Origin of the sequence: Streptomyces sp. WMMC940, from assembly GCF_027460265.1 — a bacterium.
Lineage (GTDB): Bacteria > Actinomycetota > Actinomycetes > Streptomycetales > Streptomycetaceae > Streptomyces.
Map to the genome: position 1 here is coordinate 514,013 of NZ_JAPZBC010000001.1, position 456,265 is coordinate 970,277.

Sequence of the window (456,265 nt, forward strand, 5' to 3'; positions counted from 1 at the left end):
ACCTGACCCTCGCGACGGAGCTCGCCGGGCGCACGGCGGTGTGCCTGGACAACACGCGCCGCTACCTGCGCGAGCGCAACACGCTCATGGCACTGCAGCGCAGTCTGCTGCCCGGGGAACTGCCGCACCACCACGGGGTGGAAGTGGCCCACGAGTACGTGCACGCGGGCACGGGCGGCGACTGGGTCGACGTCGTCCCGCTGTCCGGGGCGCGGGTCGCCCTCGTGGCCGGCAGAGTTCCCGGACGCGGGGTCGCCACCGCCGCCGCCATGGGGCGCCTCCGAGCCGCGGTGCACACATTGTCGGATCTGGACCTGGAGCCTGAGGAACTGCTCGCGCGCATGGACGACCTGGTGCGGCGCCTCGACGGGGGCGACGGCCCGGAGGTGGTACTCGGCGGACGGCGTTCCGACGGAAACGAGGGGCCCTCGGCACCGGCCGCCCAGGGAGCCGGTGCCCCGGCCACCGGCGACGAGGCCGGGTGCACCTGCCTGTACCTGATCTACGACCCGATCTCGCAGCGCTGCGCCGTGGCGAGCGCGGGCCATCCCGCTCCGGCCGTGGCGCACCCGGACGGCACGGTCACCTACCTGGACGTGCCGGCGGGGGCACCGCTCGGCCGCCCGGGACCGCCGTTCCGCAGGACGGAGGTCGAACTGCCGGAGAACGCGATGCTCGTGCTCTGGACCCCTGGGCTGCTGCAGTCCCGGGCGGGGGACGCGCCGGCGGCCCGGGACCGGGAAGGGACACCGGTGGCCGGTGTCGGTGAGGCGGCCGGGGCACGGCTGCTGGGAGCGCTGGCGCGTGCCCCGGGTTCGGTGCGGGAGACGTGCCGGATGCTGCTGGAGGCCCTGGTCCCCGACCGGCCTCCGCAGGACGCGGCACTGCTCGTGGCCCGGACGCATGCGCTGGGCCCGGGCCGGGTCGCCTGCTGGGACCTGCCGAGCGATCCGGCCGTCGTCTCCACCGCCCGCTCGCTCGTCACCCGTCAGCTGTCCTCATGGGCGCTCGACGAAGCCGCGTTCGCCACCGAACTGATCGCGAGCGAGCTGGTCACCAACGCGATCCGGTACGCCAGGGCTCCGGTGCGGCTGCGCCTGATCCGCGACCACGTCCTGACCTGCGAGGTGTCCGACGGCAGCAGTACCTCGCCCCGGCTGCGCCATGCCCGCACGACCGATGAGGGCGGCAGGGGGCTGCTGCTCGTGGCACGGTGCTCCGAGCGCTGGGGTACGCGCTACACCGAGGACGGCAAGACCATCTGGGCCGAGCAGAACGTCGCCTGACGGCTGCTCGGCTCCGTCGGCACCCGCGTCCGCGCGGGCGTGCGCCGGTACGGGCATCCGGTCGCAGCGAAGCGGTACCTCGGCGCGGACGGCCCACCGGCCCCTCAGGCCGGCAGCGGCCTGCGATCGGCCCAGGGGCGGGCCTTCTCCAGCTCGGCTGCGAGGGACAGCAGTGTCGTCTCGTCGTCACGGCGGCCGACGAGTTGCACGGCGAGGGGCAGACCGCCGGCGGTGAACCCGGCGGGGACGGAGGCCGCGGGGTTGCCGGTGACGTTCCACAGCGCGCAGTACCCGATCATCGGCATGGACCGCAGGGCCGCCCGTACCGTACCCGTGCCCGTCAACCGGCCCTCCATGGGCGGGAGTCCGGCGATCGTCGGGGTGAGCAGCACATCGACCCGGTCGAACACGCGGTTCGCCTTGACCGCGGTCCTCTCCCCCTGGTTCACGGCCCAGCGCGTGACGGCGGGCCGGACCCAGGTGCCGAGGCGGACGGTCTCGCGGGTGCGGCGTTCGAGTCGGGCGTAGTCGTCCATCGCGAACGCCTCGGTGCGCAGACCGGCGAAGAACTGCGGTACGAACGACGCGGTGGGGTCGGGGTAGTGGGGGTCGATCTCCTCGACGTGGTGGCCCAGCCCGGCCAGCAGACCGGCCGTCCCCGTCACGGCCTCGACGACCTCCGGTGCCGGGCGCACCCCGCGCGCGGCGGGCCGGGTGGACCAGCCGATCCGGAGCCGGGGTGGTTCGGCGGCAGCGGCCGCCGCGAAGGAGCCGACAGGTTCGCGGGCACGGAACAGGTCCCCGGGGAGGGAGCCGCGGATCGCGTCGTGGACGAGGGCGGAGTCCTCGACCGAACGCGTCAGCGGGCCGATGACCCCGAGCCCCCACCACAGGTGGGGCTGCGGCGCGGTGCTCACCCGCCCGCGGGTGGGCTTCAGGCCGAACAGACCGCAGCAGGCGGCCGGGATCCGGATGGAGCCGCCCCCGTCGCCGCCGATGGCCGCCGGAACCAGTCCGGCCGCCACCGCCGCCGCCGAGCCGCCGCTGGATCCGCCGGGCGAGCGTTCCGTGGCCCAGGGGTTGCGGGTGCTGCCGTGCGCCGACGACTCGGTGAACGGGAACAGCCCGAACTCGGGCATGTTCGTCTTGCCGACGACGACCGCACCAGCGGCGCGCAGCCGTCGCACGACCTCGGAATCCGCGGGCGCGGGGCGGGTGTTGGCGGCGGTGCCGAAAGTCGTCACACGCCCCTCGACGTCGTTCTCCTCCTTGATCGCCACCGGTACGCCGTGGAGCGGGCCGCGCTCGTCCGCAGGGGTGGCGTCCCTGCGTCCGGCCTCGGCCAGCGCCTCCTCGGCCATGACTGCGGTGAAGGCGTTGAGGGTGCCGTCGTACCGTTCGATGCGGGCGAGCAGCAGCTCGGTGAGTTCCCGTGCCGACACCTCGCCGGAGCGGACGGCCGCTGCCTGTCCGGCCACGCCCGCGTACGCGAGATCGTCCGTCATGACCGGGAACGTACATCCCGGCGCCGCCGCCGATGAAGCGCCCCTCCCGGGTGATGCCGGTCACATCGCACTGACCGGAAGCAACGTCGGGGCGGAGGAGCGGCGTCGGGGCGAGGCGGGACGCCAAGGGCGCGAGGGGCGGGTCGGGCCGGGGCGGGACGTCGGGGCCGGGGCGGGACGCCAAGGGCGCGAGGGGCGGGTCGGGGCGGCGAGCCGCGTGGACGGAGCCTCCGCCCGCGCCCGCCCGCCGACGGCCCCCGGCCGTCCCGGGCCCGAACAGGCGCTCACGCCCAGGTCTGCGAGTAGTACTCCCGGTAGTTCCTGCGGCCCTGGGCCGTCTGGATCCAGCGGCTCACGATCAGCAGGACCAGGCTCGCACCGATGACACCGATGCCGGGGGCGACGGCACCGAGGGGGCCGAGCTCGGCGGCGATGTCCGTGACGATCCCCGGCCCGGACGTACCGCCCCACGGTGGAGCGGCACCGCCCCCGGCTCCCGCACCCGGCGCGGGGCTCTCGGGTGCCGGAGCCGACGGACCGCCCGGCGCCGCCGGCCTCCCGTCCGAGCCCGCGCCGCCCTGCGCACCGGGGGCCTGACCGATGAGTGCCACCCCGAGCGACGCCATGGCGCTGGTGACCGGCTGGAAGTAGGTGGTGCCGCCGCTGTCGCAGTCGCCGGTGCCGCCCGAGGTGACGCCGAGCGCGATGCCCTGGGCGAACAACGGGCCGCCGCTGTCCCCGGATTCGGCGCAGACCGTCGTCTCGATCAGCCCGCCGACCGTCCCCTCGGGGTAGTTGACGGTCGCGTTGAGCGCGGTCACCCGTCCCGAGCGCAGTCCCGTGGTGCTGCCGCTTCGGAAGACCTCCTGTCCGACGGACGGGTCGGCGGCCCCGCTGATCCGCACGCCCCTGTTCTCCCCGACGGCCACGATGTCGGCGACGGCCGGGTCGGGCACAGCGCTGTCGTCGTACCGCACCAGGGAGAAGTCGTCGCCGGGAAAGCTCCCGGCGACCGTGCTGCCGACCCGGTCGTTCCGTCCGCGGTCGCCGAACCACGTGGTGCCCACGGACCCGCAGTGTCCGGCCGTCAGGATGAACGACCGCTGCCCGTCGGTCACGTTGAACCCTGCGGAGCAGCGACTGTTCCCGCCGAACATCGGCGCGGCACCGTTCAGACGGGTGGTGAAGGTGCCCGGGCTGCGTTCCATGCGGACGAAGCCACCGATGTCCTCGGCGAGTTCGGTGAGCCGCGACCAGTCGGCGGCGGAGACCGTGCGGTCGGCGCGCACCACGACCTCGTTGGTGCGGTAGTTCACCGCCCAGGCGGTGCCCGTCACCCGGGGGGCTCCGCGCAGGGTCTCGGTGGCCGAGCGGAGTTCGTCCATGCTGTGGCGCACGGTCTTGGGGTTCGCCCCGGCCCGGCGCACCTCGGCCGCCGCGCCGGGGTCCGTCACCGCGACGACCGGGCGGCCGTCGGCCCCGATCCAGCTGCCGGCCGTACGGGACGTGCCGAGCCGTTCGACCACTTCCCCACCGGGGTCGGCGGCGCGTGTGACGGGCGCCGCGGCCGTGCCGGGGGGCCGTGTCTCCCCGGCCATGGCGTCGGAGACCATCAGCGAACCGCAGGCCAGCCCGCCGACCGCCGCCAGCCGGGCGATCCGCTGAAGGTTTCGTCGTGCGTGCCTCATCCGCGGCCCCAAGGTCGTACCGACACGGTGTCACCAGGTGTACGGAGCCCAGGAAGCGGCCTGGACCCCACCGTCTATACGCGGCCCGGCGCGGCGTCGTTCAACCGGGGTATCCATGGCCTCACGGGAGGGGGCGCCATGAGGGTGTTCGGACGGTGAGGGCGGCCGGGGCCGCGGTCTCCGAGAGCGAGCGGGAGCTGTTCGGCGGGCCACTGCGGTACGACACGGGTTGGGCCGAGCACGAACGGGCCCGGCTGGAGCTGTCGATGCCGGCCGCGGTGCGGGCGATGCCGAGGCTGGTCGGCGGGACGCTGCGCAGGGCCTGGCGCGCGGACCGTTCCGCTCTGGTCGCGGTCGCCGTGAGCGAGATCGGGCAGGGCGTCGCCGCGGCCGTGGGACTGCTCGCGGTCAACTCGGTGATGCACGCCCTGCTCGGCGGCGGCACGCCGGTCGACCGGCTGTACGCGGCGCTGCCGGCCCTGGGCGTCGTGGGTGTGGTCGGTGTGGTCAACGCGGGGCTCGCGTGCTGGTCCACGTCGCGGGCCGGCCGGCTGGAGCCGATCGTGGAGCGGCTTGCGACGACGGAGTACCTGGCGGCGGCAGCGGCGGTGGAACTGGAAGCCGTCGAGGACCCCGAGTTCCGCCGCCTCATCGACGTCGCCCAGTACGGCGCGGCCTCCGCCCGCCAGATGATCGGCGCCTGCGTCGCCGCCGTGAACGGGACCATCTCGCTGATCGCCGCGGGCGGTGTGCTGACGGTCCTGCATCCGGCGCTGCTGCCGATGCTCCTGCTGATCGCGGCCCCGCGCGGCTGGGGCGCCATGCGGGTGGCACAGGAGCGGTACGTGTCGGTGATGGTGTGGGTGGAGCACATTCGGGCGGGCCGTCTGCTGGGCACTCTGCTCACCTCACGCACCGCCGCGCCCGAGGTACGGGTTCACGGAGTGGGCGCGTTCCTGCTGGACCGCTATCGCGACATGGCGGAGAGCGCGGAGCGGGAGCAGAAACGGCTCGCGACGGACAAGGCGTTCACCGAACTCGCGGCGGCGGGCATGTCCGGGGTCGCCACGGTGGCGACGTACGCGTTGACGGGCTGGCTGATCGTGGCAGGACACATGGAGCTGGCGGTGGCCGGTACCGCCGTGATCGCGGTGCGTTCCGGCTCGGCGAGCCTCGGTGCTCTGGTCATGAACGCCAACCAGCTGCACGAGGAGGCCCTGTACGTCCACGACCACGACCGCTTCCTGGCGGAGGCCGCCGCGTACACCATTCCCGAGGGCGGCGTCGACGTGCCGGTCCGGGTGGGCGAGATCCGTGCGGAGGACGTCACCTACCGCTATCCCGACCGCGACGCACCGGCCCTGACCGGGGTGTCGCTGACGATCCCCATGGGGTCGGTCACGGCTGTCGTCGGGGAGAACGGCTCGGGCAAGAGCACCCTGATCAAGGTGCTCGCCGGGCTGCTGCTGCCCGGGACCGGCACCGTGCGCTGGGCGGGCGTCGACGTGGCCGGGCTCGACCGTGCCCAGGTCTTCGACCGGGTCGCCCTGCTCACCCAGGACTTCGAGCGCTGGCCGATGACGGCGGGGATGAACATCCGCATCGGCCGGCCCGGACTCTGCGGCTCCGCGGGGCACGTGGCCGCGGCGGTGCGCTTCGCGGGCGCCGGCGCGCTCGTGGAACGGCTGCCGCACGGGCTGCGTACCCTGCTGGCCCGGATGTTCCGGGGCGCGTCCGAGATCTCGGGCGGGGAGTGGCAGAAGGTCGGCCTCGCCCGTACGCATTTCCGCACCGACCGCTGCGCGGCGGACAGCCTGCTCATCGTCGACGAGCCCACGTCCGCGCTCGACCCCGAGGCGGAGATCGCCGCCTTCGACCGCATCCGGCAACTGGCCGGCCCGCGGCGCGCGATCGTGCTGGTGACCCACCGTATGTCCGGGGTGCGCCACGCCGACGCCATCCACGTACTCCACGGGGGACGGCTGGTCGAGCACGGCACCCACGACGAACTGATGGCTGCCGACGGCCGGTACGCGTCCATGTTCCGCACGCAGGCGGCGCAGTACGCGCCGGGGGCGGGACCGGGCGGGGCCCGGTCCCGCCCGGGATCCGTCATCCGGGGTGGGAGGGGCGCAGGGCCCGGCGGCCGGGTTTCCGGGACCGCGTGCGGCCGACGGAGCGGAAGGGCGGGCGGAGCACCGCGCACAGCCGGGACGGCCGACGCCGTCCGGCGACACGGCCGCGTGCGACGGCGAACGGCGAACGGCCACCGGGACGGGGTCCCCCGACCGGGCGGGTCCCCCCTGACCGGCCGGAATGTCCGCCTCACCGTCCGCGTTGAGGCGCCGTCCACGCCGGGGCACGGTCCCCGCTGATGCACGGTCGGCGTCCTCGGGGTGTGCCTCCGACGGCCGGGCGGCCGGGCGGCGGTTCCCGTCCGGGGCTCTCCCGTCCGGCGGTTCACCAGGTGCCGGCCGCTTCCAGGATTCGGTCGCGGACCGGAGCGACGCGGGGGTTGTCGGGTACGCCCGGGCGTTGGGCCAGGTAGCAGGTGTTGATGGGCGGGTCGTCGAGGTCGTGGAGAAGGACGAGGGCGCCCGAGGCCAGTTCGTCGAGGCAGAGATAGCGGGGCAGCACGGCGAAGCCCGCGCCCGCCGTGACGGCCGCGACGACACCCCGGAGGTCGGGGGCGGTGACGGCCGCGTGGCAGGACAGTCGGGTGCCGAAGGCATGGCGCCAGTACCGCCTGGCGATGGGCAGGTCCTCGGCGTACGTGATCAGCGGGACACGATGCAGTACCGAGGGCCCGTCGCTGCTCACGCCACCGCCGATCCGCTCCGCCCACACGGGGGCGGCGACGAGGACGAACTCCTCGTCCATCAGCGGCACGGCGGACAGCGTGCGGCCACGCGGCCGGCTGGTGGAGATGACGAGATCGTGGCGCCCGGCGCGCAGTTCGTCGAGGAGCGCGTCCGTGAGACCCATGGTCACGCGCAGCCGCACCCCGTCGGCGACGAGCGGGGCCAGGGCGGGCAGCACGCGGCTGCACAGCAGTTCGGCCGGACCCGCGAGGTGGACCGGCTCGGCGGGAGCGCCTTCGGGCGTACCCGCTCCGGTGGCGGCGGAGAGCGCGTCCAGGGGCGCGGCGATGCGCGCGGCGAGTTCGTCGGCCACCGGGGTCGGCGCGGCGCCGCGCGGCAGCCGTACGAACAGCTCGCGTCCGGACTGCCGTTCCAGGGCGCGCATCTGTGCCGTCACGGTGGGCTGCGACAGCCCCAGCAGAGGGGCGGCGGCGGTGAAGGAACCCGAGCGGTACACGGCGAGGAAGGTCCGCAGCAGGTTCAGATCGGCGGGGGAGGCCGGCGGCGGCGCGTCAGGCCCCGGGTCCCCGGCCGGTTCGTCGTCACGCGGGTCCGGCCCGTGCCGTTCGGGCCCGTCTCCGCCCGGGCCGCCACCGGCGTTTCCTTTGTCTCTCACCCCATGACCCTAGCCGCCGGAGGGCCGCGCAGCGCTGGTCCAAGCCATTGGAATCCCGATGACAGAGATAGGTCATCCCATTGGTGACCTATGACTGAGCTGGTCTACGGTCGGTGCCGAACGCATCTCCGGGCCCCGTTGCAGAGGGCCCGCTCCTCACTGGGAGTACCAAGCATGTCGAAGATCCTTTTCGTGATGACCGGCGCCGCCCACTGGACCCTGGCCGACGGCAGCCGCCACCCCAGCGGCTTCTGGGCCGAGGAGGCCGTCGCCCCCTACGAGGCGTTCAAGGCCGCCGGCCACGAGGTCGTCGTCGCCACCCCGGGCGGAGTCGTGCCCACCGTGGACCGGAGCAGCCTCGCGCCCGAGGTCAACGGCGGGCCGGAGGGCGCCGCGAAGGTCAGCGCCGGCCTCTCCGCGCTCATCGAGCTGCGGAGCCCGGTGAAGCTGGAGGACGTCGACGTCGACGAGTTCGCGGCCGTCTTCTACCCGGGCGGCCACGGCCCGATGGAGGACCTCGCCACCGACCCGGCCTCGGGTCGGCTCCTCGTCGACGCGCTGGACTCGGGCAAGCAGCTCGCGGTGCTCTGCCACGGCCCGGCCGCCCTGCTCGCCGCGACGCACGCCGACGGCTCGAACGCCTTCGCCGGCTACCGCGTCGCCGCGTTCACCAACGCCGAGGAGACCCGGGCCGGTTTCGCCGACCGTGCGAAGTGGCTGCTCCAGGACCGCCTGACGGAGGCGGGGGTACTGGTCCAGGAGGGCGAGCCCTGGGCCGCGAACGTCGTCGTCGACCGCAACCTGGTCACGGGCCAGAACCCGGCCTCCTCGGCCGGGGTCGCGTCCGAGGTCCTGAAGAAACTGGCCTGACCCTGGTTCCCGGTCGGCCGGGCTCGGGTTGACCGGGGCTCATCGGCCGGGGCCGGTCCCCGGAGTGTGCCCGGTCAGGGCACCGATGGTTGCTTCGACGGCCGGATTCCGCGGCTGCCGACGTGCCCCGGCGGGACGGCCGTCAGGAGTCCTGTGGGACGCTCTCCTGCGTCTGGCGGGCCTGCCGGGCTCGGAGGACCGCGGCCGTCCGGGCGCACCACTCGGACGTCTCCTGTTCGAAGCGCAGGCCCCGCAGGCAGGTCAGGTACGGGCCGAGGCGGTCCGCGGTGGCGAGGAAGGCGTCCTCGTCGAGCTCGCCGCGCAGCCGCCGCAGGAAGCGCTCGAAGAAGTCGGTCTTGGCGGCGGCCGTGGCGGCCCGTTCGTCGAGCTGTTCGATCACGGGTGCCATGGGCGCGCTGTCCACGGCCTGCACCTTGACCATGAGGTCGTCACGGATGAAGGACGGTTTCGCGGCGGTCTCCGCGAAGCGCGCCAGTTCCTCCAGGCCGTCGTCCGTGATGGTGAACAGCCGCTTCGGCGGACGGGATTCCTGGATCACCTGGCGGCCCTCGACCAGGCCGGCCCTCTCCAGTTTCGTCAGCTCCAGATAGAGCTGCTGGGGAAGGGCGTGCCAGAAGTTCGCCACCCCGAGGTCGAAGGCCTTCGCGAGCTGGTAGCCGCTGGACTCCCCGTCCAGCAGGGCCGCGAGCACCGCATGGCGCAGCGCCATGACTCCGCCTCCCGCTCCGTGTCGTTTCCCGGTCCGTACCGTCGGCAGCGTACTCAACGGCATGAGTAGTCGCTTCGTTGACCGGACGGGTGGGCCGAGGTGCGTCGACGGGTCGACTCCCGCGCCGGTCCGTGCGCCCGTCCGCCGGGACGCGCCGTGGCGGCAGGCACGCGCAGGTCTCGCCGGGTGAACCGGTGCGCCGTCGGGGCCGGTTCGGGCCGTGCCCGTTCCGGCCGTCACGCTCCGGGCGTTCACGGTTCCGTGCCGGGCGGGTATCCGTGCGCGCCGTAGAGCCGAACGAAATGGGCCGGCACGATGGTCCGGCGCGGCGTGAGGCCCCGGGGCGTCCGCTCGTACAGCCGCACCTGTTCCCGCCCACCCGGACCGATCGGCTGGACGAGTCGGCCCCCGACGCGCAACTGCCCCACCAGCGGTTCCGGCACTTCCGGGTAGGCCGCCGAGACGACGACGGCGTCGTACGGCGCCCGCTCCGGCGAGCCGAGCGTGCCGTCCGCGGCGGTGACCGAGACGTTGCCGACACCCGCCCGGGACAGCCGACGGCGGGCCTGCCCCGCCATGTCGGCCCAGCGCTCCAGGCTGACGACCTCCCCGGCGAGGCGGGCCAGCACGGCGGCCTGGAAGCCGTAGCCGGTACCGACCTCCAGGACTCGCTCGCCGCCGGTCAGACCGAGCGCCTCCACCATCAGCGCCACGAGGCTCGGCTGGGTGGTCACCTGGCCGTGCGGAAGGGGCACGGGGACATCGAGGTAGGCGGACACGGCCTCCGCACGGGGGACGAAGTCGGCCCGCTGGACGCTCCGCAGGGCTTCGAGGACACGCTCGTCCCGCACGCCCGCGGCCCGCGAGGCCCGGACCAGGTCCTCGGGGCCCGGCCCTCCGCCCGATCCGTGTCGCCCCTCTCGCTCCGGGGACGACCCTGACAACGGGTCCCACGGTGGCTGCGCCCGCGGCCCCGGCGACGACCAGGGCGGCGGTCCCCACGACGGCCCCGGCGACGGCTGCCGGGACATCACGGTGCCTCCTGTCCGGTGCGGTCGCCGGTCCGCGTCGCAGGGGGTTCCGGATACGACAGTCCCATCGCCACTCCTCGCCGCCCGGCCCCCCGTTCCTCTTCGATGATGCACTCGGGACACCCCGACTCTCCAGGCGCACGGGCGTCCCGAGCGCCGGGGCGGACACCGCGCGCCGGATGGCTGACGGACGCGCCGCGCGCCGCGCCTGTGGGGTCACGCCGCGGTCAGCCGCGGACGTCGCCGGACGGGTCCCGACGCGGGGGCTGCCTCCGCCCCCACGCTTCAGCCCCGCGCGAGGACGAGTCCCACGGCCGGGTCCCACGACGGAAGGTCCGGCGGACGCCGGGCGTAAGGACCGGTGGCGCGGCGACTTGCTCCACAGGGGTTCCGCATCATGTGCGACGACTGGCCGCACAAGGGTTCCTTTCCCGCCATGTTGGCGCGTACTGTGCGCATCCCCGGCCGCCCGCCGGGGAACCGCGGTGCACCTCCCCCTTGCGCACCGCCGCGAGACCCCGCCCCGCATCCGCACGGCGGGGCCTCGCCACGTCCCGCCTCCGCGCCCCGCCCCCCGCACTCCCCGGTCCGCTCCTCCCCTCCCTCGACGCGCCTTCGCATCCCGCAGCCCGCCTCATTCCGGCCAGTCGCCGCGTCCGGCCAGTGACAGCACGAGTGCGCCGATGTTCCAGGCGTCGTCCTCACCCCTGTGGTGGCGGCCCTCCAGGGGAAGCCCGGCGATCCGCAGCGCCTGCGCCATGCCCGGGCGTTTGCGCAGGCCGTGCACGTCGGTGAACACGGCCTTGGCATTGGTGTGCCGCTGCCCGAAGGGGTACGCCGTGCCGGTCGCGGCGCACTGCCGGACGAACTGCTTGCGGTCGTAGTCTCCCCAACTGGCCCACGGCCGGGCCCCGGCGGCATGCTCGGCGGCGAGCAGCCGGCAGGCCTCGGCGAACTCGACGCCCGTGTCCACCTCGGCGCGGGTGAGGCCGGTCAGGTCGGTGCAGAAGGCGCTGACCTCGGACCGTCGCGGGCGTACGAGGATCCGGTGCCGGGCCACACGCTCACGCGCCCGCAGGTCGACCACGGTCAGCCCGATCTCGATGATCTCGCTGACCGCTCCCGGCGGCGGGGTGCCGTCCCAGCAGGTCGCCTCGACATCGACGACATTGAGGAATCGCGCAGTGCTCATGGCGTCGAGGGTAGGGAGCACGACGGCGGCACGTCATCCGTATATCCGTCGGCCCCGGGGACGTTGCGGCAGGTCGCACGCGCCGGCCGGGACAAACGGCGCCACCGGTCGGGATCGGCGGTCGGGCCACCGGCCGGGCGGTACGGCACCCGGCGGCGACCCGAGCGTTCCCGACCGGCCGGTGCCGCCCGGCCGGTCCCTCCCGACCGGTCCGCCCGGTCCGACGGTGGTCGCTACGCCGCCGGCGCCCGGCTCTGCCCGTGCGCGGGAGCGAGCACGTACCCGCGCCCCTTCCCACGTCTGGGAGCGTCCCCGTACCCGTGCCCGGAGGAATCGGCCACGGCGACACGGGACTCGGCCCGCGTCCCGTTCACCGTCACCGCGAGCACGCCCGCCCCGGGGCGCAGTCCGGTGAGCAGGCCCGTCTCCGGGTCGTACGCGGCGATGTGCCACGGCCTCGCCCGGTCGGGATCACCCACGTACACGTTCGGTGAACCGCTCCAGTCGGCGCTCATGGGGAAGCGGACCGGCACCTCGCGTACGGCCGTGCCCTGGCCCTGCCGTACGACGGCCGTGACGGGCTCGTCGGCGGCGACCGGCAGGGAGGCAGGGACGTCGAGCGTCAGTCCGTCGACGTGTGCGACGGTCCGGACGGTCACCCAGTCCGGTCCACCGCCCCACGGCGAGTGTCGTGCCGCCGTCTGTTCGGCACGCGACACCCGGTCGACACCGACCAACGACCATCCGGTGAAGCCCCCCTCGTCCACCGGAGTGGAGGGCGCCTTCCCGGAGTTGCCGTTGACCAGGTACGGGACTCCGTCGACGCGCTCCGCGTGGAAGGTGCCGACATGGCCGCCGACGAAGGCCGCTCCCTTGCCGGTCGCCCGCCGGAAGGCGGAGAGCCAGCTCTCCAGCAGCGCGGCCTCCTTGCGGTCGCCGAGCTGGCTGCCCTGCTGCGGTGTGGGATCGCGCGGCGGCACGTGCTGGACGATCACCACCGAGCCGACGCGCGGATCGGCGGCCGCCGCGTCCAGTTGTTCACGCAGCTCCTTGATCTGGGCGAAGCCACCGCCACGCAGTCCGAGGCTGGAGGTGTCGAGGGTGACGAACCGGGTGCCCCGGTGGTCGAACGTCCGATGCGCGGGCCCGAACTCGGCCACGAAGTTGTCGATCCTGCCGCCCATGACCTCGTGGTTGCCCGGTACGTAGTACCAGGGCAATTCACCGCCCAGCTCCTCCTCGAGGACGGTACGGGCGAACGCCAGGTCCTCGGGCGAGCCCTCGTCGACCAGGTCTCCGTTGACGACCACGAAATCGGGCCCGGCAGCTCTGATCTCGCGCAGGGTGCGGCGGGCCTGGGCGACGACGGGGCTGTCGGGACTGCGGGCCACGAACTGCGCGTCGGAGACGACCGCGAACCGCCAGTCCCGGTTCTGGGTCCTCGCCGCGGACCCGACGAGCGGGTCCCGGTGCAGCGGCTCGGCGGGCAGCTCGACGGCGGGCGGGACCTCGGCGGTGAGGTCGTCGACGACGATCCTGCCCGTGTACGAGCGGTCGGCGGCGGTCTCGGCGAGGTAGAAGCGGTGGACGCGCAGGGGGTACGGGACGCCGGCGGGTACCGCGAACTCGACGTGCCGCCAGCCGGTCCAGGTGACGTACGGCCCGCGGAGCAGCTGGTCGGAGCCGGCCGAGTCCTTCAGGTGCAGCGTCGGCCAGGCGCCGTTTCCGTCGCCCTTGACCCAGAGCCCGAACGACTGCGGCTGGCCGTCGACCGGGATCTGCCCCGGCGGACTGGCGTAGGCGGCCCGGGTCGCGGTGGACCGGGTGAAGTCGTAGGCGATGTCCAGGCCGGTACCGGTGCGCCCGTCGGCCGTGGGTGCGACCGATCCGGAGGCACGGGCGGCGGTGAACGTCCAGCGCCCGGCGTCGTCGAACGACGCGACCTCCCGGGCGGCCAGACCGACGGTCACGGCGATGACCGTGCTCCTGCCCGCCACCGTGGCCGTGACACGGCCGGCCGCGGGCTCTGCCCCACGTGCCCTGACGGTGAAGCCGCCCTCGGTGTCCGGGGCGATGTCGAAGAGGGAGCGGTCGTAGTCGAGCCGGACGTCCGCGGGTTCGACCGGGGCGCTCGTCCCGTGCGCGTCGAAGCCGAGGACGCCGAAACGCCCGGACGCCTCCACGCCGGCGAGAGCCACGCGCCGCTCCGAGGCGCGAATGCGGTCCAGGTCGTCCAGGACCGTCAGCCGGATGGTGCCGCGTGTGCTCCCGCGCCGCGCGGTGACGTGTGTGTCACCGCTGCGCCGGGCGGTGAACACCCCGTCGGTGCCGACCCGTCCGGCCAGGGGGTTCTCCGTGTACCAGCGCGGGGCCCCGCCGGCGGGCCCGTACGTCTCGTCGTACCCGGCGGCGGTGAGGCGGCGGGTGAGCCCGGGGAAGACCCGTTCGGGGTGGCCGCCCCGGACGGGGTCGGCGGTGGGCGCGGTGCCGGGGTCCATGGCCGTCTCGACCCGGTAGCCCCTGAGCTCGCCGCTGCCGTCGGACGCGGTGAGGGCCAGGCCGTTGGGTACGCTCCGTTCGGTGCCGTCGGACGGGCCGTTCTCGACCTGCACGGTGTCGCTGCCCGGCTCGCGGGCGGCGCCCGCGCGCCGCATCATCAGGGCGAGTTCGGTGAGGGTCACCCCACCGCTGTCGGCCTGGCGGCCGTCGACGGTCATGATCCGCATGGTTCCGCCGTCCCGGGAGAAGCCGACCGCGGTGCGGGGCGCGGCTGTGTTGTTCGCACCACCCTCGTGGTCCACGGGCACGCCGTCGACCACGAGGAGTTCATTGGCACCGATCGCGGTTCGCGGAAGCTGCCCCGTGGCGGCGCGCGGGCGGTACTCCAGCGTGACCGGGTCGCCGAGGGCGAGTGCGCCGAGCGCGTCCGCGCCGGCGTCCCGGCCGACGAGCACGGTCGTACCGGTCGGGACCGGCCCCTTGCCGGGCGCACGGGCAGCCGCGGTCACCCTGCCGTCCGTGACGGCGACTTCGGCGGTGCGCTGCGCGCCGTCGACGGTGAGGGCCCGGTCCGCCTCGCCCCACTGGGCGTTGTACGCGCCGACACCGTTCGCGGGGACGTTGGCCGCGTTGAGCGCGGCGAGAGGGCGGGTACCGGCCGGCAGGGTCAGTGTGCCGTCGAAGTACATCCGGAGGACGCGGCCGGCCTCACCGGGACCGAAGCCGAGGGCCCGGTGGTAGCCGGCGGCGGGCGAGTTGAGCAGGCGGCCGTCCTGGAGGGCGATGCCATTGGGGGCGCCGGTCTGGTTGATGTCGAAGAAGTCCCCGTTGATCGCGGCGACGGTACGGCGTCCGGGTCCGGGATCGTGCTCGGCGGCCATCCGGGACACCGTTCTCCGGGCGGCGACCTTGCCCGGATGGAGATAGTCCACCCTCGTACCCCGGGTGAGGTCGACGGACAGCGAGTCGACGCGGAGCCACTTGTCGGACTCGAGCCGGTCGTACGAGCTCAGTTCGACGCCGGGGGCCAGCGGGCGGCTGGTCCGGGCCGTCTCGAGCCCGTCGCCGTCGGCGACGGTGAAGCTCTCGGGGCCCTTGCCGCCCGGGTCGGCGCCGGTACGGTCGGCGGCACTCGCGGCCGGCGGGGAGACGGGCAGCAGCATCTCCGCGGTCCGCGGGGAGGGATCGGGCGGGGGTAAGGACCCGGCGGCGGCCGGCCCGGCGGCTCCGACCGCCAGGGCCGAGCACACTGCCACGACGGTCGCGCTTCTTCTCAGTCCAGGTGAAAGCACGGCGACTCCGGTGAAGGCGGGCTGCCATGTGCGCCCGGTGCGCACGTGACGGCGCTTCAGCATCGCGGCGCGAGTGGCGCCTCACCAGAGGGCGTTGGCGACATCGGGGCGAACAACCGGCCGCCACCGGTTCGCGGTGGGGAAGCCCCCCGCCCGGGGGCCGCCGCGCACGGCCGGCGTCCCGGGCCACGCCGGGCGGGAACGGGCCGGCGCGCGGACGGACCGACGCGGAAGCGAACCGACGCGGGAAAGGACCGACGCGGGAAAGGACCGGCGCGCGGACGGGCCGATCGGGGCCGGCGAGATGCGCCTTGGCGGAAGGACGTACGGAAGGACAAAGGCGCCCCCGTCGCCGCCGCGGTGGCGGGAACAGGGGCGCGCATGCGCCGTCCGAGCCGGCGGCGGGCACGGAGGTGCCGGCCACGCCGGGTGATCGGGGACGGACCCGGGAGTTCGGCGCCCGGGTCCGGATCGCCCCGCTGCGGGAGAGGCCCGGAGCGGCTCAGTAGGCGGAGTCGACGTTGTCGATGGAGCCGTAGCGGTCGGCGGCGTAGTTGGCGGCCGCGGTGAGGTTGGCGACCGGGTCGGTCAGATCGTGCTTGGTGCCCTTGACGTGGTAGGCGTCGAAGGTCGGCTGGATGACCTGCAGCAGCCCCTTGGACGGGGTGCCGTTCTGAGCGTTGACGTCCCAGTTGTTCTGCGCGTTCGGGTTGCCACCGGACTCGCGCATGATGTTGCGGTGCAGGCCCTCGTAGCTGCCCGGGATGTCCTCGGACTCCATGATGTCCAGGGCCTCACGGATCCAGCCGTCGAGGTTGTCCTTGTACTGCTTCTTGTCCTTCTTCGCCTTCTTCGCCGGGGCCTCGGCTGCCACAGCCTTGCCGGACGCGACGCTCGCCGAGGCCTGCTCGGCGGCGTGCGCCGGCGACGGGGCCAGCGTGAGGGCCGCTGCCGCGGCACCGGCGGTGGCGATGCCGGCGACGGAGAGCTTGCGAAGACGGGCGATGCGGCCGGCGGTGGACTGCGTGCGAGCGGTCATGCGGAAGGACTCCAATGATGGACTGCGTGGGGAGGAACCATGGGCGGTTCGGCCGGAGCTGAGCGATCGGCGCGGGTGGCGACCCGCTCGGCCCGGCACTCACTCCCCGGAACGTCAGCCATCGTGGAGGGCTCCCCCGCCGGAACGCAAAGATGTGACGTACTACCGATCTACGGAGAAATGTCCGATTTCATTTCTCGAGTGCGCTCCCCGAAGGCCACCCGCCCCTCAGTTCCACTACCGCCCTTAGGACGTGACGCGCCTCCTATGCCCGGCATCACACGGACGCGCCGCCTCCCGCCACCCGACACGACCCGGGGTGGCCGGATGCTCACGCACCGTCGACCCCCGACCCCACCCGCCGACCGCCGACCGCCGTGGAGCTCGTTTCTGGTGACGTTTCGGTTGCGACGAGGGCAGGTGTCGTTCCCCCTCGCCGGAGTCGGTCGTTTCCCAGGCATGAACGCAATCGACAGGGAGACCGCACCCGCTCCGGCCGCGTCCTGCGTCGACGCGTACTGGCTCGACTCCCACACGCACGACCCGCTCAGCTGCCTCGTCCGGGTCCAGGCCCGGCGGGACGCCCGCAGCGGAGGCTCCTCGGACACGCCCCGCCCCGGGGAGGACGGGGACCGCCCCTCACCCGGATCCCCGCCGGCACACGGACGAAGACACCCCGCCGAGCCCTGGATCGTGCCGCCCGGCCTTCCGCCCCGACTTCCTTCACCGCCCCCTCCCCCGCCGCCCGGCACCGACGACTGACTCCGAAACACCCCCGCCCGGACCGGCTCCGGTCTGGTCACCGGCCCCTCCGGCGCGCTTGCCGACGGGTCGCCCCTTCAGCATCGCGCGGCGTTCGCGCGCAGGTCGGTCGCGTGTTCGCGACGGTGCCTGCCGCGACCGGGAAGACCGAGGAAACCGAGCCGCTCGACGGCGCGTCGGCCGCGATGACGGCCGGTTCCCGCGACGTCGGGCGTGGTACGCAGGTGCTGGACGGCGAGGATGACGGTGCCCTTGAGCATGGTGAACTCCGTTCGGTACGGGGCAGTGGGAGTGCGGGCCGACGGTGCCCGCGAAGCGGTGAGCCGCAACAGCAGGGTCGTGATGGCCACTCGGGGCGAGGGGCAGTCGGGGCGCGTCCGGGGCGGTGTCGAATCGTCGCGGGAGCGCGCAGGGGGTGACGTGCGGCCGTCGCGGGAGCCCGCCTTCTGGGCCCGCGGGTACGGCGAGAGCGGGATCCGGGCGGCGGATGGGCGCCCCGCCGGTGCCCGGCCGGACGGAAGCCGACCGTGCTCGGGGCACCGGCGCTTCCCCGGAGTTCGGGCCCGGCGACGCCCGGCCGGACCGCTGCGCCCGCCCCCGCGCACCGGTTGCCCTTGGGCCCTCGGCCCGGAGGCCATTCAGACGCGGTGGCCTTCGTTGCGCAGGGCGTCGAGGACCTGGTCGAAGTACCAGCGGTCGACGTCGTGCCCGCGATCGGGCACGACGAAGACCCATGTGCCGTCGATCCAGCGGGCACGGCGGTGGCCGTCGTAGCGGTAGTAGGTGTGACGGTCGTCGCCGTGCCAGTACCAGTGGCCGTCCTTGCCGTTGCGCCAGTGGCCGTGGCCGTACCGGTCCCCGCGTCCGTCGCGGAGCCGGCGCCCGTCGCGCTCGTGGCGGTGCTCGTCGGTGCGGTCCGGAACGGTCGCGTACGCGTTCCGCCGGTCCTGGAGGGCGGAACGCGACTCCGCGGACGCGGCGCCCGCGGTGCCGATCAGGGCGAGGCCGGCCAGGACCGCGGTGGCGGTGATGGCAGCCATGAGCCGAAGCAGCCTGTTCATGATGGTGTCTCCTTGCTACGCCCGGTCGTCGGGGCGTCGATCGACGGATCCACCGCGCGGGCGGGTCCGTCCACAAGGCGCGGTGCTCGAGGTTCGGCGAGGAGCCCCCGCCCCGGCAGTGGGTCCGCCGGCCGCGGGCCCCAGGCCATCGCGCTAACGTTGAAGCTATCAGATCATTGAATCTCATCAACGATTAAGGTGATGTGACGATCGTCTCGGCATCATGGATCATCGTGCGGTGCAGCCGGACGAACCTCCGAAGACGTCGCCGTGGCGGTCCACCGGGGCCGCACGGCACACGAAGCGACACCTCAGAGAGTCGCGCCCCGCTCCGTCCGGGCCGCCCCCATTCGACGGACCGCAGCCGCCATGCCGCCGGCGCCACCTCGTCCGCCACCCGCGAGGCTCGACCGGGGGCCGAACCGCGACCCGGGCTCCGCCCCGAGGACGCCGGTCTCCTGGCGAACGGCGTGAACGGTCCGCCAGGGCACGGACCCCACAGCGGGGCCGATCATGTGACGGTACGACAGATGCGGCAGGATGACTCGCGCGCCGGACGGACCGAACGGCCCGGCGCGACGCACAACGGCATCCCCCGACACGCACAGGTGGCTCGTGACGACTCATCACATCCGACTCACTGCGGCAGGCGCACCCCGCCGCGCCCTCCCCCATGCACCGGGAGCTACGAGGTGACCCGGGCCCTCACCCTCCACGACCTCGTCGTCGCCGGCATCGCGCTGGCGGCCGGCACAGCGGCCGCCGTACTGCTCCGGGTGATCCTGAGATGGCTCGGGGTACGCGCCGGGAGAACGAAGTGGAGCGGCGACGACATCATCGTCGACGGCCTGCGGACGATCGTCCCCTGGGCCGCGGTGACCGGTGGCGCGGCGGTCGCCGCCTCGGCGCTCCCCCTGACGGCCCGGGTGGGACGCAACGTCACCATGACGCTGACGGCGGTGCTGATCCTTGCCGCGACGGTCACCGTCGCACGGGTCGTCGCCGGAATGGTGCAGGCCCTGGCGCAGTCCAGGTCCGGTGTCGCCGGTTCGGCCACCATCTTCGTGAACATCACCCGCGTCGTGGTCCTGGCCATGGGTTTCCTGGTGATGCTGGAGACTCTGGGCGTCTCCATCGCACCGCTGCTCACCGCGCTGGGGGTGGGTGGTCTGGCGGTGGCGCTGGCCCTGCAGGACACCCTGGCCAATCTCTTCGCGGGCGTGCACATCCTCGCCTCCCGCACGGTGCAGCCCGGTCACTACATCAAGCTCAGCAGCGGTGAGGAGGGCTATGTCGTCGACATCAACTGGCGCAACACCGTCGTGCGTACGCTCTCGCACAACCTCGTGATCATCCCCAACACGAAGCTGTCCGGCACCAACATGACCAACTACCACCGCCCGGAGCAGCACATGTCGCTCCTGGTGCAGGTGGGGGTCGGCTACGACAGCGACCTCGAGCACGTCGAGCGCGTGACCGTCGAGGTCGTGAAGAGCGTCATGGCCGATGTCGAGGGGGGTTTGCCCGACCATGAACCCCTCGTCCGCTTCCACACGTTCGGCGACTCCCGGATCGGGTTCACGGTGATCCTCGGGGTCGGCGAGTTCAGCGACCAGTACCGGATCAAGCACGAGTTCATCAAGCGGCTGCACAAGCGCTACCGGTCGGAGGGCATCAGCGTGCCCGCTCCCCGGCGCATCGTCTCCGTCCACCAGACGGAGATCCCGCAGCCCGAGCTGCCGATCCCCGGTCCGCGCGTCGCCACGGACGCGATGACCACGCCGGTGAGCCCGACGCCACCGGTCTGACGAGGCGCGGCGGTCCATCCGTACTCCGCCGTTCCGCCGCGGCTCCGGCGGTCCGCGTCGCCTGCCCGGGGCGACGCGGCCACTCCGGCGCCGAGTTCAAGACGCGGACCGGCCGCCGTGGTGGCCGGTCCGCGACGACGCGACCGGACACGACCGCACGGTCCGGATCTCCGCCGGGTGCCGTGGGCGATGCGGGCTCTCGCCGTGTCGGCCGGGCCGCCTCTGTGCGCCGGACGCCCCTGCCCGGGCCGCCCGTCGGACGCTCTGGCAGGGGTTTCCGGACCCCCGCAGCAGCCGGCGGCCCCTGCGGTACTCCTCGTCGAACGGCCCCGACGCTCAGGCGCGGTCCACCGCGTCCCGGTCCGACATCACCGTGCCGTCCCCGTCCGCCGCCGTGTCGCCGACCGGGCCGTCCGCCGCAGGCCCCGGGGCCTGCCGTACCACCGGAGCCGTCCCCACCGGCCCGCCGCGACCGGTGAGGCGGGTGGCGAGGGGTTCGGTGAAGCGGGCGGTGAGCGGGCCCATGACGACGAGGACGAGGACGTACGCCGTGGCGAGCGGGCCCAGGGCCGGCTCGATTCCCGCGGTGACGGCGAGACCCGCGATGACGATGGAGAACTCGCCGCGCGCCACCAGCGTGCCGCCGGCGCGCCAGCGTCCCTTGACACCGACCCCGGCCCGCTTGGCGGCCCAGTAGCCCGTGGCTACCTTCGTGCAGGCCGTGACGACGGCGAGGGCGAACGCGGGCAGAATGACCGGCGGGATGCTCGCCGGGTCGGTGTGCAGGCCGAAGAACACGAAGAAGACTGCCGCGAACAGGTCCCGCAGCGGGCTGAGGAGGGTGTGGGCGCCCTCCGCGACCTCGCCGGAGAGGGCGATGCCCACGAGGAACGCGCCGACCGCCGCGGACACCTGCAGTTGCTGGGCGATGCCCGCGACCAGCAGCGTCAGCCCCAGCACGACCAGCAGCAGCTTCTCGGGGTCGTCGCTGGAGACGAAGCGCGAGATGACCCTGCCGTAGCGCAAGGCGGCGAACAGCACCGCTCCGGCCACGCCGAGGGCGATCGCGAGGGTGATGCTGCCCGCGGCGAGGCCGACCCCGGCCAGCAGGGCCGTGACGATCGGCAGGTACACCGCCATCGCCAAGTCCTCCAGGACGAGGATGCTCAGGATGACCGGTGTCTCGCGGTTCCCGATCCGCCCGAGGTCGCCCATCACCTTGGCGATGACGCCCGAGGACGAGATCCAGGTGACCCCGGCCAGGACCACCGCGGCCACCGGCCCCCACCCGAGCAGCAGCGCCGCGACGGCGCCGGGCACGGCGTTCAGGGTGAAGTCGACGAGCCCGGCCGGGTACTGGGTCTTGAGGTTGGACACCAGGTCGCTGGCCGTGTATTCCAGGCCCAGCATCAGCAGCAGCAGGATGACGCCGATCTCGGCGCCGATGGCGACGAACTCCTCGCTCGCGCCGAGCGGCAGGAGACCGCCCTCTCCGAAGGCGAGACCGGCGAGCAGGTAGAGCGGGATCGGGGAGAACCGGAAGCGTCCGGCGACACGGCCCAGGAGGCCGAGGCCGAGGATGATCGCACCGAACTCGATCAGGAAGAGGGCGGAGTGCACGCGTGTCACTCCCGTCCGAGGATGGCCGCCGCCGCCTCGATGCCCTCACGGGTACCGATGACGATCAGGGTGTCGCCGCCGGCGAGCCGGAAGTCGGGCGTCGGCGACGGGGTCGCCTCCGCCCTGCGCAGCACCGCGACCACGGACGCGCCGGTCTCCGTGCGCATCCGCATGTCGCCGAGTACGCGGCCGTTCCAGTGCGAGTGGGCGGACAGTTCGATGCGCTCGGCGACGAGGCCGAGGTCCGTGGTGTGGAGCACGTTGGGGCTGTGGTGGTCCGGCATCAGCGCGTCGATGAGCGATGCCGTCTCCCCCGACGAGAGGTGCAGGGACTGGGCGCAGGCGTCGGGGTCGTCGGCGCGGTAGACGTTCACCGTCCGGGTGCCGTCCCGGTGCGCGACCACCGACAGATGGCGGTGTTCACGCGTGGTGAGGTCGTACTGGACACCGATGCCGGGCAGCGGCGTGGTGCTCATCCGTGAGGCAGGCACGGCCCATCCCCTCTGGTCTTGCGGACTGATGTGCGGACCACGGCGCCCCGTTCGGGGACGCGCGCGGCGACGAGCAATGTTGCCATCTCGCCGCTGAGCTCGAACATGGGTGTCGGCACGTATGGACGCGGAGCCGCGTGGTCGAGACGCTTGTCCGGGTGGCGTGGGACCCGCCGCGCCCCGGACGCGCAGGGGAGGCCCGTCGCCCGCGGGCAGGCAATAGTGGAGGTGGGAGCCCACCGAGAGAGGCGAGCCCATGTCGCTGTACTGGCGGATCTTCCTCCTCAACGCCGCCGTTCTGGTGGTGGCGGTCCTGCTGCTGCTCGGCCCGGTCACGGTCTCCACGCCCGTGCTGCTGGCCGAGGCGGCGGTCATCGGGGCGGGGCTGATCGCCATGCTGATCGCCAACGCGGTCCTGCTGAGGGTCGGGCTCGCTCCGCTGCAGCGGCTTACCCGCGCCATGGCCACGGCCGATCTGCTGCGGCCGGGCGCCCGACCGGTCGTCACGGGCCGGGGCGAGATGGCGGAGCTGACGAAGACGTTCAACGCGATGCTCGACCGGCTGGAGAGCGAGCGCGCCACGAGCAGCGGCCGGGTGCTGTCCGCGCAGGAGTCCGAGCGGCGGCGCGGCGCCCAGGAACTGCACGACGAGATCGGACAGACCCTCACGGCCGTTCTGCTGCAGATCAAGCACGCCGCCGACCGTGCCCGGGAGCCCGTACGGGGAGACCTCCACCAGGCGCAGGAGACGGTCAGGGCAAGTCTCGACGAGATCCGGCGCATCGCCCGACGGCTGCGGCCGGGGGTGCTGGAGGGAAGTACCTCGACCGGGCCCTCCAGGGCGACACGCTGCCGGCCAGGCCCATCACCGAGCGCGAGGAGGAGATCCTCAAGCTCGTCGCGGAGGGCCACACCTCGAAGGAGATCGGCGACATCCTGTTCATCAGCGCCAAGACGGTCGAGCGCCACCGCGCCAATCTGCTCCAGAAGCTCGGGCCGCGCGACCGGCTGGAACTCACGCGGTACGCGATCCGCGTGGGGCTCATCGAACCCTGACGACACGGGTGCGGTTCCACCGGATACGGCTGCGGTAGCGGTGGCAACGGTCACGGACCCGCCGGCCCGTGCCCCTGACGCCCTGTCAAGCCGTTGCCGTCGAGTGCTTCCCGGATCCGGCTGAGCCACTCCGTTCCCCGTCGGTGCCCGTCTGGGAACCGGTCGCGCCGATCCCACCGCCACGTTGTGATCATCGCCAGCACGAGGATTCGGCACCCGCGCAGCAGGTCCCGGTCGACACCCGGATAGTGCGAGGCGGACATGCTCGCCCGCATCCTGAGAGCGGCCCCGGCACGGCTGCCGGGACGGGGAAAGGATGCCTGCGCCGAAGGGAGACGGGAACCGCCGACGGACCGGAGGGACGCTCGGGCCACGGCCGGGTCCGCCGCGGTCCCCGGCGACGTGGGCCCGTCGGGGGCGGAATCCAGTGAGCCGTCACCGCTGCCCGTCGACGGCGAGCGGTAGTACGTGGAGTCCTCACACGGCGGCAAACCAACCGAACCGGCCACCACGCGCAGTCGTTGTTCGGACCCGTGGGAGTGGCACGCGAGCCGGCGTGGCGTACGAAGGAAGGCTGCGTCCGCGGCAGCCACCGCGCCGGCCAGAGGCGGCGGCGCCAGGGGCGACCGGCCGGACGCGCGCCGTGGAGCGACGTCAGACGGTCCCCTCCATGACGCGACGCGTGAGCGGCACCCCCGTCCCTGGTCGTGCGCCGAGAGCACGAGCGCTCCCGCGTGCGGGCCCCGCACGTCTCGCGCACCCCGCACGTCTGGGCGCACCCGTGCATCCCGCGCGCCAGGTGGCGGCTACGCCGCCATCGCGCCGCCGCCCCCGCCGAGCGCGTGCAGTTCGGGCAACAGCTTCTCCTCGGCCCAGGCCAGGAAATCATGCTGGGTGCTGCCCCCGATCTGCACGAGGGCGACCTCGGTGAAGCCCGCGTCGACGAAGCCGCGCACCGCCTCCACGAACGCCTCCGGGTCGTCTCCGCAGGGGATGGCCTGCGCCACGTCCTCGGGCCGCACGTACCGGGTGGCCGCCGCGAACGAGTCGGGGTGCGGAAGTTCCGCATTCACCTTCCAGCCCATGCCGAACCACTTGAACTGTTCGTGCGCGCGCCGCACCGCGACGTCACGATCGGTGTCGTAGCAGACGGCCATCTGACCGATGCGGGGCTTGCCCGCTCCCCCGGCACGCGCGAAGGACTGGGTGAGGGAACGCGCGGGCTCGACCGCGATCATCAGGTCGGCGAGCCGCCCCGCGAGTCCGCAGGACCGGTCGCCCGAGACGGCGATGCCGATCGGCGGCGGTTCGTCCGGCAGGTCCCACAGCTTGGCGGAGTCCACGGTGAAGTAGCCGCCGTGCCTGCTGACGTGCTCCCCGCGGAACAGCTCCCTGATGATCCCCACCGCCTCACCGAGCATCTCCAGGCGTACGCCGGCGGGCGGCCAGTCCCCGACGATGTGCTCGTTGAGGTTCTCTCCCGATCCCAGTCCGAGCCGGAAACGCCCCTCCGACAGGATCTGGAGCGTTGCCGCCTTCTGCGCCACGACGGCGGGGTGGTACCGCATCGTCGGACAGGTGACGAAGGTCATCAGCGGGATCTCGGAAGTGGCCTGCGCCGCCGCGCCGAGGACGCTCCACGCGTAAGGCGAGTGCCCCTGGGCGCGCAGCCAGGGAAAGGCGTGGTCGGAGGTCACGGAGAAGTCGAACCCGACGTCCTCCGCGTGCATCACGTGGTCGACCAGCTGTCGGGGGCCGGCCTGTTCCGTCAGCATCGTGTATCCGATTTGCACCATATTGCCTGGTTGCCCTTCGCCAGTGCCGGGAAACTCCGCCGCCGGTCCCATCGTGAAAGCCGGCCTCAGGGCAGCGGCGTGCCCCGGTGGTGTTGCGGACTTCCGCCGTGATGAAGCGGCCCGGTCGAACGCAATGAAGGCATATGCCAGTGACATTTCCACCGGCTCAGCCGGACTGCCGAGCGGAGCCTGCTTCCCGAACTCCCTGGTGTCGGGCATCGTCGCCGGGGTCAGGGGCGTCCACACCGGCCCCGGCGCGACGGCGTTCACACGCACTCCGTCCGTGGCGACCATCCGGGCGGCCCCTGGGTGAAGGTCACGGTGTCGGCGAATTCCGACTGCGGGTGTGCGGTGACAGGATCGAGCCGCTCAGGTTCCCTCGCCGCCGTCACGTTCGTCCTGTCGAGTCGGTACGTTCCCGATCGCCGTGGGCGCGACGAACCGGCGGGAGCGACCCGGTCCTTCGCGCTCCCGGGGACACCCGGCTGGCTGCCCGCCCGTCCGTCCACCAGACCCGGGGCGCCACCACCCGGGCCCGGCCGGCTGCCCGGTGTGACTCCGAACGGGCGAGGGTGGGGGCACGAAGCAAGTTCGTGCACGTCGGCGGAAAGACATGAGGGCGAGAAACAGGTGGCCCGCGCCCTGCGAGTCGACGGCCACCCCGTGATCAGTCCACCGATCCAGACGCAGCGCCCCGTCGCGTCCGACAGTTTGGAGCCCTCCCGTGCACCGAGACGCCCTCCGCATCTATCTCAACGACCACTTGTCCGGCGCCACGTCCGGGGTCGAACTCGCCCGGCGGATGGCGCGCGCCCACCGGTCGTCTCCCCGCGCGGCGGAACTGCGCCGACTCGCGGACGACATCGCACAGGACCGCAAGACCCTGCGGGAACTGATGGGAGTTCTCGGCATCGCCCCCCACCGGTACAAGGTCTGCACCGGCTGGGTCATGGAGAAGGCCGCCCGGTTCAAGCCCAACGGGCGGGCACTGCGACGCGCGGGGCTCAGCACGATCGTCGAACTGGAGGCGCTCCGGATGGGCATTCAGGGGAAGTACATGCTCTGGCGCGCCCTCACACCGCCGGCGCAGCGGACGGGACCGCTCACCACGGCACAGTTGGACGAGTTGATGGGCCGCGCGCAGAGCCAGATGGCCACCGTGGAGGAACTGCACCTGGCAGCGGCCGATGCGGTCCTCAACCGGGAGCAGGACTGACCGGGAAACGCCGCGCCACGACTGGGGCAGGAACCGAGCCCAGCCGCCGCCGTGCCCCTGGTCAGGGCTTGAGCAAGGTCTTGATCATGCCGTCCTCCTTGGCCTGGAACATCTTGTAGGCCCGGGGCGCCTCCTCCAGGGGCATGGTGTGGGTCGCGAAGCCCTCGACCCCGAGAGGGTCGTCGTCGCCGAGCAGCGGCATGATGTCGTCAACCCACCGCCTGACATTCGCCTGGCCCATGCGCAGCTGGATCTGCTTGTCGAACATCCGCAGCATGGGCATCGGATCGGCCGAGCCCCCGTAGACACCCGCCACCGAGACGGTTCCGCCGCGCCGTACGAGTTCGATCGCCGTGTGGAGGGCGCTCAGCCGGTCGACGCCGGCGTGCTCCATCAGCCGCTCCGCGACGGCATCCGGCAGCATCCCGACGAGCCAGTGAGCGGCCTTTGCGACGGGTGCGCCGTGGGCCTCCATGCCGACCGCGTCGATGACCGCGTCCGTCCCGCGCCCCTCGGTGAGGCCGCGGACGGCGTCGATCAGATCCTTGCCCTGGGCGCGCAGATCGAAGGTCCGCACACCTCGGGCGCCGGCCCGCCGGAGCCGCTCCGGTACGAGATCGACACCCACGACGAGCCGTGCGCCGTGGTGCAGGGCGATACGGCACGCCATCTCCCCGATCGGCCCCAGACCGAGCACGGCGAGGGTCCCGCCCGGCGGGACCGCGGCATACTCCACGGCTTGCCAGGCCGTGGGCAGCACGTCGGAGAGGTAGACGAACCGCTCGTCCGGCGGCCCGTGGGGAACCTTGATCGGCAGGGTGTCTCCGAAGGGGACCCGCAGCAGCTCGGCCTGGCCTCCCGGCACCTGTCCGTACAACTTGGTGTAGCCGAACAGCGCGGCGCCCATGCCGCGCTCCTTGACCTGGGTCGTCTCGCACTGGGAGTGGAGCCCCTGGCCGCACATGTAGCACGTGCCACAAGAGATGTTGAAAGGAACAACCACCCGGTCGCCCACGCCGAGGGCGGCGATGTCCTCGCCGACCTCCTCGACGACTCCCATCGGTTCATGGCCGAGGATGTCGCCCGGGTCGAGGTAGGGCCCCATGACCTCGTAGAGATGCAGGTCGGATCCGCAGATGCCGGTGGACGTGATGCGCACCAGGACGTCGGTGGATTCTTTGATCGAGGGGTCGGACACGGTCTCCACCCGCACATCGCGCCGGCCCTGCCATGTCAGTGCACGCATGTCTCCTCCGAGCACGGGAGGTGGGAACGGGGCGGGAATCCTGTCCTGCCCGCCTCTGTGTCCACCTGCCCGACAGATGTTCCGCCACACATGGAGGTCTCACCCGCATGCATTCGCGGACGGGGTGGAGGAGTCCGGACCGGCACCCGGTGGCTCTGCCCCCGCCCGGTCTCCTCAGCCCTGAGGATCCTCAGCCCTTGACCAGACGGCGTACGTTCTCGACCGCCCCGCAGTCGGAGGCGAGCAGCCCGTCGCGCTCGCGCCTGAAGGCCTCGCCGAGCTCGGCCCTCCGCTCCTCGGGCACATGGCGGCGGGCTTCGTTGAGCAGGGTCCTCTCCTCCTCGTCGAGGTGGTGGCCGACGGCCCGGACCAGCTTCTCCAGCCTCTCGTCCCACTCGCCGTCGCCGGCGCCGTCCGCCTCCAGCAGCGCGAGAAGTGCCTCGTTTCCCTCGGCGTGCTCCTCCTCGCCGTGATCGACCTCGTCGTTGTCGATCTTCCTGTAGCGCCTCAGCGCGGGATAGACCTCCGACTCCTCGGCCTCGCCGTGGGCGATGAGCAGCCGGGAGAACTCACGGAGGGCCTTCGCACGGTCCGCTTCGATGCTGCGCATCCTGCGGAGGAGGTCCTCCATCGTCCGGTGGTCCTCGAGAATCAGCTCCACCACATCGTGTGACGTCATCGCGGCCTTCCTTCGGGAATCGTGATCTGCGGGCATGCTCGTCGTTCAGCCGTCGCGAGGGAGCAACGGGCCGAGCGGGCCCAGGTCGATGTTCAGGTCCTCCGGGCGAAGCCCGAACTTCTCCAGCAGCTCGTCCATGCGCTCCTCGAGCAGCATGAGCGTGAGGCCGATGCGCTCCTCCTGCTCCTCCGTGAGGTCGCCGGTCTCCACCCGGCGCAACGCCTGGCGTTCCATGAGCTGTCGCAGCAACTCCACGACGGTGAGCACCAGTTGGGCCAGGTCACGCTCGACGGTGTCGGGGTAGAGGTCCATGTGCCGCCCGCTCATCCCGTTCCTCCCGGCGGTCCGTCGGCGCGCGGCCCGTACGTACCGGAGCCGCCGCCGTCCTCGAATGGCGAGGCGACCACGGACCCCACCGAGCAGACAAGCGCGTTGAGGTCGATACGCACGAGGTCGACGTCAGCGATGCGCAGGGTCAGGTCCCCCTTGATCACCACGCCGCCCGCGAGCAGCCGGTCCAGCAGGTCGACCAGCGCCAACTGCCGCTGTGCGAGCGGTCCGGCCTCCAGCGGCGCCGTCCGGGTGTCCCACGGTACGGCCGGATCCGTCGATGACGTCACTCCGCCTCGCTCCCCTCGGCTTCCGGTACGGCCGTGGTGACGGCGAAGGAGTACGGCGCCCACGGCCCGGTCAGTTCCACGCGGATGCCGGTACCGCGCGGCGTCAGCCGCCGCACCTCGTCGGCGAACGCGTCACCGTCCTCGCGGGGGACGAGATAGGCGGCGTTGAGCACGTTCCCGCGCGCCGCTCCCGGCAGCCTGGGGTCCTGGGGCCGGTGAACGCACTCGGCCTCCGCGTGGCGGGAGAGTTCCGTGTGCAGGGTGCGGCAGACGGCCTCGGCCCGGGCCCAGACGCCCTCGGTGGCGTCGCGACGGCGCATCCGCTGCTTCAGATAGTCGCGACCGGAGGCGGGGCGGCGACCTTGCGCCCGCGCGTCGCCGGAGTCACCGGGACCAGTGCCCTCCGGCCGGTGATCACGCCCCGCCGGCACGTCCCGTGCGCCGCTCCGCGGCTCCTGGGTGCCCTCGGCCCCCTCGGCATAGACCTTGACCCCCCATTCGACGCGCCCGTCAAGCCGTTCCAGGGCCCGGGTGAACTGTTCGCGACCCGAGTCCAGCAGCCGCCGGACGCCGTCGTCGTCCCGGCACACCGTCACCAGGCGCAGGGGAAGCGGTGTGGTGGCCGTGGTCAGCGCGCTGACCACGGCGTCGTGGCCGCGTGCGGTGGCTGCGAGCCAGTCGAGGTCCTCCAGCCGTTCACGAAGGGCGACATCGGAGAACTCCTCGGCCGGCACGTCGCTCAGCACGGCGACGAGGCCGTGGTGCGCCAGCAGTCTCGCGCGGGCGCCGGACACTCCTTGCACCGTCTCGTGCGGCTTCGCGCCGGCGTCGTCGAAGGGCGGGATCACGGCGTACACATAACGCACGTCCGTCATGCGGTATCCGCCTCCAGGGCAGCGATGCGCTGTCGCAACCGCTCGTTCTCCTCGGAGAGTTCACGCCTGCGGGCTCCGGAGGACAGCGAGGGGTCGTCCTCCCACCAGTCGATGCCCATCTCCTTCGCCCGTTCGACCGAGGCCACGACGAGGCGCAGCTTGATGGTGAGCAGTTCGATGTCGAGCAGGTTGATGCGGATGTCGCCGGCGATGACGATGCCCTTGTCGAGCACCCGTTCGAGGATGTCGGCGAGGTTGGCTCCCGATCCTCCGGAGCCGTAGGGGTCCGGGAGCCGGCTCGGGGTGGTCATGGATGTCCTCCGGTCCCGGCCTCGGCGCGGGCCGTCTCGCGGTCGTGGGTCTCGTCGGCGTACGACCCGTGGTCATGCGACCCGTGGTGGTCGAATTCCTGGTCGTCCTGGCTCGTGGCGTGGTCGCGGTCGGCATCGGCCCGGGCGCGGTCCTCCCCCTCCTGCGCCCGCTCCCTCATCGCGACGCGCCGCGCGAAGCCCGTGAGGTCGAGGCGTGCCCGGCGGCGGGGGGTGCCCAGCAGAGCGCCGGCGCGCCCGACGAGCCCTTTGGGGCGGTACTCGACGACGAGCAGGATCCGGGTGAGTGTGTCCCCGATCGCGTGGAAGGTCACGACGCCGTCGACGGTGCCCTTCGTCCCACGCGAGGTCCAGACGACGCCGGTCCCGTCCGAAGCCGTCTCGTCCCTGGCCCCCATCGCGAGTGCGGGCAGTGCTTCCTGACGACTCCACAGGTCGCACGCACGGACCACGGGCACCCCGACATCGACGGACTCCACCACGACGGCGGGTCCGCCGTCGCCTCCGGTGGGGACCCGCCTCGCGATGCGACCGATGATGCCGTTGCTGAGGCGGGAGGCGCCCATCTCCACCGCCGCGCGCAGGGGGCTCTTGCCCTGTGAGAGCTTACGGCCGCCGTCGAGGGCGAGCCTCGCGAAGCCGGGACTGCGGCCGTCCGCGATGTCCTGCAGCGTGACGACCGCCTGGCCGAGCCCGCGGCCGAGGGCGGCCAGCAGATACTCCGCCCGGGCGACGGCATGGTCACGGAGTTCGGCCTTCACGCGCTCGACCGCGTCCGGGTCCACTGCCGAGAGCATGCCGCCGGTGCTTCTCGCGTCAGTCATCGGTTCGGCCTTCCCGTGCGGGAACGCTCCTCGCGGCGGCGGTGGTTCGCTTCGCCGGCGTCCTCTTCCGGGACGAGGACGCCTTCTTGGCAGTGGTCTTCGCGGTGGTCCTCGCGGTGGTCTTTGTCGCTGCGGACTTCCGGTCGGCGGGCTTCCGCCTCGCGGACTTCTTGGCCGGCGCCTTCTTGGCCGCGGTCTTCCCCGCCGCGGTCCCCCTGGTCGGGGCCTTCTTCGCAGCCGTCCTCCTGGCCGGCGCCTTCCCGGGCGCGGCCTCCTCCCCCGCCGAGCCGGAGTTGCCGGCGCCGGGCGACCTCTTCGCGGCGGGCGCGGCCTTCCTCCGCTCCGCCGTCGGGGCGGTGGATTGCTTCGACCTCTCGGGTGCGGCCTCGCCGGGAGCGGACTCCCCGAGGTCGTCGGCGCCGTCGGCGATGTCTTCGTCCTGGTCCATGGCCGCATCCGCATCCAGACTGCTGCCCATGTCCAGGTCTGCCTCGTCCCCGTCGAAGTCGTCGAAGTCCCCCTCGAAACCCTCGTCAGGTTCGTCGAGTTCGTCGGATTCGACAGTTTCATCGGATTCGACGGGTTCGTCGACGTCGTCGCGTTGGCCGGGGCCGTCGAAGTCGTCCGGTTCGTCGACTTCGTCGTCGGAGCGACGCGCCGTCCCCGGCCCGACTGCTCCGTACACCCGGTCCCGGACGTCGAGCGTGCGCTCCCGCAGCCGGTCCGCCAACCCGTTGAGCTGCCGGTTGACGACGGCGCCGACCGCGGCGCTGCCGACGCCGTTCAGGTCCTCGCGCAGCTGGTCGCCGATCTCCTTGAACTGGGGACTGCCCCGGAACGGATGGGTGATCAACCCGACCAGTGCGCGCGGCCCCAGGCCGAGCCGCCTGCACACCACGACGGTGCCGACGGCCAGGGCGAGTCTCGCCTTCCTCGTCCGCCCCAGCACATAGCCCGCGCCGACCGCGAGCCCCACTGCGAGCCCGTTGTTCATCGTGCCGCCGCCCCTCTGCTCATGACGCCCCCGCCGCCCTCTCCAGCCGGTCGAGAAGCTCGTCCTCGCGACGGTCGAACTCCTCCTCGCTTATCTCGCCCTCCTCCAACTGACGTTCCAAAACGGCCAGTTCGCGCCGGATGGTCGAAGGGTCGTAGTACCGCCGCTCCGCCTCGTCGGCGACCTGCCGGAGCACCCAGAAGGTGCCCCGGACGGGCGCCGCGGGCAGGAGCAGCAGCTCACCCAGCAGTCCCATGGGGGTTCACTCCACGAAGCTGTAGGGGGGCAACGGGCCGTTGAGCTGAAGCGACAAGTGCGGGTTGTCCTTGGCCAGCTTGTCGACGGCCGCGACGAACGCGTCCGCGTCGTCCCGGGCGACCAGGCAGGAGATGTTGGCAAGCCAGCCGGTGGACTCCGGGCCGACGCTGACCGACTCGGTCAGACCGTTGAGTTCGCGCTGCACGATGTCGGCGTCGATCAGCTCCCGCTGCTGCACGGCCGCCACGATCCGCTCGCCGAGCCGGAGCTTCTGCTCCTGGGTACCGCCGCCTGCCGCCTTGTTGGCCTCGCTCATGGCGCGCAGCTCGGCGTTCTCGGCGAGGATGCGGTGCAGTACGGCCTCCTCGTCGTGGGAGGCCTTCACGTTGTACTCGACCCTGCCGTCGAGGGCCGTGAGCCGCTGCTCGAAGTGCTCCGCGCGTTCCGCGAGGACCGCCTTCACCGCGTCGTCGTCGGGCGACACCCCGCCGAACCTCATCGGCAGCACCGCGCCGGTCGCGGATGCCTCGGCGAGAACGTTCTGGTGGGCGAGCAGGTCGCGGCGCTTGGGCCTCAGGTTCTCGGGCGCGTCGCTGACGATGGCGATCAGTTCGCCGCCGACGACGGTCCGCACGGGGAGCGGCGGATCGCCGACTCCGACGAGTTCGGTCGCCGGGCCCGGGTGGGAGCGGCGGGCGATGCCGTAGACGTACGTGCTCACTCCTGCTCCTCCTTCTTGCGCGACGTGGTACGCCGGGTGCGCGGCCTGTTCTCCGAGCCGCTCTCGTCACGGGCCTTCTCGAAGGCCTCGGAGATGGTCTGGGCGGCGCCCGAGAGCGCGCCCTTGGACTTGCCCCGCGCGCCGGACTCGGTTATCTCACCGACGAGATCGGGCAGTCCGGGGCTGGCGTTGCGGCCCGATTCCAGGTCGAGGCGGTTGCACGCCTCGGCGAAGCGCAGATAGGTGTCGACGCTGGCGACGACGACTCGGACGTCGATCTTCAGGATCTCGATGCCGACCAGCGACACCCGTACGAACGCGTCGATCACGAGTCCTCGGTCGAGGACGAGTTCGAGGACGTCGTACAGTCCGCTGGTACCGCCGCCGGAGCGGCTCTGTTGTGCCGGAACAACCGTCATGGTTCCGGTCCTCCCTCTCTGGTCGTCATGGTCCGTGCGCCTCGGGTCCGGTCGGCGGGCACGCCGACGAGATCCCGCGGTCACGCACGGGTGCAGCACGAGGTGGATGCGACGGGGGCGCGGGCCGTGGTCGCGCGCACCGTGCCCCGGAGCCGACGGCCGGTGGCCCGGACCTCAGGAGGAGTCCGCCCTCCCACGCTCGTATCGCCGGATGCGTCGGTACGTGGTCAGCTCCCCTTCGGGGTCCAGGGACACCTCGTACGTCGCGAGCAGGCTTGTCGTGTCGGGGATACGGGCGAGCTCGACCACCTCGACGGCGAGCTCCCAGCCGTCCTCCGTCCGTGCGAAGGACGACACCGACTCGACCTGCCTTCCGGTGAGTTCGGTGAGCTGGTCGCGGGCCGCCCGCATGACGTCGATCGCGGTCGACGGACGGTCCGCCCCGGTGTCACCGCCACCGGACCTTCTGGTTGAGTTGGTCATCGCGACCTCGTCCTCCCTCTGGTTGCCGCATGTCGTCGGCGAAAACCTGACCATGTGTCACACACGTGTTCCGGCACCGGTGCCCGGTACCCGACGAGGCATCGGCGGCGTCCCGGGAGGGACGGGTGCCGATGCCGACGGGACACGCTCCCCCTGGGCGGCGGACCGGAGCAGGACAGTTGGTGTTCATAGGCGCTCGCGTACCCGGAGTCCTGTGCGACACGCGCGCGGATGCGGAGGGGCCTCGGACGTCCGAACTGCCCGCTCAGGCCACACGGCGGGGCGTGGTCCCGCCTGGGCGGCCGCGGCGAGGACGGCCGCCGCGCTCGCTCAGTCGGCCGGCGGCAGCAGGGTGCCGAGGGGCCCGAGGTCCAGGTTGAGGTCCTCCATCGTCAGCCCGTACTGGGCGCACAGGTCCGTCATGCGGTCGTGGAGGATCATGAGCGTCGCCCCCAGCCGCTCCTCCTGCTCCTCGCTGAGGTCGCCCTGGTCGACGCGGTGCAGCGCCTGACGTTCCATCAGTTGGCGGAGCAGTTCCACGAGCGTGAGGACGAGCCGTACGAGGTCGCGTTCCACGGTGTCGGGGTCGGCGCTGATCCTGCGGGCGGGTGACGGCGCGGACCTGCCCGCCGCGGGCAGGTCCTGGGGCGCGGCGGGCAGCAGGCGGAAGGCCCGGGCCGCGGCTTCGGCGACCTCGTCGAAGCGGCGGCCACGCTCCCCCTCCGCCTCAGGGGCCACCGCCACCGCCCCCCGCCATGCCGCCGCTTTCCGTCGCGCGCCCGATGCCACCGCCCGCCGAGGCGCTGTTTCCGGGAAAGGCACTGCCCGCCGAGGCGTCGCCGCCCTCCGAGGAGCGGATCGACATGATGAGGGCACGGAGCGAGATGCGTACGAGATCGATGTCCGCGATGGACAGGACCACGTCGCCGGTCAGGACGACTCCCCCGCTGAGCAACCGGTCCAGCAGGTCGATGAGGGCGACCTGACGGTCCGGCAGGGCGGACCCGGTCTCCGAGGGCCGGGGAGACGTCGCCGGCAGCGGGCGGGGCTCCGTCACGTCTCCGCGCCCCGCTCGTTCCCGGCGGGCGCCTGCGAGTGCGCAGCGGCCTCTCCGGGCTCGCCCTTCGCCCGGAAGACGTTCCCCCTCGGCCCGGCCGCCTCACGTGACTCGCCCCCGGCCGGAGGGCCCTCGCCTCGTGGCGCCGGCGCCGTGCCGGCCGCCTCCGACTCCGCCGCCTCCGGCGCGGTGGCGAACGAGTACGGTGCCCAGGGGCCGGTGAGTTCGACCCGTACTCCGTCCAGGCCCTCCGCAGCACGGCTCACCTCGTCGCGGAACTCCTCGGCCCGGTCCCTCGGCACGAGGTACGCGTCGTTGAGGACGTTCTCGCCCGGCGCGGCCGCGAGCTCGCCCTGCTGCACGCGATGGCGGGCCCGGCCGGCGGCATAGCGGCGCCCCGTCTCCTCGATCCGTTCTGCGGCGGTCCGCGCCGCGCGGTGAGCCGTGTCCCGGACGGTGCGCTGGGCCTTGCGGGTGCGCAGGTACGCCCGCCCCGGGCTGAGCTCCTCGGATCCCACGGGTTCGGCGGGCCCGGAATCAGCTGAGGCCGACGGCTCGACGTAGATCTTGACACCCCACTCCACATGGGCGGCGAGATGGGACAGCCGCTCCGCGAGCGACTCCCACTGCGCGTCCAGGGCACTCCTCGCCCGCTCGTCGTCCAGATACACGGTGGCCAGACGCAACGGCAGGACGGTGGTACGGGCGGAAAGCTGCTCGATCACGGCGTGGTGGGCGCGGGCGACGGACTCCAGCCATCGCAGGTCCTCCAGCTGCCGTTTGAGGGCCTCCTCATGGAAGTCCTCCGACGGCACGGGGCTCACCGCGAGCAGCAGCCCGGCACCACCGGTGAGGGGGAGCAGGCGTACGGGCCCTCCGGCGACACCGTCGAGCCCGGCGACGGCCTCCCGGAGGCCGGGCGCCTCCCGCAGCACGGCATAGACGTAGCTGACGCGGTCACTCATCGCGTGCCTTCCTGGGGCGCCGGGCCGGCCGGGACCGCCTCGGCGGCTCCTCCTCGACGAGTTCGGCCTCGGCCGGCTCCTCCTCCGCCTCCTCGGCGGGAGCGGACCGCTCGCCGGCAACGGAACGGCGCCCGCCCTCAGGCAGCGGCTCACCGCGGCGCAGGGCCTCGACCTCGGCCCTCAGCCTCCGGTTCTCCTCGGCGAGCGAACGTTCGCCTCCGCGGGCCCGTGAGGACAGCGCGGGATCGTGCTCCCACCAGTCGATGCCCATTTCCTTGGCCTTGTCGACCGAGGCGACCAACAGGCGGAGTTTGATGGTCAACAGCTCGATGTCGAGCAGATTGATCTGGATGTCGCCCGCGATGACGATCCCCTTGTCCAGGACGCGCTCCAGGATGTCCGCCAGATTGGCGGTGGAGCTCTGCCCGTACGGCGCGGCCCTGGACGGATAGGACCCCATCCTGCCGGCCAGCGGATCGGTCACGGCAGACCCCGCTCCTGCCGGAACGCCCTGATCTCCTCCAGCCGGTCCAGCAGCTCGTCCTCGTGGCGGTCGAAGGTCTCCTCGTCGATCTCCCCGGCGCGCAGCTGCGCCTCCAGCGCCGCCAGCTCCCGCTGCACGGGCTCGGGGTCGTAGTACTCGTTCTCCGCCGCCTCCAGCACCCGGTCCATCACCCAGGCGACACCGCGCACCGGCGCCAGCGGAAGGGTCACGATCTGCGTGATCAGGCCCATGGGATCACCCTCAGACGAAGCTGTACGGGGGGAGCGGGCCGTTGAGCCGGAACTCGAAGTCGTCCCCCATCTGGTTCGCGACGCTCAGCTCGGTGGTGAGGAAGAGTTCCTCCTGCTCCTCGGCCACCAGGAAGGAGACGCTGAGGAAGTCCTCGCCGACGGGCTGGGAGGTCTGCTGGTCCCGGGCGAAGGGACGGAGCGCCTCGACGACTCCGGCGGCCAGGGATGCGTGGCGCGCTTCCACCTCCCGGGCGACCAGTTCACCGAGCGCCAGGGAGACGTCGGGGCCTGCCGTGCCGCCGCGGACCGCGTCGTTGAGTTCCCGCGCCTCGGGGGAGTCCTCGAGGATCTGCCGCAGGAGGGCTTCCTCGTCCTGCTTGACCTTCAGGTTGTACTCGGCGCAGCCCTCCAGCGCGTCGAGGCGGTCCGCGTAATCCGTCGCCCGCTCCTCCAGGGCCTCCCTGACGGCGTCGTCGTCCGGCGCCGTGAGTCCGAACCGCAGGGGCAGGACCGTGCCGTCGGCGATGAGCCGGTCCTGGACCTGCTGGTGCGCCGTGAGGTCACGGCGCTTGGGGCGCAGGTCCTCAGGAGCGTCACTGACGACCGCCGTCAGTGATCCGGACGTCACGGTACGCAGCGGGGACGGCGGGTCGCCGACCCCGGTGATGCCGTCCAGCCGGAGCGGATGCTCTTTGCCGACGACGGAGTACACATAGACGGCCATGAGTCACTCCTCCTCGCGTTCCCTCGAACGCCGGGGCCTCCGGGTCGCCGTGCGCCGCCTCCGTGCCACGGGCTCCCGCTCCCGTTCCTCCTCTTGCTGCTCTTCCTGCTCTTCCTGCTCTTCCTGCTCTTCCTGCTCTTCCTGCTCTTCCTGCTCGTCCCCGCCGCCCTTGAGGCTGTCCGTCACGGCCTCCACCGCCCCCGAGAGCGCTCCCTTGGACTTGCCGTGGGCGCCCTTCTCGACGGTGTCGCCCACGAGGTCGGTCAGCTGCGACGGCTTCTTGCCACCCTCCAGGTCGAGGCGGTTGCACGCCTCGGCGAAGCGGAGGTAGGTGTCCACGCTGGCCACGACGATGCGGGCGTCGATCCTCAGAATCTCGATACCGACGAGCGAGACCCGCACGAAGACGTCGATGACGAGCCCGCGATCGAGAATGAGCTCCAGGACGTCGTAGAGGCTGCTGCTGCCACCCCTGGAGACACTGCCTCCGCCCTGCGGCACCACGGTCATGGCGCCTCCCTTCACCGGGCCGACCGCTCAGGGCCTGCGGTCGATCTGCCCTCTGGTGTATCTGCGCTTGCGTTCGTAGGCCACCAGGTCACCCTCCTTGTCCAAGGTCACCCGGTAGCTGGCCATCACGCTGGTCGTCTCGGGGATCCGCTCCAATTCCACGACCTCCACCTCGGCCTCCCAGCCGTCCTCGGTCGGTCTGAGGGCCGACACCGACTCCGGCGGCCGTCCGAGCAGCTGCGCCAGCTGCTGCGCCGCGGAGCGCATGGCCCAGGCTGCCTTGTCCTTGCGCTTCCGTTGCGCGGGCTGCTCTGCAGGGGCCATGTCGTTCTCCGGGGACGGAGCGGGCGCCACATTCCACACGTGAACCTACAATTTCACTATATAGGGACATACGAGTCGTGTGTGGGGCGGTGTCCTACGGGGGCTGCGGTCTTCCTGCCTTCCCTCAACGCCCTTTGTGAAGGGAACAGTTCATGAACGACACGACCAAGATGGCTCTCGCGGCGGCGGTTGCGGGCGGATACCTGCTGGGGCGCGCGAAGAAGGGGCGACTCGCCTTCGCCATGGCGACCTACATCGCAGGGCGCCGCTTCGGCCTGGATCCGCAGCAGCTGGCGGCGGAAGGGCTGCGCAGGCTGAAAGACGTGCCACAAGTGGCCGAGCTCAACGAACAGATACGGGGCGAACTGCTGGACGCCGGCCGCAAGGCCATCACGGCGACGGCGGACCGCAAGCTCGCGGATCTGGCGGACTCGCTCCACGAGCGCACGCTCCACCTCGGGGAGAAGGGCGGGGAGGAGGAGTACGAGGACGAGGACCGGTACGAGGAACCCGAGGAAGAAGAGGAAGAAGAGGAGGAGCCCGAGGAAGCGGAGGAGGAAGAAGAGGAGGAAGAAGAGGAGCCCGAAGCCGAGGCGGAAGAGGAGGAACCGGAGGAGGAGGAGCCGCCACGCCGCCGGAGGCCCGCGAGGGGACGGCAGCAGCCCGGCTCTCGCAGGACGGCCGCCAAGCAGGCCCCGGCCCGTCCCGCGAGGCGAGGTACGGCGAAGAAGGCGCCCGCGAAGAAGACCACCGCCAAGCGGGCACCCGCGAAGAAGACGGCTGCCAAGAAGACCGCGACCAAGAAGACCGCGGCGAAGAAGGCGCCCGCCGAGAAGGCATCCGCAAGGAAGACCACCGCCAAGAAGGCGCCGCCCAGGAAGGCCGCCGCGAAGAAGACATCGCCCAGGAAGGCACCCGCCAAGAAGACCGCGGCGAAGAAGGCGGCACCGCGCAAGTCGGCCGCCAAGAAGACGGCCGGACGGCGGAGGTAGGGCCATGGCCAAGGCAGCACAGAGCTCCAGGGGCGGCGAGGTCTCCGGCCTCGACCTGCTGCGCGACGAACTGGTCGACTTCCTCGGCGCCCAGGTCGAGAATCTGGCGGACAAGGCCGGGGACAAACTCTCTGATCTCACCGACCAGTTGCTCGACTCGGCCGAGAACGGCGGCCCGCTGCCCGGCGGCATCATGAAGGCCGTCATCGGGAGCAAGGCCAAGGACATCAAGGACAACGTGGTGGGCAAGGCCCAGGATCTGCTCGGCGGCGGCAAGGGCAAACGGAAATCCGGCGGTGGCAAGTCCACGGACATCCTCGAGGTCCATGACGTGGGAGTGCCGATCCGCACGGCGTACGACCACTGGACGCAGTACGAGGCGTTCAGCGACTTCACCAAGGGCGTGCGCAGCGTGTCGAAGGACGGCGACGACGTGCACAGCGACTGGAAGGTGAAGGTCGGACCCTCGACCAGAGGCTGGAAGGCGACCGTTCAGGAGCAGATACCCGACGAGCGGATCATGTGGACGTCCGAGGGCGCCAAGGGCACCACACGCGGCTGCGTCAGCTTCCACTCCGTGACACCGTCCCTCACCCGGATCGTGCTCATCGTCGAGTACTACCCGTCCGGGTTCTTCGAGAAGACGGGAAATCTCTGGCGCGCCCAAGGGCGACGGCTGCGGCTGGACTTCAAGAAGTTCGTCCGCCATGTCACCTTCGCCGAGGAGGAGCCCGAAGGATGGCGCGGGGAGATCCGTGACGGTGAAGTCGTCCGCAGTCACGAAGAGGCACTGGAGGACGAGGAACGGGAACAGGAAGAAGGCGAGTACGACGAGGGGGGCGACGGTGATGACGAGGAGTACGACGAGGAGGAGGACGAGGAATACGCGGACGAGGACCAGGAACCCGAGGACGACGAGTACGAGGACGAATACGACGAAGAGGATCAGGACGAGGACGAGTACGTCAAATGAGGTTTGAGGGCATAGGTCCGAGGTAGCAGCAATGGCGTAGCGGACGAACCGTTCGGACGCTCAAGGGGCTGATGTCACATGGCTGCACAGGGAAAGAAGATTCGCGGCAAGGCCCAGGAGACCGTCGGCAAGGCCAAGCAGAAGGCCGGCGAGGTCACGGGCAACGAGGAGCTCCGTGCGAAAGGGACCTCCGACCGCTTGGCGGGCAAGGGCAAGGAGAAGGCCGCTGAGGCCGAGCAGACGGCCCGCGGCACCGCCGAAGAGCTGAAGGGCAAGGCTCGCAAGAACATGTGAGGGCCTCCCGGCGCGGGACCTGAACCCCGGACGCCCCGAAAGGGGCCTGCCCGGGTGAGGGTCGCGTACTCCCCAACGGGCCTCCCCACCCGGGGAGGCCCGTGACGTTTTCCGTCGCCGCGGGGAGGGATGCCGACACAACGGCGGACGACGTGCTGCGGGGCTGCCACCGCCCGCGTACGGGGGCTGATCGACGAGCCGGTCAGGCACGCCCCTCGCCGGTGAGGCGCACGCACTCCGTGACGACGTTCCGCAGGCTTCCGGTGCGCTCCAGAATGGCGCGCTGGACGGCGGCGCCGTTCCCGTCCCTGAGCACTCCGGCCAGCGCGTCCTGGGCGGGCTTCGTGTCCCCGTGGGCGTCGAGGGCGTCTCGTACGTGGTCGAACAGTGCGCGCACGACCGTTTCGGCGGGTGCGGGGCGCATCGACAAGGGGTGGAGCAGCCGGCCTTTGAGGCCGTATCGGGCGGCCTGCCATGCGGCAAGCCTCAGCAGGTGCTCGCCGTGACGCGCCGGGGGCTCCCCCGCCTGCCACTGCCGGGCGGCCGTCTCCACCAGCCCGCGGACGAGGACCGCGTGGAGCACCGTCGAGTCGGGGTTCAGGCAGACGTCCGCGACGCGGACCTCGACGGTCGGGTATCGGTGCGAGAGCCGGGCGTCGAAGTAGATCATGCCCTCGTCCCTGAGGACGCCGGTGCCGACCATGTCCCGCACCAGCTGGTGGTACTGGTCGGCCGAACCGAAGATCCCCGCGGGGCCGGCGGACGGCCACCGGCCCCACACCTGGCTGCGATAGCTGCTGTAGCGGCTGTCCCGCCCCTGCCAGAAGGGCGAGTTGGCGCTCAGGGCGAGCAGAACCGACAGCCAGGGGCGGATCCGGTCCAGTACCGCGACGCCCTCCTCGTCCGATTCCACGGAGACGTGGACATGGCATCCACAGGTGAGCTGCTCCTGCAGGGTCAGCCCGAAGCGCTCGGCCATCCAGTGGTACCGGCTGCCCACGGCGACGGAGGGACTGACCGGGAGGGGAGACGTGGCGAGCGCCGCGACGGCGACGCCGGTGTCCTCGGCGTGCTGCGCCGCCTCGGCCCGGCACCGGCGGATCTCGGCCGCGAGTTCCTCCGTCCGGGTCTGCGGCCGGGTGGCGAACTCCAGTTGCTCACGCTGCAGCTCCGACTCGAAGACCTGCTCCTCCCCCGTGCTCTCCCTGGCGGCTGCGTCCAGAACGGCCGCCGAGACGGCGCGGGGCTCACCGCTCTCCGCGTCCACCAGGAGGAGCTCCTCCTCCACTCCCACGCTGCGCACGGCGCGCTCCTTCGCCGGTGCCGGCGATCAGGAGGACCCGGCGCCGAGCGCGTCCAGGGCCTCGCCGAGTGAGGTGACGGTACGGACCGACGCGTTCGGCCCGGCGGCCTCGAGCAGCGCCCGCACGGGCGGCGAAGGAGCGGCCACATAGAGTGATGCCGCTTCCTGGAGCCTCATGAGGAGGGTGAGCATGGCCGGGTCGGCGGAGGTCACCGACTTCGTGTCCACCACGACGGCCCGGCCCTCGTCGACCACGGCGTCGAGCTGCCGCGACACGCCGGCCAGCGCATCCGGCCCGAGATCGCCACCCAGGGTGACGACCCAGGCGTTTCCACGCCGGCCGCAGCTGAGGACGCCGAGCACGGTGTCCGGGGCCGATGGGGTGTGGTCGGGTTCAGGCATCCCCCACGTCTAGCAAACTCGCCGGCCGACTTCCAGACGGACCGGCGTCGGCCCTTGCGCCGTCCGGCGGTCAGGCGCGCCCAGCCGGCGCAGTCCTTGGCGCCACACCGGCTGCCCGCCACACCGGTGTCCTGGCCGTCCCTGCGGTCCTGGTGCCACACCGGCCCTGCGTGTGACCCCGTCCCGGCCCGCTCGGCCGCGGACCACGGCCGTCGCTCGCACAACGACACCGAGCCCCGGGGGACACTCAGCCGGCGCCCTCGCCGTTCTGCTGTTCGAGTGGGCGGACGGCCGGGCCCTGCAGCACCCTGCCGTCCACGTCGAACCGCGAGCCGTGGCACGGGCACTCCCAGGCCGTCTCGGCATCGTTGAAGTGCACGATGCAGCCGAGGTGGGTGCAGCGGGCGGAGAGACGGTGCAGGGAACCGGACGCGTCCCGGTGCACGGCGTGAAGGCCGCCGTGGGAGCCCCGCACCACCGCGCCGCCCCCGGGTGGAATGTCGCCGACGGAGTCGGCGTGACCACCGGGCAGCCGGTCGCCCACGAGGTGTCCGGCCGTCTTCGCCCACAGCCTCATGGCATTCGGGGCGTCGCTCGGGTGCAGCCGTACGGGGTCGTAGAGGCCGGCCCAGGGCGAGGAGCCACCCGTGAGCTGCTCGGCGAGCAGCCGGCCGGCCATCACTCCCCCGCTCATGCCCCAGCCGCCGAAACCGGTGGCCACGTGGACCCGTCGGGTCAGGGGGTGGAGTCGGCCCACGTAGGGCACGTGGTCCGTGGAGAAGGCGTCCTGTGTCGCCCAGCGGTGGGTCGCCGCGAAGTCCCCGAAGTGCTCCTCCGCCCAGCGTTCGAGGCGGTCGAAGTGGGCGGCGGCACCGGCGTCCTTCCGGTCACCGGGGGTGAACTTCTCCCCGGTGACGACGAGCATGCGCCCGTGGCTCTCGTGGGGAGCGGTGCGCACCGAGCGGGTGCCTTCCTCCTCGGTCAGGAGCATGCCGACGGGTTCCGCGCCACCGGGCGGCAGGGGCCCCGCGACGACGGTCTCGCGGACGGGCTCCAGACGGGTGAAGAGCAGGGCCCGGTCGAAGACCGGGTAGTGCGTGCAGACCACCACGTCACGCGCATCGACGGTCCTGCCCGCGCTCGTGGTCAGCCGGCACGGATCGCCCTCGTCGAGCCCGGTGACGCGGGTGCGTTCGACGATCGTGCCGCCGTGCTGTACGAAGTCCGCCGCGAGCGCCAGCAGGTACTTCCGGGGATGGAACTGCACCTGGTCGTCGAGGTGGACGGCGGCGGCCGCCGGGACGGGCAGGTCGACGTTCTCCAGGAAGGACACCGCCAGCCCGGCCTCGGCCGCGGCCTCCGCCTCGCGGCGCATGCCGTCGGTGTCCGCCTGCTCGGTGACGTATGTGCAGGCGGGCACGTGTTCCAGATCGCAGTCGACGCCGAGTCGCTGGGCCACCGTGGCCACATGGCGTACGGCGTCGGCCTGCGAGGCCGCGTACAGGCGGGCCGCGTCGGGGCCCCTCGCCGACCGGATACGACTGTACGCCGTACCCTGCAGTGCCGACACCTTCGCCGTTGTGTGGCCGGTGACGCCCCGGGCGATGCGGTCGGCCTCCACGAGCACCACCTGCCGGCCCGCGCGGGCCAACTCCCACGCGGTGCAGATTCCGGCGATGCCGCCGCCCACCACGGCGACATCGGCGCGGATGTCCTCGTGAAGTGACGGGTACTCGGGCCCCGGATCGTATTCCGTCCACAGGGAGCCTGCGGGCCGCTCGGAGATTGCCATCGGTGTGCTCCTCGTCGGAATGGCCGGCGATCGCCGCGGGCACCGGGGCCCGACGGCGACTCCTGGCACTCGGTGGATGAACGTCGCCCGACGCGGCGCTAACGGTCCGGGCGGTCGCCGTGCGCCTCTTCCTGGGCCGCTTCGTTCGGCGTGAGGGCATCGCCCGCCCCTCCTCGCCCCCGACCGCCGTCGGTCACGTCGGCCGCCGCCTCGCGGACCTCCCTCTCGACCTCGTCCTCCGCGGTGCGCGGTTCGTCCTGCCGCTGTGTGCGCTTCATGCTCGGATGCCTCCTCGCCTCTCGACGTCATGGGATTTCATGCCTGGGCGGTGGAGCCGACGCCCCGCCGGGGTCGAGGTCATCCACCGAGTCCGCCGCTGCCGAAAGAGCCGCCGCCCCGGTCGTCGTTCCGGCGGCCTTCGCCGGGGTGCGTGCTGTGGGACTTGAGCTGATGCGGGTTGAGCCGGGAACCGTCGTCGGGAAAGGTCTCGCCGTCCGGGTCCCGGATCTCCTCGATGTGCGCACCTCCCGCCGGACGCCTGGGCTGCTCGGACGGCAACGGCCGGCGCGGCTGCGTCCTGCGACGCCGGATGGCCCACGGGATGACCCCGATCAGGACCGCCACGACCACGACTCCTACGAGGAACGGCCCGACGCCTCCCAGGGCGGGACTGCCGGCTGCTTCGACAACGAGGGAGTCCCTGCCGACGATCAGTGGATTCATGTCCTCCGCCTTCCGCTGGTCCGCCGGCGAGCACCGCCCGCTGCGGCCGCACGTACCCCACAAGGGGGACGACGCCCGGCGGCCGGCCCGCACCGGCCTTCTGGAATCCGCCTGCCCCGCACGTCATCCGGCACACACGCGGCCTTGTCCGCGGCATCTGTGATGCCTGCGTGGCACCCGGTTCGAAGGACGTGGCCCGGGCCGGTACGACCGCGGCGGCGGCCTTCATCGACTGGACGAGGGTGTTGCGCCCACGACGGGGCCCTCGCACTGCCCGCAGCGCCGAGCGCCCTACGGCCGCCGGTTCCCATCGCAGCCGACGCGAGAACGGCACGTGTACGGGGTGCCGGAGGGGGCACGCGCCAGTCGGAGAGCCGGTTGGTGCGGGCATGGGTGCGCACGCACGCCCACACGGAACGACGCAGGTGTCCACAGCACGAAACAGGTGAAGGGGGACGCATGAACAAGATGAAGCTGAAGCGGAAGGGCAAGGTCCCGCTCGTCTACAAGCCGGTCGGCTTCGCCCTGGGCTGGGGCGGCGGCGCGCTCGCCGGACTGGCCTTCCAGAAGGCGTGGAAGGCGTTGCGCCACGAGGACGACGCGCCCGACGCCCTGGACCCCGACCGGAAGTGGGGCGAGATCCTGCTCGCGGCGGCCGTACAGGGTGCGATCTTCGCCGTCGTGCGCAGCGTGGTCGACCGGTCCGGCGCCAAGGCCGTGCACCGCGCGACCGGCGTCTGGCCCAGCGGCGACAGGACCGGCAGGGACTGAGGGCCTGCGGATCGCCCTGGCAGGGTGGGAGTGGCTTCGGTGCGGTTCCCGCCCGGGTCTCCTGCCACCCGGCCGGGACCGGCCTCGCTGACACGCACTCCCTCGCACGGGCGACACTCATTCCCCTCGCACGCGGAGGACGGTCCCCGGCCACGGCTCGGACGCCGGCCGCGTGGGCGGCGGTGACCGCCGGCGTGCGGCGAGGGCCCGCGATGGGTGCGACGGGAAGGTCCCGTACAGGGGTGCGGGTGATGCGCTCCGCCTCCTCCAGTACCACCCCCGAGGGCGCCCGGCCCCGGCCCCGGCTCCAGCACGCCGGGTCAGAGCACCCGGACGCCGATGAGGCAGGTGTCGTCGTCGGTGTCGGACTTGCTGTGGGTGAGCAGATGGTCCAGTCGCCGTTCCAGGGTCGCGGACGCGGTCTGGGCGGTGCCGAGCAGTTGGGTCAGGGAGTCGTGGACGGAGGTGTCCCGGCGCTCGACGAGGCCGTCGGTGTACATCAGCAGGGTGTCGCCCGGCTCCAGTTGGACGTCGGACTCCTCGTACTGCGCATCGCCGAGGGCACCCAGGAGCAGGCCGCCGGGCATCGGAAGGGTGGTCGCGTCGGCACCGCGTACGAGGACCGGGGGCAGATGCCCTGCCCTGGCCCAGCGCAGCATGCGGGTCTCGGGGTCGTACAGGCCGCAGACCGCGGTGGCGGTGACGTGCTCGGTCAGATGGTGCGCCACGATGTTCAGCCAGGACAGCAGTTGGGCCGGGCCGGCGCCGGTGACCGCGAGGCCGCGTACGGCGTTGCGGAGCACGACCATGCCGGTGGCCGCCTCGATGCCGTGACCGGCGACGTCGCCCACGCACAGCAGGATGCGCTTGGACGGCAGCACGACCGCGTCGTACCAGTCGCCGCCGACCAGGGACTCCGATTCGGCGGGCCGGTAGCGGACGGCGACCTCGAGGCCGGGGGCGTCGAGCGGCGCACGGCGTGGCGGCATGATGGCGTGCTGGAGCTGCAGCGCGAGCCTGTTGCGCTCGGCCGACTCCTTCTCGGTGTGCTCCAGTTGGTCGCGGGTGGCGGCCAGCGCGACCTCGGTCCAGTGCTGCGAGGAGATGTCCTGGTAGGCCCCGCGCACGGCGATGAGGCGGTTCTCCGCGTCGAGGACGGGTTCGGCGATGACCCGGATGTGCCGGGTGACGCCGTCCGGGCGCCGCAGGCGGAACGCCGTCGAGGCGGGCCGCCGGTGGTGCAGCACGGCTTGGAGGAATCGGCCGATGGTGACCGCGTCGTCGGGGTGCGCGTGGGCGGAGAGATCCTCCAGGTGGACGGGGCTGTCGGTGACGGCGCGGCCGTACAGGGCGAACAGCTGCCCGTTCCAGGTGACTTCGCCGCTGACCAGGTTCTCCTCGAATCCCCCTATGCGCCCGAGGCGCTGGGCGTGCTGGAGCAGACTGGCCAGGCGTGCGGTCTCGTCCTCGATGCGCCAGATGAGCAGCACGGCGTGGCCGTGCCGGCTGATGCTGAGGTCGGCGACGGTGTCGAGCGGCACCTGGTCGACGAGCGCGGTGAGGGTCATCCGCCGGGCCCGGAACGGTTCGCCTGTCGCGTAGACGCGTTCGACCTTGTCGAAGAGGTCGCTGTCCGCCGCGGCCATGGGGTACGCCTCGAGCAGCAGGGCGCCGCTGACGGCACTGCGGGGCCGGCCCGCCGGGTCGAGGAAGCGGCTGTTGGCGTGGCGGACGCGGAAGTCGGTGAGATGGCCGTGGGCGTCGAGGTGCGGGGTGAGGACGAGCGCCGGGTCGTGCAGCCCTTCGGACAGCTCCACGAGCTCGGCCACGCCGGCGGACTCCCGCGGTGCCTGGAGACCCGCGCCGACGGGCGCGCTCTCCAGGGTGTGGGCGCACAGTTCGGCCAGCGCGTCCAACTGGCGCTCGACGGCGGGCGCCCGGTCGGGGAGCGGTTGCGGCCAGCAGATCTCCAGAACTCCGTGGATCCTGCCGCCGGTTCCGGCGGGGAGGGCGATCCGGCCGCCCTGCGCGGTCCTGCCGTGGCCGATGGACGGCACGCCGGCCTCGGCGAGGCAGGGAATGTGCACCGGGCGCCGGTCGCCGAGCGCCTGGCGGGCGACGGTGGCCACGCCGGGCGGCACGTAGCGCCAGCGTGCCGCCTCGTCCGTGCTGAAGCCTGCGTGGCCGCTGAGCGAGAGGGAGCCGTCCACCCCCGCGGTCCACACGGCGACGGCCGTCGCCCCCAGCGGGCCGAGGGCGTGCTCGAGCAACGACTCGGCGACCGCCTGGGTGTCGCCCGAGGCCAACGCGGCGCTCTCGGCCGTGCGCAGCCGGACGGCGACGGACCGGCCCGGTCCCTCTCGGTCCGGGTGGCCATGGGTGCGACGGACGAACTCGCCCGCGATGTCCGCGACTTCGTCACGGGCGGCCTGGTTGATGATGTCCGCGGCGAGTTCGAGCTGCGAGAGGCCCGCCTGGTCGGCGAGTTCGGCCAGTTGGGCAGCCGCCTGGGCGGGCCCGCAGCTGAGGCGTTCGATCAGAACGCCCTTGGCGAGCTCGACGAGGGCCCGCCCGTCGGCGGCCGCGTGCGCGGCTCGGACCTCCTTGCGGAGCCGTTCCACGGTGGCCGCGAGGCGGCCGACGCTGGAGGTGCGGTCCCGCACCTCCTCCGGCCCGGTGGGGTCGTGGGGTGTACCGGGCGTGCCCGTCGCGGCCGCGCCCCGCGGCCCGGTGGCGGCGCTCGGCGCGCCCGTCGCCGCGGGCAGCGGGCTCGCTCCCGCTTCCGTCCCGTGCGCCGGGTCCGGCCCCGGCCAGGCACCGGACCGCCCCTCTGAGCCGGGTGCCGGAACGGCCCCGGGAGCGAGCAGCGCGTCGTCACCGGGTGGTGCGTTCCCGGCGGGCTCGGTTCGGCTCATGGCGCTGCGGACTCCTCGGGGTGAGGGTGAAGAGGGAGGCCGTGCGTGCTCCGGCACGGGTCGTTCGCCGCGGCGCGGCGTGTGTCACGGGGCACTGAGCCACCTGCGGAGACAGGCCACGAGGTCGTCGGCGTTCACGGGCTTGGTGACGTAGTCGCTGGCCCCCGCGGCGAGGCTCTTCTCCCGGTCTCCGGGCATCGCCTTCGCCGTGACCGTGATGATCGGCAACGCCGTGTGCTCGGGCATCCGGCGGATCTTGGACGTGGCCGCGTAGCCGTCCATCTCCGGCATCATCACGTCCATCAGGATCAGGTCGATCTCGGGGTGCTCGGCCAGCTTGTCGATGCCCTGCCGGCCGTTCTCGGCGTGGAGCACCCGGATGCCGTGCAGTTCGAGGATGCCGCTGAGCGCGTACAGGTTGCGGGCGTCGTCGTCGACGACGAGGACCGTACGGCCCTGGAGCCCTCCGGCGGCACTCGACGGCTGCTGGTGGCTCTCCTCCACCCTCACCAGCGGTACGACGTCCCCGGGCTGCTCGGCCGAGAGGTACAGGGCGATGCGCTCGCGGAGTTCGTCCAGGCTGGACAGCAGCTCCAGCGGCCGCTCGTGGACGCGGGACTGGAGCGCGCGCTCGTCCGCCGCGTCCAGCCGGCGGTTGTTGTGGGCGAGTACGGGTACGGTCCGCAGCGCGGCGTCCCCGTCCATGGCGTCGAGGAAGCGCAGCGCCTGCCCGTCGGCCGTGTCGAGTTGGAGGACCACGCAGTGGAACGGGTCGGTGGCGAGGGCCGCGGCCGCCTCCTCAGGCCCGACCGAGGCGACGACCTCGAAGTCGTCGCGGTCGGGCAGATCGCCGCCGGCGAGTTCGCCGACCGCGCTCTCGGCCACGAGCGACAGCAGACCGCGGGGACGCTCCTCGATCACCAGCAGCCGCCGGGGCTGCCGGGCTCGGGCGGCGCCGAGGACCCCGGCGGGCCGCTCACCGTCCGCGGCCTCCGCGGCTTCCTCGGTCCTGGCCGGGGGACGGGCCGGGTCGTCGGTCCGGCCCTGGAAGTCGGTCCGTGCGACCGGGAGGTAGAGGGTGAAGGTGCTGCCCCGGCCGAGCGTGCTCTCGGCGGTCACGGCGCCGCCGAGCAGATGCGCGATCTCACGGCTGATGGACAGTCCCAGGCCCGTGCCGCCGTACTTGCGGCTGGTCGTGCCGTCCGCCTGCTGGAATGCCCCGAAGATGACCTCCAGTTGCTGCTCGGCGATGCCGATGCCGGTGTCCTTGACGCGGAAGGCCACCACGGCGCCGCCGCGGTGGACGGAGTCGGGCAGCTCGCCGTCGGACGCCGGTTCGATGCGCAGTTCCACGCTGCCGCGCTCGGTGAACTTCACCGCGTTGGAGATGAGGTTGCGCAGCACCTGGCGGAGCCGGGAGTCGTCGGTCACCAGATCGGCCGGGACGCCGGGCGCGGTGGAGATGGTGAAGTCGAGACTCTTCTGCGTCGTGACCGGCCGGAACGTCGCCTCTACGTAGTCGAGCAGCGGACGCAGCGCGATGCGCTCCGGATTGAGGTCCATCTTGCCCGCCTCGACCTTGGACAGGTCGAGGATGTCGTTGATGAGCTGGAGCAGGTCGGATCCGGCGGAGTGGATGATGCCGGCGTACTCGACCTGCTTCGGGGTGAGATTGCGGGTCGGGTTCTGGGCCAGCAACTGGGCGAGGATCAGCAGGCTGTTGAGCGGGGTGCGCAGCTCGTGGCTCATGTTGGCCAGGAACTCCGACTTGTACCGGGACGCGAGCGCCAGCTGCTGGGCGCGGTCCTCGAGTTCCTGGCGTGCCTGCTCGATCTCGAGGTTCTTGCCCTCGATGGCGCTGTTGCGGTCCGCCAGCAGGGCGGCCTTCTCCTCCAGTTCGGCGTTGGACCGCTGCAGTTCCTCCTGCTGGACCTGCAGTTCCTCGGAGCGGGACTGAAGCTCGGTGGCCAGGCGCTGCGACTCGCCGAGGAGTTCGTCGGTGCGGGCGTCGGCCACGATGGTGTTGACGTTGACGCCGATCATCTCCATGAGCTGGCCGAGGAAGTCCCGGTGGACCGGCGTGAACGGCGTGAACGAGGCCAGTTCGATGACGCCGAGGACCTGTTCCTCGACGACGACGGGCAGCACGATCAGGCTTCCCGGCGTCGTACGGCCGAGCCCGGAGGAGATGACGTAGTCGCCCGGCACGTTGTCGGCGGCGATCGTACGGCGGCTGAGGGCGGCCTGGCCGACCAGGGACTCGCCCAGCTTGAAACGGTCCTGGCCCGGCGTGCCTGCGGGGCGGCCGTACGAACCGACGAGCCGGAGTTCGGTGTCGTCCTGGCTCTCCTCGGCGAGGTAGAACGCGCCGTACTGGGCGGACACGAGCGGGGTCAGCTCGTCCATGACCAGCTCGGCCACCACCGCCAGATCGCGATGGCCCTGCATCAGCCCGGAGATCCGGGCGAGGTTGGTCTTGAGCCAGTCCTGTTCCTGGTTGGCGCTGGTGGTGGCGCGCAGGGACTCCACCATCGCGTTGATGTTGTCCTTGAGTTCGGAGACCTCACCCGAGGCGTCCACGGTGATGGAGCGGGTCAGGTCGCCCTCGGCGACGGCGCTGGTGACCTCGGCGATGGCGCGGACCTGGCGGGTGAGGTTCCCGGCCAGCTCGTTCACGTTCTCCGTGAGCCGCTTCCAGGTGCCGGAGACGCCCTCGACCTCGGCCTGGCCGCCCAGCCGCCCCTCGCTGCCGACCTCACGGGCGACCCGGGTGACCTCGGCGGCGAACGACGACAGCTGGTCGACCATCGTGTTGATGGTCGTCTTCAGTTCCAGGATCTCGCCCCGCGCGTCCACGTCGATCTTCTTCGACAGATCGCCGTTGGCGACGGCCGTGGTGACCTGCGCGATGTTGCGCACCTGGTTGGTCAGGTTGGTCGCCATGGAGTTGACGTGGTCGGTGAGGTCCTTCCAGGTGCCGGCGACGTTCGGCACCCGGGCCTGGCCGCCGAGCCGGCCCTCGGTGCCCACCTCGCGGGCGACGCGGGTGACCTCGTCGGCGAACGCGGAGAGCGTGTCCACCATGGTGTTGATCACTTCGGCCAGCGCGGCGACCTCGCCCTTGGCCTCGACCGTGATCTTCCGGGACAGGTCGCCACGGGCCACGGCGGTGGCCACCTGGGCGATGGAACGGACCTGCCCGGTCAGGTTGGAGGCCATGACGTTGACGTTGTCGGTGAGGTCCTTCCAGGTACCGGAGGCACCGCGGACCGTCGCCTGGCCGCCGAGGTTGCCCTCGGTGCCCACCTCACGGGCGACGCGGGTGACCTCGTCGGCGAAGGAGGACAGCTGGTCGACCATCGTGTTGATGGTCTCCTTCAACTCCAGGATCTCCCCCCGCGCGTCCACGCGGATCTTCTGGGTGAGGTCGCCCTGGGCGACGGCCGTGGTGACCTGGGCGATCGAGCGGACCTGGGCGGTGAGGTTGTCGCCCATCACGTTCACCGACTCGGTGAGGTCCTTCCACGTGCCGGAGACGCCCTTGACGTCGGCCTGTCCACCCAGCCGGCCCTCGGTGCCCACCTCGCGGGCGACGCGCGTCACTTCGGCGGCGAAGGAGGACAGCTGGTCGACCATCGTGTTGATGGTCTCCTTCAACTCCAGGATCTCCCCCCGCGCGTCCACATCGATCTTCTGCGACAGATCGCCGCGCGCCACCGCCGTCGCGACCTGGGCGATCGAGCGGACCTGGGCGGTGAGGTTGCCCGCCATGAAGTTGACGGAGTCGGTCAGGTCCCGCCAGGTGCCGGAGACGCCCTTGACGTCGGCCTGTCCGCCCAGCCGGCCCTCGGTGCCCACCTCGCGGGCGACGCGGGTGACCTCGTCGGCGAACGCGGAGAGCTGGTCGACCATCGTGTTGATGGTCTCCTTCAACTCCAGGATCTCCCCCCGCGCGTCCACATCGATCTTCTGCGACAGATCGCCGCGCGCCACGGCCGTCGCGACCTGGGCGATGTCCCGCACCTGCGTGGTGAGGTTGCCCGCCATCGCGTTCACCGAGTCGGTCAGGTCGGCCCACGTTCCCGACACACCGGGGACCTCGGCCTGGCCCCCGAGTGTCCCTTCGGTGCCGACCTCGCGGGCGACCCGGGTCACCTCGGAGGTGAACAGCGAGAGTTGGTCGACCATACCGTTGAACACACCGGCGATCTCGCCGAGCAGGCCGTCGGCGTCGTCCGGCAGCCGGGTGCCGAAGTCGCCGTCCCGTACGGCCGTGAGCCCGGCCAGCAGCTGCCGCAGCTCGGGCTCTCCCACGGCGCCCCCGTCGCGCGACCCCGCGCGCCGCACCGGACGCGTCTTCCCCACCGTCGTCTCAGCCATGACCACCCTCGTTAGCCTGACCCGTCTCCGCCCGCCGACGACGGGTGGAGCGCTGCGGCCCTCCGGCGGAAGGCCCACCCCCGTACCCCGTCGCACGACCGGTCCGGAAACCGTTGTCGTGCGACAAAATACGAGGCAGCGTACCGTGCCGCGGTCCTGGGTGTGCACAGCGCCCGTCGTATCGGACGGGCGTCGAGCGGCGGCGGACCGGGGCGTGCCGGGCGGGCCGGGACGTCCTCCGGCGCCGCGGCGGACCGGGATTCGCGGGCCCCCGAGGACGTCGTCCGGCGCTGCGGCAACCCGCACGGGCGGGAGGGGCCGCGGCCCCTCCGAGCGTCGTCAGGCTTCCGCCCGGTGGACCGGCGTCGTGTGCGCGTGACCGGCAGTGTGGCGGTTGCCGTGCCATTCGCAGATCAGGACGGTGGCGTCGTCCTTGAGATTGCCGTGGTGGTGGTCGAGGACCGCGTGAATGAGCCGCCGCAGGGTCTCCGGCACGGGCAGTCCGTCCGCCTGACGCCTGATGACGAAGTCGACGAATCGGCCGAGTCCGAACTCCTCGCCGTCGGCATCGCGGGCTTCGGTGATGCCGTCCGTGTACAGCACGATCCGGTCACCGGGCTGCAACTGCTCACGGCACACCGTGAGCGGCATGCCCAGTTCGGTGCCCAGCGGGTGGCACGGCGGGCATTCCAGGTGTGTGACCCAGCGGCCGTCGCGGATGAGCACCGGTGGCAGATGACCGCAGGTGACCCACGCCAGACGGCCGGTGACCAGATCGAGGTCGGCCAGGAGGACCGTGGTGTAGCAGGTGTGGCTGAACTGCTGGACCAGCAGCTGCTCGACCGCCTGGCACACGTCCGCCAGAGAGGCTCCGTGACGGCGCTGGTTGCGGCACACGGCCATCGCCAGGTTCGCGGTCAGGCCTGCCGCCGTGTCGTGCCCCATGGCGTCGAAGACCGCGAGGTGGGCCACGTCGGCGGCCAGGGCGTAGTCGAACGCGTCCCCGGCGGTCTCGTACGCCGGCTCCATCTGCGCGGCGATGGTGACCGTGCCGTTGGCGAAGGTCCGGGGCGGCATCAGGGTCCACTGCATCTCGGCGGAGACCGTCATGGGACGCACCCGGGTCAGACGGGCGAAGGAATCGCTGTTGGCTCGTTTGGACACCAGCAGCAGACCCACCACCGACGCCAGCGCCTCCATCGCCTCGGCGGCGCCGCTCCCGTCCGGCCGGGCGTCGACGCGCAGCACCCCCAGACGCTCGGTGCCGTCCAGAACCGGCAGCCAGTACTGCTCCCGGTCCCCGATCGTGGTGGACAGCGTGTGGGCGGTCATGAACGCCCTGCCCGCCATGGTGGCGTCGATGCGCAGCTCCTGACCGCCCAGGCCGGCGTCGATGCCGCGCCCGGTGACCTCTCGCAGGTAGTCCTGCTGCAGATCGGCGACGAAGACACGGACGTCGCCCAGGCCGGCGTGCCGGGCGCTCTCGGCCACCAGGGCCGGCAGCCGCTCGAAGGTGGCCAGGTGGGAGGACTTGAGCAACCCGCTCAGCATGCGGCTGGTGTCGTGCGTCGCCATGACGGGCCCATCGGGAGAAGAAGGCCCGCGTCCGCCCGTCGACCTGGACGAACGTGAGGGCCGCAGTCCTGCTGCGCGGCAGACGATAAGCGAGATACCCGCCTGCGTCTTCAGCCTACGCTTCGCCGCGGGACGGGCACCGGCCTGCCGTCCGGAGGTTCGGAACGGGCCCTGGGCCGTCCGCAGGGTCGCGGGCAGCCGCCGTGCCGCGGCCGGAGCGCATGCCGCGCATCCCCGACGCCTCGAGCCCGCGCCCCGACCCGAGCCGCACTCGGTCCACGAGGGTCAGCGCGCCTCGGCATCCGGGCCCACGACGCGGTCGGCCTCGTCCGCGACGAGCAGGGAGAGCAGTGCGGCCACCGTGAGCCCCGCCTCGGCCGGGTGACGCAGCACCTTCGCCTGCTCGATGTGGTAGCTGTTCGTACGCCCCTCACGCGTGTGGGACAGATACCCCGCCTGCTCCAGGTCGGCGATGATCTTCTGAACGGCCCGCTCCGTGAGTCGGCAGTGCGCTGCGATGTCCCGGATGCGCACGTTCGAGTTGTCGGCGATGGCGGCGAGCACACGGGCGTGGTTCGTGATGAACGTCCACCCGTTGTGCGGTTCTGGAACTGCACCCATGGCTTGATCCTATGGCCGAAGAGGACGCAAGAGAAGACATGAACAGAGTTTCGTGTAACTCTTGACGGGTCACATGCTCGGGGGTGACCTTGGAGGGGAGAAGACCGGTGGACTTGGGAGAGGCCGCCATGGCAGAGCATGAGTTCGTACACGGATCCGGATCGTGGGGTGCGGCGACAGCGGCCGCCGCGGCCCCGGCGACCCCGCCGCCCTTCACGACGGACACCTATCCCGGGAGCGACGGGTGCCTGGTGGTGGTGATCCGGGGCGAGCTGGACTTCGACACGGCTCCGGCGCTGAGGCTAGCCCTGCGGGAGGCACTGGGACGGTCACGCACCGGCCTGGAGCTGGACCTCCAGGGTGTGCCCTTCCTGGACTGCTCGGGGCTAAACGTGCTCCTGGGGATGCGGGATGAGGCACGGGACCGGGGGAAACGCATCACCCTCGGCGCCCGAAGCGCCGCTGTGGCACGGCTCCTCGATCTGAGCGGCACCGCCTCCCTGTTCCCCTGTCCGCGGTAGGGAGCCCGAGTCCCCGAGCCTCCCGACGAGAGCCTCCGGACGAACGCGCGCGGGCGGGCACGCGACGTGACCGCCGGCGCGGATCGCACGGGGCGGCGGAGCGAACGCACGGCGCGGGGCCCGGCCCGCCGGGCGGAAGTCCTGCCCCCTCCACGAGCCGTGCCCGCAACGCCGCGCTCACCACCGGACGCCGCGCTCGCCGCGGGCACGGGCAGCCCGCGGTCCGCGGCCGGCGAGGCGTTGCCGGAGCACGGCCCGGCCTTCGGCGCGGGCAGCCGGGCAAATGGCCGACCGGATGCCGATCCTCGCCCGCCCGGGGGCATACGAACAGGGTGACGGAAGACCCCACGGACTCACCGGACCCCTCCCACCGACGCCCCGAGCACATGAGCGACGAAACCGTGCAGGCGCTTGGATCACTGTCCAAGGCCCTGGAGACCACGGAGCGGGCGCGAGGACATCTCTACGCCTTCCACCAGTTGACCGGCAGCGCCGACCTGGAGCTGGACAACGCCGTCCGCCTGCTCCGCGAAGCCGGTCATTCCGACCACGCCGACGTGGTCGAGCGGGAGATCCTGGGCCGCAACGTGATCCCGGGACACTGGACGTTCCAGATCATCGAGGCCTACAACAGGACCTACTACCGGCCCTTCGCCGACCTGGAACGCGACGTGGTGCGCGATCTCGCCGACGGCCGTGACCATCTGTACGAGGCCGAGATGAAGGAGGCCCGCCGGTCGCGCCACCACCCCGACCACACCGCGAGGCCACCGACCACGGGGTGACGGCAGTCACGCCACCGGCCGGTCCGCACGCCACCAGCCCACGGGAATGTCATGCGCAACGGCGTCGTTGCACCTGTCGACTCCGGCGCGGCCTTCGGACCGCCGGTCCGAATCGACCGCCCAGCCGCCGGAGCGCCCGGATCTCCTGCGAGAGGGAAAAATGGCCCGCAACGACAGGCGCCCCGTCGTGACACTCCGGTCGTCGGCCGGCACCGGTCACTCCTATGTGACGCGCAAGAACCGGCTGAACGACCCCGACCGGCTCGTGCTGCGCAAGTTCGACCCCGCAGCCGGCCGGCACGTCCCGTACCGCGAGGTGCGCTGACGCCCCGCCCCCACGCCGAGAAGGGAAGAGCGATGAAGGTACGCAGATCGCTGCGCGCGCTGAAGGCCAGGCCGGGCGCCCAGGTCGTCAGACGCAGAGGGGCGACGTTCGTCCTCAACGAGAGGGAGCCGCGCTTCAAGACCCGACAGGGCTGACAGCGCCTGGCACCCGGCCGCCGCGGATGTCCGCGGCGGCCGGGTGCCGTTGGGGTCCGAAAGGGTCCCTGTGGGGCACCGCCCGGGTGGCGTCCCACGAGGAGCGTGGTCAGGGGCCGTCGGAGGTGAGTACCAGGACGGCCTCGACGGTCTTGCCGCCGGGGGCGGGGGTGATCGTGACACTGCGGCTGAGGCGCTGGACGAGGGGCCAGCCGAAGCCGCCCGGGGTGGTGACCCGGCGGCGCGGCACCGTGCTGGGCGGTGTGGGCGAGCGGTCGGTCACCCTGATGCGGACGGTGCCGCCGTCGAGCTCCGCATGGAAGGACGCGAGGCCGCCCCCGTGCCGCAGCGCGTTGGTGACGAGTTCGGACGTGACCAGCAGGATGTCGCCGACCACGCGCGGCGGCAGAGGCGCCCCGGCGTGTCCGTCGAGGAGCCTGCGTACCCGCTCACGGGCGGCGGCGGCCGTACCGGGGCGCTGCCCGTGCGTGACCGGCACCGGCGAGGGACGTTGCCCGTGGGTGCCTGGGCCCGATGCGGAAGGGGCCGCGCGCGTGCCCCTCGGCGTGCCGGGAAGCTGCTCACGGCCGGTGGCGGCCTCGTTCGTCATGCTTCCGCCTCCCGCCGTCGCCACGTCCGTCGCCTTCTGCTCGTGATGCACCGCGCGCTGCTCCGGTACGCCGTTCACCGGACGTGGTGGCCGTTGCTGCGTGCTCCCCGGATATCGTCCACAGCGGCGGTCGTCGTGGGGGCGACCGTGAAGAAGCGGGCCGTGTCGGTGAGGTCCAGCAGCCGCTGGACCGTCGGGTGGGGCTGGGCGAGCACGAACGGGACACCGGCCGCCGTATGGCCCCGGTGCGCCTCGATGAGTGTGTGGAGGAACGAGGAGTCGGCGAAGGTGACCCGGGACAGGTCGACGACGACGCCGAGGGAGGTGCCGTCGACGGGCGTGACGAGCGCCTGAGCCAGCGTCCCGGCCTCGTCCGCGTCGAACTCACCGCCGGCCTGCACGACGCGTACGCCGTCGACCGAGGTCGCGGTCACTTCAAGGTCTTCGCTCATCGAGGCATTGTCCCAGTTCACGAGCGGCGCGCGAAGAGCGGGGTGCTTCCCCGGGCCGTTCCGCCCTACGCCGAGGTCGTCGTCGGTGGTGACCTCCAGTCGGCACGTGCGGCCGGGAGACGCGGTCATGTTCCGGTGCCGGTGCCTGGGATCCTGGGAAACCGGTCCCGCCCGTGGAGAACGGCCGCCCCCTGAGCGAGGAGGTCCAGGGCACGGGGGAAGTCCTTGAGGTCCTCCTGGAGGAGATCCATCCCGGGCAGGAGGACCTGCGCGGGCACCCCCCGGGCTTCCAGGATGTCGCCGGTCCAGTCGAGGAAGCCGGTGAACAGCCGTACGTCGTCGATGTAGAGCGCGGCGGCGAGGAAGTCGACGATGTGGGCGACGTCCTCTGCGGTGCGCTCGCGTTCGGCTTCGCCGTACGACCGCATCGCGGGCAGCCGCCGCTCCAGACCCGCCAGGGTGTTCCTCACCAGTTGCCGCTTGCCACGGCTCACCATCGTGTATTCCTGGTCGCTCAGATGGGGCAGGTCCTCGACGGCCGTCCGCGCGGCGTCCATGTGCGGGCGGGACAGACCCCGGTCGAGCACGTCGGCGGCCTCACGGGCCTCCGCCGCCCAGGCGTCGGCGCCGAGCCGGCGCGCGTAGCGGCCGTCGGAGGCGAACGCCGCCCCGCCCGCCAGCACCGGCACGCCCGTGGCCTGCACCGCCGTGATGGCCGCGTGGGCCGTCGGCAGCCGGGTGGGAAGGGAGGAGGACAGTGCCACGACGTCCGGCGCGGTCCGGTGCAGATGCGCGATGAGGTGCGGGGTGGGGACCTGGGCACCGAGGAAGTCGACCCTGTGGCCCCGCAGACGCAGCGTCTCGGCGAGGATCCGGGCGGGCAGAGCGTGCCACTCGCCCTCGACGCAGGCGACCGTGACGCTCACCCCGGTCTCCTCGGGCTCCCGGGACTTCGGCCCGGTCCGGTGCGCCATGGCAGCGATGATCCGGTCGTGGATGGCGGTCGCGGCATGCTCCTGGGCGACGGTGATGCGTCCGGCGGCCCACTCCACCCCGACCTTGTGCTGCACCGGCGCGATGACCTCCAGCAGGACGTCCTCCGCCGCGAGACCGGAGTCCAGCAGCGCGAACACCGCTCGAGCGGCCGTGAGTTCGTCCCGCGCGTCCACGGCCTGCCAGAGTTCGTCGTCGGGCGCGGGACAGCAGCGCGGGACGGGACTCCTCGGCCGCCGCCCGGCCGGCTCGGCCGACGGCGACGGCTTCGAGGGCTGCGACGGCGCTCCCGGACGCCACGGCTCGGCCGGGCCGGCCCGCATGGCCGATCGACCCGGCTGCGGCGGCCCGGTCGACTTCGCCGGTGACGGCGGCCTCCGCGGAGCCGCCGGCGCCGAGGCGAGCCTCGTGGAGGTGGTCGGCCATCGCGTCGCGAATGTCGGTCATGAGGTGTACCTGCCCCGGGTGTGACCCTCGACTGCCGTGGGACGGGTGCCGTGCGGCGCGGTGATCGCCACCACCGCTATGTCGTCGTGCGGCCCACCGCCGACCCACTCGGAGGCCAGCATCTGCAAGCGCTCCACGACCGCCTCGGCGGGCAGACCGGCGCATTCGGCCAGCGCCGCCCTCAGCCGTTCCTCCCCGAACATCACATCGCCGAGGGGACCGCCCCTGGCCTCGGTGATGCCGTCCGTGTACAGCAGGCAGGTCTCCCCCGGCCGCAGATCCACGTGGGCGGTACGGGCGTTGACCTCGGGCAGGGCCCCGATCAGGGTTCCCGAGGTGTCGGCCTCCTCGACCTGGCCGTCGTACCGCACGATCAGCGGTCTGGGATGCCCGGCACTGGTCAGACGAAGGCGGGTGGCGCGTCCCTCACGGCGCACCGAGGCCAGGACCAGGGTGGCGTAGCGGGCTTGCCGGTCATTGACCAGTGCGCCGTTGAGCCGCCGCAGCAGGTTCTCGTGGTCGTCGGCCAGGGGGAGCAGCGCCTGCAGGGTGTTGCGGATCTTGCCCGTCAGGACCGCGGCCGCCAGACCCTTGCCGCACACGTCGCCGAGTACGGCGAACGTCTCCTGGTCGGACGAGGCGCTCGGGTGGACGTCGTAGAAGTCGCCGCCGATCCGCTCGGTGTCGCGTGAGGCTCGGTAGCCGCCGGCGAACTCCACACCGTGCACGTGCCGGAGCTTCGGCGGCAGCAGTTCCACCATCAGCGTCGCCGTGATGCTCGCCTGCTCCGTGTAGAGGCGGGCGGCGGACAGCGCCACTCCCGCGCGGGCGGCGAAAACGCGTGCGAAGACCTCCTCCGAGGCGTCGAATGCGGCGTTCTCGCCGCGGCGCAGCAGTATCAGCGCACCGGCCGGCACCCCGTGGCCGGGGAGCGGGGTGACCACGACGGAGCCGACGGCCCCGTCCATTCCGTCGGGCACAGCCCAGTCCGGCAGGGTGGACGGGTCGATCCAGCGGGACGGCACGGGTGGAAAGCCCTGCAGCGCCTCGCTCAGACCCGGTACCGCGGAAGGGTCGACCCTGCCGTCGGTGTGGACGACGGAGCCGCCCCGCACGCTCGCCGCCATGGGGTGGCGCTTGCCGGCGGCCGGGGCCACGAGGAGGGCGGCGTCGGCCAGGTGCTCCGCGGCGATGCTGACCGCCACCTCCATGCACCGCTCCACGTTGAGCGAGGCGAGCAGCCGGGTGGAGGCCTCCGCCAGGAAGGCCGTGCGTTCCCGTTCGTCGCGCAGGGCCGTCTCGGCCAGCAGCCGGTCGGTGTCGTCGACGAGCCACCAGACCACGTCACCGTCGTCGCCGACCGTCGGACGGGCCTCCAGGGTGAGGGCGTCGTGCCGGCCACGCGCGGGACCCTTGCCGCCGTCGGCGTTCCCGTCCTCCGTGACACGACGGTGTGCGTCGGCCAGCCAGGCGGGCACGACGTCGTCGAGCCGTGTGCCGCTGAGCGCGCCCGGGAACAGCACGGCGGCCGCCGCGTTCACCTCCACGACCCCGCCGGCGCGGTCCGCGATCAGGGCGGGGTACGGCGCCTGCGCCCACGAGGCGCCGACGCCGAGGACCAGGCCCCGCGACCGGCGCGAGGAGCCTTCGAAAGTCGTCATGTTCCCAAGGCCCGCGAGCGGACCCCATCACCTTCCGCTGGAAGCCAGGACCGTGTCACCATCCCGCACCTCCCCGCATGTCATCAAGCGGCGGCGACGTCCCGCCATCCGCCGGCCCGGCGCTGCGCCGCAATTCGGCGGTCCGGACCCGGTGTTGACGGTGTGCCGGTTGTGGGACGGGGCACACGCGGAGGAGCATCGTGATCCCGGTCTCGTGGAGCGGGCCGGATCGTGGTCGCGCGAGGAGGGGGTGGTCATGAACGCGGACGACCATACGCGGCCGGCTCAGCCGGACGTCACGGCGGCGGCCGCCCGTGACCACGTCCGGCGCCTGCTGTCGTTGGCGCCCGGCAGCCGTGTCACGCGCCCGCGTGCACGAGCCCTTACAAATGCGGACATACATCCGGACGCGCCCGTCGGCGCGAGCACGGTTCTGGCGGACGCGCTCCTGGTCGCGTCCGAGCTCGTGGCGAACGCCCTGCGGCACGGCGGTGGCGTCTCCTCCTTCACCGCGTCCCTGAGCGGGGACACCCTACGGATCAGCGTCGCCGACCGCACCGTCGAGGCGCCCCGCTGCAAGAGGTCCGCGGACGAGGTCCTGCCGGGCGGGCACGGGTGGCCGCTGGTCCAGCGGCTCTGCCGCTCCGTCGAGATCACCCCCTCTCCCGGCGGCAAGACCATCCACGCCAGCCTGGGCATCGTCTGAGACCGCGACGCTGCCACGACCGAGCCCGATGGCCCTGACCAGTCGGTCCCGGGCCCTGAACCGTCATTCCCGGCGACGGCGACGGCGATACCGGTGGTACGCCTCCGCGCCGTCATCGGCCGGCCCGCGCCCGGGTCACCGCGGTCAGGGCCCGGCCGTACCGGTGCTCACCTGCCACCAGGGCCGACAGAGCCGAGCGCCCGTCGGTGCCCCGGCCGCACTCGTCACGGCCGTCATCGACGCACAGCGTCCCCGGTGGAGGACACCCGCGGGTCGTCGGTCGGCGCTTTTACCCACCCCGCAGGACTGCGTCAAGTCCCGATTCTTCGGAACGAGACCGTGCCCCCTTCGCTCCTGCCTACTTGTGATGCGGGCCTCACCGGACAGGGAGGCGCAGCACACCGCAGCGGAAACGAAACACGCCAGGGAATTCCCGGCGACCTCCGCTCCGGAATTCCCCGGACCGACCGGGGAGGCCATTCATTCCGGCATGAAAAGGAGCACTTCGATGACCCGTATCGTTCACAACCACAACGAGGAGCGTCCCAGGCGCCGAGGTTTCCGCCTGGCGGTGATTTTCGCCTCGGCTGCCGCGATTTCCGGTGCCGTGGCCCTCCCCGCCTCTGCCGCGACCCCGGCGACGGCCCACCCCGTTGCGCCTTCGGTGCTGGTCACCGACGGTGGCGCGGGAGGCGCCGGTGGCGCCGGTGGCGACAGCGTCTTCGGCGGCGGGGGCTCCGGTGGCTCCGGTGGCTCCGGTGGCGGCAGCGTCTTCGGTGACGGCGGCGAAGGCGGCACCGGCGGTGACGGTGGCGACAGCGTCTTCGGCGGCGCGGGCGGCGGAGGCGGCGGCGGGGGCGGCGGAGAGAGCGTCTTCGGCGAGGGCGGCGACGGCGGTGGCGGCGGTGACGGTGGCGACAGCGTCTTCGGTGACGGCGGCGGCGGGGGCACCGGCGGTGGCGGCGGCGACAGCGTCTTCGGTGACGGCGGCGGCGGGGGCACCGGCGGTGGCGGCGGCGACAGCGTCTTCGGCCCGGCCGGTGACGGCGGCGGCGGAGGCGACGGCGGTGAAGGAGGCGGCGGCGGCGCCGGCGGAGGCAGCATCTTCGGCCCGGCCGGTGACGGCGGTGAAGGCGGCGACGGAGGCATCAGCATCTTCTGATCGCCCGCACCCACGGCGGCCCGCGGCCGCCGAGCGGGGTGGGGGCCGGCCCGGCCCCCACCCCGGTGTGACCCCGTACGCGCAACGGGGGGCACCGCTTCTCTCGTCCTCGATTCTCTCGCCCTCCCTCGTCCTCACCTCTCTTGAAACGGAGCATCCCCCATGTCCAGGAAACTCTGGCAACGTTCGATCGTTCTGGCGGTGGCCTCGATGGCCATCGCGACCGGGACCGCGTGCGCCGCTCAGGCGCCGCAGGGTCCCGCAGAGGGCACCAGCCCCTCCGTCGACGCCGTGGTCCTCGGCAGCCGGTCCGCCGAGGACTGCGGCAAGGGCGGGGAAGGCGGCAAGGGAGGCGAGCCCGGCAAGCCGGGTGAGCCCGGCAAGCCCGGCCGGCCCGGCTGTGCGGACCCCGAGGACCTCAAGGACCTGAAGGAGCTCGAGGACCTGGAAGGCCTCGAGGACCTCAAGGACCTCAAGGACTTCGAGGAGTTCGAGGAGTTCGGCGAACTGCCCGACAAGCCGAAGGACGAGCTTTCGGTGGTGGACAAGGTGCGGATCGTCATCGCCCTGCTGGTCGACGAGGCGACGACCGCCGAGGTCGCCGAGAAGTACGACGTCTCGAAGAAGGAGGTCGAATCCTGGAAGGAGCAGGTCCTCGACGGTGACTGGGCGGCCCTGATGAAGTAGGCGGCCGTCCTCCGTCCCCCAACCGCACGGCGAGCGGCACGGGGACCGGAGAGGGCGAGCGCGCACGGGGGAACGGTCCGGCGCCTGCCGGCCGCCCGGGTCCAGTGGCCCGGGCGGCCGGCCGTTGTCGTGGAACTGCCCGCACGCCGGTCCTGTCGGGACCGGCGCATCCGCATGTCGGCAAGGACGGCCCGCGCTCCCGCGCGGCACGCGGGCGATTCGCTGCGATGCCCAGACTCGGCCGCCGATACCGCGGCTCGAGGAAGACGTCAAGTTCCGAATTCGCGCGGCGTGACGCCACCGAGCACGGCACGGCCTACTTGATGCACACAACACATCCGTTCTTCCGATTCCCTTCGGCTTTTCCCGCGCATCGCGCGACCGGAAAAGCACACGGCGCGGAACCGCATGCGGGATCAAGGGACGGCGTTTCTCCGGAGAAAGGGGATGTTCATGCGATTGGGAAGTGTGAGTTCTTGGGCCGGTCGGCTCGGTCTGGTGGTGGCGGCCGGGCTGCTCGGTGCCGGTGCGATGGCCCCCGCCGCGATGGCCGCACCAGCAGCCCCGCAGTCGGCGGTGCCCGCGGCACACCAGGCTGCCGCACGTCTTCCCGCGGGCGATGCCGGCGGTCCCTTCGGCGTCGAACTGGGCGACGAGGGCAATGTCCAGGTCGGCGACCGGGCGTGCGTGGGCAACTGCAACGACAGCGCCAACGGCTCGGAGGGCGAGGACGGCGGGTTCTGCGCGGGACTGTGCAACGGCAGCGCCAACGGCGGCAACGGCACCACCGGCGACTCAGGCCAGGACGGTGGGGACGGGGGCGACGGCGGGATCTGCGCGGGCATCTGCCACGGCAGCGTCACAGGTGGCGACGGCGGGGGCGGAGGGGATGCGGCCGGTGAAGGCGACGGCGGCTCCGGCGGGGCGGGCGGCGACGGAGGGCTCTGCATCGGAATCGGCTGCGACACCGGCGGCGCGGGCGGCCGTGGCGGTGACGGCGGTGAGGGCTGACACCGCGGGCGGGGCGCCCCTCGATGCCGCGTACTCCGCCGAGGAGTCACGCGGCCTCTCCCGGAGATCCGGCCCCGCCGACGGGCGCTGCGGGGCCTCGGAGCGTCGACCGACGGTCGGGGCGCGCCGGGCCACCGCCATCGCCGTGGCCCGGCGCACCGGTGTGACGCCCATGCCCCTGAGCCTTCACCGAGTGGCAAGGCCGAGGCCACGTCGTTCGCGCGCGTCGGGCGGCGCCTGTGCAGGTAGTAGCCCCCGGCCGCGCCGGCGACCGCCAGGGCTGCGGCCGCTCCCGCGACCGTGACGGGGAGGCTGCCGGAGGCATCGGCGACCGGGGCCGTCCCGGACGCCGCCCGGCTCCCCGGCGCGTTGCCCGAGGACGGTGATGCGGCGGCCGGCGACTTCTCATCCGTCGTCCGAGTGCCGGGGCCCGGTGTCGTACGCCGGTCCTGCGGGGCCGGAGTGCCCGAGGCGCCCGAGGCAGCGTCGTCGTCCCGTGCGCCTCCGCCGCTGCTCTCCCCGTCGCCGCTGCCGGAATCGCCGCCGGAACCTGTGCCTGTGCCGGTCAGAACCACGTCGGAGCAGGAGTAGTACGTGTCGGGGGTGTCGGAGTTCCGCCAGATCGTATAGATCACGTGCCGTCCGGCCCGGGCGGCGGGAAGTGTGCCCTCGACGCGGTAGGCGCCGTCCCGGAGTACCGGGTCGGTGGCGGTCAGGAACGGTTCGCGTTCCAGGTCGTCCCAGGTGAGCGCCGTACGCGGGTCGTAACCGTCCTGGGTGAGGTACACGCTGAAGGTGCCGCGGTGCGGGATCGTGGACGCATAGGTGAGGGTGAACCGGTCGCCTGCTTTCACACGGGTGACGGGCCAGTCGGCACGCGGGGCGTCGAGCCCCCGGTAGGCCCCGATGCCCGCGCTGCACAGCCGCCCGTCGGGGATCACCCGGCGGTCGTCCCCCGCCACGCCGGCCACTCGGATGTTGTCCCATTCCTCGAGCAGCGCCCGCCCGCCCGTTTCCACCGCGGCGGCACAGGCGGCCGAGTCGGTACGGCCGCCCCCGGGGCCGCAGGCGACCGCCCGGCTGACGGGATCCGTGGGAGCGCCGTGGGCGGCGGCAGGGGCGGCGCCGGCCGCAACGAGGACGAGCGGCGTGCCGACGAGAAGCGCGACCGCGGCCGCGGGTGTGCGGTGGATGAACGGCATCGCTGGGCGGACCTCCCGGGAATCGTGCCCGGGAGTACGGCCCCGGCGGGCCCGGTGTTCATCTCGTCCGCAGCGGCACCTGGCACGCGGTGGACCGCCGGCGCGCGCCGTCGAGGCGGCGGCGCGGCGAGCGGAGGGCTACGCGTCGTCGTCGGCGACGGCCGCGTCCGCGGTGTAGCGCGTGCGGGCCCAGAAGGGGAGGACGAACCAGCACAGCAGGTACCAGGCGAGCACACCGGACACCAGGTAGGGCACGAAGCCGTCATGGGTCGCCGTGCGCAGGACCAGGAACAGCGCGGCGATCAGGGTGGCGAGCAGCAGCACGATCCCGGTGAAGGTCAGGCGTGAGGCCCATGTGACGGTCTGCGGCTTGATTCGCCGCCCGGAGACGATGCGGTGGAAGGCGACGGGGGCGACGAGGGCTCCGGTGGCCAGGGATCCGAGGACGACCGTCACGATGTAGATGGTCTTGTCGGTCTGGTCCAGCCCCTGGAAGATCGGGGTGAACACCACGGTCAGCAGGAAGCCGAACAGGATCTGGACGCCCGTCTGCACGACGCGTATCTCCTGCACGAGCTCCTGCCACCGGCGGTCGGCCCGTTCGTCCTCCGTCTCCTCCCGGCCGTCCCGCCGGCCGTCCGCTTCCGGAACGCGTTCACCGCTCATGGGGCGTCCTCCTCGACGAGGGGTGTGAGGGATTTGTACACCCGGACGGCGGATTCCGCTCGTCGGGGCCTTCACGTCCTCGTGTCCGGTGCCGTACGCCTCGGATCGGTGCCGTGCGGTCCTCGGATCGGGCCCTCAGACGCTCAGGTCGGTTGCCTCGTCAACCGTTCTCTCTCGCCGAGCCCCCGCAGGCGTTCGGCGAGCACGAACGTGACGCTGGTCAGCAGCGCCCAGGCGCCGAACTTCGTCAGCGCCACCGGCTCCCAGCCGCCGAGCAGCGCCACCGCGAACGCACAGCACCTCGCCCGCAGCATCCCGAACCTGAGCAGCTGGTGCATTCCGCCGTCGATCGTGTGCATACCCGCAGGGGCGCCGACGGACGGCTCGCGGTTTGCTCCGCGCGGCCACGAAGACACGGGCACGGCCTGGACCCCCTCCCACACCTCCGCTCTCCCTCACGTTGCGCTTCCGTGGTGTCGCTGTACGGTCCGGGCCCGAGAGGCGGATGCGCGAAGCATGACCGACCTGTGGTGTCAAGCCCCGAATTCCCGTCTCGGGACAGCAGCCGTCCGTTCGGTCTTACTGGAATCAGAGGCCCTCGGCTCCGGACGACGCGGCGGCCGTCGCCTCTTCCTCGACTCCCCGGACCGCGATGACTGCAGGTGAATGGCTCATGTACACGTCGATGAACTTCCGCACAGAGGTTCGCGTCGGCGGCCCCGACGTCCCGCGACAGCCCGCGACGGCCGCCGTGCCGTCGCCCGCAGAGCCCGCAGAGCCCGCAGAGCCCGCAGACACGATCCGTACCCGCGGCGCCGCCCGGAACCGCAACTGGCCGTACGCGCTGGGCGGTGCCCTCCTGGTGCTGATGCTCCCCGGCATGTGCGTGCTCGCCGCCCTGATGGCGACGAGCTGCTACGAGCTGCTTCGCGAGGGCACGGGCATGTACGAGCTCTACCTGCAGTCGGCCTTGTTCGCGGGCACGGGCTTCATCGGTCTGTGCGTCCTCCCCGTCATCGCCGAACGGAACTGCGTCGGCCGCTTCATCGCCCGCCGCATCCCGGTGTGAGGCATCCGCGAGGCTCACCGTGTGGCGAGAACCCAACCGACGGTCAAGGACCTCATCATCGACCGCAAGGACCCCGAACGCCTGGGCGGGCGGCCACGACGGTCATCCTCGACGCGGTGGGGGGCTCCTCACGGTCCTCGCCAACAACGCTGAAAGCGCCGGTCGGACCGTCATCGCGTGGAGCCCCGCACCACCTCCCGCCGGTGCCCGTCCTGCGGGCACACCGCGAAGGAGAACCGCGCCACCCAAGCGAAGTTCCAGTTCACGGCGTGCGGGTTCGCAGCGAACGCGGACCACGTCGGCGCGACGAACGTCCTCAACAGGGCCGGTCCGGACCTCTGCACGGCGGCCTAGCCACCGACACGGGAACCCCGCGCGTCTACGCGTAGGTGGAGTACATGTCGTCCACCCACTCGGGGTGGTCTATGAACGGGTTCCGGTTGTGCTGGAACTCGTCGAACACGGTCTGGTTGCGCTTCCTCTCGAATTCGTCCGGCGGGTCCTGCTTGTTCCACTGCCTCAGCACCGACAGCCGGCCGATGCGGGGCGCGGAGCCGTTGTCGACACTGTCGTCGGGTTCGAGGTCGGGGACGCCGTCGCCCCCGTCGTAGCGGACGGCCATGTAGAGGATCATGCGGGCGACATCGCCCTTGACCTCGTCGCGCGGCTCGAACGAGTCACTGTCGGCTCGGTTGCCGGGGGCTTCCTCGACCTCCTCGCCGCCGGTGTCGAAGTCCTTGTTGCCGCGCCTGCTGTTGACGGTGACGTCGGTGGGGCGCAGATGGTGGAGGTCGGTGCCGGGGCCGACGTCCGTTCCGAAGTCCCCGTGGGACTTGGCCCATACGTGCTCCCGGTTCCAGTCGTCGTCTCCGGTTCCGTTGCCGTCCTTGCTCTGCGACCGGCCGCTGTAGAGCAGGATCACGTTCGACGGGTTCTCCGGGTCCTCGTCCGTGGCCTTCAGCGCGTCCCAGACCTGGTCGTAGGTGAGCCGGGTCTGGTCGCTGACGATGGTGTGGAGGGCCTCCTTCAGCTCCGGACCGGTCTTGCCCAACGCGTCCCTGTAGTACGTGTCGTCGTACGCGCCCACCGCGCCGGCGGACCGGGCGGGGGTGGGAATGGGGGTGGAGGCGGGGGGTGCCTGGGTGGCCGTCGCGGCCGCGGGGGCGGCGATGGCGGTGGCTGCCGCGGTGACGACGGCAACGTGCCACGGTTTCCGGCGCTTGAGGCGGTGGGTGGACATGTGTGGGGGGTGTCCTCTCCCTGTTCGGGCGACCGGCGGATCACTCTCGTGCACGCCGATGCGAAGCAACAGTTGTTCGAGCACGGAGCTTTCCACGGGATGGGCGTCACCGCGTGGACGGGCAGCGCCCATCGTGTGCCGACACCGTGAACGCCACGGAACACGCGGCCGGCGCGCGCCCCTCGGTGGGTGAATCGCGTCGTGTCGATGGGCGACAGCACCGGGCAGAAAGGGCGTTGGAACGACAGCGCTCTTGAATGCGCGCCTATCCATTCCGCTCCGCATCATCGCCAGGCGCTCTGCGAACCCCTCCCCCACTGGGTCGGACGCACTGCGTGCTGCCGTCGCACAACAGTGGTGCGCGTGCACCGCCGTGCCGTCCTCGGCGTGGCGCGGCGAGGCGACCGGCCGGCCGAGCCGCGGCCGTCTTCGTCGCCGGCACCCGGTGTGTCAGTCTCCCCGCGGAAGCGGTGCGTCCGTCCAGCCCAGTGGGTACATCGCGCTGTCCGCGGGCGGTGCGCACGGTTCGCGTCCCGCCCCGTTGAAGGCGGTGAGCGCGTCGATCAAGGCGGTGCGCCGGGCAGGGGCCATCCGCGTCACGATCGTCTCGATCTCCCGCCGTCGGCGACCGGTGACGTCCTCGACGAGGACGCGACCCTCGTCCGTCAACCGCAGCACCGTCTCGCGCCGGTTGGCCGGATTCGTTCGGCGGTCCACGAGGCCGGCCGTGATCAGCCGGTCGATCATGCGCATCGCCGTGGAGGGGTTGACGCCGAGACGCTCGGCGAGCACCACGAGCTTCGCCGGCCCGTGCATGGAGAGCATCACCAGCAGTCGGAGCTGGGGCAGCGTCACCCGGTCCTCGACCGCCGCCAGGGAGCGGGCGGAGACGGCGACGAGCAGCCTGGACGCGGTCAACACGGCGCGCGTCACCGCCTCGACGTCGTCGAAGCGCTCCGCGGACTCCCCCTCGTCGGCCATACCCCCTTTTCTACCCTGTCCCGCCGACCCGCCGTACCGCGCCCCGGCCGTGACCGAGCACCGCCCCGGTCACCGCGGTCATGCATCCGGGTCGCCGGTCCGCGTCCGGCGCCTCGGGCCGCTGGACTCCCCCTCCGATCCCGCGTCCGCCGGAAATCCCCGTGAACCGCTGAACACACCGGAGCCCGTGTCCGTACTGCTGGCTGATTGCCGTGCCGGCCGCCCGCAACAGCTCCCGGCGACGTGCACGACGAGGAACACCATGCCGAACCGGGAGACATCATGAGTCCGAACCGACGCGCAGCCGAGTCCGGGATTCCCCTGCGGACCCTCGGTGTCATCGTCGCGGTGTGCGCCGTCATCGCCACCGTGCTGATCGTGACCCGCGGAGGCGACGACGACGCGTCGGCCGCATCGTCACCCGCCGGAGTCGCGGCGCCGGGCGGCTACGGGCAGAACGCGGGGGCGGGATACGGGCATTCGTCCGGTGTCGGTCATGCGACCGGCGCGGAGGACGACGGCACGACGGACGACGGCGCGGCGGACGACGGCGCGGCGGACGACGGCGCGGCGGACGACGCGGGAAGTGCTCAGGCAGGGCCGCAGCCGGTGACCGAGGTGGACAAGACGTTCCTCGTCAGGGTGCGTCAGGCGGGCCTGTGGGAGATCCCGGCGGGCCGGCTGGCCCAGACGAACGCCGCGAGCGAAGCCGTCAAACGCGCCGGTCTGCACCTGCTGGACGGGCACAGCAAGCTCGACCAGCTCGTCCGCGAGGACGCGAGGATCCTGGGTGTGCCGCTGCCGGAGGAGGCGACGGCCGAACAGCAGGACTGGGTCAAGCAGTTGGAGAACGCCCGGGGAGCCGAATTCGACCGGCTCTTCGCCAACGTCCTGCGCTCCTCGCACGGCAAGATCTTCGCCACGATCGCCGAGGTGCGGGCGGCCACGCAGAACGACCTGATCCGCCGTCATGCACGGCAGGCCAACCAGACGGTCCTGGACCACATGGAGGTCCTGGAGGACACGGGCCTGGTGGACAACGACACGCTGGCGGAGGTCGAGAAGTCCGTCGCCCCGCGCCAGTGACGGCGACCCGGGCGGAATCGTGTCCTCCAGCCGGTTCGCACGGCCCTGGAGCTCAGCTTTGCACTACGCGATGATTCGAGTGAGGAGGGCCCGGCGACGGGCCGTCCACGCCTGGGAGCTGGGGCACCGGCACGGTGCGCGGCCGACCACGGCATCCGGCGCGTCGACGGAAACCCTCCTCTCCGGCTCTACCGGTGTTCGGGGTTCGGGGAGTCGAAGCGACACCCCGCATCCCATTCCGTGCGCTGATTGCCGTGTGCGGGAATGCCGCCCGCCCGTTTGAGCAGCGCGGCCACGTGCAGCAGGTTCCACGTCATGAACGTGGTGTTGCGATGGGTGAACTCGTTCTCGGGTCCGCCCGAACCGGGGTCCAGATAGGAGGGTCCCGGGCCGGCCTCGCCGATCCAGCCCGCGTCGGCCTGCGGCGGGATGGTGTAACCGAGGTGCTGGAGGCTGTAGAGCACGTTCATGGCACAGTGCTTGACGCCGTCCTCGTTTCCGGTGATCAGGCAGCCTCCGACCCGTCCGTAATAGGCGTACTGCCCCTTGTCGTTGAGCAGGCTGGAGCAGGCGTACAGCCGCTCGATCACCCGCTTCATGACGGAGCTGTTGTCGCCGAGCCAGATGGGACCGGCGAGGACGAGGATGTCGGACGCCATCACCTGCTCGTAGAGCGCGGGCCAGGCGTCGGTCTCCCAACCGTGTTCGGTCATGTCCGGCCACACCCCGGTGGCGATGTCGTGGTCGACGGCGCGTACGACGTCGACGCCGACGCCCTGGCGCTCCATCAGGGTGCGGCTCCTGTCGATCAGACCTTGGGTGTTGCTGGTCTCGGGAGAGCGTTTCAGGGTGCAGTTGACGAAGAGGGCGCGCAGGTCGTCGTAGCGAGCGGACGGCGCGGCGGAGCCGGACGGCTGAGTGGTCACGAGGTCCTCCTGTGGGTACTCCGCGGTGGCGTTGACCGGGGTGCGGAGCGTCCATCGTGCTCGCGGGGCCGATCGCCCGGACGCTGCGGCGCCGCGGTCCGTCCACGATCACTCCGACGGCCGACGACACGGTTCGTCCCCGGCCGGGCCAGGGCCGGTGACCTGCCGGTACGAGGCGGCGGGCCGCCCTCATCACCCGGCACCCACTCACCGGTGGCGGCGTGAGCGGTGCCGGACCCGCGGAACGATCACCGGACGCTCGCGCGATGGCCGCCGGCGCAGACGCCTGGCGCCGTAGCGCTGCCAGGTGCGTCCACGCGTCGCCACGAACACGATCGCAGCCGGCACCCCCCGGTGGCGGTGCCGGGCGGGCCGCCCCTCCTGCGTCCGCGACGGCGGCCCGCCTCCCCCACAAGACCGTCACGCCTCGCGCACGCTCACACCTCGCCGCGCCACGCTCCGGTCTCCGTACCCCGGGACTCGATGAAGCGCTTGAAGCGCTCCAGGTCGCCGGTGACCTGCCGCCTGACGAAGCCGAGCTTGTCCCCGACGGTCTCTGCCAGGCCCTGAGGATCGAAGTCCATCTGCAGCATGACCTTGGTCCTCCCTTCGGCCAGGCGGTGGAAGGTCACGGCTCCGGCCTGCCGTTCCCCTTCGACGGTCGTCCAGGCGACGCGTTCGTCCGGGATCTGCTCGGTGATCTTCGCGTCGAACTGCCGCCGCACGCCGTCGATCGAGGTGGTCCAGTGGGTCAGGGTGTCGGAGAGCTGGTCGATCCGCTCGACCCCGTCCATGAACTGCGGGAAGGACGTGAACTGCGTCCACTGGTTGTACGCCGTGCGCACCGGGACGTCGACCTCGATGGATTCCTCGACCTGCGACATCCTCGTCTCCTCTCGTCGCTTCGGACCCGCGGAACCGCGAACCGGCGAAGCCGCGGGACGGCGGGGGAGGTGCCCCGCCGCCGGCGCGTGTACCCGGTGAGCCGTGATCCATGACCGCCGACGGGGAGGTGCGGACCCGCGGGTTCCGCCGGCGTGCGGTACCGCACCCTCGGCAGCTCTGGCCCCGGGTGCTCCTCTTCGTGCAGTGCGCGTGCGGGTGCGGGTGTGGATGCGGGTGAGGACGCGATTCCGGAGGCGGGCCTGGGAAGTCGGAGCGTCGTCCGGTTGCCCGAACGGCGGGACGCGGCACCACCGTGCCGACGTACCTGGGGGAACCACCGGACCCCTCGCCGTGCCGCGTCCCGGAACCGAGCGGTCCGGTCAAGTCCCGCCTGCGTCGGGAGGAACGGTGCGGGACGAGGACGGCCGAATGCCTGGTATGCGGGATAACCTTCGGTGGTACGAAGCCGGGGGCCACCCCTTCCCGGCCGACCGAACTCATACACCGAGGGCGAGTTGCGTGAGAACGAGATGGCCGTGTTCGGCGTGTCCGCCGCGGAGGAAGAGCTCTACCGGCACTTTCTGCGGAACCCCGACACCACGATCGAGGACCTGCACGCGCTCGCGCACAAGGACGGGCCGAGCCGGGGGCAGAACCCGGAGCGGTGCCTGGAGCGGCTGCGCCGGCTCGGTCTGATCCACCCCACGGGCGCCGACGGTCGTATCACTCCAGCGGATCCCGAGGTCGCCGTGGCCAGGCTCACGGACGCCCGACTGCACGCGCTGCACCAGGAGTTGCAGCGGGTGACGCAGGCCCGGCACGTCATCCAGGGGCTGCGGGCCGAGCAGGGCGAGTGGATGGCACCGCAGGGCATCGAGCAGTTGCACGGGCTGGACGACATCCGCAACCGCATCGAGGACCTCGCGTTCTTCGCCCGGGACGAGATCCTGTCGGTCGAGCCGTACACCAAACTGTCGGCCGAGAACATCGCCCGGTCGAGGCCGCTCGACACGCGCTGTCTCCGCAGGGGGGTGCGCATCCGGAACGTCGTGCTCCGGGCCGCGCTCGACAATCCGCCGACCGCGGGCTATCTGCGGGAGCTGGTCGCGGAAGGCGCGATGATCAGGGTGGCGGAGAACATAACCGAGCGGATCCTCGTGTACGACGGCCATACGGCGCTGGTGCCCGTGGATCCGCGCAACACGGCTCGGGGTGCGCTGCTGGCCCGCAGCAACGGGCTGGTGGCGAACATCATCGCCCTGTTCGAGAAGATCTGGTCCCAGGCCGAGCAACTGACCGCCGTGGCCGGGCCGGAGACCGGGGAGCGGTTGACCGGTACCGAACGGCGGGTGCTGCTGTCGATGTGCTCGGCGGGCAAGGACGAGGTGGGGGCGCGGGAGCTGGGCGTGTCGGTGCGGACGTACCGGCGCCATGTCGCGGACATCATGCAGAAGCTGAGTGCGGTGAACCGGGCTCATGCGGCGCTGCTCGCGAGGGAGCGCGGCTGGGTGTGACCGCGGAACGCGGCCGGGTGCCCTCGGACCGGCCGGCCGTGGGGTCCGGTCGATGACGGGGCCGATCTGCGGGGTCCGGACCTCGGGGTTCCGCCCGGCCCAGTCCGCCGCGGGGCCGATCTGCGGGGTCCGGACCACGGGATTCCGTCCAGCCCTGTCCGCGCCCGCTCGGCCGGTCCGACGGGGCCGGTTCGCCGTCGTGCCCCGGCGCGGTGGTTCAGCCCCGGTCGTGGGACCAGCCGCGCAGCCCCGAGTCCGCCAGGGCCCGGCTGACGGCGCTGCTGACCGCGCGCGGATCGGTGACCGCGTCGAGGGCGATCCGCAGCCGGATGCGGTCTGCACGGACCTCGGGCAGGCACGGCCAGTGCCCCGGCAGGAGGCCCAGCAGTCGGATGACGGTGGTCTCGCCCGCGGGCGCGGAGCGATCGTCGCGCACGGCGACGACGTCGACGTAGTCCGGCCGACCGGAGCTCATCGCCGCCGGCCCTCCCGCCCGTCAGGACTGCCCAGCAGGCTGCGTGCGGCGGTGGCCATCGCGGTGATGCCGGCCGGGAGGGCCGTGCGTACGTCGGGCGCGAACGTGTCCGCGTGGTTGGCCGGCAGCGGCTCGCCGCCGTCCCTCGCGGCGCGCCACTGCCGGGCGCCGGTGGCACCGAGCATCCAGTAGGCGACGGGCACCCCGCCCGCGGCGTAGTGGGGGAAGTCCTCCGTGGCGGTCGAGCCGGGCCAGTCGCTCACCCGGTGCGCCCCGAAGACCTCCTCGTGGGCGCGACGCACCCGGTGCGCAGTGTCCGGATGGGCCACGAGCACGGGCGAGGCGGCCGTGACCGTGATCTCCGGGTCCCGGTCGCATCCGGAGGCGGCGCACTCGGCGCGTACGACGCGCCGGACGGCGTCGGTCACCCTGGACAGGGAGGCGTCGTCGAACGCCCTGATGGAGACGGACAGCCGGGCCTCGGAGGGGATCACATTGGCCCGGTCCCCGGCGTGGAGGGAGCCGACGGTGAGCACGACCCGCTCGCCGGGGGCGGTCTCGCGGGACACCACCGTCTGGAGCCGTATGACGACGGATGCGGCGGTCACCACCGGGTCCACGGCGAGGTGCGGGGCGCCGGCGTGTCCGCCGCGGCCGTGGACGACCACGTCGAGGGTGACGCCGGCGGACATCAGCGGCCCCCGCCCGTGGGCCACCGACCCGGCGGGCAGCGGCGCGCAGTGCTGGGCGAGCACCGCGTCGGGGATTCCGAAGCGGTCGTAGAGGCCGTCGTCGAGCATCGCCCTGGCCCCGCTGAGGGTCTCCTCCGCGGGCTGTCCGACGAGTACCAGCGTGCCCCGCCAGGAGGCGCGGTCGGCGCCGAGGAGCGCGGCGGCACCGGCGACCGCGGCGGTGTGCAGGTCGTGTCCGCAGGCGTGCATGACGCCGGGGACGGTGCTGGCGTACCTCAGGCCGGTGCGCTCCCGTACCGGCAGTGCGTCCAGTTCGGCGCGGACCGTCACCGTGGGGCCGGGGCCGTTGCGGAGGACGCCGACGACTCCGTGCCCGCCGACGCCTCGGGCCACCTCGCAGCCGTGCCGTTCGAGCCGGTCGGCGAGGGCCCCGGCGGTGCGGGCCTCCGCGCCCGACAGTTCGGGATGGGCGTGCAGATCGACGTACAGCGCGGTGGCGTCCCTCAGGACGTCCCGCGGGACCTCTGGTGCGGTCATGGGATCTCCTTGCCCCTCCGTGCGGCGGTGACGGACCGGAAGGCGGCTCCCCACGAGCGTCCCCGGCCCACACGCCATTGGTCCGGCGTTCCGCTGACACGGGGTGTCAGCGAAGTGTCAGTGACAGCCGAGGTGAGGTGAAAGGGCGTTCGGCTGCAATGGACCGTGCGAGGGAGACCGCCGGAACCGCCGGCCGGACCCGCACACCGAGGGAGACGCCCATGACCCCGAAGCCCGAACTCGCCACGCTCGCCGACGAGATCCTGGAGCTGGAGTCCGAGACCTTCGAGATCTCGGACTACTCCGACGCCGCCGAGGTCGTCCTCGCCGGCTCGACGTCGTGTTCCTCCACGTCGACCTGCTCCAGCACCACCAGCACCACGTCCTGCAGCGCCTGATCCCAGGAGCGCCGACCGTCCGCGGACGGACCACGGCCTCCCGCCCGGTGGGACCCTTTCGCCGGGCGGGAGGCCGCTCGCGTGGGGGGGCCTTGGCGCGGCGCGCGGACCTTGATGCGTACGTCTCACCGACCGCCGTCCCCGCGCCGGAAGGCCCCTTCCCGGCCGCTCCCCGGTGGATGACGTGCCGTCATGGGAAAGGGTGGGGAACGGCCCTGACCTCCGATGCGGGCAGTGCGTCCGGGCGCCGTCCGGCGTCACGCAGCCCGGTTCGCAGCCGCGGCATCAGCAGGGCCCGCTGCCGGGACCAGCCGAAGTCGAGCGGCAGGATGCCCGGGACGACCATGGCCACCGTGTGCAGCCCCATCCGGCGCTGCTCCGGTGTCGTCTGGTCCACGACGACGACGTCATGGCCGGCGCCGGTGATCCGCCGTACGAGGAAGCGCACGTCGTCACGGAGGTCGTCGGTCCCCGGCCGCATCGAGGCCGTCCATTCGCGGAACGCGGCCTCGAGCGGCAGCAGTCCGGCAGGCTCCAGGAACTCCTGTGCGTGGGATGCCATTTCGGGCAGGCCGAACAGCTGGGCGTGGTCCTTGAGGTGGAGCACCCTGGTGTAGTCACGGGCCATTTGGAGCAGTTCGCCGCGACGCTCGGCCACCTGGTGCGGCAGGTGCGGGATGTACGTGAGCACCTCGGAGAGGGCGGACTCCACGGTCTCCTCGGGGTCGAACCCGGCCGCCGCCCCGAAGGACAGCGTCCCGGGGCCGCCGTCGCGGCGGACGGCGAGCGCGGTGACCACGGGCACGGCGAGGTCCATGGTGGTGTCGTAGGCGTGGACGTCGTAGCCGTGCAGCGCCGCCCGGTCGATCATGGCGCGGATCGCGGTGCGCCGGCAGGTGCGGAGGTCGATCGCGGTGAGCCGGGCGCGCCCGTACCAGGCCAGCAGGAAGGCGTCGCGTTCGACGAGCTCCAGCAGGGCGAAGAGGATCGCCTCCGCCGGACTGCCCCCGGTCGCACATCCGTTGGAGCACTCGAAGACGAAGTTGTCCGCGTCCACTCCCGCGCTGTAGTGGGCGAGGCGGGCGGGGACGAGCACCGGCCGGTCGTCGCGCAGCGAGTGGCCCCAGACCCAGGGGATCTCCCGGGCCGGGTCGAAGGGGCTGACGAGCGGGTCGCTCGCATAGGTCTCGGGGGCGTAGAGGCCGCGGACCGCGGGGTCGAGGGCGGGGGTGCCATCGGCGACCAGGGCGTCGTACGAGGCCGTCACGGGGGTGGTGCCGCGGCGGCGGTGGGTGCCCGCGTAGCGTTCCAGACCTTCCAGATGCGCCAGCGTACGGCTTGCGGCATAGCTGTTGGCCTGGCCGCTCCAGGTGACGTCGTTGAGACCGGCGTAACCGCGGACGAAGTTGGTGCCGGCGACGGGCGCGGTGGTGGTCGAGGCGGGGTTGATCCAGGTGCGGGCGCCGAGTGCCCCGCAGACCGGGTTGGCGAGCGCCTGTTCGGGGAGCGCGTACGAGGAGGCGGGACGCAGCCGGTAGCGGCCGGGGTCCGGTTTGGCGGTGGGCAGCAGCGTGGTCCGGGCGGCGTCCGCGGTCTCGGGGACCGTCGTGACGCAGGACGGACACAGGGGTTCGGGCAGGAGGGGGACGGTCACGGTCGCGAGGGTCCCGAGGTCGACGCGGGTGACCTGCGGCAGGGCGCGGTCGGCCGGGGCCGTGGCCGGCGGGGTGAGGCGTCCGCCGAGGGCCGCCCGGTAGACGGCCCACACCGCGTCGACGGCGTACGGGGTGAGCAGCGGCCAGGCCGCGGCTCCGTGCGGCGGTCGGCCCCGTTCGAGTGCCTCGCGTTCGGAGCGGCCGCGTAGTCGCTGCCAGCGCATGGCGAGGCACTGGCCGCACGCCGGTCCACGGGCGCCGCCCCACGGCCCGATCAGGGCGGCGCGCGCGGTCAGCTGGACGTTCGCCCGGGGGCGTGTCGCCGCGTACGGGTCGGGGGCGCCCGTGCCGAGGACGTCGGCGGCACCGAGCGGCACGACGAGCGGTACGGGGAGGCCGGCGTCGCCGAGTGCCGCACGGCGAGCGGCGAGCGCGTCTTGGAGGTGGCCGGTGGCTCGTCCCAGCGGTGGTGCGGCGGGGGCCGCGGCGGCGGTCGTCATGCCCTGTCGCTCCAGCGGAACGTCCTGACGGCCACGGCGCCGAACACCACGGCGAAGCCTGCCAGCACACCGCAGTCGAGGAGGATGCCGCCGGTGCTGCCGTCCGTGAGCGCGCCGGAGACGCCGTCGTTGAGGTAGCGCAGGGGCAGCGCCCGGGAGAGGCTCTGCATCCAGTCCGGCATCATGTCCAGCGGGAGGAAGGAACCGGACAGGAACGCCATCGGGATCATCAGGCAGTTGGCGACGGCGGCGACGGCCTCGGGGGTCCTCGCGTAGGAGCCGACGATCACTCCCAGCATCAGGAAGGCCGTGATGCCGAGGAGGAGCACGGGCAGCGCCAGCGGCCAGCTCCCGGAGACGCGCAGACCGAAGAACGGCAGCATGGCCACGGCGACGAACAGCACGGCCTGCACGAGTCCGACGGCGACCGCCAGCACGTAGCGGGAAGCGATCACCGCGGTGACGGGTGTCGGAGTCATCCGGATGAGACGCAGGATGTCGTCGCGGCGCCACTGCATCAGGACGAACGCGACCCCGAAGACGGCGGCGTTGCCGACGCCCCAGGCGAGCACGCCGGGGGCGATGTGGTCGATGTACGGACGGCCGCTCTGCTCGACGGTCTGACCACCGAAGATCAGGCCGAAGACGACGAGGAACAGCAGGGGGAAGGCGAAGGTGAAGAAGAGCGTGGTCCGGTCCCGGGTGTAGGCCCGGTATCCGGCCGTGGTCAGCGCGGCGTAGGCGCTCATGGCGGAGGTCTCCGTGGTTCGTGGCCGACGGTCGGCGCCGGCGGGACGCGGTGTCGGGAGGACTGACTCGGTGGGGGCGGGAAGCGGTAGCGGGAGGGCCGGCTCGGTGGCGTGGGAAGCGGTAGCGGGAGGCGTGGCCCGGGCGGGATGGGATCGGGGTGCGCGGGCGGGTCACGCGCCGGGGTCGGCCGCGCCGGTCAGCTGGAGGTAGACGTCCTCCAGGCCGGCCGTGCGCGTGCGGACGCCCCGGAGTCCGGCGAGGGCGTCGACGGCCTGGAGGACGCTCCCGGCGTCGAGGGTCTCCAGGACCACCGAGTCGCCTTCGAGGGTGGCCCGTTCGACACCGGGGATGCCCCGGGCGGTCTCCAGGTCGAGTCGTTCGGCGGGAACGAGCAGCCGGGTGGTGGGGCTGCCCAGCTCGATCAGCCGGCCGGGGCTGTCCAGCGCGGCGACACGGCCGTCGACGAGGATCGCCACCCGGTCGCACAACTCCTCGGCCTCGTCGAGGTGGTGGGTGGTGTAGACGATGGTGCGGCCTGCGCCCTTGAGGTCGCGCAGCACCTGCCACAGCGCCCTGCGGGCCTGCGGGTCGAGGGACGCGGTCGGCTCGTCGAGGAAGATCAGTTCGGGTTCGTGGACGAGTGCGGAGGCGATGGCGAGCCGCTGCCGCTGCCCGCCGGAGAGGTCGTCGACACGGGTACCGCCCTGCTCGGTGAGTCCGACGGAGGCCAGCGCGCGCTCGGCGGCGGCGTCGTCCCTGCGGTACAGGGCGGCCACGGTGCGCAGATGTTCCCGGGCGGTGAGCCGGACGAAGAAGGCGGAGGACTGGGTCTGCACGCCGACGCGTGAGAGAAGTGCCGGGTTCCTCGGCCAGGGGCTGTGCCCGAGGACGGTGACGGTGCCCGAGTCGGCGCGGCGCTGGCCCTCCACGATCTCCACGAGGGTGGTCTTTCCCGCGCCGTTGGGCCCGAGCAGTCCGAAGAACTCACCCCGTGGGACGGTCAGGGACACGCCGTCGACGGCCTGCACGGCACCGTAGCGCTTGTGCACTGCGTCCAGGACGACGGCCGGGCCGTCCTGCGGGCCGGCGGTGGGGGGCATGGAACTCTCCTTCGGTGGAAGCGGATCGCGGCCGGAAGCCGTCATGGTGCGGTGGTGAGGTAGTGGTGGGCGACCGCCGAAACGGCGGCCGCGAGCAGGACGAGGGTGAGTGCCACGGTCGCGGTGTAGGCGGCGTAGGCGCGGCGGGCGCGCCGCGGGTAGCGCGCGGCGGCCGGGGAGCGCCGGAGCAGGAGCCCCAGATACACGGCCGTGGAGGCGGCGAGCCCGGTGGCGCCCAGGAGTTGGGCGACGATCCTGTACCCGTCGAGGGGAGGCAGTGGGAGGAGCATCGTGAACGCCTGGACGCTGCCCAGCAGGAGCAGGGCGCCGAGCGCCTGCCGGGTGGTGTGGTCGAGGGGGGCGAGCGCCCAGACGGCGAAGAACGGCAGGAGGAACAGCAGGTTCGCCGCGGCGCCCGCGCCTGCGGTGGCGATTCTGCCGCGCCGGCCGGGCAGATGGAGGAAGTCGTCCACGGTGCAGTACATGATGACCACCGGAAGGCGCCAGCGCAGCCCTATCTCGGACACGCGTCCGCCCTGATGGTGCGCGAGCACTCCGTGGGCGAGTTCGTGCAGCGCGGTGCTCAGCCACAACAGGGTGGCGACCGCGAGGAGGAGCGCCGGGGCGGTGAACAGGGCGGCGGCGCCGTCGAGCAGTTCACCGATGCGCAGCAGCAGGGTGGCCTCCATGAGGACGGTCAGTGCCAGCATCGGCAGCAGCGCGGCCGGTGAGAGCAGGTGCCGGGTGACGCGGTGCAGCCGGGCTGCGGTCGCGTTTGCGTCGGCGACGAGGCGGACGCTGCCGCGCAGCAGCCCGCGGCCGCTCCCGGCACGGGGCTCCGTGCCGGGAGCGGCCGCGGAGGCGGATCCGGCCGGTGAACCGGCGACGGGGGCGGGTCCGGTGCCGGGTGCGGGGTCGCCCGGCGCATCGGCGGGCCCGGTGCGGCCCGCCAGGAGTTCACGCGTGCCGAGCAGCGACAGCAGGGAACGCCAGTGGGAGTCGCCCAGACGCCGCCCGAACCGTCCCGCGTAGTCGGCCCCGATCTCCTCCACGGTCCGGGTGCCGTCCATCCGGGAGATCAGGAAGTGCTCCCGCGGGCCGATCTTGAAGGACCGCCCGCTCCCGGTGTTCTTGATCAGGTGGACGAGGTCCGGTCCGTGGAGCAGGGGCTCACTGAGGAGCACCCCGGGGCGGAGTGCGGGACGGTAGCGCGCCGGGACGGGTGGGACGGTCACGGCGTACCCCCGGGCGCGGGTTCACGCAGGGCGCGGCCGAGTACGTGCGCGAGGTACGCCTCGTCCCTGATGGTGACGTGCAGACGGTTGTTGGTCATGTGCATGTACGGGGACAGGAGCAGCGGGAGCGCGGCCGCCGGGTCGGTGACCCGCTCGTCGCGCACGCCGTCCCAGGAGCGGAACACCAGGTCGCCGTCGGCGGCCAGCTTCTCGGCGCGGGCGCGCAGTTCGGCGCAGTGCTCCGCCCACCCGGCCAGGAACGACGGCAGCCTGCCCGGCGCCCCGTCGCGGGTGGCGGAGCGTACGCGGGCGAAGTGCGCCGCCAGCGAGGGGGCCATGGCGGCGTAGTTGCGGTCGTACTCCTCGCTGCCGATGAACCCCGTGCCCGGGAAGGCCCGGTGCCAGAAGGTGTAGTAGCTGTCCAGGTAACCGGCGAGTTCGGTGTCCCCGTGGAGGAAGGTGCCGGACATGACCATCATCAGCTGCGCGGACGTGCCGAGGAGCACCGTGCGCAGATGCAGGTTCTTGGTACGGAAGGCGTCGACGACGAGATCGCTGGAGTGCCGGAAGTGCCATTCGGCGAGGGCGACTCCGGCGGGCCCGCCGTACTTGCCGTACTCGGGCTCGTACGGTTCCGCGCTGCGGGAGTTGTTCGGACGCAGCCGCATCCGGCCCTGGTCGTCGGTGTAGTGGCCGCGCTCGGCGCCGGGGAACTCGATGTCGAACAGCGTGTTGTAGAAGTCGTTGAGGAAACCGGAGTCCACCTCGTAGAGGGCCGGGCGCTCGGCGAGGAAGGCGTCCACGGCCTCCTCGGTACGGCGCCGCACCTCCGCCGCGGTCCCCGCCGAAGAGGGCTTCAGCCGCAGTCGGACGTGCGGTCCCTCCAGCCAGTAGTTGATGAAGAACCAGCCGGATATCAGCCCGTCGGCCTCCAACTCCGCCACCAGCGGCCGGATGCACTGGAGGAGCATGGGCCGGGGATTGGCGGCGTAGAAGACGTGGGTGGCCTGCCAGTCGTGGGCGGCGGCGGGTGCGGGGGCCGGGTGCGCGGCGGACGCCGGAGCCTCGGCGGAGGGCGGGCTCGCGACGGCCGGGGGGGCGACGGCGAGGACCGCGCCCCCGGCGGGCACCGGGCCCGGTACCGACGCGGAGACGGAGCCCGTGGCGGAGGGCTCCCGGGAGCCGGGGACGGGCCGTTCGCTGTCGGAGGGGGGCCGGCCGGCGGCGGTCGTGCTCATCGTCGTCCCTTCGGTCGGGTGGGGACGGCCGTGGTCTCCACGGCCAGTTCGGCGACATGGCGGCCCCGCGCGGACGACACGTGCAGTCCGCTTTCGTCGGGCAGCATCTCGCGGAGGACCACACGGGCCTCCGACGTCCTGAGCGTGCCCTCGAACGCGGCCAGGGACAGCGGGCTGTCGAGGTCGACGTACTGCGGCTTGGCCCCGGTCGCGCCGCGCGCCCCGCCGTCCGTGACGGTGGCGAAGACCCGGTCGGGCAGTCCGTGGGCGCGCCGGAACGCGTGCCACCCCAGGAACCACTCCTCCTGCGTCGCACCCCCGCTGTGCAACGGAAGGGCGGAGGCGGGGGCGCTCCAGCTGCGCCGGCTGAGCACGACACCGCCGTGCCGCACCCGTGGTCTGCGGGTGACCCCGCCGACGGGATCGCTCTCGGGAACGCCGCCCCACACGTTCAGCGGGGACATGGAGCTGGGCGAGAGCAGCAGCAGGGTGCGGGGCAGCTCCGGCAGCGCGAGCGGTACGAGGTAGCCGAGATACACGGGGACGACCTCGCGGCCGAGCCGGGCGGACCGCAGGACGAGCCGGTCCTCGGTCTCGTCGTGCACCAGATGCAGATCGTCGAGGTGGAGGCCGTACGGCCCGGGCGGGCCGGCGCTCTCGCCCGGGCAGACGATCTCGTACTCGGTCAGCCGGCCGTGGAGGTTGAGGTTGCTGGTGACCGGGCCGCCGGTGACCTCGGCCAGCACGGCGCCTTCCGGGCAGAGTTCGCCGGCGCGGTGCAGCAGCCGCTCCTCCAGTCCTTCGAAACCGTGGGCGAAGCGGCTGAACGGGAACGAGACGCCTCCGTAGGAGCGGTTGAGCACCGCCAGAGGCTCTCCCCCGCGCGGAACGGCGAGCTGGACGTGATGGCTCAGCGGCATGAACGGCGGTGTGATCGGGTCGAGTTCACCGGCGACCTCGGCGAGCAGGGTCTCCCCGACGACGAGGTCGCCACCGCCCTCGTGGTTCTCCCACAGGGCGCGCATGCCCTCGGCGAACGTCTGCCGGGCGTTGTCGAGCGCCTTGAGCTGCGGCAGTCCCAGCCAGTTCTCCTCCGGGACGTACCGTCCCTCGGAGTCGAAGGGGGTGCGCCGGGAGGTGAACGAGATGTACTGGTCGAAGAAGTCCTCGTGGAAGTCGTGGACGAGTTTCAGCAGGTCGTCGCAGCGTCCGCCGCGGCCGTGGCGGGCGACGAAGAAGCCCTTGAAGGTGATGCGCTGCGGCAGGGTGAGGTCGAAGGCGGGCAGGACGCGTTCGACGGCGCCCAGCGCCCCGGCGACGGACCGCGTCCAGAGGTCCAGGGGCAGCCGTACGTCCCGGCCGGCGGCGACGTCCTCGTACAGCACCGTCTGCGGCACCCTGCCGCGCGCGGCGCCCAGTTCCGTCTGCACGGCCCGCAGGTCCTCCCGCAGCCCGTCGAGCAGTTCGCGGCGGTCGCGCGGTGCCTCGGCGGCGAAACGGTCCAGGCGGGCGAGCGGTGTGCCGAGACGGCCGGCGAGTTCGGAGGCCCAGTCGCTGCCGAGGGCGCGGAGCGAGTCCTGGAAGGCCCGCAGCGGATCGATGTCGTGGACGCCGGTGCGCAGTCCCGGGACCTGGACCATGCCGATGTCGAGGAGGGCGGTCAGGTACTGCTCCGCCTCGACGGCGGTGGCGCCGCGGTCGGCGGCCAGCCAGGCGGCGAGTTCGCCGTGGCGGAGGCTGCCGCGGTCCTCGAGCAGCGCGATGAGCCGCTCCAGGGTGCCGCTGCGGCGCAGGAAGAACAGCCGGTCCTGGACGGCGTCGAAGGTGACGGCGGTGTCCTCCTCACCGGAGGTGGTCCAGCGGCGCACATAGCGCACCCGGTCACCGACCCGGCCCCAGCCGGGCGCGAGGGCCAGTGGCAGATCGGCGCGCCGGGCGGGGTCGGAGGTGACCGCCTCGGCGAGCCTGCCGAGAGCGGCCACGTTGAGCCGGGCGCGGCCGGTCCACTCGTCGTCGACACGGACGGCCAGCGCGTCGTGGGCACCGGGGAACGGACCGTCGTCGCCGCGCGGGCGGGGTCCGGCGTCCGCACGAGGGGCCGAACGGCCCACGGGGTACGGGGCCGCCCCCTCGCCGGAGCACGGGGCCGGATCGTCGCCGCACCACCGAGCCGCACCCTCCCCGGAACGCCGCCCAGGGTCCCCGCCGGAACTCCGTGCCGCACCCTCCCCGGAACGCCGCGCGAGGTCCGCGCCGGCCGCCGGAGTCCCGCCCGGTGCCATTCCGTCCATCGTGAACTCCCCCGGCACCACGCCGGTGAAGGTGCTGAACGGACTCGTCTTGCACGCCGTGCGGTACAGATACGCCAGCAGCGAGCGCTCGATCTTGCGGTCCCTCTTCCCCGGCGCACGGTGCGGATCGGCGGCCAGCCGGCGCTGCCAGTCGTCGAGTTGCGCATCCAGCGTGGGGGACGCCAGCAGCAGACCGCCGCGCAACCGCGGCTCCCCCGCCAGTCGGCCGAGGGCTGCCCGGGCACGGGCCGTCTCCCGGGCGAGCAGAGCCGCGCCTTCGGCCCTGCGCCCGTCGAGAGCCCGGCGGTCGGTGAGCCAGCGCTCCAGCATCCGCGCGGTGTCCGGGTCCTGTGCACGGACCTGCGCGAGCGCGATGTCCGCGTCCCTGGGCAGCCGGTTGTTGAACACCGCACGGCGCACGGCGAGCAGCAGGCGCCGGGACGACTCGTCGTCGTTGTGTCCGATCAGCCCGTGCAGCAGACCGCCGAGGCGCGTACCCTCGACGGCCAGCCGCTCGGTCTCGATGAGCACGTCGTCGGCCCAGCGGCGGCTCGCCGGGCAGCGGAGTCGGCGCACGCTGTCGACGGGCAGCCCGGCGACGCGGAGCATGAACGGCATCGTGGTCTCCACCCTTCCGGTGCCCATCGGTCAGACGATCTCGTGACGGAAGTCGGCCGGACCGGGCCGTTCATTGCCGAGCATCATGATCAGCAGGGGTGCCTCTCCGGTGCTTTCGAGGCCGAGTTCCTCGATGTACGAGATGTTGTCGAAGCCGAGCGCTGCGCCGCAGCCGACGCCGAGTGCGGAGGCGGCGGTGTAGACGCTCTGCGAGATCGCGCCGACCACCGCGTTGGCGATGCGGTAGCCGCGGTCGCCGACGGCATCGAGCACGGCACGGGTGCGGACGGTCGGCACGAGGACCGCGCCGGTCTGCTCCAGGTTGTAGTTGGCCAGGAAGTAGTTCCTCTGGAGGAAGGTGCCGGGCGGCCCGGCCTTCACCAGCCGCAGGGTGTGTGCGGCCGCGTCGTAGGAGTAGGTGCCGGGGGCGATGCCCTCGGTGTGGCCGACGAAGGCGTACAGACCGGCGATCGGGGTGGTACCGGTGCCGGTGTCACCGCCGAGGGACGCGCCGGCGGCCGCGGCTGCCAGGCAGGACGCCAGCTGTTCGGCGCTCAGGGGCCGCGCGGCGTCGAAACGGCCGAAGCTGCTGCGGCGGTCGCGCATCGCGGTGCGCACATCGGCGTCCAGCGCCGGCGGCGCGGGCAGCGGGACCGCCGGCAGCCCGGGGTCGGGGACGGGTGCGGCCGCGGGGGCGAGCGCCCCGGCCGCCGGCCGCCGGGCGGCGTGCTCCTCCGTCGTCTCCTGCATCCTCGTGACGGCGTCGAAGGCGAGGACGGTGCGCGAGCGTTCGAGGTCGCGGCGGCGGACGGCCGCCGTGGACGCCGGCGGGGCGGGCCTGGCCCGCGCACCCTGCCAGCGCAGCGGTACGACGGCGAACACCCCCTCGTCCTGCGTGCGGATCCCCAGCAGCCGGGCGAGCCGCTGCTCGTCGAACCACATCAGCGGCTCGACGGAGAGACCCTGTGCCCTGGCCCAGATCCGCCATGTCTGCACGACGGTGCCGACGTCCATCGTGACGGCGTGGAAGGAGAAGGAGTTGTACTTGAACGCGTTCTGCCAGTACTTGACGCCGAGCACGAGGAACTGGTCCGTTCCGGCGGCCCGTTCGGCGGCGGATGCCGGTCCGCCGGTCACCGGGGGCTCACCCGCAGCGGCGGAAACGGCGGACGACGCGGACACGGCGAACGCGCCCGGCCCGGCCGGCTCCCCCGGCGTGGTGGGAACCCCCGGCGTGGTGGGCGCCGGTTCGCCGAGTGCCTCGCGCACCTCACCGGAGACCTCGCCGGTGAGGAGGCGCTGCATGGCGTGGTGCCGGGTCGCGTAGTAGTGCACACCGGGCGGCAGGGGGCCGCTCGGCCCGGACACCCAGTAGATGCTCACGGGGTAGAGGCCGCCACCGGACGCGGTACCGCGGGACCAGTTGGCGAGCGGGTGGAACGGCAGCGCGCCGAGGTCGGTGTTGGCCTGGACGCCGAGCCGGCGCCCCGTGAGACCGTAGGAGTCCCGCAGCATGCCGGACAGGGCCGGCAGGTCGAACGCTCGCTCGGGGCCGTCATGGGCCGGGGCCAGTCCGCGGCCCACCGTCGCGCCGGACGGCATGGTGTGACCGGGCAGCGGCACGGTGTCGGCACCCGGATAGAACTTGGTCTTCCGCGGACCGTCCGCCCAGTCCGGGACGAAGTCCGCCGGCGGCATGGGGACCCTGCCCCTCCGCATGATGGCGGCGGCGTAGTCATGGGCGTACCCCATGGTGTGCCCTGCTTTCTTGGTCGTGGGGTGCCGGGCCGGGCCCGGTCAGGGGAAGGGATGCGGCGCGGGGTTGAGGTCGGCGGGGGTGAGGTCGTGTGCCCGCAGGCCGGCTTCCCGCAGGGCCGTGCGCATCCGGGGCATGCCGAGGGCGCGCTGTCGGCTCCAGCCGAAGTCGATGGGCAGCAGGCCGGGTACGAGGACGCTGACGGTGCGCAGTCCGAGCCGGCGCTGCTCGGGCATCGTCTGGTCCACGACGACCACGTCGAATCCGGCGCCGGTGACCGCGTCGAGACAGCGGACGAGGTCGTCGCGCAGATCGTCGGAGACGGGCGGCACCGAGCCGTCACCGTACAGCTCCTCCATCGCGATCCGGGGCGGGCGGGGTTCGCCGGGCTCGCCCAGGAGGAAACGGGCGTGGCGTCCCATCTCCGGGATGCCGTAGACGAGCGGGTGGTCGTGGAGGGCGGCGACCCGGTCGAAGTCCTCGGCCATGGCACGCAGCCGCGGCTCGTCGCGTTCGGTGCGGCCCTGCAGGTTGACGGCATCGGTGGCGATCTCGCACAGCGCTCCGGCGAGCGCGGCCTCGGGGTCGAGCCCGGCGCCCGCGCCGAAGCACATCCGGCCGGGTCCGCCGTCGTGTCGCACGGCGACGCCGGTGACGACGGGTACGGGGAAGGAGATGCGGGTGTCGAAGAACCGGGCCTCGTACCCGTACATCTCCAGCCGCTCCACCATGTGGCGGGTGGCGGGGCGGGTGCTGGTGCGGGGGTCGAGTTCCGGGAGGCGTGCCTGCCCGTACCAGGTGAGGAGGAAGGCGTCCCGCTCGACGACCTCCATGAGCCCGAAGTAGACGGCCTCCTCCAGACAGCCGCCGGAGGCACAGCCGTTGGAGCTCTCCTGGACGAACCGGTTCTCCAGGCCGGGAGTGTGGTAGTACGTCAGTACCTCGGGCACCAGGACGGGGCGTTGGTCGCGCAGCGACCAACCCCACACCCAGGGGATCTCGCGATCGGGGGTGAACGGTCCGACCCTCGGGTTGGCCCGGTGGAAGTCGTCGGAGTAGAGCCCGCACACGCGTGGGTCGACGGCGTGGGCACCGCGGGCCCGCAGCCCGTCGAGCGAGCCCGTCACGCGGGCGCGCTTGGCACGCGGGCGCATCCCGGCGTACCGCTCCAGCCCTTCCAGTACGCCGATGCGGACGCTGTGGCCGAAGCTGTCGGCGTGTCCGCCCCAGAACGTCTCGCGGAGGTAGTCGCCGGACCGCATGGAGAAGCAGCCGATGGTGGCGGAGGTGGACGTGGACGACACGTCGTGGACGACGGACGGCCCGAGCGCGCCGCACAGCGGGTTGGCGAACGGCTCGACGGTCAGGCCGTAGTCGCCGATGTCGCGGACCCGGAAGCTGTCCGGGCGGACCTTGGGCGCGGGAAGGAGGGCGAGGGCGGCGGCCTCCGGGGTGTCCTCTTCCGGCACCGCGCAACGTGGGCACTCCGGATCGGGCACCAGCGGGTAGTGACGTACCGTCAGGGACCGTAGGTCCACGAGGTGCACGGGCGGGAAGAGGCCGGTACGGGGGCCTGGACCGGCGACGAGGCCCGCGACCAGGGCGGCGAGCGCGTCCGCGGCGAACGGCGTGACGTACGGGAGCCGGCCCGCGGCCCTGGTGCCGGAGCCCAGCTCCAGCGCCTCCCGCAGGGCCACCGACCGCACGGCCTGCCAGCGCCGCTCCAGGCAGTGAGCGCAGGGGCGGCGGGACTCCCCGTCGCGGCCGGATCCGAGAGGCCCGAGGAGGGCGTGGTGGCCGTACACCCGGACGGTCACGGGGGGTTCGGTCCCGGCGGCGCGGGGGGCGTCCGGCCCGGCCGCGGCACGGAGGGCGTCCACCCCTGCCTCGGCGCGGGGGGCGCCGGCCCCGGCCACCGCCCGCGGGTCCTCAGGTCCGGCCGTCGTCCGCACGGCGTCCCGCCCGGCCGCGTCGGTCACGGCCGGGGCGAAGGCGTCGCGCACGCCCAGGGCGGCGACGTCGGGCCGAGCACGGATGCCGTGCCGGGCGAGCGCGGGGCCCAGGAGGAAGGCCAGTTCCTCGCAGGACCGGTCACGGGCCGTGGCCGGGGAGTCCGGCGGAGTGGTTGTCGGTGCGGTCGCGGCAGTTGCGGGCGCGGTGGTGGTCGGGCCTTGCGACGCAGCGGGCGCGGTGGTGGTCGGGATCGCGGCAGTCGCGGGCGCCGACGCCTGCACGGCCGTCGTGGACGCACTCACGACGGTCGCGGGCGTGTTCGTGTCAGCGGGCATCGGTGCCGTTTCCCCGGCCCCGAGTGAGCAGGACACGTGCGGTGGCGATGCCGCCGGCGGGCAGATCGCCCGGGGTGGTCGGGACGTACAGCGCGTCCCGACCACCCGCACGCAGCCGGTCGAGGACGGCGTCGAACGTCGTACCGGGGGCGCCGGCCGGTACGGGCCCGTCCGTGGCGGTGAGGGTGCCCGCGGCCAGTTCGGGGACGAGCGGATCTCCGGTGTCGACCGCGCACCCGGAGTCGTCGGCGGTCAGCTGGACCGCGCCCAGCAGATCCCGCAGGGCGGCGCAGCACGCCTCCCTGCGGGAGAGACCGGCGGCGACGGCCCAGCGCGCGGCCGGTCCGCCGGCCTCGCGGGCGAGCACGGCGGCGCAGCCGGTGCGTGCGTCCTCGCCGAGGTCGAGCAGGTGCGCCTCGATTCCCAGGTTGACCGCGGACTTGAGCAGGAAGACGAGTTCGGGGTCGTCGTCCGGTGCCACCGTCGCGGTCCGGGCCGTCCCGCGCAGCGCGCACAGCAGGGCGTCGTGGGCGACGGCCGACAGCAGACCGCTTCCCGCCGCCTCTCCGTCGGTGCCGCCGGAGCCCGCTCCGGCGGAGGTCGCGAGGACGATCCGCTCGCGGTTGTACGCGCCGAACGGCCGTACGGCGGCGGCCGGCACCTTCACGCGTTCGCCGGTGAGCAGCGACGTGGCCGGAACCCAGGCGGCGACCTCCGATGCCGTCGCGGTGCCGGCCCCGGTGGTGAGTGCGGCCGGTGCCACGGCGGGCAGGTCCGCCCCGGCGCCGGCCAGGAGCCGTACCGGAACGACGTGCTCGACGTACGTCTCGGCAGCCAGGCGCAGCGCCCGCGTCCGGGCCCCGGCGAGGTGGTGCACGTCGAAGGCGGCGATCGTGCGGCGTTCTCCCGGGGCGAGGGCGAGTTCGAGACGCGCGACCTTGAGCGGGGTCTGGGTCAGCGTCTCGTCGTCGAAGCGGGCGAAGACTCCGGCGAAGGCACCCACGAGGGCGGTGCTGGTGCGGTTGAGCGCGTCGACGGTGTCCTCGGCGTCACGCGCGGTCTCCACGCTCGCCGTGGCGGGGACGGCGAGCGCACCGGGCGGCCCGGACGTCGTCCCCGGCCTGCTGCCGGGCAGGACGCCGGTCGCGCTCTCCCCGGCGGTCCCGGTGGCGGGCCGTGGCCTCCCGGGGCCGCACAGCGAGCAGCGGGGGTGGGGCAGCAGGGGCTCGGCGACGACGTCGAGGGACTGGAGGTTCTGGAGCAGGACCTGCCGGTCCGTCTCGGCCGGCAGGGCTCCGGTGGCGATCCGGAAGATCTCGTAGGCGAGCAGATTCCCCGTCATGGCGGCGACGGGTCCGTCGAGCGGCCCCTCCCCGGCGGGGCGGCCGGGTTCGGCCGCGGCGCCCGCCACCTCGCTCCAGAGTGCGGCGGCCGCGCCGGCGTCGTGGTTGGCTCCGAGCCTGAGCAGGGCGCAGGACCAGCACCCGGTGGAACCCGCGGTGGCGAGCGGGCCGGTGACGGCCAGTTCGCCGAACGCCCACACGGGAATGAGGGTCTTGCCCTCGGGGACGCCGGCGGCCAGCAGTCGGTGGACGCGCCTCGCGGCACCCGCCCCGGTGACCACGACCGTGTCGTGGTCGGCGAGTTCCGGCCACTCGGGCTCGGCGGGGAGCCGGTCGGTGCGCACGGGACAGCCGTCGTCGACGGCTTCCGCCGCTTCTGCGGCCACCTCGGGGAAGTCAGCGGCGAGGGCGATCCTGGCGCAGCCGTTGCGGACCAGGCTCAGGGCGCACCAGCGGGCGACCGCGTCGTCGCCGAGCACCGCGACGGCGGTGTCCCGGAAGCGGCGGAAGCGCTCGGGGGCACGGTCGGTGTAGTGGTCGACGTAGGCGATCTGGGTGGCGTAGCGGCGTGCGGCCGCCTCACCCGGCCCGCTTCCCGGGTCGTCGTCGGTGAGCGGTACGTCCCGTGCGAAGTCGCGCTCGTAGAGGGTCCGGACCAGTTCGGCGGCCATCCCGCGCTGCGGGGCGCCGAATCCCGTGCACAGTTCGGCGAGGCTGTGGTCGCCGGTGAGGTGGGGCACCATCAGCGACGCGAACCGGTAGGCGGTCCGCCCGGTCAGATGGAAGCCGCCGTCGGCGTTGTGGAAGAGAACGCCGCCCGGAGTCTCGGTGAACAGCACGTCGCGGCGGATCCGGGGCCGTGTGGCGGCGAGCGTGTCGAACGGCGTACGGCCCGCGCGGGATTCCTCGGGGGCGCCGGCGCCCCCGTCGGCCCCCGTTCCGTCGGACGCCTCCGCGCCGTCGGCCGAGCCGGCGCCGTGCGGCGTCTTCGCTGCGTCCGGCGTCCCCGCGCCGTCGGCCGAGCCCGGGCCTTCGGCCGGGCCCGCTGCGCCCGGCGATCCCGTGGTATCCGATGTTCCCGCTCCGTCCGGCGATCCCACCGCATCCGGTGATCCCGTGTTCGCCACCGGGGCTGCGCCCTTCTTCGTGGAACCGGCTTCTCTTGCGTCGTCTGCTTCGATGACGTCGGTGGGCATGGGGTCACACCTTCTGTGTGGGACGGACGGACGGCGAGTCGTTGCCGCGCGCGTAGAGGCGCAGGAGGTCGTGCATGCGGTACGGGCCGGGCGGCCCCTCTTCGAGCAGTCCGGCGTCCGCCAGCCCTTCGAGAAGGTCCTCGGTCTCGCGAAGGGGCAGACCGAGCAGGGCGGCGCCGTCGCAGGCGTGGAGTCCGCCGGTCGTGTGCGCGCCGATGCGGAGGAAGGCGCGGGCGGCCTCCGCGTCGAGCCGGCCGAGCGCAGCGTCGAGCACCTGACGGAGGGACATGTGCGGCGAGCCGGGCAGGGAGAGCCGGGCCAGCGGGTCTCCGGACAGCCACTCCGCGCAGTCGGCGAGCCGCAGCGCCGGGCGGGTGAGCAGACGTGCCGTGACGATCCTGAGGGCGAGCGGATGGTGGCAGCAGGCGTCGGCCAGGGCGCGGGCGGCATCTGGTTCCGCGCCCACCCGTTCACCGCCGAGCGCGGCCCTCAGCAGATCGTACGATTCGTCCTCCGCGAGCGGGCCGAGGCGCTGGACCCAGCCGCCGTGCGCGGCGATCAGCCCGGCGAGTCCTCTTCTGCTGGTGACGAGGGCGGCGGCGTCGGGGCGCGTGTGCAGCAGGGGCAGCACCTGGTCGCCGTCGAGCACGTCGTCGAGGACCAGCAGGATCCGGCCACGGGCGTGCGGCTCTCCGACGGCGGCCGTGACCTCCGCCGTGACCTCGCGTGCGGTGAGCGGCACGCCGTCGGGGCGGACCATGCGAACGAGGTACCGCCCGCCGGGAAACCGGTTCTCCGCGAGGTGGGCCACCCGCCGGGCGAGTGCGGTCTTCCCGATCCCGGGCGCCCCGGACACCACGACGGTCGCCGCCTCGTGTCCCTCCCGCCCGGTGAGGCGCCCGCTGAGGGCCGCGGTCTCGGAGGCCCGGCCCGTGAACGCCGGAACGGGTGGTACGGGCTCGACGACCGGCGCGCCCTCCCCGCGCAGGGCGTGGGACGCACTCCGGGGGGACGACAGCGGAAGCGGCCCGGTGTCCCCGTCTCCCGGCACCGGACGCCTCGCGGCCGACGTACCGGGGAGGACGGACGCCGCGCCGTGCGCGGGCGTCCCCACCGGCCCGCGCGCCGGAGCCGCCGACCGGGCGACGGGCACCGCGCCGGCGGCGGCGTTCCCGTCTCCGGCAGCGGGCAGGGGAACGTCGGCGGCTCCGTCGGCCGCCGGCGCGGGAAGCGCCCGCGCGGTCGCCGACGGGCCGGACTCACCGCCGTCGCCCGGAGCGCCGCCGGGCCGTCCCGGGGGCGGTACTGCGTCGGGGCGAGGCATCACCGGAGCAGTACGCCGCGAGACGTGTCCCGGAGCGTCCGCGCCGTCCGTCACCGGAGCGGCGCCGGACACCGCGCCCTGGCCCGGCTCCGCCTGCAGGGGCACGACCGGCGCCGCGGACGGAGGGGGTGGCGCGGCCCGCCGCCCGGCCGCCACCGGAAGCGGGAGCCGCGACGGGACCACCGCCGTGAGAGCCGGAACGGCGCGCCCGAGGTCGTCGCCGCGCAGGATGGCCAGTTCCAGTTCCTGCAGCGCCGGTGACGGGTCGACGCCCAGTTCGGACCGGAGATACGCCTTCACCCTCCGGTACTCCGCCAGCGCCTCCGTCTGCCGGCCGCTCCGGTACAGCGCCTCGATCAGCTGCTCGCGGAAGCGCTCGTGGCCCGGATGGGCGCGCGTGACACCCCACAGGGCGACCAGTGCCTCACCGCAGCGTCCCAGGGCGAGTTGCAGGTCGCAGACCTTCTCGACGCTTCGCAGTCGCTCCTCCGCGAGCCTCGGAACCTCGTCCCGACGCAGCACGTCCGAGCGCACGTTCGCGAGCAGCGGCCCCTGCCACAGCGACAGCGCCTCCTCCAGGGTGTGCAGTTCCCTCCCCGGGTCGTGGGCGTACGCGGCGGCCAGACGCACCCCCTCCCGGAAGCCGATCAGGTCGAGGGATTCCGGCCCCGCACAGATGCGGTAGCCGCCGGGTACGGCCTCGATCGGAGCGCCGGTGACACCGTGCTTCACGAACAGCCGCCGCAGCCGCAGTACACACGTCTGCAGTGCCGCTCTGGCCGTAGCGGGCTGCTCCTCGCCCCACATGGTGCGCTGGAGGTACTCGACCGAGACGACGGTGTTGGCGTGCAGGAGCAGGGAGGCGAGGAGGATGGTCGGTTTGGAGGGCGGGAGGACGACGGTGTCGGAACCGTCGGTGATGCTCAGCGGTCCGAGCAGCTGAAACCGCATCGCGGCACGCCCGCCTAGTCCCAGCCGTTGACGTGCTTGCAGAAGGCGAGCGCTTCCTCCGGTACGGCACCGTGGCGGGCCGCGTGCTCGAGGTGGCGGCAGAGGATCTCGGCCGCCGCACGTTCCGCGGGGGTGAGGCCTTCCGGCGGATGCGCGAGCCCGGTACCGCTCCGGACGGCGGCGGTGGGACCGGTGGCGGCGGTCGTGTTGGTGACGGGGACGCCCGATGTGGCGGCGGGGACCGGGACGGCTGCGGCGGCACCGGCGGTCATGACGAGTGAGACGGCCGCGAGTCCGGCGACGAGGCCGGCCCGTGTGGTCAGGAGGGGTCTCTTCGCAAGTGACATCAGGTACACGTGTGCTCCCTGTTGTGGCTTACGGGTGGGGGATGTTCGCCACGTGCGACCCTGCCAGGGCGCGGGCACTTACAACGGACGGAAGCCTGTCAGCTTGATGCAGCTGGCACGACAGCTTTGTGTCAACGCAGCAGGACGCGCGTAGTCGCGGGAGGGCTCGACCAACTCGGCTCCCGGCGCCGCGCGTTCGGCGGTCCATGGACGGGTCGGCGGGCCCGGAGGGCCGCATGGCCGGATCCGGCGGACCGACCGCCCCGAGCACGCCCGGCCCCGCGGGACGGGCACGCCGGCGCACCGGCGGCGAGCCCACCGCCGCGAGGACGACGGCGCCTGGGCCGACGGGCCGGCGCCGACGGCTACTGCTCGGTGCAGACTTCGTCGCTCCGCGTCGTGCGTACCCGGGCCAGCAGATCGCGGAGCGACGCGACCTCCTCGGGAGTGAGGTCGGCGAACAGCCCCTGCTCGACCTCGGCCACCGCCTCCTGGGCCCTGACCAGTTGACGACGGCCGGCCTCGGTGATCGCCACGATGTGCCGGCGGCGGTCGGAGGGGTCGCGGCGGCGCTCCACGAGCCCGGCGGACTCCAGATCGTTCAGGATCGCGACCATCACGCTGGGGTCCACCGAGAGTGCCGCCGCCAGGGCCTGCTGACTCATGAACCCCGACTTGCCCAGGAGCATCAGCGTCGTGCCCTGGCGCGCCGCCAGTCCGCACGACTCGAAGGCGTGGTGGACGCGACTGTTCGCGATGGCGCCGTTCCGGGCCAGCAGGAATCCCAGCCGGTCCAGAGGATCACTCTCGGTCACATCCGCCATGGGTTCGTCCACTGCCATGACCCCATCCTATCAGCGAGATAACCATCACATAGGCAAAATCGTTGATTGACTTCCATTATTATAGTCGCTCCATCACCGACTCGGCCGCGCCGTGCGCGCGGCAAGAGCACGGCACCGCGCCCTCGCGCACGGGCCGCCGCGCGGTCGATGACGAACAGGACAGAAGGCAACTTATGTGGCATGGGGGATGCACCGGGAATAGCATCGGCCCATACGGCAATGTCAGGGGCTCCTCGTTCTCCGGACCAGGGGGCCGATGTCATGCCCCGGAATCGAGGTGCCATGACTCAGCTCGACGCCGCGGGGACCTCTTCCACCGGTGCGGTTCCCGAAGTTCCCCAGGTCGAGATCACCCTCACCGTCAATGACACGGAACACCGCCTGCGGTTGGACAGCCGTGTCACCCTGCTCGACGCGCTGCGCGACCACCTGGGACTGACGGGTGCGAAGAAGGGATGCGACCAGGGGGCTTGCGGGGCCTGCACGGTGCTGGCCGACGGGAAGCGGGTGGTGGCGTGCCTGGCGCTGGCCGCCCAGTACGAGGGACGCCGGGTCACCACGATCGAGGGGCTCGCCCCGAACGGTGAACTGCACCCGATGCAGGCGGCGTTCGCCCGGCACGACGCCTTCCAGTGCGGCTACTGCACTCCGGGCCAGATCATGTCGGCGGTCTCGCTCGCCGCCGAGGGCCGCGCGGGCACCGAGGAGGACATCCGGGAGTTCATGAGCGGCAACATCTGCCGCTGCGGCGCGTACCCCAACATCCGCGCGGCGATCCGCGACGCGCTGGCGGAGGGATGACGATGCGTCCCTTCGAGTACGTACGCGCGACCGACTCCGACCAGGCCGTGGCCGTGGTCACCGAGGACCCGAGCGCCTCCTATCTGGCGGGCGGGACAACGCAGTTGGACCTGATGAAGGACGGCGTGCTGGATCCGGACCGGCTCGTCGACATCACCCGCCTGCCGCTCGGCGGCATCTCCCACGCGGACTCCACGATCAGCGTCGGGGCGCTGACGACCATGGAGGAACTGGCCGCCGACGCCGTGGTGCGGGAGCGGCTGCCCTTCGTACGGGAGGCCCTCCTGCTCGGGGCCTCCACGCAGCTGCGCAACATGGCCACCATCGGCGGGAACCTTCTGCAGCGCGCCCGGTGCCGGTACTTCAGGGACCCCACCGTGGCCGCCTGCAACAAGCGCAGTCCGGGATCCGGGTGCGCCGCGATCGCCGGTGTCCAGCGGATGCACGCCGTACTCGGCACCAGCGACCACTGCATCGCCCTGCACGCCTCGGACGTGGCCGTGCCGCTGACGGCGCTCGACGCCCTCGTCCACGTCCGGGGTGCGGAAGGCGCCCGTAGCGTACCCCTGACGCAGTTCTATCTGCCGCCCGGCGACACCCCGCACATCGAGAACGTACTGAGGCACGGGGAGCTGATCACCGCGGTCGAGATCCCGCTGCTCCCCGCTGCGGCGCGGTCCCACTACCTCAAGGTCCGGGACCGGGTGTCGTACGAGTTCGCGCTCACCTCGGCGGGAGTGGCGCTGGTCGTGGAGGACGGCGTCATCCGGGAGGCGCGCGTGGCGCTCGGCGGCGTCGGCACCGTTCCCTGGCGGGCGTGGGACGCCGAGGACGTGCTGCACGACGCACCCGCCGACTCCGGCACCTTCCTGGCCGCAGCCCGGGCGGCCCTCGGCGGCGCCCGCCCGCTGCCCGGCACCGCGTTCAAGGTCGAGTTGGCCCAGCGCACGCTCATCCGCACCCTCGAGACAGTGGCAGGAGCCGAGTCATGACCACCCTCGAAGCCGCCAGGGCCGTGGGCCCGGGCCTGGACCGGGTCGACGCGCCCATGAAGGTCACCGGCAAGGCCCACTACCCCAACGACTTCGGCTACCCGGGTCTCGTCCACGCCGCTCTGGTGCACAGCACCGTCGCCGCCGGACGCATACGCGGGATCGGCACCTCCGCGGCGGAGACAGCGGCCGGTGTCCAGGCCGTCATCACCCATCTGACCGCCCCCAGGCTGGAGCCCGGGCCGATGACGCTCCTCGGCTCGTCCCCGCCCACCCCGCTCCAGGACGACCGCGTCCTCCACCACGGACAGCACATCGCGATCGTGGTCGCCGCCGGCCCGGAACAGGCCCGGCACGCAGCGTCGCTGGTGCACGTCGACTACGAGCGGACCGAGCCGCTGCTCGACGTCCACGACCCGCGTGCGCCGGTCGTCGAGAACCCCTGGGGACTCGACTCCGACCGGGGCGACGTCGACGCCGGGTTCGCCGCCGCGGACGTCGTCGTCGGGGGCACCTTCACCACCCCGGACAACACCAACAACCCACTGGGCCTGATGTCGACCGTCGCCGCCTGGAACGGCGACTCCCTCACCGTCCACGACTCCACCCAGTGGCCCCACAACGTCCGGGCCACGCTCGCCGCGGTCTTCAAGGTCCCCGAGAGCGGGATCCGGGTCCTCGCCCCCTACGTCGGCGGCGGTTTCGGGGCCGGACTCCGCGTGTGGCCCCATGTGATCCTCACCGTGCTCGCCGCGCGCGTGGTCGGCAAGCCGGTGAAGCTCGTGCTGACCCGGCCCGAGATGTTCACCTCCGTCGGCCACCGGCCCGACAGCGTCCAGCAGATCAGGATCGGCGCGACCCGCACGGGCGACCTGATCGCCATCGCCCACGAGGGCGTCTCCTCGGTCGCCATGGAGGACGACGACTACGAGCCCGTGTCCGCCTGCTCGGCCGTCTCGTACGCCTGCCCCAACGTCAGGACGCAGGACCGGCAGGTACGGCTGAACATCCCCTGCCCCGGCTCCATGCGGGCTCCCGCGGAGGGACAGGGCAACTTCGCCCTCGAGTCGGCCCTCGACGAGCTCGCCCACGAACTCGGCATGGATCCGGTGGAGTTGCGTCTGCGCAACTACTGCGAAGAGCATCCGCTGCTCGGGCTGCCCTGGTCCAGCAAGGCCCTGCGGGACTGCTATCTGCAGGGGGCCGAGCGGTTCGGCTGGTCGCGGCGCGACGCGCGGCCGGGCTCCATGCGGGACGGCCGGTGGCTGGTCGGCTACGGGATGGCCGGCGTCTCCTACCCGCACTACCAGGTGCCGTGCCAGGCCCGGGCGTCCGTCCACCGCGACGGGTCCGCCGATGTGCGCAGCGCCGCGACCGACATCGGTACCGGCACGTACACGGTCATGACGCAGCTCTCCGCCGAGCTGCTGGGCCTGGACGTCTCGCGGGTGCACTTCGACCTCGGCGACTCCGACCTGCCCTACGCCCCGCAGGCGGGCGGCTCCGGGCTCACGAGCGGCCTCGGCAACGCCGTCGGCGCCGCCTGCCGGAACCTCGTGCGGGAGTTCCTGGACGTGGTGAAGGACGACGCCGACTCACCGCTGCGCGGTGCGGCGCCGGAAGAGGTGTCGGTCGCCGGCGGGCGCATCCACCGAACGGGAGCCCCGGACCGGGGCGAGTCGTACACCGACGTCCTGGCCCGCCACGGACTGGAGGAACTGAGCGCCGACGGCAGGAGCACACCTCCCCGGCCCGACGGGGGAGGCATGGCGACAGCCGGAGCCTTCGGCGCGAAGTTCGTCGAGGTGCGCGTCGACCCCGACCTGGGGCTGCTGCGGGTGGCGCGGGTGGTCTCGGCCATCGACGGCGGGCGCATCCTCAACGAGAAGACCGCCACGAGCCAGATCGTCGGAGGCACGGTCGGCGGCATCGGTCAGGCGATGTTCGAGGAGACCGCCACCGACCCGGGAACCGGGCGCATCGCCAACGCCACGTTCGGCGACTACCTGGTGGCCGTCAACGCCGATGTCCCCGACATGGAGGTGATCTTCGTCGGCGGTCCCGACCCGGCGACGCCCATCGGCACCAAGGGAATCGGCGAGGTCGGGCTGGTCGGTGTCGCCGCGGCCGTCGCCAACGCCGTCCACCACGCGACCGGGCGCCGCATCCGCTCCCTGCCGATCACCATCGACCAGCTGCTCTGAGCGGGTCTCCTGATCCGGAACACGCGCGGCCGTGCCATCCTCGTCCCGGCACAGTCCGTCCGCTTCCGTGCAGGGGGACCCGGCGGCGGGACGGTGCGAGCGGAACGGGACGCCGGTCCGCGGTGTCGAAGTGTGCGGGGGCAGTGGCAGTGTGACGCCGGCACGACCGGCAGGGGCTGGGGAGGAACAACATGCTGGAGGCGGTGGGACTGTCGGCCGCGGAGACCGACGTGTACCGCGCACTGGTCGCCGCCGTCGCGGCGTCGGCCGACGAGGTGTCCACGACGACGGGCCTCGACGCCGGGACCGCCGGGCGGCTGCTCGTCGCGCTGGAGCACAAGGGCCTGGCCCGCGGGGTGGAGGGGGTTCCGGGGCGGTTCGCCGCCAACCCGCCCGACCTCGCCCTGCGCCCCAGGATCGAGCGCCACGCCGACGACCTGGACAAGGCGCGTGCCGCGGTGTCCGAACTCATGGAGGCCTACCGGCGCAACGCCTGGATCCGCGACGCGAGCGACGTGGTCGAGCTCATCACCGGGGCCGGGGGGCTGCGCCAGCGGCTGCGGCAGGTCCAGGACAGCGCCCGCGAGGAGCTGCTGTGGTTCTGCAGGGCCCAGTACGTGGCCATGCCGTCCGGCACGAACCGGGCCGAGTTCGCCGCCCTGGCGCGCGGCGTCGGCTACCGGGTCCTGTACGAGCAGGCGTTCTTCGACGACTCCGGGTCCGTTGACAACGTAGTCAGGGCGGTGCGTGCGGGCGAAGCGGCGCGCGCCGTACCGGCGTTGCCACTGCGGATGGCGATCGCCGACCGGTCTGTGGCCATCTGCCCGCTGGCACCGGCCGGTCCGGCGGGCGACCCGCGCGTGGTGACGGCGGCCGTCGTCCGCGGCAGCAGCCTGGTCGAGGCCCTCGTCGCGCTGTTCGAGCGGTACTGGGAGATCGGGGCCCCGCTGCGGGTGACCGCGGAGGGGCAGATCGGCGGGCCGGGCCTGGAGGCCGAAGCCGACGCGCTGACGGCCGCCGACCAGCATCTGCTGTCCCTGATGGTCGCCGGCATCACCGACGAGTCGATCGCCGGGCAGCTGGGCATCAGCAGACGCACCGTGCAGCGCCGCATCCAGCACATGATGAACATCGCCGGGGTGGCGACCCGGATGCAGCTCGGCTGGCAGGCCGCGCGCCGCAACTGGATCTGAGCGGCGGGGACGTCGGTGGTGCGGCCGGCTGACCTTGCCGGCCGCACCACCCCGGACCGTGCCGTGATGGCCCACCCCCACGGAAGGCGATCACGTCATTCGCACCGCCCGGATCCCGGGGCCGCCACGGGCCGGACGGGCCGGACGCCTCCCCGCACCGCACCAGGGCGGGCAGGCGGTCACCAGGCCGCGTCCGGGCCCCGTGGTCAGCCCCGGTGCAGGTAGGCCCGCGTCACGGTCTGCCGCACGCTGTTGCCCGCGGCGTCCCGGGCGCCGACCCGCAGTGTCACGTACGCGTCGCCGCGCACGCCGGAGGGGCGCTTCACACCTGCCTCGAAGGCGTTGGCCCCCCGGTCGCGCAGGGGGCCCTGCTCCAGGTGCGGCCGTCGTCGTACGACGCCTCGACCTGCATGACCACGCCCTTCGGTGCGGCGAGCCCGTCCTGCGCCCGGACCGCGAGCCGGACGGTGTGGGTACGGCCCGGCCCGACCTCGTTGCGCACGTCCACCGGGACGGTGTAGTCGAGCTGGAGCAGCGGGAGCGGCTTCGCCTCGCCGGCCGCCGCGGACCGGAAGGACCAGGACGTGTCGGTCGCGGTGCCGTAGGTCCACTCGCCCGAGGCCCGGGTGGTCGACAGGTCCAGCCGGTAGTCGGCCGCCTCGGCGGGCACCTCGAAGTCCGTCCAGGAACTCCCCGCCCCGGCGATCTCCTTGCCGTCGCGGAACAGGACCGCCTTGGCCGTGTCGCCCTGCCGGGCCGCGCCGGCGCCCGGCTTCCTGACGCCGGGACCGCCCTCGGAGTAGCCCTCGATCCTCGGCGACCAGTGGCCGGATCCCGAGTCGGTGAACTCCGGGATGCGCAGGGCGAGGACGTTGCCGTCACGGACGGAGGCGAGCCCGGCGCCGCGCGGGATCGACGGCCGGACGACCGCTCCCTGCCAGGTCTCCTTCAGCCGCTCACCGGCGCGGTAGGTGCGCGGTGCGCTGCGCATGCCGACGGTCAGTTCGCGGTCCTGACCGAAGGTCTCGTGGTGGACCTTGTGCCCCCAGGCCGTGTCGCCGGCCGGAGACGTACTCGGTGCGCTCGAAGCCGGTCGGCACCTACCGGGAGCCGCCCGGCGCCGGGCTCCACGGAAGCGCTGCGTCTGCCCGCGGCGTCCGTGGTCACGGTCACCCGGTCACCGGTGATCAGGCGCCCCGCCCTCGCCGCCGGGACCGCGCACTTCCTCCTGGCGGCCTCCGCGTCGGCCCGGCTCCGTACAGCGACGGGGAGGACGTGGATCGGCTGCTGACGGGGCTGGAGGAGTTCCTGCACTCCTGAGGAGGAACACCGGCCGGAGGGGAGTCGGGGAACGAATCCGGACGATGCATCATACGGGTTGCAAGGCCGGGCATTGACGCATCATCCTTACCGCCATGTCGCTCGCCTCGCCTGCTTTCAAGCCGGCCGACCTGCCCGGATTCGCCTTCGATTGGGCTCTGGTGGACGTGGAGACCTCCGGGCTCGTTCCCCGGAACGACCGGGTGCTCTCCGTGGCCGTGGTGACCCTGGGGCCGGACGGTGAGCAGACCGGTGAGTTCTCGACACTGCTCAACCCCGGCTGTGACCCCGGGCCCGTGCACATCCACGGGCTGACGGCCGAACGGCTGCGGGACGCCCCGACCTTCGACCAGGTGGCCGGACGCATCGGCGGCCTGCTGCAGGGCAGGGTCCTGGTCGCGCACAACGCCCAGTTCGACTACGACTTCCTGGCGCACGAGTTCGCCCGGGCCCGCATGCGGCTGCCCGTCGACCGACGGCTGTGCACACTGGCGCTGAACCGCCGGGTGGATCCCCCCACGGACGACCTGAAACTGGGCACCCTCGCCGCGCACTACGGCGTCCCGCAGACCCGGGCCCACGACGCCCTCGACGACACACGGGTACTCGCCGGAATCCTGCGCGCCTCCCTGCGGGAGGCGGCGCGGCTCGATCTGCCGCTGCCCCTGGTGGCCTGCCCACCGCGGCAGGATCCCCGGTTCGCCCCGAACCCGCCCAGGACACCGTGCGCCTTCCGCAACCCGGGTCGGCTCACGGGGAGCGGGCCGCTGGTGCAGGGGATGAAGGTCGCCGTCACAGGAGACACCCGGACCTCACGCGCGGAACTGGTCGGCCGGGCCGTCGCGGCCGGGCTGAACATGATGGCCTCCGTGAGCGGACACACGAGTGTCCTGGTCACCAACGACCCTTCGGCCCGGTCGGCCAAGGCCCGGCGGGCACGGGCCGAGGGCGTACCGCTCGTGGACGAACCGACGTTCCTGCGCCTCCTGGAGGACGTACGGCCCGGGACGCCGCACGGGGAGCCGGGGGACGCCGCACCCCCACCGGCCGACGCCCCGGCAACGACCGCCGGACCGGATCGCGCCCGAGTGGCGGTCTCCGCTCCCGGACGGGTTTCCGTTCCCTCACCGCGCACCTCCGGTCAGGACGACGCGACGTCCCCCGCGCCGTCGGTGTCCGAGGAGGCGACGGCCGAAGCGCCGCGTGCGCCACGGACGGTCCGGCGCGCCGGCGGCTCGCGCGGCCCCTTGTCCGGGCGGCGCGTGCTGGTGCTCGGCGGTACGCACCCCGAGGCGGTCGCGGCGCGGACCCGGATCGTCGAGCTCGGAGGGGCCGCGGCCGTCAATCTGTCGGCGAGCGTCACCGACGTCGTCCTCCTCGCCGGGAGCGACGCCGACCGGCGTATGCGCCGGGTCACCTCGCTGGCCTTCCCCACGCACCCCGCCGCCTGGCTCGACGCGCCGGACGTCCCGCGACGCCCCTCCGGCCGCCGTACGACGACGCATGTGCTCCCGCGTGGCGGCGTGATCGACATCCCGTCCCCCAGCGGTCCCGCGCAGACGCCGCGCTGGACCGTGACCGCCTCCTGGGCACAGCAGGCCGCCTGCGAGATCGACGTGGTCGCCTTCGTGGTGGACGAGGACGAACAGGTCTCCAACGACGAGGACTTCGTCTTCTACGGAGCCCCGGAGAACCCGGGCGGGACCGTGCGGCTGCACTGCGACGGCCCGACCGAACAGACCATCAGCATCGACCTCGCCGCGCTTCCCCCCTCCGCGAGAGGCGTCGTCCTCGCGGCCGCCATCGACGGCAGTCCCCGCTTCGGCCACGTCGGCGCGGTCCACATCAGCGCCGGCCCCGGCACCAGCGCGGCCCCCTTGGTCCACGCCACGCTCGATGCCGCGACCACCGAGCGCACCATGCTCCTCACCGAGGTCTACCGTCGCGGCCCCCTCTGGCGCCTCCGTACCGTCGGTCAGGGATACGACCACGGCCTGGCCGCGCTCGCCCGCGGCTACGGCGTCGACATCGCCGACTGAGCAGGGTCCCGTCGCCATCGCCGACTGGAACGGGACCTCCACCCCCGGCGCGCCGGAACGCGAGCGGTCTGTACGACGCCTCCGTCCAACGCTTCCGCGGCGGGCCGATATCGATGTCGCCTCCTCGGCCGCGCCGTCCGCCGCCCGCCCGATTCTCCCGGAAACTGCCCTTAGGCTCAATACCGGTGATTTAGGTTGTTTTCCGGCTGGTTGAAGTGGCTCTGGTTGGCTCGACCAGCCGGACCGTCGGGGTGTCTGGCCGTGGTGGGCCGTGGTGCTCGGCTCGTTTGAGGGCCCAGTTGGACATTTTGCGTTTGATCACGCGGGGGTTGGAGCGTAACCGCCGTGCGGGCAGCAGCCGTTCGGTGATCTCACGCAGGCTCTGGGCGGTGGACCAGGCCAGTCGCGAGGGGGGAAAGCGCCGCCTGCCCGGTCACGTGGCGGCGGACGACGCGAAGGGTGCGGGTGAAGGAGATCCGGTCGGGATCGTGCCCGGCCTTGAGAGCGGCCTGGTGCATCAGGTCGTGCAGCGCGTGATGGACCAGCAGGAACGCGAAGATCTCCTGTTCGACGCCGCGTGGGTACCGGGAACGCAGCACCATCCCCGGGACGCCCTGGTGGTTCTTGATCTCGTCCAGGGTGTTCTCGATCTCCCACCGCTGGGCATAGAGGGCGGCAAGCTCCTCGGCCGGTGCCTGGGCGGGGTCGAGGAGGGTGGTGATCAGCCGGTAGACGGTGCCGTCACCACCGCGTGGGCCGAGGGTGTACTCGATCACCCGCACCCGCTCGGGGTCCGCGCGCCGATAGTGGTCCCGCTTGGCAACGATCTCCGACAGGTAGGACCCGTCGGGGAGGGCTTCGAGGACCGGCAGCACCACGACGCTGCGGACCCTCCACAGTAGGTCCGCACCGCCCGCCTTCGCAGCACGCCACAGGTCGAGACCGCAAAAGCCCCGGTCGGCGAGCACCAGCATGCCCTTCGTCAGCACGGGAAACAGCCGCTGAGCCAGGACGCTCTCGTGGACCTTGAGCGGTCCGACCTCGGCCGCGAACACGGCATGAGTGCCGCACTCGGCCAGGGCCGCCACCCTCACCTGCGGATACGCACTGCGGCCCTGCCCGCGACTGGTACCGGGGCGCCCGAAGAACTGGGCATTCGCCGCGGTGTCCGGAACGTCGAAGACCGTGCCGTCCACCGCGACCAGCCGCCACCGCCGGTACCAGGCACCCTGCGTTCGCGCAACCGCCACCGGCCGGCACACCCGCGTGAACAGGGCCCGCAACGGCTCCGGACCAAGCCGCAGACGAGCCCGGCCGATCGCCGCCGTCGTGGGCACCCGCCAGGTCTTCACCCACCGGCCTTCGCGCTCCAGCCCCTGGACCAGAAGCCGGGCCACTTCTTCATAGCCCTGCCCGAAAAACAGACACATCGCCAGGACGAAGTAGACCACCACCCGTGCCGGCAGCAGCCGCGTCCGCTGTTCGACCCTGCCGCACTCGGCGACCACCTCGTCGACCAGTTCCGGCGGAAACGCCCGCGTCAGCACCCCCAACGCGATCCGATCCGAGAACCGATCAACCCCCGACGACTTCACCTGACCCGGTCTTGGCACAACCCACCCAACGACCAGAAACCACCAAAGTCACCGGTATTGCCCTTAGGCTGACCGTCGAGGTGGGCCGGAGCGGGGCGGGACTTCAGCCGATCCCGTTCGCCGCACCGCGCAGGCGCGTGCGCGTTTCCAGGGAGGTGCCCGGATGGAGACACCCGTGTCGTCGCCCGCGAAGCCGGAGGGTCCGCGGTCCCGGGCGCAGTTCCTGATGCTGACCCTGCTGACGGGGGCCCTGAACGCGATCAGCTTCCTGGCCCTCGGCGGGGTGTTCGTCAGCGTGATGACCGCCAACCTCGCCCTGGTCGGGATCGCGGTCGGTGGCTCCGACCCCGATCTGGCGCGGAACTCCCTCGTCGCGCTCGCCGGATACGTCACCGGGGTACTCCTCGGCGCCCGGTACCGCGAGCGTTGCGAACACCGGAACCGGACGGGCGTACGCGCGCTGCTCGGCGGCGAGTTGCTGCTGCTGTGCGGGGTCCTGGCGGGCTGGCTCGTGACCGACGGCAGTCCTCCCGCACACCTGCGCACCGTCCTCCTGGGGACCGCCGCCCTGGCGATGGGATGTCAGAGCGCGGCGGTCCGGGCCGCCGCGCCGCCGGGCGTCTCCACCACGTACATGACCGGGCTCCTCACCGCCGTGCTGACCGATGTCCTGGCGCGCCGCCGAACGGACTGGGGCAGGGCCGCCCTGCTCGCGGCGATCCCGGCCGGGGCCGCCCTCGGCACCCTCGTCGTCGGCACCGCGAGGACGGCGGCACCACTGCTGCCGGTCGTCCTGCTGGCGGCCGTGCTGGCCCTGTCGGGGGCGAACCCCGGCTGACTCGGCACAGGACGGTGTTCGAGGAACCGCCGGCAGCCCGGTACCGCCGCCCGCACCGTCCCGGGCCCGGGACGGTGCGGGCGATCACGAGGCGGAGTCGTGCTGCGCCCGCTGGCGCTGACGCGCCGTCCGGCGCTTGAGCGCGCGGCGCTCGTCCTCGCCGAGGCCGCCCCAGACCCCGGAGTCCTGGCCGTGGGCGATGGCCCACTCGAGGCACTGCTCCCGGACGGGACACCGTGCGCAGACGGCCTTGGCCTCGGCCACCTGCAGCAGGGCAGGCCCGGTGTTGCCGATGGGGAAGAACAGATCGGGGTCCTCGTCGCGGCAGGCCGCGTCGTGACGCCAGTTCTCGTGCTCCACTGGGAGCGCCTCCTCCGTTCGGGGATGTTCGTCCTTCCCCAGTCGGATCGCCGACGATCGGCGACTGAAACACCCGTGACGCGTGGATCCTCGGATCCGGCGGGCCGAAGGACGTCCGTGCGACGTCCCTGCACCGCGGGATCCGCCGGCGCCTCACGCCGCGGATCCGTCCTGCTCGTCGTGCCGCCGGGACCCGGCCGGCGAAGACCGCCTCCGCCCGGGTGAGTTCCGCTTCAAACGACGTGGCCCGTACCAGCCCGCCCGTCCGCCTCACCCGTTCGGTGGCGTTTGAGTGGCAGTCCGAACGGCCCGGGACTCTCATGGAACCGGACCTCAACGGCGTCCGGGGCGGAGGTGCCCGATGTACAGCATGTGCGCCGAGCGGATAACGGCCGAGGGCGGCACCACACTCCTGTGGCACGCCCTCGACCGCAACGGCGACGCCTTGTGCACCCGGCCGGTCAGCGGCACGGCGGTGTGGACACCGGACGCCGTGAACGGCCGCGACGAGTACTGCGGCGACTGCATGAACGCAGTCGCCATGGCCTTCCGGCCCGCCTCCCGCACCTCGTGCGAACGCGCCGCCGTCGGAGGAGGAGCCGCGGAACGGCACGCCGGTACCGATCCACCGGATCCGGAGCACCGCCCCCATGAGCGGTGACTCCCACCGGCGGGACCGCCCGCGGCCGGGGCTCGTCGCACGCTGGCGCGAGTCGGCGGATCAGCACCTGACGCCCACCAAGAGGTCGCTGATCGTGACGTGGCTCTCCTTCGGCGTCACCTGGGGCGCGGTCCGGCTCATCACGCACGGCATCCGCGACGGCTGGCTGCCCTGGGGCAACATCACCACCGCCGGCAGGCACTTCCACCACTACAACTTCGGGATCGGGACCCTGGCGGGCATCGGCCTCATCGCCGTGCGCGGCGACGAGCGCGCGGTGGGCCACCCGGCCGTCGCCGCCGCCTACGGCTCGGGAACGGCCCTGATCGCCGACGAGTTCGCCCTGCTCCTCGATCTGCAGGACGTGTACTGGACCGAACAGGGGCGCTTGAGCGTGGACGTCTCCCTCGGGATCCTCTCGGCGCTCGGGGCGTACCTGACGGCCGTACCGTTCTGGCACGAGTGCGCTCGCGTGACACGCCATCATCTGGTCTCCGCGGCCGTGCGCGAAGCGCGATAGGACTCCCGACGGGTGATCCGCTCCCGGCCGCCGGTCCCGTGCTGCACGCGCACGCGGTCCGACCGTCACGTACGACCGGAGCACGCCCCGCCGGGTCCGCACGCACCGCTGTCACTCAGGCGCCCCGCCGGGTCCGCACGCACCGCTGAGTATCCGCGGACGCACTCCTGAGTAGACGTACTCAGGGCATGCCGGCCGACGTCGACGACAGTGGTGTGCGGAACGAACGGGCAGACCGAACGACCAGAGCAGGAGACCGCCGTGCACGTGTCCCGCAGGATCGACCGGCCCATCGGCACCGCCGAGCGCCGCAGGGGGCGGCGCGTCGTCGCGGCCGCCGCGCTCACCGCCGCGGTGGCGGCGGCCGCGCTCACCGGATGCTCCATCCGGGACGACATCTGCAGCCAGGGCGAGTACCCCGTCATCGCGGTGGGCAGCACCGGTTCCGCGTGCGTCCCCGAGGGGGAGCGGCCTCCGAAGGGCTACACGCGGTACCCCGAGGGCAAGGTGCCGCAGCAGGTCGACGACGAGTGGGACGTCTACTGGCGCACGCACACGGTCGACGAGGACGGCACCGTCGTCGACGCCCCGGCGGGCTGACCGCCCGAACCGGCGGCACGACGGGAGTTCGGCGGTCGCGGCACCGCGTTCCCGGACCACGTCACGCCGCGCGGGCAGCGGGCCGATCCGGCGAGACGGACACGGCCGGCGGCGCCGCACGACCACGTGCACGGGCCCTGTGCCACCACTCCCCCGCCCAGGGCCCGCGACACAGGACCGCCCGCGCGCGTCCCCCGGCCGCCGCCTCCGGGGCGGGCCCTCGCCCGGCGCGGCGCGCCGCCATGCACGGCGCCCCCGCCCGGGCGGCCCGCTCCCCGATCACCCCCTGACCGGCGCCCGAAAACGATAGAAATGCTCCATGCACCAATTTTCGGGGCGAAAAAGGCGTGGATCGCCGAAGTCCCCTGGGAGTGATCACGCGCCCGGCCGGTGGAACGCCCGGGGACGGCTGGGCCGCCTGCGTTCCCCGCTGACCGTGCGCAGCCTCGCCGGCCAGGTGTTCCTCCTGCAACTGGCGGTCGTGGTGCTGGTGGTCCTCGCCGCGATGGTGGCCCTCGTCGTACAGGCGCGCCGTGACAGCATGGCGGACGCCCGGCACCGGACGCTCACCGCGGCCCAGACCTTCGCGAACTCACCGGGACTGCAGGAGGCATTGGAGGGTCCCGACCCCACCGCTTCGCTGCAGCCGAGCGCGGAGGCGGTCCGCAGGGCCGCGGGCGTCGACGCCATCATCGTCTACCGGCCGGACGGGATCACCCTCACCCACAGCGATCCGAAGCAGATCGGAAAGCACGTCATCGGCCCCTACGCGGAAGCGGCGGCGGGGAAGACGTTCACCCGGACCTTCCAGGGGGCGCTGGGGCTCTCCGTCATCTCCGCCGTCCCCGTCAAGGACACCGGCGGCTCGGTCGTCGCCATCGTCTCGTCCGTCGTCACGGTGGGCAGCGTGCAGGACCGGGTGAACCGGCAACTGCCCGTCCTGTTCGGCGTCGCGGCCGGGTCGCTCGCCCTCGCCGCGGGCGGTTCGGCGCTGGTGAGCCGTCGTCTCCGGAGACAGACCCACGGCCTGGGACCGGCGGAGATGACCCGGATGTACGAGCATCACGACGCCGTCCTCCACGCCGTACGGGAAGGGGTGCTGATCGTCAGGGGCGACGGCCGGCTGCTGCTGGCCAACGACGAGGCCCGCCGCCTGCTGGAACTTCCGCAGGACGCGGAACGCCGCCGTGTGGGCGCGCTGGGGCTGAACGCCGACCTCGCCGCGCTGCTCACGTCCGACCGCCCCGCCACCGACGAGGTGCACCTGGCGGGTGACCGGCTCCTCGCCGTGAACAAGCGGTTCACCGCCGCCCAGGGGCCGGCGAGCAGCGTGGTGACGCTGCGGGACACCACCGAACTGCAGGCCCTTTCCGGCAGGGCCGAGACCGCCCGCCGGCGGCTGCAACTGCTCTACGACGCCGGGGTGCGGATCGGCACGACCCTGGACGTCACACGCACCGCCGAGGAACTCGCCGAAGTCGCGGTCCCCCGCTTCGCCGACATCGTCTCCGTGGAACTCCTCGACCCCGTCCTGCACGGCGACGAACCCTCCGGTGCGAGCACCGAGATGCGCCGCACCGCCGTCGTGGGCCTGGAGGGGGACCACCTCCTCTACCCGGTCGGCAGGCTGATCCGCTTCGTCCCCGCCCACCCCGCGGCCGCCGGCGCGGCCGACGGCCGGGCGGTACTGGTCGAGGACCTCAGCGCCTCCGAGGGCTGGCAGGCGCAGGACCCCGACCGCGCCCGGCGGGTCCTGGAGCACGGCATCCATTCCCTGATCGTGGTCCCGTTGCGCGCCCGGGGAGTGGTGCTCGGAGCGGCCCACTACTGGCGGGCGGACGGCTCCCCGCCGTTCGAGGAGGAGGACGTGTCCTTCGCCGAGGAACTGGGCGTCCGGGCGGCAGTGTGCATCGACAACGCCCGCCGCTACACCCGCGAGCACACCATGGCCGTCACACTGCAGCGCAGCCTGCTGCCCAGCCGGGTACCTGAGCAGTCGGCCCTGGAGGTGGCCTACCGCTATCTGCCCGCACGCGCGGGTGTGGGTGGGGACTGGTTCGACGTCATCCCGCTGTCCGGTGCCCGGGTCGCGCTGGTCGTCGGCGATGTCGTGGGACACGGTCTCCACGCGGCGGCCACCATGGGCCGACTCCGCACCGCCGTGCACAACTTCTCCGTCCTGGACATCCCGCCGGAGGAACTGCTGGGTCGTGTGGACGACCTGGTGGCCCAGATCGACAGCGACGAGGACGCCGCCGAAGGGGAGGGCCGGGGCATCACCGGTGCGACCTGCCTGTACGCCGTCTACGATCCCACCTCCGGGCGACTCGCGGTCGCCACCGCCGGTCATCCCGGACCGGCCGTGGTCCACCCGGGTGGGACCGTGGACTTCCCCCGGCTGCCCGTGTCCCCGCCGCTGGGCCTCGGAGCGGGGCTGCCCGGCGAGAGCGCCGAACTGACGGTGCCCGAGGGGTCCCGGCTGGTGCTCTTCACCGACGGGCTGATCGAGGACCGGGACCGCGACCTGGACGTCGGCCTGGCCGCGCTGCGCGAGGCGCTGGCCGGGCCCGTTCGGTCCCCGGAGGCCACCTGCGCCGCGGTCGTCGACGCGCTGGTCCCCGACCGGCCCCGGGACGACATCGCGCTGCTGGTGGCCCGCACCCACCGTCTCGACCCGAACCGGACCGCCGACTGGCAGGTGCCCCGCGACCCGGCGGCGGTCGCCCCCGTGCGCGCAGCCTGCGTCCGCCGGATCCGCGAGTGGGGCCTCGGGCAGCTCGACTTCGCCGCCGAACTCGTTCTCAGCGAACTCATCACCAACGCGATCCACTACGGCTCCGAACCCATCACCGTCCGGCTCGTCCGCGACCGGGCCCTGATCTGCGAGGTCTCCGACGGCAGCAGCACCTCGCCACGCCTACGGCGGGCCGAGGTCACCGACGAGGGCGGCCGCGGGCTCTTCCTGGTCGCCCGGTTCACCGAACGCTGGGGCACCCGCTACACGCCGACCGGCAAGGTCATCTGGGCCGAGCTCCCCCTCCACGGCGGTGCCGGCCCGTCGGTGGAGGGTCTCGCCGAGCTCCTGCTCGACGAGGCGGAGCCGCTTTCCGGGGAAGGTGAGCAGGACGGCACGGAACCGTGAGGGGCGTCCTGACGAAGCCGCACGACCGCCCGCGGGTCCGCTCCTTCCCGTACGTCCCTGCTCCTACGTCCCCGTTCGTTCCTTCCCGACCCTCGCGTCCTGGAGCAATCGTGACCGTACCCCGTGCCCGAACGGCGGCCACCGCGGCCTGCCTCACCCTCGCGCTGCTGGTCGGTTGCGCCGAGACGCCCGAGGACGCGCCCGTCGAGCCGTCGGTCGCCACCTCCGTGCAGGAGGCGGGAGGCATGAGCAGGCTGATCGCCGCGGCGAAGAAGGAGGGTGCGCTGAACGCGATCGCGCTTCCACGGGACTGGGCCAACTACGGTGGCCTGATCGACGACTTCGAGAAGACGTACGGGATCAAGGTCACGGTCGACGATCCCCAGGGCTCCAGTCAGGACGAGATCGACGCCGTCAGGAGGAGCGGGAAGCGCGCCAACGCCCCCGACGTCGTCGACGTGGGGGACACGTTCGCCCGGACGGCGGTCCGCGAGAACCTGCTCGCGCCGTACCGGGTGGCCGCCTACGGCTCGGTACCGGACAACCAGAAGGACGGCGAGGAGGGCCGCTGGACCAACAACTACGGCGGCTACATCTCCATCGGCTGCGACGCCCGCCGCGTCAGCCCCTGCCCCCGGACCTTCGCCGATCTGCTGGACCCCCGGTACAAGGGGATGGTCTCGCTCGACGGCGACCCCACCCGTTCCAACACCGCCTTCGCGGGGGTCTACGCCGCCGCCCTCGCGAACGGAGGGTCGTTCGACGACATCACCCCCGGCCTGGACTTCTTCGCCGAACTCCACGACCGCGGCAACTTCAACCCGGTCGAGTCCACCTCGGCAGCGGTCGAGACCGGCAGGACCCCCATCAGCATCGACTGGGACTACGTCAATCTCGACTACGCGGACCGGTTCCGCGGCAAGGGCGTGGACTGGCAGGTCGCGATCCCCTTCGACGGCAGCTTCGCCCAGTACTACGCCCTGGCCGTCAACCGGAACGCCCCCCACCCGGCAGCCGCCCGCCTGTGGCAGGAGTACCTCTTCGGCACGACGGGCCAGAACCTCCGGCTCAAGGGCTACGCTCGTCCGGTCCTGATGGAGACCATGCGCGAGGACGGCACCCTCGACGAGGCCGCAGCCGCGAAGCTGCCGACGGTCGAGGGCGAGCCCCGGTTCCCCACGGACGCACAACTGCGGAAGGCGAGGTTGACGGTCGACCGGGGCTGGGCGGAGGCCGTGGGAGGCTGACCGCCACACGTTCGGCCTCCGGCGGGACCCCGTGCGGCCTCCCTCGTCCGCTTCGGCCGCGGCGGGCTTCGGCGGCACGGCACGGACCGGCCCGCTGGGCGGCGGTAGCGCGGCCTCGACGCACAGGTCGACCTCCTCACTCCTCGATCGTGGCGACCGCGTCGAGCCCGGCGTGGCGCAGCGTCCGCCGGACCGTGCGCCGCGCCCCTCGGATGGTCAGCGCCGCGGGGTCCGCGCGAAGGCCGGCCGCCCGAAGGAGCGCGTACGCACACGCGAGGTCGAGGTGGGTGACCCCGCTCATCTCCACCACCCACTCGGCGGCCTCGGCCAGCGGGCTCGCGTCAAGGCGTTCTTCCAGTTCGCGCAGGGTCGCGGCCCCGATGTCCCCGGTCAGGACGACCTCTGCGCGCAGACCGTCGGCCGTCGACACGATGCTGATCGGTCCGGCCTGCGGGTTGGTGTCTTCGGCTGCCACGGTGGACTCCTTCACGGCCGGCGGTACTCCCTTGCCCTTCCATCGTCACGCCGGCGGCCGGGGCCGGTCCGCGTGCGGTCCCGGACCGGCCCCGGCGTCACCGGAGCGCGGTGAGGACGATGGTCGTCGCGCAGAGCGTGAGACAGGCGACGAGGCAGGCGACCGTCCGGCACAGGACACGGCGCCGCAGTTCCCGGTAGCGGGCGTCGTACTGGGCCTCCAGTTCGCGCGCCCGCCCCGCCACCGCCTCGAACTGCTCCCGGGACGCCTGGATGCGGTCCGCGGTACTGAGGCGCACGAGCTCCGTGCGCTCGTCGGCCGTCAGCCAGGGCATCCGGTCGGCGAGCCCTTCGGCCGCCGTCCGGGCCGCGACGACATGGGCGTTGGCCATCAGATAGCCCTCCAGCCGTGCGAAGCCCGCCGCCGTGTCGGCGCTGTCGCGGGCTCCGCCTCCCACACCGCTCACCGGTCGCCCTTGTCGTCGCCGAGCGGAGGCGCCGCGCCCTTGCCCGGTTCGATCACGTCCCGGTAGCCGGTGACACTCGCCTCGTCGCTCGATGCGACTTCCGGGTGGTGCAGATCGAACGCCGGGGACTCGGAGCGGATCCGCGGCAGGGTGAGGAAGTTGTGCCGCGGCGGCGGGCAGGACGTCGCCCATTCGAGCGAACGGCCGAAGCCCCACGGGTCGTCGACCTCGATCTTCTTGCCGTACTTGGCCGTCTTCCACACGTTGTAGAGGAACGGGAGGATCGACAGGCCGAGCAGGAACGAGCTGATCGTCGAGACGGTGTTCAGCGCGGTGAAGCCGTCGGCGGCCAGGTAGTCCGCGTAACGGCGCGGCATGCCCTCGGCACCCAGCCAGTGCTGGACCAGGAACGTTCCCTGGAAGCCGATGAACAGCGCCCAGAAGGTCATCTTGCCGAGGCGCTCGTCCAGCATCTTGCCCGTGAACTTCGGCCACCAGAAGTGGAATCCGGCGAACATCGCGAAGACCACGGTGCCGAAGACGACGTAGTGGAAGTGCGCGACGACGAAGTACGAGTCGGAGACGTGGAAGTCCATCGGGGGCGAGGCCAGGATGACGCCGGTCAGACCACCGAAGGTGAAGGTGATCAGGAAGCCGATCACCCAGAGCATCGGGGTCTCGAAGGACAGCGAGCCCTTCCACATCGTGCCGACCCAGTTGAAGATCTTCACACCCGTGGGGATGGCGATCAGGAAGGTCATGAAGGAGAAGAACGGCAGTAGCACTCCGCCGGTGACGTACATGTGGTGGGCCCACACGGTCACGGACAGACCGGCGATCGCGATGGTCGCGGCCACCAGGCCGATGTAGCCGAAGATCGGCTTGCGGCTGAAGACGGGCACGACTTCCGAGATGATGCCGAAGAACGGCAGCGCGATGATGTACACCTCCGGATGGCCGAAGAACCAGAAGAGGTGCTGCCACAACAGGGCGCCGCCGTTGGAAGCGTCGAAGATGTGGGCGCCGAACTTGCGGTCCGCCTCCAGCGCGAACAGGGCCGCGGCGAGCACCGGGAAGGCCAGCAGGACCAGCACACCGGTCAGCAGCACGGTCCAGCAGAACACCGGCATGCGGAACATCGTCATACCCGGGGCGCGCATGCAGATGATCGTGGTGATGAAGTTGACCGAGCCGAGGATCGTGCCGAAGCCGGAGAAGGCCAGACCCATGATCCAGAGATCGGCGCCGACGTTCGGAGTGTGAACGGCGTTCGACAGCGGGGAGTAGGCGAACCAGCCGAAGTCCGGCGCACCGTTCGGGGTCAGGAAGCCGCCCACCGCGATGAGCGAGCCGAAGAGGTACAGCCAGTACGCGAACATGTTCAGCCGCGGGAACGCCACGTCCGGCGCGCCGATCTGCAGCGGCATGATCCAGTTGGCGAATCCGGCGAACAGCGGCGTCGCGAACATCAGCAGCATCACGGTGCCGTGCATCGTGAACGCCTGGTTGAACTGCTCGTTCGACATGATCTGCGTACCCGGACGGGCGAGTTCGGCACGCATGAAGAGCGCCATGATCCCGCCGATGCAGAAGAAGAAGAACGACGTCGACAGGTAGAGCGTGCCGATCGTCTTGTGGTCGGTGGTGGTGAGCCACTTCACGACCACGTTGCCGGGCCGCCGGCGCCGGACGGGAAGTTCGTCTTCGTAGGTGTCCGTACCGAGCGCCTCGGACGACTTGTGCATGGCCACGTTGTTGCTCTCTCGAATGAGGAAGTTGCAGGAGGAAGCATGCCGTGACGAGGTGTGACCGGGCCCCAACCCGTCTCTCGGCGAGTCGTTCCCCCCGGCCGGCCCGGACTCGGGGTGCCCGCCGCGCTGTCGCGTGCCGCCGCTTGTTCCGCCACCGGCCCCACCCCTGCCCAGCCCGAACGCCCATGAGGACTTTTCCCCCGTTGCCGTATTTCCTTTCCGGACGGCCGTCCGGTGCATCCGAGCCATTCCGGTGCCGGCGCGAATTCCACCGGTGCGCCAACACCGATGAAACGGCCGGACCATTGTGGCGACGAGGTGCCGGCGCGGACCGGAATTCGGCGTGCCGCATGGCCGCCGCTGTCCTTCCCGGCCGACGTACGACCCTTCCGAGCTGCAGTCCGGCTGGTCCGTACGGAGGCAGGCCGGCCGGGTGAAAACGCGGCACCGAATTCCCACCGGTGACCGTGGACGAGCGCAAGCGGGTGGATATTGTGACCGGCCGCGTCGTCATGGCGTACGCGTGTTTCCGGAAACAACACTCCAACCAGGCAGGTCCCTTGACCGTGCACATGGGGGAATTTCACGCATGAGGATTTCACTTCGACAGGCCCGTCTCAGGGTCGCCCGCACGCTGTCGCTGGCCAGTGCCCTGGTGGTGGCGGCGAACGCGCTCTCGACGACGGACGCCGTGGCCGACGCGCTGGAGCGGGCGCGTACCGGCCATGGTCCGAAGGGCGCGGTGAGCGCCGACTTCAAGCCCCGTCCTCCGAACGACGACGACGACCGGGGGGACCGGCCCGGCAGGCCCGGACACGACGACCCGGACCGGCCGGGGAGGCCGGGAGGGACGCAGGGGCCCCAGGGGGCGCAGGGCCCTCAGGGTCACCAGGGTTCCACCGGCCCGCAGGGGTCCGGGGCCCAGGGTCCTCAGGGGGAGACGGGGGCACAGGGCTCGCAGGGCCCCCAGGGCTCGACCGGCTCCCAGGGGGTCGCCGGCCCGCAGGGGTCGACCGGCTCCCAGGGGGCGGTCGGTACGCAGGGCTCCCAGGGCTCCCAGGGATCGACCGGCTCCCAGGGTTCGAGCGGCGCCCAGGGGTCGACCGGCTCCCAGGGGGCGGTCGGTACGCAGGGCTCCCAGGGCTCCCAGGGATCGACCGGCTCCCAGGGTTCGAGCGGCGCCCAGGGAGCAGCGGGTACGGACGGCGTCCAGGGCTTCCAGGGAGCGGCCGGTCCACAGGGCGCAGCCGGGGACCAGGGCGCGGACGGCCCTCAGGGGTCGCAGGGTTCGGCCGGAGCCCAGGGCTCACTGGGCCCACAGGGCTCGGACGGCGCCCAGGGCCCCGGCGGCACACAGGGCTCCCAGGGATCCCAGGGATCGACGGGTGCCCAGGGTTCGGACGGCTCCCAGGGCGCGGACGGCCCCCAGGGGTCGCAGGGTTCGGCCGGAGCCCAGGGCTCACTGGGCCCACAGGGCTCGGACGGCGCCCAGGGCCCCGTCGGCACACAGGGCTCCCAGGGCTCCCAGGGCGCGGTCGGCAGCGAGGGGGCTTCCGGGGCGCAGGGCTCGGACGGCGCCCAGGGAACTGCGGGTGAGCAGGGATCGCAAGGCTCGCAGGGCGCGGCGGGTCCGCAGGGGTCGAGCGGCGCCCAGGGCTCGGACGGCGCCCAGGGAACCGCGGGTGAGCAGGGATCGCAAGGCTCGCAGGGCGCGGCGGGTCCGCAGGGGTCGAGCGGCGCCCAGGGCTCGGACGGCGCCCAGGGTGCCGCCGGTGAGCAAGGCAGCCAGGGGTTCCAGGGCGCGGCAGGAGTCCAGGGGTCGACCGGCGTACAGGGAGCCGATGGCACCCAGGGCGCGGCGGGTGAGCAGGGAACGCAAGGAGTCCAGGGTTCATCGGGTCCGCAGGGCTCCGCGGGAGCCCAGGGGCCTCTCGGCGCGGAGGGTCCGCAGGGCTCCGCTGGCCCGCAGGGCTCCACGGGCGCACAGGGGGCCGAAGGCGCGCAGGGGACGAACGGCGCGCAGGGGACGGCGGGTGAGCAGGGCCCGCAGGGCACCCAGGGCGCGACCGGCAGCGACGGGGTCTTTGGCCCGCAGGGAAGCGTGGGCGCCAAGGGGGACGACGGTGAACAGGGCCCGCAAGGGATCCAGGGAGCGTTCGGATCCCAGGGCGTCCCAGGCCCACAGGGTGCGGACGGCGCCCAGGGAACCTCGGGCGAAGCCGGCCCGCAGGGCACCCAGGGCGCAACCGGCAGCGACGGGGTCTCCGGCCCGCAAGGCTCCGTAGGAGCCCAAGGCCCCGACGGAGAACAAGGACTGCAGGGACTCCAGGGAGCCGACGGCCCACAGGGTCTCGCGGGCGCACAAGGATCCAACGGCGCCCAGGGGACGGCAGGCGAACAGGGCCCGCAAGGGACCCAAGGCGCGACCGGCAGCGACGGAGTGTCCGGCCCGCAAGGCTCCGTAGGAGCCCAGGGCTCCGACGGAGAACAAGGACTGCAGGGCGTCCAGGGAGCGTTCGGATCCCAGGGCGTCCCAGGCCCACAGGGTGCGGACGGCGCCCAGGGAACCGACGGTGAACAGGGCCCGCAGGGCACCCAGGGCGCAACCGGAGGCGACGGCACACTCGGTCCGCAGGGGTCCGTGGGAGCGCAGGGCGCGGACGGGGAACAGGGTACGCAGGGCGCCCAGGGCGTGATGGGGAACGAGGGGGATCCCGGTCCTCAGGGGTCGGAGGGCGCTCAGGGGTCAGACGGGGAGCAGGGGCTGCAAGGCGTCCAAGGGGCGACGGGTGCCCAGGGGATCGTCGGCACCCAGGGCTCCACCGGTGTGCAGGGGCCGCAGGGTTCACAGGGGATCGTCGGCCCGCAGGGATCCGACGGTGTTCAGGGCACCACGGGTGAGGCCGGTCCGCAGGGCTTCCAAGGGGCCGCGGGTGCTCAGGGCGTCGCGGGGCCGCAGGGCGAGGAGGGGCCGCAGGGGCCTTCCGGGGGTCCGCAAGGGCCGCAGGGGGCGGACGGTGCTCAGGGGCCCGCCGGTGGTCCGCAGGGCGCGACCGGCGCCCAGGGAGACCCTGGCGAAGTGGGACCGCAGGGAGTCCAGGGGGAGGCGGGTCCGCAAGGAGCGGCCGGAGTCCAGGGAGACACGGGCGGACAGGGCACCCAGGGGTTCCAGGGCACCGCCGGTCCGGCGGGGCCGACCGGGGCTCAGGGCGCTGTGGGCACCCAGGGGTCTCAGGGGTTCCAGGGAGCCGAAGGCCCACAGGGCACCACCGGAGCACAGGGGTCCGACGGAGTACAAGGAGCGCCGGGTACCCAGGGGACCCAAGGCGCCCAGGGCGTCGAAGGCACCCAGGGCGCAACGGGTGTTCAGGGATCCGACGGAGCACAGGGCGCTGTGGGCGCACAGGGCACGCAGGGATTCCAAGGAGCCGAAGGCACCCAAGGCGCAACGGGTGTTCAGGGATCCGACGGAGCACAGGGCGCTGTGGGCGCACAGGGCACGCAGGGATTCCAAGGAGCCGAAGGCACCCAAGGCGCAACGGGTGTTCAGGGATCCGACGGAGCCCAAGGCACCCCCGGCACCCAAGGCACCCAAGGAACCCAGGGCTCAACAGGCGTACAAGGCCCCGAAGGAGCCCAGGGCGCGGACGGAGCACAAGGCCCCGCAGGCACCCCGGGAGCCCAGGGATTCCAAGGAGCCGAAGGCACCCAAGGCGCAACGGGTGTTCAGGGATCCGACGGAGCCCAAGGCACCCCCGGCACCCAAGGCACCCAAGGAACCCAGGGCTCAACAGGCGTACAAGGCCCCGAAGGAGCCCAGGGCGCGGACGGAGCACAAGGCCCCGCAGGCACCCCGGGAGCCCAGGGATTCCAAGGAGCCGAAGGCACCCAAGGCGCAACGGGTGTTCAGGGATCCGACGGAGCCCAAGGCACCCCCGGCACCCAAGGCACCCAAGGAACCCAGGGCTCAACAGGCGTACAAGGCGCCGAAGGAGCCCAGGGAACCGTGGGCGCCCAGGGCGCGGAGGGTCCGCAGGGTGCGGCCGGGCCGCAGGGCTCGGTCGGGGCCCAGGGAGCAGCGGGTACGGACGGCGTCCAGGGCTTCCAGGGAACGACCGGGCCGCAGGGTGCGCAGGGGTCGGACGGCGCCCAGGGCGCGGCGGGCCCCCAAGGCACAGCGGGCGCACAGGGCGACACCGGCGCCACCGGGACACAAGGCGTCCAGGGGACGCCAGGTCCTCAGGGCGCGGCGGGCACCCAGGGTACGGCCGGGGTCCAGGGCGACGCCGGCACCCAGGGTGCTCAGGGCGCCCAGGGGTCGGACGGCGCCCAGGGCGCGGCGGGCCCCCAAGGCACGGCAGGCGCACAGGGCGACACCGGCGCCACCGGGACACAAGGCGTCCAGGGCGTCGAGGGAGCCCAGGGCGCGACAGGCCCCCAAGGCACGGCAGGCGCACAAGGCGACACCGGCGCCACCGGGACACAAGGCGTCCAGGGCGTCGAGGGAGCCCAGGGCGCGGCGGGCCCCCAAGGCACGGCAGGCGCACAAGGCGACACCGGCGCCACCGGGACACAAGGCGTCCAGGGCGCGGTCGGCCCTCAGGGTCTCCAGGGCACCACGGGTGCGCAGGGAGCCGAGGGAACGCAGGGCGTCCAGGGTTCCGCCGGTGAACAGGGTGCCACCGGCCCGCAGGGTCTCAGTGGCACTCAGGGCGCGACGGGTGCACAGGGTGCCCAGGGAACGGCGGGTTCGGCAGGTCCCCAGGGGTCGACCGGTGCCCAGGGTTCCACCGGCCCGCAGGGCGCGGCGGGAACGCAGGGCTCCCAGGGGTTCCAGGGCCAGACCGGTCCGCAGGGCACCCAGGGCCCGGCCGGCGCCCAGGGTTCCACCGGCCCGCAGGGCACCATCGGCGCCCAGGGCGCGGCCGGTGCACAGGGTACGCAGGGCACCCAGGGCTCGACCGGCGGAACGGGCTCCACGGGTCCCCAGGGCACCATCGGGGCCCAGGGACCCCAGGGAACCCAGGGGTTCCAGGGCACCACCGGTGCGCAGGGGCCTCAGGGCGCCGGCAACACGGGAGCGCAGAGTGTGACGGTGACGCGCACTCTCGCCGGCCCGCAGAGCTCCACGACGCTCAACACGGCCACGTGCCCGGCCGGCATGTACGCCACCGGCGGCGGCGCCTACAACGTCAACTCCACCTCGGGCGCGCCTGTCTCGTTCCAGGGAACCGACCGTCCCGTCGGCACCCCTCCCACGGGCTTCCAGTCCCAGGTCGGAAGCGGCGTCAACAGCAACGTGAACACGGTGGTGTACGTGATCTGCCGGCCGTGAGCGCGCTTCGCCGTCGTTCCGGCCCTCATGACCGTACGAGCGGCCGGGGCGCGGCGATGTGACGAGGCGCCGGCGGGGCGGGGCTCCGGCCGGTCGGCAGCCGTGGCGAGCTCCGGTCCGGCGGGGATCCTTCGTCTTCCCGCCGGCCACCGGCGCGGCTTCGTTGTGTACGTGCAGCCGTCGGCCCGTCCGGCGACCCGGCAGAATCGGCCGGGCGTCGGCAGGGTCCGCCGTCTAGGCCGACTCCGAGTGCCGCGTTTGACAAAATATGGCCGGTTCGCCCCTTGCGCCCTCCACCCCACCCTTCCCGGATGGTCATAAGGTTAGGCTAACCTTTGCGCCGTGAGAGTCCCTGAAGAGAACTCCGCGGCCCCCGGTCCCCGCGGTCATGAGCTGTCGGCCACGGGTGTCACCGTGGCCTACGACCGTGTCGACGTCGTGCACGACGCGTCCCTGACGCTTCGGCCCGGCGAGGTGACCGTCCTGGTGGGGCCCAACGGCAGTGGGAAGTCCACGCTGCTGCGCACCCTGGCGCGGCTGCAACGCCCCAGGACCGCGACCGTCGTCATCGACGGCGGCACGGACGGGCTGGCCATGACGCCGCGCCAGTTCTCGCGCCATGTGGCCCTGCTGACGCAGGGGCGTCCCACGCCCGGCGGACTCACCGTGCGGGACGTCGTCGAGTTCGGCCGGTACCCGTACCGGAGCCGCTGGGGCAAGGTGGACCCGGGCGGGCGGGCGGCGGTGGACCGCGCGCTCGCCATGACCGGCGTCGCGGAGCTCGCCGACCGGGGAGCGGAGCATCTCTCCGGCGGCCAGCTGCAGCGCGTATGGCTCGCCTGCTGTCTCGCCCAGGAGACCGGCGTGGTGCTCCTCGACGAACCGACCACGTATCTCGACCTGCGCTACCAGGTCGAACTCCTCGACCTCGTCCGCGACCTCGCGGACGAGCACGGTATCGCCGTCGGCACCGTCCTGCACGACCTCGACCAGGCCGCGGCCGTGGCCGACCGGATCGTGCTGCTCCACGAAGGCCGGATCATCGCCGACGGACTCCCCGAGGACGTCCTCACCGCCCGGCGGCTGACCGACACCTACGGAATCCGCCTCGAAGTCGACACCGATCCCCTGACCGGCCGGCTGCGCACCCGCGCGATCGGCCGACACCACTCGCGAACCGAAAGGCTCAGTACCACCTCATGAGACGCCTCCTCCTCACCGCCGCGGTCGCGACCTCGGCGGCCCTCACCCTGACCGCCTGCGGGACGACCGAGCCCGCCGCCGACGACGCGAAGAAGACGTCCGCCGAGCCGATCACCCTCACCGACTCGACCGGCACGGAGGTGAAGCTCGACGGGCCTGCCAAGAAGGTCGTCGGCACCGAATGGAACGTCGTCGAGAGCCTGGTGTCGCTGGGCGTCGACCCCGTCGGTGTCGCCGACGTCAAGGGCTACAAGACCTGGGACACCGCGGTCCCGCTGAAGAACGAGCCCAAGGACATCGGCACGCGCGGCGAGCCGAGCATGGACACGATCGCGTCCCTTGCGCCCGACCTGATCGTCGCGACGAACGACCTGCCGCCGGCCGCCGTGAAGCAGCTGCGCAAGGTCGCGCCGGTCCTGGAGGTCCGTGCCGCCGACGCGGCGGACCCGATCGGCCGGATGACCGAGAACCTCGACCTCATCGCGAAGGCCACCGGCACCACCGAGCAGGCCGAGAAGCTCAAGAAGGACTTCGACGCCAAGCTCGCCGAGGGCAGGAAGGCTCTCGCCGACGCCGGTCTCGCCGGCACGAAGTACGCCTTCGCCGACGGCTACGTCGTCTCCAACCAGGTCTCGATCCGGCCCTACACCAGCGGCTCGCTCATCGGCGCCGTCAACGAGAAGCTCGGTCTGAAGAACGCCTGGACGGTCAAGGGCGACCCGAGCTACGGGCTCGCCGCGACCGACGTGGAGGGCCTCACCAAGCTCGGCGACGTGCAGTTCGCCTACATCGGAAGCGACGGCGACAAGGCCAGCACCCCGTTCACCGGCGTCCTCGCCAAGGACAAGGTGTGGACGTCGCTGCCGTTCGTGAAGAAGGGCAACGTCCACCGGCTGCCCGACGGCATCTGGATGTTCGGCGGCCCCGAGTCGATGGGCAAGTACGTCGACGCCGCGGTCCAGGCGCTGACGAAGTAACACCCATGGCCGTCACCGCTTCCCCACCCGCCACCCGTCCGCCGGCGGCCCCGTCCCGGACGGGCGCGGCCGCGGTGACGGCCGCACTGCTCCTCCTCGTCACGGCCCTCGCGGTCGTCGACATCACCCAGGGCACGGCCGCCGTCGGCGCGCCCGAGGTCTGGAAGGCGCTCACCGGGCGCGCCGACCCGGACGACGCGTCCGTCATCATCGCCTCCCGGCTGCCCCGTATGACCGCGGGACTGCTCGTAGGGGCCGTGCTCGGCATGGCGGGCGCCGCCCTCCAGGCGGTCAGCCGCAACGTCCTCGCCTCGCCCGACACCCTCGCGGTGAACGCCGGTTCCTATCTGGCCCTCGGCCTGACCGCCGTCACCGGCGTCTCGCTGCCGCTCCTCGCCTCCTCCGGTGTGGCGTTCGCGGGCGGTCTCGTGGCGGCGGCCGTCGTGCTCGGGCTGTCGGGCCTGGGCACCGGAACCGTACGTCTCGTCCTCGCCGGCAGTGCCCTCATGCTCGGGCTGACCGCCATCACCGAGGCGCTGCTGCTGCTGTTCCCGCAGCAGACCGAGGGGCTCTACCGATGGAACCAGGGCAGCATCTCCCAGAGCGGTTACGACGGCGTACTGCAGATGGTGCCGCTCGGTGTCATCGGCCTCGTCGGACTGCTGCTCGTCGCCCGCAGGCTCGACGCGCTGGCGCTCGGCGAGGACGCCGCGCGCGGGCTCGGCGTCCCCGTCCGGGCGACCCGAGTCACGGTGGTCGTCCTCGCGGCGCTGCTCTCGGCGGCGGCGGTGACGCTCGCCGGGCCGATCGGCTTCGTGGGCCTGTGCGCCCCCGCTCTCGTCCGGCCCCTGGCGCGCAGGTTCCGCGGGTACTCCCGGGCACGTGGCGGAATTCCCGTCGCCGGACTGGCCGGTGCCGTGCTCGTCCTCGGCTCGGACGTGCTCCTGCGCGCCGTCGTGCCCGCCGATGTGGCGGTCGCCGTGCCGACGGGCGTGGCCACCAGCCTCGTCGGAGCCCTGTTCCTGGTCGTGATGGCCGCCCGGGTCAAGGACGGCGCGGGCGCCGCGGCCGGCGACCGGCTGCGCATCCGCAGCCGGGCCGTCTTCCTGACGACGGCGACCGTGCTGGTGGCCGTGCTCGTCGGCGTGACGATCGCCGCGGTGCTGCTGGGCGACAGCAAGCTGCTGCTCGGCGACGTGATGAACTGGGCGCAGGGCAGGGCCGGTCGCACGGTCGGGTTCGTCCTGGACACCCGCGTGCCCCGGGTCCTCGCGGCACTGTGCGCGGGCGCGGCGCTCGCCCTGGCCGGGACGCTCGTCCAGGCCGTGACCCGCAACCCGCTGGCCGAGCCCGCCATCCTGGGCGTGTCCGGCGGCGCCGCGCTGGGTGCCGTTCTCCTGGTGACGACGGTGGCCTCGGCCGGGTCGTGGGGCGTGGCCGGCGCGGCGTTCGCGGGCGCGGCGGCCGGCTCCGTCGTCGTGTTCGGACTCGCCGCGCGGGGCGGCTTCCAGCAGAACCGGCTCGTTCTCGTCGGCTTCGGTGTCGCCACCGGCTCTGCCGCGCTGATCAGCCTGCTCATCGTGCTCACCGACCCGTTCAACGCGACGAAGGCACTGACCTGGCTGTCGGGTTCCACCTACGGGCGGAACGCGGTCGACGTGCTTCCGCTCGCGGCCGTGCTGGCGGTGGGCGTACTCGTCGCGGTCGTGCGGCGCACCGAACTCGACCTGGTGTCACTGGACGAGGACACGCCGAGGCTGCTGGGGCTCGCTCTGGCGCGGGGGCGTCTGGGCTTCCTCGTCCTGAGCGTCCTGCTCACGGCCACCGCCGTGGCCGCGGCCGGCACGATCGGCTTCGTGGGGCTCGTCGCCCCGCACGCGGCACGCGCGCTGGTGGGCCGGCAACACCTCCGGGTGGTTCCGGTGGCGGTGCTCCTCGGCGCCTCCCTCGTGTGCGTCGCCGACCTGCTGGGCCGTACCGTGATCGCCCCGGCGCAGCTCGGCGCAGGCCTGATGACGGCGGTGATCGGCACACCGTACTTCCTGTATCTGCTCGTCCGCACCCGCCGGTAGGGAACGCGTCCGCACGCACGGAGGCGTCACGTGACTTCCAGGCCGCCGTCGACGGTGAGGACCTGGCCGGTGGGCCATTCCGTCGTCGGGTCCGCCAGCCGAAGGACCCACACGGCGATCTCCTCCGGCCTGCCCCGGCGGCCCAGGGGAATACGGGCGGCCTCCGCCTTCTTGATCTGCACGACCTCGGCAGGGGGAAGGCCGGCGGCGGTCAGGGCGTCACTCTCGACGGGCCCGGGAGCGACCGCGTTCACCCGCACGCCTTCCGGTGCCAGTTCGAGGGCCCAACTCCTGGTCAGGTGCTCGATCGCCGCTTTCGAGGGCCGTCCGGGAGAGGATGTGCCGCGCTCCGCCGGCCCCCTCCTACAGGCGCTCCACCAGGCCGGACCGCCACTCCGGCGACGGATCCGAGCCCAGCTCGCTCCAGTACTCCCGGCCGGCGACGATCCGTCCGGAGCGCACGGTCCAGAACGACGCGACACGGTGCACGCCCATCGTCCGGTGCGGCACCTCGACCTCCGACGCCACCTCCTCGCCCTCGGCCACGATCCGCAGGACCCGGACCGACCACCCCTCCGGATACTCCGCGTTGACGCGAACGTAGTCCTCCCGGCCCACGATCCGTTCACCGCTGACCGGCCACTCGACGACGACATCGGGGGCGAGCAGCTCCCCCACGCCCGCCCAGTCCCGCGCCTGCATGCGATCCCACAACCCGTGTACGACCTTCGACGGCTCCATGGGCACATCCTCGCAGCCCCACTGACGGTGCCACCGGCCCGGCCGCGTCGGCCGGTACGACCACCCCCGCTCACCCCGCGGACGCGGGGAGCATGCCGCGGATCAGCTCGGCCACCTCCCCCACGTGGTCGTTCAGGAAGAAGTGCCCGCCCTCGAACACGCGCGTGCGGAAGTCGCCCGAGGTGCACTCCCGCCAGTCCCGGAGGTCCTCGACGGGCACCTCGGCATCCCGGTCCCCCGTCAGGGCCACGACGGGACAGGACAGGGTCCGGCCGAGGGTGGGCTCGTACGTGGCGAGCGCCCGGTAGTCCCCGCGCAGCGCGGGCAGGATCACATCGAGCAGTTCGGGGTCGTCGAGGAGCGCGGACTCCGTGCCGCCCAGCGTCCGTACCCGGGCGATCAGTTCGGCGTCGTCCCGCGGCCAGTCCCGGGGCCGCCTGCGGGCGGCGTCCGGCGCGCGACGGCACGACAGCACGAGCAGTAGCGGCTGGCCTCCGGGCACGCGCGCCAGCCGCACGGCCACCTCGTACGCGAGCGAGGCACCCATGCTGTGCCCGAGCAGCGCCCGGGGGCGGTCGCCCGGCGGCCCCAGCTCCGCGACGACCAGGTCCGCGAGCCGATGGAGGTCCTCGACGGGTGGCTCGTGCAGACGGTCGAGCCGCCCCGGGTACTGCACCGCCAGGACGTCCACCACCGGGGCGAGTTCCACGGCGAGCCCGCGCCAGTAGGCGGCGGAGCCGCCGGCGTGCGGGAAGCAGATCAACTCGAACGCCGGATTCCCCGCGGTGCCGTCGCCGTGCTCCACCGAGTGGAAGCGCCGCAACCACAGGTTCCGTCCCTGACTCACCCCGACCAACTCCGCACCTCGAAGCTCCACCGCGTGTCCGTGGCGGACGCACGACGCGTACGCACCTCACCGGACCTGCCCGCACACACCGAACCGGGTTCGCACGTCCGCGGGTTCACCCCGCATCGTCGCATTTCGCCCCCACGAGTGTCCCGCCCCGTCGACGTGAACGTGATCACCGCGGCGGCCGCGGCGGCGACCGCCACGTCGGTAGCCCCGCGCGCTGCGGCGCCTGCGGGGGCTCCCGACGTGCCGCGCCGGCCGCGTCTGCCGCGCCCGCTCGGCGCCGGCCGCGCCGCCCCGTACCGGAGCCCCGGTCGGGCGTCGGACGCCGTGCTCGGCGCCGCCCCGGTCGGGCGTCGGCGTCACGCTCCGACGTACTCCGCGAGGTGCTCGCCGGTCAGGGTGGAACGGGCGGCGACGAGGTCGGTCGGAGTGCCCTCGAAGACGACCCGGCCGCCGTCGTGACCCGCGCCGGGGCCGAGGTCGATGATCCAGTCGGCGTGCGCCATGACCGCCTGGTGGTGCTCGATCACGATGACCGACTTCCCGGAGTCGACGAGCCGGTCGAGCAGCCCGAGCAACTGCTCGACGTCGGCGAGGTGGAGGCCGGTCGTCGGCTCGTCCAGGACGTAGACACCACCCCTGTCCGCCATGTGGGTGGCCAGCTTGAGCCGCTGCCGCTCGCCGCCCGACAGCGTGGTGAGCGGCTGGCCGAGGCTGAGATAACCCAGCCCGACGTCTGCGAGTCGCTCGAGGATCTTGTGCGCGGCGGGCGTGCGTGCCTCGCCCGCGCCGAAGAACGCCTCCGCCTCGGTCACCGACATCGCGAGCACCTCGCTGATGTCGCGGCCGCCGAGGTGGTACCCCAGTACCGAGGGCTGGAAGCGCTTCCCCTCGCAGTCCTCGCAGGTGGTGGCCACTCCGGCCATCATCGCCAGGTCGGTGTAGATCACGCCGGCGCCGTTGCAGGTGGGGCAGGCACCCTCGGAGTTGGCGCTGAACAGCGCCGGCTTCACGCCGTTGGCCTTGGCGAACGCCTTGCGGATCGGGTCGAGGAGCCCGGTGTACGTCGCCGGGTTGCTGCGGCGGGAACCGCGGATCGGGCTCTGGTCGACCGACACCACGCCCTCGGCTCCCGCTTGCCGGGGCAGCGACCCGTGGAGGAGCGAACTCTTGCCGGAACCGGCGACACCGGTGACGACGGTGAGCACCCCGAGCGGGACGTCCACGTCGACTCCCTGCAGGTTGTTGGCCCTCGCGCCGCGGATCCGCAACGCGCCCGTGGGCGTGCGCACGGCCTCCTTGAGGGTGGCCCGGTCGTCGAGGTGGCGTCCGGTGACGGTGTCGCTGGCCCGCAGCCCCTCGACGGTGCCCTCGAAGCAGACGGTGCCGCCCTCCGTGCCGGCGCCCGGCCCGAGGTCCACGACATGGTCGGCGATCGCGATCGCCTCCGGCTTGTGCTCGACGACGAGGACGGTGTTGCCCTTGTCCCGCAGCCGCAGCAGCAGATCGTTCATCCGCCGGATGTCGTGCGGGTGCAGGCCGATGGTCGGCTCGTCGAAGACGTAGGTGACGTCGGTGAGCGAGGAACCGAGGTGGCGGATCATCTTGACGCGCTGTGCCTCGCCGCCGGACAACGTGCCCGCGGGACGGTTGAGCGAGAGATACCCGAGGCCGATCTCGGTGAAGGAGTCGAGGGTGCCCTGGAGCGCGGTGAGCAGCGGCGCCACCGACGGTTCGTCGAGTCCGCGGACCCACTCCGCGAGGTCGCGGATCTCCATCGCGCAGGCGTGGGCGATGCTGATCTCGTTGATCTTCGACGACCTGGCCCCCTCACCGAGCCGGGTGCCGTCGCACTCGGGGCAGGTGGTGAAGGTGACCGCCCGCTCCACGAACGCCCGGATGTGCGGCTGCATCGACTCCTTGTCCTTGGACAGGAACGACTTCTGGATCTTGGGGATCAGTCCTTCGTAGGTGAGGTTGATCCCGTTCACCTTCACCTTCGTCGGCTCGCGGTGGAGGAAGTCGTGCATCTCCTTCTTCGTGAACCTGCGGATCGGCTTGTGCGGGTCGAGGAATCCCGACTCGGCGTAGATCCCGACGGTCCAGACGTTGTCGGACTTCCAGCCGGGGATGGTGAACGCGCCTTCAGCGATCGACTTGGAGTCGTCGTAGAGCTGGGTGAGGTCGATGTCGGAGACCGTGCCGCGGCCCTCGCAGCGGTTGCACATGCCGCCGGTGCGCTCGTAGGTGGCCTTTTCGGCCTTGGTCCTGGCGCCGCGCTCGACGGTGATCGCGCCGCTCGCCCGGACCGAGGCGACGTTGAAGGAGTAGGCGCTCGGCGGGCCGATGTGCGGCTGCCCGAGCCGGCTGAAGAGGATGCGCAGCATCGCGTTGGCGTCGGTGGCGGTGCCCACCGTGGAGCGGGGGTCGCCGCCCATCCGCTGCTGGTCGACGGTGATCGCGGTGGTCAGACCGTCGAGGACGTCGACCTCGGGGCGGGCCGCCGTCGGCATGAAGCCCTGGACGAAGGCGCTGTACGTCTCGTTGATCATCCGCTGTGACTCGGCGGCGATCGTGTCGAACACGAGGGAACTCTTGCCCGACCCGGAAACGCCCGTGAACACCGTCAGTCTGCGTTTCGGGATCTCGATGCTGACGTCCTTGAGGTTGTTCTCGCGCGCTCCGTGCACACGGATCAGGTCGTGGCTGTCGGCGGGGTGCGGCTCAGGCGACTGGGGGCTGGTCCTCGTGACCTTGCTCATCTTCTCTCCATCCGTCGGGCGCCCTCGCGGTCCTTCGTCGGCGTCGCCCGGCTCGGTCCGACCGTCCTCGAGCAGTATGTCCGGTGGTCCGTCCCTCGGCGGTGCGGGTCATGGATTCGCTGCGAGGTGCGGCGGGAGGCGGCTCGCGTGAAGGGTGATGTCCGTGCCCGTCACGCTAGCCGCGGCCCGCCGCCGGATGCTTCTCCGATTCTGATCGGTCGGGTTCCGATCGGCCCGGCAGGCCGCCTCGGTACCCCGGGGCGGACCCCGCCGGCCGTGAGTACGAGCGCACGCGGCAGGCTCCGGCTCGGCCGGCCGAGCAGCGAGACACAGGTCACACTCGTCCGGCTGTCACGTCCCGCCGAGCTGTCCGGTCAGCAGTGCGTATCTGCCACTCGGCCCAGGAGCACACATGGAAGCGCGTCTCGACTACTTCGGCAACGCCCTTGCGGGCAAGGTGCTTCGGCACCTCAACTCGGCGGGCAGGGCCGCCTCGGACTCGGGGCTTCCGGTCCTCACCCAGGAGCTGGTGAAGATCCGCGCCAGCCAGATCAACGGCTGCGGCTTCTGCACCGACATGCACACCAAGGACGCCGCCGTCGCCGGTGAGTCCCCACTGCGCCTCAACCTGATCGCCGCCTGGCGGGAGGCCACGGTCTTCACGGACGCGGAGCGCGCGGCCCTGGAACTGGCGGAGCAGGGCACCCGGATCGCCGACGCGGCCGGTGGTGTCACCGACGAGGTCTGGGCCGCCGCGGCCGAGCACTACGACGAGGACCAGCTCGTCGCCCTGATGTCCCTCATCGCCGTCATCAACGCCTACAACCGCATCAACGTGATCAACCAGCAGCCCGCGGGCGGTTACCAGCCCGGTCAGTTCGGCTGACCGAGGACGCCCGGCACCGCGGTGAACGAACGTCCGTCTCCGCGTCGCCCCGGCCCTCCGGCGGGGAGACGGACCCCCGGCGCCGGACTGTTCCGCCGTACCCCCGCGTAGGGACGTCGAACCGGGGGAGACCGTGTCCGGCTCCACGGCCACCCACCTCCCGGACCTTGCCGCCGTCGTCACGGGCGCGGGTTCGGGCACAGTCCGTGCGACGGCCGTCGCACCGGCGGAGGCGGGGTCCGCGTCCTCCCTGTGGGACGCCGGAAGGACGCCCACCGGAGGAGACGGCCCCCGCCCACCCCGCTCCGATCGACGGTGGGCGCGAACTCGTCGGACGGCATCGAATGTGACGATGCGTCAACTCCGGCCGGGCCGCCATGGGTGCCGGACCGCTCCTTCCGCCGGCGGGCCGTCGACGCCGACTGCCGCTCGGTGCAGCGGCCGCCGCGGACGGATTCCCGCCGGCGCGATCCTCATCACCTCGTCCACCACCGGTTCGCAGGACGCTCCCCCGGGCGATGACCGATTGCGCCGCGCACCCGTGCCCGGGGAGGCGGGGCGGCCACACCGGCATGCCCCGAGCACCGCGGCGCGGAGGGGTGGGGCCGGTCCCCGGTGTGCCGGCGGCAGCGGGACGCCGGCAACGGCGGGCGTCGTCCTCCCCATGTGCGATCGGTGTGAGCACCCACGGCCACCGGAGCAGGCCGCCGTACCGGCTCGTAGCATGGTGGCCACGGGTCCGGAAGGGACGACCATGCTCGCTGGGGATGACGCCGACCCCCTTGACCAGGCAGCGAGGGACTTCGTCGTCGCACGCCCGCGACTCTTCGGCATCGCCTACCGCGTGCTCGGCAGTGCCGCGGAGGCCGAGGACATCGTCCAGGACGCGTGGCTGCGCTGGCAGAAGGCCGACCGCTCGGACGTGGTCGAGCCGGCCGCCTTCCTGGCCACCATCACCACCCGCCTGGCCATCAACGCGGCCCGGTCCGCCCGGGTGCGGCGGGAGTCGTACGTCGGGCCGTGGCTTCCCGAACCGATCGACACGAGCCAGGACCCCCAGGTCGGGGCGGAGCGGGCCGAGGCCGTCGAGATGGCGGTGCTCTTCCTGCTGGAGAAGCTGAACCCGGTGGAGCGGGCCGCCTACGTCCTCAGGGAGGCGTTCGACTACCCGTACAGGCAGGTGGCGGAGGTCCTGGAGACCAGCGAGGCCAATGCCCGCCAGCTGGTGAGCCGTGCGCGCAAGCACCTGGCCGCCGAGCGCAGGGAGCCCGTGAGTCCGGCCGATCACCGGCACCTCCTGGAGGTGTTCCTGACCGCCGCGCGGACGGGGGACCTGAGAACCCTCGAGGACGTCCTGGCCGCTGACGTGGTCAGCTACTCGGACGGCGGAGGGGTACGTCGGGCATCGCGGATCCCGGTGGTCGGACGTCCGCACGTCTCCCGGTTCGTCGTGGCCTTCGCGCCGCGGTTCTGGCCCGGGGCGGACGTCCGGTGGGTCGAGGCCAACGGCCGCCCGGCCGTTCTCGTCTCGTCCGACGGCCAGGTCTTCGCGCTCCTGTCCGTCGACGTGTCGGCTGAGGGCATCGAGCGGATCATGTGGGTGATGAACCCGGACAAGCTGGCGCCCTACACGGCGTCGTTGGACCGCTGAGACCCCTCGCCCGATCCCTGCGGTGTCCCATGTCCCGCGGTGCCGGACCGGAGGCGTCCAGGAGCTCCCGTACCGCAGCCGCGCGGCTCGCCGCGGGGCGCGGGATCCCGGCTGCCCGGCACCCGGCGCGCGGTCGGTTACGGTGCTCCCATGGGCACCACAGCGCGGAGGCGAACCGGCGGTGCCGACGACGACGGTGCCGGCACTCTGTGGACCGCCACGCCACCGCTGTGGCTGCGCTCGCTGCCCGTCGCCCTGCTGGCCGCGCTGGTCCTGGCCCAGGGAGTCACGCCCAACCAGGTGGAGCTGGGCGCCTACTACGCGGCCGTGGCACCGCTCGCGGCCCTGGCGTACGGAGCACCGGGTACCGCCATCACCGGCGTCGCCGTGCTCGGCATCATGCTGCTCCCGCGCGTCGGAGCCGGCAGCCTGATCGCCGAGGAATTCGGGGCCGTCGCCGTGATCGCTGCGCTGAGTGTGGTGATCGCCGGGGTGCGGCAGCACTTCCGCGGCCGCCTGGAAGTGGCCGGTTCGGTCGCCGAGGCCGCCCAGCTCGCCGTGCTCACCCCGGTTGCCGACCGTGTGGGCGAGCTGCGCTGCGCCGCCCTCTACCGGGCCGCGCAGCGGGGTGCCCTGGTCGGCGGGGACCTCTACGACGTACGGCCGGGGCCCTACGGAGTACGGGCCCTGGTCGCCGACGTCCAGGGACACGGGCTCGCCGCCGTCGGCACCGTCGCGGCCCTGCTGGGAGCCTTCCGCGAAGCCGTCCTCGACCAGCCGGACCTGCAGGGGGTGGCGGCGCGGCTGGAGCGGCGGCTGACGCTCGATGCCGTGGCCGGGGCCGGGGCCGGGGCCGGCAGCGAACTGTTCGCCACCGCGTTCCTGATGGAGTTCCCTGCGGACGGCTCACACGTGCGCATCCTCAGTCAGGGTCATCCCCCGGCCCTGCTGCTGCGTGGCCGCACGGTCCTGGAGATGCGCTGCGAGCCGGGCCCGCCGCTCGGCACCGGGCTGCCGGGGCTGCCGGCGGCCAACCCCACGACGGTGCCGCTCCGGCCCGGCGACGTGATTCTCGCGTACACCGACGGTGTCACGGAGGCGCGGGACTCCTCCGGCACCTTCTACCCGCTGGACGACCGGCTCACCGCCCTGCTCGCGGAGGGCTCGGACGCCTCACCGCGGGCCGTGGTGGATGCGGTGTGGGGAGACCTGCAGCGGCGCACGGGTGCGATGGACGACGACGTGGCGCTGCTGGCGCTCGCGGTCCCCGGTGCCGCTGCCACCAGGTCGGGCGATCGAGCAGGGCCTCGACGCCCCGACCCGGGTACGCGTTCGTGAGGGACGCGGCGGGCGACCGCTCCGTCATCGTGCCGACGGGGCGGCCGATGCCACGCCTGATGTGTCGGCGGTCGCGTACACCGCGGCGATCCCCTGCGCCAGGTAGGGGATCCGGTGCGCCGGGACACCGGCGATGTTGATGCGCCCCGAGGCCGTTCCGTAGATGGCGAACCGCCTGCGCAGTCGGCGCATGTCGTCCGGCACGAGCGGCAGCATCGAGAACATGCCCTTCTGCCGCGCGAGCGAGTTCGCCAGGGTGCCGCAGCCCAGCGCGTCGAGGTGGGCGACCAGGTCCGACCTGTTGGCGGTGATCCGGTCGCGCATGGCGTCGAGTTCGGCCCGCCACTCGGCCCGTAGCCCCTCGTCCTCGAGGACGGTGGTGACGATGGCGGCTCCGTGCTCCGGAGGCATCGAGTACAGGGTGCGTGCGGCGTTCTGCAGGGCCGTTTCCACGTGCCGCAGCGCCGGGCCCGACGATCCGAGGACGATCGCGCAGCCGGTGCGGTCGCTGTAGAGGCCGAAGTTCTTGGAGCAGCTGACGGCGATCAGCATCTCCGGAAGGCGGTCCGCCAGCATCCGGGTGGGCTCCAGGTCGGCCTCGAGTCCGTCGCCGAGCCCGTGGTAGGCCAGGTCGACGAAGGGGACCCAGCCGTTCGTCGCGGCGAGCCCGGCCATCGCCTCCCAGGTCTCGAGCGAGGGGTCGACCCCCGTGGGGTTGTGGCAGCATCCCTGGAGGAGGACCACGTCGTCGCGTCCCGCGCCACGCAGGTCGTCGAGCATGCCCGTCGGGTCGGGGAGTCCTTCGGGGTCGATCCGGCCGTAGGTCCGGACCTTCAGTCCGGCTGCCTGGAGGATGGGCCGGTGGTTGACGTAGGCGGGCTCGCTGATCCACACCGTCGCACCCGGCCGGGTCTGGCGTACCAGGTCGGCCAGGAGGCGCAGTGCTCCGGTACCCGCCACCGTCTGGACTGCCGTGGCCCGTGTGATCAGTGCTTCGGCGCCCAGAACCGTGGACAGCATGGCCCGGTTGAAGGCGGTGTTGCCCGAGAGTCCGCGGTACTCCTTCGAGGCGGAACGTTCCGCCAGGCGTATCTCGGCCTCCCTGACCGCCGACATGACGGGTGTCGTTCCCGTGTGGTCCCGGTACACGCCGAGGACGAGGTTCAGGCGCTCCGGGCGCGTGTCGGCCTCGAACTCGGCAGCGAGATCCCACAGCGGGTCTGCGGGCGGGGCGGCAAGAAGTTCAAGCATCAGCGGAAACCTTGGCTCGGGGGCGTCGATTGGCGAGAACGACACCGGCGGTGATGAGGGGCACGCCGACCACGACGGGCAGGGTCGGTGCCTCGTCGAGGAGGGGAATGGCGAGCAGGACGACGACGACCGGGCTGAGGCTGCCGACGACGGAGCTGCGCTGCGGTCCCAGCCGCCGGATCGCGAACGCGTACAGCAGACCGGCACACAGGCCGACGCCCAGCCCCTGAACGACGAGGAACAGCACGAGGTCGCCGCCGGCCGCCCGGGCGAGGTTGGTGGGCAGGACGCCGGTCAGGACCAGGAACGAGACGACGGCGAACGACGGAAGGCACAGCAGCCCTATGGATCCGACCGGGTCGAGGTCCACTTCGCGCAGCCCCACCGTGTAGAGCGCCCACAGGCCGCTGGCGACGAGCAGGGTGCCCGAACCCAGCAGGACCTCCGTGTCCAGAACCACGGTGTGACGGAGGACCAGCGCGATGACTCCGGCGACGATCAGCACCAGGCCGGCCGTCTGCGTGCCCCGCGGAGCACCACGCCCGCTCGCGACGAGCAGGGCGGAGACGAACAAGGGGACCATCCCGGGGACGATCGCACCGACGAAGGCCGCCGACGTCAGCGAGCCTCCGTACATCGCCGCGAGGAAGAACGGCACCCCCGCACCGCAGATGATCTTGGCGGCGGGGCCCGGGTGCACGGCGGCCAGTCGGCGTCTGCGCCGCCACAGGGCAGGCGCGAGGACGACGAGGGGCACACCGAACCGCAGGACGGCCGCGTCCGCCGGAAGCAGGGTGGAGGCACTGAGAGCGCGGGCGCTCAGCGCGAACGCGGCCCAGATCGCCACGGTCAGCAGCAAAGCCGACATGCCCACCGCCTGTGGGGAGAGTCCCCCGTTCCGCGCGGCGGCTGCCGTGGGGGCCGTGCCCCCGGCCTCCGCGGGCGCCGGCGCCGCGGCCGTGTTCGTCGCGACCACCGAAGAATCCTCCCGCCCATGGACCTGTCGGGCAGCACCGTGCCACCCCTGACGACTACGGCAACGCTAGATCAATCAGCGGGGCATACGATTGCCAGTTGTGCCCTTCAGACGTAGCTTTGAGGCAGAATCTGCCAAGGAGAGCCATGGACGCGGTTGATCTCAAGATTCTTCACGAGTTGCAGGCGGACGGCCGCCTGTCCAACCAGGACCTCGCGGACCGGGTACGGCTGTCGCCCTCGCCCTGCCTGCGCCGAGTGCGCCGCCTCGAGGAGTCGGGTCTGATCAGCGGCTACACCGCCATGGTGGACCAGGTCGCCTTCGGCCTCCCGATCACCGTCTTCGTACGGGTCCGTCTGGAACGTCACACCGCCGAGGCGGTCAACGTGTTCGAGCGGCACGTCGGGCTCATCGAGCACATCCAGGACTGCTACCTGATGGCGGGCAGCAGCGACTACCTGCTCAGAGTCGTCATCGAAAGCCTCGAGGCGTACGAGATCCTGGTGCGCACGCAGATCCACGCCATCCCCGGAATCGCGTCGATCGAGTCCAGCTTCGCGTTCGGGAGCGTGAAGCAGTCCCGGGTGTACCCCCGCCCAGGTGTGCCGTCCCGCCCGGCGGCCGGTCCTCGCTGACGTGCCGCGCAGGGATCCGCGAGCCAAGGGGACGAGGAGGCTCGGAGGCGATCCCCGGGTACGGTCCGTGCGGCCGCACGGGCGGCCCCCGCGGGGAGGTGGGGCTCACCTCGTCCGTTCGTCGGGAATCGCCTGTTCCGCCCAGATGATCTTGCCGGTCTTCGTGTAGCGCGTGCCCCATCGCCGGGCGAGCTGAGCGACGATCAGCAGGCCTCGCCCTCCCTCGTCCGTGGTCCTGGCGTGGCGCAGGCGCGGCGAAGTGCTGCTGGCGTCGGAGACCTCGCAGATCAGGGCGCGGTCCCGGATCAGACGCAGACAGATCGGTCCGGTCGCGTGGCGGATGGCGTTGGTGACCAGTTCGCTGACGATCAGCTCCATGGTGAACACGAGATCGTCCGTTCCCCACTCGGACAGCTGCCGGCCGGCGAGGCTGCGGGCATGCGCCACGGCGACGGGGTCGGAGGGCAGGTCCCAAGTGGCGACCTGGTCGGCGCCCAGGATGCGGGTCCGGGCGAGGAGCAGCGCGGCGTCGTCGGACGGCGGACCGGTCAGCAGGGCGTCGACCGCGTGGTCGCCGGTCTCCTCCAGCGTCGGCCCGGGGACCGCGAGAGCGCTGCTCAGCCGGGAGAGGCCGACGTCGACATCCCGGTCGGGGGCCTCGATGAGGCCGTCCGTGTAGAGCCCGATCAGGCTGCCCTCGGCCAGCTCCAGTTCGACGGATTCGAAGGGCAGGGATCCGAGACCGAGCGGCGGTCCGGCGGGCAGGTCCAGGAAGTCGGCGGTGCCGTCGGGGCCGACGACAACGGGCGGGAGGTGGCCGGCCCGGGCGAGCGCACACTGCCTGCTGACCGGGTCGTACACGGCGTACAGGCAGGTGGCCCCCATCAGCGCGGCGCCCACGCTCTCGCTCTCGGCCGTCGCCGACTCGTCACTGCCGGGCGCCTCCATGAGGCCGATGACCAGGTCGTCCAGGTGGGCCAGCAGCTCGTCGGGGGGGAGGTCCAGGTTGGCGAGCGTGCGCACGGCCGTCCGCAGGCGCCCCATGGTGGCCGCGGAATTGATCCCGTGGCCGACCACGTCCCCGACGACCAGTGCGACCCGGGCCCCGGAGAGCGGAATCACGTCGAACCAGTCACCACCCACGCCACTGGGCGCATGTGCCGGGAAGTACCAGGAGGCCACCTCCAGAGCGGATCCCCCGGTCAGCTCCTGCGGAAGCAGATAGCGCTGCATCGAGCGGGCCGCGGTGCGCTCGCGGGTGTAGCGGCGCGCGTTGTCGACACACACCGCGGCACGGGAGACGAGTTCCTCGGCGAGACGTGTGTCGTCCTCCTCGAAGGGACCCAGGCGCCGGGAGCGGACGAACGTCGCCGCGCCCAGGGTGATACCGCGGGCCCGCACCGGCACCACCATGATCGAGCGGAACTTGTACTCGCGGATGACGGCGCCCAGCGTCGGGTCCATGGCCACCCACGCGCTGGTGGAGGCGTCCAGGATCGGTTCCACCAGGGTCCGGCTTTCCAGCAGGCACCGGGCGACGGGGGACGAGGGCGTGCGCTGGACCGTTTCCCCCACGGCCAGTCTCGCCTCCGGAGCACCCTCCCGCACCGACTTCTGCGCCGCGCGGCGGATGACGGGGCCGGAGCCGACTGGTCCGGGGGCGGGTTCGTCACCCCTCATGACGGAGTCCAGCAGGTCGACGGCGACGAAGTCGGCGAGGGACGGCACGGCGTCGTCGGCCAGTTCCTGTGCCGTTCGGGTCACGTCCAGCGTGCTGCCGATCCGGGCACCGGCATCGCTCAGCAGGGCCAGGCGCTCCTGGGCCCGCCAGCGCTCGGTGACATTGATGATCATGTACCAGACGCCCACGTGCCGGCCGTGGCGGTCCTTCATCCCGAAGAACGAGGCGGAGTACGCACGCTCCTGGTGGGGATCGGCGTAGCTGGGCCCGCGGAACTCGTAGTCCATCACCGGAGACCCGGTCCGCAGGACCGTCCGCATCCTTTCCTCGAACGCCTCCGCCTCCAGCTCGGGCAGCACCTCCTTGACCCGCCGTCCGAGCCGTCGTTCGAGGGGGATCAGCCGCCCCAGTACGTCGTTCACCCAGACGTACCGCAGATCCGTGTCGAGGACCGCCACGCCGACCGGTGCGTGCGCGAGGAACGGTTCGAGCCTCAGCTGGCTCACCCCGCCCCCCGGCATCCGCCAGAAGGCGCGCTTCGGCGGCCGGCCGACGAACCTGCCGAAGAACAGCGCGGAGGCCGTGGCGACCAGCACGCCCGGCACCATCTCGTAGATGCCCGAATCAAGCGGCCCCAGCAGCGGACTGATCTTCTTCCAGAAGAGCACCGTGGCCGCGCCCGACACGATTCCCGCCATGGCCCCCGCCCAGGTCATACGCGGCCAGTACAGCGAGAGGAGGACGACCGGCCCGAAGGCCGCTCCGAAGCCGGCCCAGGCGTAGGCGACGATGTTCAGCACTCCGCCGCCCTTGAGGGCGATCAGGCAGGCTACCAGGATCACCACCACCACGGCGCCGCGACCGACCCACACCAGCACCTTGTCCGAGGCCCGCCGGCTGAGCAGGGCCCGGTAGAAGTCCTCCGTGAGAGCGACGGACGACACGAGGAGCTGGCTGTCCGCGGTCGACATGATCGCGGCCAGTACGGCGACCAGCATCACCCCGGCGATCCAGGGGTTGAGCAGTGTCTGGGTCAGGGCGATGTAGACGGTCTCCGGATTGTCCAGTGGCGTATCGAGCTGCCCGATGCCCACGAGGCCGACGAGCACGGCGCCGCCGAGGACGACGAGCACCCAGCCCGTGCCGATGCGCCGGGCCGCCGGGACGGCGAGGGCGCTGCGGATGCCCATGAAGCGGGCCAGGATGTGCGGCTGACCGAAGTAGCCGAGGCCCCAGGCGAGCAGCGAGATGATGGCGACGGCGCCGAGCGGCCCGCCGGCCGTCCACCGGCCGTCGGCATAGCCGGCCTCGGCCCCCACTTCCAGCAGGGTCGGCGTCTTCTCGACGAGGGCGTTCTCCAGCGCCCCGAAGCCCCCGAGCGCCCCGATCCCGATCACGGGGAGCACGAGCAGGGCGAGGAACATCAGGGTGCCCTGCATCACGTGCGTCGTGCTCACGGCGAGGAAGCCGCCGAGGCACGAGTACACCACGATGACCAGGGCGGTCAGCGACACGGCGAGCTCGAAGTCGACGCCGAAGACCTTCTCGAACAGCAGCCCGCCGGCCACCAGGCCACTCGCGACGTAGACGGTGAAGAACACGACGGTGACCGCCGCCGAGACCATCCGGAGCATCCGGGTGCGGTCCTCGAACCTCTCCTCCAGGTAGGCCGACAGGCTCACCGCGTTACCTGCCCGCTCGGTGTAGGTGCGCAGCCTCGGCGCGACGAACAGCCAGTTGAGGTAGGTGCCGATCGCCAGCCCGACGGCGATCCAGCCGGCCCCGACGCCGGCCGCGTAGACGGCTCCGGGAAGCGCCAGGAACAGCCAGCCGGACATGTCGCTGGCACCCGCGGACAGCGCGGCGACCGGCGCGCTGAGCCTGCGGCCGCCCAGGGCGAAGTCGGCGAAGGTGCGGGTGCGGGTGTACGCCCAGACACCTACTGCGATCACGGCGACCACATAGAGGACGAACGTGGCCGTGATCGGCGGGCTCACATCGGACATCTATTCCTCGCCTGCGAGGCTGACGAGCACGGGCGCGGCACATCGGCCGGTCTGCGGCGCCTTTCGCCCTGGCAAACAAATCTACCGATTCCGAGCCGGTGAGGGCCGATCGGAGTCCTCCTCACGGGTGCCGCGACGTCGGCCCCGGCCGGTTCCACCGCGGTGGCACGGTGGACCGGGGAGCGGCGCGCGGCGGGCACGCCGGATCCTCACCCCCGGTCCCCGGAGCGACGCTCGAGCCGGAGATCGTCACCCGAGGTCAGCGCACCCGGCCCCGCGGCTTGAGCGGCACGGGCGGCAGGTCGGGCGCGGCGAGCCGGTCGCCCTCGTACCCGTGGACCTCGCCGAAGCGGGAGCCCTCCGCCCAGTCCTTGCGCGCGGTCTCGATCTCCTCCTGCGTGCGGCCGATGAAGTTCCACCACATGATGAGCTCCTCCTCGAACGGCTCGCCGCCGAGGAGCATCAGGCCGGCGTCCGAGTCCGCGCGGAGGGGCAGTTCGCCGCGGCCGCAGCCGAGGTAGAGCATCGAGCCGGGGAGCAGGGGGACGCCGTCGACACGGGCCTCGCCGGACATGGCGAGCACGGCGTACTCGAAGTCCGGTTCGAGCGGGACGGCGGTCTCGGTGCCGTGTGCCAGGGCGAGGTCGGCTCCCACGATCGGTGTGTACGTGGAGCCCGGTGACACGGCGCCGTCGAGCTCGCCGAGGATGACCGTGGCGGTCAGGCCGGGGGCGGTGACCTGCGGGAGCTCGGCGTGGTGCTGGAAGTGGGGTTCCACGTGTCGGTGGGCGTCCGGCAGGGCCACCCACAACTGGGCGCCGTGGAGGAAGCGGGCGTGGCTCTTCGGGCTCTCCTCGGAGTGGCTGATCGCCCGCCCCGAGGTCATCAGCCCGAGCTCCTTCGGCCGGATCGTCCGGAGGCTGCCGACGCTGTCCCGGTGCAGCACCTCTCCCTCGTGCAGCCAGCTCACGGTCTGCAGGCCCATGTGCGGGTGGGGTGGGACCTGCATCCCGGGCTCGTCGGCGATGTCGTCGGGGCCGTAATGGTCGACGAAGCACCAGGCACCGACCATCCGGCGGCCGAGGTTGGGGAGCAGCCGGCGGACCTCGGTGGACTCGCCGAGCGGCACGCGGCGGGGGGTGAGGAGTTCACGCACCGGATCGGCGACGACGAAGCCCTTGCCGCCGCATACGGAGAGCGCAGCCTGACGATCAAGATTGCTCATGCCGCCCAACCTAGCCCTGTGCGGTGCCGATGCGCCGCAGCGCGATGATGCGGAATGTTCAACCACTTTCTCGGGTTGACGGAAGTCCCGGCGGGATGACGGAGCAGCGGTCCGTCGACAGATCCGCGGATGACGGAGAGGAAGGCGAAGTGGGCGACACCTACTACGAGTTCGGGACCCCGGCGGAGCGGTGGGACCGCGCACGGTTCTTCTTCGACGCCAGGGAGTACACGACGGCCGCGCGGATCCTCGACGGCCTCGTCGCCGAGGCGCCCGAGCAGGTCGCACCGCGGCTGCTGCTGGCCCGCGCCTACTACCACTCGGCGCGGCTCGGCAGGGCCGAGACCGAGCTCCTCGCGGTGCTGGAGCGCGACCCGGTCGAGCACTACGCCCGCCTGATGCTGGGCCGCACGCTGGAGCGGCAGGGCAGGCACACCGAGGCCGCGCCGCACCTGAGGATGGCGGCGGCGATGTCCGGGGACCTCCCCGAGGTGCCGTGAGACGCGGGCCGCCCCCCGCCCGGGACGGTACGGGTGCCGGTCAGCCGCTCTGGCCGTCCCCGCCGTCCCGGTACTCCTCCAGCAGACGCAGCCACACCTCGCTGATCGTCGGATACGAGGGCACCGCGTGCCACAGCCGGTCGATCGGTACCTCCCCGGCCACCGCGATCGTGGCCGAGTGGAGCAACTCGGTGACGCCCGGCCCGACGAACGTCACACCGAGGAGGATCTCGCGGTCGAGATCGACGACCATACGGGCGCGGCCGCGGTAGTTGTCGACGAACAGGCTCGCGCCGGCGACGGCGGCGAGGTCCTTGTCGACGGCCCGGACACGGTGCCCGGCGGCCCGGGCCTCCGCCAGCGACAGGCCGACCGCGGCCGCCTCCGGGTCGGTGAAGACGACCTGGGGGACGGCGTCGTGGTCGGCCGTCGCCGAGTGCGCACCCCAGCGGTCCGTCTCCAGCAGGGGGGTGCGCCGGGCGCGCGCGACGATCGCCGCCCCGGCGATCCGGGCCTGGTACTTGCCCTGATGGGTGAGGAGGGCACGGTGGTTGACGTCACCGACCCCGTACAACCACTCGTGGCCTCCCACCCGGCAGCTGTCGTCCACCGCGAGCCAGGACCCGGGCTGCAGGCCCACCGTCTCCAGACCGATGTCCTGGGTCCGCGGGGCGCGGCCGGTGGCGAACAGCACCTCGTCCGCCTCGATCATCTCCCCGTCGTCGAGGACGACGGTGACCGGACCGCCGGGGTCGGGCCGGTTGACCGCCGCCACCCCCACACCGGTCCGTACGGTCACCCCGGCCCCGGTCAGCGACTCGGCGACGTACTCGCCGACGAACGGTTCCATCCGCGGCAACAGCCCCCCGCCGCGCACCAGCAGGGTCACCTGCGAGCCGAGCCCCTGCCAGGCGGTGGACATCTCCGTGCCGACGACTCCCCCGCCCACCACGACGAGCCGGTTCGGCGCCTCGTGCGCGCTGGTCGCCTCGCGGCTGGTCCATGCCCTGGCCCCGGTGAGACCCGGCAGATCCGGCAGCACCGCCCGGCTTCCCGTGCACACGGCCACGGCGTGCCGCGCGGTCAGCACATGGTGCTCGCCCTCCGGTCCCTCGACGACGACCTTGCGGGGGCCGTGCAGCCGCCCCCGGCCGCGGTAGAGCCGGGCACCGATCCCGTCCAGCCAGGAGACCTGGCCGTCGTCCTTCCAGTGCGAGGCCATCCCGTCGCGGTGGGCGAGGACGGCCTCGGTGTCGAGGGGGCCCTGCACCGACCGGCGCACACCGGGCACGTTGCGCGCGTCGGACCGTGTGATCACGGGCCGCAGCAGTGCCTTGCTCGGCATGCACGCCCAGTACGAGCACTCGCCGCCGACCAGTTCGCTCTCCACCACCGCCGTACTCAGACCGGCGGCCCGTGTGCGGTCCGCCACGTTCTCGCCCGTCGGCCCTGCCCCCAGCACCACAACGTCGTACTCCACGGCTTCCGTCATACGCACAGTGTGGTGGCACGTGTGGAGCGTGGCCACATGGGCAGGCGGAATACGGCCGTACTCCGCGCCTGTTGTGGCGGACGCCCAACGCGCCGCCAGGGCGCCGGAGGGACGGGGCCGACCGGACACCCCAGGAAGAGGTAGTAGGTAATGAGCACTGTCGAGCTCACCAAGGAAAACTTCGATCAGGTCGTTTCCGAGAACGACTTCGTCCTGATCGATTTCTGGGCTTCCTGGTGCGGTCCGTGTCGCCAGTTCGCCCCGGTGTACGAGAGCGCCTCCGAGCGCCACGAGGACCTCGTCTTCGCGAAGGTCGACACGGAGGCGCAGCCGGAGCTGGCGGCGGCGTTCGACATCCGTTCCATCCCGACGCTGATGATCGTCCGGGACAACGTCGCGGTCTTCGCGCAGCCGGGCGCGCTGCCCGAGCCCGTCCTGGAGGACGTGATCGGCCAGGCGCGCGGCCTGGACATGGACGAGGTGCGCAAGTCCATCGAGGACGCGCAGAAGAACGAGGCGACGCAGCAGTGACGCACTCGGGGCGTGCCCGGCCGCGAACATCGCGTGCCGGGCGCGTCCGCGCTCTCGGTCACTCCGTCCCCGAGACCCCCTAGCCCCCTGGTGGCCCCGTATCCCGACCGCGGCCCGCGGTGCCCGCCGCTCCGGGGCCCGTGCCTGTCGTGGCAGCGGCCCTCTCAGTCGGGCTGCCAGTCCCTGACCAGCGCCGTCAGCCCGTAGTCGAGCTCCGAGCCGTCCACGAGCAGCGCCTCCACCGTGCGGGTCTGCGGGTCGACGTCCGCGACGATGCCGTGGCCCGCGTAGCGCGGATAGCCCGACGCGCCCAGCTCCCCGGTCATCTCGACCACGGCCGTGCGCACCGCGCTGTCCTCGACCGCGGCACCACCGCGGTCCTCGACGTGCTCCGGCACGAGCAGGATCTCGAAGCGCCGCGGAACAGTGCCCATGCCATGACGCTAGTCAGGCCCGGCCCGTCACGCATGCCGGCGCCCGCGCTCCGGCTGGCCCCCGTGGTGACACCGCCCGGGCGACGGGTCCCGCACCCCGGGTCGACTCGCGCCGCACCGCCGTCGTCGCCGTCACCTCGTGGCGCTCGGTGGGCCGGCGGGACGGCCGCACGAAGGGCCGGGCTCAGGAGACCCGGTCGGGCGCCGGGCCCGCCGGGAAGGCCTCCTGGAACGCCCGGAGCGTCCTCGCCTCCCGCGTCCGGTCCAGCACCGCGAAGACGATCTCGTCGAAGTGCCCGGAGAAGCGGCCGTCCCCGGTGAGCAGCGTCCGGAACGCCCCCGCGACCAGCGCCGGGTCGTTGCGGAAGACCCCGCAGCCCCACGCGCCCAGGACGAGCCGCCGGTAGCCCGTCGCCGCCGCGGTCTCCAGGACCCGCTCGGCCCGGGAGGCCAGGGCCGCCGGTATCCGGTCGGCCAGCTCCGGCGTTCGGCCGGTGATCACGCCCGCGTTGGGCGCCGGCGAGGTGAGGAAACCGACCGTGAACGGCGTGTCGAGGAGCCCGCCGCGCTCGTCCCGGAACACCGGCACTCCGGGCGAGTGGATCACCCGGTCGGAGTAGAACGGGTCCCGGACCTCACGGTGGTGGGCGTAGAACCCGGGCACGGCCAGCAGCGTGGTGTAGAGCGCGGAGTCGCGGCAGAGCGCTTCCTCCTGCGCCTGGGCGCCGTTGAGGTACCCGCCCCCGGGATTGCGGGCCGAGGCGAAGTTCAGGACCGCGACCGGACCGGCGCCCCGGTCGGTCAGCCGCCGCGCGGCCGCCAGGCTGCTCTCCCCGGTGACCTCGCATAGGCTGAAACGGTCCGTGTCGGGGACCACCGGCACGGGCTCGGGCCCGAACATCCGTGTCCCTTCGACCGCGGCGGACAGATCCCCGCCGATCGTCACCGTGTGGCCGCCCGGTGCCCGGTAGCGGCCCGCTTCGACGATCTCCTGGGTCTGTCGTGCGACCCCCCGCAAACGTGCGCTCATGCCCGGAATCCTCAGTGATCAAGGAGGCGCCCCGCAAGCCTGTTCTCGCCCCGCTCACCTCGCCGGAAGCAGAGCCGCCCCGCTCGAGGGGCACTCTTGTGCGAACCGCAGCGGTGGCTTTAGGTGGACGGAACGCCTTCGACAGGAGGAGTCGATCATGACAGCACCCGGCCACGGGGGCAGTACCCCGCCGCTCTCCGAGGACGACGCCGAAGAACTGCTCCGATGTATCTGCTTCAAGACGGGCCCGCCCCGCACCGTCGGAGTGGAGCTGGAATGGCTCGTGCACGACCGACACCTGCCGCACCTGCCCGTCGACGAGGCCCGTCTCGACCGGGCCTTCGCCGGACTCCGGGGCCTGGCCCTCGGTTCGGCGCTCACCTTCGAACCGGGCGGGCAGCTTGAGCTCAGCTCGCCGCCCGCCGCGTCGCTGATGGAGTGCATCGACTCCACGGCGGCTGATCTGACCACCGTCCGGACCGCCCTGGCCCGCTCCGGGCTGACTCTGACCGGTTACGGTCACGACCCCTGGAACCCGCCCCGCCGACTGCTGCGCGAGCCGCGGTACGACGCCATGGAGGCGTGCCTCGACCGCACCGGCCCCGCCGGCCGGTCCATGATGTGCTCCTCCGCGTCCGTCCAGGTCTGCCTGGACGCCGGGTACGAGGAGCCCGGCCCGCTCGGCCTCGGCCGCCGCTGGCAACTGGCTCACCTGCTGGGAGCGGTGCTCGTCGCGGCCTTCGCCAACTCCCCGGCCGGGGCGGGCGGGCCCACCGGATGGCGCTCGACCCGGCAGTCGCTGTGGGCCGGCCTGGACCCGGCACGGGCACTGGCACCGCCCACGGGCGCACCGCCGCGCGAGGCCTGGGCCGCGCACGTGCTGGACACCCCGGTCATGTGCATCCGGGCCGCGGACGGGCCCTGGCCGGTGCCGGACCGACTGACGTTCCGGGAGTGGATCCGGTCCGGGAAGCCCCGGCCGCCCACCCGCGCCGACCTCGAGTACCACATGACCACGCTCTTCCCTCCGGTGCGGCCGCGCGGGCACCTCGAACTGCGCATGATCGACGCGCAGTCGGGGGAGACGGGGTGGATGGTTCCGCTCGCCGTCACCATGGCGCTGTTCGACGACCCGGAGGCCGCGGAGACCGCCTACCGCACCGTCAAGCCGCTCGCCGAGACCGCCGGCACCCGGCCCGCGCCCCGCAACCCCCTGTGGGAGAGCGCCGCGCGCAACGGCCTCACCGACCCCGAACTGCACGGTGCGGCCGCCGGCTGCTTCGCCGTAGCGCTGGAGGCCCTGCCCCGGCTGGGCGCCTCACAGGCCGTACAGGACGCGGTCGCCGCGTACCACGAGCGCCATGTCCTGCCCGGCCGCTGCCCGGCCGACGACTTCTCGCTCCGCACCAAGGAGACCAGCTCATGACCGAGACCCCGGTGGCCACGGACGACGCGCTCAGGCAGCGCGCCCTGGAGGCGCTCACCACGGCCCGGGCCCGCACCAGGCTGCTGACGGAGTGCGTCGACGACGACGAACTCACCGCCCAGCACTCGCCCCTGATGTCCCCGCTCGTGTGGGACCTGGCGCACATCGGCAACCAGGAGGAGCAGTGGCTCCTGCGGGCCGTCGCAGGACGGGACCCGATCCGGCCCGAGATCGACTCGGTGTACGACGCCTTCGAGCACCCGCGCGCCGAGCGTCCGACCCTGCCGCTGCTGTCCCCGGCCGAGTCCCGGACGTACGCCTCCGACATCCGCGGCCGGGTGCTGGACGTCCTGGAGGCGCACCCGCTGCACGGCACTGCGCTCGTGGACTCCGCCTTCGCGTTCGGGATGATCGCGCAGCACGAGCAGCAGCACGACGAGACGATGCTCATCACCCACCAGCTGCGGCGCGGCCCGGCGGCTCTCGACGCGCCGGAGCCGCCGGGCGGCGGCACGACCGGGCTGCAGGCAGAAGTGCTGGTGCCGGCGGGCCCGTTCACGATGGGCACCTCCACCGAGCCGTGGGCCCTGGACAACGAACGGCCCGCGCACCACCGCCACGTGGACGCGTTCCACATCGACACCACTCCCGTCACCAACGGCGCGTTCCAGGCGTTCGTCGCGGACGGCGGGTACACCGAAGAGCGCTGGTGGGCGCCCGAGGGCTGGGACCAGATCCGCAGGCACGACATCGGCGCGCCGCTGTTCTGGCGGCGCGAGGGCGGCCAGTGGCTGCGCCGCCGGTTCGGGGTGACCGAAGCGGTGCCCGAGGACGAGCCGGTGCTGCACGTCAGCTGGTACGAGGCGGACGCCTACGCGCGCTGGGCCGGACGGCGGCTGCCCACGGAGGCCGAGTGGGAGAAGGCCGCCCGGCACGACCCCGCGTCCGGCCGCTCGCGGCGCTATCCGTGGGGCGACGAGGACCCCTCGCCCGAGCGGGCGAACCTGGGGCAGCGGCATCTGCGGCCCGCGCCCGCGGGGGCGTACCCGGAGGGCGCCTCACCGCTCGGGGTGCGGCAGCTGATCGGCGACGTGTGGGAGTGGACGTCGAGCGACTTCCTGCCGTACCCGGGGTTCGCGGCGTTCCCGTACCGCGAGTACTCGGAGGTGTTCTTCGGCCCCGGGTACAAGGTGCTGCGGGGCGGTTCGTTCGCCGTGGACGCCGTGGCCTGCCGGGGCACCTTCCGCAACTGGGACCTGCCGGTGCGCCGGCAGATCTTCTCCGGGTTCCGCACCGCGCGGGACGCGTGATGTGCCGCCACATCGCCTTCCTGGGGCGGCCGACGGGACTGGGCGAGTTGCTGGTGCGGCCGCCGCACGCGCTGCTGCGGCAGTCGTGGGCGCCACGCCGGCAGCGGTACGGGACGGTGAACGCGGACGGTTTCGGCGTGGGCTGGTACGCCGACGGCGACCCGGTGCCCGCCCGCTACCGGCGTGCCGGCCCCGTCTGGGCCGACCTGTCCTTCGCCGATCTGGCCCGGGTGGTCCGCAGCGGGGCGCTGCTGGCCGCCGTCCGCGACGCGACGGAGGCGGGCGCGGACGGCGAGGCCGCGGCCGCCCCGTTCGCCGCCGGACCCTGGCTGTTCAGCCACAACGGCGCCGTGCGGGGCTGGCCCGGCAGCGTGGCCGCCCTCGCCGCCGCACTGCCCGCGACGGAACTGCTGTCGCTGGAGGCGCGCTGCGACTCCGCGTTGGTGTGGGCGCTGGTGCTGCACCGGCTGCGGGACGGTGACGAGCCGGGGCAGGCCGTCGCCGACACCGTGCTCGACGTGGCCCGGGCCGCCCCGGACTCCCGGCTCAATCTGCTGCTGACCGACGGTGTGACGATCGCCGCGACCGCCTGGGGCGACACGCTCTGGTACCTGGCCGAACCGGGCCGGGGCACGGTCGTGGCGTCGGAGCCGTACGACGACGACCCCCGCTGGTGCGAGGTGCCCGACCGAGCGCTGCTCACGGCGACCCGCACCGACGTACTACTGACCCCGCTCAAGGAGCCGTCCGCGTGAGCCCGTTCCAGCTGACCCGCACCCTGCCCGAGGACGCCACGAGTGCCGCGCTGCGCGCCGATGTGCAGCACGGCCTGACCCGCAGCCCCAAGGAGCTGCCGCCGAAGTGGTTCTACGACGCCCGCGGCAGCGAGCTGTTCGAGGAGATCACCCGGCTTCCCGAGTACTACCCGACGCGTGCCGAGCGGGAGATCCTGGCCGGCCGGGCCCGGGACATCGCCGCCGCGACCGGCGCCCGCACCCTGGTGGAGCTGGGCTCCGGTTCGTCGGAGAAGACCCGGTTCCTGCTGGACGCCCTGCCGGAACTGCACAGCTACGTCCCGGTGGACGTGAGCGAGAGCGCACTGACCGGGGCGGGCGAGTCGCTGCCCGCGGATCGCCCCGGGCTCCATGTCCACGCGCTGGTCGCGGACTTCACCCGGGTACTGGCCCTGCCGGACACCCCGGGCCCACGACTGGTCGCCTTCCTCGGCGGCACGATCGGCAATCTGCTGCCCGGCGAGCGCGCGGACTTCCTGCGGTCCGTGCGCGCGCTCCTGTCGCCCGGGGACGCGCTGCTGCTCGGCACGGACCTCGTGAAGGACGAGGGGGTGCTGGTGGCCGCGTACGACGACGCGGCGGGCGTCACGGCGGAGTTCAACAAGAACGTGCTGGCCGTGGTCAACCGGGAGCTGGGCGCGGACTTCCCGTTGGACGGCTTCGACCACGTGGCCGTCTGGAACGCGCGGGAGGAGTGGATCGAGATGCGCCTGCGCGCACGCGAGGCGAGGAAGGTGAGGATCCGAGAGCTGGACCTCGTCGTTCCGTTCGAGGCGGGCGAGGAGATCCGTACGGAGGTGTCGGCGAAGTTCCGTCAGGAGGGGGTGCGTTCGGAGCTCGCCGCCGCCGGGATGGAGCTCACCGAGTGGTGGACGGACCCCGAGGGCAGGTTCGCGCTGTCCCTGTCGACCGCGATCTGAACGGCGCCTCTGCGGGGCCCTGGGAGTGCCCGGTGCGGGGCGCCGGCGCCCCCTGGCGTCGCCGCCCCGCCGAGGGCGTGGTGTGCGGCCCCGGCCAGTGCCCGCCGGTCGGGGTGGGCGGCGGCGGGGATCGGCGGCAGGACCGTGATCTCCGCGGTCAGCCCGGCAGTGGCCGCGACCCGCCAGAGCGAGGCGCCCAGCGCGTCGTCACCCACGAACGCGGCGGCGCCCACCGGCCGGTAGGCGATCCGCACGGGCTGCACGGCCGCGCCGGCATCGAGGGCGGCCTGGAATGCGGCGTTCCGGAAACGGCCCCGCTCCCGGCCGCACCAGGTCGAGCCCTCGGGGAACACGATCACCCGCGAACCGCGCCGGAGCGCACCGGCCACGGCCCCGACGACGCCGGGGAGCTCCCGCAACCGGTCGCGGTCGACGAACAGGGTGCCGCCGAACCGGGCGAGCGGACCGAGCACGGGCCACTGCCGCACCTCGCGCTTGGCCAGCATCCGCCCGGGCAGGACCGAGGCGACGAGCGGGATGTCCAGCCAGGAGATGTGGTTGGGGACGACGAGGGTGCCCTGCCCGGCACGCCGGGGCCCCCGCTGCCCCGGGACGGCACCCGTCACCCGGATCCGTACGCCGAAGGCCCGCATCACCGCGCGGCACCACAGCCCGACGAGACGGGCGCGGCCGGACCGTCCCAGGAAGATCGCCGCCGGGGCGAGCACGACGCCCGCGAGGACCGCCGCCGTACCGGCGACCAGACGGAGGGCCGCGGTGGTCCGGCGCACGGCAGGCCACCGCGGGGACGCGCAGTCGGCGGGCGTGCAGGGAGCGATGGGCAGCCAGACGCTCATTTCACCGGCGCCAGGGAGAGGAAGTGCCGCAGGTAGCGGGGGTTGGTACGGCGCAGCGACAGCAGGACGTAGAGGTCGGCGACGCCGAAGTCGGGGTCGTGGGCGGGCGCCCCGCAGATCCAGGCGCCGAGGCGGAGGTAGCCGCGCAGCAGCGGCGGCAGCTCGGCGCGGCCCTCGGGGCGGGCGATGCCGTCGGCGCTCCAGAGCTTGTGCGGAGTGACCCAGTAGTCCTCCGGCGCGAGGTGCTTGGCCTTGACGGCGTCCCAGGTCGCGGCGGCGAGCGCACCGCCGTCGGCGAGCGGCACCGAGCAGCAGCCGGACAGCCAGGTGTGACCGGTGCGGGTCAGGTAGCGGGCGAGCCCGGCCCAGACGAGGGCGATGACGGCACCGTTGCGGTGGGCGGGGTGGACGCAGGAGCGGCCCACCTCGACCAGGTCGTCGCGGATGGGGGCGAGCCGGGACAGGTCGAACTCGGTCTCGGAGTAGAGCCGTCCGGCGACGCGGGCGCGCTCGGGCGGCAGCACGCGGTAGGTGCCGACGACCTCGCCGGTGTCCTCGTGGCGCACCAGGATGTGGTCGCAGTACGCGTCGAAGGCGTCGATGTCCAGCCCGGGTTCGGGGCCTTCGAGGCGGGCGCCCATCTCCCCGGCGAACACCTGGTGGCGCAGCCGCTGCGCGGCCCGTACGTCGTCCTGGTCCCTGGCGAGCGACACCACGTAGCGGGGCTCGGCGGCCACGAGGGGGGCGGGGACGACGGCTGGCGATGCGGGCATGGCGGTCTCCTCTGCCGGAACGGATGGGCCGGACCGCGCCTGAGGCGGCCCGGCCCCTAACTAATTCCGTGACCGGCTGGATTCGACATGACGGCGGTGCGGAGCGGGGATGTGCGCCGTCTGAATGCCGGGCGTCCCCGTACGGGGCGGGGAGGGCGGGCGACGAGGAAGCGGGCGAGGGCACCGGTCCTGTTCCGTCAGCGGTGCTCGACCAGCAGATCCGCCTTGCTGTGACGGTCCCGCTCACGGCGGTCCGTGCAGGGCGGGTGGCCGGACCGCTGCTGCACGGTCCGGCCACACTGCGGCGGGATGGCCGCTTCGCGTCACACCTTGGCACGTTCGGCCGCGGGGAACGCCTCGGCGACGGACTCCGGTGCGGACGCGACCGCGCCGTCCGGGGCGTTGACCTTCAGCTCAGGCAGCGAGGCCACAGCCGCGTCCGAGGCACCAGCCTTCAGCTCAGGCAACGGAGCCACAGCGACATCCCCGGCACCAGCCCTCAGCTCAGGCAACGGAGCCACAGCGACATCCGAGGCACCAGCCCTCAGCTCAGGCAACGGAGCCACAGCGACATCCGAGGCAACGGCGCCCGTGGGCGCTGCCGTCTTCGCCTGTGCACTGGCGACGGCCGCGCCTCCGAGGGTGAGCACGCCTGCGGCAGCGGTGGCCAGTGCGGACCTGGCGATGACGTTCATAGCGATCTTCCCTTCTCGTGGTGCGGCGGGCCCACCGGGTCTTGTCCCCAGGTGGGTCCGACCGGTGATCTCCACACTAGGAAGCGCCGCCTGTGGCCGTGGTCCGCTGAGTGGCCCGTGCGACGGAGGAATCGCGTACTCCGTCCGGGGGACACACGCCCGTCCCCCGGTGGACGTGCCGCCCAAGGCGGTGCGCCCGCGGCGCGGCCTCGCCGCCCAACGGGACGGCGCCGTGGAGCGCGAGGGGCGCCACGGCAAGGACCCCGGGCGGTCCGAGAGGCGGCCCCCGGGTCCCGCCGATGGCTCCCTCCCTGGGTGAACCGGACCCGGAAGGCACCGGGCGCACCGTGCGGCGGGCTCGGCCGGCGGGTGTTCCGTCCCGCCGGCTCAGCTGCCGGCGAGGGCTTCGGTGATCCGTTCGGAGGCGGCCCGGCCCGCGGTGGCGGGTTCGGCGCCACCCAGCACGGCGGTCATGTACGGCTTGATCGGGTTGTCCTCCTCGACCTCGGCCCACTGCGGCGAGTTCGGCGTGGCCCGGCCCTGCGCGGCACCGGCGGCCATCGCGGCGGTGCCCTCCTGGCCCTCGATGACGGAGGCGAGGCCGGTCTTGTTGGGCACGTAGCTCATGGTCCTCGCGAGATCGGTCTGCCAGCGTTCCCCTGCCAGCGCCTTGACCACCTCGATCGCGGCGGCGCGCTCCCCTGCCTTCTCGGGGATGATCAGGTCCGAGCCGCCGGTGAACACGGCACCGGGCTTCCCGGCGGACTTCCCGGGGACGGGGAAGAAGCCGAGCCTGCCCTCGAGCGCCGGGTTCTCCTTCACGGCGAGGGCGGCGGCGGAGGGGGTGGCGATGATCTGGGCGACGTCGCCCTCGGCGAAGACCCCGGTCTGCGGCGGGGTCATCTCGTCGGCGTTCTCGGGCCCGTCCCCGAGGGCCTGGAGCTTCTTGTAGAAGGTCATCCCGCGGACGGCGGCGGGCTCGTGCAGGGTGCCCTGCCAGACGCCGCCCCGGTCGACGGCGAGGTCGCCGCCCTCGTCCCAGACGAAGCCGGCAAGGGTGTACCAGTCCTGTCCGGAGAGGTATATGCCCTGCCTTCCCCCGGTGTTGAGCCTCTCGGTGTCCTCGAGCCACTCCGCGCGGGTCTTGGGAGGACGGCTGATCCCGGCTTCCTCGAAGAGGTCCTTGTTGTAGACGACGACGCGGTTGGCCGCGTACCAGGGGATGCCGTACTGCGTACCGTGGACCCGGCCGGGCTCGGCGAGCCCCGGCAGCCAGTCCTCGCCGCCGAGGTCGCGGACGGACTCCAGGGTGAGATCGAGGAGCCCCTCGCTCTCGGCGTACTGGGCGACCTGGGTGTTGCCGACCTCGATGACGTCGGGGGCGTCCTCGCTCTCCAGCGCCGCGAGGACCTTCTTCCCGATGCCGGTCCACTCCTGGAAGGTGACGTCCAGCCGGACGCCGGGGTGGGTCTGCTCGAACTCGGTCACGAATCGCTCGAGGAAGTCGTCGGAGACGCTGTCCTTCATCAGCCAGACGGTGACCGTACGGTCGCCGGAACCACCGCCCGGGAGAAGCCCGCAGCCCGTGAGGGCGGTTGCGGACACGACGGCGACGGCACCGGCCAAGAAACGGTTCATCACGTAGGTCACCTTTTGCGTGAGGGCACGGGGAAGTGAACACGACGTGGGGGGAACGAACGGAATTCGCGGTGGTTGCGCGTGGTGGGAATTTTGGTCTGGACCAAGTTCGGGGGTCAAGCCCGATGTCTCGCGGAGCCGGACGGGCTGGGGCACGGTGGAGTGGAGCCAGCGACACGGCTGAGAGGAGAACGGCCCTCATGTCCCACCACACCTACCGGGTCACCGAGATCGTCGGCACTTCGCACGAGGGCGTCGATCAGGCCATCCGGAACGGCATCGCCCGAGCCGGGCAGACACTGCGCGGCCTCGACTGGTTCGAGGTCACGCAGGTGCGCGGCAACATCGAGAACGGCGAGATCGAGCACTTTCAGGTCGGCCTGAAGGTCGGGTTCCGGATCGAGGACGCGGAGGGCGCGGGCTGACACCGTCACCCGACCGGCCGCACGGGCCCTCATGGATCCACGAGCCCGCAGCGACCGGAAACCCGGTTGTGTGACACGCACCACGTGGGCCGGGCGAGGGCGCGATGTGCGCCGGTGCCGGTCCCGGCGCGGTCGGGCGGACGACCGCCCGGGCGCGCGAGGAGCGTGTGCGGCCGCTCTCCGCCAGATACGCCTCCTGTACGTCTCGGGTGCGACCCTCCGTCAGGTACGGCCCTGCGTCTGCTGGGCCGCCCGCATCGCCGTGGAGGTCGTGGCCCAGCGGGCTCGGACGACGCGGAAGCCCGCGCGTTCCGCCGCGTCGCAGACGAGTTCGTCGTCGTCGACGAGCATCCGGATCTCCCGGGTGCGCCCGAGGCGCCGCAGGACCTCCAGCTTGGTCGTACGCGCCGGGCGGCGGTCGTGGTCGCGCCGCATCCAGACGCGGCCGAGGGGCAGGCCGTGGCGCTCCAGCCACTCCACGGTGTCCGCCCGGCAGCGCTCGGGACGGCCGGTGAGGTACCCCACCTCGCACTCCCCCACGGCCTCCGCGACCAGTCGCAGCCCCTCCGCGAGCGGTGCGTCGTCGGGTGCCGCGGCGAAGAAGCCGGCCCAGTCGCGCGGCCTGCGCTCCAGGAAGTGCTGCCGGTGGCCGGTTTCCGCGAGGGTCCCGTCCAGGTCGAACACCGCGAGCGGCCTGCCGGCCCGATTCGTCTGCGTCTGCTGCGTCACGGGCCCCAAGGGTACGGCCCACCCGCACGCCGCCGGCCGTCAGGACGGTCCGGGAGCCCGCCTGCCCTTGCGCCGCTCCAGTTCCTCGTCCTCGACGAGGACGAGCATGGGCTTGCCGGGCACGCACATCATCGTGACGACGAACCGGACCGGTACGTCGTCACGATGGTTGCCGTCCTGGTAGTGGATCACGTCACCGCCCGGCTCCCAGAACGCCTCCCCCGCCCGGACCACCCTCTCGGGCTCCCCCTCCAGCTCGAAGACCATCTCGCCCTCCACCACATAGCCGAAGGCAGGTCCGAAGTGCCGGTGGGGCGGTGTGCCGGGGTCCCCGGGAGGAAACTCGACCTGCAGGGTCATGACGTGCGCACCCTCGGGGACGGAAGGCGGTTTCGCCTCCTGGACCACGGTGACCGCGGTCTTCCATGCCTCGGATCGATGTCCCTGGTTCGCCGGGGCTCCGGCCACCGGCTCGTCGTTCGCCATCACGCCACCTCCGTGTGGGCGTGCCGGCACGGAGGGCCGATCGTCGTGCCACGGGTGGCCGCGCCACACACAACGGCCTCGGCCGATCCGGCCCGGATGTCGTCTCGTCGCGTGGATCGGGCAACCGCCGACCGCGGTCCGGCGCGGCGCGCCGAGGCGGACAGGCGTACCACGTCAGCCTACTCCGCCCGCGCACCTGCCACCCCTCGTCTCCCGGTCGCCGGATCCGCCCTCGCCCCGGCCCGGCTCCGCGCGACGGCTGCCGCCGGTCATCGGTGCGCTCCGGCCCCGCTGTCCGCACTGCGGCCGTCACGCGGTCGGGCGTACCGTGGTCACGGATGACGGCTCCGGTCGGGAGCCGCTCGGACTCCGGACGCGCACCGCGCGATGGGGCTCCGACAGGCGCCGTGAGCGGCGAGGGCAGCCGGCGGGCGCGGCTCCTGACGCCCGGCGCCGGGCGTCCACTCGGCCGGCGAGGGGTCGGCCGGCCCACAACAGGCAGGCCGCTTCGAGCCGTTGCCCCCGTGACGCCCCGGGAACACGAGCGGCCGACGAAAGGTGCGCCATGAAGTTCACAGTCCTGGGGGCAAGCGGGCTGATCGGCTCCCGATCGGTCGAGCGACTGACGGCGGCCGGGCACGACGTCGTACCCGCCACGCGCTCCACCGGGGTCGACGTGGTCAGCGGCAAGGGCCTGCGGGAGGCCTTCTCCGGCTCCGACGTGGTGATCAACCTGACGAACTCCCCCGTGTTCGACGCCTCCTCCATCGACTTCTTCGAGACCTCAGCGAACGCCGTCGGGGCCGCGGCCGAGGAGGCAGGTGTACGCCACCTGGTGATTCTCTCGATCGTCGGCGTGGACCGGGTGCCCCAACTCGACTACTACCGGGCCAAGACCGCGCAGGAGAACGTCGTCGCGAGCGGGCGCACCCCGTACTCCATCGTGCGGGTGACACAGTTCTTCGAGTTCGTCGAACCGATCATGTCCTGGACGACCGAGGGCGATGTCGTCCGGCTGCCACGAACCCCCCTGCAGCCGATCGCCGCCTCCGATGTGTCCGCGGCGGTCGTGGGCGCCGCCTCCGGCGCCCCGTTGCAGGGCATCCGCAACGTCGGCGGCCCCGAGGTGTTCCCCCTGGACGAGCTGGGACGGATCACTCTGGCCGCGCGGCCCGACGGCCGCACCGTGGTCACCGACGACCAGGCCGGTTCGTTCGCCCTGGTGGCGGGAGACGTGCTCGTCCCACCGGAGGACTCCGACCTGGGCCCGACGTACTACGGGGACTGGCTCGGGCGCCGATAGCGCAATGGCGGCGCTCCCGGCGCCGAAGGGGCCTGTTCCCGGCCGGCGCGGGCGAGGTGCTCTTGCCGGCCGGCACGGGCCGGGTGCTCTTGCCGGCCGGCGCGGGCCGGGTCCGCGGGGCGCGATCGCCGCCCGTCCGGGGCCCGGCAGGGCGACCCCGCCCGATGTGCCGGACGCTCCGGGTTTCACGCGCCGGCCGGTGACGGGCCGTCACCGGCCGGCGCCACGGCAGCGTCACGCCGGAACCGGGCCCGGCGACCGGTGTCAGGCGGCCGTGTCGTACGTGTAGTACGGCCGGTGGTCGAGCATGTCCGCCGGAGTCACGTCGTTCCACGGGCGCATGGTGTCCCGGAGGTCCACGACGTTCGGAGTGCCGGCGGCGGGCAGGTAGGGGGAGTCGGGGTGGCGCCGCTGCCACTCGGACCAGAGCCTGTCGATGAAGGCGTGGTGGAGCCAGAACACCGGGTCGTTCGGGGAGACACCGGTCGCCATCTGGCCGCCGACCCACACATGGACGCGGTTGTGCAGATTGACGCCGCGCCAGCCCTCCAGGTGGTTGCGGAAGCCGTCCGAGGAGCTGTTCCACGGCGGGGCGTCGTAGGTGGACATGGCCAGGACGGAGTCGACCTCCGCCTTCGTCGGCAGCTGACGGCCGCCCGAGCCCAGTGCGCGACGGAGGAAGTTACGGCCGTCGACGCGGACGTTGACGGCCCAGCCGCCGGACGCGGCCGCGAAGGGGCCGTCCATGACCTGTCCGTCGCGGGCGCGGCCGGTGCCGCCGAGGAAGTCGGCGGCCCACAACGAGGAGGCGGTGGTGCGGTCGGCCGTCCAGTCCCAGTAAGGGAGCGCCACGGACGGGTCGACGGACTGCAGGGCCTGCTCGAACTGGATGAGGAATCTGCGGTGCCACGGGAGGAACGACGGCGAGCGGTGACCCACGCGGTCTCCGTTGTCCGTGTCGCTCATGATGAAGGCGTTGTGCGTGGTGACGAAGGAGTCGTACTGCCCGTTCCGCTTGAGGGCGAGGAGGGCGTTGACGAAACGACGCTTCTCGTCGGCGGTGAGCTGGGCCTGGTTCTTGCGTACGGTCATGGCGGTGGTGCTCCGGTTCAGCCGAGGGCGAGCGGGACGAGGGCGGCGCCCTGGAGTTCCGTGACGGCCGCGCGGGCCAGAGCCTTCGGGGTCGCCCTCGGCTCGTAGTGGTTGATCACACTGATCCAGGTGCCGTCCGCGTTCCGCATGACGTGGAGCTCCTCGCCGTCTATGCGGACGGTGTAGCCGGCGCCGTGACCGCCGTGATGCCCTCCCCCGTGACCGCCGTCGTGCGTGGGACCTCCTTGTATACGGCGACCCTTGTAGACCTCGTCGAACGAGCCCGGCGCGGCGGTGGCGCCCTGCGGCCGTGGTTCGGCCGGCTGCACCGCGGCGTGCGCGGCGCCGGCCGCGGCGAGGCCGGCGGCGGCGCCGGCGGCGACGCCCAGCGCCTGGCGGCGGGTGATTCCGGACATGCGTTACCCCCAAGTGGATGTGGTGGAACGGCGGTTCCGGTGGTCGGGCCGGAAGCGCCGCGACCATGCCTACAGGCCCGCCGGCGCCGGGCAGTAGTCGAGACGGACGGGTTGGCCGCCATACGGACAAGTCGCCACACACAGTGCAGGGTTGAACAGCGTTGATCTTGCTGTTTGCGGCATTCGCACACCCTCTGGACGCAAGAACCGCGGCCGAATATGACGATCGCGTGAAAGATCTTCACGATGTGACCATCCGACGTGCCCGGCGTCACAGGCAAAAACTGTCCGGAAAATATGCCAAGATCACTGGCCTGAATATCCCCATGCAAGCACCTCGGCCGCTCCCGGGGGTTGTGCCGCTGCCGGGCGCCCGAGGAGGATCCTCGACCGGACCGGGCGGGCACATCAACGGGAGGACGAACGATGGGTGACACCCAGGCGGTACGGATCGAGCGCGACGGCCCCGTCCTCACCGTCGTCCTGAGCCGCCCCGAGGTGCGCAACGCCGTGGACGGCCCTACGGCGGCACTGCTGGCCGACGCCTTCCGGCGGTTCGAGGCCGACGATGACGCCGCGGTCGCCGTGCTGTGGGGCGAGGGCGGCACGTTCTGCGCCGGCGCCGACCTCAAGGCCGTCGGCGGCGAACGCGGCAACACGGTCGCCGCCGACGGCGACGGCCCGATGGGCCCGACCCGGATGCGGCTGAGCAAGCCCGTGATCGCCGCGGTCTCCGGCCACGCCGTGGCCGGCGGCCTGGAGCTCGCCCTCTGGTGCGATCTGCGCGTGGCCGAACAGGACGCGGTCTTCGGGGTGTTCTGCCGCCGCTGGGGCGTTCCGCTGATCGACGGCGGCACGGTGCGGCTCCCGCGGCTCATCGGGGAGAGCCGTGCCATGGACCTGATCCTCACCGGTCGTCCCGTGCCGGCTGCCGAGGCCCACGACATGGGACTCGCCAACCGGCTCGTCCCACGTGGGGAGTCCCGGCGCGCCGCCGAGCGGCTCGCCCACGAGATCGCCGCGTTCCCCCAGCTGTGCCTGCGCCACGACCGACTGTCCGCGCTCGAACAGCACGGCCGGCCCGAAGCCGAGGCGCTCGCCGGCGAGTACCGGCACGGTCTCGTGCCCCTGACCGCCGGCGAGACCCGGTCGGGCGCGAACCGCTTCGCGAAGGGCGCGGGCCGCCACGGGTCCTTCACGGACTGACCCGCGCCCCGCGCGCCTGGTACCCCGCCGGGCGGAGCCGCACCGGAGCGGTGATCCGCCGCCCCGGTCGTCTGCCGTCCGCGCGCCCCGCCGGCGCCGCCCCGCAGACCGCGGTGCGGCCCGTCGGTCCACGCCCCGGTGCAGGCGGCGGCCCGTTCCCTACCGCTTCACCTTGCGCGTGGCGCGCAGCCACTCGCGGTTCATCGCGGTGATCGACGGGAGCGGGATGCCCTTCGGGCAGGCCGTCGCGCACTCGCCGGCGAGGGTGCAGCCGCCGAAGCCCTCGTCGTCCATGGCCGCGACCATGTCGAGGACCCGGGTCTCGCGTTCCGGCGCGCCCTGCGGCAGCACATTGAGGTGGTTGACCTTCGCCGAGGTGAAGAGCATCGCCGAGCCGTTGGGGCACGCCGCCACACACGCCCCGCAGCCGATGCACTCGGCGTGCTCGAAGGCGGAGTCGGCGTCGGCCTTGGGGACCGGCGTGGCGTGCGCCTCCGGCGCCGAGCCGGTCGGGACGGAGACGTAGCCGCCGGCCTGGATGATCCGGTCGAAGGCCGAACGGTCCACGACCAGGTCCTTCACCACCGGGAAGGCGGAGGCGCGCCAGGGCTCGACGTCGATCGTGTCGCCGTCCTCGAACGAGCGCATGTGGAGCTGGCAGGTGGTGGTGCGTTCCGGGCCGTGCGCGTCGCCGTTGATGACCAGCGAGCAGGCCCCGCAGATGCCCTCGCGGCAGTCGTGGTCGAAGGCGACCGGCTCCTCCCCGCGCAGGATGAGTTCCTCGTTGAGGGTGTCGAGCATCTCCAGGAACGACATGTCCCGGGAGATGCCGTCGACCTCGTAGGTGACCATGGCGCCGGGTGCGTCGGCGTTCTTCTGGCGCCAGACGCGCAGTCTGAGCTTCATGCGTAGCTCCGCTGGGTGGGGTGGACGTACTCGAAGACGAGGTCTTCCTTGTGCAGGACGGGCGCGGCGCCGGTACCGGTGAACTCCCAGGCGGCGGCGTAGGAGAACTCCTCGTCCCTGCGCTCGGCCTCGCCGTCCGCGGTCTGGGACTCCTCCCGGAAGTGGCCGCCGCAGGACTCCGACCGGTGCAGTGCGTCGAGGCACATCAGCTCGGCCAGTTCCAGGTAGTCGACGACGCGGTTCGCCTTCTCCAGCGACTGGTTGAACTCCTCTCCGGTGCCGGGCACCTTGATCCGGCGCCAGAACTCCTCGCGTATCCGCGGGATCCGGTCGAGGGCCTTGCGCAGCCCGGCGTCGGTGCGGGCCATACCGCAGAACTCCCACATCAGCTCGCCGATCTCGCGGTGGAACGAGTCCGGCGTGCGGTCCCCGTCGACGGAGAGCAGCAGGTCCAGCCGGTCCTCGGTCTCGGCGAGCACCTCCGCGACCGCCGGGTGCGCCGCGTCGACGGCCTCCGTGTGCGGACGGCGGGCCAGGTAGTCGTTGATGGTCGACGGCAGGACGAAGTAGCCGTCGGCGAGGCCCTGCATCAGCGCGGAGGCACCGAGCCGGTTGGCGCCGTGGTCCGAGAAGTTGGCCTCCCCGATCGCGAACAGGCCCGGTACGGAGGTCTGGAGGTCGTAGTCCACCCACAGACCGCCCATCGTGTAGTGCACGGCCGGATAGATCCGCATCGGCACCTCGTACGGGTTCTCCGCGGTGATCCGCTCGTACATGTCGAAGAGGTTGCCGTACTTCTCCTCGACCTCGGCCCGGCCCATGCGGCGGATCGCGTCGGCGAAGTCGAGGTACACGCCCTGGCCGCCGGGTCCGACGCCACGGCCCTCGTCGCAGACGTTCTTCGCCGCGCGCGAGGCGATGTCGCGCGGGACGAGGTTGCCGAAGGACGGATAGATGCGCTCGAGGTAGTAGTCGCGCTCGTCCTCGGGGATCTCGCCCGCGGGGCGGGTGTCGCCCCTGGCCTTCGGCACCCAGATCCGGCCGTCGTTGCGCAGCGACTCGCTCATCAGCGTCAGCTTGGACTGGTGGTCGCCGGTGCGCGGGATGCAGGTGGGGTGGATCTGGGTGAAGCAGGGGTTGGCGAAGTACGCGCCGCGCCGGTGGGCCCGCCACACGGCGGTGGCGTTGGAGTTCATCGCGTTCGTCGACAGGTAGAAGACGTTGCCGTAGCCGCCGGTGGCCAGGACTACGGCGTCGGCGAAGTACGCGTCGATCCGGCCCGTGATCAGGTCGCGGGCCACGATGCCGCGGGCCCGCCCGTCGACGACGATCAGGTCCAGCATCTCGGTGCGCGGGTGCATCTCGACGTTGCCCGCCGCGATCTGCCGGGACAGCGCCTGGTAGGCGCCGAGCAGCAGCTGCTGGCCCGTCTGGCCGCGGGCGTAGAACGTCCGGGAGACCTGGACGCCGCCGAAGGAGCGGGTGTCGAGGAGACCGCCGTACTCCCGGGCGAAGGGCACGCCCTGGGCGACGCACTGGTCGATGATCTCGACGGAGATCTGCGCGAGGCGGTGGACGTTGGACTCCCGCGCCCGGAAGTCACCGCCCTTGACGGTGTCGTAGAAGAGGCGGTGGACGGAGTCGCCGTCGTTGCGGTAGTTCTTGGCCGCGTTGATGCCGCCCTGGGCGGCGATGGAGTGGGCGCGGCGCGGGGAGTCCTGGTAGCAGAACTGGACCACCTGGTAGCCCTGTTCGGCGAGGGTCGCGCCGGCCGAGCCGCCGGCGAGTCCCGTGCCGACCACGATCACGGTGTGCTTGCGGCGGTTGGCCGGGTTGACCAGCTTCGCCCCGAAGCGGCGCCGGTCCCAGCGGTCGGCCATGGGGCCGTCGGGCGCCTTGGTGTCGGCGATCGGGGCGCCGGTCTCGTAGTTCGGGTAACTCATGTCAGTTCACGACTCCGGTCATGACGGCGACGGGTACCGAGGCGAAGCCCACCGTCAGCACCAGGGCGAGGCCGTTGGCCGCGGCCTTGAGCGCGCGGTCGCGGCGTGCGCTGCCCGCCCCGAGGGTCTGGGCCGCGCTCCAGAACCCGTGGCGGACGTGCAGGCCGAGGGCGAGCATCGCGGTGAGGTAGACGGCGTTGCCGTAGGGGGTGGAGAAGGTCGCGACGACGTTCTCGTAGGGCCTGCCCGGCTGGGCGTTCTCGTTGACGGTGAGCGTGGTCAGGTCCAGCAGGTGCCAGACGACGAACAGCCCGAGGATGATTCCGCCCCAGCGCATGGTGCGGGTGGCGTAGCTCGCGCGCCGGCGCTTGTGGACGTACTTGCTCGGGCGGGCGCGGATGTCCCGCCGGCTGAGCTGGTACGCCGACACGCCGTGCAGTACGACGGCCGCGAGGAGCACGAGACGGACGATCCAGAGCGCCCACTCGTAGTGGAGGAACGGCTCACCGAGCGTGCGCAGCCAGTGGGCGTAGCCGTTGAACTCGTCGGAGCCGAAGAAGATCTTGAGATTGCCCAGCATGTGGACGACCAGATAGCCGAGCATGACCAGGCCGGTCACCGCCATCACGGTCTTCTTGCCGAGGGTCGATCCCCAGAGCGTGCGCGTCATGGACGGCCGTCGGTCCGTCCGCGTTGCCAGTGCCATGGACACAGACGCTAGGCGTCGAGACCCCAGAGGTCCAAGACATGGTCCGGCTGATCTCGATAGGCAGGGTCTATCGTGGGTGGATGCAGTTCCAGCAGCTCCAGTACTTCGTGGCCGTCGCGGAGACCCGGCACTTCACCCGGGCCGCGGAGCGGGTGCACGTCTCCCAGCCCTCGTTGTCGCAGCAGATCCGGGCGCTGGAGAAGGAGCTGGGGGCGGAGCTGTTCAGCCGGGCGCGCGGCAACATCGCCCTCACCGACGCGGGCGAGGCGCTGCTGCCGCTGGCCCGGCGGATCCTCGCCGACGCGGACACCGCCCGGCACGAGGTGCAGGAGCTGGCACAGCTGCGCCGGGGGCGGGTGCGCCTGGGGGCGACGCCGAGCGTGTGCACGGGTCTGCTCCCGGACGTGCTCCGGGCCTTCCACGATCTCCACCCGGGGATCGAGCTGCTGATCGAGGAGGGCGGCTCGCACGACCTCGTACGGCAGCTCGCCCGCGGCGCGCTCGATCTGGCGCTGGTGGTGCTGCCGCTGCCGACTCCCTCCCCTGCGCTGACGACGGTGGAGCTGCTTCAGGAGGACCTGGTGGTGGTCTCCTCGGCGGCGTCCCCGGCGCCGCGCCGTCCGGTGCGGATCGCGGACCTCCAGGGCGAGCCGCTCGTGATGTTCCGGCACGGCTACGACCTGCGCGAGCTCACGGTGGCGGCATGCCGCGCGGAGGGCTTCGAGCCGGCGTTCACGGTGGAGGGCGGGGAGATGGACGCGGTGCTCGGCTTCGTACGGGCCGGGCTCGGCCTGGCGGTCGTCCCCCGCATGGTCGCGGCACACGCGGGCCGCGACCTCCGGGTCACCGCCCTCGCCCGCCCCGGCCTGCGCCGTACGATCGCGCTGGCCCACCGCAGCGACGTCGCACCGCCGCGTGCCGCCCGTGAACTCCAGCGCCTGCTCCTGAGGACGCGGGCGGCCGCTCCGCAGGAGCCGGGCACCGACGCGTGAGGGGCGGGGTACCGGTTCGGGTTCCGGCTCCCCTCCTCACCCCGCTGCCGCTGCTCAGTCGAGCATCGCGGTGGCCTCGATCTCGACCAGGTGCTCGGGGACGTCCAGGGCCGCGACGCCCAGCAGGGTGGCCGGCGGCACAGGGGTGACCCCGAGCTTCGCGGCCGCCCGGGCGATGCCTTCCATGAGCAGCGGCATCTTGTCGGGGGTCCAGTCGACGACGTACACGGTCAGCTTCGCCACGTCGTCGAAGGAGGCACCGACCCCGGCGAGGGCGGTGCCGACGTTGAGGTAGCACTGCTCGACCTGGCCGGCGAGGTCGCCTTCCCCGACCGTGACCCCCTCGGAGTCCCAGGCGACCTGGCCGGCGACGAAGACAAGCCTCGAGCCGGATGCGACCGACACCTGACGGTAGGCGTCGATCTCCGGCAGTCCGCCGGGGTTCACCAAACTGACGGCCATGCTGCCCGCCTCCTTGTCCTGGCTCACGAGGACGCCCTGGCCCGGGTCCACCGGACAGGGCGTCCTCGGTCTCTTGTGGTTACTCGGTAACCGTAGGAGACTGGCCCCTGACATGGAAGAACGCACTTTTCAGTGACTGGGGAACCTGATGGTTACCAAGCAGTTCTCGGGTTCGCCCGACGAAGCGGACCTCCGGCGCGCGGACTCCCTGGCGCGGGAGATATTCGCGGACGTCGCCAACAAGTGGGCGCTCCTGATCATCGAGGCTCTGGGTGAGCGCACGCTGCGCTTCAGCGAACTGCGCGGCGAGGTGGAGGGCATCAGCCACAAGATGCTCACCCAGAACCTGCGCATGCTGGAGCGCAACGGCCTGGCCGACCGCAAGGTGCACCCCACCGTGCCGCCGCGGGTCGAGTACAGCCTCACCGAGCCGGGGCTGGCCCTGCGGCAGACCGTTGACACGATGTGCGACTGGACCCACCGGTACCTCGGGCACATCGAAGCCTCCCGCGGCCGTTTCGACGCCTGATCCTTCCCGCTCCCGGCTCCCGAGGCCGCCCCTCGCGCGCCGCCCGTCGGGGTTCCGCGGCGGTCCGGCGCGGCAACGGCTACACCGCGTCCGCGAGCGACAGCGTGTGCAGCCGGTCCGGCGGGCCCGGCCGAGCGTAGTACCAGCCCTGCGCCGTGTCGCAGCCCAGCTCGCGCAGTTGCTCGGCCTGGACGCCGGTCTCGACGCCTTCGACCGTCACCGCCAGCTCCAGGCTGTGGGCCAGAGCGACGATGCCCTCGACGATCTTCCGGTCCACCGGATCCGCCGGGTGCTGCTGCATGCCCTGGGTGAAGGAGCGGTCCAGCTTCAGCACGCTCACCGGGAGCCGCCGCAGATTGGCCAGGTTCGAGTAGCCCGTGCCGAAGTCGTCGAGCGCGATGTCGACGCCCATCTCCGCGAGTTGCCGCAGCGGCTTGAGCAGGTCCTCGTCGGCTCCGATCAGCGCGGACTCGGTGACCTCCAGGCAGAGCGCGCCGGGCGGCAGGCCCGAGCGTTCCAGTACGTCCACGGTGTCGGCGACCAGACCCGGGTGGTGCAGCTGGGTCGGGGACAGATTGACGTTGATCCGCAACGGCGGTGCCGAACAGCCCGGTTCGGCCTGCTCGTGCCAGAAGCGCGCCTGCCGCACGGCCTCCTGCAGGACCCACCGGCCGAGCGGCACGATCAGCCCGGTGTGTTCGGCGAGCGGGATGAAGTGGTCCGGCCCGAGGACCCCGTGCTGCGGGTGCGACCAGCGCACCAGCGCCTCCGCGCCGTGCACCCGGCCGTCGCCGAGGTGCACCAGCGGCTGGTACTCGATGAAGAACTCGCCCCGCTCCAGGGCCGCGGGGAGCGCCGTGGTGAGTCCGTGCCGGGTGATCGCGCGAGCGTCCGCCTCCGGGTCGGCGAGCTCGAAGCGGTTCCCGCCCGCGGACTTGGCCCGGTACATGGTGATGTCCGCACTGCGCAGCACCTCCGCCGAGGTACGCTCCCCGGCCGGTCCCTCGACGATCCCGATGCTCCCCCGGACGCTGATCTCCCGGCCTTCGAGGGTGACGGGCGCGGCCAGTGCGGCGAGGATCCGGGCGGCGAGCTCGCTCGCCTCGCACTGGGGCTCCCGGCCGGTCGTCAGCGCGACGAACTCGTCGCCGCCGAGTCTGGCCACCATCTCCCCGGGGGCCGTGGCGCAGCTCTGCAGCCGGTCGGCTACCTCGACGAGCAGCCGGTCGCCGGCCGAGTGGCCGAGGCTGTCGTTGATCGCCTTGAAGCCGTCGAGGTCGAGGTAGCAGAGTCCGAAGCGGGCCCCGTCGTCGGCCGCCAGCGCCTTCTCCAGTCGCTCGAAGAACAGGGTCCGGTTGGGCAGCCCGGTGAGCGCGTCGTGCGTCGCCTCGTAGCGCAGCCGGAGGTTCAGCAGCCGCCGTTCGGTGGTGTCCTCCATCAGCGCCAGTTGGTACTGGGGCAAGCCGTCGGCGTCCCGTAGCAGCGAGACGGTGAGGTTCGTCCAGAGCACCGTGCCGTCGTTGCGGTAGAAGGGCTTCTCGACGCGGTAGTGCTCGCGTTCGCCGCGTACGAGCTCTTCGTACATGTTCCAGGTCTGCGGGCGGTCCTCCGGGTGAGCCCATTCGTTGACCTTGCGTCCGCGGACGTGGTGTTCCAGTCCGCCGAACATCCGGGTGAGCGTGTCGTTGACCTCCAGGACGTTGCCGTCCAGGTCGGCGATGCCGATGCCGATCGCCGCGTCCTCGAACACGGCGCGGAAGCGCGTCTCGGTGGCGTGCAGGGCCTCCATGGCCACGCTGCGTGCCGCCAGTGCCGACCGGGCTATGGCCTCCTGCTCGGTGAGGGTGCGCTCCCGCAGCGCGAGGGCGTACCCGGCGGCGAGGGCGTGCTGCAGTCTGGCGCAGCGGGCCCGGCTGTCGTCGGCGGACTCCTGGTCGTTCCCGCAGTACAGGACCAGGTAGGCGTCGACGACGCCGAGCGTACGGCTGAGGGCGTCCGGGTCCGTGCAATGGGCGTCGACGAGGGCGGCGCCGACCCGGTGGGCGGCGGCGGGGTCGAACGGGCGGGTGTGCAGTGCCTCGCTCAACCGCCGCGCCAGCGGCAGCAGATGCCCCTCGAACTCGGGACGGGTCAGCGACGTGGCGGTGACCGGGAAGATCGCCCGGCTCCAGATGGTCGCGAACCGTCTGAGCCTGTCCTCCAGGTCGTCCGGGCCCGCCGCCGAGCCCGCTGCCTGCGACGGCGTCATCACGCCTTGCGCCCCACCCCTGCGTAACCGGAGAACGCGTATGGGTCCTCCTGGGCGTCCGGTGTCTCGGGCCGCCAGTCCGGCATCGACACCAGTCCGGGCTCGACCGTCTCGAACCCGTCGAAGAACCGGGCGATCTCCTCCCGCGAACGCATCACCAGCGGGTTGCGGATGTCCTTGTAGACCCCGACGGCGCCGCCCGCCTGCTCCTTGGGCAGCGGGATGCCCTCGTACGAGGCGTGGGTGACGACGACGAGGCTGCCGGGGGCGAGCGCGTCCCGCAGAGCGGCGACGGACAGCTGCGGCTCGTCGGAGTCCTCCAGGAAGTGGAGGACGGCGACGAGCAGCAGGGCCACGGGCCGTTCGAGATCCAGCAGTCGGGTGGTCTCGGGGTCCGCGAGGATGTCGGCCGGCTTGCGCAGATCGGCCTGGACGATCCCGGCCCGCTCGTTCCCCTCCAGCACCGCCCGGCTGTGGGCGACGGCGACCGGGTCGTGGTCGACGTACACCACCCGCGCCTCGGGGTCGGCCTTCTGAGCGACCTCGTGGGTGTTGCCGAACGTCGGTATGCCGGAGCCGATGTCCAGGAACTGGTTGACACCCTCGCTCACGGCGTAACGTACGGCTCGGCGCATGAATGCCCGGTTCGCCTGCATGATCTTGGGGAGGCCCGGCAGGAACTGCATGGCCTTCCGGGCGGCTTCACGGTCGACCTCGAAGTTGTGCGAGCCGCCCAGGTAGTAGTCGTAAATGCGGGACACGCTCGGCACCGAGATGTCGATGCCCGGCGGGGCCCAGGCGGGACGCTCCATTGATGTCTCCAACAAGTCGCCACGGGGATTAACGGCCATTCGCGCGGCCGGTGTTCGAGCCGAGGCTACTGATCGCCCGCCAAGAGAGCGAGCAGAAACGGAAATTAACGGTCCGTTCTTGGTCACACGCCACCGGCACGTGCTGGCAGGAACCACCGCAAACAGCCGACCCGCCGCACGCGGGGGGCGTGGCGGCGGGCCGGTGGCCGGAGGCGCTGCGTGGGGACCTACTTGGGCGCTCCGACCGGCTTGCCCTGGGGCGACACGGCGAACCAGGTGCCGCCCACTCCCTGGCCGTTGGTGTCGCCGGGCTTCTTGTCGCCCGCGAAGGTGTAGATCGGCCAGCAGTCGATGGTCTGCTGCTTGATTCCGTCGGGACGGTCGAAGGTGACGAAGCCCTTCTTCAGAATGCCTTCGGTGTCGTTCTTGTCGACGGGCGCGACGACCGGCCACTTCTCCAGACAGGCGCCCGTGCAGGCGGTCTTCATCGGCCAGGCCGAGTCCTTCGTGAAGCGGTAGACAGTCATTCCGTTCTTGTCGACGACGATCTCGCCGAGCTTCGGGTCCTTGCGGACGGAAAGACCGGCGAGGTCCCCGGATCCGCCGCCGGCCACCGCGCCGCCGCCGGCCTCCTCGCCACCGCCTCCACCGAGCGCCGCCTTCTTCCCGTCGGGCGCCGAGGCGAACCAGGTGCCGCCGACTCCCTGTCCGTTGGCGTCGCCGGGCTTCTTGTCCTTCGCGTAGCGGTACATCGGCCAGCCGCCGACGGTGAGCTGCTTGGTACCGTCGGCACGGGTGACCGAGCCGATCAGCGAGGCGTCGGTGCCGGGGGCCGGAGTGACATCGCCCGCGGCCACCACCGGCCATGCCTTGGCGCAGTCGCCGTTGCAGTTGGACGTCACCGGGTCGACGGAGTCCTTGTCGAAGCGGTAGAGGGTCAGGCCGTCGCTGTCGGTGAGCACCTCGCCGAGCTTCTTGCTCTCCCACACGGCGAGTTGGCCCGCCGTCCTCGGCTTGGCGTCCGCGGCGCCCGCGTCCGCACCGTCACCGTACCCGGCTCCGTATCCGCTGTTGGCGGCCGGCTGCCCGGCGGGGTTGACGGCTCCGACGGCCTGGCCGTTCGGCTGCGCCTCCGTCTCCTGACCGCACGCCGTCGTCAGCGCGAGTACGGCCGCCGCGGTCACCGCGAGCGAGGCGTTCCGCCAGGTCTTCATGTCAACTCCCGTAGCCCGGTGTCCGTTGTGGCGCCCTTGGTGCGCCGTTCATGGCCCTAGGTACGCGCGGTGAGGCGGGGTGTGTTCAACGGCCGGCGGAAAAAATCTCCGCAGGGCGGCAAACACGTTCCCGGGACATCCCCACCATCAGGCGAATCGTTCCCCGTTGGGGCGTGTCCGGCCCTCGCGTGGATCATGCTCACCGGCGTGTACGGATCGCTCGTCGCGCGGCTGCTGTCGGCCGCCGCACTCACCTGGCTGCTGACGGCCCCGCTGCCCGCCGCGGCCGACTCCTGCTCGTACGCCTCGATCGGCCCCGGCGGGCCGAACGGGCCGGACTCCTCCGTCGCGATCGCCGGCGGCGCCCACTGCACGGCGGGCCCGGTCCCCGTTCCCGAACCGCCGCCTCCACCACCGCCACCACCGCCACCACCTCCGCCACCGCCACCACCTCCGCCACCGCCACCGCCGCCACCACCTCCGCCGCCACCACCGCCACCGGCACCCGCGCCGCTCCGGATCGAGCCCGCTCCCCCACCGCCACCACCGCCACCACCGCCTTCCCCGCCCCCGAAGGCCCGCCCCGCGCCGCCGCGGCCGACCCCGGTGGCCCTCCCCCACTACCGCAGGCCCCAACGCGAGGAGCCACGGGGCGGGCCGTCGCTGGTCTCCCTCACGCTCCTGGTCACCGCCCCCGCCGTGCTCGCCGCGGCGTTCCTTCGCCCCCGATCCCGCTAGCCCCCGGAGGTTCACTTGTCGGAGTGGGTCGTACTGTCCCTCGCCATGGCCGCGGCGTGTGCGGTCGTCCTCGCCATCACCGTCATCAACCAGCGGCGGGTCGGTGACGACGACGATCCGTCGGAGACCCCGGACGTCATCGAGTACATGACGATGATGATCGGTGTGGTCTACGCGATCGTCCTCGGCCTGGCCATCGCGGGTGTCTGGGAGGCGCGCGGCGCCGCGGAGGACTCGGTACGCCAGGAGGCCCAGGCACTGCACGAGGTGAGTGCGCGCGCCGAGGTCTACCCGGTCGAGGCGCGCACCCGGATCCGGGACAGCGTCGACACCTATGTCTCGCACGTCGTGAACACGGAGTGGCGCCACATGGTCGAGAAGGGCGAGCTGACGGTGGAAGGCACCCGGCTTCTCGAACAGGTGCGCAGGGACGTGACGGACTACGTACCCAGGAACGACCACGAGGGCCAGGCGTACCAGCCCCTCGTCGACCAGGTGGCGGCGGTCGACGACGCCCGTGGGGCCCGGGGACAGGGCGCCGAGGCCACGATGCCCGGCGTGGTGTGGTTCGGCCTGGTCGCGGGAGCCGTGGTCACCGTCGGCCTGATCTTCACCCTGCAGATCCGCCGCACCTTCAGGGAACTGCTGCTGGCCGGCCTCTTCAGCGCGCTGATCGCCTTCCTGCTCTTCCTGATCTGGGATTTCGACGCGCCGTTCGGACGGGGTCTCTCGGCCGCTCCCGGACCGTTCACCGAACTCTTCCCGCACGTCCTCGGCTGAGCACGACATCTCCGGGTGGCGCAAGCCGGGGAAACCGCCGGTGCGCCACCCGGGGGACAAGCGTGCCCCATTCGCCCGTCTGAGATCGCGGGGGTGAAGGCGCACTTCTAGCGTTTCGGTCATCGAGGTGCATTCCCTGCCCTTGTGGAAACCCTTCCGCAACTGCTCCTCGGGGACCCGGAGGATTGCCATGCGCGCGATACCCGTCGCGTCCGCCGCTCTCATGGGAGCGGCCACCCTCGCCCTGACCCTTCCCACCGCGGCGGCCGACACCGCCGACGGCGCCGGCGGCAGCGTCCGCAAGCAGCCGTTCTCGTTCGCCGTCACCCCCTCGACCGTCGCCCCGGGCGGCACCGTCACGCTGGGCGTGTCCGGCTGCAGCACCACGGCCACGGCCTCGTCGGGCGTGTTCGACACCGTGACCATCCCTCCCCGCCAGACCGGCACGGCGAGGGTCGACCTGGACGCACGGCGCGGTGCCGTGTACTCGGTCCAGTTCACGTGCAACAACCAGACCGGCACCACGGACCTCACCATCTCCGGCGGCAGTGGCGCGGCGGTCACGCCCACCATTCGCTCCACCAGCACGGCCGCACCCCAGCCCCAGGGCGTCAAGGGCGGTCTGGGCGGCAGCATCGGCGGTATGAACGCGGCGGAGATCGCGGCCGGCGTCGTGCTCGTCCTGGCAGCGTCCGGTGGCGTCGTCTACGTGGTGCGCCGCCGCTCGGGCGGCCGGCTGCACTGACCTTCTCGCTGCCGGCACCTGTTCCGTTCCGTGCCCGCACCGCCCGTCGCCCCGAGTCATCCTGGTTCAGGACTCGGGGCGACGGGCGGTGAAGGCCGACCGGGAGGTTCGGCCCTTCAGGCCTCTCCGCCGCTCATGCCGCGGCGACGCCGGAAGAGGTAGACCGCGCCACCGACGGCCGCCGTGGCGACGAGACCTCCGCCCACGGCCATCTCGGTGCTGGAAGGGCCCTGCGAGCCACCGAGACCACCCTGGGCACCGCGGCCCGAGAGCACGATGAAGGTGCGTGTCGCGATCCGGTTGCTGTCGTGGCACCGGACGGCCAGGTTGTACTGGCCCGGGGTCGCACGGTCGAAGATGCGGGCCGTCGCGACGGCGACACCCTCCCCGCCCCGGAAGTTGTCGAAGCGATCGCGGTCGTTGCGACGGTTGTCATTGCGGCCGTTGTCGTTCCGGCGGTTGTCGTTGCGGCCTTCGTTGCCGCGGCCGTTGTTGTTGCCGCCCTGGTCGTTGCGGCCGTTGTTGTTGTTGCGGCCGTTGTTGTTGCCACCCTGATCATTGCGGCCGTTGTTGTTACCGCCCTGATCATTGCGGCCGTTGTTGTTGTTGTTGCGGCCGTTGTTGTTGCCGCCCTGATCGTTACGGCCGTTGTTGTTACCGCCCTGGTCGTTACGGCCGTTGTTGTTGCCGCCCTGATCATTGCGGCCGTTGTTGTTACCGCCCTGATCATTGCGGCCGTTGTTGTTACCCCACTGGTCGTTACGGCCGTTGTTGTTACCGCCCTGATCCCGGCCGCTGGCGTTGCCGTTCCCGTTGCCGTTCTGGTCCTGACCGAAGCCGTTCGCGTTCCCGTTGCCGTTCGCGTTCCCGTTGCCGTTGCCGTTCTGGTCCTGGCCGAAGCCGTTCGCGTTGCCCTCGTCCCCCGCCCGCTTGCCACTCGGGCCGTAGAACCCTCCGCGGTGGGCGCTGAGGTTGGCGGCGGGGAAGGCGTTGGACGACACCGTGCCGCCGCGGTGGCAGCCGTCGACCAGGATGGTCAGCGTCGAGCCCTGGTGGACCTCGGACGGGGAGAGACGGACGTTGGCCGGACCGTTGCCACCTCCGGTGGCGGTGGCGGCGACCACGGGAGAAGTGGCGCCCATGGCCGCACACGCGGTGATCGCCACCGCGACAGCGCGTGAAGCACGCATGGTTGAACCTCCATCGGAGGTGCGCCCCGGAACGGTGCTCCGGAGATTTCGACGAGAACGCCCTCCATGACGAAACCCTCACCGGCTTGCACATCCGTCGCATTTCGGGACTCGTCCACCCCGGTGATCGACACGCCGGGGCGAGCAGCCCGGATCTGACGGAGTCGCAGGTCACGGACCGTCAGAGAATTTGACCGACTGTCTACTCGTATGGGTCACCCCGACTGGCCGTACCACCCGTTCGCCCCTCTCAGGTCGCGGCTTCTCCCCCATGTGCTTAGCGTGCGGGCAGACGATGAGATGGGAGAACCATGCGCCGGCAGGAGTTCACGGGGTCGGATCCGAGGAGACGCTCCCCTTGGGGCGTACTGGCCCTTGTCATGCTCACAGGACTCGCCCTGGTGCGGAACGGCGTCGACGTCGGTATGGGGCCGCCCCAGCCCGCCGTCGCGGCTTCGCTGGACGACGTACGCGCCAACCAGGACTCCATTCCGCTGCCCGGCACGGTCGAGCCGCTACCGTACGCCCCGGCCTCGCGGATCGCCATCCGATCCGTCGGCGTCGACGCGCCCATCATCGACGTGGGGCTCGACACCAACGGCTGGATCGAGGCCCCGCCTGCACAGGACCCCAACCTCGCCGGTTGGTACCAGAACGGCATCGCCCCCGGCCAGCAGGGCACCGCCGTGGTCGTCGGCCATGTCGACAACGCCGGTGGGCCCGCCGTGTTCTACGGGCTCGGTTCGATGCAGAAGGGCCAGCACGTCGAGGTGACCCGCTACGACGGCCGGGTGGCCGTGTTCGAGGTGTACGGCGTCGAGGTGTTCTCCAAGAACAACTTCCCGGGCGCACGGGTCTACGGCGACACCGGCACCCCCGAACTGCGGGTGATCACCTGCGGCGGCGGCTACTCGCGCGGCACCGGCTACGACGGGAACGTCGTCGTCTTCGCCCGTATGGTCGCCACGCGCTGAGGCCGCTCCCCCCGCCGGACGGACCGCTCCCGGTGCCGTCCGGCGGGGGCACGTCCCGGCGGCAGCGGCAACGCGGTCCGGTCGACGGCGCGTCCTGCGTTCAGTGCCTGCGGACCAGGGGGAACGGCAGCGTCTCGCGGATGGTCAGCCCCGTCAGGAACATCACCAGCCGGTCCACACCGATGCCGAGCCCTCCCGTCGGGGGCATCGCGTACTCCAGGGCGTCGAGGAAGTCCTCGTCGAGTTCCATGGCCTCGGGGTCGCCGCCGGCCGCGAGCAGGGACTGGGCGGTGAGCCGCCGCCGCTGCTCGACCGGGTCGGTCAGTTCCGAGTACGCCGTGCCGAGTTCGGTCCCGAAGGCGACCAGGTCCCAGCGTTCCGCGAGACGCGGGTCGCGGCGGTGCTGGCGGGTCAGCGGGGACACGTCGGTCGGGAAGTCCTTGTAGAAGGTGGGCAGCTGGGTCGTCTCCTCGACCAGCCGCTCGTACATCTCCAGCACGACGTCGCCGCGCGTGTCCTCGGGACCGTGCGGTACTCCCGCGAGGTCGCAGAGCCGTCGCAGCCGCTCCTCTTCGGTGTCGGCGTCCACCTGTTCGCCGAGCGCCTCGGACACCGCTCCGTACAGGGTCTTGACGGGCCAGGTGCCGGAGATGTCGTGGACGACGAGCTTGCCGTCGGGGCCCTTCTTGTGGGCGACCGGAGCGCCGAACGCGGCGGTGGCGGCGCCCTGGATGAGCTCGCGGGTCAGGTCGAGCATCACGTCGTAGTCGGCGAAGGCCTGGTACGCCTCCAGCATCGTGAACTCGGGGTTGTGCTTGTACGAGACGCCCTCGTTGCGGAAGGTGCGGCCCATCTCGAAGACCTTCTCCATGCCGCCCACGCACAGCCTCTTGAGGAACAGCTCGGGCGCGATCCGCAGGTACAGGTCCATGTCGTAGGCGTTGATGTGGGTGGTGAACGGGCGGGCGTTGGCGCCCCCGTGGATCTGCTGGAGCATCGGGGTCTCGACCTCGAGGTAGCCGCGGTCGAGCAGCCCCTGCCTCAGTGCCTGGACCGCCGTGGAGCGGGCCCGGACGACGCCGCGGGCGTCGGGGCTGGTGACCAGGTCGAGATAGCGGCGGCGTACCCGTGCCTCCGGGTCGGCCAGTCCCCGGCGTTTGTCGGGCAGCGGACGCAGGCACTTGGCGGTGAGCTGCCAGGCGTCTGCGAAGACGGTGAGCTCGCCGCTGTCGCTGGCGCCGATCTCGCCGGTGGCGGTGACGTGGTCGCCCAGGTCGACGTCGGCGGAGAAGGCGGCGAGCACACCGGGGCCGGAACCGTCGCGGGTCAGGGCGATCTGGAGGTCGCCTGACCAGTCGCGCAGCACGGCGAAGAGGACTCCGCCGAAGTCGCGTACGGCCATGACCCGCCCGGCGACCGTGGCCCGTTCACCGCTACGGGTCCCGGGGGGCACGTCCGGACGGGCGGCGCGTACGGCGGCGAGGGGGTCGATGCGTGCGGCGACGCCGACGGGGTACGGCTCGACGCCCTGCTCGCGCAGCCGTTCGAGCTTGCGGTGGCGGATACGCACCTGTTCGGGCAGTCGGCGCTCCCCCATGGGCCGTACGGTGTCGGGTCCGGCGAGCTCCAGCGCGTCGAGCGGCGGCAGGTCCCTGGTGCCGGCGACCGGCCCGGCGACCTCGCCGCGCGGCCGCCCGTTGCCCCAGCGCTTGCGCAGCCGGGGCACGGAGACGAAGCCCTCCGCGATCGCGGAGGCGAGGCCGATACGCGCGAGGGCCCCGGCGTCCCCGTAGCAGAGGAAGCGCGGGTACCAGGCCGGCTGGTACTTCACGTTGGAGCGGTACAGCGCCTCCAACTGCCACCACTTGGAGAAGAACAGCAGCAGCCTGCGCCAGAGCCGCAGGACCGGTCCGGCGCCGATCCTGGCGCCTTCCTCGAACACGGATCGGAAGACGGCGAAGTTGAGGGAGATCCGGCGCACGCCGAGCTGCGGGGCCTCGGCACACAGCTCGGCGACCATGAACTCCATGATCCCGTTGGGTGCGTGGTCGCGGTCCCGGCGCATCACGTCGAGGGAGATCCCGTCGCGTCCCCAGGGGACGAAGGAGAGCAGGGCGATGAGGTTCCCGCCGGAGTCGAGGGCCTCGACGAGCAGACAGTCCCCGTCCTCGGGGTCGCCGAGCCGGTCGAGGGCCATCGAGAAGCCGCGCTCGGTCTCGGTGTCGCGCCAGGCGTCGGCGCGGTCGATGATCTGCTTCATCTCGTCGGCGCCGAGGGCGGAGTGCCGACGGATGCGGGTGGTGGCCCCGAGCCTGCGGACCCGGCCGACGGCCTGCCGGGTGACGCGCATGTCCCGGCCGTTCAGGTCGAAGCGGTCGACGTGCAGGATCGCCTCGTCCCCGAGCTGGATGGCGCCGAGCCCCGAGCGCGCGTAGGCGCGTGCACCGTCCTCGGACGCGCCCATCACGGCCGGCGCCCAGGCGTAGCGGCGGGCGACGTCCAGCCAGGTCTCGATGGCGGGGGTCCATGCCTCCGTGTCGCCGACGGGGTCCCCGCTGGCGAGGGCCACGCCGGCCTCGACGCGGTAGGTGACGGCGGCTTTGCCGTTGGGCGCGAAGACGACGGCCTTGTCCCGGCGGGTGGCGAAGTAGCCGAGCGAGTCCTGGGAGCCGTAGGCGCCGAGCAGGGCGCGAATGCGGGGTTCCTCGTCGCCGTGCAGCGCGGCCTCCATCCGCTGGGAGCGGAACAGGGTCCGGGCGGAGTTGAGCAGCGCGAGCGCGCCGAAGAGGCCGAGGAGGAAGAACAGGGCGCGGGGCGGAGTGCCGTCGAACTGGGCGTTGGAGACGAGCCCGCCGAGCACCCGGTTGGCGGCCCACAGCAGCCGCTGCCCCTGCGGGAGGTCGTTGGGGAAGATCTCCACGAGCCCCCAGCCGACGAGCACGGCCAGCACGAGCCCGAGAACGAGCACGAGGAGGGCGTGCCACAGGGCCCCTCGGCGGGTCAGGGCGTAGAACTCACCGCGCGCTGCGAAGAGCACGCCGAGGGCGATCAGGCACAGGACCAGGTTGGGGATCCAGGACCAGTCCCGCAGGAGGGCCAGGGTGAGGACGTCGGTGAGGACGAGCAGGACGAGGTAGGCGACGACGAGCCACCAGGCGGCCTTCTTGCGGGCGCCGATGGCCGCCGCCAGCAGGAGCAGGAAGACGGCGTAGGCCAGGTTGGCGCTGACGGGTACGGCCACCAGGTCGAGGAACGCGGAGACGGGGCTCAGCAGCCTGCGCAGCGGGGCGATGAGCGCGATCACCGCGCAGTACACCCCGAGCAGGGCGAAGAACATCGCGAAGGCGCCCGGCACCCTGGCATTCAGGCCGCTCCGGGCGGCGGTCGCACGCTCCGCCACGCTGATGCTCATGCTCCGCACTCTAGGGAGACGGCCGCCGGGCCGCCTGTCGGGCGGGGCGGGGGACCCCCACCTCGACGCCACCGCATGTCGCCTTCCACCACTGCACCACCTCGGCCATCATGAGCCGCCATCGGCCGACAGCAGTCCGCGAAGAGGTGTCTCATGGCAGGCCTCCGGGTGGGGCGGGGCGTATTGCGCCGCAAGCCCATCGAACAGATCCACGAGGGTGCTCCGAGCGAACAGCTCACCAGAACGCTCGGCCTCTGGCAGCTCACCGCGATCGGCGTCGGCGGCATCATCGGTGCCGGCATCTTCGCCCTGGCGGGCGCGGTGGCGCACGACAGGGCCGGGCCGGCGGTGGTCGTGTCGTTCCTGATCGCGGGTGTGGCGAGCGCCGCCGCGGCCTTCTCGTACGCGGAGTTCGCGGGCCTGATCCCGAAGGCGGGCTCGGCGTACACGTACGGGTACGCGGTGCTCGGCGAGCTGGCGGGCTGGTTCATCGGCTGGGACCTGCTGCTGGAGTACACGGCGATCGTGGCGGTGGTCGCCATCGGGATCTCCGGCTACTTCGGCTTCCTCCTGGGCCAGCTGGGGCTCGATCTGCCCGCGTGGATGCTGGGCGCGCCGGGCACGGGTCCCGGCCACAAGGTCGATCTCTTCGCGATGGTCCTGTGTCTGTTCATCGCCTGTCTGCTGACGCTGGGGATCAAGAACGCGGCCCGGTTCGAGACGGTCGTGGTGGTGCTGAAGGTCCTGGTCGTGCTGCTGGTGATCGCGGTCGGCCTCTTCCACATCGACACGGCGAACTACGACCCGTTCTTCCCGTTCGGCGTCAGCGGGGCGATCACGGGGGCCGCGACCGTCTTCTTCGCGGTGTTCGGTTACGACGCCATGTCCACGGCCGCGGAGGAGTCCAAGGACGCCCAGCGCCACATGCCCAAGGCGATCGTCTACTCGCTGGCGATCTCGATGGTGCTCTACGTGCTGGCCTGCCTGGTGCTGACGGGTATGCAGAACTACCGGGAGATCGATCCGGAGAGCGGATTCTCGACGGCCTTCAAGGCGGTGGGGCTGGGGAGTCTGGCCAATGTCATCGCGATCGGCGCCATCATCGGGATCCTCACCGTGATGTTCACGTTCATGCTGGGCGTGACGCGCGTGTGGTTCTCGATGAGCCGGGACGGGCTGCTGCCGCGCTGGTTCGCCAAGACGCACCCCACGCGGCACGTGCCCGTGCGGGTGACGTGGATCGTCGGTGCCGGCTCCGCGCTGATCGCCGGCTTCCTGCCCATCGGCGAGGCCGCCGAGTTGACGAACATCGGCATCCTGCTGGCCTTCGTGGTGGTGTGCGTCGCGGTGATCGTGCTGCGCTACCGGCAGCCCGACCTGCCGCGGACGTTCCGCTGCCCGGGCATGCCGTTCGTTCCGGCGATCGGCGTGGTGTTCTCCCTCTGGCTGATCACTTTCCTGGACCGGCAGACCTGGGTCCGGTTCGCGGTGTGGCTCGTGGTCGGGCTGATCGTCTACTTCGCCTACTCGTACCGGCACTCGAACCTCGCGAAGGAGGAATCCGACGGGCCGGCGGAGCCGAACGGGTGATCGCGGGTGTCGTGGGCCTGCCGGTACCGGCCCCCGCACGCACGGCCCCGCCCCGTCCCGCGCCGTCCCAGCGGGCGCGCGGCCGTCACGAGCACGTCCGGCCGACCGTTCGGCGCACCATTCGCCGCTCCGTGCGACCGCTCGTCGCACACCCGTGCTCGACGCCTGTCCCTCCGCTCGCCGATGCGTTCGTATACGCCACGTAGCACACGGAGCACCGAACCCCGGAATCCTGCGGGAAGGGAGCCGACGATGACGACGGCGACGGCGACGACCGACGAGCGGGCCCTGGCGGAGCTGCAGCGCGAACACGGTCCCGCCCTGCTGAGCTTTCTCGTCGGCCTGACGTACGGGGACCGGCAGCGTGCGGAGGACCTGCTGCAGGAGACCCTGCTCAGGGCCTGGCAGCACCCTGAGGCGTTCGACGCGCCCTACGAGTCGATGCGTCCGTGGCTCTTCACCGTCGGACGGCGCCTCGCGATCGACGCGCGCCGGTCACGGCTCGCACGGCCGGCGGAGATCGGGGACGGCGTACTGGCCGCGACGCCGGACCCCTCCGACGTGACGGACCGGGCGGTCGCCGCGCTCGACGTGCGGGCAGCGGTCAGGTCACTGAGCCCGGAACACCGTGCCGTGCTGGTGCAGATCTACTTCCGGGGCCGGAGCGTGGCCGAGGCCGCCCGGGCGCTCGGCATCCCTCAGGGCACGGTCAAGTCCCGTTCGCACCACGCGCTGCGCGCCATGGCCCGCAGTCTGCCGGGCTACAGCAGGAGACCGCTGTCCTCGGCGGCGTGAGCCGACCCGCCCTCCGTGCGCCCAGGAGGTGGTGCCGGCAGCGACCCTCCCTTCCCGGGGCCGGGAGCGACCGCTCTCCGTGCCGCTCGCCCATTCGTCGCGGGCCGCTCCGGATACGGCGCCGCACGGGTGCCGCACCGGTGCCGCACACGGGGCGCGCACACGGCGCCACGGGATACGGTCCGGTCACTTCCGTCCCCGGATTCCCTCGGGGCACCTGTTCTCCCTGGGGCCACGTTCACGGGCGACCGGATTCGAAACCACCCGCTCGAGTTGAGTAAAGAGGAACCGTGACACGTGTCTTCGGGTGGAGGCTCGTCGTCGAGACCCGTGCCCGAACACGTCCCGGGAGAAGGTGGAGAGAGTGCGGCCCGAGAGTACGAACGGCACCAGCGGAGGCGGTCTGGCAGTCCCCATGGCATGGCTGTGCGCCGAGTACCTCGCCGACGAGGTGCTGCGCACCGGCTGTCTGGTGGAGCCGGGTTCGCTGGAGTACAGAGTCGGCCGGGCGACGCTGGCGCTGACGGTCCATCTGTGCGGCGCCGAGGACGGCCCGACCGGTGTCCCCACCGCGTCACGGCTGGACGAATGGCTGTCCGTCACGGCCTACGGTCATCCGTGGCAGGAGTGGGTGCGCGACCGCATGGCCGAACGGGAGTCGTTCGACCGGGACGTCCCCGGCACGGATCCCGATCTCGCCCTGGCCCGCGACACCTGGGGATGGCTGGAGCGGACCGAACTCCTCGCCGCCGATCTGGGGGACGACACCGACCCGTGGCACCCGGCCCTTCCGGTGGACCCGGCCGCCGGCGAGAACGCCCAGGTGTGGACGCCGGCCTGGCGCATCGGTCTCCCGCTGGGCCATCTGGCCATCCATCTGTACTGACCCGGCCCCGAGGTACCGACCCCGTCCTGAGAGGTACTCGCCCAGCCCTGAGAGGTACCCGGTGCTGAGGTGGTCGCCGGGCCCGAACGCGCCGCCCGGATCAGGGTGCGCCCGCGTTCTTGTGCACGCCCGCGCGGTACTTGGGAATGCGTACGGTGATCTTCATTCCCGCCCCGACCCCCGTCTCGATGACCAGCCCGTGGGCGTCCCCGTACACCTGCCGCAGCCGCTCGTCGACGTTGGAGAGACCGATCCCGGAAGGGCGGTCGGCCTCCCGCGCGAGGATCCGGCGCAGTTCGGCCGGGTCCATGCCGACGCCGTCGTCCTCGATCGTCACCACCGCCTCCGAGCCCGCGTCCTGGGCGGAGAGGGAGATCCGGCACGTCCGACCGGCGTCCTCGAGGCCGTGCTTCACCGCGTTCTCGACGAGCGGCTGGAGGCAGAGGAACGGCAGGGAGACCGGGAGGACTTCGGGCGCGATCTGGAGGGTCACCTTCAGCCGGTCGCCGAAGCGGGCCCCGGCGAGGGCGAGGTACTGCTCGATGCAGCGCAACTCGTCGGCGAGATGGGTGAAGTCCCCGTGCCGGCGGAAGGAGTAGCGGGTGAAGTCGGCGAACTCGAGCAGGAGTTCCCGCGCCCGTTCCGGGTCGGTGCGGACGAAGGAGGCGATGGCCGCGAGCGAGTTGAAGATGAAGTGCGGGGAGATCTGGGCGCGCAGGGCACGGATCTCGGCCTCGATGAGACGGGTTCGGGAGCGGTCGAGCTCGGCCAGTTCCAGCTGGACGGAGACCCAGCGGGCGACCTCGGTGGCGGCCCGCACGAGGACCGCCGACTCCCCCGAACCGTAGGCGACGAGCGTGCCGAGCACGCCCTCCTCCCCGGTCAGCGGGGCGATCACGGCCCAGCGGAGCGGGCACTCCACCTCGTCGCATCCGGTGCGTACGCTCTGGCTGCGACCGGATTCGAGCACGTCGCCGACGCGGTGCATCACGCGTTCCTGGTGATGGTCCGCGCCGATTCCGTCCCAGGCGAGGACGGTCTCCCGGTCGGTGAGGCACAGCGCCTGGGTACCGAGCAGTGAGCGCAGCCGGCGGGCGGCCCTGCGCGCGGTGTCCTCGGTGAGCCCGGCACGCAGCGGCGGCGCGGCGAGGGAGGCGGTGTGCAGGGTGTGGAAGGTGGCCCGTTCGACGGGCGTGCCGAGGTCGGGCCCGGTGCCGGCGCCGCGGCGGGCCGTGACCCGGCCGAGGGCGAATCCGGCGGCGAGCAGTACGGCCGCGGCCGCGCCGAGTGCCGCCAGCGCCGTCCCGGTCATCGCCGTGCTCCTTCGTGCTGTGGCCGGCCGACGATGTCCTCCGGCAGATGGAGGCGGGCGAGGATGGCGGCGGCGCCGGGGGGTACGTGGCGCGGTGTCGCCAGCGACACCAGGATCATGGTGAGAAAGCCCAGCGGCACCGACCAGACGGCCGGCCAGGCCATGAGGGTGTGCGGCCACCCATCGGGGGCGAGTCCGGCTCGGGTGGCCATCACTGCGGTCAGCGCGGCACCGCCACCGGTGACCAGCCCGGCCGCGGCACCCGGCGCGGTGAGACCACGCCACCAGATGCCGAGGACGAGGAGCGGGCAGAAGGACGACGCGGAGACGGCGAAGGCCAGCCCGACGGCGTCGGCGACCGGCACATTGGTGGCGACGACGCTGACGGCGAGCGGCACCGCCATGGCGAGGACGGTCGCGAGCCGGAAGTGGCGTACGCCGCGCGAGGGCAGGACGTCCTGGCTGAGGACCCCGGCGACGGACATGGTGAGCCCGGACGCGGTGGACAGGAAGGCGGCGAACGCGCCGCCCGCGAGAAGGGCGCCGAGCAGGTCGCCCGCGAGTCCGCCGACCATCCGTTCCGGCAGGACGAGCACGGCGGCGTCGGCGTCGCCGGTCAGGGCGAGTTCCGGGGCGTAGATCCGGCCGAGGGCCCCGTACACGGGAGGCAGCAGGTAGAAGGCGCCGATCAGGCCCAGGACCACGAGGGTGGTACGGCGCGCCGCGCGGCCGTTGGGGCTCGTGTAGAACCGGACGGCGACGTGCGGCAGACCCATGGTGCCGAGGAAGGTGGCGAGTATCAGGCCGTAGGTGGCGTACAGCTGGTAGCCGTCGCGTCCGCCCGCGAGTGGCTGGGACCAGCCGGCGGGGTCGGCGCCGGTGGATGCCCGTTCGGGTATGTCCGCACCCGGGGGGAAGGCGAGCGTGGTGCCCGACTCCACACGGTGGGTGCCCTCGTCGAGGGTGGTCCGACCCCCCTCGTGGCGGGTGCCGTCGACCGTGCCGGTCACCCCGACGGACAGCGGTGCGTCCAGTTCGATCCGTACGGTGGCGTCGAGCCGGACCTCCGTGTGCTCGCGCAGGACGGCCGGCGCGTCGAAGCGTGCGCGGGGCGCGTCGTCCCCGGCCCAGGCGGCGACGAGGAACAGGGCGGGGACCAGCAGCGCCGTGAGCTTCAGCCAGTACTGGAACGCCTGCACGAAGGTGATGGAACGCATACCGCCCGCGGCGACGGCGCCCGTGACGACGACGGCGACGAGCAGTCCGCCGAACCAGTCCGGGGCGCCGGTGAGGATCTCCAGGGTCAGTCCCGCGCCCTGGAGCTGCGGCAGCAGATAGAGCCAGGCGATACCGACGACGAACAGGCTGGCGAGGCGCCGCACCGCGGGCGACTCGAGCCTCGCCTCGGCGAAGTCGGAGAGCGTGTACGCGCCCGAGCGCCGCAGCGGAGCGGCGACGAGGACGAGCAGCACGAGATAGCCGGCCGTGTAGCCGACCGGGTACCAGAGCATGTCGGGACCCTGGAGGAGGACCAGTCCGGCGATGCCGAGGAAGGAGGCGGCGGACAGGTACTCGCCGCTGATGGCGGCGGCGTTCAGCCCGGGGTTGACGGTGCGTGAGGCGACGTAGAAGTCGGAGGTCGTCCGGGAGATGCGCAGACCGAGGGCACCGATGAGGACGGTCGCCAGCACCACGAAGGTCACGGCCGTCACCGCGTAGGTCTGGTTCACCGGTCGGCCCCCACTGGCGGTCTCAGCGGCCTTCGACGAGCCCGGTGAAGTCCTCTTCGTTGCGCTCGGCGCGGCGGACGTACCAGCGGGCGGTCAGCCACATCAGCGGGTAGACGCCGACACCGAGCACCACCCACACGAAGGGCTCGGGCGAGGAGAAGGAGCCGAGGACGGCGGCGGGGAAGGCGAAGAGCAGGGGGAGCGTGCCGACGAGGACGGCGAGCGTGCCCAGCGCGTACAGGGCGGCACGCAGCTGGCTGCGCATCAGGGAACGCACGTAGACCGTGCCGATCGGGGTCTGCTCGCTGATCTCCGAGCGAGCGGGGGCGTGTCCGGGGCGGCGGCGGGTGCCGCGGGGCACGCCCGTGACGACTTCACGGCGGGGTGGCTGTGCTGCAGACATGGGCGTCCGCTCCCGGCGTTCTCTCGGCGGCTCGTACGGACGGCCGCTCACTGCGACGGGCGGCCTGCCCGCAGGGGTCGTTGGAGTCTACGCAGGTGGGGCGAGGGAGGGATAGGCGCCGGGGGTGTCGGCCCGATCTCAGCGGGGCGCCGATCCGGGGTACGGCTCGGCCGGCGGCGCCTGCCCCTCGCCGTACGGACGGCGCGGGACGGCGAACGGCGCCGCCGGCGCGCCGAGCCGTACGCGGGGGCCGGCACCGGCGGACACCACCCGGCCACCGCCCGGGCCACCCGGGCGACGGTCTCAGGTCTGGGGAGCCGTGAACTTCCTTACGGCGTGGGGCGCGTGCTGGTGGAGGGCGAGGGGCCGGAGCAGGAACGCGGCCACCACGACAGGACCTTCCGGAGCGACGGGGCGGCGGGGAGGGCGGACGTCGGGGACCACGGGGCGGCGGGGAGCCACCGGATACCCCCGGTTCGGTCCCCGACTCCCCGGTTTCCCCGACTCCCGGTTCCGTCCCCGGCTCCCGGCGGCGCGGCCGACGGACCCGGCGACCGGGTCCACGCCACGTGTCACTGACGGACTCGGCGCCGGTGGCCCACGCGAGTCCCACGAGCGCCGGTCCGGCGGCGTGCCGTGCGGAAGGCGCGCCGCCCGTGCGGCCCGCCCGTGCCCGCTCAGAAACTGAAGGCCCAGCCGATGAACAGCACGGCGAAGAGCACGCTGCACGCGACGATCAGCGACAGGATCGCCACGGGGTGTTCCCAGAGCCCGCCGTCCGGGCGCTCCTGGTGGGCCTCGGCGATGGACGCCTCGGACGGCGGCGTCTCCTGCGGGGGTACACGTCGATCGGTCATCGTTCTCTCCCGTCGCTCACGACTCCGGGAGCGCCGCACCGCCGGCCTCCCCGGCGCGTGAGGCGGCCGGCAGCGGCTCTCCGGGCCCGGCCGCCGTCGCGGTGCGGACCCGCCCAGACCGGGCGGGGCCGGATTCCACGGCGGAACCGGCTCATATCCACTATGCGGCGTCCGTCCGCGCCCTGGGGATACTCGCATCGCTGGCGCATCGCTTTCCCGCCCGGCGTCCTGCGGAACGCCCTCGTCGGCGCGCCGACGGACCTCGGAAGGGGCGGCTGTCAGCCCCGGGCGTGGCGCATCAGCAGATCCCGCAACTGGCGGGCGTGGCGGCGGCTCACGGCGAGCTCCGCCGTGCCCACGCGGACGGTCGTGGCACCCCCGTCCAGCCGGAGTTCGTCGATCCGGCCGAGGGCCACGAGGTGGCTGCGGTGTATCCGGACGAAGCCGCGGGACGCCCAGCGCTCCTCCAGCGTGGAGAGCGGGATCCGGACGAGATGGCTGCCCTCGGCCGTGTGCAGACGCGCGTAGTCGCCCTGAGCCTCGACGTACGTGATCTCGTCGATGGGGACGAACCTGGTCACGCCGCCCAGTTCGACGGGGATCTGCTCGGGCGCGGTGCCCGGTGCGGTGGACCCGGTGACCAGCGGACCGGGGGCCGAGGGGCCGGTCCGATCCGGCGCCGCCCCGGCCGCTCCCGGCTCCGCGCCGGTGGCCGGCGGGTTGCGCCGGGCCCCGCGCGCGGCCGCGGTCAGATCGCTGACCCGGCGAACGGCTTCGGCGAGCCGTTCCCTGCGCACCGGCTTGAGGACGTAGTCGACGGCCTTGAGGTCGAACGCCTGCACGGCGAAGCCCTCATGGGCCGTGACGAACACGATCAGCGGCGGCCGGGCGAACTCCGAGAGCAGCCGGGCGACGTCGAGCCCGGTGAGCCCCGCCATGTGGATGTCGAGGAAGACGACGTCGATGCCGTCGTCGCCGCCCGGCCCCGCGTCCAGCGCCCGGCTGATGCGGCGAAGCGCCTCCGTGGCGTCGGTGGCACCGTCCGCGCTGGCCACTCGCGGGTCGGAGCGCAGCAGGTACAGCAGTTCCCCCAGCGCCGGCTTCTCGTCGTCGACGGCAAGTACGCGCAGCATGCTGCGGATTTTAGGCACGCGCCGCCCGGGCGACCACGGGCGTGCCGGTCACCTCGGCCACCGGACGTGCCCGCCGGCTCCGTCACTCCCGCCCGCCCCGGTGCCGAAGGCGTCGTCCTCCGCACACGCCGCCCGCAGCGCCTGGGCGTCGGCCATGCCGAGGTATGTGGCACGGCACCGGCCACAGTGGGTGAGGTGCCCCGCCACCCGGGCCTCCTCGTGGGGGACGAGCACGCCGAGGACATACGCGCCGAGCAGCGGCTCCACATGGGGGCTGCCGGGAGGCCGCCCGGTCATAGGGACGCCCGAATCTCCACCGTTCACCCACCCATTCTGCCGGTCCTCTCCACAACTCGGCGCCACGGTCGCACCACCGCGCGACCTGGCCGCACTTTCCCCTTCCGCCGCTGAGCACGGCACCGCTCCGCTGCGTATTCCAGAGCGACACCCACGGTGCATACGCCTCGTATGGACCGTTCGTAGCCGACGAGCCGAAGGATTGGTCCATGAATCTGCGGGAGCAGCACCGGGATGTGGCCGCCTACGCGCTCGGTGTCCTCGACCCCGTGGACGCCTTCCGCTTCGAGGAGCATCTGGCGGACTGCGGCCTCTGCGCCCTGCGGCTCTCCGACTTCGCTCCGGTCGCGTCGGCGCTGAGTGATCTCGCCGGTCCCGGCCGGGCCGACGAGCCACCGGCGCCGCGGCTGCTGGAGCGTCTGCTCCACGAGGTCGCGGTCCGGCGCCGGCGCGGTTCGCGCCGCAGGCTGCGGCTGGTGGCCGCGGCGGCCGCGTTGATCGTGGCGCTGCCCGCGGCGGCGGTGAGTCTGTCGCGCGGGCCGGACGGCCCGGTCACGGACGGCCCCGACGAGCGGATCACGGCCACGGACGGCGCCACGGGCGTCTACGGCGCCGTGGATCTGCGCTCCAAGGGCTGGGGCACGGCCGTGGCCCTTCGCATGGCGAAGCTGCCCGGCCCGCGGACCTGCCGGCTGGTCGCGGTCGCCAAGGACGGCAAGGAGTACGCGGTCACCAGCTGGTCGGTGCCCGCCGTCGGCTACGGGACGGGCGCCCCGGGGGCGGAGGAGGAGATGGACATGGAGGTGGGGACGGCGTTGCGGCGCGACGAGATCGGCCACTTCGAGGTCCGCACGGACAGCGGCGAGCACCTGGTGTCCCTGGACCGCTGACCGTCGGCCCGGGCCCGCTCCCGGCGCCCGCGCGCCGTCATTTGAGCAGCCGCGACAGCCTGCGGTCCGCGAGCGGCCTGCCGCCCGTCTGGCACGTGGGGCAGTACTGCAGCGACGAGTCGTGGAACGACACCTCGCGGATGGTGTCGCCGCACACGGGACAGGGCTCGCCGGTGCGGCCGTGCACCCTCAGACCGCTCTTCTTCTCGGCCTTCAGCCGGCCGGCGGCCAGGCCCCTCGATCGCTCGACGGCGTCCTCCAGCGTCGTGCGCATCGCCTCGTACAGACCGGTGGTCTCGTCCTCGCCGAGTCTCGAGGTGAGCTTGTACGGCGACATCCTCGCGGCGTGCAGGATCTCGTCGCTGTACGCGTTGCCGATTCCGGCGATGAGGCTCTGGTCGCGCAGCGCTCCCTTGATCTGACGGCGCTCCCCGGCGAGGAGCGCGGCGAACGCGTCGCGGTCGAAGTCGTCCGCGAGCGGGTCCGGTCCGAGCCGGGCGACACCGGGCACCTCGGCCGGGTCGTGCACGAGGTGCACGGCGAGTCGTTTGGTCGTGCCCGCCTCGGTCAGGTCGAAGCCGTCCCCGCCGGTGAGCGCGGCGCGCAGGGCCAGCGGGCCCTTGCCCGGGCGGGGCATACCCGACGGGAGGACGTCCTTCCACTGCAGCCATCCGGCCCTGGCGAGGTGGAAGACGAGGTGCAGTCCGCCGCCGGTGCCGATGTCGAGGAACTTGCCGTGCCGCCGCACCGAGGTGACCTCCCTGCCGTCGAGGGCGGTGAGCGGCGGGTCGTACGTCTTCAGCACGCTGATCGCCACGGGCATCATCCGGGCGATCTCCTTGCCGAGCAGGTTCTCGTCGAGGAAGCCCCTGAGCGCTTCGACCTCGGGCAGTTCCGGCATGGCTCCAGCGTGCCGTACCGGGCCCGCTCGCGCAGGCCCGCCCCGGGCACCGGCCCGGTCCCCGGAGCGGGTTTGGAAGTCCCGTCCGGCCGGGGACGTCCGGCGGGCCCCCTAGCGGACCAGCTCCAGCAGCGCGGCCATCTCCTCCTCGATCGCGCGGGCCAGGCGGTCCACGTCGGGCAGGGCCCTCCCGTCGGCGACCAGGCCGAAGTGCACCCGGCCGCCGTACGTGGACATCGCCACGGCGAGGGACTGGCCGCGGGCGAGCGGGGCCATCGGGTAGATCGCACGCAGCGGGCAGCCGCCGAGCGACAGCGCGGAGCGGGGCAGCGGCACGCTGGTCGCAAGGAGGTCGAACAGCATCCGGGCGGCGTTGCCGGCGATCGGCGCTCCGAACCGGTGAGCGAGCGGCGGGAGTTGGTCGGCGAGCACGGCGACGGCTCCGGCGCCGCGCAGCGGCCCCGCCGCCTTGTTCCGGTCCATGCCGTCGCGGACCGCGTAGAGCCGGGCCCAGGGGTCGGGCTCGGTGACGGGGAGGTCGAGCAGGTACGCGGACAACTTGTTTCCGGAACCCGGGGGGCCGCCGGGCCGGCGCCTGGACACCGGGACGAGGGCGCTGGGGTCGGTGGGCGGCAGGGCGTCGCCCCGCTCGGTCATCCAGCGCCGCAGTGCCCCCGCCACGATGGCGAGGAGCACGTCGTTCGCGGTGCCGCCGGCGACCCTGCGGACCTCGTGGACCTCGTCGAGCTCGAGTACGGAGGTGGCGAGCCTCCGGGTGCCGCTGGAGCTGGCGGCGAGCGCAGCGGCACCGCGAGGGTCGAGCCGGCCGGCCCGGGCGAGCGAGGCGCCCACGAGGGAGGCCCCGACTCCGAAGGCCCGGCCCAGCTCCTCGATGCGTCCGCGCGCCATCCCGGCGACCTGCCAGGGACCGGGGAGCCAGGATCGAGGCGGTACGGCGGCCGGGCTCCGGCCGGTCCTGCGGCCGTGCCTGCGGGCGCGCGCGGCGAGCGGCCCGGCGATCTCGTCGAAGATGCCCGCCCCGATGGCGACGGCCCGCATGCCGTCGGCGAGGGCGTGGTGCAGTTTGACCAGGACGGCGAACGGATCCCCGGGGCCTCCGGTGAGCAGGTACATCTCCCAGGGCGGCAACCCCCGTTCGAGCGGACGCTCCATCAGCTCCCCGGCGAGCGTGGCCGCGGACGCCGCGAAGTCACCCGCCGGCAGCCGGACCTGACGCAGATGACTCCGTACGTCGAAGTCCTTGTCGGCCGTCCAGGCGGCGCCGCCCACGGGCAGCAGCACGTCGGTGACGCGCATGCGCAGGCGGGGGATCGCGGAGGTGCGGGCGGCGAGCAGCGCCAGGATCTCCTCGCTGCCCGCCGTGGTCGTGCCGGCGTCCCCGGACGCGGGCGGGTTGAAGTGGGCGAGCGCGCCGAGGTGCATCGGGTGGTCGGCGGACTCGAGGTGCCAGAAGGCCAGATCCAGGGGTGCCAGCAGCTCGGTGCTCAAGGGTGTCCTCATGTCCTAGGAGGCCGGAACACAGGAATCAGCAGTCAATCGCCTGCGGTCGGTTACGGTCAAGCGCAATCAGGTTACATAGGGTTACCGTCGGGTTTTCTTCAGGTTGCCACCCGGACCGGGACGGTGAACTCGCACCACACGCATTTGCCGGTGCCGCGCGACTCCACGCCCCAGACGTCCGCCAGCCGGTCCACCAGCATCAGTCCCCTGCCGGAGACCCCGGCGTCCCCCGCCTCCCGGCGCCGGGGCAGGGCGCTGGAGGAGTCCTCGACCTCGGCCCGCAGCCGCCGCTCGGGCCCCGTGAGCACGCGCACGGTCACGATCGCCCCGCCGTCGGTGTGCATCAGGGCATTGGTGATCAGTTCGTCGGCCGCCAGCTCGATCTCGTCCGAGCGGTCCGCCGCACCCCAGGCCCGAACGGCGGCCCGGATCATGTGCCGGGCGGAGCTGAGCGCCTCGGGGTCGTTCTGGGCGACGTGCTGCTGGAGCCGCCCGCCGGAGTGCGGGGCGTACGCGCCGCGGCGCTGGAGCATCAGCAGCGCGACGTCGTCGTCGCCGCCTCGCTCGTCGACCTCCTCGCAGAGCTGGTCCGCGAGCAGCTGGAGGTTCTTGGAGCCGCCCCGGATCGCGTTCGTGAGCTGCCGCATCCCGTCGTCGAGGTCGGCACCGGGCTGTTCGACGAGCCCGTCGGTGTAGAGCAACAGGGTCTGTCCGGGGTCGAGTTCCAGGGTGGCGACGGGGTACTCGAGCCGGCCGAACTCGGCGGACAGGCCCAGTGGCATCCCACCCTCCACCGGGATCCGGCGGCCCTCCCCGTCGGAGTCGAGGAGCAGCGGGTCGACATGGCCGGCGCGGACCATCTGCACGACGCCCGTGGTGAGGTCGGCCTCCGCGTAGATGCAGGTGGCGAAGCGGTCGGTGTCGAGCTCATGGAGGAAGACCGAGGCGCGGGCCATCACCGTCGCGGGAGTGTGCCCTTCGGCCGCGTACGCGCGCAGCACGATGCGCAGTTGGCCCATGACGGCGGCGGCGTGGGTGTCATGCCCCTGGACGTCTCCGATGATCGCGCCGACCCGACCCCCGGGCAGGGGGATGACGTCGTACCAGTCGCCGCCGATGTCGCGGCCGAGGCGAGCCGAACGGTATCGCACCGCGATCCGGGCCCCGGGCACGGAGGGGATGCGGCGGGGCAGCATCGCCTGCTGGAGCCCCTCGGCCAGGTCGTGCTCCTGCTCGAAGAGCATGGCCCGCTGCAGGCTCTGCGCGATGCTGCTGCTCAGCGCCACGAGCAGATTGCGCTCCTCGGTGGTGAAGCCGGTCTTCTCCCTGTACAGCAGTCCGAGCGCGCCGATCGGCCTGGCCTGGGCGATCAGCGGCATGTAGGCCGCGGAGGTGATGCCGAGTCCGCTGATGTGCGGCCAGAGCCGCGGGTACGAGCCGGCGAAGTCCTCCTTGGACTCGATGAACCGGGGCACCAGCGTGCGGATGACCTCGCTCATCGGGTACTGCTCGTCGACCCGGGTGAATCGGGTGCCCGGGACGAAGGAGCCCTCCGGGCCCTCCGCGACGAGATGGATGCGCCCGGACTCCAGCAGCCCCATCACCAGGCTGGTGGCGCCGAGGTGTTCCAGCCCGTGCGAGTCCTTGAGCACGTCGATGACGTCCTTGACGGTCCTGGCGTGGGCGAGGGCGGCCGTGGTGCTCTCCACGACGCTGGTCTGACGTCGGCGTTCCGCGTCGAGTTCGAGCCGGGCGGAGGATTCGGCGAGCTCCTGGGTGGCGTCGCGGACGATGCCGATGATGCGGTGGGGGCGGCCCTCGGCGTCGCGGACCACCGACCCCTGGGTGTGCGTCCAGCGCAGGGTGCCGTTGCGGCAGCGGATGCGGAAGTACGCACCGTAGTGGGAGCTGCCGTTCTTCAGCGCCTGCGAGACCAGCTCGTCCAGCCGGGCGGCCTCGCCGCGCGGGAAACGCCGGGCCAGGGTCTCGGGGCGGCCGTCGTACTGGTCGGCCGGCGTGTCGAACACGTCGAGAGCGGGCTGATCCAGATGCATCAGCCCGCTGTCGAGGTCCCAGTCGAAGCTGCCCATGCGGTTGAGGGCCAGGCTCAGATCCGGGTTGGCGGGCCAGTCGTCGGGAAGCGACAGGGCCCCCGCTGCCCGATCAACCATGGTGACACTCTGCCATCATTTGTCCGATTTATCGAGCGAGCGGGGCGCTGCGGCCTCAGCCCTGGACACTCCCGCCGCCGGGGGCGGGCAGGCCGGTACCGGTCCCGGTACCGCCGGGAAGCGGCGCGTCCGGAAGGATGACGCCGGGCCCACCCTGGGGCTCGCCCGCGCCGCCGACGGCACCCGAGCCCTGGTCCACGCCGCCGACGGCACCCGAGCCCTGGTCCACGCCGCCGACGGCGCCCGAGCCCTGGCCGGCGCCACCGACGGCACCCGAGCCCTGACCGGCGCCACCGACGGAGTCCGGCGAGATCAGGATGTCGCTGTCGCTCAGACCGGCACCGCCCTGGTCGAACCCGCCCGAGCCGCCCGCGTCCTGCCCGCCGGTGCCCTGGCCCGCCCCGTCGGGCAGCGGCGCGTCCGGGAGGATGGGCGGCGGGCCGTCGGGCCCACGGGTCGGCGAGCTCGGGACACCGGGGCGGACCGCGCTCGGAGACGCCGGCCGCGGACCGGAGGCGTCGGGACTCGGCGGCGGCGGTTCGCTCGGCGACCCGGGCCCGGCCGGCTGGGGCCCCTGGGGTGCGTCGGCGACGTGGAGCCCCGGATCGTAGGCGGGCGGCACCTGCGGGTTCTGGTCCGCCTCGCCGTCGGAGCCGCTCCTGCGCTCCATCCAGGTGTTGGCGGCGATGTCGACGATCACCAGAGCGTCGATCACGTGCGCGGCCCGGGTGATCACGACCACGCGGTCACGGTCGTACCCCTGCCAGGGCTTGCCCTGCTCGTTCACCGCCCCGGCGGTCACCACGGGGGAGGCGAGCGGACTCCCGGACCCGCAGCGGACCCGCGGCGAGCCGTGCTCGTCGACGAGCACCGCGGTCCCGGCCTGGAGGACGGCCTGCCGGCGCTGGGCGACACCGTCGCGGTAGCCGTGGTTGGTGACCCGGGCGTCGGCCCTCAGCACCACGGGGGTGAGACCCCGCAGGAACCCCGGCATGTCCTCCTGGCCGACGCCGACGCCCTCGGCGAACGCCTGCGCCTTGCCCTGGTCGGCGACCAGGAACCGGATCTGCTGCTCCACGTCACAGCTCGCGACGGACCGCGTGCCGCCGTACAGTCCGGGCGTGGAGCCCAGCACCGTGCGGATGGACCGCACATCGGCGTCCTTCTGCGCGGAGTTGGACGCGCGTGGCGCCGGCAGCTGACGGGACACCGCCGTCACGGTGGCCGTGGAGGGCGTGAACGGATCGGGGCCGGGCTCCGCGGCCGGCTGCAGACGGACCTCCTGCGAGGGGGTCGAGCCCGACTGCCCCTGATCCGTGAGACTGCTGCAGCCAGTGACCAGCAGTGCGGCCGACAAGCCGGCCGACATCGCGGCCAGCCCGGCGTGCCGGCGATACATCGGTGAGCGCACGAACATGCCCCGCCATCTCCCGCCTGTTGTGAGGGTGTGTACCCGGAGTGATCACTCCCTGTCTTGCACCACACCTTCCGGCGCCGCGACTTGAACGCGTTCAAGAATCACTCTAGGCTCGAGTACGGAACTGAACGCGTTCAAGTAGGGGGGTGGCGCGATGACCGCGCTGGTCAACGCGATCGTGATGCTCGGGATGCTGGTGATCGTTCCGCTGGGACTGCGACTGGTGCCGGGCCCGGACCCGGGCGCCGTCCGCCGGCTCTGGCCCTTGCTCGCCCTGCCCGGCGCCGTCAGCCTGTGGCTGCCCCGAGGCGCCCTCGCCACGGCCCTGGCCTCGGTCTACGCCCTCGCCACCGCCGCCCTCGCCCTGCACGCCCCGGCCCGGCTGCGGCGCACCCGCTCGCTCGCGCCGGCGGAGATCGCCGTCCTCACGGCCCTGGCCGCGCCGGCCGTGGCAGGAGTGGCGCTGGTGGCCGAACGCTCCGGCCACGAGCTGCTGGGGTTCGACCTGGGGATCCTCGCCCTGACCGTGCCGCACTTCCACTTCGCGGGCTTCGCCGCTGCGCTGGTCGCGGGCCTGGTCTGCCGTTCCACCGGGGGTTCCACCGGCCGGTTCGCGGCGGTCAGCGTGCCGGCGGGGACCCTGCTGGTACTCGCCGGCTACTTCACGGGCGACTGGGCCGAACTGGCCGGGGCGGTGGTGCTGACCGCCGGAATGTGGGCCGTCGCACTGCTGACCTGGCGCGATGTACGCACAGGCAGGGCCGAAAGGCTGATTCGCAAACTTCTCGGGGTATCGGCGGCCGTTCTGGTGGCGACGATGCTCCTCGCCCTGAGCTGGGCGGTCGGCGAGGCCACCGGCCTGCCGCACCCCGACCTCACCTGGATGGCCGCCACGCACGGCCTCGGCAACGCCCTGGGCTTCGCCCTCTGCTCGCTGCTGGCCTGGCTGCGGCTGGAGGAGACCACCGCACGGACGGCCGGCGGGCGGAGGACCACCGCACGAGCCGGATCGACAGGACCGGGGTCGACATGACCCGGATCGACAGGAACGGAAAGGACCGCGACGTGACCCTCGCCGAAGGACTCAACTACGCCGAGACCGGCGCCACCCGCCGCACCCCCCTGCCCGAGGGCTACCACCACCTCCACGTCCGCGTGCCGGTGGGCCACGGCCCCGCGGCCCTGGAGACCGCGGGCGCCGCCATCACCGGCTGGGCGATGCACCGCGCGTCCGGGGCGCGGTTGACCGCCTCCACCGCCCGCGCCGAACCGGGCACCTCGGTCGAGATCTCGCTCGGCGTGGGACCGCTGCGCTTCCGTGCCCCCTGCCGGGTGATCTGGACCGCGTACGGACCGGACCGCATCGGATTCGCCTACGGCACGCTGACCGGCCACCCCGAGTGCGGCGAGGAGAGCTTCCTCGCGGAGTCGGCGGAGGACGGTTCCGTGTGGTTCACGGTGACGGCGTTCAGCAGGCCCGCCCGCTGGTACACCCGGCTCGCCGGGCCGCTCGTACCCGTGGCGCAGCGGATGTACGCGCGACGGCTCGGTGCCCGCCTGCGCCGGCTCGTCGCCGAGGCGGATACTCGGAGTACGGGAGGTCCGCGATGGAGTGGTTCTCGGCACCCGACTACTGGCTGAGCAGACTCGTCTTCCAGCGGGCGCTGGCCGCTCTGTACCTGGCGGCCTTCGTCGGGGCGGCCCTCCAGTTCCGCGCCCTCATCGGCGAGCGCGGCATGCTCCCGGTACCCGAGTACCTGCGGTACGCCCCGATGCGGCGGGCGCCGAGCATCTTCCAACTGCACTACTCGGACCGGTTCTTCGCCTGCTGCGCCTGGGCGGGGGCGGTGCTCTCGGCCGCGCTGCTCGGGGGCGCGGCCGACCACCTCCCGCTGTGGACGGCGATGCTGTGGTGGGCGGTGCTGTGGGCGCTGTACCTCTCGATCGTCAACGTGGGGCAGACCTGGTACGCCTTCGGCTGGGAGTCGCTGCTGCTGGAGACCGGGTTCCTCGCGGTCTTCCTCGGGAACGAGCGGGCCGCGCCCCCGGTGCTCGTGCTGTGGCTGCTGCGCTGGCTGCTCTTCCGGGTGGAGTTCGGCGCCGGGCTGATCAAGGTACGCGGCGACGAGTGCTGGCGCCGGCTGACGTGCCTGTACTACCACCACGAGACCCAACCGATGCCCGGCCCGCTCAGCTGGTTCTTCCACCGTCTGCCGGGACCGCTGCACCGGATCGAGGCCGCCGCCAACCACGTGACCCAACTTCTGGTGCCGGTGCTGCTGTTCACTCCGCAGCCGGTCGCCTCCGCGGCGGCGGGGCTGATCGTCGTCACCCAGCTGTGGCTCGTCCTGTCCGGCAACTTCGCCTGGCTCAACTGGCTGACGATCGCCCTCGCGCTCTCCGCAATCGACCTCTCCGCCCTCGCCGGGCCGCACCCGCTGCCCGCCCCGCCGCTCTGGTACGAGGTCCTGGTGATCGCGGCGACCGTCCTCGTCCTCGCTCTGAGCCATCGCCCCGTGCGCAACCTGATCTCCCGGCGGCAGGCGATGAACCGGTCCTTCGACCCGCTCCACCTGGTCAACACCTACGGCGCGTTCGGAACCGTCGGGAGGGTCCGGTACGAGGTCGTGATCGAGGGCACGGACGAACCGGTGCCCCGTCCCGGCACGGTGTGGCGGGAGTACGAGTTCAAGGGGAAGCCGGGCGACCTCCGCCGGCTGCCCCGACAGTACGCCCCGTACCACCTGCGCCTCGACTGGCTGATGTGGTTCGCCGCTCTCTCCCCCGCCTACGCCCGGTCCTGGTTCGGCGGCTTCGTGGAGCGGCTGCTGGAGAACGACCGGGACACGCTGAGGCTGCTCCGCCGCAATCCCTTCCCCGACGCACCGCCCTCGTACGTCAGGGCCCGGCTGTACCACTACACGTTCACGGACTGGCGGCGGCTGCGCTCCACGGGCGCGTGGTGGCAGCGGCGCTATCTGCGCGAGTATCTGCCGCCGACCCGGCTGAGCAGCACGGACGTCCCGGCGGAACGGGTCTGACCGTCCACCGGGCCCGGTCCGGCCCGCCCTGCGGAGGGGAACGGGAAAGGCGACGGGGAGAGCCGCCCCGTCGCGCCGCTGGGTCCGGCGTCCCGCGTGCGGCCGGGGCCGGGCAACGGGATGCACGTACCCCCGGTCCGGAGCGGACCGGGGGTGGTGACAGCCGTGGGGCGCGAGATCAGTCGATGCCCTGCAGGATGTGCGGCTCGGCGAGGTCGTCCTCGTAGCCGGCCAGTCTGATCGGCGCGGAACGGGCCCAGACCTCGAGGCTTCCGAGCTCGTCCGGCCGCCCCGGTCGTTCGCCGGGTTCCGCCGAGGGCTTGGTCTTCTTCTTCGTTTCAGTCGTCACCGCGCACTCCTTAGTGTCGCGTCACAGGGACAAGGGCGGTCCGGTCGCGGTGGCGCCGTTCTTCGGGCGGGATCGCGGCCGAGGTTGCGGACCTGTCCCGGGGCGGTCTCGCGAGGTTTCGTGACCCCTTGCCGACCGTCCGTTGTCTCCAGAGTAACCAAATGAGCGCGGCTGCGCTCGATGGATTACGTCACATTGGGCGTTTCTTTACGGGAAACCGCCCCAAGGTGACGGCCCATCGGGTACAGGAAACCCCCGGGGAGTCCTGCTCGCCCGGGGGAATCCGCCGTTCGGGTTACCTCGCGACTCACCAGTTCGCGCGGTCGTAATCCTTCAGGAAGCAGCCGAAGAGGTCCTCGCCGGCCTCGCCGCGCACGATCGGGTCGTACACCCGGGCCGCGCCGTCGACCAGGTCCAGCGGGGCGTGGAAGCCCTCGGCCGCGAGGCGCACCTTGTCCGGGTGCGGACGCTCGTCGGTGATCCAGCCGGTGTCGACGGCGGTCATCAGGATGCCGTCGGCCTCGAACATCTCCTGGGCACTGGTGCGCGTCAGCATGTTCAGGGCCGCCTTGGCCATATTGGTGTGCGGATGGCCGGCGCCCTTGTAGCCGCGGCTGAAGACGCCCTCCATGGCGGAGACGTTCACGACGTACTTGCGCCGGGCCGAGGACGCGGCCATCGCCGCGCGGAGCCGGCTGATCAGGATGAACGGCGCCGTGGAGTTGCACAGCTGCACTTCGAGGAGCTCGACCGGGTCGACCTCGGAGACGGTCTGGATCCAGCTGTTGGTGTCGTGCAGATCGGGCACGAGCCCGCCGGCGTCGATCGCGGTGCCGGCCTCGATCCGCGCGAGCGACGCCGACCCGGAGACGAGGGCGAGACCGGTGACCTCCTGGGCGCTCAGCCCTTCCGAGCGGGGCCCGGGCAGGGCCGCGACCCGGTCCACCCCACCGCTGCCGAAGATGCCGATCACCTCGGCGGCGGGCAGTTCACCCGCGGGCAGCGGTGCCCCCTCTGCCGCGACGAGCTCGCTGTACGCCTGCGGGGAACGGCGCACGGTCTGCGCGGCGTTGTTGATCAGGATGTCCAGCGGCCCCTCGGCCGCGACCGAATCGGCGAGCGCGACGACCTGCGCGGGGTCACGGAGGTCTATACCGACGATCTTGAGCCGGTGGATCCACTCGTCACTGTCCGGCATCGCCTTGAAGCGGCGGACCGCGTCGTTCGGGAAGCGGGTGGTGATGGTGGTGTGGGCGCCGTCGCGGAGCAACCGCAGCGCGATGTACATACCGATCTTGGCCCGGCCACCGGTGAGCAGCGCACGCCGGCCGTTCAGGTCGGTGCGGGCGTCGCGGCGGGCCCGGTTCTCGGCCGCGCACTTCTGGCACAGCTGGTGGTAGAAGGCGTCGACCTCGACGTAGCGGGCCTTGCAGATGTAGCAGGACCGGGGGCGCTGGAGGATGCCCGCGATCTCCCCCGTCACCGACGAGGACGGCAGCAGTCCCTGGGTCTCGTCGTCGATGCGGTCCGCGGAGCCGGTCGCGGTGGCCTCGGTGACGGCCTTGTCGTGGGCGGTCTTGGCGGCGCGGCGCTCCTGGCGGCGGCGCTGCTTCACGGTGCGGTAGATCCCCGCGGTGGCCCTGCGGACGGCGACCGCGTCGGGGTGGTCGACCTCCAGGCGGTCGAGCTCCTCGAGAACGCCCAGGCAGACGGCCAGTCGCTCGGGGTCGATGCCGGGGCCGAAGTCCAGGCTGTCGTCTGTCACCGTCATCGCCGCTGCCGTTCCCTGTGTTCTTCGCGTGCCGCTGGAGGATTCCAAAAGCGGAACTTTACTTCAGAGGCGCGCGTGCGGGCCAAACCGTTACGGGGGGAGACCGATGCATGACGATCCGCCGCCTTCTGTCCACGGTGCGGAACGGCGACGGGGCGACACGGCACCCGCTGCCCCTTGCCCGACGCGAGACCACCCCGGCCTTCGAGAGGGGTGGGGCTCCCGGTCCCGCTCCGGGCTGACGCCGATCGTGGCTCCCGGCGGAACGTCGACGTCGCGGGTGCCACGGCCGCGATACCGGTGGGTGGCGATGCCCCGGGCGCTACCGCCGTTGCCCGCCGGGCGGGCGGTCGAAGACGCAGTCGCCGCACAGTCCTCCGCCCGGGCAGCGGTAGTAGAGGCAGCAGCTGGTACGGCGCAGCGCCGGACCCCTCACGGTGCCGGAGAGGTCCGGGTGGTCCATCAGGCCCGCGGTGAGTACGGTGGCGCGCTCGGCCACGTCGGGCCGGTCCCGTTCCCGCGCCCAGCGCCGGATCTCGCGCAGGGCGCCGGCGAGCGCGGAGCCGGCGTTGCCCCACAGCAGCCGGTGCGAGATGCGGACGTCGCCCCGCAGGGCGTCGGCGAGCGGGAGGAGGTGGCCGTACTGGACCGCCTCCCGGATGCCGTCGACGGTGCCGGGGAGCGTCCCGGCCCCTGTCCAGCAGAGATCGTCGGGCGAGCCGAGCTCCGGGTCCCAGTACAGGGCTCCGGCGGCCGGGTCGGGGAACTCACCGTGGAGCGCCGCCGGGCCGAGCGCCGTGGACCAGAGCCGGGCGGCGAGCCCGAGGTGGGCGATGGAGGCGGCGACGCGGCGTTCGGGGGTGCGCAGCCGGGCCGCGACGCGGTCGACGCGGGCGGTCAGGGGCGCGAGTTCGCCGGCGTGGAGCCTGGACAGCGGCAGATGGCCGGGGCCGGGCTCTCGGGTCCGGGTCGCGAAGAAGCCACCGATCGACTCCGCCTCCGTCCGCTCCATGCGCCCCGCCCGGTTTCGTTCCGTCGTCCGTCGTTCCGCCGCCCGTCCAGGACCCGAGGTCCGCGGGAGGGCCCTGTCCCCTGCCTCGTGTGCAGCATACGGCGGCGGCCACGGGGCTCCTTCCCGATCCCGGCACTGGGTCTCGCGATCCCCGTGCCGACGCCGCCGGAACGCCGTCAGATGCTGACACCGCCCGCACGGAGGTACCGGAGCGGATCGATGTCGGACCCGTATCCCGGCCCCGTGCGCACCTCGAAGTGGAGGTGCGGCCCCGTGCTGTTGCCGGTGGACCCTGAACGGGCGATCCGCTGACCGCTGTTGACCCGCTGCCCCTCGCGCACGGTGAGCGCCGACAGATGGGCGTACTGGCTGTACTTCCCGTCGTCGTGCCGGATGACGATCTGGTACCCGTAAGCGCCCGCCCAGCCCGCCGAGACCACCCGGCCCTGTGCCACGGCCTGCACCGAGGTGCCCGTCGGCACGGGGAAGTCCACGCCCGTGTGATAGCCGCTGGACCAGGACGAGCCGGCCTTGCCGTACGGGGTGCCGGTGCCGGCCGCGACGGGTGCGCTCAGACCGGCACCGCGCTGGGCACGGTCCGGACGCTTCTGCTGCCGCTGCTCCTGCCGGGGCTTCGGTTTCGGCTTCGGCTTCGCCTGCTGGTTCTGCTGCGGCGGGGCGGCGGGCTGCGCGGCCCGGGGCGGCTGCGCCTTCGGCGGGGTCTTCGGCGGGGACGCGGGACGGGCCGCCGGGCGGCTGTTCGACGGGGCGGGGGCGACGCCCCGCACGACCAGCCGCTGGCCGGGGTGGATGAGATCGGGGTCGTCGCCGACGACCTTCCGGTTGGCGTCGTAGAGCGCCCGCCAGCCGCCCCTGACCCGTTCGGAGGCGGCGATCCCGGAGAGCGAGTCGCCGGTCGTCACCGTGTAACTCTCACGCTGCGTGGGGACGGTGGTCGGCGTCGCCTGCCGGACGGTGGGCCGGGATAACGCGGCCTGCGCCCGGAGCTGCCGTTCGGGTGCAACATCCGGTGTGTCGTCGCGGGTCAGTCCCGCGCGCGTGGAGCAGACCGGCCAGGCGCGGGGCCCCTGGCCGTCCAGCACCTTCTCCGCGACGGCTATCTGCTGGTCGCGGGTGGCGAGGTCGGCGCGCGCGGCATAGGCCGTTCCGCCGTACTCCTCCCAGGTGGACTGGCTGAACTGGAGCCCGCCGAAGTACCCGTTGCCGGTGTTGATGTGCCAGTTTCCGGTGGACTCGCAGGACGCGACCTTCTCCCACACGTCCTCGGGCGCCGCGTCGGCCGTTCCCGCGCCGATCAGCGGCAGCGCCATGCCCGCGCCGCCCGCGGTGACGGTGAGCGAGGCCCGGTTGATACGGCTCGGCTGGTACCGGCGGTGTCGTCCGGCCATGAGTCCCCCCTCGAACGCCTCAGCAGCCGCCAAAGCTATTGGCTCGCCTCAAGACATGACAAGGGGGTGCGTGCGGGCGTCCCGGGGCAGGGCGCGCGGCCGTCCGGGGGAAAACGGTGGACTGTGCGCCCCTCGCGCGACTCGTCGTCCCATGAACGCCGCACTCCGGTGACGCGTATTCATACTGGCCACGGGGAGGCGCACTTCCGCATGACCGCACGCAGTCGACGGATTCCAGGAGCACACGTATGAGTGGTACCGCCCAGATCGGCGTCACCGGGCTCGCGGTGATGGGCCGCAATCTCGCCCGCAACTTCGCGCGCAACGGCTACACGGTCGCCCTGCACAACCGGACCACCGCCCGCACCCGCGAACTCGTCGAGTCGTTCGGCGACGAAGGGGCATTCGTCCCCACCGAGTCGGCCGAGGAGTTCGTCGCCGCGCTGGAGCGCCCCCGCCGTCTCATGATCATGGTCAAGGCCGGTGCGCCGACGGACGCGGTGATCGAGGAGTTCGCCCCGCTGCTGGAGCCCGGCGACCAGATCATCGACGGCGGCAACGCGCACTTCGAGGACACCCGCAGGCGTGAACGCGAACTGCGCGAGCGCGGAATCCATTTCGTGGGCGTGGGCGTCTCCGGCGGTGAGGAGGGCGCGCTGCACGGCCCGAGCATCATGCCGGGCGGTTCCCGGGAGTCGTACGACACGCTCGGCCCGATGCTGGAGAAGATCGCCGCGAAGGCGCCTGACGGCACTCCCTGCACCACGCACATCGGCCCCGACGGCGCGGGCCACTTCGTGAAGATGGTGCACAACGGCATCGAGTACGCCGACATGCAGCTGATCGCCGAGGCGTACCACCTGCTGCGCTCGGTCGCCGGGTACTCACCGGAGAAGATCGCCGAGACCTTCCGCGAGTGGAACACGGGCCGGCTCGACTCCTACCTGATCGAGATCACCGCCGAGGTGCTGGCTCACACGGACCCGGTGACCGGGAAGCCGTTCGTCGACGTGGTCGCGGACCGGGCCGAGCAGAAGGGCACCGGCCGCTGGACCGTGCAGATCGCCCTCGACCTGGGCGTACCGGTCTCGGGCATCGCGGAGGCCGTCTTCGCCCGCTCGCTGTCCGGGCACGTCGATCTGCGCGAGGCCTCGCAGTCGCTGCCGGGACCGATGCCGCAGCCGCTGGCCGAGGCGGACGCCGCCCGCTTCGCGGCCCAGGTCGAGCAGGCGCTCTACGCGTCGAAGATCGTGTCGTACACGCAGGGCTTCCACCAGATCCGGGCAGGCGGCGACACCTACGACTGGAACATCGATCTGGGCTCGGTGGCGGCGCTCTGGCGGGCGGGGTGCATCATCCGCGCGGCCTTCCTGGACCGGATCCGGACGGCGTTCGACACGCGGTCCGATCTGCCGAGCCTGCTCTCGGACAAGCAGTTCGCCGAGGAGATCGGCGCGGCCCAGGACGACTGGCGCGCGGTGGTGGCCACCGCGGCACGCCAGGGTGTGCCGACGCCGGGCTTCTCCGCGGCGCTCGCGTACTACGACGCCCTGCGCGCCCGCCGGCTCCCGGCGGCGCTCACCCAGGCCCAGCGGGACTTCTTCGGCGCGCACACCTACCGGCGCACCGACCGTGACGGGTCGTTCCACACCCTCTGGGGCGGCGACCGGTCGGAGGTGGGAGCCGACTGAGCCGCGGGCCGGGGCATCCGGGGCATCCGGGGCATCCGGGGCGGATGGTGGCGCACCCCGGCGCGGCGGATCACCGCACCTCGTGATCCGTCGCGTCCGTGGCGTGGCGCCGGCCCGTACGGCGTCAGCTCAGCGGGCCGGGCTGGGGGTCCGGCCCGGGCACCGGGTCCGGTCCCGGCGGTTTCGGGATCGGGTCCGGCGCGGGGCCGGGTGGTGGCTGCGGCGGGGGTACGGGACCGGGCGGAGGCCCGGGCGCCGGCCCCGGACCGGGCCCCGGCGGCGGAGTGGGAGCCGGGGGCACGGGGTCCGGTGGCGGCGTGGGTGGCACGGGGTCCGGCGGTACCGGGTCGGGAGGCGGCGCAGGGGGTGCCGGGTCGGGCGGGGGCTGTGTCATGGCGGTCTCCCCGGGGATTCGGTCGGCCGGGCGTCGGCTCGGCGGGACGCGCGTTTCGGGTTCCATGCATGCGGCTTCCCACACGCGTCCCGTCCAGTCATCGGCACGTGCTCGCCAGGGGTTGAGCGCGTCCGCATGCGCAGGCCGGCGGGCCGATCGGCGTCGGACGTGCACGCGAAGGGGTGGGGGTCCCTCGCCCGGAGCGGCACCGCCGTTGAGACCCAGAGGGGCGCAGGTCCGCGCCCGCCGAGGGCGCGCGACTGCGCCGGTCGAGGGTCCCGGCGGGTGCGCCGAACCCTGGTCCGCCCGCGTCGAGGTGCCGGCGGGCCCCGCGCCGACCGGAGGTGCTCGCCCACGTGCGCCGGTCGACCCTCAGGACGGGCAGGCCGACCTCCGCCGCGTACCCTCCGCCACCACCCCGATGCCGGAACAGCCACACGGGACCGCACCCGCTCCCCCGCCCGGCGACGACGGCCCGGCCGGAGCCGAGCGGACGGCGTCGGCCACCGCCTCCGGGCCGTGCGACCCGGCTCGGGCCGGCAGTTCCTCGTCGACGGTGTGCCGCAGCCGCAGAATCGGGTGGTGACGGTCGCGCAGGGCGTCGAAGACGGGCACATGCACCGGGGAAGTGTGCAGCAGTGCCGGCACGGGCCCTGCTGCCCCCGGCGGACCGGCCTCGGGCGAACGCTCCGCGGGCGGGCCGGCCCGGTGCGAGCGGTCGGCCCATGGCGGCGGGTCCGTCACAGCCCCGGGTGCTCCTTCGCCTGCCGCTCGGCCTCCATGACGAGTTCGGCGGACGGCACGGGAGCCTCGTCCGGGTGCCGCTGCGCCCACTTCGCGGCGTACGGGCAGAGCGGCACGACCGGCACGCCCTCACGGGCGGCCATGGCGTGGAACTCTCGCACCAGGGTGCTGCCGATGCCCTTGCCCTCGTGCGCCGGCTCGACGATCGTGTGCACCGGGACCAGCGCGGCGGGGTCGAAGACCAGCGTGAAGTACGCGATGTGGCCGACGAACTCGCCGTCCTCGTACGCCTCCAGCCGGCCCTTCTCACGATCGTCACGGAGTTCGGAGTCAAGCATCGTGCTCTCCTCGGTCAGCGGGCTTGCCGTCGGGTCGGTTCAGTATCGGGCCGCGGGAGCCGGCACGGCGTGCGGGCTGCTCTCCGTGTCGCTCCCGGGGACCGGCCGGGACGGGTCCGAGCCCAGCTCGACGATGCGGTTCCGCCCGTCGACATGGACGACGCGGGGCACCAGCGACCTCGCCTCGGCGTCCTCGACCTGCGCGTAGCTGATGAGGATGACCAGGTCACCGGGGTGCACGAGATGGGCGGCGGCACCGTTGATGCCGATGACGCCCGAGCCGCGCTCCCCCTCGATGACGTACGTCTCGAGCCGGGCGCCGTTGTCGATGTCGACGATGTGGACGAGCTCACCGGGAAGCAGATCGGCGGCTTCCATCAGTTCGGCATCGACGGTGACGGAGCCGACGTAGTGCAGGTCGGCCTGGGTCACGGTGGCCCGGTGGATCTTGGACTTGAACATGGTTCGCAGCATGGACAAACTCCTGGAATGTCTGCTCCCTGCCCGCTTTGTGCAGGTCAAGGGCGGTCTCCGCAGACTACAGCCCTTCGCATGCTCGGTCAGCAGTCCCCGGGTGTTTCAGGACTCACATCCCTCATCAGGAGACCGTCAAAGGCAGGGGTAAGGGCACACCGGCAAGGCCCATTCCCGTCACGGCCGAAGCGGCCTCAACTCGCCCAGACGTTGCAGCTCCACAATGTGCTCTGCCGCTCGTCGCGGCGCTTGTCCACCGCTCACCAGCACTCCCGCCTCGATGTTGCGACGGGCCGCGGCCTCGGTCAGGTTCGCACTGCCCAGGAACAGCGTACGGCGGTCGGCCACCACGAGTTTCGCGTGCTGACGCGAGTGAGGGTGGTCGGCCGGATCACGGGCCCAGTGCCACAGCCTCAGCCCGGGAACGACCGCGAACGCCTCGGCTGGCTCCCGGCCCTGCAGGAGCCCCCTCGCGCCGGCCAGCGTCTCGACCACGACGTGGATCTTCACGCCTCGTTCCACCGCTGCCGTGAGAGCTCGTGTCAGAGCCGGATACGGACGGGCCGCGTAGGTCATGGCCAGCAGCTCGTCACTGGCCTCCTCGATCACATCGACCAGCACCTGGGCGGTCGCCCGTACCGGCACCGCGGGCGTCGAGGGGCCGGTCCACACTGTGCGGACCCGTACCCTGTCCCGGGCATGCAGCATGGCCGCGACGTAGCCGCGCACATAGGCGGCTGCCTCGGTCGGCGGGACCGAGTCCCTCTCCATCGCGTCGTACAACACCGCGACGGCTGCCCCGGCCCCTGGTGCGGTCAGTTCGGCCAGAGCCCGCTCTTTGCTGCCTCCCCGTGACAGCAGGCCTACGAGGTCCTTGCCCTGGGACAGGCCGAGGGCCCCGACGGCGGCCTCCGCTGCGGCCTCGAACTCCCGCCGGCTCACGGCAGCAGGCCGACCGGTGTCAGCACCTGCTCCCTGTCACCGGACAGGGGAACGAGGAAGCGGCGGTCGAGGAACCGATTGGCGCGCTCGCATGTGGTCTCGGAAACGAAGAGACAGACGTGGCACGCCGCCCCGTGCAGATAGTCGCCCGGGTCGTGCGGCAGACGCTCGGAGCAGAGCGGATCGGCCGAGCAGTGTCCGGCATCGGCGAGGGCCCGGCGGACGATCCGGGTGAACTCGCGCTCCTCGGCGAGAGAGACCAGGCCTCCGAGAGTGCCCTCGGAGTCCGGGACTGCGGTGTAGATGAGGATCCCCGTACTCGGGTTCTGTTCGTCGCCGGCATAGATCCGCTCCGCCAGGGAGGCCGAGCTGTAACCGCATTCCAGGGCGATGGTGCGGATCAGCAGATGCGAAAGGGTGTGCAGGGCGATGTAGCGCGCGCCGGGCCAGCCGTGGAAGGGGTCGAAGTCGCTCGTCTTGCGGTCCGACTTGCGGTTGGTCCGGAACCGGCCGTAGGCCTCTTTGTGGGCCTCCATCTGCGGCGACTTCTCCATGCGCGCCGTCCAGTCCGCCATGAGGCCGTCCCGCACCCGCACGAAGACGCCTTCGCCGCGGACCTCACTGGCCGGCACCCAGTTCTGCGCGCCCCGGGACAGGTCGACACGGGTCGCGATCTCCGGGGACTCCGGATCGGGCGCGTCAAGCCGGGTGAAGCCGATCAGCGCACGTGCCTCACGCAGCCGCTCGACCTGGCGGATGTCCGAGAAGAGTTCGTCCAGCGGGGCCGGAACGGAGACCGGTCTGAGGGCGAAGTCGTCACTGGGCCGGGGCACCGGCCCGGAGAGGGCATCCCATTCGGGGCGGAAGAGGTCGGCCTGGATGTCGGGGGCGGAAGGGGCAGGCCCGTCCCTTCCCCGCTTGCGGGCCGAGATCGCCGCGAAGACCGCATCCGCGTCGAACTCCTTCAGGAATACGAACTGGGGCAGACGTGCCATGAAGGCGAGCTCGCTCCGGTCCTCGACCTTTTCCAGTTCCGGCCAGTGGTCGTCCAGCAGTTTGTCGATGTCGCCCCCCTGCCCCTTGGGCAGCGCGAGCGCACTGAGGGTGAGCGGGAACCACTGGTTGGAGGCACCCGCGACCATCAGGACCGAGTCCCGGTCGCAGCCGTTCGGATCATAGGCACCCAGGTGCGGATGACGGCCCCGGCACTGGGGCAGATGGCGGCGCCCCCGCTCGCCCATCGCCTCGCGGATGTTGCGCTTCGCGCCGCAGGCTACGCACTCGATGGTGACGTTGGCGGCCTGGTTGCCGCCGTGGTCCTTCATCCGCAGTTTGGGCCGCGGGATCTTGTCGCAGGCCCGCCCGTGGTGGACGTACGGGGTGTAGGGGAACTCGTCGAGGTGGCCGACCGTGCAGACGAGCGTGAAGCGTGCGGCCACGGCGAGCGGCTTTCCCCGCTTGCAGTCGTGGACGAACTTGGCCTCGTGCGGTGCACGCGGGTTGGCGTTGATGAACGTGAACTCGTCGGAGTCGATGGCCGCGAGGACGTTGCAGGCGGTGCAGCGCAGCCATTGCGGAAACGGTGCGACGGGCACTCCGACGCCCTGCGCCGCCCAGCCCTTCGGGTCCGTGTCGGCGCCCTCCAGCCAAGGGGCCGCCCGCAACTGCTCGATCCGCCCGCGTCCGTAGCGCTGAAGCGAGCGGTTTACGGCGGCACGCAGCCGCGGTTCGTCGATGTCGTAGTCGGTGATGCCGGAGTAGCTCCAGGCGTCGAGTCCTCTGACCAGGACGGAGAAGTTCGGCAGGTCGAGGAGGGAGCCGATGCCGGCGGTGAACATGAGGTGGCTGGGGCGGACGGCACCGACCCTGCGGTTGCTCCTGGTGTTCATCGCTGTGCCCTCCTGGGCGTGTCCGCGGTGGTGGGTCCGTATTCGTCGCTGTCCACGGTGGCTGCCAGGTCCCGGTCGGTCTCGGTGTCCACAGCGCCGAAGTTCCAGTCCGGGCCGCCGCCCGAGGGGTCTTCGAGCAAGGCTTGGCCGCCGGGCAGAAGAAGGTTGATCTCGTTCTCCGTCTCGCGCATCGACATGCCGACGGTCAGCTCGGTCCACCGGGAGCCGTCGGCCCGCCGGAGCAGCCCGTTCACGACGGTGGTCTTGTGCTTCTCCTTGCGGTAGCCGAGGGCCGAGCTGTTCTCGTCCCTTTTGCGGCGCCACTCGTCCTTCAGCCGGTCGAGTCGTTCGCTCAGGTACTGGCGGGGCAGCTCGCCTCCCACTCGTTCGGCCCGTTCCAGCAGCCGGCGTTCGACGTCCAGGGCGAGAGGGCTGTCAAGATCCACCGAATGGGCGTCCAGGTTGCGCGAAGTGTCGAAGGACGCCTGGCGCAGCGCCGCCACATAGGTGGCGGCGGCACCCCGGTCGAGGGCGCGGCGGGTGAACGGGGTGACGGAGAGGGCCTCGACTTGGCGGTAGAACGTGGCGTGGTAGTGCTCGAAGTCCTCGTAGTGGGCGAGGTCCCGGGGGCGGGACCAGTTGTAGAGGGTCACGACGAGACCGGGGCGCGACGCGTCACGGCCGACACGCGAGGACGCCTGGATGTACTCGGCGGTGTTCTTGGGCTGGCCCACGACCAGCATCAGGCCGAACCGGGAGACATCGACGCCCACCTGCAGCATGGAGGTGGCGAGAACGACGTCCACCGCCTGCCGGGCGATCGGGGTCATGGCGGCACGGGGTTCCCGTTTCTCCTTCACGGCGACGGCGTACTCCCGCAGGAAGGCGCGTCGCCGCTCCGAGGTGTCCCGTTCGGGGTCGAACTCGGTCTCCAGACGCTTGAGGGCAGCACCGACGTCGGAGGAGGAGATGCGTGAGGTCAGTTCCTGGATGCCGAGCATTCCGGTGCGGCTCACGATGCGGTCGGCCAGCGTGTCCTGGCCTCTGCGGCTGCCGTTGGAGCGCACCCGGGTCGTGATGTCGTCGTCCATGTACCGTCGCATACCCGCGAGTTCACGAGTCGCGTTGAAGTAGCCGACCAGGGTCATGTACGGGTCCGCCGGCCTGCCGTAGTGGTCGAAGAGCTGCTGCCCGGCCAGGAGCAGGATCTCGGCGACCCGGATCTCGGCGGCCTTGAGACGGGTGCCGTGCGCGCAAACGCCCAGGTAGCGTCGGCCTGGGTTGGCGCGGCTCAGCTCGACCTGCCGGGAGAAGAACGTGTCACCCACGTCGAGGACTTGCGGCGGGAAGACGGCGACCTTGCGCCCGAAGACACCCAGCACCTGGTCGGCGGCCCGTTTGGTGGTCGCCGTCGAAGCGACGATCTTGGGCCCGGTCTCGAGACGTCGCCCCTGGACGTCGGTGACGCCCCAGGTGCAGAGCTGGTCGACGGCGGATTCGAAGAGGCCGACGGTGGTGCCGAGGGCACCGGAGATCAGATGCAGCTCGTCCTGGATGATCAGGTCCGGGGGCCGCAGGCGGGTCACCGGCTGTGCGGTGACACCGGCCAGGTCTCCCCTGGCGTTGTGACGGCTCCCGCAGCCGGTCCTCGCGTCGAGGTCGTCGTGACGGTAGCCATGACGTGGGCACAGTTCCGTGACCCGGCCGAACAGCAGGCCTGCGTACCCGTTCCAGGGCAGCTGCGCGAACTTGTCCACGGTGGCGATCAGCAGGGACGGGGCGAGCCGGTAGATCTCCTCGTCGACCGTGAGCACCGGGATGCCCTCGCCGGGCGATTCACGCCGGGAGAAGGGACAGCGGTCCTCGCCCTCCCCGCGCGGGCAGTACAGCAGAACGCGGCGACGGCCTTCGTCGTACTCCATGTGAGAGCGGGCTGTCAGTCCGCTTCCGCACCAAGGACAGGTGAGGACCTGAAGGACGCGGGCGTGCTTGTCGCTCGCGTTCTCCCGAGCCTCGGCGATCTGTTCCTTGGCCTCGTCGAACCAGTTGGGCGAGACGGAGGTACCCACCCACAGACCGATACGGAAGGGGGTGTTCCCCCAGCGGACGTCCCGTGCGAACTCCTCACGGCGCAGCACTTCGCAAGCACTGACCAGGGCGGCGGCGCGCTGGAACTGCTGGGCGGTCAGGAGGCGGAGCGTGTAGCGCATGAGGACGCCGACGCCCGCTTCACCGCTTCGCGCTTCCGTTCCTGAGCCGATCGTGCCCTGCAGGCGCCGCAGGGCGAACGTATAGGCGGCGAGGCCGAGATACGCCTCGGTCTTGCCGCCACCGGTCGGGAAGAACAACAGGTCGACGAGAGCTTCGCGGCCGGTGCCGCGGTGCGGGTGTCCGGGTCGGCTCAGGGAGTCGAGGTTCAGCAGGACGAAGGCGAGCTGGAACGGACGCCAGCTGGCGGCCTGCTTGCCCTTGGCGTGGACCTCGTCGTACGCCTCCCGGTAGGAAGCCTGCTCGTCCTCGACCCCGGCGCGGGCCGCGGCGATCGCCGTGTTGCGACGCTGGAGTGCCATGGCTCGATTGGCGAACCGGAAGGCTTCCAGGGCGATGTCGTCGGCGACGAGTCTGTCGATGCCGAGCGTTATGCGGTCGCAGATGTCCAGTGCCTGGTCGATGGCGACATCGGCCGATGCGCGCAGGTCGTCGGGGAGTGAGCGGGCCTTGGCGCGCTGCCGTTCGAGCCAGGAGCCATAGCCGTCGGCGAGCGGGGCCAGGGCGGCGCTGAGTTCGGTCCGGCGTCGGGGCACCGCGAGGGCCGCGAGCTCGTCCATGCCGAGTTCGAGACCGCGGAGCAGGTCCTGCTCCTCCAGTGTCGGCGCGGTGGTGGCTCGGACGTCGTACTCCGGGAGCCAGGTGGTCGTGAGGCGGTGCGCGTTGCGTTCGCCGTCTCGCACATGGGCGTGCACCGCGACGTTGCGGCCCTTGGCGTGGCTGAGGCTGTCGCGGTAGAGAAGGCGGAGCCTGCGCTCCTCGGCGTCTTCGGCGCCGTTCCCTCGGTTCGCGGGATCGAGCGGGTCGTCGACCGGAAGGAAGACGGCGGCCTGGTCGTCCGGAAAGGCGGTGACGTCGATCTCCGTCTGGAAGAGCCAGTGGGCGTCGCGGGCCTCGCGGCTGTCCTGCTGCCGGTTCACCAGGGCCAGTTCGATGACTCGTAGATCCTCGGCTCCGACCCGACCGGTGTGCCGGCGCACCTGCATGTCGAGGACGACCGCTCCCCCTTCGAGCTCGACGAGACTGTCCGCCGCGCCGGTCACGTCGATGTCCACCGGGTGTTCGACGGGCTCGCGCGACCAGACCCTGCGGGTGGTGCCGCGGTCCGTGGCTTCCTCCGACTGCCGGTAGCGACCCCATCGGACGGTGGCGGTGAGCGTGCCGACCGAGGCGGGGACTGTGAAGGACATCCCCATGGACGATGCCCAGATGTGGCCGGCGGCCTGTGGGGTCAACCGGTCCTGCAGCTCGGTGTCGTCGCCCTCCTGCTCGTCGCCCGACTCTCCGTCCGCGCTCTGGGCTGCCACGAGGGCGATTCCGTCGGCGGTGACGGCCTGGGGCCGCGGACCGAGCATGCCCACGAGATACCGGTCGCGCGGGCCGGAGGAGGCGCTCGGCAAGGTCTCCGTCCCTCCGTCCCAGGGGCCCAGCAGATCCCGGCGAATGTAGGTCACAAGTCCGTCCCGCACCGCGTAGGAGTCGCCGGCGCGGAACGTCTGGGGCACTTCGTCGAGCGGGTGCGGGACAGCGGCCTGGGCAGGCTGGGCCGGCATGCGGTGGGTCCTTTCGGACGGATCCGATGGAGCACGAGCGGAGGATCGAACGTGGGACGGCAAGTGAAGAATAGATCGTTGACTGAGTTCACACAACTAGTATCCGGCGATCTGTCGCTCCGTCGGGGCGGAGTCTCTAGGCTGGTCCCGACCGCCGCCCGCTCGCCACCCGAGGACGCCGATGCCCCGACTCGCTCTCTCCGACGACTTCGTCGCGGACCTCATCTCGCTGCAGAGACCGGTCCAGAAGGAAGTCAACGACGCGATCCAGATGTTCCGGAGCATGACGGTCCCCCAGCTCCATGCGAGCAAGGGCATGCACCTGGAGAAGCTGGAGCGGGCACGCGATCCGCGGATCCGCACCATTCGCATCACCAGGTTCTACCGGGGTGTGCTCCTGGCCCCCGACGACGGCAGCGACCTGTTCACGCTTCTACGGGTCGCGGCGCACGACGAGGCGATCAACTGGGCCTGCAAGCGCGCCTACTCGGTCAACGGCGCCACGGGGGGACTGGAGGTGCGCAACGTCGAGGCACTCGAGCAGATGGAGACCTACTTCGAGACGAAGGCGGACACCACGCCCACCCGCCTCTTCGAAACGCACTCCGACACCGTCCTGCGCGATCTTGGTATCGACGACCAGGTCCTGCGGCTGGCCCGCGTCTGCCTCACGGCCGACGACCTGACGGTCATGGCACCGCCCATGATGCCCGCCGACCAGTACGAAGTACTGGAGTTCCTGGCGGCCGGCTACTCCCCAGAGGACGTCTGGGAGCAGCTGATCGCTCCGCGGGGGCAGACCGTGCGCACGGCGGAGGACCGGCCGACGGTCACGCTCAGCGAGGCGATCCTCAACACGCCCAACAGCATCGTGGAGGTGACGGGCCCCGGCGAGCTGGAGCGTATCCTCACCGAGGACTTCACCCGCTGGCGGATCTTCCTCCACCCCGCCCAGCGCCGCTACGCGCAGCACCCCGGCTTCAACGGCCCCGCCCAGGTCACCGGCGGTCCGGGCACCGGCAAGACAGTGGTCGCCCTGCACCGCGTACGGCATCTGCTGCGCACCGCCCGTGACGGTGACCGGATCCTGCTGACCACCTTCACCAACGCCATGGCGGCCGCCCTGAGGGACAGCCTCGCGTTGCTCCTCGGCCACGCCGACGCCCACCTGCTGGAGCGTGTCGACGTCACCACGGTGGACGCGCTCGCCGCGCGGGTCATCAGGGAGGCGAGGGGCAGTTCCCCGAAGCCGCTCTCCGCCGCCGCGGAGAAGAGTGCCTGGACCCGTGCTGTCGCGCGCGAGGACCTGCCCTGGACGGAGCAGTTCCTGTCGCAGGAGTTCCGCAACGTCGTCCTGGCGCAGGGTCTGCGCACGCCCGAGGAGTACCTGCGCTGTGTACGGCGGGGACGCGGCACCCAGGTGGGGCGGGTGCAACGAGCCCGGCTGTGGCGGGTGATGGAGCGGTTCACTGCGGACCTCGCCTCACGTGACTCGGCGACGTACACCCAACTGTGCGACCAGGCGGCGCGCATCCTCGCCGAGAGCGCGCCGCGCTACCGCCATGTCGTCGTGGACGAGGCGCAGGACCTGCATCCGGCCCAGTGGCGCGTGCTGCGCGCCTGCGCCGCCTCCCAGGCGGACGACATGTTCCTGGTCGGCGACCCTCATCAACGCATCTACGACTCGCGCGTCTCGCTCCGCTCGCTGGGCATCGACGTCCGGGGACGCACCTCCCGGCTCCGCCTCAACTACCGCAGTACGGAGGAGATCCTGCGCTGGTCGGCGTCCCTTCTCGACGGTCAGCCGGTGGGCCGGCTCGGCGAGGACGACGACGAGGACGGCGGCCGGGACTCCCTGCGCGGCTACCGGTCCCAGTTGCACGGCCGCATACCGGCAGCGCGCGGATACGGCAGTCAGGACGAGGAACTGCGGGCGCTGGTCGAACAGGCCCGCACATGGATCGAGCAGGACGGGGTCAAGCCGTCCGAAGTGGCGGTGTGCGCCCGGTTCAACACGCTGGTCGACGCCGTCATCGCGCGCCTGCGGCGGGAGCGCATCCCGGCGGTCGCGGTCAAGGACAACCCCGGGCCCGACGTGTCCGGTGTGCGCGTGGCCACCATGCACGCGATGAAGGGGCTGGAGTTCCGGTGCGTGGCCGTGGTGGGCGTGACGGCAGGCGTGCTGCCGTTCGCCCCGCAGGTGACGCCGGCCGAGGTCGATCCCGCCCAGCACCAGTCGGATCTGCTGGCCGAGCACTGCCTGCTCTTCGTGGCCTGTACGCGGGCCCGCGACGCACTGGCGATCTCGTGGAGCGGTGATCGCAGCCGCATGCTGGACCCAGTTGCCGACTGAGGCATCACGGGGCGGCCTCGGCGCCCCGACCCCGCTTCGAGGTCGGGGGCGCCGAGGCCCGTCGCCACAGGGGCCCCGGCTTCGCCCTGCGGACGTCAGATCCGGATCTCCCGGACGACGACTGCGTGGGTCCTGCCCTGGGAAGCCTCGTACGAGACCTCCCGGCCCGTGGGCTGCCACATCAACGCATGCCCCAGCGGCGACGACGGGGAAATGGTCTCCGCCTTCTCGGTGGGCAGTTCGGCGATGGTGTAGAGGTTTGCCTCGTCGAGCTGTCCGTCGAACTCGAGGACGAGCAGCGCACCGGGGTACACCGTCTTCGGTGGCCCCGCTTCCTCTCCGACACGCACGGCGTCGAGGAAGCTCCGCAGGAAACCGAGTCGCTTCGTACGGCGCTCTCGCTGATCGGCCTGCGTCCTCCTGAGGAAGGCGATCTTCGCCGCGTCCAGACCCTCGGGTGTCTCGTCCGGGGCGTCGATGGCCGCCCGCAGTTCCTGCATCTCGCGCACCAGCCGCTGAAAGGCGGCGGGAGGGATCTCCTGCACGGGCAGGGAGCTCTGCCTGCCGGGCTGTGCCGGACGGGGCGCGGGAACCTGGGCGGCTTCTCCCGCAGGGGCCTGCAAGGACACACGCGGGTCCTCGGGCTCGGGGTCGGATGCCTCCGCCCCCACGGACACCACATGGTGCCTCGGGCCCGGCCTCTCCAGGTGCTTGCCTTCCCGCGGCTCCCCGGCCTCGTCGTCCTCGGTGCGACCGTCGGTCGGCGAGAGCCGGGAATCCGCTGTCCCCGCGGGAGCGACGGGGGCCTCCGGATCTTCGGAGACCGGTTCGATCCCCAGCCGTTCCAGCTCCGCCCACAGCGGAGCGAGAGCCTGCTCGCGGTCGTAGTGGAAGCGACTGCCACGGATCCGGACGAAGGTCCAGTCGACGCGTTCCAGGTCCCGCTGGCGGGCGGCGGCGGTGGACGCGTCCTCGCCGTCGGCGAAGGCGTCACCGTCGCAGGCGACCGCGAGTCTGCGGGTGCCGCCCTCGACGACCAGGTCGATGGTGTGGCGCCCGACCCGGTAACCGGGCCGCACGCGGTAGCCGCGGGCCCGCAGCTCCAGGTACACCTTCTGCTGGAACAGGCTGTCGAACACCTCATGGCGTACGTCCGGCCGCACCTCGCCCTCGACCGCGGCGGTGTCCTCCTCCGCGGGCCGGGTGAGGTGGTCGAGCCACCGCCGGCGCAGGTCGTTCTCGTGGAACTGTTCCGGACGGGCGCTGTGGAACACCCACACCTGGTCCTGGGCGCGGGAGGCCGCCACGTTGAGCCGCTGCTCGTACGTCTTGCCGTTGAAGCCGCCCGGTACGGTCCCGGCGGCGGTGGTGGCCGAATTGACGCAGGAGACGAACATGACGTGCCGCTCGTCGCCCTGGAAGTCCTCGGCGTCGCCGATCCGGATGCGCCGCTGCTCACGCTGCTCGTAGTCGAGGCGTTCGGCAAGCAGGTTCTCCAGTTCGGTCAGGTGCCCCTTCGCGCCGCGGAGGCTGATGACGCCCATGGTCCGGTCCTCGTACGAGGGGTCGGCGCAGCAGCGCACGATCGCGTCGACGAGGGCTTCGGCCTCGGCGGCGTTGACCAGCCGGTCGTTGCCGCCGACGGCTTCTCCGCCCTCGACGTACACGGTGCGGACCGGAGGCAGCCGGTCGGCGCCGTACTGCCGCAGCGGCTGGAGCCGATGGTTGTAGCACAGTTCGTTGGAGAAGGAGATGATCTCCGGCATGCACCGGAAGTGCTCCTTGAGCATCAGCGTGCCGCGGCCCGCGGAGAGCGCTTCGGTGAGATCGAAGAAGCTGGAATCGGGGCCGAAGAGGCTGCGCACGTCCGGCTCGAGCCCGGTGAGCAGCCGGTCCCGCAGATGGAAGTACTCGTCCTGCTTGAGACCGACGTTGGAGGGACTGACCTGCTTGCTGTCGCCGACGACCACCATCCGGGCGGCGAGCCAGCTCAGCAGCATCGCCTCCAGGCCGGACTGGCTGGCCTCGTCGACGATGACGACGTCGAACATGCCGGGCCGGTCCATGGGCACGGTCTCCGCCACCTGGTGCAGCGGCATGATCCAGGCCGGCACCGCTGTCTGCGCCTTGCGCAGTGCGGCCTGGGCGTCGCGCCGGTACCTGTGCTGGTATTTGCCCTTGATACGGCGGGCGGCCTGCTGGTACGCGCTGAGGGCACGGGACTGGTCGCCGGTGAGCAGCCCGAGGCAGCGGTGCCAGGCGCGGGCGGCGGCGAGCCGGGCGAGCATGATGCGCGCCTCGTCGTCGGCTTCCGTCAGGCGCCGGCGCAGTGCGCGCTCGGCCTCCGGATCGGTCAGCCGCTCCATCCGCTCGCGCCACGCCGACCAGGCCCAGGCCTCGGGAAGCAGCGTCAGCCGGGTGTCCCAGGTGGAGTCCTCCGGGGAGCCGGTGATGCGCTCGGCGAGTGAGGGGAAGGCCTCGCGCGCGCGGGTGAGTGCGGCGTGCTGCTCGGCCCGCAGCCGGGCGGCCTCACGAACCTCGGCGATCTCGTCGCTGAACTCCCGGTAGCCCTGCGGGTCCTGGGCACGCACGGCGTCGACCGCGCGGGAGACGACGGGAGACACACCGGGCCGGTCACTCCAGGAGCGCAGCAGCTCCTCGGTGCCGACGATCACCTTGCGGGACTGCTCGGCGGCCCGGAGCGTGGTCGCCGCGCGCAGCAGGGCGCGTACGGCGTTCTCCACCGAGGCGTCGTGCCAGGCCGCGACGGCGAGTCCGGGTGAGGTGGCGGCAGCGGTGAGCACGTCGGTACGGGCGGCGCCGACGGCGAGCAGGGCCTCCAGTACGTCGGCGTCCTGTCGCAGGCGGGCCAGTCGCGGACCGTGGCCCTGCCAGGCGCCGACGGGGGTGCCCCACTCGGCCTCCACCTGGGCCAGGCGCACCTCGAGCCGGACCCGGGCGACGACGACCGCCGCGGTGGCGGCGTCCTCGGGGGACCGCCCGTCGACCCGCACGGCCTGCACGAACCCGCCGACGGCCTTGGCGAGCTTCGTGCGGGTGCCGAGCGGGCCGCGCAGCTTCTGCCCCTGGGCGAGCCCGTCGTGCAGGGTGGTGGCCTGGCCGAGGGCGGTGGCCGGGTCGTACTGCTCCAAGCCGCTGACCATGGCCGTCCCCAGCGTGGCGAGCGAGGCGTCGAGCGCCGCGCGCGCGTCGGTGACCGCGGCATGCCGGCTGCGCGCCTGCCAGTCCTGTCCCGCGGTCACCTCCCCCAGGAGCGCCCCGGCCCAGTCGCCGGCGGCGGCCGCGAGGGACGCGGCGCGGGCCCGGGCGGCGGAGAACGCGTCGAGAGCCGTCGTCAGCCGCTGCTGTTCGGCTGCGCTCAGGGCCCGCACAGCCTTGTCGTACTGCCGGCTCAGCGGGTCCTGCCGTACCGCCTCGTGTGCCTCCTCGGCGGAACGCACCACGTGGACGGCGTCCTCGAAGTCACGGGGACCGGGCAGTTCGGAGGGCCCGGGCACCTCGGCCGCCAGGGCTCGGTGGTGCGCGGTGAAGGCACGCGTGGTGTGCAGCAGCCGCACAGCGTCGGCGGCGGTCAGGGAGGGCTGCTCCTGAGGAACCTGCCCGAGCCAGTCGTACCGTTCCCTCTCGGCGGTGAGGCGCTCGGCGATCTCCTGGAGGCTGCCGGTGTAGTCACCGATCTCCGCCTCGAAGCGGTGGGTCTCCTGTTCGCGCAGTACGGCGAGGTCGCGCAGCATGGCCTGCTGTGCCGACCGGGCCGCGGCCAGCCGCGCCTGGAGCGTGCGGATCTCTGTCTGCGATGCCTTGGGGTCGTAACCGGCGTGCTCGCTGAGGATCTTCTGCACCGAGGCCTCGAGCTCCCGCTGGGCGGCGGCGCCGTCCTCGGTGCGGCTCACGCACAGGTCGCGGATGTTCTCGGGCAGCTTGTCCCGCAGGACGCGCAGGGCGCGCGGGGTGTGGCTGGTGATGAGGACCCGCTTGCCCTGGGCGAGCAGGTCCGTGACCAGGTTCGCGATGGTGTGCGTCTTGCCGGTGCCGGGCGGGCCCTGCACCACGACGAGCCGGTTGGCGCGCAGGCGTTCGGCGATGGTGCGCTGCTCCTCGTTGGCGGGCAGCGCGAAGTACATCTCGCCGGCGCCGGCCGCCGTACCGTCGTCCTCGGCCGCCGCGAGGTCGGCGGCGGTCAGCGCCCCGTCGCGGCCGGCGATGTAACCGAGAAGTTCGGTGGGAGGCGTGCCGGCGTCGATCTGACGGGCGATGGCCTTGAGGGCGTCCATCGTCGATCGGCGGTTGCGCTCCCGCAGGACCAGCGCGGGGGTGAGTCCCACCTGGGGCACCTCGAGCGTGCGCGGCCGGGCGCGTTCCACGGTCGGCGCGTAACTCCCGGCGCTGTGAACCGCGTTGACCCAGCTGCGCAGGGCGGTGTGTACGGCGTCGAGGTGTGCCGGGTCGGTGACGTCGGAGGCACCCTCCAACACCTCGACGATCCGTTCCCGCACGGGGCCCGGGACGTGCTGAGCCCCTTCCAGCATGCCCTCTTCCAGTTCCAGGCCCGCGCCGGTCGGGTCGGGTGCGGCGGTGAGGGTGCCGGTGGCCGGGTCGAGCTGGATGGTGGCCCGGTGGGTGACCAGGTGACGTTCCACGCGCTGGCCACCGGCCGTCTGCCAGGTGAGCCGGCCGAGCCCGAGCACGAGTTCGTAGGCCTCACCGAGGTTGGCGGCGTCCTCGTGCATCTTGTGCAACCGGTCGTACAGCCTGACGACGGGGTCGATGGCGCGACGCCGCGCGGCCCACGCCAGCCACTCCTGTTCCCAGGCGGAGTAGAGCTTCTCGATCTTCTCCCGCTTCGGGTGGTCGTCGAGCTCGTGGTACGTCTTCTCCAGGGGGATTCCCCGCGACCAGTCGGGGAATTCGGGCTCGATCCGCCGCCGCAGATGCGGGGCGCGGGTCTGCTTGAAGTCCCGGATACGGGTCTCGTCCACCCAGGGCGCGAGCAACGGCTCCGGGTGCGGGGCGTCCTCGCGCTCGGGTCGTTCGAGGGTCAGCCAGGCCGGTTCGTCGGCGCCCAGTGCCCCGTCGAGCATCACCGCCACCTCAGGCGCGTCCGGCAGCTCCTCGAACCACACGGTGCCGGCGGCGCCGTCGAGCGTGCGGACGGGCCGCGCCTTCGACTCCTCCGCCTCGGCGAGGAATCGGAAGATCTGGCGAACGCGGGTCGCGTCGAGCTCTTCGGAGGAGAGCTCCTGAGCCCGGGCGGAGGCGGTGGCCGTCTCCCGCCTCGTCGGTCGCGTCTCGGCGGGCGCGCTCGCCCGGTCGGGGCCCGTGGGCTGTGCCGGTACGGCCCCGAGCACGACCCCGCCGGGAATCCGGCCTCCGCCGGTGCCGATCGGGCCTCCCCCGTCCGCCGATTCCGGTTCCGTGTCGGTGAACAGGGACGGCTGCTGCTCGCCGAACAGCGCGGCCTGGTCCGGCAGCGGACCCGGCCTCGCACGCGCAGCCGTTACAGGGGCTGCGGACGGCGGGGACGCCGTGGCACCCACCGTGCTGAAGGTGACGCTCTCGCGGCCCTGCGAGCTCGGGAATCTCACCTCGATGTCCAGCTCCGCGGCAGTGCCGGCGGGGACGCTGTAGGCCCAGGTCACAGAGGCTCGGCGGCCCTTGCGCAGGGTGCCTGCGAGTTCCTCGTCGAGTACGTCCGTCTTGTGGTCCCGCACCCGGCGCCCCGTCTTGCCGTACGGCCCGGTGCGTACCAGGAGGTTGACACCGTCGAGGTCGATGGGCCCGCTGGTGCCGTTGCTCAGGTACAGGGTGCACCGGACGAGGTCGTCGCCCTGCCGGTATCCGTGGGAGTCCTCCGGGTCGACCAGCTCGTACGGCACGATGTCATCGACGCGGATGTGGAGCCCGTCGTCGTACTGATAGACGGAACCGACCGGCTGCGCATCGTCGCCGAGGCCGTGCTCATGCTGGCTCACGTGCCACCCCACTGCTGTTCAGGGCCACATGGGTGGCCACTTTGTGTCTTCCGCCCCAGCCGACCCGAGCACGCGCACGACGACCCCCGGTACGCCAGTTCGAGTGTGAACTGAGCACACGCGCGAGAGTATCAGCACACCGCAGGGCCACAGGGCAACGGAACGCTGCCGCCATGAAGCTGCGGAGCCGCCGGGGCGGCACCGCGGTTCTCCCGGACACAGCCAGGGAACCGCACCAGAGACTCAGAAACAAGAGATGTTCTCGATTGACTCTGTTCACAGCTAGTTGCATGATGAGGCATCACACATACCAACTCCTCACATGCCACCAAGAGAAGGAGGCCGCCCGCCATGCAGATGGAAGTGCTCCACGTCAGTCCCGAGTCGGCAGCAGAGTGGCTCACTCGCAACACCAACAACCGGCCTCTCAGCAAGAGCGCGGTACAGCAGCTGTGCGGCCAGATCCAGCGGGGTGAATGGCAGTTGACGCACCAGGGCATCGCCTTCGACGAGGACGGTGTGTTGATCGACGGTCAGCACCGCCTGGCAGCGATCGTCAAGGCGGGCATCGCGGTGCCCCTGACCGTCACCTACGACGTCCCGCGCGCCTCGTTCACGGTGATGGACACCGGACGCAAGCGCACCGGCCGGGACGCTCTCGCACTCGCCGGCGAGACGAACGCGGTGCACCTGGCGGCAGCCCTGCGCGGCCTCCACCTGTACCTGAACGCGCCCAACTCGGCGTGGAGCGGCGGCGCTTCCGTGACCAGCAACGATCAGCTCCTGACCATGCTCGGTGAACACCCCGGCATCCGTGAGGCGCTCCAGCACGGGATCGCGCTCAACCGCGGGTGCCGTATCACCGTCACCGCGGCGTCCATCGGCTGGTACGTGACCACCAGGGCACGGCCCGACATCGATCAGACCTCCTGGGAGGAAGGAATCGTCACCGGCGCACGACTCGAGCCGGGCGACCCCCGCCTCACCCTGCGCAACACGATGCTCGGCCTCGCCACGGGCAAGGCACACCGGCGCCGTGACGACTCACGCGAGCACCTGCTCTACTACCTCAAGGCCTGGAACGCATGGGCCGAGGGCAGGTCCGTCAAGCTGCTGCGCCGGTCCCCCAACGAGACGATGCCCCGGATCTCCCACCAGACGGCCACGGCCCTCGCGCACGGGGCGCCCCAGAACTCCTGAGACGAGAAAGCGCACCATCGTTGACTGAGTTCACTGTAGATTGATTGACCGTCATCACCAGGGATTCCACAGCGCCGGGGCAGGCCGCCGGGCCGCATCCGTCCGTCCGGGAAAGGAAGCGCATGCGCGCGCAGGAGATCACCTTCCTGAAGCTCGTCCAGGGGGACAAGCAGTTTCAAGTTCCCCTCTATCAGCGGACGTACAGCTGGGGCGGGGAGCAGCTGAAGCGGCTCTGGGAGGATGTCGGCGAACTCGTCGACCAGCATCTGGCCGGTGATCCCGCGGCTCCCCATTTCCTCGGCTCCGTGGTGCTCGCACCGGGTCAGATCCAGGCGGGTGGTGTGCAGAGATGGCTGGTGGTGGACGGACAGCAGCGCCTGACCACGCTGATGCTGGCTTTCACGGCACTCCGCGACCGTCTCAAGGAGACCGGTGACACGCGCGCCGCGGACCGGGTGCACCGCCAGATTCTGGTCAACGAGTTCCACGAGGGCCTGGACCACTACCGCCTGCTGCCCACGCAGGCGGACCGGGAGGCGTACACCGCCTGTGTCCAGTCCCGGGCCGAGGCGGGCGGCGGCGACAACGTCGGGGCCGCCTACCGGTTCTTCCGCGGTGCGCTGGCCGAGGGACCCGAGGCGGGCGACGAACGGTGGATCGCCACTGTCGAGACGGTCTTGAAGGACCTGCTCTCCATCGTGGAGATCACCGCCGAGTCCGGCGACAACGTCTACCGGATCTTCGAGTCGATCAACAACACGGGTGTCGGACTCAGCCAGAGCGACCTGTTGCGCAACTACGTGTTCATGCTGCTGCCCAGGCGGGGCGAGCGGATCTACCAGGAGCTGTGGCTGCCCATGCAGCAGAGCCTTGGTCCGAAGAACCTCGAACTGCTGGTCTGGCTCGACCTGGTGGTGCGCGGCCACCACAAGACCAAGCAGAGCGAGATCTACCGCGAGCAACAGAAGCGGCTCCAGCCGCTGGCCGGTGACGAGGACGCGCTGCAGCGCGAGATCGAGCAACTGGCCGAGCGGGCGGGGAGGTTTCTGCGCATCATCGAGCCCGCACGTGAGCGGTCCCCGGCCCTGCGGGCGGTCCTGGAGCGTCTGGCCTCCTGGGGTGGCCAGACCCACTTCCCGCTCGCACTGCACCTGCTGGACCTTCTCGCCGCCGACAGGACGACGCCCGACGACGCGGCGCAGGCACTGGGTTACGTCGAGTCCTATCTCGTGCGGCGCCTGATCTGCCAGACACCGACCACCGGCCTCAACCGGATCTTCATGGAGGCGCCGAAGGATCTGGAGACCGACCGGCCGGCCGCCGAGGCGGTCCGGCGCTTCCTGTCCGGCCGGCGCCGCCGCTGGCCGAGCGACGAGGAACTGCGCGAGGCGATCCGTACCAAGCCGTTCTACTGGAGCGGCCGTCCTCCGCAGCGCAGCTACATCCTGCGCCGCCTGGAGGAGAGCTACCGGGCCTCCGAGCCCGTGGACTTCGCCAAGGCGTCCCTCAGTGTGGAGCACGTGCTGCCGCAGCGTCCCGCTCCGGCGTGGTTCGACCTGCTCGCCGAGGAGACGGAGCCCGACCAGACTCCGCAGGAGCTGCACGACCGGCTGGTGCACACCCTCGGCAACCTCACACTGACCGGAGACAACTCCAAGCTCTCCAATCATCCGTTCGAACGCAAGCAGCAGATCCTCGATTCGAGCGCGCTGCGCATGAACCTCGAGATCGCCTCGGCGCAGCGCTGGGGCAGGGCGGAGATCCATGAGCGTGCCGGCCGTCTGGCCGAGCGCGCGGTGGAGCTGTGGCCCGGCCCGATCGGCGGACTCAAGACAACCGGCGAGGAGTCGCCGGGATGGGCCGAGCTGCGCGCCGCGCTGGTCGCGATGCCGAGCGGTACGTGGACGACGTACGGCGATGTCGCAGAGCTGATCGGCAGCCACCCGGTGGCCGTCGGCAGCTATCTCGGCGCCAACCCCACGGTGATCGGCGCCTACCGGGTGCTCACCGCCGAGGGCAAGATCTCGCCCTCCTTCCGCTGGGCGGACGGCAGCGACCGCCCGCCGCCGCAGGACCTGCTGAGCAGTGAGGGAGTGCGCTTCGACTCCTGGGGCCGGGCGCACCGTACCCGGCGCCTGTCGGCCGCCGAGCTGGCGACCCTGCTGGGCAAGGACGTGGGCGGGCCCGCGGTGCTCGACCCGCTCCCCGGCGGGGAGGACGCCGCGGCGGCCGAGCGCTTCCGCACGCAGTTGCAGGGGAACCGGCCGGACGCGTACTCCGGTGTCCTGGCGGCCCTCGACTTCTGGCGCCGCCAGGGCGGCCATGTGACCTACGGCCGGCACGAGGAGACGAGCTGCTTCCCGATGCTCGACGCCGGGACGAGCCACCGGCCCCACCTGCTCTGGCCGTTCGGGATCTACCCGGTGAGCGGAACCGTCGAGGTCGTCTTCCAGTACCTCAAGTCCCGCAGTCCTTTCGACGACACGGAACAGCGCCGCGAGCTGCTGAACCGCCTCAACAAGATCGACGGCATCGACCTGCCCGAGGCGAAGCTGGAGCTGCGTCCGTCGTTCCCGGTGAGTGTCTTCGCGCAGCACGGTGACGAGATCTGCGAGGTACTGGACTGGTTCGTGGGGGTGGCGGCGCTGGATCTTGCGCGGCGGGACTGAAGCAGCGGCAGCAACTTCGGAGGGGACATCACTCGTGCGGCTGTTGAACGACCTCACACTGGCCCGGAGCAGTGGAAAGCGTATCGACAAGACAGGCACGACCTGTTCAGGGGAGACGTCAAGGGCGAGCGCCATCGAGTGGGACCTGCATCTCTCCGGACAACCCTCGCTGACAGTGCACGACAACCACTGGGTGAACGGCGAGCGGGATGTGGTGCTCTACAAGCCCACCGTGGTTCCTGAGATGCCCGCAGCCCTCTCCAATCTGCACAACCGGCTTCGTTCCGGGATCTCCGCCTCGGCAGAGCCTGGGGAACTGCGCATCATGGTGTTCCCCACGTACGTAGACACGCACGGCAGGCCTCGGATCAGGAGATCGCTCACGACGGCGGACCTCGCGGACGAAGTGGGGCTGCACCATCTCAGAGAGCTGATCTCCCGAGAGGGTGTCAGGTTGGAGTCCGCGTTCGACCGGCCGGATCTGCCTCCTGTGGATCTGTACGACCCGCAGCACGAGAAGCCCCTCCAGCACGCCGTGTTCTTTCCCGCCGCTGATGACGAGACACCGGTCGTTGCCTTCGCCCGCTTCCGGATCGTGCCCGTGCTGCGGCACATCGGCTGGCTGTCGCCGGACGACGACTGAGAGAGGATGCCGGTGCCGAACCGACCGTGCGGAGGAACGGTTCACGGGCTCAAGGATCGGACGATCTGCTTCACGGGGCGTGTCCTCGTCGACGGCGAGTGGACGCTCAGGACACGCTGCGCCGAAAGAGCCCGTCAACGCGGCGCGACCCCCAAAACCGACTTCTCCCGGAAGGTCACCCTCGTCGTCTACGGCGATCTGGCCAGCAAGGTGGTCACCGACGACCGCCGAACCTACAGCAGCACGCTGGTGGGCGCCGAGGCTGAGCGCAGTCGGGGACGGCACGTCTGCGTCGTGGACGGGGACGGCTTCTCGAGGCTGCTCGACGGCCGTCCCGCACCGTGCCTGGAGCTGAGAAAGGCACGCACCGGGCGCGTTCGTCCGGTCGCGGCCGCCGCGTCCGAGGGCAGCGTTCTCGGTGGTCCGCTGCGGGTGCGGAGGACCGGCCGACACACTTCCGGTGATCTCACGCTGGACCTCAGCCGGCTCGACGAGGCGACGGCCGTGCAAGAGGCGACAGTCGGAGCGCTCATCAGACACCTGTCGCGCCAGGGCATCGAGGCATGTACGCACGCTCCCGGCGCTCCGGAGTTCGACGCCGGGTGGTCGCGCGGTGAGGACGTGTTCATCGCCGAGGTCAAGAGTCTGACGGGTGCGCGTGAGGACCAGCAGATCCGTTTGGGCATCGGACAAGTCCTCGACTACGCCCACCAACTCCGGACCGCGTATCCCCGCACCGCCACACATCCGGTCCTGGTGCTGGAGAGACGCCCGTCCGCGGCCCGTTGGACCGCGCTGGCCGAGAGTATCGGCCTGCGGCTCACCTGGGGACCCGACTTCGCCGGACTCTGACCGGCGGGCCTGCGGCGTTCTCCCGGCGCCGGTGCGGCGGACGGCGAATCCGTGGCCGGCGTAGCAGGGTCGCTGCCCGGAGCAGCCGCACTGTCGCCATGCCGTGGCGGAGATCGGCGGGCTACCACACATGATGGTCCGTTGGAGGACGGCCACCACGCAGGCCGACTGGCCGACCGCACAGGGCGCGGAATCGACCGGTGCGAGGCCCGACCGGAGTACCGGCGGGCCCCACGCCTGCCCACTGTTCGGCTCGATCACACACCGGCCTCCACCGCACCGGCGCACTGCCACCCAGGATGGACCCCTGCACGCGCCTCCCCTTCCGGCACATCCTGTCTCATACTGCCCGAAGAGGGCTTGGTCCCGAACTCCGTTCGGGCCCAGTGGGATTGGGGGGGATCGAGCGATGGCTGAGGCACGTCTTCAGTGGCTCCAGGAAGCCGTCTCCGTCTTCGGTGCCGAATGCAAACGGAACCTGACGGGCCCCGGTGACCGCGAGGCAGCGATCCGCAGCCCGCTGGAACAGCTGTTCCGCACCGTCGCCACGCACCACGCCCGGCACGATGTCAGCTGGTACCCGGAGACCCGCATCCCCCATCTGGGGGTACGCCCCGACTACGCCGTCCGCGTCGACAAGCACGTGACCGGCTACATCGAAGTGAAGCGGCCCACGAAGAGCATCGACCCCGATTCCTTCTCCGGCCACGACAAGAGGCAGTGGGAGCGCCTGCGCGACCTCCCCAACCTGCTCTACACCAACGGCACCCATTGGCGTGTCTTCCAGTACGGCGTGCAGATCGGTGACGAGGTCGTCCTGTCCGGCGCCCTGAAGACCGCCGGAGAGAAGCTGACCGCCGGCGACCTCGCCGCCTTCGACGCGCTGGCCCAGGCCGTGCTCTGCTGGGACCCGCCCGAGATCCGGCGAGTCTCGGTCCTGGTCCAGCACATAGCCCCGCTGTGCCGCCTGCTGCGCGAGGCCGTACGGGAACAACTGCGGGCCGAAGCCGTGCCGGACGCGGCCGACTCCGCCGCCGACCGCCCTTTCACCGGTCTCAGAAGCGACTGGCGCCGGCTCCTCTTCCCCACCGCGAACGACGCGACCTTCGCCGACGGCTACGCCCAGACCGTCACGTTCGCGCTGCTCCTCGCCCGCACCGAGCACATCCCGGTCACCGGCACGAGCTTCCACGAGATCGGCCGCCGCCTCAACGCGGGCCACGCGCTGATGGGCAAAGCGCTCCAACTGCTCACCGACAACGTCAACGAGCGATTCGAGGTGACCCTGGACCTCCTCGCCCGCACCGTCCAGGCCGTCGACTGGGAGACCATCCGCCGAGGCAACCGGGACGCCTACCTCCATCTCTACGAGTCGTTCCTGTCCGTCTACGACGACGGTCTCCGCCAGCGCAGCGGCTCGTACTACACCCCGCACCAGGTCGTCGAGGAGATGGTCCGCCTCGCGGAAGAAGTACTGCGCACCCGCCTGGGCAAGGCCCGCGGCTATGGCGACGAGAGCGTTCACATCGTCGACCCCGCCATGGGCACCGGCACCTACCTGCACACCATCATCGAGCGGGTGGCGCTGCAAGCGGCCGAGCGGCACGGCGACGCCATGGCGCCCGACGCGATCGGCCGTCTCGCCGAGCGCCTGTACGGCTTCGAGCTGCAGATGGGGCCGTTCGCCGTCGCCGAACTCCGCGCCGCCGACCTGCTGAAGAAGCACGGCGCCCACCTCCCGCCGGGCGGCCTCAACCTCTATGTCACGGACACGCTCGACGACCCGTACATCCAGGAGGAGCAGCTCGCCTCGACCTATGCGGCCTTGTCGGTGTCACGCGCCCGCGCGAACCATGTGAAGGCCAACATCCCCGTCACCGTGGTCATTTCGAATCCTCCCTACGACGACAAGGCCGAGAATCGCGGTGGCTGGATCGAGAAGCGGGTGAAGGGCCAGGGCAGGCCTCCCCTGGACGACTTCCGGCACCCGGGCAACGGCCGTTACGAGCACGCGCTGAAGAACATGTACATCTACTTCTGGCGGTGGGCGACATGGAAGGTCTTCGACGCCCACGAGGACGAACGACACGGCGTCGTCTGCTTCATCACTCCCTCGGCGTTCGCCACCGGTCCGGCCGGGCGGGGCATGCGCGACTATCTGCGCAGGACCTGCGACGAGGGGTGGATCATCAGCCTGTCGCCGGAAGGCCAGCGGTCGGACGTGGCCACCCGCGTGTTCCCGCATGTCGCCCAGCCACTGTCGATCTGCGTCTTCGTGCGGCGGGCGGATCACGGGTCCGGTGGACCGGCGCGCATCCACTACCGGGCGCTGCACGGCGGGCGGGCGGAGAAGTTCGATCAGCTCCGGGGGGTGCGTCTCGATGACGGGGGCTGGCGGGATGCTCACTCTCGGGGGGTGCGGCCGTTCACTCCGGTCGCCTTGTCGGGCTGGGAGGACTACCCACCGCTGGAAGCGCTCTTCCCCTGGGGCAGTCCAGGCAGCAAGTCCAACCGGTCATGGGTGAGTTCGCCGTCGGTGTCGGTTCTCGCCCGCCGCTGGGCGCGTGTCTGCGCGGAGGACGATCCCGAGGTCAAATCCGTCCTGTTCAAGGAGACACGGGACCGCCGGCTCAGCACGCGGCCGCCGGACCTACCGGGCTTCCCACACCCCGACCGGAGTATGGAGCGGGAGAAGGACACGAAGCCGCGGCTCGTGCGGATCGCCCTGCGCAGCTTCGACCGCCAGTGGCTCATCGCCGACAACAGGGTGCTCGACTTCCCACGGCCCGACCTGTGGGAGTCCTTGCAGCCGGGGCAGATATTCCTCAACCAGCAGAGCAGCCACGAGATCGGCAGCGGTCCCGCGCTGGTGGCCACCGCGCTGTTACCGGACACCCACCACTTCAACGGTCGGGGCGGAAGGGTGCACCCCGTTCTCCATCCGGACGGCGGTGCCAACATCCCCACCGGCCTGCTCCGGTACCTGGCCGCTGCGCTCGGCCTCACCGACGTGCCGGTGCACGACCTCGCCGCGTACGCAGTGGCCGTCGCCGGGCACAGTGCCTTCACCGAGCACTTCACGGAGGAACTGCTCACGCCCGGCGTCCGGTTACCCCTCACGCGCGACCCGGAGCTGTGGAGCGAGGCCGTCGGCGCGGGCCGTGAGTTCCTGTGGGCGGCGACCTACGGCGAGGCCGGCACCCCGCCCAGCGGGCCGACGGCCGACAGGGACGGTGTCGGCTTTCCACCGGGAGACCCACGGCAGGTGCGGTACGAGACGGGCATCGGCTCCGCCGTGCCCGACACGCTCGGCTACGACGCGGAGACCGGCACCCTGCACGTGGGCCCGGGTACCTTCACGGGCGTCCCGCCCGAGGTCTGGGACTACGAAGTCGGCGGCATGCACGTCATCAGGAAGTGGTTCGGCTACCGGAAGGCCTCCCCGACCAGCAGGAAGACCAGTCCCCTGGATGACATGCACGTCACGGCCTGGCCGAGAGAGTGGACGGAGGAGCTGATCGACCTGTTGTCGGTCCTGCGGCGGCTGGTCGACCTCGCACCCACGCAGCAGGCGCTCACCACGAAGATCGTCAGTTCGCCGGTCATCACCGTCGCCGAACTCACCTCGGCGGGTGTCCTCCCACCGCAACCGGGGGCGACCCGCGCCCGGCGCCGTGTCGTCCTGGACTTCGGCCGGCCGGAGGAGTCATGAAGGGCCGCTGCCCGCCTCACCCTCACGGACATGGGACTCCGCCTGTTCCAGGGTCCAGGACCCCTCCGCGAGCCGTTTCAGGGCGTGCCCGGCGGCTCGGGAGGGCGCGCCGCGAGACACGGTGTCGGCGAAGGACGCCACCGCGACCAGGCGAGCCGTCAGCTCGTCGCACTCCGCCGCGCTCAGGGCAGCCGCTCCGAGCGGAGTGAGCCCGAGCACGCCTCGGGCTCCGGCTCTCTCCTCAACCAGCCCGGACCACAGCAGAGTCGGCAAGGCGGCGCGAACCTCGTCCGTGTCGAGATCGCGCACCGCATAGGATTCGGGCGCCGCTTCCGGAACCGGGAGGTCACAGAGATCCAGTTCCTGCAACAGATGGTGCTGGAGTGGCGAGAGCTGGCCGCTGGGAACGAGCATGCCTCCAGTATGGCCCGGATCGTGTGCCCCACCGCTGCGAAACCCGGGTGCCAGCAGTGCGATCCGGAACACTCGGACGTCATCTCCTTCGCCGCCTCCAACGCGATGATGTCCCTCGAACGCCCGCCACGGATCTCGCCGAACGCGTATTCTGCGGCATGGTGTTCCTCCACGGGTGAGCCACCAGTACCGACCGACTTCCCTTACGCCCGGGCGAATCCGGCTGAGATCGCGGCGGGAAGCTGCAACGGGTTCCTTCTGCAGAGGCCCGGACTCATGGCCTCGATCACGCGGGACCACTTCCAAGCACTCCGATATCGAGGCGACGACATGGCTCTCTCTGCTTATGAACGACGGGAGTGGGACCGGCTCAGGAAGCGGAAGGAGGATTCCCTCAACAAGCAGGCGAGGAGACTCCTTCCGCAGCAGGCCCGGGACCGACTCGCAGCGCTCGGCCAGAAGGCGAGGAACGCCCCGGGCGCGGACAAGGTGGTCGCCGCCTACGGCGCGGCTGCGACCGGTGTCAGCAAGGTGGTGGGAGACACCGCGAGCCGGACGGTGAGCAAGATGAGGGTCGTCGAGCAGTATCGGCGTGCCGGACACGACATAGCCGACCTGGGCAAGATCCGTGAGCTCGACCTGCGGGTCGTCGACGATGTCGCGAAGCGCAACCTGGTTCGGTACGGCCACGCGCTCACGGCAGCGACAGCCGGCCTCGGTTCCGCCGCAGCCGTGACCGGTGGATCGGTGCTCGCCGGCGCCGGAACGGTCGCAGGCGCAGGCGCGGGTGCCGCGCCCGGAATCGGTACCGTCGCCGGGGCGATGGCCGCCGACACGGCGATGATGCTCGCGCTCGCCAGTCGAGCGGTCACCGCCACAGCCCTCTACTACGGCTACGACCCGAACGACCCCGAAGAGGAAGTCTTCGTGATGTCCGTGATCGCTCTCGGAATGTCCACGGGGACATCGGCGAAGACGGCCGCGTACGCCGAACTGTCGCAACTCACCCAGCTGCTGGTGCGAAACGCTCCCTGGGCCAAGCTGAACGAGAAGGTCCTCACCCGCATCACCCAGGCTTTCGCGACGAAGTTCATGCAGAACGTGACGAAGAAGAAGCTCGGGCAGATCGTGCCCATCGCCGGCATGGCTGTCGGCGCCGGTCTGAACTACATGATCATCGATCGGGTCGCCGTATCCGCGCACGACGCGTATCGCGAACGCTTCCTGATCGAGAAGTCGGACGGCGACCTGATCGGTGACCTGACCTACGACGACGCCGACACAGCGCGGGACGACGACGCGATCGGCGTGTTCGAACTGCTCCGGGAGGAGGATGTTCTGCCCACGTCCACCCCGCCCGACTCCGAGGACCAGCCGCGAGTATGACCCCGGCGAAGAGGAGACGACCCCTTGCCGACATGGGTGAGCCAAGGTGACGGTGATGCCGACCATGACGTCCGTCCCCGATCGTGACGAAGTACTCGGCCAAGCGATCCCGTTCTACCGGGCGCGTTGGCTGCCTCTGCTGCCGGGCCCCGACTGGTGGCCCGCGGAACTCGACGACTGCCCGACGGTGGCCGGCCGGCCCAGAGTCGACCGCACCACGGTGTTCGGCATCGCCCGTCGCTCGGGCACCGTCGAAGGCCGTCGGCACCTTCTCACCGCCTCCCTCGTCTGGGGCACCGGAACCAAAGCCCGGTCGGTCGCCCGGTGCGCACGGGTCTTCGCGGAGTCCCCGCCCCAGGAGATCGACGAACACCTCGACGCCGCGCTGGGCGTGCTCCGGGAAGAGGGAGCCGTCGCGGCGTACTACGCCTTCAACAACGGTCATCACATCAGGTTCCTGGGTCCGGCGTTCTTCACCAAGGTGCTCTACTTCGCCGGTCACGAGCAACGCGTGGGGGCGTGGCGTCCGCTGATCCTGGACCGTTTCGTCTCCCTGGCCCTTCGGGCCGCCGACACGGGCGAGAAGTGGCCCCGTGGCGGATGGACCACACCGCGCTACGGCCGGTACCTCTCCTTCGCCCACGACCACGCCCGACGAGCGGGTGTCCTACCGGACCAGATAGAAGCCGCGCTGTTCACCCGGGGCAGGCAGCTCGCCTGATCCGGAGATCCCCTCGCCCGTCACGTCGCCCGGCGCGCCTGCTGGTCGGCGCTCACCGGGGCATGGTAGTCCGCGAGGATCTCCGCCCAGACCGTCTTCGTGTACGCGTCGCGGACCGTGCATCCCCAACGGTCCGCGTACGCCTGCACGAGGAGCAGCCCGCGGCCCGATGTCTCGTCGGCGGGCCGGGGCGGCGTGTGCGGTGGCAGGCGCTCGGGGCGGGTGTCCGTCACCTCGATCCGGAAGGCGTGGGGTGGGAGGAGGAGCGTCAGGCGGAAGTCCCGGCCGGGGAGGCTGCCATGACGGACCGCGTTCGAAGCCAGCTCGGCAGTGACGAGGGCGACGGCGCGGGCGGGGTCGGAGTCGTACGGGAGACCGGTCCACTCGCTGAACTGCTCGACGGCGAATCGACGGGCGAGGCGCGCGCCGCGTCTGGTGCTGCTGAAACGCAGAATCAGTTGGCGGGCGGGGAGGGGAGGCGACGCAGCTTGGTCGGTGGTCTGGTGATGGGTCACGGTGGCCAGCATGGTGCGGTGACTCCCCTCTGACCAGCAACGACGCCCGTACGGCGGCCTCGTCGTACGGAGGGGGTGGCGGGCGGTGACCCTGGTTGTACGGGCCCTGTACGGGCGTTGTACGGGTCCCGTGGCGTGTCCCCCTTCCTGCACGCCGAGTTGAACACACACCGGTGGTGAGCGGCGTCGTGGGCGGCGGCATGGACGGAAGGGCGTGGGAGTGTGAGGACGGTGCGGGACTCGCGAGCGGAACGCACGGCAAGGGCGAAGACGAAGGACGAGGGCCCCGATCTGCCGGGCGTCTGGTCGGCGTACGGGGTGCTGCTGCAACACCTGCGCAAGCGGGCCGGGTTGAACCAGCAGCAGCTCGGGGACGCGATCGGATACTCGCTGGAGCAGGTGGCCTCGGTCGAACAGGGGCGGCGGCCGGCGAAGGCGGCGTTCACGGTGGCGGCGGACCGGGTGCTGGAGGCGGGCGGAGTGCTGGAGGTACTCCAGGACGAGGTGGACCGGGCGAAGCTGCCCCGGTTCTTCCGCAACTTCGCCCTGATCGAGGCGGAGGTGGTGAGCCGGTTCTCGTACGATCCGCTGCTGGTGCCGGGGCTGTTGCAGACGGAGGCGTACGCGCGGGCTGTGTTCGCCGGGCATTGCCCGCCGCTCAGCGAGGAGGTCGTCGACCAGCACACGGAGGCGCGGCTGAGTCGGCAGAAGCTGCTGACGCGGGTGCCGCTGGCGGAGTTGTCGTTCATCGTGGGTGAGGAGGCGCTGCGCGATCCGGTGGGCACACCGGAGGTCATGCGGGGACAGTGCCAGCGCCTTCTGGAGGTGGGCGCGTTGAGGCACATCGAGGTACAGGTCATGCCTGCCGGGCGCGGGTTCCATCCTGGTAAGAACGGGCCGTTTGTGGTCGTGCAGTCGAAGGAGCACCAGCACATCGGGTACTTCGAGTCGCAAGGAGTCGGGTGCGTCGTTCAAAGCACTGCCGAGGTCAGCGCCTTCGGGCTGCGCTATGGCAAGCTGCGATCGCAGGCCCTGAACGTGGAGGAGTCTGCGCGGCTCATCGAACGAATGGCGGGAGAGACATGAGCGTGGAGCAGACAACTGCCGGCATGGACGGACTCCTTTGGTTCAAGAGCAGCTACAGCGGATCGGACGGTGGCGACTGCGTGGAGATGGCCGTCGACGTCGACTCCGTGTACGTACGCGACTCGAAGACGGCGGGCAGCGGGCCCGTGCTGCGCGTCGGACGAGGTGAGTGGGCGGCCTTCGTTGCCTTGACCGTCGCCGGGTAGCGCCGAAGGGGGCTGTTGCACACAACACCTGGCTCGTTCACATCACTTGCCGTGATGTGAACCTTGTGTCATTTCGGCGGCTCAGAACAGGGTCTCCTCGCCGCCTTCACCGAAATCCGGACCACCCCGCGAGGCCATCTGCTCGTCGCGCTTGCGGATGGCCTCAGCGGACGGCCGGGGCATGTCGGGGTGCTTCACCGGCTTCTTGTGCAGACCGAGGAAGACCTCGTCTGCGTACGCCTGGTGGTTGAGTTGGCGCAGGCGGTCGATGATCTCGGTGCGGGCGAGGAGTCCGATGGTGTAGCGGGTGCTTTGGTCCGTCTCGTGGAAGCCGTGGACGAGTGGGAAGGTCTCGTGGGTTGGGTCTGCGGGCGGCGTTGACCCGCTCTCGTCCAACAGGTCGTACCAGCCGTAGGCCTCGATGGTCGCTTTGTCGATCTCCCCATGGATGCGGCGGAGTTCGACGATGTCGGGGTCCTGGCAAGAATCGTCGTGGACGAGGTTATAGATGGCGGTGAGTCCGACATTCCGGCGGGTCATAAGTTCGCTGCGGAAGTCGTGGAGCCGGGCGCCAGCGGCGCGAAGTCGGTCGGTGAGCGCTGGACGGACGAGGGTTTCGAAGACGTCGGATGGCGCATAGTTCGGAACCTTTGGCTCCGCGATACCGCGGTCTATCGCCCACCAGTAATGAAGTGCTGAGCTCAACACGGCCAGAACGCCGTGATCTTCTGTAGCGATGACCACGGTCTTCTCTGAGAAGACCTGCCCGGTCTTCAGCATGGCAGGCATGACTAGCTCGCTGGACCTGGCCAGGAGAACGCAGTGATTGAGGTCAGTGGTGGCACGAACCATGGCAGTCTGCTTCTCTGCATATTGCCAATAGCGCTCTGGGAGAGGCCTACGCAGGACGAACTCACCAGAGGGCTTGCGGCGCTGACGCTCGGGCCGCACTTGGGCCTCGACTTGGGCGAATGCTTTTGGGTAGGAACGGGCCTTCGGTTCGGGCCAGTCGTGGAAGTTGATGACCCAGCGTTCACCACCGTGTGTTGGGCTGGTGTTCAAATCTTGTCCGTTGACATACGGGAACAATACTTCTGAATAACTCCGGTCCCCGGCGATCCATGCTTGAGCTAGGTCTCTTGGAAGTGTGAAACCCATGCCCAGGACGTACGAACCAGTGAACGTCATTCCGCTATTGCGGGCCAAAGGTTCAACCCAGGAATTCTCTCGTGTGACCGGGTTGAGCGAGGAGGAGATTCCACGCCTCATGCTCTGATACCCGAGCATGCGGATCGCACTCGGAGCAAGGGCCTGCTTGCTCGTGCAAGCGAAGCAATACTTGAGCGATGCTGATTTGGTCGGCCATTTTGCACTTTTAACCGCCCGTCGAATCACTGATCCAGATGCGACGATCTGATCGAGCCCTACCTCCCGGGTGTCCCCCTGGGTCAGAGTGCTCGTTGCGATTAGCCCGAACTGGCCTGTTTTGTTGAGTAGTTGGTGGGCTCGAAGCACAAAGTACGCTGCAAGGTCGGCATGGCCACGTTTGCCGTTGGCAAGATAGTCCACAATGTGTTCCCTATACGCTTCCCCCATAGATCCAGTGAGCTTCTTGCCGCCGAAAAACGGCGGGTTCCCCACCACCGCGTCGAACCCACCCCGCTCCAGAAACACCTCCGGGAACTCCAGCGGCCAGTGCACCGGCACCCGCGCCAGATTCCCCTCCGGCAGCTCACTCGCCAGCCACTCCCGAGCGGCGGCCTCCGCCTCCCGCACCGCCTCCGCGTCGGACTCCTCCTCCGCCCCCGGCGCGATCCGACGCGCCAGCTCCGCCGCGGACGGGAACAGGTCCCGCAGCCGCTTTCCACCCTCCTCCTCGTACCAGGCCACCCGCCCCGACGCGCATGTGGCCAGCGCCGCGCCGGCCACCAGGTCGCCGATCAACCGCAGCCGGTCCGTGTGCTCGCGGGCCTTCGCCAGGCGCCAGCGCTTCTCGGTGAGGCTCGCCAGGTCCTTGCCCTCGATCTCGGTGATCGCGTGGCGCTCCTGGGCCAGCGCCTCCACCAGGCGGTCGATCTCCGCCGCCGAGCCGATCAGGTCGCCCTTCCCGACGTCCAGGTGCACGGCCTCCAGCTGTTCCAGGGTGGTGACCCCCAACAGCGAGTCCCCCGCCACCAGCCGGTCGTCCAGGAACGTGAACGGCCGCCCCGGGTCCATCGACACCAGCCACAGCGACAGCTTGGCCATCTCCACGGCCATGGGGTTGATGTCCACCCCGTACAGGCAGTGCTCGATGATCTGGCGCCGCGCCTCGACCACCACCGGGTCCTGCTCGGCGTCCGCCGCCGTCACCGCCTCCACGGCCCGCCCCGCCCGGTACGCCATCGCGTCCGCGCGGCCCTCTGCCTCCCAGGCCTCGATCAGGCGGTCCGCCAGATAGCGGCAGGCCGACACCAGGAAGGCCGCCGAGCCCATCGCGATGTCCGCGACCTTCAGGTCCAGGATCTGGTCCGCCGACTTGAGCCGCCACTCTCCCGTGTCCGCCGTCTGCAGCGGCCCCGGCTCGTACACCAGGGGCTCCAGTGCGTGGAGGACGACCTCCTCCGCGAGGAAGCGGGGCGTGTAGTGCGTGCCCGTGTTCTTCCTCAGCGAGGATTCCGTGACGTACAGCGAGCCGTTCGGGATGACGGTCGGCAGGCCCCGCAGGTCGTCGCGGAGGATGCCGACGAAGGGCAGCAGGCGGTCGGTCAGGCCCGGGTGGGCCTTGGTGACCGCGTTGAGGCGGCGGCGCGCCTCCGCCGCGTCCTCGGGCGGGAGCGAGGCGAGGCGCTTCTCCAACTGGCCCGCCGTCGCCGGGGGCTTGGGGTCCTTCCAGTTGTCGTGGACGGCCTTCGCCAGGGCCTTCACCGAGGAGCCCGACTTCGCCGCGAGGGCCTCCAGTTCACGCAGCGGGACCTCGTGTTCCAGGCCCTCGGGGCCGATGAGGCCGACCATGTGCTCGGTGGCGCGGCGGCCGTCGTAGGAGAGCAGGCCCTCGTAGACATAGCCGATCTGCTCGACGCCGAGGGCGCGGAAGCTGAGGGTGCGGACCTCGCGCTGCTTGCCCTTGCCGACGCGGACCTCCTGCACGGCCTGGAGCATGTGCAGGACGGTGCGGTCGTCGATGGGGAGGAGCGGGGTGGAGCGTTCCAGCCAGGGGTAGGTGTCCGGGTCGAAGATGGAGCCGTCGTAGGCGGGGAGGGTCAGCTCGGGGTGGTCGACGCCGCCGTGGACGGCGTGGAAGAGGGCGATGAGCCGGTGCCAGGCGGACGTGGTGTGCTCCAGCGACGTCTCGCCCTCCTCGTCCGCGCGCGCCCGGAGTTCGTTGCGCAGGAAGCGGGCGGAGTACGACCGGGCGTAGACCTCGTTGTCGGCGGGGAGCAGGCCGCGTTCCTCCGCGAAGAGGAGGAAGACGACGCGCATCATGACGGCGACCGCGCCGCGGTAGACCTGGCCGGCGGTGACGCCGGAGGCGTGCAGGCCGGGTGCGCCGTTCTCGATGGCGCGTACGTCGGCGCGCCCGATGGCGTCGACGAGGAGTTCGACGGCCTGGCGGACCTGGATGCCGAGGGCCTCGGTGACGTCCTCGCCCGCCGCGAGGCTCGCCTTGAGCAGGCCGACGAGCGTCTGGTCGTCGTCGTACTCGAAGAAGCGGCGGCGGCGCAGGAGGGAGACGAAGGCGCGGACGACGTTGCGTTCGGCGGCCTCGTTCCAGCCGATGGTGTCGAAGACGGCGGTGGTGGTGACGCCGCCGACGGGGGCCCAGACCAGGCACCACCAGCGGCCGTCGGTCACCAGCCCGAGCGGTACGCCGTGGTGGCGGAGCAGGCGGGCGAGGCGGTCGGCGGGGCCGGCCGCCCAGTCGCCGCCTCCGCCGGCGCGGCCGGTGGGGGCGGCGCCGGCGGGGATGGTCATGCCGAGGAGGCGGACGCGCTTGGCGACGGATTGTGCGTCGGGTTCGGCGGCGAGGTCGCAGCCCGGTTCGACGAGGGCGAAGTCGGGGCGGACCTCGGTGTTGTGCTCGGCGACGCGCAGGGTGAGGCGGTCCAGGCCGTGGTGCTCGGACTCGCCCTGGCGGAACGCGAGGGCGTCGTCCCAGCCGAGCAGGTGACGCAGGACGTACGCCACCCACTCGTCGCGGCCCGCCGTGGTGTCCGTCTGCCAGTCGGCGTGGCGGGCGCGCAGCCGGGCGCGTTCGTCCTTCTCGAAGGTGTCGAGCTGGGGCCAGGCGCCGAGCAGGACGGGCATGGTGAGGAAGGGGCCGGAGACCTCGGTGAGGTCGAGCCACTCCTGGTGCTGCCGGCGGCCGTCGGCGGCCTGGGCCTTGGCGGCGGCTGCTCCACGGCTCATCGGAGGGCGGGGACTCATCGGCTGGCTTCCTTTGCGGGGATGACGAAGACGACGGCGACGGGGAAGAGGTGCGAGCGGGGCTCGCGGTAGCGGGCGGCGATGGCGGCGAGTTCGCGCTCGCGTTCGGCGGGGAGGCCTGCGAGGCGTTCCTGCCAGCGGCGGCGGTCGTCCTCGAACTGGCGGCGTTCGTGGCCGGTCAGTTCGTGGGTGGAGAGGAGGGCGAGCTGTTCGCCCTCCGCGTCGCCCTCCTCCCTGAGCTTGGCGCGCAGGGTCGCCTCGAATCGGTCGAGGGTGGCGGTGATGCGGCGTTCCTCTTCCGCCTTGCGGTCGGCGAGGCGGCTCTCCAGTTGGCGGCCGAGTTCGCCGGCGCGGGCCTCCAGGGAGCGGTAGAGGGGGTCGCGGAGCCTCGGCCAGGCGTCGGTGAGTTCCTTGCGGAGGTGCGGGGCGGCCTCCGTGCCGTCGGTGAGGGCGCGGGAGAGGGCCCGGCCCTGTTCGCCGACCGACTCCCAGCGGCGGAAGCGGCCCGTGTCGCCGAACCATCCGCCCGCGTACAGGACTTCCTCGTGCAGGCGGGTGCCGTCGGTGCCGACGAGGACGTAGCGGGCGTAGGCGGAGACGAGGGTCGTGGTGACGGCCGGGTCGTCGGAGACGACGGCGGTGACACGGCTCAGGCCGACCGTGTCGGCGTTCCAGACGGCGGCCGTGAGCAGCCGCGTCGAGAGCGCCACGAGGGGGTGCTTGAGGTGGGCGAGGACCACGTCGTCCCTGCCCTGGGCGGCCACCGACGGTGCGAAGGTGAGCGGGCGCTGCTCGCCCTCGCGGAGCTTGTGCGCGAGGCCCCTGGTCGCCCGTTCCCAGCTGCCGGACAGCGGCTGCACGTCGAACAGGTCGCCCGGTTCGAAGTCCTCGGCGCGGAACGCGGAGGGCAGCAGCGGCGGCTGGTTGTCCAGGGCGAGGGCGGTCTCGACGACGCGCCTGACGTTCGGCGGGGTGAGGCCGAGGGCGGTGACCGTCTCGTCGTACTGGTCGGCGAGCCGCCTGGTCTGCGCGGTGACGTTCTGCTCGGGTGCGACCTCGCCGCCCGTGCGGCGGCCCTTGATGGGCTTGGGCTTGGCGTTCTCGATGTCGACGGGTGCCGTGTCGCCGGTCATGCGGCGCTGTACGGCGTCGGCGAGGACGGCGTTGACGGAGCCGAGGTCCTGCTCCATGCGCGCGACCTTCCTGGCGACGCGGGAGAGGAACTCCAGGTCGGCCTCGTACGAGCCGGCCTGCGCCTGCTGCCAGCCGGAGCCGATGAAGTGGGTGATCTCCGGGTCGCGCTTCTGGCCCCAGCGGTCGATGCGGCCGATGCGCTGTTCGAGCTTGTTGGGGTTGAAGGGGATGTCGTAGTTGATCAGGCGGTGGCAGTGGTTCTGGAGGTCGATGCCCTCGCCGGCGGCGTCGGTGGCGAGCAGGATGCGGACCCTTCCCTCGGGGCGGGACGGCTCGGTCTGGAAGCCGAGGCGGATCCGCTCGCGCTCCTCGGTGGGCAGGCCGCCGTGCAGCCGCTCGACGCGGCCTCCGTCGGTGAGTTCCTCCTGCCGGAGGAGGTCGTGGAGCCATTCCTGGGTGTCGCGGTACTCGGTGAAGACCACGATCCGTTCGTTGGTCCACGTCTTGCCGTCGGGGCGGCAGACCGCCTTGATCTCGCGGATCAGCGCGTCCGCCTTGGAGTCGGGGGCGGCCTCGTGGGTGAGGGCCCAGCGCTCCATCTCCTGGAGCAGGTCGAGTTCCTGGCCGTCCTCGGCGGGGGTGAGCGAGGTGGAGCGGGTCAGCGCGTCGTCCTCGGCGTCGACCAGGCCCGTGTCGTCGAGGTCGGCGACCAGGTCGGCGAACTCCTCCAGCCACTCGGGGACTTCGGCGGCGGCCGAGCGTCCCCGCGCCGGGCCGCCGGTGTCGTCCAGGTGGGAGAGGTAGACCTTGACCGTGTGGAGGAAGGCGGCCGGGGAGGAGAACAGGCGCTTCTTCAGCAGCAGCGTCACCAGGTCGGCGGCGCGGCGGCCTCCCCGGGCCGTCGGCGTCAGCTTCTTGCGGCGGAGTTCCGCGAACGAGCCGAGCAGTTCGTGGATCGACCGCTCCTGCCGCGTGTAGTCCACGGAGAGCTCGCGGGTGACGCGGGTGCGGAAGCGGGGTGTGCCGTCGGTGTTGGTGACCGTCGACTTCAGGCGGCGTACGACGGTGTCCTTCAACGCCTCCTTGTCGGGGTCCACGCCGCGCGCGAAACGCTGGTCGTCGATCAGCTCCAGGAGGGCCGTGTAGGACTCGGGGTATCCGTTGTGCGGGGTGGCCGAGAGGAAGAGGCGGTGCTCGAAGTGCGGGACGAGGCGGCGGATCAGCTTGGTCTGCTGGGAATCGACGGCGTACACCTGCTTGGGCGCGGCGGGCGCCACGTGATGGGCCTCGTCGAGGACGAGCAGGTCGAAGAAGCGCTTGCGCTCGCCGTCACCGCTCTCCCCGGGGGCGCCGATGACCTCGTCGAGGAGGCGCTGGGCCTTCCGGCCGCGCAGCCAGGGCAGGGACACGATGGTCAGCGGGTGGACGCGGAAGGGGTTGGCGGCGGTGCCGTGGGTGCGGCGCAGGCGGGCGCAGTGTTCGGAGTCGACGATGGTGAACTCCAGGCCGAACTTCTCGGCCATCTCGTCGCGCCACTTGAGGGTGAGGCCGGCCGGGCAGACGACCATGGTGCGGCGGGCCCGGCCGCGCAGCATCAGCTCCTGGACGACGAGACCCGCCTCGATGGTCTTGCCGAGACCGACGTCGTCGGCGAGGAGCAGGTTCACGCGGGGGGCACCGACGGCGCGGGAGACCGGCTCCAGCTGGTACGGCTCGACGGCGACGCCGGAGCGGAACGGGGCCTGGAGGGTCCTGGCGTCGGCGGAGGCGACGGCGGACCAGCGGACGGCGTCGAGGAACGCGGCGAGGCGGTTCGGGGAGTCGTAGGCGCCCGTGGAGGCGTCGGGGAGGGAGCCGGCGGGCAGCACGCGGCGCCCGGGCTCGACATCCCAGATCACGGAGAGGGTGTCGCCGAAGCGGCCGTCGGCGACGGACTGGAGGTGGACCAGGGTGGCGGGGCGGTGGTTCCCCTCGCCGCCGGGGGTGGCCGGAGACGGCTCGACGCGGGCGACCACCCAGGACTGCCCGCGCACTTCCACGAGATTGCCCTCCTCGGGGAGCTGCTCGGCCCCCGTCCGCTCGGTCTCGCGCGGAGCTGCTGACGTCATGGGCGCTGTTCCCCTCGGTGTCTCCTGCGTCCGTCCGCGGACAGTGTCCTGTCTCCCCTCCCGGCGGCGCGATTCGCAGCGTAACACGCCATTTTGACTGTGAACAGAGATTACAAAATCCTCGAGGAGGGTCATGCGAGGCGCCGCAGTCGGTCCAGCAGGGCGCGGGCCCGGCCGTGCCGCGGGTCGGCGTCCGGCAGGGACCGGTCCTCGTCGTCCGCGAGACGCTTCAGCAGTTCCCTGGCCGCATGGCGCTCGCCCGTGCGGGCGAGCAGTACGGCGATCTCGTAGCGCGTGTCCAACACCCCCGCGTCGCCCGGTCCGAGGAGGCTGCGCTGCTCGGCGAGGACCGACTTCATCTCGTCCAGCGCCTCCCGGGTGCGGCCGAGGACACTCACACACAGGGCGTGTCCGGCCCGGGCGGCGAGTACGTCGGCCCGCCCGAGATCGGCACCGGCGAGGAGATCGCCGTACTCCCGAAGGGCTCGGGCGGGGTGGCCGGACCGGCGAAGGCGGTCGATCTCGGCCAGCCGGGGATGCGGCATCCCGGGTGCCGTGGGGCGCACCGGAGCGGGGGCCCAGGCGGCTGCGCGTACGGCCACCTCGGTCGCGGAGGCAGGCCGGTTCTCCGGCTTCTTCTCCAGGAGCGCCCCCACGAGTTCCCGCAGCCCGGCCGGGAGGCCGGCGCGGCGCCCGTCGAGCGGAGGCACGGGCTCCTGCGCGTGCTGGTGGTAGAGCATGAACGGGCTTCCGGAGACGAAGGGGGGCGCCCCCGCCAGCAGTTCGTAGAGGACGCAGCCCAGCGAGTACAGGTCGCTGGCGGGCACGGTGTTGCCCACGGCCTGCTCGGGTGCCATGTACACCACGGTGCCGGGGGTGGCGTTCGCCGCGGTGAAACGGGTCTCGCCGGGTTGCGGATCGAGAGCGGCCGCGACCCCGAAATCGAGAACCTTGAGGTCGCCGTCGGGCGTGATCATCAGGTTCGACGGCTTGAGGTCACGGTGCACGACGTTCTGGGCGTGTGCGTAGGCGAGCACCTCGGCCGTACGCATGGCGACGTCCGCGGCGTGCTCGACGGGCAGCGGGCCCTCGCTCTTGAGGACGGCGTCGAGGGCGCGACCGGGGATGAGGTCCATGACGAGGTAGAGCTCGCCCTCGTGGCTGCCGTGGTCGTGGACGGCGGGGATGCCCGGGTGGTTCAGGCGGCTGGTGAGGCGTGCCTCGCGAAGGAAGCGGCGCTCCAGTGACGTGAACTCCGCGCCGCCCGCGCGGGGCGCGACCAGCTTCACCGCGACCTCGCTGCCCTGCGCCTCCCGGTCGTACGCCGCCCAGACGACGCCCATACCGCCCCGGCCCAGCTCTCGGGTGAGATCGTACCGTCCCAGGCTTCGCCGCATCGCGCCCGTCCCCAGTCCCGGCGCCCACGGCGCCGCTCACTCCCCTGTCTCCGGGGCGAGGTCCCGCACCCGGCCGGCACCTGCCATGTTCTCACCGCTCACACCGGGCTCGGTCCCTGCGGGACGCGAAAGGGGCGGCGGGGGTCCTCGCGGGGGCCCGGCCGGGTGGCCAACTCGGGGCAGGCAGCAGGCAGATAGGGGGCCAGGGCCGCGTACGCCTCGACTGCCGAGGAGGGGCGGTCGTCCGGGTGCTTGGCGAGCAGGGCGGCGACCAGGTCCTGCAGGCCCGGCGGGACATCGACGCCGGAGTCCGCGATCAGGGGCGGCCGTGAGGTCAGGTGATGCGTGGCCAGCAACGCCGGCTGGTCGGTGGGGAACGGGGTCTCGCCGGTGAGCATGTGGTGCAGCAGGCAGCCCACCGCGTAGAGGTCGCTGCGCCCGTCCAGGCGGCCCTGCCCGGAGAGCAGTTCGGGCGAGGCGCACACGATGTTGCCGATGGTCTCACCGGTCATGGTCAGGCGCGGGTCGGTGTCGCTCAGGACCTTCACCAGGCCGAAGTCCAGGATCTTCACGACACCGTCCCCGCGGACCATGATGTTCTGGGTCTTGAGGTCGCGGTGGACGAGACCGGCCGCGTGGGCGGCCGACAGGCCGGCGCACAGCTGGGCCGCGACGGCGACGGCACCGGGCACACCGAAACGTCCGTGCTCTTGTTGATCGAAGAGGAACTCGAGGGTGGTGCCTTCGACCAGTTCCATCACCAGACAGCAGGTGTCGTCCATGATCGACGCGTCGAAGACGGTGGTCGTGTTCGGATGACCGAGCCGCGCCGCGGCCTTTGCCTCCCTCTGGAAACGCCGCAACGCCTCATCCCGGCTCCGCGGGACGGCCAGCAGGTCCGCAGCGACGGTCTTCACGGCCACGGGCCGCTCAAGACGCAGGTCACACCCCTGCCACACCTGGCCCATCACGCCACGGCCCAGCACCGACGTGAGCCGGTACCGCTCCAGGAGCACGGTTCCCGGCGTGAATCCCTGCATTTCTCCCCTCCTCCACACTTCCGGCACCCGATTGCCGATATTCGCACTGTGAACAGAGTCAATGAGCGTAGTAGCCTCTGCTGCACAGCCACCCATCACCCCCAAGGCCCGTCCCCCGCCCCCGCCTGCAAGCGCCCAGCACCTCGGAGACTGTCGATGAGTACAACCGGTTCCGTACCCGTCAGCCTGGCCGAGATCGCTCGGATCGCCGGTGTGGGGCGTGCCGCGGTGAGCAACTGGCGACGACGTCACGACTCGTTCCCGGCCCGTATCGGCGGCACGGACGTCAGCCCTCAGTTCTCCCTGGCCGAGGTCGAGCAGTGGCTGCGGGACAACGGCAAGCTCGACAACATCGGGGGCCGGGAACTGCTGTGGCCCCGGTTCGAAGCGCTGGGCAGCAGGGATGATTCGGGCCTGGCCATCGCCGAGGCCGCCCACCGCATGCGTTCCCCTCGTACACGCTCCTCACAGGCAGAACTCAGCGCGGAGGCGGGGGAGTTGGCGGTCGAGGCGGCGAAACTGGGGCGCAGCGAAGGGGCGCGGGCGACGTTCGAGTTCCTGCTCCAGCGGTGGCTCGAGACACATGTCCGCCAGCTGAGCACAACGCCGCCGCCGCTCGCCGCCCTCATGGCGCGGATCGCGCTCGGCGTCCGCGTCGACGGGCACGACGAGGAGCTCACCGCTCTTGACCCGGCCTGCGGCACAGGACATCTGGCGGCCGCTGCCGTGCAGGAGTGCGGGGATCGAAGCCTGATGCTGCTGGCTTGTGAGCGAGACCCCGCGCTTGCCGCGCTGGCCTCCGCCCGGCTGGCGTTCTTCGGGGACGAACACGACGTCCGTACGGAGATCGCCACGGCGGACGCTCTGCGCGAGGACCCCTTCACGGGGGTGCGAGCGGACATCGTGCTGTGCAATCCGCCGTTCAACGAACGTGACTGGGGCTACGAGGAACTCGCCACCGACCAGCGCTGGACACACGGACTCCCTCCCCGCACCGAGCCGGAGCTCGCCTGGGTACAGCACGTGCTCGCCCATCTCAAGCCCGGCGGAGCAGGCGTCGTCGTCCTGCCTCCCGCGGTCGCCTCGCGCAAGGCCGGCCGACGCATCCGAGGCTCCCTGCTGCGCACCGGCGCGCTCCGAGCCGTAGTGGCCCTCCCACCCGGCAGCGCCCAGCCGCACAGCGTCTCCCTGCAACTGTGGGTCCTCAGAGCCGCCTCGGACGGCCCTGGTGCGGTTCCACCGGGGCAGGACGCGCTCCTCGTCGACGCGACGCGCTTCGCCAGAGCCGGCGCACGTGAACCCGGCCCGCACTGGGAATCCCTCCAGACCTTCGTCCTCTCCGCGCTGGAAGCCCTCGACCGTCCGAACGCGGGTCTGCCGGACGGCGCCGTCCGGGTTCCCCTCCTGGACCTCTTGGACGACGAGGTGGACGTCACCCCCGGGCGCTACACGTCGGCGGGCATGGAGCCGTCAGGGCTCGAACTCGCCGCCACCTGGAAGGAATTGGAGACGCTGCTGACCGGCCTGACTCAGCGCGCCCAGCGATTGTCAGAGCTGAGATTCGATACCGACGGGCCGCAGACGACGGTCGGCGTGGGAGACCTCGTCAAGGCCGGCGCCCTGTCGTTGCGGGCAGGGCAACAGCCGTTGGACGGCGCCGTGGAGCCCGGCAGTGCCTCCGTGCCTCTCCTCACCGTCGCCGACCTGCTGACGGACGGCACTCCGAGCGGATCCGTCTCCACCGCATCGGCGCCGGTGATCGCCGAGAAAGGCGACGTGGTGGTCGCCGGTGTCGTACGTGCCTTCAAGGCATGGGTGCACGAAGGGCCACCGACGGCCCTGGGGCCCCAGCTCTACGCCCTGCGGGTGGACCCGGCGAAGCTGGACGCCCGCTTCCTCGCCGGCTGCCTGAGCGCGCCCTCCAACGGACGGCAGGCAGGCACCCACGCCTCCAGTTCGTCGAGGGTCGACATCCGGCGTCTGCAGGTGCTCCAACTGCCCCTGGAGCAACAGTCGGCGTACACCGAGGTCTTTCGCGACCTGGGTGCCTTCGAAGCGCAACTCGCACACGCCGACGGCATGGGCAAGAGCTTGGTGAGTGACGTGGTCGATCTGCTCGCCGCAGGTGGGCTGGACCTCTGACGTCGCCGTCGGCGATCGTCCGGGGCATTCACCCGAGGTCCTCCAGGAGCAGATCGAGCACCGCCTCCTCGCGCAGGGCGACTCCCAGCGCGTTCATGGCGGGAGCCAGTTCCGCGTCCCACACGGCCTCGGTCGGTGTTCCGGTGAGTGTGATCTGCGGTGTGCCGGATACAGTGCGCGAGACGGCAGCCCGGTCAGGGAGGGGAAGCGTGACCGACACCAGCAGCACCCGGCCCGCCGAGGGTGCAGCGCGAGCCCCGCGGCCGAGCCGACTGCACCGCCTGATGCGCTGCATCCCCCTGGTCGCCCCCGTCCTGCTGTGGGCCGTGCCTTGCTGGGTACTCCTCCACACGGGCCAGCAATGGCCGCTGCCCGCCACGCTGGCCGGCACCGCCCTGTTCGCCCTCGGCCTCGTCGGTATGCCGCTCACGATGGTGCGCGGCCACGGCCGGCGCCAGCAGGACGGGGCCGCGATCATCGGTGACACCCTGCTGGGCACCAGCTGGGTCCTGTTCACCTGGTCCGTGCTGCTCGGCGTCCTCTTGCGGCTCGCCCTGACCGTGGCCGGCGTCGGCGAGAGTCAGGACCGGGCCCGGATCGTCACGTGGGCCGTCCTCGGCGTCACTGCCATACTGCTCGCCTGGGGTTACGCCGAGGCCCGTCGCGTGCCACGCGTGCGCCGACTCGACGTGCGACTGCCGCGGCTGGGCGCGGGGTTGGACGGCACCCGCGTCGTCCTCATCACCGACACCCACTACGGCCCGCTCGATCGTGCTCGCTGGTCGGCACGAGTATGCGAGACCGTCAACACCCTCGAAGCCGACCTGGTCTGCCACACCGGCGACATCGCGGACGGCACGGCCGAACGCCGCCGCGCCCAGGCCGCCCCACTCGCGACCGTGCGGGCCACCCGGGCCCGTGTCTACGTCACCGGCAACCACGAGTACTACAGCGAGGCCCAGGGCTGGGTCGACCTGATGGACGAGCTGGGCTGGGAGCCGCTGCGCAACCGCCATCTGCTGCTCGAACGCGGAGGTGACACCCTCGTGGTCGCCGGCGTGGACGACGTCACCGCCGAGTCCTCCGGCCTGACAGGCCACCGCGCCCACCTCGCCGGAGCCCTCGACGGGGCCGACCCCGACCTGCCCGTCCTGCTCCTGGCACACCAGCCCAAGTTCATCGACCGCGCGGCAGCCGAAGGCATTGACCTCCAACTCTCCGGCCACACCCACGGCGGCCAGATCTGGCCCTTCCACCACCTGGTCCGCATCGACCAGCCCACCCTCGCCGGCCTCAGCCACCACGGCACCCGCACCCTCCTCTACACCAGCCGCGGCACCGGCTTCTGGGGCCCGCCGTTCCGCGTCCTCGCCCCCAGCGAGATCACCCTGCTCGTGCTCCGCAGCCCGCACATGCCCACCGCGCCGTAGACGGGGCGGGCCAGCACATCCGCTTGCAGCAGTCCACGAGCGGAGGGACGCGGCATCGTACGACCAGGTCCCCTCTCGCTGAGGACAAGATCCGGGCCATGCCGAGGACGGCGACTCCGACGAGCCACACTCGATCACGCACAGGTCAACGACGTGTGGCGCCCAGCAGTTCGTCGGCGATGGCATGGCCGATCGAGTCGGTCACCGGGTCGGGTTGCCACGCCCACTGTCCGTTGGGGTTGCACTCGAGGAAGTACCAGTCGCCGGCGGGCGTGACGGCGAAGTCGAAGGCGCCGAAGACCAGCCGGAAGGTGGTGAGGTACACGGACACCGAGCGCGCGATCCGGGCGGGGACGGCGATCGGCGTGCACTCCATGAGGGACTGCCGTTGACGCCAGTCCAGGTCCGGACTGTCGATGCGGACCGCGAACACCCGGCTGCCGACAGCTGTGAGCCGTACGTCGAACGCCTTCTCCACCTTGGCCTGGAACAGATGCGGGCAGACGGCCACGGCGGGCGTGATCTCGTGCGGGCGCACTTCGCGAACCCATACCTGTCGTGCCCTGCCGTCGATCGCAAAGGGCGTGTTCCACAAGGGCTTGTAGACCACGGCACCGGAGTGCCGGGCGGCGAACTCTCGGGCATGTTCATGGTCGTTGGTGATCAGCGTGGACGGGACGGACAGGCCGCTGCGCCGTGCGGTGGCCAGCTGGGCCGGCTTGTACTCGGCCGCCCGGTTGCTCCACGGGTGGTTGACGTAGTGGGCTCCGGGAAGCGACGCCAGGATGCCGCCGACGCCCCACAGGGACTGGGAGGCAGCGAACCGGCGCTCCTGAGCGCCCAGTTCGGGCGGTCCCTCGTAGGGGGAGGGACGGCGTGTCCAGACGGAGCGCACCTCGGCGAGGTCGAGCTCGCGGGTCGGCGTGCGCAAGGTGCCGCGCTGATCACCGGTACGATACGTGGCGGTGAGCGCGGCACCTGTGTGCAGGTCCGTGCCGGGGTCGAGACGGACCACCGGGACCTGGCGTTCCGCGAGGATGCGCAGGACCACGTCAGCCGTCACGTCGTGGAGGCTTGTCAGTACCAGCACGGGCCCGATCGGGCGTGTCGTCATCAGTCGTGGTCGGAGTCCGACGAACTGTCCGAGTCATAGCTGTCGGCCCAGCCGGTGCTCGTGGAGCTCGACGTGCCACTGCCCGTTTGGTGGTGGAGCTCGACCGCCTGGCCGTGTTCGTCGATCACGACGGCCATCTGGGTCTCCGGGTCGATCACCGCGGTGAGCAGGGGAACCGGCCGCGTCTCGGCATACGGTGCCATGCGGGTGACGCCCCAGGGTGCACCGGCGTTTCGCGTTGTCATCGTTCGTCTCCTTCGCTTCCGACTGTTCGGGGGCTCGCTTCCTCCGCGGGGGAGGTCTCCGGGTTCCTGCTCACTCTCGGCGCATGAAGTCGATCTCAACCGACGCGAGGAACGGCTGTACGCTGACGCACTCCCAGCCGATCGGCTCCACGGCCGCGATGATCTTGTCGATCTCCTTGCGGACCGCCTTCATGGACACCCTGGCCCGGCTGTCGACGTCGAACCCGGCGACGAAGAGCGCGTCGCCTCTGCGATAGGCGGTTCTGGCGTCCGAAACGAGTTTCTGCATACGCCAGGCATGTACAAGCCCCATGTGGGTCCTCTTCGTTGTGGATGCGGGCGCGGCTCACACGATGAGCGATGAGTCCATGCTGGCAAGGGGCGTTGAAATGCGGATGAAATCCCGCTTCATCGGCCGGACGCGGCGGCAGCGGTGCGGCGGGGAGACGAGGAACAGCCGCCCGTGACGGATGCGGGCTTACGCAGGTTCACCGGATGCGGTGCGGGAGCGGGCGACGGCCCGTTCGAACCGGTCGCGCGCCTGGACGAGGTCCTCCGTCGCGGCCTGGTGCCAGCCCAACCGGTTACGGATCTCGGCCTTCAGCCCGGCGCCGGGCCGTCCGCCGACCGCCGCGCGTGCCTCGGCGTGGAAGCGGGCCGCTCCGGCCGGGTTGCCCAGGCACTCCTCTGCGGCGGCGAGCCTGCCGAGGACCGCAGCGAGGAGGGGGGTGTCCCCCACCCGCTCGGCGAGTTCGGCTGCCCTGGTCAGCGCGTCAGCGGCCTGCACGTGGTGCCCGCGGTCCAGCTGGAGCGTACCCATACGGAAGAGCGTCTTGCTCAGGATCCGGGGCCTGCCGATCCTCTCGGCGAGACCGACCGCCGCCGCGTAGCACTCCTGCGCCTCGTCCTTCTCTCCCACCTGATGGTGGACGGCGCCCACATTGGCCAGGTACATCACGGCGAGCCAGTCGTCGTCCACCGCCCGGGACAGGTCAGCGGACTCGGCCAGGAGCGCAGCGGCCTCGGCCGGCTCCCCTGCCGCGTTCGCGAAAATGCCGAGGGACCCCAGAGCCCGTGCCTGCTCGAGGACGTCTCCGGTGCGGCGGCTGATCCGAAGCGCTTCGCCCAGCCAGCGGCGCGCCTGGCCGTAGTGCCCCTGCAGCCCGTACGCGATGCCCATGCAGGTACGCAGTTGGGAGACCATGCGCTGGTCGGTGAGCTGCTCCGTGAGCGGCAGTACGATCTCGACGGCGGCCCGGCACTCGTGGTACCGGCCCTGCCGGGTGAAGTAGTCGCACAATCCCTCGGCGATCCGGCCGGCGTCGTCCACGTGGCCCGCGGCCGCCGCCTGGGCGACCACGTCGACCAGTTCGCCGCCCGCCGCATCCAGCCATGCCGTCGCCTCCTCCCCGTGGGCGAAGGGCGCCGTGTCGGCCCTCGGGCCGGTGGGGAACGCGACGGGGCCCCAGTCGCTCGCACGGCGGGCGGCGGCCACGTAGAGCCGGAAGACCCCGGCCCGCGCCGCGGCGGCTTCTGCGGGGTGCGCTGCGGCGACGCGCCGGGCGTAGACCGCGACCAGGTCGTGCAGGCGGTGGCGTCCCGTGACGGCCTCCTGGACGAGACTCGCCTCGACCAGGCTCTCCAGGACGCGCTCGGCGGCGGACGGGGGGAGGCCGAGCAGGGCGGCCAGGGTCAGCCGATCGAAACTCACGGTGGGCGAGAGGCCCAGTACGCGAAACGCCCGACCCTGCGCGTCGGGAAGCTGATCGTAGGAGACCTGGAAGGCCGCCTCCACACTGCGGTCCTCGACCGCGAGTTCCGCGAGACGGTGCTCGTCGTCGGCCAGCCGGACCACCATGCGCTCCAGCGCCCACAGCGGGCGGCTCTGCATCCGGGCCCCGACGACCCGCAGAGCCAGCGGCAGCCGGTCGCACAGGCGGGCCAGTTCGCGCACCGCGGCACGCTCCGGATCGGACCCCGTGCCGCCGACGACACCGGTCAGCAAGGCCTCCGCCTCGTCCGTCTCCAGCGGCGCCAGCGAAATCCTGCGATCGACGTCGAGCCCGGTCAGCCGCCGGCGACTGGTCACCAGCACGAGGCTGCCCGGACCGGCGGGCAGCAGTGGGCGCACCTGTTGTGCGGCGCGTGCGTCGTCGAACACCACCATGAGCCGGAGGAAGGCGGTGGCCGCTCTCCAGGACGCCGCCAGGCCCTCGACGTCCCCCGAAGGATCGTCGCCGCCTTCCGTGAGGTCGCCGACCGCCCGCAGCAATCGGCGCAGCACGCGCTCCTGCACAGCTGGTTCCCGTCCCGGCCGGTGGCCGCCCAGGTCCACGAACAAGCAGCCGTCCGGGAAACGGTCGCGTACCGCTCGCGCGGCGCGCACCACGAGCGCGGTCTTGCCGACTCCGGCCATGCCGTCCACCGCACGGACTGTCACCGCCTGCTCGTCCATCGGCGCGAGGAGCGCGTCCAACTCGTGGTCGCGTCCGGTAAAACCGCTGACGTCGACCGGTAGTTCGTCCCGCAGACACCGAAGGGGGGGCGCGGCCGGCGGCCGCCGGTCTGCCGATCGGCTCGCCGGCGGGGGTGCGCCGACGAGGAGAGCCTCATCGGCGCGCAGCACTGCCTCGTGGACCCGCCGCAGTTCACCGCCCGGCTCCACTCCCTGTTCCTCCACCAGACGGCGGCGCACCTTGGCGAACACGGACAGTGCGTCGGCTTGCCGGTCGGCGGCGTAGAGGGCGCGCATCAACAGGGCGGCCACAGACTCGTTGTGGGGGTGCGTCGCGGACAGAGCGAAGAGCTCCGCGACGACCTCGGCGTGCCGGCCCAGCCGCAGCTGGCACCCCACCTTGTCCCGCACCAGCACGAGCCCGTACTCCGTCAGCCGTAGACGCTCCGCCTCGGCGAACGGCCCGGGGAGCGCCGACAGGGGTTCACCGTGGAACAGATTCAAAGCGGCGGACCACGCACTCACCGCGGCGGCCAGATCACCTGAGTCCCGCGCGCTGTGGGCCTCCTCGACGATCTCCCTCAGTCGGGCCACGTCCGTCCGGACGCTTCGCGCATCCAAGCGGTAGCCACCCCGGTCGGTCACGATCACGGCCCCGGAGGTACTCCCTGCTTCCGGTGCCAGACGCCGGCGCAGCTGGTGCACATAGACCGGGATGACCTTGGCACCGGTGCCCGGCGGCTCCGGGCCCCATACACCGTCGAGCAGCTGCTGCCGGCTGACGGTGGTGCCCGGCCGCAGCAGCAGCGCCGCCAGCAAGGCCTGTTGGCGCACCGGACCGAGGTCCAGCCGCTCGTCGCCGCGCCAGGCCCGGAGCGGACCGAGCACGGCGAACCGGAGCGGAGTGCCGTGCGTCGACAGGTCCCCGTTGGATGGCACGCTGGGGAGTATAGGGCGCCGCGTTCCCCCGCTCACAGGGGCCGGATTTCATGCGGCAGCCGGGCGACAGAGGCACGGGACTCCCTTGAGGGGGGCGCCGATGACGTCGATCAAGCCGTGCCGCGCACCAAGCCTTCCGAGCAGGGCACCGGGCCCGCAGCAGGCCGCTGCCGCGGCGCGGACCGCACACCGTCCGGCCCGTAACCGCACGGGGACTTGCGTCTCCGGCGACCAACTCCCTTGGACGACCAGCTTCAGGTTCCGAGCACGAACGACTCGCCGGGCATCCGCCGCCCCCGACTCCGCGGAACCACGGTGTGCTCGGAGAACCTGACCCGCGGCCCGAAGTCCGTCCGGCCGGCTCCGGCGCGCTCGCGAAGGGCGGTGGACGACGGCCCCCGAGCCGAGGGGCCTGTGCACGGCTGACGGAAGGCGCCTGCCCCGCCTCGAGTCTCCTCGTGGTCCCACGTCAGTCGTGCAGGAGCCCCGAGGCCGTCAGCGTCCGCGAAGGGGGCGTCCCGTAGGCCCGTCCGTACACGGCGGAGAAGGCGTGCGGGTCGCCCCAGCCCCAGCGTGCGGCGATCGTCTCCACCGATTCGCCCTCCCCCGGCTCTGCCGTGCGGAGTTCGCGGTGCGCGCGTTCCAGGCGAACCCGGCGCAGGTAGCCCATGGGAGTCGTGTCGTGGAAGTGGCGGAAGCCGTCGTGGAGGGTCCTGGCGGAGACCCCCGCCGCCGCGGCCAGGTCCGTGAGCGTGATCGGACGGTGGGCGTGGTCGTGGATGTACTGTGCCGCGCGGTCAACCGTCGCCTCACCGACGTTGCCGGTGCCGGAGGCCAGTGGGTCGTGCTCGGTGTAGCTGTTCGGGAACATCGACAGGGCCACCGCCGCGACCATGCGGGCCGCCGCGTCGCGCGACAGGAGGGTTCCGGCCGCGCTGTCCTCGCCGAGCAGATCCCATGCCCGGTGCGTCGCGGCCTCCCAGACCGCGGCGTGCGCGGCCGGCGCCGGCTCCTGGGGCCGCGGCATCCGCATCGGCTCGCGCGGCTCCTCCTCGCCCAGGCCCGCGACGTCGCGCAGCAGTTCCGGCTCCATGCGCGCGGTGCGTGACTCGACGTGGTCGGCGTGCGTGCGGTGGGGCATGTCCGGCCGGCCGGCGGGCATCACGTCCCCCTTCACCCATCTGGTGTCGGTACCGGCGCAGTCGACGTCCTGGCGCCCGGAGAGGAGTTGCGTCATCAGCAGGTGCGGCCCGGGTTCCAGGAAGTAGTGTGCCTCCGCCGGAATCCGCACCGAGTCCAGCGCCAGTTCGGCCGTCGCACGCCGCTCGTGCCGGAACGGCGCGCGGGAGGACGTCGTCGGCGCGCCCATACGGATGTCCGTACCGTAGGCGGAGGCCAGATACGCCCTGCCCTGTTCCGCATCCGTCGTCGAGAAGACACTGCGGACCACGTCGTCACGGCTGGTGGCACTCATCGTGTTTCGCCTCGCTTCGCGGGGCTGCCCCGCCCCGCCTCGGCCGCGGCGGTCGGAGAGGCGAGCCCGTATGCCCTCTTTCCGACGGTACGCCGACGCCCCGTGCCGGGCGATCCAGGGCTGGGAGGGCTTCCGTGCCGGTGGCCACTCGTCGGGTCCCTCCAGGCCGGTCGGACTCCGTGCCTGTGGCCACTCGCCGGGTGCGGTCAGGTGGAGAGTACCGAGTCGTCCTCCGGGCGCGCGCCCGGGAGATGGAAGCGTGCGGCGATGAGTGCCGCGTCGACGTCGCTCGTCCCCGTGGACACGCACAGGGTGTACGCCACGTCCTCCATGCGCCGGCGCACGGGCTCGCTGCCGTTCTCGGCGTGCAGGAGCCGGAGCGTCTCGTACTGTTCCACGAGGTTGTCCAGGACCGCAGGGTGTGCCATCAACATCGAAAGTCGCCTCGCTTCGGCCGGAGGACCACCACCCGGGTGCCGCGGTTCGCGCCTGCCGCGACCGGCGCCCCGAACCCGGCTCGACCCGATCCTCCGCGGTCACCGGCTGCACGCGGCAAGCAGTTCCCTTTACCGTACAACCGCTGCCGGACCCCCGTACGGTCGTCGCTGCCCGTGTCACCCGGGACACGGACGGGGACGCCCCGGTGCGGGGGCCGTCCCGCAGGTTCGCGCGCCGTGTCGGGGCCCGGTTCGGCGGGTAGGCGCAGGGCGGGGAGGAACGAACCGCGCCCACCGGGACGGCCCGGCGATCGGCGCGGAACCCGGTCCAGCGAACGCGGGAGGTCCTCATGTCACACCGGACCGGAACGGAGCCCGTCACCGCCCGGAGCGCGCTGACCCTGCGCCTGGTGCTCTCACTCGTCGCCGTGCCCGTCTTCGTGGCGGGTACCGTCCTGTTCGCGGCCTGGGCCGGGGCGTCCGGACCCCTGGACTCCCCGACCCCGGGAGTGCTCGTCGCGCTGGCCGTGGTGTGCGGGGTCCTCGCGCTGGTCGCGGCGGTGGACCTGCTCGTGGTCGGGCGGCGGCTCTCGCACGGGAAGCACGACGGCCGGCACACCGGGTGATCTTCTGGGCCGTGTCGCCGTTTGCAGTCCCGAATGCCGGATATTCGCCGGGTATGACACGCAGGTCAGGACCGGCGGACGACACGGGACGCGAAGCCGGGCACGAAGCCGGGGACCGTGAGGACCGGGACCGCCACGGTCCGGCGGAGGCGGTACGGCGCCGCGCGCCGGACGAGCCCACCGGGATGCCCCGGAAGTCCTGGGCGGCCGTAGTCCGCGGCACGATCAAGGAGTTCCGCGAGGACGAACTGATCGACCGGGCAGCGGCCCTGACCTACTACGGAATCCTGTCGCTGTTCCCGGCCCTGCTCCTCCTCGTGGCGCTGCTCGGTGCCGCGGGCGAGCGGCTCACCACCCAGATCCTGGACATGGTCAGACAGCTGGCCCCGGGTCCCGCACGCGAGATCCTGACCGGCGCGGTGCAGCAGTTGCAGGGGAACACGGGGCTCGGGTCGGCGCTGGCCGTCATCGGTCTGGTCACGGCGCTGTGGGCGGCCTCCGGCTACGTCGGGGCGTTCATCCGCGCGTCGAACACGGTGTACGACGTGCCGGAGGGCCGGCCGTTGTGGAAGGTCGCCCGGCTGCGGCTGGGCCTGACGGTCGTCCTGATGGTGCTCGCGGTGGTCAGCGGCGCGATCGTGGTGTTCACGGGCGGTCTGGCCCGCAGGACCGGCGAGGGGCTCGGCATCGAGGAGACCACGGTCACGGTGTGGTCGATCGCCAAGTGGCCGGTGCTCGTCGTCCTGGTCACGCTGATGATCGCGCTCCTCTACTGGGCGGCGCCGAACGCCCGCGGCCACGGCTTCAAATGGATCACCTCGGGCAGTGCCCTCGCCGTGCTCATCTGGCTGGCGGCCTCGGGCGGGTTCGCGCTGTACGCGTCCCGATTCGGCTCCTACAACAGGATCTACGGCACCCTCGCCGGCGTCATCATCTTCCTGGTGTGGCTGTGGATCACCAACCTCGCCATTCTGCTCGGGCTGGAGTTCGACGCCGAGCTCGCGCGCCAGCGGGCGATCGCCGGCGGTCATCCGGCGGACGCGGAGCCGTACGTCGAGCCCCGGGACACCTCGGCGTGGAGCGAGGAGGACGAGCGCCGGGCGGGATGCTGAGCGCTCCGCGTCGGGAGTACGCCCTGGCCCGGAGCGGGAGTAGCACCGGCCCGGGGGCGCACACGCGCCGTTCCCCGAACACGGGTGCGCCGGCCTCGGGGCACGGTAGAGCCGCTCCGAGACCGGGGATCCACCCCGCGTGCGAGACCGGCACGCCCCGGACGGTGAGACGGCCCGGAGTCGGTGCCCGGCGATCCGTTCCGCGGCCCTCCGGCCGCCGACCGGACCGCCGGGCGCCGAAGGCCCGGCCCGTGTGCGCCCGTTGAGTGCGGGTAACCGCTCCGGAGACACCGGATCCCGAAGAGAGCAGGTGACACCGTGGTGGCATCGACGGTGCGGACGGACGCGAAGACCCGGATCAGCGCGCGGGCCTCGACCGTCGCCGCGCAGGCCAAGGAGAAGGCGCTGCGGGCGACGGCGCGGGCGCGCGGGAGGTCGGTCGCGTCCCCGGCCACGAGGCGGCACGGGACGGTGACCGGGGCACGGAACCCGGACGCCCGCCCCGGAGAACGGGCCCTCGCCCTCGCTGGTGCGGCACGGCGGCGGCCCGGTACGGCTCTGGCGGCGGCCGGCGTCGCCGCAGCGGGGCTGATGGTGCTCGCCGGAGCGCGGCGCCGGAGGAAGGACCGTTGAGCTCCGTGGGCAGGAAGCGCCGTTGACGTCCGTCGGACGGTGTCGCCGCACGTCATCCGTGCGACGACACCTCCGGCGGACGGCTCCCGGCCGGGTGGCCGGCTTTCGGCGGTCGCCCGTGGTCGACCGCCGACCGAACGCCCGATCGCGGTCGGCCGCCGCGGCCTCCTGGGGGACGGCTCCCGGCAGCGCCCGTTGACGGGCGCACCACCGACGGACGGGGCGCCACGGACGTCCGGCGCGGACCACGCCGCCGACGGGCGACGAGCTGCGACCCGCCGACGTGGACCCGCGCCGCCAGTGCCCCTCCCGGCAAGCCGTGCCCCGTCACGCCGCCCCGGACGGTCCCTCGCCGTCGAGCCGGAGTCGCTGGTGGCGGAAAGCCCTGGTCGCGGAAACCACCGGGGCTTCCGGCGGCCGTGCGGCGCAGGCACCGGCCCTGCCCCGACGGGCGAACATCGGCGGTGCCGCTAGGCCGTGTTGGGAGAGTCCTCCCGGCCCGCGACACCTGGCACGCACTCCCCCGTAGCCCTTCGGGCACGAGAGGTACCCCCACGCGGCGTCGTCGGAGTCATCCGAGTACGTCCAGCGGGAGGACGACCCCCCGCGTTGCGATCGCACGCACCGGACGCCGCAGGCCCCACCCTGCGGGCGGACGGAGCCGCGCTCGCCACCCGCCCTAGAAGGTGCCGTAGTTGACCTGCCAGGTCGGCAGGCCCATACGCCGCCAGACGGCCACGACACGGTCGCGGTCGTCGAGCGAGACGCGTACCGCGAAACGGCTGCGGACGTGGCGGTCGAAGAGTTCGGCCTTCACGACGTCGTCGCGCCGGTGGTCACCGGCCGCGCGCATCCACAGCTCGTCGTAGGGCACGTCGTACCGCGCCAGCCATGCCTCCGTCCGCTCCCTGTGCTCCTCGCCGCGGCCCGACAGCAGCACGATCACATCGCCGTCGGCACGGCGGAAGGAGCCGAGTGCGTCGCGGACCGGCACATTCAGCAGGTCCTCCTCGCAACGGGTGAAGTCGTAGGGCCCCCGGTCGCCCCGGAGGGCGAGGGTGCCGTCGATGTCGCACATCACCGCCGTCGGCAGCGCGGGGTCCGCGGCGTACGGCTCGACCGCCGGCTGGTCGTTGAGCCACTCCGCGGTCAGCCGCCAGCCGCCCCGGGTGGCCTTGACGTGCTTCTCGGCGAGGATCCGGATGATCTCCTCGCCCACCGCCCGCTCCCGTCCGGCGTCGCGCCGGACGCACTCCTCCACGGGTACGTCCGTGAAGTCGTGCACGACGAAGGTCGCCTGCCCGGCAACCGCAGCCTTCAGCCGCTTCGGGATGTGCGGCGTGAGGTGGGTGTTGTCCACGACGACGTCGAAGCCGCCCTCGACGGCCGCCCGCACCGCGGCGTCCTGGATCGCCAGAACGGTCTGCTCGTGGGCGTGCGACCGGCCGCGCTCGGGCGCCGGCACGTCGAGCATCCGACGCAGGTCGTCGAGGTTGACGCGGCGCATCCTGCCCTCGGCACCGGCCTGCAGTTCGCGGGCGGCGGTGGTCTTGCCCGAGGCCGGGAGGCCGGTCATGACGTGTACTACGGGCACTTTCAGTTCTCCTCGTCGGACGTGAACGGGTCGGACGCCTCGGGCCGGACGGACCGGTACGTCATCAGCTCGGTGGGACGGCCGTCCAGGCGCTGGAACATGGCGGGCCGCACCGCGGGATCGGGCAACGTCTTCGCGGCACGCGCGAACGCGCCCCGGTCCCCGGCGAGATGGGCGATGGAGCGGTAAGCGTCGTCGATGGCGCGCTCGCGCTCCGCCACCTCGGTGTCGATCCGCGCGATCACCTCCCGCACCCAGGCGTCGAACTCGTCGGGCACCTGCTCCAACAGCGCGTCCAGGGGCCTGCCGCCGGACGCCTCGATATCGGCCGCGGAGCAGTTGAGTGCCTGGGCCAGCTGCTTGGCGGGTCTCCCGGCGAAGCGCTGGATGCCGTGGCCGCGCCAGACGTCCCGCTCCGTCACGCCGGTGAGCACCTTGTGCAGCCGTACGTACTCGGCCAGTTTGGCCTTGGCACGGACTCCCGAAGCGAATCGCAGCACGAACCCCTCGGCATCGGTTCCGGTGGCCGTCCGGCCGCCGGGGAGCCGGTTGGACTCGGCCAGCGCCAGGAGTTCGGCGAGCGGCATGGCGGGCCACACGGTCACGACGGAGCCGATGGTCTTCCAGCCGACGGCGGCCTCGTCCAGCGGGACCTCGCGGCCGTCCTTGGCGAAGGCGGCGAGCAGCACCAGGTCGCGGCGGTCCCCGTAGTCGACGACGATCCGGTTCTGCGGGTACAGGATCTCGGCGAGGTAGGTCACTCCGGGCACCAGCGAGGACGTGTCCCTGCCGTCGAGCAGCCGCTGCGCCCAGGTGGCCTGGGTGCTGATGAACGAGCCCTTGGACGCGACCCGCCAGCGGCCCGCGTAGTGGAACACCACGGCGAGGCTTCCGTCGACCTTGTCGTACACCTCGAACGGCTCGTCCGGGAGGGCGGGCGCGTGGGGCAGACCGGCCTCGTGCTCACCGACGTTGAAGAACTTCGGCAGCGGCAGGGCCACGACCTCGCCGGTCTCGTCGTCGGCGACGAGACCGCGGCAGCGCGTGGTCACCCGGTTCCAGATCCGCTCGTACTGGCACGTCCTCGTGTACGTGTAGATCGACAGCGGCAGTCGGGGGTGGCCCTTTCGGGTCACGTGCCCCGCGTCGATGGCCTCCGCCAATTCCTGCGGCGGCAGCAGCTCATGGAGAGTCAGGTTCGCCCGGCTCATGCGTCCTCCCGTTCGTGAGCCTTGATTCTCGGCTGCGGAAGGCGTACTTGCGTACTGAATTAGCGCACACGACCGTCACGGAGACGCAGGTCACGGCACCGGCGGGGTCGGCGGGTCGGGCACGTGCGACGTCTCCCCAGGAACGGTCGTCGATGGGGGCGCGACCCACCGCCCGGCCGGCCCCCCGTCCTGGCGCGGGTACTCCGGGCCCCGGGCGCCGCGCCCGCCCGGCCGCACCGGTGTGGAGGGCCTCCGGGGCCGCGGGCCCGGGTGCGCCTCCCGAGTCGGGCTCCGCCGCGCCCGGTTCGCGGCGTCGGCGCCACCGGTACGGCGTTCTCCCCCAGTCCTCCGGCCCGAGTCCGTCGCCGCCGCGATGCGCGTGCGATACATTTTGCCGCGCCTCGACCACGATCATTCTCGGACGACGGAGACTGCCTTCCCCATGACGGACATAGTCAACGGACTCGGCCGGGCCACCGCTTACGGTGCCCTCGGCGTCGTGCTGCTGGTCCTCGGCATCGTGCTGGTGGACGTACTGACGCCCGGCAAGCTCGGCCGGCTGATCTGGGAGGAGCGCAACCGGAACGCCGCGGTTCTGCTGAGCTCGGCGCTGCTGGGGATCGGCGGGATCGTGTTCACCTCGATCTGGACGACCTACGACGACTTCGGCAAGGGGCTGGCGTCGACGGCCGCTTTCGGCGTGCTGGGGCTGGCGCTGATGGCCGTGGCGTTCCTGGTGGTGGACCTGGTGACCCCGGGCAAGCTCGGGGCGACGCTGGTGGAGCCGGAACCCCACCCGGCTGTCTGGGTCACGGCGTCGTGCAACCTCGCGGTGGCCGCGATCGTCTCGGCGTCGATCGCCTGACGCCCGGCCGGCGAGGGACACACGTCAAGCGGTCCGGCCGGGACACACTTCGCGTTGCCCGCCCGGGTCGATGCCCACCGCGTCTGCCCGGACGCCTCACACTCCCGGTCGGGTACGGTCCCGGGCGGGGACGGACGTCACGCCGACGGGACCGGACCGCACACACCGGCCCCTTGCGCGGTGTGACCGTCCGCTCACAACGGGCCGGATTCCCGGCCCGTTTCGTCTGCCGGGCTGCACCGGGCGGGATACCGCGTGATGCTGGTATTCAGTCCCCCAGCTACGGGATTCGCCCGGAGGCAGATCATGAAGCAGGACAACACGGAAGAGCAGCAGCCCGAGAGCAGGCAGCGGCCGGTTCAGCTCTTCACCGGATCGGAACGGCCCTTCGACCCCGAGGACCTGGTGATGGCGTCCGGCCGTGAGTGCACGCCCGAGAACGTGGCCCGCGCCCGCAAGGAGATCGCCGAGAAGGGTGCCGCCGCACTGGAGCGCTACCTGCCCTGACGGCCGCCTCGTCCACCTCGCCCGTCGCCACGCAGGGTAGGCGCACGCCGACCGTACGTGGGCGGTTCGCGGCCTCTCGGACGTTCACGGCATCCCCCCGGCGACGCCCGAACGCCGAATGCGTCAAATAGGTACATTTGGGTATCAGGCCGACAGAGCCCGACCGACGGTCCCGCCACAGCCGGTGGCGCCGGCCCCCTTCCGTCGAAGGACGCTCATGTCCAGCTTCCCGATCACCCGTGACCCCGACGTCGGTGCCGCCCGGCCGAGCCGGCCGGCGGCGCTCGACGATCTGCCGGAGATCCCGGATTTCCGGACCGTCAGCGCGCTCGACGCGCGTGCGCTGTCGCTCGCCCTGTTCCAGCGGCTCCGCACGCTGGAGGAGGGCTCGACGGAGTACTCGTACGTCCGCAACACGCTGGTGGAACTCAATCTGAGCCTCGTGAAGTACGCCGCCGCCCGGTTCCGGGGCCGCAGCGAGCCGATGGAGGACATCGTGCAGGTCGGCACGGTCGGCCTGATCAAGGCGATCAACCGCTTCGACGTCGGGCGCGAGGTCGAGTTCACCTCCTTCGCGCTGCCCACCGTCGTCGGCGAGATCAAGCGCTTCTTCCGCGACACCAGCTGGGCGGTACGCGTACCGAGACGGCTCCAGGAGCTCCGGCTGGACCTCGCCAAGGCGTACGACGCGCTGGAACAGGACCTGGGCCGCGCCCCCACGGCGGCGGAACTGGCCGCCCACCTCGAACTCACCGAGGAGGAGGTCGTCGAGGGCCAGCAGGCCGCCAACGGCTATGTCGCCCGCTCGATAGAGCCGCTCGAGGACGACGAGAACGAGAGCCCCCTCGCCCGCCGTCTCGGCCACGAGGATCCGGCCCTGGACGTCGTCGAGTGCCTGGAGTGCCTGAAGCCGCTGATCGCCCGACTCCCGGAACGCGAACGCACCATCCTGTCCCTGCGATTCGGGGAGGACCTGACCCAGTCCGAGATCGGCGAACGGCTCGGCATCTCGCAGATGCACGTCTCCCGGCTCCTGGCCCGCGTCCTGACCGAGCTGCGCGCGGCGCTGCTCGCCGACGACGGCACACCGGAGCACGGGAGGCCGCGGCGCTGAGGCGGCGCTGCCCCGAGGCAGCGCCGTCCCGCGCACGTGCCGTCCTGCGGTCGCGGCTCAGCGGGGCCGGGCGGGTCGCCGGCCGCACCCCGCCCGGGACTCGCACCCCCGGAGGAAAGGACGACGCCATGGGAGCAGGCATGTGGGGCTTCCCGGAGAGTTCGGGACACGCACCGGGCGCGGAACTCGTCGGATACCGCGTCGAGGCCACCGACGGGCCCATCGGCAAGATCGACAAGCACTCGGAGGACGTGGGGCGTTGCCACATCGTCGTGGACACCGGCCCCTGGATCCTCGGTCACCGCAGGCTGGTCCCCGCCGGGGTGGTGTCGCGGATCGACCGGGAACGGGAAGTGGTGTACCTGGACTGCCCCAAGGAGCAGATCAAGGAAGCGCCGGACTTCGAGCGGGGGCGGTACGACGACGCGGCCACCGTCCGGCTCATCGAGCAGCATTACGCGCACTGGCACCTGTGACGGACGGTTCGGTCGTCTGGCGCCCGTGGAGCCGGTTCAGCCGCCCGTGAATCCGGGGTGCGCGGGGCCCGAAGCCGCCCGCCGATGGGTCTCGGCGGCTTCGGCGGCACGCCCCGCGGACAGGGCGGCCCTGGGCCCGCACCGTGGGCACCGGGCCCGGCCGTCCCTCCGTCCCGTCCTCGGCGCGCCACCTCCGTCCGCACGGCCCGCCCGCCGACGCGGCACCTCCGCCGGGGCCCGCGGTTCGGCGGCCGCCTGGCTCAGGCGCCGTTGTTCGGCGGCGCGGCACTGATACCGGCGAGGGCGGAACCCGGTTCACGCGCCCTCGCGAGGTCGCCCAGACTGACGACGCCGACCGGATGGCCGTCGTCCTCCACCACCGCGAGCCGGCGCACCCCGTGATCCCTCATGGTCCTCATCGCCTCTGAGGAGTCCGCGTCCGGACGCACCGTGAGGACGTCCGGGGTGCAGACGGACCGGACCGGCATGATGTGCGGGTTGTGCCCCATGGCCACCGACCGCACCGCGATGTCCCGGTCCGTCAGCATCCCGAGCAACCGGTCCCTGTCCGCGACGAGGACGTCCCCGACGTCCATGTCACGCATCAGCCGGGCCGCCTCGACGAGCGACGCCTCGGGCGGGAGCGTGAGCACTCCGGCCGTCATCACGTCCTTCACCAGCTGTGTCATGACTCGCTCCCTTCCCTGACACACCGCGCCTGCCCGGGTTCCTCCCGGTTATCCCGGAAAGCGCCGGAAGGAGCCACGGCACCGACGGAACCCCGTCGCACGGGACCCGCGCCCACGAGGCCCGCGCGCCGGCCCCACGCGCCGTCGCCGCGCGTACGGGTTCCTCCTCCGTCCCGACCGGCGGTCGGGACGGAGGAGGAACACCCCAGCTACAGGCCACTTCGTCACACTGGGTGACAGTGTGCGGATGCGCGGGCGGCTCCGCCGTGTTTGCCTGGCAGATGGCCCCTGGCCCGGCGGCGTCAGGCGTCCGGGCCCGGAAGGAGGAGCCATGAGCACAGCACGCGAACCGGTCAGGACGTCGGAGGAGCTCCGGTTCATGGCCGACGAGCTCACCCGCGGCGCGGAGCGCTGCAAGGACCCCGAGCACCGTGAACGACTGCACCGCAGGGCGGAGGAGTTGCGCCGCCAGTGCGACACCGGCGAGGTCTCGCAGGAGAGGCCACCGGCGCACGCGAGGCAGGAGACGTACCGACCCCAGCAGCACGGCTCCAGAGGGCCGCAGGGCCGGCGGACCGACCGGCCGCGTGGCACCTGATCGTCGAGGGGACGGCCGCCGGACCCGACACCGGGTGCGGCGGCCGTCCGCCACCCGGCGGTCCGGGACCCGGGGCGTTGTGCACGGGTAGAATCCGGTTCGTCACGCTGGAGACGACATGACCATGTCCGAGCAGGGACCGGTCCAGCCGGGACCCGACCCGCTGGCCGACGCGGTCACGCAGCTCACCGCCGAACTCGCCGCGCTGCGCCGCGATGTCGCCCGCCGTCATCTGCTCGACCTGGCCTGCGGTGTACTCGTCGCGCGGCACTCCCTCAGCCCCGGCGAGGCGATGGACCACCTGGCCCAGCTGGCCGAGACCATGGACGTCGGCCCGGAGGACATCGCCGCCGACATCGTCAACGGCGCCACCGGCCCGTCCGGGGCGGCGGGCGGTCCGGCCCCCGAGGGGAGCACCGGCCCGCGGACGGCGGACGGCACCGCACCGGCCGCGGCCGACGAGGAACGGACCGAGGGCCGCAAGGCGCGGTTCGTCGAGGCCGCCGCCGAGGCGGCGGCGCAGACGGGCGACGCGGTCGACGAGATCGCGGCGACCCTGCTGAACGGTGGAATGCGCCCGCTGGGCGCCCGCGCACTGTGGTTGTTCCGCCGTACGGAGACGGACTGCCTGCGGCTGGCGGGCCAGGCCGGGGCGAACCCGCTGGAGGCGGCCCACTGGCGCTGGGTGCCGCCGGCGGCGGGGAGCGCCCTGCACCGGGTACTGAACGACGGAACGCCCCTGTGGCTGCCCGACGGTACGTCCGCGGCCGAAGCGCTGCCGGGCCCCGCGCCCGGCTCCGCGCGGGCGGTGCTGCCGCTGCGGCAGCGCGGTGTGGTGACCGGGCTCGCCCTGGTCGACTGGCCGGGCCCCGCGGCTCTGGACGAGTCCGTCCGGCGGTCGCTGACCGGGCTGGCCGTACCGGCCGCACGGATCCTGGACGCCGGCGCTCCCGGCACCCCCGATCCCGGGGTACTCGCCCCGCTGCTCGATCTGCTGACGCATCCCGCCATGGCCCTGCGCGCGGACCCGGAGAGCGGAACCCTGCACATCGAGCACCTCAACCGGCCGGCGCTGGACTCTGCCCGCCATGTGCACGGTCCCGCCGGCCGGCCGCTCGCCCAGGTGTTTCCCGCCATGCACGCCGACCTCGCACGGCTCGCACGGACCGCCCGGGAGTCGGCGGCGCCGCAGCGGGTGGCCCGGGTGCCCGTCGAGCACCGGTCCGGCGACCCCGACCCGCTGCACGACGTACGGGTGCTCCCCGTCGGCCCCGACCGTACGGTGGTGTTCTGGCACGGTGCCACGAATCCCGAACTCTCCCTCAGCCGGGTGCTGGGCCGGCTGGAGAACCTGGCCGCGTTCGAGGACGACCTGATCACCGGGAAGTCCCGGTGGAGCGAGCAGGCGTACCGGATCTTCGGCCTCGAGCCGGGCGGTTCCCCGGTGCCGCTGCGGCGGCTCGCCCCGCATCTGCACCGCGAGGACACCGGCAAGCTCAACGAACTGCTGGTGGAACTGACACAGCGCCGGGAGGGCACCGACACCGTGGTGCGGGCGGTCCGCGAGGACGGCGGGCTGAGGCATCTGCGGATCGCCGCGGAACCGCTGCTGACGGGCGGCGTCCTCACCGGGATCACGGGCGTGTACCAGGACGTCTCGGCACAGCACCACACCGAGATCGCGCTGAGCGCCACCTTCGACCGGCTGACCGCCGCACAGACCCAGGCCGCGCTGCGGCACCAGCTCGTCCTCCAGCTCCAGCAGGCGATCGTCCCCGAGGTGCCGGAACTCCAGCGGCTGCCCGGTCTGCAGGTGGCGGCCCGCTACCGGCCGGCCGCCGAGGAGTACCGGGTGGGCGGCGACTGGTACGACGTGCTGCCGCTGCCCGACGGCAGGGTGCTCGTCGTCACCGGGGACATCGCGGGGCACGGCATCGACTCGGTGACGGGGATGGTGGCGCTGCGCAACGCCCTGCGCGGGCTCGCGTTCACCGGGCACACCCCGGGCCGGCTGATGGCCTGGCTCAACGAGGTCACACTGCAGACGCACGGGCATCCGACCGCCACCGCCGTCTGCGGCCTGTACGACCCGTCGGACCGCTCGCTGTGCTGGGCCAGCGCCGGTCACCTCCCGCCGGTGCTGCTCCGCGAAGGGGCGGCCGACCTGCTCGAACCGCCGCGGAGCATCCTTCTCGGCGCGGTCCCGGAGGCCGCGTACCGGGAGACGGTGACGCGGCTGGAGCCCGGGGACACCCTGATGCTGTACACGGACGGGCTGGTGGAGAGCCGCCGATCCGGTATCGACGAGGGACTGGACAGGCTGCGGCGGGCGGTGGAGCGGCTCGCTCCCGCCGGACTGGACGAGCAGGCGGACGCGCTGCTGGCGGCGGTCACCGGGGACACCGACGACGACACGAGCCTGGTGGTCGTCCGGGTGTCCTGAGACCCCGGAGGCGCCGCCCGGCGGTTCCGGGGTCGTTTCGGGCCTCGCGCCTGCCCGGACCCGGCCGCCTCAGTCGCGGTCGAGCCAATGGTGTACGCGTTCGACCAGGTCGTGGGCGTCGACGGGTTTGGTGATGTAGTCGTTCGCCCCGGACTCCAGGCTCTTGGCCCGGTCCCCGGGCATCGCCTTCGCGGTGACCGTGATGATCGGCACGTCGGCGAAGCCCGGCATGTCGCGGATCTCGGCGGTGGCCGTGTGGCCGTCCATGCCGGACATCATCACGTCCATCACGATGAGGTCCACCTCACGGTGGGCGGTGAGCAGTTCGATACCGGAGCGCCCGTCGGCGGCGGTGAGCACATGCACCCCTTCCGCCTCCAGGATCTCGGTGAGCGCGTACACGTTCCGTACGTCGTCGTCCACGATGAGCACCACGCGTCCGGCGAGCGATCCGCGCAGGGCGGCCGAGGTGTCGCCGCCGGGCTCGAGGGATCCCTCCGGGGCACCTGAGTCCGGGCCGCGCGGCAGGCTGCCGCCGATGGGCACGTAGAAGGTGAACTCGCTGCCCTCACCGAGCCGGCTCTCGGCGACGATCACCCCGCCCAGGAGCTGGGCGACCTCACGGCTGATGGAGAGCCCCAGTCCGGTACCGCCGTAGCGGCGGCCGGTGGCGAGGGCACCCTGCTGGAACGCGCCGAAGATGGCGTCCAGGTGCTCGGGCGCGATGCCGACTCCGGTGTCCCGCACCCGGAAGGCGACCACCGACATGCCGCGCATCCGCTCGGGGAGTTCGTCGTCGGCCGCGTTCTGGACCCGCAGTTCGACCCCGCCGCGCTCGGTGAACTTCAGGGCGTTGGAGAGCAGGTTGCGCAGCACCTGCCGCAGCCGCGGCTCGTCCGTGGTGATCTCCGCGGGTACGCCGGGCGCGGTGACGACCCGGAACTCCAGCTCACGTTCGGTCGCCAGGGGCCGGAAGGTCATCTCGACGTACTCCAGCAGCTGGCCCAGCGCGAACGGCTCACGGTGGATGTCCATCTTCCCCGCCTCGACCTTCGACAGGTCGAGGATGTCGTTGATCAGCTGGAGCAGGTCCGAGCCTGCGGAGTGGATGACCTCCGCGTAGTCGACCTGCTTCTCCGTCAGGTTTCCCTCGGGGTTCTGTGCGAGCAACTGGGCCAGGATGAGCAGGCTGTTGAGCGGGGTGCGCAGCTCATGGCTCATGTTGGCGAGGAACTCGGACTTGTACATCGACGTACGGGAGAGCTGCTTGGCCCGTTCCTCGAGCTCCTGCCGGGCCTGCTCGATCTCCAGGTTCTTGCGCTCGATGTCGCGGTTGCGGTCCGCCAGCAGGGCGGCCTTCTCGGCGAGTTCGGCGTTGGAGCTCTGCAGCTCCTCCTGACGTACCTGCAGTTCCTGCGAGCGGGCACGGAGTTCGGCGGTGAGCAGCTGCGACTGCTCCAGCAGTTCGTCCGTGCGGGCGTGTGCGATCAGGGAGCTCACGATGACGCCGACCGTCTCGATGAACTGGTCGAGGAAGTCGCGGTGGAGGCCGGAGAAGGGCCGCAGAGCGGCGAGTTCCACGGCGCCGAGCACCTGGTCCTCGACGAGGATCGGCAGCACGATCAGCGCCCCCGGCGGTCCGGCACCGAGTCCGGAGGAGATCGTGAGATAGCCGGGCGGCAGATCGTCGACGGCGATGGTACGGCGGCTGAGCGCCGCCTGCCCGACCAGGGACTCACCGAGCCGGAAGCGCGACGGCGGTCGGGACGGACCGGCGGGCGGCGCCGCGTAGGAGGCGATCCTGACGAGTTCGGTACCGGCCGCCCCCTCGCCCGTGCCTGCGTCCTGCCCCGCACCCTCGCCCGTCCCCCCGCCCTCGCGCTCGCCCGTCGGCGCCGCCAGGAAGAACGCCCCGTACTGGGCCGCGACCAGCGGCGGCAGCTCCTCCATGATCACGTGGGCCACCTGGACCGGGTCGCGGCTGCTCTGCATCAGCCCGGCGAGCCGCGCCAGATTGGTCTTGAGCCAGTCCTGCTCCTCGTTGGCGCGGGTGGTGGCGCGCAGGGACTCCACCATCATGTTGATGTTGTCCTTGAGGTCGCCCACCTCGCCCGGCGCCTCCACCGTGATCGACCGGGTGAGATCGCCCTCGGCGACGGCGCTGGTGACGCCGGCGATGGCGCGGACCTGGCGGGTGAGGTTCCCGGCCAGTTCGTTCACGTTCTCCGTGAGCCGCTTCCAGGTGCCGGAGACGCCCTCGACCTCGGCCTGGCCGCCCAGCCGCCCCTCGCTGCCGACCTCACGGGCGACCCGGGTGACCTCGGCGGCGAACGACGACAGCTGGTCGACCATCGTGTTGATGGTCGTCTTGAGCGCCAGGATCTCGCCCCGCGCGTCCACGTCGATCTTCCGGGTGAGGTCGCCCTGGGCGACGGCGGTGGTGACCTGGGCGATGTTGCGCACCTGGTTGGTGAGGTTGTTCGCCATGGAGTTGACGTTGTCGGTGAGGTCCTTCCAGGTGCCAGACACCCCGCGGACGGTGGCCTGACCGCCCAGATCGCCCTCGGTGCCCACCTCGCGGGCCACCCGGGTGACCTCCTCGGCGAACGACGACAGCCGCTCGACCATGGTGTTGATGGTGTCCTTCAGCTCCAGGATCTCGCCCCGCGCATCGACCCGGATCTTCTGCGTCAGGTCGCCCCGGGCGACCGCGGAGGCGACCTGGGCGATCGACCGCACCTGCGAGGTGAGGTTGTCGGCCATGGTGTTCACACCGGTGGTCAGCTCCTGCCAGACCCCGCTCACGCCCTTCACCCGGGCGTGCCCGCCGAGGCGTCCCTCTCCGCCGACCTCGCTGGCGACCCGGGTGACCTCGGAGGTGACCAGCGAAAGCTGGTCGGCCATGCCGTTGTAGACGGCGGCGATCTCACCCATGATCCCGTCGGCTTCCTCCGGGAGCCGCGCGGAGAAGTCGCCGTCGCGCACCGCCGTGAGCCCGGCCAGGAGCTTCCTGAGCCCTTCCTCGCTCAGTTCCGCCGGTGGCCGGACCTCTTCCAGCGCCTCGCGCCCCGTGGCGGGCCGAGTGTGTCCGGATTCATCCATGGCCGACCTCGTGTGCCGAATCGTCCTGTTTCCCGTGGCCCGGGCCCCGCCCGGCGGGCAGTGCTCCCGGCCCCTGCTCCCTTACCGACTGTCGCACGGGGAGACCGGGTCGGCGCCCCGTGCCGCTCACGGCCGGCGGGGGGCCGTGACCTCCGCCCACACCGTCTTTCCCGGGTCCCGGGGCACCGACCCCCACGCCCGGGCCAGCCGGCCCAGCACCACGAGACCGTGCCCGCCGGGCACGGCGGGGTCGGCGTGCGGACGTGGCCGGGGCGGCACGGGGCTCGCGTCGCTGACCTCGATGCGGAGCCGCTCGGAGGTGCAGTTGAGGACGAGCTCCAGCGGCCCTCCGGCGTGCAGACAGGCATTGGTGACCAGCTCGGAGACCACCATCAGGACGTCCTCGGCCACTGCCCGCCGCTCCTCGTCCCAGTCCGGTTCGGTGTCGGTGCTCGTGTCCCAGGCGTACGGGTCGTCCCCCGGGAACTCCTCCGGGGACCGGGCGAGACCGCCGGGCGGCAGCCATTCCCAGTCGGCGAGGGCCGTCGCGCTGAAGTCCCGGCAGCGGCCGACCACGCCCCTCGTCCCCGAGATCCCGAGACGACGGGTCTGGCCCTGCTGCGGAAGTGCCGCGCTCACGGCTATTCCTGCCGTGGCCCCGCGAGCGCCTCGCCGAGGCTCGCGTACCGGGGGAAGACCGCCCCCGCACCGGTGATGGTGAGCATGCGGGCCACCTGTGGCCGCAGCGCCGCGAGCTCCACGCGGGCCTCGCTCTCCTGCGCGGCCAGTCTCGCCCGCAGCAGCACGTTCAACCCGGTGGAGTCGCAGAACAGCAGCTCCGCGCAGTCGACGACGATCCGCCGTGCCCCGCCGGCGATCGCGTCGTCCAGGGCCGCGCGAAGCGGTTCCGCCGTGTCGTGGTCGAGCTCGCCGGCGAGTTCGACCACCACGATGGCCGGTTCCGGGCCGGGCCGGGCCGTGACCGTGAACCGGCCACCACCGCTGCTGCCGCTGCCGGCCCAACCGTCCTGTGCTGACACCATGCCCGGTTCTCCGTCCGTCCCTGCCGGCTTCCGTCCGTGCCCGCCGGTCTCCGTGCGTCGGCCCACCACCCACCGTCGCTCCGCCCGTCCCCGCCGGGACTCCGCTTCGCCCCCACCGGATGTCCGCGCCGTCCCGCCGACGACAACCCCGACTATGGCACCGCCTCCGCGGCACCGCTCCCGCTCCGCGAACTCGCGACGGCGCGGCGACACCGGTTCCGGAATCGCTCCGGTCGCGATCCGGTCCCGGCCGCCACAGGCCGCTCCGGGCCTCACGCGGCGACTACCCAGCGCTCGCATGGCTAGGCTGAAATACCCGTCGATTCTTCTCACGAGCGGTGAAAGCTGGCGCATGCCATGAACGCAACCTCCGACTTCGAGCTGCTGGGCGTGACGATCCAGGTGGAGGGGCGCCCCGACATGCCCGTGCGTCTGGCGCCCGCCCAGGGGCGCGGTGCCGGGCCGCCGCCCGCACCGCTGGTGCTGCGGGAGGGGTCGGAGTTCCGGGTGCGGCTGGAGTTCGCCGTGGGGGCAGGCCGGGACCTGGAGGGGTTGCGGTTCATCGACGAGCGGACCCGACAGGGCATGACGGTCGGCCATCAGGAGATCCTGCTCGGCGACTACCGCCGCGGGGGTCCGTACGAGATCGTGCTGCCGCCGGAGCGGCTGCCGATCGGCCATATGGCCCGGGACCTCTACCAGGTGATCGGCACCTTCGTGGACAAGGAGGGCCGGGTCCTCGGCTGCGAGTCCCACAGCTTCGAGATCACCAAGGACTGGCCCCACTGAGCGCGCCCGTCGGCTCGGCCCCGCCGGTGGCGGCAGACCTCCCGGGGCCCTGACAGCGCCCCGTCACGGGCAGGAGCGGCCGCAGAGGCCCGTCCGCGTCGGCCGGCGGATCGCCGCCCTGGAGCAGGAGCCGAGGCGCGGCGCCGCTCGAACGGTCGGCAGGGGCGTACGGCCCACGGCGGCCGGACAGCTGCCGAGCACTCCCCCGGCGACGGGCCCCGGTCCGCGCGCACGACGCCTCCGGCCGAGGCTCCCCCCGTATCAGGCCGTGCGTTCGGCGCCCGAACGGCTCACGATGGGCTTGAGGCGAACGGAGGCACCAGCGATGAGCAGCTCTTCGATACGGATCACGGCCGCCCTGTCCACCGAGCACCGCGGCCGGCTGATGGAGATGGCCAAGGACGTCAAGTTCCCGGAAGGGGCCCGTGTCTTCGAGGAGGGCCGCCTCGCCGACCGGTTCTGGATCATCCGGTCGGGGACCGTCACGCTGGACATCCGTGTTCCCGGCCGGCGTCCCGCCGTGATCGAGAACCTCGGCTTCGGCGAACTCGTGGGATGGTCGTGGCTGTTCCCGCCGTACGTCTGGCAGTTGGGCGCCGAGGCCATGACCCCGGTACGCGCCCAGGAGTTCGACGCGGTACCCGTCCGCATGCTGATGGACGCCGATCCCGCGTTCGGCTCGGCGATCGGCCAGTGGGTCGGCCGTGTCCTGGCCCATCGGCTGCACTCGGCCCGGGTGCGGCTGCTCGATCTGTACGCCCCGTACGGCAGCGGTCTCACACCGTGAACTGAGCGCCGTACGGCACCGTATCCTGGCTCCGGGCGGCGGACCGCGATCACCGCTCCCGGGCCCGCTGCAGGGGTGTTTCCCCGGCATGCGCGTCCCAGGAGCCCGGCGCCCGGCGCGTGCCGTGGTCGCGCCGCCGTACCGCCGTTCCGCCGTCGTTGCGCCGCCGTACCGAGGAGCTGGGAGTGCACCGTGAGTTATGAGGTCCGAGGCGGTCCGGCGGTGCCCGGGGAGGCCCGTGCCGGGAGCGGCCGGGGCGGCGGCCCCAGGCTCGTGGCCGTCAGCGATCTGCACGTCCGCTACGCCGAGAACCGCTCCGTCGTCGAGCGGCTGCGCCCGGAGTCGGACGAGGACTGGCTGCTGGTCGCCGGTGACGTCGGCGAGTACGTCGCCGATGTGCGCTGGGCGCTGGACCTGCTGGCCGGGCGGTTCGCCAAGGTGGTCTGGACGCCGGGCAACCACGAACTGTGGACGCCTCCCGACGACCCGGTGCAGTTGCGCGGCGAGGAGCGCTACGAGCACCTGGTGCGGCTCTGCCGGGAGCTGGGCGTGGTCACTCCCGAGGACCCGTTCCCGCTGTGGGAGGGGTCCGGCGGGCCGGTGGTGATCGCCCCGCTCTTCGTGCTGTACGACTACTCCTTCCGGCCCGCCGGAGCGCGCTCCAAGGAGTCGGCCCTCGCGATCGCCGAGCAGGCCGGAGTGGTGTGCACGGACGAGTTCCTGCTGCACCCGGACCCCCATCCGTCGAGGGACGCCTGGTGCCGCGCCCGGCTCCGGATCACGGAGGCCAGGCTGGCCGAGGTACCGCAGGAGCTGCCGACCGTACTCGTCAACCACTATCCGCTGGTGCGCGAGCCCACCAGGGTGCTGTGGCACCCGGAGTTCGCCCTCTGGTGCGGGACCGAGGCGACGGCCGACTGGCCGCGCCGGTTCCGTGCGTCCGCCGTCGTGTACGGCCATCTGCACATCCCGCGGCTGGTGTGGTGGGAGGGCGTGCCCCACCAGGAAGTGTCCCTCGGGTATCCGCGTGAGTGGCGCAGGCGCCCGGGGACGCCCGGCCGTCCCGTGGAGGTCTTCCCGTTGGTTCCGGACGGGGCGTGCACGTGATCGGCAAGCTGCTGCCCCCGCCGATCGCGGCCTGCGAAGTCTTCGGCGACCCGCCGGTGTTGGAGATGTACCCCGAGGAGCGCGCCGTGGTGGCGAACGCCGTGCCCGAACGCCGGCAGGAGTTCGGCACGGTCCGGGCGTGCGCCCGCAAGGCGCTCGGAGAACTCGGCTACCCGCCCGGGCCGATCCTGCCGGGAGCCGCGAGGGCCCCGCAGTGGCCGCCCGGTGCGGTCGGAGCCATGACCCACTGCCAGGGCTACCGTGCGGCGGCCGTGGCACACGCCACCGACGTCCTGACGATCGGCCTGGACGCCGAGCCGCATCTGCCCCTGCCCGACAAGGGGGTCCGCGACCTGGTCACACTCCCCGAGGAGCGCACCGCGCTGGACCGGCTGAGCGCCCTGCGCCCGGAAGTCTGCTGGGACCGGCTGCTGTTCAGCGCCAAGGAGAGCGTCTACAAGGCCTGGTACCCGCTGGCCCGACGATGGCTGGACTTCGAGGAGGCCACCCTCACGATCGACCCCGACGACGCCACGTTCCACGCCCGGCTGCTCGTGGACGGCCCGGTCGTCGACGGCCGCCCGCTGACGGGATTCGACGGGCGCTGGCTCGTCGAGTCGGGCCTGGTGATCACGGCGATCGCGGTGGTGCGCTGAGGGGCGAGCGCATGGGGCGCGGCCCGACGGCCACGCCCCACGGCACGGCGGATCGTCGCCGTGCCGGCCGGTTCCGGGCACCCCGCCGATCGCGCGGCCGACCCCGGCGAGCCGCCGCGCGGTTCCGCCGAATCCCCTGCGAGCGGGGGCGCCTGGGCCTTCTCACCGCTGAAGAGATCGGGACCCACTGCCGGCCTCAGGCGTCCGTGACGAACATATGACACGAGAGCCGGAAAATGATCAAGGACCCCACCTCACTGATGTGTGAGGCAGGGCCCTTTCACCTGCGACTACGAAGCAGAGCTTCCGTCGGGACGACAGGATTTGAACCTGCGACCCCTTGACCCCCAGTCAAGTGCGCTACCAAGCTGCGCCACGTCCCGATGCGCGGATCCCCGGGGCCTGCCCCGGCTGAGCGCGCAAGAGAACATTACCCCAATCCGCACCCCGCTCGGAGACACGGCCTCGCCGTGCGCCGTGTGACCGCCGGTGGGCCCGGTGGCCCGTGAGGGGTGACAATCGGGGCGTGACCAGGACGTCGAGGGATCGCGATGACGAGGGCCGGGCGCGCAACGCGCGGCCGAGGGACGGGCTGGGCAGGCCTCTGCCCTACGGGGAGGAAGGGGTGGACCGGCAACCGGAGGGGGTGGTCCGCACGCCCGAGCAGACCCTGGCCGAGGCCCAGCGGCTGCTGGACGCGGGCATGCCGTTCCACGCCCATGAGGTTCTGGAGGACGCCTGGAAGTCCGGGCCCGACGAGGAGCGCGGACTGTGGAGGGGGCTGGCTCAGCTGGCGGTGGGGCTGACGCACGCCGCACGCGGCAATCCCACCGGCGGCGCCGCGCTGCTGGCCCGGGGCGCCGACGCCATCGCCCCGTACGAGCCCGGGCGACCCTACGCGATCGACGTCGCCGGGCTGACCCGCTGGGCGGAGGTGCTGCGCGACGAACTGCGGCGGGACGGGAACCCGGTCCCAGCGGCGGGACGGGCCCCACGGCTGCGCGCGGACTGAGCCGTCACTCCGCAGACCGAGTGGGCGCTCCTCCGCGCAACCGGTCGACATGCCGATGTCTCGATATGTGTATCGGAGCGCACGACACACGTGGTCGCCCTGGCGGTCAGGCCCTGCGGCCGGTGGGCCGACCTCCGGGACGCCGCTCGACTCCGGCCCGGCCGTTCGCCGTCGCGGCGGCCGGTCCGTCCTCCACCACGGCACGGAGCAGCGATAGGGCCGGATCGTTTCTCGTGCCGTAGGGTCGGGCGGTGACCGGATCCCAGTCCTCTTCCGAACGTGCTTTTGCCGAAGAGTTGTTGCTCGAGGGCCGCGGCGGCCCGAGCGCACTCTATGTGCGTGACCAGGCGCGCGGGGTCGCCAGGGCGGTGCACGCCGGGGCGGCGCTGGCTCCCGATGACGTCGGCGCTCTGGTTGACCTGCTCGGCGATCCACGGGCATTCGTCAACGAGCCGACCGAGCCCGCCCATCTGCGCGAGGAGAACCGCCGCCGCATCGCCGAGTCCCTGCTGGTCCACGCGTGTCGCACGGACGATCCGCTCCTGGTCCGACGGCTCCGGCAGGTGGCGCCGTCCGAGGTCCACCGCGTCGACCTTCGCCTCCAGCTGTCGGCGCCGTGCCTGCTCGCGCTCTTCGAGGGCCTCGACCAGGACGAACTGGCCGTTCGTCACACTGCCATGCGGATGGTCGGCAACATCCATCGGCAGACCGACATCACCCCCGTCCTCGACATCGTCATCGGCGAGCTGGTCTCCCCTGAGCACGGCCGTGGCCACCGCCGGGTCGCCCCTGCCGACGGCGCCCGCTCGACGCTGGTCGACTACAGCCTCCACACCGACGGTTTCGACAGCCTGTACGAGCGGGTGACGGCGGTGGTCGCCCCGTCCGCACCAACCCGGAACGCGCTGCGCACGCTGGCCGCCCTTTGTACGGTTGCCGAACGGTTCGCTCTGGTGACCGGCCTGGTCCAACGCGCAGCCACCAGGACCCCGGTCATCGGTGGGATCCATGACGCGGTCTGCAGGATCGCGTGGAACCTGGAGCTTGAATGGCATGTGCCCAACGCCCGCTACCCCTTCGCCGAGGCCATGACCGTCGCCGAGGGACTGGCCACCAACGCCGGCCACCGCAAACAGGTCGAGGACATGCGCAGGCGGTACGACCGCCTCCGCTCCAAAAGCAGGTCGCGTCTGTGAGGCGCCCCAGTGCCACGTAGTCCCACGGAGGGGCTCCGGGGCGAGCGGGAGAAGGCCGTACGGCAGATCGCCGGCATGTCCGGCGTCCCGCGGCCGACGGTGCAGGGCCACCTCGACAGGACCGGGACCGTGCCCCGCCGACCGAAGAAAGCCGTGGTCACGTAGCCCTGACCGCTGCGTTGCGGCTGGTGTCCGCGCTAGTACTCCAGCAGCACTTTGACGTTTTCCCTGTTCAGGGGCGGTTTGGGTGAGTGTAGTGGGCTGCGTTCCGGCCCGTGTTCTCTTTCCCGGACTGCCCCTCGATCGTGTGCAGCCGCCGCTGATAGTGGCAGCGGCGGGCGGCGGCTTGGCGTCGTCTGCGCCAGTGTGACCATCTCAGTGCGCGTGACCTGGTGAGGGACTGATGAGCGCGTGTGACGGGTGGGTGGCCAGTTGCCAGGAGCCGCCGAACTTCAGCCACGGTGAGGGGCGCGAGGCAGGAACCGTTTCTGCTGCCCCTTTTGCTGCAGCGTCGGCGGCCATGACCGCCAGGAAGGCGTGCGCCAGCATGGCCAGGGTGATGTGCCGCGTCCAGCCAGTGTAGCGGCGGACTTCGTACTGGTCAAGCCCGCACTCGTTCTTGGCGGCCTGGAAGGCTTCCTCGATGGCCCAACGTGTTCCGGCAACGCGGACCAGGTGCTCGACGCTGGTGCCGAGCGGTGCGTAGGCGAGGTAGTAAGCGATCTCCTGGGGCCTGCTGATGCTGCGGCGTGCCAGTGCCCACCGCTGGTGGGTGGGCAGTTCGCCGTCGAAGTCCTCGGCGGCGGTGATCTGCAGGGCGGCCCAGTGGTAAACGCGCGGGCCCTTTGCGCCGTCACCGCACGAACGTCTCTCCCATGCCTCGTCGGGAGCTTGGGAGAAGAGGTGGTCGATGCGTCCGAAGTGCGGCACCTGCTGGGACTTGGGGACTGCGAGCACGTACCCCAGGCCGGTCTCTTCCAGCATGCGGCGCAGCCGCCATTCCTGGCCGTATGCCGCGTCCGCGGTCACCCAGGCGATCGGCAGGGGCGAGGCGATCGCCCGCAGGACCATGGCCTTGGCCAGGTCGGGTTTGGTGGCGAAGGTCCGCTCGTCCGGGATGTGTGCGGCGCGGCAGCGGTCGCGGTCGTCGGTCCAGGACTTGGGCAGATACAGCTCTCGGTCCACCAGGGCGCGTCCTTGCGTGGTGGCGTAGGCGGCGAACACGCCGATCTGGCAATTCTCGGTGCGGCCGGCGGTGCCGGAGTACTGGCGTTGCACGCCGGCCGAGGTGGTGCCCTTCTTGAGGAAGCCGGTGTCGTCGAGGATGAGGATTCCGTCGGGCTCGCCGAGTCGTTCGGCTACGTAGTGCTGGAGGTCGTCGCGGACCTCATCGGCGTCCCAGCGGGCGCCGTTGAGGAGTCGCTGAAGTCGGTCGGGTGTGCGGTGTCCGGCGTATTCGGCCAGCTGCCAGCCGTTCTTCCGGCCGACCGGGCCCAGCAGTCCACGGATGTAGTCACGCATCCTGCGACGCGGCTCGACGCGCCTGAAGCGATGGCCGGTGCGCAGGAACAGTTCCTCGAGTTCGTCGTTCCAGATCTCAACTGCACGCTCGTCGATCACGTCAGGAGGCTGCCCGGACTGCTGCCACTATCAGCGGCGGCTGCACACGATCGAGGGGCAGTCCGGGAAAGAGAACACGGGCCGGAACGCAGCCCACTACACTCACCCAAACCGCCCCTGAACAGGGAAAACGTCAAAGTGCTGCTGGAGTACTAGTACTCCAGCAGCGTTTCGCTATCTGGCCTGGTCAGAGGCATCGTCGGGAGTGTACTTGGCTGATGACATGTCAGGGGCGGTCTTGCCGGACCGCCCCTCCAACGAATGACATCGAGAACTGTCTGCGTGGTGATGAGGGCAGCCTCCTCACGTGATCGACGACCTTGCCGACGCGACCTGGGACCGTGAACTCAACGACCTCTTCCTGCGCATCGGCCACCGTTTCGGCCGTGCCGACCTGCGACGCCGCATGCGTGACTACGTCCGCGCCCTGCTCGGCCCAGTCGGCCGCAAAAGCGGCTGGCAACTGGCCGAACACGCAGGCCACCGCACTCCCGACGGCCTGCAGCGGCTGCTGAACAGAGCCACCTGGAACGCCGACGACGTCCGCGACAACCTGCAGACATACGTCGCCGAACGACTCGGCGAAGCCGACGGAGTCCTCATCCTCGACGACACCGGCTTCGTCAAGAAGGGCACCACCTCCGCAGGTGTCCAACGCCAGTACTCCGGCACCGCCGGCCGCACCGAGAACTGCCAGATCGGCGTCTTCGCTGCCTATGCCACCACCCACGGTCGCGCCCTGGTGGACCGCGAGCTGTATCTGCCCAAGTCCTGGACGGACGACCGCGAACGCTGCCGCGCCGCCAAGATCCCTGATGAGAGGGGCTTCGCCACCAAACCAGAACTGGCCAGGGCCATGGTGCTGCGCGCACTCGTCTCCCCGCTGCCGATCGCCTGGGTGACCGCGGATGCCGCCTACGGCCAGGAGTGGCGCTTTCGCCGGATGCTGGAAGAAGCCGCCGTCGGCTACGTGCTCGCGGTCCCGAAGCCCCAGCCGGTGCCCCGCTTCGGCCGGATCGACCATCTCTTCAGCCAGGCACCGGATGAGGCATGGGAGCAACGTTCGTGTGGCGACGGCGCCAAGGGACCACGCGTCTATCACTGGGCAGCCGTCCAGCTCCCGGTGATCGAGGACTTCGACGGTGAGCGGCCCACCCATCACCGCTGGGCGCTGGCCCGGCGCAGCATCAGCAGACCCGATCAGATCGCCTACTACCTCGCCTACGCGCCGACAGGAACCGGCGTCGACCAGCTCGTGCGCGTTGCCGGGCGTCGGTGGGCGATCGAGGAGTGCTTCCAGGCCGCGAAGAACGAATGTGGCCTGGACCAGTACGAAGTCCGCCGCTACGTCGGCTGGATGAGGCACATCACCCTGGCCATGCTCGCGCATGCCTTTCTCGCGGACACGGCGGCCCAGGCGGCGGCAAAGGGGGACGCAGAAACGGTTCCACCCTGGTCCCGCTCACCGTGGCAGAAGTCCGCCGGTTGCTGGCAACTGGGCCCGCACACCGGCCCCGCCCGTTCCTTCGCATCCATGCGCTGAGTTGGTCGCGATGGCGGCGAAAGCGTCAGGCCGTGGCCCGGCACTGTCACTACCAACGACGATGTCATTCGTTCAAGGGGCGGTCCGGCAAGACCGCCCCTGACATGTCATCAGCCAAGTACACTCCCGACGATGCCTCTGACCAGGCCAGATAGCGAAACGCTGCTGGAGTACTAAGACCGTGTCCTATGTGGTGCCGGCTCGTTGGACGGTTCATGGGGCGGGGTACGTGGAGTTGGATCGTTCCGGACGGGTTGTGGGAGATCGCGAAGCCGCTGATCCCGCCGTCGAAGGTGCGGTCGCAGGGCGGTGGGACGCAGGACACGCCGGACGAGACGCTGTTCGCCGCGATCGTCTACGTGCTGGTCAGCGGTTGTGCCTGGCGGGCTCTGCCGCCCTGCTTCGGCATCTCCAAGTCCACCGCCCATCGCCGGTTCCTGATCTGGTCGAGGGCCGGCGTCTGGGGACGGTTGCACGAGGCGATCCTCGACAGGATCGACGAGTGCGGCCTGCTGGACCTGTCCCGCACGGTCCTCGACTCTGCGCACGTGCGGGCCAAAAAAGGGGCGAACTCACAGGTCCGAGCCCCGTGGACCGGGGCAAAGCGGGTTCCAAGATGCACGTCCTGTCGGACGCGAACGGACTGCCCCTGGTCGTCGGCATCTCCGCAGCCAACACGCACGACAGTCTCGGACTGAAGCCCATGGTGGCCGGTCTCCAATCGAGACACGACCCCGATCGCGGCTGGCACTACAAGCCCCGCAAACTGCACGCCGACAAGGCCTACGACGTACCTGAACTGCGGAAATGGTTACGCGGCAAACGGATCGCAGTCCGGATCGCCCGCAAGGGCATCGACTCCAGCGAACGACTCGGCCGACGTCGCTGGGTCATCGAACGCACCATGTCCTGGCTCACCGGCTACCGCAGACTCAACCACCGCTACGAGCGCCATCCCCGCAACTACCTGGCCTTCCTCGGCCTCGCCGCCGCCCTCTGCTGCTACAAACGACTCATCCGACTCACCACATAGGACACGGTCTAAAGAGCCCACCCCGAACGAGGTCCGACGAACACGACACCGACTCATCCGGGATCGCACCACCATCAGATCCGGAACAACACCACCAAGATCAACCAGCCGAAACGCCCACCGACCAGCACGAAAACAGGGCCTGCATCAATGGCGAGAAAATCCGAACACCCCGGAGACACCTTTCCCGAACCTCACAGATACAGCATATTCTACTGGCAAAATTCAAGGATATCCCCAACAGGGGTGCATCAACCGAAGCACCGGGTAAAACCACGAACCAACCACCACCCCAACCCGGAGCGGGCGGCACATCAACCCACCCGAGAGAGCCTGGGAAACACACCGAGCCCGCAGCAGGAGATGAGTGGATGTGGGACACGTGTTCGAGTCTGGAACAAAAAGAGGGGTAGTTGGGGGAGAAACTGTTCGCGAATGTCGACACCAAAATGTCCCCAGGGACTCAGGGGACGGATGTTACTCGGGTGACCCCTTACCTACCCCCTAGGGGGTTTATCAGGGGATCTTTCCGCCTAAATATAAGGGAGCATTGAGCTACCTTGGAGGTGCTTACTCCAAGAAAGAGCATAGCGCAATCGGAATAGGAGTGAATCGTGTTGCCTATCATTGTCACCGCTGTTGGCGTCGCAAAGGCGCTACACGAATTCTCCAAGACGCCTGCCGGGCAGACCGTAATCGGTGGGATCACTATGGCTGCTGCCGAAATAACGAAGCGTAATCCCAACGCAACGTTTGAGGCGCGCGAAGCAGCTCGGGAAAAAGGAATCAAAGGAGCCTACAAGGCGGCTGGCGGTCTCGGTGGGATCGTAGGGACCGCGATAGGTCGTCGCATGAACAGGCCAAAACCGCCGGAGCGGCCGTGGAGCTGATCGCCGGCCGGCACCCCGTCACATCGACTCTGTGTGACGGGGTGCGGTCGTCTACTGGGTAGTGGGTACCGCGGGAAGTGGGGGCCGGTAGGGCGATCCAGCTGGCCCTGTGGGCGAGGTCCGGGCCGTGGTCGTGTTCGCCAGGTACGCCTCGTTGGTAGACCGCGAGGACATCGACGCGCGAGGGCCAGCAGGAAGGATCGCGGGCCGCTGGAGGCCGCCCTGGCAGGCGGAGACAGGCTCTACGGGCAACACATCAGCGGCTTCGACCTCGCGATCGTGGACGAGGCCCACGGAACCGCCGGTGATCTTGGGCGGCCGTGGGATCCACGACAACACCCGGATCCCGGCGGACTTCCGGCTCTACCTAACCGCGACCCCGCGCCTCCTCGCCGCCCGCCCGCCTGAAGCTTCTTCTTGATGGTGGACACCTGGTCGGCGATCGCGTCGTACTCCGCCGGCCCCCCGGCTCCGAGATCGCCCGGATGCGGTCATCCACGCTTGGAAGCCGTGAACGAAGCTCACGCAGCGAAAAGGGCGTTTGGGTCGGGACACGGTAGGCCGAGCGCTCAGGGAACTCCACACGAGCACGTCACCGCATCGAGGAGCCGCCGCACCATCTCCGCATGCCGAGAGCACCCCCTGAGGAGGAACCGATCCACCCCCTCGGGTTCTCAACGGCATCCCGCCGCGTCAGCCACCACCCCAGATAGGGGAGCGCGGAAGGGAGCGCTGACGTCCCCTGCAACCAAACATGAAGAGCACACGTCTTAGCTGTACTAGGCCTTGGACCAGGGGGAACGTGATGTCACGTGATGGCCGAGAGGAAGCCGATGCCGGAGAGAGCAGCCCCTCGCCGCAATCTGGCACCCGGTCGCTAGCGAACTGGTACCGGAACGCAGATCTGGGGAGGCACACAGCGGCCTTTGCTGCCGTAGTTGCCGCAATCGGTCTGGCCTTCTCCGCGTGGGGTACATGGATGGCGGCTGAGGTTGCCGAGGACCAGCTCGCCCAGTCCCAGGAGGAACAGGTCGATGAAAGGCGCCGTCAAGCAAGCCGAATTACCTTCTACCAGGAAGGAGATAAGACGGTCGTAGCCAATCGTTCCTTCGATCCGGCAGGTATTTGGATCAGTTCAGGGGCTAGTGCAAGCGTGCCCGCCAAAGGTCTCAATTATTGGTGGGCTGGGATTATCCCGCCATGCGTAAAGGCGGTGTTTCCTTTTGAGGGCTTTCAGCCGAGAGATCGCGACAAGAGTTTAGATAAGTGGAAATTCGAACGCTGGTTTGTCAAGGGGATTGAGATAGTTGACGCCAATGGGCGCTCTTGGCAACGCAACCTTGGTCAACCCTTGGTCGAACTGGATGGCCCAGGCCACATCTCGAACCCTGTCCTTCCGGTGCTCGCATCAGATCAGGTCACGTTCGTCGAGCTGGAACAATGCGGTACCTAAGAAGTAATCTCATTTGGTGAGTCTGCGGTAGCAGATGAGGGTGCAGGCGATGCTGGTGAAGGCCAGGAAGTGCTCGGCTTTCCGCTCGTAGCGTCGGTGGAGGCGGCGGCATCCGGCGAGCCAGGCCATGGTGCGTTCGATGGTCCAGCGGTGTCGGCCGAGCCGGGTGGAGGACTCGATGCCCTTGCGTGCGATGCGGTGCCTGATACCGCGTGTCCGTAACCATCGGCGCGAGTGGTCGTAGTCGTAGCCCTTGGCGGCATGGAGCTTGGCGGGCGTCGGCGCCGTGGGCCGCGGCGGGAACGGATCGGCGGGATGCCCCGAACCAGAGGTTCGAGGGCCAGCTGTCGTGGAGGTTGGCGCCGGAGATCCCGACGGATATGGGCAGACCGGTGCGCTCGGTGATCAAGTGGATCTTCGAGCCGTACTTGCCCCGGTCCACAGGATTCGGACTCGTCAGATCCCCCTTTTCAGGGCCCGCATGTTCACCGAGTCGATGGCACAGCGGGACTAGTCCAGTTCACCGCGTGAGCCGAGTTCGTCGAGGACCAGACGGTGGAGCTTCGCCCATACCCGGGCCTTCGTCCATTCGGCGAAGCGCCGGTGGGCCGTTGCTCCCGACGGCCCGAACGATGCGGACGGCAGCTGCTGCCACGTGCAGCCCGACGTGGCCACGAACACGATGGCGGCCAGCACCTCCCGGTCACCGTGCCGGCGTCGCCCTCCTCCTTGAGGTCGCGACGGAGCCTCCGGCACCACCCGCTGGAACAGCTCCCACAACTCATCCGGCACCAGCCGCTCAACGATCGAAACCACGCCCGACAGCCTACCGATCCAAATGAGATGGCTTCTTAGACCGTGTCCTATGTGGTGAGTCGGATGAGTCGTTTGTAGCAGCAGAGGGCGGCGGCGAGGCCGAGGAAGGCCAGGTAGTTGCGGGGATGGCGCTCGTAGCGGTGGTTGAGTCTGCGGTAGCCGGTGAGCCAGGACATGGTGCGTTCGATGACCCAGCGACGTCGGCCGAGTCGTTCGCTGGAGTCGATGCCCTTGCGGGCGATCCGGACTGCGATCCGTTTGCCGCGTAACCATTTCCGCAGTTCAGGTACGTCGTAGGCCTTGTCGGCGTGCAGTTTGCGGGGCTTGTAGTGCCAGCCGCGATCGGGGTCGTGTCTCGATTGGAGACCGGCCACCATGGGCTTCAGTCCGAGACTGTCGTGCGTGTTGGCTGCGGAGATGCCGACGACCAGGGGCAGTCCGTTCGCGTCCGACAGGACGTGCATCTTGGAACCCGCTTTGCCCCGGTCCACGGGGCTCGGACCTGTGAGTTCGCCCCTTTTTTGGCCCGCACGTGCGCAGAGTCGAGGACCGTGCGGGACAGGTCCAGCAGGCCGCACTCGTCGATCCTGTCGAGGATCGCCTCGTGCAACCGTCCCCAGACGCCGGCCCTCGACCAGATCAGGAACCGGCGATGGGCGGTGGACTTGGAGATGCCGAAGCAGGGCGGCAGAGCCCGCCAGGCACAACCGCTGACCAGCACGTAGACGATCGCGGCGAACAGCGTCTCGTCCGGCGTGTCCTGCGTCCCACCGCCCTGCGACCGCACCTTCGACGGCGGGATCAGCGGCTTCGCGATCTCCCACAACCCGTCCGGAACGATCCAACTCCACGTACCCCGCCCCATGAACCGTCCAACGAGCCGGCACCACATAGGACACGGTCTTAGGCTCGAGAACAGCAGTGGCGGCCCACCGGTCGAACGGTGGGCCGCCACTGCCCGTTGTGTCGCGTAACGCCGCTACGCCGTAGCGAGCAACGAGGCGAACAGGAACGCCGTCATCCCGCCGACGAAGAGGGTCGCTGCGGCGAGATGCCCCGCCTTACCGAACCGCACTCGGGTGAGGAGCCCGACCGCCAGCACCGACAGCGCGGTGACGACGGGCAGTGCGGCCAGGGCCAGCATGGTGATGCCCAGTCCGAAGGAGCCGTCTCCGGTGCCGCCGGACTCCTCCACCTGCTGCATGCCGTTCAGCGTGAGCGGGAGCAGCGCGATGAGCCAGGGAACCGCGGACACGATGGTGATCACCAGGGCGGTCAGGCTGCCGCAGCCGCTCGGGGTACGGGCCGTACTCGCCGATCGGCAGATACGGCCCGATGTACTCCCACTCCGCGTCGGGCAGTTGCACTCGCGTCCCATACGACGGTCTACCGGACCAGACCGTGCCACGAAGGCACATCCCGCAGATTGGTCACGACTCGAGACGCTCCCTAGGACCCGGGGGCCGTGTGGAACAGGGGCCCCGTGAGCGTCAGCCCGAGGTCGTGTCCGGCGTACGCGAAGAACGCCAGCATCACCAGCGCCGCGCCGCCGAGGGCGGTGTCCTTCAGGAACGAGATCTGTTCCGTCCGGCGCGTCTGGGGATCGGTCTCCTTCCAGAACGCGTGCATGATCAGCGCGGTCGGGAAGAGGAAGACCGCGATCAGCAGGGCGCCGAGGTCCGCCCAGACGCCGAGCACGATGCTCAGGCCACCGAGCAGCATGAGCGCCCCGCTCAGCACGGTCGCGGCCTCCGCGGCGGGCAGGCCCTTGGAGGCGGCGTAGGCGCCCATCTGCTTGTGCTGAGTGAGGTGCCCCACCGCGGAGGAGAGGAACAGGATCGCGAACAGGACGCGTCCGATCAGGACCAGGACATCCATTCCGGCCTCCAGGGTTCAAAGGGCGACGGTCTCCGCGTCCGGGAGACCGATGGTCTCGTCGTTCGAGGGGGCGCCGGCCTCCGCCTCAATTGTCCATCGGGCCGCAGGAACGCTCAGATCGGAGCGTCGTCGCAGGTCAGCCCCGCGGGCAGGAGCGGCCCGCAACGGTTCCCGGGCGCGCGCGGGGGGTGACAAGGGTTTTCCCCGTATCGGGTTCACCGCGCCTTTCCCTACTGTCTGCCGCACCGGCCCGGCCATCCGACCTGAATGTCAGGTGCATGTTAATTCTGGGTGACGTCCGGTGGCGGCTCTTGACCAGGGGCCGTCGCGCAGGAGGCGGCGCACGGGCTCACCCGGCCCGGGGCACCACGGATCGCACCCCCACAGCGAACCGCGGTGGCCATGCGCCGCCCCTCTGCGTTCCGCACCGTCAGTTGAAAGGGATCATCTTGAACGGTTCCGGACGGAGACTCATATCCGTCGTGGCCGCGAGCGCCACGATGCTGGGTGCCGCCGCCACTTCCTCCGTGGCGTTCGCCGCCGCCTCGGGGGAGCCCACGCCGAAGCCCGCACCGGCTTCGCAGTCGATGACCGCGCTCCCCTCCTCGCCCGTCGAGAAGGTCATCGTCACCTACAAGTCCCAGGCCGCGGAGGCGGGTTCGAACACCGCCGCCGCCGGTGACGCCAAGGCCAAGGGCTCCGAGACCGGGGAGAGCCTGCGCTTCGAGCGCCGTCTCGCCGGCGGTGCCGCCCTGGTCGACCTGGGCGGGGAAGCCTCGAAGAAGGACCTGGCCGAGGTGATGGACGCCTTCCGCGCCGACCCCTCGGTCGCCTCGGTCGAGCCGGACATCCGCGCGTTCCCGATGGCCGTCACCCCCAACGACAGCGACTACACCAAGCAGTGGGACCTGTTCGAGGCCACGGGTGGCATGAACGTCCCCGGCGCCTGGGACAAGACCACGGGCAGCGGTGTCACCGTCGCCGTCATCGACACCGGCTACGCCACCCACTCGGACCTGGCCGCGAACGTCGTCTCCGGCTACGACTTCATCTCCAGCTCCGCGGACGCCCGTGACGGCAACGGCCGCGACAGCAACGCCAAGGACGAGGGGGACTGGAACGCCACCGACAACGAGTGCGGTCTCGGTTCCAAGGCGAGTGACTCGTCGTGGCACGGCACCCACGTCGCGGGCACCATCGCCGCGACCACGCACAACGGCAAGGGCGTAGCGGGCATCGCGTACCAGGCGAAGATCCAGCCCGTGCGGGTGCTCGGCAAGTGCGGCGGCTCTTCCTCGGACATCGCCGACGCCATCACCTGGGCGTCCGGCGGGAGCGTCCCGGGCGTCCCGGCCAACCCGACCCCGGCGAAGGTGATCAACCTGAGCCTCGGCGGGGCGAGTTCCACCTGCCCGAGCGTCTACCAGAACGCCATCAACGGGGCCGTGTCCCGCGGCACCACGGTGGTCGTGGCGGCCGGCAACAGCAACGCCAACGCCTCCGGGTTCACCCCGGCCAACTGCGCGAACATCATCAACGTCGCGTCGACGAGCCGTGAGGGCAACCGGTCCTTCTACTCCAACTTCGGCTCGGTCGTCGACGTGGCGGCGCCCGGCGGGGAGACCCGCCGTGCCACCGACACGCCCGGCACCGTCACCACCCCCGAGAACGGCATCCTCTCCACGCTGAACTCGGGCACCACCACCCAGTCGACCGAGAACTACAAGCCCTACCAGGGCACTTCGATGGCCGCGCCGCACATCGCCGGGCTCGCCGCCCTGCTGGAGTCCGTCAAGCCGGCGCTGACCCCGGCCGACATCGAGTCGGCGATCAAGGCCAACGCCCGTCCGCTGCCCGGCACCTGCACAGGCGGCTGCGGCAGCGGCATCGCCGACGCCACCAAGACCGTGAACGCGGTCTCCGGCACCACGCCCGGCGGCACGACCTTCACCAACGGGACGAACGTCACGATCTCCGACAACTCGACGGTCTCGTCCTCGATCGCCGTCACCGGCCGCTCCGGCAACGCCCCCGCCGCCCTCAAGGTCGACGTGGACATCAAGCACACCTGGCGCGGTGACCTGGTCATCGACCTGATCGCCCCGGACGGCACCGTGCGCAACCTGAAGACCTCGTCCGGCTGGGACAGCGCCGACAACGTCCTCGCGACGTACACGGTCGACGCCTCCAGCGAGATCGCGAACGGGACCTGGAAGCTGCAGGTCCGCGACGTGGCATCGGGTGACACCGGCTACATCGACAGCTGGAGTCTCACCTTCTGAGACACCGGTACGACTGACATCCGTGCAGGTCAGGGGCGCGTCCGCGGGCACGGTCCGCGGGCGCGCCCCACGGTCCGCCCGGTCCGGACCTGTCCGCATGCCGGACACAGGGCCTGGACTGGGCCGATCGGGTTCGTATCCTCTGCTCGAACGGGCAGGGGGCCCGCGCACGCCGGAAGGTGGTGGTGGGTACGTGAACGTCGGCGCGTACCTCCCTCTGCGCGCGAACGCGGGGAGGCTTCACGTGCCGGTCGGCCGGGCAGAACTCCTCGACCGCCTCGACCGGGTCCTGCACGCCCGCGGGCGTGCCCTCCTCACCGGCCCCGCCGGGGTCGGCAAGTCCGAAGTGGCGCTCGCCATAGCGGCGCGCGCCGAGGCACGCGGCGAGAAGGTGCTGTGGCTGGCCACGCTCCCCACCGACCGCGGGATCCCCGGCGCGGCCGCGGCAGCGCTCGTGGCCTCCGTCGCCGCGTCGGAGACCGACCCGGGGCCGCGGACGGGTCCCGCCCCGAACGGTGGGAACCCGGCCGGGGAGCAGGACGCCCTCCAGATGCTGCCCGGCCCGCAGCGCGCCGCCGTGGCCATGCTGTGCCGGGAGGCACCCGTGCCCGAGGAGGGCTGGGACCGCATCGCCCTGCGGCTCGCCCTCGCCGGGATCCTCCGTACGCTCACCGCCCGCAATCCGGTCCTGCTCGTCGTGGACGGGGTCCAGCGGATGGACCCCGAGAGCGCCGACCTGCTGCGCTTCGCCCTCCATCTGGCCCCGCCCGCGCTGCGGGTCGTCGCCGTCGAGACCCCGGACGCCGAGGCGTACGGCCCCGGCACCGCCGGCGAAGGCCCGGAGCCGCTGTGGGTCCCGTCCGAGGCGGACGTGCTGAACGTGGCGCCGCTGCACGCGGACGAGATCGCCGAACTCCTCATCCACCACCGGCTCCCGTCCCGGATGGCCGGCCGCATCCATCGGGCCAGCGGCGGCAACCCGCGGCTCGCCCTCGCCATCGGCCGCTCCCTCGCCGACGCGCGGACGCCGGTGCACCACGCCGAGGCGCTGTCCCTGTCCGGCCGCGCCCGCGATCTGGCCCGGCAGCTCCTCGCAGTGGCCTCCCCCGCCGTGCGCGCCACGCTGCTGCTCGCCGCGCTCGCCCTGCGGCCCTCGGCGTCGCTGATCCGCCGCGCGGGCCGCCCCACCGCGGAGTCCGACCTGGCCATGGCCGAACGGGCCGGGCTGATCGCCCTCACCGAGGACGGCACGGTGTCCTTCACGGCGGGTGTGCTGCCGTCCACACTCGTGCACGACGCCTGCTGGACCGAGCGCAGCCAGGGGCACGCCGCGCTCGCACGGGTCGTGGACGACCCGGTGGAGCAGGTACGGCACCGGGCCCTCGCCACGGACGTACCCGACGAACGGCTGGCGGCCGAGGTCGCCGCCGCGGCCGACTCCGCACGGCGCCGCGGCAACAGCGCCCTGGCCGCCGAACTCGCCCTGCTCGCCGCGGAGTCCACGCCCGGCCGGGAGGGGACGCGGCGCATCGCCCGGCTCGTCGACGCGGCGGAGGAGGCCGCCCGTGCCGCACGCGCCGACCTCGCGGTCCGGGCCGCCACCGATCTCCTCTCCCGGGACGCAGCCCCTGCCGACCGGGTCCGGGCCCGCCTCGCGGTGCTGGACACCGCCGGTCAGGGCCTCACCGGCCTCGACGAGATCTATGTGCACGCGATGGAGGACTCCGAGGGCGACACCGCACTGCGCGCCGCCGTACAGCTCCGCCTCGCGGTGAAGTACGTGCTCGCCGACGGGGACCCCGTGCGCTCACGGGCGGCCGCCGTCGACTCGGCGGAGCTTGCCTCCTCCGTGGGCGACGCGAGGACGGCGGCCAGGGCCCTGACCGTGCGGGCCCGCATGGAACGCTTCCTTGGCTCGCCGGACGCGGAACGGGTGCTGGCCCGGGCTCGGGCCCTGGAGATGGTCGAGCGGCCACCCGGGATCCGCAACGCCGCACAGATACTGACGATCCGTCACGCCCTCTTCGACGACCGGCTCGGCGATGCCCGGGACCAGCTCAACGCGCTGCTGCCGCTGGTCGAGCGCCGCGGCACCGTCGAGGACGCCATCGAACTGTTCAACACGTCCGCGGAGGTCGAGGCGCGCCGCGGCCAGTGCGCGGCGGCGCTGTCGCACGCCGGACGGTCACTCGCCCTGACACTGGAGGCGGGCCTCTCCCCGGGACCCGCCTGGTACTCGCTGGCCCTCGCCGAGACGGCCGGCGGCAGCTTCGCCCGCGCCGCCGGCTACGCGCGCCGCAGCGCCCAGGCCTCCGAGGAGGAGGGCGACCACGTCTTCCTGTCCCGCAGCCTCTACGCCCTCGGACGGGTCCAGCTCGTCACCGGCGACGTGGCCAACGCCCTGGAGACCCTGAGGCGGGTCCAGGCCGGGGAGCGCGCCCAGTCCGCCGTGGATCCGTCCATGCTGCGCTGGCACGAGGAACTGGCCGAGGCGCTGCTCGCCAACGACGCCCCGGAGGAGGCCGCAGGAGTGCTCTCCGACGTCCGGCCGGTCGCGGAGCGGCTGGGCCGTACGACGGTGCTGCTCGGCTGCGACCGGGTGTACGCGTTGTACCTGGCGGCCGGCGGGAAGGCCGACGAGGCGGCCGGGCTGCTGGCGGAGACGGCCGACCGGTTCGGTGACGCGGGGCTGCCCCTGGAACGCGGCCGGGCGCTGGTCGCGCTCGCCCGGGTGGAGCGCCGCCGCCGCAGGCGCTCGGCGGCCCAGCAGGCGCTGCAGGCGGCGGCGACGGTCTTCGAACGGTCGGGCGCGGCACCCTGGCTGGCGCTGGCGTCGGAGACCCCCTCGGGCTCGGCCGAGCCCGCGCCCTCCCGCGACGGCGCGCTGTCGTCGCTGACGGAGGCGGAACTGCATCTGGCGCTGCTCGTCGGGCAGGGCGCGAGCAACCAGGAGGCGGCGGCGCGGCTGTATCTCAGTGTGAAGACGGTCGAGTCCCGGCTGACCCGCATCTACCAGAAACTGGACGTGCGTTCGCGGGCTCAGCTGGCCACCGCGCTCAGCGCCTGGCCCGGGCTGCGGCCGCCGGAGATCCCGGCCGGCGGGCCCGGGGCCGGCTGAGCGGCCCGGGCCGGAGATCCCGGCCGGCGGTGACGATCACCGTACGCGGCGGTGCCGCAGCCGCGCTCCCGGCCGGCTGGGAGGCGGGCCGGCTCGGTGCGGGCACCTGCCGGCGGACCGGCGTGGGTCCGGCCGGCGGACCGGCGTGGGTCCGGCCGGCGGCCACACCTTCGCACGGTGGCCGGAGAACGCGGAGAGGCCGTGTCGGATCAACTCCGACCCGGCCGCCGACATCGCGTTCACAGAGACCCGCCCCGCCGCACCACGGGGGTCCTCCCCCTGGCGCCCCAGGTGCGTCCGGTGAGCTGGTCGGATCGGATGCCGACCTGGTCGGCGCAGAGGATCTTACGGTGATCGATACTTTCTGCAGCAGTCCGGACACGCGTGGCAGAGCGGACGATGTCGCGGTCCGACTGCGGGGCACGCGCGCCGCGGCAGGCGGCAGCAAGGCCGGGAAGAGAAAGATGCTAATCCGGGGAGCCTCGAGGTCGACTCGGACGAGCTTGGACAGCTGCGTATCGTGAGCCGACGATGATCATCAGGCACCTGTGACCAAATGCGACACGAGAGTCTAAGAATGATCAAGGGCCCTGCCTCACTGATGTGAGGCAGGGCCCTTTCACCTGCGACTACGAAGCAAAGCCTCCGTCGGGACGACAGGATTTGAACCTGCGACCCCTTGACCCCCAGTCAAGTGCGCTACCAAGCTGCGCCACGTCCCGGTGCCCGTCTGACCTGGGGTTTCCCCCGGCCGAACGCGCACGAGAACCATACCGCACTTCGCCGGGTGGTCACGAACCGATTGCCGGTTGACCTCAAGTGGGGTTGAAGTTGCACGGTCGGTCCCATGACGCGCACAGGATCGACCACGACTCGTGACCGCACCCACGCCCGCCGGGACCTGGACCGCCTGATGGCCCGGATGACGGGCGACGAGAAGCACGGGCCCGCCGCGACCTCCACGCTCGACGCCCTGTGGGTGCTCTACGACCGGGTGCTCAGGGTGACCCCGGAGACCGCCGGCTCGGTGGAGCGCGACCGGTTCCTGCTGTCGAAGGGCCACGGCCCGATGGCCTACTACGCGGTGCTCGCGGCGAAGGGGTTCATCGACGAGGAGACGCTGACCGGGTTCGGGGCGTACGACTCCCCGCTCGGCCATCACCCCGACCGGGTGCTCGTGCCCGGCGTGGAGATCGGCAGCGGCTCGCTCGGGCACGGACTGCCGCTCGCGGTCGGCACCGCTCTGGGCCTGCGGGCGCGGGGGCTGGACGGTCCCCGGGTGTGGGTACTGATCGGCGACGCCGAGTTGGACGAGGGGAGCAACCACGAGGCGATCGCGTACGCCGGGGCGGCGAAACTCGAACGGCTCCACACGCTGGTGATCGACAACGGGTCCGCGACCCATGGCTGGCCCGGTGGCATCGCCTCCCGCCTCGAGGCTGCGGGCTGGTCGGCGGCGACCGTGGACGGACGCGACCACGGAGCGCTGTACGCGGCGTTCACCGCACCCCATTCCGGGCGCCCGCGTGCCGTCGTGGCCCGCGTCGAACCGAAGGACGCCTGACGGGCACACCTGCCGCGCACCCGGCCCGGGCAACCGGACCGCGGCACGGGAGCGCCCGACGGGCACCCGGACACCACACGAGGGAATTGATCATGGACACGATGCGCGAACGCTTCATCTCGACGACGACCCGGCTGCTGGACGAGGACCCCCGGCTCGCCCTCGTCCTGGCCGACATCAGCGCGGACGGCTTCCGGCCCGCGGCACGGGCACACCCCGACCGGGTGATCAACGTCGGCATCCGCGAGCAGCTGATGATCGGCGTGGGCGGCGGACTGGCCCTGACCGGGCTGCGACCGGTCGTGCACACCTTCGCGAGCTTTCTCGTCGAGCGGCCGTTCGAGCAGGTCAAGCTCGACTTCGGGCACCAGGGCGTCGGCGGGGTGCTGGTGAGCGCGGGCGCCTCGTACGACTGGCCGGCGGGCGGCTTCACGCACATGGCGCCCGGCGATGTGGCCCTGCTCGACACCCTCGACGGCTGGACCGTACACGTACCCGGGCACCCGGACGAGGCGGAGGCCCTGCTGCGGGCGGCCGTCCCCGGGGACGACCGGGTCTATGTACGCCTGTCGCTCCAGTCGAACGAACACCCACGGCCCGTCGACGGCATCCGGTTCGCGGCCGTACGGGAGGGGCGCGGCGGCGTGGTGGTCGCCGTGGGGCCGATGCTGGACACCGTGCTGGCGGCGACCGGGGGCATGGACGTGACGGTGCTCTACGCGACGACCGTCCGGCCCTTCGACGCCTCCTCCGTCCGCCGGGCGGCCGGGCGCGGATCCACCGACGTGGTGATCGTCGAGCCGTGTCTGGCGGGCACGTCGACCGCCGCCGTCAACGACGCGCTGGCGGACGTGCCGCACCGTGTGCTGGGGCTCGGCGTCGCCCGGCGGGAGCTCCGGCGGTACGGGCGGATGGACGAGCACCTCGCGGCGCACGGCCTGGACCCGGCCGGGCTGCGCGGGCGGATCGGGAGCTTTCTCGGCGCCGGCGCGCACCACTGAGCGGGCGGCCCCGAAAGCCTGCGTCGGCCCTCCCCTCGTCCGTCACCCCTGGTCCCTGGCCGGCGGGGCGAGCCACGCGGCGACGGCCTCGGAGATGGGCAGACCGGTCTCCAGTTCGATGAAGCCGAACTGGCCGCCCTGGTTGCACTCCAGGAACCACCACAGCCCCTCCTCGTCCTCGGCGAAGTCGAAGGCGGCGTAGGCGAGTCCGGCGAGGCCCATGTAGTCCCGCACGGCCCGGGCGATGCGCTCCGGCACGTCCACCGCCTTCCAGGGCTGACCGGTGTCGCCGTACCGTCCGTCCACCTGTCCGTCCTCGGAGAGCTTCCGGGCGGCGAACAGGCGTGCGCCCACGGCGGTCAGGCGGATGTCGGACCGCTTGGGCACGTACTGCTGGAGCAACGTGGGCCCGGCGGCCACACCGGAGAAGTCGGCGTCGGGGGGGATGCGGGTGGTGGGCAGGGACACCGGCGGGTCGCCGGGCGGCGGCCCGGAGGCGGACTTCACCACGATGTCCTGGTACTGCGCCGCGAACTGCCGTGCCACGCGGGGGAACGTGGTGACGACGGTGGGGGGCACTGCGAAGCCGCTGCGGTGCGCGAGACTGAGCTGCCAGGGTTTGCAGCGGGCCTGCGCGGACACGCAGGGGTGGTTCATCCAGCGCGCGGTGGCCGAGTACAGCATTCCGTACAGGGCCTGCTCGGTCTCCGCGGTCAGCCATGCCGAGGGCTCCTCGGCGTGGGCGGCGGGTTCACCGGGTCTGCGCACCCATATCGACCGCAGGGCGCCCATGCTCAGCAGCCGGCCGTCGGTCGAGAGGTGGCCGTAGAAGTCACCGCGCACGTACTCGGCGGACAGGGCGGCCTCACCCGGGAGATCGGCGGGGTCGAGCCGCACCAGAGGCACCCCCCGGTCGTGCAGCTTGGCGATCACCATGTCCGCGGTGACGTCTTGGCGGCACGTCAGTATCAGTACGGTCATCGCTGTGCCGGTCCGTCAGTCGTCGAAGTGCGTCTTGGAGCCGGCGGTGGAGGTCGTCGTGCCGGTGACCAGGATCAGATCGCGGTCGACGATGGCGGGCCGCCCGTCCGGCAGCACATTCAACTGCAGCGCGGAGTCGTAGGTGTACGGCAGGGTGACCGCAGGACTCTCGGCCGGAAGTACGTAGTTCAGTACGAACGGTCGCATGAGTCTCCTTCGTCGACTGTCTGGGCACACGTAACAGTACGTGCCGGTGTTGTAGGGCACTCATTACTATCCGTCACTTCCGGATGTGCTGGCAGTGAATGTCGTCACACTGGACGGACCCCACGGGATCGCCCCATCGGTAGACGGATGGGGGAATGCGTGGGGTTCCCTCATGAGAGCACTGAATGGTGTAGACCGTTGTGAACATCCCGTGAAGACGGGCGAGTTGAGCCATCACCCGTGATCGCACGCACATACACCATGACCGTCCGTCACCCGCGTGCGTCCTCCGCGCACACGCCATGACCATGTGTCACACACTTCCGTCACCCGCACACGCGTCATGACCGTGCGTCACGCCCGCCCGTAGGCCTCACTTGTGTCGTGACCGTACGTAACAGGCGTGCACCGGCCCGCGCGCGGACTTCGCATGCCGCATGCGCCCCGTGCGCCGGAACGGCAGGCGTGCGCCTGCCGCGCCTCAGCGCCCCCTGCTCCCGCGCCGGTACGCCCTTCCCTGCCTCGCCCGCACGCGGGAGGAGCCGCCGGGGTCAGGGCCCGGACCCCCCACCCAGCTCGGGATGGGCTTCGAGCAGCCTCCGGGGAGCCGCCTGCCGCCAGGAGTCGAGCAGGACGGCGTACAGCTCCTCCTCGTCCTCCAGTGCGCCGAGCCGCACCCTCAGCCAGGCGTAGGCGTCGTCGTGCCCTTCGCGGACGAAGAACTTGTGCGGCTCGGAGGCGATCAGCTCCTCGCGGTCCGCCCTGGGGCACCTGACCCCGATCGCCTGATCGTCGTCGAGCGAGGCGAAGATCCTTCCGCCCTGTCCCGCCCGGAACGTGGGCCGGCCCCAGGCGAGCTTCTCCACCGCGCCGGGGAGTGCGAGGGCGATTCTGCGTACGTCGTCGGCAGTGGCCATCCTCCGACGGTACGGCGCCCCACCGACAACGCCCGGGACCACTCGGCCCGCGCCCGGATCCCCGACTCACACCGACTTGCACGGCTCACACCGGCTGGCGCGACTCACACCCGCCCGTCCGGTTCACACCCGCTCGTCCAACCAGGCCACCAGGTCCTGCTGGACCTCCTCGCGGTTGGTCTCGTTGAGGATCTCGTGGCGGGCGCCCTCGTACGCCTTCCACGTCAGGGACTCCGTACCGACGTGGCGGAAGTCCTCCAGCAGTGCGTGGACCAGGGTCATCCCCTGGTGGCAGGGGTCCTCCGCACCGACGGCGACATGGACCGGGAGGTCGGCCGGGACGCGGGCCAGGTTGCGTGGGTCGTTGATCTTCCGCACGGCGCGCAGCCAGTCGAGGACGAGGCCCGTGCTGAAGGGGAAGCCGCAGCGCTCGTCGAGGGCGTAGGCGTCCACCTCGTCCTCGTCACGGGACAACCACTCGAATCCGGTCCGGTGCGGGTACGGGTCGTTGAAGGACGCGAAGAGCTCGGAGACGTACGCGGAGGGGGCCGAGCGGCCCTCGGTGGCCGCCCGCTCCTCCAGACGGGCGATGGAGCCCTCGATGTCGGCGCCCGGCAGCGTACGGAAGGCGCCGGAGAGGATCAGGCCGCTGAGGTCGTCCGGGTACTCCTGGACGTAGTCGCGCGCGAGCATGGAGCCCAGGCTGTGCCCGAGGACGACCACGGGAACGCCCGGGTGGAGCAGCCGTGCCTGGTCGCCGACCGCCTTGATGTCCTCCACCGTCGCGCGCCAGCTGTCGTAGCCGTCGACCGGTGCGGCGTCGGGCGTCTCCGCCACGCCGTAGCCGCCGGTGGAGGGGGCCGTCGCCCCGTGGCCGCGGTGGTCGGAGGCGATCGCCCCGTAGCCGTGCGCGGCGAGGTGGCGGGCGAACCGGTCGTACCGCAGCGCGTGCTCCGCCGCCCCGTGGACGAGCTGCACCAGGGCCCGGGGGCGCCCGCTCTCGGGCAGCCAGGAGTACGTGGCGATCTGCACGCCGTCGGCGGCGTCCAGCAGTCCGGGGCGGTATGCGGTCGCGGTCATGGGGGGCCGGCCTCCTCGGTCGGACGGTCACGGGGCACGTGGAGGTCCCTCCCCCGGTCGCCGCCGGTCACACCCACCAGACCCCCGAATGCGCTCGCCACGCCCGTCGCGCCCCGGACCGGCGGCGCACCCGGACCTGCGAGCCGGGCTGGACCGGCTCCGGGCCGCCCGGTCGAGGCGGTGCCGGGGTGGCCGACGAGAGCCCGGTCACCCGCCGGGTCCGGGCACGTCCGTCGAGCTCGAGACCGTGACGTCGCCCTCGCCGAGGTGCGGCGCAGCGGAGGGCCGACGCCGTCCCCCGGGATACGGGCATCGTCCCCGGACAGCGGTGCGTGACATCGGGGGCGTGCACCTGGAAGGGTGTGCGCCGGTCAGCGCCCCTGTACGCCGGGACCACTTTCCGCTCAAAGCCCGTCGATTCCGTCAGAGTTGCGGGCATTTCCGTACCTCTGAGGCCTGGTCGGCCGCCACCGGAAGCGGAATGCTGTCCCTCGGTGCCATATGCCCAGGAACCCATTGCCCAGGGCAAGTGGCAGAAAGAAGACCCGTGGGCATGCCCAGCGGGTGAACCGGACGGGCCACTACCACCAGGGACACAGTCTCAATCACACGTCAATGGATTCCATTTCGGCCAAAGTTGGCCACCGAGTTGTACCACTCGTAAGCGATCAACACCATGAGGTGGTCGGCCTGTACGGGACGGGACCATGCCGATGCACCACCTGCTCGAACACTCGCACGAGCAGGCGTTTCGCAGAGGAGGGCTCGCGATGGACGGGTACTTCGCCAGTCGGCTTCATCATCAGCTCCGTGAGCGGGTGCGGCACTTCGCCGAGTGCGAGGTCCGCCCGCGCATCCCGGCCATGGAGGCCGCCCGCACGGTGCACCGCGACCTCTCGCGGCTCATCGCACGACAGGGCTGGCTCGGAGCGACGATCGGCAAGGGCCATGGCGGGATGGGTGTCGGACATCTGGCCAAGACCATCATCATCGAGGAACTGTCCCGCGTGAGCGGCGCGATGGGAGCCATGGTCCAGGCCTCCCAGCTCGGCGTCGCCAAGATCGTCCATTTCGGGAACGAGGAGCAGAAGAAGACCTGGCTCCCCCTGATCGCGGCGGGCGAGTGCCTGCCCACGATCGCGGTCACCGAACCCGAGTCGGGCGGCCATGTGCTGGGGATGAGCGCCACCGCCGTGCGTGACGGCGACGACTACGTCATCAACGGCCGGAAGGTGTACGTAGGCAACAGTCACGTCGGTGATCTGCACGGGGTCGTCGTCCGGACGGGGCCCGGCTCCAGGGGGCTCACGGCCTTTCTGGTGGAGTCCGGCCGCCCGGGGTGCCACACGGGCGAGCAGAAGCCCACCATGGGACTGCACGGCTTCAGTTTCGGTGAGCTCCACTTCGACGACTGCCGGGTTCCGGCGGCCAACCGGCTCGGCGAGGAGGGGGACGGCCTCGCCGTCGCCTACTCCTCCAGCGTGCTCTACGGCCGGGCCAATCTGACCGCGGTCGCACTCGGCATACACCAGGCCGTCCTGGAGGAGACGACGCGGTTCTGCGCCGAGCGCCACCGCTACGGCAGGCCGCTGCACGAACTGCCGTCCATCAAGCTGAAGCTGGGGCAGCTCCAGTCACGGCTGATGACGGCACGGCTCGCCGCGTACCACGCGGTGCATCTGCTGGACCAGGGACTGGCGTGCGACGCGGAGCTGATGAACGCCAAACTCGTCAACGTCGAGTCCGCACTCGACTCGGCACGGAACGCCATGGAGATACACGCGGCCTCCGGGCTGTTCACGGAGCGTCCGATCGAGCGCTATCTCCGTGACGCGCACCACATCTTCGCGCCCGCGGGCACCTCCGACATCCAGCTGCTCAGACTGGCCGAAGTGGCCCTGGGCCAGTCGAAGGGCCAGTGGTCGGAGCGGCTGGCCGAGCTGACGCGCATGGAGGCCCTGGTCTGACCCGGGCGGACGAGAGGGGCCCCGCGGACGCGGCTCGGCGAACACGACGTCCCCGGGAGGGCCGTACGGCTCCCGGGGACGTCACCGCGTCACGGTCACAGCAGCCCGTCCTCGCGGCGGTGGATCTGCTCGACCAGTTCGGCCGCGAGTGACTTGATGGTCTCCAGGCCCGCCCTGCCCCAGGGCCGAGGCTCGGTGTCCACCACGCAGATCGTGCCCAGTGCGATGCCCGTACGGTCGATCAGCGGCGCACCCAGGTACGAGCGGATGCCGATCTCGTCGACGACCGGATTGCCCGCGAACCGGGGGTAGTCGCAGACGTCCTCCAGCACCAACGCCTTGCGCCGCACGACCACGTGCGGGCAGTAGCCGTGGTCGCGCGCCATGAAGCGGCCCACGTCCCCGCCGCCCGCCGCCGCGAGGTCGCCCCCGCCCGCGTGGGTGCCGGCGGGTGTGTGCAGCCCGGCGAAGAACTGCCGGTGCTCGTCGATGAAGTTGACCATCGAGTACGGGGCCCCGGTCACCTCCGCGAGCTTGTGGGCGAATTCGTCGAACGCCGGCTCGGGCCGTTCGCCCAGCCCGAGCTGACGCAGCCGCTGCACCCGGGTGGGGGCCTCCCGGTCGACGGGTGTCAGCAGCAGATGGCCGGTCGGGTCGTACGTCATGACTGAGCTCCGTAGCTCGGCGCCGCTGCCGGTGCCGGGGTGGTGGTGAGCAGATGCTGGACGAGGGTGACCAGGGTGCCGATCCCGGAGCTGGCGATGCGCGCGTCGCACAGCACGACCGGGACGTCCTCCTTGAGGTCGATCGCGGCCCGGACCTCGTCCGGTTCGTAGCGGTAGGAACCGTCGAACTCGTTGACGGCGACGACGAACCCGATGCCGCGCCGCTCGAAGAAGTCCACGGCGGAGAAGCAGTCCTCCAGCCGGCGCGTGTCGGCGAGGACGACCGCGCCGAGCGCTCCCCCGGAGAGCTCGTCCCACATGAACCAGAAGCGCTCCTGGCCCGGTGTGCCGAAGAGGTACAGCACATGGCGCTCGTCGAGGGTGATCCGGCCGAAGTCCATGGCCACCGTGGTGGTCTTCTTGGACTCCACTCCCGCCAGGCTGTCGGTGCCGACGCTGACGGCCGTCAGCAACTCCTCCGTGCTCAGCGGTTCGATCTCGCTCACCGCGCCCACGAAGGTCGTCTTGCCCACCCCGAAGCCGCCCGCGACCAGGATCTTCAGCGCGGTGGGAAAGGGATCGCCGCGGTCACGGGAGCCCTGGCCGTGCTCGGGGATGTGGTCAGGGCGGTGGTCAGAGCCGTCGTCGTAGGCCATCGAGCACTGCCTCCAGCAGGGAACGGTCGGTCGGAGAGTCCTGGAAGCGGGGCGCCCTGGCGGTGACGGCCCCGCAGTCCACGAGGTCGGACAGAAGCACCTTGGTGACGACCGCGGGGAGCCGTAGGTGCGCCGAGATCTCCGCCACCGACGTGGGGCCGCCGCACAGGCCCAGGGCCAGCGCGTGCTCCGGCCCGAGCGCCCCCTGCGGGACGGTGCCGGTGGCCATCACCAGGGACAGCAGATCGAGGGCGGCCGTGGGACGGGTACGGCCACCGATCACGGAGTAGGGGCGGATCAGCCGGCCTGCCGCATCGTCGAACCACGGCCCGTCCTTGGGGGCCGGCACGGTCAGAGCCCCGTGGCGTTCGGCGCCCCGGCGGCCTGTCTGGCCGGGGTGACCAGATACGGCCGTACGCTCTTGACCAGCATCGCCATCTCGTACCCGAGGACCGCGGCGTCCGCCTCCCGCCCCGCCAGCACGGCCAGACAGGTGCCCGATCCGGCCGTGGACACGAACAGCAGGGTGGAGTCGAGCTCCACCACGACCTGACGGACCTCACCGCCGTCGCCGAAGCGGGCGCCGGCGCTGCGGCCGAGCGAGTACAGCCCGGATGCCAGCGCGGCCATGTGGTCGGCGCTGTCGGCATCGAGGCCGTGCACGGACTTCACCAGGCCGTCGGAGGAGAGCAGAACCGCGTTACGGGTGTACGGCACGCGCTGGACCAGGCCGCTGAGCAGCCAGTCGAGATCCGAGGAATGGCCCGTGGGCACATCGCTCGCCATGGTGCATCTACTCCTTGTGGGTGTCGAACTGTCGCTGCGGTTCGTGCGGGAGGGAGTCCGTGGCTTCCGGCGCCCGGGACTCCGCGAGGCCGATGCCCCGCTGGAAGGCCGCCATCAGCCCGGGGTCGTGCAGGGCCTGCTCCTCGGGCCTGCGGGGGGCGGGTTCGTCCCGCAGCTGGGGCGCCAGGTGCTCCTGGGCGCGCCGCCTGGGCAGCTGCGGGCGGCCCATGGTGCCGCGTACGTCCGGGGAGTCGGACGGCGAGGACGCATGGCGCGGCGCGGGAGGCCGCGGAGGCGATTGCGCCGGCGGGGTGGCCGCGTGGGCCGCACCGGTCCGGACGGTTGCCGGATTGGCCCGGTCCGGGTGCTCGCCGCGCACCGGTAGCGGCCCGGTTGCGGGATCCGCGACGGGCTGCTGGTGCGGCATGCCCGGCATGCTCGCCGCGTAGGTCAGGGTGCGCTGACTGCCGGTGTGGTGCCCGTCGGCGGTGTGCGGCGGCTCGACGGCGGGATGCGGGGCGGCCGCGGGGGCGGCGGCGTGCTCCCGGCCGGCGACCCCGCCCGCCACCGCGGCGGCCGCGGCCGGCGGATGGTCGGCGTGGCGCTGGGCGCCCTGCTGCCCGGCTCCGCCCTGGGCCCCCGGTTCGGCACCGAGCAGCCCCTGCGGCAGCACCAGGACGGCCTGGATGCCTCCGTAGATGTTGGACTGGAGGCGGACCGCGATGCCGTGCCTGCGGGCGAGCGCCGAGACCACGAACAGTCCGATGCGGCCGTCCTGCAGCAGGTGCGCCACATTGACCTGGTCGGGGTCGGCGAGCAGGGCGTTCATCTTGTTCTGCTCGGAGAGGGGCATGCCCAGTCCCCGGTCCTCGACCTCCACGGCCAGCCCCGCCGTGACGTGCGAGGCGCGCAACAGCACCTGGGTGTGCGGGGCGGAGAACAGGGTGGCGTTCTCCACCAGTTCGGCGAGGAGGTGGATGACGTCGGCGACGGCGTGGCCCCGCAGGGTGCCGTCGATCGGCGGCACGAGCTTGACCCGGGGGTACTGCTCCACCTCGGCGATGGAGGAGCGGAGGACCTCGGTCATGGTGACCGGGTTGGACCACTGACGGCGGGAGATGGCTCCGCCGAGGACGGCGAGGTTCTCCGCGTGCCGGCGGATCCGGGTCGCCAGGTGGTCGACGTGGAAGAGGCCCTTGAGCAGCTCCGGGTCCTCGACCTCGTTCTCCAGCTCGTCCAGCAGCTGGATCTCGCGGTGCACCAGCGACTGGAGCCTGCGGGCGAGATTGACGAAGACCTCGACCTTCTGCTCGTTGCCCACGCTGCTGGACAGCCGCGAGGCCTGCACCACGGCGGCCACGGCGGCTTCGTGGGAGCGCGTCAGCTCCTGGGCGAGGAGATCGAGTTCGTCCCCACCGGCGGCCGGGGCGGGCAGGTTCTCACGGGGCGGGGGACGCTCGCCGCGGCGCAGTCCGTCCACAACGGCGGTGAGCTCGGCCTGTCGGCGGGCGCTGGACCGGCGCAGGTCCTGCGCACGGTCGAGCATGGTTCTGGCCGTGCGTTCCGCGCCCAGCGCCGCCGCCACCACGGCGACCGCGGCGAGGGCCGCCGAGCCCGCGAGCGCGACCCACAGCGCGGCGGACGGCCGCGCGTCGGTGGAGCGGATCGTGAACAGCACCGCGGCCGCGCCGCTGAGCGACACGACGACGGCGGGCAGTACGGCGGTTCGCATCAGTTGGGCCCGTATACGGGCTTCGGAGTTCGGCGGCGTGGACTGCGGCCTGCCCGCGGAGGAGAGAGCGCGGGCGCCTGACCGGCCGTGCCGCCCGCCCTCGCGGCGGTCCTGCCGCGCGGCGGGTGCGCGTAGTTGAGACATCAGCGTCCTTGGTACGTGGCCCAGGAATCATGTACCGATCGGTGTGCGCGGCGCCAAGGGTGTGCGGGAGCCCACCGTTGATCACCGGGCACACACGGTAGTCGTGAACCGTTCATGTGCGGTGGGCAGTTGACAAACTTGCCCGTAGAGCGTCCCGCTCTGGTATGAGGGCTCGCACGCACAGGCGAAATTCCGGGGGCGGCGGCGGGGGCGTGTGCCCGGGTACGTCCTTGTCCTCGGCCGATGGGCGGAGTGTCCGGACAATTCGCGAGAGGGCCGATCGTGGGGCGGATCCCCCGGCATCCGGGGCGGACGGTGCCCGGGAGGGGCGGCGTAGGCCGGCCCCCTCCTCGGGAAGGCACCGGCCGACGCCGCCCCCCGGGGCTCGGATGTGCTCCGCGATCCGGGCCGATGCCGGCGTCCCCGACCGACCCGCGGTGCGAGGACCGGGCACCGCCGGGTCACGTCCGCCGGAGCCGTGTACCGACGGCCACTCGGTGATCTCCGCTTGAGGCTGTGCGGTGAGTTCGGCGGGCAGGGGCGGGGTCGTCGGTCTCAGGCTCCTGAACGGCCCGGCGGCCCTTCCGACGGACCGTTCCGACTGTTCGGGCCGGACGCATGGTCCGCAGCATCCGGGACTCCGACCCCGACCGCAGCCCGGGTGGAACGCTCCCGCACCCGCACGGCAGCGGCGCGCTCGTCCCAGGCCGCCGTCACCGCTCGCCCGCGAGATCGAGATCGCCGCTGGGCGTCTCGGCCTCGACCCCGGGTCGCCCGGGTCGGCGCCACGGGTGCGCGATCGAGTGGGACACAGCCCGCCACCACGGCTCCTCGGGCAGCTTCCCCGCAGGCTCGAACGGTTCACCGGGCCGCGGGAACGCCACCGCCTGGCCGGCCTCCTCGGCCGCGTCCTTCGTCCACTCCCCCGGCTCGGCCCACGCGTGCAGCGCCAGGTTGAACGTCCCCCAGTGGATCGGCAGCAGAACCCCGCCCGGGCTGCCGCCCTGCAGGTCCAGATGGGCCCGCATGCCCTCGGCCGGGGTCATGTGGATGTCGGGCCAGTACTCGCTGTAGGCACCGATCTGGATCATCGTCGCGTCGAACGGGCCGTGGTCCCGGCCGATGTCCCGGAAGCCGGGGAAGTACCCCGTGTCACCGCTGTGGTAGATCCGGCGACCGGAGGGTCCTTCGACGGCCCAGGACGCCCAGAGCGTGTGCTGCTGGTTGCGCAGCCCGCGGCCGCAGAAGTGGCGGGCCGGGGTGGCGGTCAGCCGCAGGCCGTCCAGCTGCGTCGACTCGTGCCAGTCCAGTTCCCGCAGGCGGCTCTCGGCGACACCCCAGCGCTCCAGGTGCGCCCCCACGCCCAGCGGCACCGCGAAGAGCGTGTCCGTCGAGGTCAGGGCGCGGATCGCGGACAGGTCGAGGTGGTCGTAGTGGTCGTGGGAGATGACGACGACGTCGACCGGGCCGAGCGCGGCCAGCGGCAGCGGCACGGCGTGGAGCCGCTTCGGTCCGGCGAACGCGAACGGCGAGCAGCGCCGGCCCCAGACCGGGTCGAGGAGCACCCGCTTGCCGTCGATCTCGGCGAGCACGCTGGAGTGGCCCATCCAGGTGAGCCGCAGTCCCGAGGCCGGTGGCCTGGCGAGGTCCTCGAGCGTGGTGGGGTGCACGGGTATCGGCGCGGCGGGGCCGCGACGCCTGCGGGCCTCTTTCCGGAAGTAGGTCTTCGCGAACTCGAGTGTCGATCCGGACGGCCTGGTCCGGGCTCCCACGGGGTTCTGGAACACCCCGTCGGCGAAGTGGGGGGAGCGGCGGATGCGCTCCATCCGCTCTCCGGCGGGGTCGGCCCCGAAGGCAACGGGCCGCAGCGATCGCAGCCGGGAGCGCAGCGAGTGCGGGAAACCTGCGCCGGTCACGGGACCTCCTGGGGTCTTCGGTTCGTTCCATTATCGGTGGACGCTCGCCGGACGCCGGGGGCCGCGGAACGGGGCCACCGGCGTCCACGGCAGAGCAAACGTACGAGGCCCGGGAAAAATGCCGGGGCCGCGGCGGACCTGTGTCACATCCGGCACCGCACCGTCCGTCGTACGGGTGAAGCACGGACCGGCGACCGAGGAGCCCACCATGGCCCGCATCTCCCTCTCCCCGCCCCGCACGCTCTTCTACCGCGCGATGGAGTGGTACTCCAGGCGGACGTACGGGAAGGTCCTCGACCCCGCGAGGGCGCTCGGCCACAACCCGAAGGTGCTCCGTTCCGACCTGCGGTTCGAGCTCGCGGTCGCGAAGTGGGACCGGCTGGACGCCGATCTCAAGGCGCTGGCCGTGATGGCGTCGGCCGCCTCCATCGGCTGCAGCTGGTGCATGGACTTCGGGTACTGGGAGAACCGGCGGCGCGGCATGGACGTCCGCAAGGTGCGCGATGTGCCGGTGTGGCGGGAGAGTGACGCGTACACGCCATTGGAGCGGGACGTCATGGAGTACGCGGAGGGCATGTCCGCCACTCCTCCGGTGGTCGCCGACGAGCCGGCCGGGCGGCTGCTGGCGGCCCTGGGCGAGGCCGCGTACGTGGAGCTCACGGCGATGGTCGCGGTGGAGAACCTGCGGTCGCGGATGAACTCCGCGCTCGGCCTCACCAGCCAGGGCTTCAAGGACCACTGCGAGGTGCCGGGGGCGGCCGGGGCGGGAGCTGCGGGTGCGGCGCGTTGACAGGCGGTCGACGGCGTCCGGATACTGACCGACGGTTCAGTTCGCTGTGTTGTCCGGAGGCCTTCGTGTCCGACCCAAGCCCGCTCGTCTCGCTCACCTGGACCGACCACGTCACCGGACGGCGGGGGTACCTCGTGATCGACCGGCTGGTGCGCGGGGTGTGCAGCGGCGGGTTGCGGATGCGCGAGGGCTGCACCCTGGACGAGGTCGCGGGGCTGGCCCGGGGCATGACCATGAAGGAGGCCCTCCACTACGACCCCGAGGGCAGGTACGTCCCGCTCGGCGGCGCGAAGGGCGGCATCGACTGCGCCCCGACGTCCCCGGATGCGTACGGCGTGCTGGTGCGCTACCTGAGGGCGATGCGGCCGTACATCGAGCACATGTGGACCACCGGCGAGGACCTCGGACTCACCCAGGACCTCCTTGACGGGGCCGCCGCCGAGGCCGGGCTGATCTCGACGGTGCAGGCCGTGTATCCGCTGCTCGACGACGAGACGGCGGCGCGCCGGCGACTGGCCGACGCGTTCGCCCTCGATGTCGACGGAATCGGGCTCGACGAGCTGGTCGGCGGCTGCGGGGTCGCCGAGTCCGTGCTCTCGGCCCTGGAACACGCGGGCGCGCCCCACGAAGGAGCCCGGGTCTCGGTGCAGGGCTTCGGCACGATGGGCGGGGCGGCGGCCCGCTTCCTCTCCCGTGCCGGACTGCGGATCGTGGCCGTGGCCGACGTCAAGGGGACGATCGCCCACCCGGGCGGCCTCGACGTGGAAGCACTGCTCACCGCGCGGGACTCCTTCGGAACGGTGGACCGCGCGGCGCTGCGCCCCGGCGACCTCGAACTGCCCGGCGACGCCTGGCTTTCGGCGGACGCGGAGGTCCTGGTGCCCGCGGCGGTCTCGTACGCCGTCGACTCGGCAAACCAGTCCGTGATCCGGGCGCGCTGGATCGCGGAGGCGGCCAACATGCCGGTCCTCCCCGAAGCGGAGGAGCTGCTGCGGGCACGGGGCGTCACCGTGCTGCCGGACGTCGTCGTGAACTCGGGGACGAACGCCTGGTGGTGGTGGACCCTCTTCGGTGACATCGGCGCGGACGCGGACGAGGCGTTCGGCCACACTCGGCGGTCGATGCGGACCCTGGTCGACCGGATGCTCGCACGCGCGGAGGCGGACGGCACGACTCCGCGCGCAGCGGCCCACGCGATCGTGGCCGACCGGCTCCCGCTGATCGCGGAACGCTTCGGCCCGTACGGCCGGTAGCAGGGCTTCCGGGCCATGTCCCCTTGCCCGGCGATCACTTCGTGCGACGGGGCTCCCGGGGGCTCAGGCCGCTGCCGCGGGGCGCCGCTCCCTTCAGCAGGCTCCAGCCTCGTCACAGGCCCCGGCTGCGTTGCGGGCAGGGGCCCCTGAGGGCCGGAGCGCGGGGCCGAGGTGTCGACCGTCGGGGACCGGCGCGCGTGCCGGAATCAGGGTGGACCGGGCGCCGATCAGGGCGGTCAGCCCATCCAGCCGGATCAGCGCCGTCGACAGTGGCGCGTCCTGGTCGGGCGCCGGTGGCGGATGCCGTCACCGGCTCAGGGCCGTGCACCGGCGGCGCCAGGGCGCCCGGCCGTGCGGTGGTCCGGCCGTGCGGTGGTACGGAGGTGTCGCGGCGCCGCTTCGAACGGTCCCGGGAAACCGCCTCCTTCGACGCCGCCCGCAGCGACTAGGGTGAGCGGGTGGCGAGAGTGCGGTTGAGCGTGGCGGAACGGCGGGAGGAACTGCTGCGGGCCGCCGTGGAACAGATCGAGGCACGTGGGGTGGCCGCCGTCCGGATCGCCGATGTCGCCTCCGCACTCGGTGTGAGCAACGCCCTGGTGCTGTACCACTTCTCGTCGAAGGAGCAACTTGTCGCCGCCGCCTTCTCCTACGCGGCGGAGGACGATCTGAGGCATCTGCGCAAGATCCTCGGCCGCCGGACCTCGGCGGTGCGGCGGCTGCGCACCGCCGTCCGCTGGTACGCCCCGACCGGACAGGCCAAGGGGTGGCGGCTGTGGATCGAGGGCTGGGCGGCGGCGCTGCGGGAGCCCGCACTGCGCGATGTGGCGCGCGATCTCGACCGCCAGTGGAAGACGGAGCTCACGGCGGTCATCGCGGAGGGCGCGGCGGCCGGCGAGTTCCAGTGCGCCGATCCGTCGTCGGCGGCCTGGCGACTGACCGCACTGCTCGACGGCCTCGCCGTGCAGATGACGTCGTACGCGGGCTCGTTCAGCCGGGCAGCCATGCTCGAGTGGGCCGAGGAGGCACTCGCCCGGGAACTGGGGCTCGACCGCGAGGCGTTGACCCGGCAGAGTGCTTAGCGCACGGGCAGGCGCGCGGAGAGGAAGACGGTGTCGGCGCAGAGCAAGGAACAGTCCGCCCTCGACGTACTCGTGGTCGGTGGCAGCGGGGTCGACACGGTCGTGCGGGTCGGATCGCTTCCGGTGCCCAGGGCGGACTCCGTCGGGGTACCGCCGATCCGGGAGTGGGCGGGCCACACCGGCGGCAACGTCGCCCTCGGCTGCCGGGCGCTCGGACTCGGTGTGACCTTCCTGGACTTCATCGGCGACGACCTCCCGGGCGGACAGGTGCGGAAGCGGCTGGCCGACGGCGGTGTGGCCTTCGAGCACCTGATCTCCCCCAGCGGAACCCGGCGTGCGGTGAACCTGGTCGACGACACGGGCCGCAGGATGTCGTTCTACGACGCCCGCGACCCGGGTGATCTGCGGATGCCGCGCGATTTCTACCTCCCCCACCTGCGGCGGGCGCGCCACGTCCATCTGTCGATCATGAACTTCGCCCGGTTCCTGTACGACGACATCGCGGAGCTCGGGGTGCCCGTGTCGACCGATCTCCACGACTGGGACGGAGTGGACGACTACCACCGGGAGTTCGCGCTGCGCTCCGACGTGGTGTTCCTGAGCGCCGCCGGGGCCGGCGAGCGGATCGCGTCGGTGATGCGGGAGATCCTGCGCGAGGGCCGCGCGGAGGCGGTCGTGGCCACGGCCGGGGCCGGGGGCTCGTATCTGATGACCCGCGACGGCGGCCGCACGCCCCGGCCCGTACCGGCGACGGTGCCGCCCACACCGGTGGTGGACTCCAACGGCGCGGGCGACGCGTATGTCTCCGGCTTCCTCTACGGCCGGCTGGCGGGCCGCCGGGTGGAGGACTGCGCCCGGCTGGGCGCGGTCGCCGGAGCCCACGCCTGCACGGGGCACGGCAGCTCGGCGCTGATCGGTCGCGAGGCCCTGGTGTCCGCTCAGGTCTGACGCACCGGGGCGTACGCCTCCGCGTCCAGCCCGAAGGTCCAGGCGACTCCCTCCTTCGCGGTCCGGGCCGTGGGCGGCACCCGCAGCCAGTAGGTCTTGTGCGTACCGTCCGGCTCGGGCGTGGAGTTGACCACTTCCACCATCGTGACGTCCTCGTCGTCGGCCAGCGCGATCCGCCACAGCACACCGGTCTCGTCACGGTGCACCGGCCGGGCGTCCGACTCGGTGAGATAGCGTTCGTAGCCGTAGAACTCCAGCATCACCCGGCGCAGTTCGGCGTTCTCCTCGATCCGTATGCGCTCCGGCGTGAGTGAGGCCAGTCCGGCGAGGAACTCGGCCGGGACGGGCATACCGCGCCAGGCGTGGAGGGCGAAGCCGTCCGGGAACGCGAGCGCCGGACCATCGCCCCGGTCGAGCCGGCCGGCCTCGTCGCGGTGCAGTTCCACGGGTCGTTCGCAGATCACCACCGCCTTCTCGAACGGCCACCACCAGCCCGCGTGCTCCGCCACCCGGGCCAGGCCGGCGAGCCGGTCGCTGCGGCCGTCGAACGCGGCGAGCCAGGCCGCGTCGTGCTGGCCCAGGACCGCGTCCAACAGCACCATCCGAACCGCCTTCCGCTCCTCGTCCGCCGCCTCTGTGTGTTCTCCGTCGAGTTGTCCCTCGAGAGCGGCGGCCTCCTCGGCCAGGGCGTCGGCCACCCCCGTCCGTATCCGCTCGGCGAGCGCGCGCGTGGTGTCCCACAGCAACGCGCCGCTCCTCCCCCACAGCTCCGTCCAGCCCGCGGGGCCGAGATCGTCGTGCACCCGGCGGCGCTCCTCGGCCCAGGGCACGGTCCTCACCTCGTCCCGCACGGAGCGCCCCGCATCCGCCAGCGACCGCACCGCCGTCACGGCGGCCTTGGGCGAGTCCACCCACACGAAGCGTGCGGGCGCCGCGAGTCCGGCCGCGCGATAGGCGAGCCGGAGCCCGTCCTCCGCGGCCGCCCGGTCGGCCGGGCCCGTCGCCGCCGCCACGGCCCGCCACTTGTCCATGTACTGCATCCCGAAGTCCCGTCCCCTGATCTTGACTCTGTCGGGGATCTTGGAGTTTCCCGGTGCGGCAGCATGGTCAACGGGCATGCTCGGGTAGTTCTGCCGACCGAAGCAGCTGTCGAGGTGCCCGTTGTCCCTGCGCCCCCGTTCCGGTGAGCACGTTCCGCCTCTGACCGCGCAGATCGCGCGGGCAAGCAACCCGGGCGGCACGACGGCGATATGGGTGCGTGACCGGCTGGACGGGCTGTGGCGCGACGAGGACTTCGTCGACTGGTACCCCAGGGACGGACGGCCGGGTCTCTCGCCCGCTCAGCTGGCCACCGTCTGCGTACTGCAGTTCTTGCTGGGCCTGTCGGACCGGCAGACCGCCGAGGCGGTCCGCTGCCGCATCGACTTCAAGTACGCGATGGCCATGGAACTGGACGATCCAGGCTTCCACCACAGCGTGCTGGCCGACTTCCGCGACCGCCTTAGACGTCGTCTCATTTGGGGTGCTGGGTAGTCTGCACTGTGTGGTGATGGTCGAGCGCATGGTGCCGGACGAGCTGTGGGAACTGTTCCAGCGGGTGGTCCCTCCCGCTCCAACACGGCCGCAGGGCGGCGGCCGACGCCGGTACGGGGATCGTGAGGTACTGGCCGCGATCATCTTCGTGGCCACAACAGGCTGCACTTGGCGGCAGTTGCCGCCGGTCTTCGGCCCGTCGGGGCCGACCGCGCACCGGCGTTTCACCGAGTGGACCGCCGCCCGGGTCTGGGCGAAGCTGCACCGCGTCATACTCGACGAGCTGGGTTCGCGCGGAGAGCTGGACTGGTCGCGTTGCGCGATCGACTCGGTGAACATGCGGGCCCTGAAAGGGGGGACCTGACAGGTCCGAATCCTGTAGACCGGGGCAAGAAGGGCTCGAAGATCCACTTGATCACTGAGCGGACCGGTTTACCCCTCTCCGTCGGGATCTCCGGCGCGAACCTGCACGACAGCCAGGCGCTCGAGCCGCTCGTGTGCGGCATTCCGCCGATCCGCTCCCGTCGCGGCCCGCGCAGACGACGGCCCGCCAAGCTCCACGCGGACAAAGGCTACGACTACGACCACCTGCGCCGATGGCTGCGCAAGCGAGGCATCCGGCACCGCATCGCCCGCAAGGGCATCGAGTCCTCCACCCGGCTGGGCCGGCATCGCTGGACCATCGAGCGCACGATGTCCTGGCTGGGCGGCTGCCGCCGTCTACACCGCCGCTACGAACGCAAGGCCGAACACTTCCTGGCCTTCACCGCCATCGCCTGCAGCCTCATCTGCTACCGCAGACTCACCAAATGAGACGACGTCTTACCGAGGACGACCGTGCCGACCGTCTTCTCGACCTGGCGCTGGCCCGTCTCAAGGAGGCCGGACTGGTGCGCGAGCGCACCACACAGCGCACCGACTCCACCCACGTCCTGGCCGCGGTGCGCGACCTGACCCGCCTGGAGTTGATCACCGAGGCGGTCCGCGCCGCACTCGAAGAGATCGCGGGCATCTCCCCTCACCTGCTGGACGGGCTGGTCGACGAGGACTGGGGGCTGCGCTACGGCCGGCCGGTCCGCCTGGGCAAGAACCCCACCAAGCCCATGACCAGGATCCTTGCCACCGGAAACGACGCCGTCCGGCTCCTGGAACACCTCTACCGGTACGGAGCGGACCGCATGTCCGGTCCCCGCGTTCAGGCCCTGCGGCAGATCATGGTGCAGAACTATCACCGTGATGCTGCTGGGCACCTGCGCTGGCGCACCGCCGAGAAGGAAGGCGGGGCGGGTCTGCCGCCGTCGTCGGGGGCGGTCGTCTCGCCCTACGACACCTCGGCCCGCTATGCACGGCACGGGCACATCATCAGCTGGAAGGGGTTCGCCGCCCATCTGACCGAGACCTGCGCTCCCGACGGCCCCAACGTGATCACGGACGTGGCCACCACCGCGTCCACCACCCACGACAGCCAGGTCCTGCCCGGCATCCACACCCGCCTGGCCCGCCGCGGGCTGCTGCCCGCCGAGCACCTGGTCGACGCCGGCTACACCTCCCTGCCCCACCTCGAACACGCCGCCCGTGAACACCAGGTCACCGTCTCCGGTCCGCTGAAGACCAACCCCACGCACCAGCACCGCCGAGGCGAGGGCTTCGCCCGGGACGACTTCCACATCGACTTCGACCGTCAGCAGGTCACCTGCCCGCAGGGGCAGGTCAGCGCGGGCTGGCACGGCCCCTACCCGACATCCTCGCCCACCGCGGCCCCACTGATCGTGGCACGGTTTACCAAGAGCCAGTGCCGTCCCTGCCCGGCCCGCGCCCAGTGCACCAGCACCGCCGACAGCGCCCGCACCGTGGGCTTTCCCCCGCGTGAGCTCCGTGACCTGCAACTCCGCGTCCGTGCCGAACAGCAGACGCCCGAGTGGAAGGCCCGCTATGCGGTCCGCTCCGGAGTGGAGGGCACGGTCAACGAGTTCGCCCACGGACACGGTATGCGGCGCTGCCGCTACCGAGGACAGAGCAAAGCCCACGTCCAGCACGTGCTGACGGCCATCGCCGTCAACATCGAGCGCCTCGGCGGGCTGTCACCGGCTGAGGAAGCCCTCGCACCCCGCCGACCAACGGCCTTCCAGAACTACCTCGACCAGAGGCAGCTACCCCGGCCGAAATCCTGGCGCACCCTGGGAACCTGACCTCGACAACTCCAAGATCCCCGACAGAGTCAAGCTGATTCCCTGTTCCGTATGTCGCCGTCGCGCCGCGCCCTGCATCGCGCGCCCGCCGGTCCTGCCCCGTCGCGGACCGTTCCCGGAGGTCAGTCCGCGACGATCCGCACCGCGCCCGGGATGTACTCCCGCTGGCGCACCACCCGGTACCAGCCCTTGGGCAGGGGTATCGGGGCGTGCTCCTCGTGCACCACCCGGCCACCCTCGGGGAGATGGAGGAGCATCGGCCCCACCGAGCCCGCGTCGCGGAAGAGCCGCCCCGGCCCCGTGACCGCGTGGGCGTGACCCGTGACCTCACCGAGCGCCAGCACCAGGCGCCCGCGGCGGTCCCTCGGTTCCCCCTGTGCGTCCTCGGCACGGGCGGGGACGGCGTCCTCCGCGACGGGCACGATCAGCACATCTCCCTGCCGGTACATGGCTCTCCCCTCGACCGTCGGCGCCTGGTGCGCCGGGCTGCGATCGAAGTTAGAGGGAGGGTCTGACAGTGAAGGCGCGTCAGTGGACCGTCACCGTCAGGGCGGCCGCGCCGGCACCGGGCGCGGCCGTCGGCGGGGCGCAGCTCGGCGAGCCGGGGCGGCGGTGAACGCGCGGCCGCCCAGGCTGCGATGCGGGAACATCGGCCTCCGGGCGCCGGGGAGTCCGACGCCGGCGGCCCGCCGAAGCCGGGGGCCGGGGGCACGCACGGACGGGGCGAGCGCGGACGGGTCCGGCGGGCCCCGCAGGGGCCGTGGGGGCCGCTCGGTCCCGGACGGTCCGCCGCGGGCCGTCCGCGGATGTAGTGGGCGCCCCGCGGAGGGCCCTGTCAGTGGCGCTTGGTAGAACTGCTCGCACATCAGCCGATCATCGCCGTCCGCTGTCTGGAGCATCGTCATGACCATTGGGGTCCATCTGCAGGAGCTGCACGGCCTGCCCGCGTTCGACTTCCCCGACACCGAGGCCGGCGAACTGCCGGACCCCGCCTCCGTCGCCTGGCGGATCGGTGTGGAGGCGTACGAGAGCGAGGAGTCGTGGGAGGACGCCTTCGCGCGGTTCACCGCCGCCGTGGACACCTCGAAGGTCCGGGCCCTGATCGTGGGCGCCTGGAGCGATGTGTACGACAGCGGCCCCGACGAGGTGTTCTCCGCCCTGCTCGCGGCCCGCGACCGGCTGCCGGAGCTGCGCGCCCTGTTCGTCGGCGACATCACCTTCGAGGAGTGCGAGATCTCCTGGATCAACCAGGGCGACGTCACCCCGCTGCTCGACGGCTTCCCGGAACTGGAGGAGTTCGGGGTGCGGGGCGGCATGGGACTGGGGTTCGGCGCGGCCCGGCACGAGCGCCTGCGCAGGCTGGTCATCGAGAGCGGCGGCCTGCCGGTGGAGGTGGTGCGGGGCGTGGCCGCCTGCGAGCTCCCCTCCCTGGAGAACCTGGACCTCTGGCTCGGCACCTCCGGTTACGGCGGGGACGCCGAACTCTCCGATCTGGAGCCGTTCCTCGCCGGCACCCGGCTTCCGGAACTCCGGTGTCTCGCGCTGCGCAACAGCGAGATCCAGGACGAGATCGCCGCGGCCCTCGCGGCGGCCCCCGTCGTCGCCCGGCTGGAGGTCCTGGACCTGTCGATGGGCACCCTGGGCGACCAGGGCGCGGCGGCGCTGCTCGAAGGCCAGCCCCTCACCCACCTCAGGAAGCTCGATCTGCACCACCACTTCGTCAGCGAGCCGATGGCCGAACGCATACGCGGCTCGCTGGAGCCCTCCGGAGTGAGCGTCGACCTCGACGACGTGCAGGAGCCCTGGGACGACGACGAGGACAACGGCCGGTTCACCGCGGTGGCCGAGTGAGACCGGCGGCGTCGCGACGCTTCGCCGTCGTCGGCGTCCCGGACAACCGCCGCGTCGCGCTCTTCCAGCGGGCCCTGCGCGCGGCGGGGGTGCCCGAGGCACGTGTGGTGCCCTGGCTGGACGTCCTGCGGGGCCGGGCCGGTTTCGCCGCAGGGGAGACGGTGCGGATCGACTCGCCCGGTGAGGACCCGGGGGTGGACCGGCTGCTGCGCGGGGTCGAGGACCCGACCAGGGTCGAGGGCACCGGCCGCTGGTACGCCCGCTTCACTGAGGCCGTACGGGAGGTGGCGGAGTCCGTGCGCACGGCGGGCGCCACCCTGCTCGACGACCCGGCCGAGCTGGCAGTGCTGTTCGACAAACGGCTGTGCCACGAGCGGCTCACGACGGCCGGCGTGGCGGTGCCGCCGTCGCCCACCTCGGGCGCCGGGGCGCCCGTTGTCCGCGGCTGGGACGACGTACGCGCCGTGCTCGCCGAGCCGGGGTACCACCGCGCGTTCGTGAAGCTCGCCCACGGATCCTCGGCGTCCGGTGTCCTGGCCGTGGAGGTCGCCGGCGGCGGCCGTGTCCGGGCGACGACGTCGGTGGAGCGGACGCCGGACGGAAGGCTGTTCAACTCGCTCAGGCTGCGCCGCTACACCGCCGAGCCGGAGATCGCCGCCATCGTCGACGCCCTCGCGCCCGACGGTCTGCACCTCGAACGCTGGCTGCCGAAGGCCGTCCAGCACGGAAGGGCCGCCGATCTGCGGGTCGTGGTGGTCGCAGGGCGGGCCACGCACGCCGTCGTACGGACGAGCCGTTCCCCGCTGACCAATCTCCATCTGGGCGGTCTGCGAGGCGACCTGGCCGAGGCCAGGGCCTCCGTGCGGGCCGCCGGCCGCAGTTGGCGCGACGACGTGCTGGGGCTGTGCGAGCGGACGGCGGGCCGCTTCCCCGGGACCCTGTGCGTCGGAGTCGACCTGCTGCCTGCCACGGGTTGGCGCCGGTTCGCCGTCGGCGAGGTCAACGCCTTCGGCGACCTCCTGCCCGGGCTCACGGGACTGCCGGGCAGCGGCAGCGAGGGCCTCGACACCTATGCGGCGCAGGTCGCCGCAGCCGTACATCCGCACCACGAGGAAGCACCATGCACCCAGCCCCTCCCGGCCGGACCGGTCCGGCCGGCATGACACAGCCCACCCGCAGGGCGGGCGTGACCGGCGTTGCGGAGCCGACCGGCTCCCCGGACCACGCCGCCGGCTCACCCCCGGCGGACATGCGGTCGGTCGTCGGCACGGACGATCTGCTGCTCGTCACCCTCGACACGCTGCGCTTCGACGTCGCCGAGGATCTGGCGGCCGCCGGTCGCATCCCGCACCTGGCGCGCCGTCTGCCGGGCGGCCGCTGGGAGCGGCGGCACGCCCCGGGCAGCTTCACCTGGGCCTCGCACCAGGCGATCTTCGCCGGTTTCCTGCCGACGCCCGCAGCGCCCGGCCCCCACCCCCGGCTGTTCGCCGCGCGGTTCGCGGGCAGTGAGACGACCGCCGACGGCACGTTCGTGTACGACACGCCCGACCTGGTCTCCGGGCTCGCGGGCGCCGGGTACCGGACGGTGTGCATCGGCGGTGTCGGCTTCTTCAACCGGCAGGGCCCGCTCGGCACGGTGCTGCCGGGGATGTTCCAGGAGAGCCACTGGGAGCCGGAGTTCGGAGTGGCCTCCCCCACCTCCTTCGAGTCGCAGGTCGCCAGGGCCGAGGAGGTCGTCGCCGCGCTCCCCGCGGACCAGCGGCTGTTCCTCTTCGTCAACGTCTCGGCCCTGCACCAGCCCAACTGGTTCCATCTGCCGGGTGCGGCACGGGAGGCGGGCGACTCGCGCGAGACCCATGCCGCGGCGCTGGAGTACGTGGACCGGCACATCGGCCGGCTCTTCGCCGCGGCGAGCAGCCGGCGGCGCTGCTTCGCGATCGTCTGCTCCGACCACGGCACGGCGTACGGCGACGACGGTTACACCGGCCACCGGCTGGGTCACGAGGTCGTGTGGACGGTGCCGTACGCGCAGTTCTTCCTGCCCGGGCCGGACGGCTCGGAGGGCGCCCGGTGAGCGGCGCGGCACACGGGATCCGCCCGTACCGGAGCTATGTCTACGCGTATCCGCACAAGACGTCGTACCGTCCGCTGCCGGAGCGGCCCGCACTGCGCGAGCTGTGGGCCGGGGAGGACAAGAGCGCGCTCTCCCTGTACCTGCACATCCCGTTCTGCGAGGTCCGCTGCGGTTTCTGCAATCTCTTCACCCGGATCGGGGCCCCCGACGAGCTGACGGCGCGCTATCTCGACGCGCTGGAGCGCCAGGCACTGGCCGTGCGTGAGGCACTGGGCGACGCCGACGCGGTCCGGTTCGCGGCCGCCGCGTTCGGCGGCGGCACTCCGACCTTCCTCACCGCCCGGGAACTGGAGCGGCTCTGCGACATCGCGGAGAAGCGGACGGGCGCGGATCTGCGCGCCGTACCGCTGTCGGTGGAGACGTCCCCGGCCACCGCGACCGCCGACCGCCTCGCCGTGCTCGCCGAGCGCGGCACGACCCGGCTGAGCATCGGCGTCCAGAGCTTCGTGGACGAGGAGGCGCGGGCCGCCGTCCGCCCGCAGCGGCGCGCCGACGTCGAGGCTGCGCTCGGCCGCATCCGGGACACCGGCGTCCCCGTCCTCAACATCGATCTGATCTACGGCATCGAGGGTCAGACGGAGGCGACCTGGCGGCGCTCGCTCGACGCGGCGCTCGCCTGGCGCCCCGAGGAGCTGTATCTGTATCCCCTCTACGTCCGCCCGCTGACGGCGCTCGGCCGGCAGGGCGAGACCGGCGGGGACGCCGCCTGGGACGAGCAGCGGCTGCGGCTCTACCGGGAGGGCCTGGACCACCTGCTGGCGCACGGCTACGAGCAGGTGTCGATGCGGATGTTCCGCCGCCGCGGGCAGGGCACCGTGCCGCGCGGCCCGGACGACCACGCCTGCCAGACCGACGGCATGATCGGCCTCGGCTGCGGGGCCCGCTCGTACACCTCCGGACTGCACTACTCCTTCGACTACGCCGTCGACATGCGCCGGATACGAACGATCATCGACGACTACACGGAGACGGCGGACTTCACCCGCGCCGAGGTCGGCCGGCGGATCGACGACGGCGAGGCGCGGCGCCGCCATCTGCTGCAGTCGCTGCTGCAGGCGCAGGGCATGGAGGTGAGCGGGTACCGGGACCGATTCGGCAGCGCGCCGGCCGAGGACTTCCCCGTCGAGCTGGCGGCGTTCGCCGGGCGCGGCTGGCTGGAGGAGATCGGCGGGCTGCTGCGGCTCACTCCGGAAGGGCTGGCGTACTCGGACGCGCTGGGCCCCGAGCTGTTCTCGCCCGCCGTGCGGGATGCGATGGCCGTGTACGAGCCGAAGTGAGGAGCCATGGATCTGACCGTGCTGTACCGCGGGCCGCTGGCGTCCTGTGACTACGACTGTCCCTACTGCCCGTTCGCCAAACGGCGGGACAGCCGAGAGCAGTTGCGGGCCGACCGGGCGGCGCTGGAGCGGTTCGCGGCCTGGGCGGCGGCGCGGGAGGGCGAGGACCGGCTGTCGGTGCTGTTCACCCCGTGGGGCGAGGCGCTGGTGCGCTCCTGGTACCGGCGGGCGCTGGCCGAGCTGTCGCGGCTGCCGCACATCCGCAGGGTCGCCGTGCAGACCAATCTGAGCTGCCGCACGGACTGGCTGGACGGCGCCGACCCGGACACCCTGGCGTTGTGGTGCACGTACCACCCGGGCCAGACGCCGTACGACCGCTTCCTCGGCAAGTGCCGCGACCTGGGGGCGCGCGGCATCAGGTTCAGCGTCGGGATCGTCGGCCTCGACGAGCATCTGGAGGCCGCACGCCGGCTGCGGGCGGACCTCCCGGGCCATGTCTATCTGTGGGTCAACGCGGCGGAGGGACACGTGTACACGGACGAGGAGGCCGCCCGCTGGACGGCGCTCGACCCCCTCTTCCCGTTCAGCCGGCACCCGCATCGCTCGGCCGGTCTGCCGTGCCGCACGGGCGAGTCGGTCGTTTCGGTGGACGGCGACGGCACGGTGCGGCGCTGCCACTTCGTGCGGTCCGGGCTCGGCAATCTCTACGACGGCTCCTACCGAGCGGCGCTGGGGCCGAGGGCCTGCCCGCTGGCGGTGTGCGACTGCCACATCGGCTATGTCCACCTGGAGTCGCTTCCGCTGTACGACGTATTCGCGGGCGGGGTCCTGGAGCGGATCCCCGCCGGGTACCCGGACCCCGTCCCCGGCTTCGGGAGCGCCGGGAGCCGGACGCCGCACGGCGCGGACCCGTTCCCGGGCTCGCGCTCGGCCCCGTACGCGGACCCGGCCCCGGAGGCGGGCTCCGGAGCCGGCCCCGGCTGCTCCGGCTCGGGCGATCAGAGCGGCAGGAGGTCCGGGCGCTTCGGCTCCACGTGATCACCGGACGACTCGCCCCGGAGCCGCCGTCCGATCCAGGGCACGAGGTGCTCCCGGGCCCATTGGATGTTGTCGCGGCGGACTTCGTAGCTGCCGCGCGGCGGCAACGGCGGCCAGGGCTGGTCCGGGTCGGCGGGCACGTCCAGACCGAGCACCTGCGCCGCGCGCAGCGCCACGCGTGTGTGCCCCTCGGGCGAGAGGTGCAGCCGGTCGGTGTCCCAGGCCCGCCTGTCCTGCACGGACCTGAGCGACCAGAGGTCGAGGACGGGGCAGTCGTAGCGGTCGGCGATGGCACGGACGTGTGCCGTGTACGTGGCGATCTTCCCCCGGAGGTGGCGGAGTACGGGCACCCCGCGGGTGTCGAAGCCGGTGGTCACCATCACCGTGCCCACGGAGGCGGCGAGGTCGGCGACGGCCCGCTCGAAGCGTTCGGCGACGTCGTCGGGGTCGCTGCCGGGCCGGATGATGTCGTTCCCTCCGGCGCAGAACGTCACCAGCTCGGGGGCGAGTTCCTTGGCGCGCGGGACCTGTTCCTCGACGATCTGGTCGAGGAGCCTGCCGCGCACGGCGAGATTGGCGTAGCGGAAGGTGTGTTCCGGTAGACGGTCGTCCAGCAGGACCGCGAGACGGTCCGCCCAGCCGACGAACCGGCTGTCGGGTCCGGGGTCTCCGACGCCCTCGGTGAAGCTGTCACCGATCGCCGCGTACGACCCGAAGGAGTCCTTTGCTCTTGATCGCGAATCATCTGCCACGTCGAGTCATCATTCACCTCGCGAAGTGACCTACGCCACCGTAGGGAGGGGTTGACGGCGCGTGATATAGACCACCAGGTCAGTTTTCGGCAAAGCGGGAATAGCCATCGGACACGGCCCGCCGCCCGACACCGGAACCGGCGGGCGCGGAACGAAGCCGTCCGCCGGCCCCCTGCGCGGGGCCGGCGGACGAGGACGCCGCGTGAGGTACCGACGCGACGTCAGATCGTGACCCCGTGCTGACGCAGATAGGCCAGCGGGTCGATGTCCGACCCGTAACCGGGGCTGGTGCGGATCTCGAAGTGCAGGTGCGGGCCGGTGGAGTTGCCGGTCGAGCCGGACAGGCCGATCTGCTGGCCACCGGTGACGCTCTCGCCGGAGGAGATGGAGAGCTGGGAGAGATGGGCGTACTGCGAGTAGGTGCCGTCGTTGTGCTTGATGACGACCTCGTTGCCGTACGCACCGCTCCAGCCCGCCGAGACGACGGTGCCGGGGCCGACGGCCTTCACCGACGTGCCGGTGGGGGCGATGAAGTCCACACCGGTGTGATAGCCACTGGACCACATGGCACCCGCGGTCCTGTACGCGGTGCTGACGCCGCCGACCACCGGGGCGAAGTAGCCCGAGGGGATGTTCTTGACGGCACTGTCGGCGGCAGGAGCCTGGACGGCAGCGGCCGCGGGAGCAGAGGCGCCGCGGTCGGCGGTGCGGGAGGCGCGCTCGGCGGAGGCGGCCGGCTTCTCGGCTTCGGCCTTGGCCGGGGCCTTCGCCTTGACCTTCACCGGGGCCTCGGCCTTGCGCTCGGTCGACTGGGCCTTCGCGTGCGGCTTCGCGTCGGCCGGGGCCTTCGGCCCGACGTGGAGGCTGAGCCGCAGACCCGGGTGGATCAGCGACGGGTTCCCACCGACGGCGGCACGGTTGTCGGCGTAGAGCTTCTTCCAGCCGCCCGCGACATCCTGCTCGGCGGCGATCTTCGACAGATGGTCACCCACCACGACGGTGTAGGACTCGACCGCCTTGCCGGCCTGCGGCGCCTGGAGGACGAAGGCCTGGTGCACGGTCGGGGCGACAGGTCCGGCTGCGGGCGCGGACTGCCCTGCGGCGTTCGCGCCGGCGGCACCGACGAACGGGATGGCGATGGCGGCCCCGCCCGTACCGGCGGCGACGAATCCGCGCCTGAACGGGCTGGTCCTCGGACGGCGGTGCTTCCCCTTACCGGGCATGGCGCATTCCTCTCCGCCGCCTGCGAGGTGAGCTGTCGGGTTCGGGCTGGAGCTGCCCGGCCGCGCCGTGAGCGCGGCTTCACCCCGAGCCGTCCGGGGTCACGGAACGGCGCAGTACCTGGGTCCCCCGCTCCTGCCACATGTGGGTGGGTGCGATATTCCGGACGGCGGCAGGATTAGGCGTTCCGACCGGATTGCGGTGACCGTAGAGGAGTCGGGTCGGCGTGAACAAGCCGTCATTTCCACCGGGAATCGACCTGCCGGATATCAGCACACATTTCCCGGTCACACTCCGTGGATCGCGGATCTTCGATTTCCACGCGGACAAGGGAGTTGAGCCGTCCCACGCTCCACGGAACGTCACGGATATGATTCAGCTCACGGCTGGACGCGGCCTCCATTTCCAATCAGGGCGCGTCACCCTAAAGCATCCAATACGGACACATCACCCATTGCGGACGCAATACGCTCAAGGGTGCGAGTGGCACAGAAAAACACCTTTCACCCGTCCTGTCGGAATTCCATTCCCACAACCCGTGAATTGCGTGGTCGGTCCCAGCCGGCGAGCGGCATCGGTCCCCGCGGGGACCTCCCAGACTCCGACAACTCCGCACATCGTCGGGGGGAGTTCGACGACGGGCAACGGCCTGGCGGACACGGGTCGAGATGATTGCCTGAGGAATCGATGTCGTAGTGTCAGCACCGCGCCCTCGTCGGCGAGCAGCGCCGACCGCAGACACGGAGGAGCCCCCGTGACGCAGCAGCTGCCCCAGACCCCGTCGACCGAACCCGAACTGTCCGGTGTGCGCAACTTCCGGGACGTGGGCGGACTGCCGACCGTGGACGGACGACGCGTTCGGTACGGACGGCTCTTCCGCAGCGGCCATCTCGCGCACGCGACGGACACCGACGCGGCCTTCCTCTCCTCGCTCGGGCTCCACACGATCTTCGACTTCCGCAACTCCGCGGACCAGCGGCTGGAGGGCCCGGACGTCGAACTCACCGGGGTGCGCAACGTCAACATCCCGCTGTCCGACCCGGCCGACGGGGCCGAGTTCTGGCGAATGGTCCGGGACGGCGACCTCGACCAGCTGAAGTCGATCCTCGCCGACGGCCAGGCGGCCGGGCGGATGATCGCCTCCTACCGGATGATCATCAAGGAGCGCACCGCCGAGCACAGCCGCGTCCTGCACGCGCTGGCCGAGGACAGCACGCCGGCGCTGATGCACTGCGCGGCGGGCAAGGACCGGGCGGGTCTGTCCATCGCCGTCTCGTTGCTGGCCGTGGGGGTCGAGCGGGACGCCATCGAGGCGGACTACCTCAAGTCGAACGACCCGCACCGGCGCTACAAGGTGCGCCGCAGCGACAGCTCGCCGGCCGGGATGTCACCCGAGGTGATGGAGTTGCTGAGCCCGCTGTTCGACGCCCGCGCCGAGTACCTGGCGGCGGCGTTCGAGACCATGGAGGAGGTCTGGGGCAGCACCGAGCGCTACCTCTCGGACGGCCTCGGCCTCACGGGCGCGACGCGGGAGCGCCTCCGTGGGCGGCTGGTCGACGGGACGGTCTGAGCGGCGGCGGACGGCCCGGTCCGCAGCCGCCCCGGCGCACCGCGCACCGGCGCACCGGCGCACCGGCACGGAGGGAATCGCCCGGCACGCCCCGCCCGGTGACCGTGCGGGAGCCGGGCCGCGGCGTCCGCGGCCCGGCGGTTCAGCGGCCCGCGACCGCCTGCTTCACGAGGGTCCTGCCGAAGTCCCACATCAGCCCACTGCCGCCGTGGGCGTCGTCCATGACGGCGGTGAAGGCCTCGACGAACCGGTCGACCTCCGGTTCGCCGATGATCAGCGGCGGAATCAGCTTGATCACTTCCAGCCGGTCGCCGGAGACCTGGGTCAGGATGCGGTGCCGCTGCAGCAGGGGCACGACCACCATCTGGGCGAACAGCCCCTTGCGGGCCGCCTGCAGCATCGTCCAGCGGCTGCGGAGTTTCAGCGACGACGGTCTGCCGAACTCGATCCCGATCATCAGTCCGCGCCCACGGACCTCGTGGAGCAGTTCATAACGGCCGACGAGCGCGGCGAGCCGCGTCCGCAGCAGGTCCCCGGTGGCCCTGGCGTTCGCGACGACCTGCTCGTCCTCGATCACCGACAGCACGGCGAGACCGGCCGCCATGGCCTGGGCGTTGGAACCGAAGCTCGCCGAGTGCACCAGCACCCGGTCCATCGACGAGTAGACCTTCCTGAAGATCCAGTCCTTGCCCAGGGTCGCACCGACCGGCACATAGCCGCCCGACAGGGCCTTGGCGACGCAGACCAGATCGGGCTCGACGCCGTCCTCGTGCTGGTGGGCGTAGAAGTCCCCGGTCCTGCCCAGCCCGGTCTGCACCTCGTCGGCGATCAGCAGCGCCCCGTGCCGGCGCAGCAGTTCCTGCGCGGCGTTCAGGAACCCCGGGGGTGCCTCGTGCACCCCCTTGCCCTGGATCGGCTCCACGACGAAGGCGGCCACGTCGCCGCGTGCCAGTTCCCGCTCCAGCGCCGCCAGGTCCCCGAGTTCCACCGCGGTGTCCGGGAGCAGGGGGCCGAAACCGTCGCGGAATCCCGCCTCGCCGTTGACCGACAGCGAGCCGGCCGTCAGCCCGTGGAAGGCGTGGCCGCAGTACAGGATCCGGGGCCGGCCGGTCGCGTACCGGGCGAACTTCAGAGCCGTCTCGACCGCCTCCGTACCGCTGCTGCAGAAGAAGACGCGGTCCAGGTGGGGGCTGTGGGCCAGCAGCTTCTCGGCGAGCAGTCCGGGCAGGGGCGGACAGTCGAAGCGGGTCAGATCGGCGAGGGAGGCGTCCAGGACGTCGTGGAGCGCCTTGCGGACGACCGGGTGGTGCCTGCCGAGGCCCATGACGCCGAACCCCGAGAGCATGTCGAGGTAGTCGTTGCCCTCCTCGTCCCAGAAATGGGCGCCCTCCCCGCGCTCGTACACCTTGTCGAAGCCGATGGTCCGGAGCATGCGGGGCAGTTGGTGGTTGAGATACCGGCTGTGCAGCCCGTACCGTTCGCCGCCGCGCTCCGCGAGCAGCTTCGTGAGGTCGAACTCGTTGCTCATCCGCCGCGCTCCTCGATCTCCGGGGTGTCGGGGGTCGACCCGGCCGTCCGCGCCTCCGGGGACGGGGGTGCGTCCGCCTGCCCGCACCGGGCGAGGACGGCGGCGACGGCCCCGGCGATGTCGACCGGGGTCAGCCGGACGTCGGCCGGCACCTCGGCCCGCCCGGCGGGGGCGAGGAACTCCCTGGGCTCCTCCGCCGGTTCGTCGAGTTCCGCTTCCGTCAGCGCCTCGAGGTCGCGCGGCCCCCGGATGTGCTCGAGAATCGTCACGCTCGTGCCCCCTCTCCGGTCCGTTGGACTCCGGCAGGGGCGGTCGGCTTCCACCGGCCGCCGCCCGCTCTCAGCTCCCGCTACCCGACACGGTTTCCCGCGCGGCGCGCAACGACTCCTTCAGGGAGCCCATGGTCGCCAGGACGGCGGTCGGCTCGTAGCCGCAGTGCGCCATGCAGTTGGCGCAGCGCGGGTCCCTGCCGCGCCCGTACTTGCTCCAGTCCGTCTCCTCGACGAGCTCCTTGTACGTGGGGACGTAACCGTCGCTCATCAGGTAGCAGGGGCGCTGCCAGCCGAAGAGCGAGTAGTTCGGAATCGCCCAGGCCGTGCAGGGGAAGTCGACCTTGCCCTCCAGGAAGTCCAGGAAGAGCGGGGAGTGGTTCAGCCGCCAGCGCCGCCGGTTGCCGTCGGCGAAGGCCTTCCGGAACAGCTCGCGCGTCTGCTCGACACCGAGGAAGTGCTCCTGGTCGGGGGCCTTCTCGTAGGCGTACGCGGGGGAGATCATCATCTCGTCGACCTCGAGGTCGTCGTTGAGGAAGTTCAGCACCTCGATGACCGTCTGCGGGGTGTCGGTGTTGAAGAACGTGGAGTTGGTGGTGACGCGGAAGCCGCGCCGCTTGGCCTCCTTGATCGCCTCCACCGCCTCGTCGAAGACGCCCTCCTTGGCGACGGACTCGTCGTGCCGCTCGCGCAGCCCGTCGATGTGGACGGCGAAGGCGAAGTACCGGGACGGGGTGAACCGGTCCATCTTCTTCCGCAGCAGCAGGGCGTTGGTGCAGAGGAAGACGTACTTCTTCCTCGCCACCAGCTGCCGCACGATCTCCTCGATCTGAGGGTGCATCAAGGGTTCGCCGCCCGCGATCGAGACCATCGGGGCGCCGGACTCCAGAACGGCGCCCACGGCCTGGGCGACCGGCATCCGCTGCTTGAGGATCCCGGCCGGGTGCTGGATCTTCCCGCAGCCCTCGCACTTCAGATTGCACGCGAACAGCGGCTCCAGCTCCACGATCAGCGGGAACTTCTCACGCCTGCGGAGCTTCTGTTCGAAGAGATAGGTCCCGACCCTGATGGTCTGGCGGAGCGGCATGGCCATCTGGCTCACCTCCTGGGGAGCAGCAAAGAACGGTGCCATTCGTAGAAAGCGGGCAGTACGGCACGCAGAACGCGGAAAGCTGATATTCCACCGCGCACCGTGCCGATACGGACCAGCTCATGCTCTGGAGCGTCCACGACCACCCGGACGGCCGCAACCGGGAGCACCCCGGCTCCCCGGGCGCTGCGGAGCGTCGCGGCGGACTCCATGTCCACCGCGATCGCGCCGGTCGCCGCCAGCCCGGTCCGCTCCTGTCCGCGCACCACGTGGTCGGAGGCGGTGAGCGGGCCGGTGTGCACGGTGCGCCCGGGCACCGCCCTGGCCAGCGCCTCCGTCAGCACGTCCGTGGCCGTGCAGGGCGTGGTGCCCCAGGGCCCCCGGGTCTCGTCGGCCACCACCACGTCGCCGGGGTGCATTCCCGGGGCGAGTCCCGCGCAGAAGCCGGAGGCGATGACCCCGGCCGCCGGGGCGGCCCCGGCACGGCGATCGGGACCGCCCGCTCCGTCACCCAGCGCCTTCTCGAGGGCACGTTCCGCGTTCTTCGGGCCCATGCCCGTTCGGAGCAGGGTCACCGGCCCCGGCGCGCCGCTGCGGGCGCCCGCGCGCAGGGCCAGCCGCTCGATACCGAGGGCGCAGGCGATCAGCAGCGGCGGGACCGGTGCGTCGGCGGGCGGCGTGCCCGGGGCGGCGGACACTCAGCCCCCGTTCCGGCCGGTGGACGGCTCCCCGTGCACGTACCGGCCGAGGGCCATCAGCGGGAAGACCTGCCGGTAGATGTGGTAGTTGATGGAGAAGTCCCAGGGGAAGCCGGTCCCGGTGAAGTACGGCTCGTCCCACGAGCCGTCCTCGCGCTGCGCGGCGGCGAGGTACGCGATGCCCCTCCCGACGGCCTTCCCGTCCCGCTCCCCCGCCGCGAGCAGCGCCAGCAGCGCCCAGCCGGTCTGGGAGGGCGTGGAGACGCCGCGGCCGATCCACGACTCCTCGCGGTACGAGCGCAGGTCCTCGCCCCAGCCGCCGTCGTCGTTCTGGACGGACTCCAGCCAGCCGACGGCCCGGCGGATCGCGGGGTGCGAGACGGGCACCCCGGCCGCGGTGAGTGCCGGGACGACCGCTCCCGTGCCGTAGAGGTGGTTGACGCCCCACCGCCCGAACCAGGCGCCGTTCGGCTCCTGCTCGCGCAGCAGCCACTCGACTCCGCGGCGGGTGCGCGGGTGGTGGGCCCGTCCCTCGTGGGCCAGCATCTCCACGACGTGCGCCGTGACGTCGGCGGACGGCGGGTCGACGACCTCCCCGAAGTCGCAGAACGGCAGCCGGTTCGGGAAGGTGCCGGTGTTGTCGGCGTCGAACGCGCCCCAGGCGCCGTTCCTCGACTGCATCCCCAACGTCCAGTTGCCCGCCCGGGCGACCGCCTCCTCGACGCGGGTCGGGTCCGGGTGCTTCACCCGGCGCAGCGCGAGGACGACCTCGGCCGTGTCGTCGACGTCCGGGTAGTTGTCGTTGTGGAACTCGAACGCCCAGCCGCCGGGGGCGAGGCGCGGCCGGCGCACGGCCCAGTCGCCGGGCCGGGTGATCTGCTCGCCGAGCATCCAGTCGGCTGCCCTGACCAGTGCCGGGTGGTCCGCGGGCACCCCCGCGTCGGAGAGCGCGACGACGGTCAGGCAGGTGTCCCACACGGGCGACTGGCAGGCCTCGATCATCCTGGCGGGGCCGTCGGTACGGCCCGCCGGCCCGGTGGCCTCGTCCCGCCACACGGCGAAGCGGTCCAGCGACTCCAGTCCGGCGCGCATCACCGGGTGGTCGAGGTCGTAGCCGAGCAGGTGGAGGGCGATCACGGAGTAGACGGCCGGCGGCTGGATGCCGCCCCAGCAGCCGTCGTTCTCCTGCCGCTCGATGATCCAGCGGGCGGCGCTGTTCATCGCCGCGCGGCGCAGTGGACGCAGGGCCACCTTGTGGTAGCCGCGCAGCAGCCGGTCGAGGCGCTGGAAGACCCCGTCCCAACTGGTCGCCGGAGCCAGGAGACGGGGCGGGTTGGGGTTGTGGCGGTCCGTGTGGAGCTCGTCGAGCGCGAACGGCGCGGGCCGTACGGGCCGCTTCGCCGAGACGACGGTCAGCGGCACGATGGTCTGGCGGGCCCAGCAGCCGAAGTCGTAGATGTTGAGCGGGAACCACGAGGGCAGATAGATGATCTCCGGCGGCAGCTCGGGCAGGTCCTCCCACTTCCACCAGCCGAAGAGCGCCAGCCAGACGCGGGTGAAGACGCGGCTCGCGGCGATGCCGCCCTGCGCCCGGACCCAGGCCGCGGCGCGCTCCATGTGCGGATCGTCGGGGCGGTCGCCGGCGAGGCGCAGGGCGACGTACGCCTCGATGGTGGTGGAGAGTTCGCCGGGACCGCCGTAGAAGGTGGCCCAGGTTCCGTCCGCGCGCTGCTCGCCGCGGATGAAGACGGCGGCGGCGGCGGTGGTCTTCTCGTCCTGGATCCCGAGGAACTGACGGAGCAGCAGGTCCTCGGCGTCCATGGTGACGTTGGTCTCGAGGTCGGCCTTCCACCAGCCCTGCGCGTCCTGCCTGCCGAGCAGGTGCTCGACGGAGCGCTGCGCCGTCAGCAGAGCGGTGGTGTCGAGGTCTCCGGAGTCCTCCGGAGCGGGACGGTGATCGGTCGTACGTTCGCTGGCCGAGGCTGCGCGGGGCGCGGGGGCCCCGCCGCTTCCGTCGGTCGTCGCTGTCATGGCTTCCCCTTCGTGCAGTCGGACGTGCTGCTTCGGGTCTGCCGTCGGCCGGTGCCGGGAGGGCACCGGCCGGCGACTGCGAACTCATATGCGATTGATCGTGGTCATCTCCGTCGGTGCCGTCCGCGGCCCGGTGCTCATCTCTTGCGTACGACGACGAAGTCGGCGAGGGCCACGAGCTGTGCCCTGACGCGCTCGGGCATGTCGACCCGGTCCAGCGCCTCCACGGCGACGGCGTGCTGCCTGCGGGCCTCCTGCGAGGTCCAGTCGCGACCGCCGGCCTCCTCGATCAGCGCCGCCCGGGCGGCGAACTCCTCCTCGGAGAAGCTGTCGAAGTCATTGCTCTTGGCGTCGGCGGCGAGCAGTTCCCCGAGCCGCCGCGACGCGGGGCCGCCCGCGGCGAGCGCGGCGACGACGGGCAGGGACTTCTTGCGCTGGCGCAGATCGCTCCAGGTCTGCTTGCCGGTGGCCTCCGGGTCGCCCCAGATGCCCAGCAGGTCGTCCACGGCCTGGAAGGCGAGCCCGAGGTGGTGGCCGTACGCCTCCAGGGTGTCGGCGGTGCGGTCGTCGGCGCCGCCGAGGACCGCACCGATGGAGACGGCGCAGGCGAGCAGGGCGCCCGTCTTGTTGCCCTCCATCTCCAGGCACTCCTCGACGGTGACGCGCTCGCGGTGCTCGTAGGAGATGTCCAGGGCCTGGCCGTCGATGAGCTTGCGGGTGGCGGTGGTGAGCCGGCGGGTGGCGCGGCCGGCCTCCACGGTGCCGAGCTCCAGCAGGATCTCGTTGGCGAGGGCGAAGAGCGCGTCGCCGACGAGGATGGCCTGCGCGGGCCCGTGCACCTTCCATACCGTGTCGCGGTGGCGGCGCTGCTCGTCACCGTCCATCAGGTCGTCGTGGAGCAGCGAGAAGTTGTGCACCAGTTCGACGGCGACGGCACCGGGGATGCCCACCTCGGGCGCGGCCCCGGCGGCCTCGGCGGACAGCAGCGCCAACGCCGGGCGTACGGCCTTGCCGCCGTCGCCGTCCGCGGGACGGCCGTGCGCGTCGATCCAGCCGAAGTGGTAGGCGGCGACGGTGTCCATGGGGGGCGCGAGCCTGTCAACGGCAGCTCGCAGCACCGGGGTGGACATCGTCCGCCCGCGCTCGAGCAGCGCGGTGACGGCCTCGGTGTCGACAGCCGGGTTCGCCGAAGGCGCAGTCGGCACTTTCTCTCCTCTGGTTCCGGACGTGGGTCTCATGCCGCCTCCTCGAGCGGATGTTCGTGGCGGCGGCCGAGGGCTGCGAGCGCGGCACCGGCGGCGCTCAGTCCGCTGCGCACGGCGCCCTCCATGGTCGCGGGCCAGCCGGTGGCGGTCCACGACCCGGCCAGGCAGAGGCCGGGGGCGTTGGTACGGGCGGCGGGCCGGAGCCTACCGACACCGGGGGCGGGGGCGAAGGTCGCCGTGCGTTCCCTGGTGACGAAGAAGTCCCGTACCCGCGCCCCGCGGGTCGCGGGCAGCAGCCGTTCCAGCTCGGGTAGATAGCGCTCGCGCAGTACGGGGACGGGGGTGTCGATCTCGTCCTCGGCGGCGGACTGGGACAGGGCCAGGTACTGTCCGGCGCTTCGCGCGTCGCCCCCGGGTCCCCCCGGCACGCCCGCCGACAGGCCGGAGGCGTCGGTGCGGTCGAAGACCCACTGGACGGGGCTGCCCAGCGCGGCGAAGAAGGGCCGGCGCAGCACGCGGCGGTCGTAGACCACGTGCAGGTTGAGGATCGGCGCGGTCCCGATGCCGAGCAGCCGGTCCGGGTCGTCCAGGGCGCCCTCGGGGAGCAGTGCGTGCGCCTCGCGCTGCGGTACCGCGAGGACGACGGCGTCCGCGGCCAGCCGGCCGGTGCCTGCCGTGACGTTCCAGCGCCCGTCGTCCGCCCGGGCGACCTCGCTGACGCGCGTGCGCAGTTCGGTGCGGACGCCGGCCGTGTCGAGGGCCTTGCGGGCCAGGGTGTCGTGCAGTTCTCCGAGCGGGACCCGGGCCCAGCCGATGTCGGCGGCACCGGGGTCGGAGAGCAGCCCGGTCCTGAAGACCATCGCGGCGAGGGCCATGGAGGCGTTCGGCGCGGTGGCGTTGAGGGTGGCGACCCCGACCAGGTCCCAGAGGGCCTCGACGGCTCGCGGGGACTGGCCGTGGCGGCGCAGCCAGGTGGCGAAGTCGATGCCGTCGAGGGCGGGGTCGGCGGGGTCGAGTCCCTTCAGTGCGAACGCGGCGCGCCCGACGGCGGCCCGCTCGGCGAGGGAGAGGTGGGGGTAGCCCGCGAGGCTCGCGGCGAGGTGCAGGGGCACCGGCAGGGCGGTGCGGCGCAGCCGCCCGAGGCGGGGGCCCCTGGGGTGGGCCGCGTCGAGGACGGGCACGTCGAGGCGCGGCTGGAGCGGCGCGAGGCGGGCGCCGTCGACGCGGTCGAGGAACCAGCGGTACGCGGTGCAGCAGCGCAGGTAGACGTGCTGGCCGTTGTCGACGGTCAGCTCGCCGCGCCGGAAGGAGAAGGCGAGTCCGCCGAGCCGGGGCCGGTTCTCCAGGAGCGTGACGCGCAGACCGGCGTCGGCGAGGCGGAGTGCGGCGGTCACACCGGCGAGTCCGCCCCCGACGACGACGGCGTGCTGCTCGGAGGTGCTGTCCCGGTACGTCACATGACCTCCCCGGCGGCGGGGAGGGCACCCGGAACCGTCGCGGCGCGCCGTACCGTCGCGCGAGGCCCGGCGGCCGTACGGCGCCGGGGATGCCTCAGCCGGGTCATCGGACGCGCCTCCTGACGGCCGTGCGGGAGATGTGTCGCGCGTCGAGGCCGGAGAGGCCGCGCACGGCGACGTAGGCCTTCTCCCGGCCGGGCAGGGAGACTCGGCCGCGCAGGACGGCCATGGGGTCGCGCTCGATGCGGTCGAGCAGCCGGCGGTAGATCCCGGCCATGGCGGCCACGCAGGCGCCGCTGCGCCGGTCCAGCATGGGCAGCAGCCGGTAGCCCTCGGCGAACAGCCCCCGGGCGCGCCGTACCTCGAAGTGGACGAGTCCGGTGAAGTCGGCCCCGGACGGCGGGATCGCGCGGTGGAATCCGTCGGTGCAGCCGAACTTGGCGAGGTCGTCGGTCGGCAGGTACGTCCGGCCGTTGCTCGCGTCCTCGCGGACGTCGCGCAGGATGTTGGTGAGTTGGAGGGCCAGTCCGAGGGTGTCGGCGTACTCGGAGGCCCGTTCGGCGCCGCGTGCGCCGGGCAGGGTGCCGAACACGCCCAGGGAGAGCCGTCCGATGGCGCCCGCGACACACCGGCAGTAGACCTTGAGGTCGTCCCAGGTCTCGTAGGTCTCGCCGCGGACGTCCATGAGGACCCCGTCGATGAGCTCGTCGAGGGCGTCGAGGGGGATGGGGAAGCGGTGCGCCGCGTCCGCGAGGGCCACGGCGACCGGGTCCGTGTCGTCCTCGTCCACCGCCCCGTCGCGGATCCTGCCGAGGAGCTCGCGGGTCCCTTCGAGCCGGTCCCGCTTCGCGGCCTCCCCGAGGAGGCCGTCGCCGATGTCGTCGACGCGCCGCGAGAAGGCGTAGAGCGCGGACATGGCCTGGCGCTTGTCGGCGGGCAGGAGCCTGATGCCGTACGCGAAGTTGCGCGCCTGCGTCCCGGTGACGGCCTCGCAGTAGCTGTACGCGGCCCGCACCGGCGAGGACATGTGTGTGAACTCCTCCATGCTCCGGCTCACCCCTCTCTACGCGCTCTGTGCAGGACGGCTGCCACTTCACGCATCAGCCGGGGCCTGGTGGGCCCGGGCGGCCCGGGGAGGACGTCGTGGCCCGCGGCCTCGATCGCGGCGAGGGCGGCGCGTCCCCCGGCGACGAAGCCGGCGAGCAGCAGCCTGAGTCTGCCGTGCACGCTTCCCACGAGCGGGACGCCCTCCTCCAGCAGCAGTGCGGCCCGTGCGGCCTCGTGGGCGACCAGGGCGCGTACGGGCGCGCTCGCGGTCGGGGCCGCCAGGTCGTCCTCGGTGACGCCGAACCGCTGCATGTCGTCGGCGGGCAGGTAGACCCGGTCCGCGGCCAGGTCCTCGGCGACGTCCTGGAGGTGCTCGACGATCTGCAGGGCGGTGCACACGGCGTCGGACCGGCGGATCCGTTCGGGACTGGCCGTACCGGTGATGGCCAGGACGAGCCGGCCGACGGGGTTGGCGGAGAGCTCGCAGTAGCGCGTGAGGTCGCCCCAGGTCCGGTAGCGGCGGACGAGCTGGTCCTGGCGGTTGGCCTCGATCAGGCCGAGGAACGGCTCCGGGGTGAGCGCGCGGCGGCGCACGGTCGGCACCAGCGCCCGCAGCAGGGGGTGGCGCGGGCCGCCGTCGCCGCCGCCGGGAAAGATCCGCCGCAGATCGGCCTCGAAGGCGTCGAGCATCGCGAGCCGGTCGTCGCTCCGGGAGGGGTCGAGGCCGAGCCACCGGGCGTCCGCTCCGCCCGGGGCGAGGTCGCCGTCGCCGATGTCGTCGACGAGCCGGGCGTAGCCGTAGACGGCCATGAGGTCGCCGCGCCAGGCGCGCGGCAGGAAGAAGGGGGCCACGGGGAAGTTCTCGTCCGCGGCCTTGGCGAGGGTGGTGCGCGTGGAGGCGTCGGGGCGCACCTGCCGGGTACCTGTCACTGCGGGCTGCCAGGTGCGGGGACGGCACTGCCCACGCGGAGCTGGAGATCTTCCGTCATGGCCGTCACATCTCCCGTTCTACACTGCCGACCCAATACATCCTATTTCGGACACGCCGCCGGTCCCCACGAGGGGCTTGGCCGTCCGGCAGCCGGGATACCTCAGGGTGCATCGCCCCACTTGCCGTGAATCAGCACCGGTACAGCTTACGTTCCGCATCGTCCCCGAACTCGGCGGGGCACCTGCGCGTCGCGGGAGCAGGGCGACACCCCGCCAACCTCCGCAGGGGGAACGGCAGGTGACGGCCGGTCGCGGCAGCACCGCCCTCCCGCCCGTCCTCGTCGCCGGGGCCCGGCGGGACCTCGCCGTGCGAGGCCCCGCCGCAACGGTCCGGACGTCCGCAACGGGCTGCCGGGGGCCCCTCGGTCACCGCGGGGGACCGCCTACTTCCCGGTCTCCTTCTCGTACGCCTTGATGACCTCGTCGGTCGGGCCGTCCATCAGGAGCTCGCCCTTCTCCAGCCAGAGGACCCGGTCGCAGGTGTCCCGGATCGACTTGTTGCTGTGGCTGACCAGGAAGACCGTTCCCGCCTCCTTCCGCAACTCCCGGATGCGCTCCTCGGAGCGGATCTGGAACTTGCGGTCACCGGTGGCCAGCGCCTCGTCGATCATCAGTACGTCGTGGTTCTTGGCCGCGGCGATCGCGAACCGGAGCCGGGCGCCCATGCCGGAGGAGTACGTGCGCATCGGCAGGGTGATGAAGTCGCCCTTCTCGTTGATGCCGGAGAAGTCGACGATGTCCTGGTAGCGGCCGCGGATCTCCTCACGCGACATGCCCATGGCCAAGCCACCGAGGATGACGTTCCGCTCACCGGTCAGATCGCCCATGAGGGCGGCGTTGACACCCAGCAGGGACGGCTGGCCGTCCGTGTAGACCTTGCCGCTCTCGGTGGGCAGCAGTCCCGCGATCGCACGCAGCAGCGTCGACTTCCCGGAGCCGTTCGTACCGATGAGACCGATGGCCTCGCCGCGGTAGGCGGTGAAGGAGACGCCCCGGACGGCGTGGACCTTGCGGACGCCGCGGGACTCCCCGCGGTCGCGCCGCAGGATCCGGCTCAGCGCGGCGGTCGCGCTGCCCTTGCCGCCGCTGCCGCCGTTGACGCGGTACACGATGTGCACGTCGTCGGCGACGACGGTGGGCACGCGGGCGTCGCGCGGATCCTCGAGGTGGTCAGCCACGGCCATAGCGCTCCTCCGCCTTCCAGAAGTACACGAACCCGGCGACTCCCAGCAGCAGCGACCACAGCCCGCCGGCCATCCACACGTGCGCGGGCAGGTTCGACGAGTCGTACCCGTCGATCAGGGCGAAGCGGATCAGGTCCATGTAGATCGCAGCGGGGTTGTACATCAGGACCTCGGCGATCCACGCGGGCTTGTCCGCGAGCATCACCTTGATCGAGAACATGACGCCCGAGCCGTACATCCAGGTCCGCATGATGAAGGGCATCAGCTGGGCGAGGTCGGGCGTCTTGCTGCCCATCCGCGCCATGATCAGCGCCAGCCCGACGTTGAAGACGAACTGCAGCCCCAGGGCCGGCAGCACCAGCAGCCAGCTCAGCGAGGGGTAGCTGCCGAACGCGACCACGATCAGCACGAGGACGATCATGGAGAAGAGCAGTTGCTGGAGCTGCTGCAGCGCGAACGAGATCGGCAGCGAGGCCCGCGGGAAGTGCAGGGCCCGCACCAGTCCCAGGTTCCCGGAGATCGCCCGGACACCGGCCATGACCGACGTCTGCGTGAACGTGAACACGAACACGCCCGTCACCAGGAACGGGATGTAGACCTCCTTCTCCATCCCGCGGCCCGCGCCGAGGATGAGGCCGAAGATCAGGTAGTACACGAGAGCGTTCAGCAGCGGCGTCGCGACCTGCCACAGCTGGCCGAGCTTCGCCTGGCTGTACTGGGCGGTCAGCTTCGCCTGGGAGAAAGCCAGGATGAAGTGCCGGCGGCCCCAGAGCTGCCTGACGTATTCGACCAGCCCGGGGCGGGCACCGCTCACCGACAGGCCGTACTTGGCGGCCAGCTCCGCCGGTGCCAGACCGTCGTCGGGAGACGGGCGAGCGCTCGTGGCGATCGCGCCGTCGTGGGTTGTGTCACTCACAAGTCGAGACTTTCGTGTTCAAGATGCGCGGCTTGGGCCTCAGGTGGCGGCCGGGTCCCGGAGTACGCCCGATGCTCTCAGATCCCGGCGGTCAGACGACAGGCGGTCGGCCCAGTCGCGTCAGTCGCCACACGGTACGCCACTTCATGGGACGGCGCGGCCCGCACGGGGTGGTCCAGCCTTCCTTGAAGCCGCCGAACCAGGCCTTGAGCGCCGCGGCCGAGGGCCGCCTGAGGAGCGTGAGCAGGATCCACACCCCGAGGTAGACGGGCACCAGGGGGGCGGGCAGGTTGCGACGGGCCAGCCACACCCTGTTGCGGGCGACCATGCGGTGGTAGACCGCGTGCCGGGACGGCGGCGTCGTCGGGTGGTGCAGCACCATGTCGGAGCGGTAGTCGATCATCCAGCCGGCGTCGAGGGCCCGCCAGGCGAGGTCGGTCTCCTCGTGCGCGTAGAAGAACTCGTCCGGCAGGCCGCCGACCTGTTCCAGCACCTTCGTGCGGACGGCGTTGGCACCGCCGAGGAAGGTCGTGACGCGCGAGGAGCGCATCGGGTCGGACGCCCGCAGCCGCGGGACGTGCCGGCGCTGGGTGAGACCGGTGTCCGGGTCGGCGATGCGGAAGCTGACGATCCCGAGGGCGGGGTCCTCCTCGAACGCCCGGCGCACCAGCTCGGCGGTGTCGCTGTTCGGCAGCAATCCGTCGTCGTCGAGGAAGAGCAGCACGTCCACGTCGCCGCCGCCCGGCCCGAACGCCTCGATGCCGACGTTGCGGCCGCCCGGGATGCCCAGGTTCTCGGGCAGGTCGACGGTGCGCACCCCGTCGGGCACGCCCGTGACGGGGGCGCCGTTACCGACGACGACCACCTCGACGGGGTCGCCGTCCTGCTTGGCGACCGAGTCGATGAGAGCGCGCAGGTCGTCGGGCCGGTTGCCCATGGTGATGATGACGGCACCGAGCTTCATACGGCTCACCTCAGCCTGCTGGAGACGAGGATGGACACCAGGTGCAGAACCGTCTGCAGCAGCGCGATGCCGGCCAGCACGGCGACGCCCAGCCGGGAGAAGAACAGGTCCCCCTGGATCTGGTCGAGGATCGCCAGCACCAGGATCAGCAGGGACGCCTCGATACCGAGGACCAGCCGGTGGAACTTCAGCGCCGCGGCGGCCCGGCGGGCGAGCGCCATGCCGGACGAGCGCGGCTCGGCCGCCGCGTCCTTGACCGGCTCCATCCCTGCCTGGTGCCGGGCGACGCCGACCAGGTCGGTCTCGGCCTTGATCAGGATCGCGCCGAGCGCGGCGAGCGTGCCGAGGAAGGCCCAGAGCCAGTCGATCCGGCCGCCGCCCCACAGGTCCGCGGCGCGCAGGCCGAAGCCGACGAGGACGGCCGCGTCGCACAGGTAGGCACCGACCCGGTCCAGGTACACGCCGGACAGGGAGTACTGCTTCTTCCAGCGGGCGACCTCCCCGTCCACGCAGTCCAGAAGCAGGTAGAGCTGGACCATCACCACGCCGAGGACGGCGCCCCAGATGCCCGGCACCAGCAGGGCCGGCAGCGCCAGGACCCCGGCCAGGGTCATCAGGTACGTCAGCTGGTTCGGCGTGACCTTGGTGCCGACCAGGACGCGGGTGATGCGCAGGGAGATCTCGCGCATGTACAGGCGGCCGCCCCAGTGCTCGCCACTGCGCCGGTCCTTGACACCCGCGGGGTGGACGACCGGACGGAGCTCAGCTACGGATGGTCTTGGCATAGTCGGCGTACGCGTCCCTGATCTGGTCGGTGGACAGGTCGAGGTGCTCGAGGATGGTGAACCGCCCGGGCCGGGTCTGCGGGGCGTACTCCACGGCCCGGACGAACTCGTCGGCGGAGAAGCCGATGTCCTCGGGGAGGACCGGCAGCCCGTGCCTGCGCAGGACCTCGGCGAACAGACCGGCCTCCTCCTCCGCGCCGCGCAGGTGCATCGCGAAGGCGGCGCCCAGCCCGACCTGCTCGCCGTGGCTGGCGGCGCGCTTGGGGTAGAGCAGGTCGAAGGCGTGGCTGATCTCGTGGCAGGCACCGGAGGACGGGCGGGAGTCACCGCTGATCGACATGGCGATGCCGGAGAGCACCAGCGCCTCCGCGAGCACCGTCAGGAACTCGTCGTCGCCGACGCCCCCCGGGTGGCGGAGCACGGCCTCGCCGGCGGTGCGGGCCATCGCGGCGGCCAGGCCGTCGACGGACTCCCCGGTGACCTTGCGGGAGAGCTCCCAGTCGGCGATCGCGGAGATGTTGGAGATCGCGTCGCCGATCCCGGAGCGGACGAACCGGACCGGGGCCGCACGCACCACGTCGAGGTCGATCACCATGGCGATCGGCGCGGGGACGCCGTAGGAGCCGCGGCCGTTGTCGTTGTCCAGGATGGAGATCGGCGAGCACAGACCGTCGTGCGCCAGGTTGGTGGCGACGGCGACCATGGGCAGCCCGACCCGCGCCGCGGCGTACTTCGCCACGTCGATGATCTTGCCCCCGCCGAGGCCGACGACCGCGTCGTAGCGGCGCTTGCCCTTGATGTCGTCGGCCAGCTTGACCGCCGAGTCGATGGTGCCGTCCGCGACCTCGTACCAGTCGGCGCCGGGCAGCACCGGTGCCAGCCGCTCGCGCAGGGCCTGGCCCGAGCCGTTGCTGATCGCGAACGCCAGCTCGCCCGACGCGGAGATGCGCTGGTCGGCCAGCAGGCCGGCCAGATCGTCCATCGCGCCGCAGCTGACGTCGACGACGACCGGCGACGGAATGAGCCGGGTCAGTACTGGCACGCGATCTCCCGGCTCTTCGCGAGGTCGTCGTGGTTGTCGATCTCGACCCAGCTGACGTCGCCGATCGGCGCCGTATCGATCCGGAAGCCGCGGTTCACCAGCTCCTGGTAGCCGTCCTCGTAGTAGAGGTCGGGGTCGCGCTCGAAGGTGGCCTGCAGCGCGTCGGCGAGCTCCTCGGCGGCCTCGGGCTCGATGAGGGTGACACCGATGTACTCACCGGTGGCGCCGGCCGGGTCCATCAGCTTGGTGATCCGCCGGACGCCCTGGCCGTCGGCGGTGATGACCTTCATCTCCTCGTCGGCGAGCTGCTTGACCGTGTCGAGGGCGAGGATGATCCGCCGGCCGTCGCCGCGGGCGGCGAGCAGGGTCTTCTCGACGGAGACCGGATGCACGGTGTCGCCGTTGGCGAGGATCACGCCGCGCCTGAGCACGTCGCGGGCGCACCACAGGGAGTAGGCGTTGTTCCACTCCTCGGCCTTGTCGTTGTCGATCAGGGTGAGCTTCAGGCCGTACGTGGCCTCCAGCTGGTCCTTGCGCGCGTACACGGCCTCCTTGCGGTAGCCGACGACGACGGCGACCTCGGTGAGGCCGATCTCGCTGAAGTTCTTCAGCGTCAGGTCGAGGACCGAGAGGTCCCCGTTCACGGGCACGAGGGCCTTCGGAAGGGTGTCGGTGTAGGGGCGCAGACGCCGTCCGGCACCGGCAGCCAGAACAAGGCCGATCATGCGGGTTCTCCTTCGTCGTGTACGGCGGGTGCTCCGGAGGAGACCCAGAAGCGGACGGACTCCGCGACCACCACGAGTGCCACGGCGACCGCGAGGACCGTCAGCGCGATCGTGAACTGCGGGGCGCCGAGCAGGGTGGCCAGCAGCGCGACCGCCAGGGTCCGCCCCTCGTGCCCGCCGACCGCCCGGACCAGCCAGTGCGGGGGCGCGCCGGTGCCCCCGCGGATGCGGTACACCGTGTCGTAGTGATGGTAGGCGACCGCGGCCACCAGGCCGAATGCCGCGGGAAGGGCCCCGTTCACGTCCGCCAGGGCGGCCAGGATCAGGATCGTGCCGTACTCCGCGGCGCGGAAGACCGGGGGCACCAGCCAGTCGAGGGCTCCCTTGAGCGGGCGCGCGACGGCCAGGCCGGAGATGAGGGCGTAGGCCAGCGCGGCGACGGCCGTCCAGGGGCTGCCGTAGGGGGCGAGCCACGCGGTGAGGGTGACCGCCGCGGCGCCGGTCGCGGCGATCGCCGGCGGGGCCAGCGCCGGCAGCCGGCGGGCCACGCCCCGGAACGCGGCGGCGAAGGCCTCCGCCAGGGGACCGGAGTCGGCGAGGTCGGCGAGCGCCTGTGCGGCGCGGTCGGTCCTGCGGGCCCTGCGGGTGAGCGAGCGCAGCACCCTGCCCGCCGTGGTGTACGCGGCGGCGAGGGCGCAGCCGACCAGCAGGGCGTAGAAGACGATCCGGGGGGTGGTGACGGCGGTCAGCACCGCGATCATGGCCCAGCGCTCGCCGATCGGCAGCACGATCATGCGCCGGACCCAGACCGTCCAGCCGACGCTGTCGAGCCGGTCGGAGAGGGCGGCGGTGGGACTGGTGTTGCCGGCCGCGTCGTGGTTGGCCTCGTTGAAGGAGAAATCGACCACGTGGCGGCAGGTCTGCAGCACCATCGCGCCGAGCGCCAGGGCCCAGACGTCGTCCCCGCCGCGTGCGGCGCCGAGGGCGAGGCCCGCGTAGTACGCGTACTCCTTGGCCCGGTCGAAGGTGGCGTCGAGCCAGGCGCCGAGCGTCGAGTACTGCAGGGAGTAGCGGGCGAGCTGCCCGTCGGTGCAGTCGAGGACGAAGGAGAGGATCAGCAGCACGCCGGCGGCGACGAAGCCGCCCCGGGTGCCGGTGGCCGCGGCGGCGGCCGCTATGAGCGCGGTGACCAGCGAGGCGGTGGTGACCTGGTTCGGGGTCAGCCCGCGCCGTGCGCACCAGCGGGCGAGGTAGCGCGAGTACGGGCTGATGCAGAAGGTCGTGAAGAACCCGTCCCGCGCCTTCACCGCGGACCGCAGCCGGACGGCCTCGTCGTCGACGGCCGCCACGGCCTGCCGGGCCTCGTTGCGGTCCTGGGGGTCGCCGGGCACGGTCGCGACGAGGGTGCCCAGCTCGGGGCGGTGCGGAGCGACGCCCTCGGCGGCGAGGGCGACCGCGACGAGGTCCGGGACGACGTCGACCCGGGCGGAGTGGGTGTCCGTGGTCGCGGCGCCGGAGGACGCGCCGTCCTGCGACGACCGCACGGTGGGCCGCTCGGCCGCCGGTCGCGGGCCGGCGGCGGCCTCCCGCAGGGCCGCCAGCAGGGCGGCGCGTGCCTCGGGCCGGGCCGTGGCCGCGCCGGGGATCGCGGCGACCGGGAAGCGGGGGTCCGTCAGACCGAGGCGGAGGGCGTGGACGTGGCCGACGAAGCGCGGGTCGACGAGCGCGGCCCGCTCGGCGGCCGGGACCGCCGCGAGCAGGTCGGCCGCCTCGTCGGCCCCGGACGCGATGCGTACGTCGAAGCCCAGCGACCGCAGATCGCCCTCGAGCGGCGATCCGGGTACCGGCGGACCGGTGAGGATGGCGGTCGACAGACGGACTCACTCCTTGGCGCTGATCAGATGGGTGGGCACGGCGGCTCGGCCCGGGACCGGGCGGCGGCACGTCGGCTGAGGCTATCGGATGTACGGAAGCGCGAGTTCACCGAGGTTTCCCGGTGAGGACGCTCCCGCTCGTCCCGCCGGCCACGTCCTCGGTCCGGGCTTCCCTTGCCCTGGACGGGGACCGGCCGCCGGTGCCGCGACCGAGATCATCATCGTCGATCAGTGGCCGACCCCACAAACCGCCCCGGGCGGCACCGGTGCCCCTGGCACCGCGTGGTGTCGAGTCCGCGTCGGCCGGCTGGCCGCCGCACCGCCCCGAGGCGGCCCCGCACCGAGCTGCCCCGGCGGCTGCCCAGCGCCCTGACCAGCTGACGTAACCGCAGGTCAGGATATATGACAACGGTGTTCAGCGTCGTGTTGCCCGGTACCCCCCACCCGTAGTTGACTGGCCACTCGGGCAGATCGTTCACCGTGATCCGGGAGGCTTCTCGCATGGGGGCAGGGCACGACCACGGACACGCGCACGGCGGTCGCCCGCCGACGGGGACCGCGGCCGCCGCCCACCGGGGACGGCTGCGGGTCGCGCTGGCGATCACGCTGGGCGTGATGCTCCTGGAGATCGCCGGCGGTGTGCTGGCGGACTCGCTCGCCCTGATCGCCGACGCCGCCCACATGGCGACCGACGGTCTGGGCCTCGCCATGGCACTGCTCGCGATCCACTTCGCCGGCCGCCCGCCCGACGCGAAGCGCACCTTCGGCCTGGCCAGGGCCGAGATCCTGGCCGCCCTCGCGAACTGCGTGCTGCTGCTCGGCGTCGGCGGTTTCCTGCTGTACGAGGCGATCCAGCGCTTCATCACCCCGGCCGAGACCAAGGGCGGTGTCGCCATCACCTTCGCCCTCGTCGGTCTGGCCGCGAACGTGGTGTCGCTGTTCCTGCTGATGCGGGGGCAGAAGGAGAGCCTCAATGTGCGCGGCGCGTATCTGGAGGTCCTCGCGGACGCGCTCGGCTCCGTGGCGGTGCTGATCTCCTCGGCCGTCATCCTGGCGACCGGCTGGCAGGCCGCCGACCCGATCGCCTCGCTGCTGATCGGCCTGATGATCGTGCCGCGGACGGTGAAGCTGCTGCGGGAGACGCTGAACGTGCTGCTGGAGGCGGCGCCGAAGGACGTCGACATGGCCGAGGTCCGCGAGCACATCCAGGCCCTCCCCGGCGTCGTGGACGTGCACGACCTGCACGCCTGGACCATCACCTCCGGGATGCCGGTCCTCTCCGCCCACGTGGTGGTGGCGCCCGGATTCCTGGACGCGGTGGGCCACGAGAGGATGCTGCACGAACTGCAGAGCTGCCTCGGCTCGCACTTCGACGTGGAGCACTGCACGTTCCAACTGGAGCCCGGCGGTCACGCCGCGCACGAGGCGGGCTACTGTCACTGAGGGCTGCTGGACCGACGCAGCCGTGTCCGTGCGGGACCGAGAGGAGCTGAGGTTGATGACGGTCGCAGTCGACGCTGCCCTGCGCAGCCCCCGGTCCACCGTCGGCCTCCGGGTTCCCGGCCGCTCACCTTCCGTACGCTGACCTGATCCGTACGTCGGCCGGAGCCCGTCTCGTCCAAAAGGGTTCCCACATTGTCCGACAACGCTTTCAACGACGCCTTCTTCGCCCTTCACCACGGGCTGCCCCGACAGGGTCCGGGCTCCGACGCCACCACCCGCCGGCTGCTGGGGCTCGCGGGCCCCGTCCCGTCGCGTCCGAGGGTCCTCGACCTCGGCTGCGGCCCCGGACGTGCCGCGCTGCTGCTGGCGGCCGAGGCAGGGGCCGAGGTCACGGCCGTCGACCTGCACGAGCCGTTTCTGGACGAGCTGAGGCAGGCCGCCCGGGCGCGCGGTCTCACCGACCGTATCCGTACCGTGAACGCCGACATGGGCGCGCTGCCCTTCCCCGACGGGTCGTTCGACCTGGTGTGGGCCGAGAGCTCGGCCTACGCGATCGGCTTCGCCACGGCGCTCGGGTCCTGGCGGCGCCTGCTCGCACCGGGCGGCACCCTGGTCCTCACCGAGTGCGAGTGGACCTGCGCCGAACCGAGCCCGTCCGTCCGCGCCTTCTGGGACGAGCACTGTCCGCTGCGGACCACGGCGGCCAACGCCGCTGCGGCGGTCGACGCCGGCTATCGCGTCATCGGAGTGCACCGTCAGCCCGAGAGCGACTGGCAGGAGTACTACGGCCCGCTCGGCGACCGGGCCGCCGCCGTCGGCGCGGAGGGACGGACGCCGGCGACGGACGCCGCCCTGGAGGCCACCCGGGCGGAGATCGCGATGCGCCGTGACCACGGCGCCGAGTACGGCTGCACCGGCTATGTGCTGCGGCCCGCCGACCCCCGCTGGCGGGTCCGCCCGGAGACGGACCCCGACCTCCCCGCCGTGCACGCCGTCAACGCGGCGGCCTTCCCCACGGACGGCGAGGCCGAGCTCGTGGACGCGCTGCGCCGGGACCCTTCGGCGTGGCTGCCGGGGCTCTCGTGGGTGGCCGAAGCGCCGGACGGCTCCGTCGCGGCGTACGCGCTGCTCACCCGGTGCCGGGTGGGCGGCGAGCCCGCGCTGGCGCTGGCCCCCTGCGCCACCGCGCCGCGGTACCAGGGGCAGGGCGCGGGCTCCGCGGTGATCCGGGCTGCGCTGGACGCCGCCCGGGTCCGGGGTGAACGGCTGGTCGTGGTGCTCGGCCATCCGGAGTACTACCCGAGGTTCGGTTTCGGGCGCGCTTCACGGCTCGGCATCCGGCCGGGCTTCGAGGTGTCCGACGAGGCGATGATGGCCCTGGTGCTGGACGGTTCCGACGCGGCGCCGCAGGGCATGATCACGTACCCGGAGGCGTTCGGGGTCTGAGGAGTCCGAGCCGCCGTCCGTGCCCGCGTGCTCCCCGCACGACGGGCACGGACATGCCCAGGGGCGGTGAAGTGCGGGCAAGCCGCTTTTGTACGGCAGACTGGGGGCGCCCCTCAGGGCCGAGGACCGAAGCGAAGGATGGCTATGCCGATCACACCCGCCACCGCGCCGAACAGCTCGCCGAACGGCACCACGCAACAGATCCTGCTGGAACTGGTCGACGAGACCGGCCGAACCATCGGCACCGCGGAGAAGCTCTCCGCCCATCAGGCGCCGGGACAGCTGCACCGGGCGTTCTCCGTGTTCCTCTTCGACGAGCACGGGCGGCTGCTCCTGCAGCGGCGGGCGCTCGGCAAATACCACTCTCCCGGAGTCTGGTCGAACACCTGCTGCGGGCACCCCTATCCGGGCGAGGCCCCGTTCACGGCGGCGGCCCGGCGCACCCATGAGGAGCTGGGCGTCTCGCCCTCGCTGCTCGCCGAGGCCGGGACCGTCCGCTACAACCATCCGGACCCGGCCTCGGGCCTGGTCGAGCAGGAGTTCAACCACCTCTTCGTGGGCCTGGTGCAGTCGCCGCTGCGGCCGGACCCGGAGGAGGTCGGGGAGACGGTGTTCGTGACGGCGGCGGAGCTCGCGGAGCGCCACGCCCGGGACACGTTCTCGGCCTGGTTCACGACGGTGCTGGACGCGGCGCGCCCGGCCGTCAGGGAGCTCACGGGCCCGGCCGGAGGCTGGTGACCCGCCGGGCCTCCTCGCGAAGCCCCTTCCGGCGCGGCGGCCCTACAGGGGCGCCGCGCCGCTCACGGGGACGAGCGGCAGAGCCGCCCAGATAATCTTTCCGCCGCCCGACGTGTGCTCGACGTCGCACTCGCCGCCCGCCTCCCGGGTGATCTCCTTGACGAGGAGCAGTCCCCGGCCGCCCGTCTGGGCGGAGTCGCTCTCCAGGGCCTTGGGCCGGTAGGGGTGGTTGTCCTCGACGGCCACCCGGATCCACTCCGGACCGACCGCCACCTCGACGGCCACCTCCGGCGAGAGCAGGGCCGCGTGCCGGACGGCGTTCGTGACCAGCTCGGACACGATCAGCAGCAGTCCCTGCAGGACCTCGTCGTGGACCGGCACGCCCTGGCGGCGGACCAGATCGCGAACGGCGTGCCGGGCCTGCGGTACGGACACGTCGAGTGCGGGTGCGGTGAACCGCCAGACGCCTTCGTACGACAGTGGCCGGGCCGGGACGCTCCCGGGGCTCTCCATAGTCCCGCACCCACCCTCGTGAAACGTCGCTGGGAACCGTTGTGTACACGAGTGTTGGGAATGCGCTGGTCCATACCGGCCTGCTGACCAGAAGTCAGCCCCTATCGACGGCTCCGGACCGGGTTATTGCGTTCTGGTCAGTTCTTCGATCGATCCGGGTCCTCCTCTGATGACCTCTCGAACGGACCGGCGGAGGCCGGACCGGACGCCGCCCCGGCTTCTTCCCCACCCTGCCCGCCGTCCGTGACCAGCTCGACGATCCGACGGCCGCCCACGCCGATCGCGATCAGCCCCAGGCCGTCGAAGAGCAGGGCGAGGGAGAAGAACACGCCGAGGACGTAGCGGCTGCTCTCGGGCCAGTTCGCCAGCACCAGGATGCCCAGCAGCAGGCCGAACGCGCCCTGGAGCAGGGTCCAGCCGAACTGCGGCCCCCGCACCACCAGGGACCCCACCAGCCGGAAGAGCCCGCCGGTGAGGAAGAGCAGCGCGGCGAACATGGTCAGCGCCTCCGCGCTGCCCTCCGGGTGGCGGATGACGACCACACCGGCCGCGATGTTCAGGGCGGCGACGACCACACTGAGCCAGAAGAAGCTGCTGCCGCGGGACTCGACCGCCTGGAACAGTCCGACCAGCCCGCCGACGAGCAGCAGCCAGCCGAAAAGGAGCATCGAGGTGAGGGTGGCGAGGCCGGTGTAGACGAGGCCCACGATCCCGGCGATCACGAGGATCACACCGAGGGCCGCCAGCCAGCCGAAGCTGCGGCGGAGCTTTCTGCCCTCCTGGGCGGGACCGGTCATGGGTGCCTCCTCGTCGTGCCCTCCCCGGTCGCTGCGGTCCTCGTCGACTCCGCGGTCCTGGACGGTTTCGCCGCCTCCGTCGGTTCGGCCGCTTCCGTCGTCGCTGCCGACGGCGCCGGTGTCGTCGCTGGTCGTCGGCGCCGGCACCCCCGTCCTGATCATAGGTAGGGGTCCGGCGGATAGCATCCGGCGCATGGACCGGACGAACGAGGCGCACGAGGCGGAGCCGGAGGTCCGGCACACGGTGGCGGACGGGGTGGCGACCGTCGTGATCAGCCATCCCGCCAGGCGTAACGCGATGACAGCCGCGATGTGGCGGCAGCTGCCGGCGCTGCTGGACGGGCTGGGCCGCGACCCCGCCGTACGGGTGCTGGTGCTCACCGGCGACGGCGGCACCTTCTGCGCGGGCGCCGACATCACCTCCCTGAGCACGCCCGCTCCGGAGGAGTCACCGCAGGAGCTGACCGTACGGGCCGAGGAGGCGCTCGCGGCGTTCCCCAAGCCGTCGCTGGCGGCGGTCCGCGGCTACTGCGTGGGCGGCGGCTGCCAGCTGGCGGCCGCCTGCGATCTGAGGTTCGCCGAGGAGGGTGCCTCCTTCGGGATCACCCCGGCGAAGCTCGGCATCGTCTACCCCGCGACCTCGACCCGGCGGCTGGTCTCGCTCGTGGGACCGGCCACCGCGAAGTACCTGCTGTTCTCGGGCGAGTTGATCGGCACGGAGCGGGCGCTGCGCACCGGTCTGGTGGACGAGGTGCTGCCCGCCGGCGAACTGGGCAGGCGGGTGGCCGAGTTCGCCCGGGTACTGACGGCCCGCTCGCAGCTGACGCAGGCCGCCGCCAAGGAGTTCGCCGCGGGACGCACCGACCGTGACGCCCACTGGGCGGAGCAGGCGCGCGGCAGCGGCGACACCGCGGAGGGGATCGCCGCCTTCCTGGAGCGCAGACCGCCCCGCTTCACCTGGAGCGTATGAGGCGGGCCGCCGATCCGGCCGGTGAACTGCGGACCGGACCGCGGGGCTCGGGCGGGCGTGGGCGCGGCTCGGGGCGGCCGGATCCGGCTGGTGCCCGGACCGCGCGAGGCCGGACGGGCAGCCGGGCCGGAACGGTGCGGACAGTCGTGCCGCGCGGCGGGGAATGCTCAGGCGTCCGCCCCCAGGACCAGCCCCGCGTGGGTGCGCCACTGCGCCACCATCCGCTCAGGGGCCTTCGCCGGCGATCCCGCGTCATAGGGCGGCTGCGGGTCGTACTCGGTGAGGAGCTGGACCGTCTGGGCGACCTCGTCGCCGGCGATCCGGCCGAGCAGGTGGAGCGCCATGTCGATCCCGGAGGAGACGCCCGCGGCGGTGACGTACTTGCCGTCGAAGACCACGCGCTCCCCCGTCGGCTCCGCGCCGAAGGGCACGATGTCGTCCAGGGCGAGCCAGTGGGAGGTGGCGCGACGCCCTTCGAGCAGTCCGGCCGCGGCCAGCACGTGCGAGCCGGTGCACACGGACGTGGTCCAGGTGCTGGTCGCGTCGGCCGTGCGGAGCCAGTCGAGGATCGTCTCGTCGAGCATGGCGCGCCGTGAGCCGGGTCCGCCGGGGACGAGCACGATGTCCGGCGCGGTCACCTCGTGGAGCGCCCGCTCGGCGGCCACGACGAGGGAGCCCTGGTCGTTCCGCACGGGACCGGCCTCCTCGGCGACGAACACGGTCTCCGCCCCGGGCAGCCGGGACAGCAGCTCGTAGGGGCCGATGGCGTCGAGGCTGGTGAAACCGTCGTAGAGCACGATGGCGATCTGCATGGCGGATCCTGTCCTTGTCGGCGGCCGCTCTCGCGGTCGGGCGGTCGGGCGGGCGGTCCCGCAGTGGGTCCCGCGGTTCTTCCGGCGGTCGCTGCGGCGGTTGTTCCGGCGGCGCCTCCGCGGTCGCCGCCGCGGCCGGGCCGGCCGCCCCTGGGGTCGGTCGGGCCTTTCCCGGTCGTTCAGCGGGCGGGTACGTGGAAGCGGCGCCGGTACTCGGCGGGCGCCGCGCCGAGAGCCTTCACGAAGGCGCGGCGCATCGCCTCGGGTGTCCCGTAGCCGCAGGCACGGGAGACCTCCTCGATGCCGTGGCCGGTGTCCTCCAGCAGCCGACGGGCGTGCTCCAGGCGCACCTGGTCGACGTACCTCCCCGGCGTGGTCCCCGTCTCGGCGCGGAACGCGCGGGCGAACTGGCGGGGCGACAGGGCGGCGAGCCCCGCCAGCGCCCCCACGGACAGGTCGCCGTCCGGGTGGTCGGTGATGTACTGCTGCACGTCGCGCAGCGGTTCACGCCGGGCGCTCTGGGCGGCGAGCTGGGCGCTGAACTGCGACTGGTTGCCGGGCCGGCGCAGGAACACCACCAGGTGGCGGGCGATGGTCAGAGCCGTCCTGCGTCCCAGATCCTCCTCGACCAGTGCCAGCGCCAGGTCGATGCCCGCGGTGACCCCGGCCGAGGTGGCGAGCGAACCGTCGCGCACGAAGATCGGCTCGGGATCCACCTCCACCTCCGGGTAGGCACGGGCGAGTCGGTCGCAGACGGACCAGTGGGTGGTCACCCTGTGGCCGTCGAGCAGACCGGCCTCTGCGAGCAGCAGGGCCCCGGTGCACACCGAGACGAGACGGGCGGCGGTCCCGGCGTTGGCACGCAGCCAGTCGACCAGCGGGGGATCCGGCCGGCGCGTGCCCTCCCCGCCCGGCACGACCAGCGTGTGCGGCGGATCGCCGGCGCCGAGGGGCGCGTCCGGGACGACGGTGAGCCCGCTGGAGGTGCGCACGGGCCCGCCGTCGAGCGAGGCGGTGCGCACGGCGTACCGGAACGGAGCGTGCGGTGCCTGGTTGGCGCCGGCGAAGACCTCGACCGGGCCGGTGACGTCGAGGCTCTGCACTCCGTCGAAGAGCACCACGAGCACGGTTCGCTGCTGCATGCGTCCATCGTCCCGACCACCGCAGCATGACCGCAATGACGAGAAACCCACCAATCCTGCCATCGCGGGCGGGGACCGTCCCCTCGGGAGATCCGGAACCCCGCCCCTTCGGGCAGCGAAGGGAGATTCCCCGCGGGCGGAGGGAGCCCACCGCCTTCACGTCGTACCGACCAGTCGGTAACGTGCGGGCATGAGCTCTCTGCACCCACGCGCGGGACGCCGCTGCCACAACGCCGTCAATCCGCTCCACTCCACCGTGTACTTCTCGCCCGACTACGCGAAGGAGCTCGCGGGGATCGGTGTCGAGGACACCAGTGCCGCCTACTTCGCGGGCCGCGCCGCCGCCCTGGGAGCGGTCGGGCCGGGCACGGTCGCGGCGACCTTCTACAACTTCAGCCACGAGCTGATAGCCCGGCATCTCCCGGCCGTCTGGGACACCGCGTCGCCCGCCACGGTGCTGGACGCACGGATGCGGGCGGTGGACGCGACGCTGCGCCGGCTGCTCGGCGACGACACCCTCGCCTCGCCGGCGATGGCCGAAGCCGCCCGCCTGGCACTGCGCGCCACCGAGGCCTGCACCCGGCCCGCCCGTCCGCTGTACGCCGCACACGCCGACCTGCCGGTACCCGAGGAACCGCACCTCGCCCTCTGGCACGCGGCGACCCTGCTGCGCGAGCACCGCGGCGACGGCCATCTCACCGCGCTGCTGTCCGCCGGGCTCGACCCGCTGGAGGCACTGGTCAGCCACACCGCGACCGGCAAGGGCATGTCGCCACGTTGGATCCTCGCCAGCCGCGGCTGGCGGCGCACCGACTGGGAGGCGGCCTCCGATCGGCTGCGCGAACGCGGGCTGCTCGACGCCGACGGCGAGTTGACCGAGGCGGGCACGGCGCTCCGCGCCGAGTTGGAGGAGCACACCGACCGGCTCGACCTCGCTCCGTACGAGCACCTGGGCGAGGCGGGCGTCGAACGCCTCACCGAGCTGGGCCGCGGATTCCTCATGGCGGCCGCCGCGGCCGGCGCATTTCCCCCCGACCTCACCGGCAAGGGCTGACCGGCGGAGGCAGCCGGCCCGGGCAGGCCGACGGGGCAGTCGGCAGAGGATTGCCGGTACGAGCCCGGCCTCCGGGGCCGACCGGCAGCAGCCGGCGGCCGTCCCGGCATACTGCCGCGGGCCGGGACCGAACGGCACGGGAAGGACGGCACGGGAAGGACGGCACGGGAAGGGCCGCACGGGAAGGGCCGCACGGGAAGGGCCGCACGGGCAGGATCCCAGGGGCAGGACGGCGGCACCTCGTCGGGCGGGCCGGTCGACGTTCGGCCGCAGCGGACCGGGCGGGGTTTGGCGGCACGGGGCACGGCAACCCGGAACCGAGCACGACAACGTGTCCGAACCGAGGAGGCAAACCGTGTTCCGTGCCATCGCCGACGCGCTCAGGGCCCTCGGCGGCGTCGTCGCCGCCGTCGTCACCTTCCCGTTCCGCCTGCTGGCCCGTCTCTTCGGCGGCGCGTCGGGGCGCGGGCGTCGCACGCGCCGCGCATAGGGGGGACGCGCGACACGGCCCCCGCCCACCCGGCAGAATGCAGCCGAAGAGATCGCGCGGGCACCGGTCCGCGCGGCCTCCAGGCACAGCCGGTATCGGAAGGCGAGTCGGGAACCGTGACGACGTCCATCGAAGGCAGGATCGCCGAGGAGCTCGGCGTACGGGAGCGGCAGGTGAAGGCGGCCGTCGAGCTGCTCGACGGCGGGTCCACCGTCCCGTTCATCGCGCGCTACCGCAAGGAAGCGACCGAGATGCTCGACGACGCGCAGCTGCGCACGCTCGAGGAGCGGCTGCGCTATCTGCGGGAGCTCGAGGAGCGGCGGGCGTCGGTGCTCGAGTCCGTACGCGAACAGGGCAAGCTCACCGACGAGCTCGAGGCGCAGATCCGGGCCGCCGACACCAAGGCCCGCCTGGAGGACATCTACCTCCCCTTCAAGCCCAAGCGGCGCACCAAGGCGCAGATCGCCCGCGAGGCCGGGCTGGAGCCGCTCGCCGAGGGGCTGCTCCACGACCCCACTGTCGAACCCCTGGCGGCCGCCGCCGCGTTCGTCGACGCCGACAAGGGCGTCGCCGACGCCGCGGCCGCGCTGGAGGGCGCCCGGGCGATCCTCACCGAGCGCTTCTCCGAGGACGCCGACCTCATCGGCGAACTGCGGGAGCGGATGTGGACCCGAGGCCGCTTGGCGGCGAAGGTCCGTGACGGCAAGGAGGAGGCCGGGGCGAAGTTCGCCGACTACTTCGACTTCGCCGAGCCGTTCACCGAACTCCCCTCGCACCGCGTGCTCGCGATGCTGCGCGGCGAGAAGGAGGACGTGCTCAGCCTGGAGCTGGAGCCCGAGGAGCCCACGGACGGCCCGTCGACGTACGAGGGCATGGTCGCCCGCCGCTTCGACGTGGCCGACCGGGGCCGACCGGCGGACAAGTGGCTGCTGGACACGGTGCGCTGGGCGTGGCGGACCCGGATCCTCGTGCACCTCGGGATCGATCTGCGGCTGAGGCTGCGGACGGCGGCCGAGGACGAGGCCGTACGCGTCTTCGCCGCCAACCTGCGGGACCTGCTGCTGGCCGCCCCCGCCGGCACGCGCGCGACGCTGGGCCTCGACCCCGGCTTCCGCACGGGTGTGAAGGTGGCCGTGGTGGACGCGACCGGCAAGGTCGTCGCCACCGACACGATCTACCCGCACGTGCCCGCGAACAAGTGGGACGAGTCGCTCGCGAAGCTGGCCCGGCTGGCGAAGGAGCACGCCGTCGAGCTGGTCGCCATCGGCAACGGCACGGCGTCCCGCGAGACGGACAAGCTGGCCGCCGACCTCATCGCGAGACACCCGGAGCTGAAGCTCACCAAGGTGATGGTCTCGGAGGCGGGCGCGTCGGTGTACTCGGCGTCCGCGTTCGCCTCCCAGGAACTGCCGGGGCTCGATGTGTCGCTGCGCGGCGCGGTGTCCATCGCCCGCCGCCTCCAGGACCCCCTCGCGGAGCTGGTGAAGATCGACCCCAAGTCGATCGGCGTGGGCCAGTACCAGCACGACCTGTCCGAGGTGAAGCTCTCGCGTTCGCTGGACGCGGTCGTCGAGGACTGTGTGAACGGCGTCGGCGTCGATGTGAACACCGCCTCCGCGCCACTGCTCTCCCGGGTCTCGGGCATCGGTACGGGTCTCGCCGAGAACATCGTGGCCCACCGCGACCAGAACGGCCCGTTCCACTCCCGCAAGGAGCTCAGGAACGTGGCGCGGCTCGGCCCGAAGGCGTACGAGCAGTGCGCGGGCTTCCTGCGGATCCGCGGCGGTGACGACCCGCTCGACGCCTCCAGCGTGCATCCCGAGGCGTACCCGGTGGTGCGGCGCATGGTGAAGACGGCCGGCAGCGAGGTCGCGGCGCTCATCGGCAACACCGGCGTGCTGCGGTCGCTGCGCCCGGACGACTTCGTCGACGAGACCTTCGGTCTGCCGACGGTGACGGACATCCTGCGGGAGCTGGAGAAGCCGGGACGCGACCCGCGTCCCGCGTTCCGGACGGCGACCTTCAAGGACGGCGTCGAGAAGATCTCCGACCTGGCGTCCGGGATGGTGCTGGAGGGCGTCGTCACCAATGTCGCGGCGTTCGGTGCCTTCGTGGACGTCGGCGTCCACCAGGACGGTCTCGTGCATGTCTCCGCGATGTCGCGCACGTTCGTCAAGGACCCGCGGGACGTGGTGAAGCCGGGTGACGTGGTCAAGGTGAAGGTCCTCGACGTCGACATCCCGCGCAAGCGGATCGCGCTGACCCTGCGGCTGGACGACGAGGCCGCGGCGCAGTCGGGCGGCGGTGGCGGTCAGCGCCGCGACCGGGGTCAGGGCGGCGGACGGCCGCCGCAGCAGCGCCAGGGCGGCCGCGACCGCAGGGCGGGCGCCGGCTCGAGCTCCTCGGGACGCCAGACGGCCGCCCCGGCCAACAGCGCGATGGCGGACGCACTGCGCCGGGCCGGTCTCCTCGACGACAAGCGACGCGGCGGGCGCTGACCCCGCCACGGCCGCGCGGTCCGGTCCGCGCGGCCGGGTCCGCGCGCCGGGGCCACCCGGCCCGCCGAGGGGGCACGGCCGTCGCTGCGCCCGCCTCCCCGATCGCCACCGTGCTCGCGCGGCGGTGCCTGCCGCTCGGGGGCGGGCGCCCGGACCGGTCGACGGGACCTGACGTCCTCGCCCACCCTCCCGAACGCGACCGCCGTATGTGTTCACACGGGCACGGAAAGCGGGTGTGACCTGCGTCCTGTCGTCGTGCGGACCGCCGCTCCTACCCTTGTCTGCCACTCGCACGCCTGGCGCGGAGGCGCTCGCCCGACCCGGCGCGACCACGGCGAGCACACGTCGAGGATGGTTCCGCCCCACATGCCCACTGATCTGTCACCCGTCATCGCCGCCGCCACCCGCTGGCTCCTGTCGGCGTTCCCGCCGGAGGCCGGTGCGCTCGACCGTGCGCTGGCCGAGGCCCAGGCCGGACAGGCGGCGACCATCGCCGCCGCCCTGCGCTACCCGACCGAGCTGGACGCGGAGCTGCTGCATCTCCTCGGCCCCGGGGGCACCGCGCGACTGGACGCGGTCGGCGGAGCCGACGAGGCGCCGGACGGACCTGAACACGTCTGGCGCACCTGGGTGGACGAGACCGTCGTCAGCTGGGCGGCCTGTCTGCTCGCCGACGCGGAACTCGCGGCCCTGGCGGCGGCCTGCGTCTCCGCGACCCACCACGGTGCCGGCTCCGTGGGTGCCGCGCGGCGCCTGACCATTCCCAGCCCACGCGACCACCGCGCGGCGCCGCTGCTGCGCCACCCCGACCTGGTGGGCCCCGTCGCCGAACTCCATCGGGACACCCTGTGCCGGCTGCTCGCCGCCACGAGCCCGAGCGCTTAGCCCGACGGCCCGGCCGGCCGCGGTCCCACGGAGCGCCCGCGGGCCGGCGCCGGATCCGGCTCCCTCCTCGGTCCCCGCGCTCGTCCGGGCCCCTCCTCGGTCTCCGGTCCCCGCGCTCGTCCGGGCCCCTCTTCGGTCTTCGGTCCCCGCGCCCGTCCGATCCCCGCCGTCCTCCGATCCCCCGGTCGTCCGGTCCCGCGGTCGTCCGGTCCCTGCTCGGTGTCCGGGTGCCCGGGGCGGCCGCAGTCACCCGTACGCCTGATCGCGCGCCGCCCGCTGCCCCGCACCACCGCGCCGCCGGCGGCCGGGACTCCCGACGCCGGCCCATGTCGGGCGGAGCCGCCGCGGCGCGGCGCTCAGACCCGCGGAGGGCCCGGCAGAAAACGCAGCGCCCATGCCGCACGCTCGGCGACGACCGGGTCCGGGTCCTTCGTCAGCGGTTCCAGCAGGGCGCGGGCCCCGTCCGGGTCGGACTGGACCAGGTCGACGATCTCCGTCGCCAGACCGTCCTGGTCGTCGCCGAGGTCGACGGCCGAGGCGCGGAGCAGCAGGGGGAGCGTGCCGGTGCCGCCGAGTGACGCGATCACGCCGCCGAGCATCTCGCGGGCGTAGAAGTTCCCTTCGCCGAGGAAACGATTCATCGCCGCCTCCAGACGGGGCAGCAGGGCGCGGTCGCCGGACGCCGCGACGGTGTCGGCGAGGGCGATCGCCTCGTCGACGGAGTCGAGGCTGTCGAGGAGTTCGCACAGCCGGTTCAGGGGGTCGGTCGTCATGCTCGGCCTTCTTCAGGACTCGGTGACCTTGCCGTGCGCCACTTCCAGGCGCCGGGTCGTGCGGACGGTGTCCAGCATCCGCCGGTCGTGGGTGACCAGGAGCAGCGTGCCCGTGTACGAGGCGAGCGCGGACTCCAGCTGTTCGATGGCCGGCAGGTCGAGGTGGTTCGTGGGCTCGTCGAGGACGAGCAGATTGACGCCCCGGCCCTGGAGCAGGGCGAGCGCCGCCCGGGTCCGCTCCCCCGGGGACAGACTGACGGCCGGGCGCAGGACGTGGTCCGCCTTGAGGCCGAACTTGGCCAGGAGGGTGCGGACGTCGGCGGGCTCGGTGTCGGGAACCGCCGCGCAGAACGCGTCCAGCAGTGAGTCCGTGCCGTGGAACAGCCGACGGGCCTGGTCGACCTCGCCGACGACGACGCCGGAACCGACGGCCGAGTGCCCGGAGTCCAGCGTCAGGCGGCCGAGGAGGGCGGCGAGCAGCGTCGACTTGCCGGCTCCGTTGGCACCCGTGACGGCGACGCGGTCGGCCCAGTCGATCCGCAGCGACACCGGTCCGAACCGGAAGTCACCCCGCCGCACCTCCGCGTCGCGGAGGGTCGCCACGACCGACCCCGAGCGGGGAGCGGCCGCGATCTCCATCCGTAGCTCCCACTCCTTGCGGGGCTCCTCGACCACGTCGAGCCGTTCGATCATGCGCTGGGTCTGTCGGGCCTTCGCGGCCTGCTTCTCGCTCGCCTCGCTGCGGAACTTGCGGCCGATCTTGTCGTTGTCACCCGCCTTGCGCCGGGCGTTCTTGACTCCCTTGTCCATCCAGGACCGCTGCATCCGGGCCCGGCCCTCGAGGGCGGTCTTCTTGTCGGCGTACTCCTCGTACTCCTCGCGCGCGTGCCGCCGCGCGGTCTCCCGTTCCTCCAGATATGCCGCGTAGCCGCCGCCGTAGAGGGTGATCCGCTGCTGGGCGAGGTCGAGCTCGAGGACCTTGGTGACCGTGCGGGTGAGGAACTCGCGGTCGTGGCTGACGACGACCGTCCCGGCTCGCAGGCCGGTGACGAACTCCTCCAGCCGCTCCAGGCCGTCCAGGTCGAGGTCGTTGGTCGGCTCGTCGAGGAGGAAGACGTCGTAGCGGGAGAGGAGCAGGGAGGCGAGTCCGGCCCGGGCGGCCTGGCCGCCGGAGAGCGAGGTCATCGGCTGGTCGAGGCCGATGGCGAGGCCGAGCGAGCCCGCGACCTCCTCGGCGCGCTCGTCCAGGTCGGCACCACCGAGCGCGAGCCAGCGCTCGAGGCTCGCCGCGTAGGCGTCGTCGGCGCCCGGCGTACCGTCGACGAGGCCCTGGGTGGCCTCGTCCATCGCGCGCTGGGCCGTGTCGACCCCGGTCCGGCGGGCGAGGAACTCCCGTACGGTCTCGCCGTCCCGCCGTTCCGGCTCCTGCGGGAGGTGGCCCACCGAGGCGGCCGGCGGGGAGAGCCGCAGCTCACCGTGTTCCGGGGTGTCGAGGCCGGCGAGCAGGCGGAGCAGGGTGGACTTCCCCGCGCCGTTGGCGCCGACGAGGCCGATCACGTCGCCGGGCGCGACGACGAGGTCGAGCCCGGCGAAGAGGGTGCGGTCGCCGTGTCCGGCGGCGAGGTCCTTGGCGACGAGGGTTGCTGTCATCAGGGGATGGATCCTAGTAGGGCCTTGTCGGGTGGTGTCGTGCGGCTGCCACGGCAGGGTCCGTCGGAAGGTGGGGGCAGGTGCCGGTCCGGGTGTTGATGATGTGTCGGAGGATGTCCCGTGCCTGGTGGGGGTCAGGCCCTGGCAGGTGCTCTCGCCACCGCACCGCCGCCACCGCCCGCCACGCCGGCCGAGCTCGCACCGCCGCGAGCCGGGGGCCTCGTACCACCGGCGAACCACCGGACACCCACCGCGACGGGACCGGCCGACAAGGCCCCGCCCGCAGCACCGGCTGACGGCCCCCGCTCCCGTAACGAGCCCTGGCGCGACAACCGGGGCTGCCGCACGGACGGGTGGAAGTCGGTTTCATGCCACCGGCGCCGCGACGGGCCGCACGGTGGTCTCGTACTCGACGGGTCAACGGGACGGCCCGGCATGGCCGGGGAGGGACACACCCTTCCAGCCGATTATCCGATTTACACCTCTTAGCATGTTTTTATGTGTCTCCTTTTGTCCGTCAGACGGCTCGTGACATGCCGCCAGCCTGGAGGAGAAGACACAAGATGCCTCAAACGCCCAGAACGGACGGGGTACGCCGTCCGGGGAGTCCGTCCCTGAGTCGCCACTGGAAACTGGCCGTGGTGGCCGCGGCCGGAATCGCCACCCTCACCGGCGGGACCACCCTGATCAGCGGTCGAACGGTGACCGCCGAATCCGCTGACGCCAAGGCCCCAGCACACCGGGCCGCCGTCCCCGCCCGCGGCGGTGACGGCGTCGACGAACAGGAGTACCGGTCCGGGCATGCCGACGACCGTGGCTGGGGAGACGGCGCCGACGAGGACCGCAGCTCGGGGTCCGAGGACGAGCACAGCGCGCGTGGCGAGGGCGACAACTCCGACAACCGCCACGAGAAGGGACCGGACGGCCACGACGAGCAGAGCTCAGGCTCACGTGACCAGGGCGGCGCCGGTACCGACGACGAGCACGCCCGCGAAAAGGTGCCCTGTGACCCGAATGCGCTGATCGCGGCCATCACCGAGGCCAACACCGAAGGCGGCGGAACGCTCAGCCTGGCTGAGAAGTGCATCTACACCCTCACCGCCAACCAGGACGGCAACGGCCTCCCCGAGATCATCCAGCCCATCACCATCCACGGCAACGGCGCCACCATCGCCCGCGCCGCCAACGCCGACCAGTTCCGCTTCTTCCAGGTCTCGGCCGGCGGCGACCTCAAGCTCCGCCACCTCACCCTCACCCGCGGCAGAGCACCGGAAGACCAGAGCGGCGGCGCGATCCTCGTCAACCCCGCAGGGCGCCTCGACCTCGACCACACCACGCTCACCCACAACACCGTCACCGACGATGACGCGGACGCCACCGGCGGCGCCATCCACAACGAGGGCATCACCCGCGTGCGCAACACCACACTCAGCCGCAACACCGCCCCAGACGACAACGGCGGTGCCATCCACAACGTGGGCACACTGAGCATCACAAGCTCCGAACTCACCCACAACACCGCAGCCAACGCCGGCGCCCTCAGCTCGACCGGAACGGTCGAGATCAGCAAGAGCCTCATCAGTCACAACCACGCCGGCGACGCCGGCGGAATCCTCCTCAGCGAGGGCGTGATGGAGATCGTGTCGAGCAAGATCAGCCACAACACCGCCGGCGAGGGAGACGGCGGGGGCATCGTCAATTCGGAAGGGGCACTGTATGTCCGCGGCAGCGCCATCAGCCACAACACCGCCTTCGACGATGCCGGTGGCCTGAGCCTGGCGAGTGACGCGGTGATCGAGGACAGCACGATCAAGGGCAATGTGGCCGTCGGCGGCGACGGCGGCGGCATCTTCATGGAAAGTGATGTCGCGATCCGTGGCAGTCAGGTCACGGAGAACCAGGCCCCCGGCGACGGCGCCAGCGGCGGCGGCATCTTCCTGAACGAAAGCAGTAGTTCGCTCACACTCACCGACTCCAAAGTGACGAAGAACCTCTCGGACGCGCCCGCGGGCGGCATCCACAACGAGGGCACCGTCACCACCTACGGCAAGGTCCGTATCATCGACAACGTCCCCACCAACTGCTTCGGCAGTCCCAACCCGGTCCCTAGCTGCTTCGGCTGACGCCCCCGAGCAGGCCACCACAACCGACCACCGCCTCCGGCAGCCCCTCCCGCCCCACCGCAGGCCCGCTCGCGCTCGTTCGCGGGCCGAGTGAGGGCTGGGGGGCTTGCGCCGGTGCGGGTTCGGCCGGCGTGGCGGGCGGTGGCAGAGGTGCCGCCGCAGGTGCGGATGATGGACGACACCGTTCGACCGGCCCGCACCGCGCCGGCCGGGCGCCCGGGACGTCCCCGCGCACGCCGGTGCCCATAGCCACCCGCCCGGCCCTTCACGGCGGCACCGTCGAGCGGGATCCGGTGGGTGCCGATCAGGATGTCCCGGCCCGGCGCCCGGCTCAGCGCGTCACGGCCGCCACCAGGACTCCCCCGGCCGCGCGGGCCACCACGAACGCCCGGCCCCTCACGGCGCCGCCGTCCAGCGGGATCCGGTGGGTTCCGGGCTCCAGGGTGCCGTCGAAGACCTCGTGGCTTCGGGTGCGGTGGAGCCGGTCGAGGCGGTGGGCGACCAGCCGGACACGGCAGGCGGACGCGACGGTCACCGATGCCGTGCGGCCGGAGGCGGTGAGCCCGGTCAGCCGGCGGTGTTCGGCGGGGCCGCGGTGGAGCACCTGCTCGACCTGGGCGACGACGACCGGCACGACGTCGGCGAGGGCGTCGACGCAGGCGGCGTGGGCCCCGGAATCGGTGAAGGCCACCAGGACCGCGGCACGTTCGGTCTCCGTGACGGTGCCGCCGAAGACGACGGCGCCGTACGCCCGCAGTTCCTCCGCCGGAACCCCCGCCGTGTCACGGGCGATGTCGGCACCGATGCCGATGGTCCGGAGGGCGGCGGCGAGCCTGGTGAGGGAGGTGGCGCGGGCGCCGACGAGGAGGACCCTTCGGCGCGGTCCGGTGGCGGTGCCGTCGAGGAGCCGTTCCAGTGCGGCCCGGTACGCGTCGGCACGGAAGCGGAAGGGGCCGGTTCCGGGGTAGCCGTTGAGCTCCAGGTCCGCGGTCTCGTCCGTCTGCCAGGCGAAGTCCCGCCAGACTACGTCGTTCCCCTGCCGCTCGATGACGGCGGTCACGGCTCCGCAGCCGAGTTCCTCGCACTCGGGGCAGCCGTAGAGCACGTGGCGACCGCCCGGCAGCGGGGCCTCCGCGTCCAGCAGCAGACCGCGTACCTGACGGATGACGATCGCCGGGGGCACGTCGGAGGCGAGCGGGGAGACGGCGTCGACGTCGGAGAGCAGGAGGAGGAGCGGGCGGCCGTCGACGACGAAGTCCAGGAAGTCGCGGTGGACCTCGAAGCCTCCGCCGGCGAGGAATCCCCCGGCCCGTACCGCCGGGGCCAGGGCGAACGTCGCGTACTCGGCTGACATGTCGGGAGTATTCCCGGCCCAGGCGCGATGTGAGCACGGTGGCGGTGATTCCGCTACGGTCCCGCCATGAGCGGCGAAGTGATCGTGGTGGGCGGCGGGGTCATCGGGCTGACGACGGCGGTCGAACTCGCCGAGCGGGGACGGCGGGTGCGCCTGTGGACCCGTGAGCCCGCCGGGGCGACCACCTCCGCGGTGGCGGGCGCCCTGTGGTGGCCGTACCGGATCGAACCGGAGGCGCTGGTCGGCGCGTGGTCGCTCACGTCGCTCCGGGTGTACGAGGAGCTGGCCGGGCGGCCGGAGGAGACCGGGGTACGGCTGGTGCCGGGAGTGCAGCCGGGTGTGTCGCCCGCCGCGCTCGGGCCATGGGTCCGGGAACTCACCGGGAAGGTGCGGGAACTGGCGCCCGACGAGCGGCCGGCGGGCGTCGCGTCCGGGCTGTGGGCGCGGCTCCCGCTGCTCGACATGCCCGCTCATCTGGGCTGGCTGGCGGCCCGGTTCGAGGCGGCGGGCGGGACCGTGGAGCTCCGCACGGCCGGCTCGTTCGAGGAGGCGGCGGCCGAGGCTCCGGTCGTGGTCAACTGCACGGGGCTCGGCGCGCGCGAGCTGGTTCCGGACCCGGAACTCACGCCGGTACGGGGGCAGCTGGTGCTGGTGGAGAACCCCGGGATCGACACCTGGTACGCGGCCGCGGACGAGGCGTCGAGCGAGCTGACGTACTTCTTCCCGCAGCCGGGCCGGCTCGTCCTCGGCGGTACGGCGGTCGAGGGAGCCTGGTCACTGGAGCCTGACCCGGCGACGGCCGAGGCGATCGTCCGGCGCTGCGCCCGGGTACGCCCCGAGATCGCCGGGGCCGAGGTCCTCGCCCACCGGGTCGGACTGCGCCCCGCGCGCTCAAGTGGGGTGCGACTCGCCGCCGTTCCGGGCCCGTACGGCACCCGTCTGGTCCACAACTACGGACACGGCGGGGCGGGGGTGACGGTCGCCTGGGGCTGCGCAAGGGCGGCTGCGGACCTGGCGGGCTGACCCCGGCGGCCCGCGGCCGCCGCTCGGTGGCGGCCGTGCGGCGTGACCGCCCGCCCCACGCCGATGGCCGCGCCGCGACAGCGAACGCGGTCGGCCGGCGAGCACGTCGGCCGACCACCACGGTCCCGCCAGAGCCCGGAGTTCACTTCTCCGGCGGTGTGGGCCCGATGCGGAGTTCGAAGTCCCCGTCGTACCTCTTGTGGCCCGCGATGACGGCGAGATCGACGACCTCCTCGCCGCGTTCGCCGCGGACGATGATCGGATCGTGGCGCAGATCGCGCATCAGCGCGAAGCACATCGCGATCATCACCAACAGGAACGGGGCCGCGACCAGGATCGTGAGGTTCTGCAGTCCGGCCAGGGCGTCGCCCTTCCCGCCGCCGATCAGCAGCATGACGGCCGCGACGGCGCCGGTGACGGTGCCCCAGAACACCACGACGAACCGGCCCGGCTCCAGGGCGCCCTTCTGCGAGAGGGTCCCCATCACGAGGGACGCCGCGTCCGCTCCGGAGACGAAGAAGATGCCGACCAGGACCATCACGAGCATGCTCGTCACGGTGGCGGCGGGGTACTGCTGGAGCACCGCGAACAACTGGCCCTCGGGCGTGGTCTCGTCGCCCAGCCGGCCGCGCGCCTGGAGCGTCATCGCCGTACCGCCGAAGATCGCGAACCAGCAGAGGCTGACCGTGCTGGGCACGAGGATCACTCCGCCGACGAACTGGCGGATCGTCCGGCCCCGGCTGATGCGGGCGATGAACATGCCCACGAACGGTGTCCAGGAAATCCACCAGGCCCAGTAGAAGACCGTCCAACTGCCGAGCCAGTCGGCGACCCCGGCACCGCTGGACGCCTCCGTCCGGCCGATCAGCTGTGGCAGTTCGCCGAAGTAGGTGGCGATCGAGGTGGGGAGGAGATCGAGCACGATGACGGTCGGTCCGGCGACGAACAGGAACAGGGCGAGCAGCAGTGCCAGCACCATGTTGGTGTTGGACAGCCACTGGATGCCCTTCTCGATGCCGGACACGGCGGAGAGGACGAAGGCGAGCGTCAGCACGGCGATGATGGCGACGAGGAGCGCCGTGCTGACCCTCGTCATCCAGCCCAGTTCGCTGACCCCGCTGCCGATCTGGAGGGCGCCCAGTCCGAGGGACGCCGCCGAGCCGAACAGCGTGGCGAAGATGGCCAGGATGTCGATGAGCCGGCCGCCCCACCCGTAGGCGTGCTTCCTGCCGATCAGCGGCTCGAAGACGGCGCTGACGGTCTGGCGGCGCCGGCGCCGGAAGGTGCTGTACGCGATGGCGAGCCCGACCACGGCGTAGATGGCCCACGGATGCAGCGTCCAGTGGAACAGGGTCGTGGCCATCGCGGTCTCCATGGCCTGGGCCGCGTCGGCGGGATCGGTACCCGGCGGCGGGTCGGTGAAGTGTGCCAGGGGCTCGCTGACCCCGTAGAACATCAGCCCGATGCCCATGCCCGCGCTGAACATCATCGCGATCCAGGAGACGGTGCGGAACTCGGGTTCCTCGCCCTCCCTGCCGAGCGGGATGCGTCCGTAGCGGCTCATGGCGAGCCAGAGAGCGAAGATCACGAAACCGGAGGCGGCCAGGACGAACGCCCAGCCGCCGTTGTGGATGAGGCCCGCGAGCATGCCGCTGGAGACGCGCTCGAGGTCCTCCGTGGCGACGGAGCCCCAGACCACGAACGCGACCGTGAGGACGGCGGTGACCCCGAAGACGACCCGGTCCGTGACGTTGCCGTACCTCGCCACGTCCGGACGGCCGGGGACGTCCGTCACCGGCGGATCTCCCCGGTCGTCCGGCTGTTCTGCGTCATGCGACTCGTCATGCGGCACTGAAGGCCCCTTTCGCGGGTAAACGGAGCCGGGCTTCGTTCTCCGTAGGCCCTCCTACCACATGCGACGCGGTTCATACGGAATCAGCAGCGGATGATCGGGTTCCCGGTCGTGAGGCGGTAGGCGGCCCGTTCGTCGAGCAGCAGGGGGACGAGCGCCCGCAGCGACTGCCGCAGCGGTACCACGGCGCCGTCCGCGGTGGGCCTGGAGACCACTCCGTGCAGGGCGAGTTCGTCCCCGACCTCGGTGTACTGGGCGGCCGTGAGTCGGTAGCCGCAGGGCGGGTCCTGGATGGTCTCGTCCGCGGTCGCGGGGTCGTTGTCGGCGCCGCCGGTCCACACCGGGCCGCGATCGGCGAGTCCGGTGAGCCGGGCCGCGGTGGTCGCCGCCTCGATCCGGCCGCGGCGCTCGCCGGCGAAGGCGAACGCGCCCTCCAGGGCGACGAGCTGGGAAGCGACGCGCCGCCGGTTGTTCAGGGCGGGGTCCGCCTTCTCGGCGTCGGTGAGGGCGTCGACCCGCGTCTCGACGAGCAGGCCGACGGAAGTCTTCACCCCCGCCGTGTTCCGCAGGATGCGCTCCTGGCCGTCGCCGGCGACCTGCCGGACGGGCTCACCGGTGACGGGATCGGTCCAGATGCCGTAGATGCCGTTGCTGAATCCCGCACTGCCCGCGGCAGGGCGGACGTAGGTCTCGGAGAGGGTGCGGGCCTCCCGGTGCACATCGGGGGCGGTGTTGAGGTTGCGCGGCCAGAGGGCGAGCAGGTCCTTGTCGTAGTAGCCGGGTGTGGCGCCGTATTCGTGCAGGTCGTAGACGATGTCGGGGCGGCGGTCGCGGAGGACGGCGGCCATGGCGCGGCCCTCGGCGGTCCTCAGCGCGATGTGGTCGCGGTTGACGTCCACTCCGTCGGCGTTGCCGCGGGTGTCCGCCGCGCGTCCGTCGGGGTTGGCGGTCGGGACGACGAGCACGGTCGTGCGGTCCAGGAAGCGGCGGGTCCCCGCGTCCCTGGCCCGGGCCAGGTCGCGGACCGTGGTGAGACACGCCTCGCGGCCGGACGGCTCGTCGCCGTGCTGACTGCAGACCAGCAGCATGGTGTTCGCGGTGGGCCGGTCGCCGCCGATACGCACGAGCTGGAGCGGGCGGCCCTGTCCGGTCCTGCCGATGGTGCTCAGCGACACGCGGTCGCTCGACCGGTCGACAGCCTCCAGGAACGCCCACTCCTCGGGCTGGGTGGTCCAGCGAGCACCACCGGAGATTTCGAATCCGGTGCGCGGCACGTCGGCGTGCGCGGCGGCCGCCCGGACGGGCGCCGGAAGGGCGACAGCTGCGGCGAGTGCGCAGGCCGCGGCTGCCCAGGTGCGGATACGACGGTGCATCGGTTGCTGCCTCCGGGGACGGGTCGGTTCGGACGCGGCGCTCACTCCGTCGAGCCGGGCGCCGAGGGGCCGGACGCGGTCGGTGGACCGCTGTCCGGGGGCGCGTTCGACGTCGGCCGTGGGCTCGCGTCCGTCGGCGACGGGACACCCGTCCGCGTCGTGGGTCTTCCGCTTGTTTCGTTGCCGCGCCCGCAACGGGAGCAATACGGGCCGGCGTCCACGGTGACGGGTATTTTCCGGCCATGCTGCGCCGGTTCCAGCGGTCGGACGATGTCGACGGCGACGCGGTCGTTCCGGCCGTCCCCGTCACCGTCGAGCCGGGTGTCGACAGGGGCGGATTCCCGTATCGCGTCGTCGTACGGGCAGGCGGTCCGGATCTCCCGGGCCGCGGCGCCGTGTGCGCCGCTCCGCGGGACGAGCACGGGCATCAGGGCGGCCGGGGCCGTCGCGGCGGTGGTTCTGCCGATGAGTCGGATGCGCGGCACACGTGTCGGCATGGGCGGACGGTACTCCCGTCAACTGCCGTGCGACAGAGGGCAGTAGTGGGCCGTTCGAGGACGGAGCGACGAATGGGAGACCGTGCACCAGGTCGGCCGAATGGCGATCGTGCGACGGAGGGCGCCATGGACATGTCGGAGCGCCGGACGCGTGAATGGGTTCGAAAAGATCATCCACCCCTGATGTTGGGAGCATTCGTGCATCGCAGAGTTCTCGTCCCGAGCGCGGTTGCGGCATCTCTCCTGCTGACGGTCCCGGCCTCCGCCGCTGCCGGAGGTCCGGGGAGATCCGCCGGAGGACAGGGCGTGCCCGGGGCCCCGGGAATCGGCGACCCGTACTACCCGGCCAGCGGAAACGGCGGCTACGACGTATCCCATTACGACCTGCGGCTGAAGTACCGGCCCGCGACGGACCTCCTGGAGGGCACGGCGACGATTCTCGCCACCACCCGGCAGGACCTCTCCCGTTTCAACCTCGACTTCGGCCTGACGGTCAGTGAGGTACGGGTGAACGGCCGCGAGGCGTCGTTCACCCGGAGCGGCGACCAGGAACTGGAGATCACGCCGGCCGCACCGCTGGAGAAGAACCGCCCGGTCTCGATGGTCGTCAGGTACTCAGGAAAGCCCTCGGAACTGAAGATCGACGGCTGGACCGCCTGGCACCGCACCCCGGACGGCGGGGTCGCCGCGCAGGAGCCCGCATCGGCCGTGTGGTGGTTCCCCTCCAACGACCATCCCCTCGACAAGGCCACCTTCGACATCTCCGTCGCGGTCCCGGACGGCACCCAGGCGATCAGCAACGGCGTACTGCGGTCCCGCTCGTCACGGCTCGGCTGGACCCGCTACAACTGGCGGTCCGACAAGCCGCAGGCCACGTATCTCGCCACGCTCGCCGTCGGGAAGTTCGACATCACCACGGACACCACCGCGAACGGGCTGCCGGTCCTCAACGCGTACAGCAAGGACCTCGGGGGCAACGCGGGCGCGGCGCGGGCCAGCGTCGAGCGGACCGCCGAGGTCGCGGAGTGGCTGGAGGGCGTCTTCGGGCCGTACCCGTTCAACGCGCTCGGCGGCTACGTCCCGAACGTGCCCAGCGGGTACGCCCTGGAGACGCAGACCCGGCCGTTCTACAGCCCGCGGCAGTTCGCCAACGGCGCGAACGTCTCGGTCGTCGTGCACGAGCTGGCCCACCAGTGGTACGGGGACAGCGTCTCGGTGAAGGGCTGGAAGGACATCTGGGTCAACGAGGGCTTCGCCCGCTACAGCCAGTGGCTGTGGTCGGAGAAGGAGGGCGAGGGCACGGCGCAGGAGCTGGCCGACTACGTCTACGCCCTGCACCCGGCCGACGACCCCTTCTGGACGGTGAAACCGGGCGACCCGGGGCCGGACAAGCAGTTCGACATCGCCGTGTACGACCGCGGCGCGCTCGCCCTGCAGGCGCTGCGCAACACGATCGGCGACGAGGACTTCTTCGCGATCCTCAAGGGCTGGCCGGCCGCGCACGCCGACGGCAACGCGAGCGTCGGCGACTTCGTGCGGTACGCCGAGGGGGTCTCCGGCACACCGCTCGCGGACCTCTTCGACACCTGGCTGTACGAGCCGTCCAAGCCGGCCGCGCCCGCCGCGGCGGCGAGCGGGGCCACGAAGGCGCCCGGCGTCGCGCGGTCCGAGGTACGGCCCGCCGAGCCCAGGTCGTACCGGAGGATCGCCGCCACCGACACGGTGCACGACCACGACCGCGATCACGGCCGCGATCACGGCAACTGACCGGTGGATCGGGTGCCGCCGCCCCGCTCCGGGGCCGCGGCACCTGCGGCTACGCTGGCCCCGCACGACCTGTGCCACCCGTACGGACACCGCCGGTGAGGAGCGTCCCGTGCCCGATCGGAGCAGTGGGCCCAGACCCACCCTGGAAGCCGTCGCCGCACGGGCCGGGGTCTCCCGGGCCACGGTGTCCCGCGTCGTCAACGGCGGGGCGGGGGTGCGCGCCCCGGTGGCCGACCGGGTGCGGGAAGCGGTCGCCGAGCTCGGCTACGTACCCAACCAGGCGGCCCGCAGCCTGGTCACCCGGCGGAGCGGCGCGGTCGCCGTGATCATCGCGGAGCCGGAGTTCCGGATCTTCTCCGATCCCTTCTTCGAACGCCAGGTGCGCGGCATCAGCCGTGAGCTGAGCGTCAACGACTCGCAGTTGGTGCTTCTGTGGGTCGAGCGCCCGGACGACCACGACCGGATAGCCCGCTACCTCGGCGGCGGCCACGTCGACGGCGCGCTCGCCTTCTCGCTCCACGAGAGCGACGAACTCCCCTCGGTGGTACTGGGGTCGGGGGTGCCGGCGGTCTTCGGCGGCCGCCCCGGCGGGCCCGGCGCCGGCTCCGAGCACGCCGTGCCCTACGTCGACTGCGACAACCGGGGCGGCGCCCGTACGGCGGTGCGCCATCTCGTCGGACTCGGCCGTCGCCGGATCGCCCATATCGCCGGGCCCCGGGACCAGACGTCGGCGCTCGACCGACTCCACGGCTACCGCGACGTGCTGCCGGACGCCGAGCCGGGGCTGACCGTCCAGGGCGACTTCACTGCGCGCAGCGGGGAGCTGGCGATGGCCGCGCTGCTCGGCCCGGGTGCGGCGGCGCCGGACGCGGTGTTCGCCTCGAACGACCTGATGGCCTCGGGGGCGCTGGGGCTGCTGCGGGAGCGGGGGCTGCGGGTGCCGGAGGACGTCGCACTCGTCGGCTTCGACGACATGGCGTCGGTGGCGGAGACCACCGATCCGCCGCTGACGACGGTCCGCCAGGACATCGAGGGCAACGGTCGGCTGATGGTACGGCTGCTGATGGATCTGCTGGACGGGCGGGACACGGACGCCGCTCCCCCGGCCTCGGTGATCACACCGACCACGCTGGTACGGCGCGCCACGGCCTGAGCCGTCCCGCGGCCGCGAGGGCTCGGGCACGCGCCGGCGCGGGCGTCGCGCCGCCCGGGACCTGCGTGGAAGTCCCCGCGCGAGCACCACGCGTCCCGGCGGGACACGAGTCCGGGCGGGACACGGGTCCGGCCCGGCCGTTCCGCCGCCGGCCAGGACATGGACCTCGGCGCGAGCGTCACATTCCCCGGCGGGGCCCGAGTCCAGGGGCTGACGACCCGAGCCCGCCCCACGATGACGTCGGCCTGCCCAGGCGGACGACGCGGCACACGGGCTCGCCGGGGCGTGCGCGAATCGGGCACCGGCGCCCCGCGATCGCCCCCGCCCGGCCGGCACGCCGTCGGCCGCCCCGCGGGAGTCCGTCACCTCGCGCGCCCCGTCGGCAGCCGGCCCTCCGCCCGGGCCCGGCGACGGGCTTGTCTGGCCTGCGGCAGATAGCGCAGCCGCTCCGGAAGCAGGGGCACGACGATCCTGACCGCCCGGCCGAAACACCGCAGCCGCCGCTCCTGTTCGGCGGTCCACCGGAGCCCGATCGCCTCGCGGGCGTCCGGCGGCATCAGCCCGACGGTGAGGAAGCGCCTCAGCCGGAGGAACCGGGGCAGGATCAGCGGCCAGCACGGGCGCAGCAGCAGTCTCAGCGGGAGGGGCCCGAGGGCGGGCGGCGGCAGCCTGCGGTCGGTGGCGAGGAGTTCCCGGACGACGGCGGTGGCTTCGAGCTCGTCGGCGAGGACCTTGCGGTAGTAGGGCCAGAACTCCTCGACGGTGCCCGGCATGTCGCGGTCGCGGATACCGAGCACCCGGCCGACCCTCAGCCATTCCTCGTAGAGCCGGCGCTCCTGGGCCTCGGTGAACGGGCGGTACAGATAGCGGATCGCATGGTGGTGGACGGGGAAGCCGGTGGCGTGGACCCACGCGTAGTACTCGGGGGTGAGCGCGTGGTAGCGGCGGCCCCTGCTGTCGGTGCCCCGAATGTCCCGGTGGAGCCGGCGCAGTCGGCGACCCTCCTCCGCGGCGGCGTCCCCGCCGTACACCCACAGCTGGAGCGAGCGCAGTGAGCGCTCGCCGCGGCCCCAGGGGTCGGTGCGGAAGACGGAGTGCTCGTCGACGCCCGCGCCGACGGCCGGGTGCGCGACCTGCAGGGTGAGCGCGGCGGGGAGCATCAGCAGCCCGCGCACGTCCCCGACGAGGGTCCACAGGACACCGCCGGGCGGCGGGGGCAGGGGGTCCGGCCCGCCCGTGCCGTCCGCCTCCCGCGTCAGGTGATCCTGCGGCCTGGTCATCGGTGTGCTCCCGGAGGCCGGCGGGCGCGGTGCGACGCGCTCTCTCACACCTCCAGTATGCGATCACGGCCGGACGAGCGGGCAGCGAGAGGCCGATCCGTCCCGGGAAGTCCCCTTGAAGAATCCCGGAACGCGACTTGTCCGTAAACGTTCCCAGGAACGTGGAACTCCGGCAAGAAACCCGGCACCTGACGGTTACCCGAAGGTAACTGCCGCTGCTTTGATGTGCGCGCCGGTATCACCCCCACCCCCACCCCCACCCCCACCAGAATCGGGAGTTCCAGTGCCGCAATCCGTGCTCCGCCGCGCGTCCGGCGCAGCCCTCTCCACGGCGGTCGCCGCCGCTGCCCTGGCGGTCGCCGCGCCGTCGGCGTCCGCCTCCCCCGCCGGGCAGACCGCCGTGGCGACGCCCTCGCTGAGAGTCCTGACGTACAACGTCTTCCTCTTCAGCAGGACCCTGTACCCCAACTGGGGCCAGGACCACCGGGCCGCCGAGATCCCCAAGGCCCCGTACTTCCAGGGCAACGACGTCGTCGTGCTCCAGGAGGCGTTCGACAACTCCTCGTCCGAAGCGCTGCAGCGCAACGCCCGCGCCCAGTACCCGTACCAGACCCCCGTGATGGGCCGCAGCAAGAGCGGCTGGGACGCGACGGGCGGCGCGTACTCGGCGACGGTGCCGGAGGACGGCGGGGTCACGGTCCTCAGCAAGTGGCCCATCGTGCGCAAGGAGCAGTACGTCTACAAGGACGCCTGCGGCTCCGACTGGTGGTCCAACAAGGGCTTCGTGTACGCGGTCCTGGATGTGAAGGGCAGCCGGGTGCACGTGGTGGGGACCCATGCGCAGTCGACCGACCCGGGCTGCGCGGCGGGCGAGGCGGCGCGGATGCGCAGCCGCCAGTTCAAGGCGCTCGACGCGTTCCTCGACGCCAAGAACATCCCGGCCTCCGAGCAGGTGCTGGTGGCGGGCGACTTCAACGTCGACTCGCGCACCCCCGAGTACGCGACCATGCTGGCGGACGGTGGGCTCGCCGACGCGGACAGCCGCACCGGGCACGCGTACTCCTTCGACCCCCAGGACAACTCGATCGCGGCCGACCGCTATCCGGGCGAGCCGCGCGAGGATCTCGACCACGTCCTGCACCGGGCGGGGCACGTCCGCCCGGCCGGCTGGCGGAACGACGTGGTCAAGGAGCAGAGCGCGCCCTGGACGGTCACCAGCTGGGGCACCGACTACACCTACACCAACCTCTCGGACCACTACCCGGTCGCCGCCTTCGGGCAGTAGCCGACAAGGCGTAGCCGCAAGGCTTGTGCAGCTGGTCGGGGGCCGCTCTTCGGCAGTGGCTGCAGCCCTTTCCGGCTGTCATGGTGGTGTCCATGACGGGTCAGGGGCACACGCACGGGCACACGGAGGACCACACGGCCGGCCGTCCCGGCGTGCCCGCGGGCGGCCGCGGGCACGCACACGGGCACGGGCAGGGCCATGGCCACGGCCGTGGACACCATCACCATCACGGCGAGCGCATCGACGCGGCACTCGAAGGCTCGGCCGAAGGGTTGCGCACACTCTGGTTCTCCTTCGCCGTCCTGGCCGCGACCACCGCCGTCCAGGCGGTCATCGCGGCGCTGTCGGGGTCGGTCGCGCTGCTGGGCGACACCGTCCACAACGCGACCGACGCGCTCACCGCGCTGCCGCTCGCCCTGGCCTTCGTACTGGGCCGGCGCGCCGCGACGCGGCGCTACACCTACGGCTTCGGCCGCGCCGAGGACCTGGCGGGAGTCCTGGTCGTCCTGGTGATCGCCGCCTCCGCCGCCTTCGCCGGGTACGAGGCGGTCCGGCGGCTGCTGGACCCCCAGGACATCACCCACCTACCGGCGGTGGCAGCGGCCGGGCTCGTGGGGTTCGCGGGCAACGAGTGGGTGGCGAGGGCGCGCATCCGTACGGGGCGCCGCATCGGCTCCGCCGCGCTCGTCGCGGACGGACTGCACGCCCGCACCGACGGATTCACCTCCCTCGCCGTGCTGCTCGGCGCCGGCGGCGCGGCACTGGGCTGGCGGTACGCGGACCCCCTCGTCGGCCTCGTCATCACCGGGGCGATCCTCCTCGTACTGCGTGGCGCGGCCCGCGAGATCTGGCACCGTCTGATGGACGCCGTGGATCCGGCCCTGGTCGACACGGCCGAGCACGCACTCGCGGATGTGGAAGGCGTACGGGCCGTGGGGGCCGTGCGGATGCGGTGGATCGGGCACACGCTTCGCGCGGAGACGTCGCTCGAGGTCGACCCGGGGCTCACGGTCGTAGAGGCCCACGCCGTGGCCGTCGCCGCCGAACACGCACTGCTCCACGCGGTGCCCCGGCTGGCGGGTGCGACCGTGCACATCGACCACGCGGGCACGGCCGGCCAGGACCCGCACGCCGCGCTCGACCACCACTTCGCCCGGTGAGCGCCCGGTTCGGCCGCGTGACTGCCCGGTGGCGTGAACGCTCCACCCCGGTGGCCGCTCCACCCCGGTGACCGTCCGACGCCGGTGGTGCGGTGGCGGTGCCTCACCCGGCGCCTGCACGCTCCTACCGGTACCAGGCTGCGGCGCTCCAGGCGTACAGCGCGATGGTCGCGGCCACACAGGCGAGGACCACCCAGGAGCCGAAGCCCGTGTGCCGTACGGGGCGCCGTCCGGTGCGCGGAGTCCGCCCGCGACCGGAGCGTGCGGACCGGGCCGGACGGGCCGGCCGCTGAGCGCCCCCGGAACGCACGGAGAAGCGCCCGACCCGCGCTGGGGGCGCGAGGGCCGGGGCAGTCACGCCCGGCGAAGGGTCCGCGGCGGCCTCGGCGAGCAGCCGGCGGCAGACGGCGGCCAGTTCGGCCGTACCGGCCTTGACGTGCATCACCGCCTCCGAGCGCGCGGGAGCCGTCGTACCGCCGTCGAGTATGCGGCCGGCGCGCAGCAGGATCTCGTCGCGGCCGCCGCTCGGCGCCAGGCTGATCCAGCGCCTGACGTGCTCGCCCCGGATGACCACGCCTCCCGCGTGGTCCCGGTACACGGTGTGCTCACGCCACAGGACGTCCGCCAACTCTGCGGCGGTCTCCCTCAGTTGCGCACTCACGCTCTCCCCCGCTCTGCCGTGCGCCGCTCGAACAAGCACCGCACTCTAGCGTCAGGCGCGGACCGAGCCGCGCGCGGGCTCCTCGCCGTGGTCGTACACCGTCACCGGTATGCCCTGCTCGACGAGCCGGGCCCACACCAGCGGCTCCACCCGGGACCAGGTGCCGCCCGCCGGCCCGCAACCGAGCCTCGGCATGTGGACGGAGGCTCCGAGCTCTGCGGCCCTCGCGGCGACCTCGCCGAGCACCCTGTCGACGGCCTCGTACCGCACGGGCACCCCCTTGCCGCCCGTGCGCGTCCCCCGCTGGCCCACCATGTTCGCCACCCACACGTACGGCCCGACACGCACGAACTGGACCGCGCCGAGACAGAAGTCGGAGCTTGACGCCCTTGCCCTGCGGCGCGGTGGCGTCCCCCCGTACGTAAGTGATCCCCGCCATGCCACCACGCTACGAGGCGCCTCTGACAATCGGCCCGGGATCACCCGGGTTTCACAACTCTGGTGAGACAGCAATACTGTTGCATCGGACCGGCGCATGCAGGGAGCGAGGAATACGATGGCGACCGAAAACGAGGGGCCGACGCTGACCGTCGACGAGCTGGCCGCCCGTGCGGGCGTCACCGTCCGCACCATTCGGTTCTACAGCACCCGCGGTCTGCTGCCGCCGCCGCAGATCGGCCCGCGCCGCGTCGGCCACTACGGCACGGAGCACCTCTCCCGGCTGGCCCTGATCGAGGAACTGCAGCACCAGGGAATGACCCTCGCGGCCATCGAACGCTACCTGGAACAGCTGCCGCCGGGGCTGAGCGCGCAGGATCTGGCGATCCACCGGGCCCTGGTGGCCTCCTGGGCGCCCGAGTCGGCCGAGGAGACCGGTCTGGAGGAGCTGGTACGCCGGGCCGGGCGGCCGCTGTCGGAGCAGGACGTCGACCGGCTCGCGGCCATGGGCGTGCTGGACCGCACCGCCGCGCCGGACGTGTTCCGGCTCGACGGCGGGCTGCTGCGCCTCGGTGTCGAGCTGCTCGACGTCCCGATCGCCCACGAGACGATCCTCGCCTCCCGCACGGTCCTGCTGGAGCACGCCCGCGCCGCCGCCCAGGAGCTGACCAGACTGTTCCGCGACGAGGTGTGGGGCCCCTACCGCGAGCAGCAGTCCGATCCGGACCATGTCGCCGCGATGAAGTCGCTCTCGGCCCATATGCAGCCGATGGTGATCCAGGCCCTGGTGACGGCCTTCCAGCGGTCGCTGCGGGAGGAACTCCGCGCGGCGTTCGGAACCGGCGGGGACACACCCGCCCGGCCCGAGTAGGGCCGGGACCGGGCGGGGCCTCCTCTGCGGGCAGACACCCTGGTGCCGGGGATCGGTGGGACGGCACCGCGCGGCGCCTCCGACCCGTACCGCTCGGTGCGGGCGGGCGGTGACGGCCGGGGGCAATGGGAGCCGTCCATGTCATGACCGCCCGCCGCCAGGGCCCGCCCTTGGGGCCGGCGGCCATGAGACCCGCCGAGGTGCCACACCGGCGCCTCGGCGGAGCCGATCCGGGGGACCTGCCGCAGTGGTCCTCGTCGTGACGCGCCGCCGCTCATCCGGGCGACGGGGTGCCGACTACCTTCCTCGTCGCGTCCGCCAGTTCTTCGCTCTGGGGCCGCACGGCCTCGGTGAGTTCTCGACGCACCTCCGGCGGTGTGTCGGGATTCTCGATCTTCGCCAGGGTCCGGGCCAGCGGCTGCACGGCCCTGGTGAGCTCCTCGCGTTGCTCCGGTGACGTCTTGGGGTCCTCGATCAGCCGCAGCGTGACGGTCAACTGCAGGACACTCGTCGTGTACGCCGCCCGCTGCCCCGGCGGCGTCTTCTCGATGATCCGCAACGAACTGGTCAACGGCCGCACCACACTCAGCAGCGCCGCACGCTCCTTCGGCGACGTCTTGGGGTCCTCGATCAGCCGCAGCGTGACGGTCAACTGCCGGGCACACGCCGTGTACGCCGCCCGCTGCCCCGGCGGCGTCTTCTCGATGATCCGCAACGAACTGGTCAACGGCCGCACCACACTCAGCAGCGCCGCACGCTCCTTCGGCGACGTCTTGGGGTCCTCGATCAGCCGCAGCGTGACGGTCAGCTGCTGCACGCTCTTGGCGAGCACGGCCCGATCATGCACCGGCGTCTTCGGGTCTTCGAGCATCCGCAGCGTCGACGGCAGCTGGTCCACGGTCTCCCCCAGCTCCGGAGGAACGTCCTGCCGCTTCGTCAGCTCAGCCACGTCATCCTTGAGTTGCGGTGTCAGCCGCTGCAGTTCTTCCTTCTGTTCCGCCGGACCCTCGGTATCCTGCGTGGGCTCCTGCGGCGGGGGCGGCGACTGGTCCTGCGGCGGACGAGGAGACTGGTCCTGTGGCTGGGGTGTCTGCTGGTCCGGCGGGGGCTCGGGAGGCGGAGGTGGGGGCTCCGGAGGCGGAGGAGGAGGCTCGGGAGGCGGAGGAGGAGGCTCCGGAGGCGGAGGAGGAGGCTCCGGAGGCGGAGGAGGAGGCTCGGGAGGCGGAGGAGGAGGCTCCGGCTGAGCCCGCGCCTCGGCCGGCCCCTGGGAAAGGGCCGGGGACGCCGTCGCAGCGCCGGTCACGCCCGCCGGTACGGCGAGCACCGTTGCCAGACAGGTGGCGCCGACGAAGCGGCAGATGCGTCGGCGGGCGGTTTCGGCCATCACGGCTCCAAGTGCGCTTCGACTGCGCGGAGCTGCCTGCCCCCTCAGGTGCCGGAGATGGTACCGGCAGCACCGGAGCTCCCGGCTCAACGGTACGCAGGCGGCATACGTGCCAGTCTTCGCCGAGCATCCGCGTTCCGCAACTCCGCGCACCACGTGCGGTCCCGATCCCGGTGGTGCGACGCCCGCGCACCCGCGCATGGTCCTTGGCCGATGCCTCGTGCCGAAGCCCCCGCGCGAGCGCGCGACCGGCCGCCGCGTCACCGGCGGCACCCGTCCGCCCACGCGCCCCGGTCCGGCCGCGACCCACCCGCCCGCACGACCCGGCCGGACCGGGAGCCGGTCCGGCCGGGGCCGCGGCGGATGTCAGTCGTCGGTGAAGACCTCGCCCCGAGCGGCCTTCTCCACCAGCAGCGCGGGCGGTTCGAAGCGCTCGCCGTACGCCTCCGCCAGCTCGCGCGCCCGGGCGACGAAGCCGGGCAGGCCGTTGCCCACCCCGTCACGGCCCTCGTAGCCGTTGATGTACTGCAGGACGCCGCCCGTCCACGCGGGGAAGCCGATGCCCATGATGGACCCGATGTTGGCGTCGGCCACCGACGTCAGCACGCCCTCCTCCAGGCACCGGACGGTGTCCAGCGCCTCGGAGAAGAGCATGCGCTCCTGCATGTCCTCGAACGGGACGTGCGCACCGGGCTCGGCGAAGTGCTCGCGCAGTCCCGGCCACAGCCCGGCACGCTTGCCGTCGACGTAGTCGTAGAAGCCCGCGCCGCCGCTGCGGCCGGTGCGCCCGAAGTCGTCGACCAGCCGATCGATGACCGCGTCCGCCGGGTGCGGGGTCCATGTGCCGCCCGACTCCTCCACGGCCCGCCGCGCCTCGTCCCGGATCCTGCGCGGGAGGGTGAGCGTGAGCTCGTCCATCAGCGAGAGGACCTTCGCCGGGTACCCGGCCTGGGCCGCGGCCTGCTCGACCGACGCGGGCTCAACGCCCTCGCCGACCATCGCCACGCCCTCGTTGATGAACTGTCCGATCACGCGCGAGGTGAAGAACCCGCGGGAGTCGTTCACGACGATCGGGGTCTTGTTGATCTGGCGGACCAGGTCGAAGGCGCGCGCCAGCGCCTCGTCACCGGTGCGCTCGCCCTTGATGATCTCCACCAGCGGCATCTTGTCCACGGGCGAGAAGAAGTGCAGCCCGATGAAGTCGAGGGGACGCTCGACTCCCTCGGCGAGCAGCGTGATCGGCAGGGTCGAGGTGTTGGAGCACAGCAGCGCATCCGGCTCGACGACGTGCTGGATCTCCTGGAACACCTTGTGCTTGAGCGCAGGATCCTCGAAGACGGCCTCGATGACGGCGTCGCAGCCCGCGAGGTCGGCCGGGTCGGCCGTCGGCGTGATCCGGGCGAGCAGTTCGGCGCGCTTGGCCTCAGTCGTACGGCCCCGGCTCAGCGCCTTGTCCAGCAGCTTCTCGGAGTACGCCTTCCCCCGCTCGGCGGCGTCGGCGTCGACGTCCTTGAGGACCACCTCGATACCGGCCCGGGCGCAGGAGTACGCGATGCCCGCGCCCATCATCCCGGCACCGAGGACGGCGACCTTGCGGACCTTGCGCCGTTCGATGCCCTTGGGGCGGTTCGCGCCGGAGTTGACCGCCTGGAGGTCGAAGAAGAACGCCTGGATCATGTTCTTGGCGGTCTGGCCGGTGAGCAGCTCGGTGAAGTACCGCGCCTCGATGACCTGGGCGGTCTCGAAGTCCACCTGCGAGCCCTCGACCGCGGCCGCGAGGATGTTGCGCGGCGCCGGGAACGGCGCGCCGTTCAGCTGCTTCTTGAGGTTGGCGGGGAAGGCGGGCAGGTTCGCGGCGAACTTCGGGTTCGACGGAGTGCCGCCGGGGATCCGGTAGCCCTTGACGTCCCAGGGCTGCTGCGACTCGGGATGCGCCTCGATGAAGGCGCGCGCCTTGGCCAGCATCTCCTCGGGCGTGGCGGCCACCTCGTGGACGAGGCCGTTCTCGAGCGCGCGCCGCGGGGAGTACTGGGTGCCCTGCAGGAGGACCTTCAGCAGGGCGTCGGCGATGCCCATGAGGCGCACGGTGCGGGTGACGCCGCCGCCGGCGGGCAGCAGTCCGAGCGTGACCTCCGGCAGGCCGATCTTGGAGCCGGGTGCGTCGAGGGCGATGCGGTGGTGGCAGGCGAGGGCGATCTCGTAACCGCCGCCGAGCGCGGCGCCGTTGATGGCGGCGACGACGGGCTTGCCCAGGGTCTCGATGCGGCGCAGCGCGCGCTTGATGCCCATGCCCATGTCGAACGCCTGCTGGGCGTGTTCGGGGCCGACCTTGATCATGTCCTTGAGGTCGCCGCCCGCGAAGAAGGTCTTCTTGGCGGAGGTGAGGACGATGCCGCGGATGGAGTCCTTCTCGGCCTCGGCGCGATCGGCGATCGCGGCGATCGAGGCGCGGAAGGCCTGGTTCATGGTGTTGGCGGACTGGTCCGGGTCGTCCAGGACGAGGGTGACGATCCCGGTCTCGTCCTGCTCCCAGCGGATGGTGGTGCTCGTCGGCGTTGCGGTCATTGCTGCTTCTCCGTACGGGGGAAGGGGCGGGAGGGACGAGGGGTCAGATGCGTTCGACGATCGTGGCGATGCCCATGCCGCCGCCGACGCAGAGGGTGGCGAGGCCGTACCGCTTGTCCTGGCGCTCCAGTTCGTCGATGAGGCTGCCGAGGATCATCGCGCCGGTGGCGCCGAGCGGGTGGCCCAGCGCGATGGCTCCGCCGTTGACGTTGACCTTGTCGAGGGAGAGCCCCATGTCCTTCACGAAACGCAGGACGACGGCGGCGAAGGCCTCGTTGATCTCGACGAGGTCGATGTCGTCGATCGTCAGCCCGGCCTTGACGAGTGCCTTGCGGGTGGCGGGCGCGGGGCCGGTGAGCATGATGGTGGGCTCGGACCCGGAGACCGCGGCGGAGACGATCCGGGCACGGGGCCGGAGGCCGTAACGCTCGCCGACCTCCCTGGAGCCGACGGCCACCAGCGAGGCCCCGTCGACGATGCCGGAGGAGTTGCCCGCGTGGTGGACGTGGTCGATCTCCTCCACCCAGTGGTACGTCTGGAGCGCGACGGCGTCGAAGCCGCCCATGTCCCCGATTCCCGCGAACGAGGGCTTGAGTGCGGCCAGGGAGTCCGCGGTGGTGCCGGGACGCATGTGCTCGTCGTGGTCGAGGACGACGAGGCCGTTGCGGTCCTTCACCGGGACGACGGAGCGGTCGAAGCGGCCGTCCTTCCAGGCCGCTGCCGCACGCTCCTGGGACAGGGCCGCGTACTCGTCCACGTCGCGCCGGGAGAAGCCCTCGATGGTGGCGATCAGATCGGCGCCGATGCCCTGCGGCACGAAGTGGGTGTCGAAGTTGGTCATCGGGTCGGCGAACCAGGCACCGCCGTCGGAGGCCATCGGGACACGTGACATCGACTCGACGCCGCCCGCGAGCACCAGGTCCTCCCAACCCGAGCGGACCTTCATCGCCGCCATGTTGACGGCCTCCAGACCCGAGGCGCAGAAGCGGTTCTCCTGGACACCGGCGACGGTGTCGGGCAGTCCGGCAGCGATGGCGGAGATCCTGGCGATGTCCGAGCCCTGGTCGCCGACCGGGCCCACGACACCGAGCACGACGTCGTCGATCGCGGCGGGGTCGAGCCCCGGGAAGCGGGAGCGGATCTCGTGGATCAGGCCGACGACGAGGTCGATCGGCTTGGTGCCGTGCAGGGCGCCGTTGGCCTTGCCGCGGCCGCGCGGGGTGCGGATCGCGTCGTACACATACGCTTCGGTACTCACAACAGAGCCTTTCGCATCACGGGTGGGGGTGAGGGGTGAGGCAGCGGGAGGTTCGGGGTCGGAGGGCGTGCGCCGGGCGGGTGCCGTTCCGCGGCTCCGGCCGAAAGGGCGGCCGGTCGGGAGAGCGGCCGGTCAGGAGAGCAGTGCGCGGCCGACGATCTCCTTCATGATCTCGGTGGTGCCACCGTAGATCGTCTGGATCCGGCCGTCCGTGAAGGCCCTGGCGACCCGGTACTCGGTCATGTAGCCGTAGCCGCCGTGCAGCTGCAGACAGCGGTCGGCGACCCGCTTCTGCAGCTCCGTCGCCCACCATTTGGCCATCGACGCGTGCACCGCGTCGAGCTGCCCGTCGGAGTGGTCGGCGATGCAGCGGTCGAGGAACGCCCGGGTGACGGCGCACTCGGTGGCCATCTCGGCTATCTCGAAGCGGATGTGCTGGAGCTTCGCCAGCGGACGGCCGAACGCCTCGCGCTCCTTCACGTACCGCGTCGTGATCTCCAGCAGGTACTCGGCCGCCGCGATGCCGGCGACCGCGATGTTCAGCCGCTCCTGGGCCAGGTTGGTCATCAGGTGGGCGAAAGCGCCGTTGAGCTGCCCGAGGAGGTTCTCCTTCGGGACCCGCACGTCGTTGAAGAACAGCTCCGCCGTGTCCTGCGCCTTCTGGCCGATCTTGTCGAGGTTGCGGCCGCGTTCGAAGCCCTCCGTACCCCGCTCGACGACCAGCAGCGACAGCCCCTTGGCACCCCCCTCGGGCGTGGTCCTGGCGACGACGACCACCAGGTCGGCGAGGATGCCGTTGGAGATGAACGTCTTGGACCCGTTGAGCAGCCAGTGGTCGCCGCGGTCCTCGGCGGCGGTGCGGATGCCCTGGAGGTCGGAGCCCGCACCCGGCTCGGTCATCGCGATGGCCGTGATGATCTCGCCGCTGCAGAATCCGGGCAGCCAGCGCCGCTTCTGCTCCTCGGTCGCGAGGGAGGTGAGGTACGGGCCGATGATGTCGTTGTGCAGCCCTATCGCGAGGCCCGGGGCGCCGGCCCGGGTGAACTCCTCGGCCAGGACGGCGCTGTAGCGGAAGTCGGTGTTCCCTCCGCCGCCGTACTCCTCGGGCACGGCCAGTCCCAGCAGACCCTGCCGGCCGGCCGCCAGCCAGGCGTCGCGCGAGACGATGCCGTCCTTCTCCCACTGGTCGTAGTGGGGCAGCACCTCCTTGCCGATGAAGGTGCGCACGGTCTCGCGGAACGCGTCGTGCTCGGCGTCGAAGATCTGTCGTTTCATGCCTGAAGCCCCTTAGAGCCGGCTGCGGTCGGGTCGGGTCGGGTCACGTCGGCGCCCAGGATGCCGGGAACGCCCCAGTCACGGGCGATCTCCTCGGTGTCGGCGCCGGGCTGCGCGGGCGGGCGGCGGACGGCGCCCGGAGTGACGGAGAAACGGGGGGCCGGGGCCGGCTGGATGATCCCGCCGTCGTCCGTGAAGGTGCCGCGCGCCACCAGGTGCGGGTGTCCGGGAGCCTCGCGCAGCGAGAGCACCGGCGCCACGCAGGCGTCCGAGCCCTCGAAGACCGCGGTCCACTCGTCCCGCGTCCTCGTGCGGAAGCGCTCGGCGACGGCGGCGCGCAGTTCCCCCCAGCGGGCGAAGTCCTTGCGGGCGGGCGCCTCGCCCTCGATGCCCAGCAGTCCGATGAACTCGTCGTAGAACTGCTGCTCGAGCGCACCGACCGCCATGTACCGGCCGTCGGCGGTCTCGTAGTTCCCGTAGAAGGGGCAGCCGCCGTCGAGGAGGTTCGCGCCCCGGCGGTCCTGCCAGCCGCCCGCGGCCATCATCCCGTGGATCATCGTGGCGAGGTGCGCGGCACCGTCGACGATCGCCGCGTCCACGACCTGGCCGGTGCCGCCGGGGGTGCGGGCGTGCCGCAGTGCGGCCAGGACGCCGATGACGAGGTACAGCGAGCCGCCCGCGTAGTCGCCGACGAGGTTCGCGGGGACCGCCGGCGCCTCGTCCGCCTTCCCGATCATGCCGAGGGTGCCGGTGATCGCGATGTAGGCGATGTCGTGGCCGGCGCGCTGGGCGAGCGGTCCCTCCTGGCCCCAGCCGGTCATCCGGCCGTAGACCAGCTCGGGGTTGCGGGCGTGGCACTCCTCGGGCCCGACCCCGAGCCGCTCGGCCACCCCGGGGCGGTAGCCCTCGATGAGCACGTCCGCGCGCTCCACGAGGTCGAGGACCCGCTCGGCGCCTCCGTCGGCCTTGAGGTCGATGAGTACGGACCTCTTGTTCCGGTTGGTGAGGTCGTGGGCGGGGTCGATCGCGAGCCCCGAGCCGCCGGGCCGGTCGACGCGCACGACATCGGCGCCCAGGTCGGCGAGCAGCATGGCGGCGAACGGGCCGGGCCCGATGCCGGCCAGTTCGACCACGCGCACACCGGCCAGCGGACCGCCCGGCGGGCCGTTCCCTGTCGCTGCCATGAAGCCCCCAGCACTATGACACAACTGATGTAACATCAGTGATGTTAAGAACGCGTTCCACTCCGCACAAGCCCCTGAGGCGAGCAAGCGCTTGGTTGTCCTCCGTCGGCGATAGGGTCCGTCGTCGGATCCAGGAAACGGAGACTCCATGCGTATACCCCGCCCCGTCCGCGCCGCAGCGCTCGTCGCACTTCCGGCGGCACTCCTGGTCGCGTGCTCCTCCGCCGACGGTGTGCCGGAGACCGGGGAGAACCCCACGGCCGGTGCCGGGGCGGCCGCGGCCACCGAGCAGGCAACACGGCAGCCCTCCGTGACGGCGGCACCCGAGAACGCCACAGCCCCGTCGGCCGGGGCCACACCGCCGCCCGAGAAGGTCCGAGACGCCTTCGCCGGTCTTCAGGCCACGCTCGACGACGGCTGCACGACGGAGGGGCAGTGCGCCTACTTCCTCGGCCGCGTCCACGACGAACTGGAACGGCTCGACGGGGCCATGAAGGCCGACCCCAAGGGCCCCGGCCACTTCCCGGAGCCGATCGCATGGATCGCCGGTCTCCGCACGGCGATCGGCGACGACCACTCGTACGCGAACCTCAAGGCCCACCAGGGCGAGCTGGTGGGGACCCGCGACCGGATCAACACCTGGATGCAGGACCACCCGGACGACTACCGCTGACAGGGCACCCGCCGGGCCGCAGGGACCGATCCGTGGCCGGGCAGCGGCCACGGATCGGGTCCGGGGGGCGGGTTCCCGGACCTCACGTGAGGTGGCGCGGGCGGTGGGCCCCGTTCACCGGCGACGCCCCGTGCCGGCGGGGCGACGCCCGTGCCACCTGCGTCAGCGCGCGTCGAGCTCGGCGACCAGCCTCTTCGTGGCGATGCTGCGGTAGCTCTCCTCGACCCAGTCGCACAGCACCTCCGCCGACGGCGCGCCCTTCCCGGCCAGCGGGATCCGCACCCAGCCCGCCTTCCCGAGGCCGTACCCCGACGGCTCGGCGCCGGGACAGGAGAGCGCGTGCGCGCGCAACGCCTCCTTCTCCAGCTTCACCCCGACTCCGAGGGGATGGCTGCCGTCGGCGACGCCCATGGAGACGAAGATCTTCTTGTTCACCTTGACGACCGTGTCCCCCCAGGGGAACTCCTCCCCCGCCCCCGGCAGCCCCAGGGCAAAGGACCGCACCTTCTCCCATTTCGCCAGGGCAGTTCTCGGCGGTGCCGCCATCCCGTCCTCCCGGTGGAGCGCGTCGTCCCGTCCCACGCTAGCCTCAGCCGGCGACGAACGGCGCGGGACAGGACCCACAGCGGGGTGGAGGGCCAGTGAACAGGCAGAGCGGGCCGGAGCGGCCGTACGACATCGTGCTCTTCGGCGCGACCGGATTCGTCGGCACCCTCACCGCGGAGTACCTGGCCGCACACGCGCCCGAGGGCTGCCGCTGGGCCGCGGCCGGTCGCAGCGAGGCGCGGCTGGAGCAGCTGCGGGAGCGGCTCACCGCGATCAACCCGGCCTGCGCCGGACTGCCCCTCGTCGTCGCGGACGCCGACGACCCGGACTCGCTGCGCGCGCTCGCCGAGTCCACGCGCGTAGTGGCGACGACGGTCGGCCCGTACGTCTGGTACGGCGAGCCGCTGGTGGCCGCCTGCGCGGACGCCGGGACGGACTACGCCGACCTCACCGGCGAGCCGGAGTTCGTCGACTCCGTCTACATTCGGCACGACGCCCGGGCCCGTGAGACGGGTGCCCGGCTGGTGCACGCCTGCGGCTTCGACTCGGTGCCGCACGATCTGGGCGTCCACTTCACGGTTCAGCAGCTGCCGCAGGACGTGCCGCTGCGCGTCGACGGCTTCGTCCGCGCCGGCGGGATCTTCTCCGGCGGGACGCTCGCCTCCGCGCTCACGGCGATGGGCCGGCAGCGACAGGCCTCGCGCGCGGCCCGGGAGCGCAGGCTCCACGAGCCGCGGCTCATGGGCCGCCGCGCCACGGCTCCGCTCGGGGCGCCCCGCTTCAGCAGGGAGACCGGGGCCTGGGCGCTCCCGCTGCCGACGCTCGACCCCAGGATCGTGGCGCGCTCCGCCGCGGGCCTGAGGCGGTACGGTCCCGACTTCCGGTACCGGCACTACGCCTCGGTCAGGACGCTCCCGATGGCCCTCGGCGGCCCCGTCGCGCTCGGCGCCCTCGCCGCGCTCGCCCAGGTCGGGCCCGTCCGCGAGTGGCTGATGCACCGTTACGAGCCCGGCCGCGGACCCAGCGCCGAACGGCGCGAGCGCAGCTGGTTCCAGGTCCGTTTCGTCGGCGAGGGCGGCGGCCGCCGGGTCTTCACGGAGGTCTCGGGCGGGGACCCCGGCTACGGCGAGACGGCGAAGATGCTCGCAGAGTCGGCGCTCAGCCTGGCCCTGGACGAACTCCCCGCCACCGCGGGTCAGGTCACCACGGCCGTCGCGATGGGCGACGCCCTGCTGGCACGGCTGCGGGCCGCGGGCATCGTCTTCCGGGTCGCGGACGCGCGCTGAGCACGGCTTCGTACGCGTTTCGGCCGGCGCGCTGAGCACGGCTTCGTACGCGTTTCGGCCGGCGCGCTGATCGGCGGCCTCTCGGGTAGCGTTGTGGAACGACGTGTTCTTCCCGGTCGCCCTCCGCTGCTGACCTCTCCGTCGCCTTCCCCGTGCGTCCGCTTCCGGTCCCGCGGTGTGACACGTGTCCGGCCGGACGTCCGGAACTCCACTCGATCCCGCGGTTCGGGACGAGTGACGAGCTTCGAAAGGAACGCACCATGCCCTTCGCCACCGCCAAGGACGGCACAGAGATCTACTTCAAGGACTGGGGATCGGGGCAGCCCGTCGTCTTCTCCCACGGCTGGCCGCTGATCGCCGACGCCTGGGACCCCCAGCTGAAGCTCATGGTGGACAACGGGTTCCGCGGCGTCGCCCACGACCGGCGCGGCGGCGGGCGCTCCGGCCAGCCCTGGGACGGCAACGAACTCGACACGTACGCCGACGACCTGGCAGCGGTCATCGAGGCCCTCGACCTCAGGGACGTCGTCCTGGTGGGGCACTCGACGGGCGGCGGCGAAGTCACGCGGTACATGGGACGGCACGGCACCGGCCGCGTAGCCAAGGCCGTGCTCCTCGGCGCGATACCCCCACTGATGCTCAAGACGGAAGCGAACCCCGAGGGCCTGCCGATCGAGGTCTTCGACGGGATCCGGGAAGGCGTCCTCACGGACCGCTCCCAGTACTACAAGGACCTCAGCGCGCCCTTCTACGGGGCCAACCGCGACGGATCGACCGTCAGCCACGGCACTCGCGACGAGTTCTGGCTGTGGTCGATGACGGTCGGCATCAAGGGCGCGTACGACTGCATCAAGGCGTTCTCCGAGACCGACCTCACCGAGGACCTCAAGAAGATCGACGTCCCGACCCTGATCGTGCACGGCGACGACGACCAGATCGTGCCGATCGTGGCTGCCGGGGACAAGTCCTCGCAGTTGGTCAAGGGCGCGGTCTACAAGATCTATCCGGGCGCTCCCCACGGCCTGTCCATGGTCCCCGAGTTCGCCGGGCAGTTCAACGCCGACCTCCTCGAATTCGCACGCGGCTGAGGCGGCGGCAACGGCCGGGGCCGAGACCGGAAACGCCAAGTTCCAGCGGCCGAGGCTGAACGGAAGCTCAGATACGCCTTGAGCAGCGCGATCCGAACGAGTGACATCACGACGATGACGAAGAGGAAGGCCAGTCACTGAAGGCGAGTCGGCCAGCCAGTACCCGTCAGCCGGCCGTCGCCTCGCGCAGCGCCCCGCGGCACAGGGCGTCGGCGCGGCGGGTGGACTCGGGGAGGCGGAAGTCCGGGGAGAGCGCGAGCGTATGGGCGCAGGCGTTGTCGAGCGAGACGCGGTGGCCGACCGAGACGAAGACCGGTTTGACCCCGCTCTGCGTGCGCAGCGCCCGCCCCACCACCTCGCCGTCGTCCGCCACCAGTGGCGAGGCGTCTCCGCGCCGCGCGCCCGGCGGGGCGTACGTGAACGTGAACGGGTTCTTGGCGACGCCGATCACCGGCAGGCCGGTCAGCACGCCGAGATGGCTGGCCAGTCCGAAGCGGCGGGGGTGGGCGAGGCCGTAGCCGTCGCAGACGACCAGCCCGGGACCGTGCTTCAGCGATTCCAGCGCGGCGAGCACCGCCGGGATCTCACGGAAGGCGAGCAGCCCGGGGACGTAGGGGAAGGCGACCCGGCCGGCCGCGGTGCTCTCCTCGACGACGCCGAGCGTGGCGGCGTCGAGGACGACGGCGGCCGCGACGACCACGTCGTGCTCGTCGTCATAGGCCACGTCGACCCCGGTGACGAGGCCGGTGCCCGGCGGCGGCCCGGGTTCGTCCAGGACGACGCGGGTCCTGAGCTCGTCCTGCACGGCTCGGGCCTCGGCCTCGTCGGTGGGTGTCCGGATGAGGGTCATGGTGCCTCCCAGCCTAGACGTGCGGCTAACCTGCCGATCATGTTCGTACTGGAATTGACCTACACGGCACCCCTCGAGCGCGTAGAGGAGCACCAGGACGCCCATGCGGCCTGGCTGGACGGCCTGTACGAGGAAGGCGTCCTGATCGCCTCCGGCCGCAAGAACCCGCGCGACGGCGGGGTGCTGCTCGCGTCGGGCGTCGACCGCGGGCGGGCCGAGCGGATCGCGGCGTCGGACCCCTACACCACCGCGGGGGTGTGCGAGTACCGGATCACGGAGTTCATCGCGACGAGGACGGCGCCCGCGCTGGAGCCCTACCGGGAGCGGCCCTCCGCGTGACGGCGGACGGGCCGGTACCGGGTGGCTCCCCGGTACCGGCCCGCGTTGCGTCGGCGCGGCAGGGCGGGCGACTGATGCGCGCTCACCACTCCAGCCGGGCCGCGCGTCCTTTCTCCCCCGCCGCCCAGCAGCCGAAGTCCGGTGTGCAGTCGACGGTGTCGTACGAGCCGGTGTCCACGGTGCGCCAGGTGCGGCCGGCGTCGGTGGTGAGGTCGGTGCCCGTGGGTCCGACGGCCAGGGCGGCCGTGCGGCTGTGCGGCAGCCAGGCCACTCCCGAGCGGTAGGCGGGCGGTGGGGTCTCGGACTGCCGCCAGGTGCGGCCGCCGTCCCGGGTCACGGCGCCCGACCGGGGGGACGCCTCGCCGGTGCGGTAGTCGCCGCCGACCGCGAGACCGTGCGCGCGGTCCCGGAAGGCGAGCGCGAAGACGCCTCGAGCGGGGTCTGCGGCGGGGATCGTGGACTCGGCCGCGGTCCAGTGCAGCCCGCGGTCCGCGGAGTGCAGCACGCGCGCGGTGGCGCCGCCGCCGGTCGCGAGCCAGACGTCCCTGGATCCGGAGCTCACCAGGCACTGGCCGCTCGCCGCGAAGCCCGCCTCGCCCGGCCGGGCGTCCGGCATCCCGGCGCTCGGCAGCACCTTCCACGACCTGCCGCCGTCGCGGGTGGAGAGGATGCGGAACCTGCCGTCGACGGGGTCGCTCATCGCGAGCCCGTGCCGGGGGTCGAAGAAGGTGATGCAGTCGTAGAACGCCTTCGGATCGGCGTTGCGGAACGACTCCTCCCAGGTCGCTCCCCCGTCCTCGGTCCGCAGCACGCGCGAAGCCTCGCCCTCGCCGATGGCCAGTACGACGGCCCTGCGGGCGTCGAAGGCCTCGACGTCGCGGAACTCCAGCTCGTCCGCCCCGGGCGGTGAGACGTTCCGCCAGCTCCGGCCGCCGTCCGTGGTGCGGAGCACGGTGCCCTTCGAACCCGCGAGCCAGGCCGTGGTGCGGCTGACCGCGGCGAGTCCGCGGAACCGGACGTCCGTCCCGGTCCGCTTGAGCTCCCAGTGCGGTGCCCGGCCCTCCGCGTGCCGTGCGTCCGCCTGCGCGGGCACCGACAGGGCCGCGCCCAGCAGGGCGGCCAGCGCCACCCCGCTCAGCCCCGCGGACACCGTTCGTCTCGACTTCCCCTTGGGTCTCATGGCGCGCGAACGTAGCCGACGCCCGGCACCCGGTCCAGAGCGCCTTCCGTCCGGCGTCCGTGCCGAGTTCACCGTCCCGGGCCCCAAGAGGGGTCCCCGACCGCCTTCTGGCCGACTCGATGGGCAGATCTCGTGTGTGACGGCGCCGCACGCCCGGGGGAACGGCCCGGAGGACAGGCCGCTCGGCCGCTTCCTCGCGAGGAGGCCGTCCGTCTGCGGGAGGTGGCAGGGAGAAGCCGCGGAGGCGGAGAACAAGAAAGGGCAAGGAGGTCACCGGCTCCTTGCCACTCTCAACGTATAGCGCACACCGGGGCTTGCGGCAAGGCCCGGGTCGTGCCGCAGAATCGTCGGCCGATGCCGGAACCTGGGGAAACGAGGCTTTTGCGATGGACGTCATCATTGCCGGTGCCGGACCTACCGGGCTGATGCTGGCCTGCGAACTGCGGCTGGCCGGGGTGCGAACGCTCGTCCTCGACAAGCTGGCCGAGCCGACCCGGGCGTCCCGCGGACGCGGGCTGCACGTGCGCAGCGTCGAGGTGATGGACCAACGCGGTCTGCTGGACCGGTTCCTCGCCGTCAGCGAGCGGTTCACGGTCGGCGGCCCCTTCGCCGGCGTGGCCGCGCCGTGGCCGGACCGGCTGGTCACCGCGCACCCCTACGGCCTCGCCACCCCGCAGACGGTCACCGAGCGTCTGCTGACCGAGCGGGCCCTCGAACTCGGTGCCGAGATCCGGCGCGGCTGCGAACTGGTCGGGCTGGGACAGGACGCGGACGGGGTGACCGTGGAGTCGGCCGACGGTACACGGCTGCGCTCGCGCTACCTCGTCGGCTGCGACGGCGGCCGGAGCGTGGTGCGCAAGCTGCTCGGCGTCGGGTTCCCCGGGGAGCCCGCCACGGTCGAGACGCTGCTGGGCGACATGGAGTTGACCGAGGACCGGGAGGTGGTGGCCGCCGCCGTCGAGGAAGTACGCAAGACCCACCTGCGGTTCGGAGCCATTCCCGACGTGGACGGGAACGAAGGCGTGTACCGCGTCATCGTGCCGGCCGACGGCGTGGCGGAGGACCGTACGGCCGGGCCCACCCTCGAGGAGTTCAGGAAGCAGCTGCGGGTGTTCGCGGGCACCGACTTCGGCGCCCACTCGCCGCGCTGGCTGTCGCGGTTCGGTGACGCCACCCGTCAGGCCGAGCGCTACCGGGTCGGCAGGGTGCTGCTGGCCGGCGACGCGGCACACATCCATCCGCCGACGGGCGGGCAGGGGCTCAACCTCGGCCTGCAGGACGCGTTCAACCTCGGCTGGAAGCTGGCCGCCGAGGTCAACGGCTGGGCGCCGGAAGGGTTGTTGGACAGCTACCACGCCGAGCGGCACCCGGTGGGCGCCGCCGTCCTGGACAACACCCGCGCGCAGATCGCACTGCTGGGCACCGATGTCGGTGCGACCGCGCTCAGGGGGCTGTTCTCGAGACTGATGGAGTTCGAGGAGGTGAACCGGTACGTGACCGAGATGATCACCGCGGTCGGGGTCCGCTACGACTTCGGCGAGGGCCATGGACTGCTCGGCCGGCGACTGCCGGACGTGGAGCTGGAGCAGGGGCGGCTCTACGAGCTGATGCACGGCGGGCGGGGGCTGCTGCTCGACCGGACCGGCCGGCTTTCGGTGGCGGGTTGGACGGACCGGGTCGACCACGTCGTCGACTCGGGCGGGGAACCGGACGCGCCCGCGGTGCTGCTGCGGCCGGACGGCCATGTGGCGTGGGCCGGGGAGGACCAGCAGGGTCTGCTCGGCCCGCTGAACCGGTGGTTCGGAGCCGCCGCCTGAGCGGGTTCCCGCCGCCGCGCGCCCGCGGCCGGTCACCATCGGGGATCCGCACGGAGCGTCCTGGCATCCGGTGCCGCACGGCCCGCGGGAATCCGCGGGCCGTGCGCGCTTGCGCGTGCGGTGACGCAACTCACGCTCCCCACCGATGCACGGATTCCGCCGTTCACTCGTCTTCCCCTGTGGCAGAAAAGTGCCATCCGGCAGCAGTGAAGTGAGGGAGCGGGCCTTGTCCAGCGTCATCGAGCAGGCCGTGCAGGTCCGTCTGGTCGCCTCCGCGCCACGTATGGAATCCGTGCCGGCGACCCTGCGCTACGACCCCCGCGACCCCTTCGCCGTGAGCATGTCGTTCCCCGCCCCGGCCACTCTGGAGGGCACCGACGTGTCCTGGGCGTTCTCCCGCGACCTGCTCGTGCACGGCATGGACGAGCCCGCCGGGCTGGGCGACGTGCGTGTGCGACCGTACGGCTACGACCGGACCGTCCTGGAGTTCCACGCCCCCGAGGGCACCGCGATGATGCACATCCGCACGTCCGAACTGCGCCGCTTCCTCAAGCGGGCTCAGGGGCTCGTCCCCGCCGGCCGGGAGCACCTCCACCTGGACCTCGACGCGGACCTGGCCGAGCTGATGCGCGACGCCCGTTGAGGGCGGCCGGGGGAGCACGGCCGCCCCGATCGTAAATCGCTTGCCCGCCGCACCCGCCCGGCGTAACTTCGCACTCGGCCCTGTTGTCGTCGATCGGAGAAGGACGTTGCTCGTCTGAGGTCCTGAGACACCGTGTCACGCGCGCTTTCCGCCCGCGTGCCCGTGTGCGACCTCGGCGTACGAGCCGTCCCGTCCCGGACCAGGGCCTTTGTGCCGTCCGACCGGTGTCTCACCCGTTGCCCCCCTTTCCTCTCACGCAACAGGGAGACCCGTATGTCCACCTCCCCCACCTATGTGAACTGCTCCTCACTGTCCTTCTCCTGGCCGGACGGCACTCCCGTGCTGGAGGACTTCCAGCTGGCCGTCGGTCCCGGCAGAACGGGGCTGATCGGCCTCAACGGCTCCGGCAAGTCCACACTGCTGCGGCTGATCGCCGGAGAGCTCACGCCCGGCGAGGGCCGGGTGCGGATCGCGGGCCGGGTCGGCCATCTCCCGCAGAACGTCGTGCTCGACACGGGGCTGCGGGTGGACGAGGGCCTCGGGATCGCCGCCACCCGCACCGCACTGCACGCGATCGAGGCGGGCGACGTACGGGAGGAGAACTTCACGGCGGTCGGCGACGACTGGGACGTGGAGGAGCGGGCCCGTGCCACGCTCGACCAGCTGGGGCTCGGGCACGTCGGCCTCGACCGGACCGTCGGCGAGATGTCGGGCGGCGAGTGCGTGCTGCTCAGGCTCGCGGCCCTGTTGCTGGCCCGCCCCGACGTGCTCCTGCTCGACGAACCGACCAACAACCTCGACGTGGTCGCCCGGGGCCGGCTGTACGAGGCCGTCGAGGCCTGGTCCGGAGTGATGATCGTGGTCAGCCACGACCGCGAACTGTTGGAGCGGGTCGACCAGATCGCCGACCTCCGGGACGGCGAGGTGACCTGGTACGGCGGGGCGTACTCGGCCTACGAGGCGACGCTGGCCGTCGAGCAGGAGGCCGCCGAGCGCATGGTCCGCGTCGCGGAGGCCGATGTGCGGCGGCAGAAACGCGAACTGGCCGAGGCCCAGGTCAAACTGACCCGCCGCAGACGCTACGGGCAGAAGATGTTCGAGCAGAAGCGCGAGCCGAAGATCGTGATGGGCGCGCGCAAACGTGCGGCGCAGGTCTCGGCGGGCAAGCACCGCGCCATGCACACGGAGCGGCTGACCGAGGCGAGGGAGCGACTGGCCGAGGCCGTGGACGCGGTGCGGGACGATGACGAGATCCGCGTCGAACTGCCGTACACCAAGGTCCCTCCGGGCCGCGGCGTCCTGCGGCTGTCCGAGGTGGAGCTCCGCTACGGGGCCCGTGTCGAGGGCGAGTTCGATCTGCGCGGACCGGAGCGGATCGCGCTCGTCGGGCGCAACGGGGCCGGCAAGACCACCCTGCTCCGCACGATCGCCGGGGAGTTGCGGCCGGTCGCGGGCGAGGTGACGGCGCAGGTGCCGCTGCGCTTCCTGCCCCAGCGGCTGGACGTGCTCGACGAGGGGCTGAGCGTCGTGCAGAACGTCGCCCGGTTCGCGCCCCAGGCGACGGACAACGCGATCCGGGCACGGCTCGCCCGCTTCCTGTTCCGGGGGGCACGGGCCGATCGCCCGGCCGGAACGCTCTCCGGCGGCGAGCGGTTCCGGGCCGCGCTGGCGGCGCTGCTGCTCGCGGAGCCCGCCCCGCAGCTGCTGATGCTGGACGAGCCGACCAACAACCTCGACATGGCGAGCGTCCGCGGACTCACCGAGGCCCTGGAGGCGTACGAGGGCGCGCTCATCGTGGCGAGCCACGACGTGACCTTCCTGGAGTCGCTGGGGATCACCCGCTGGCTCCTGCTCGACGGGGAGCTGCGGCCCACGACCGCCGAGGTGGTACGGGAGGAGTTGATGGGGACATGAAGGCGAAGGCATGACCTGGTGAGCGGGTGACGTCGGGGGCGGCGCTCGGGAGAACGCGGGGTGCGGCCCCGGCGAGAGGGCCCCGGGGCGGCCGGAGCGGGCCGCGGAGGTCCGCTCCCGGGCCGCGCCGTTCCGCCTGCCGGTGGGGGCTGCGGCCCCGTGCGTCCCGCGGCGCCTGCCGGCGGTCGGGACCGGCCATGGCGACGGGGCGGCCGGACGCCGGCCGCCAAGGCGCGGCACCGGCCCGGTACGCGACCGTGGCCGGACACGCCGCGCGGGCCGGACACGCCGCGCGGGCCGGACACGCCGCGCGGGCCGGACACGCCGCGCGGGCCGGACACGCCGCGCGGGCCGGACACGCCGCGCGGGCCGGGCACGCCGTGTGGGAGGGGACGGAATCGGGCAGGTGGGGCTCATGATGGCCCTGCCGCCCCCCGATTCGGTCCCTGGAGAGCCCGTGCCGAGCAGAAGAGCACTGATCCGACGCCCGAGCCCCCGCGTGGCGGACGGCCTGGTCACCCACGTCGAGCGCCGTACCGTCGACCCCCGGGCGGCGCTCTCCCAGTGGAAGGCGTACGGCGAGGCCCTGCGTACACACGGCTGGGAGACGGTCGAGGCCGAGCCCGCCGACGACTGCCCGGACGGGGTCTTCATCGAGGACACCGTGGTGATGTTCCGCAACGTCGCCCTCATCGCCCGCTCCGGGGCCGAGACCCGCCGCCCGGAGACGGCCGGGGTGGAGGAGGCGGTGGCGAGGCTCGGCTGCTCGGTGAACTGGGTGTGGGAACCGGGCACGCTCGACGGGGGCGATGTGCTCAAGATCGGCGACACCGTCTACGTGGGGCGCGGCGGCAGGACCAACGCGGCCGGGGTGCAGCAGCTCCGCGCGGCCTTCGAGCCGCTGGGGGCCCGCGTCGTCGCCGTGCCCGTGTCGCGCGTGCTGCATCTGAAGTCGGCGGTGACCGCCCTGCCCGACGGGACCGTGATCGGCTACGAGCCGCTGGTCGAGCAGCCGTCGCTGTTCCCGAGGTTCCTGCCCGTACCCGAGGAGGCGGGGGCCCATGTGGTGCTGCTCGGTGGCGCAAAACTGCTGATGGCGGCGAGCGCCCCCAAGACGGCGGAACTGTTCGCCGACCTCGGATATGAGCCGGTTCCGGTGGACATCAGCGAGTTCGAGAAGCTCGAGGGCTGCGTGACGTGTCTCTCCGTACGGCTCCGGGACCTGCATACATAACGGTGCGCAAGGGGACATCACGGCCGCGCGCTTGGCCGATGGCTTACTGCGCCTTTAACCTACGGTTTCGTAACCTACGAGGCCGTAGGTAAGACGCATGCCGAGATCCGGCCAGTGCCTTGCCGTCGGTGTCGTGCGTTCCGCTCGATGACGTCCCTCCCCCACCCGCCCCCAGGAGCCCCCGTGACGATCACCTCTCCCCACCTCGGCAGTTCGGAAGTGTGGACCGACGCCCGGCTGCTGTACGCGCTGGAGGAGGTTGTGGAGAAGGAGCTCAACCGCCACCTGAAGGTCGCCAAGGACTGGATGCCCCACGAGTACGTGCCGTGGTCGGACGGCCGGAACTTCCCCGGCGTCTTCGACGACGGCGAGGCCTGGGAGCCCGGCCAGTCCAAGGTCACGGACATCGGGAAGACCGCCCTGGTCGTCAACCTGCTGACCGAGGACAACCTGCCCAGCTACCACCATGAGATCGCGACGCTCTTCGGCCGCGACGGCGCGTGGGGCACCTGGGTGCACCGCTGGACCGCGGAGGAGGGCCGGCACGGCATCGTGATGCGCGACTACCTGCTGACCTCGCGCGCCGTCGACCCGGACAAGCTGGAGCAGTTCCGCATGGCGCACATGTCGGAGGGCTTCGAGTCCGACAACCGCCACTCCATGCTGCACTCGGTCGCGTACGTGGCCTTCCAGGAACTCGCCACCCGCATCTCGCACCGCAACACGGGCCACCAGTCGGGCGACCCCGTCTGCGACCGGATGCTGGCGCGCATCGCCACCGACGAGAACCTGCACATGGTCTTCTACCGCAACCTGCTCGGCGCGGCCTTCGAGATCGCACCGGACCTGACCATGCAGGCCGTGCGGGACGTCGTGGTGAACTTCCGCATGCCCGGGCACGGGATACCGGGATTCGAGCGCGCGGCGGCGCAGATGGCGATCGGTGAGATCTACAACCTGCGGATCCACCACGACGACGTGCTGCAGCCGGTGCTGCGCTTCCTGAAGGTGCTGGACATCGACGGACTCGGCCCCGAGGGCGTGAAGGCGCAGGAGGAACTGGGACTGTACATGGGCGGGCTGGACACCGAGGCCGCCAAGTTCGACGAGAAGCTCGCGGCCCGCAAGGCCCGGCTGGCGGTCCGCGCGAAGGGCTGAGCCGGGCGGCGCCGCGCGCCCCGGGCGGGGCGCCGGCGCCCGCGACCTATCTCCGTCCGCCCCCGCCGCGTCCCGCGACGGGGGCGTTCGCGTCGCACGGGCCCGCCCGCACGGGCCGAGGGGTGGCCGTGGGATTCCGCCGCCGCGTTCAGGAGTCCCGCCGCCGCGTTCAGCAGGGACGGGCGTCGCGTTCAGCGGGGACGGGCGTCGGGCGGACGAGGGGCGCCCCGTAATCTGTGCGACGTGAAGCCCGCGACCCGAATCATCCTCATGGCCGCCCCCGTGGCCGTCGCCGTATCCATGATCCTCGGCGTCGGCAGCGAGGACGAGATCCCGCTCGCCGACCGGCCGCGGGAGGCGCAGAAGACGACGGCCCCCGCACAGAACCCGCTCAAGTCGGGCACGGCGGCCGAGCGGCGGGCGCTGGAGGCCAGGATCGCGAAGATGCCCGCGGGGCTCGCGGCTCCCGCCAAGAAGGAGATCGCCGCGAGGCTGGTGTCCACCGCCGAGCACTCCACCCTGAACTGGCGCGGCCAGTACGACGCCATCGAGGACCTCGGCGACGGCAACGGCTACACCGCCGGCATCATCGGTTTCTGCTCCGGCACCAACGACATGCTGCAGCTGGTCGAGGCGTACACCGCCGAACACCCTGACAACGGACTGGCCCCCTACCTCCCCGCCCTCAGGGAGGTCGACGGCACCGACTCGCACGAGGGGCTGGACCCCGGCTTCGCCGACGCCTGGGCCGCGGAGGCCGGGAAGCCGGCCTTCCGCGCCGCGCAGGACGCCGCCCGCGACCGGATCTACTTCGACCCCGCCGTCCGGCTCGCCAAGATGGACGGCCTCGGCACGCTCGGCCAGTTCATCTACTACGACGCGATGCTGCTGCACGGCCCGGGCCTCGAGCCCGACGGCTTCTACGGAATCCGCCAGGCGGCCATGAAGAAGGCCAGGACGGCCGCGGAGGGCGGCGCGGAGAAGAGGTACCTGAACGCCTTCCTCGACGAGAGCCGATCGGCCACGCGGGCCCGGACCGGTCCCGGTGCGCGCGACACCTCGCGCATCGACACGGCGCAGCGGGTGTTCCTGCGCAACGGGAACATGGGGCTGGCCGCACCGCTGGAGTGGCGGATGTACGGGGAGCCGTTCCGCATCCCGGTCGCGCCCGACGTCACCAGTCGGCCACCCGGTAGTCCTTGAGGAAGACCCCGGACACCGGCGCGCCCGCCTCGCCCCGCACGATCGGGTCGTACACGCGGGCCGCGCCGTCCACGATGTCGAGCGGTGTGCGGGTACCGGCAGCGGCGATCCGCGCCTTCCGCGGGGCCGGGTTCTCGTCGGTGATCCATCCCGTGTCCACGCTGCACATGTGCACGCCCTGCGCGGCGAGTTCGTGCGCACTCGTACGGGTCAGCATGTTGAGAGCCGCCTTCGCCATGTTGGTGTGGGGGTGGCCGCCGGTCTTGTTGCGCACGGCGAACCGCCCCTCCACGGCGGACACGTTGACGACGTAGCGGCGCGGACGCGGCGAGGCGAGCAGCAGCGGCAGCAGCCGGTCGCACAGCAGCGCCGGGGCGACGGCGTTGACGAGCTGCACCTCGAGGAGTTCGGCCGGGTCGAGCTCGCCGATGCGCGCGGACCAGGAGTTGGCGGCCGAGAGGTCGGGCAGCAGCCCGGCCTCGTCTGCGCCGGCGAGCACGAGGTCGAGCGAGGCGGACCGGCCGGCGGTGACGACCTCCGGCGCGTACCCGGGAGCGGTCAGCACTCCCGCCGGACGCTCCCCGCCCTCACCGGACGCGAGCAGCGCGTACGACTCCGGCGGCCGGCGTATCGTCTGTGCGGCGTTGTTGACGAGTATGTCGAGCGGCTCGCCGTCGGCCCGCAGCCGGTCGCACAGTCCGAGGACCTGGCGCGGGTCGCGCAGGTCGATCGCGACGACGGTGAGCCGGTCGATCCACTCCCCGCTGCCCGGCACGGCGTGGAAGCGGCGTACGGCGTCGTGCGGGAAGCGACTGGTGACCAGCACCTGCGCGCCGTCCCGCAGCATCATCAGAGCCAGTTGGAAGCCGATCTTCACCCGGCCGCCGGTGAGCAGGACCCGCCGGCCGGACAGGTCGGTGCGCAGCGACCGCCGCCCGGCGTTGTCGCTCGCGCAGGCGGGGCAGAGCCGGTGGTAGAAGGCGTCGGCCTGTCGGTACGGCGACTTGCAGACATAGCAGTGACGAGGCTTCAGGTACGTGCCCACCGTGCCGTGGCGCGACTCCAGCGCGGCATCCTCCCGCCGGTCGGGGGCACCGGTCGCGGTGGCGGCGGTGAGCAGGGCATCGGCATCGGAACGTGCCTTCCGGCGGGCCTTGCGGCGCTTGTTGCGGCTCTCCCGGGCGAAGGAGGCGGCGATCTCCTCGCCGCGCATCCGCACCGGATCCTCCAGCGGAAGGCCGCGCAGCCGTTCCACCAGGCGGCCGAGAGAGGCCAGTTCCTCGTCCGTGACCATGCCGTCCGACGCGGCCGGGGTCGTGCTCGGCGTCGTCGCGTACATCTGCTCCATGCGCAGGTGATCGTAGCCAGCGCCGGTCGGCGTCGGCATCCTGGTTTTCGCTCACCCGGGAGGCCACCGGGCCCCGCCGACGCCGTGGGCCGAGCCGCGAAGGCGGTCCGTCAGGGTCCGCCGCGCACGGCCCCGGCGTTGCGGACGGCCTCGCCCGCCGCGCAGGACCCGGCCGCCGCGGCCGCTACCCGTGGCGCCGGATCCCGGAGCGCCGCAGCCTGCCTCGCTCCTTCTCCGAGAGGCCGCCCCAGACGCCGAAGCGCTCGTCGTTGGCGAGTGCGTACTCCAGGCACGCCACACGGCCCTCGCAGGCGCCGCACAGCTGCTTCGCCTCGCGGGTGGACGAGCCGGGGGCCGGAAAGAAGAACTCGGGGCCGACCTGGGCGCAGAGGGCGGTCTCCTGCCAGGGGAAGGCCTGTTCGGGGGCGGGAGGAGTGCTGTTCATGGGCATGGAAGACAGGCTGCCCCGTGGTGATAAACGGCATGTCAATGAACGCTCAACGTCCTCGCTTCGGCCGGCCCCGGCCCCGTGGGGGGTGTGACGGAGGTGAGCATGCCGGGCGGATGGGCACGCCGCCCGGTCCGTGGACGGCGCGTTCACGCGGCGTTCGCCGCGCCCGCGCTCTTCACCGCGGTCTCGATCACCGCGAAGCGGGCTCCGTACGGATCCGCGACTTTCGCGATGCGGCCGACGTCCTCGAGGTCGATCGGCGGGGTGCGGACCGTACCTCCGAGGTCCTCCGCCTTCGCCGCTGTCGCGTCGGTGTCGGTGACCTCGAAGTACGGCAGCCAGTACGGTCCGTCCGCCGCCTCCACCGGGTCGGTCTCCAGCGGGACGAGGCCGGCGAACATCGCGTCCTCCCCCGCGCCGGCCGGGTTCACGGTGAGGTATGTGTCGCCACCGGGGACGGGCACGGCGAACTCGTCCCAGCCGAAGACGGAACGGTAGAACGCCAGGGCCGAGCCCGGGTCCGGGGTGCAGAGCTCGGCCCAGCACAGCGAGCCGGTCTCGTTCACGACGCCGAGCCCCTCGTTGGTGCCCGGCTGCCAGGTGGCGAAGCCCACTCCCGCCGGGTCGGTGAAGTGGGCCGTGCGGCCGAGGTCCCACACGTCCGCCGGTTCGCGGGTGACGGTGCCGCCGCCGTCCGCCACCCGTTCGGCGGTGTCGTCGGCGCTCGGCGACTGGAAGTAGAGGGTCCAGCCGGGCGCGCCCCGCTCCGGCGGCACGGTCATGACGCCCGCCGTGGTCCTCCCGTCGAGTTCGAACAGGCCGTAGCCGCCGGCCTCGGGACCCGGGGAACGGAACGTCCAGCCGAACAGGTCGCAGTAGAACGACGCCGCGCCCCCGAGGTCAGGGCTGCCGAGGTCGAGCCAGTTCGGGGAGCCGGTGAGATAGCGGGTGGTGAGCATGGGCGTCGCTCCTTCGTAGGGGACCGGCGGACCCGCCGCGGAACGTCCCGCGGCCTTCCCGGGCCGCGGCGTCGGGACCCGTCGTCGTGCCTCGTCCCTCGTGACCGTGCGACCGACCCCACCGAGTGTGCGCCCGCTCCCGATCCCCCGCACCCGGGGCGGCCACCGGGCCACCGCCCGTTCCGGGAGCAGCACCCCTTCCGTGGCAGCGCCCGGTAGCCGTCCGGGACGTGCGCGGACGCGGAGACGCAGTGGACGCCGCCGTGCGATCTGCCGGGATCGGCGAGACACTGCCGCGCCGCGAGGGAGAGGAGCGCTCGGGCGTTCTGTCCCGGAGTCGTCCCTGCGGCGTCGCCCTCCGTCCCGTGCGATCACTCGTGCCGGTGGTCCCGCCGTGTGGCCGCCGCGCAGCGGCAGTGCGCTGCGGCAGGGTGGACGGATGCACCCGCGCATCAGGCCCCTCACCCTCGCCGTACTCCTCGCCGCGACCGCCTGCGTCTCCGTGCCCGGGACGCCGCCGCCCCCGGCGCCCGGCCCCGCGCCGGCCGGAGCCCCCTCGCCCGCGTCCCTGTCCCCGGAACGCCCGGCCGAGCAGGCGCCGGCCCATGCCGAACTCGCCTCCACCGGACCGGAGAAGCCGCCGCGGCCCCGGCCCGCGGACGGCCGGGCCGGGGGCGACGGAAGGCGGGACGAGGCACGCGAGCCGGGCGGGGCGGACGCGCCGCGGGGGCGGGAGCGTCGTGCGGCGGTACCGGAGAAGCCGGCGCACGGCCGGCAGGGCGGCAAGGCCCGCGCGGAGGAGGCCCGTTCGCCGCACAAGCACAGGATGCACACGGGCGTACGACCGCCCCGGGTGCGGACGCACTACGACATGGGCGACCTGTGCCGTGCCTCGGACGGCGTGGCGGACCAGTCCCTCGTGGCCATGTGCCGAGCGAGCTACGGCCGCTGAGCGATCCGCGATGGGTGCCGGGCAGCCGGACGGAAGGCTCCTCGCCGCCCGCCAGAGCCCGTGGCCGGGCCCGTCAGGGCCCGCCGACCCCGGTGAGTGCGCGGCACCCGCGCGACCCGCCGGCCGCGCGGGTCCGCGACACCCGCGCGGGAGCCTCGTCCGCATTCCCCGCGCGGGCCGACCTCGGGGCCCGCCGTCGTTCCTGACGTCCGCCCCGCCCTCCGTACGACGCCGTTGCTTACGAACCCGTTCCGCTCCGAGCCCGTTCCTGCGAACCCGTGCCGTGCGTAGCCGGTTGCCGGCCAACACGTACCACTCCGAGTCCGCTCGGCTGGAAGCCCGGTCCCGCTTCGCTGCGTTCGCGTGCCCTCACTCCCCCTGCGCACGAACCCCGCCTCCGCACAAGGACGTTGCGGGACCGTACGGTGGACCGGTCCATGGCGCCGCGGACTTACCGGACCGGCGGACGCACAGCCGGCGCACTCGGGCGTTCAGTGCGCGTGCTCCACCGACGCGCCCGACGTGCCCCAATCGGAAGCACCTTTCGCCCCGTTCCTCCCGCCTGGTGACGCCGGGGCCGCCGGGTGGTGCGGATCGTGCCCGGGGATCGTGCCGTCCGGCTTGGCCACCAGGAACAGTCCCGCCATCCCCATGTCCGAGTGGCTCTGCACATGGCAGTGGTACATCCACGCGCCCGCGCCCACGCCCTCACCCGCGATGATCTGGAAGCCGAAGGAGTCCGCGGGTCCGGTGATCTTGTTGTCGACGATCCGGGACGGGTCGTCGGGTCCGGTCAGCAGACCGGTCCTGTTGTCCGCCCAGCGATGTCCGTGCATATGGAAGGTGTGGTAGTACTCGCCGTGCGTGATCATCACGATCTCCACCCGGTCGCCCACGGTCGCCCGGAAGTCCGGACTCTGGTGTCCCGGCCTGTTGTTGATCGTCATGTCGTTGAAGACGATCGTGAACTGCTTGTCCGGCAGCAGGTCGCCCTTCCTGCGCACCACGACCGGCCCGTAAAGCCCCTTGCGGATACCGCCGGTGCCGTGGTCCGTGCCCACCACATGGTCGTGGTAGTGCCAGTACCCCGCGCTGCCCGCTCGCCAGGTGCCGTCCTTGCGTCTGCCCGGGGCGTGGGTGCGCCAGGTGTAGGTGCGGGTGGCACCCGGTTCGACGTGGCTCCTGCTCGCCCGGGTGCCGTCGCTGGCGATGTCGTAGTCCACGCCGTGGACATGGAGGCCGGCCGGCACGTCCATGGTGTTCTCGAACTCGATGTGCAGGGTGTCCCCCTCGACGAGCTCGATCATCGGGCCGGGGACGGTCGCCCCGCCCTTCTCCAGGCCGTACCCCATCCGACCGTCCGCCAGTTTCTCGGCATACAGCTTGAGATGGCGTACCTGGCCGCCGGCCGGGGCGGTCCTCGGTGCTCCTTCCGCGGAGGTCGCGGCGGGAGCCGCGGCAATGGACAACGATGTCACACCGGTTGCCGCGACCGCGCCACCCGCCAGCAGGCGCCGGTTGAAGCTCCGTCGGTCCATGTGAACTCCCCAGTGCCGTAAGGAAAATCGGGTCGGGCCGGGCACACGGTAGTCGGCTGATCCTCGTTTCTCCACACCAAGGACAAAGTTCGTCGGATCGTGGCCGTGCCTATTGGCGGCACACCGAAAGAGGTCTACTTTCACGGCTGTTGCTGTGACCAATGAGGGGTGGGTGACCACATGCACCACGCACCACATCACCGGTCGAGAACGCGTCGCGGGACGGCGGCGGCACTGCTGGCCGGGGCGATGGCCGCCTCGCTGCTGGGCGGGACCACCGCGACGGCGAAACCCGCGCCGGATCCTCCGCTGTCCGGGGCGACAACGTTGTCCCCGCCTTCGCCACCGGGCGGCGCGAACGTACGGGTGCTCGTCTTCCATGCCTCGGCCGGCCAGGAGCCACCGACCGTCGACGCCGGGATCGCGGCCGTCGAGCAGATCGGGCTGACGGGCCCGGCTGTGGGCAGGTTCCGCACCGAGGCCACCGACGACGCGTCCGTCTTCACCGACGCCAGAAGGCTCGGCCGGTACAACGCCGTGGTGTTCCTGACCGGCGGCGGGGACGTGCTCGACCCCGAGCAGGAGGCGGGCCTGGAGGCGTACATGGAGGCGGGCGGCGGTTTCGTCGGCATCCACGACGCCGCTCGCACCGAGCCGTACTCGGACTGGTTCACGGGTCTCGTGGGTGCCCGGCCCACCACCTCGCCGGCCGCCGTCCAGCGCGCCGTCGTCGAGGTCGGCGACCGGCTCCACCCGGCGACCAAGAGCCTCCCACTGAACTGGAAGCGCCCCGACAAGTGGCTCAACTGGTCGGTGAACCCCTCCGGTTCGGTCCACACCGTGGCCCGGGTCAAGGAGAACACGTACCAGCCGGGCCAGGGCGCCAACGGCTGGGACCACCCCGTGTCCTGGTGCCGGGACTACGACGGCGGCCGCTCCTTCTACACCGCCATGGGCGGGACGGCCGACTCGTTCGCCGAGACGGACTTCCGGGACCATCTGCGCGGCGCGCTGGCCTGGGCCTCCCGCACCTCGCAGGCGGACTGCAAGGCCACCATCACCGCCAACTACACGGCCCAGCGGGTCACCCGACCCAACCAGCCCGGCCGGAACGACCAGATCGGCGAGCCCCACGGCCTGGTCGCGGCACCCGACGGGCGGATCCTGTACATCGGGCGCGGCGGCGCCGACTCGTCCCGGCCGGTCGTGACCGACTGGGACAACCCGGACATCGGCAAGGGCAAGGGCGAGATCCACGTCTACGACCCGAAGACGGGGAAGGTGACCCTCGCGGGCGCGCTCACGGTCTTCGGCAACAAGGGCGGCGGTGACGAGCTCACCAAGAACGAGGAGGGGCTTCTCGGCATCGAGCTCGACCCGGGGTTCCGGACCAACGGCTGGGTGTACCTCCACTACACACCGCACTCGCGGATCAACCGCGACACGCACATGGCGGAGCGGTACGTCTCCCGCTTCACCCTCGACCTCGCCACCAACAAACTGGACACGGCGAGCGAGAAGGTGCTGCTGAAGTGGCCGGTGCAGATCCACAGCTGCTGCCACGCGGGCGGTGGGATGGCCTTCGACTCCGAGGGCAACCTCTACATCGCCACCGGCGACAACAACTCGTCCGGCTTCAGCTCGGGTTACTCGGGCAACAACCCGCAGCCGAACTTCAAGGGCGTGTCCTTCGCGGACGCACGGCGCACCGCGGGCAACACCAACAACCTCAACGGCAAGATCCTGCGGATCCACCCCGAGGACGACGGGACGTACACCCTCCCCGAGGGCAACCTCTTCACCGGTGAGGAGCCGGACGAGGGCGGCGGCAAGACCCGTGGCGAGATCTATGTGATGGGTGTACGCAATCCGGCGCGGATCTTCGTCGACAGGACGACCGACATCCTGTACGCGGGCTGGGTCGGCCCGGACGCCGGTTCGCCGTCGACGACGTGGGGCCCGGCCAAGTACGACACGTTCGCCGCGATCACCAGGGCGGGCAACCACGGCTGGCCGTTCTGCATGGGCAACAACCAGCCCTACCGGGACCGCAATCTGCCCGACCCGAGCCGGCCGCTCGGCTGGTACGACTGCGCCGGGCCGAAGAACGAGTCGCCCAACAACGACGGCCTGGTGAACCTGCCGCCGGTGACGCCGAACACGATCTGGTACTCGCCGCAGGGCGGCGCGCCGGACTACCCGCGCGACGCCGCCGGAGTGCCCAGCTACAAGCCGGAGGAGCAGAAGCTGCTGCTGCCGTGGCTGAAGGGCGGCGGTCAGGCGACCATGAACGGCCCGGTGTACCGGTTCGACGACGCGAAGAGCGACCCTGCCGTGCGCTGGCCCGCGTACTGGGACGGCAAGTGGTTCGTGGGCGACTTCTACGACGGCGACCAGCCGCGGCACGCGGTCCTGACCGACCCGAAGACCGTCGGCAAGGGGGGACTGCCCGTGCACGCCGAGTCCCTGAAGAAGATCGTCCCGGTCGGCACGGACGGCATCCGCAACCTGATGGACTGGAAGTTCGCCCCGGACGGGTCGCTGTACGTCCTCGACTACGGTCGCGGCTTCTTCACCTCCGATTCCCGGTCCGCGCTGTGGCGCGTGACGTACAAGGGCGGCGGGCCGACCCCGGCCGCCGATCAGCTCGCGAGGAAGGCGGCGCACCGGTGAGACCATTCCGGCAGGGACAGCTCCGGCTGTGGACGGCGCTGCTGGGCGCGCTGGTGACGGTGCTCGGGCTGACCTCGACCGTCGCCTACGGGCGGGCCGGCGAACGGGAGGCGGACACGGCCGCGGCCCAGACGCTCACCTGGACGGCGGGGGACCCGATCGACCGCTATCTGTCGTTCCCGACGACCGCGGTGGCGGGCGCGACGACCATCGTCTTCGAGAACAGCCGGGCGACCGGAAACACCACCGGCATGCCGCACACACTGTCCTTCGACGTCTCGGACCCCGAGTACAACGACGACGTGCCGCTGAACATCCTGGCGAACCCCAACGACGACCAGGGCGGGAAGCACTCGGCCGAGGTCACGCTGTCACCGGGCCGGTACCGCTTCCACTGCACGATCCCCGGCCACGGCCAGATGCAGGGCGTCCTCACGGTGACCGACCCGGGCGGTGAGGACACGACGGCGCCCGAGACCTCCGCGAAGGTCGAGGGCGAGAAGAACGCCGACGGCGCCTACATCGGCCATGCCACGGTGACCGTGGCGGCGACCGACGCCGGTTCCGGCGTCGACACCGTCGAGTACGCGCTGGGCGCGGACGGGGCCTGGCAGCCCTACACCGCACCCGTCATGGTCCACGAGACCGGCACCCACAAGGTCCGCTACCGCGCCACCGACAAGGCCGGCAACACCGCCACCGAGAAGACCGTCGACTTCACCGTCGTCGCCCCGCCGACGGACGACATGACCCCGCCGGAGACCTCGGCGACGGTCAGCGGCGAGAAGAACGAGCAGGGCGAGTACCTGGGCATGGCGACGGTCACCGTGACCGCCTCCGACACCGGTTCCGGGGTCGGCACCGTCGAGTACGCGCTGGGCGCGGACGGGGCCTGGCAGCCCTACACCGCACCCGTCATGGTCCACGAGACCGGCACCCACAAGGTCCGCTACCGCGCCACCGACAAGGCCGGCAACACCGCCACCGAGAAGACCGTCGACTTCACCGTCGTCGCCCCGCCGACGCAGGACAGGACGCCGCCGACGACCGCGGCGACGGTGACCGGCAGCAGGAACTCGGACGGTGCGTACATCACCAGCGCCACGGTGACGGTGACGGCGGCGGACACGGACTCGGGGGTGGAGCGCATCGAGTACTCGCTGGACGCGGGCCCGTACCTGGCCTACACCGCGCCCGTGATCGTCGACCGGATCGGGTTCCACACCGTGCGGTACCGGGCGACCGACAAGGCCGGCAACACCTCCGAGGCGGGGGAGAAGTCCTTCACGGTCGCGGAGAGCGGTGGCGTCCCCGCCCCGAACTGCCCGGAGTACGACGAGCGGCTGACCGTGATCGTCGGCACCGTCGACACGGGGGTGCCGAACCGGGTCACCCGCTCCCGCTGCACGGTCAACGAGCTGATCGAGGACGAGAAGGACTGGAGCTCCCACGCCCTGTTCCTCAAGCACGTCGACGAGGTGCTGGACCGGTTGCTGGCCGACGGCGTGATCGACCTGCGCGAGCACAAAACGATCTACAAGGCGGCCAGGCAGTCCGGCATCGGCCAGCCGGGACAGACCAGCGGCTACCGCGACCTGTTCGACGGCACGGCCTCGTCGTTCGCCAAGTGGCAGCACGTGGGCGGCGGTTCGTTCGGCCTCAACGCCGACGGGTCCATGACCAGCGGCACCACCAGGGGTGGCCTGGGCATGCTGTGGTTCCCGCAGCGGCAGTACGGCGACTTCTCGCTGAAGCTCCAGTGGCGGGACGACGCTCCGGGGACCGGCAACGCCAACAGCGGTGTGTTCGTGCGCTTCCCGTATGTGCACGGCAACCCGGAGGAGCCGCGGCCGGAGTGGGTGGCCATCAAGTACGGCCATGAGGTGCAGGTCCTGGACCGGCCCGACGGCGACATGTACAAGACCGGTTCCGTCTACGGCTTCGACCGCGTCGGTCTCGGCGGGGCCGGGGTCACCCCCAAGGGCACCTGGAACGACTACGAGATCCGGGTGGAGGGGCAGCACTACTCGGTCCACCGCAACGGTGTCCTGATCAACGAGTTCGAGAACGGCGGCGGCCAGGAGTTCGTCCCGCCGCGCGGCGACGACCCGGGCACGGACGGGCGCCGGTACGCACAGGGCTACATCGGTCTCCAGGTGCACGGCACCACCGATGTGATCTCCTACCGCAACATCCGGGTGAAGGAGCTGTAGCCGACGCGGCCGCACGGACCCGGTTGCCCCACCGCCCACCGGACGGTGGGGCACCGGCGTGTGCGACGCACCGGGGCGGCGGCCGGTTCAGCCGCCGCCCTGGTCCTTCTCCCCCGTCCCTCCCTGCGTCCCCTCCCCGGCGCCGTCCCGCGTCTTCGCGGGCGCGCGCCCGGCCCGCTTCGCGGCGGGGCCGGCCGGGGCGTCCTTCTTCGCGCGGCTCGGCTGCACCCGCTTCGGCTCGCCGGGCATCTTCGGGTACTCCGGCGGGTACGGCAGATCGCCCAGCCCGTGCTCCGCCTCGTCGCGGCGGGCCAGCTCCAGCAGCGCCTCCAGGCCGAAGCGGCGGTCGTCCATGTCGGCGTGGACGTCACCGGCATCGGCGTAGCGCGTCCGCATCGTCACGATGTCGAAGTCCTCGGGGACGGCGTCGTCGATCTCCTCCCAGCGCAGCGGCGCGGAGACCGGGGCGTGGGGGCGGGGCCGCACGGAGTACGCGGAGGCGATGGTGCGATCGCGGGCGGTCTGGTTGTAGTCGACGAAGATCCGTGCGCCGCGCTCCTCCTTCCACCACCTGATGGTGACGTGGTCCGGCATCCTGCGTTCCAGCTGCCTCCCGCAAGCGATGGCGGCGCGCCGGACCTGGGTGAACGTCCAGCGCGGTTCGATGGGGACGAACACATGGAGTCCGCGTCCGCCGGACGTCTTGGGCCAGCCGCGCAGCCCGGCCGAGTCCAGGACGTCCCGCAGCTCGTGGGCGGCGCGGACGGCGTCGGCGTAGTCGGTGCCGGGCTGCGGGTCGAGGTCGATGCGCAGTTCGTCGGGGTGGTCGGTGTCCTCGCGACGGACCGGCCACGGGTGGAAGGTGACGGCGCCGAGGTTGGCGGCCCAGGCCACGGCGGCGGGTTCGGTCGGGCACATCTCGTCGGCCGACCGGCCGCTGGGGAACGTGATGTGGGCGGTGGGGATCCAGTCGGGGAGGTACTTCGGGGCGCGCTTCTGGAAGAACGACTCGCCGGTCACCCCGTCGGGGTAGCGCTCCAGGGTGGTGGGCCGGTCCCGAAGCGCACGGGTGATGCCGTCGCCGACGGCGAGGTAGTACTGGACCATGTCCATCTTGGTGTAGCCGCGTTCGGGGAAGTACACCTTGTCCGGATTGGACACACGGACGATCCGCCCGCCCACTTCCACTTCCACCGCTCCGGCCATGACCGTCAGCGTAGGCCGTGCCAGGAATCCGTGCATACCGGACAATCACTCTATGGATCTGCCGGTCATGCCCCCCGTGAAACCGATGCTCGCCAAGTCCGTGGCGAAGATCCCGCCCGGGATGCAGTACGAGGCGAAGTGGGACGGATTCCGTGCGATCGTCCACCGGGACGGCGACGAGGTGGTGATCGGCAGCCGCACCGGGAAGCCGCTGACCCGCTACTTCCCCGAGTTGGTCACGGCCCTGCGCGGCAATCTGCCGGAGCGCTGCGTCGTCGACGGCGAGATCGTGATCGCCCACGGGGGACGGCTGGACTTCGACCGGCTCACCGAGCGCATCCATCCGGCGGACTCCCGGGTGCGGATGCTCGCCGAGCGCACCCCGGCCAGCTTCGTGGCCTTCGACCTCCTGGCCCTCGGCGACGACGCGCTGCTCGACACCCCGCTGGCGGAGCGGCGCGCGCGGCTCGTGGAGGCGCTGGCGGGGGCGCGCGAACCGGTGCACATCGCGCCCGCGACGACGGACACCGCCGTCGCGGAGCGGTGGTTCGAGCAGTACGAGGGGGCCGGTCTCGACGGGGTGATCGCCAAGCCGCTGGATCTTCCGTACCGGCCCGACGCCCGACTGATGTACAAGGTCAAGCACGAGCGGACCGCGGACGTGGTCGTCGCCGGCTACCGCTTCCACAAGAGCGGACCGGTCGTCGGCTCGCTGCTGCTCGGCCTGCACGACGCCGGGGGCTCCCTGCAGCACGTGGGCGTCTGCGCCGCGTTCTCCATGAAGCGCCGCGAGGAGCTGGTGGCGGAGCTGGAGCCGCTGCGCCTGGCGGACGTGTCGGAGCACCCCTGGGCGCGCTGGGCGCAGGAGGAGGCGCACGAGTCGGCCCGGCTGCCCGGTGCGCCGAGCCGCTGGTCGGGCAAGAAGGACCTGTCGTGGGTGGCACTGCGGCCCGAGCGGGTGGTGGAGGTCGCGTACGACCACATGGAGGGGGACCGCTTCCGCCACACGGCTCAGTTCCGCCGGTGGCGGCCGGACCGCACTCCGGAGAGCTGCACGTACTCGCAACTGGACGAGCCGGTGCGCTACGACCTCTCGGAGGTCCTGTCGGCGCCGCCGTCGGGGTGAACCGGGGACCTCGAGTTCCGGAGGCGCAGGGTCCGCGCCCCACCGGGAGGCGGGCCCCGGTCAGCGGTACGGCGCCTCGACCTCCTCGGCGTACGCGCCCGCGACCGCGTACCGTCCGACCTCGAGCGACGGTGTCGGCATCCCGTGCTCCTCCGGTGAACCCCCGCGCGACGGCGCGGAGTTCGAGGATGGGCTCCGACCGGGGCAACTTACTCCCGAGTAAGGACAAATCGACGGTCGCGACCGAACGGTTTCCGCACAGAGACGTCCCGGCTGACGAACCGTGAAGCGCATCAGGTACGTATAGAGGAGAACACCACCCATGCCCGGCGACCCCGGAGCAACATCAACAAAGGACTCCACGTGACCGCGTCCAACCTCGTCCCCGTCCCGATTCCCGACGGTGTGGCCGCCCTGATCGGATCCTGCATGCCGCTCGGTGTGCTGCAGGCGGAGATCGACGCCGAGTGCGCGGCGCGCGAGGCCATGCGGTTCCGGGGGCCCCTCTGCGCCGAGGACCAGGCGGACCGCGAGCACGCCCTGGCCGCGCTGGCCCGGTCCAACAAGATCCTGGCCGCCTACAACCCGGGGCTGGTGGTACGCCCGGGCGGACCACGCTAGTCCGGGCGCCCAACGGCCCGGGGACAACCGATGCGGATCGGAACCGTGTCGGTGCCGGGTGGGTGGGACGGAGGAAGGGAGCCTGGACCACAGTGTGACCTGCCGCATCCGTGCGATCGCCCGGCTGCGCGGGGGCGGCGGTCCTGTGGAACAGGAAGGACGGGACGGTGGCGACCAAGGGAAACGGCGGCGACGGCGCCGACGAGGAGGGGACGGCGTCGGCGGACGCCGCGCCGGGAGAGACCAGGATGAAGCCGGTCGTCTTCTTCGGCTCCTCCGGACTGATCCTCGCGATCTCGATCTGGGCGATCGTCACCCCGAGGGGCGCCCAGCACGTCATCGGTGTCGTGGTGGACTGGATCTCCACCGGTTTCGGCTGGTACTACTTCCTCGCCGCCACCCTGTACCTGGCCTTCGTGGTGTTCATCGGCGCCTCCCGCTACGGAAACATCAAACTGGGGCCGAAGCACTCCACGCCCGACTTCGGTCTGTTCGCCTGGGGAGCCATGCTCTTCGCGGCCGGCATCGGGATCGACCTGATGTTCTTCGCCGTCTCGGGGCCCGTCAGCCACTACCTCGCGCCGCCGGAGGGCAGGGGGCAGACCGTGGAGGCGGCCCGTCAGGCCGTGGTGTGGACGCTCTTCCACTACGGCATCACCGGCTGGGCGATGTACGCACTGATGGGCATGGCGCTGGGGTACTTCGCCTTCCGCTACCGTCTGCCCCTCGCCATCCGTTCGGCGCTCTATCCCATCATCGGCCGGCGCATCCACGGCCGGATCGGTGACGCCGTGGACCTCGCGGCCATCATCGGCACGGTGTTCGGCATCTCGGTGTCGCTCGGAATCGGTGTGGTGCAGCTGAACTTCGGCCTCAGCTTCCTCTTCGACGTGCCCGAAGGCCTTGCCGCGCAGATCGGGCTGATCGTCGTCGCGGTGATCATGGCCACGGTGTCCGCGGCGGCCGGAGTCGACCGCGGCATCCGGCGGCTCTCCGAGCTCAACGTCGTGCTCGCCCTCGTGCTGCTGCTCTACATGCTGATCGTCACCGGCCCCGTCCCGCTGCTCAACCAGCTCATCCTCAACATCGGCGACTACGTCAGCCGCTTCCCCTCGATGACCCTGAACACCTTCGGCTACGACCCGCCGAAGGACTGGCTCAACGCCTGGACGCTCTTCTTCTGGGCCTGGTGGGTCGCGTGGGCGCCCTTCGTCGGGCTGTTCCTGGCGAGGATCTCCCGCGGTCGCTCGCTCCGCCAGTTCGTGCTGGCGACCCTGGTCATCCCGTTCGTGTTCACACTGACCTTCCTCTCCGTCTTCGGCAACAGCGCGCTGCAGGTGATCCGCGGCGGGAACGTCCGGTTCGGCGAGACGGCCATGGAGTTCCCCGAACAGGGCTTCTACGGGCTGCTCGCGCAGTACCCGGGGGCGGCGTTCAGCGCCGGGCTGGCCACCGTCGTGGGGCTGCTGCTCTACGTCACCTCGGCGGACTCCGGCGCGCTGGTGATGGGCAATCTCTGCTCTCACCTGCCCACCGCGGTGAGCGACTCGGCTCCTTGGCTGCGGATCTTCTGGGCGGGCGCCACGGGGCTGCTGACCCTGGCCATGCTCCTCGTCGGCGGCGTGGAGGCGCTCACCAGCGCGACCATCGTCATGGGCCTGCCGTTCTCGTTCGTGATGTTCCTCATCATGGCCGGCCTGTACAAGGCCCTCCGCCTCGAACGGATGCGTGACGACGCGCTGATCGCCACGCTGCCCGGGTCGCTGTCGGGACGGACGCACCGCGGACCCCTCGCCGAGCGGACCTGGCGGCAACGGATCGCACGGGCGATGGCGTTCCCCGGCCCGCGGTCAGCCGCACGGTTCATGGACGAGGTGTGCCGCCCGGCGTTCGAGAAGGTGGCCGAAGAACTGCGGACCCAGGGTGCGCGGACGACCGTCACCGAGGAGACCGACGAGGCGACCGGCGTCCCCCGGCTGGAGCTGCGGGTCCGGATCGGCGGCAAGGAGGGGTTCGTCTACGGACTGGAACCGCTGGAGACGCTCACTCCCCAGTTCGCGACCCGGTCGGTCTCCACCCACGACACCTATCTGAGGTTCGAGGTGCGGCTCGCCGAGGGCAACCAGGGCTACGACGTGATGGGGTACACCGAGGAGCAGCTCATCGGCGACATGCTCGACCAGTACGAGAGGCATTTCGAGTTCCTGCGCCTGCACCACGAGGCCACGGCCGGCTCCGCGCTGCCCGGTCACCGCCCGGACACGGCCGAGCACGGTCCGGACCGGGAGGGCTGACCCGCTGGCGGGAATCTGTTGACGCCTGGCTGATCGTCTCGATCGTGCTCACCGCAGGGGCCGCCGCCGTACTGGCCGCGCCGGTGCTCCCCCGGCAGACCGCGGTGCCGGAAGGGCCCGCGGTGATCGCGGACACCAAGCGGCTCGCGATGCACACGGGTGTCTTCAGCCTGCTGGGGGCGGTCGTCACCGCGCTGATGATCGTGCGACCGGGCTCGACGACGGCGTCTGACGGACTGTCGGCCGGCCGGGGCCGCGTCGGTCACTCCATGAAGGTGCCGTTCACGTACACCCAGGCGCCGTCGTGCCGTTCGAAGTGGCTGCGCTCGTGGAGCTGTCCGGGCTCCCCGCCGTGGGTGTAGCGGGCGACGAAGGTGACCGTGCCGGTGGTGTGGAACATGCTGCCCTCGGTGGTCTCCCGGATCTCCAGACCGGTCCAGCGCGTCGCGGGATCGAACTCCACACCGCTCGGCCGGTGGTCGGGATGCCAGGTGCGCAGCAGATGGCCCTCGTCGCGGACGACGAAGGCGGAGTAGCGGGAGCGCATCAGCAGTTCCGCCGTCGGGGCGGTGGACCGCCCGGTGTGGAACCTGCCGCAGCAGGCTCCGTACGCGGCGGGCAGTCCGCAGGGACAGGGCGAACCGTCGGTGACGGTGGGCTGCGGGGGGCGGGAGGTGCGTCGGGCCATGGGGCCATTGTGTCGCGCGGGGCGGCGCGCCGGGTGTCTCACCGGGCGAACGGGGCCCGCGCGGCGCCTCCGCCAGGACGGCAGTGACCCCGGCCGGACCGCGGTCCGGCCGGGGCACCCCTCGGGAGGTCCGGGAAGTCAGACGGTCGGCGCGGGAGCGGCGTCGTCCTCCGCGCCCTCCGCGCCCTCCGCGCCCTCCGTGTTCTCCGCGTTCTCCGCGTCCTCCGCGTCCTCCGTGTTCTCCGCGTCCCCTGTCGTCTCGATGGGGGTGACCACCACGGGCGTCTTGTCCTCGGCGAGCCCGTTGAAGATCAGGTTCAGTACGATCGCGGACGTCGCGCCGAGCGTGACGCCGCTGTTGAGCAGAGAGGCGAGGTCGGCGTCCATGTGCTCCTTGAAGAGCACCGGGACGGTGGCCGGCAGCAGCGCGAAGGCCAGGGACACACCCACGACGAGCGCGTTCTTCTCCTCCTTCAGGTCGGCCTTGGCCAGCGTCTGGATACCGGCCAGGGCCACCATCGCGAACATCACGGTGGCCGCGCCGCCGAGTACCGCGTGCGGCACCGAGGCGACGACTGCGGCGGCCTTCGGGAGCAGGCCCAGAACCATCATGAACACACCGGCGGCCACCACGACGAAGCGACTCTTGACCTTGGTCATTCGAACAAGTCCGACGTTCTCAGCGAATGCCACGTAAGGGAAGGAGTTGAGGACGCCTCCCAGGGCCGTGGCCGCTCCGTCCGCGCGCAGGGCACGAGCCACGGTTTCACTGTCGACCTCCTTGTCGACGATGTCACCGACCGCGTACGTGTCGCCCGTCGTCTCGACCATGGTGATCAGCATGACGATGAGCATGAGAAGGATCGGGAGCCACTGGAACTGAGGCATACCGAAGTGGAACGGCGTCGTGACCCCGACCCAGTTCGCCTTGCCCACCTCCGAGAAGTGCGCGTCCCCGAGCAGGAAGGCCACGGCGGTGCCGCCGACCAGGCCGAGCAGGATGGCGATGCTGGAGAGGAACTGCCTGCCGACCTTCATCAGGACGAGGATGAAGAGCATCGTGCCGCCGGCATAGGCGAAGTTCCTGGGGTCACCGAAGTCCGGACTGCCGAGTCCGCCCGCCGCGTCGTTCAGGCCGACCGGGATCAGCACGATACCGAGAACCGTGATCACCGTGCCGGTCACCACCGGCGGGAACAGCCGCATGACCGACCGGAACGCCCTGGCGGGCAGCCAGGCGAACGCGAAGGTCGCCAGACCGGCCGTGATCACGGCACCGTAGATCACCAGCAGGGCCGCCGTGCCGCCCCCCGCGCCCATGCCGATCGCGATCATCGGCGACACCGCGGTGAAGGTCACGCCCTGGATGAGCGGCAGCCGCGCACCGATCCGGCCGATTCCCCACGCCTGGATGATGGACGCGATACCGCAGGTGAACAGGTCTGCGTTGATCAGGTAGACCAGTTGCTCGGCACTGAGCCCCAGCGCACCGCCGACGATGATCGGAACGATCACCGCGCCGGCATAGAAGGCCAGTACGTGCTGGAATCCGTAGAGCGCCAGCTTGGAGACGGGGAGCACCTCGTCGACCGGATGGGGGCTCTGCTCCTTGCGACCGGGGAGCTGAACGGCGAAACGTGCCATCTCTGCCTTGCCCTTCAAGAGGTGTGATGGGGAAGAGTTCTGGTTGTCCCTGGTCCGGCGTGCGGTCGGCGGAGTCAGGGTTGTCAGTGCGGTCACGCCGTCGAGGCCTTACTGGTGACGGCAGCAGCGTCTCGTCGTGTGTCCGAATAGAACCCCTGTATGGCACCGCACGAGAATTGGCGACATGCACAAAGTGTTGACGGCGACGCCGCGTGGTTTTGTAGGTTCGCCCAATGACGGCGGACGGCGCGAGCGCGTGCGCAGGCCCCGGCCCAGGTCCACCGGGGCCTGTCGCCAGGGCGGGGCGCCGGCACGCGACGGCCTCCGGCCGAGTGCTGCGGGACTCGCCCGGTCACGCAATGGTGCCGGTGAAGCCGAACTCCTCCAGTGCGGCTCGGGTTTCGCTGCTGTCGTGGCCGCCGTCCAGGCCGGGGTCGACGTCCTCCGGGAGCGGTCGGGCCTGGTCCTTCACCCCCTCGAACGGTGACGCGAGCAGGGGTGAGTCCTGGCGGTCGGCCCGGCGGAGACCAGACCGGCGGAACACCGCGGGCTCGGGAGGCCACCGAGCGTTTCAGGCCATGCTTGCCGGGTCGACCGGCTGGAGCCCACGGCGAGGCCGAAGCCCGTCGGAAGGCCCCGGGCAGGACGGCACTCCCGGGGGCCGCGACAACATCCTGCATTTACCGACAGTCACCAACAGGTCCGGCGCCGGCCCAGGCCCGGGGGGCCCGCCGGGGGGTTCTCGCGCGAATGCCGCCGAGGTGACAGCGTTGTGGGCAGAAGAGGGCAGAAGAGGTCAGGAGTGCCCAGGACACGGCGGAAGAGGCCGGCGAGGTACGGCGGTGGCCGCCCTTCCGGCAGTGCGGCGCCTCGGCGACGCGGGAGCCGCAGGGGCGCGCGGACGTACGGCGGCAGGAAGGTCGCGGGATGAGACTGACGGTTCTGGGCGGCGGAGGCTTCCGCGTGCCGCTGGTGTACGGCGCGCTCCTCGGCGACCGCGAGGAGGGCCGGGTCACCCGGGTCACCCTCCACGACGTGGACGGGTCCCGGCTCCGCGCCGTCGCCACCGTGCTCGCCGAACAGGCCGCCGCGGTGCCGGACGCACCCGCCGTCGAGGTCACCACCGATCTCGACGAGGCGCTGCGCGGCGCCGACTTCGTGTTCTCCGCGATCCGCGTCGGCGGACTGGAGGGGCGCGCGGCGGACGAACGCGTGGCGCTCGCCGAGGGCGTGCTGGGCCAGGAGACGGTCGGCGCCGGGGGCATCGCCTTCGGGCTGCGGACCGTGCCGGTCGCCACGGACATCGCCCGCAGGATCGCCTCGCTCGCGCCCGACGCCTGGGTCATCAACTTCACCAACCCCGCGGGGCTCGTCACCGAGGCCATGTCCCGGGTGCTCGGCGACCGGGTCATCGGGATCTGCGACTCACCGGTCGGGCTCGGCCGGCGCGTGGCGCGGGCGCTGGGCGCCGACCCCGGCCGGGTGGGGATGGACTACGTCGGCCTCAACCACCTGGGGTGGCTGCGCGGACTGCGGGTGGCCGGCAAGGACGAACTTCCGCGTCTGCTGGACGACTCCGAGGCGCTCGGCTCCCTGGAGGAGGGCAGGCTGTTCGGCGCGGACTGGCTGCGCTCGCTGGGCGCGATCCCCAACGAGTACCTGCACTACTACTACTTCAACCGCGAGACCGTGCGCGCGTACCGGCGGGCGGAACGCACCCGGGGGGCCTTCCTCCGCGACCAGCAGGCAGGCTTCTACGCCGAACCGTCCCTGAGGCGCTGGGAGTCCACCCTCGCCGAGCGCGAGGCGACGTACATGGCCGACAACCGCGAGGCGTCCGGCGCGGGCGGACGGGCCGACGAGGACCTGGAGTCGGGCGGGTACGAGCAGGTCGCGCTGGCCCTGATGCGCGCGGTCGCCCGTGACGAGCGCGCCACGCTGATCCTCAACGTCCGCAATCGCACGACCCTTTCCGTGCTCGACGCGGACGCCGTGGTCGAGGTGCCCTGCCTCGTGGACGCCGGCGGCGCCCACCCGTACGCCGTCGACCCGCTGCCGGGCCACGCCACCGGTCTGGTCACCGCGGTGAAGGCCGTCGAACGGGAGGTCATGACGGCCGCGGAGAGCGGGTCCCGCTCCGCCGCCGTGCGGGCCTTCGCCCTGCATCCCCTGGTCGACTCCGTCACCGTCGCCCGCCGCCTGCTGGACCGGTACACCGCCGTACACCCCGGTCTCGCCCACCTCAACCGGAAGTAGGTGCTGAGAGATGCACGACGAACGGCACAGGATCGAGCAGCGCGTCGCGCGCGTACTGGAGCAGCGCATCCGGCCGGTGATCCACGCGGACTCCGTGCCGCTGACCGTGGCGGCCTGGCAGGTGCCGGACGAGCCCGTGCCGTTCGAGGAGGCGCGGAAGGCCCCCTACGAACCGTTCGCCCCGGGCACCGCGTGGGGTCCGCCGTGGGGAACCACCTGGTTCCGGGTGGCCGGCGACGTGCCCGCCCAATGGGCGGGCCGGCGCGTGGAGGCCTGGTTCGACCTCGGGTTCACCAGTGGCTGGCCGGGCAACCAGGCCGAGGCGCTCGTCCACCTCCCGGACGGCACACCCGTGAAGGCCGTCAACCCGCAGAACCAGTACGTGCCGATCTCCTCACCCGCGACGGGCGGCGAACGGGTCGCCTTCCTGATCGAGGCCGCCTCCAACCCGGACATCCTCAAGGACCGCTTCCGCTCCCCCACCCCCATGGGCGACAAGCGCACCGCGGGCAGCGCGCCGCTCTACACCTTCGCGCGGGCCGATCTCACCGTGCTCGACGAGGACGTCTGGCACCTGTCGCTCGACATGCAGGTGCTGCAGGAGCTGATGCTGGAACTCGGCGAGCACGAGCCGCGCCGCCACGAGATCATGTACACCCTGGAACGGGCGCTGGACGTGCTGGACCTCGACGACGTGCCGGGGACGGCGGCCGGTGCCCGCGACGTCCTCGCCGAGGCCCTCGCCCGGCCCGCCCACGCCAGCGCGCACACCCTGTCGGCGGTGGGGCACGCCCACATCGACAGCGCCTGGCTGTGGCCGATCCGGGAGACCAAGCGGAAGGCGGCCCGGACGTTCTCCAACGTCACCTCGCTGGCGAGGGAATACCCCGAGTTCGTCTTCGCCTGCTCGCAGGCGCAGCAGTACGCGTGGGTGCGGGACGGCCACCCGCAGGTGTGGGCCGGGATCAAGGAGGCGGTGGCGAAAGGGCAGTGGACGCCCGTCGGCGGCATGTGGGTGGAGGCGGACGGCAACCTGCCCGGCGGCGAGGCGCTGGCCCGGCAGCTCGTGCACGGCAAGCGCTTCTTCCTCGACGAGCTGGGCGTCGAGACGCACGGGGTGTGGCTGCCGGACTCGTTCGGCTACACGGCGGCCTATCCGCAGCTCGCCAAGCTCGCGGGAATGAGCTGGTTCCTGACGCAGAAGCTGTCCTGGAACCAGACCAACAAGCTGCCCCACCACACCTTCTGGTGGGAGGGCATCGACGGCTCGCGGATCTTCACCCACTTCCCGCCCGTCGACACCTACAACGTGGTCTTCTCCGGGCGGGAGATGGCCCATGCGGTGCGCAACTACCAGGACAAGGGGCGCGGTACGCGGTCGCTGGCGCCGTTCGGCCACGGGGACGGCGGCGGCGGACCCAACCGGGAGATGCTGGAGCGGGCCCGCCGGCTGGCGGACCTGGAGGGTTCGGCGAAGGTCGTCGTCGAGCACCCGGACGCCTTCTTCGAGGCGGCGCGGGCGGAGTACGCGGGCCACGCCGACGCCCCGGTGTGGTCGGGCGAGCTGTACCTGGAGCTGCACCGTGCCACCTTCACCTCCCAGGCCCGCACCAAGCAGGGCAACCGCCGCAGTGAACACGCACTGCGCGAAGCCGAGTTGTGGGCGACGGCGGCTGCCCTGCACGTGCCCGGGTACGCCTACCCCCACGCCGCGCTGGACCGGTTGTGGAAAACGGTGCTGCTGCACCAGTTCCACGACATCCTGCCCGGCTCGTCGATCGCCTGGGTCCACCGGGAGGCCGAGGCGGAGTACGCCCGGGTCGCGAAGGAACTGGAGGCGCTGACCGCGCAGGCCCTGGAGGCCGTGAGCGGAGCCGGCCGGGTCGAGCCGTGGGCGTACAACGCGGGGCCCCGGGACCGGGCCGAGGTCGTACGGGTGCCGTCCGTCCTGGCCGACGTCCTCGACCCGGGACTGCCGAGGCTGTCCGACGGCTCCGCCCCCGTGACCGTGGAGGTCCCGGCCTCCGGCTCGGCCCGGATCGTCCCGCGGGCCCCGGCGCAACCGCCGGTCAAGGTGACGAACCGGGCCTTGGACAACGGGCTCGTACGGGTCGAACTCGCCGACGACGGCACCTTCACCTCCGTACGCGACCTCGTCGCCGGCCGGGAGGTGCTGCCGCCCGGCGGCAAGGGCAACCTGCTGCGGCTGCACAGCGACCTCCCGAACCACTGGGACGCCTGGGACATCGACAAGCACTACCTGGCCCGCTACACCGACCTGCTGGAGGGGGCCACGATCAGGATCGCCGACGACAGCCCGCTGCTCGGCGCGCTGCGCGTGGAGCGGGTCTTCGGCCGGGGCTCGCGGATCGTGCAGACCGTCACCCTGCGGGCCGGCAGCCGCCGTGTCGACATCGACACCGAGATCGACTGGCACGAGGCGGAGAAGATCCTCAAGGCCTCTTTCCCGGTCGACGTGCACGCGGAACGCTCCACCGCGGAGATCCAGTTCGGCCATGTCCACCGCCCCACCCACACCAACACCAGCTGGGAGGCGGCCCGTTTCGAGGTCTACGGCCACCGCTGGGTGCACATCGGCGAGAACGGCTACGGCGTCGCGGTCCTCAACGACTCGACGTACGGGCACGATGTGACGCGCACGACGCGGGAGGAGGACGGCGGCACGACCACGACCGTCCGGCTGAGTCTGGTCCGCGCGCCCCGCATCCCCGACCCCGAGGCGGACCAGGGCCCGCACCGCTTCACGTACGCCCTGCTGCCCGGCGCGACGATCGAGGAGGCGATCGCCGAGGGGTACGCGCTGAATCTGCCGCTCCGGATCGGCCCGGGCGGTGCCGCGGTGCCGCCGGTGGTGACGACGGACGGTCCCGCGGTCGTGGTGGAGGCCGTGAAGCTGGCCGACGACGGCTCGGGGGACGTCGTCGTCCGGCTCTACGAGTCGCTCGGCGGTCGTGCGGCGACGGTACTGCGCACAGGGTTCCCGGTCACGGGCGCGGTCCTGACGGACCTGCTGGAGCGACCGCTGGAGGGTCCGCCGCTCGCGGTCGAGGACGACGGAGTGGCGCTGGGGCTGCGGCCGTTCCAGATCGTCACGGTGCGGCTGAGGCGCGGAGGCGGATGAGACAGGGCCAGGGGCGGGCGAGGCGCCTCGGCCGCGGTTGCGGTCGAAGCACCGCGACGGCGGGCGAGGCGCTGCGGCGGCCGGTTCGGGCGGTGCGCCAGGAGTGGGCGGCGATGGGGGTGGCGGCCCGCGTGTCGAGGACGGGCGTGCGGTGAGGCCGGGATTGACTCGCCGTATGAACAGCGCGGCACTGCTGGAAGACGCCTTCGGACGGATCCGGGAGGCGGTGCACGACGCGGTCGGGGGGTGCGGCCCGGACCTCCTCCACGCCCGCGTCGGCCCCGGGGCGAACACCATCGCGTGGCTGGTGTGGCACCTCACCCGGGTCCAGGACGACCATGTGGCGGACGCGGCGGGACGGGAACAGGTATGGCTCTCCCAGGACTGGGAGAGCCGTTTCGGGCTGCCGTTCCCCCCGGACGCGACCGGCTACGGCCACACCCGGGCCCAGGTGGCGAAAGTGCGGGTGGAGTCGCCCGACCTGCTGCTGGGCTACCACGACGCCGTCCACGCGGAGACGGTGGCGTTCGTCAGGGGTCTGACGAACGCCGCTCTCGGCCGGATCGTCGACGAGTCGTGGTCCCCGCCGGTGACGGTGGGCGTGCGGCTGGTGAGCGTCATCTCCGACGATCTCCAGCACGCGGGGCAGGCGGCGTTCGTCCGGGGGGCGCTGGAGCGGGGTTGAGGAGGCGGTGCCCGGGGGCGTGGGACGGGGCCGGTGTGCCCCGGGGGCGGGCCGCCGCGACACGGGGGCCCGGCGCCGGCCCGCGGAGCACCAAGGGTGACGATGGTGAGCATGACCTCCGCAAGCGGCGCTCCGCAGCCCGTCCCGCTCGGCACCTGGCCGACCCCGCTGGAACCCCTGCCCGGGCTCGCCCATGCGCTCGGCCTCGGCCCTGACGACCTGTGGATCAAACGCGACGACCTCACGGGCCTGGGCGGCGGCGGGAACAAGATCAGAAAGCTCGAGTGGCTCTGCGGGCAGGCCGTGGCGGCAGGCGCCACCCACCTGGTGACCACGGGCGCGCCGCAGAGCAACCACGCCCGGCTGACCGCGGCCGCCGGCGCCCGCCTGGGGCTGGAGGTCGTCTTGGTGCTCGCCGGCACCCGGGACGCGTCGGCCGGCGGAAACCTGGCGTTGGACGGCCTGTTCGGCGCCACTGTCGTCTGGGCCGGTGACGTCCGGTCGGACGCGCTCGCGACCGCGGCCCGGGAGGTGGCCGAGCTGCTCCGGGCCGACGGCGCGGTCCCGGAACTCGTCCCGTTCGGCGGCTCCAGCGTCCTCGGCGCACGCGGCTGCACGGCCTGCGGACGCGAACTCCTCGCCCAGGCACCCGACCTGACGACCGTGGTGGTGGCCCTCGGCTCCGGCGGCACGATGGCCGGCCTCGTGGACGCGCTCGGTCCGGACCGCGTCCTCGGCGTCCACTGCGGCGCCGTACCCGACCCGGCCGCCCGCGTCTCGGCGTTCGCCTCCGGCCTGGCGGGCCACGACGTCGCCGCGGAGACCCTGCGGCTGAGGCTGGACCAGGTCGGTGCGGGCTACGGCGCGCTGACCGCGCCGGTGTCGGCCGCCCTGAAGCTCACGGCCCGCACCGAGGGCATCGTCCTCGACCCCGTCTACACCGGCCGCGCCATGGCCGGTCTGATCGCGGCCGTACAGGACGGCGACATCGCCCCCGGCGAGCGTACGGTCCTCCTCCACACCGGCGGTCTGCCGGGCTTCTTCGGCCACCCGGCGGCACTCGCGGCGGCCGAGGCGGGACTGGCGGCGGGATCCGCGGCGCCGTAGCGGCGAGCGGAGTCGGCACGACCGCGCGGGACCGGTGGGTTGCGCAGGCGCGCGAACGTACCGGTCCGGTCAGGGTGCCCCCGGATGTTCCCTGCCGGGCGGCCGGGCGGGCCGGAAGTCGGATGCGAACGACGTCGTGGCGCCGATCGGCGGGTGACGGTCGACGAGGTCGCCTTCCGTCGCCCGGCTCCTTGGGAACTCACCGCAGCAGCGACCGCTCGGTGGGTGCCAGCCGCAGCCGTTGCGGGGTCCTGGCCCACCGTTCCGAAAGGGTCGGCAGCACCTCCTCGCGCCAGCGTTCCGAATGCCGCAGGCGATTCAGGTGGTCGTCGACGTGGCCCTCGTCGGTGAAGCGTGCGAACCAGACGAAGACCTCCTCGTTCGTCCGTACCGGCAGCGCCGGGAAGGTGTTCGTGGCGTGTTCCGACTGCAGGTACGCCAGTGGCTCGCCGCCGGTCTCGGCCAGTGCGGGCCGCACGCGCTGCTGGAAGAACTCGACGAACGGCGTGTCGAACGGGCCGCGGCCGTACCAGATCGTGGCCAGGACGAGCGACCGTGGCCATGGCACCGGCTCGCCGGGGGTCGGCCTGGCACCGACCGGCACCGGGAACCCACCGCGCGCCGAGGCCGGCCGCAGCAGCAGCACGTCATCGGAGTCGATCATCGTCGCGTTCGCCGCGTCGCGGTGTGCCTGCCAGACCGGCCCGCCGTAGAAGCTCTCCAGGGCCTCGGCGCGGCGCGGCATGTCCTCGAAGCCGCGGAGCCAGACGAACCGGTCGGGGTCGTCCAGGTCACGGAACTGCCCCAGGACGGTCGCACCCACTGCCTCTTGGGAGTCGACGAACTCGCGGTCGAACAGAGCGACCAGTGCGTCTCGCTGTCCTGGGTGCAGCGTGTACTGCCGCAGTTCGACGATCGGGCACCGCAGAGCTTCCACCAGTCCTACCCTCGTTCAGCTGTTGGAACAAACCTGGTGACAACAGGCGGCACGGCGCCTTTCCGACCGCCGGACCGCCGGACCGTCGGCTGGTTCACCAGCGTCTCGCGCAGCACATCGGCGATCGATGTGTCCGCCAGCTCCCGCCGCATGACCAGCTCGACCCGGTCGTAGACCCCGCTCAGGGCGGGCCGGATGCCCCGGCCGACCGGACACTCCGGATTGGGCTCGGTGTGGTGCAGGCCGAACGGCCGATGCGCGTCGACGGCGTCGTACACCTCGAGCGCCGCGACCTGCTCCGACGTGAGCACCTCCCGGCCACGGCGATGCGCCAACGCCAGCCAGGCCAGCGCATGCGTCGCGATGGTCAATCGACTGTTCGCCGCCATCACCCCTCCTTGTTGCAACAGTTTCTGTTACATCAACACCACGGTCAAGCCGCTCCGGTCGCCCGAGGCCCGGCGCAGCACGACCCGCCCCGACGGGTCGACGCACGCCGCAGCAGGGGAACGGTTTCGCGCCAATCGGGGAGCGGGACCGAACCACCCGGCCTCCGCACACAAGCCGAGGCCGGTTCGACACATCCGCCACACCCGCCACGCGAACACCGGCCGCGTTCACATCCGGAGGCGCTTTGCTCACACAAACGCTTCCGGGCGGACGATGAGGAGTCCGGCGTTCCGCGTGAGGTCCGGAATGCGCACACGGCGTACCGGAGAACACCGTTCCGCCCAGCCGCGACGGACGGAGGGTGCGCCCATGTGAAGCGGAGGCGCGGAAGCCGCCCTTCAGGGCGGCGCCGGGCCTCCGCCCACCGAACGGACGACACCCTCGGGCGCGTAAGCCGCGAAAGCGCGGCCCGGCCCCGTACAGCCATGGCCGACGGCCGGTTTGCGACAGGATCGGTCGACGTCCGATGCCTTGCGGCTGCCGAATCGCCGTGGTTAGGCTCCGCTCGATTTCACTTCCCGCACATTTCCTGCATATTTGTGCGCTCCTTGCGCGCACTGAGGAACGGCGATGTGACGGCGGGAGGTACCACCACGACCCGAGGGGGCAGGGCATGGATCGTGCTGCGCCTTCCGGCGACTCCGACGGCGTGGGCTTACGGGGCGAGCGGGACGAACTCGTCCGCCGGGTTCCGGACGACCTGCCGGTCGGACCGGAGGAGCCCGACGGCGGAGCCGGTCGCCTCGGCGCCCCGCGCGACATCGGGCTGCTGTGGACTTCCAACACCGCCGACGCCCTCGGTACCCAGATGTCGGGCGTCGCCTTCCCGCTGCTTCTCCTCGGACTCGGTCACCCGCCGACGACCGTCGGGCTCCTCGCGGGCGCGGGCATGCTCGTCACGCTCGTCTGCGGGCCCGTCGTGGCGGTGGCGGCGGACCGGGGCATGCGCAAACCCGTGATGGCCGGTTCCGCCGCCGTGGCCGCGGCGGCCATGGGGGCGGTGGCCCTGTCCGTGGTGGGCGGCCGGCCCCCGTTCGCGCTGCTGCTCGGCGCACTGCTCGTGGAGCGCACGGCCACCGCGTGCTTCGAGGCCGCCGCGCGCGGCACCGTGGCAATCCTCGCCGCGCCGCACGAGGTGCCCCGCGTCGTGGCCGGTCTGGAGGCCGGCGACCGCGCCGCGCTCGTGGCGGGCCCCCTCCTCGGCGGGGTGCTGTACCAGCTCTCCCGGCCCCTCCCGTTCGCCGCCGACGCGCTCTCGTACGTGGTGACGGCCCTGTGCGTCCGGTCCATGCGCTCCGATCTGCGACCCGGTTCCACGCCGCCCGCGGCGGACCACGCGCGGGGAGCCGCGCCCGTACCGGCAGAGGCCCCTACCGGCGCTCGCCCCTCGCCCGGGTCCCCATCGCCCGCGTCCCCATCGGCCCCTTCCCCGTCGCCCGGGTCCCCCGCCGCGGACGGCTCCGCACCCGCCCCGGACGCCCGGTCCGCCGGGACGTCGACTCCGCTGCGCGCACTGCGGTCGTACGCCCGCGAGACAGTCGCCGGCCTCACCCTGCTCCGTGGCGCACCCCGCCTCCGCCTCGTCCTCGTCTGGACCACGACGGTCAACGCGGCGCTGGCGGCCCTGTACTTCTCCGCCCTGTTCGCACTGCAGGACGACGGCGGGCCGGTCGCGATGGGGCTGGTGCTGGCGGTGTCCGGCGGCGCCGGGCTCGCCGGTGCCCTCGCCGCGCCCGCCGTCGTACGGAGACTGGGCGGCGCGCGGACGCTGGTGGCCGTGACCTGGCTGACGGTGCTTCCCGCCACCGGCCTCGCCGTGGCGGGGTCGCCCTGGAGCCTCGGGCTCTGCTTCGGGGCGTTCTGTCTGCTGCTCGCCCCGGCCACCGTGGTCGTCCAGTCCGCCGCGATCGCCGAGACCCCGCACCATCTCCAGGCGAGGACGGGCGCGTTGCTGGCCACGGCGGTCGTGGGTGCGGGAGCCGGTTCACCGGTGGTCGCCGGGGTGCTCGCCACGTACGCCGACCCGGCCGCGACCCCGGCGGTCTGCGCCTCGGCGCTCGCGCTCCTCGCCCTGTTCACCGGCCTGCGGGCCGGACGTCTGCGCCCCGGAGGCCGACCGTGACCCGCCCCTCCGCCGCCGAGACCCGGCGCCGCCCCGTCGAGGTGCCCGCCGATGGGGCGACCGCCGTCGGCGAACGCCCCGCGCCCCGTTTCCGGACCTACCGCGCCGAACTGCCGGACGTCTGCCCCACCGACCCCACGCGGATGACCTTCACCGCCGACGCAGAAGGGCGCTGCCAGGTCTTCACCTGGGACGCGACGACGGGTGTGGCGGAGCAGGTGACGGACCGTCCGGGCGGCACACTGCACTGCGCCATCGACCACGACGCCCGGGTGTGGTGGTTCGACGAGGACGCCGACGGCCGCGGCCACTGGCGCTTCCGGCCCTTCGAGGGCGGCGAGGACCGGCCCGGTCTGGAGGGCGTACCGGACGGCGCCCCACGAGGGCTCGCCCTCACCTCCCGCGGCACGGTCGCCGTCGCCACGGCCGCGGACGACGGCACCACCGTCCGCATCGGCCGGCGCGGGGGCAGGGCCCGAACCGTGACGCGGATCGAGGGTCATGCCGTGCTCGCGGGGATCTCACCGGACGGGCGGCACCTCGCCGTCAGCGGCCCGGCAGGCTCCGATCGCGCGGTGACGGTGCTGTCCCCGGACGGCGCGGTACTGGCGGTGCTGCGCGGTGGCGGGCACGGCGGGGAACTGTGGGCGCTCGGCTTCCGGCCGGCGGGCGGCGCCGATCCCGGCCCTGCGGACCAACACCGCGTCCGCGGCGAAGACGGCACCGAGCTGCTGCTCGTACGGCAGCACCGCGACCGCTACGTCCTCGCGGTCTGGCGCCCCGGCTCCGGACTGCGCACCTGGGAGTGGTGCGCTTTCGACACGGAGATCACCGCCTCCTGGTACCCCGACGGCGGCAGCGTGCTGGTCCGGCAGGAACGCCACGGCCGCAGCCTGCTCCACCGCGCCGACCCCCGACGGCGTTCGGTCACCGCCGTGCCGACGCCGCCCGGCACCCTGCTCGCCGCGGCCGTGCGGCCCGGCGGGGACCTGCACTGCCTGTGGACGTCGGCCTCGCGGCCGCCCCGCATGCTGTCGACCGCGGGCACCCGGCTGCCGCCGCTCGGGACGGTCGACGGCTCCGTACCCGGCGACCACCGCGAGGTCTGGACGCCGGGCCCGGACGGCCCGGTGCACAGCCTGCTCGCGCTGCCGGACGACGCGCTCCCCGCCCCGGCGGTGTTCCTGGTGCACGGCGGTCCGGCGGACCACGACCGCGACGCCTACGACGGGGTCGTGCACTCCCTGGTGGCCTCCGGCTTCGCGGTCGTGCGCGTCAACTACCGGGGCTCCACGGGCTACGGGGCGCGCTGGCGGCGCGCGTACCCGGCGGGCGTGGGCCTGACCCAGGTGCAGGACCTCGCCGCCGTACGGGCCGACCTGGTCCGCCGCGGTCTGGTGCGGGCCGACGCGACCGCCCTGTGGGGCAGTTCGTGGGGCGGCTACCTGGCGCTCCTCGCTGCCGGGGTCGACCCGGGCCTGTGGCGCGCCGTCGTCGCGGTGAAGCCGGTCGCCGACTGCGCGGCCGCCCACCGCACCGCCACTCCCGCGCTGCGTGCCCTCGACGAGCGGCTGTTCGGCGGCACGCCCGAGACGATGCCCGCGGAGTACGCCCGCAGCTCCCCCGTGAGCTACGTGTCCCGCGTACGCGCCCCGCTGCTGGTCGTCGCGGCCGAGCGCGACGACAAGTGCCCGCCGGGGCAGGTGCGCGACTATCTGCGGGCCCTCGCCCGTGCGGGCGTGCGGCACGAGGCCATGTGGCTGGACACGGGGCACGACGGCTACGACGGCCGTGACCACGTCGCCGTGCTGCGCCGCGGCATCGGGTTCCTGGACCACGAACTGCGCCGCGCCGGGCACCCGGGCTCGCGCGCCCCGGCCCCGGGGGCCGGGCACACCTAGACGTCCCGCTCCGACCGGAGGGGGATCCCGGCCCGCCGCCGGCATCGGTGGCACCGGGACAGGCACCACATCGGCGCACAGAGAGAGGAGGACACCGTGCAGAAGGACGTCATCAACAACGACCCGCTGGCGGGTGACGAGGAGAACCGCAAGCCGAGCGTCGGGATCACCATCACGATCCCGTTCCGCAACGCCGAGGACTCCGAAGAGGACTGACCCGGCCCGGCCGGCCCGGCGCACGCCCCGGGCCGGACGCAACCGCCGAAGCCCCGCGTCCGCCCGGCGTGACGACCGACCGCCGGGCGGACCGGCCCGGACCACCGCCCCAGCACCCAACGACCCACCGTTCGAGGACCGTCAAGGAGCCGAAGTGCGCGTACTGCTGGTCAACATGCCCTGGTCCCCCATCGACCTGCCCTCACTCGCCCTCGGCATCCTCAAGCGCAGCATCGACGAGCGGGTCCCGGGGGCCACGGCCGAGGTCCTGCACGCCAACCTGGACTTCACCGACTGGATCACCGCCCGCCAGGAGTTCGCCGCCGACGACTACGAGTACTACTCCCTGTCCTCCTACTTCATGGGATGCGGCGACTGGGTCTTCTCCTCGGCGCTGTACGACGACCCTTCGTGGCGGGAGGAGGAGTTCGGGTCGGTGATGAAGGGCAAGCTGCGCGCGTCGCGGATGCGGATGACGCGGGAGCTGCACCGTGAAGTGCCCGCGTTCGTGGAGGAGATCGCCCGGCGCATCGTCGAGCACTCCCCCGACGTCGTCGGCTTCACCTCCACCTTCCAGCAGAACACCGCAGCTCTCGCCGCCGCCCGCCACGTCAAGCGGCTCGCACCGCACATCGTCACCGTCATGGGCGGGGCCAACTGCGATGCCGAGCAGGGCGCCGCGGTCCACCGGAACTTCCCGTTCGTGGACCATGTCGTACGCGGCGAGGGCGAGACCGCGTTCCCGGAACTGGTGAGGGCGCTGGCCGAGGGGCGGACCGATCTCGGCGGCATCCCGGGCCTGTGCCACCGGGCGGCGGACGGCGGCAGCGTGGTCAACCCGATGGCCACCGCACCCCTGCCGCCGGCCCACATCCTCCCGCCCGACTACAGCGGCTACTTCGAGTGCCTGGCCGCCTCCGTGGCGCGCAACTGGGTGGAGCCGAAGCTGGTCGTCGAAGGCGCCCGCGGCTGCTGGTGGGGCGAGAAGCACCACTGCACGTTCTGCGGCCTCAACGGTTCCTTCATGCAGTTCCGCAGCAAGAGCCCGGAGGTCTTCTACGAGGAGATCATGGAACTGGCCCGGCGCCACCGGGTCCTGGACATGTACGTCGTCGACAACATCCTCGACATGGGCTATCTGACCACCGTGCTGCCGCGGATCATCGACAGCGGCTACGACCTGCGGCTGCACATCGAGATCAAGGCGAACATGCGGCGGCCCCAGTTGCGCACCCTGTCCGACGCGGGGCTGATCTACGTCCAGCCCGGCATCGAGAGCCTCAACAACCGGGTGCTCGACCTGATGGACAAGGGCGTCAGCGGGTGCCAGAACGTGCGCATGCTCCGCGACGGGGCGGAGACGGGCCTGTCGGTGTCCTGGAACTACCTGCACGGCTTCCCCGGTGAGACCGCGGAGGACTACGAGCCGGTCATCGCGCAGATTCCCGCCCTGGAGCACCTCGACCCGCCGGTCGACCTGTCCGCCCGCATCGCGATCGAGCGGTTCAGCCCGTACTTCAACCGCCCCGAACTCGGCTTCACGGGGCTGCGTCCCGAGGCGCACTACCGGTTCACCTACGACCTCCCCGAGGAGGAGCTGTACGACCTCGCCTACGTCTTCGAGGCCCCGGCGCGCGGCATCGGCGAACCGACCGTCTCCGCCCTCAACGACGCACTGGCCGGCTGGAGGAAGCACCACACCGACGCCCGGCTGACGTACACCGACCTCGGTGACCGGATCGTGCTCGTCAGCCGGCGCCGTGCCTTCCCTTGGCGCGCGTGGGAGCTGGCCGATCCGTTCGAGGTCGCGCTGTTCCGGCTGCTGGACCAGCCGCACGCACCGGCCGCGCTCGCCCGCAAGGCGGCGGCCCGTGTCCCGGGCGACCCGCGCGGCCAGGAGGAGGTGGAGCGGATCCTGGACGAGTGGGTCGCCCGGGGCATCGTCTTCACCGACGGCGGCCAGTACGTGCACATCGCCCCGGCCGCGGTGAACGAGGACCTGCTGCGGCTGGACTTCATGCGGCATCTGCACACCGCGGATGCCGCCGCACCGAAGCCGGCCGGCGGGGGTGAGGCCGACGGGGAGGCGTGGTCGGGCGGCGGTGACCGCGGCCGGGCAAACGCGCCCCACGACACCGTCCAGCCGCCCGTCTCGGTGTGACCCGCAGCCCGGTACCCGCGCTCCCAGGAGGCCCCATGACCAGCGCAGTCCATCCCCCGAGCACCACCGCCGACGACGTCCCGCTGACGGTGACCGCCTGGCGCGACTACGACCCGGACGCCTGTGCCCTGCCCGGTATGGCGCTCGGCAGCCACCGGCTCTCCGGCCCGATGGACGAGGAGACCGACCGGCTGTGGGGTCTCGGGGCCCGGCGGGTCGTGGTGCCCCGCACCGTGGACCTGACCCCCGCGGCCAACGCCGCCCCCGCCACCGCACGCCGCACGGTGCGGTCGCTCTGCCTGGTCCGGGACCTCACCGCGCGCGCCGTGCTCGTCGAATGGCGGCTGCGGGTCGGGGCCGGCGACGAGGAGACGTGGAAGCTTCTCAGCCATCTCCAGCCACCGCAGCGGCTGGAGGGTCCGGACCGGGCGGAGGAACAGCTGCTCGCCTGGCGGAGCAGCCACTACCTGTGCAAGTGCCTGTGGCGGCAGGGCCCCGGTTTCCTCCAGATCCGCGACCGTCGCTGGGGCGATCTGCGCCGCTTCACCTGCGACGAGCCGCACTACCACGACGCCATCGCCCGGCTGGACCACGGCGCCCCGGCGGCCGACGTGCCGCCGGACGCGCTGGCAGACTTCACCGACGAGCATCTCGTCCTGCGCGTCGGCGAGTTGGCCTGGTGGCTGCCGTACCGGGTGAAGCGCTGGATCCAGGAGGCCATGGCCATCTGAGCGGGCGGGCGGGGGCCCGGGGCGGCCGGGACCGGCGACGAGGGCGCTCGGGCCCAAGGGAGGCATCGGGTGGTCGGCCGGTGCCGTGACTCCCTGCGGCCGGGAAGGTGAGCGGGGACGCGGTTCCTCGTCACCCCGCTGCCGCCGGACGGTGGGCGCGGTTGAGCCGGTGCCGTGACCGGACGGGTTCGCGCGGCCGGTGGATCCGTCCGGTCACGGCGCTCCCGGGAGCAGCGCGTCGGCATAGAGGGCGAACAGGCGGAGGTTGGGGGTTCCACCGGCCGGTGGGGCGTCGCGCAGGTGTTCCCAGCAGTCGGCCGCCAGGCGTCGGGCGCGGTTGCCCGGCCAGGGCTGGGGCAGGAGCTCCGGCGGCAGGAGAGGGTCGGGCATCATCGCGGCGGTGAACTGGGCGGCGAGTTCGACGGCCATGGTGAGACGCTCGGCGTCCGACGGCTCCGGCCGCTCTGTGAGACGGGCCAGGCGCGCCTGGGCGAAGGCGGCGAGGTCCTCGTGCCCCCGAGCGATCTCGCCGAGCGGCCACAGCTCTGCGGCGAGGTCGCGGGGGTCGGCGATGTCACCGATCCTGGGGTCGGTGGTGGTCAGCCTGGTGAGGGTTCCGATGACGCCGAGGTGCCTGGCCTGGGCTTCGACGAGTTCGGTCACGGGGTTGGCGGCGATGTACAGGCCGCTCTGGACGGGTGCGGCGCCGAGGTGGAGGAGGTGCTCGCGCAGCGTGTCGCGGGCGGTCCGCTGGGATTCGGGGATGGCGAAGGCGAACAGGTGCCAGGCGCCGTCCCAGGGGGCGAGTCCGGCGTCCTGCCGGTACGCGTGACGGACGTGGGCGGCGTCGGGCGCGAGGGCTCCGGTCACATCGGCCACGGCGTGCAGCGTGGCTCTGCGGCCCCGGCCTTCCTGAGTGAACCGGCCCTCGGTGACGAGGCGTTTGACGCAGAGCCTGATCTGCTGGTCGCTCATGCCGAGCAGGCCGGCGACGGTGTACAGATCGGCGGCGTCGACGGTGCCGTCCTCGCGGACCATGGCCTGCACCACCAGCCGGGTGGGGATCTCCGGCCGCTCGGCCGATCCGTCGGCCCGGGCCGGGGCACCGGTGTTCATCGTGCGTTCCGTTCGCTCTCCGCGCCAGGTGTGGTGACCGAGCGGTGCATGGTGGTGACCGCGCCGAAGCCCATGAGCTTGCGCAGGTAGGGGGTCCGCTCGGTGCGGTGGGCGGTGAAGCCGTGCCGCTCGTACAGTGCCCTGGCGCGGGGGTTGGCGTCGATGACGTCCAGACGGACGCGGTGGCAGCCGTGCTCGGCGGCCACGGCTGCGACCTCCCGCAGGAGGAGGCTGCCGATGCCCTTGCCGCGGTGTGCCGCATCGACGGCGATGCCGTCCATGACCAGTTCGCCTGCGGCGGGGTTGCGTTCGAGCAGGGCGAGCACCGCCAGTCTGGGCAGGCCGCGGAACAGGCCGTAGGCGGAGAGGAACTCCCGCACACCGCCGCCGGTCAGGGCACGGCCGCTCAGCCGGTAGCCGGCCACACCGACCACCCGGCCACCGGAGAGCGCGACGACGCCCCGGTCGTGGTTGAGGTGGGCCGCGATGAACGCCCGCCCGGTCTCGGACGGGCCGAGAGCCGGGGCCAGCTTGCGGCCGAACGCCTCCCAGTACAGAGCCGCCACCTGCCCCTCGCTGGCTTCGGGTACGCCCCTGCGCACCATCGGGTCGTGGTTCCGGTGGGTTTCGCCTGCCGTCGTCTCCACGCCGTCCCTTCCTCCGTCCGTCGGATCACCCTTGTGCGATCGATGGTAATACGTTCATCATCAATACGACCGTTCTTTAGGCGATAGATTTTGGGGGCCGGGTTGTTCCGGACACGGGGTACGCCGGTACGGCGCAGGTGGCGGTGGGCGGTGTGGACGCTGACGGGGGCTCTGTCGGCGGTCGCCACGCTCGGCGGAGTCGTGGTGTGGCAGAACACCTACGAGCTGCGCGAGGAGAAGGTGTCGCTGCGGCACGACGGCAAGCTGCTCGACGGGGTGCTGGCCCGGCCCCAGCGGGGTGAGGGGCCGTTCGGCCTGGTGGTCTTCGTCCACGGCGACGGCCCAGTCGACGCGACGCAGGAGACGTTCTACCGGCCGCTGTGGGAGTCCTTCGCCCGCGCCGGATACGCCTCGCTGTCGTTCAGCAAGCCCGGGGTCGGGGGATCGGAGGGCGATTGGCTGGACCAGAGCATGACCGACCGGGCCGACGAGGCACTGGCCGCGGTGGCGTGGGCCCGGAAGCGCCCCGACATCGACGGCCGCCGTATCGGCCTGTGGGGGGCGAGCCAGGCCGGCTGGGTCCTGCCCGAGGCAGCCGCCCGGGAACCGGGGCTACAGTTCGTCATCGCCGTCTCCCCCGCGGTCAATTGGTTGCGGCAGGGCCGATACAACCTCCTCGCAGAACTGGAGAGGGACGGCGCGACCGCCCAGGAGAAGGAGGCGGCACTGCGCAGGCGTGAGACCACGCTGGACCTGCTGAAGAGCGGGGCGTCGTTCGCCGAGTACCGGACCGCGGTCGGTGACGTCGGAGACATGACGCCGGGGCGGTGGGCGTTCATCGCCAGGAACCACCGGTCCGACGCGACCGCCGACCTCCGGGCGATGCGCGGCACGCCGCTGCTGCTGGTGCTGGCCGGCCACGACGTCCACGTGGACGTCGCCGACACCGAAGCCGTCTACCGCGAGGTCCTGCCGGCCGAGTCCTTGACGGTCGCACGCTATCCCGACGCCGCCCACTCCCTGGTCGACCACGATCTGGAGCGCTCGGACTGGCGCCTGACGGCGACCGCCGTCTTCGCCCCCCGGCGGCTGTACACCGACCGCTTCCTCGCGGACCAGGCCCGGTTCGTCCGACAGCTCGACACCGGCCGGGAGGCGCCGTGAACGCCGCCCCTGGAGCCGGCACGCGGGACATCGCCGGCCCTCGGGGCGGGTGCCGGTGCCGCGTCGGGCGAGGTTCGCCCGGTCGCGACGCCCGGCACGGCGACTCGCGGCGTTGCCGAATCGACCGATCGGGCCCACTACGACGTCGATCCGGCGCCTTGCGATCCTTCCCCCCGGCCCGGAGGGCCGGGGAGACCCCGTGCACCGGACGCCGCTCCTTCACGGACGGACCAAGCCTGACGCGGCACTAGCGAACGCGCGCGACGCCCGCGTAGCCCGGGATGGGGTCGTCGCCCGTCACGGCGACGGCCTCACCGAGCTCCGGGTGCCATTCGGCGGTCAGCGACACCCCGGGCTCGACGAGGTCGAGACCGTCGAAGAACCGGGTGAACTCCTCGCGGGAGCGGGGACGCAGGGTGAGTCCCCGCTCCTTGTACATCGCCCGGGCCAGTGCGGCCTTCTCGGGGTCGAAGTCGCCGGTGGTCTGGGACAGCACGAGGTAGCTGCCGGGGGCGAGCCGGCCCACGAGCCGGTTCACCAGTTCGTAGGCGCCGTCCTCGTCGTCCACGAAGTGCAGCAGCGCGAGCAGCGACAGGGCGATGGGGCGGTCGAAGTCGAGGACCTTGCCGGCCGCCTCCAGGATGGCCTCCGGCCGGCGGGCGTCGGCCTGGATGTACTCGGTCGCGCCCTCGGGGGTGCTGCGCAGCAGTGCCTCGGCGTGGGCGAGGACGATCGGGTCGTTGTCGCAGTAGACGACGCGGGACTCCGGCGCCACCTCCTGGGCTATCTGGTGGAGGTTGGGCTCGGTGGGGATGCCGGTGCCGACGTCGAGGTACTGGCGGATGCCGTTGCCGCCGAGCCAGCGCGTGGCGCGGTGCATGAAGGCCCGGTTGACCCGGGCCATGTCGCGGCCGCGCGCGTCGAGCTTGAGGAGTTGCCTGGCCATCTCCTCGTCGACCGGGTAGTTGTCCTTGCCGCCGAGGAACCAGTCGTACATCCGGGCCGGGTGCGGCTTGCTGGTGTCGATGCGTACGGCGGCGGGGTCTTGCCCGGTCATCTGGCGCCTCCAGGGGTCGAGGGTGTGGCGGTGGATGGACGAACTGCGCTCACTGGAAAGGTTACTGACCGGAAGTCAGGCGTTCGGCCGGGCCCGGGCCTTCGGCCGATCACGTCAGGAGGAAGTCCGCCTGACCGGACTTGGCGCCCTGGATGAAGGCGGCGATCTCGCCGTGGGAGTAGATGAGCGCGGGGCCGTCGGGATCGGCGGACTGGCGCACCGCGACCCTGCCGTCGGCCAGCTTCATGGCCTCGACGCAGTTGCCGCCGTTACCACCGCTCCACGGCTTGTGCCAACCCTCCGAGCCGAGCTCCCGGGCGGGCATGCCGTTGTATATGCGGTCCATTCACAGCTCCTTGCGGACGCTCCGGAGGAGGTCCTTCGTGCGTTGCGCGGTGGCGGCCTGGGCCGCCATGCGGTCCATGACCTCCAGGTGCGAGGCCACCTCGGGGCGGGCGTCGAGGTAGACCGCGCCGGTGAGGTACTCGCTGTAGACCATGTCGGGCAGTTCGGGCACGGCGAAGCGGAAGAGCACGAACGGCCCGTAGGTGCCGGCGTGGGGTCCGGTCGCGAACTCCGCGACCTGGAGGGTGATGTTGGGCCGCTCGGCCGCCTCGAGCAGCCGGTCGATCTGGGCCCGCATCACCTTCGGTCCGCCCACCGGACGGCGCAGCACCGTCTCGTCCATGATCACCCAGAATCTGGGCGCGTCGGACCTGCCGAGCAGCCCCTGACGCTCCATGCGCAGGGCGACGTGCCGCTCGACGTCCTCGGCGCTGGTGGCGCCGAGGGCTCCGCTGTGCATGACACCGCGGGCGTAGTCCTCGGTCTGGAGGAGCCCGGGGACGAAGTGCGGTTCGTACGCGCGGATGAGGCTCGCCGCCCCCTCCAGGCTCACGTACATGCTGAACCAGCCGGGGAGCACATCGTGGAAACGCTGCCACCAGCCGGGCTTGTTGGCGTCCTCGGCGAGCTGGACGAAGCCCTCGGCCTCGCCCTCGGGGACGCCGTACGCCCTCAGGAGGAGCTGGACGTAGGGGATTTTGAGAGCGACTTCCGCCGTCTCCATCCTGCGGATGGTGGCGGGGGCCACGCGGAGGACCCTGGCGGCCTCCTCGCGTCTCAGGCCGGCTCGCTCCCGCAGATCCTGCAGTCGCTTGCCCAGTACGACCTGCCCCACCGTGGGGGCGGACCGCGGCTCGCTCACTACAGACCTCCCCAGCGCCCTGTTCTCGAATGTGCACGACCCGACGCCACGACTCGGTGTCACGACGAGTGTGCCATGCCACCCTGACCCAGAACCCAGCACTCTGCAATTTTCAGAGTGCCTCTTGCCAAGTGTCGGCTTCGGAGGGAGAGTGGCTCGGTGAACCAGTTCACGAGGCTGCCGCGCCTTGCCCGGGGAGAGGCATGTACGGCACCGCTTCCCCACCGTTAAGGATTGGTCGTGGCTCCTGGTAACACGCTCAGGCCCGTACTCGCGATACCGCGTCAGCCGGCTTCCTCAGTGCCGGCGATCCGCCGCTTCGGGTTCGAGCTCCCCGGCCGGGCCGACTCGGTCGCCCGCGCCAGGCACCTGATCCAGGAGCGCATGATGCGCTGGGGCGTGGACAGCAGCCACTTCGACACGGTCGCTCTGGTCGCCTCCGAACTGTTCACCAACGCCGTCGTGCACACCGCGAGCCAGCGCGTCCTGTGCGAACTGCACGACGTGCCGGGCCAGTTGCGCATAGCGGTGCAGGACGAGGGCTGCCCGCCGGGCGAGCCGCGACTGCGCCGGGTCTCCGCCGAGGAGGGCGGACGCGGACTGCTGCTGGTGGACGCCGTCAGCAGCGCCTGGGGAGCGCACGACGCGCACCCCGGTCCGGGCCGGGTCGTCTGGGCCGAGCTGGCGCTGGGTCGCCCGTGCTGAGGTCGATGGCCGGCCTGCTCTCCCGGGGGCGTGACGACCCCCGGGGGCGGCTGCGCCTCGACGTCCCGCCGGGACTGTCGGCCACACTCGGTCACGATGCCGTCGGGCTGCCCGCACGACACGGCCACCGACTGCTCTCCCGCCTCCCCCGCACGGGCTGTGTCTACTCGGACACGGACTGGATGTGGTGGATCGTCCCGGCCGGCTCCGACCAGGACCTGGCATGGCCGCTGCCCGCGTACTACTCCCCCGGGGCGTACGTACCGGCCGAGGGGACCCGGTTGATCCACTGGCCCGAGGACTCGAGCCCCTACACCCCGCCCATTCCTCTGTACCTCATGGTCTGCCAGATCACGGGGGTGGCACCCGCATGGGCACGCCACGGAACCAGGAGCACACAGGGAGTGTGAACGGGCCCGGCCGGACGCCGCCGGCCCGGCCCCCACGGCCCCCACCCCGTTCGACGCCCCGGACGGCGGGCCCCGGCATACGGCCCGCGGAGAGGGGTGCGCACGGCGCGGAGCCCCGTCACACCGGGACCGAGTCCGTCACGGACGGGATTCGAAACCTCGTACGATCCCCGCATGGTGACCCACTCCCCCGGCCCCGCTCCCGACGAGCGGCCCGCACGCGCGTTCCCCGCACCCAACGGCCTGACCGGCGTCGGCATGATCGTCATCGAGCCCGGGGGGCGGATCCTGCTCGGCCTGGACCGCAGCGGCCGCTGGGAGCTGCCCGGCGGCAAGGTCGATCCCGGGGAGAGCTTCGAGCGCGCGGGCGCCAGGGAGCTCGCCGAGGAGACGGGACTGCGGGTCCGCGAGGAGGACGTGGCCGTCGTCGCCGTGGTCATGGACGGGAAGCGCGGCCTGACCCGGATCTCGGCGGCCGCCCTCGTCACGGGTGTGGAAGGCGAGCCGGAGGTCACCGAACCGGACAAGATCGTGCGCTGGCAGTGGCACGAACCGGCTCATATTCCGGGCGAACTGTTCGAACCCTCCGCCGCGGTCCTGCGCGCTTGGCGTGCGGATCTAACACTCCCGGCTGTTTCTGCGTACTCCTATGCGATTTCTGTTATCGGGACGGAGGCAGGGCGTCTCCCAGATGTCGGAGGAGACACGTCCCAGCCCAGGAAGAGAGTGGACACAGCGTGAGCAGCGAACCCGAAGCCGCGGTGATCATGGCGGCGCAGGCCGGTGACCAGCACGCCCAGGACCGGCTCGTCGCCGAGTACCTTCCGCTGGTCTACAACATCGTCGGCCGCGCCATGAACGGCCACGCGGACGTGGACGACGTGGTGCAGGAGACCATGCTCCGCGTCCTCGGCGGTCTGGAGGGGCTGCGCAACCCGGACAGCTTCCGCAGCTGGCTGGTCGCCATCACCATGAACCAGATACGCGGCCACTGGCGGGAGCGCCGCGCGGGCGCGATACCCGGCGGCGGCGGACTGGACGACGCGTACGACGTCGTCGACCCCGGCGCGGACTTCGTGGACCTGACCATCACCCGCCTCGGACTCTCCGGTCAGCGGCGGGAGACGGCCGAGGCGACCCGCTGGCTGGACGAGGACGACCGCGCCCTGCTGTCGCTGTGGTGGCTGGAGGCCGCCGGGGAGTTGTCCCGGGAGGAGGTCGCCGCCGCGCTGGAGCTGTCCCCGCAGCACACGGCGGTACGGGTGCAGCGCATGAAGGCCCAGTTGGAGACGGCCCGTGTGGTGGTCCGCGCCCTGTCCGCCGAACCCGGCTGCGTGCTCCTGGAGCCGATCGTCGCGAGCTGGGACGGTCTGCCCTCCGCGCTGTGGCGCAAGCGGATCGCCCGTCACGCCCGGGGCTGCACGGTCTGTTCGGGCCACTGGTCCGGGCTGGTGCCCGCCGAAGGGCTGCTCGTCGGGCTGGCCCTGGTACCGGTGGCCGCGTCGTCGGCCGCCTTCGCCCCGCAGGCCCCGGACACGGCGGCCACGGCGTCGTTCGGCGCACCGCCGCACACGGGCGGCGCCCACGGCGCCGGTCGCGCACCGGGCGCCCCGCACGCCTCGCACGCCCCCGGCTCCGCCCGTGCGTTGGGGGAGGGTGACCCGGCCGGCTCCGGCGAGTCGCCCGCCGGGGCGTCGCGCACCCAGGCCCGCCTGGAGCGCGCACGGCGGCGCCGCCGCACCACGGCCGTGGCAGCCGCGGTCGCCGCTCTGGTCACCGCGGGCGGTGCCGCCCATCTCCTGCTCGGCCCCGACGAGTCCGAGGAGCCCGCCTCCACCGTGGCCGCCCCGGCCTCCCCCGAGCAGCCCTCCCCCTCGCAGTCCGCGTCACCGTCTCCTTCGCCCTCCACCTCCGCCTCCCCCTCCCCGAGTCCGAGCGTGAGCGCCGGCCCCAGCAAGGCGGCGAAGCCGAAGCCCAAGCCGAGCACGGCCAGGCCGAAGCCCAAGGCGACGCCGACCCCCGAGGCACCGGACCCCGAGCCTCCGCTGCCGAGCGGGGACGTCGAGCAGGTCGTCGCCCTGGTCAACGCCGAGCGCGCCAAGGCGGGATGCGGCCCGGTCCGCAGCAACGACAAGCTCGAGACCGCCGCGCGACGCCACTCCGAGGACATGGCGGCCCGCGGCTACTTCGACCACACCAGCCCGGACGGCACCGACCCCGGCGACCGGATCACCGCCGCCGGCTACCGGTGGAGCACGTACGGGGAGAACATCGCGCGCGGCCAGCAGAGCCCGTCGTCGGTGATGGACTCGTGGATGAACAGCCCGGGCCACCGCGCCAACATCCTCAACTGCTCGTTCAAGGAGCTCGGTGTCGGCATCCACGACGCCTCCGGCGGACCTTGGTGGACACAGGCGTTCGGCACCTCTCTCTGACCGTTCATGGGCCGCATCCTCGACCTCCGGGGCGGCCCACCCCGCGTTCGCGCCGACGGAACGCGCGCGCTCGTGACGGAACTCGACGGCAGGGCCCCGCCGGGGTCCCGCACCCCGTCGCGCCGACGGCCGGCACGCGTTCCCGCCGGCGGCCCACGCCCCTCCAGGCGGACCGGAACACAGTCTTCCGTAAACCTGCACATCGAACACGCAACCGGTGCACGGCGATTGACCTCCGCCCCGTGCGCCCCGCGGGGTTGGCGGCGTGCTGATCCATTGGGACCGGAGTGTCCGATTCCGCGACGGGCCGTTCTTTCACCCGGACGGAATCGGGCCGGTGGAACTTGTGAAGAAGTCGGCACCGCCGCGTGGACACGCCTGCACCTGAAATTGGTTCCAGGACGGATGGGGCGCCGACCGAGTGCCCCGGGATTGGATGTCGGGTCCGCCGGCGTGCTTTGATCCTGCGCACTGCGGGAGTTGTGCTCGGGTTCCCGGTTCCGTGGACCCGCACGCCCGCCGTGACGCGGCCGGTACGTAATCCGGCGGGGCCGGCCGTAACCCTTGGAAATATCCACATGAAGGGAAGCTTCATCATGAACTTCACCCCCCAGGTCGAGACCGCTGAGATCTCCGACGCCGACCTCGACAACGTCTCCGGCGGTCTGCACAGCGCCGTTGCCGCCGGTGCGGTTTCCGGTCTGACCTCCACCGTTGACGGAATCGTCCCGGCTTCCGCCGTCGTGGGCTCCGTCGTCGGCACCGTCGAGGGTGCGACCGGCCTGAACACCGGTGCCGTCACCGGTCTCGTCGCCGGCCTCTGAGCACGCCCTGAGTGAGCCCCGGAACCTTCCCCGTTCCGGGGCTCACCGCGCTTTCCACCCCCGGACCCGGACATATGCAGTCGAGGGAAGAGTTACGTGCAGTTCCGCCAAAAGGCCCTTTCCAAACTGCAATCGCCGGAGGAAATCGATCTGCCGGTCCGATTCGCCCGCCCGCAGGGCTGGCTCGTCCTCTCCGTCACGGTGATCGCGATGGTGGCGGCCACATTCTGGGCGGTATACGGTTCCATTTCGTCCACGGTGCGTGCACCGGGGATTCTCACGCACGCGCAGGGCAGTTACGTCCTGCAGAGTCCGGTCGCGGGCCAGGTGACCGAAGTGCTCGCCGAGGAGGGCAAGAGCCTCCCTGCCGGCGCACCGCTGCTACGGGTGAGCACCGCCGGTGAGCAGAGTGAGAGCGGCGGGGAGCCCACCGCGGGCGACGGCTCGGGCGGAACCGGACCGGGCTCCGGCACCGGCGACGCGAGCGGGAACGGTGCCGGCGGGGACGGCGCCGAGAAGCAGGAGGGCACCCTCGTCCGCACCCTCGCCGCGGGCCGCGTCACGTCCCTCGTGGCCACCATCGGCGCCGTCGTCACCACCGGCGCGGACGTCGCCGTCCTGGAGCGCGTCGGCAACGCCCGCTCCCCCCTGAAGGCGATGCTCTACCTCCCCGCCGACAACGGCACGGCCGTCCCCGTCGGCGCACGGGTCGACCTCACCGTCCAGTCGGTGCCCTCCCAGCAGTACGGAGTGCTGCGCGGCCGGGTCGAGGCCGTCGGCCGGACGTCGCAGAGCCGGCAGCAGATCGCGGGATTCCTCGGCGACGGGCAGCTCGCCGAGCAGTTCTCCCGCCAGGGACGGCCCGTCGCCGTCCTGGTGGAACTCGACCGATCCTCCCGCACCGAGTCCGGGTACGCCTGGTCGTCCTCCGACGGACCGCCGTACGCCGTCGAGTCCATGACCCCGGCCGGCGGCACGATCCGCCTGGCCGACCAGCGTCCGATCGATTGGCTGCTCCCGTGACGGCTCCCTCTCCCCCCGCCTCCCGTACCGGCGGCGGCCGGCGGCGCGCGAACCCGCGCCGGGCGGCCCGCAGGCCCGCCGCACCGGTCGGACAGAAGAGCGTCCGCACCCCCACCGTGCTCCAGATGGAGGCCGTGGAGTGCGGTGCCGCGGCGCTCGCCATGGTGCTCGCCCACTACGGCCGGCACGTGCCCCTGGAGGAGCTGCGGATCGCCTGCGGTGTCTCCCGCGACGGCTCGCGCGCCAGCAACATCCTCAAAGCGGCCCGCGGTTACGGTCTCCGGGCCAAGGGCATGCAGATGGAGCCGGCCGCGCTCGCCGGGGTGCGGGCGCCGGCCATCCTGTTCTGGGAGTTCAACCACTACGTCGTCTACGACGGCACGGGCCGCCGGTTCGGCCGCCGCGGCGTGCACATCAACGACCCGGACAAGGGCCGCCGGTTCGTCTCCGCGGAGGACTTCGACACCAGTTTCACCGGAGTGGTGCTGGTCCTCGAGCCCGGCGACGGCTTCCGACGCGGCGGTCGCAAGCCCGGCGTCCTGCGCTCCGTGCCCGCCCGGCTGCGCGGCACCACGGGCACGATGGCCGCCGCGCTGCTCGCCAGCCTGCTGCTGGTCGCGGTCGGCGCGGCGCTGCCCGCGCTGAGCCGTACGTACATCGACATGTACCTGGTGGGCCGTCAGACCTCGCTGCTCGGGCTCCTCTTCGCCTCGATGGCGGCCATGGTCGCGCTGACCGCCGTGCTGACCGGGCTCCAGCAGGCCAATCTGCTGCGTGGCCGCGTCATCTCGTCCACACTGAGCAGCGCCCGGTTCTTCCGGCATCTGCTCAGACTGCCGGTGACGTTCTTCGGCCAGCGCAGTCCCGCCGACCTCGTCCAACGGCTGCAGTCGAACGACGCGGTCGCCGAGACCCTGGCCCGCGACCTCACCGCGTTCGGCGTCGACGGCATCGTCGTCGTCCTGTACGCGCTGCTGCTGTGGACCTACGATCCCCAGCTGACCGTCGTCGGCGTACTCATCGCCCTGCTGAACGTGGTCGCCATGCGGATCGTGGTGCGCCTGCGGGCGACGCGTACCCAGAAACTGCGGGCCGACAGCGCCCGGCTGACGAACACCTCGTACACCGGCATCCAGCTCATCGAGACGATGAAGGCCACCGGTGGCGAGAACGGGTACTTCCGTCGCTGGGCGGGGCAGCACGCCATCACGCTGGAGGAACAGCAGCGGCTCGGTGTGCCGAGCGCCGTGCTCGCCGTCGTGGCACCGACCCTGGCGACGCTGAACAGCGCGCTGATCCTGTGGATCGGCGGTCTGCGGGCGGTCGAGGGCCATGTCTCGATCGGTCTGCTCGTGGCCTTCCAGGCGCTCGTGACCCGGTTCACCGCACCGATCACCCGGCTCAACGGCATGGCCTCCCGCATCCAGGACTTCGCCGCCGACGTGGCCCGGCTGAAGGACGTGGAGAACTTCCCGGCCGACGGGCTCTACACGCGCCCCGAGCCCCCCGCGAGCACCCGCAGGCTGCGCGGACACGTCACCCTGGAGAACGTCACCTTCGGCTACAGCCCGCTGGACAAGCCGCTGCTCACCGGCTTCTCGCTGTCGGTGGGCCCGGGCAGCCAGGTCGCGCTCGTCGGCGGCTCCGGCAGCGGCAAGTCCACCGTGTCCCGGCTGATCGCGGGCCTCCACAGCCCCTGGGAGGGCGTCATCCGCATCGACGGGCGGCGGCTGGACGAGATCCCGCGCGGCGCGCTCGCCGCCTCCGTCTCCTTCGTCGACCAGGACCTGTTCCTGTTCGAGGGCACGGTCCGCGACAACGTGGCCCTGTGGGACCCGTCGATCACCGACGAGGCCGTCGTCGACGCGCTGAAGGACGCAGAGCTGTACGACGTGGTCGCCCGGCGGCCCGGCGGCGTCCACGGCCGGGTCGAGCAGGACGGCCGCAACTTCTCCGGCGGGCAGCGGCAACGGCTGGAGATCGCCCGGGCACTGGTGCGCCGGCCCAGTGTGCTGGTGCTGGACGAGGTGACCAGCGCGCTGGACGCGGAGACCGAGCAGCTGATCATCGACAATCTGCGCCGCCGGGGCTGTGCCTGCGTGGTGATCGCCCATCGGCTGAGCACCGTGCGCGACAGCGACGAGATCGTGGTGCTCGACCACGGCACGGTGGTGGAGCGCGGGCGGCACGAGGAACTGGTCGGACACGGGGGCACGTACGCCGAACTGGTCAAGGAGCACTGAGGTGATCCCCGTACAGCCCGGTCACCACCCCGGGTCCGCGCATCCCGACGACGCGGTGCTCGCCGCGTTCGGCGGGCTCGGGCAGCACGTCGACTGCGCCGGGCTGCGCAGTCTGCCGCTGGAGGGTCCGCAGGTGCTGTGGCTGCTGGTCGACGGCGCGCTGGACCTGTTCGCGGTCGAGGCGGCCCAGCAGGGGCACTGGCACTTCCTCGGGAGGCTGGAGAAGGGCACGCTGCTGCTGGGCCCGGTGGACGGCCCCCAGCACACACTCGTCGGCAGGCCGTTGCGGGGGTGCGTGCTGCGCCGCATCCCGCTGCTGGAGCTCCACCGGCAGCAGTCCGGGTACGGTGACGCCTGGTCGCACCAGAGCCCCTACCAGAGCCGGTACGACAGCCAGGACGGCACTCTGAGTCTGCTGGAGCACGCGTTCGCGCTCGGCGTGGGACGCGGCCAGCGGGTGCTCTTCGAGGCGCCTTTGGACGGGCGGACGACGGACGACGACGCGGCGGCGGACGACGACGTCCTGTGGCTGCCGGTCTTCCCCGGCAGCGTGCAGTACGGCGCCGCGTTCAGCACCGAGGCCGCCGCCGACCTGCTCGTCGACGGTGCGCTGTGGCAGCAGATGGTCAACCAGCAGTACCGGCTGCTGTCGGGGCTCGACCGCTGGATCGAGCGGCTGGAGCAGGCCCACGAGGACCGGGCGGCCGCCGGGATCAAGGCCGGGGAGGCGGTCCGCACGAGTGCCGACCAGGCGCTGCTGGCGTCCATCGGCCCCTCCCGCAGGGCCTCTTCGGCCCGCTCCCGGGGTGCCGTCTCCGACGACGCCGCGTACGCGGTGTGCCGGCTCGTCGCCTCGACGGCCGGTATCACGCTCGCCGAACCCGCGCGGGGCGCACCGGTCGACGAGCGGACCGGCCCGGTGGAGCGCATCGCCCTCGCCTCCCGGGTCCGTACCCGTGCCGTCCGGCTCGACGGCCGCTGGTGGCGGGAGGACTGCGGTCCGCTGGTGGGTCACCGGGCCAGGTCCGGGGCGCCGGTGGCGCTGCTGTGGCGGCGCGGCGGCTACGAGGCGGTGAACCCGGCCACCGGCAGCCGCATCCGCGTCGGAGAGGAGAACGCCGAGGAGTTCGAGCAACGGGCCGTGATGTTCTACCGGCCGCTGCCCGAGCGGCCGTCGAGCCTGTGGCGGCTGATGCGTTTCAGCCTCCGCGGCTCGCGCACGGACGTGCGGAACCTGGCCGTCGCGGGACTGGTCGCGGTCGTTCTGGGCGCGCTGGTGCCGATCGCCACCGGCAAGGTGCTCGGGGTGTACGTGCCGAACGCCCGGACCGACCTGATCGTCCAGGTGTCGGTGGCGGTGATGGTCGCGGGCGGCGTCTCGGCCGTCTTCATGCTGATGCAGAACCTCACGGTGCTGCGCATGGAGGGCCGGATCGAGAGCACACTGCAGCCCGCCGTGTGGGACCGGCTGCTGCGGCTGCCGACGAAGTTCTTCGCGGAGCGTTCCACCGGCGAGTTGGCGAGCGCGGCGATGGGCGTCAGCGCCATCCGGCGGCTGCTGTCGGGCGTGGGGCCGGTCGTCGTCCAGGCGAGCACGGTCGGCGCGATGAACATGGTGCTGCTGCTGGTGTACAGCGTTCCGCTGGCACTCGCGGCGATCGGCATACTGCTGGTCATCGCGGCGGTGTTCCTCGGCATGGGGCTGTGGCAGCTGCGTTGGCAGCGCCGGCTGGTGGAGCTGAACAACAAGCTGAACAACCAGGCGTTCCAGACCCTGCGGGGACTGCCCAAGCTGCGGGTCGCGGCGGCGGAGAGCTTCGCCTACGCGGCATGGGCGAAGCAGTTCGCGCGCAGCCGGGAGCTTCACCGGCGCGCGGGCCGGATCCGCAATCTGACGACGGTCCTCGACGCGGTCTATCTGCCGCTGAGCGCGCTGATCATGTTCATGCTGCTGGCTGGCCCGGCGAGCGGGAGTCTGACGGCGGGCGAGTTCCTGACGTTCCACACGGCCGTGACGATGATGCTGACCTCCGTGACCCAGCTGACCGGTGCGCTGGTCTCGGCCGCCGCGGTGCTACCGATGTTCGAACAGATCAAGCCGGTCCTGGACGAGGCCCCAGAGGTACGGGGGAGCAGCACCCAGCCGGGGGAGCTGTCCGGGGCGATCGAGGCCCGCAAGGTGTCGTTCCGCTACACCGATGACGGGCCGCTCGTCCTCGACGACGTGTCCCTGAGCGTACGGCCCGGGGAGTTCGTCGCGGTCGTCGGGCCCAGCGGCTGTGGCAAGTCGACGCTGCTGCGGATGCTCATCGGCTTCGACCGTCCCGCCTCCGGCAGCGTGCTGTACGACGGCCAGGACCTCGCGGCCCTGGACCAGGCCGCCGTACGCCGCCAGTGCGGTGTCGTCCTGCAGAACTCCCAGCCGTTCACCGGATCGATCCTGGACTGCATCCGGGGCGCGGAACCGTTCACCGAGGAAGAGGCGTGGGCGGCCGCCGAGATGGCGGGGCTCGCGGAGGACGTCCGCCGGATGCCCATGGGCATGCAGACCATGATCTCCGGAGCCGGAGCGATCTCCGGCGGGCAGCGGCAGCGGCTGATGATCGCCCAGGCGCTGGTCCGCCGACCGCGCGTGCTGTTCTTCGACGAGGCGACGAGCGCCCTCGACAACGCGACCCAGCGGATCGTCACCGAGAGCACGCGTGCGCTGCACGCCACCAGGGTCGTCATCGCCCACCGGCTGTCGACGGTGATGGACGCCGACCGTGTGATCGTCATGTCCGGGGGCCGCGTGGTAGAGCAGGGCCCGCCGGCCCGGCTGCTGGCGGATGTGGGCGGCCGGCTGCACGAGCTGGTGCGGCGGCAGATGATGTGACGGTGCGGCAGCGACCGGGGCGGAGGGCTGAGGACGGTACCCCCCGCCCGGCCGGCGGGGCACCACGGCCCGCCTGGCGGCACCCGGAGCCGCCCCGGTCGAAGGCGCCGAGTGCGTGGGACGGGAGCACGCCGCCGCAGGCTCCCCCGGCCCGACGCGTGGCCTCTGCCGTACGCCGACGGCACCGTCGGCGAACGCGGACGTGACACCTCGGACGGCCCGCCCCCCATCGGCACCGCCGTCCGACGCCACGCGCGCGGCGGCCCGCACCGCGGAGCACCCGGCCCGGGGGGCGGACCGCCGGGCGCCGCTGGGGCCCGCCCGGGGCGGCATGGCCGGCCGCACCCACTCGTGGTCCGCCGGTCACTCGATCCTCCAAGCCGCCGACGGACGGGGGCGAGTGGCGCGACCGTCCCGCGCGCGGCGGCCCGCACCGCGGAGCATCCCGGCCCGGGGGGCGGACTGGGGGCGCCCCGGCCCGGTCATGACCCCGTCGACGTCTCGCAGTCCAGGAGCCGGCCGTCCACCGTGCCGACCAGGAGCCGGCCGGGGCGGGGCGCCGTGAGCGACAGGGGCACGACGGGCAGGCCCGATACATGGAGGACCCGCTCCCAGAGCGGGCTGCCGGTCCCGGCGTCGACTGCCACGATCCTCCCGGATCGGAAGGCGGCGAAGACGGTGTGGTCGTCGCCGTCCAGCGCCGTGACCGGCTCGTCGGTTCCGTACTCCCACTGCGGTGCGCCGTCCGCGAGACGGCGTCGGACCACGAACGAGTTCCGCGAGAGCAGTCCGCGGTGGTCGTGGAGAGTGGCCGCGTGGACGAGGGCGTCGTCCCCGACCTGCGTACCCGGCCCCGCGAACAGGTGCATGGTGCGGTCGGCGTCCCAGTCCAGCGGGAAGAGGCGGCGGACCGACGGTGTTCCGTCCGTCACCTCCAGGGCGACGGTGACGACCCATTGGCGCCCCGGGGCCCCGGTCTCCGGACGCTGCACGAAGAGCGGCTCGGCAGCCCGGCGGACGGCGAAGTGCTCGTGGTCGGGCAGGACGAATCGAGCCGCCTCCGTGTTGTCCGGCGCGAGGAGGACGGTCTGTCCCCGCTCCGGCGCCGGCCAGGCCTCCCGGACGGCGAGCCAGCCACCGCGGCCGCCGGTGAACATCACGGCGTGGCCGGGGTCGTACTCCTCGAGAGAGCGCCCGCTGTCGAGGGCTATGCGCTGGACCAGATTCCCCGCCCGGCGCCAGCCCGATTCCGTGACCCGCCCGGTGTGCCGCACATGCACCCAGGCGGAGCGCTGGTCGGCGCAGACATGGATCTGCCGTCCACCGTCGGGGTCCGGAACCGTCCACTGCAGCTCACCGGACGGCAGCCGGCACTCGAGTCGTGCTCCCTGGAGCGCGGCCAGCACCCGCCCGTCGTCCAGCGTCTCCGTCGCCCACACCTGCCGGCGCAGCTCCCAGGGGGACCCCGCGGCGGCACCGCGGTCCCGCAGGAACGCCCGTGCCCGTTCCGCGTCCGGCGGGCGCACCCTCCGCTCGCGCGGACCGGTCAACTCGCGGAACCCTATGGTGCGGTCCCCCGCTGCCGCCCAGTCCTCACGCTCGATCACGGTCTCGAAGGCGTGGGTGAAGGCGTGGTCGGAGTCGCGGTCCTCCGGGGACACCATGAGCCGCAGTCTGCGGTCGTCCAGCCACTCGACGGCCAGCACCTCACGTCGTTCCTCGAGTGCGGTCCTCACCGTCCCCGACTCCAGGTCCACCAGGAGGAGTTCGCCCTGGAAGTCCCAACTGCCGTCGTAGCGGCCGGTTCCCACGGCCGCGAGCGGAAGGGACGGATGGATGCCGACCGAGTTCACCGGCCAGTAGGAGTGGTGGAGGTGGCGGCAGGCGAGGTCACCGGCGCTGAACACGCCGATCCGGTACTGCGGCCAGCGGTCGACGGCGGCCGTGCCGGGCGGCGGCCACCGGATCGACCCGAGGTCGCCTCCCGCGACGATGTCGCCGCGCCGGGGATCGACCGCCACGACGCTCGGATCGCCGATCTCGGCGAACGGACGGTCGCCGAGTACACGTCGAATGCTCACCGGATGTGCCATGCTCGCCCCCTGGCCCGTCGGACGAGGCAATCCTCGCATCGCACGGCGGTGGCGTCAGCGGATGCACCGGCGAAGTTCGCCACCGTGGCCGGCCCGCGCCCCGCACCACGCTGGCCTCGCACCGCCGCGTCTCCGCGCGCCTCCGTGTGCGCGGAATTGGGCCGGACCACTCGGGCTCACTATGATCCGCCGATGATCATACGAAAGCGACTGGCGGCCGCCCTCTGCGGTGCGCTGCTGGTCACCGTCACCGGCGGGCTCCTCCCCTCCGCCGCCTTCGCCGACTCCGGCGGCACGGCCGAACGGCCGGCCGCGAAGGAACCGCCCAAGGTCGAACTCGTCCTCGACGTGAGCGGCTCGATGCGGGCCCGCGACATCGACGGGCAGTCGCGGATGTCCGCTGCCAAGCAGGCGTTCAACGAGGTGCTGGACGCGGTCCCGGAGGACGTACGGCTCGGCATCCGCACCCTCGGCGCCGACTACCCCGGCAAGGACCGCAAGGAGGGCTGCAAGGACACCAAGCAGCTCCACCCGGTGGGCGAACTCGACCGGACCGAGGCGAAGACGGCGGTGGCGACGCTCGTCCCGACCGGCTGGACCCCGATCGGTCCCGCGCTGCTCGGCGCCGCCGAAGACCTGGAGGGCGGGAACGCCACCCGACGGATCGTGCTCATCACGGACGGCGAGGACACCTGCGCCCCGCTCGACCCGTGCGAGGTGGCGCGCGAGATCGCGGCCAAGGGCGTCGACATCACCATCGACACCCTCGGCCTCGTCCCCAACGCCAGGATGCGCGCCCAGCTGATGTGCATCGCCGAGGCCACCGGCGGCACGTACACCTCCGTCCAGCACAAGGAGGAACTGTCCGACCGGGTGAGCCAGTTGGTGGACCGCGCCGCCGAGCCGGTCGTCACGCCGGTGGCCACCCAGGGCGGCGAACGCTGCGCCGACGCGCCGCGGCTGAAGGCCGGTCTCTACGCCGACCGCGAGACCTTCGGGCAGCACCGCTGGTACCGCGTGGACCTGCTGCCCGGCCAGGAGCTGCGCGCCTCGGTCAGCATCGCCCCCGACCGCCGCGTCAACCGTGACCACGGTGTGCTGCTGCGCGCCTCGACCCTGGCCGGCCGCGAGATCGTCCGTGGCGAGTCGACGGGCGACGGACGCACGGACGTCGTCTCCACGGGGCTGCGCTACCCCAAGCCCGAGACCGACGACACCGACGTCTCGACGGCCGACGACGGCGATCCCGCCGCCGAGACCGTCTGCCTGCGGGTGAGCAACTCCTTCTCCGCCCCCGTCTCCGTCAAGACGGCGCCCGGCCTGCCCCTCGAGCTGACGATCGACATCACGGGCGGACCCCGTGACGCGGGCGACGCGGCGTTCCTCGGCCTCGGCCACGGCTGGTGGCTGCTCGGCGTGCTGACGCTCGCCGGCTTCGCCGCGGGTGTGCTGTGGGGCTGGATCTCTCGCTGGCGCGTCTCCGTCTGGAGGACCAACTGATGCGTACCGTACGCATGTCCACGGCCGCGCTGCTGTCCGCCGCCGCGCTGTTCACGCTGCCGTTCCCGGGCGTCGCCGCCGCCGATTCCCCTTCGCCGAGCGCGAGCACGGAGGACGACACCGCCGCACCGACCGAGGCCGGTACGTCATTCCGTACCGCCACCGTCGTACGCCCCGGACAGCGGGCCACGGCAGGGGGGTCGACCGGTGACTACCTGTACTGGCAGTTCCCCGCCGACGCCGGGCAGCGCGCCACCGTCAGGGCCACGGTCGAGCTGCCCCGCTCCGAGGCACGCCACGGCACCCACGTCTGGCGGCTCGACGTGTACGACGGGCTGAGGCGCCGCCAGGCGTGCCGCTACGGCAGCGACGTCCGGTCGGCCCCGGCCGAGGCCCCTTCGGTCGAGCTGAGCTGCGCGCTGCGCACGGTCAGGGCGTGGTCCGAGCCGTGGGCGAACGACCCGCTGCCCGGGACGTACTACGTACGGCTCACCGTGGTCGGTGCGCCCGCCGAGGACCTGGGCGAACCGGTCGACGCGACCGTGGAGATCACGGCGGAGGACTCCGGCGGTGCCACGGCCGTCGACGGGCGGCTCGCCGCACCGCTGGTCCCCGCTTCCGGCCGTGAGGTCGCACCGGACGGCGGCTGGTCGTCGGGCTGGTGGTCGTCCCGCTTCCTCTGGACTGCCGGCGGCGCGGTGCTCGCCGCGCTGGCCGGTATCTGCGGCTACCGCCTCACCCGTGGCGACGGCCGCCCCGCGGACCTACCGCCGGGAGCCTGACGGCTCGGGGGGCGTCGCCCGCCCGGGGTCTGCGGGCCCGAGGGCGGGGGCGTCCCCTCGCCGGGCAGTCCCTCAGCCCGCGCGGGCGGCCGTCCACGCCAGCGCATAGCCGGCGCTGTTGAGGGCACAGTGCAGGGCGACGGACGGGATCAGGCTGCCGGACCGCCGGCGCAACTCGCAGAACAGCACGCCAGCGAGCGCGGTTCCGACGACCGCCGCGCCCACCGACAGCGCGACGCCGGTCCCGCCCGTGCCGAGCACCGCCCCGACGGCCGCGTTGGAACGCGTGAGTCCGCGCGACGGCACGATGTGCCACAGCCCGAAGAGGACCGAGGTGCCGGCCGTGGCCCACCCCGTCCCCCATCGCCTGCGGATCACGGCCCACAGGACGCCCCGGAAGGCGACCTCCTCCAGCAGCACGGTCCCGAACGGCACCCGCACGAACACCCGGTACAGCAACTCCCCCGCCGAGAGTCCGGCCACCCGCCGGTCGACGAACGCCTCGCGGGTGAAGGGCGCCGCCAGGGCCACCCCGTACACGACGATCACGACCCCGACGAGGACGAGCCCCCACCTCAGCCCACGCCGCACCGACGACCGCCCCATGCCCAGCTCGTCCCAGGTGACCCCGCCCAGCCGCGCGAGCAGCACCAGGGCAGCGGTCGCGACGACGCAGACGGGTACGTAGAGCTCGGCCCCGACGCGGTTGATCAGCACGTGCGTGACGACGAGCACCGCGACGGCCGACAGGAGCATCCCCATGGGCACAGCAGCATGGCCAAGAGCGGGTGCGGGGCGGGAGCAACGCGCCGTGGGACCGCGTGCGGGAGCCGGAGCGGGAGTGTCCCCTCGGTCCTCCCTCGTGGACCGGACTGGTCGTGTCGTCCGGCCGGCGGACCGCGACGGCCGGAGGATCGAGTTCCCCTCGGCACCGGGCGCAGAACCGGCCCCCGCGCACGTCCGGCAACGATTCGAGCGGGGCATGCCGGGGTGGGGGGGAAGAGCTCACACCCGCGTAGCCGCCGCGTCGGCGATCAGCATGTCGAGGAGCGCGAGCAGCGCCGAGCGCACGTCCGTACGGGTGCGGGCGTCGAGCATGAGGACGGGGGTGTCCGGGTTGCGCAGGTGCAGCGCCGCCCTGATCTCCTCGGGGGTGTAGAGCTGTTCGCCGTGGAAGCAGTTCGCGCCGACCACGAACGGGAGCCCGCGGCTCTCGAAGAAGTCGACCGCGGGGAAGCTGCGGTCGAGGCGCCGGGTGTCGACCAGCACGACCGCTCCGAGGGCGCCGTTGAGCAGGTCGTCCCACATGAACCAGAAGCGCTCCTGGCCAGGTGTCCCGAACAGGTAGAGGACGACTCCGGCGTCGGTGAGGGTGATGCGGCCGAAGTCCATCGCCACGGTGGTCACCGTCTTGGACTCGATCCCGTCCAGGTCGTCGACGCCGACGCCGGCGGACGTCAGCCGCTCCTCCGTGCGCAACGGCTCGATCTCGGAGATCGTCTCGACCAGAGTCGTCTTCCCGACGCCGAACCCTCCGGCCACGAGGATCTTGACAGGCGCGACTTCCTGGGCAGAGGTGTCATATCCGGGCAAGGTTGTCCCTGATTCTCCTGAGCAGGTGGACATTGCTGGTCTCGGCCTCCTCCAGGGGCGACCGGTGCCGTACCAGCCCGCGGTCCTCCAGTTCGCCGAGGAGGAGGATCATGGGCGTCAGGCGCATGTGCATACGGGCCGCGATCTCCGCGACCGCCCGGCCGTTCGGCGGCATGCACAGGGACAGGACGGCCTGCCACTCGCTGGGGAGGCCGTCGTAGGCGTCCGGGGAGACCGCCGCCGTGACCGTGGTGTCCATGGTCAGCGAGGCCGGCGGAGCGGTCGTACGCCCGTCGGTCAGGGCGTACAACCGCGTCCGGCGGCCGCCTCCTCGGCGCGGCGCGTCGGTCATTACGACGTCGGCGCCTGGGTGCGCTCGGGTGTGCCCAGCCACTCCCCGAGCGCCTGCGCGGTGCGTACGGCCTCGCCGCCCAGCTCGCCGAGCCGGGCCTTGCGGGACGTCACGACGATGAGGGTGCTGCCCTCCCCGCATCCGACGATGCAGAGGTACCGGTCGTCCATCTCGACCAGCTGACGGATGATCCGCCCGCCCTCGACCTCCCGGGAGATGGCCTTCATCGTGGACGCGATCCCTGAGGACGCCGCGGCCACCCGCTCGCCCTGGGGGCGGTCCAGCAAGTAGGAGCTGAGCATGATCCCGTCGTTGGACAGCAGCACGGCGCCCTTGATGCCGGCGATCCTGCTCAGGTTGTTGTCCAGGACGCTGAAGATCATGTCGTTGGATGTCGTCGTCATCGCCGATCCTGTCGGAGCTCTTCTTCCACCATCTGCGTTCCCTGCTCGTAGTCGGCCCAGGCGTCGGCCACCTCCTCGGGGGTGTCCTGGTCCCCCACGGCCGCCGCTTCCGTCGGGCGGCGGGGCCCCAGGAGCTGTTCGGCCATGTGCGTCTGCGGGACGCGCTCGGGCAGCGCCGGACGCCTGTCACGGACCGGCTCGGCGGGGCGGGCGGGGCGCGCCGACGCCTCCAGCGGCTGCTGGTGCGAAGGCCGTTCGTGCGAGGCCCGGTCACGGGACGACTGGCCGAGCGACGCCCGGTCACGGGACGCGTGGTCGCGCGAGGAGTCGTCGCGTGAGGGTTCGTCGTGGGTCGCCTTCTCGTGCGAGCGCACGTTCGATCGCTGCTGCGCCCTGCGAACCGGCAGCCCCGCCCCCGTGTGCGGGCCCGTCTCCGGCATGTCGTCGCCCGGGCCGCGCGGCGCGGGAACGCCGCTCCCCAGGGGTGCGGTGTCCGCCCGCTCCGGTTCCACGGGGGCCGAGTCCACGTGCTTCGGCACCATGGGCGCCGGCACCACGGGCTTCGGCACCACGGGGACTCGCTCCACATGTTCCGGCACCACAGGGGCCCGCTCCAGATGCTCGGTCTCGAAGCGCACCGGCGCCTCACGGGCAGGCTCGACTCGGGGGGACTCGCCGTCGGCCGGGGACGAACGTGCCGGCAACTCCGGCTCCTCACGGGCGGGCCCGCCCCGGGAGGGTTCGGCCCGCGCGGACTCCAGGTGTACCGACGCCACGGGCGGCGCACCTCCCGTCTCGCCCTTCGTCGGTACGAGCAGCGCCTTGGGAAGGATCACCACGGCCGACGTCCCGCCGTACACCGACCTGCGCAGAACGACCGTGGCCCCGAGCCCGTCGGCGAGGTGGCCGACCACGAAGAGACCCAGCCGATGGGCGTTCTCCGCCAGCACGGCGTACGGGGGTGCCGAGTGCAGGCGCCCGTTCATCTCCTCGTAGGTCGCGGGTGCCACCTTCGGCCCGCGGTCCTCGATCTCCACCGACAGCCCGTCGGCGACGAGTTCGGCCCGGATGACGACCTTCGACCTCGGTGGGGAGAACCGCGTCGCGTTGTCCAGCAGTTCGGCCAGGAGATGACTGACCTGGCTGATCACGGATGCCTCGACGCTGATCTCGTCCAGCGCCTGCCGCTCGATGCGACGGAAGTCCTCGACCTCGGCCGCCGCTTCGCGCAGCAGGTCGGCGATGCGCATGGGCTCGGTGTGGGGGTCGGGGATCTCCCCGCCGGCCAGGATGAGCAGGTTCTCCGTCTGCCGGCGCATTCCGACCGTCAGCTGGTCGGCCCGCATCAACTCGGCGAGGAGCGTCTCGTCGTGCCCGAAGGTGTCCTGAAGCTCCTCGGTGAGGCTCAGCTGGCGGCTGACCAGGTTTCCGGTGCGGGAGGCGATACCCGCGGCGAACATCCCGAAGCCCATGCGCTCGGCGGCGAGTTGCCGGTGACCGCTCACGGAGACGGCGACCACCCGGGCGAACGCGTCACTGATGCGCCCCACTTCGTCCTGCTCGCCGCGGACCGCGGGCAGTGCGTCGGGGTCGACCGGTCGACCGCTCTGCAGCCGGTCCACGACGTCCGGCAGTGTGCGCTCGGCGACGGTCACCGTCCGGTCGTGCAGACGGCTCAGCCTGCGCAGCACCGACCGCGTGGTGAGGGCGACGACGGTCGCGACGGCCAGCAGTGCGGCCGCGCTGCCCGCGATGAGCCAGGCGACGTCGGTCTCGAGGTCCGTCGCCCGGGCGTCGGCGCGCGCCAGCAGGGCCCGGGACCGGTCGGCGTTCAGCGTGCTGAGCTGTGGCCCCCACTGTTCCTGCGCGGCGCTCCACCCCTTGACGTCGCGGGGCAGCTTCACACCGTCGTCGGTGATCGACTGCTCGGACAGGACGGCGCTCTCGATGCGGGTCTTGGTCTGCCACGCTCCCGAGCGGACCATCTGCGCGTAGAGGTCGTTCTGGGCGTCCGGCAGGTACGGCACGATCCACGTGTCGTACAGGTACCGCTGGGCACCGACGGCGTTGACGAAGTCGGCGAACCTGGAGGTGGTCAGCGTCCTGGACGGCCCTGCCTGCGCGAGGATCATGTCCTCCTGGGCCACCATCTCGGACGCCGCGAACATGGCGGTGACGACGCGGGTGTCCTCGATGAGCCCACCGTCCTCGGTGTGGCTCAGCTCGTCCTGGTAGAAGCGGATCATCTGGCCGATCACGCCGCTGTAGTACACGAGTGTGCTGTCGGCGCTTCCGATGCCGCTGTCCGTGCGCTCGCGGTAGGAGTTCAGGTCGTCCAGGCCCTGCGACACCTCCTGCAGGCGGCGGTCCGCCAACTCGGACACCGCGCTGCCGGGCGCCCACGACCGGCGGAACCCCGTCGCGGCCTCGTCGGTGGCCGCGCGCCGCTCCCCCATGACGTCCTCGGGCACCGTGGTGCCGGCCCAGCGCGCGGCGGTCAGCGTCCGCTCGGACTGCATCGCGACCATGAGCCGGTACAGGGGTACGCCCAGACGTTCACCGGACTCCACATCGGCGCGCAGGTGTCCCGACTGCTCCAGCAACCGGTTCGCGGCCAGCGCCGATTGGACGCCCAGGGCCACGATGGGGACGACCGCGAGCCAGATGAGCAGCGTACGCAGGCGCAGGGTGCGCCGACGACGCTTCGCCGACGGGCCTCGTGATCCGATGGGTTGTATCGGTGACATCAGTCCTCGGGAGCGGGGGACAGCGTGACGGCCCGTCGCAGGGCCGGGGTACTGCCCCTGAACTGGGGAAGCACCTTTGCGGCCCAGGTCGGGACCAGGATGAGGAGCCCGATCATAACCAGCCACACCCAGAAAAAAGAGAGGTTGCGTCAGAAATCAGTTCGATGTTAAGGGGCGGGTGAGGCTCTTCGAGGAGCGGGGGCGGGGACGTGGGTCCGTGCGGGAGGGCAAGCCCGGGTGCCGCTCGTACTCCGCCTGTCCCATGGCGTCCCTCCCGGCCGGGCCCAAGCCCCGACCGGCGTCCGGCGACCGGCGACCGGCGACCGGCGACCCTAAGATCATCCTTCATGTCCTCCTTCCGCCTCCTCCCAGGAGCCGACGACTCCCCCGTCGTGCTCCACGTCCCGCACTCCTCGCGTGAGATTCCGGAGTGGGTGCGCCACGGCATCGAACTGGACGACGCCGCGCTGGTACTCGAACTCGACCACGTCACCGACTCCCACACGGCCGCCGTCGCCGCCGCGGGGGCGGACGCCGCCGCGGTCAGGCCGTGGCAGTTCGTCAACGGGCTCTCCCGGCTGGTGATCGACCCCGAGCGGTTCCCCGACGAGCGCGAGGAGATGCTCGCCGTCGGCATGGGCGCGGTCTACACGAGGACCACGAACCGCGAGCGCCTCCGGCCGGCGGACACGGATCCACGGCCGCTCGTCGAGCGCTACTTCCACCCGTACGCGCGGGCCATGAGCGCTGCCGTGGCCGACCGTCTCGAAGCCGTCGGACGTGCGGTGGTCGTCGACGTCCACTCGTACCCCACCGAGCCGCTGCCCTACGAGCTGCACGGCGACGGACCCCGGCCACCGATCTGCCTGGGTACGGACCCCTTCCACACCCCGCCCGACCTCCTCGCCGCCGCGGAGCGGGCGTTCGCGGGCTTCGGCGGCACCGGACTCGACAGCCCCTTCGCGGGCACGTACGTGCCCCTCGACTTCCACGGCAGGGACCCCCGCGTCAGCGCCCTGATGATCGAGATCCGGCGCGACGTCTACATGACCGAACCCGGAGGCCCGCCGGGGCCCGGTCTGGAACGCCTGGGCGCGGCACTGGCAGAGCTGATCGAATCGATCTGAGGATCTCCTCGTTCGGGTGAGGCTGGATCTGCTGCGCTCGACCTGCCCGGCGGCGGCGAGCTCGGCGAAGAACACGGCGCCCAAGCCGTCGGGGTCGTGGATGCCGGTGAGCGGGCCGGACCGTGTGCGTCGCCGTGCAACTCCCAGCTCGGCGGCTTCGCGCACGGGGGCAACCTGACCGTCAACGCGGTGATCGCCCTTCTGGCGTCGACCGCATCCTGCATGTCCGGTCTGCTGAGTCGCGAGCGCCGCGAGCAGACGGCGGCGCTGCGTGCTCGGGACGTGGGGGCTGACAACGACCACTGATTCGCACGTCGCAGCGCCGGGCCGGCGGCGGATCAATGAGCACGCAGCAGCACCGAGGGACAACCGAACGGCCCGCCCGTCGACCACCCATGCGTGCACGGCGTACGAGGTACGGCTCGCCGCCCCGGACCCGCCTCTTGCGAGCGGCGCTGACGCGTCGTCGGGATGCCGCCTTGCGACGACCGCCGACCGGGCGGACGACCGAGAAGAGTCCCGCACACAGCAACTGCACTGCCCGGCACAGGACTCCTCGTGGAGCGCGAATCCCCGCGCACCACCCCCCGACCCCTCCTGCGAATCGCTCCAGAGCCGGCACCGGTGGACGGCCACCCCGCACGCGGAGGACTCGGATCGACACCAGTCGCGCTGACACGCCCGGGTCCGGTGAATTGCCCGTCATATGCCGCCGGAATGCGGTGGGATCGGAGCCGTTGTTCCACCCTCCCCAACGAGAGAGATCGAGCATGAGCAAGCGAACCGCGTCCGTCCTGACCGCCCTCACCCTGGCCGGTGCCGTCGCCGGCGTCGGCAGCGCCGTCGCGGACTCCGGCGCCCAGGGCGCGGCCGTGGGCAGCCCGGGAGCCCTGTCCGGCAACGCACTGCAGGCCCCGGTGCATGTACCGGTGGACGTCTGCGGCAACACGCTCGGGGTCGTCAGCCTGCTCAACCCGGCCGGCGGCAACGGCTGCGCCGCCGGCACGGCCGGCTGACACCCCACCCGGTCCGCCCCGGCCCGCGCCACGCGACGCGCGGGCCGGGGCGCTTCGCGCTCCCGGCGGCGCGAGGGTGCGGCACCCCGGCCCGACGCCCCCTCCGGGGGCACGGAGGTCGACCAGCCGGCGATGTACGAGACCTGAGGCCGGACGTACGTTCACCCTCGTCATCAACTGGCCACGGAAACGGCTGGGTTCAGACGCGGCTGGGTTCAGACCGGCATCAGCACGATGCCCAACGCCGGCAGGGTCAGCGCCTTGACCGACTCACAGGCGACGTAGACGAGGTGGGCACGGGAGCGTGGCACGTCCTCCCCCGCCAGCACCCGGTCCGAGCGGCGGCTCAGTACGGGCCGGACTGCGGCGAGCTGCACGGCCAGCAGCGACACGGCGACGACCGTCAGGGCCGCGACGGGTGCCGTGGGGCCTCCGGCGGCGACCGCCACGACCAGCACGGCGGCCAGGACGGCTTCGGCGCGGTTGAGCGCACGGAAGACCAGCCTGCCGATGCCGAGACCGATCCGCAGGGTCACTCCAGGTGCCCGGAACTTCAGCGGCGCCTCCAGGAACGAGATGGCCAACACCATTCCGAACCAGACGAAGGTGGCCGCGGCGGCCACGGCCGCCCAAGTGGTGTCCATTCGCGGTGTACCTCTTCCTTCCGCTCTCGCGCCCGGCTGATTCCGCTCTCACGGCCGACGCGGACGATGCGACTCCTCGGACGCCGACCCCTCCCCGCGACCGGCGACGGCTGCGGGGCTTGCCGGCACCTCGCGACGCCTCGTGACGCACGGTGCCTTCGGCGACCGGTGACCGTCATGGATGGTTCACGGCTCTCACGATGCCCGTCGAGCCGGCCGGAGCACTCCTCTCCGTGCGCGGTACGGCGAGGACCGTCCGCGGCCCGTGGTACCGCGAGGACCGTCCGCAGCACGGCAAGAAGCATGCGCGGTACGGCGAGGACCGTCCGCGGCAGAACGAGGACCGTGCCGGGCGGCCGTGCCGCCGACGCTCCGCCGCCCCGCACACCGGTTCCGCAGATCGGCTCCTACCGGCCCAGCCAGAGGTCCGGTCCGAAGACCTCGTAGTGGATCCTCTCGGCCGGCACTCCCCGGCGCAGCAGCTCGCCGCGCACCGCACGCATGAAGGGCAGCGGACCGCACAGATACGCGGTCAGGCCGTCCGGGAGTTCCAGGCCGCCCAGATCGACCCGGCCGGCCACGGCCCCCCGGGCGTCGTCGCCGGGCGACTCGTACCACAGGTGGAGCCGGCCGCCCGGCAGCGCTCGCACCAGGGCGAGTTGCTCCTCTCGGTGCGCGTGGTCGGCGGGCGTGCGGTCGGCGTGGACCGCGACGACGCGGCGGCCCGCTCCGGTGGACACCAGATGGTCGAGCACGGCCAGGACGGGGGTGTTCCCGATCCCGGCGGACGCCAGCAGCAGCGGCCCGTCGTCCTCCGGCAGGACGAGGTCGCCGAACGGCAGCGACACGGTCAGGACGTCGCCCGGCCGCGCGCGCTCGTGGAGCCAGGACGACACCTCGCCGTCCGGACCCGCCGCCTCGCGGACCCGCTTGACACTGATCCGCCAGTCCGGCCGGCCGGGGGCGGCCGACAGGCTGTACTGACGGATCTGCTTGGCGCCGTCGTCCAGTTCGACCTGGACGCTCACGTACTGGCCCGGCCGGAAGGGTCCCACGGGGCGGCCGTCGCGGGGACGTATGAGGAAGGAGACGACGTCGGGCGTCTCCTGGCGCCGCTCGGCGATCTCCATGTGCCGCCATACCTCGCCCTCGGCCGCGCCGGCCTCCTGGTAGAGCCGCGTCTCCACCGCGATCAGGGCGTTCGCCATCAGCCAGTACACCTCGTCCCAGGCGGCGGCGACCTCGTCGGTGAGGGCCTCACCGAGCACGTCGGTCATCGCCGCGAGGAGGTGGCGGTGGACGATCTTGTACTGGTCGGAGGTGATCCCGAGCGAGGCGTGCTTGTTCGCGATCCGCGCCAGCATCGCGTCGGGTCGGGCCTCCGGCCTCTCCAGCAGCATTCCGGCGAAGGCGGCGATCGAACCCGCCAGCGCCTTCCGCTGTTCCCCGTTGGCCTGGTTGCCGCGGTTGAACAGGTCTCTCAGCAACGCGGGACGGGCATCGAACAGCCTGCGGTAGAAGATCTCTGCGATGTCCCCGATGGCGCCGCCGACCACCGGAAGCGTGGCGCGGACGACGGGCGTGGCCTGTTCCGAGAGCACAGATGACTCCTAAATAGGTAAACGATCTTCGTGTTTTAGAAGGCGTGCGGCTCAGCCCATGAGGTCGCGACGGGACGACACCGGACCGACGGAGGCGGCTACCGCGACGGAGGCCCGGCAAGGGCGACGAGCACGGGCCCGGTGGGCGAGGTGACGAGGTCGGCCACGGTCAGCGGCTCGAGCGTGGCGTAGAACGCCTCCTGGGCGTCACGCAGCGCCCGCCGCAGCCGGCAGGCCCCGCGCAGCGGACAGGGCGGATCGTCGCAACTGACGACCTCCTCCTCCCCTTCGAGCTCCCGCACCAGCCAGCCCACCGAAGCCCGCCGACCGAAGTCGGTCACGACGAGTCCGCCCCCGCGGCCCCGGCGGGCCTCGACCACCCCCAGGTGCTGCAGGCGGGTGATCGCCTTCGCGGCGTGGGTGTGCCGCACGTCCATCGCCTCGGCCACCTCGCGGGTGGTGAGCACCTCGTCGTCGGCGCACACCGCGAGGCGCATGACGGACCGGAGGGCCAGGTCGGTGAACTTGGTGAGTCGCACATCGAGGACGCTATCAAATACGCATCCAGGATTCTCATTAAATGCGGCGCTCGACCGATGTGCTCTGCGTCACGGACGCAGACCCCGACCCTTGGCAGAGCTCGGTCATGGCAGTGGAAAGGACGGCGGTGACGGCTCCGCGGAGTACCTCCCGAACGGCTCGGGGCGGGATCGAAGCGGGTGCCCGTGGCGGCGGCCCACTCGGACGCGGGCCGCCGGAGGCGTTACGACACGACGGCGGCGGCGCCGCTCTGCGGCTCGTCGGTTGCCGGTTCCGCCCGCGCCCCGGGATCCGCCGCCGGTACGGGTTCCGCCGTCGGTACGGGTTCCCGCTCCGGGGCCGGGTCGCTCCACTGCTCGCGGAGGTAGTTCCAGACCACCGCGAGCAGTGCGGCCACCGGTACGGCGAGCAGGCTGCCCACGATGCCCGCCAGGCTGCCACCCAACGTCACCGCCAGCAGGATCACCGCGGCGTGAAGGCCGAGACCCCGGCCCTGGATCATCGGCTGGAACACATTGCCCTCGAGCTGCTGGACCACGACGATGATCGCCAGCACGATCAGCGCGTCCGTCGGTCCGTTCGACACCAGCGCGATGAGCACCGCGACCAGACCGGCGAACAGGGCGCCCACGATCGGCACGAACGCGGACACGAAGGTCAGCACGGCGAGCGGAAGGACCAGCGGTACTCCCAGGATCCACAGACCGATACCGATGAAGACGGCGTCGATCAGACCGACGAACGCCTGGGACCGCACGAACGCGCCCAGCGTGTCCCAGCCGCGCGCGGCCACGACCGGTACGTGAGTGGCCAGTGAGCCGGGCAGTTGACGAGTGAGCCACGGCAGGAACCGGGGGCCGTCCTTGAGGAAGAAGAACATCAGGAAGAGCGCGAGGACTGCCGTGACGACACCGTTGACCACGGTGCCCACTCCGGTGACCA

388 protein-coding genes, 2 tRNA genes, 7 pseudogenes and 1 riboswitch (2 of these 398 cut by a window edge) are annotated in these 456,265 nt (G+C 72.1%); of the genes and pseudogenes, 171 read left to right on the forward strand and 226 right to left on the reverse strand.

Annotated features, from left to right (window positions below; all coding sequences use genetic code 11):
* Window positions 1-1,286: the 3' end of a SpoIIE family protein phosphatase gene (locus O7595_RS02375; protein ID WP_269727050.1), read on the forward strand. Its footprint begins 1,378 nt before the window's first position; the window shows 1,286 of its 2,664 coding nt (coding positions 1,379-2,664); its start codon lies off the left edge, out of view; the stop codon is at window positions 1,284-1,286.
* Window positions 1,287-1,390: 104 nt separating this feature from the next.
* On the opposite strand, the gene O7595_RS02380 is transcribed toward O7595_RS02375, so the two are convergent.
* Both O7595_RS02380 and O7595_RS02385 read right to left on the reverse strand, forming a co-directional pair.
* Window positions 1,391-2,791 carry an amidase gene (locus O7595_RS02380; protein ID WP_269727051.1) on the reverse strand — a complete coding sequence of 467 codons (1,401 nt, stop codon included), beginning with the start codon at window positions 2,789-2,791 and terminating at the stop codon, window positions 1,391-1,393.
* 284 nt (window positions 2,792-3,075) lie between these two features.
* Window positions 3,076-4,479 carry a S1 family peptidase gene (locus O7595_RS02385; protein ID WP_269727052.1) on the reverse strand — a complete coding sequence of 468 codons (1,404 nt, stop codon included), beginning with the start codon at window positions 4,477-4,479 and terminating at the stop codon, window positions 3,076-3,078.
* 155 nt (window positions 4,480-4,634) lie between these two features.
* Between O7595_RS02385 and O7595_RS02390 the strand changes: the two genes are divergently transcribed.
* Window positions 4,635-6,854, forward strand: coding sequence for an ABC transporter ATP-binding protein (locus O7595_RS02390; RefSeq protein ID WP_269727053.1), 2,220 nt, complete (start codon window positions 4,635-4,637; stop codon window positions 6,852-6,854).
* A gap of 85 nt (window positions 6,855-6,939) precedes the next feature.
* On the opposite strand, the gene O7595_RS02395 is transcribed toward O7595_RS02390, so the two are convergent.
* Window positions 6,940-7,824, reverse strand: a complete 885-nt coding sequence (locus tag O7595_RS02395) for a LysR family transcriptional regulator (RefSeq protein WP_269732337.1) — start codon at window positions 7,822-7,824, stop codon at window positions 6,940-6,942.
* A gap of 306 nt (window positions 7,825-8,130) precedes the next feature.
* Here O7595_RS02395 and O7595_RS02400 point away from each other — a divergent pair, with 306 nt between their 5' ends.
* Entirely contained in the window at window positions 8,131-8,826 is a 696-nt protein-coding gene (locus O7595_RS02400; RefSeq protein ID WP_269727054.1) for a type 1 glutamine amidotransferase domain-containing protein, read from the forward strand.
* Between the two features lie 142 nt (window positions 8,827-8,968).
* On the opposite strand, the gene O7595_RS02405 is transcribed toward O7595_RS02400, so the two are convergent.
* The 5 genes from O7595_RS02405 to O7595_RS02425 all read right to left on the reverse strand — a co-directional run bounded on the left by O7595_RS02405 (window position 8,969) and on the right by O7595_RS02425 (window position 16,609).
* A complete protein-coding gene (locus O7595_RS02405; protein ID WP_269727055.1) occupies window positions 8,969-9,556 on the reverse strand; it encodes a PadR family transcriptional regulator in 588 nt (195 codons plus the stop codon).
* A gap of 251 nt (window positions 9,557-9,807) precedes the next feature.
* On the reverse strand, window positions 9,808-10,500 hold the full coding sequence (locus tag O7595_RS02410) for a protein-L-isoaspartate(D-aspartate) O-methyltransferase (protein WP_269727056.1): 693 nt from the start codon (window positions 10,498-10,500) through the stop codon (window positions 9,808-9,810).
* A 721-nt stretch (window positions 10,501-11,221) separates the two neighbouring features.
* Window positions 11,222-11,779, reverse strand: coding sequence for a 3'-5' exonuclease (locus tag O7595_RS02415; protein ID WP_269727057.1), 558 nt, complete (start codon window positions 11,777-11,779; stop codon window positions 11,222-11,224).
* A gap of 233 nt (window positions 11,780-12,012) precedes the next feature.
* A complete protein-coding gene (locus O7595_RS02420; RefSeq protein ID WP_443071810.1) occupies window positions 12,013-15,528 on the reverse strand; it encodes a phosphodiester glycosidase family protein in 3,516 nt (1,171 codons plus the stop codon).
* Between the two features lie 544 nt (window positions 15,529-16,072).
* Window positions 16,073-16,609, reverse strand: coding sequence for a transglycosylase SLT domain-containing protein (locus O7595_RS02425; protein ID WP_269727059.1), 537 nt, complete (start codon window positions 16,607-16,609; stop codon window positions 16,073-16,075).
* A gap of 459 nt (window positions 16,610-17,068) precedes the next feature.
* Between O7595_RS02425 and O7595_RS02430 the strand changes: the two genes are divergently transcribed.
* Window positions 17,069-17,371 (forward strand): hypothetical protein, encoded by a 303-nt coding sequence (locus O7595_RS02430; RefSeq protein WP_269727060.1) that lies wholly within the window; start codon window positions 17,069-17,071, stop codon window positions 17,369-17,371.
* Between the two features lie 77 nt (window positions 17,372-17,448).
* On the opposite strand, the gene O7595_RS02435 is transcribed toward O7595_RS02430, so the two are convergent.
* A complete protein-coding gene (locus O7595_RS02435) occupies window positions 17,449-17,721 on the reverse strand; it encodes a hypothetical protein (protein ID WP_269727061.1) in 273 nt (90 codons plus the stop codon).
* Window positions 17,722-18,009: 288 nt separating this feature from the next.
* A complete protein-coding gene (locus O7595_RS02440; protein ID WP_269727062.1) occupies window positions 18,010-18,432 on the reverse strand; it encodes a hypothetical protein in 423 nt (140 codons plus the stop codon).
* 692 nt (window positions 18,433-19,124) lie between these two features.
* On the opposite strand from O7595_RS02440, the gene O7595_RS02445 reads away from it, so the two are divergent.
* Window positions 19,125-20,240, forward strand: a complete 1,116-nt coding sequence (locus tag O7595_RS02445; protein WP_269727063.1) for a mechanosensitive ion channel family protein — start codon at window positions 19,125-19,127, stop codon at window positions 20,238-20,240.
* A 336-nt stretch (window positions 20,241-20,576) separates the two neighbouring features.
* Here the strand turns inward: O7595_RS02445 and O7595_RS02450 are convergent, their stop codons facing one another.
* Window positions 20,577-21,860 carry a cation:proton antiporter gene (locus tag O7595_RS02450; RefSeq protein WP_269727064.1) on the reverse strand — a complete coding sequence of 428 codons (1,284 nt, stop codon included), beginning with the start codon at window positions 21,858-21,860 and terminating at the stop codon, window positions 20,577-20,579.
* A gap of 5 nt (window positions 21,861-21,865) precedes the next feature.
* Window positions 21,866-22,336, reverse strand: a complete 471-nt coding sequence (locus O7595_RS02455) for a cation:proton antiporter regulatory subunit (protein WP_269732338.1) — start codon at window positions 22,334-22,336, stop codon at window positions 21,866-21,868.
* 271 nt (window positions 22,337-22,607) lie between these two features.
* Here O7595_RS02455 and O7595_RS02460 point away from each other — a divergent pair.
* Together O7595_RS02460 and O7595_RS02465 are read left to right on the forward strand one after the other, a co-directional pair.
* Window positions 22,608-23,165: pseudogene (locus O7595_RS02460) on the forward strand (histidine kinase); the annotation flags it as partial.
* A 110-nt stretch (window positions 23,166-23,275) separates the two neighbouring features.
* Window positions 23,276-23,407 (forward strand): LuxR C-terminal-related transcriptional regulator, encoded by a 132-nt coding sequence (locus O7595_RS02465; protein ID WP_269732339.1) that lies wholly within the window; start codon window positions 23,276-23,278, stop codon window positions 23,405-23,407.
* 806 nt (window positions 23,408-24,213) lie between these two features.
* On the opposite strand, the gene O7595_RS02475 is transcribed toward O7595_RS02465, so the two are convergent.
* Both O7595_RS02475 and O7595_RS33790 read right to left on the reverse strand, forming a co-directional pair.
* The gene (locus O7595_RS02475; protein ID WP_269727065.1) at window positions 24,214-25,203 is read right to left on the reverse strand and encodes a TIGR03557 family F420-dependent LLM class oxidoreductase; all 990 of its coding nucleotides are present in this window, start codon (window positions 25,201-25,203) and stop codon (window positions 24,214-24,216) included.
* A gap of 129 nt (window positions 25,204-25,332) precedes the next feature.
* Window positions 25,333-25,497, reverse strand: a pseudogene (locus O7595_RS33790) (SDR family oxidoreductase); the annotation flags it as partial.
* Between the two features lie 430 nt (window positions 25,498-25,927).
* Between O7595_RS33790 and O7595_RS02480 the strand changes: the two are divergent.
* Window positions 25,928-26,419: a hypothetical protein gene (locus O7595_RS02480; protein WP_269727066.1), complete on the forward strand. Its 492-nt coding sequence runs from the start codon at window positions 25,928-25,930 to the stop codon at window positions 26,417-26,419.
* Window positions 26,420-26,480: 61 nt separating this feature from the next.
* Here O7595_RS02480 and O7595_RS02485 read toward each other — a convergent pair whose 3' ends face one another.
* The 20 genes from O7595_RS02485 to O7595_RS02580 all read right to left on the reverse strand — a co-directional run bounded on the left by O7595_RS02485 (window position 26,481) and on the right by O7595_RS02580 (window position 38,182).
* Window positions 26,481-27,665 carry an alcohol dehydrogenase catalytic domain-containing protein gene (locus O7595_RS02485; RefSeq protein WP_269727067.1) on the reverse strand — a complete coding sequence of 395 codons (1,185 nt, stop codon included), beginning with the start codon at window positions 27,663-27,665 and terminating at the stop codon, window positions 26,481-26,483.
* Between the two features lie 190 nt (window positions 27,666-27,855).
* Window positions 27,856-28,344: a hemerythrin domain-containing protein gene (locus O7595_RS02490; protein ID WP_269727068.1), complete on the reverse strand. Its 489-nt coding sequence runs from the start codon at window positions 28,342-28,344 to the stop codon at window positions 27,856-27,858.
* Between the two features lie 45 nt (window positions 28,345-28,389).
* A complete protein-coding gene (locus tag O7595_RS02495) occupies window positions 28,390-28,656 on the reverse strand; it encodes a gas vesicle protein K (protein WP_443071811.1) in 267 nt (88 codons plus the stop codon).
* Between the two features lie 11 nt (window positions 28,657-28,667).
* A complete protein-coding gene (locus O7595_RS02500; protein ID WP_269732340.1) occupies window positions 28,668-28,913 on the reverse strand; it encodes a gas vesicle protein in 246 nt (81 codons plus the stop codon).
* Window positions 28,914-28,960: 47 nt separating this feature from the next.
* A complete protein-coding gene (locus O7595_RS02505) occupies window positions 28,961-29,839 on the reverse strand; it encodes a GvpL/GvpF family gas vesicle protein (RefSeq protein ID WP_269727070.1) in 879 nt (292 codons plus the stop codon).
* Window positions 29,836-30,150, reverse strand: a complete 315-nt coding sequence (locus tag O7595_RS02510) for a gas vesicle protein (protein WP_093655001.1) — start codon at window positions 30,148-30,150, stop codon at window positions 29,836-29,838. The genes O7595_RS02505 and O7595_RS02510 overlap by 4 nt, the downstream gene beginning before the upstream one ends.
* Window positions 30,147-30,992, reverse strand: a complete 846-nt coding sequence (locus O7595_RS02515; protein ID WP_269727071.1) for a hypothetical protein — start codon at window positions 30,990-30,992, stop codon at window positions 30,147-30,149. The genes O7595_RS02510 and O7595_RS02515 overlap by 4 nt, the downstream gene beginning before the upstream one ends.
* Window positions 30,985-31,986 carry a hypothetical protein gene (locus O7595_RS02520; RefSeq protein ID WP_269727072.1) on the reverse strand — a complete coding sequence of 334 codons (1,002 nt, stop codon included), beginning with the start codon at window positions 31,984-31,986 and terminating at the stop codon, window positions 30,985-30,987. The genes O7595_RS02515 and O7595_RS02520 overlap by 8 nt, the downstream gene beginning before the upstream one ends.
* A 19-nt stretch (window positions 31,987-32,005) precedes the next feature.
* Window positions 32,006-32,242 (reverse strand): gas vesicle protein GvpG, encoded by a 237-nt coding sequence (locus O7595_RS02525; protein ID WP_269727073.1) that lies wholly within the window; start codon window positions 32,240-32,242, stop codon window positions 32,006-32,008.
* Window positions 32,243-32,248: 6 nt separating this feature from the next.
* Complete coding sequence (locus O7595_RS02530; protein WP_269727074.1) at window positions 32,249-32,965, reverse strand: GvpL/GvpF family gas vesicle protein; 717 nt, start codon at window positions 32,963-32,965, stop codon at window positions 32,249-32,251.
* The gene (locus tag O7595_RS02535) at window positions 32,962-33,384 is read right to left on the reverse strand and encodes a gas vesicle structural protein GvpA (RefSeq protein ID WP_269727075.1); all 423 of its coding nucleotides are present in this window, start codon (window positions 33,382-33,384) and stop codon (window positions 32,962-32,964) included. Before O7595_RS02535 ends, O7595_RS02530 begins: the two co-directional genes overlap by 4 nt.
* A gap of 174 nt (window positions 33,385-33,558) precedes the next feature.
* Entirely contained in the window at window positions 33,559-33,867 is a 309-nt protein-coding gene (locus O7595_RS02540; RefSeq protein ID WP_269727076.1) for a gas vesicle protein GvpO, read from the reverse strand.
* Window positions 33,868-34,197: 330 nt separating this feature from the next.
* Window positions 34,198-34,605, reverse strand: a complete 408-nt coding sequence (locus O7595_RS02545) for a gas vesicle protein K (protein WP_269727077.1) — start codon at window positions 34,603-34,605, stop codon at window positions 34,198-34,200.
* Window positions 34,595-34,924, reverse strand: a complete 330-nt coding sequence (locus O7595_RS02550; protein ID WP_443071549.1) for a gas vesicle protein — start codon at window positions 34,922-34,924, stop codon at window positions 34,595-34,597. Before O7595_RS02550 ends, O7595_RS02545 begins: the two co-directional genes overlap by 11 nt.
* Window positions 34,921-35,889, reverse strand: coding sequence for a GvpL/GvpF family gas vesicle protein (locus O7595_RS02555; protein WP_269727078.1), 969 nt, complete (start codon window positions 35,887-35,889; stop codon window positions 34,921-34,923). Before O7595_RS02555 ends, O7595_RS02550 begins: the two co-directional genes overlap by 4 nt.
* Entirely contained in the window at window positions 35,882-36,349 is a 468-nt protein-coding gene (locus tag O7595_RS02560) for a gas vesicle protein (protein ID WP_269732342.1), read from the reverse strand. Before O7595_RS02560 ends, O7595_RS02555 begins: the two co-directional genes overlap by 8 nt.
* A 20-nt stretch (window positions 36,350-36,369) precedes the next feature.
* Window positions 36,370-36,624, reverse strand: a complete 255-nt coding sequence (locus tag O7595_RS02565) for a gas vesicle protein GvpG (protein WP_269727079.1) — start codon at window positions 36,622-36,624, stop codon at window positions 36,370-36,372.
* Between the two features lie 10 nt (window positions 36,625-36,634).
* Window positions 36,635-37,348, reverse strand: coding sequence for a GvpL/GvpF family gas vesicle protein (locus O7595_RS02570; RefSeq protein ID WP_269727080.1), 714 nt, complete (start codon window positions 37,346-37,348; stop codon window positions 36,635-36,637).
* 3 nt (window positions 37,349-37,351) lie between these two features.
* The gene (locus O7595_RS02575; protein ID WP_269727081.1) at window positions 37,352-37,858 is read right to left on the reverse strand and encodes a gas vesicle structural protein GvpA; all 507 of its coding nucleotides are present in this window, start codon (window positions 37,856-37,858) and stop codon (window positions 37,352-37,354) included.
* Between the two features lie 27 nt (window positions 37,859-37,885).
* Window positions 37,886-38,182, reverse strand: coding sequence for a gas vesicle protein GvpO (locus O7595_RS02580; protein ID WP_269727082.1), 297 nt, complete (start codon window positions 38,180-38,182; stop codon window positions 37,886-37,888).
* A 152-nt stretch (window positions 38,183-38,334) separates the two neighbouring features.
* Between O7595_RS02580 and O7595_RS02585 the strand changes: the two genes are divergently transcribed.
* The 3 genes from O7595_RS02585 (at window position 38,335) to O7595_RS02595 (ending at window position 40,441) form a co-directional block, all read left to right on the forward strand.
* Complete coding sequence (locus O7595_RS02585) at window positions 38,335-39,174, forward strand: histone H1-like repetitive region-containing protein (RefSeq protein ID WP_269727083.1); 840 nt, start codon at window positions 38,335-38,337, stop codon at window positions 39,172-39,174.
* Between the two features lie 4 nt (window positions 39,175-39,178).
* Window positions 39,179-40,147, forward strand: coding sequence for an SRPBCC family protein (locus tag O7595_RS02590; RefSeq protein WP_269727084.1), 969 nt, complete (start codon window positions 39,179-39,181; stop codon window positions 40,145-40,147).
* A gap of 78 nt (window positions 40,148-40,225) precedes the next feature.
* Window positions 40,226-40,441 carry a CsbD family protein gene (locus O7595_RS02595; protein WP_269727085.1) on the forward strand — a complete coding sequence of 72 codons (216 nt, stop codon included), beginning with the start codon at window positions 40,226-40,228 and terminating at the stop codon, window positions 40,439-40,441.
* 202 nt (window positions 40,442-40,643) lie between these two features.
* Here the strand turns inward: O7595_RS02595 and O7595_RS02600 are convergent, their stop codons facing one another.
* The 5 genes from O7595_RS02600 to O7595_RS02620 all read right to left on the reverse strand — a co-directional run bounded on the left by O7595_RS02600 (window position 40,644) and on the right by O7595_RS02620 (window position 44,661).
* Window positions 40,644-41,744, reverse strand: coding sequence for a glutamate--cysteine ligase 2 (locus O7595_RS02600; protein ID WP_269727086.1), 1,101 nt, complete (start codon window positions 41,742-41,744; stop codon window positions 40,644-40,646).
* 27 nt (window positions 41,745-41,771) lie between these two features.
* Window positions 41,772-42,146 carry an STAS domain-containing protein gene (locus O7595_RS02605; RefSeq protein WP_269727087.1) on the reverse strand — a complete coding sequence of 125 codons (375 nt, stop codon included), beginning with the start codon at window positions 42,144-42,146 and terminating at the stop codon, window positions 41,772-41,774.
* A 247-nt stretch (window positions 42,147-42,393) separates the two neighbouring features.
* A complete protein-coding gene (locus O7595_RS02610) occupies window positions 42,394-43,938 on the reverse strand; it encodes an FAD-dependent oxidoreductase (protein WP_269727088.1) in 1,545 nt (514 codons plus the stop codon).
* Window positions 43,939-44,036: 98 nt separating this feature from the next.
* On the reverse strand, window positions 44,037-44,216 hold the full coding sequence (locus O7595_RS02615) for a hypothetical protein (RefSeq protein WP_269727090.1): 180 nt from the start codon (window positions 44,214-44,216) through the stop codon (window positions 44,037-44,039).
* 79 nt (window positions 44,217-44,295) lie between these two features.
* Window positions 44,296-44,661 (reverse strand): DUF6479 family protein, encoded by a 366-nt coding sequence (locus O7595_RS02620; protein WP_269727091.1) that lies wholly within the window; start codon window positions 44,659-44,661, stop codon window positions 44,296-44,298.
* A 459-nt stretch (window positions 44,662-45,120) separates the two neighbouring features.
* Between O7595_RS02620 and O7595_RS02625 the strand changes: the two genes are divergently transcribed.
* A complete protein-coding gene (locus O7595_RS02625; RefSeq protein ID WP_269727092.1) occupies window positions 45,121-45,432 on the forward strand; it encodes a DUF4235 domain-containing protein in 312 nt (103 codons plus the stop codon).
* A gap of 320 nt (window positions 45,433-45,752) precedes the next feature.
* Here O7595_RS02625 and O7595_RS02630 read toward each other — a convergent pair whose 3' ends face one another.
* From O7595_RS02630 to O7595_RS02645, 4 genes are all read right to left on the reverse strand, one after another.
* Window positions 45,753-48,347, reverse strand: coding sequence for a PP2C family protein-serine/threonine phosphatase (locus tag O7595_RS02630; protein ID WP_269727093.1), 2,595 nt, complete (start codon window positions 48,345-48,347; stop codon window positions 45,753-45,755).
* Window positions 48,348-48,431: 84 nt separating this feature from the next.
* Window positions 48,432-52,727 (reverse strand): HAMP domain-containing protein, encoded by a 4,296-nt coding sequence (locus O7595_RS02635; RefSeq protein WP_269727094.1) that lies wholly within the window; start codon window positions 52,725-52,727, stop codon window positions 48,432-48,434.
* A gap of 339 nt (window positions 52,728-53,066) precedes the next feature.
* A complete protein-coding gene (locus O7595_RS02640; protein ID WP_269727095.1) occupies window positions 53,067-54,302 on the reverse strand; it encodes a PP2C family protein-serine/threonine phosphatase in 1,236 nt (411 codons plus the stop codon).
* 285 nt (window positions 54,303-54,587) lie between these two features.
* Complete coding sequence (locus O7595_RS02645; RefSeq protein ID WP_269727096.1) at window positions 54,588-54,923, reverse strand: MarR family transcriptional regulator; 336 nt, start codon at window positions 54,921-54,923, stop codon at window positions 54,588-54,590.
* 128 nt (window positions 54,924-55,051) lie between these two features.
* On the opposite strand from O7595_RS02645, the gene O7595_RS02650 reads away from it, so the two are divergent.
* The 4 genes from O7595_RS02650 to O7595_RS02665 all read left to right on the forward strand — a co-directional run bounded on the left by O7595_RS02650 (window position 55,052) and on the right by O7595_RS02665 (window position 56,709).
* Window positions 55,052-55,444, forward strand: coding sequence for an STAS domain-containing protein (locus O7595_RS02650; protein ID WP_269727097.1), 393 nt, complete (start codon window positions 55,052-55,054; stop codon window positions 55,442-55,444).
* A 386-nt stretch (window positions 55,445-55,830) separates the two neighbouring features.
* On the forward strand, window positions 55,831-56,229 hold the full coding sequence (locus tag O7595_RS02655) for a hypothetical protein (RefSeq protein ID WP_269727098.1): 399 nt from the start codon (window positions 55,831-55,833) through the stop codon (window positions 56,227-56,229).
* Window positions 56,230-56,389: 160 nt separating this feature from the next.
* Entirely contained in the window at window positions 56,390-56,554 is a 165-nt protein-coding gene (rpmG, locus tag O7595_RS02660; RefSeq protein ID WP_269727099.1) for a 50S ribosomal protein L33, read from the forward strand.
* Between the two features lie 32 nt (window positions 56,555-56,586).
* Complete coding sequence (locus O7595_RS02665) at window positions 56,587-56,709, forward strand: ribosomal protein bL36 (RefSeq protein ID WP_269727100.1); 123 nt, start codon at window positions 56,587-56,589, stop codon at window positions 56,707-56,709.
* A gap of 109 nt (window positions 56,710-56,818) precedes the next feature.
* Here the strand turns inward: O7595_RS02665 and O7595_RS02670 are convergent, their stop codons facing one another.
* From O7595_RS02670 to O7595_RS02680, 3 genes are all read right to left on the reverse strand, one after another.
* Window positions 56,819-57,319, reverse strand: a complete 501-nt coding sequence (locus O7595_RS02670) for an ATP-binding protein (protein ID WP_269727101.1) — start codon at window positions 57,317-57,319, stop codon at window positions 56,819-56,821.
* A gap of 74 nt (window positions 57,320-57,393) precedes the next feature.
* Window positions 57,394-57,771 (reverse strand): STAS domain-containing protein, encoded by a 378-nt coding sequence (locus O7595_RS02675; RefSeq protein WP_269727102.1) that lies wholly within the window; start codon window positions 57,769-57,771, stop codon window positions 57,394-57,396.
* A gap of 125 nt (window positions 57,772-57,896) precedes the next feature.
* Complete coding sequence (locus O7595_RS02680; RefSeq protein WP_269727103.1) at window positions 57,897-58,940, reverse strand: cobalamin B12-binding domain-containing protein; 1,044 nt, start codon at window positions 58,938-58,940, stop codon at window positions 57,897-57,899.
* Here O7595_RS02680 and O7595_RS02685 point away from each other — a divergent pair.
* Window positions 58,918-59,235, forward strand: a complete 318-nt coding sequence (locus tag O7595_RS02685) for a hypothetical protein (protein ID WP_269727104.1) — start codon at window positions 58,918-58,920, stop codon at window positions 59,233-59,235. The genes O7595_RS02680 and O7595_RS02685 overlap by 23 nt on opposite strands.
* Here O7595_RS02685 and O7595_RS02690 read toward each other — a convergent pair.
* Complete coding sequence (locus tag O7595_RS02690) at window positions 59,208-60,872, reverse strand: PP2C family protein-serine/threonine phosphatase (protein ID WP_269727105.1); 1,665 nt, start codon at window positions 60,870-60,872, stop codon at window positions 59,208-59,210. The two genes, O7595_RS02685 and O7595_RS02690, sit on opposite strands and share 28 nt — an antisense overlap.
* Before the next feature lie 256 nt (window positions 60,873-61,128).
* Between O7595_RS02690 and O7595_RS02695 the strand changes: the two genes are divergently transcribed.
* The 4 genes from O7595_RS02695 (at window position 61,129) to O7595_RS02710 (ending at window position 64,438) form a co-directional block, all read left to right on the forward strand.
* A complete protein-coding gene (locus O7595_RS02695) occupies window positions 61,129-61,578 on the forward strand; it encodes an ATP-binding protein (protein WP_269727106.1) in 450 nt (149 codons plus the stop codon).
* A 508-nt stretch (window positions 61,579-62,086) separates the two neighbouring features.
* Window positions 62,087-62,740, forward strand: coding sequence for a hypothetical protein (locus O7595_RS02700; RefSeq protein ID WP_269727107.1), 654 nt, complete (start codon window positions 62,087-62,089; stop codon window positions 62,738-62,740).
* Window positions 62,741-62,902: 162 nt separating this feature from the next.
* Window positions 62,903-63,427, forward strand: a complete 525-nt coding sequence (locus O7595_RS02705) for a hypothetical protein (RefSeq protein WP_269727108.1) — start codon at window positions 62,903-62,905, stop codon at window positions 63,425-63,427.
* Between the two features lie 453 nt (window positions 63,428-63,880).
* Window positions 63,881-64,438, forward strand: a complete 558-nt coding sequence (locus tag O7595_RS02710) for a hypothetical protein (protein WP_269732717.1) — start codon at window positions 63,881-63,883, stop codon at window positions 64,436-64,438.
* A 584-nt stretch (window positions 64,439-65,022) separates the two neighbouring features.
* Here the strand turns inward: O7595_RS02710 and O7595_RS02715 are convergent.
* The 3 genes and pseudogenes from O7595_RS02715 to O7595_RS02725 all read right to left on the reverse strand — a co-directional run.
* Window positions 65,023-65,640, reverse strand: a pseudogene (locus O7595_RS02715) (lytic polysaccharide monooxygenase); the annotation flags it as partial.
* Window positions 65,641-65,778: 138 nt separating this feature from the next.
* Complete coding sequence (locus O7595_RS02720) at window positions 65,779-66,306, reverse strand: DUF6328 family protein (RefSeq protein ID WP_269727109.1); 528 nt, start codon at window positions 66,304-66,306, stop codon at window positions 65,779-65,781.
* 143 nt (window positions 66,307-66,449) lie between these two features.
* Window positions 66,450-66,665 carry a hypothetical protein gene (locus O7595_RS02725; protein WP_269727110.1) on the reverse strand — a complete coding sequence of 72 codons (216 nt, stop codon included), beginning with the start codon at window positions 66,663-66,665 and terminating at the stop codon, window positions 66,450-66,452.
* A gap of 314 nt (window positions 66,666-66,979) precedes the next feature.
* Here O7595_RS02725 and O7595_RS02730 point away from each other — a divergent pair, with 314 nt between their 5' ends.
* Together O7595_RS02730 and O7595_RS02735 are read left to right on the forward strand one after the other, a co-directional pair.
* Entirely contained in the window at window positions 66,980-67,375 is a 396-nt protein-coding gene (locus O7595_RS02730; protein ID WP_269727111.1) for a hypothetical protein, read from the forward strand.
* Window positions 67,376-67,552: 177 nt separating this feature from the next.
* Complete coding sequence (locus tag O7595_RS02735; RefSeq protein WP_269727112.1) at window positions 67,553-67,729, forward strand: zinc ribbon domain-containing protein; 177 nt, start codon at window positions 67,553-67,555, stop codon at window positions 67,727-67,729.
* 25 nt (window positions 67,730-67,754) lie between these two features.
* Here the strand turns inward: O7595_RS02735 and O7595_RS02740 are convergent, their stop codons facing one another.
* Both O7595_RS02740 and O7595_RS02745 read right to left on the reverse strand, forming a co-directional pair.
* The gene (locus O7595_RS02740; RefSeq protein WP_269727113.1) at window positions 67,755-68,615 is read right to left on the reverse strand and encodes an endonuclease I family protein; all 861 of its coding nucleotides are present in this window, start codon (window positions 68,613-68,615) and stop codon (window positions 67,755-67,757) included.
* Window positions 68,616-69,065: 450 nt separating this feature from the next.
* Entirely contained in the window at window positions 69,066-69,596 is a 531-nt protein-coding gene (locus O7595_RS02745) for a MarR family winged helix-turn-helix transcriptional regulator (RefSeq protein ID WP_269727114.1), read from the reverse strand.
* Window positions 69,597-69,878: 282 nt separating this feature from the next.
* Here O7595_RS02745 and O7595_RS02750 point away from each other — a divergent pair, with 282 nt between their 5' ends.
* Window positions 69,879-70,682, forward strand: coding sequence for a DUF4142 domain-containing protein (locus O7595_RS02750; RefSeq protein ID WP_269727115.1), 804 nt, complete (start codon window positions 69,879-69,881; stop codon window positions 70,680-70,682).
* Between the two features lie 188 nt (window positions 70,683-70,870).
* Here the strand turns inward: O7595_RS02750 and O7595_RS02755 are convergent, their stop codons facing one another.
* Window positions 70,871-71,608: a flavodoxin family protein gene (locus O7595_RS02755; protein WP_269727116.1), complete on the reverse strand. Its 738-nt coding sequence runs from the start codon at window positions 71,606-71,608 to the stop codon at window positions 70,871-70,873.
* Window positions 71,609-72,045: 437 nt separating this feature from the next.
* The gene (locus tag O7595_RS02760; RefSeq protein WP_269727117.1) at window positions 72,046-72,492 is read right to left on the reverse strand and encodes an SRPBCC family protein; all 447 of its coding nucleotides are present in this window, start codon (window positions 72,490-72,492) and stop codon (window positions 72,046-72,048) included.
* Window positions 72,493-73,023: 531 nt separating this feature from the next.
* On the opposite strand from O7595_RS02760, the gene O7595_RS02765 reads away from it, so the two are divergent.
* Window positions 73,024-74,007: a helix-turn-helix domain-containing protein gene (locus tag O7595_RS02765; RefSeq protein WP_269732343.1), complete on the forward strand. Its 984-nt coding sequence runs from the start codon at window positions 73,024-73,026 to the stop codon at window positions 74,005-74,007.
* Window positions 74,008-74,224: 217 nt separating this feature from the next.
* Here O7595_RS02765 and O7595_RS02770 read toward each other — a convergent pair whose 3' ends face one another.
* Both O7595_RS02770 and O7595_RS02775 read right to left on the reverse strand, forming a co-directional pair.
* Window positions 74,225-74,482, reverse strand: a complete 258-nt coding sequence (locus O7595_RS02770) for a hypothetical protein (protein WP_269727118.1) — start codon at window positions 74,480-74,482, stop codon at window positions 74,225-74,227.
* Window positions 74,479-75,711 (reverse strand): amidohydrolase, encoded by a 1,233-nt coding sequence (locus O7595_RS02775; protein WP_269727119.1) that lies wholly within the window; start codon window positions 75,709-75,711, stop codon window positions 74,479-74,481. The genes O7595_RS02770 and O7595_RS02775 overlap by 4 nt, the downstream gene beginning before the upstream one ends.
* 221 nt (window positions 75,712-75,932) lie before the next feature.
* On the opposite strand from O7595_RS02775, the gene O7595_RS02780 reads away from it, so the two are divergent.
* Window positions 75,933-76,109, forward strand: coding sequence for a thiazolylpeptide-type bacteriocin (locus O7595_RS02780; RefSeq protein WP_017948544.1), 177 nt, complete (start codon window positions 75,933-75,935; stop codon window positions 76,107-76,109).
* A gap of 190 nt (window positions 76,110-76,299) precedes the next feature.
* Here the strand turns inward: O7595_RS02780 and O7595_RS02785 are convergent, their stop codons facing one another.
* The 12 genes from O7595_RS02785 to O7595_RS02840 all read right to left on the reverse strand — a co-directional run bounded on the left by O7595_RS02785 (window position 76,300) and on the right by O7595_RS02840 (window position 95,543).
* Window positions 76,300-78,264: a TOMM precursor leader peptide-binding protein gene (locus O7595_RS02785; protein WP_269727120.1), complete on the reverse strand. Its 1,965-nt coding sequence runs from the start codon at window positions 78,262-78,264 to the stop codon at window positions 76,300-76,302.
* Complete coding sequence (locus tag O7595_RS02790) at window positions 78,261-79,013, reverse strand: ABC transporter permease (RefSeq protein WP_269727121.1); 753 nt, start codon at window positions 79,011-79,013, stop codon at window positions 78,261-78,263. The genes O7595_RS02785 and O7595_RS02790 overlap by 4 nt, the downstream gene beginning before the upstream one ends.
* Window positions 79,014-79,184: 171 nt before the next feature.
* Complete coding sequence (locus O7595_RS02795) at window positions 79,185-80,114, reverse strand: ABC transporter ATP-binding protein (RefSeq protein ID WP_269727122.1); 930 nt, start codon at window positions 80,112-80,114, stop codon at window positions 79,185-79,187.
* A 41-nt stretch (window positions 80,115-80,155) separates the two neighbouring features.
* Entirely contained in the window at window positions 80,156-81,349 is a 1,194-nt protein-coding gene (locus tag O7595_RS02800; RefSeq protein WP_269727123.1) for a peptidase M50, read from the reverse strand.
* Entirely contained in the window at window positions 81,346-82,587 is a 1,242-nt protein-coding gene (locus tag O7595_RS02805; RefSeq protein WP_269727124.1) for a lantibiotic dehydratase C-terminal domain-containing protein, read from the reverse strand. Before O7595_RS02805 ends, O7595_RS02800 begins: the two co-directional genes overlap by 4 nt.
* Window positions 82,584-85,523, reverse strand: coding sequence for a lantibiotic dehydratase (locus O7595_RS02810; RefSeq protein ID WP_269727125.1), 2,940 nt, complete (start codon window positions 85,521-85,523; stop codon window positions 82,584-82,586). Before O7595_RS02810 ends, O7595_RS02805 begins: the two co-directional genes overlap by 4 nt.
* Window positions 85,524-85,526: 3 nt before the next feature.
* Window positions 85,527-87,248 (reverse strand): nitroreductase family protein, encoded by a 1,722-nt coding sequence (locus O7595_RS02815; RefSeq protein WP_269727126.1) that lies wholly within the window; start codon window positions 87,246-87,248, stop codon window positions 85,527-85,529.
* A 45-nt stretch (window positions 87,249-87,293) separates the two neighbouring features.
* Window positions 87,294-89,540 (reverse strand): TOMM precursor leader peptide-binding protein, encoded by a 2,247-nt coding sequence (locus O7595_RS02820; RefSeq protein WP_269727127.1) that lies wholly within the window; start codon window positions 89,538-89,540, stop codon window positions 87,294-87,296.
* Window positions 89,530-92,079, reverse strand: coding sequence for a TOMM precursor leader peptide-binding protein (locus O7595_RS02825; RefSeq protein ID WP_269727128.1), 2,550 nt, complete (start codon window positions 92,077-92,079; stop codon window positions 89,530-89,532). Before O7595_RS02825 ends, O7595_RS02820 begins: the two co-directional genes overlap by 11 nt.
* 4 nt (window positions 92,080-92,083) lie before the next feature.
* The gene (locus O7595_RS02830; protein WP_269727129.1) at window positions 92,084-94,354 is read right to left on the reverse strand and encodes an AfsR/SARP family transcriptional regulator; all 2,271 of its coding nucleotides are present in this window, start codon (window positions 94,352-94,354) and stop codon (window positions 92,084-92,086) included.
* A 14-nt stretch (window positions 94,355-94,368) separates the two neighbouring features.
* The gene (locus O7595_RS02835) at window positions 94,369-94,701 is read right to left on the reverse strand and encodes a hypothetical protein (protein WP_269727130.1); all 333 of its coding nucleotides are present in this window, start codon (window positions 94,699-94,701) and stop codon (window positions 94,369-94,371) included.
* Window positions 94,702-95,066: 365 nt separating this feature from the next.
* A complete protein-coding gene (locus tag O7595_RS02840) occupies window positions 95,067-95,543 on the reverse strand; it encodes a MarR family winged helix-turn-helix transcriptional regulator (protein WP_269727131.1) in 477 nt (158 codons plus the stop codon).
* A gap of 285 nt (window positions 95,544-95,828) precedes the next feature.
* Between O7595_RS02840 and O7595_RS02845 the strand changes: the two genes are divergently transcribed.
* From O7595_RS02845 to O7595_RS02860, 4 genes are all read left to right on the forward strand, one after another.
* A complete protein-coding gene (locus O7595_RS02845; RefSeq protein ID WP_269727132.1) occupies window positions 95,829-96,347 on the forward strand; it encodes a (2Fe-2S)-binding protein in 519 nt (172 codons plus the stop codon).
* Between the two features lie 2 nt (window positions 96,348-96,349).
* Window positions 96,350-97,339 carry an FAD binding domain-containing protein gene (locus tag O7595_RS02850; protein ID WP_269732344.1) on the forward strand — a complete coding sequence of 330 codons (990 nt, stop codon included), beginning with the start codon at window positions 96,350-96,352 and terminating at the stop codon, window positions 97,337-97,339.
* Window positions 97,336-99,543: a xanthine dehydrogenase family protein molybdopterin-binding subunit gene (locus tag O7595_RS02855; protein ID WP_269727133.1), complete on the forward strand. Its 2,208-nt coding sequence runs from the start codon at window positions 97,336-97,338 to the stop codon at window positions 99,541-99,543. Before O7595_RS02850 ends, O7595_RS02855 begins: the two co-directional genes overlap by 4 nt.
* Before the next feature lie 191 nt (window positions 99,544-99,734).
* On the forward strand, window positions 99,735-100,736 hold the full coding sequence (locus tag O7595_RS02860; RefSeq protein ID WP_269727134.1) for a helix-turn-helix domain-containing protein: 1,002 nt from the start codon (window positions 99,735-99,737) through the stop codon (window positions 100,734-100,736).
* A 322-nt stretch (window positions 100,737-101,058) separates the two neighbouring features.
* Here the strand turns inward: O7595_RS02860 and O7595_RS02865 are convergent, their stop codons facing one another.
* Complete coding sequence (locus tag O7595_RS02865; RefSeq protein ID WP_269727135.1) at window positions 101,059-101,727, reverse strand: hypothetical protein; 669 nt, start codon at window positions 101,725-101,727, stop codon at window positions 101,059-101,061.
* 424 nt (window positions 101,728-102,151) lie between these two features.
* Here O7595_RS02865 and O7595_RS02870 point away from each other — a divergent pair, with 424 nt between their 5' ends.
* Window positions 102,152-104,095, forward strand: coding sequence for a DEDDh family exonuclease (locus O7595_RS02870; protein ID WP_269727136.1), 1,944 nt, complete (start codon window positions 102,152-102,154; stop codon window positions 104,093-104,095).
* 371 nt (window positions 104,096-104,466) lie between these two features.
* Here the strand turns inward: O7595_RS02870 and O7595_RS02875 are convergent, their stop codons facing one another.
* The gene (locus O7595_RS02875) at window positions 104,467-105,708 is read right to left on the reverse strand and encodes an IS4 family transposase (RefSeq protein WP_269727137.1); all 1,242 of its coding nucleotides are present in this window, start codon (window positions 105,706-105,708) and stop codon (window positions 104,467-104,469) included.
* Window positions 105,709-105,853: 145 nt separating this feature from the next.
* Between O7595_RS02875 and O7595_RS02880 the strand changes: the two genes are divergently transcribed.
* A complete protein-coding gene (locus tag O7595_RS02880) occupies window positions 105,854-106,528 on the forward strand; it encodes a YoaK family protein (protein WP_269727138.1) in 675 nt (224 codons plus the stop codon).
* An 84-nt stretch (window positions 106,529-106,612) separates the two neighbouring features.
* Here O7595_RS02880 and O7595_RS02885 read toward each other — a convergent pair whose 3' ends face one another.
* Window positions 106,613-106,888 (reverse strand): WhiB family transcriptional regulator, encoded by a 276-nt coding sequence (locus O7595_RS02885; protein ID WP_269727139.1) that lies wholly within the window; start codon window positions 106,886-106,888, stop codon window positions 106,613-106,615.
* Window positions 106,889-107,249: 361 nt separating this feature from the next.
* Here O7595_RS02885 and O7595_RS02890 point away from each other — a divergent pair, with 361 nt between their 5' ends.
* From O7595_RS02890 to O7595_RS02910, 5 genes are all read left to right on the forward strand, one after another.
* The gene (locus tag O7595_RS02890) at window positions 107,250-107,549 is read left to right on the forward strand and encodes a hypothetical protein (RefSeq protein WP_269727140.1); all 300 of its coding nucleotides are present in this window, start codon (window positions 107,250-107,252) and stop codon (window positions 107,547-107,549) included.
* Window positions 107,539-108,069, forward strand: coding sequence for a hypothetical protein (locus O7595_RS02895; RefSeq protein WP_269727141.1), 531 nt, complete (start codon window positions 107,539-107,541; stop codon window positions 108,067-108,069). The genes O7595_RS02890 and O7595_RS02895 overlap by 11 nt, the downstream gene beginning before the upstream one ends.
* Before the next feature lie 267 nt (window positions 108,070-108,336).
* Window positions 108,337-108,669 carry an SCO0607 family lipoprotein gene (locus O7595_RS02900; protein ID WP_269732345.1) on the forward strand — a complete coding sequence of 111 codons (333 nt, stop codon included), beginning with the start codon at window positions 108,337-108,339 and terminating at the stop codon, window positions 108,667-108,669.
* A gap of 436 nt (window positions 108,670-109,105) precedes the next feature.
* Window positions 109,106-111,811 carry a SpoIIE family protein phosphatase gene (locus O7595_RS02905; RefSeq protein WP_332328111.1) on the forward strand — a complete coding sequence of 902 codons (2,706 nt, stop codon included), beginning with the start codon at window positions 109,106-109,108 and terminating at the stop codon, window positions 111,809-111,811.
* 110 nt (window positions 111,812-111,921) lie between these two features.
* Entirely contained in the window at window positions 111,922-113,058 is a 1,137-nt protein-coding gene (locus O7595_RS02910; protein ID WP_443071550.1) for an ABC transporter substrate-binding protein, read from the forward strand.
* Between the two features lie 136 nt (window positions 113,059-113,194).
* Here the strand turns inward: O7595_RS02910 and O7595_RS02915 are convergent, their stop codons facing one another.
* From O7595_RS02915 to O7595_RS02940, 6 genes are all read right to left on the reverse strand, one after another.
* A complete protein-coding gene (locus tag O7595_RS02915; protein WP_269727143.1) occupies window positions 113,195-113,533 on the reverse strand; it encodes an STAS domain-containing protein in 339 nt (112 codons plus the stop codon).
* A 97-nt stretch (window positions 113,534-113,630) separates the two neighbouring features.
* On the reverse strand, window positions 113,631-113,999 hold the full coding sequence (locus O7595_RS02920) for a hypothetical protein (RefSeq protein ID WP_269727144.1): 369 nt from the start codon (window positions 113,997-113,999) through the stop codon (window positions 113,631-113,633).
* Window positions 113,996-115,744, reverse strand: a complete 1,749-nt coding sequence (gene ctaD / locus O7595_RS02925) for an aa3-type cytochrome oxidase subunit I (protein ID WP_269727145.1) — start codon at window positions 115,742-115,744, stop codon at window positions 113,996-113,998. Before ctaD ends, O7595_RS02920 begins: the two co-directional genes overlap by 4 nt.
* A gap of 1,465 nt (window positions 115,745-117,209) precedes the next feature.
* Window positions 117,210-117,629: a hypothetical protein gene (locus O7595_RS02930; protein ID WP_269727146.1), complete on the reverse strand. Its 420-nt coding sequence runs from the start codon at window positions 117,627-117,629 to the stop codon at window positions 117,210-117,212.
* A gap of 12 nt (window positions 117,630-117,641) precedes the next feature.
* Window positions 117,642-118,115 carry a hypothetical protein gene (locus O7595_RS02935; RefSeq protein WP_269727147.1) on the reverse strand — a complete coding sequence of 158 codons (474 nt, stop codon included), beginning with the start codon at window positions 118,113-118,115 and terminating at the stop codon, window positions 117,642-117,644.
* Window positions 118,116-118,595: 480 nt separating this feature from the next.
* Complete coding sequence (locus O7595_RS02940) at window positions 118,596-119,264, reverse strand: hypothetical protein (RefSeq protein WP_269727148.1); 669 nt, start codon at window positions 119,262-119,264, stop codon at window positions 118,596-118,598.
* Between the two features lie 492 nt (window positions 119,265-119,756).
* Here O7595_RS02940 and O7595_RS02945 point away from each other — a divergent pair, with 492 nt between their 5' ends.
* The 4 genes from O7595_RS02945 (at window position 119,757) to O7595_RS02960 (ending at window position 125,337) form a co-directional block, all read left to right on the forward strand.
* A complete protein-coding gene (locus O7595_RS02945; RefSeq protein ID WP_269727149.1) occupies window positions 119,757-121,085 on the forward strand; it encodes a collagen-like protein in 1,329 nt (442 codons plus the stop codon).
* A gap of 342 nt (window positions 121,086-121,427) precedes the next feature.
* Window positions 121,428-122,288 carry an ABC transporter ATP-binding protein gene (locus tag O7595_RS02950; RefSeq protein WP_269727150.1) on the forward strand — a complete coding sequence of 287 codons (861 nt, stop codon included), beginning with the start codon at window positions 121,428-121,430 and terminating at the stop codon, window positions 122,286-122,288.
* Complete coding sequence (locus O7595_RS02955) at window positions 122,285-123,265, forward strand: ABC transporter substrate-binding protein (protein WP_269727151.1); 981 nt, start codon at window positions 122,285-122,287, stop codon at window positions 123,263-123,265. The genes O7595_RS02950 and O7595_RS02955 overlap by 4 nt, the downstream gene beginning before the upstream one ends.
* A 5-nt stretch (window positions 123,266-123,270) precedes the next feature.
* Complete coding sequence (locus O7595_RS02960; RefSeq protein WP_269727152.1) at window positions 123,271-125,337, forward strand: iron ABC transporter permease; 2,067 nt, start codon at window positions 123,271-123,273, stop codon at window positions 125,335-125,337.
* A 26-nt stretch (window positions 125,338-125,363) separates the two neighbouring features.
* Here the strand turns inward: O7595_RS02960 and O7595_RS02965 are convergent, their stop codons facing one another.
* The 4 genes from O7595_RS02965 to O7595_RS02980 all read right to left on the reverse strand — a co-directional run bounded on the left by O7595_RS02965 (window position 125,364) and on the right by O7595_RS02980 (window position 129,693).
* Window positions 125,364-125,819: an SDR family NAD(P)-dependent oxidoreductase gene (locus tag O7595_RS02965; RefSeq protein ID WP_269727153.1), complete on the reverse strand. Its 456-nt coding sequence runs from the start codon at window positions 125,817-125,819 to the stop codon at window positions 125,364-125,366.
* Entirely contained in the window at window positions 125,701-126,078 is a 378-nt protein-coding gene (locus tag O7595_RS02970; RefSeq protein WP_269727154.1) for a nuclear transport factor 2 family protein, read from the reverse strand. The genes O7595_RS02965 and O7595_RS02970 overlap by 119 nt, the downstream gene beginning before the upstream one ends.
* Window positions 126,079-126,148: 70 nt before the next feature.
* Complete coding sequence (locus tag O7595_RS02975; RefSeq protein ID WP_269727155.1) at window positions 126,149-126,925, reverse strand: thioesterase II family protein; 777 nt, start codon at window positions 126,923-126,925, stop codon at window positions 126,149-126,151.
* A gap of 365 nt (window positions 126,926-127,290) precedes the next feature.
* Entirely contained in the window at window positions 127,291-129,693 is a 2,403-nt protein-coding gene (locus O7595_RS02980; RefSeq protein WP_269727156.1) for an excinuclease ABC subunit UvrA, read from the reverse strand.
* A gap of 412 nt (window positions 129,694-130,105) precedes the next feature.
* Between O7595_RS02980 and O7595_RS02985 the strand changes: the two genes are divergently transcribed.
* The 3 genes from O7595_RS02985 (at window position 130,106) to O7595_RS02995 (ending at window position 133,568) form a co-directional block, all read left to right on the forward strand.
* On the forward strand, window positions 130,106-130,579 hold the full coding sequence (locus tag O7595_RS02985; protein ID WP_269727157.1) for a carboxymuconolactone decarboxylase family protein: 474 nt from the start codon (window positions 130,106-130,108) through the stop codon (window positions 130,577-130,579).
* Window positions 130,580-131,333: 754 nt separating this feature from the next.
* Window positions 131,334-132,230 (forward strand): RNA polymerase sigma-70 factor, encoded by an 897-nt coding sequence (locus tag O7595_RS02990; protein WP_269727158.1) that lies wholly within the window; start codon window positions 131,334-131,336, stop codon window positions 132,228-132,230.
* Between the two features lie 150 nt (window positions 132,231-132,380).
* Complete coding sequence (locus O7595_RS02995) at window positions 132,381-133,568, forward strand: PP2C family protein-serine/threonine phosphatase (protein ID WP_269727159.1); 1,188 nt, start codon at window positions 132,381-132,383, stop codon at window positions 133,566-133,568.
* A 24-nt stretch (window positions 133,569-133,592) separates the two neighbouring features.
* On the opposite strand, the gene O7595_RS03000 is transcribed toward O7595_RS02995, so the two are convergent.
* Entirely contained in the window at window positions 133,593-134,819 is a 1,227-nt protein-coding gene (locus O7595_RS03000) for an amino acid aminotransferase (protein ID WP_269727160.1), read from the reverse strand.
* Window positions 134,812-135,795 carry a DMT family transporter gene (locus O7595_RS03005; RefSeq protein WP_269727161.1) on the reverse strand — a complete coding sequence of 328 codons (984 nt, stop codon included), beginning with the start codon at window positions 135,793-135,795 and terminating at the stop codon, window positions 134,812-134,814. Before O7595_RS03005 ends, O7595_RS03000 begins: the two co-directional genes overlap by 8 nt.
* A gap of 146 nt (window positions 135,796-135,941) precedes the next feature.
* On the opposite strand from O7595_RS03005, the gene O7595_RS03010 reads away from it, so the two are divergent.
* The gene (locus O7595_RS03010; RefSeq protein ID WP_269727162.1) at window positions 135,942-136,430 is read left to right on the forward strand and encodes an Lrp/AsnC family transcriptional regulator; all 489 of its coding nucleotides are present in this window, start codon (window positions 135,942-135,944) and stop codon (window positions 136,428-136,430) included.
* Window positions 136,431-136,535: 105 nt separating this feature from the next.
* Here the strand turns inward: O7595_RS03010 and putP are convergent, their stop codons facing one another.
* Window positions 136,536-140,117, reverse strand: a complete 3,582-nt coding sequence (gene putP, locus O7595_RS33610) for a sodium/proline symporter PutP (RefSeq protein ID WP_332328112.1) — start codon at window positions 140,115-140,117, stop codon at window positions 136,536-136,538.
* A gap of 259 nt (window positions 140,118-140,376) precedes the next feature.
* Window positions 140,377-141,342, reverse strand: a complete 966-nt coding sequence (locus tag O7595_RS03025) for a pirin family protein (RefSeq protein ID WP_269727163.1) — start codon at window positions 141,340-141,342, stop codon at window positions 140,377-140,379.
* Window positions 141,343-141,491: 149 nt separating this feature from the next.
* Here O7595_RS03025 and O7595_RS03030 point away from each other — a divergent pair, with 149 nt between their 5' ends.
* Window positions 141,492-141,842, forward strand: coding sequence for a tetratricopeptide repeat protein (locus tag O7595_RS03030; RefSeq protein WP_269727164.1), 351 nt, complete (start codon window positions 141,492-141,494; stop codon window positions 141,840-141,842).
* 40 nt (window positions 141,843-141,882) lie between these two features.
* Here O7595_RS03030 and O7595_RS03035 read toward each other — a convergent pair whose 3' ends face one another.
* Entirely contained in the window at window positions 141,883-143,334 is a 1,452-nt protein-coding gene (locus O7595_RS03035; RefSeq protein ID WP_269727165.1) for a dihydrolipoyl dehydrogenase family protein, read from the reverse strand.
* A gap of 150 nt (window positions 143,335-143,484) precedes the next feature.
* On the opposite strand from O7595_RS03035, the gene trxA reads away from it, so the two are divergent.
* Window positions 143,485-143,865 carry a thioredoxin gene (gene trxA, locus O7595_RS03040; protein ID WP_138051777.1) on the forward strand — a complete coding sequence of 127 codons (381 nt, stop codon included), beginning with the start codon at window positions 143,485-143,487 and terminating at the stop codon, window positions 143,863-143,865.
* A gap of 164 nt (window positions 143,866-144,029) precedes the next feature.
* On the opposite strand, the gene O7595_RS03045 is transcribed toward trxA, so the two are convergent.
* On the reverse strand, window positions 144,030-144,299 hold the full coding sequence (locus O7595_RS03045; protein WP_269727166.1) for a hypothetical protein: 270 nt from the start codon (window positions 144,297-144,299) through the stop codon (window positions 144,030-144,032).
* Window positions 144,300-144,483: 184 nt separating this feature from the next.
* Window positions 144,484-145,329, reverse strand: a complete 846-nt coding sequence (locus tag O7595_RS03050; RefSeq protein WP_269727167.1) for a TIGR02452 family protein — start codon at window positions 145,327-145,329, stop codon at window positions 144,484-144,486.
* Window positions 145,330-145,486: 157 nt separating this feature from the next.
* Here O7595_RS03050 and egtA point away from each other — a divergent pair, with 157 nt between their 5' ends.
* The 4 genes from egtA to egtD are packed head-to-tail and all read left to right on the forward strand — an operon-like array spanning window position 145,487 to window position 149,779.
* The gene (egtA, locus tag O7595_RS03055) at window positions 145,487-146,755 is read left to right on the forward strand and encodes an ergothioneine biosynthesis glutamate--cysteine ligase EgtA (RefSeq protein WP_269727168.1); all 1,269 of its coding nucleotides are present in this window, start codon (window positions 145,487-145,489) and stop codon (window positions 146,753-146,755) included.
* Window positions 146,752-148,065, forward strand: coding sequence for an ergothioneine biosynthesis protein EgtB (egtB, locus tag O7595_RS03060; protein WP_269727169.1), 1,314 nt, complete (start codon window positions 146,752-146,754; stop codon window positions 148,063-148,065). Before egtA ends, egtB begins: the two co-directional genes overlap by 4 nt.
* Window positions 148,065-148,820 carry an ergothioneine biosynthesis protein EgtC gene (gene egtC, locus O7595_RS03065; protein WP_269727170.1) on the forward strand — a complete coding sequence of 252 codons (756 nt, stop codon included), beginning with the start codon at window positions 148,065-148,067 and terminating at the stop codon, window positions 148,818-148,820. The genes egtB and egtC overlap by 1 nt, the downstream gene beginning before the upstream one ends.
* A complete protein-coding gene (gene egtD / locus O7595_RS03070; RefSeq protein ID WP_269727171.1) occupies window positions 148,817-149,779 on the forward strand; it encodes an L-histidine N(alpha)-methyltransferase in 963 nt (320 codons plus the stop codon). The genes egtC and egtD overlap by 4 nt, the downstream gene beginning before the upstream one ends.
* Here egtD and O7595_RS03075 read toward each other — a convergent pair.
* The 4 genes from O7595_RS03075 to O7595_RS03090 all read right to left on the reverse strand — a co-directional run bounded on the left by O7595_RS03075 (window position 149,674) and on the right by O7595_RS03090 (window position 153,745).
* Window positions 149,674-150,636 (reverse strand): lysophospholipid acyltransferase family protein, encoded by a 963-nt coding sequence (locus O7595_RS03075; protein WP_269727172.1) that lies wholly within the window; start codon window positions 150,634-150,636, stop codon window positions 149,674-149,676. The two genes, egtD and O7595_RS03075, sit on opposite strands and share 106 nt — an antisense overlap.
* A complete protein-coding gene (locus O7595_RS03080; RefSeq protein WP_269727173.1) occupies window positions 150,633-151,409 on the reverse strand; it encodes a GNAT family N-acetyltransferase in 777 nt (258 codons plus the stop codon). Before O7595_RS03080 ends, O7595_RS03075 begins: the two co-directional genes overlap by 4 nt.
* A gap of 323 nt (window positions 151,410-151,732) precedes the next feature.
* Window positions 151,733-151,885 (reverse strand): hypothetical protein, encoded by a 153-nt coding sequence (locus O7595_RS03085; RefSeq protein ID WP_269727174.1) that lies wholly within the window; start codon window positions 151,883-151,885, stop codon window positions 151,733-151,735.
* 606 nt (window positions 151,886-152,491) lie between these two features.
* A complete protein-coding gene (locus O7595_RS03090; protein WP_269727175.1) occupies window positions 152,492-153,745 on the reverse strand; it encodes an extracellular solute-binding protein in 1,254 nt (417 codons plus the stop codon).
* Window positions 153,746-153,942: 197 nt separating this feature from the next.
* On the opposite strand from O7595_RS03090, the gene O7595_RS03095 reads away from it, so the two are divergent.
* A complete protein-coding gene (locus tag O7595_RS03095; protein ID WP_269727176.1) occupies window positions 153,943-154,167 on the forward strand; it encodes a dodecin in 225 nt (74 codons plus the stop codon).
* A gap of 222 nt (window positions 154,168-154,389) precedes the next feature.
* On the opposite strand, the gene O7595_RS03100 is transcribed toward O7595_RS03095, so the two are convergent.
* Window positions 154,390-154,896 carry a phosphatase domain-containing protein gene (locus O7595_RS03100; protein ID WP_443071551.1) on the reverse strand — a complete coding sequence of 169 codons (507 nt, stop codon included), beginning with the start codon at window positions 154,894-154,896 and terminating at the stop codon, window positions 154,390-154,392.
* Window positions 154,897-154,935: 39 nt separating this feature from the next.
* Window positions 154,936-155,382, reverse strand: coding sequence for a cupin domain-containing protein (locus O7595_RS03105; protein WP_269727178.1), 447 nt, complete (start codon window positions 155,380-155,382; stop codon window positions 154,936-154,938).
* A 565-nt stretch (window positions 155,383-155,947) separates the two neighbouring features.
* Here O7595_RS03105 and O7595_RS03110 point away from each other — a divergent pair.
* Window positions 155,948-156,685, forward strand: a complete 738-nt coding sequence (locus tag O7595_RS03110; protein ID WP_269727179.1) for an SDR family oxidoreductase — start codon at window positions 155,948-155,950, stop codon at window positions 156,683-156,685.
* Window positions 156,686-156,949: 264 nt separating this feature from the next.
* Here the strand turns inward: O7595_RS03110 and melC2 are convergent, their stop codons facing one another.
* Both melC2 and melC1 read right to left on the reverse strand, forming a co-directional pair.
* Window positions 156,950-157,777, reverse strand: coding sequence for a tyrosinase MelC2 (gene melC2 / locus O7595_RS03115; RefSeq protein WP_269727180.1), 828 nt, complete (start codon window positions 157,775-157,777; stop codon window positions 156,950-156,952).
* 17 nt (window positions 157,778-157,794) lie between these two features.
* Complete coding sequence (gene melC1, locus O7595_RS03120; protein WP_269727181.1) at window positions 157,795-158,193, reverse strand: apotyrosinase chaperone MelC1; 399 nt, start codon at window positions 158,191-158,193, stop codon at window positions 157,795-157,797.
* 426 nt (window positions 158,194-158,619) lie between these two features.
* Here melC1 and O7595_RS03125 point away from each other — a divergent pair, with 426 nt between their 5' ends.
* Complete coding sequence (locus O7595_RS03125) at window positions 158,620-159,399, forward strand: crotonase/enoyl-CoA hydratase family protein (RefSeq protein WP_269727182.1); 780 nt, start codon at window positions 158,620-158,622, stop codon at window positions 159,397-159,399.
* A gap of 159 nt (window positions 159,400-159,558) precedes the next feature.
* Here O7595_RS03125 and O7595_RS03130 read toward each other — a convergent pair whose 3' ends face one another.
* The 3 genes from O7595_RS03130 to O7595_RS03140 are packed head-to-tail and all read right to left on the reverse strand — an operon-like array spanning window position 159,559 to window position 162,954.
* The gene (locus O7595_RS03130) at window positions 159,559-160,305 is read right to left on the reverse strand and encodes a succinate dehydrogenase/fumarate reductase iron-sulfur subunit (protein WP_269727183.1); all 747 of its coding nucleotides are present in this window, start codon (window positions 160,303-160,305) and stop codon (window positions 159,559-159,561) included.
* Window positions 160,302-162,248 (reverse strand): fumarate reductase/succinate dehydrogenase flavoprotein subunit, encoded by a 1,947-nt coding sequence (locus O7595_RS03135; protein WP_269727185.1) that lies wholly within the window; start codon window positions 162,246-162,248, stop codon window positions 160,302-160,304. The genes O7595_RS03130 and O7595_RS03135 overlap by 4 nt, the downstream gene beginning before the upstream one ends.
* Before the next feature lies 1 nt (window position 162,249).
* On the reverse strand, window positions 162,250-162,954 hold the full coding sequence (locus tag O7595_RS03140; RefSeq protein ID WP_269727186.1) for a succinate dehydrogenase: 705 nt from the start codon (window positions 162,952-162,954) through the stop codon (window positions 162,250-162,252).
* An 83-nt stretch (window positions 162,955-163,037) separates the two neighbouring features.
* Between O7595_RS03140 and O7595_RS03145 the strand changes: the two genes are divergently transcribed.
* Window positions 163,038-163,949, forward strand: coding sequence for a LysR family transcriptional regulator (locus tag O7595_RS03145; RefSeq protein WP_269727187.1), 912 nt, complete (start codon window positions 163,038-163,040; stop codon window positions 163,947-163,949).
* A gap of 54 nt (window positions 163,950-164,003) precedes the next feature.
* On the opposite strand, the gene O7595_RS03150 is transcribed toward O7595_RS03145, so the two are convergent.
* Complete coding sequence (locus O7595_RS03150; RefSeq protein WP_269727188.1) at window positions 164,004-164,411, reverse strand: RidA family protein; 408 nt, start codon at window positions 164,409-164,411, stop codon at window positions 164,004-164,006.
* 148 nt (window positions 164,412-164,559) lie between these two features.
* Here O7595_RS03150 and O7595_RS03155 point away from each other — a divergent pair, with 148 nt between their 5' ends.
* The gene (locus O7595_RS03155) at window positions 164,560-164,940 is read left to right on the forward strand and encodes a winged helix-turn-helix transcriptional regulator (protein WP_269727189.1); all 381 of its coding nucleotides are present in this window, start codon (window positions 164,560-164,562) and stop codon (window positions 164,938-164,940) included.
* A gap of 79 nt (window positions 164,941-165,019) precedes the next feature.
* Here O7595_RS03155 and O7595_RS03160 read toward each other — a convergent pair whose 3' ends face one another.
* From O7595_RS03160 to O7595_RS03170, 3 genes are all read right to left on the reverse strand, one after another.
* On the reverse strand, window positions 165,020-167,188 hold the full coding sequence (locus tag O7595_RS03160) for a putative bifunctional diguanylate cyclase/phosphodiesterase (protein ID WP_443071552.1): 2,169 nt from the start codon (window positions 167,186-167,188) through the stop codon (window positions 165,020-165,022).
* On the reverse strand, window positions 167,188-168,000 hold the full coding sequence (locus O7595_RS03165; RefSeq protein ID WP_269727191.1) for an SAM-dependent methyltransferase: 813 nt from the start codon (window positions 167,998-168,000) through the stop codon (window positions 167,188-167,190). Before O7595_RS03165 ends, O7595_RS03160 begins: the two co-directional genes overlap by 1 nt.
* Before the next feature lie 227 nt (window positions 168,001-168,227).
* Entirely contained in the window at window positions 168,228-169,214 is a 987-nt protein-coding gene (locus tag O7595_RS03170) for an SCO0930 family lipoprotein (RefSeq protein WP_269727192.1), read from the reverse strand.
* Window positions 169,215-169,967: 753 nt separating this feature from the next.
* On the opposite strand from O7595_RS03170, the gene O7595_RS03175 reads away from it, so the two are divergent.
* Window positions 169,968-170,732: a bestrophin-like domain gene (locus O7595_RS03175; RefSeq protein ID WP_269727193.1), complete on the forward strand. Its 765-nt coding sequence runs from the start codon at window positions 169,968-169,970 to the stop codon at window positions 170,730-170,732.
* A 190-nt stretch (window positions 170,733-170,922) separates the two neighbouring features.
* A complete protein-coding gene (locus O7595_RS03180) occupies window positions 170,923-171,477 on the forward strand; it encodes a hypothetical protein (protein WP_269727194.1) in 555 nt (184 codons plus the stop codon).
* Between the two features lie 116 nt (window positions 171,478-171,593).
* Here the strand turns inward: O7595_RS03180 and O7595_RS33795 are convergent, their stop codons facing one another.
* Window positions 171,594-172,667 carry a hypothetical protein gene (locus O7595_RS33795; protein WP_443071553.1) on the reverse strand — a complete coding sequence of 358 codons (1,074 nt, stop codon included), beginning with the start codon at window positions 172,665-172,667 and terminating at the stop codon, window positions 171,594-171,596.
* A 380-nt stretch (window positions 172,668-173,047) separates the two neighbouring features.
* On the opposite strand from O7595_RS33795, the gene O7595_RS03190 reads away from it, so the two are divergent.
* Complete coding sequence (locus O7595_RS03190) at window positions 173,048-173,641, forward strand: class F sortase (RefSeq protein ID WP_443071554.1); 594 nt, start codon at window positions 173,048-173,050, stop codon at window positions 173,639-173,641.
* 100 nt (window positions 173,642-173,741) lie between these two features.
* On the opposite strand, the gene lysX is transcribed toward O7595_RS03190, so the two are convergent.
* Window positions 173,742-177,053 (reverse strand): bifunctional lysylphosphatidylglycerol synthetase/lysine--tRNA ligase LysX, encoded by a 3,312-nt coding sequence (gene lysX, locus O7595_RS03195; protein ID WP_269727196.1) that lies wholly within the window; start codon window positions 177,051-177,053, stop codon window positions 173,742-173,744.
* A gap of 153 nt (window positions 177,054-177,206) precedes the next feature.
* On the opposite strand from lysX, the gene O7595_RS03200 reads away from it, so the two are divergent.
* The 3 genes from O7595_RS03200 (at window position 177,207) to O7595_RS03210 (ending at window position 180,324) form a co-directional block, all read left to right on the forward strand.
* Window positions 177,207-178,643: an amino acid permease gene (locus O7595_RS03200; protein ID WP_269727197.1), complete on the forward strand. Its 1,437-nt coding sequence runs from the start codon at window positions 177,207-177,209 to the stop codon at window positions 178,641-178,643.
* Between the two features lie 252 nt (window positions 178,644-178,895).
* Window positions 178,896-179,438, forward strand: coding sequence for a sigma-70 family RNA polymerase sigma factor (locus O7595_RS03205; protein WP_269727198.1), 543 nt, complete (start codon window positions 178,896-178,898; stop codon window positions 179,436-179,438).
* Window positions 179,439-179,802: 364 nt separating this feature from the next.
* Complete coding sequence (locus O7595_RS03210; protein WP_269727199.1) at window positions 179,803-180,324, forward strand: hypothetical protein; 522 nt, start codon at window positions 179,803-179,805, stop codon at window positions 180,322-180,324.
* 100 nt (window positions 180,325-180,424) lie between these two features.
* Here the strand turns inward: O7595_RS03210 and O7595_RS03215 are convergent, their stop codons facing one another.
* The 6 genes from O7595_RS03215 to O7595_RS03240 form a co-directional block, all read right to left on the reverse strand.
* The gene (locus tag O7595_RS03215) at window positions 180,425-181,636 is read right to left on the reverse strand and encodes a sensor histidine kinase (RefSeq protein ID WP_269727200.1); all 1,212 of its coding nucleotides are present in this window, start codon (window positions 181,634-181,636) and stop codon (window positions 180,425-180,427) included.
* Window positions 181,633-183,366 (reverse strand): sodium/solute symporter, encoded by a 1,734-nt coding sequence (locus tag O7595_RS03220; RefSeq protein ID WP_269727201.1) that lies wholly within the window; start codon window positions 183,364-183,366, stop codon window positions 181,633-181,635. The genes O7595_RS03215 and O7595_RS03220 overlap by 4 nt, the downstream gene beginning before the upstream one ends.
* 22 nt (window positions 183,367-183,388) lie before the next feature.
* Window positions 183,389-183,769, reverse strand: coding sequence for a hypothetical protein (locus tag O7595_RS03225; RefSeq protein WP_269727202.1), 381 nt, complete (start codon window positions 183,767-183,769; stop codon window positions 183,389-183,391).
* A gap of 677 nt (window positions 183,770-184,446) precedes the next feature.
* A complete protein-coding gene (locus O7595_RS03230; protein WP_269727203.1) occupies window positions 184,447-184,626 on the reverse strand; it encodes a DUF6480 family protein in 180 nt (59 codons plus the stop codon).
* A 278-nt stretch (window positions 184,627-184,904) separates the two neighbouring features.
* Window positions 184,905-185,759: a LytR/AlgR family response regulator transcription factor gene (locus tag O7595_RS03235; RefSeq protein ID WP_269727204.1), complete on the reverse strand. Its 855-nt coding sequence runs from the start codon at window positions 185,757-185,759 to the stop codon at window positions 184,905-184,907.
* Between the two features lie 48 nt (window positions 185,760-185,807).
* Window positions 185,808-186,083, reverse strand: coding sequence for an anti-sigma factor family protein (locus O7595_RS03240; RefSeq protein ID WP_269727205.1), 276 nt, complete (start codon window positions 186,081-186,083; stop codon window positions 185,808-185,810).
* 182 nt (window positions 186,084-186,265) lie between these two features.
* Between O7595_RS03240 and O7595_RS03245 the strand changes: the two genes are divergently transcribed.
* Window positions 186,266-186,946 carry a zf-HC2 domain-containing protein gene (locus O7595_RS03245; protein ID WP_269727206.1) on the forward strand — a complete coding sequence of 227 codons (681 nt, stop codon included), beginning with the start codon at window positions 186,266-186,268 and terminating at the stop codon, window positions 186,944-186,946.
* Window positions 186,947-186,983: 37 nt separating this feature from the next.
* Here O7595_RS03245 and O7595_RS03250 read toward each other — a convergent pair whose 3' ends face one another.
* From O7595_RS03250 to O7595_RS03265, 4 genes are all read right to left on the reverse strand, one after another.
* Window positions 186,984-187,847, reverse strand: a complete 864-nt coding sequence (locus O7595_RS03250; protein WP_269727207.1) for an Fpg/Nei family DNA glycosylase — start codon at window positions 187,845-187,847, stop codon at window positions 186,984-186,986.
* Window positions 187,848-187,958: 111 nt separating this feature from the next.
* Window positions 187,959-189,356 carry a wax ester/triacylglycerol synthase family O-acyltransferase gene (locus O7595_RS03255; RefSeq protein WP_269727208.1) on the reverse strand — a complete coding sequence of 466 codons (1,398 nt, stop codon included), beginning with the start codon at window positions 189,354-189,356 and terminating at the stop codon, window positions 187,959-187,961.
* A gap of 110 nt (window positions 189,357-189,466) precedes the next feature.
* Window positions 189,467-191,539: a SpoIIE family protein phosphatase gene (locus O7595_RS03260; protein WP_269727209.1), complete on the reverse strand. Its 2,073-nt coding sequence runs from the start codon at window positions 191,537-191,539 to the stop codon at window positions 189,467-189,469.
* Between the two features lie 55 nt (window positions 191,540-191,594).
* Window positions 191,595-192,956 (reverse strand): DUF6777 domain-containing protein, encoded by a 1,362-nt coding sequence (locus tag O7595_RS03265; RefSeq protein WP_269727210.1) that lies wholly within the window; start codon window positions 192,954-192,956, stop codon window positions 191,595-191,597.
* A gap of 154 nt (window positions 192,957-193,110) precedes the next feature.
* On the opposite strand from O7595_RS03265, the gene O7595_RS03270 reads away from it, so the two are divergent.
* The 3 genes from O7595_RS03270 to O7595_RS03280 are packed head-to-tail and all read left to right on the forward strand — an operon-like array spanning window position 193,111 to window position 195,997.
* A complete protein-coding gene (locus O7595_RS03270) occupies window positions 193,111-193,989 on the forward strand; it encodes a YndJ family protein (RefSeq protein ID WP_269727211.1) in 879 nt (292 codons plus the stop codon).
* Window positions 193,986-194,597: a DUF1990 family protein gene (locus O7595_RS03275; protein WP_269727212.1), complete on the forward strand. Its 612-nt coding sequence runs from the start codon at window positions 193,986-193,988 to the stop codon at window positions 194,595-194,597. Before O7595_RS03270 ends, O7595_RS03275 begins: the two co-directional genes overlap by 4 nt.
* Complete coding sequence (locus tag O7595_RS03280; protein WP_269727213.1) at window positions 194,564-195,997, forward strand: lipase maturation factor family protein; 1,434 nt, start codon at window positions 194,564-194,566, stop codon at window positions 195,995-195,997. The genes O7595_RS03275 and O7595_RS03280 overlap by 34 nt, the downstream gene beginning before the upstream one ends.
* A gap of 178 nt (window positions 195,998-196,175) precedes the next feature.
* Here O7595_RS03280 and O7595_RS03285 read toward each other — a convergent pair whose 3' ends face one another.
* The 4 genes from O7595_RS03285 to O7595_RS03300 form a co-directional block, all read right to left on the reverse strand.
* Window positions 196,176-196,346, reverse strand: a complete 171-nt coding sequence (locus O7595_RS03285) for a hypothetical protein (RefSeq protein ID WP_017947290.1) — start codon at window positions 196,344-196,346, stop codon at window positions 196,176-196,178.
* 307 nt (window positions 196,347-196,653) lie between these two features.
* Window positions 196,654-198,117, reverse strand: coding sequence for an SDR family NAD(P)-dependent oxidoreductase (locus O7595_RS03290; protein WP_269727214.1), 1,464 nt, complete (start codon window positions 198,115-198,117; stop codon window positions 196,654-196,656).
* Between the two features lie 322 nt (window positions 198,118-198,439).
* Window positions 198,440-199,129 carry a (2Fe-2S)-binding protein gene (locus O7595_RS03295; protein WP_269727215.1) on the reverse strand — a complete coding sequence of 230 codons (690 nt, stop codon included), beginning with the start codon at window positions 199,127-199,129 and terminating at the stop codon, window positions 198,440-198,442.
* Window positions 199,130-199,305: 176 nt separating this feature from the next.
* Complete coding sequence (locus tag O7595_RS03300; RefSeq protein ID WP_269727216.1) at window positions 199,306-200,538, reverse strand: transglycosylase family protein; 1,233 nt, start codon at window positions 200,536-200,538, stop codon at window positions 199,306-199,308.
* A 248-nt stretch (window positions 200,539-200,786) separates the two neighbouring features.
* On the opposite strand from O7595_RS03300, the gene gndA reads away from it, so the two are divergent.
* Window positions 200,787-202,229, forward strand: a complete 1,443-nt coding sequence (gndA, locus tag O7595_RS03305) for an NADP-dependent phosphogluconate dehydrogenase (protein ID WP_269727217.1) — start codon at window positions 200,787-200,789, stop codon at window positions 202,227-202,229.
* Between the two features lie 766 nt (window positions 202,230-202,995).
* Here gndA and O7595_RS03310 read toward each other — a convergent pair.
* The 6 genes from O7595_RS03310 to drmA form a co-directional block, all read right to left on the reverse strand.
* A complete protein-coding gene (locus O7595_RS03310; RefSeq protein ID WP_332328113.1) occupies window positions 202,996-203,244 on the reverse strand; it encodes a hypothetical protein in 249 nt (82 codons plus the stop codon).
* Between the two features lie 119 nt (window positions 203,245-203,363).
* Window positions 203,364-203,705 carry a GNAT family N-acetyltransferase gene (locus tag O7595_RS03315; protein ID WP_269727218.1) on the reverse strand — a complete coding sequence of 114 codons (342 nt, stop codon included), beginning with the start codon at window positions 203,703-203,705 and terminating at the stop codon, window positions 203,364-203,366.
* A 39-nt stretch (window positions 203,706-203,744) separates the two neighbouring features.
* Window positions 203,745-204,179 carry an aspartate 1-decarboxylase gene (gene panD / locus O7595_RS03320; protein WP_269727219.1) on the reverse strand — a complete coding sequence of 145 codons (435 nt, stop codon included), beginning with the start codon at window positions 204,177-204,179 and terminating at the stop codon, window positions 203,745-203,747.
* Window positions 204,180-204,356: 177 nt separating this feature from the next.
* The gene (drmC, locus tag O7595_RS03325) at window positions 204,357-205,121 is read right to left on the reverse strand and encodes a DISARM system phospholipase D-like protein DrmC (protein WP_269727220.1); all 765 of its coding nucleotides are present in this window, start codon (window positions 205,119-205,121) and stop codon (window positions 204,357-204,359) included.
* Window positions 205,118-207,010: a DUF1998 domain-containing protein gene (gene drmB / locus O7595_RS03330; RefSeq protein WP_269727221.1), complete on the reverse strand. Its 1,893-nt coding sequence runs from the start codon at window positions 207,008-207,010 to the stop codon at window positions 205,118-205,120. Before drmB ends, drmC begins: the two co-directional genes overlap by 4 nt.
* A complete protein-coding gene (gene drmA, locus O7595_RS03335; RefSeq protein WP_269727222.1) occupies window positions 207,007-210,831 on the reverse strand; it encodes a DISARM system helicase DrmA in 3,825 nt (1,274 codons plus the stop codon). The genes drmB and drmA overlap by 4 nt, the downstream gene beginning before the upstream one ends.
* A 181-nt stretch (window positions 210,832-211,012) precedes the next feature.
* Between drmA and O7595_RS03340 the strand changes: the two genes are divergently transcribed.
* Entirely contained in the window at window positions 211,013-213,184 is a 2,172-nt protein-coding gene (locus tag O7595_RS03340; protein WP_269727223.1) for a UvrD-helicase domain-containing protein, read from the forward strand.
* Between the two features lie 95 nt (window positions 213,185-213,279).
* Here O7595_RS03340 and O7595_RS03345 read toward each other — a convergent pair whose 3' ends face one another.
* A complete protein-coding gene (locus O7595_RS03345; protein ID WP_269727224.1) occupies window positions 213,280-219,177 on the reverse strand; it encodes an AAA domain-containing protein in 5,898 nt (1,965 codons plus the stop codon).
* A gap of 351 nt (window positions 219,178-219,528) precedes the next feature.
* On the opposite strand from O7595_RS03345, the gene O7595_RS03350 reads away from it, so the two are divergent.
* From O7595_RS03350 to O7595_RS03370, 5 genes are all read left to right on the forward strand, one after another.
* Entirely contained in the window at window positions 219,529-220,377 is an 849-nt protein-coding gene (locus tag O7595_RS03350; RefSeq protein ID WP_269727225.1) for a hypothetical protein, read from the forward strand.
* Between the two features lie 122 nt (window positions 220,378-220,499).
* Complete coding sequence (locus tag O7595_RS03355) at window positions 220,500-223,046, forward strand: GmrSD restriction endonuclease domain-containing protein (protein WP_269727226.1); 2,547 nt, start codon at window positions 220,500-220,502, stop codon at window positions 223,044-223,046.
* 34 nt (window positions 223,047-223,080) lie between these two features.
* Window positions 223,081-223,689, forward strand: a complete 609-nt coding sequence (locus O7595_RS03360; protein ID WP_269727227.1) for a hypothetical protein — start codon at window positions 223,081-223,083, stop codon at window positions 223,687-223,689.
* A 12-nt stretch (window positions 223,690-223,701) separates the two neighbouring features.
* Complete coding sequence (locus O7595_RS03365; protein WP_269727228.1) at window positions 223,702-224,541, forward strand: hypothetical protein; 840 nt, start codon at window positions 223,702-223,704, stop codon at window positions 224,539-224,541.
* A gap of 409 nt (window positions 224,542-224,950) precedes the next feature.
* Window positions 224,951-228,253, forward strand: a complete 3,303-nt coding sequence (locus O7595_RS03370) for a type ISP restriction/modification enzyme (RefSeq protein WP_269727229.1) — start codon at window positions 224,951-224,953, stop codon at window positions 228,251-228,253.
* Here O7595_RS03370 and O7595_RS03375 read toward each other — a convergent pair.
* Complete coding sequence (locus O7595_RS03375; RefSeq protein ID WP_269727230.1) at window positions 228,248-228,667, reverse strand: hypothetical protein; 420 nt, start codon at window positions 228,665-228,667, stop codon at window positions 228,248-228,250. The two genes, O7595_RS03370 and O7595_RS03375, sit on opposite strands and share 6 nt — an antisense overlap.
* Before the next feature lie 330 nt (window positions 228,668-228,997).
* Between O7595_RS03375 and O7595_RS03380 the strand changes: the two genes are divergently transcribed.
* Together O7595_RS03380 and O7595_RS03385 are read left to right on the forward strand one after the other, a co-directional pair.
* Window positions 228,998-230,053 carry an EcsC family protein gene (locus O7595_RS03380; protein ID WP_269727231.1) on the forward strand — a complete coding sequence of 352 codons (1,056 nt, stop codon included), beginning with the start codon at window positions 228,998-229,000 and terminating at the stop codon, window positions 230,051-230,053.
* A 55-nt stretch (window positions 230,054-230,108) separates the two neighbouring features.
* Complete coding sequence (locus O7595_RS03385; RefSeq protein WP_269727232.1) at window positions 230,109-230,774, forward strand: 8-oxoguanine DNA glycosylase OGG fold protein; 666 nt, start codon at window positions 230,109-230,111, stop codon at window positions 230,772-230,774.
* 20 nt (window positions 230,775-230,794) lie between these two features.
* On the opposite strand, the gene O7595_RS03390 is transcribed toward O7595_RS03385, so the two are convergent.
* Complete coding sequence (locus O7595_RS03390; protein ID WP_269727233.1) at window positions 230,795-231,301, reverse strand: ATP-binding protein; 507 nt, start codon at window positions 231,299-231,301, stop codon at window positions 230,795-230,797.
* 219 nt (window positions 231,302-231,520) lie between these two features.
* Here O7595_RS03390 and O7595_RS03395 point away from each other — a divergent pair, with 219 nt between their 5' ends.
* On the forward strand, window positions 231,521-232,375 hold the full coding sequence (locus O7595_RS03395) for a helix-turn-helix domain-containing protein (RefSeq protein ID WP_269727234.1): 855 nt from the start codon (window positions 231,521-231,523) through the stop codon (window positions 232,373-232,375).
* 23 nt (window positions 232,376-232,398) lie between these two features.
* On the forward strand, window positions 232,399-232,581 hold the full coding sequence (locus O7595_RS03400; RefSeq protein ID WP_269727235.1) for a DUF397 domain-containing protein: 183 nt from the start codon (window positions 232,399-232,401) through the stop codon (window positions 232,579-232,581).
* 81 nt (window positions 232,582-232,662) lie between these two features.
* Here the strand turns inward: O7595_RS03400 and O7595_RS03405 are convergent, their stop codons facing one another.
* The 4 genes from O7595_RS03405 to O7595_RS03420 form a co-directional block, all read right to left on the reverse strand.
* The gene (locus tag O7595_RS03405) at window positions 232,663-236,988 is read right to left on the reverse strand and encodes an Eco57I restriction-modification methylase domain-containing protein (protein WP_443071555.1); all 4,326 of its coding nucleotides are present in this window, start codon (window positions 236,986-236,988) and stop codon (window positions 232,663-232,665) included.
* Window positions 236,985-240,230: a DISARM system SNF2-like helicase DrmD gene (drmD, locus tag O7595_RS03410; protein WP_269727237.1), complete on the reverse strand. Its 3,246-nt coding sequence runs from the start codon at window positions 240,228-240,230 to the stop codon at window positions 236,985-236,987. Before drmD ends, O7595_RS03405 begins: the two co-directional genes overlap by 4 nt.
* A 131-nt stretch (window positions 240,231-240,361) precedes the next feature.
* On the reverse strand, window positions 240,362-241,627 hold the full coding sequence (locus O7595_RS03415; RefSeq protein ID WP_269727238.1) for a serine/threonine-protein kinase: 1,266 nt from the start codon (window positions 241,625-241,627) through the stop codon (window positions 240,362-240,364).
* A gap of 98 nt (window positions 241,628-241,725) precedes the next feature.
* Window positions 241,726-242,667, reverse strand: coding sequence for a serine/threonine-protein kinase (locus O7595_RS03420; protein WP_269727239.1), 942 nt, complete (start codon window positions 242,665-242,667; stop codon window positions 241,726-241,728).
* A 156-nt stretch (window positions 242,668-242,823) separates the two neighbouring features.
* On the opposite strand from O7595_RS03420, the gene O7595_RS03425 reads away from it, so the two are divergent.
* Window positions 242,824-244,809, forward strand: coding sequence for an N-6 DNA methylase (locus O7595_RS03425; protein ID WP_269727240.1), 1,986 nt, complete (start codon window positions 242,824-242,826; stop codon window positions 244,807-244,809).
* A gap of 28 nt (window positions 244,810-244,837) precedes the next feature.
* Here the strand turns inward: O7595_RS03425 and O7595_RS03430 are convergent, their stop codons facing one another.
* Window positions 244,838-245,029, reverse strand: a complete 192-nt coding sequence (locus tag O7595_RS03430) for a DUF2399 domain-containing protein (protein WP_269727241.1) — start codon at window positions 245,027-245,029, stop codon at window positions 244,838-244,840.
* Between O7595_RS03430 and O7595_RS03435 the strand changes: the two genes are divergently transcribed.
* Window positions 245,019-246,239 (forward strand): metallophosphoesterase, encoded by a 1,221-nt coding sequence (locus O7595_RS03435; protein WP_269727242.1) that lies wholly within the window; start codon window positions 245,019-245,021, stop codon window positions 246,237-246,239. The genes O7595_RS03430 and O7595_RS03435 overlap by 11 nt on opposite strands.
* Before the next feature lie 145 nt (window positions 246,240-246,384).
* Here O7595_RS03435 and tgmB (O7595_RS03440) read toward each other — a convergent pair whose 3' ends face one another.
* The 6 genes from tgmB (O7595_RS03440) to O7595_RS03465 form a co-directional block, all read right to left on the reverse strand.
* Window positions 246,385-247,353: an ATP-grasp ribosomal peptide maturase gene (gene tgmB / locus O7595_RS03440; protein WP_269727243.1), complete on the reverse strand. Its 969-nt coding sequence runs from the start codon at window positions 247,351-247,353 to the stop codon at window positions 246,385-246,387.
* Window positions 247,353-247,598: a putative ATP-grasp-modified RiPP gene (gene tgmA, locus O7595_RS03445; protein WP_269727244.1), complete on the reverse strand. Its 246-nt coding sequence runs from the start codon at window positions 247,596-247,598 to the stop codon at window positions 247,353-247,355. The genes tgmB (O7595_RS03440) and tgmA (O7595_RS03445) overlap by 1 nt, the downstream gene beginning before the upstream one ends.
* A 70-nt stretch (window positions 247,599-247,668) precedes the next feature.
* Window positions 247,669-247,911: a hypothetical protein gene (locus O7595_RS03450; protein WP_269727245.1), complete on the reverse strand. Its 243-nt coding sequence runs from the start codon at window positions 247,909-247,911 to the stop codon at window positions 247,669-247,671.
* Window positions 247,912-248,076: 165 nt separating this feature from the next.
* Window positions 248,077-250,992, reverse strand: a complete 2,916-nt coding sequence (locus O7595_RS03455; protein WP_269727246.1) for an AfsR/SARP family transcriptional regulator — start codon at window positions 250,990-250,992, stop codon at window positions 248,077-248,079.
* Window positions 250,993-251,461: 469 nt separating this feature from the next.
* A complete protein-coding gene (locus tag O7595_RS03460; RefSeq protein ID WP_269727247.1) occupies window positions 251,462-252,466 on the reverse strand; it encodes a helix-turn-helix transcriptional regulator in 1,005 nt (334 codons plus the stop codon).
* 206 nt (window positions 252,467-252,672) lie between these two features.
* The gene (locus tag O7595_RS03465; RefSeq protein WP_138051898.1) at window positions 252,673-252,900 is read right to left on the reverse strand and encodes a DUF5133 domain-containing protein; all 228 of its coding nucleotides are present in this window, start codon (window positions 252,898-252,900) and stop codon (window positions 252,673-252,675) included.
* A gap of 353 nt (window positions 252,901-253,253) precedes the next feature.
* Here O7595_RS03465 and O7595_RS03470 point away from each other — a divergent pair, with 353 nt between their 5' ends.
* From O7595_RS03470 to O7595_RS03480, 3 genes are all read left to right on the forward strand, one after another.
* On the forward strand, window positions 253,254-253,529 hold the full coding sequence (locus O7595_RS03470) for a DUF6343 family protein (protein WP_269727248.1): 276 nt from the start codon (window positions 253,254-253,256) through the stop codon (window positions 253,527-253,529).
* A 53-nt stretch (window positions 253,530-253,582) separates the two neighbouring features.
* Window positions 253,583-254,641, forward strand: coding sequence for a YihY/virulence factor BrkB family protein (locus O7595_RS03475; protein ID WP_269727249.1), 1,059 nt, complete (start codon window positions 253,583-253,585; stop codon window positions 254,639-254,641).
* 318 nt (window positions 254,642-254,959) lie between these two features.
* A complete protein-coding gene (locus O7595_RS03480) occupies window positions 254,960-255,274 on the forward strand; it encodes a hypothetical protein (RefSeq protein ID WP_269727250.1) in 315 nt (104 codons plus the stop codon).
* Between the two features lie 679 nt (window positions 255,275-255,953).
* Here the strand turns inward: O7595_RS03480 and O7595_RS03485 are convergent.
* Window positions 255,954-256,868: a phosphatase domain-containing protein gene (locus O7595_RS03485; protein ID WP_269727251.1), complete on the reverse strand. Its 915-nt coding sequence runs from the start codon at window positions 256,866-256,868 to the stop codon at window positions 255,954-255,956.
* Window positions 256,869-256,870: 2 nt separating this feature from the next.
* On the reverse strand, window positions 256,871-258,079 hold the full coding sequence (locus tag O7595_RS03490; protein WP_269727252.1) for an RNA ligase: 1,209 nt from the start codon (window positions 258,077-258,079) through the stop codon (window positions 256,871-256,873).
* Between the two features lie 442 nt (window positions 258,080-258,521).
* On the opposite strand from O7595_RS03490, the gene O7595_RS03495 reads away from it, so the two are divergent.
* From O7595_RS03495 to O7595_RS03510, 4 genes are all read left to right on the forward strand, one after another.
* Window positions 258,522-258,944 carry a DUF350 domain-containing protein gene (locus O7595_RS03495; RefSeq protein ID WP_269727253.1) on the forward strand — a complete coding sequence of 141 codons (423 nt, stop codon included), beginning with the start codon at window positions 258,522-258,524 and terminating at the stop codon, window positions 258,942-258,944.
* Window positions 258,945-259,250: 306 nt separating this feature from the next.
* The gene (locus O7595_RS03500) at window positions 259,251-259,451 is read left to right on the forward strand and encodes a hypothetical protein (protein WP_269727254.1); all 201 of its coding nucleotides are present in this window, start codon (window positions 259,251-259,253) and stop codon (window positions 259,449-259,451) included.
* A 217-nt stretch (window positions 259,452-259,668) separates the two neighbouring features.
* Window positions 259,669-260,565, forward strand: a complete 897-nt coding sequence (locus tag O7595_RS03505; RefSeq protein ID WP_269727255.1) for a SigB/SigF/SigG family RNA polymerase sigma factor — start codon at window positions 259,669-259,671, stop codon at window positions 260,563-260,565.
* A gap of 128 nt (window positions 260,566-260,693) precedes the next feature.
* Window positions 260,694-261,041 (forward strand): PRC-barrel domain containing protein, encoded by a 348-nt coding sequence (locus tag O7595_RS03510; protein ID WP_269727256.1) that lies wholly within the window; start codon window positions 260,694-260,696, stop codon window positions 261,039-261,041.
* Window positions 261,042-261,301: 260 nt separating this feature from the next.
* Here the strand turns inward: O7595_RS03510 and O7595_RS03515 are convergent, their stop codons facing one another.
* Window positions 261,302-261,730: a CBS domain-containing protein gene (locus tag O7595_RS03515; RefSeq protein ID WP_269727257.1), complete on the reverse strand. Its 429-nt coding sequence runs from the start codon at window positions 261,728-261,730 to the stop codon at window positions 261,302-261,304.
* Between the two features lie 331 nt (window positions 261,731-262,061).
* Between O7595_RS03515 and O7595_RS03520 the strand changes: the two genes are divergently transcribed.
* Window positions 262,062-262,328: a DUF6381 family protein gene (locus O7595_RS03520; protein WP_269727258.1), complete on the forward strand. Its 267-nt coding sequence runs from the start codon at window positions 262,062-262,064 to the stop codon at window positions 262,326-262,328.
* A 118-nt stretch (window positions 262,329-262,446) separates the two neighbouring features.
* Window positions 262,447-264,771, forward strand: coding sequence for a SpoIIE family protein phosphatase (locus O7595_RS03525; protein ID WP_269727259.1), 2,325 nt, complete (start codon window positions 262,447-262,449; stop codon window positions 264,769-264,771).
* A gap of 69 nt (window positions 264,772-264,840) precedes the next feature.
* Here the strand turns inward: O7595_RS03525 and O7595_RS03530 are convergent, their stop codons facing one another.
* From O7595_RS03530 to O7595_RS03540, 3 genes are all read right to left on the reverse strand, one after another.
* On the reverse strand, window positions 264,841-267,873 hold the full coding sequence (locus tag O7595_RS03530) for a HAMP domain-containing protein (RefSeq protein WP_269727260.1): 3,033 nt from the start codon (window positions 267,871-267,873) through the stop codon (window positions 264,841-264,843).
* Window positions 267,874-267,999: 126 nt separating this feature from the next.
* Window positions 268,000-268,518 carry an ATP-binding protein gene (locus tag O7595_RS03535; protein WP_443071812.1) on the reverse strand — a complete coding sequence of 173 codons (519 nt, stop codon included), beginning with the start codon at window positions 268,516-268,518 and terminating at the stop codon, window positions 268,000-268,002.
* The gene (locus tag O7595_RS03540; protein WP_269727262.1) at window positions 268,515-268,916 is read right to left on the reverse strand and encodes an STAS domain-containing protein; all 402 of its coding nucleotides are present in this window, start codon (window positions 268,914-268,916) and stop codon (window positions 268,515-268,517) included. The genes O7595_RS03535 and O7595_RS03540 overlap by 4 nt, the downstream gene beginning before the upstream one ends.
* 357 nt (window positions 268,917-269,273) lie before the next feature.
* On the opposite strand from O7595_RS03540, the gene O7595_RS03545 reads away from it, so the two are divergent.
* The 4 genes from O7595_RS03545 to O7595_RS03560 all read left to right on the forward strand — a co-directional run bounded on the left by O7595_RS03545 (window position 269,274) and on the right by O7595_RS03560 (window position 272,255).
* A complete protein-coding gene (locus O7595_RS03545; protein WP_269727263.1) occupies window positions 269,274-269,705 on the forward strand; it encodes a hypothetical protein in 432 nt (143 codons plus the stop codon).
* A gap of 325 nt (window positions 269,706-270,030) precedes the next feature.
* Window positions 270,031-270,492: a cyclic nucleotide-binding domain-containing protein gene (locus tag O7595_RS03550; RefSeq protein ID WP_138051910.1), complete on the forward strand. Its 462-nt coding sequence runs from the start codon at window positions 270,031-270,033 to the stop codon at window positions 270,490-270,492.
* A 192-nt stretch (window positions 270,493-270,684) separates the two neighbouring features.
* Window positions 270,685-271,599, forward strand: coding sequence for a metallophosphoesterase family protein (locus O7595_RS03555; protein WP_443071556.1), 915 nt, complete (start codon window positions 270,685-270,687; stop codon window positions 271,597-271,599).
* Window positions 271,596-272,255: a 4'-phosphopantetheinyl transferase family protein gene (locus O7595_RS03560; RefSeq protein ID WP_269727264.1), complete on the forward strand. Its 660-nt coding sequence runs from the start codon at window positions 271,596-271,598 to the stop codon at window positions 272,253-272,255. Before O7595_RS03555 ends, O7595_RS03560 begins: the two co-directional genes overlap by 4 nt.
* A gap of 309 nt (window positions 272,256-272,564) precedes the next feature.
* Here the strand turns inward: O7595_RS03560 and O7595_RS03565 are convergent.
* Window positions 272,565-272,638 (reverse strand) — tRNA-Pro (locus tag O7595_RS03565).
* Between the two features lie 143 nt (window positions 272,639-272,781).
* On the opposite strand from O7595_RS03565, the gene O7595_RS03570 reads away from it, so the two are divergent.
* From O7595_RS03570 to O7595_RS03580, 3 genes are all read left to right on the forward strand, one after another.
* Entirely contained in the window at window positions 272,782-273,267 is a 486-nt protein-coding gene (locus tag O7595_RS03570; protein ID WP_269727265.1) for a DUF309 domain-containing protein, read from the forward strand.
* Window positions 273,268-273,518: 251 nt separating this feature from the next.
* Window positions 273,519-274,463: a hypothetical protein gene (locus O7595_RS03575; RefSeq protein ID WP_269727266.1), complete on the forward strand. Its 945-nt coding sequence runs from the start codon at window positions 273,519-273,521 to the stop codon at window positions 274,461-274,463.
* A 9-nt stretch (window positions 274,464-274,472) separates the two neighbouring features.
* Entirely contained in the window at window positions 274,473-274,628 is a 156-nt protein-coding gene (locus tag O7595_RS03580; protein ID WP_269727267.1) for a hypothetical protein, read from the forward strand.
* A gap of 210 nt (window positions 274,629-274,838) precedes the next feature.
* Here O7595_RS03580 and O7595_RS03585 read toward each other — a convergent pair whose 3' ends face one another.
* Entirely contained in the window at window positions 274,839-276,080 is a 1,242-nt protein-coding gene (locus O7595_RS03585; RefSeq protein WP_443071813.1) for an IS701 family transposase, read from the reverse strand.
* Between the two features lie 310 nt (window positions 276,081-276,390).
* Here O7595_RS03585 and O7595_RS03590 point away from each other — a divergent pair, with 310 nt between their 5' ends.
* The 4 genes and pseudogenes from O7595_RS03590 (at window position 276,391) to O7595_RS03605 (ending at window position 281,002) form a co-directional block, all read left to right on the forward strand.
* Entirely contained in the window at window positions 276,391-277,626 is a 1,236-nt protein-coding gene (locus O7595_RS03590; RefSeq protein WP_443071557.1) for an IS701 family transposase, read from the forward strand.
* A 215-nt stretch (window positions 277,627-277,841) separates the two neighbouring features.
* Window positions 277,842-278,659 (forward strand): IS5 family transposase gene (locus O7595_RS03595; RefSeq protein ID WP_269727268.1). Its coding sequence is split into 2 segments (ribosomal slippage): window positions 277,842-278,190 and window positions 278,190-278,659, totalling 819 coding nucleotides; the frame shifts between segments, so codons are not numbered across the junction.
* Window positions 278,660-279,644: 985 nt separating this feature from the next.
* A pseudogene (locus O7595_RS03600) lies at window positions 279,645-279,958 on the forward strand (DEAD/DEAH box helicase); the annotation flags it as partial.
* 570 nt (window positions 279,959-280,528) lie between these two features.
* Window positions 280,529-281,002, forward strand: coding sequence for a hypothetical protein (locus tag O7595_RS03605; RefSeq protein ID WP_269727269.1), 474 nt, complete (start codon window positions 280,529-280,531; stop codon window positions 281,000-281,002).
* 9 nt (window positions 281,003-281,011) lie between these two features.
* On the opposite strand, the pseudogene O7595_RS33800 reads toward O7595_RS03605, so the two are convergent.
* The 4 genes and pseudogenes from O7595_RS33800 to O7595_RS03625 form a co-directional block, all read right to left on the reverse strand.
* A pseudogene (locus tag O7595_RS33800) lies at window positions 281,012-281,809 on the reverse strand (IS5 family transposase).
* A gap of 56 nt (window positions 281,810-281,865) precedes the next feature.
* Window positions 281,866-282,683 (reverse strand): IS5 family transposase gene (locus tag O7595_RS03615; protein ID WP_269727268.1). Its coding sequence is split into 2 segments (ribosomal slippage): window positions 281,866-282,335 and window positions 282,335-282,683, totalling 819 coding nucleotides; the frame shifts between segments, so codons are not numbered across the junction.
* Window positions 282,684-282,797: 114 nt separating this feature from the next.
* Complete coding sequence (locus O7595_RS03620; protein ID WP_269732718.1) at window positions 282,798-283,085, reverse strand: hypothetical protein; 288 nt, start codon at window positions 283,083-283,085, stop codon at window positions 282,798-282,800.
* Window positions 283,086-283,267: 182 nt separating this feature from the next.
* Window positions 283,268-283,696 (reverse strand): DoxX family protein, encoded by a 429-nt coding sequence (locus tag O7595_RS03625; protein ID WP_269727270.1) that lies wholly within the window; start codon window positions 283,694-283,696, stop codon window positions 283,268-283,270.
* A gap of 587 nt (window positions 283,697-284,283) precedes the next feature.
* On the opposite strand from O7595_RS03625, the gene O7595_RS03630 reads away from it, so the two are divergent.
* A complete protein-coding gene (locus O7595_RS03630; protein WP_269732350.1) occupies window positions 284,284-285,978 on the forward strand; it encodes a S8 family peptidase in 1,695 nt (564 codons plus the stop codon).
* 193 nt (window positions 285,979-286,171) lie between these two features.
* A complete protein-coding gene (locus O7595_RS03635; RefSeq protein WP_269727271.1) occupies window positions 286,172-289,096 on the forward strand; it encodes a helix-turn-helix transcriptional regulator in 2,925 nt (974 codons plus the stop codon).
* A 648-nt stretch (window positions 289,097-289,744) separates the two neighbouring features.
* On the opposite strand, the gene O7595_RS03645 is transcribed toward O7595_RS03635, so the two are convergent.
* Window positions 289,745-289,818 (reverse strand) — tRNA-Pro (locus O7595_RS03645).
* Between the two features lie 125 nt (window positions 289,819-289,943).
* On the opposite strand from O7595_RS03645, the gene O7595_RS03650 reads away from it, so the two are divergent.
* Together O7595_RS03650 and O7595_RS03655 are read left to right on the forward strand one after the other, a co-directional pair.
* Window positions 289,944-290,660: a transketolase gene (locus O7595_RS03650; RefSeq protein ID WP_269727272.1), complete on the forward strand. Its 717-nt coding sequence runs from the start codon at window positions 289,944-289,946 to the stop codon at window positions 290,658-290,660.
* 92 nt (window positions 290,661-290,752) lie between these two features.
* Entirely contained in the window at window positions 290,753-291,661 is a 909-nt protein-coding gene (locus O7595_RS03655) for a transketolase family protein (protein WP_269727273.1), read from the forward strand.
* Between the two features lie 42 nt (window positions 291,662-291,703).
* Here O7595_RS03655 and tgmB (O7595_RS03660) read toward each other — a convergent pair whose 3' ends face one another.
* The 4 genes from tgmB (O7595_RS03660) to O7595_RS03675 all read right to left on the reverse strand — a co-directional run bounded on the left by tgmB (O7595_RS03660) (window position 291,704) and on the right by O7595_RS03675 (window position 294,846).
* Complete coding sequence (gene tgmB / locus O7595_RS03660; protein ID WP_269727274.1) at window positions 291,704-292,642, reverse strand: ATP-grasp ribosomal peptide maturase; 939 nt, start codon at window positions 292,640-292,642, stop codon at window positions 291,704-291,706.
* 15 nt (window positions 292,643-292,657) lie between these two features.
* Window positions 292,658-292,849, reverse strand: coding sequence for a putative ATP-grasp-modified RiPP (gene tgmA, locus O7595_RS03665; RefSeq protein ID WP_138051927.1), 192 nt, complete (start codon window positions 292,847-292,849; stop codon window positions 292,658-292,660).
* Window positions 292,850-293,400: 551 nt separating this feature from the next.
* Window positions 293,401-293,766 carry an MmcQ/YjbR family DNA-binding protein gene (locus O7595_RS03670; RefSeq protein WP_269727275.1) on the reverse strand — a complete coding sequence of 122 codons (366 nt, stop codon included), beginning with the start codon at window positions 293,764-293,766 and terminating at the stop codon, window positions 293,401-293,403.
* 123 nt (window positions 293,767-293,889) lie between these two features.
* Complete coding sequence (locus tag O7595_RS03675) at window positions 293,890-294,846, reverse strand: alpha/beta fold hydrolase (protein ID WP_269727276.1); 957 nt, start codon at window positions 294,844-294,846, stop codon at window positions 293,890-293,892.
* Between the two features lie 770 nt (window positions 294,847-295,616).
* On the opposite strand from O7595_RS03675, the gene O7595_RS03680 reads away from it, so the two are divergent.
* The gene (locus tag O7595_RS03680) at window positions 295,617-296,813 is read left to right on the forward strand and encodes an acyl-CoA dehydrogenase family protein (protein WP_269732351.1); all 1,197 of its coding nucleotides are present in this window, start codon (window positions 295,617-295,619) and stop codon (window positions 296,811-296,813) included.
* Window positions 296,814-296,908: 95 nt separating this feature from the next.
* Here O7595_RS03680 and O7595_RS03685 read toward each other — a convergent pair whose 3' ends face one another.
* From O7595_RS03685 to O7595_RS03710, 6 genes are all read right to left on the reverse strand, one after another.
* Window positions 296,909-297,478 (reverse strand): GAF domain-containing protein, encoded by a 570-nt coding sequence (locus O7595_RS03685; protein ID WP_269727277.1) that lies wholly within the window; start codon window positions 297,476-297,478, stop codon window positions 296,909-296,911.
* A complete protein-coding gene (locus tag O7595_RS03690) occupies window positions 297,475-298,134 on the reverse strand; it encodes a GTP-binding protein (protein ID WP_269727278.1) in 660 nt (219 codons plus the stop codon). Before O7595_RS03690 ends, O7595_RS03685 begins: the two co-directional genes overlap by 4 nt.
* Entirely contained in the window at window positions 298,112-298,483 is a 372-nt protein-coding gene (locus O7595_RS03695; RefSeq protein WP_269727279.1) for a DUF742 domain-containing protein, read from the reverse strand. The genes O7595_RS03690 and O7595_RS03695 overlap by 23 nt, the downstream gene beginning before the upstream one ends.
* A 2-nt stretch (window positions 298,484-298,485) precedes the next feature.
* Window positions 298,486-298,920, reverse strand: coding sequence for a roadblock/LC7 domain-containing protein (locus tag O7595_RS03700; RefSeq protein ID WP_269727280.1), 435 nt, complete (start codon window positions 298,918-298,920; stop codon window positions 298,486-298,488).
* 7 nt (window positions 298,921-298,927) lie between these two features.
* Window positions 298,928-300,796: a sensor histidine kinase gene (locus O7595_RS03705; protein WP_269727281.1), complete on the reverse strand. Its 1,869-nt coding sequence runs from the start codon at window positions 300,794-300,796 to the stop codon at window positions 298,928-298,930.
* A 713-nt stretch (window positions 300,797-301,509) separates the two neighbouring features.
* A complete protein-coding gene (locus O7595_RS03710) occupies window positions 301,510-302,622 on the reverse strand; it encodes an MBL fold metallo-hydrolase (RefSeq protein WP_443071814.1) in 1,113 nt (370 codons plus the stop codon).
* A gap of 298 nt (window positions 302,623-302,920) precedes the next feature.
* Here O7595_RS03710 and O7595_RS03715 point away from each other — a divergent pair, with 298 nt between their 5' ends.
* From O7595_RS03715 to O7595_RS03730, 4 genes are all read left to right on the forward strand, one after another.
* Entirely contained in the window at window positions 302,921-303,502 is a 582-nt protein-coding gene (locus O7595_RS03715) for a carboxymuconolactone decarboxylase family protein (RefSeq protein WP_269727283.1), read from the forward strand.
* Between the two features lie 65 nt (window positions 303,503-303,567).
* On the forward strand, window positions 303,568-304,755 hold the full coding sequence (locus O7595_RS03720; RefSeq protein ID WP_269727284.1) for a glutamate dehydrogenase: 1,188 nt from the start codon (window positions 303,568-303,570) through the stop codon (window positions 304,753-304,755).
* Window positions 304,756-305,213: 458 nt separating this feature from the next.
* Complete coding sequence (locus O7595_RS03725; RefSeq protein ID WP_269727285.1) at window positions 305,214-305,834, forward strand: TetR/AcrR family transcriptional regulator; 621 nt, start codon at window positions 305,214-305,216, stop codon at window positions 305,832-305,834.
* 30 nt (window positions 305,835-305,864) lie between these two features.
* Window positions 305,865-306,782 carry a carbohydrate kinase family protein gene (locus O7595_RS03730; protein ID WP_269727286.1) on the forward strand — a complete coding sequence of 306 codons (918 nt, stop codon included), beginning with the start codon at window positions 305,865-305,867 and terminating at the stop codon, window positions 306,780-306,782.
* On the opposite strand, the gene O7595_RS03735 is transcribed toward O7595_RS03730, so the two are convergent.
* Complete coding sequence (locus tag O7595_RS03735; RefSeq protein ID WP_269732352.1) at window positions 306,773-307,822, reverse strand: DUF6745 domain-containing protein; 1,050 nt, start codon at window positions 307,820-307,822, stop codon at window positions 306,773-306,775. The two genes, O7595_RS03730 and O7595_RS03735, sit on opposite strands and share 10 nt — an antisense overlap.
* 121 nt (window positions 307,823-307,943) lie before the next feature.
* Between O7595_RS03735 and O7595_RS03740 the strand changes: the two genes are divergently transcribed.
* From O7595_RS03740 to O7595_RS03750, 3 genes are all read left to right on the forward strand, one after another.
* The gene (locus tag O7595_RS03740; protein ID WP_269727287.1) at window positions 307,944-308,315 is read left to right on the forward strand and encodes a transposase; all 372 of its coding nucleotides are present in this window, start codon (window positions 307,944-307,946) and stop codon (window positions 308,313-308,315) included.
* A gap of 16 nt (window positions 308,316-308,331) precedes the next feature.
* A protein-coding gene (locus O7595_RS03745; protein WP_269727288.1) for an IS5 family transposase occupies window positions 308,332-309,128 on the forward strand; the annotation gives its coding sequence in 2 pieces (ribosomal slippage) (window positions 308,332-308,667 and window positions 308,670-309,128; 795 coding nt in all).
* On the forward strand, window positions 309,125-310,504 hold the full coding sequence (locus O7595_RS03750) for a transposase (protein ID WP_269727289.1): 1,380 nt from the start codon (window positions 309,125-309,127) through the stop codon (window positions 310,502-310,504). Before O7595_RS03745 ends, O7595_RS03750 begins: the two co-directional genes overlap by 4 nt.
* Window positions 310,505-310,626: 122 nt before the next feature.
* Here the strand turns inward: O7595_RS03750 and O7595_RS03755 are convergent, their stop codons facing one another.
* On the reverse strand, window positions 310,627-310,953 hold the full coding sequence (locus tag O7595_RS03755) for a hypothetical protein (RefSeq protein WP_269727290.1): 327 nt from the start codon (window positions 310,951-310,953) through the stop codon (window positions 310,627-310,629).
* A 454-nt stretch (window positions 310,954-311,407) separates the two neighbouring features.
* Between O7595_RS03755 and O7595_RS03760 the strand changes: the two genes are divergently transcribed.
* The 5 genes from O7595_RS03760 to O7595_RS03780 all read left to right on the forward strand — a co-directional run bounded on the left by O7595_RS03760 (window position 311,408) and on the right by O7595_RS03780 (window position 316,804).
* Complete coding sequence (locus tag O7595_RS03760; protein WP_269727291.1) at window positions 311,408-312,355, forward strand: STM4015 family protein; 948 nt, start codon at window positions 311,408-311,410, stop codon at window positions 312,353-312,355.
* Window positions 312,352-313,518 carry an STM4014 family protein gene (locus O7595_RS03765; protein WP_269727292.1) on the forward strand — a complete coding sequence of 389 codons (1,167 nt, stop codon included), beginning with the start codon at window positions 312,352-312,354 and terminating at the stop codon, window positions 313,516-313,518. The genes O7595_RS03760 and O7595_RS03765 overlap by 4 nt, the downstream gene beginning before the upstream one ends.
* A gap of 86 nt (window positions 313,519-313,604) precedes the next feature.
* Window positions 313,605-314,429, forward strand: coding sequence for an STM4013/SEN3800 family hydrolase (locus tag O7595_RS03770; protein ID WP_269732353.1), 825 nt, complete (start codon window positions 313,605-313,607; stop codon window positions 314,427-314,429).
* Complete coding sequence (locus O7595_RS03775) at window positions 314,426-315,766, forward strand: STM4012 family radical SAM protein (RefSeq protein ID WP_269727293.1); 1,341 nt, start codon at window positions 314,426-314,428, stop codon at window positions 315,764-315,766. The genes O7595_RS03770 and O7595_RS03775 overlap by 4 nt, the downstream gene beginning before the upstream one ends.
* Before the next feature lie 6 nt (window positions 315,767-315,772).
* The gene (locus O7595_RS03780) at window positions 315,773-316,804 is read left to right on the forward strand and encodes an STM4011 family radical SAM protein (protein ID WP_269727294.1); all 1,032 of its coding nucleotides are present in this window, start codon (window positions 315,773-315,775) and stop codon (window positions 316,802-316,804) included.
* Here O7595_RS03780 and O7595_RS03785 read toward each other — a convergent pair.
* Together O7595_RS03785 and O7595_RS03790 are read right to left on the reverse strand one after the other, a co-directional pair.
* On the reverse strand, window positions 316,765-317,556 hold the full coding sequence (locus O7595_RS03785; RefSeq protein ID WP_269727295.1) for an SGNH/GDSL hydrolase family protein: 792 nt from the start codon (window positions 317,554-317,556) through the stop codon (window positions 316,765-316,767). The genes O7595_RS03780 and O7595_RS03785 overlap by 40 nt on opposite strands.
* 221 nt (window positions 317,557-317,777) lie before the next feature.
* Complete coding sequence (locus tag O7595_RS03790; protein ID WP_269727296.1) at window positions 317,778-318,779, reverse strand: M23 family metallopeptidase; 1,002 nt, start codon at window positions 318,777-318,779, stop codon at window positions 317,778-317,780.
* A gap of 4 nt (window positions 318,780-318,783) precedes the next feature.
* Window positions 318,784-318,944: riboswitch (cyclic di-AMP (ydaO/yuaA leader) on the reverse strand.
* Between the two features lie 587 nt (window positions 318,945-319,531).
* Between O7595_RS03790 and O7595_RS03795 the strand changes: the two genes are divergently transcribed.
* The gene (locus O7595_RS03795) at window positions 319,532-320,347 is read left to right on the forward strand and encodes a tyrosine-protein phosphatase (protein ID WP_269727297.1); all 816 of its coding nucleotides are present in this window, start codon (window positions 319,532-319,534) and stop codon (window positions 320,345-320,347) included.
* Between the two features lie 142 nt (window positions 320,348-320,489).
* Here the strand turns inward: O7595_RS03795 and O7595_RS03800 are convergent, their stop codons facing one another.
* The 16 genes from O7595_RS03800 to O7595_RS03875 all read right to left on the reverse strand — a co-directional run bounded on the left by O7595_RS03800 (window position 320,490) and on the right by O7595_RS03875 (window position 338,095).
* The gene (locus O7595_RS03800; RefSeq protein ID WP_269727298.1) at window positions 320,490-321,875 is read right to left on the reverse strand and encodes an aspartate aminotransferase family protein; all 1,386 of its coding nucleotides are present in this window, start codon (window positions 321,873-321,875) and stop codon (window positions 320,490-320,492) included.
* Complete coding sequence (locus tag O7595_RS03805; protein WP_269727299.1) at window positions 321,872-322,144, reverse strand: hypothetical protein; 273 nt, start codon at window positions 322,142-322,144, stop codon at window positions 321,872-321,874. The genes O7595_RS03800 and O7595_RS03805 overlap by 4 nt, the downstream gene beginning before the upstream one ends.
* 70 nt (window positions 322,145-322,214) lie before the next feature.
* Entirely contained in the window at window positions 322,215-323,237 is a 1,023-nt protein-coding gene (hpnH, locus tag O7595_RS03810; protein WP_269727300.1) for an adenosyl-hopene transferase HpnH, read from the reverse strand.
* Window positions 323,238-323,242: 5 nt separating this feature from the next.
* Window positions 323,243-323,932, reverse strand: a complete 690-nt coding sequence (locus tag O7595_RS03815; RefSeq protein ID WP_269727301.1) for a phosphorylase family protein — start codon at window positions 323,930-323,932, stop codon at window positions 323,243-323,245.
* Window positions 323,933-325,963 carry a squalene--hopene cyclase gene (gene shc / locus O7595_RS03820; RefSeq protein ID WP_269727302.1) on the reverse strand — a complete coding sequence of 677 codons (2,031 nt, stop codon included), beginning with the start codon at window positions 325,961-325,963 and terminating at the stop codon, window positions 323,933-323,935.
* A gap of 137 nt (window positions 325,964-326,100) precedes the next feature.
* Window positions 326,101-327,201, reverse strand: a complete 1,101-nt coding sequence (locus O7595_RS03825; RefSeq protein ID WP_269727303.1) for a polyprenyl synthetase family protein — start codon at window positions 327,199-327,201, stop codon at window positions 326,101-326,103.
* Complete coding sequence (gene hpnE / locus O7595_RS03830; protein ID WP_269727304.1) at window positions 327,198-328,625, reverse strand: hydroxysqualene dehydroxylase HpnE; 1,428 nt, start codon at window positions 328,623-328,625, stop codon at window positions 327,198-327,200. Before hpnE ends, O7595_RS03825 begins: the two co-directional genes overlap by 4 nt.
* A gap of 103 nt (window positions 328,626-328,728) precedes the next feature.
* A complete protein-coding gene (hpnD, locus tag O7595_RS03835) occupies window positions 328,729-329,670 on the reverse strand; it encodes a presqualene diphosphate synthase HpnD (RefSeq protein ID WP_269727305.1) in 942 nt (313 codons plus the stop codon).
* An 8-nt stretch (window positions 329,671-329,678) separates the two neighbouring features.
* On the reverse strand, window positions 329,679-330,602 hold the full coding sequence (gene hpnC, locus O7595_RS03840; protein WP_269727306.1) for a squalene synthase HpnC: 924 nt from the start codon (window positions 330,600-330,602) through the stop codon (window positions 329,679-329,681).
* 443 nt (window positions 330,603-331,045) lie between these two features.
* Entirely contained in the window at window positions 331,046-331,846 is an 801-nt protein-coding gene (locus O7595_RS03845) for an ABC transporter ATP-binding protein (RefSeq protein ID WP_138052043.1), read from the reverse strand.
* Complete coding sequence (locus tag O7595_RS03850; protein ID WP_269727307.1) at window positions 331,833-332,762, reverse strand: ABC transporter permease; 930 nt, start codon at window positions 332,760-332,762, stop codon at window positions 331,833-331,835. Before O7595_RS03850 ends, O7595_RS03845 begins: the two co-directional genes overlap by 14 nt.
* A gap of 91 nt (window positions 332,763-332,853) precedes the next feature.
* A complete protein-coding gene (locus O7595_RS03855; RefSeq protein ID WP_269727308.1) occupies window positions 332,854-333,726 on the reverse strand; it encodes a glycosyltransferase family 2 protein in 873 nt (290 codons plus the stop codon).
* 5 nt (window positions 333,727-333,731) lie between these two features.
* A complete protein-coding gene (locus O7595_RS03860) occupies window positions 333,732-334,511 on the reverse strand; it encodes a CDP-alcohol phosphatidyltransferase family protein (protein WP_269727309.1) in 780 nt (259 codons plus the stop codon).
* Entirely contained in the window at window positions 334,489-335,553 is a 1,065-nt protein-coding gene (locus tag O7595_RS03865) for an iron-containing alcohol dehydrogenase family protein (RefSeq protein ID WP_269727310.1), read from the reverse strand. Before O7595_RS03865 ends, O7595_RS03860 begins: the two co-directional genes overlap by 23 nt.
* Window positions 335,541-336,278 carry a phosphocholine cytidylyltransferase family protein gene (locus O7595_RS03870; RefSeq protein ID WP_269727311.1) on the reverse strand — a complete coding sequence of 246 codons (738 nt, stop codon included), beginning with the start codon at window positions 336,276-336,278 and terminating at the stop codon, window positions 335,541-335,543. The genes O7595_RS03865 and O7595_RS03870 overlap by 13 nt, the downstream gene beginning before the upstream one ends.
* A complete protein-coding gene (locus O7595_RS03875) occupies window positions 336,275-338,095 on the reverse strand; it encodes a DUF5941 domain-containing protein (protein WP_269732354.1) in 1,821 nt (606 codons plus the stop codon). Before O7595_RS03875 ends, O7595_RS03870 begins: the two co-directional genes overlap by 4 nt.
* A gap of 558 nt (window positions 338,096-338,653) precedes the next feature.
* On the opposite strand from O7595_RS03875, the gene O7595_RS03880 reads away from it, so the two are divergent.
* The 3 genes from O7595_RS03880 to idi all read left to right on the forward strand — a co-directional run bounded on the left by O7595_RS03880 (window position 338,654) and on the right by idi (window position 341,779).
* Complete coding sequence (locus O7595_RS03880; protein WP_269727312.1) at window positions 338,654-339,595, forward strand: cation diffusion facilitator family transporter; 942 nt, start codon at window positions 338,654-338,656, stop codon at window positions 339,593-339,595.
* Between the two features lie 192 nt (window positions 339,596-339,787).
* Window positions 339,788-341,041 carry a bifunctional class I SAM-dependent methyltransferase/N-acetyltransferase gene (locus tag O7595_RS03885; RefSeq protein WP_269727313.1) on the forward strand — a complete coding sequence of 418 codons (1,254 nt, stop codon included), beginning with the start codon at window positions 339,788-339,790 and terminating at the stop codon, window positions 341,039-341,041.
* Window positions 341,042-341,185: 144 nt separating this feature from the next.
* On the forward strand, window positions 341,186-341,779 hold the full coding sequence (gene idi / locus O7595_RS03890; RefSeq protein WP_269727314.1) for an isopentenyl-diphosphate Delta-isomerase: 594 nt from the start codon (window positions 341,186-341,188) through the stop codon (window positions 341,777-341,779).
* Between the two features lie 42 nt (window positions 341,780-341,821).
* On the opposite strand, the gene O7595_RS03895 is transcribed toward idi, so the two are convergent.
* Together O7595_RS03895 and O7595_RS03900 are read right to left on the reverse strand one after the other, a co-directional pair.
* A complete protein-coding gene (locus O7595_RS03895; RefSeq protein ID WP_269727315.1) occupies window positions 341,822-342,292 on the reverse strand; it encodes an ATP-binding protein in 471 nt (156 codons plus the stop codon).
* 137 nt (window positions 342,293-342,429) lie between these two features.
* Window positions 342,430-343,089, reverse strand: a complete 660-nt coding sequence (locus tag O7595_RS03900; RefSeq protein ID WP_269732355.1) for an HdeD family acid-resistance protein — start codon at window positions 343,087-343,089, stop codon at window positions 342,430-342,432.
* A gap of 193 nt (window positions 343,090-343,282) precedes the next feature.
* Between O7595_RS03900 and O7595_RS03905 the strand changes: the two genes are divergently transcribed.
* Window positions 343,283-344,059 carry an enoyl-CoA hydratase/isomerase family protein gene (locus O7595_RS03905; protein WP_269727316.1) on the forward strand — a complete coding sequence of 259 codons (777 nt, stop codon included), beginning with the start codon at window positions 343,283-343,285 and terminating at the stop codon, window positions 344,057-344,059.
* Between the two features lie 167 nt (window positions 344,060-344,226).
* Here the strand turns inward: O7595_RS03905 and O7595_RS03910 are convergent, their stop codons facing one another.
* The gene (locus O7595_RS03910; protein WP_269727317.1) at window positions 344,227-344,871 is read right to left on the reverse strand and encodes a DJ-1/PfpI family protein; all 645 of its coding nucleotides are present in this window, start codon (window positions 344,869-344,871) and stop codon (window positions 344,227-344,229) included.
* Between the two features lie 179 nt (window positions 344,872-345,050).
* A complete protein-coding gene (locus O7595_RS03915) occupies window positions 345,051-346,013 on the reverse strand; it encodes a GlxA family transcriptional regulator (RefSeq protein ID WP_269727318.1) in 963 nt (320 codons plus the stop codon).
* Between the two features lie 190 nt (window positions 346,014-346,203).
* On the opposite strand from O7595_RS03915, the gene O7595_RS03920 reads away from it, so the two are divergent.
* The 4 genes from O7595_RS03920 (at window position 346,204) to O7595_RS03935 (ending at window position 350,940) form a co-directional block, all read left to right on the forward strand.
* Window positions 346,204-347,067: an SCO6745 family protein gene (locus O7595_RS03920; protein ID WP_269727319.1), complete on the forward strand. Its 864-nt coding sequence runs from the start codon at window positions 346,204-346,206 to the stop codon at window positions 347,065-347,067.
* 355 nt (window positions 347,068-347,422) lie between these two features.
* Window positions 347,423-347,557 carry an LPFR motif small protein gene (locus O7595_RS03925; protein WP_269727320.1) on the forward strand — a complete coding sequence of 45 codons (135 nt, stop codon included), beginning with the start codon at window positions 347,423-347,425 and terminating at the stop codon, window positions 347,555-347,557.
* A 116-nt stretch (window positions 347,558-347,673) separates the two neighbouring features.
* Window positions 347,674-350,055 carry a Tex family protein gene (locus O7595_RS03930; protein WP_269727321.1) on the forward strand — a complete coding sequence of 794 codons (2,382 nt, stop codon included), beginning with the start codon at window positions 347,674-347,676 and terminating at the stop codon, window positions 350,053-350,055.
* Window positions 350,056-350,421: 366 nt separating this feature from the next.
* The gene (locus O7595_RS03935) at window positions 350,422-350,940 is read left to right on the forward strand and encodes a hypothetical protein (protein ID WP_269727322.1); all 519 of its coding nucleotides are present in this window, start codon (window positions 350,422-350,424) and stop codon (window positions 350,938-350,940) included.
* 356 nt (window positions 350,941-351,296) lie between these two features.
* Here the strand turns inward: O7595_RS03935 and O7595_RS03940 are convergent, their stop codons facing one another.
* Together O7595_RS03940 and O7595_RS03945 are read right to left on the reverse strand one after the other, a co-directional pair.
* Window positions 351,297-351,713 (reverse strand): hypothetical protein, encoded by a 417-nt coding sequence (locus O7595_RS03940; protein ID WP_269727323.1) that lies wholly within the window; start codon window positions 351,711-351,713, stop codon window positions 351,297-351,299.
* 12 nt (window positions 351,714-351,725) lie between these two features.
* Window positions 351,726-353,363, reverse strand: coding sequence for an ABC-F family ATP-binding cassette domain-containing protein (locus O7595_RS03945; RefSeq protein WP_269727324.1), 1,638 nt, complete (start codon window positions 353,361-353,363; stop codon window positions 351,726-351,728).
* Window positions 353,364-354,004: 641 nt separating this feature from the next.
* Between O7595_RS03945 and O7595_RS03950 the strand changes: the two genes are divergently transcribed.
* Entirely contained in the window at window positions 354,005-355,486 is a 1,482-nt protein-coding gene (locus O7595_RS03950) for a right-handed parallel beta-helix repeat-containing protein (RefSeq protein WP_269727325.1), read from the forward strand.
* A gap of 331 nt (window positions 355,487-355,817) precedes the next feature.
* Here O7595_RS03950 and O7595_RS03955 read toward each other — a convergent pair whose 3' ends face one another.
* On the reverse strand, window positions 355,818-356,840 hold the full coding sequence (locus tag O7595_RS03955) for an oxidoreductase (RefSeq protein ID WP_269727326.1): 1,023 nt from the start codon (window positions 356,838-356,840) through the stop codon (window positions 355,818-355,820).
* A gap of 66 nt (window positions 356,841-356,906) precedes the next feature.
* On the opposite strand from O7595_RS03955, the gene O7595_RS03960 reads away from it, so the two are divergent.
* The gene (locus O7595_RS03960; protein WP_269727327.1) at window positions 356,907-357,863 is read left to right on the forward strand and encodes an FAD-dependent oxidoreductase; all 957 of its coding nucleotides are present in this window, start codon (window positions 356,907-356,909) and stop codon (window positions 357,861-357,863) included.
* Window positions 357,864-358,005: 142 nt separating this feature from the next.
* On the opposite strand, the gene O7595_RS03965 is transcribed toward O7595_RS03960, so the two are convergent.
* Both O7595_RS03965 and O7595_RS03970 read right to left on the reverse strand, forming a co-directional pair.
* The gene (locus tag O7595_RS03965; RefSeq protein ID WP_269727328.1) at window positions 358,006-359,658 is read right to left on the reverse strand and encodes a BCCT family transporter; all 1,653 of its coding nucleotides are present in this window, start codon (window positions 359,656-359,658) and stop codon (window positions 358,006-358,008) included.
* A gap of 140 nt (window positions 359,659-359,798) precedes the next feature.
* Window positions 359,799-361,088: a M14 family metallopeptidase gene (locus O7595_RS03970; RefSeq protein ID WP_269732356.1), complete on the reverse strand. Its 1,290-nt coding sequence runs from the start codon at window positions 361,086-361,088 to the stop codon at window positions 359,799-359,801.
* Window positions 361,089-361,783: 695 nt separating this feature from the next.
* Here O7595_RS03970 and O7595_RS03980 point away from each other — a divergent pair.
* Both O7595_RS03980 and O7595_RS03985 read left to right on the forward strand, forming a co-directional pair.
* Window positions 361,784-363,352 carry a M1 family metallopeptidase gene (locus O7595_RS03980; protein ID WP_269727329.1) on the forward strand — a complete coding sequence of 523 codons (1,569 nt, stop codon included), beginning with the start codon at window positions 361,784-361,786 and terminating at the stop codon, window positions 363,350-363,352.
* Between the two features lie 109 nt (window positions 363,353-363,461).
* On the forward strand, window positions 363,462-364,505 hold the full coding sequence (locus O7595_RS03985) for a LacI family DNA-binding transcriptional regulator (RefSeq protein WP_269727330.1): 1,044 nt from the start codon (window positions 363,462-363,464) through the stop codon (window positions 364,503-364,505).
* Window positions 364,506-364,867: 362 nt separating this feature from the next.
* Here the strand turns inward: O7595_RS03985 and O7595_RS03990 are convergent, their stop codons facing one another.
* Window positions 364,868-365,785, reverse strand: a complete 918-nt coding sequence (locus O7595_RS03990) for an oxygenase MpaB family protein (RefSeq protein WP_269727331.1) — start codon at window positions 365,783-365,785, stop codon at window positions 364,868-364,870.
* A gap of 283 nt (window positions 365,786-366,068) precedes the next feature.
* Here O7595_RS03990 and sph point away from each other — a divergent pair, with 283 nt between their 5' ends.
* Both sph and O7595_RS04000 read left to right on the forward strand, forming a co-directional pair.
* Window positions 366,069-367,070 (forward strand): sphingomyelin phosphodiesterase, encoded by a 1,002-nt coding sequence (gene sph, locus O7595_RS03995; RefSeq protein ID WP_269727332.1) that lies wholly within the window; start codon window positions 366,069-366,071, stop codon window positions 367,068-367,070.
* A gap of 92 nt (window positions 367,071-367,162) precedes the next feature.
* A complete protein-coding gene (locus O7595_RS04000) occupies window positions 367,163-368,230 on the forward strand; it encodes a cation diffusion facilitator family transporter (RefSeq protein WP_269727333.1) in 1,068 nt (355 codons plus the stop codon).
* Window positions 368,231-368,354: 124 nt separating this feature from the next.
* Here the strand turns inward: O7595_RS04000 and O7595_RS04005 are convergent, their stop codons facing one another.
* Together O7595_RS04005 and O7595_RS04010 are read right to left on the reverse strand one after the other, a co-directional pair.
* Window positions 368,355-368,891 carry a hypothetical protein gene (locus O7595_RS04005; RefSeq protein WP_269727334.1) on the reverse strand — a complete coding sequence of 179 codons (537 nt, stop codon included), beginning with the start codon at window positions 368,889-368,891 and terminating at the stop codon, window positions 368,355-368,357.
* 51 nt (window positions 368,892-368,942) lie between these two features.
* Window positions 368,943-369,330: pseudogene (locus tag O7595_RS04010) on the reverse strand (Appr-1-p processing protein).
* Between the two features lie 117 nt (window positions 369,331-369,447).
* Between O7595_RS04010 and O7595_RS04015 the strand changes: the two are divergent.
* On the forward strand, window positions 369,448-370,200 hold the full coding sequence (locus O7595_RS04015) for a MerR family transcriptional regulator (RefSeq protein WP_269727335.1): 753 nt from the start codon (window positions 369,448-369,450) through the stop codon (window positions 370,198-370,200).
* Window positions 370,201-370,474: 274 nt separating this feature from the next.
* Here the strand turns inward: O7595_RS04015 and O7595_RS04020 are convergent, their stop codons facing one another.
* The 5 genes from O7595_RS04020 to O7595_RS04040 form a co-directional block, all read right to left on the reverse strand.
* Complete coding sequence (locus O7595_RS04020) at window positions 370,475-371,149, reverse strand: hypothetical protein (protein ID WP_269727336.1); 675 nt, start codon at window positions 371,147-371,149, stop codon at window positions 370,475-370,477.
* An 801-nt stretch (window positions 371,150-371,950) separates the two neighbouring features.
* Window positions 371,951-374,149 carry a 3-hydroxyacyl-CoA dehydrogenase NAD-binding domain-containing protein gene (locus O7595_RS04025; protein WP_269727337.1) on the reverse strand — a complete coding sequence of 733 codons (2,199 nt, stop codon included), beginning with the start codon at window positions 374,147-374,149 and terminating at the stop codon, window positions 371,951-371,953.
* Between the two features lie 43 nt (window positions 374,150-374,192).
* A complete protein-coding gene (locus tag O7595_RS04030; RefSeq protein WP_269727338.1) occupies window positions 374,193-375,407 on the reverse strand; it encodes an acetyl-CoA C-acetyltransferase in 1,215 nt (404 codons plus the stop codon).
* Between the two features lie 132 nt (window positions 375,408-375,539).
* Window positions 375,540-376,682 carry an acyl-CoA dehydrogenase family protein gene (locus tag O7595_RS04035; protein WP_269727339.1) on the reverse strand — a complete coding sequence of 381 codons (1,143 nt, stop codon included), beginning with the start codon at window positions 376,680-376,682 and terminating at the stop codon, window positions 375,540-375,542.
* Window positions 376,679-377,866, reverse strand: coding sequence for a CaiB/BaiF CoA transferase family protein (locus O7595_RS04040; RefSeq protein ID WP_269727340.1), 1,188 nt, complete (start codon window positions 377,864-377,866; stop codon window positions 376,679-376,681). The genes O7595_RS04035 and O7595_RS04040 overlap by 4 nt, the downstream gene beginning before the upstream one ends.
* A gap of 148 nt (window positions 377,867-378,014) precedes the next feature.
* On the opposite strand from O7595_RS04040, the gene O7595_RS04045 reads away from it, so the two are divergent.
* On the forward strand, window positions 378,015-378,539 hold the full coding sequence (locus O7595_RS04045; RefSeq protein WP_269727341.1) for a hypothetical protein: 525 nt from the start codon (window positions 378,015-378,017) through the stop codon (window positions 378,537-378,539).
* A 162-nt stretch (window positions 378,540-378,701) separates the two neighbouring features.
* On the opposite strand, the gene O7595_RS04050 is transcribed toward O7595_RS04045, so the two are convergent.
* Window positions 378,702-379,085 (reverse strand): MmcQ/YjbR family DNA-binding protein, encoded by a 384-nt coding sequence (locus tag O7595_RS04050; protein WP_269732357.1) that lies wholly within the window; start codon window positions 379,083-379,085, stop codon window positions 378,702-378,704.
* 95 nt (window positions 379,086-379,180) lie between these two features.
* Here O7595_RS04050 and O7595_RS04055 point away from each other — a divergent pair, with 95 nt between their 5' ends.
* A complete protein-coding gene (locus O7595_RS04055) occupies window positions 379,181-380,371 on the forward strand; it encodes a saccharopine dehydrogenase family protein (RefSeq protein WP_269727342.1) in 1,191 nt (396 codons plus the stop codon).
* 260 nt (window positions 380,372-380,631) lie between these two features.
* Window positions 380,632-381,459: an alpha/beta fold hydrolase gene (locus O7595_RS04060; protein WP_269727343.1), complete on the forward strand. Its 828-nt coding sequence runs from the start codon at window positions 380,632-380,634 to the stop codon at window positions 381,457-381,459.
* A gap of 166 nt (window positions 381,460-381,625) precedes the next feature.
* Here the strand turns inward: O7595_RS04060 and O7595_RS04065 are convergent, their stop codons facing one another.
* Window positions 381,626-382,309, reverse strand: coding sequence for an endonuclease V (locus O7595_RS04065; protein ID WP_269727344.1), 684 nt, complete (start codon window positions 382,307-382,309; stop codon window positions 381,626-381,628).
* A gap of 39 nt (window positions 382,310-382,348) precedes the next feature.
* Between O7595_RS04065 and O7595_RS04070 the strand changes: the two genes are divergently transcribed.
* Window positions 382,349-382,648 carry a YciI family protein gene (locus tag O7595_RS04070; protein ID WP_269727345.1) on the forward strand — a complete coding sequence of 100 codons (300 nt, stop codon included), beginning with the start codon at window positions 382,349-382,351 and terminating at the stop codon, window positions 382,646-382,648.
* 82 nt (window positions 382,649-382,730) lie between these two features.
* Here the strand turns inward: O7595_RS04070 and O7595_RS04075 are convergent, their stop codons facing one another.
* Complete coding sequence (locus O7595_RS04075; protein WP_269727346.1) at window positions 382,731-383,828, reverse strand: WD40/YVTN/BNR-like repeat-containing protein; 1,098 nt, start codon at window positions 383,826-383,828, stop codon at window positions 382,731-382,733.
* Window positions 383,829-384,214: 386 nt separating this feature from the next.
* Here O7595_RS04075 and rox point away from each other — a divergent pair, with 386 nt between their 5' ends.
* The 6 genes from rox (at window position 384,215) to O7595_RS04105 (ending at window position 391,797) form a co-directional block, all read left to right on the forward strand.
* On the forward strand, window positions 384,215-385,645 hold the full coding sequence (gene rox, locus O7595_RS04080) for a rifampin monooxygenase (RefSeq protein WP_269727347.1): 1,431 nt from the start codon (window positions 384,215-384,217) through the stop codon (window positions 385,643-385,645).
* Window positions 385,646-385,871: 226 nt separating this feature from the next.
* Window positions 385,872-386,288 carry an SsgA family sporulation/cell division regulator gene (locus O7595_RS04085; protein WP_269727348.1) on the forward strand — a complete coding sequence of 139 codons (417 nt, stop codon included), beginning with the start codon at window positions 385,872-385,874 and terminating at the stop codon, window positions 386,286-386,288.
* A 273-nt stretch (window positions 386,289-386,561) separates the two neighbouring features.
* Complete coding sequence (locus O7595_RS04090) at window positions 386,562-388,202, forward strand: ABC-F family ATP-binding cassette domain-containing protein (protein ID WP_269727349.1); 1,641 nt, start codon at window positions 386,562-386,564, stop codon at window positions 388,200-388,202.
* Window positions 388,203-388,659: 457 nt separating this feature from the next.
* Complete coding sequence (gene ddaH / locus O7595_RS04095) at window positions 388,660-389,436, forward strand: dimethylargininase (protein WP_269727350.1); 777 nt, start codon at window positions 388,660-388,662, stop codon at window positions 389,434-389,436.
* 183 nt (window positions 389,437-389,619) lie between these two features.
* The gene (locus tag O7595_RS04100) at window positions 389,620-390,594 is read left to right on the forward strand and encodes an acyl-ACP desaturase (protein WP_269727351.1); all 975 of its coding nucleotides are present in this window, start codon (window positions 389,620-389,622) and stop codon (window positions 390,592-390,594) included.
* Window positions 390,595-390,894: 300 nt separating this feature from the next.
* Window positions 390,895-391,797 carry a chitosanase gene (locus tag O7595_RS04105; RefSeq protein WP_269732358.1) on the forward strand — a complete coding sequence of 301 codons (903 nt, stop codon included), beginning with the start codon at window positions 390,895-390,897 and terminating at the stop codon, window positions 391,795-391,797.
* On the opposite strand, the gene O7595_RS04110 is transcribed toward O7595_RS04105, so the two are convergent.
* The 3 genes from O7595_RS04110 to O7595_RS04120 all read right to left on the reverse strand — a co-directional run bounded on the left by O7595_RS04110 (window position 391,769) and on the right by O7595_RS04120 (window position 394,555).
* The gene (locus O7595_RS04110) at window positions 391,769-393,136 is read right to left on the reverse strand and encodes an SDR family NAD(P)-dependent oxidoreductase (RefSeq protein WP_443071815.1); all 1,368 of its coding nucleotides are present in this window, start codon (window positions 393,134-393,136) and stop codon (window positions 391,769-391,771) included. The two genes, O7595_RS04105 and O7595_RS04110, sit on opposite strands and share 29 nt — an antisense overlap.
* Before the next feature lie 193 nt (window positions 393,137-393,329).
* Window positions 393,330-393,596, reverse strand: a complete 267-nt coding sequence (locus tag O7595_RS04115) for a WhiB family transcriptional regulator (protein WP_269727353.1) — start codon at window positions 393,594-393,596, stop codon at window positions 393,330-393,332.
* Between the two features lie 146 nt (window positions 393,597-393,742).
* Window positions 393,743-394,555 carry a VOC family protein gene (locus tag O7595_RS04120; protein ID WP_269727354.1) on the reverse strand — a complete coding sequence of 271 codons (813 nt, stop codon included), beginning with the start codon at window positions 394,553-394,555 and terminating at the stop codon, window positions 393,743-393,745.
* A 439-nt stretch (window positions 394,556-394,994) separates the two neighbouring features.
* On the opposite strand from O7595_RS04120, the gene O7595_RS04125 reads away from it, so the two are divergent.
* Entirely contained in the window at window positions 394,995-395,507 is a 513-nt protein-coding gene (locus tag O7595_RS04125; RefSeq protein ID WP_269727355.1) for a hypothetical protein, read from the forward strand.
* 491 nt (window positions 395,508-395,998) lie between these two features.
* Here O7595_RS04125 and O7595_RS04130 read toward each other — a convergent pair whose 3' ends face one another.
* Window positions 395,999-397,045, reverse strand: a complete 1,047-nt coding sequence (locus O7595_RS04130; protein ID WP_269727356.1) for a multicopper oxidase domain-containing protein — start codon at window positions 397,043-397,045, stop codon at window positions 395,999-396,001.
* Window positions 397,046-397,225: 180 nt separating this feature from the next.
* On the opposite strand from O7595_RS04130, the gene O7595_RS04135 reads away from it, so the two are divergent.
* Entirely contained in the window at window positions 397,226-399,718 is a 2,493-nt protein-coding gene (locus O7595_RS04135) for a ThuA domain-containing protein (RefSeq protein ID WP_269727357.1), read from the forward strand.
* Entirely contained in the window at window positions 399,715-401,931 is a 2,217-nt protein-coding gene (locus tag O7595_RS04140; protein WP_269727358.1) for an OmpL47-type beta-barrel domain-containing protein, read from the forward strand. Before O7595_RS04135 ends, O7595_RS04140 begins: the two co-directional genes overlap by 4 nt.
* An 87-nt stretch (window positions 401,932-402,018) precedes the next feature.
* Here the strand turns inward: O7595_RS04140 and ligD are convergent, their stop codons facing one another.
* Entirely contained in the window at window positions 402,019-403,137 is a 1,119-nt protein-coding gene (ligD, locus tag O7595_RS04145; RefSeq protein ID WP_269727360.1) for a non-homologous end-joining DNA ligase, read from the reverse strand.
* Window positions 403,138-403,189: 52 nt separating this feature from the next.
* Between ligD and O7595_RS04150 the strand changes: the two genes are divergently transcribed.
* The 4 genes and pseudogenes from O7595_RS04150 to O7595_RS04165 form a co-directional block, all read left to right on the forward strand.
* Window positions 403,190-404,263, forward strand: coding sequence for an ATP-dependent DNA ligase (locus O7595_RS04150; protein ID WP_269727361.1), 1,074 nt, complete (start codon window positions 403,190-403,192; stop codon window positions 404,261-404,263).
* Between the two features lie 363 nt (window positions 404,264-404,626).
* Entirely contained in the window at window positions 404,627-404,884 is a 258-nt protein-coding gene (locus O7595_RS04155; RefSeq protein WP_269727362.1) for a hypothetical protein, read from the forward strand.
* Window positions 404,885-405,051: 167 nt separating this feature from the next.
* Window positions 405,052-407,178 (forward strand): choline BCCT transporter BetT, encoded by a 2,127-nt coding sequence (gene betT, locus O7595_RS04160; RefSeq protein WP_269727363.1) that lies wholly within the window; start codon window positions 405,052-405,054, stop codon window positions 407,176-407,178.
* Window positions 407,179-407,198: 20 nt separating this feature from the next.
* Window positions 407,199-407,408: pseudogene (locus O7595_RS04165) on the forward strand (hypothetical protein); the annotation flags it as partial.
* A 32-nt stretch (window positions 407,409-407,440) separates the two neighbouring features.
* Here O7595_RS04165 and O7595_RS04170 read toward each other — a convergent pair.
* Window positions 407,441-407,866: a YchJ family protein gene (locus tag O7595_RS04170; RefSeq protein WP_269727364.1), complete on the reverse strand. Its 426-nt coding sequence runs from the start codon at window positions 407,864-407,866 to the stop codon at window positions 407,441-407,443.
* Window positions 407,867-408,004: 138 nt separating this feature from the next.
* Window positions 408,005-409,510 carry a nucleobase:cation symporter-2 family protein gene (locus O7595_RS04175; RefSeq protein WP_269727365.1) on the reverse strand — a complete coding sequence of 502 codons (1,506 nt, stop codon included), beginning with the start codon at window positions 409,508-409,510 and terminating at the stop codon, window positions 408,005-408,007.
* A 927-nt stretch (window positions 409,511-410,437) separates the two neighbouring features.
* Here O7595_RS04175 and O7595_RS04180 point away from each other — a divergent pair.
* The 4 genes from O7595_RS04180 (at window position 410,438) to O7595_RS04195 (ending at window position 416,700) form a co-directional block, all read left to right on the forward strand.
* Window positions 410,438-411,766, forward strand: a complete 1,329-nt coding sequence (locus O7595_RS04180) for a 6-phospho-beta-glucosidase (RefSeq protein ID WP_269727366.1) — start codon at window positions 410,438-410,440, stop codon at window positions 411,764-411,766.
* Between the two features lie 10 nt (window positions 411,767-411,776).
* Window positions 411,777-414,908, forward strand: a complete 3,132-nt coding sequence (locus tag O7595_RS04185; RefSeq protein WP_269727367.1) for an alpha-mannosidase — start codon at window positions 411,777-411,779, stop codon at window positions 414,906-414,908.
* Window positions 414,909-415,083: 175 nt separating this feature from the next.
* A complete protein-coding gene (locus tag O7595_RS04190; protein WP_269727368.1) occupies window positions 415,084-415,593 on the forward strand; it encodes a mycothiol transferase in 510 nt (169 codons plus the stop codon).
* 111 nt (window positions 415,594-415,704) lie between these two features.
* Entirely contained in the window at window positions 415,705-416,700 is a 996-nt protein-coding gene (locus tag O7595_RS04195) for a pyridoxal-phosphate dependent enzyme (protein ID WP_269727369.1), read from the forward strand.
* Between the two features lie 199 nt (window positions 416,701-416,899).
* Here O7595_RS04195 and O7595_RS04200 read toward each other — a convergent pair whose 3' ends face one another.
* Window positions 416,900-417,637 (reverse strand): NIPSNAP family protein, encoded by a 738-nt coding sequence (locus O7595_RS04200; RefSeq protein ID WP_269727370.1) that lies wholly within the window; start codon window positions 417,635-417,637, stop codon window positions 416,900-416,902.
* A gap of 5 nt (window positions 417,638-417,642) precedes the next feature.
* Entirely contained in the window at window positions 417,643-418,026 is a 384-nt protein-coding gene (locus O7595_RS04205) for a hypothetical protein (RefSeq protein ID WP_443071558.1), read from the reverse strand.
* A 674-nt stretch (window positions 418,027-418,700) separates the two neighbouring features.
* On the opposite strand from O7595_RS04205, the gene O7595_RS04210 reads away from it, so the two are divergent.
* The 4 genes from O7595_RS04210 to O7595_RS04225 all read left to right on the forward strand — a co-directional run bounded on the left by O7595_RS04210 (window position 418,701) and on the right by O7595_RS04225 (window position 425,218).
* Entirely contained in the window at window positions 418,701-420,209 is a 1,509-nt protein-coding gene (locus tag O7595_RS04210; RefSeq protein ID WP_269727371.1) for an MFS transporter, read from the forward strand.
* On the forward strand, window positions 420,206-422,110 hold the full coding sequence (locus O7595_RS04215) for a S9 family peptidase (protein ID WP_443071559.1): 1,905 nt from the start codon (window positions 420,206-420,208) through the stop codon (window positions 422,108-422,110). Before O7595_RS04210 ends, O7595_RS04215 begins: the two co-directional genes overlap by 4 nt.
* A gap of 370 nt (window positions 422,111-422,480) precedes the next feature.
* Window positions 422,481-424,487 carry a RiPP maturation radical SAM C-methyltransferase gene (locus O7595_RS04220; protein ID WP_269727372.1) on the forward strand — a complete coding sequence of 669 codons (2,007 nt, stop codon included), beginning with the start codon at window positions 422,481-422,483 and terminating at the stop codon, window positions 424,485-424,487.
* Between the two features lie 35 nt (window positions 424,488-424,522).
* On the forward strand, window positions 424,523-425,218 hold the full coding sequence (locus O7595_RS04225) for a DUF5825 family protein (RefSeq protein ID WP_269727373.1): 696 nt from the start codon (window positions 424,523-424,525) through the stop codon (window positions 425,216-425,218).
* 213 nt (window positions 425,219-425,431) lie between these two features.
* Here O7595_RS04225 and O7595_RS04230 read toward each other — a convergent pair whose 3' ends face one another.
* Window positions 425,432-426,334, reverse strand: coding sequence for a PaaX family transcriptional regulator C-terminal domain-containing protein (locus O7595_RS04230; protein ID WP_269727374.1), 903 nt, complete (start codon window positions 426,332-426,334; stop codon window positions 425,432-425,434).
* A complete protein-coding gene (locus O7595_RS04235; RefSeq protein ID WP_443071560.1) occupies window positions 426,331-426,981 on the reverse strand; it encodes a GNAT family N-acetyltransferase in 651 nt (216 codons plus the stop codon). The genes O7595_RS04230 and O7595_RS04235 overlap by 4 nt, the downstream gene beginning before the upstream one ends.
* Before the next feature lie 150 nt (window positions 426,982-427,131).
* Here O7595_RS04235 and O7595_RS04240 point away from each other — a divergent pair, with 150 nt between their 5' ends.
* Window positions 427,132-428,145 (forward strand): alpha/beta hydrolase family protein, encoded by a 1,014-nt coding sequence (locus O7595_RS04240; RefSeq protein ID WP_269727375.1) that lies wholly within the window; start codon window positions 427,132-427,134, stop codon window positions 428,143-428,145.
* A gap of 247 nt (window positions 428,146-428,392) precedes the next feature.
* Here O7595_RS04240 and O7595_RS04245 read toward each other — a convergent pair whose 3' ends face one another.
* From O7595_RS04245 to O7595_RS04255, 3 genes are all read right to left on the reverse strand, one after another.
* Entirely contained in the window at window positions 428,393-429,202 is an 810-nt protein-coding gene (locus O7595_RS04245) for an SAM-dependent methyltransferase (protein ID WP_269727376.1), read from the reverse strand.
* A 109-nt stretch (window positions 429,203-429,311) separates the two neighbouring features.
* Entirely contained in the window at window positions 429,312-429,548 is a 237-nt protein-coding gene (locus tag O7595_RS04250; protein WP_269727377.1) for a DUF397 domain-containing protein, read from the reverse strand.
* Window positions 429,549-430,409 carry a helix-turn-helix domain-containing protein gene (locus tag O7595_RS04255; protein ID WP_269727378.1) on the reverse strand — a complete coding sequence of 287 codons (861 nt, stop codon included), beginning with the start codon at window positions 430,407-430,409 and terminating at the stop codon, window positions 429,549-429,551.
* A gap of 240 nt (window positions 430,410-430,649) precedes the next feature.
* Here O7595_RS04255 and O7595_RS04260 point away from each other — a divergent pair, with 240 nt between their 5' ends.
* The 8 genes from O7595_RS04260 (at window position 430,650) to O7595_RS04295 (ending at window position 440,924) form a co-directional block, all read left to right on the forward strand.
* Complete coding sequence (locus O7595_RS04260) at window positions 430,650-431,114, forward strand: ATP-binding protein (protein WP_269727379.1); 465 nt, start codon at window positions 430,650-430,652, stop codon at window positions 431,112-431,114.
* Window positions 431,115-431,119: 5 nt separating this feature from the next.
* Complete coding sequence (locus O7595_RS04265; protein WP_269727381.1) at window positions 431,120-431,524, forward strand: hypothetical protein; 405 nt, start codon at window positions 431,120-431,122, stop codon at window positions 431,522-431,524.
* Between the two features lie 174 nt (window positions 431,525-431,698).
* A complete protein-coding gene (locus O7595_RS04270) occupies window positions 431,699-432,265 on the forward strand; it encodes a nucleotide triphosphate diphosphatase NUDT15 (RefSeq protein ID WP_269727382.1) in 567 nt (188 codons plus the stop codon).
* Window positions 432,262-433,959, forward strand: coding sequence for a sigma-70 family RNA polymerase sigma factor (locus O7595_RS04275; RefSeq protein WP_269727383.1), 1,698 nt, complete (start codon window positions 432,262-432,264; stop codon window positions 433,957-433,959). Before O7595_RS04270 ends, O7595_RS04275 begins: the two co-directional genes overlap by 4 nt.
* A gap of 596 nt (window positions 433,960-434,555) precedes the next feature.
* Window positions 434,556-434,783, forward strand: coding sequence for a type A2 lantipeptide (locus O7595_RS04280; RefSeq protein WP_269727384.1), 228 nt, complete (start codon window positions 434,556-434,558; stop codon window positions 434,781-434,783).
* A 96-nt stretch (window positions 434,784-434,879) separates the two neighbouring features.
* Entirely contained in the window at window positions 434,880-435,806 is a 927-nt protein-coding gene (locus tag O7595_RS04285) for an HlyD family efflux transporter periplasmic adaptor subunit (RefSeq protein ID WP_269727385.1), read from the forward strand.
* Window positions 435,803-438,049 carry an NHLP family bacteriocin export ABC transporter peptidase/permease/ATPase subunit gene (locus O7595_RS04290; RefSeq protein ID WP_443071561.1) on the forward strand — a complete coding sequence of 749 codons (2,247 nt, stop codon included), beginning with the start codon at window positions 435,803-435,805 and terminating at the stop codon, window positions 438,047-438,049. The genes O7595_RS04285 and O7595_RS04290 overlap by 4 nt, the downstream gene beginning before the upstream one ends.
* 1 nt (window position 438,050) lies before the next feature.
* Window positions 438,051-440,924: an NHLP bacteriocin export ABC transporter permease/ATPase subunit gene (locus tag O7595_RS04295; protein ID WP_269727386.1), complete on the forward strand. Its 2,874-nt coding sequence runs from the start codon at window positions 438,051-438,053 to the stop codon at window positions 440,922-440,924.
* 482 nt (window positions 440,925-441,406) lie between these two features.
* Here O7595_RS04295 and O7595_RS04300 read toward each other — a convergent pair whose 3' ends face one another.
* Window positions 441,407-443,005, reverse strand: coding sequence for a PQQ-binding-like beta-propeller repeat protein (locus tag O7595_RS04300; protein ID WP_269727387.1), 1,599 nt, complete (start codon window positions 443,003-443,005; stop codon window positions 441,407-441,409).
* Window positions 443,006-443,209: 204 nt separating this feature from the next.
* On the opposite strand from O7595_RS04300, the gene O7595_RS04305 reads away from it, so the two are divergent.
* Window positions 443,210-444,517 carry a VWA domain-containing protein gene (locus tag O7595_RS04305; protein WP_269727388.1) on the forward strand — a complete coding sequence of 436 codons (1,308 nt, stop codon included), beginning with the start codon at window positions 443,210-443,212 and terminating at the stop codon, window positions 444,515-444,517.
* Window positions 444,517-445,299, forward strand: coding sequence for a hypothetical protein (locus O7595_RS04310; RefSeq protein WP_269727389.1), 783 nt, complete (start codon window positions 444,517-444,519; stop codon window positions 445,297-445,299). The genes O7595_RS04305 and O7595_RS04310 overlap by 1 nt, the downstream gene beginning before the upstream one ends.
* A gap of 72 nt (window positions 445,300-445,371) precedes the next feature.
* Here the strand turns inward: O7595_RS04310 and O7595_RS04315 are convergent, their stop codons facing one another.
* The 5 genes from O7595_RS04315 to O7595_RS04335 form a co-directional block, all read right to left on the reverse strand.
* Window positions 445,372-446,061 (reverse strand): CPBP family intramembrane glutamic endopeptidase, encoded by a 690-nt coding sequence (locus O7595_RS04315; protein WP_269727390.1) that lies wholly within the window; start codon window positions 446,059-446,061, stop codon window positions 445,372-445,374.
* A gap of 243 nt (window positions 446,062-446,304) precedes the next feature.
* Window positions 446,305-446,892: a GTP-binding protein gene (locus O7595_RS04320; protein ID WP_269727391.1), complete on the reverse strand. Its 588-nt coding sequence runs from the start codon at window positions 446,890-446,892 to the stop codon at window positions 446,305-446,307.
* Window positions 446,879-447,244, reverse strand: a complete 366-nt coding sequence (locus O7595_RS04325) for a DUF742 domain-containing protein (protein ID WP_269727392.1) — start codon at window positions 447,242-447,244, stop codon at window positions 446,879-446,881. Before O7595_RS04325 ends, O7595_RS04320 begins: the two co-directional genes overlap by 14 nt.
* Entirely contained in the window at window positions 447,244-447,648 is a 405-nt protein-coding gene (locus O7595_RS04330) for a roadblock/LC7 domain-containing protein (RefSeq protein WP_269727393.1), read from the reverse strand. The genes O7595_RS04325 and O7595_RS04330 overlap by 1 nt, the downstream gene beginning before the upstream one ends.
* Entirely contained in the window at window positions 447,645-450,395 is a 2,751-nt protein-coding gene (locus tag O7595_RS04335) for a sensor histidine kinase (RefSeq protein WP_269727394.1), read from the reverse strand. Before O7595_RS04335 ends, O7595_RS04330 begins: the two co-directional genes overlap by 4 nt.
* Before the next feature lie 347 nt (window positions 450,396-450,742).
* Here O7595_RS04335 and O7595_RS04340 point away from each other — a divergent pair, with 347 nt between their 5' ends.
* The 3 genes from O7595_RS04340 to O7595_RS04350 all read left to right on the forward strand — a co-directional run bounded on the left by O7595_RS04340 (window position 450,743) and on the right by O7595_RS04350 (window position 452,538).
* Window positions 450,743-451,522, forward strand: coding sequence for an N-formylglutamate amidohydrolase (locus O7595_RS04340; protein ID WP_269727395.1), 780 nt, complete (start codon window positions 450,743-450,745; stop codon window positions 451,520-451,522).
* Window positions 451,523-451,618: 96 nt separating this feature from the next.
* Window positions 451,619-451,828 (forward strand): hypothetical protein, encoded by a 210-nt coding sequence (locus tag O7595_RS04345; RefSeq protein WP_269727396.1) that lies wholly within the window; start codon window positions 451,619-451,621, stop codon window positions 451,826-451,828.
* 464 nt (window positions 451,829-452,292) lie between these two features.
* A complete protein-coding gene (locus O7595_RS04350) occupies window positions 452,293-452,538 on the forward strand; it encodes a chaplin (protein WP_269727397.1) in 246 nt (81 codons plus the stop codon).
* A 215-nt stretch (window positions 452,539-452,753) separates the two neighbouring features.
* Here O7595_RS04350 and O7595_RS04355 read toward each other — a convergent pair whose 3' ends face one another.
* From O7595_RS04355 to O7595_RS04370, 4 genes are all read right to left on the reverse strand, one after another.
* Entirely contained in the window at window positions 452,754-453,182 is a 429-nt protein-coding gene (locus tag O7595_RS04355) for a hypothetical protein (RefSeq protein WP_269727398.1), read from the reverse strand.
* 407 nt (window positions 453,183-453,589) lie between these two features.
* Entirely contained in the window at window positions 453,590-454,783 is a 1,194-nt protein-coding gene (locus O7595_RS04360; RefSeq protein WP_269727399.1) for a globin domain-containing protein, read from the reverse strand.
* Between the two features lie 98 nt (window positions 454,784-454,881).
* Window positions 454,882-455,322 carry an RrF2 family transcriptional regulator gene (locus tag O7595_RS04365; protein WP_269727400.1) on the reverse strand — a complete coding sequence of 147 codons (441 nt, stop codon included), beginning with the start codon at window positions 455,320-455,322 and terminating at the stop codon, window positions 454,882-454,884.
* Between the two features lie 224 nt (window positions 455,323-455,546).
* Window positions 455,547-456,265, reverse strand: the 3' portion of a protein-coding gene (locus O7595_RS04370; RefSeq protein WP_269727401.1) for an AI-2E family transporter. The gene runs 460 nt beyond the window's last position; only the last 719 of its 1,179 coding nucleotides appear in the window; its start codon lies off the right edge, out of view; it ends in the stop codon at window positions 455,547-455,549.

What these genes read in the sequence shown, in the direction of transcription:
- egtA (WP_269727168.1), top strand. Translation starts at nt 145,487, where the DNA reads ATGACAGCACCCGGCCACGGGGGCAGTACCCCGCCGCTCTCCGAGGAC.
- O7595_RS03705 (WP_269727281.1), bottom strand. Translation starts at nt 300,796, where the DNA reads ATGTCTCAACTACGCGCACCCGCCGCGCGGCAGGACCGCCGCGAGGGC.
- O7595_RS02980 (WP_269727156.1), bottom strand. Translation starts at nt 129,693, where the DNA reads ATGAGCAAGGTCACGAGGACCAGCCCCCAGTCGCCTGAGCCGCACCCC.
- O7595_RS02665 (WP_269727100.1), top strand. Translation starts at nt 56,587, where the DNA reads ATGAAGGTACGCAGATCGCTGCGCGCGCTGAAGGCCAGGCCGGGCGCC.
- O7595_RS03315 (WP_269727218.1), bottom strand. Translation starts at nt 203,705, where the DNA reads ATGCTTGACTCCGAACTCCGTGACGATCGTGAGAAGGGCCGGCTGGAG.
- O7595_RS03655 (WP_269727273.1), top strand. Translation starts at nt 290,753, where the DNA reads ATGGACACGATGCGCGAACGCTTCATCTCGACGACGACCCGGCTGCTG.
- O7595_RS04340 (WP_269727395.1), top strand. Translation starts at nt 450,743, where the DNA reads ATGTCCTCCTTCCGCCTCCTCCCAGGAGCCGACGACTCCCCCGTCGTG.
- O7595_RS02525 (WP_269727073.1), bottom strand. Translation starts at nt 32,242, where the DNA reads ATGGGACTGCTGGGTGAGCTGCTGCTCCTGCCCGCGGCGCCCGTCCGG.
- O7595_RS02570 (WP_269727080.1), bottom strand. Translation starts at nt 37,348, where the DNA reads ATGGCCGTCTATGTGTACTCCGTCGTCGGCAAAGAGCATCCGCTCCGG.
- O7595_RS02635 (WP_269727094.1), bottom strand. Translation starts at nt 52,727, where the DNA reads ATGGCTGAGACGACGGTGGGGAAGACGCGTCCGGTGCGGCGCGCGGGG.
- O7595_RS02860 (WP_269727134.1), top strand. Translation starts at nt 99,735, where the DNA reads ATGCTGGAGGCGGTGGGACTGTCGGCCGCGGAGACCGACGTGTACCGC.
- O7595_RS03750 (WP_269727289.1), top strand. Translation starts at nt 309,125, where the DNA reads ATGAGACGACGTCTTACCGAGGACGACCGTGCCGACCGTCTTCTCGAC.
- O7595_RS02845 (WP_269727132.1), top strand. Translation starts at nt 95,829, where the DNA reads ATGACTCAGCTCGACGCCGCGGGGACCTCTTCCACCGGTGCGGTTCCC.
- O7595_RS03110 (WP_269727179.1), top strand. Translation starts at nt 155,948, where the DNA reads ATGAAGTTCACAGTCCTGGGGGCAAGCGGGCTGATCGGCTCCCGATCG.
- O7595_RS02840 (WP_269727131.1), bottom strand. Translation starts at nt 95,543, where the DNA reads ATGGCAGTGGACGAACCCATGGCGGATGTGACCGAGAGTGATCCTCTG.
- O7595_RS03105 (WP_269727178.1), bottom strand. Translation starts at nt 155,382, where the DNA reads ATGGCGAACGACGAGCCGGTGGCCGGAGCCCCGGCGAACCAGGGACAT.
- O7595_RS03680 (WP_269732351.1), top strand. Translation starts at nt 295,617, where the DNA reads ATGGACGGGTACTTCGCCAGTCGGCTTCATCATCAGCTCCGTGAGCGG.
- O7595_RS02740 (WP_269727113.1), bottom strand. Translation starts at nt 68,615, where the DNA reads ATGTCCACCCACCGCCTCAAGCGCCGGAAACCGTGGCACGTTGCCGTC.
- O7595_RS03650 (WP_269727272.1), top strand. Translation starts at nt 289,944, where the DNA reads ATGACGCGCACAGGATCGACCACGACTCGTGACCGCACCCACGCCCGC.
- melC2 (WP_269727180.1), bottom strand. Translation starts at nt 157,777, where the DNA reads ATGACCGTACGCAAGAACCAGGCCCAGCTCACCGCCGACGAGAAGCGT.
- O7595_RS02430 (WP_269727060.1), top strand. Translation starts at nt 17,069, where the DNA reads ATGAACGCAATCGACAGGGAGACCGCACCCGCTCCGGCCGCGTCCTGC.
- O7595_RS03080 (WP_269727173.1), bottom strand. Translation starts at nt 151,409, where the DNA reads ATGCCCGCATCGCCAGCCGTCGTCCCCGCCCCCCTCGTGGCCGCCGAG.
- egtC (WP_269727170.1), top strand. Translation starts at nt 148,065, where the DNA reads ATGTGCCGCCACATCGCCTTCCTGGGGCGGCCGACGGGACTGGGCGAG.
- O7595_RS04000 (WP_269727333.1), top strand. Translation starts at nt 367,163, where the DNA reads ATGACGGGTCAGGGGCACACGCACGGGCACACGGAGGACCACACGGCC.
- ligD (WP_269727360.1), bottom strand. Translation starts at nt 403,137, where the DNA reads ATGGCCGGAGCGGTGGAAGTGGAAGTGGGCGGGCGGATCGTCCGTGTG.
- O7595_RS02425 (WP_269727059.1), bottom strand. Translation starts at nt 16,609, where the DNA reads ATGACCGCTCGCACGCAGTCCACCGCCGGCCGCATCGCCCGTCTTCGC.
- O7595_RS02585 (WP_269727083.1), top strand. Translation starts at nt 38,335, where the DNA reads ATGAACGACACGACCAAGATGGCTCTCGCGGCGGCGGTTGCGGGCGGA.
- O7595_RS03900 (WP_269732355.1), bottom strand. Translation starts at nt 343,089, where the DNA reads ATGACCGGTCCCGCCCAGGAGGGCAGAAAGCTCCGCCGCAGCTTCGGC.
- O7595_RS03340 (WP_269727223.1), top strand. Translation starts at nt 211,013, where the DNA reads ATGCCCCGACTCGCTCTCTCCGACGACTTCGTCGCGGACCTCATCTCG.
- O7595_RS02605 (WP_269727087.1), bottom strand. Translation starts at nt 42,146, where the DNA reads ATGCCTGAACCCGACCACACCCCATCGGCCCCGGACACCGTGCTCGGC.
- O7595_RS03500 (WP_269727254.1), top strand. Translation starts at nt 259,251, where the DNA reads ATGAAGCAGGACAACACGGAAGAGCAGCAGCCCGAGAGCAGGCAGCGG.
- rpmG (WP_269727099.1), top strand. Translation starts at nt 56,390, where the DNA reads ATGGCCCGCAACGACAGGCGCCCCGTCGTGACACTCCGGTCGTCGGCC.
- O7595_RS02490 (WP_269727068.1), bottom strand. Translation starts at nt 28,344, where the DNA reads ATGACGTCACACGATGTGGTGGAGCTGATTCTCGAGGACCACCGGACG.
- O7595_RS03470 (WP_269727248.1), top strand. Translation starts at nt 253,254, where the DNA reads ATGTCACACCGGACCGGAACGGAGCCCGTCACCGCCCGGAGCGCGCTG.
- O7595_RS04180 (WP_269727366.1), top strand. Translation starts at nt 410,438, where the DNA reads ATGAGACTGACGGTTCTGGGCGGCGGAGGCTTCCGCGTGCCGCTGGTG.
- O7595_RS03460 (WP_269727247.1), bottom strand. Translation starts at nt 252,466, where the DNA reads ATGAGTGCCACCAGCCGTGACGACGTGGTCCGCAGTGTCTTCTCGACG.
- O7595_RS03420 (WP_269727239.1), bottom strand. Translation starts at nt 242,667, where the DNA reads ATGCAGGGATTCACGCCGGGAACCGTGCTCCTGGAGCGGTACCGGCTC.
- O7595_RS04115 (WP_269727353.1), bottom strand. Translation starts at nt 393,596, where the DNA reads ATGCCCATGAACAGCACTCCTCCCGCCCCCGAACAGGCCTTCCCCTGG.
- O7595_RS02870 (WP_269727136.1), top strand. Translation starts at nt 102,152, where the DNA reads ATGTCGCTCGCCTCGCCTGCTTTCAAGCCGGCCGACCTGCCCGGATTC.
- O7595_RS02810 (WP_269727125.1), bottom strand. Translation starts at nt 85,523, where the DNA reads ATGGGCACCGGAAGGGTGGAGACCACGATGCCGTTCATGCTCCGCGTC.
- hpnH (WP_269727300.1), bottom strand. Translation starts at nt 323,237, where the DNA reads ATGGCCATGCCGCTCCGCCAGACCATCAGGGTCGGGACCTATCTCTTC.
- O7595_RS03910 (WP_269727317.1), bottom strand. Translation starts at nt 344,871, where the DNA reads ATGCAGATCGCCATCGTGCTCTACGACGGTTTCACCAGCCTCGACGCC.
- O7595_RS03780 (WP_269727294.1), top strand. Translation starts at nt 315,773, where the DNA reads ATGGATCTGACCGTGCTGTACCGCGGGCCGCTGGCGTCCTGTGACTAC.
- O7595_RS02775 (WP_269727119.1), bottom strand. Translation starts at nt 75,711, where the DNA reads ATGACCGCACCAGAGGTCCCGCGGGACGTCCTGAGGGACGCCACCGCG.
- O7595_RS03140 (WP_269727186.1), bottom strand. Translation starts at nt 162,954, where the DNA reads ATGGCACTGGCAACGCGGACGGACCGACGGCCGTCCATGACGCGCACG.
- tgmB (WP_269727243.1), bottom strand. Translation starts at nt 247,353, where the DNA reads ATGACGACACGCCCGATCGGGCCCGTGCTGGTACTGACAAGCCTCCAC.
- O7595_RS03915 (WP_269727318.1), bottom strand. Translation starts at nt 346,013, where the DNA reads ATGCAGCAGCGAACCGTGCTCGTGGTGCTCTTCGACGGAGTGCAGAGC.
- O7595_RS04170 (WP_269727364.1), bottom strand. Translation starts at nt 407,866, where the DNA reads ATGGCCCGACGCACCTCCCGCCCCCCGCAGCCCACCGTCACCGACGGT.
- idi (WP_269727314.1), top strand. Translation starts at nt 341,186, where the DNA reads ATGCCGATCACACCCGCCACCGCGCCGAACAGCTCGCCGAACGGCACC.
- O7595_RS04185 (WP_269727367.1), top strand. Translation starts at nt 411,777, where the DNA reads ATGCACGACGAACGGCACAGGATCGAGCAGCGCGTCGCGCGCGTACTG.
- O7595_RS02990 (WP_269727158.1), top strand. Translation starts at nt 131,334, where the DNA reads ATGCTCGCTGGGGATGACGCCGACCCCCTTGACCAGGCAGCGAGGGAC.
- ctaD (WP_269727145.1), bottom strand. Translation starts at nt 115,744, where the DNA reads ATGCACAAGTCGTCCGAGGCGCTCGGTACGGACACCTACGAAGACGAA.
- O7595_RS03400 (WP_269727235.1), top strand. Translation starts at nt 232,399, where the DNA reads ATGGACGGACTCCTTTGGTTCAAGAGCAGCTACAGCGGATCGGACGGT.
- O7595_RS02725 (WP_269727110.1), bottom strand. Translation starts at nt 66,665, where the DNA reads ATGCACACGATCGACGGCGGAATGCACCAGCTGCTCAGGTTCGGGATG.
- O7595_RS02560 (WP_269732342.1), bottom strand. Translation starts at nt 36,349, where the DNA reads ATGGGGTCCTATCCGTCCAGGGCCGCGCCGTACGGGCAGAGCTCCACC.
- O7595_RS03170 (WP_269727192.1), bottom strand. Translation starts at nt 169,214, where the DNA reads ATGAAGACCTGGCGGAACGCCTCGCTCGCGGTGACCGCGGCGGCCGTA.
- O7595_RS33795 (WP_443071553.1), bottom strand. Translation starts at nt 172,667, where the DNA reads ATGCGTGCTTCACGCGCTGTCGCGGTGGCGATCACCGCGTGTGCGGCC.
- O7595_RS04325 (WP_269727392.1), bottom strand. Translation starts at nt 447,244, where the DNA reads ATGACCGACGCGCCGCGCCGAGGAGGCGGCCGCCGGACGCGGTTGTAC.
- trxA (WP_138051777.1), top strand. Translation starts at nt 143,485, where the DNA reads ATGAGCACTGTCGAGCTCACCAAGGAAAACTTCGATCAGGTCGTTTCC.
- O7595_RS04105 (WP_269732358.1), top strand. Translation starts at nt 390,895, where the DNA reads ATGATCCTCGGCGTCGGCAGCGAGGACGAGATCCCGCTCGCCGACCGG.
- O7595_RS03250 (WP_269727207.1), bottom strand. Translation starts at nt 187,847, where the DNA reads ATGCCGGAACTGCCCGAGGTCGAAGCGCTCAGGGGCTTCCTCGACGAG.
- O7595_RS02745 (WP_269727114.1), bottom strand. Translation starts at nt 69,596, where the DNA reads ATGGCCGACGAGGGGGAGTCCGCGGAGCGCTTCGACGACGTCGAGGCG.
- O7595_RS02655 (WP_269727098.1), top strand. Translation starts at nt 55,831, where the DNA reads ATGAGCGACGAAACCGTGCAGGCGCTTGGATCACTGTCCAAGGCCCTG.
- O7595_RS04065 (WP_269727344.1), bottom strand. Translation starts at nt 382,309, where the DNA reads ATGACCCTCATCCGGACACCCACCGACGAGGCCGAGGCCCGAGCCGTG.
- O7595_RS03760 (WP_269727291.1), top strand. Translation starts at nt 311,408, where the DNA reads ATGACCATTGGGGTCCATCTGCAGGAGCTGCACGGCCTGCCCGCGTTC.
- O7595_RS03515 (WP_269727257.1), bottom strand. Translation starts at nt 261,730, where the DNA reads ATGACACAGCTGGTGAAGGACGTGATGACGGCCGGAGTGCTCACGCTC.
- O7595_RS03940 (WP_269727323.1), bottom strand. Translation starts at nt 351,713, where the DNA reads ATGACGACCGACCCCCTGAACCGGCTGTGCGAACTCCTCGACAGCCTC.
- O7595_RS02855 (WP_269727133.1), top strand. Translation starts at nt 97,336, where the DNA reads ATGACCACCCTCGAAGCCGCCAGGGCCGTGGGCCCGGGCCTGGACCGG.
- O7595_RS02565 (WP_269727079.1), bottom strand. Translation starts at nt 36,624, where the DNA reads ATGGGCCTGATCACGCAGATCGTGACCCTTCCGCTGGCGCCGGTGCGC.
- O7595_RS02850 (WP_269732344.1), top strand. Translation starts at nt 96,350, where the DNA reads ATGCGTCCCTTCGAGTACGTACGCGCGACCGACTCCGACCAGGCCGTG.
- O7595_RS03630 (WP_269732350.1), top strand. Translation starts at nt 284,284, where the DNA reads ATGACCGCGCTCCCCTCCTCGCCCGTCGAGAAGGTCATCGTCACCTAC.
- O7595_RS04335 (WP_269727394.1), bottom strand. Translation starts at nt 450,395, where the DNA reads ATGTCACCGATACAACCCATCGGATCACGAGGCCCGTCGGCGAAGCGT.
- O7595_RS04280 (WP_269727384.1), top strand. Translation starts at nt 434,556, where the DNA reads ATGAACTTCACCCCCCAGGTCGAGACCGCTGAGATCTCCGACGCCGAC.
- O7595_RS03790 (WP_269727296.1), bottom strand. Translation starts at nt 318,779, where the DNA reads ATGCCCGGTAAGGGGAAGCACCGCCGTCCGAGGACCAGCCCGTTCAGG.
- O7595_RS02640 (WP_269727095.1), bottom strand. Translation starts at nt 54,302, where the DNA reads ATGGCGACGCACGACACCAGCCGCATGCTGAGCGGGTTGCTCAAGTCC.
- O7595_RS02520 (WP_269727072.1), bottom strand. Translation starts at nt 31,986, where the DNA reads ATGAACAACGGGCTCGCAGTGGGGCTCGCGGTCGGCGCGGGCTATGTG.
- O7595_RS04050 (WP_269732357.1), bottom strand. Translation starts at nt 379,085, where the DNA reads ATGGCGGCACCGCCGAGAACTGCCCTGGCGAAATGGGAGAAGGTGCGG.
- O7595_RS03010 (WP_269727162.1), top strand. Translation starts at nt 135,942, where the DNA reads ATGGACGCGGTTGATCTCAAGATTCTTCACGAGTTGCAGGCGGACGGC.
- O7595_RS02625 (WP_269727092.1), top strand. Translation starts at nt 45,121, where the DNA reads ATGAACAAGATGAAGCTGAAGCGGAAGGGCAAGGTCCCGCTCGTCTAC.
- O7595_RS03245 (WP_269727206.1), top strand. Translation starts at nt 186,266, where the DNA reads ATGAATCTGCGGGAGCAGCACCGGGATGTGGCCGCCTACGCGCTCGGT.
- O7595_RS02400 (WP_269727054.1), top strand. Translation starts at nt 8,131, where the DNA reads ATGTCGAAGATCCTTTTCGTGATGACCGGCGCCGCCCACTGGACCCTG.
- O7595_RS02475 (WP_269727065.1), bottom strand. Translation starts at nt 25,203, where the DNA reads ATGGTGCAAATCGGATACACGATGCTGACGGAACAGGCCGGCCCCCGA.
- O7595_RS02485 (WP_269727067.1), bottom strand. Translation starts at nt 27,665, where the DNA reads ATGCGTGCACTGACATGGCAGGGCCGGCGCGATGTGCGGGTGGAGACC.
- O7595_RS03270 (WP_269727211.1), top strand. Translation starts at nt 193,111, where the DNA reads ATGACCGCGCTGGTCAACGCGATCGTGATGCTCGGGATGCTGGTGATC.
- O7595_RS02695 (WP_269727106.1), top strand. Translation starts at nt 61,129, where the DNA reads ATGAACGCGGACGACCATACGCGGCCGGCTCAGCCGGACGTCACGGCG.
- shc (WP_269727302.1), bottom strand. Translation starts at nt 325,963, where the DNA reads ATGACAGCGACGACCGACGGAAGCGGCGGGGCCCCCGCGCCCCGCGCA.
- O7595_RS03955 (WP_269727326.1), bottom strand. Translation starts at nt 356,840, where the DNA reads ATGTCAGCCGAGTACGCGACGTTCGCCCTGGCCCCGGCGGTACGGGCC.
- O7595_RS03970 (WP_269732356.1), bottom strand. Translation starts at nt 361,088, where the DNA reads ATGCACCGTCGTATCCGCACCTGGGCAGCCGCGGCCTGCGCACTCGCC.
- O7595_RS04120 (WP_269727354.1), bottom strand. Translation starts at nt 394,555, where the DNA reads ATGCTCACCACCCGCTATCTCACCGGCTCCCCGAACTGGCTCGACCTC.
- putP (WP_332328112.1), bottom strand. Translation starts at nt 140,117, where the DNA reads ATGTCCGATGTGAGCCCGCCGATCACGGCCACGTTCGTCCTCTATGTG.
- O7595_RS02440 (WP_269727062.1), bottom strand. Translation starts at nt 18,432, where the DNA reads ATGAACAGGCTGCTTCGGCTCATGGCTGCCATCACCGCCACCGCGGTC.
- O7595_RS02790 (WP_269727121.1), bottom strand. Translation starts at nt 79,013, where the DNA reads ATGAGCGCCTACGCCGCGCTGACCACGGCCGGATACCGGGCCTACACC.
- O7595_RS02580 (WP_269727082.1), bottom strand. Translation starts at nt 38,182, where the DNA reads ATGGCCCCTGCAGAGCAGCCCGCGCAACGGAAGCGCAAGGACAAGGCA.
- O7595_RS03505 (WP_269727255.1), top strand. Translation starts at nt 259,669, where the DNA reads ATGTCCAGCTTCCCGATCACCCGTGACCCCGACGTCGGTGCCGCCCGG.
- O7595_RS04035 (WP_269727339.1), bottom strand. Translation starts at nt 376,682, where the DNA reads ATGAAACGACAGATCTTCGACGCCGAGCACGACGCGTTCCGCGAGACC.
- O7595_RS03715 (WP_269727283.1), top strand. Translation starts at nt 302,921, where the DNA reads ATGGCCCGCATCTCCCTCTCCCCGCCCCGCACGCTCTTCTACCGCGCG.
- O7595_RS04205 (WP_443071558.1), bottom strand. Translation starts at nt 418,026, where the DNA reads ATGGCGGCGAACAGTCGATTGACCATCGCGACGCATGCGCTGGCCTGG.
- O7595_RS03475 (WP_269727249.1), top strand. Translation starts at nt 253,583, where the DNA reads ATGACACGCAGGTCAGGACCGGCGGACGACACGGGACGCGAAGCCGGG.
- O7595_RS02535 (WP_269727075.1), bottom strand. Translation starts at nt 33,384, where the DNA reads ATGACGGTTGTTCCGGCACAACAGAGCCGCTCCGGCGGCGGTACCAGC.
- O7595_RS02700 (WP_269727107.1), top strand. Translation starts at nt 62,087, where the DNA reads ATGACCCGTATCGTTCACAACCACAACGAGGAGCGTCCCAGGCGCCGA.
- O7595_RS04210 (WP_269727371.1), top strand. Translation starts at nt 418,701, where the DNA reads ATGGATCGTGCTGCGCCTTCCGGCGACTCCGACGGCGTGGGCTTACGG.
- O7595_RS04175 (WP_269727365.1), bottom strand. Translation starts at nt 409,510, where the DNA reads ATGGCACGTTTCGCCGTTCAGCTCCCCGGTCGCAAGGAGCAGAGCCCC.
- O7595_RS03935 (WP_269727322.1), top strand. Translation starts at nt 350,422, where the DNA reads ATGCCCACTGATCTGTCACCCGTCATCGCCGCCGCCACCCGCTGGCTC.
- O7595_RS03215 (WP_269727200.1), bottom strand. Translation starts at nt 181,636, where the DNA reads ATGACCGGGACGGCGCTGGCGGCACTCGGCGCGGCCGCGGCCGTACTG.
- O7595_RS03755 (WP_269727290.1), bottom strand. Translation starts at nt 310,953, where the DNA reads ATGTACCGGCAGGGAGATGTGCTGATCGTGCCCGTCGCGGAGGACGCC.
- O7595_RS03390 (WP_269727233.1), bottom strand. Translation starts at nt 231,301, where the DNA reads ATGCTGGCCACCGTGACCCATCACCAGACCACCGACCAAGCTGCGTCG.
- O7595_RS04195 (WP_269727369.1), top strand. Translation starts at nt 415,705, where the DNA reads ATGACCTCCGCAAGCGGCGCTCCGCAGCCCGTCCCGCTCGGCACCTGG.
- O7595_RS04190 (WP_269727368.1), top strand. Translation starts at nt 415,084, where the DNA reads ATGAACAGCGCGGCACTGCTGGAAGACGCCTTCGGACGGATCCGGGAG.
- O7595_RS03465 (WP_138051898.1), bottom strand. Translation starts at nt 252,900, where the DNA reads ATGTTGATGGCACACCCTGCGGTCCTGGACAACCTCGTGGAACAGTAC.
- O7595_RS03225 (WP_269727202.1), bottom strand. Translation starts at nt 183,769, where the DNA reads ATGTCTGCAGCACAGCCACCCCGCCGTGAAGTCGTCACGGGCGTGCCC.
- O7595_RS02610 (WP_269727088.1), bottom strand. Translation starts at nt 43,938, where the DNA reads ATGGCAATCTCCGAGCGGCCCGCAGGCTCCCTGTGGACGGAATACGAT.
- O7595_RS02895 (WP_269727141.1), top strand. Translation starts at nt 107,539, where the DNA reads ATGAGCGGTGACTCCCACCGGCGGGACCGCCCGCGGCCGGGGCTCGTC.
- O7595_RS02730 (WP_269727111.1), top strand. Translation starts at nt 66,980, where the DNA reads ATGTACACGTCGATGAACTTCCGCACAGAGGTTCGCGTCGGCGGCCCC.
- O7595_RS04015 (WP_269727335.1), top strand. Translation starts at nt 369,448, where the DNA reads ATGGCGACCGAAAACGAGGGGCCGACGCTGACCGTCGACGAGCTGGCC.
- O7595_RS02515 (WP_269727071.1), bottom strand. Translation starts at nt 30,992, where the DNA reads ATGACTGACGCGAGAAGCACCGGCGGCATGCTCTCGGCAGTGGACCCG.
- O7595_RS04040 (WP_269727340.1), bottom strand. Translation starts at nt 377,866, where the DNA reads ATGGCAGCGACAGGGAACGGCCCGCCGGGCGGTCCGCTGGCCGGTGTG.
- O7595_RS02985 (WP_269727157.1), top strand. Translation starts at nt 130,106, where the DNA reads ATGGAAGCGCGTCTCGACTACTTCGGCAACGCCCTTGCGGGCAAGGTG.
- O7595_RS02890 (WP_269727140.1), top strand. Translation starts at nt 107,250, where the DNA reads ATGTACAGCATGTGCGCCGAGCGGATAACGGCCGAGGGCGGCACCACA.
- O7595_RS03520 (WP_269727258.1), top strand. Translation starts at nt 262,062, where the DNA reads ATGAGCACAGCACGCGAACCGGTCAGGACGTCGGAGGAGCTCCGGTTC.
- O7595_RS03425 (WP_269727240.1), top strand. Translation starts at nt 242,824, where the DNA reads ATGAGTACAACCGGTTCCGTACCCGTCAGCCTGGCCGAGATCGCTCGG.
- O7595_RS02705 (WP_269727108.1), top strand. Translation starts at nt 62,903, where the DNA reads ATGTCCAGGAAACTCTGGCAACGTTCGATCGTTCTGGCGGTGGCCTCG.
- O7595_RS03095 (WP_269727176.1), top strand. Translation starts at nt 153,943, where the DNA reads ATGTCCCACCACACCTACCGGGTCACCGAGATCGTCGGCACTTCGCAC.
- O7595_RS02575 (WP_269727081.1), bottom strand. Translation starts at nt 37,858, where the DNA reads ATGACCGTGGTGCCGCAGGGCGGAGGCAGTGTCTCCAGGGGTGGCAGC.
- O7595_RS04330 (WP_269727393.1), bottom strand. Translation starts at nt 447,648, where the DNA reads ATGACGACGACATCCAACGACATGATCTTCAGCGTCCTGGACAACAAC.
- O7595_RS03415 (WP_269727238.1), bottom strand. Translation starts at nt 241,627, where the DNA reads ATGCGGCGAAGCCTGGGACGGTACGATCTCACCCGAGAGCTGGGCCGG.
- O7595_RS03690 (WP_269727278.1), bottom strand. Translation starts at nt 298,134, where the DNA reads ATGGCCTACGACGACGGCTCTGACCACCGCCCTGACCACATCCCCGAG.
- O7595_RS04225 (WP_269727373.1), top strand. Translation starts at nt 424,523, where the DNA reads ATGACCAGCGCAGTCCATCCCCCGAGCACCACCGCCGACGACGTCCCG.
- O7595_RS03385 (WP_269727232.1), top strand. Translation starts at nt 230,109, where the DNA reads ATGCCGACCATGACGTCCGTCCCCGATCGTGACGAAGTACTCGGCCAA.
- O7595_RS03735 (WP_269732352.1), bottom strand. Translation starts at nt 307,822, where the DNA reads ATGCAGTACATGGACAAGTGGCGGGCCGTGGCGGCGGCGACGGGCCCG.
- O7595_RS04070 (WP_269727345.1), top strand. Translation starts at nt 382,349, where the DNA reads ATGTTCGTACTGGAATTGACCTACACGGCACCCCTCGAGCGCGTAGAG.
- rox (WP_269727347.1), top strand. Translation starts at nt 384,215, where the DNA reads ATGGACGTCATCATTGCCGGTGCCGGACCTACCGGGCTGATGCTGGCC.
- O7595_RS04130 (WP_269727356.1), bottom strand. Translation starts at nt 397,045, where the DNA reads ATGGACCGACGGAGCTTCAACCGGCGCCTGCTGGCGGGTGGCGCGGTC.
- O7595_RS02795 (WP_269727122.1), bottom strand. Translation starts at nt 80,114, where the DNA reads ATGCCCCCCACCGCCGGCCCGCAGGACGGCCCGGCCGTCGTCCTGGAC.
- O7595_RS03145 (WP_269727187.1), top strand. Translation starts at nt 163,038, where the DNA reads ATGCAGTTCCAGCAGCTCCAGTACTTCGTGGCCGTCGCGGAGACCCGG.
- O7595_RS03700 (WP_269727280.1), bottom strand. Translation starts at nt 298,920, where the DNA reads ATGGCGAGCGATGTGCCCACGGGCCATTCCTCGGATCTCGACTGGCTG.
- O7595_RS03025 (WP_269727163.1), bottom strand. Translation starts at nt 141,342, where the DNA reads ATGAGCAATCTTGATCGTCAGGCTGCGCTCTCCGTATGCGGCGGCAAG.
- O7595_RS04250 (WP_269727377.1), bottom strand. Translation starts at nt 429,548, where the DNA reads ATGGACCGCATATACAACGGCATGCCCGCCCGGGAGCTCGGCTCGGAG.
- O7595_RS03280 (WP_269727213.1), top strand. Translation starts at nt 194,564, where the DNA reads ATGGAGTGGTTCTCGGCACCCGACTACTGGCTGAGCAGACTCGTCTTC.
- tgmB (WP_269727274.1), bottom strand. Translation starts at nt 292,642, where the DNA reads ATGACCGTACTGATACTGACGTGCCGCCAAGACGTCACCGCGGACATG.
- O7595_RS02405 (WP_269727055.1), bottom strand. Translation starts at nt 9,556, where the DNA reads ATGGCGCTGCGCCATGCGGTGCTCGCGGCCCTGCTGGACGGGGAGTCC.
- O7595_RS02455 (WP_269732338.1), bottom strand. Translation starts at nt 22,336, where the DNA reads ATGAGCACCACGCCGCTGCCCGGCATCGGTGTCCAGTACGACCTCACC.
- O7595_RS03525 (WP_269727259.1), top strand. Translation starts at nt 262,447, where the DNA reads ATGACCATGTCCGAGCAGGGACCGGTCCAGCCGGGACCCGACCCGCTG.
- O7595_RS03035 (WP_269727165.1), bottom strand. Translation starts at nt 143,334, where the DNA reads ATGACGGAAGCCGTGGAGTACGACGTTGTGGTGCTGGGGGCAGGGCCG.
- O7595_RS03130 (WP_269727183.1), bottom strand. Translation starts at nt 160,305, where the DNA reads ATGAAGCTCAGACTGCGCGTCTGGCGCCAGAAGAACGCCGACGCACCC.
- O7595_RS03880 (WP_269727312.1), top strand. Translation starts at nt 338,654, where the DNA reads ATGGGGGCAGGGCACGACCACGGACACGCGCACGGCGGTCGCCCGCCG.
- O7595_RS03260 (WP_269727209.1), bottom strand. Translation starts at nt 191,539, where the DNA reads ATGGTTGATCGGGCAGCGGGGGCCCTGTCGCTTCCCGACGACTGGCCC.
- O7595_RS02415 (WP_269727057.1), bottom strand. Translation starts at nt 11,779, where the DNA reads ATGAGCACTGCGCGATTCCTCAATGTCGTCGATGTCGAGGCGACCTGC.
- O7595_RS03050 (WP_269727167.1), bottom strand. Translation starts at nt 145,329, where the DNA reads ATGAGCGCACGTTTGCGGGGGGTCGCACGACAGACCCAGGAGATCGTC.
- O7595_RS03000 (WP_269727160.1), bottom strand. Translation starts at nt 134,819, where the DNA reads ATGCTTGAACTTCTTGCCGCCCCGCCCGCAGACCCGCTGTGGGATCTC.
- gndA (WP_269727217.1), top strand. Translation starts at nt 200,787, where the DNA reads ATGAGTGGTACCGCCCAGATCGGCGTCACCGGGCTCGCGGTGATGGGC.
- O7595_RS02540 (WP_269727076.1), bottom strand. Translation starts at nt 33,867, where the DNA reads ATGACCAACTCAACCAGAAGGTCCGGTGGCGGTGACACCGGGGCGGAC.
- drmD (WP_269727237.1), bottom strand. Translation starts at nt 240,230, where the DNA reads ATGACGTCAGCAGCTCCGCGCGAGACCGAGCGGACGGGGGCCGAGCAG.
- O7595_RS02815 (WP_269727126.1), bottom strand. Translation starts at nt 87,248, where the DNA reads ATGGGGTACGCCCATGACTACGCCGCCGCCATCATGCGGAGGGGCAGG.
- O7595_RS03450 (WP_269727245.1), bottom strand. Translation starts at nt 247,911, where the DNA reads ATGGGGCTTGTACATGCCTGGCGTATGCAGAAACTCGTTTCGGACGCC.
- O7595_RS04060 (WP_269727343.1), top strand. Translation starts at nt 380,632, where the DNA reads ATGCCCTTCGCCACCGCCAAGGACGGCACAGAGATCTACTTCAAGGAC.
- O7595_RS03295 (WP_269727215.1), bottom strand. Translation starts at nt 199,129, where the DNA reads ATGGAGCGGACGGAGGCGGAGTCGATCGGTGGCTTCTTCGCGACCCGG.
- O7595_RS04245 (WP_269727376.1), bottom strand. Translation starts at nt 429,202, where the DNA reads ATGACCGGGCAAGACCCCGCCGCCGTACGCATCGACACCAGCAAGCCG.
- O7595_RS03375 (WP_269727230.1), bottom strand. Translation starts at nt 228,667, where the DNA reads ATGCTCGTTCCCAGCGGCCAGCTCTCGCCACTCCAGCACCATCTGTTG.
- O7595_RS02970 (WP_269727154.1), bottom strand. Translation starts at nt 126,078, where the DNA reads ATGGAGCCGTCGAAGGTCGTACACGGGTTGTGGGATCGCATGCAGGCG.
- O7595_RS02555 (WP_269727078.1), bottom strand. Translation starts at nt 35,889, where the DNA reads ATGAGTGACCGCGTCAGCTACGTCTATGCCGTGCTGCGGGAGGCGCCC.
- O7595_RS03290 (WP_269727214.1), bottom strand. Translation starts at nt 198,117, where the DNA reads ATGACGGTGACAGACGACAGCCTGGACTTCGGCCCCGGCATCGACCCC.
- O7595_RS03510 (WP_269727256.1), top strand. Translation starts at nt 260,694, where the DNA reads ATGGGAGCAGGCATGTGGGGCTTCCCGGAGAGTTCGGGACACGCACCG.
- O7595_RS03670 (WP_269727275.1), bottom strand. Translation starts at nt 293,766, where the DNA reads ATGGCCACTGCCGACGACGTACGCAGAATCGCCCTCGCACTCCCCGGC.
- lysX (WP_269727196.1), bottom strand. Translation starts at nt 177,053, where the DNA reads ATGAGCATCAGCGTGGCGGAGCGTGCGACCGCCGCCCGGAGCGGCCTG.
- O7595_RS04110 (WP_443071815.1), bottom strand. Translation starts at nt 393,136, where the DNA reads ATGTACGCGACGACGCCGAGCACGACCCCGGCCGCGTCGGACGGCATG.
- O7595_RS03960 (WP_269727327.1), top strand. Translation starts at nt 356,907, where the DNA reads ATGAGCGGCGAAGTGATCGTGGTGGGCGGCGGGGTCATCGGGCTGACG.
- O7595_RS03135 (WP_269727185.1), bottom strand. Translation starts at nt 162,248, where the DNA reads ATGAGTTACCCGAACTACGAGACCGGCGCCCCGATCGCCGACACCAAG.
- O7595_RS03200 (WP_269727197.1), top strand. Translation starts at nt 177,207, where the DNA reads ATGGCAGGCCTCCGGGTGGGGCGGGGCGTATTGCGCCGCAAGCCCATC.
- O7595_RS03300 (WP_269727216.1), bottom strand. Translation starts at nt 200,538, where the DNA reads ATGGCCGGACGACACCGCCGGTACCAGCCGAGCCGTATCAACCGGGCC.
- O7595_RS03490 (WP_269727252.1), bottom strand. Translation starts at nt 258,079, where the DNA reads ATGAGCCGGGCGAACCTGACTCTCCATGAGCTGCTGCCGCCGCAGGAA.
- O7595_RS03945 (WP_269727324.1), bottom strand. Translation starts at nt 353,363, where the DNA reads ATGACAGCAACCCTCGTCGCCAAGGACCTCGCCGCCGGACACGGCGAC.
- O7595_RS03495 (WP_269727253.1), top strand. Translation starts at nt 258,522, where the DNA reads ATGACGGACATAGTCAACGGACTCGGCCGGGCCACCGCTTACGGTGCC.
- O7595_RS02765 (WP_269732343.1), top strand. Translation starts at nt 73,024, where the DNA reads ATGGCCGTGTTCGGCGTGTCCGCCGCGGAGGAAGAGCTCTACCGGCAC.
- O7595_RS02510 (WP_093655001.1), bottom strand. Translation starts at nt 30,150, where the DNA reads ATGACCACCCCGAGCCGGCTCCCGGACCCCTACGGCTCCGGAGGATCG.
- O7595_RS02995 (WP_269727159.1), top strand. Translation starts at nt 132,381, where the DNA reads ATGGGCACCACAGCGCGGAGGCGAACCGGCGGTGCCGACGACGACGGT.
- O7595_RS02770 (WP_269727118.1), bottom strand. Translation starts at nt 74,482, where the DNA reads ATGAGCTCCGGTCGGCCGGACTACGTCGACGTCGTCGCCGTGCGCGAC.
- O7595_RS02960 (WP_269727152.1), top strand. Translation starts at nt 123,271, where the DNA reads ATGGCCGTCACCGCTTCCCCACCCGCCACCCGTCCGCCGGCGGCCCCG.
- O7595_RS04025 (WP_269727337.1), bottom strand. Translation starts at nt 374,149, where the DNA reads ATGACCGCAACGCCGACGAGCACCACCATCCGCTGGGAGCAGGACGAG.
- O7595_RS03125 (WP_269727182.1), top strand. Translation starts at nt 158,620, where the DNA reads ATGGGTGACACCCAGGCGGTACGGATCGAGCGCGACGGCCCCGTCCTC.
- O7595_RS04265 (WP_269727381.1), top strand. Translation starts at nt 431,120, where the DNA reads ATGGCCGGCCTGCTCTCCCGGGGGCGTGACGACCCCCGGGGGCGGCTG.
- O7595_RS03770 (WP_269732353.1), top strand. Translation starts at nt 313,605, where the DNA reads ATGCGGTCGGTCGTCGGCACGGACGATCTGCTGCTCGTCACCCTCGAC.
- O7595_RS02690 (WP_269727105.1), bottom strand. Translation starts at nt 60,872, where the DNA reads ATGACGACTTTCGAAGGCTCCTCGCGCCGGTCGCGGGGCCTGGTCCTC.
- O7595_RS03920 (WP_269727319.1), top strand. Translation starts at nt 346,204, where the DNA reads ATGAGCTCTCTGCACCCACGCGCGGGACGCCGCTGCCACAACGCCGTC.
- tgmA (WP_138051927.1), bottom strand. Translation starts at nt 292,849, where the DNA reads ATGCGACCGTTCGTACTGAACTACGTACTTCCGGCCGAGAGTCCTGCG.
- O7595_RS03545 (WP_269727263.1), top strand. Translation starts at nt 269,274, where the DNA reads ATGAACGCAACCTCCGACTTCGAGCTGCTGGGCGTGACGATCCAGGTG.
- O7595_RS02650 (WP_269727097.1), top strand. Translation starts at nt 55,052, where the DNA reads ATGGCAGAGCATGAGTTCGTACACGGATCCGGATCGTGGGGTGCGGCG.
- O7595_RS03405 (WP_443071555.1), bottom strand. Translation starts at nt 236,988, where the DNA reads ATGAGTCCCCGCCCTCCGATGAGCCGTGGAGCAGCCGCCGCCAAGGCC.
- O7595_RS02385 (WP_269727052.1), bottom strand. Translation starts at nt 4,479, where the DNA reads ATGAGGCACGCACGACGAAACCTTCAGCGGATCGCCCGGCTGGCGGCG.
- O7595_RS03350 (WP_269727225.1), top strand. Translation starts at nt 219,529, where the DNA reads ATGCAGATGGAAGTGCTCCACGTCAGTCCCGAGTCGGCAGCAGAGTGG.
- O7595_RS03855 (WP_269727308.1), bottom strand. Translation starts at nt 333,726, where the DNA reads ATGAAGCTCGGTGCCGTCATCATCACCATGGGCAACCGGCCCGACGAC.
- O7595_RS02720 (WP_269727109.1), bottom strand. Translation starts at nt 66,306, where the DNA reads ATGAGCGGTGAACGCGTTCCGGAAGCGGACGGCCGGCGGGACGGCCGG.
- O7595_RS03845 (WP_138052043.1), bottom strand. Translation starts at nt 331,846, where the DNA reads ATGGCCGTGGCTGACCACCTCGAGGATCCGCGCGACGCCCGCGTGCCC.
- O7595_RS04045 (WP_269727341.1), top strand. Translation starts at nt 378,015, where the DNA reads ATGCGTATACCCCGCCCCGTCCGCGCCGCAGCGCTCGTCGCACTTCCG.
- O7595_RS03380 (WP_269727231.1), top strand. Translation starts at nt 228,998, where the DNA reads ATGGCTCTCTCTGCTTATGAACGACGGGAGTGGGACCGGCTCAGGAAG.
- O7595_RS03800 (WP_269727298.1), bottom strand. Translation starts at nt 321,875, where the DNA reads ATGAGCAACGAGTTCGACCTCACGAAGCTGCTCGCGGAGCGCGGCGGC.
- O7595_RS03625 (WP_269727270.1), bottom strand. Translation starts at nt 283,696, where the DNA reads ATGGATGTCCTGGTCCTGATCGGACGCGTCCTGTTCGCGATCCTGTTC.
- O7595_RS02495 (WP_443071811.1), bottom strand. Translation starts at nt 28,656, where the DNA reads ATGGACCTCTACCCCGACACCGTCGAGCGTGACCTGGCCCAACTGGTG.
- O7595_RS03370 (WP_269727229.1), top strand. Translation starts at nt 224,951, where the DNA reads ATGGCTGAGGCACGTCTTCAGTGGCTCCAGGAAGCCGTCTCCGTCTTC.
- O7595_RS02820 (WP_269727127.1), bottom strand. Translation starts at nt 89,540, where the DNA reads ATGCCCGCTGACACGAACACGCCCGCGACCGTCGTGAGTGCGTCCACG.
- O7595_RS02805 (WP_269727124.1), bottom strand. Translation starts at nt 82,587, where the DNA reads ATGAGCACGACCGCCGCCGGCCGGCCCCCCTCCGACAGCGAACGGCCC.
- O7595_RS03160 (WP_443071552.1), bottom strand. Translation starts at nt 167,188, where the DNA reads ATGACGCCGTCGCAGGCAGCGGGCTCGGCGGCGGGCCCGGACGACCTG.
- drmA (WP_269727222.1), bottom strand. Translation starts at nt 210,831, where the DNA reads ATGCCGGCCCAGCCTGCCCAGGCCGCTGTCCCGCACCCGCTCGACGAA.
- O7595_RS03530 (WP_269727260.1), bottom strand. Translation starts at nt 267,873, where the DNA reads ATGGATGAATCCGGACACACTCGGCCCGCCACGGGGCGCGAGGCGCTG.
- O7595_RS03045 (WP_269727166.1), bottom strand. Translation starts at nt 144,299, where the DNA reads ATGGGCACTGTTCCGCGGCGCTTCGAGATCCTGCTCGTGCCGGAGCAC.
- O7595_RS04310 (WP_269727389.1), top strand. Translation starts at nt 444,517, where the DNA reads ATGCGTACCGTACGCATGTCCACGGCCGCGCTGCTGTCCGCCGCCGCG.
- O7595_RS04270 (WP_269727382.1), top strand. Translation starts at nt 431,699, where the DNA reads ATGGTGACCCACTCCCCCGGCCCCGCTCCCGACGAGCGGCCCGCACGC.
- O7595_RS03235 (WP_269727204.1), bottom strand. Translation starts at nt 185,759, where the DNA reads ATGCTGCGCGTACTTGCCGTCGACGACGAGAAGCCGGCGCTGGGGGAA.
- egtB (WP_269727169.1), top strand. Translation starts at nt 146,752, where the DNA reads ATGACCGAGACCCCGGTGGCCACGGACGACGCGCTCAGGCAGCGCGCC.
- O7595_RS03180 (WP_269727194.1), top strand. Translation starts at nt 170,923, where the DNA reads ATGCGCGCGATACCCGTCGCGTCCGCCGCTCTCATGGGAGCGGCCACC.
- O7595_RS03825 (WP_269727303.1), bottom strand. Translation starts at nt 327,201, where the DNA reads ATGAGACCCACGTCCGGAACCAGAGGAGAGAAAGTGCCGACTGCGCCT.
- O7595_RS03605 (WP_269727269.1), top strand. Translation starts at nt 280,529, where the DNA reads ATGGCGGCTGAGGTTGCCGAGGACCAGCTCGCCCAGTCCCAGGAGGAA.
- drmB (WP_269727221.1), bottom strand. Translation starts at nt 207,010, where the DNA reads ATGAACACCAGGAGCAACCGCAGGGTCGGTGCCGTCCGCCCCAGCCAC.
- O7595_RS03540 (WP_269727262.1), bottom strand. Translation starts at nt 268,916, where the DNA reads ATGGTGTCAGCACAGGACGGTTGGGCCGGCAGCGGCAGCAGCGGTGGT.
- O7595_RS04090 (WP_269727349.1), top strand. Translation starts at nt 386,562, where the DNA reads ATGTCCACCTCCCCCACCTATGTGAACTGCTCCTCACTGTCCTTCTCC.
- O7595_RS03230 (WP_269727203.1), bottom strand. Translation starts at nt 184,626, where the DNA reads ATGACCGATCGACGTGTACCCCCGCAGGAGACGCCGCCGTCCGAGGCG.
- tgmA (WP_269727244.1), bottom strand. Translation starts at nt 247,598, where the DNA reads ATGACAACGCGAAACGCCGGTGCACCCTGGGGCGTCACCCGCATGGCA.
- O7595_RS03710 (WP_443071814.1), bottom strand. Translation starts at nt 302,622, where the DNA reads ATGGAGCGCATCCGCCGCTCCCCCCACTTCGCCGACGGGGTGTTCCAG.
- O7595_RS04125 (WP_269727355.1), top strand. Translation starts at nt 394,995, where the DNA reads ATGCACCCGCGCATCAGGCCCCTCACCCTCGCCGTACTCCTCGCCGCG.
- O7595_RS04350 (WP_269727397.1), top strand. Translation starts at nt 452,293, where the DNA reads ATGAGCAAGCGAACCGCGTCCGTCCTGACCGCCCTCACCCTGGCCGGT.
- O7595_RS04315 (WP_269727390.1), bottom strand. Translation starts at nt 446,061, where the DNA reads ATGGGGATGCTCCTGTCGGCCGTCGCGGTGCTCGTCGTCACGCACGTG.
- O7595_RS02380 (WP_269727051.1), bottom strand. Translation starts at nt 2,791, where the DNA reads ATGACGGACGATCTCGCGTACGCGGGCGTGGCCGGACAGGCAGCGGCC.
- O7595_RS02645 (WP_269727096.1), bottom strand. Translation starts at nt 54,923, where the DNA reads ATGGGTGCAGTTCCAGAACCGCACAACGGGTGGACGTTCATCACGAAC.
- O7595_RS04075 (WP_269727346.1), bottom strand. Translation starts at nt 383,828, where the DNA reads ATGAGACCCAAGGGGAAGTCGAGACGAACGGTGTCCGCGGGGCTGAGC.
- panD (WP_269727219.1), bottom strand. Translation starts at nt 204,179, where the DNA reads ATGCTGCGAACCATGTTCAAGTCCAAGATCCACCGGGCCACCGTGACC.
- O7595_RS02865 (WP_269727135.1), bottom strand. Translation starts at nt 101,727, where the DNA reads ATGCGCAGCGCACCGCGCACCTACCGCGCCGGTGAGCGGCTGAAGGAG.
- O7595_RS03075 (WP_269727172.1), bottom strand. Translation starts at nt 150,636, where the DNA reads ATGAGCGTCTGGCTGCCCATCGCTCCCTGCACGCCCGCCGACTGCGCG.
- O7595_RS03165 (WP_269727191.1), bottom strand. Translation starts at nt 168,000, where the DNA reads ATGGAGCGTCCCGCCTGGGCCCCGCCGGGCATCGACATCTCGGTGCCG.
- O7595_RS03190 (WP_443071554.1), top strand. Translation starts at nt 173,048, where the DNA reads ATGCTCACAGGACTCGCCCTGGTGCGGAACGGCGTCGACGTCGGTATG.
- O7595_RS03550 (WP_138051910.1), top strand. Translation starts at nt 270,031, where the DNA reads ATGAGCAGCTCTTCGATACGGATCACGGCCGCCCTGTCCACCGAGCAC.
- O7595_RS03990 (WP_269727331.1), bottom strand. Translation starts at nt 365,785, where the DNA reads ATGACCAGGCCGCAGGATCACCTGACGCGGGAGGCGGACGGCACGGGC.
- O7595_RS02830 (WP_269727129.1), bottom strand. Translation starts at nt 94,354, where the DNA reads ATGCGGTTTCAGCTGCTCGGACCGCTGAGCATCACCGACGGTTCCGAC.
- O7595_RS02780 (WP_017948544.1), top strand. Translation starts at nt 75,933, where the DNA reads ATGACCCCGAAGCCCGAACTCGCCACGCTCGCCGACGAGATCCTGGAG.
- O7595_RS03155 (WP_269727189.1), top strand. Translation starts at nt 164,560, where the DNA reads ATGGTTACCAAGCAGTTCTCGGGTTCGCCCGACGAAGCGGACCTCCGG.
- O7595_RS02835 (WP_269727130.1), bottom strand. Translation starts at nt 94,701, where the DNA reads ATGTCACTTGCGAAGAGACCCCTCCTGACCACACGGGCCGGCCTCGTC.
- O7595_RS02675 (WP_269727102.1), bottom strand. Translation starts at nt 57,771, where the DNA reads ATGAGCGAAGACCTTGAAGTGACCGCGACCTCGGTCGACGGCGTACGC.
- O7595_RS04230 (WP_269727374.1), bottom strand. Translation starts at nt 426,334, where the DNA reads ATGAACACCGGTGCCCCGGCCCGGGCCGACGGATCGGCCGAGCGGCCG.
- O7595_RS02615 (WP_269727090.1), bottom strand. Translation starts at nt 44,216, where the DNA reads ATGAAGCGCACACAGCGGCAGGACGAACCGCGCACCGCGGAGGACGAG.
- O7595_RS02760 (WP_269727117.1), bottom strand. Translation starts at nt 72,492, where the DNA reads ATGTCGCAGGTCGAGGAATCCATCGAGGTCGACGTCCCGGTGCGCACG.
- O7595_RS03905 (WP_269727316.1), top strand. Translation starts at nt 343,283, where the DNA reads ATGGACCGGACGAACGAGGCGCACGAGGCGGAGCCGGAGGTCCGGCAC.
- O7595_RS03895 (WP_269727315.1), bottom strand. Translation starts at nt 342,292, where the DNA reads ATGGAGAGCCCCGGGAGCGTCCCGGCCCGGCCACTGTCGTACGAAGGC.
- O7595_RS02750 (WP_269727115.1), top strand. Translation starts at nt 69,879, where the DNA reads ATGAGTCCGAACCGACGCGCAGCCGAGTCCGGGATTCCCCTGCGGACC.
- O7595_RS02630 (WP_269727093.1), bottom strand. Translation starts at nt 48,347, where the DNA reads ATGAGCCGAACCGAGCCCGCCGGGAACGCACCACCCGGTGACGACGCG.
- O7595_RS02505 (WP_269727070.1), bottom strand. Translation starts at nt 29,839, where the DNA reads ATGACGGACGTGCGTTATGTGTACGCCGTGATCCCGCCCTTCGACGAC.
- hpnD (WP_269727305.1), bottom strand. Translation starts at nt 329,670, where the DNA reads ATGGAGGAGTTCACACACATGTCCTCGCCGGTGCGGGCCGCGTACAGC.
- O7595_RS04150 (WP_269727361.1), top strand. Translation starts at nt 403,190, where the DNA reads ATGGATCTGCCGGTCATGCCCCCCGTGAAACCGATGCTCGCCAAGTCC.
- O7595_RS03870 (WP_269727311.1), bottom strand. Translation starts at nt 336,278, where the DNA reads ATGATCGGCCTTGTTCTGGCTGCCGGTGCCGGACGGCGTCTGCGCCCC.
- O7595_RS03275 (WP_269727212.1), top strand. Translation starts at nt 193,986, where the DNA reads ATGACCCGGATCGACAGGAACGGAAAGGACCGCGACGTGACCCTCGCC.
- O7595_RS02670 (WP_269727101.1), bottom strand. Translation starts at nt 57,319, where the DNA reads ATGACGAACGAGGCCGCCACCGGCCGTGAGCAGCTTCCCGGCACGCCG.
- O7595_RS03265 (WP_269727210.1), bottom strand. Translation starts at nt 192,956, where the DNA reads ATGTTCGTGCGCTCACCGATGTATCGCCGGCACGCCGGGCTGGCCGCG.
- O7595_RS02955 (WP_269727151.1), top strand. Translation starts at nt 122,285, where the DNA reads ATGAGACGCCTCCTCCTCACCGCCGCGGTCGCGACCTCGGCGGCCCTC.
- O7595_RS02590 (WP_269727084.1), top strand. Translation starts at nt 39,179, where the DNA reads ATGGCCAAGGCAGCACAGAGCTCCAGGGGCGGCGAGGTCTCCGGCCTC.
- O7595_RS03675 (WP_269727276.1), bottom strand. Translation starts at nt 294,846, where the DNA reads ATGACCGCGACCGCATACCGCCCCGGACTGCTGGACGCCGCCGACGGC.
- O7595_RS03860 (WP_269727309.1), bottom strand. Translation starts at nt 334,511, where the DNA reads ATGCCAAGACCATCCGTAGCTGAGCTCCGTCCGGTCGTCCACCCCGCG.
- O7595_RS04135 (WP_269727357.1), top strand. Translation starts at nt 397,226, where the DNA reads ATGCACCACGCACCACATCACCGGTCGAGAACGCGTCGCGGGACGGCG.
- melC1 (WP_269727181.1), bottom strand. Translation starts at nt 158,193, where the DNA reads ATGTCCGGAATCACCCGCCGCCAGGCGCTGGGCGTCGCCGCCGGCGCC.
- O7595_RS03205 (WP_269727198.1), top strand. Translation starts at nt 178,896, where the DNA reads ATGACGACGGCGACGGCGACGACCGACGAGCGGGCCCTGGCGGAGCTG.
- O7595_RS02620 (WP_269727091.1), bottom strand. Translation starts at nt 44,661, where the DNA reads ATGAATCCACTGATCGTCGGCAGGGACTCCCTCGTTGTCGAAGCAGCC.
- O7595_RS03685 (WP_269727277.1), bottom strand. Translation starts at nt 297,478, where the DNA reads ATGACGTACGACCCGACCGGCCATCTGCTGCTGACACCCGTCGACCGG.
- O7595_RS02710 (WP_269732717.1), top strand. Translation starts at nt 63,881, where the DNA reads ATGCGATTGGGAAGTGTGAGTTCTTGGGCCGGTCGGCTCGGTCTGGTG.
- O7595_RS02825 (WP_269727128.1), bottom strand. Translation starts at nt 92,079, where the DNA reads ATGCCCACCGACGTCATCGAAGCAGACGACGCAAGAGAAGCCGGTTCC.
- O7595_RS03355 (WP_269727226.1), top strand. Translation starts at nt 220,500, where the DNA reads ATGCGCGCGCAGGAGATCACCTTCCTGAAGCTCGTCCAGGGGGACAAG.
- O7595_RS02595 (WP_269727085.1), top strand. Translation starts at nt 40,226, where the DNA reads ATGGCTGCACAGGGAAAGAAGATTCGCGGCAAGGCCCAGGAGACCGTC.
- O7595_RS04305 (WP_269727388.1), top strand. Translation starts at nt 443,210, where the DNA reads ATGATCATACGAAAGCGACTGGCGGCCGCCCTCTGCGGTGCGCTGCTG.
- O7595_RS03150 (WP_269727188.1), bottom strand. Translation starts at nt 164,411, where the DNA reads ATGGCCGTCAGTTTGGTGAACCCCGGCGGACTGCCGGAGATCGACGCC.
- O7595_RS04355 (WP_269727398.1), bottom strand. Translation starts at nt 453,182, where the DNA reads ATGGACACCACTTGGGCGGCCGTGGCCGCCGCGGCCACCTTCGTCTGG.
- O7595_RS02785 (WP_269727120.1), bottom strand. Translation starts at nt 78,264, where the DNA reads ATGACGACCGCCGCCGCGGCCCCCGCCGCACCACCGCTGGGACGAGCC.
- O7595_RS02880 (WP_269727138.1), top strand. Translation starts at nt 105,854, where the DNA reads ATGGAGACACCCGTGTCGTCGCCCGCGAAGCCGGAGGGTCCGCGGTCC.